Annotated in this window: 396 protein-coding genes, 2 tRNA genes, 2 pseudogenes and 1 riboswitch (2 of these 401 cut by a window edge); of the genes and pseudogenes, 237 read left to right on the top strand and 163 right to left on the bottom strand. The window is 35.2% G+C overall.

Features of this window, described 5'->3' with window-relative positions:
• From R1X58_RS12655 to R1X58_RS12575, 17 genes are all read left to right on the top strand, one after another.
• On the top strand, positions 1 to 1,151 hold the 3' portion of the coding sequence (locus R1X58_RS12655) for an ABC1 kinase family protein (protein ID WP_240574600.1). 163 nt of this gene lie to the left of the window's left edge; 1,151 of the gene's 1,314 nt are visible here — the last part of the coding sequence; its start codon lies beyond the left edge, outside the window; it ends in the stop codon at positions 1,149 to 1,151.
• Positions 1,151 to 1,777, top strand: coding sequence for a flavin reductase family protein (locus tag R1X58_RS12650; protein WP_255802939.1), 627 nt, complete (start codon positions 1,151 to 1,153; stop codon positions 1,775 to 1,777). Before R1X58_RS12655 ends, R1X58_RS12650 begins: the two co-directional genes overlap by 1 nt.
• A gap of 17 nt (positions 1,778 to 1,794) precedes the next feature.
• A complete protein-coding gene (locus tag R1X58_RS12645; RefSeq protein WP_240574601.1) occupies positions 1,795 to 3,219 on the top strand; it encodes an SDR family oxidoreductase in 1,425 nt (474 codons plus the stop codon).
• A gap of 2 nt (positions 3,220 to 3,221) precedes the next feature.
• The gene (locus R1X58_RS12640) at positions 3,222 to 3,374 is read left to right on the top strand and encodes a DUF2256 domain-containing protein (RefSeq protein ID WP_240574602.1); all 153 of its coding nucleotides are present in this window, start codon (positions 3,222 to 3,224) and stop codon (positions 3,372 to 3,374) included.
• Complete coding sequence (locus R1X58_RS12635) at positions 3,344 to 4,657, top strand: DASH family cryptochrome (RefSeq protein ID WP_240574603.1); 1,314 nt, start codon at positions 3,344 to 3,346, stop codon at positions 4,655 to 4,657. The genes R1X58_RS12640 and R1X58_RS12635 overlap by 31 nt, the downstream gene beginning before the upstream one ends.
• 3 nt (positions 4,658 to 4,660) lie before the next feature.
• Complete coding sequence (locus R1X58_RS12630) at positions 4,661 to 6,193, top strand: cryptochrome/photolyase family protein (protein WP_240574604.1); 1,533 nt, start codon at positions 4,661 to 4,663, stop codon at positions 6,191 to 6,193.
• Between the two features lie 7 nt (positions 6,194 to 6,200).
• Positions 6,201 to 7,685, top strand: a complete 1,485-nt coding sequence (locus R1X58_RS12625; protein WP_240574605.1) for a cryptochrome/deoxyribodipyrimidine photo-lyase family protein — start codon at positions 6,201 to 6,203, stop codon at positions 7,683 to 7,685.
• A gap of 90 nt (positions 7,686 to 7,775) precedes the next feature.
• Complete coding sequence (locus tag R1X58_RS12620) at positions 7,776 to 8,201, top strand: hypothetical protein (RefSeq protein WP_240574606.1); 426 nt, start codon at positions 7,776 to 7,778, stop codon at positions 8,199 to 8,201.
• Positions 8,201 to 8,482 carry a TIGR03643 family protein gene (locus R1X58_RS12615; protein WP_240574607.1) on the top strand — a complete coding sequence of 94 codons (282 nt, stop codon included), beginning with the start codon at positions 8,201 to 8,203 and terminating at the stop codon, positions 8,480 to 8,482. Before R1X58_RS12620 ends, R1X58_RS12615 begins: the two co-directional genes overlap by 1 nt.
• A 48-nt stretch (positions 8,483 to 8,530) precedes the next feature.
• Positions 8,531 to 8,761 carry a hypothetical protein gene (locus R1X58_RS12610; RefSeq protein ID WP_240574608.1) on the top strand — a complete coding sequence of 77 codons (231 nt, stop codon included), beginning with the start codon at positions 8,531 to 8,533 and terminating at the stop codon, positions 8,759 to 8,761.
• Position 8,762: 1 nt separating this feature from the next.
• Positions 8,763 to 9,446, top strand: a complete 684-nt coding sequence (locus R1X58_RS12605) for an SDR family NAD(P)-dependent oxidoreductase (RefSeq protein ID WP_240574609.1) — start codon at positions 8,763 to 8,765, stop codon at positions 9,444 to 9,446.
• A 44-nt stretch (positions 9,447 to 9,490) separates the two neighbouring features.
• The gene (locus R1X58_RS12600; protein ID WP_240574643.1) at positions 9,491 to 10,006 is read left to right on the top strand and encodes a glutathione peroxidase; all 516 of its coding nucleotides are present in this window, start codon (positions 9,491 to 9,493) and stop codon (positions 10,004 to 10,006) included.
• The gene (locus tag R1X58_RS12595) at positions 10,003 to 10,464 is read left to right on the top strand and encodes a TspO/MBR family protein (protein ID WP_240574610.1); all 462 of its coding nucleotides are present in this window, start codon (positions 10,003 to 10,005) and stop codon (positions 10,462 to 10,464) included. Before R1X58_RS12600 ends, R1X58_RS12595 begins: the two co-directional genes overlap by 4 nt.
• Positions 10,465 to 10,467: 3 nt before the next feature.
• Entirely contained in the window at positions 10,468 to 10,929 is a 462-nt protein-coding gene (locus tag R1X58_RS12590) for an SRPBCC family protein (RefSeq protein ID WP_240574611.1), read from the top strand.
• Complete coding sequence (locus R1X58_RS12585) at positions 10,930 to 12,237, top strand: cryptochrome/photolyase family protein (RefSeq protein ID WP_240574612.1); 1,308 nt, start codon at positions 10,930 to 10,932, stop codon at positions 12,235 to 12,237.
• An 80-nt stretch (positions 12,238 to 12,317) separates the two neighbouring features.
• Complete coding sequence (locus R1X58_RS12580) at positions 12,318 to 13,985, top strand: formate--tetrahydrofolate ligase (RefSeq protein WP_240574613.1); 1,668 nt, start codon at positions 12,318 to 12,320, stop codon at positions 13,983 to 13,985.
• A 144-nt stretch (positions 13,986 to 14,129) separates the two neighbouring features.
• Complete coding sequence (locus R1X58_RS12575; RefSeq protein WP_240574614.1) at positions 14,130 to 14,531, top strand: hypothetical protein; 402 nt, start codon at positions 14,130 to 14,132, stop codon at positions 14,529 to 14,531.
• 47 nt (positions 14,532 to 14,578) lie between these two features.
• Here R1X58_RS12575 and murA read toward each other — a convergent pair whose 3' ends face one another.
• From murA to R1X58_RS12560, 3 genes are all read right to left on the bottom strand, one after another.
• On the bottom strand, positions 14,579 to 15,889 hold the full coding sequence (gene murA / locus R1X58_RS12570; RefSeq protein ID WP_240574615.1) for a UDP-N-acetylglucosamine 1-carboxyvinyltransferase: 1,311 nt from the start codon (positions 15,887 to 15,889) through the stop codon (positions 14,579 to 14,581).
• 6 nt (positions 15,890 to 15,895) lie between these two features.
• Positions 15,896 to 16,543 (bottom strand): DUF4290 domain-containing protein, encoded by a 648-nt coding sequence (locus tag R1X58_RS12565; protein ID WP_240574616.1) that lies wholly within the window; start codon positions 16,541 to 16,543, stop codon positions 15,896 to 15,898.
• Positions 16,544 to 16,610: 67 nt separating this feature from the next.
• Entirely contained in the window at positions 16,611 to 16,904 is a 294-nt protein-coding gene (locus R1X58_RS12560; RefSeq protein ID WP_240574617.1) for a DUF493 family protein, read from the bottom strand.
• 146 nt (positions 16,905 to 17,050) lie between these two features.
• Here R1X58_RS12560 and R1X58_RS12555 point away from each other — a divergent pair, with 146 nt between their 5' ends.
• The 5 genes from R1X58_RS12555 (at position 17,051) to R1X58_RS12535 (ending at position 21,638) form a co-directional block, all read left to right on the top strand.
• Positions 17,051 to 17,590 carry an AAA family ATPase gene (locus tag R1X58_RS12555; RefSeq protein WP_240574618.1) on the top strand — a complete coding sequence of 180 codons (540 nt, stop codon included), beginning with the start codon at positions 17,051 to 17,053 and terminating at the stop codon, positions 17,588 to 17,590.
• Positions 17,591 to 19,498 carry a RecQ family ATP-dependent DNA helicase gene (locus R1X58_RS12550; protein WP_240574619.1) on the top strand — a complete coding sequence of 636 codons (1,908 nt, stop codon included), beginning with the start codon at positions 17,591 to 17,593 and terminating at the stop codon, positions 19,496 to 19,498.
• A 46-nt stretch (positions 19,499 to 19,544) separates the two neighbouring features.
• Positions 19,545 to 20,492: a methionyl-tRNA formyltransferase gene (gene fmt / locus R1X58_RS12545; protein ID WP_240574620.1), complete on the top strand. Its 948-nt coding sequence runs from the start codon at positions 19,545 to 19,547 to the stop codon at positions 20,490 to 20,492.
• Positions 20,493 to 20,681: 189 nt separating this feature from the next.
• Complete coding sequence (locus R1X58_RS12540) at positions 20,682 to 20,954, top strand: HU family DNA-binding protein (protein ID WP_188215699.1); 273 nt, start codon at positions 20,682 to 20,684, stop codon at positions 20,952 to 20,954.
• A 123-nt stretch (positions 20,955 to 21,077) separates the two neighbouring features.
• Positions 21,078 to 21,638, top strand: coding sequence for a YqgE/AlgH family protein (locus R1X58_RS12535; protein WP_240574621.1), 561 nt, complete (start codon positions 21,078 to 21,080; stop codon positions 21,636 to 21,638).
• Here the strand turns inward: R1X58_RS12535 and R1X58_RS12530 are convergent.
• Positions 21,635 to 22,477 (bottom strand): aminotransferase class IV, encoded by an 843-nt coding sequence (locus R1X58_RS12530; protein WP_240574622.1) that lies wholly within the window; start codon positions 22,475 to 22,477, stop codon positions 21,635 to 21,637. The genes R1X58_RS12535 and R1X58_RS12530 overlap by 4 nt on opposite strands.
• 69 nt (positions 22,478 to 22,546) lie before the next feature.
• Positions 22,547 to 22,936 (bottom strand): START-like domain-containing protein, encoded by a 390-nt coding sequence (locus R1X58_RS12525; RefSeq protein ID WP_240574623.1) that lies wholly within the window; start codon positions 22,934 to 22,936, stop codon positions 22,547 to 22,549.
• Positions 22,937 to 23,069: 133 nt separating this feature from the next.
• Between R1X58_RS12525 and R1X58_RS12520 the strand changes: the two genes are divergently transcribed.
• The 4 genes from R1X58_RS12520 to R1X58_RS12505 all read left to right on the top strand — a co-directional run bounded on the left by R1X58_RS12520 (position 23,070) and on the right by R1X58_RS12505 (position 25,746).
• Positions 23,070 to 23,143 (top strand) — tRNA-Met (locus R1X58_RS12520).
• Between the two features lie 54 nt (positions 23,144 to 23,197).
• Positions 23,198 to 24,526, top strand: a complete 1,329-nt coding sequence (locus R1X58_RS12515) for a tyrosine-type recombinase/integrase (RefSeq protein WP_240574624.1) — start codon at positions 23,198 to 23,200, stop codon at positions 24,524 to 24,526.
• Entirely contained in the window at positions 24,519 to 25,241 is a 723-nt protein-coding gene (locus R1X58_RS12510; RefSeq protein ID WP_240574625.1) for a hypothetical protein, read from the top strand. The genes R1X58_RS12515 and R1X58_RS12510 overlap by 8 nt, the downstream gene beginning before the upstream one ends.
• 52 nt (positions 25,242 to 25,293) lie before the next feature.
• Positions 25,294 to 25,746, top strand: a complete 453-nt coding sequence (locus tag R1X58_RS12505; protein ID WP_240574626.1) for a hypothetical protein — start codon at positions 25,294 to 25,296, stop codon at positions 25,744 to 25,746.
• 546 nt (positions 25,747 to 26,292) lie between these two features.
• Here the strand turns inward: R1X58_RS12505 and R1X58_RS12500 are convergent.
• Entirely contained in the window at positions 26,293 to 26,667 is a 375-nt protein-coding gene (locus R1X58_RS12500; RefSeq protein ID WP_240574627.1) for an RING finger protein, read from the bottom strand.
• A gap of 89 nt (positions 26,668 to 26,756) precedes the next feature.
• On the opposite strand from R1X58_RS12500, the gene xerA reads away from it, so the two are divergent.
• The 10 genes from xerA to R1X58_RS12450 all read left to right on the top strand — a co-directional run bounded on the left by xerA (position 26,757) and on the right by R1X58_RS12450 (position 33,586).
• On the top strand, positions 26,757 to 27,887 hold the full coding sequence (gene xerA, locus R1X58_RS12495; protein WP_240574628.1) for a site-specific tyrosine recombinase/integron integrase: 1,131 nt from the start codon (positions 26,757 to 26,759) through the stop codon (positions 27,885 to 27,887).
• 713 nt (positions 27,888 to 28,600) lie between these two features.
• The gene (locus R1X58_RS12490) at positions 28,601 to 29,050 is read left to right on the top strand and encodes a hypothetical protein (RefSeq protein WP_240574630.1); all 450 of its coding nucleotides are present in this window, start codon (positions 28,601 to 28,603) and stop codon (positions 29,048 to 29,050) included.
• Positions 29,051 to 29,215: 165 nt separating this feature from the next.
• Positions 29,216 to 29,668, top strand: coding sequence for a hypothetical protein (locus R1X58_RS12485; protein ID WP_240574631.1), 453 nt, complete (start codon positions 29,216 to 29,218; stop codon positions 29,666 to 29,668).
• 209 nt (positions 29,669 to 29,877) lie between these two features.
• A complete protein-coding gene (locus tag R1X58_RS12480) occupies positions 29,878 to 30,255 on the top strand; it encodes a lipocalin family protein (RefSeq protein WP_240574632.1) in 378 nt (125 codons plus the stop codon).
• Between the two features lie 162 nt (positions 30,256 to 30,417).
• On the top strand, positions 30,418 to 30,774 hold the full coding sequence (locus R1X58_RS12475; RefSeq protein WP_240574633.1) for a hypothetical protein: 357 nt from the start codon (positions 30,418 to 30,420) through the stop codon (positions 30,772 to 30,774).
• Between the two features lie 159 nt (positions 30,775 to 30,933).
• Positions 30,934 to 31,350 carry a hypothetical protein gene (locus R1X58_RS12470; protein WP_240574634.1) on the top strand — a complete coding sequence of 139 codons (417 nt, stop codon included), beginning with the start codon at positions 30,934 to 30,936 and terminating at the stop codon, positions 31,348 to 31,350.
• A gap of 221 nt (positions 31,351 to 31,571) precedes the next feature.
• Positions 31,572 to 32,051: a lysozyme inhibitor LprI family protein gene (locus R1X58_RS12465; RefSeq protein ID WP_240574635.1), complete on the top strand. Its 480-nt coding sequence runs from the start codon at positions 31,572 to 31,574 to the stop codon at positions 32,049 to 32,051.
• Between the two features lie 166 nt (positions 32,052 to 32,217).
• A complete protein-coding gene (locus tag R1X58_RS12460) occupies positions 32,218 to 32,730 on the top strand; it encodes a hypothetical protein (RefSeq protein WP_240574636.1) in 513 nt (170 codons plus the stop codon).
• A 138-nt stretch (positions 32,731 to 32,868) separates the two neighbouring features.
• Positions 32,869 to 33,252 carry a hypothetical protein gene (locus tag R1X58_RS12455; protein ID WP_240574637.1) on the top strand — a complete coding sequence of 128 codons (384 nt, stop codon included), beginning with the start codon at positions 32,869 to 32,871 and terminating at the stop codon, positions 33,250 to 33,252.
• A 106-nt stretch (positions 33,253 to 33,358) separates the two neighbouring features.
• Entirely contained in the window at positions 33,359 to 33,586 is a 228-nt protein-coding gene (locus R1X58_RS12450; protein ID WP_240574638.1) for a hypothetical protein, read from the top strand.
• Here the strand turns inward: R1X58_RS12450 and R1X58_RS12445 are convergent.
• Positions 33,564 to 33,809 carry a hypothetical protein gene (locus R1X58_RS12445; RefSeq protein ID WP_240574639.1) on the bottom strand — a complete coding sequence of 82 codons (246 nt, stop codon included), beginning with the start codon at positions 33,807 to 33,809 and terminating at the stop codon, positions 33,564 to 33,566. The genes R1X58_RS12450 and R1X58_RS12445 overlap by 23 nt on opposite strands.
• Positions 33,810 to 33,933: 124 nt before the next feature.
• Here R1X58_RS12445 and R1X58_RS12440 point away from each other — a divergent pair, with 124 nt between their 5' ends.
• The 37 genes from R1X58_RS12440 (at position 33,934) to R1X58_RS12260 (ending at position 63,405) form a co-directional block, all read left to right on the top strand.
• Entirely contained in the window at positions 33,934 to 34,476 is a 543-nt protein-coding gene (locus tag R1X58_RS12440; protein WP_317292984.1) for a DUF6368 family protein, read from the top strand.
• A gap of 668 nt (positions 34,477 to 35,144) precedes the next feature.
• Positions 35,145 to 35,708, top strand: coding sequence for a hypothetical protein (locus tag R1X58_RS12435; RefSeq protein WP_240575481.1), 564 nt, complete (start codon positions 35,145 to 35,147; stop codon positions 35,706 to 35,708).
• A 254-nt stretch (positions 35,709 to 35,962) separates the two neighbouring features.
• Complete coding sequence (locus tag R1X58_RS12430; RefSeq protein ID WP_240575480.1) at positions 35,963 to 36,586, top strand: hypothetical protein; 624 nt, start codon at positions 35,963 to 35,965, stop codon at positions 36,584 to 36,586.
• Positions 36,587 to 36,871: 285 nt separating this feature from the next.
• Entirely contained in the window at positions 36,872 to 37,288 is a 417-nt protein-coding gene (locus R1X58_RS12425; RefSeq protein ID WP_240575479.1) for a hypothetical protein, read from the top strand.
• A gap of 159 nt (positions 37,289 to 37,447) precedes the next feature.
• Positions 37,448 to 37,954 (top strand): hypothetical protein, encoded by a 507-nt coding sequence (locus R1X58_RS12420; RefSeq protein ID WP_240575475.1) that lies wholly within the window; start codon positions 37,448 to 37,450, stop codon positions 37,952 to 37,954.
• A 15-nt stretch (positions 37,955 to 37,969) separates the two neighbouring features.
• Complete coding sequence (locus R1X58_RS12415; protein WP_240575474.1) at positions 37,970 to 38,764, top strand: phospholipase D-like domain-containing protein; 795 nt, start codon at positions 37,970 to 37,972, stop codon at positions 38,762 to 38,764.
• Positions 38,765 to 39,015: 251 nt separating this feature from the next.
• On the top strand, positions 39,016 to 39,447 hold the full coding sequence (locus R1X58_RS12410) for a hypothetical protein (RefSeq protein ID WP_240575473.1): 432 nt from the start codon (positions 39,016 to 39,018) through the stop codon (positions 39,445 to 39,447).
• A gap of 130 nt (positions 39,448 to 39,577) precedes the next feature.
• Complete coding sequence (locus tag R1X58_RS12405; RefSeq protein WP_240575471.1) at positions 39,578 to 39,817, top strand: hypothetical protein; 240 nt, start codon at positions 39,578 to 39,580, stop codon at positions 39,815 to 39,817.
• Positions 39,818 to 39,827: 10 nt separating this feature from the next.
• Positions 39,828 to 40,265 (top strand): hypothetical protein, encoded by a 438-nt coding sequence (locus R1X58_RS12400; protein ID WP_240575469.1) that lies wholly within the window; start codon positions 39,828 to 39,830, stop codon positions 40,263 to 40,265.
• A 675-nt stretch (positions 40,266 to 40,940) separates the two neighbouring features.
• Positions 40,941 to 42,272 (top strand): TlpA family protein disulfide reductase, encoded by a 1,332-nt coding sequence (locus tag R1X58_RS12395; protein ID WP_240575467.1) that lies wholly within the window; start codon positions 40,941 to 40,943, stop codon positions 42,270 to 42,272.
• 159 nt (positions 42,273 to 42,431) lie between these two features.
• A complete protein-coding gene (locus R1X58_RS12390) occupies positions 42,432 to 43,784 on the top strand; it encodes a TlpA family protein disulfide reductase (protein WP_240575465.1) in 1,353 nt (450 codons plus the stop codon).
• A 158-nt stretch (positions 43,785 to 43,942) separates the two neighbouring features.
• Positions 43,943 to 44,542, top strand: a complete 600-nt coding sequence (locus R1X58_RS12385) for a hypothetical protein (protein WP_240575460.1) — start codon at positions 43,943 to 43,945, stop codon at positions 44,540 to 44,542.
• Between the two features lie 156 nt (positions 44,543 to 44,698).
• A complete protein-coding gene (locus tag R1X58_RS12380; protein ID WP_240575458.1) occupies positions 44,699 to 45,238 on the top strand; it encodes a hypothetical protein in 540 nt (179 codons plus the stop codon).
• A 135-nt stretch (positions 45,239 to 45,373) separates the two neighbouring features.
• Positions 45,374 to 45,901, top strand: coding sequence for a hypothetical protein (locus R1X58_RS12375; RefSeq protein ID WP_240575457.1), 528 nt, complete (start codon positions 45,374 to 45,376; stop codon positions 45,899 to 45,901).
• A 164-nt stretch (positions 45,902 to 46,065) separates the two neighbouring features.
• On the top strand, positions 46,066 to 46,764 hold the full coding sequence (locus tag R1X58_RS12370) for a hypothetical protein (RefSeq protein WP_232395852.1): 699 nt from the start codon (positions 46,066 to 46,068) through the stop codon (positions 46,762 to 46,764).
• A gap of 137 nt (positions 46,765 to 46,901) precedes the next feature.
• Positions 46,902 to 47,303, top strand: coding sequence for a hypothetical protein (locus R1X58_RS12365; protein WP_240575455.1), 402 nt, complete (start codon positions 46,902 to 46,904; stop codon positions 47,301 to 47,303).
• A 185-nt stretch (positions 47,304 to 47,488) separates the two neighbouring features.
• Complete coding sequence (locus tag R1X58_RS12360) at positions 47,489 to 47,938, top strand: carboxypeptidase-like regulatory domain-containing protein (protein ID WP_317292983.1); 450 nt, start codon at positions 47,489 to 47,491, stop codon at positions 47,936 to 47,938.
• A gap of 167 nt (positions 47,939 to 48,105) precedes the next feature.
• Complete coding sequence (locus R1X58_RS12355) at positions 48,106 to 48,534, top strand: hypothetical protein (protein ID WP_240575487.1); 429 nt, start codon at positions 48,106 to 48,108, stop codon at positions 48,532 to 48,534.
• A gap of 154 nt (positions 48,535 to 48,688) precedes the next feature.
• Positions 48,689 to 49,150 (top strand): hypothetical protein, encoded by a 462-nt coding sequence (locus R1X58_RS12350; RefSeq protein ID WP_240575485.1) that lies wholly within the window; start codon positions 48,689 to 48,691, stop codon positions 49,148 to 49,150.
• A gap of 154 nt (positions 49,151 to 49,304) precedes the next feature.
• Entirely contained in the window at positions 49,305 to 49,625 is a 321-nt protein-coding gene (locus tag R1X58_RS12345) for a hypothetical protein (protein ID WP_240575484.1), read from the top strand.
• 168 nt (positions 49,626 to 49,793) lie between these two features.
• Complete coding sequence (locus R1X58_RS12340; RefSeq protein ID WP_240575483.1) at positions 49,794 to 50,333, top strand: hypothetical protein; 540 nt, start codon at positions 49,794 to 49,796, stop codon at positions 50,331 to 50,333.
• A gap of 281 nt (positions 50,334 to 50,614) precedes the next feature.
• Complete coding sequence (locus tag R1X58_RS12335; RefSeq protein WP_317292982.1) at positions 50,615 to 51,115, top strand: hypothetical protein; 501 nt, start codon at positions 50,615 to 50,617, stop codon at positions 51,113 to 51,115.
• 161 nt (positions 51,116 to 51,276) lie between these two features.
• Complete coding sequence (locus R1X58_RS12330) at positions 51,277 to 51,819, top strand: DUF6368 family protein (RefSeq protein ID WP_317292981.1); 543 nt, start codon at positions 51,277 to 51,279, stop codon at positions 51,817 to 51,819.
• 153 nt (positions 51,820 to 51,972) lie between these two features.
• A complete protein-coding gene (locus R1X58_RS12325) occupies positions 51,973 to 52,593 on the top strand; it encodes an FEKKY domain-containing protein (protein WP_240573067.1) in 621 nt (206 codons plus the stop codon).
• 160 nt (positions 52,594 to 52,753) lie between these two features.
• Positions 52,754 to 53,908, top strand: a complete 1,155-nt coding sequence (locus R1X58_RS12320) for a hypothetical protein (RefSeq protein WP_240573066.1) — start codon at positions 52,754 to 52,756, stop codon at positions 53,906 to 53,908.
• A 158-nt stretch (positions 53,909 to 54,066) separates the two neighbouring features.
• A complete protein-coding gene (locus tag R1X58_RS12315; protein ID WP_240573065.1) occupies positions 54,067 to 54,453 on the top strand; it encodes a hypothetical protein in 387 nt (128 codons plus the stop codon).
• A gap of 174 nt (positions 54,454 to 54,627) precedes the next feature.
• Positions 54,628 to 55,710 (top strand): serine hydrolase domain-containing protein, encoded by a 1,083-nt coding sequence (locus R1X58_RS12310; protein ID WP_240573063.1) that lies wholly within the window; start codon positions 54,628 to 54,630, stop codon positions 55,708 to 55,710.
• 89 nt (positions 55,711 to 55,799) lie between these two features.
• Entirely contained in the window at positions 55,800 to 56,057 is a 258-nt protein-coding gene (locus R1X58_RS12305) for a hypothetical protein (RefSeq protein ID WP_240573062.1), read from the top strand.
• Positions 56,058 to 56,246: 189 nt separating this feature from the next.
• Complete coding sequence (locus tag R1X58_RS12300) at positions 56,247 to 56,930, top strand: hypothetical protein (protein WP_240573060.1); 684 nt, start codon at positions 56,247 to 56,249, stop codon at positions 56,928 to 56,930.
• 144 nt (positions 56,931 to 57,074) lie between these two features.
• On the top strand, positions 57,075 to 57,503 hold the full coding sequence (locus R1X58_RS12295) for a DUF4304 domain-containing protein (RefSeq protein WP_240573058.1): 429 nt from the start codon (positions 57,075 to 57,077) through the stop codon (positions 57,501 to 57,503).
• Between the two features lie 168 nt (positions 57,504 to 57,671).
• On the top strand, positions 57,672 to 58,130 hold the full coding sequence (locus R1X58_RS12290; protein WP_240573056.1) for a hypothetical protein: 459 nt from the start codon (positions 57,672 to 57,674) through the stop codon (positions 58,128 to 58,130).
• 149 nt (positions 58,131 to 58,279) lie between these two features.
• Positions 58,280 to 58,702 (top strand): hypothetical protein, encoded by a 423-nt coding sequence (locus R1X58_RS12285; RefSeq protein ID WP_317292980.1) that lies wholly within the window; start codon positions 58,280 to 58,282, stop codon positions 58,700 to 58,702.
• Positions 58,703 to 58,920: 218 nt separating this feature from the next.
• The gene (locus R1X58_RS12280; RefSeq protein WP_240573054.1) at positions 58,921 to 60,126 is read left to right on the top strand and encodes a leucine-rich repeat domain-containing protein; all 1,206 of its coding nucleotides are present in this window, start codon (positions 58,921 to 58,923) and stop codon (positions 60,124 to 60,126) included.
• Between the two features lie 198 nt (positions 60,127 to 60,324).
• Positions 60,325 to 60,831, top strand: a complete 507-nt coding sequence (locus R1X58_RS12275; protein WP_240573052.1) for a hypothetical protein — start codon at positions 60,325 to 60,327, stop codon at positions 60,829 to 60,831.
• 158 nt (positions 60,832 to 60,989) lie between these two features.
• The gene (locus R1X58_RS12270) at positions 60,990 to 61,688 is read left to right on the top strand and encodes a hypothetical protein (protein WP_240573050.1); all 699 of its coding nucleotides are present in this window, start codon (positions 60,990 to 60,992) and stop codon (positions 61,686 to 61,688) included.
• A gap of 159 nt (positions 61,689 to 61,847) precedes the next feature.
• Complete coding sequence (locus tag R1X58_RS12265; protein ID WP_240573049.1) at positions 61,848 to 62,696, top strand: hypothetical protein; 849 nt, start codon at positions 61,848 to 61,850, stop codon at positions 62,694 to 62,696.
• A gap of 373 nt (positions 62,697 to 63,069) precedes the next feature.
• Positions 63,070 to 63,405, top strand: coding sequence for a hypothetical protein (locus tag R1X58_RS12260; RefSeq protein WP_240573048.1), 336 nt, complete (start codon positions 63,070 to 63,072; stop codon positions 63,403 to 63,405).
• Between the two features lie 194 nt (positions 63,406 to 63,599).
• On the opposite strand, the gene R1X58_RS12255 is transcribed toward R1X58_RS12260, so the two are convergent.
• The 4 genes from R1X58_RS12255 to R1X58_RS12240 all read right to left on the bottom strand — a co-directional run bounded on the left by R1X58_RS12255 (position 63,600) and on the right by R1X58_RS12240 (position 66,858).
• Complete coding sequence (locus tag R1X58_RS12255) at positions 63,600 to 64,589, bottom strand: hypothetical protein (RefSeq protein ID WP_240573046.1); 990 nt, start codon at positions 64,587 to 64,589, stop codon at positions 63,600 to 63,602.
• Between the two features lie 118 nt (positions 64,590 to 64,707).
• Positions 64,708 to 65,268, bottom strand: a complete 561-nt coding sequence (locus R1X58_RS12250) for a DUF4870 domain-containing protein (RefSeq protein ID WP_240573044.1) — start codon at positions 65,266 to 65,268, stop codon at positions 64,708 to 64,710.
• A gap of 336 nt (positions 65,269 to 65,604) precedes the next feature.
• Positions 65,605 to 66,342 carry an SOS response-associated peptidase gene (locus R1X58_RS12245; RefSeq protein ID WP_240573042.1) on the bottom strand — a complete coding sequence of 246 codons (738 nt, stop codon included), beginning with the start codon at positions 66,340 to 66,342 and terminating at the stop codon, positions 65,605 to 65,607.
• Between the two features lie 126 nt (positions 66,343 to 66,468).
• Positions 66,469 to 66,858, bottom strand: coding sequence for a hypothetical protein (locus tag R1X58_RS12240; protein ID WP_240573040.1), 390 nt, complete (start codon positions 66,856 to 66,858; stop codon positions 66,469 to 66,471).
• A gap of 321 nt (positions 66,859 to 67,179) precedes the next feature.
• Here R1X58_RS12240 and R1X58_RS12235 point away from each other — a divergent pair, with 321 nt between their 5' ends.
• From R1X58_RS12235 to R1X58_RS12200, 8 genes are all read left to right on the top strand, one after another.
• Positions 67,180 to 67,788 carry an RNA polymerase sigma-70 factor gene (locus R1X58_RS12235; protein ID WP_240573038.1) on the top strand — a complete coding sequence of 203 codons (609 nt, stop codon included), beginning with the start codon at positions 67,180 to 67,182 and terminating at the stop codon, positions 67,786 to 67,788.
• 91 nt (positions 67,789 to 67,879) lie between these two features.
• Entirely contained in the window at positions 67,880 to 68,317 is a 438-nt protein-coding gene (locus R1X58_RS12230) for a doxx family protein (protein WP_240573037.1), read from the top strand.
• Positions 68,310 to 69,410: a FecR family protein gene (locus tag R1X58_RS12225; protein WP_240573035.1), complete on the top strand. Its 1,101-nt coding sequence runs from the start codon at positions 68,310 to 68,312 to the stop codon at positions 69,408 to 69,410. Before R1X58_RS12230 ends, R1X58_RS12225 begins: the two co-directional genes overlap by 8 nt.
• Before the next feature lie 141 nt (positions 69,411 to 69,551).
• Positions 69,552 to 72,707, top strand: coding sequence for a SusC/RagA family TonB-linked outer membrane protein (locus R1X58_RS12220; RefSeq protein WP_240573034.1), 3,156 nt, complete (start codon positions 69,552 to 69,554; stop codon positions 72,705 to 72,707).
• A gap of 2 nt (positions 72,708 to 72,709) precedes the next feature.
• Positions 72,710 to 74,155, top strand: coding sequence for a RagB/SusD family nutrient uptake outer membrane protein (locus R1X58_RS12215; protein ID WP_240573032.1), 1,446 nt, complete (start codon positions 72,710 to 72,712; stop codon positions 74,153 to 74,155).
• A complete protein-coding gene (locus R1X58_RS12210; protein ID WP_317292979.1) occupies positions 74,142 to 75,617 on the top strand; it encodes a hypothetical protein in 1,476 nt (491 codons plus the stop codon). The genes R1X58_RS12215 and R1X58_RS12210 overlap by 14 nt, the downstream gene beginning before the upstream one ends.
• Before the next feature lie 4 nt (positions 75,618 to 75,621).
• Positions 75,622 to 76,770 (top strand): cytochrome-c peroxidase, encoded by a 1,149-nt coding sequence (locus R1X58_RS12205; RefSeq protein ID WP_240573029.1) that lies wholly within the window; start codon positions 75,622 to 75,624, stop codon positions 76,768 to 76,770.
• Positions 76,771 to 76,806: 36 nt separating this feature from the next.
• Positions 76,807 to 78,228 carry a T9SS type A sorting domain-containing protein gene (locus R1X58_RS12200; protein ID WP_240573027.1) on the top strand — a complete coding sequence of 474 codons (1,422 nt, stop codon included), beginning with the start codon at positions 76,807 to 76,809 and terminating at the stop codon, positions 78,226 to 78,228.
• Between the two features lie 580 nt (positions 78,229 to 78,808).
• On the opposite strand, the gene R1X58_RS12195 is transcribed toward R1X58_RS12200, so the two are convergent.
• The 15 genes from R1X58_RS12195 to R1X58_RS12125 form a co-directional block, all read right to left on the bottom strand.
• On the bottom strand, positions 78,809 to 80,755 hold the full coding sequence (locus tag R1X58_RS12195) for a sialate O-acetylesterase (RefSeq protein WP_240573025.1): 1,947 nt from the start codon (positions 80,753 to 80,755) through the stop codon (positions 78,809 to 78,811).
• Between the two features lie 4 nt (positions 80,756 to 80,759).
• The gene (locus R1X58_RS12190) at positions 80,760 to 82,259 is read right to left on the bottom strand and encodes an alpha-L-fucosidase (protein WP_240573024.1); all 1,500 of its coding nucleotides are present in this window, start codon (positions 82,257 to 82,259) and stop codon (positions 80,760 to 80,762) included.
• Between the two features lies 1 nt (position 82,260).
• Positions 82,261 to 84,345: a beta-galactosidase gene (locus R1X58_RS12185; protein ID WP_317292978.1), complete on the bottom strand. Its 2,085-nt coding sequence runs from the start codon at positions 84,343 to 84,345 to the stop codon at positions 82,261 to 82,263.
• Positions 84,335 to 85,864, bottom strand: coding sequence for a family 43 glycosylhydrolase (locus tag R1X58_RS12180; protein WP_240573021.1), 1,530 nt, complete (start codon positions 85,862 to 85,864; stop codon positions 84,335 to 84,337). Before R1X58_RS12180 ends, R1X58_RS12185 begins: the two co-directional genes overlap by 11 nt.
• Positions 85,865 to 85,875: 11 nt before the next feature.
• Complete coding sequence (locus tag R1X58_RS12175; protein ID WP_240573020.1) at positions 85,876 to 87,444, bottom strand: GH39 family glycosyl hydrolase; 1,569 nt, start codon at positions 87,442 to 87,444, stop codon at positions 85,876 to 85,878.
• Positions 87,445 to 87,454: 10 nt separating this feature from the next.
• Positions 87,455 to 88,969, bottom strand: a complete 1,515-nt coding sequence (locus R1X58_RS12170; protein WP_240573018.1) for a cellulase family glycosylhydrolase — start codon at positions 88,967 to 88,969, stop codon at positions 87,455 to 87,457.
• Between the two features lie 16 nt (positions 88,970 to 88,985).
• The gene (locus tag R1X58_RS12165; protein ID WP_240573016.1) at positions 88,986 to 91,235 is read right to left on the bottom strand and encodes a glycoside hydrolase family 3 C-terminal domain-containing protein; all 2,250 of its coding nucleotides are present in this window, start codon (positions 91,233 to 91,235) and stop codon (positions 88,986 to 88,988) included.
• 50 nt (positions 91,236 to 91,285) lie between these two features.
• On the bottom strand, positions 91,286 to 94,147 hold the full coding sequence (locus R1X58_RS12160) for a TIM-barrel domain-containing protein (protein ID WP_240573081.1): 2,862 nt from the start codon (positions 94,145 to 94,147) through the stop codon (positions 91,286 to 91,288).
• A gap of 185 nt (positions 94,148 to 94,332) precedes the next feature.
• Entirely contained in the window at positions 94,333 to 96,264 is a 1,932-nt protein-coding gene (locus R1X58_RS12155) for a hypothetical protein (protein ID WP_240573015.1), read from the bottom strand.
• A gap of 24 nt (positions 96,265 to 96,288) precedes the next feature.
• Positions 96,289 to 97,875 (bottom strand): RagB/SusD family nutrient uptake outer membrane protein, encoded by a 1,587-nt coding sequence (locus tag R1X58_RS12150; protein WP_240573013.1) that lies wholly within the window; start codon positions 97,873 to 97,875, stop codon positions 96,289 to 96,291.
• Positions 97,876 to 97,888: 13 nt separating this feature from the next.
• Positions 97,889 to 101,320: a SusC/RagA family TonB-linked outer membrane protein gene (locus tag R1X58_RS12145; RefSeq protein ID WP_240573012.1), complete on the bottom strand. Its 3,432-nt coding sequence runs from the start codon at positions 101,318 to 101,320 to the stop codon at positions 97,889 to 97,891.
• A gap of 103 nt (positions 101,321 to 101,423) precedes the next feature.
• Positions 101,424 to 102,584, bottom strand: coding sequence for a FecR family protein (locus R1X58_RS12140; RefSeq protein ID WP_240573011.1), 1,161 nt, complete (start codon positions 102,582 to 102,584; stop codon positions 101,424 to 101,426).
• A gap of 147 nt (positions 102,585 to 102,731) precedes the next feature.
• Positions 102,732 to 103,301: an RNA polymerase sigma factor gene (locus tag R1X58_RS12135; RefSeq protein ID WP_240573010.1), complete on the bottom strand. Its 570-nt coding sequence runs from the start codon at positions 103,299 to 103,301 to the stop codon at positions 102,732 to 102,734.
• Between the two features lie 232 nt (positions 103,302 to 103,533).
• Complete coding sequence (locus R1X58_RS12130; protein ID WP_240573009.1) at positions 103,534 to 104,544, bottom strand: LLM class flavin-dependent oxidoreductase; 1,011 nt, start codon at positions 104,542 to 104,544, stop codon at positions 103,534 to 103,536.
• Positions 104,545 to 104,638: 94 nt separating this feature from the next.
• On the bottom strand, positions 104,639 to 105,019 hold the full coding sequence (locus R1X58_RS12125; RefSeq protein WP_240573007.1) for a winged helix-turn-helix transcriptional regulator: 381 nt from the start codon (positions 105,017 to 105,019) through the stop codon (positions 104,639 to 104,641).
• A 160-nt stretch (positions 105,020 to 105,179) separates the two neighbouring features.
• Here R1X58_RS12125 and R1X58_RS12120 point away from each other — a divergent pair, with 160 nt between their 5' ends.
• The 5 genes from R1X58_RS12120 to R1X58_RS12100 all read left to right on the top strand — a co-directional run bounded on the left by R1X58_RS12120 (position 105,180) and on the right by R1X58_RS12100 (position 109,685).
• Positions 105,180 to 106,022 (top strand): SDR family oxidoreductase, encoded by an 843-nt coding sequence (locus R1X58_RS12120; protein ID WP_240573005.1) that lies wholly within the window; start codon positions 105,180 to 105,182, stop codon positions 106,020 to 106,022.
• Between the two features lie 90 nt (positions 106,023 to 106,112).
• Entirely contained in the window at positions 106,113 to 106,946 is an 834-nt protein-coding gene (locus R1X58_RS12115; RefSeq protein WP_240573003.1) for a helix-turn-helix domain-containing protein, read from the top strand.
• A gap of 93 nt (positions 106,947 to 107,039) precedes the next feature.
• Positions 107,040 to 107,570, top strand: coding sequence for a YceI family protein (locus R1X58_RS12110; RefSeq protein WP_240573002.1), 531 nt, complete (start codon positions 107,040 to 107,042; stop codon positions 107,568 to 107,570).
• Positions 107,571 to 107,643: 73 nt separating this feature from the next.
• A complete protein-coding gene (ygiD, locus tag R1X58_RS12105; protein ID WP_449500950.1) occupies positions 107,644 to 108,474 on the top strand; it encodes a 4,5-DOPA-extradiol-dioxygenase in 831 nt (276 codons plus the stop codon).
• Between the two features lie 41 nt (positions 108,475 to 108,515).
• Positions 108,516 to 109,685: an MFS transporter gene (locus R1X58_RS12100; RefSeq protein ID WP_240572999.1), complete on the top strand. Its 1,170-nt coding sequence runs from the start codon at positions 108,516 to 108,518 to the stop codon at positions 109,683 to 109,685.
• A gap of 107 nt (positions 109,686 to 109,792) precedes the next feature.
• Here the strand turns inward: R1X58_RS12100 and R1X58_RS12095 are convergent, their stop codons facing one another.
• The 7 genes from R1X58_RS12095 to R1X58_RS12065 all read right to left on the bottom strand — a co-directional run bounded on the left by R1X58_RS12095 (position 109,793) and on the right by R1X58_RS12065 (position 120,928).
• Positions 109,793 to 111,904, bottom strand: a complete 2,112-nt coding sequence (locus R1X58_RS12095; RefSeq protein WP_240572998.1) for a glycoside hydrolase family 97 protein — start codon at positions 111,902 to 111,904, stop codon at positions 109,793 to 109,795.
• A 28-nt stretch (positions 111,905 to 111,932) separates the two neighbouring features.
• Entirely contained in the window at positions 111,933 to 113,378 is a 1,446-nt protein-coding gene (locus tag R1X58_RS12090) for an alpha-amylase family glycosyl hydrolase (RefSeq protein ID WP_240572997.1), read from the bottom strand.
• A 22-nt stretch (positions 113,379 to 113,400) separates the two neighbouring features.
• Positions 113,401 to 115,356 (bottom strand): glycoside hydrolase family 13 protein, encoded by a 1,956-nt coding sequence (locus tag R1X58_RS12085; protein ID WP_317292977.1) that lies wholly within the window; start codon positions 115,354 to 115,356, stop codon positions 113,401 to 113,403.
• Positions 115,337 to 117,649 (bottom strand): glycoside hydrolase family 65 protein, encoded by a 2,313-nt coding sequence (locus R1X58_RS12080; RefSeq protein WP_240572995.1) that lies wholly within the window; start codon positions 117,647 to 117,649, stop codon positions 115,337 to 115,339. The genes R1X58_RS12085 and R1X58_RS12080 overlap by 20 nt, the downstream gene beginning before the upstream one ends.
• A 47-nt stretch (positions 117,650 to 117,696) precedes the next feature.
• Positions 117,697 to 118,353 carry a beta-phosphoglucomutase gene (pgmB, locus tag R1X58_RS12075; protein ID WP_240572994.1) on the bottom strand — a complete coding sequence of 219 codons (657 nt, stop codon included), beginning with the start codon at positions 118,351 to 118,353 and terminating at the stop codon, positions 117,697 to 117,699.
• A gap of 14 nt (positions 118,354 to 118,367) precedes the next feature.
• Positions 118,368 to 119,723, bottom strand: a complete 1,356-nt coding sequence (locus tag R1X58_RS12070; protein WP_240572993.1) for an MFS transporter — start codon at positions 119,721 to 119,723, stop codon at positions 118,368 to 118,370.
• Between the two features lie 131 nt (positions 119,724 to 119,854).
• Positions 119,855 to 120,928, bottom strand: coding sequence for a LacI family DNA-binding transcriptional regulator (locus R1X58_RS12065; RefSeq protein ID WP_240572992.1), 1,074 nt, complete (start codon positions 120,926 to 120,928; stop codon positions 119,855 to 119,857).
• Between the two features lie 280 nt (positions 120,929 to 121,208).
• Between R1X58_RS12065 and R1X58_RS12060 the strand changes: the two genes are divergently transcribed.
• The 6 genes from R1X58_RS12060 to R1X58_RS12035 all read left to right on the top strand — a co-directional run bounded on the left by R1X58_RS12060 (position 121,209) and on the right by R1X58_RS12035 (position 132,414).
• Positions 121,209 to 124,313 (top strand): SusC/RagA family TonB-linked outer membrane protein, encoded by a 3,105-nt coding sequence (locus R1X58_RS12060; RefSeq protein ID WP_240572991.1) that lies wholly within the window; start codon positions 121,209 to 121,211, stop codon positions 124,311 to 124,313.
• Positions 124,314 to 124,316: 3 nt separating this feature from the next.
• Positions 124,317 to 125,873: a RagB/SusD family nutrient uptake outer membrane protein gene (locus R1X58_RS12055; protein ID WP_407932711.1), complete on the top strand. Its 1,557-nt coding sequence runs from the start codon at positions 124,317 to 124,319 to the stop codon at positions 125,871 to 125,873.
• A 17-nt stretch (positions 125,874 to 125,890) separates the two neighbouring features.
• Positions 125,891 to 127,297 carry a SusE domain-containing protein gene (locus R1X58_RS12050; RefSeq protein WP_240572989.1) on the top strand — a complete coding sequence of 469 codons (1,407 nt, stop codon included), beginning with the start codon at positions 125,891 to 125,893 and terminating at the stop codon, positions 127,295 to 127,297.
• A 92-nt stretch (positions 127,298 to 127,389) separates the two neighbouring features.
• Positions 127,390 to 130,278 (top strand): alpha-amylase family glycosyl hydrolase, encoded by a 2,889-nt coding sequence (locus tag R1X58_RS12045; RefSeq protein WP_240572988.1) that lies wholly within the window; start codon positions 127,390 to 127,392, stop codon positions 130,276 to 130,278.
• 240 nt (positions 130,279 to 130,518) lie between these two features.
• Positions 130,519 to 131,346, top strand: coding sequence for a universal stress protein (locus R1X58_RS12040; protein WP_240572987.1), 828 nt, complete (start codon positions 130,519 to 130,521; stop codon positions 131,344 to 131,346).
• Between the two features lie 216 nt (positions 131,347 to 131,562).
• The gene (locus R1X58_RS12035) at positions 131,563 to 132,414 is read left to right on the top strand and encodes a hypothetical protein (RefSeq protein WP_240572986.1); all 852 of its coding nucleotides are present in this window, start codon (positions 131,563 to 131,565) and stop codon (positions 132,412 to 132,414) included.
• Between the two features lie 12 nt (positions 132,415 to 132,426).
• Here R1X58_RS12035 and R1X58_RS12030 read toward each other — a convergent pair whose 3' ends face one another.
• From R1X58_RS12030 to R1X58_RS12020, 3 genes are read right to left on the bottom strand one after another with little or no spacing between them, the layout of a single operon-like run.
• Positions 132,427 to 133,503: a DUF481 domain-containing protein gene (locus R1X58_RS12030; protein WP_240572985.1), complete on the bottom strand. Its 1,077-nt coding sequence runs from the start codon at positions 133,501 to 133,503 to the stop codon at positions 132,427 to 132,429.
• 29 nt (positions 133,504 to 133,532) lie between these two features.
• Positions 133,533 to 134,243, bottom strand: a complete 711-nt coding sequence (locus R1X58_RS12025) for an outer membrane beta-barrel protein (protein WP_240572984.1) — start codon at positions 134,241 to 134,243, stop codon at positions 133,533 to 133,535.
• Positions 134,240 to 135,319, bottom strand: a complete 1,080-nt coding sequence (locus R1X58_RS12020; protein ID WP_240572983.1) for a hypothetical protein — start codon at positions 135,317 to 135,319, stop codon at positions 134,240 to 134,242. The genes R1X58_RS12025 and R1X58_RS12020 overlap by 4 nt, the downstream gene beginning before the upstream one ends.
• 320 nt (positions 135,320 to 135,639) lie before the next feature.
• On the opposite strand from R1X58_RS12020, the gene R1X58_RS12015 reads away from it, so the two are divergent.
• Entirely contained in the window at positions 135,640 to 137,328 is a 1,689-nt protein-coding gene (locus R1X58_RS12015) for a histidinol-phosphatase HisJ family protein (protein WP_240572982.1), read from the top strand.
• Positions 137,329 to 137,524: 196 nt separating this feature from the next.
• On the opposite strand, the gene R1X58_RS12010 is transcribed toward R1X58_RS12015, so the two are convergent.
• Both R1X58_RS12010 and R1X58_RS12005 read right to left on the bottom strand, forming a co-directional pair.
• The gene (locus tag R1X58_RS12010; protein ID WP_240572981.1) at positions 137,525 to 138,190 is read right to left on the bottom strand and encodes a response regulator transcription factor; all 666 of its coding nucleotides are present in this window, start codon (positions 138,188 to 138,190) and stop codon (positions 137,525 to 137,527) included.
• 2 nt (positions 138,191 to 138,192) lie between these two features.
• On the bottom strand, positions 138,193 to 139,866 hold the full coding sequence (locus R1X58_RS12005; protein ID WP_240572980.1) for a tetratricopeptide repeat-containing sensor histidine kinase: 1,674 nt from the start codon (positions 139,864 to 139,866) through the stop codon (positions 138,193 to 138,195).
• Between the two features lie 208 nt (positions 139,867 to 140,074).
• On the opposite strand from R1X58_RS12005, the gene R1X58_RS12000 reads away from it, so the two are divergent.
• Positions 140,075 to 141,190 carry a hypothetical protein gene (locus tag R1X58_RS12000; protein WP_240572979.1) on the top strand — a complete coding sequence of 372 codons (1,116 nt, stop codon included), beginning with the start codon at positions 140,075 to 140,077 and terminating at the stop codon, positions 141,188 to 141,190.
• A 75-nt stretch (positions 141,191 to 141,265) separates the two neighbouring features.
• Here the strand turns inward: R1X58_RS12000 and R1X58_RS11995 are convergent, their stop codons facing one another.
• Genes R1X58_RS11995 through R1X58_RS11980 form a run of 4 tightly spaced genes read right to left on the bottom strand, consistent with a single transcriptional unit; the run spans position 141,266 to position 146,747 of the window.
• Complete coding sequence (locus R1X58_RS11995; RefSeq protein WP_240572978.1) at positions 141,266 to 142,723, bottom strand: lipopolysaccharide biosynthesis protein; 1,458 nt, start codon at positions 142,721 to 142,723, stop codon at positions 141,266 to 141,268.
• Positions 142,724 to 144,001: a glycosyltransferase family 4 protein gene (locus R1X58_RS11990; RefSeq protein WP_240572977.1), complete on the bottom strand. Its 1,278-nt coding sequence runs from the start codon at positions 143,999 to 144,001 to the stop codon at positions 142,724 to 142,726. It abuts the gene before it with no gap.
• On the bottom strand, positions 143,994 to 146,432 hold the full coding sequence (locus R1X58_RS11985) for a YfhO family protein (protein ID WP_240572976.1): 2,439 nt from the start codon (positions 146,430 to 146,432) through the stop codon (positions 143,994 to 143,996). The genes R1X58_RS11990 and R1X58_RS11985 overlap by 8 nt, the downstream gene beginning before the upstream one ends.
• 30 nt (positions 146,433 to 146,462) lie before the next feature.
• Positions 146,463 to 146,747, bottom strand: a complete 285-nt coding sequence (locus tag R1X58_RS11980; RefSeq protein WP_240572975.1) for a DUF4834 family protein — start codon at positions 146,745 to 146,747, stop codon at positions 146,463 to 146,465.
• 155 nt (positions 146,748 to 146,902) lie between these two features.
• On the opposite strand from R1X58_RS11980, the gene R1X58_RS11975 reads away from it, so the two are divergent.
• Together R1X58_RS11975 and R1X58_RS11970 are read left to right on the top strand one after the other, a co-directional pair.
• The gene (locus R1X58_RS11975; RefSeq protein ID WP_240572974.1) at positions 146,903 to 147,907 is read left to right on the top strand and encodes a transporter; all 1,005 of its coding nucleotides are present in this window, start codon (positions 146,903 to 146,905) and stop codon (positions 147,905 to 147,907) included.
• Between the two features lie 23 nt (positions 147,908 to 147,930).
• On the top strand, positions 147,931 to 149,049 hold the full coding sequence (locus tag R1X58_RS11970; protein ID WP_240572973.1) for a GNAT family N-acetyltransferase: 1,119 nt from the start codon (positions 147,931 to 147,933) through the stop codon (positions 149,047 to 149,049).
• A 57-nt stretch (positions 149,050 to 149,106) separates the two neighbouring features.
• On the opposite strand, the gene R1X58_RS11965 is transcribed toward R1X58_RS11970, so the two are convergent.
• From R1X58_RS11965 to R1X58_RS11955, 3 genes are all read right to left on the bottom strand, one after another.
• Positions 149,107 to 150,366 carry an aminotransferase class I/II-fold pyridoxal phosphate-dependent enzyme gene (locus R1X58_RS11965; RefSeq protein WP_188215769.1) on the bottom strand — a complete coding sequence of 420 codons (1,260 nt, stop codon included), beginning with the start codon at positions 150,364 to 150,366 and terminating at the stop codon, positions 149,107 to 149,109.
• A 257-nt stretch (positions 150,367 to 150,623) separates the two neighbouring features.
• Positions 150,624 to 151,664 carry a PLP-dependent cysteine synthase family protein gene (locus R1X58_RS11960; RefSeq protein WP_240572972.1) on the bottom strand — a complete coding sequence of 347 codons (1,041 nt, stop codon included), beginning with the start codon at positions 151,662 to 151,664 and terminating at the stop codon, positions 150,624 to 150,626.
• A 78-nt stretch (positions 151,665 to 151,742) separates the two neighbouring features.
• Positions 151,743 to 153,815: a S9 family peptidase gene (locus R1X58_RS11955; RefSeq protein WP_240572971.1), complete on the bottom strand. Its 2,073-nt coding sequence runs from the start codon at positions 153,813 to 153,815 to the stop codon at positions 151,743 to 151,745.
• A 133-nt stretch (positions 153,816 to 153,948) separates the two neighbouring features.
• Here R1X58_RS11955 and R1X58_RS11950 point away from each other — a divergent pair, with 133 nt between their 5' ends.
• The gene (locus R1X58_RS11950; RefSeq protein ID WP_240572970.1) at positions 153,949 to 154,272 is read left to right on the top strand and encodes a YbaB/EbfC family nucleoid-associated protein; all 324 of its coding nucleotides are present in this window, start codon (positions 153,949 to 153,951) and stop codon (positions 154,270 to 154,272) included.
• A gap of 8 nt (positions 154,273 to 154,280) precedes the next feature.
• On the opposite strand, the gene R1X58_RS11945 is transcribed toward R1X58_RS11950, so the two are convergent.
• Positions 154,281 to 155,297, bottom strand: coding sequence for a threonine aldolase family protein (locus tag R1X58_RS11945; RefSeq protein ID WP_240572969.1), 1,017 nt, complete (start codon positions 155,295 to 155,297; stop codon positions 154,281 to 154,283).
• 134 nt (positions 155,298 to 155,431) lie between these two features.
• Here R1X58_RS11945 and prfB point away from each other — a divergent pair.
• The 4 genes from prfB (at position 155,432) to R1X58_RS11925 (ending at position 160,128) form a co-directional block, all read left to right on the top strand.
• A protein-coding gene (gene prfB / locus R1X58_RS11940) for a peptide chain release factor 2 (RefSeq protein ID WP_240572968.1) occupies positions 155,432 to 156,542 on the top strand; the annotation gives its coding sequence in 2 pieces (ribosomal slippage) (positions 155,432 to 155,494 and positions 155,496 to 156,542; 1,110 coding nt in all).
• Entirely contained in the window at positions 156,539 to 157,153 is a 615-nt protein-coding gene (locus tag R1X58_RS11935; protein ID WP_240572967.1) for an HAD family hydrolase, read from the top strand. Before prfB ends, R1X58_RS11935 begins: the two co-directional genes overlap by 4 nt.
• Positions 157,150 to 157,491 (top strand): arsenate reductase (glutaredoxin), encoded by a 342-nt coding sequence (gene arsC / locus R1X58_RS11930; RefSeq protein ID WP_240572966.1) that lies wholly within the window; start codon positions 157,150 to 157,152, stop codon positions 157,489 to 157,491. Before R1X58_RS11935 ends, arsC begins: the two co-directional genes overlap by 4 nt.
• Positions 157,492 to 157,581: 90 nt before the next feature.
• Positions 157,582 to 160,128: an outer membrane beta-barrel protein gene (locus tag R1X58_RS11925; protein ID WP_240572965.1), complete on the top strand. Its 2,547-nt coding sequence runs from the start codon at positions 157,582 to 157,584 to the stop codon at positions 160,126 to 160,128.
• 78 nt (positions 160,129 to 160,206) lie between these two features.
• On the opposite strand, the gene R1X58_RS11920 is transcribed toward R1X58_RS11925, so the two are convergent.
• From R1X58_RS11920 to R1X58_RS11910, 3 genes are all read right to left on the bottom strand, one after another.
• Positions 160,207 to 160,383 (bottom strand): ATP synthase subunit B family protein, encoded by a 177-nt coding sequence (locus R1X58_RS11920; RefSeq protein ID WP_240572964.1) that lies wholly within the window; start codon positions 160,381 to 160,383, stop codon positions 160,207 to 160,209.
• Between the two features lie 122 nt (positions 160,384 to 160,505).
• On the bottom strand, positions 160,506 to 160,949 hold the full coding sequence (locus tag R1X58_RS11915; RefSeq protein WP_240572963.1) for an SRPBCC domain-containing protein: 444 nt from the start codon (positions 160,947 to 160,949) through the stop codon (positions 160,506 to 160,508).
• Positions 160,950 to 161,051: 102 nt separating this feature from the next.
• Positions 161,052 to 161,693, bottom strand: coding sequence for a peroxiredoxin (locus R1X58_RS11910; protein ID WP_240572962.1), 642 nt, complete (start codon positions 161,691 to 161,693; stop codon positions 161,052 to 161,054).
• A gap of 176 nt (positions 161,694 to 161,869) precedes the next feature.
• Here R1X58_RS11910 and fumC point away from each other — a divergent pair, with 176 nt between their 5' ends.
• Positions 161,870 to 163,267 carry a class II fumarate hydratase gene (fumC, locus tag R1X58_RS11905; RefSeq protein WP_240572961.1) on the top strand — a complete coding sequence of 466 codons (1,398 nt, stop codon included), beginning with the start codon at positions 161,870 to 161,872 and terminating at the stop codon, positions 163,265 to 163,267.
• A 167-nt stretch (positions 163,268 to 163,434) separates the two neighbouring features.
• Here fumC and R1X58_RS11900 read toward each other — a convergent pair whose 3' ends face one another.
• Both R1X58_RS11900 and R1X58_RS11895 read right to left on the bottom strand, forming a co-directional pair.
• A complete protein-coding gene (locus R1X58_RS11900; RefSeq protein WP_240572960.1) occupies positions 163,435 to 164,010 on the bottom strand; it encodes a Crp/Fnr family transcriptional regulator in 576 nt (191 codons plus the stop codon).
• Positions 164,011 to 164,284: 274 nt separating this feature from the next.
• Positions 164,285 to 165,169, bottom strand: a complete 885-nt coding sequence (locus R1X58_RS11895; RefSeq protein WP_240572959.1) for a chromosome partitioning protein ParA — start codon at positions 165,167 to 165,169, stop codon at positions 164,285 to 164,287.
• A gap of 107 nt (positions 165,170 to 165,276) precedes the next feature.
• Between R1X58_RS11895 and R1X58_RS11890 the strand changes: the two genes are divergently transcribed.
• Complete coding sequence (locus tag R1X58_RS11890; RefSeq protein ID WP_240572958.1) at positions 165,277 to 166,299, top strand: formimidoylglutamase; 1,023 nt, start codon at positions 165,277 to 165,279, stop codon at positions 166,297 to 166,299.
• On the opposite strand, the gene R1X58_RS11885 is transcribed toward R1X58_RS11890, so the two are convergent.
• Complete coding sequence (locus R1X58_RS11885; protein ID WP_240572957.1) at positions 166,296 to 166,892, bottom strand: NUDIX domain-containing protein; 597 nt, start codon at positions 166,890 to 166,892, stop codon at positions 166,296 to 166,298. The genes R1X58_RS11890 and R1X58_RS11885 overlap by 4 nt on opposite strands.
• Positions 166,893 to 167,118: 226 nt before the next feature.
• Between R1X58_RS11885 and R1X58_RS11880 the strand changes: the two genes are divergently transcribed.
• A complete protein-coding gene (locus R1X58_RS11880) occupies positions 167,119 to 167,349 on the top strand; it encodes a hypothetical protein (protein WP_240572956.1) in 231 nt (76 codons plus the stop codon).
• A gap of 68 nt (positions 167,350 to 167,417) precedes the next feature.
• Here the strand turns inward: R1X58_RS11880 and ettA are convergent, their stop codons facing one another.
• Together ettA and R1X58_RS11870 are read right to left on the bottom strand one after the other, a co-directional pair.
• Positions 167,418 to 169,109 (bottom strand): energy-dependent translational throttle protein EttA, encoded by a 1,692-nt coding sequence (gene ettA, locus R1X58_RS11875; RefSeq protein ID WP_240572955.1) that lies wholly within the window; start codon positions 169,107 to 169,109, stop codon positions 167,418 to 167,420.
• Positions 169,109 to 169,291, bottom strand: coding sequence for a CAL67264 family membrane protein (locus R1X58_RS11870; protein ID WP_188215789.1), 183 nt, complete (start codon positions 169,289 to 169,291; stop codon positions 169,109 to 169,111). Before R1X58_RS11870 ends, ettA begins: the two co-directional genes overlap by 1 nt.
• A 451-nt stretch (positions 169,292 to 169,742) precedes the next feature.
• On the opposite strand from R1X58_RS11870, the gene R1X58_RS11865 reads away from it, so the two are divergent.
• Positions 169,743 to 170,927 (top strand): MFS transporter, encoded by a 1,185-nt coding sequence (locus R1X58_RS11865; protein WP_240572954.1) that lies wholly within the window; start codon positions 169,743 to 169,745, stop codon positions 170,925 to 170,927.
• 70 nt (positions 170,928 to 170,997) lie between these two features.
• Here the strand turns inward: R1X58_RS11865 and R1X58_RS11860 are convergent, their stop codons facing one another.
• From R1X58_RS11860 to R1X58_RS11850, 3 genes are read right to left on the bottom strand one after another with little or no spacing between them, the layout of a single operon-like run.
• The gene (locus R1X58_RS11860; RefSeq protein ID WP_240572953.1) at positions 170,998 to 171,720 is read right to left on the bottom strand and encodes a pirin family protein; all 723 of its coding nucleotides are present in this window, start codon (positions 171,718 to 171,720) and stop codon (positions 170,998 to 171,000) included.
• 19 nt (positions 171,721 to 171,739) lie between these two features.
• Positions 171,740 to 172,177: a MarR family winged helix-turn-helix transcriptional regulator gene (locus tag R1X58_RS11855; protein ID WP_240572952.1), complete on the bottom strand. Its 438-nt coding sequence runs from the start codon at positions 172,175 to 172,177 to the stop codon at positions 171,740 to 171,742.
• Positions 172,178 to 172,200: 23 nt separating this feature from the next.
• Entirely contained in the window at positions 172,201 to 172,746 is a 546-nt protein-coding gene (locus tag R1X58_RS11850; RefSeq protein WP_240572951.1) for an NADPH-dependent FMN reductase, read from the bottom strand.
• Between the two features lie 154 nt (positions 172,747 to 172,900).
• On the opposite strand from R1X58_RS11850, the gene R1X58_RS11845 reads away from it, so the two are divergent.
• Positions 172,901 to 174,529 carry an acyl-CoA carboxylase subunit beta gene (locus R1X58_RS11845; protein WP_240572950.1) on the top strand — a complete coding sequence of 543 codons (1,629 nt, stop codon included), beginning with the start codon at positions 172,901 to 172,903 and terminating at the stop codon, positions 174,527 to 174,529.
• A gap of 58 nt (positions 174,530 to 174,587) precedes the next feature.
• Positions 174,588 to 175,010 carry a DoxX family protein gene (locus tag R1X58_RS11840; RefSeq protein WP_240572949.1) on the top strand — a complete coding sequence of 141 codons (423 nt, stop codon included), beginning with the start codon at positions 174,588 to 174,590 and terminating at the stop codon, positions 175,008 to 175,010.
• Positions 175,011 to 175,057: 47 nt separating this feature from the next.
• Here the strand turns inward: R1X58_RS11840 and sppA are convergent, their stop codons facing one another.
• The 8 genes from sppA to R1X58_RS11800 all read right to left on the bottom strand — a co-directional run bounded on the left by sppA (position 175,058) and on the right by R1X58_RS11800 (position 183,851).
• Complete coding sequence (gene sppA / locus R1X58_RS11835) at positions 175,058 to 176,821, bottom strand: signal peptide peptidase SppA (RefSeq protein WP_240572948.1); 1,764 nt, start codon at positions 176,819 to 176,821, stop codon at positions 175,058 to 175,060.
• 72 nt (positions 176,822 to 176,893) lie between these two features.
• Complete coding sequence (locus R1X58_RS11830) at positions 176,894 to 177,958, bottom strand: AMP-binding protein (RefSeq protein WP_240572947.1); 1,065 nt, start codon at positions 177,956 to 177,958, stop codon at positions 176,894 to 176,896.
• A complete protein-coding gene (locus R1X58_RS11825) occupies positions 177,942 to 178,919 on the bottom strand; it encodes a CPBP family intramembrane glutamic endopeptidase (protein ID WP_240572946.1) in 978 nt (325 codons plus the stop codon). Before R1X58_RS11825 ends, R1X58_RS11830 begins: the two co-directional genes overlap by 17 nt.
• 3 nt (positions 178,920 to 178,922) lie before the next feature.
• Positions 178,923 to 179,960, bottom strand: coding sequence for an o-succinylbenzoate synthase (locus R1X58_RS11820; RefSeq protein WP_240572945.1), 1,038 nt, complete (start codon positions 179,958 to 179,960; stop codon positions 178,923 to 178,925).
• Positions 179,961 to 180,638 carry a metal-dependent hydrolase gene (locus tag R1X58_RS11815; RefSeq protein WP_240572944.1) on the bottom strand — a complete coding sequence of 226 codons (678 nt, stop codon included), beginning with the start codon at positions 180,636 to 180,638 and terminating at the stop codon, positions 179,961 to 179,963. It abuts the gene before it with no gap.
• Between the two features lie 42 nt (positions 180,639 to 180,680).
• Entirely contained in the window at positions 180,681 to 181,583 is a 903-nt protein-coding gene (gene menA, locus R1X58_RS11810; RefSeq protein ID WP_240572943.1) for a 1,4-dihydroxy-2-naphthoate octaprenyltransferase, read from the bottom strand.
• A 1-nt stretch (position 181,584) separates the two neighbouring features.
• Positions 181,585 to 182,424 (bottom strand): 1,4-dihydroxy-2-naphthoyl-CoA synthase, encoded by an 840-nt coding sequence (locus tag R1X58_RS11805; protein WP_240573080.1) that lies wholly within the window; start codon positions 182,422 to 182,424, stop codon positions 181,585 to 181,587.
• A gap of 761 nt (positions 182,425 to 183,185) precedes the next feature.
• Positions 183,186 to 183,851 (bottom strand): uracil-DNA glycosylase, encoded by a 666-nt coding sequence (locus R1X58_RS11800; protein WP_240573078.1) that lies wholly within the window; start codon positions 183,849 to 183,851, stop codon positions 183,186 to 183,188.
• Between the two features lie 89 nt (positions 183,852 to 183,940).
• Between R1X58_RS11800 and R1X58_RS11795 the strand changes: the two genes are divergently transcribed.
• Positions 183,941 to 185,434 (top strand): YfcC family protein, encoded by a 1,494-nt coding sequence (locus R1X58_RS11795; protein WP_240572942.1) that lies wholly within the window; start codon positions 183,941 to 183,943, stop codon positions 185,432 to 185,434.
• Here R1X58_RS11795 and holA read toward each other — a convergent pair.
• Positions 185,431 to 186,435, bottom strand: coding sequence for a DNA polymerase III subunit delta (gene holA, locus R1X58_RS11790; RefSeq protein WP_240572941.1), 1,005 nt, complete (start codon positions 186,433 to 186,435; stop codon positions 185,431 to 185,433). The two genes, R1X58_RS11795 and holA, sit on opposite strands and share 4 nt — an antisense overlap.
• Before the next feature lie 103 nt (positions 186,436 to 186,538).
• Here holA and R1X58_RS11785 point away from each other — a divergent pair, with 103 nt between their 5' ends.
• The 4 genes from R1X58_RS11785 to R1X58_RS11770 all read left to right on the top strand — a co-directional run bounded on the left by R1X58_RS11785 (position 186,539) and on the right by R1X58_RS11770 (position 189,497).
• Positions 186,539 to 186,985 (top strand): type I restriction enzyme HsdR N-terminal domain-containing protein, encoded by a 447-nt coding sequence (locus R1X58_RS11785; RefSeq protein ID WP_240572940.1) that lies wholly within the window; start codon positions 186,539 to 186,541, stop codon positions 186,983 to 186,985.
• On the top strand, positions 186,982 to 187,986 hold the full coding sequence (locus R1X58_RS11780) for a glycosyltransferase family 2 protein (protein WP_240572939.1): 1,005 nt from the start codon (positions 186,982 to 186,984) through the stop codon (positions 187,984 to 187,986). The genes R1X58_RS11785 and R1X58_RS11780 overlap by 4 nt, the downstream gene beginning before the upstream one ends.
• Before the next feature lie 88 nt (positions 187,987 to 188,074).
• Positions 188,075 to 188,914, top strand: coding sequence for an OmpA/MotB family protein (locus R1X58_RS11775; RefSeq protein ID WP_240572938.1), 840 nt, complete (start codon positions 188,075 to 188,077; stop codon positions 188,912 to 188,914).
• A 136-nt stretch (positions 188,915 to 189,050) separates the two neighbouring features.
• Positions 189,051 to 189,497 (top strand): SRPBCC domain-containing protein, encoded by a 447-nt coding sequence (locus R1X58_RS11770; protein WP_240572937.1) that lies wholly within the window; start codon positions 189,051 to 189,053, stop codon positions 189,495 to 189,497.
• A 7-nt stretch (positions 189,498 to 189,504) separates the two neighbouring features.
• Here the strand turns inward: R1X58_RS11770 and R1X58_RS11765 are convergent, their stop codons facing one another.
• Positions 189,505 to 190,125: an L-threonylcarbamoyladenylate synthase gene (locus tag R1X58_RS11765; RefSeq protein ID WP_240572936.1), complete on the bottom strand. Its 621-nt coding sequence runs from the start codon at positions 190,123 to 190,125 to the stop codon at positions 189,505 to 189,507.
• A 172-nt stretch (positions 190,126 to 190,297) separates the two neighbouring features.
• On the opposite strand from R1X58_RS11765, the gene R1X58_RS11760 reads away from it, so the two are divergent.
• Positions 190,298 to 191,140 (top strand): hypothetical protein, encoded by an 843-nt coding sequence (locus R1X58_RS11760; RefSeq protein WP_240572935.1) that lies wholly within the window; start codon positions 190,298 to 190,300, stop codon positions 191,138 to 191,140.
• Between the two features lie 55 nt (positions 191,141 to 191,195).
• Here R1X58_RS11760 and R1X58_RS11755 read toward each other — a convergent pair whose 3' ends face one another.
• Positions 191,196 to 193,562, bottom strand: coding sequence for an ATP-dependent helicase (locus tag R1X58_RS11755; protein WP_240572934.1), 2,367 nt, complete (start codon positions 193,560 to 193,562; stop codon positions 191,196 to 191,198).
• Positions 193,563 to 193,712: 150 nt separating this feature from the next.
• On the opposite strand from R1X58_RS11755, the gene R1X58_RS11750 reads away from it, so the two are divergent.
• Both R1X58_RS11750 and R1X58_RS11745 read left to right on the top strand, forming a co-directional pair.
• A complete protein-coding gene (locus R1X58_RS11750) occupies positions 193,713 to 195,260 on the top strand; it encodes an FMN-binding glutamate synthase family protein (RefSeq protein ID WP_240572933.1) in 1,548 nt (515 codons plus the stop codon).
• Between the two features lie 17 nt (positions 195,261 to 195,277).
• Positions 195,278 to 195,799, top strand: coding sequence for a DUF7935 family protein (locus tag R1X58_RS11745; protein ID WP_240572932.1), 522 nt, complete (start codon positions 195,278 to 195,280; stop codon positions 195,797 to 195,799).
• Between the two features lie 52 nt (positions 195,800 to 195,851).
• Here the strand turns inward: R1X58_RS11745 and R1X58_RS11740 are convergent, their stop codons facing one another.
• Genes R1X58_RS11740 through R1X58_RS11730 form a run of 3 tightly spaced genes read right to left on the bottom strand, consistent with a single transcriptional unit; the run spans position 195,852 to position 199,629 of the window.
• Positions 195,852 to 196,760 carry a patatin-like phospholipase family protein gene (locus R1X58_RS11740; RefSeq protein ID WP_240572931.1) on the bottom strand — a complete coding sequence of 303 codons (909 nt, stop codon included), beginning with the start codon at positions 196,758 to 196,760 and terminating at the stop codon, positions 195,852 to 195,854.
• Between the two features lie 3 nt (positions 196,761 to 196,763).
• Positions 196,764 to 197,666, bottom strand: a complete 903-nt coding sequence (locus tag R1X58_RS11735) for a patatin-like phospholipase family protein (RefSeq protein WP_240572930.1) — start codon at positions 197,664 to 197,666, stop codon at positions 196,764 to 196,766.
• 1 nt (position 197,667) lies between these two features.
• Positions 197,668 to 199,629 carry a M1 family metallopeptidase gene (locus R1X58_RS11730; protein ID WP_240572929.1) on the bottom strand — a complete coding sequence of 654 codons (1,962 nt, stop codon included), beginning with the start codon at positions 199,627 to 199,629 and terminating at the stop codon, positions 197,668 to 197,670.
• A gap of 133 nt (positions 199,630 to 199,762) precedes the next feature.
• Between R1X58_RS11730 and recG the strand changes: the two genes are divergently transcribed.
• The 4 genes from recG (at position 199,763) to R1X58_RS11710 (ending at position 205,401) form a co-directional block, all read left to right on the top strand.
• A complete protein-coding gene (gene recG, locus R1X58_RS11725; protein WP_240572928.1) occupies positions 199,763 to 201,865 on the top strand; it encodes an ATP-dependent DNA helicase RecG in 2,103 nt (700 codons plus the stop codon).
• A gap of 35 nt (positions 201,866 to 201,900) precedes the next feature.
• The gene (gene miaE, locus R1X58_RS11720; protein WP_240572927.1) at positions 201,901 to 202,482 is read left to right on the top strand and encodes a tRNA-(ms[2]io[6]A)-hydroxylase; all 582 of its coding nucleotides are present in this window, start codon (positions 201,901 to 201,903) and stop codon (positions 202,480 to 202,482) included.
• Between the two features lie 298 nt (positions 202,483 to 202,780).
• Complete coding sequence (locus R1X58_RS11715) at positions 202,781 to 204,946, top strand: endonuclease MutS2 (protein WP_240572926.1); 2,166 nt, start codon at positions 202,781 to 202,783, stop codon at positions 204,944 to 204,946.
• A 35-nt stretch (positions 204,947 to 204,981) separates the two neighbouring features.
• Positions 204,982 to 205,401, top strand: a complete 420-nt coding sequence (locus tag R1X58_RS11710; RefSeq protein ID WP_240572925.1) for a thiol-disulfide oxidoreductase DCC family protein — start codon at positions 204,982 to 204,984, stop codon at positions 205,399 to 205,401.
• Positions 205,402 to 205,404: 3 nt separating this feature from the next.
• Here R1X58_RS11710 and R1X58_RS11705 read toward each other — a convergent pair whose 3' ends face one another.
• From R1X58_RS11705 to aroC, 4 genes are all read right to left on the bottom strand, one after another.
• Positions 205,405 to 206,019 (bottom strand): YiiX/YebB-like N1pC/P60 family cysteine hydrolase, encoded by a 615-nt coding sequence (locus tag R1X58_RS11705; protein ID WP_240572924.1) that lies wholly within the window; start codon positions 206,017 to 206,019, stop codon positions 205,405 to 205,407.
• 19 nt (positions 206,020 to 206,038) lie between these two features.
• Positions 206,039 to 206,857: a sulfurtransferase gene (locus tag R1X58_RS11700; protein ID WP_240572923.1), complete on the bottom strand. Its 819-nt coding sequence runs from the start codon at positions 206,855 to 206,857 to the stop codon at positions 206,039 to 206,041.
• A gap of 5 nt (positions 206,858 to 206,862) precedes the next feature.
• Complete coding sequence (locus R1X58_RS11695; RefSeq protein WP_240572922.1) at positions 206,863 to 208,182, bottom strand: dicarboxylate/amino acid:cation symporter; 1,320 nt, start codon at positions 208,180 to 208,182, stop codon at positions 206,863 to 206,865.
• Positions 208,183 to 208,331: 149 nt separating this feature from the next.
• Entirely contained in the window at positions 208,332 to 209,396 is a 1,065-nt protein-coding gene (aroC, locus tag R1X58_RS11690) for a chorismate synthase (RefSeq protein WP_240572921.1), read from the bottom strand.
• 280 nt (positions 209,397 to 209,676) lie between these two features.
• Between aroC and R1X58_RS11685 the strand changes: the two genes are divergently transcribed.
• Positions 209,677 to 210,522, top strand: a complete 846-nt coding sequence (locus R1X58_RS11685) for a UDP-2,3-diacylglucosamine diphosphatase (protein WP_240572920.1) — start codon at positions 209,677 to 209,679, stop codon at positions 210,520 to 210,522.
• Here R1X58_RS11685 and R1X58_RS11680 read toward each other — a convergent pair.
• On the bottom strand, positions 210,519 to 213,440 hold the full coding sequence (locus tag R1X58_RS11680) for an FAD-binding and (Fe-S)-binding domain-containing protein (protein WP_240572919.1): 2,922 nt from the start codon (positions 213,438 to 213,440) through the stop codon (positions 210,519 to 210,521). The two genes, R1X58_RS11685 and R1X58_RS11680, sit on opposite strands and share 4 nt — an antisense overlap.
• A 151-nt stretch (positions 213,441 to 213,591) precedes the next feature.
• Here R1X58_RS11680 and R1X58_RS11675 point away from each other — a divergent pair, with 151 nt between their 5' ends.
• Entirely contained in the window at positions 213,592 to 214,080 is a 489-nt protein-coding gene (locus R1X58_RS11675; RefSeq protein ID WP_240572918.1) for a hypothetical protein, read from the top strand.
• 123 nt (positions 214,081 to 214,203) lie between these two features.
• Entirely contained in the window at positions 214,204 to 214,575 is a 372-nt protein-coding gene (locus R1X58_RS11670; RefSeq protein ID WP_240572917.1) for a VOC family protein, read from the top strand.
• Position 214,576: 1 nt separating this feature from the next.
• On the opposite strand, the gene bshA is transcribed toward R1X58_RS11670, so the two are convergent.
• From bshA to R1X58_RS11610, 12 genes are all read right to left on the bottom strand, one after another.
• Positions 214,577 to 215,713, bottom strand: a complete 1,137-nt coding sequence (gene bshA / locus R1X58_RS11665; RefSeq protein WP_240572916.1) for an N-acetyl-alpha-D-glucosaminyl L-malate synthase BshA — start codon at positions 215,711 to 215,713, stop codon at positions 214,577 to 214,579.
• Between the two features lie 22 nt (positions 215,714 to 215,735).
• Positions 215,736 to 218,654, bottom strand: coding sequence for a glycoside hydrolase family 3 N-terminal domain-containing protein (locus tag R1X58_RS11660; RefSeq protein ID WP_240572915.1), 2,919 nt, complete (start codon positions 218,652 to 218,654; stop codon positions 215,736 to 215,738).
• A gap of 123 nt (positions 218,655 to 218,777) precedes the next feature.
• On the bottom strand, positions 218,778 to 220,226 hold the full coding sequence (locus R1X58_RS11655) for a DUF3570 domain-containing protein (RefSeq protein WP_240572914.1): 1,449 nt from the start codon (positions 220,224 to 220,226) through the stop codon (positions 218,778 to 218,780).
• A 12-nt stretch (positions 220,227 to 220,238) separates the two neighbouring features.
• Positions 220,239 to 220,448, bottom strand: coding sequence for a DUF4266 domain-containing protein (locus R1X58_RS11650; RefSeq protein WP_240572913.1), 210 nt, complete (start codon positions 220,446 to 220,448; stop codon positions 220,239 to 220,241).
• Between the two features lies 1 nt (position 220,449).
• The gene (locus R1X58_RS11645) at positions 220,450 to 221,415 is read right to left on the bottom strand and encodes an FAD:protein FMN transferase (protein WP_240573077.1); all 966 of its coding nucleotides are present in this window, start codon (positions 221,413 to 221,415) and stop codon (positions 220,450 to 220,452) included.
• A 16-nt stretch (positions 221,416 to 221,431) separates the two neighbouring features.
• Positions 221,432 to 221,872: a thioredoxin family protein gene (locus R1X58_RS11640; RefSeq protein WP_240572912.1), complete on the bottom strand. Its 441-nt coding sequence runs from the start codon at positions 221,870 to 221,872 to the stop codon at positions 221,432 to 221,434.
• A gap of 117 nt (positions 221,873 to 221,989) precedes the next feature.
• Positions 221,990 to 222,475 carry an ABC transporter ATPase gene (locus tag R1X58_RS11635; protein ID WP_240572911.1) on the bottom strand — a complete coding sequence of 162 codons (486 nt, stop codon included), beginning with the start codon at positions 222,473 to 222,475 and terminating at the stop codon, positions 221,990 to 221,992.
• Between the two features lie 45 nt (positions 222,476 to 222,520).
• Positions 222,521 to 223,315: a (Fe-S)-binding protein gene (locus R1X58_RS11630; RefSeq protein ID WP_240572910.1), complete on the bottom strand. Its 795-nt coding sequence runs from the start codon at positions 223,313 to 223,315 to the stop codon at positions 222,521 to 222,523.
• Between the two features lie 30 nt (positions 223,316 to 223,345).
• The gene (locus R1X58_RS11625) at positions 223,346 to 223,720 is read right to left on the bottom strand and encodes a hypothetical protein (protein ID WP_240572909.1); all 375 of its coding nucleotides are present in this window, start codon (positions 223,718 to 223,720) and stop codon (positions 223,346 to 223,348) included.
• Between the two features lie 8 nt (positions 223,721 to 223,728).
• Entirely contained in the window at positions 223,729 to 225,036 is a 1,308-nt protein-coding gene (locus R1X58_RS11620; RefSeq protein WP_240572908.1) for a (Fe-S)-binding protein, read from the bottom strand.
• A 6-nt stretch (positions 225,037 to 225,042) separates the two neighbouring features.
• Entirely contained in the window at positions 225,043 to 225,975 is a 933-nt protein-coding gene (locus tag R1X58_RS11615; protein WP_240572907.1) for an MlaD family protein, read from the bottom strand.
• A gap of 50 nt (positions 225,976 to 226,025) precedes the next feature.
• Positions 226,026 to 227,156 (bottom strand): N-acetylmuramoyl-L-alanine amidase family protein, encoded by a 1,131-nt coding sequence (locus R1X58_RS11610; RefSeq protein WP_240572906.1) that lies wholly within the window; start codon positions 227,154 to 227,156, stop codon positions 226,026 to 226,028.
• 196 nt (positions 227,157 to 227,352) lie between these two features.
• On the opposite strand from R1X58_RS11610, the gene R1X58_RS11605 reads away from it, so the two are divergent.
• A complete protein-coding gene (locus R1X58_RS11605; RefSeq protein WP_240572905.1) occupies positions 227,353 to 230,130 on the top strand; it encodes a putative LPS assembly protein LptD in 2,778 nt (925 codons plus the stop codon).
• A gap of 29 nt (positions 230,131 to 230,159) precedes the next feature.
• Entirely contained in the window at positions 230,160 to 230,540 is a 381-nt protein-coding gene (locus R1X58_RS11600; protein ID WP_240572904.1) for a RidA family protein, read from the top strand.
• 7 nt (positions 230,541 to 230,547) lie between these two features.
• On the opposite strand, the gene R1X58_RS11595 is transcribed toward R1X58_RS11600, so the two are convergent.
• Positions 230,548 to 231,963: an ATP-binding protein gene (locus R1X58_RS11595; RefSeq protein ID WP_240572903.1), complete on the bottom strand. Its 1,416-nt coding sequence runs from the start codon at positions 231,961 to 231,963 to the stop codon at positions 230,548 to 230,550.
• A 135-nt stretch (positions 231,964 to 232,098) separates the two neighbouring features.
• On the opposite strand from R1X58_RS11595, the gene R1X58_RS11590 reads away from it, so the two are divergent.
• From R1X58_RS11590 to R1X58_RS11570, 5 genes are all read left to right on the top strand, one after another.
• Positions 232,099 to 233,139, top strand: coding sequence for a GMP reductase (locus R1X58_RS11590; RefSeq protein ID WP_240572902.1), 1,041 nt, complete (start codon positions 232,099 to 232,101; stop codon positions 233,137 to 233,139).
• A 24-nt stretch (positions 233,140 to 233,163) separates the two neighbouring features.
• Positions 233,164 to 234,168, top strand: coding sequence for a sugar kinase (locus R1X58_RS11585; RefSeq protein ID WP_240572901.1), 1,005 nt, complete (start codon positions 233,164 to 233,166; stop codon positions 234,166 to 234,168).
• Positions 234,169 to 234,340: 172 nt separating this feature from the next.
• Positions 234,341 to 237,664 (top strand): transglutaminase family protein, encoded by a 3,324-nt coding sequence (locus R1X58_RS11580; protein ID WP_240572900.1) that lies wholly within the window; start codon positions 234,341 to 234,343, stop codon positions 237,662 to 237,664.
• Between the two features lie 13 nt (positions 237,665 to 237,677).
• Positions 237,678 to 240,233: a circularly permuted type 2 ATP-grasp protein gene (locus R1X58_RS11575; protein WP_240572899.1), complete on the top strand. Its 2,556-nt coding sequence runs from the start codon at positions 237,678 to 237,680 to the stop codon at positions 240,231 to 240,233.
• Positions 240,234 to 240,235: 2 nt separating this feature from the next.
• On the top strand, positions 240,236 to 241,138 hold the full coding sequence (locus tag R1X58_RS11570) for a transglutaminase family protein (RefSeq protein WP_240572898.1): 903 nt from the start codon (positions 240,236 to 240,238) through the stop codon (positions 241,136 to 241,138).
• Here R1X58_RS11570 and R1X58_RS11565 read toward each other — a convergent pair.
• The 5 genes from R1X58_RS11565 to R1X58_RS11545 all read right to left on the bottom strand — a co-directional run bounded on the left by R1X58_RS11565 (position 241,128) and on the right by R1X58_RS11545 (position 249,843).
• On the bottom strand, positions 241,128 to 242,351 hold the full coding sequence (locus R1X58_RS11565; protein ID WP_240572897.1) for an ATP-binding cassette domain-containing protein: 1,224 nt from the start codon (positions 242,349 to 242,351) through the stop codon (positions 241,128 to 241,130). The two genes, R1X58_RS11570 and R1X58_RS11565, sit on opposite strands and share 11 nt — an antisense overlap.
• Positions 242,352 to 242,372: 21 nt before the next feature.
• Complete coding sequence (locus R1X58_RS11560; RefSeq protein ID WP_240572896.1) at positions 242,373 to 243,236, bottom strand: N-acetylglucosamine kinase; 864 nt, start codon at positions 243,234 to 243,236, stop codon at positions 242,373 to 242,375.
• Between the two features lie 90 nt (positions 243,237 to 243,326).
• Complete coding sequence (gene gap, locus R1X58_RS11555) at positions 243,327 to 244,328, bottom strand: type I glyceraldehyde-3-phosphate dehydrogenase (protein WP_240572895.1); 1,002 nt, start codon at positions 244,326 to 244,328, stop codon at positions 243,327 to 243,329.
• A gap of 17 nt (positions 244,329 to 244,345) precedes the next feature.
• Positions 244,346 to 245,332, bottom strand: coding sequence for a 6-phosphofructokinase (pfkA, locus tag R1X58_RS11550; RefSeq protein WP_240572894.1), 987 nt, complete (start codon positions 245,330 to 245,332; stop codon positions 244,346 to 244,348).
• Between the two features lie 164 nt (positions 245,333 to 245,496).
• The gene (locus R1X58_RS11545; protein ID WP_240572893.1) at positions 245,497 to 249,843 is read right to left on the bottom strand and encodes a translocation/assembly module TamB domain-containing protein; all 4,347 of its coding nucleotides are present in this window, start codon (positions 249,841 to 249,843) and stop codon (positions 245,497 to 245,499) included.
• A 296-nt stretch (positions 249,844 to 250,139) separates the two neighbouring features.
• On the opposite strand from R1X58_RS11545, the gene tsaD reads away from it, so the two are divergent.
• The 9 genes from tsaD (at position 250,140) to R1X58_RS11500 (ending at position 259,579) form a co-directional block, all read left to right on the top strand.
• Positions 250,140 to 251,162: a tRNA (adenosine(37)-N6)-threonylcarbamoyltransferase complex transferase subunit TsaD gene (gene tsaD / locus R1X58_RS11540; RefSeq protein WP_240572892.1), complete on the top strand. Its 1,023-nt coding sequence runs from the start codon at positions 250,140 to 250,142 to the stop codon at positions 251,160 to 251,162.
• Positions 251,163 to 251,190: 28 nt separating this feature from the next.
• Positions 251,191 to 251,829, top strand: coding sequence for a peptidylprolyl isomerase (locus R1X58_RS11535; RefSeq protein WP_240572891.1), 639 nt, complete (start codon positions 251,191 to 251,193; stop codon positions 251,827 to 251,829).
• Positions 251,829 to 252,539 (top strand): 16S rRNA (uracil(1498)-N(3))-methyltransferase, encoded by a 711-nt coding sequence (locus R1X58_RS11530; RefSeq protein ID WP_240572890.1) that lies wholly within the window; start codon positions 251,829 to 251,831, stop codon positions 252,537 to 252,539. The genes R1X58_RS11535 and R1X58_RS11530 overlap by 1 nt, the downstream gene beginning before the upstream one ends.
• A 6-nt stretch (positions 252,540 to 252,545) precedes the next feature.
• Complete coding sequence (locus R1X58_RS11525; protein WP_240573076.1) at positions 252,546 to 253,187, top strand: DUF4159 domain-containing protein; 642 nt, start codon at positions 252,546 to 252,548, stop codon at positions 253,185 to 253,187.
• Entirely contained in the window at positions 253,177 to 253,686 is a 510-nt protein-coding gene (locus tag R1X58_RS11520) for a TrmH family RNA methyltransferase (RefSeq protein ID WP_317292976.1), read from the top strand. Before R1X58_RS11525 ends, R1X58_RS11520 begins: the two co-directional genes overlap by 11 nt.
• A gap of 93 nt (positions 253,687 to 253,779) precedes the next feature.
• Positions 253,780 to 256,128, top strand: a complete 2,349-nt coding sequence (locus R1X58_RS11515) for a glycoside hydrolase family 95 protein (protein ID WP_240572888.1) — start codon at positions 253,780 to 253,782, stop codon at positions 256,126 to 256,128.
• A gap of 14 nt (positions 256,129 to 256,142) precedes the next feature.
• Positions 256,143 to 257,231: a glycoside hydrolase family protein gene (locus R1X58_RS11510; RefSeq protein ID WP_240572887.1), complete on the top strand. Its 1,089-nt coding sequence runs from the start codon at positions 256,143 to 256,145 to the stop codon at positions 257,229 to 257,231.
• Positions 257,232 to 257,305: 74 nt separating this feature from the next.
• On the top strand, positions 257,306 to 258,394 hold the full coding sequence (locus tag R1X58_RS11505) for an AI-2E family transporter (protein ID WP_240572886.1): 1,089 nt from the start codon (positions 257,306 to 257,308) through the stop codon (positions 258,392 to 258,394).
• Between the two features lie 6 nt (positions 258,395 to 258,400).
• Positions 258,401 to 259,579, top strand: coding sequence for a THUMP-like domain-containing protein (locus R1X58_RS11500; RefSeq protein WP_240572885.1), 1,179 nt, complete (start codon positions 258,401 to 258,403; stop codon positions 259,577 to 259,579).
• Between the two features lie 5 nt (positions 259,580 to 259,584).
• On the opposite strand, the gene R1X58_RS11495 is transcribed toward R1X58_RS11500, so the two are convergent.
• From R1X58_RS11495 to R1X58_RS11480, 4 genes are all read right to left on the bottom strand, one after another.
• Positions 259,585 to 260,040 (bottom strand): RNA methyltransferase, encoded by a 456-nt coding sequence (locus tag R1X58_RS11495; RefSeq protein WP_240572884.1) that lies wholly within the window; start codon positions 260,038 to 260,040, stop codon positions 259,585 to 259,587.
• A 25-nt stretch (positions 260,041 to 260,065) separates the two neighbouring features.
• Positions 260,066 to 260,689, bottom strand: coding sequence for a gluconate 2-dehydrogenase subunit 3 family protein (locus R1X58_RS11490; protein WP_240572883.1), 624 nt, complete (start codon positions 260,687 to 260,689; stop codon positions 260,066 to 260,068).
• On the bottom strand, positions 260,682 to 262,364 hold the full coding sequence (locus R1X58_RS11485; RefSeq protein ID WP_240572882.1) for a GMC oxidoreductase: 1,683 nt from the start codon (positions 262,362 to 262,364) through the stop codon (positions 260,682 to 260,684). Before R1X58_RS11485 ends, R1X58_RS11490 begins: the two co-directional genes overlap by 8 nt.
• A 160-nt stretch (positions 262,365 to 262,524) precedes the next feature.
• A complete protein-coding gene (locus R1X58_RS11480; protein WP_240572881.1) occupies positions 262,525 to 264,015 on the bottom strand; it encodes a retropepsin-like aspartic protease in 1,491 nt (496 codons plus the stop codon).
• 669 nt (positions 264,016 to 264,684) lie between these two features.
• Between R1X58_RS11480 and R1X58_RS11475 the strand changes: the two genes are divergently transcribed.
• Both R1X58_RS11475 and R1X58_RS11470 read left to right on the top strand, forming a co-directional pair.
• Positions 264,685 to 265,908, top strand: coding sequence for an ApeA N-terminal domain 1-containing protein (locus R1X58_RS11475; RefSeq protein WP_240572880.1), 1,224 nt, complete (start codon positions 264,685 to 264,687; stop codon positions 265,906 to 265,908).
• 31 nt (positions 265,909 to 265,939) lie between these two features.
• Complete coding sequence (locus R1X58_RS11470) at positions 265,940 to 266,662, top strand: hypothetical protein (RefSeq protein WP_240572879.1); 723 nt, start codon at positions 265,940 to 265,942, stop codon at positions 266,660 to 266,662.
• Between the two features lie 200 nt (positions 266,663 to 266,862).
• On the opposite strand, the gene R1X58_RS11465 is transcribed toward R1X58_RS11470, so the two are convergent.
• Positions 266,863 to 266,936, bottom strand: a tRNA-Arg gene (locus R1X58_RS11465).
• Positions 266,937 to 267,144: 208 nt separating this feature from the next.
• Between R1X58_RS11465 and R1X58_RS11460 the strand changes: the two genes are divergently transcribed.
• The 10 genes from R1X58_RS11460 to cydB all read left to right on the top strand — a co-directional run bounded on the left by R1X58_RS11460 (position 267,145) and on the right by cydB (position 274,970).
• Positions 267,145 to 267,777: a Crp/Fnr family transcriptional regulator gene (locus R1X58_RS11460; protein ID WP_240572878.1), complete on the top strand. Its 633-nt coding sequence runs from the start codon at positions 267,145 to 267,147 to the stop codon at positions 267,775 to 267,777.
• A gap of 66 nt (positions 267,778 to 267,843) precedes the next feature.
• On the top strand, positions 267,844 to 268,641 hold the full coding sequence (locus tag R1X58_RS11455) for a sulfite exporter TauE/SafE family protein (protein WP_240572877.1): 798 nt from the start codon (positions 267,844 to 267,846) through the stop codon (positions 268,639 to 268,641).
• 68 nt (positions 268,642 to 268,709) lie between these two features.
• Entirely contained in the window at positions 268,710 to 270,122 is a 1,413-nt protein-coding gene (locus R1X58_RS11450; RefSeq protein ID WP_240572876.1) for an MBL fold metallo-hydrolase, read from the top strand.
• A 132-nt stretch (positions 270,123 to 270,254) separates the two neighbouring features.
• Positions 270,255 to 270,587: a rhodanese-like domain-containing protein gene (locus R1X58_RS11445; RefSeq protein ID WP_240572875.1), complete on the top strand. Its 333-nt coding sequence runs from the start codon at positions 270,255 to 270,257 to the stop codon at positions 270,585 to 270,587.
• 10 nt (positions 270,588 to 270,597) lie between these two features.
• The gene (locus R1X58_RS11440) at positions 270,598 to 270,867 is read left to right on the top strand and encodes a heavy-metal-associated domain-containing protein (RefSeq protein WP_240572874.1); all 270 of its coding nucleotides are present in this window, start codon (positions 270,598 to 270,600) and stop codon (positions 270,865 to 270,867) included.
• Between the two features lie 6 nt (positions 270,868 to 270,873).
• A complete protein-coding gene (locus R1X58_RS11435; RefSeq protein ID WP_240572873.1) occupies positions 270,874 to 271,359 on the top strand; it encodes a hypothetical protein in 486 nt (161 codons plus the stop codon).
• Between the two features lie 110 nt (positions 271,360 to 271,469).
• Positions 271,470 to 271,766 (top strand): thioredoxin, encoded by a 297-nt coding sequence (trxA, locus tag R1X58_RS11430; RefSeq protein ID WP_240572872.1) that lies wholly within the window; start codon positions 271,470 to 271,472, stop codon positions 271,764 to 271,766.
• A gap of 3 nt (positions 271,767 to 271,769) precedes the next feature.
• Positions 271,770 to 272,348 carry a methyltransferase domain-containing protein gene (locus tag R1X58_RS11425; RefSeq protein WP_240572871.1) on the top strand — a complete coding sequence of 193 codons (579 nt, stop codon included), beginning with the start codon at positions 271,770 to 271,772 and terminating at the stop codon, positions 272,346 to 272,348.
• A gap of 211 nt (positions 272,349 to 272,559) precedes the next feature.
• Positions 272,560 to 273,891 carry a cytochrome ubiquinol oxidase subunit I gene (locus R1X58_RS11420; RefSeq protein ID WP_240573074.1) on the top strand — a complete coding sequence of 444 codons (1,332 nt, stop codon included), beginning with the start codon at positions 272,560 to 272,562 and terminating at the stop codon, positions 273,889 to 273,891.
• A 2-nt stretch (positions 273,892 to 273,893) separates the two neighbouring features.
• Positions 273,894 to 274,970: a cytochrome d ubiquinol oxidase subunit II gene (gene cydB / locus R1X58_RS11415; protein WP_240572870.1), complete on the top strand. Its 1,077-nt coding sequence runs from the start codon at positions 273,894 to 273,896 to the stop codon at positions 274,968 to 274,970.
• Between the two features lie 46 nt (positions 274,971 to 275,016).
• On the opposite strand, the gene kbl is transcribed toward cydB, so the two are convergent.
• A complete protein-coding gene (kbl, locus tag R1X58_RS11410; protein ID WP_240572869.1) occupies positions 275,017 to 276,207 on the bottom strand; it encodes a glycine C-acetyltransferase in 1,191 nt (396 codons plus the stop codon).
• Between the two features lie 11 nt (positions 276,208 to 276,218).
• Positions 276,219 to 277,175, bottom strand: coding sequence for an NAD-dependent epimerase/dehydratase family protein (locus R1X58_RS11405; protein WP_240572868.1), 957 nt, complete (start codon positions 277,173 to 277,175; stop codon positions 276,219 to 276,221).
• Positions 277,176 to 277,344: 169 nt separating this feature from the next.
• Here R1X58_RS11405 and R1X58_RS11400 point away from each other — a divergent pair, with 169 nt between their 5' ends.
• Positions 277,345 to 277,809: an Lrp/AsnC family transcriptional regulator gene (locus R1X58_RS11400; protein WP_240572867.1), complete on the top strand. Its 465-nt coding sequence runs from the start codon at positions 277,345 to 277,347 to the stop codon at positions 277,807 to 277,809.
• 165 nt (positions 277,810 to 277,974) lie between these two features.
• Here the strand turns inward: R1X58_RS11400 and R1X58_RS11395 are convergent, their stop codons facing one another.
• The 5 genes from R1X58_RS11395 to R1X58_RS11375 all read right to left on the bottom strand — a co-directional run bounded on the left by R1X58_RS11395 (position 277,975) and on the right by R1X58_RS11375 (position 286,631).
• A complete protein-coding gene (locus R1X58_RS11395) occupies positions 277,975 to 279,774 on the bottom strand; it encodes a DUF3472 domain-containing protein (RefSeq protein WP_240572866.1) in 1,800 nt (599 codons plus the stop codon).
• A 77-nt stretch (positions 279,775 to 279,851) separates the two neighbouring features.
• A complete protein-coding gene (locus R1X58_RS11390; protein WP_240572865.1) occupies positions 279,852 to 280,418 on the bottom strand; it encodes a discoidin domain-containing protein in 567 nt (188 codons plus the stop codon).
• An 80-nt stretch (positions 280,419 to 280,498) separates the two neighbouring features.
• A complete protein-coding gene (locus R1X58_RS11385; RefSeq protein ID WP_240572864.1) occupies positions 280,499 to 282,151 on the bottom strand; it encodes a RagB/SusD family nutrient uptake outer membrane protein in 1,653 nt (550 codons plus the stop codon).
• Between the two features lie 16 nt (positions 282,152 to 282,167).
• Positions 282,168 to 285,113 (bottom strand): SusC/RagA family TonB-linked outer membrane protein, encoded by a 2,946-nt coding sequence (locus R1X58_RS11380; RefSeq protein WP_240572863.1) that lies wholly within the window; start codon positions 285,111 to 285,113, stop codon positions 282,168 to 282,170.
• Between the two features lie 159 nt (positions 285,114 to 285,272).
• The gene (locus tag R1X58_RS11375) at positions 285,273 to 286,631 is read right to left on the bottom strand and encodes a Gfo/Idh/MocA family protein (RefSeq protein ID WP_240572862.1); all 1,359 of its coding nucleotides are present in this window, start codon (positions 286,629 to 286,631) and stop codon (positions 285,273 to 285,275) included.
• Between the two features lie 264 nt (positions 286,632 to 286,895).
• Here R1X58_RS11375 and R1X58_RS11370 point away from each other — a divergent pair, with 264 nt between their 5' ends.
• Positions 286,896 to 290,993, top strand: coding sequence for a hybrid sensor histidine kinase/response regulator transcription factor (locus R1X58_RS11370; protein ID WP_240572861.1), 4,098 nt, complete (start codon positions 286,896 to 286,898; stop codon positions 290,991 to 290,993).
• Between the two features lie 60 nt (positions 290,994 to 291,053).
• Here the strand turns inward: R1X58_RS11370 and R1X58_RS11365 are convergent, their stop codons facing one another.
• Positions 291,054 to 291,482, bottom strand: a complete 429-nt coding sequence (locus R1X58_RS11365) for an FKBP-type peptidyl-prolyl cis-trans isomerase (RefSeq protein WP_240572860.1) — start codon at positions 291,480 to 291,482, stop codon at positions 291,054 to 291,056.
• 554 nt (positions 291,483 to 292,036) lie between these two features.
• Between R1X58_RS11365 and R1X58_RS11360 the strand changes: the two genes are divergently transcribed.
• Together R1X58_RS11360 and R1X58_RS11355 are read left to right on the top strand one after the other, a co-directional pair.
• Positions 292,037 to 307,513: a LamG-like jellyroll fold domain-containing protein gene (locus R1X58_RS11360; protein ID WP_317292975.1), complete on the top strand. Its 15,477-nt coding sequence runs from the start codon at positions 292,037 to 292,039 to the stop codon at positions 307,511 to 307,513.
• Between the two features lie 184 nt (positions 307,514 to 307,697).
• Positions 307,698 to 308,480: a hypothetical protein gene (locus R1X58_RS11355; RefSeq protein ID WP_240572857.1), complete on the top strand. Its 783-nt coding sequence runs from the start codon at positions 307,698 to 307,700 to the stop codon at positions 308,478 to 308,480.
• Between the two features lie 97 nt (positions 308,481 to 308,577).
• On the opposite strand, the gene hisS is transcribed toward R1X58_RS11355, so the two are convergent.
• From hisS to rpsF, 5 genes are all read right to left on the bottom strand, one after another.
• Positions 308,578 to 309,948, bottom strand: coding sequence for a histidine--tRNA ligase (hisS, locus tag R1X58_RS11350; protein WP_240572856.1), 1,371 nt, complete (start codon positions 309,946 to 309,948; stop codon positions 308,578 to 308,580).
• Between the two features lie 72 nt (positions 309,949 to 310,020).
• The gene (locus R1X58_RS11345) at positions 310,021 to 310,488 is read right to left on the bottom strand and encodes a DUF6495 family protein (RefSeq protein ID WP_240572855.1); all 468 of its coding nucleotides are present in this window, start codon (positions 310,486 to 310,488) and stop codon (positions 310,021 to 310,023) included.
• 101 nt (positions 310,489 to 310,589) lie between these two features.
• Complete coding sequence (gene rplI / locus R1X58_RS11340; protein ID WP_240572854.1) at positions 310,590 to 311,036, bottom strand: 50S ribosomal protein L9; 447 nt, start codon at positions 311,034 to 311,036, stop codon at positions 310,590 to 310,592.
• Positions 311,037 to 311,049: 13 nt separating this feature from the next.
• Entirely contained in the window at positions 311,050 to 311,346 is a 297-nt protein-coding gene (gene rpsR / locus R1X58_RS11335) for a 30S ribosomal protein S18 (RefSeq protein WP_188217414.1), read from the bottom strand.
• Positions 311,347 to 311,348: 2 nt separating this feature from the next.
• On the bottom strand, positions 311,349 to 311,687 hold the full coding sequence (gene rpsF / locus R1X58_RS11330; protein WP_188217413.1) for a 30S ribosomal protein S6: 339 nt from the start codon (positions 311,685 to 311,687) through the stop codon (positions 311,349 to 311,351).
• Between the two features lie 214 nt (positions 311,688 to 311,901).
• Between rpsF and R1X58_RS11325 the strand changes: the two genes are divergently transcribed.
• The gene (locus R1X58_RS11325) at positions 311,902 to 312,597 is read left to right on the top strand and encodes a LytR/AlgR family response regulator transcription factor (protein WP_188223269.1); all 696 of its coding nucleotides are present in this window, start codon (positions 311,902 to 311,904) and stop codon (positions 312,595 to 312,597) included.
• 29 nt (positions 312,598 to 312,626) lie between these two features.
• Here the strand turns inward: R1X58_RS11325 and priA are convergent, their stop codons facing one another.
• The 3 genes from priA to nadC all read right to left on the bottom strand — a co-directional run bounded on the left by priA (position 312,627) and on the right by nadC (position 317,001).
• Positions 312,627 to 315,083 carry a replication restart helicase PriA gene (gene priA, locus R1X58_RS11320; RefSeq protein WP_240572853.1) on the bottom strand — a complete coding sequence of 819 codons (2,457 nt, stop codon included), beginning with the start codon at positions 315,081 to 315,083 and terminating at the stop codon, positions 312,627 to 312,629.
• A gap of 6 nt (positions 315,084 to 315,089) precedes the next feature.
• Complete coding sequence (locus tag R1X58_RS11315) at positions 315,090 to 316,028, bottom strand: YihY/virulence factor BrkB family protein (protein WP_240572852.1); 939 nt, start codon at positions 316,026 to 316,028, stop codon at positions 315,090 to 315,092.
• Positions 316,029 to 316,140: 112 nt separating this feature from the next.
• On the bottom strand, positions 316,141 to 317,001 hold the full coding sequence (nadC, locus tag R1X58_RS11310) for a carboxylating nicotinate-nucleotide diphosphorylase (RefSeq protein ID WP_240572851.1): 861 nt from the start codon (positions 316,999 to 317,001) through the stop codon (positions 316,141 to 316,143).
• Positions 317,002 to 317,128: 127 nt separating this feature from the next.
• On the opposite strand from nadC, the gene rlmH reads away from it, so the two are divergent.
• On the top strand, positions 317,129 to 317,602 hold the full coding sequence (gene rlmH / locus R1X58_RS11305; RefSeq protein WP_240572850.1) for a 23S rRNA (pseudouridine(1915)-N(3))-methyltransferase RlmH: 474 nt from the start codon (positions 317,129 to 317,131) through the stop codon (positions 317,600 to 317,602).
• Between the two features lie 2 nt (positions 317,603 to 317,604).
• On the opposite strand, the gene hpf is transcribed toward rlmH, so the two are convergent.
• Complete coding sequence (hpf, locus tag R1X58_RS11300) at positions 317,605 to 317,904, bottom strand: ribosome hibernation-promoting factor, HPF/YfiA family (RefSeq protein WP_240572849.1); 300 nt, start codon at positions 317,902 to 317,904, stop codon at positions 317,605 to 317,607.
• Between the two features lie 121 nt (positions 317,905 to 318,025).
• Here hpf and R1X58_RS11295 point away from each other — a divergent pair, with 121 nt between their 5' ends.
• From R1X58_RS11295 to R1X58_RS11280, 4 genes are all read left to right on the top strand, one after another.
• Positions 318,026 to 318,598 carry a non-canonical purine NTP diphosphatase gene (locus tag R1X58_RS11295; protein ID WP_240572848.1) on the top strand — a complete coding sequence of 191 codons (573 nt, stop codon included), beginning with the start codon at positions 318,026 to 318,028 and terminating at the stop codon, positions 318,596 to 318,598.
• 70 nt (positions 318,599 to 318,668) lie between these two features.
• On the top strand, positions 318,669 to 320,894 hold the full coding sequence (locus R1X58_RS11290) for a RelA/SpoT family protein (RefSeq protein WP_240572847.1): 2,226 nt from the start codon (positions 318,669 to 318,671) through the stop codon (positions 320,892 to 320,894).
• Between the two features lie 26 nt (positions 320,895 to 320,920).
• Complete coding sequence (locus R1X58_RS11285; RefSeq protein ID WP_240572846.1) at positions 320,921 to 321,373, top strand: Fur family transcriptional regulator; 453 nt, start codon at positions 320,921 to 320,923, stop codon at positions 321,371 to 321,373.
• A 12-nt stretch (positions 321,374 to 321,385) separates the two neighbouring features.
• Positions 321,386 to 322,660, top strand: a complete 1,275-nt coding sequence (locus tag R1X58_RS11280; RefSeq protein ID WP_240572845.1) for an adenylosuccinate synthase — start codon at positions 321,386 to 321,388, stop codon at positions 322,658 to 322,660.
• A gap of 145 nt (positions 322,661 to 322,805) precedes the next feature.
• Here the strand turns inward: R1X58_RS11280 and hutI are convergent, their stop codons facing one another.
• Genes hutI through hutH form a run of 3 tightly spaced genes read right to left on the bottom strand, consistent with a single transcriptional unit; the run spans position 322,806 to position 327,539 of the window.
• Entirely contained in the window at positions 322,806 to 324,044 is a 1,239-nt protein-coding gene (gene hutI / locus R1X58_RS11275) for an imidazolonepropionase (protein WP_240572844.1), read from the bottom strand.
• Positions 324,044 to 326,041 (bottom strand): urocanate hydratase, encoded by a 1,998-nt coding sequence (locus R1X58_RS11270; RefSeq protein ID WP_240572843.1) that lies wholly within the window; start codon positions 326,039 to 326,041, stop codon positions 324,044 to 324,046. The genes hutI and R1X58_RS11270 overlap by 1 nt, the downstream gene beginning before the upstream one ends.
• Positions 326,042 to 326,048: 7 nt before the next feature.
• Positions 326,049 to 327,539: a histidine ammonia-lyase gene (gene hutH, locus R1X58_RS11265; RefSeq protein ID WP_240573072.1), complete on the bottom strand. Its 1,491-nt coding sequence runs from the start codon at positions 327,537 to 327,539 to the stop codon at positions 326,049 to 326,051.
• A gap of 94 nt (positions 327,540 to 327,633) precedes the next feature.
• On the opposite strand from hutH, the gene R1X58_RS11260 reads away from it, so the two are divergent.
• The 4 genes from R1X58_RS11260 (at position 327,634) to R1X58_RS11245 (ending at position 332,425) form a co-directional block, all read left to right on the top strand.
• On the top strand, positions 327,634 to 328,539 hold the full coding sequence (locus tag R1X58_RS11260) for a LysR family transcriptional regulator (protein WP_240572842.1): 906 nt from the start codon (positions 327,634 to 327,636) through the stop codon (positions 328,537 to 328,539).
• A 214-nt stretch (positions 328,540 to 328,753) separates the two neighbouring features.
• Positions 328,754 to 330,562 carry a DEAD/DEAH box helicase gene (locus R1X58_RS11255; protein WP_240572841.1) on the top strand — a complete coding sequence of 603 codons (1,809 nt, stop codon included), beginning with the start codon at positions 328,754 to 328,756 and terminating at the stop codon, positions 330,560 to 330,562.
• Positions 330,563 to 330,753: 191 nt separating this feature from the next.
• A complete protein-coding gene (locus R1X58_RS11250; protein ID WP_240572840.1) occupies positions 330,754 to 331,518 on the top strand; it encodes a carboxypeptidase-like regulatory domain-containing protein in 765 nt (254 codons plus the stop codon).
• A 160-nt stretch (positions 331,519 to 331,678) separates the two neighbouring features.
• On the top strand, positions 331,679 to 332,425 hold the full coding sequence (locus tag R1X58_RS11245; protein ID WP_240572839.1) for a peptidase associated/transthyretin-like domain-containing protein: 747 nt from the start codon (positions 331,679 to 331,681) through the stop codon (positions 332,423 to 332,425).
• Here the strand turns inward: R1X58_RS11245 and R1X58_RS11240 are convergent.
• Positions 332,422 to 333,075: a TrmH family RNA methyltransferase gene (locus R1X58_RS11240; RefSeq protein ID WP_240572838.1), complete on the bottom strand. Its 654-nt coding sequence runs from the start codon at positions 333,073 to 333,075 to the stop codon at positions 332,422 to 332,424. The genes R1X58_RS11245 and R1X58_RS11240 overlap by 4 nt on opposite strands.
• A 64-nt stretch (positions 333,076 to 333,139) precedes the next feature.
• On the opposite strand from R1X58_RS11240, the gene R1X58_RS11235 reads away from it, so the two are divergent.
• Both R1X58_RS11235 and R1X58_RS11230 read left to right on the top strand, forming a co-directional pair.
• Positions 333,140 to 333,820 carry an SIR2 family NAD-dependent protein deacylase gene (locus R1X58_RS11235; protein ID WP_240572837.1) on the top strand — a complete coding sequence of 227 codons (681 nt, stop codon included), beginning with the start codon at positions 333,140 to 333,142 and terminating at the stop codon, positions 333,818 to 333,820.
• 211 nt (positions 333,821 to 334,031) lie between these two features.
• Positions 334,032 to 334,436 (top strand): Hsp20/alpha crystallin family protein, encoded by a 405-nt coding sequence (locus R1X58_RS11230; RefSeq protein WP_240572836.1) that lies wholly within the window; start codon positions 334,032 to 334,034, stop codon positions 334,434 to 334,436.
• A gap of 1 nt (position 334,437) precedes the next feature.
• Here R1X58_RS11230 and R1X58_RS11225 read toward each other — a convergent pair whose 3' ends face one another.
• From R1X58_RS11225 to R1X58_RS11210, 4 genes are all read right to left on the bottom strand, one after another.
• Positions 334,438 to 334,821, bottom strand: a complete 384-nt coding sequence (locus tag R1X58_RS11225) for a DUF3037 domain-containing protein (protein WP_240572835.1) — start codon at positions 334,819 to 334,821, stop codon at positions 334,438 to 334,440.
• The gene (locus tag R1X58_RS11220; protein WP_240572834.1) at positions 334,811 to 335,593 is read right to left on the bottom strand and encodes a HipA family kinase; all 783 of its coding nucleotides are present in this window, start codon (positions 335,591 to 335,593) and stop codon (positions 334,811 to 334,813) included. The genes R1X58_RS11225 and R1X58_RS11220 overlap by 11 nt, the downstream gene beginning before the upstream one ends.
• Before the next feature lie 83 nt (positions 335,594 to 335,676).
• Positions 335,677 to 337,125 (bottom strand): sulfatase family protein, encoded by a 1,449-nt coding sequence (locus R1X58_RS11215; protein ID WP_240572833.1) that lies wholly within the window; start codon positions 337,123 to 337,125, stop codon positions 335,677 to 335,679.
• An 88-nt stretch (positions 337,126 to 337,213) separates the two neighbouring features.
• Entirely contained in the window at positions 337,214 to 338,851 is a 1,638-nt protein-coding gene (locus tag R1X58_RS11210) for an ABC-F family ATP-binding cassette domain-containing protein (RefSeq protein WP_240572832.1), read from the bottom strand.
• A gap of 190 nt (positions 338,852 to 339,041) precedes the next feature.
• Here R1X58_RS11210 and R1X58_RS11205 point away from each other — a divergent pair, with 190 nt between their 5' ends.
• The gene (locus tag R1X58_RS11205) at positions 339,042 to 339,629 is read left to right on the top strand and encodes a hypothetical protein (RefSeq protein ID WP_240572831.1); all 588 of its coding nucleotides are present in this window, start codon (positions 339,042 to 339,044) and stop codon (positions 339,627 to 339,629) included.
• Positions 339,630 to 339,726: 97 nt separating this feature from the next.
• Positions 339,727 to 340,329: a hypothetical protein gene (locus R1X58_RS11200; RefSeq protein ID WP_240572830.1), complete on the top strand. Its 603-nt coding sequence runs from the start codon at positions 339,727 to 339,729 to the stop codon at positions 340,327 to 340,329.
• 12 nt (positions 340,330 to 340,341) lie between these two features.
• On the opposite strand, the gene R1X58_RS11195 is transcribed toward R1X58_RS11200, so the two are convergent.
• Positions 340,342 to 341,574: a glycosyltransferase gene (locus R1X58_RS11195; RefSeq protein WP_240572829.1), complete on the bottom strand. Its 1,233-nt coding sequence runs from the start codon at positions 341,572 to 341,574 to the stop codon at positions 340,342 to 340,344.
• A 47-nt stretch (positions 341,575 to 341,621) separates the two neighbouring features.
• The gene (locus R1X58_RS11190) at positions 341,622 to 342,095 is read right to left on the bottom strand and encodes a heme-binding domain-containing protein (protein WP_240572828.1); all 474 of its coding nucleotides are present in this window, start codon (positions 342,093 to 342,095) and stop codon (positions 341,622 to 341,624) included.
• 53 nt (positions 342,096 to 342,148) lie between these two features.
• On the opposite strand from R1X58_RS11190, the gene R1X58_RS11185 reads away from it, so the two are divergent.
• From R1X58_RS11185 to R1X58_RS11175, 3 genes are all read left to right on the top strand, one after another.
• Positions 342,149 to 342,724, top strand: coding sequence for an adenylosuccinate lyase (locus tag R1X58_RS11185; protein WP_240572827.1), 576 nt, complete (start codon positions 342,149 to 342,151; stop codon positions 342,722 to 342,724).
• A gap of 64 nt (positions 342,725 to 342,788) precedes the next feature.
• Positions 342,789 to 344,132 carry an adenylosuccinate lyase gene (purB, locus tag R1X58_RS11180; RefSeq protein WP_240572826.1) on the top strand — a complete coding sequence of 448 codons (1,344 nt, stop codon included), beginning with the start codon at positions 342,789 to 342,791 and terminating at the stop codon, positions 344,130 to 344,132.
• A gap of 5 nt (positions 344,133 to 344,137) precedes the next feature.
• Positions 344,138 to 344,332, top strand: a complete 195-nt coding sequence (locus R1X58_RS11175) for a hypothetical protein (RefSeq protein ID WP_240572825.1) — start codon at positions 344,138 to 344,140, stop codon at positions 344,330 to 344,332.
• A gap of 54 nt (positions 344,333 to 344,386) precedes the next feature.
• Here R1X58_RS11175 and R1X58_RS11170 read toward each other — a convergent pair whose 3' ends face one another.
• Genes R1X58_RS11170 through R1X58_RS11155 form a run of 4 tightly spaced genes read right to left on the bottom strand, consistent with a single transcriptional unit; the run spans position 344,387 to position 346,530 of the window.
• Positions 344,387 to 344,929 carry a DUF4252 domain-containing protein gene (locus R1X58_RS11170; RefSeq protein WP_240572824.1) on the bottom strand — a complete coding sequence of 181 codons (543 nt, stop codon included), beginning with the start codon at positions 344,927 to 344,929 and terminating at the stop codon, positions 344,387 to 344,389.
• Positions 344,930 to 344,948: 19 nt separating this feature from the next.
• Entirely contained in the window at positions 344,949 to 345,539 is a 591-nt protein-coding gene (locus tag R1X58_RS11165; protein ID WP_240572823.1) for a DUF4252 domain-containing protein, read from the bottom strand.
• Between the two features lie 12 nt (positions 345,540 to 345,551).
• A complete protein-coding gene (locus tag R1X58_RS11160; protein ID WP_240572822.1) occupies positions 345,552 to 346,034 on the bottom strand; it encodes a hypothetical protein in 483 nt (160 codons plus the stop codon).
• On the bottom strand, positions 346,021 to 346,530 hold the full coding sequence (locus R1X58_RS11155; RefSeq protein WP_240572821.1) for an RNA polymerase sigma factor: 510 nt from the start codon (positions 346,528 to 346,530) through the stop codon (positions 346,021 to 346,023). Before R1X58_RS11155 ends, R1X58_RS11160 begins: the two co-directional genes overlap by 14 nt.
• Positions 346,531 to 346,675: 145 nt before the next feature.
• Between R1X58_RS11155 and R1X58_RS11150 the strand changes: the two genes are divergently transcribed.
• Genes R1X58_RS11150 through R1X58_RS11140 form a run of 3 tightly spaced genes read left to right on the top strand, consistent with a single transcriptional unit; the run spans position 346,676 to position 350,454 of the window.
• The gene (locus R1X58_RS11150) at positions 346,676 to 348,199 is read left to right on the top strand and encodes a S41 family peptidase (protein WP_240572820.1); all 1,524 of its coding nucleotides are present in this window, start codon (positions 346,676 to 346,678) and stop codon (positions 348,197 to 348,199) included.
• Between the two features lie 55 nt (positions 348,200 to 348,254).
• Positions 348,255 to 349,745 carry a S41 family peptidase gene (locus tag R1X58_RS11145; RefSeq protein WP_240572819.1) on the top strand — a complete coding sequence of 497 codons (1,491 nt, stop codon included), beginning with the start codon at positions 348,255 to 348,257 and terminating at the stop codon, positions 349,743 to 349,745.
• A complete protein-coding gene (locus R1X58_RS11140) occupies positions 349,738 to 350,454 on the top strand; it encodes a Dph6-related ATP pyrophosphatase (RefSeq protein ID WP_240572818.1) in 717 nt (238 codons plus the stop codon). The genes R1X58_RS11145 and R1X58_RS11140 overlap by 8 nt, the downstream gene beginning before the upstream one ends.
• Positions 350,455 to 350,521: 67 nt before the next feature.
• Here the strand turns inward: R1X58_RS11140 and R1X58_RS11135 are convergent, their stop codons facing one another.
• A complete protein-coding gene (locus tag R1X58_RS11135; protein ID WP_240572817.1) occupies positions 350,522 to 352,393 on the bottom strand; it encodes a TonB-dependent receptor plug domain-containing protein in 1,872 nt (623 codons plus the stop codon).
• A gap of 67 nt (positions 352,394 to 352,460) precedes the next feature.
• Positions 352,461 to 352,655: riboswitch (cobalamin riboswitch) on the bottom strand.
• Between the two features lie 69 nt (positions 352,656 to 352,724).
• Between R1X58_RS11135 and R1X58_RS11130 the strand changes: the two genes are divergently transcribed.
• From R1X58_RS11130 to R1X58_RS11065, 14 genes are all read left to right on the top strand, one after another.
• Positions 352,725 to 353,870, top strand: coding sequence for an ABC transporter substrate-binding protein (locus R1X58_RS11130; RefSeq protein WP_255802875.1), 1,146 nt, complete (start codon positions 352,725 to 352,727; stop codon positions 353,868 to 353,870).
• On the top strand, positions 353,871 to 354,902 hold the full coding sequence (locus tag R1X58_RS11125; protein WP_240572816.1) for a FecCD family ABC transporter permease: 1,032 nt from the start codon (positions 353,871 to 353,873) through the stop codon (positions 354,900 to 354,902). It begins immediately after the preceding gene.
• A gap of 14 nt (positions 354,903 to 354,916) precedes the next feature.
• Positions 354,917 to 355,711 carry an ABC transporter ATP-binding protein gene (locus tag R1X58_RS11120; RefSeq protein ID WP_240572815.1) on the top strand — a complete coding sequence of 265 codons (795 nt, stop codon included), beginning with the start codon at positions 354,917 to 354,919 and terminating at the stop codon, positions 355,709 to 355,711.
• Positions 355,712 to 355,827: 116 nt separating this feature from the next.
• Positions 355,828 to 357,552 (top strand): tetratricopeptide repeat protein, encoded by a 1,725-nt coding sequence (locus R1X58_RS11115; protein WP_240572814.1) that lies wholly within the window; start codon positions 355,828 to 355,830, stop codon positions 357,550 to 357,552.
• A 68-nt stretch (positions 357,553 to 357,620) separates the two neighbouring features.
• Positions 357,621 to 359,000, top strand: coding sequence for a DNA recombination protein RmuC (gene rmuC / locus R1X58_RS11110; protein WP_240572813.1), 1,380 nt, complete (start codon positions 357,621 to 357,623; stop codon positions 358,998 to 359,000).
• A 235-nt stretch (positions 359,001 to 359,235) separates the two neighbouring features.
• Positions 359,236 to 359,772, top strand: a complete 537-nt coding sequence (locus R1X58_RS11105) for an acyl-CoA thioesterase (RefSeq protein WP_240572812.1) — start codon at positions 359,236 to 359,238, stop codon at positions 359,770 to 359,772.
• Positions 359,773 to 359,885: 113 nt separating this feature from the next.
• Positions 359,886 to 360,719 carry a DUF4382 domain-containing protein gene (locus tag R1X58_RS11100; RefSeq protein ID WP_240572811.1) on the top strand — a complete coding sequence of 278 codons (834 nt, stop codon included), beginning with the start codon at positions 359,886 to 359,888 and terminating at the stop codon, positions 360,717 to 360,719.
• Between the two features lie 175 nt (positions 360,720 to 360,894).
• A complete protein-coding gene (locus tag R1X58_RS11095) occupies positions 360,895 to 361,284 on the top strand; it encodes an OB-fold putative lipoprotein (protein WP_240572810.1) in 390 nt (129 codons plus the stop codon).
• Positions 361,285 to 361,299: 15 nt separating this feature from the next.
• The gene (locus R1X58_RS11090) at positions 361,300 to 361,872 is read left to right on the top strand and encodes a T9SS type A sorting domain-containing protein (RefSeq protein WP_240572809.1); all 573 of its coding nucleotides are present in this window, start codon (positions 361,300 to 361,302) and stop codon (positions 361,870 to 361,872) included.
• Between the two features lie 34 nt (positions 361,873 to 361,906).
• Positions 361,907 to 362,752 carry a DUF5777 family beta-barrel protein gene (locus R1X58_RS11085; protein ID WP_240572808.1) on the top strand — a complete coding sequence of 282 codons (846 nt, stop codon included), beginning with the start codon at positions 361,907 to 361,909 and terminating at the stop codon, positions 362,750 to 362,752.
• An 11-nt stretch (positions 362,753 to 362,763) separates the two neighbouring features.
• Positions 362,764 to 363,126 carry a hypothetical protein gene (locus R1X58_RS11080; protein ID WP_240572807.1) on the top strand — a complete coding sequence of 121 codons (363 nt, stop codon included), beginning with the start codon at positions 362,764 to 362,766 and terminating at the stop codon, positions 363,124 to 363,126.
• A 20-nt stretch (positions 363,127 to 363,146) separates the two neighbouring features.
• The gene (locus tag R1X58_RS11075; RefSeq protein WP_240572806.1) at positions 363,147 to 363,518 is read left to right on the top strand and encodes a hypothetical protein; all 372 of its coding nucleotides are present in this window, start codon (positions 363,147 to 363,149) and stop codon (positions 363,516 to 363,518) included.
• 46 nt (positions 363,519 to 363,564) lie between these two features.
• Entirely contained in the window at positions 363,565 to 364,107 is a 543-nt protein-coding gene (locus tag R1X58_RS11070; RefSeq protein ID WP_240572805.1) for a YceI family protein, read from the top strand.
• 40 nt (positions 364,108 to 364,147) lie between these two features.
• Positions 364,148 to 364,519, top strand: a complete 372-nt coding sequence (locus R1X58_RS11065) for a 6-phosphogluconate dehydrogenase (protein WP_240572804.1) — start codon at positions 364,148 to 364,150, stop codon at positions 364,517 to 364,519.
• Between the two features lie 45 nt (positions 364,520 to 364,564).
• Here R1X58_RS11065 and carB read toward each other — a convergent pair whose 3' ends face one another.
• Both carB and rpmH read right to left on the bottom strand, forming a co-directional pair.
• Positions 364,565 to 367,417: a carbamoyl-phosphate synthase large subunit gene (gene carB, locus R1X58_RS11060; protein WP_240572803.1), complete on the bottom strand. Its 2,853-nt coding sequence runs from the start codon at positions 367,415 to 367,417 to the stop codon at positions 364,565 to 364,567.
• A 112-nt stretch (positions 367,418 to 367,529) separates the two neighbouring features.
• The gene (gene rpmH, locus R1X58_RS11055) at positions 367,530 to 367,691 is read right to left on the bottom strand and encodes a 50S ribosomal protein L34 (protein ID WP_188215129.1); all 162 of its coding nucleotides are present in this window, start codon (positions 367,689 to 367,691) and stop codon (positions 367,530 to 367,532) included.
• Between the two features lie 296 nt (positions 367,692 to 367,987).
• Between rpmH and R1X58_RS11050 the strand changes: the two genes are divergently transcribed.
• Positions 367,988 to 368,563, top strand: a complete 576-nt coding sequence (locus tag R1X58_RS11050; protein ID WP_240572802.1) for a tetratricopeptide repeat protein — start codon at positions 367,988 to 367,990, stop codon at positions 368,561 to 368,563.
• 73 nt (positions 368,564 to 368,636) lie between these two features.
• Here the strand turns inward: R1X58_RS11050 and R1X58_RS11045 are convergent, their stop codons facing one another.
• Positions 368,637 to 369,557, bottom strand: coding sequence for a lytic transglycosylase domain-containing protein (locus R1X58_RS11045; RefSeq protein WP_240572801.1), 921 nt, complete (start codon positions 369,555 to 369,557; stop codon positions 368,637 to 368,639).
• Between the two features lie 36 nt (positions 369,558 to 369,593).
• On the bottom strand, positions 369,594 to 370,259 hold the full coding sequence (locus tag R1X58_RS11040) for an alpha/beta hydrolase (protein ID WP_240572800.1): 666 nt from the start codon (positions 370,257 to 370,259) through the stop codon (positions 369,594 to 369,596).
• A 177-nt stretch (positions 370,260 to 370,436) separates the two neighbouring features.
• Between R1X58_RS11040 and R1X58_RS11035 the strand changes: the two genes are divergently transcribed.
• Positions 370,437 to 370,733, top strand: coding sequence for an N-acetyltransferase (locus R1X58_RS11035; protein ID WP_240572799.1), 297 nt, complete (start codon positions 370,437 to 370,439; stop codon positions 370,731 to 370,733).
• Between the two features lie 73 nt (positions 370,734 to 370,806).
• Here R1X58_RS11035 and R1X58_RS11030 read toward each other — a convergent pair whose 3' ends face one another.
• Positions 370,807 to 371,313, bottom strand: coding sequence for a hypothetical protein (locus R1X58_RS11030; protein WP_240572798.1), 507 nt, complete (start codon positions 371,311 to 371,313; stop codon positions 370,807 to 370,809).
• A gap of 96 nt (positions 371,314 to 371,409) precedes the next feature.
• Positions 371,410 to 372,741: a tRNA (N(6)-L-threonylcarbamoyladenosine(37)-C(2))-methylthiotransferase MtaB gene (mtaB, locus tag R1X58_RS11025; RefSeq protein ID WP_240572797.1), complete on the bottom strand. Its 1,332-nt coding sequence runs from the start codon at positions 372,739 to 372,741 to the stop codon at positions 371,410 to 371,412.
• Positions 372,742 to 373,001: 260 nt separating this feature from the next.
• On the opposite strand from mtaB, the gene R1X58_RS11020 reads away from it, so the two are divergent.
• Entirely contained in the window at positions 373,002 to 374,627 is a 1,626-nt protein-coding gene (locus R1X58_RS11020) for an ABC transporter substrate-binding protein (RefSeq protein WP_240572796.1), read from the top strand.
• Here R1X58_RS11020 and R1X58_RS11015 read toward each other — a convergent pair.
• The 3 genes from R1X58_RS11015 to R1X58_RS11005 all read right to left on the bottom strand — a co-directional run bounded on the left by R1X58_RS11015 (position 374,624) and on the right by R1X58_RS11005 (position 376,612).
• Positions 374,624 to 374,956 carry a hypothetical protein gene (locus R1X58_RS11015; RefSeq protein WP_240572795.1) on the bottom strand — a complete coding sequence of 111 codons (333 nt, stop codon included), beginning with the start codon at positions 374,954 to 374,956 and terminating at the stop codon, positions 374,624 to 374,626. The two genes, R1X58_RS11020 and R1X58_RS11015, sit on opposite strands and share 4 nt — an antisense overlap.
• A 96-nt stretch (positions 374,957 to 375,052) precedes the next feature.
• Entirely contained in the window at positions 375,053 to 376,228 is a 1,176-nt protein-coding gene (locus R1X58_RS11010; protein ID WP_240572794.1) for a GlmU family protein, read from the bottom strand.
• A gap of 132 nt (positions 376,229 to 376,360) precedes the next feature.
• Positions 376,361 to 376,612, bottom strand: coding sequence for a type B 50S ribosomal protein L31 (locus R1X58_RS11005; RefSeq protein ID WP_240572793.1), 252 nt, complete (start codon positions 376,610 to 376,612; stop codon positions 376,361 to 376,363).
• Positions 376,613 to 376,768: 156 nt separating this feature from the next.
• Here R1X58_RS11005 and R1X58_RS11000 point away from each other — a divergent pair, with 156 nt between their 5' ends.
• From R1X58_RS11000 to R1X58_RS10970, 7 genes are all read left to right on the top strand, one after another.
• Positions 376,769 to 377,302 (top strand): DUF4199 domain-containing protein, encoded by a 534-nt coding sequence (locus R1X58_RS11000; protein WP_240572792.1) that lies wholly within the window; start codon positions 376,769 to 376,771, stop codon positions 377,300 to 377,302.
• Positions 377,303 to 377,344: 42 nt separating this feature from the next.
• Positions 377,345 to 378,295 (top strand): glycosyltransferase family 2 protein, encoded by a 951-nt coding sequence (locus R1X58_RS10995; RefSeq protein ID WP_240572791.1) that lies wholly within the window; start codon positions 377,345 to 377,347, stop codon positions 378,293 to 378,295.
• A 176-nt stretch (positions 378,296 to 378,471) separates the two neighbouring features.
• Entirely contained in the window at positions 378,472 to 380,202 is a 1,731-nt protein-coding gene (locus tag R1X58_RS10990; protein ID WP_240572790.1) for a phospho-sugar mutase, read from the top strand.
• Positions 380,203 to 380,329: 127 nt separating this feature from the next.
• On the top strand, positions 380,330 to 382,156 hold the full coding sequence (locus R1X58_RS10985; RefSeq protein ID WP_240572789.1) for an ABC transporter ATP-binding protein: 1,827 nt from the start codon (positions 380,330 to 380,332) through the stop codon (positions 382,154 to 382,156).
• A gap of 165 nt (positions 382,157 to 382,321) precedes the next feature.
• Positions 382,322 to 382,873 (top strand): RNA polymerase sigma factor, encoded by a 552-nt coding sequence (locus R1X58_RS10980; protein ID WP_240572788.1) that lies wholly within the window; start codon positions 382,322 to 382,324, stop codon positions 382,871 to 382,873.
• A 30-nt stretch (positions 382,874 to 382,903) separates the two neighbouring features.
• Positions 382,904 to 383,404 carry a hypothetical protein gene (locus tag R1X58_RS10975; RefSeq protein ID WP_240572787.1) on the top strand — a complete coding sequence of 167 codons (501 nt, stop codon included), beginning with the start codon at positions 382,904 to 382,906 and terminating at the stop codon, positions 383,402 to 383,404.
• A 9-nt stretch (positions 383,405 to 383,413) separates the two neighbouring features.
• Positions 383,414 to 383,860 (top strand): hypothetical protein, encoded by a 447-nt coding sequence (locus R1X58_RS10970; RefSeq protein WP_240572786.1) that lies wholly within the window; start codon positions 383,414 to 383,416, stop codon positions 383,858 to 383,860.
• 32 nt (positions 383,861 to 383,892) lie between these two features.
• Here R1X58_RS10970 and R1X58_RS10965 read toward each other — a convergent pair whose 3' ends face one another.
• Entirely contained in the window at positions 383,893 to 384,939 is a 1,047-nt protein-coding gene (locus tag R1X58_RS10965) for a WD40/YVTN/BNR-like repeat-containing protein (protein ID WP_240572785.1), read from the bottom strand.
• A 182-nt stretch (positions 384,940 to 385,121) separates the two neighbouring features.
• Between R1X58_RS10965 and R1X58_RS10960 the strand changes: the two genes are divergently transcribed.
• The 4 genes from R1X58_RS10960 to purL all read left to right on the top strand — a co-directional run bounded on the left by R1X58_RS10960 (position 385,122) and on the right by purL (position 392,183).
• Positions 385,122 to 386,336 carry an RsmB/NOP family class I SAM-dependent RNA methyltransferase gene (locus tag R1X58_RS10960; RefSeq protein ID WP_240572784.1) on the top strand — a complete coding sequence of 405 codons (1,215 nt, stop codon included), beginning with the start codon at positions 385,122 to 385,124 and terminating at the stop codon, positions 386,334 to 386,336.
• 53 nt (positions 386,337 to 386,389) lie between these two features.
• Positions 386,390 to 387,490 (top strand): endonuclease, encoded by a 1,101-nt coding sequence (locus R1X58_RS10955; RefSeq protein ID WP_240572783.1) that lies wholly within the window; start codon positions 386,390 to 386,392, stop codon positions 387,488 to 387,490.
• Between the two features lie 30 nt (positions 387,491 to 387,520).
• Positions 387,521 to 388,405: a fructosamine kinase family protein gene (locus R1X58_RS10950; protein WP_240572782.1), complete on the top strand. Its 885-nt coding sequence runs from the start codon at positions 387,521 to 387,523 to the stop codon at positions 388,403 to 388,405.
• 115 nt (positions 388,406 to 388,520) lie between these two features.
• Positions 388,521 to 392,183: a phosphoribosylformylglycinamidine synthase gene (gene purL / locus R1X58_RS10945; RefSeq protein ID WP_240572781.1), complete on the top strand. Its 3,663-nt coding sequence runs from the start codon at positions 388,521 to 388,523 to the stop codon at positions 392,181 to 392,183.
• A gap of 67 nt (positions 392,184 to 392,250) precedes the next feature.
• On the opposite strand, the gene R1X58_RS10940 is transcribed toward purL, so the two are convergent.
• The 4 genes from R1X58_RS10940 to pflB form a co-directional block, all read right to left on the bottom strand.
• Positions 392,251 to 393,507, bottom strand: a complete 1,257-nt coding sequence (locus tag R1X58_RS10940) for an L-lactate MFS transporter (RefSeq protein ID WP_240572780.1) — start codon at positions 393,505 to 393,507, stop codon at positions 392,251 to 392,253.
• A 41-nt stretch (positions 393,508 to 393,548) separates the two neighbouring features.
• The gene (locus R1X58_RS10935) at positions 393,549 to 395,051 is read right to left on the bottom strand and encodes a DUF3360 family protein (protein ID WP_240572779.1); all 1,503 of its coding nucleotides are present in this window, start codon (positions 395,049 to 395,051) and stop codon (positions 393,549 to 393,551) included.
• Between the two features lie 70 nt (positions 395,052 to 395,121).
• Complete coding sequence (pflA, locus tag R1X58_RS10930; protein WP_240572778.1) at positions 395,122 to 395,877, bottom strand: pyruvate formate-lyase-activating protein; 756 nt, start codon at positions 395,875 to 395,877, stop codon at positions 395,122 to 395,124.
• A gap of 84 nt (positions 395,878 to 395,961) precedes the next feature.
• Positions 395,962 to 398,187 (bottom strand): formate C-acetyltransferase, encoded by a 2,226-nt coding sequence (gene pflB / locus R1X58_RS10925; protein WP_240572777.1) that lies wholly within the window; start codon positions 398,185 to 398,187, stop codon positions 395,962 to 395,964.
• 407 nt (positions 398,188 to 398,594) lie between these two features.
• Between pflB and R1X58_RS10920 the strand changes: the two genes are divergently transcribed.
• The 4 genes from R1X58_RS10920 to R1X58_RS10905 all read left to right on the top strand — a co-directional run bounded on the left by R1X58_RS10920 (position 398,595) and on the right by R1X58_RS10905 (position 405,801).
• A complete protein-coding gene (locus tag R1X58_RS10920; protein ID WP_240572776.1) occupies positions 398,595 to 400,442 on the top strand; it encodes a sulfatase-like hydrolase/transferase in 1,848 nt (615 codons plus the stop codon).
• 12 nt (positions 400,443 to 400,454) lie between these two features.
• Positions 400,455 to 402,017 carry a sulfatase family protein gene (locus R1X58_RS10915; protein ID WP_240572775.1) on the top strand — a complete coding sequence of 521 codons (1,563 nt, stop codon included), beginning with the start codon at positions 400,455 to 400,457 and terminating at the stop codon, positions 402,015 to 402,017.
• Positions 402,018 to 402,215: 198 nt separating this feature from the next.
• On the top strand, positions 402,216 to 403,853 hold the full coding sequence (locus R1X58_RS10910) for a LuxR C-terminal-related transcriptional regulator (protein WP_240572774.1): 1,638 nt from the start codon (positions 402,216 to 402,218) through the stop codon (positions 403,851 to 403,853).
• Positions 403,854 to 403,947: 94 nt separating this feature from the next.
• Positions 403,948 to 405,801 (top strand): BspA family leucine-rich repeat surface protein, encoded by a 1,854-nt coding sequence (locus R1X58_RS10905; RefSeq protein WP_240572773.1) that lies wholly within the window; start codon positions 403,948 to 403,950, stop codon positions 405,799 to 405,801.
• 91 nt (positions 405,802 to 405,892) lie between these two features.
• On the opposite strand, the gene ppdK is transcribed toward R1X58_RS10905, so the two are convergent.
• On the bottom strand, positions 405,893 to 408,628 hold the full coding sequence (gene ppdK, locus R1X58_RS10900; protein ID WP_240572772.1) for a pyruvate, phosphate dikinase: 2,736 nt from the start codon (positions 408,626 to 408,628) through the stop codon (positions 405,893 to 405,895).
• A 229-nt stretch (positions 408,629 to 408,857) separates the two neighbouring features.
• Here ppdK and R1X58_RS10895 point away from each other — a divergent pair, with 229 nt between their 5' ends.
• The 8 genes from R1X58_RS10895 (at position 408,858) to R1X58_RS10860 (ending at position 420,463) form a co-directional block, all read left to right on the top strand.
• Positions 408,858 to 410,627 carry an AMP-dependent synthetase/ligase gene (locus R1X58_RS10895; RefSeq protein WP_240572771.1) on the top strand — a complete coding sequence of 590 codons (1,770 nt, stop codon included), beginning with the start codon at positions 408,858 to 408,860 and terminating at the stop codon, positions 410,625 to 410,627.
• Positions 410,628 to 410,838: 211 nt separating this feature from the next.
• Positions 410,839 to 411,297 carry a MarR family winged helix-turn-helix transcriptional regulator gene (locus R1X58_RS10890; RefSeq protein WP_240572770.1) on the top strand — a complete coding sequence of 153 codons (459 nt, stop codon included), beginning with the start codon at positions 410,839 to 410,841 and terminating at the stop codon, positions 411,295 to 411,297.
• A 15-nt stretch (positions 411,298 to 411,312) separates the two neighbouring features.
• Positions 411,313 to 413,721, top strand: coding sequence for a 3-hydroxyacyl-CoA dehydrogenase/enoyl-CoA hydratase family protein (locus R1X58_RS10885; protein WP_240572769.1), 2,409 nt, complete (start codon positions 411,313 to 411,315; stop codon positions 413,719 to 413,721).
• A 6-nt stretch (positions 413,722 to 413,727) separates the two neighbouring features.
• Complete coding sequence (locus R1X58_RS10880) at positions 413,728 to 414,918, top strand: acetyl-CoA C-acyltransferase (RefSeq protein WP_240572768.1); 1,191 nt, start codon at positions 413,728 to 413,730, stop codon at positions 414,916 to 414,918.
• 24 nt (positions 414,919 to 414,942) lie between these two features.
• On the top strand, positions 414,943 to 416,754 hold the full coding sequence (locus R1X58_RS10875; protein ID WP_240572767.1) for an acyl-CoA dehydrogenase family protein: 1,812 nt from the start codon (positions 414,943 to 414,945) through the stop codon (positions 416,752 to 416,754).
• Positions 416,755 to 416,849: 95 nt separating this feature from the next.
• Complete coding sequence (locus R1X58_RS10870; RefSeq protein ID WP_240572766.1) at positions 416,850 to 418,184, top strand: M28 family peptidase; 1,335 nt, start codon at positions 416,850 to 416,852, stop codon at positions 418,182 to 418,184.
• A 60-nt stretch (positions 418,185 to 418,244) separates the two neighbouring features.
• Entirely contained in the window at positions 418,245 to 419,888 is a 1,644-nt protein-coding gene (locus R1X58_RS10865; protein WP_240572765.1) for a M1 family metallopeptidase, read from the top strand.
• A gap of 5 nt (positions 419,889 to 419,893) precedes the next feature.
• On the top strand, positions 419,894 to 420,463 hold the full coding sequence (locus R1X58_RS10860; protein WP_240572764.1) for a YdeI/OmpD-associated family protein: 570 nt from the start codon (positions 419,894 to 419,896) through the stop codon (positions 420,461 to 420,463).
• A 4-nt stretch (positions 420,464 to 420,467) separates the two neighbouring features.
• Here the strand turns inward: R1X58_RS10860 and R1X58_RS10855 are convergent, their stop codons facing one another.
• From R1X58_RS10855 to R1X58_RS10835, 5 genes are all read right to left on the bottom strand, one after another.
• Complete coding sequence (locus R1X58_RS10855) at positions 420,468 to 421,760, bottom strand: glycosyltransferase (RefSeq protein WP_240572763.1); 1,293 nt, start codon at positions 421,758 to 421,760, stop codon at positions 420,468 to 420,470.
• Between the two features lie 10 nt (positions 421,761 to 421,770).
• The gene (locus R1X58_RS10850) at positions 421,771 to 423,852 is read right to left on the bottom strand and encodes an HAD-IIB family hydrolase (RefSeq protein WP_240572762.1); all 2,082 of its coding nucleotides are present in this window, start codon (positions 423,850 to 423,852) and stop codon (positions 421,771 to 421,773) included.
• Positions 423,853 to 424,078: 226 nt separating this feature from the next.
• Positions 424,079 to 425,545 carry a MoxR family ATPase gene (locus R1X58_RS10845; RefSeq protein WP_240572761.1) on the bottom strand — a complete coding sequence of 489 codons (1,467 nt, stop codon included), beginning with the start codon at positions 425,543 to 425,545 and terminating at the stop codon, positions 424,079 to 424,081.
• Between the two features lie 3 nt (positions 425,546 to 425,548).
• A complete protein-coding gene (locus R1X58_RS10840; RefSeq protein ID WP_240572760.1) occupies positions 425,549 to 426,676 on the bottom strand; it encodes a vWA domain-containing protein in 1,128 nt (375 codons plus the stop codon).
• Between the two features lie 88 nt (positions 426,677 to 426,764).
• Positions 426,765 to 427,442: a Crp/Fnr family transcriptional regulator gene (locus tag R1X58_RS10835; RefSeq protein ID WP_240572759.1), complete on the bottom strand. Its 678-nt coding sequence runs from the start codon at positions 427,440 to 427,442 to the stop codon at positions 426,765 to 426,767.
• Positions 427,443 to 427,552: 110 nt separating this feature from the next.
• Between R1X58_RS10835 and R1X58_RS10830 the strand changes: the two genes are divergently transcribed.
• From R1X58_RS10830 to R1X58_RS10790, 9 genes are all read left to right on the top strand, one after another.
• The gene (locus R1X58_RS10830; protein WP_240572758.1) at positions 427,553 to 429,922 is read left to right on the top strand and encodes a heavy metal translocating P-type ATPase; all 2,370 of its coding nucleotides are present in this window, start codon (positions 427,553 to 427,555) and stop codon (positions 429,920 to 429,922) included.
• Positions 429,923 to 430,002: 80 nt separating this feature from the next.
• Entirely contained in the window at positions 430,003 to 430,191 is a 189-nt protein-coding gene (ccoS, locus tag R1X58_RS10825) for a cbb3-type cytochrome oxidase assembly protein CcoS (RefSeq protein WP_188215089.1), read from the top strand.
• Between the two features lie 5 nt (positions 430,192 to 430,196).
• Positions 430,197 to 432,389: a cytochrome-c oxidase, cbb3-type subunit I gene (ccoN, locus tag R1X58_RS10820; protein ID WP_240572757.1), complete on the top strand. Its 2,193-nt coding sequence runs from the start codon at positions 430,197 to 430,199 to the stop codon at positions 432,387 to 432,389.
• A 5-nt stretch (positions 432,390 to 432,394) separates the two neighbouring features.
• A complete protein-coding gene (locus R1X58_RS10815; RefSeq protein WP_240572756.1) occupies positions 432,395 to 432,580 on the top strand; it encodes a CcoQ/FixQ family Cbb3-type cytochrome c oxidase assembly chaperone in 186 nt (61 codons plus the stop codon).
• Positions 432,577 to 433,461 carry a cbb3-type cytochrome c oxidase N-terminal domain-containing protein gene (locus R1X58_RS10810; RefSeq protein ID WP_240572755.1) on the top strand — a complete coding sequence of 295 codons (885 nt, stop codon included), beginning with the start codon at positions 432,577 to 432,579 and terminating at the stop codon, positions 433,459 to 433,461. The genes R1X58_RS10815 and R1X58_RS10810 overlap by 4 nt, the downstream gene beginning before the upstream one ends.
• A 40-nt stretch (positions 433,462 to 433,501) precedes the next feature.
• Positions 433,502 to 434,926 (top strand): cytochrome c oxidase accessory protein CcoG, encoded by a 1,425-nt coding sequence (gene ccoG, locus R1X58_RS10805; protein WP_240572754.1) that lies wholly within the window; start codon positions 433,502 to 433,504, stop codon positions 434,924 to 434,926.
• Positions 434,927 to 434,938: 12 nt separating this feature from the next.
• The gene (locus R1X58_RS10800; protein WP_240572753.1) at positions 434,939 to 435,385 is read left to right on the top strand and encodes a FixH family protein; all 447 of its coding nucleotides are present in this window, start codon (positions 434,939 to 434,941) and stop codon (positions 435,383 to 435,385) included.
• Positions 435,386 to 436,087: a sulfite exporter TauE/SafE family protein gene (locus R1X58_RS10795; protein WP_240572752.1), complete on the top strand. Its 702-nt coding sequence runs from the start codon at positions 435,386 to 435,388 to the stop codon at positions 436,085 to 436,087.
• 175 nt (positions 436,088 to 436,262) lie between these two features.
• Positions 436,263 to 436,706 carry a pyridoxamine 5'-phosphate oxidase family protein gene (locus tag R1X58_RS10790; protein WP_240572751.1) on the top strand — a complete coding sequence of 148 codons (444 nt, stop codon included), beginning with the start codon at positions 436,263 to 436,265 and terminating at the stop codon, positions 436,704 to 436,706.
• Positions 436,707 to 436,729: 23 nt separating this feature from the next.
• Here the strand turns inward: R1X58_RS10790 and hemN are convergent, their stop codons facing one another.
• On the bottom strand, positions 436,730 to 438,094 hold the full coding sequence (hemN, locus tag R1X58_RS10785) for an oxygen-independent coproporphyrinogen III oxidase (RefSeq protein ID WP_240572750.1): 1,365 nt from the start codon (positions 438,092 to 438,094) through the stop codon (positions 436,730 to 436,732).
• Between the two features lie 124 nt (positions 438,095 to 438,218).
• On the opposite strand from hemN, the gene R1X58_RS10780 reads away from it, so the two are divergent.
• The 11 genes and pseudogenes from R1X58_RS10780 to arsB all read left to right on the top strand — a co-directional run bounded on the left by R1X58_RS10780 (position 438,219) and on the right by arsB (position 446,716).
• Positions 438,219 to 438,842 (top strand): YceI family protein, encoded by a 624-nt coding sequence (locus tag R1X58_RS10780; protein ID WP_240572749.1) that lies wholly within the window; start codon positions 438,219 to 438,221, stop codon positions 438,840 to 438,842.
• Between the two features lie 92 nt (positions 438,843 to 438,934).
• Positions 438,935 to 439,465 carry an RNA polymerase sigma factor gene (locus tag R1X58_RS10775; protein WP_240572748.1) on the top strand — a complete coding sequence of 177 codons (531 nt, stop codon included), beginning with the start codon at positions 438,935 to 438,937 and terminating at the stop codon, positions 439,463 to 439,465.
• Between the two features lies 1 nt (position 439,466).
• Entirely contained in the window at positions 439,467 to 440,267 is an 801-nt protein-coding gene (locus R1X58_RS10770) for an anti-sigma factor (protein WP_240572747.1), read from the top strand.
• Between the two features lie 147 nt (positions 440,268 to 440,414).
• Positions 440,415 to 440,828, top strand: coding sequence for a hypothetical protein (locus R1X58_RS10765; protein WP_240572746.1), 414 nt, complete (start codon positions 440,415 to 440,417; stop codon positions 440,826 to 440,828).
• Between the two features lie 91 nt (positions 440,829 to 440,919).
• Positions 440,920 to 441,324, top strand: a complete 405-nt coding sequence (locus tag R1X58_RS10760) for a hypothetical protein (protein ID WP_240572745.1) — start codon at positions 440,920 to 440,922, stop codon at positions 441,322 to 441,324.
• Positions 441,325 to 441,482: 158 nt separating this feature from the next.
• Positions 441,483 to 442,397: a hypothetical protein gene (locus tag R1X58_RS10755; protein ID WP_240572744.1), complete on the top strand. Its 915-nt coding sequence runs from the start codon at positions 441,483 to 441,485 to the stop codon at positions 442,395 to 442,397.
• A gap of 132 nt (positions 442,398 to 442,529) precedes the next feature.
• A complete protein-coding gene (locus tag R1X58_RS10750; protein WP_240572743.1) occupies positions 442,530 to 444,053 on the top strand; it encodes a sulfatase in 1,524 nt (507 codons plus the stop codon).
• Positions 444,054 to 444,189: 136 nt separating this feature from the next.
• Positions 444,190 to 444,519: an ArsR/SmtB family transcription factor gene (locus tag R1X58_RS10745; RefSeq protein WP_240572742.1), complete on the top strand. Its 330-nt coding sequence runs from the start codon at positions 444,190 to 444,192 to the stop codon at positions 444,517 to 444,519.
• Positions 444,520 to 444,551: 32 nt separating this feature from the next.
• Positions 444,552 to 445,018, top strand: a pseudogene (locus R1X58_RS10740) (DUF6428 family protein).
• A 31-nt stretch (positions 445,019 to 445,049) separates the two neighbouring features.
• Entirely contained in the window at positions 445,050 to 445,667 is a 618-nt protein-coding gene (locus R1X58_RS10735; protein WP_240572741.1) for an arsenate-mycothiol transferase ArsC, read from the top strand.
• A 2-nt stretch (positions 445,668 to 445,669) separates the two neighbouring features.
• Positions 445,670 to 446,716, top strand: coding sequence for an ACR3 family arsenite efflux transporter (gene arsB / locus R1X58_RS10730; protein ID WP_240572740.1), 1,047 nt, complete (start codon positions 445,670 to 445,672; stop codon positions 446,714 to 446,716).
• Between the two features lie 257 nt (positions 446,717 to 446,973).
• Here arsB and R1X58_RS10725 read toward each other — a convergent pair whose 3' ends face one another.
• The 3 genes and pseudogenes from R1X58_RS10725 to R1X58_RS10715 all read right to left on the bottom strand — a co-directional run bounded on the left by R1X58_RS10725 (position 446,974) and on the right by R1X58_RS10715 (position 451,867).
• A complete protein-coding gene (locus R1X58_RS10725) occupies positions 446,974 to 449,208 on the bottom strand; it encodes a TonB-dependent receptor (protein WP_394804324.1) in 2,235 nt (744 codons plus the stop codon).
• A gap of 13 nt (positions 449,209 to 449,221) precedes the next feature.
• A complete protein-coding gene (locus R1X58_RS10720) occupies positions 449,222 to 450,511 on the bottom strand; it encodes a tetratricopeptide repeat protein (RefSeq protein ID WP_240572739.1) in 1,290 nt (429 codons plus the stop codon).
• 84 nt (positions 450,512 to 450,595) lie between these two features.
• Positions 450,596 to 451,867, bottom strand: a pseudogene (locus R1X58_RS10715) (DUF4331 family protein).
• A 143-nt stretch (positions 451,868 to 452,010) separates the two neighbouring features.
• On the opposite strand from R1X58_RS10715, the gene R1X58_RS10710 reads away from it, so the two are divergent.
• On the top strand, positions 452,011 to 453,186 hold the full coding sequence (locus R1X58_RS10710) for an LETM1-related biofilm-associated protein (protein WP_240572738.1): 1,176 nt from the start codon (positions 452,011 to 452,013) through the stop codon (positions 453,184 to 453,186).
• Positions 453,187 to 453,188: 2 nt separating this feature from the next.
• Here the strand turns inward: R1X58_RS10710 and R1X58_RS10705 are convergent, their stop codons facing one another.
• The 6 genes from R1X58_RS10705 to R1X58_RS10680 form a co-directional block, all read right to left on the bottom strand.
• A complete protein-coding gene (locus tag R1X58_RS10705; RefSeq protein WP_240572737.1) occupies positions 453,189 to 453,947 on the bottom strand; it encodes a LytR/AlgR family response regulator transcription factor in 759 nt (252 codons plus the stop codon).
• Between the two features lie 32 nt (positions 453,948 to 453,979).
• Positions 453,980 to 454,294, bottom strand: coding sequence for a 2TM domain-containing protein (locus R1X58_RS10700; protein WP_240572736.1), 315 nt, complete (start codon positions 454,292 to 454,294; stop codon positions 453,980 to 453,982).
• A gap of 2 nt (positions 454,295 to 454,296) precedes the next feature.
• On the bottom strand, positions 454,297 to 454,644 hold the full coding sequence (locus R1X58_RS10695) for a 2TM domain-containing protein (protein WP_240572735.1): 348 nt from the start codon (positions 454,642 to 454,644) through the stop codon (positions 454,297 to 454,299).
• A gap of 14 nt (positions 454,645 to 454,658) precedes the next feature.
• Entirely contained in the window at positions 454,659 to 455,999 is a 1,341-nt protein-coding gene (locus tag R1X58_RS10690) for a 2TM domain-containing protein (RefSeq protein WP_240572734.1), read from the bottom strand.
• 261 nt (positions 456,000 to 456,260) lie between these two features.
• Entirely contained in the window at positions 456,261 to 457,007 is a 747-nt protein-coding gene (locus tag R1X58_RS10685) for an energy transducer TonB (RefSeq protein ID WP_240572733.1), read from the bottom strand.
• Between the two features lie 100 nt (positions 457,008 to 457,107).
• On the bottom strand, positions 457,108 to 458,115 hold the full coding sequence (locus R1X58_RS10680; RefSeq protein ID WP_240572732.1) for a DUF6340 family protein: 1,008 nt from the start codon (positions 458,113 to 458,115) through the stop codon (positions 457,108 to 457,110).
• A 205-nt stretch (positions 458,116 to 458,320) separates the two neighbouring features.
• Between R1X58_RS10680 and R1X58_RS10675 the strand changes: the two genes are divergently transcribed.
• Both R1X58_RS10675 and R1X58_RS10670 read left to right on the top strand, forming a co-directional pair.
• Complete coding sequence (locus R1X58_RS10675; RefSeq protein ID WP_240572731.1) at positions 458,321 to 458,815, top strand: RNA polymerase sigma factor; 495 nt, start codon at positions 458,321 to 458,323, stop codon at positions 458,813 to 458,815.
• A 3-nt stretch (positions 458,816 to 458,818) separates the two neighbouring features.
• Positions 458,819 to 459,451 carry a hypothetical protein gene (locus tag R1X58_RS10670; protein ID WP_240572730.1) on the top strand — a complete coding sequence of 211 codons (633 nt, stop codon included), beginning with the start codon at positions 458,819 to 458,821 and terminating at the stop codon, positions 459,449 to 459,451.
• A 193-nt stretch (positions 459,452 to 459,644) separates the two neighbouring features.
• On the opposite strand, the gene R1X58_RS10665 is transcribed toward R1X58_RS10670, so the two are convergent.
• Positions 459,645 to 460,223 (bottom strand): pseudouridine synthase, encoded by a 579-nt coding sequence (locus R1X58_RS10665; protein WP_240572729.1) that lies wholly within the window; start codon positions 460,221 to 460,223, stop codon positions 459,645 to 459,647.
• 1 nt (position 460,224) lies between these two features.
• Positions 460,225 to 461,373 carry the 3' portion of a type IA DNA topoisomerase gene (locus tag R1X58_RS10660; protein ID WP_240572728.1) on the bottom strand. The gene runs 1,176 nt beyond the window's last position, so the window shows 1,149 of its 2,325 coding nt (coding positions 1,177–2,325); the start codon falls outside the window, past its right edge; it ends in the stop codon at positions 460,225 to 460,227.

Genomic DNA, 461,373 nt, shown 5'->3' with positions numbered 1-461,373 from the left:
ATATTTACGACAGCCTAAAACAGCTTAAAGGCAGCGCTTTAAAAGTGGCACAAATGCTTAGCATGGAAAAGAATATTTTACCAACTGCTTATGTTGAGAAATTTTCTTTGTCGCAGTTTTCTGTTCCGCCGCTATCCGCGCCTTTGGTGCTAAAAACATTTAAAACAAATTTAGGGAAATTACCAAGCCAGATTTACGACTCTTTTAACCTTAATTCTGTAAATGCCGCCAGTATTGGTCAGGTACATGAAGCCGAAAAGGATGGGAAAAAACTTGCTGTGAAAATTCAATATCCTGGAGTCGCTAACAGTATTGCCAGCGATTTGGCTTTGGTAAAACCTATTGCTATTAAAATGTTTAATATTAGAGGAAAGGATTCTGACAAGTATTTTAAAGAGGTAGAAAACAAACTTATTGAAGAAACCAACTATATTTTAGAAGTTGAACAAAGTAAATTTATTGCAGAAAGCTGTAAACATATCCCTAACTTAAAGTTCCCGAATTATTACGAGAACTTGTCATCGGAGCGCATTATTACTATGGATTGGATGAACGGTGAACACCTTTCGGAATTCACCGCCCACAATTCCGATGATATAACAGCTCAAAAACTCGGTCAGGCACTATGGGATTTTTATATGTACCAGATGCATGTTCTAAAAAAAGTCCATGCCGACCCGCATCCTGGAAATTTTCTGGTTTCTGAACATGGAGAACTCATTGTTCTCGATTTTGGTTGTATTAAAACTGTTCCCGATAGCTTTTACAAACCTTATTTTGAGTTAGCAAAAAAGGAAAACATCAATAATCCAGAAGTTTTTAAGGCCAAAATGTTTGAATTAGAAATATTACGAGAAGATGACAGTAAAGAAGAATTAGAGTTTTTCTCAGCTATGTTTTTCGACATGCTTAGCTTGTTTACGCAACCATTTCATGCCGAAACTTTCGACTTTTCAAACAAAGCATTTTTTAAAGCTATTTCCGAAATGGGACAGCGTTACAGTAAAAGTACCGAACTTAAACAAATGAATGGCAATCGGGGTTCTAAACATTTCATTTACATCAACCGAACCTTTTTTGGCTTATACAACCTCATGTTTGATTTAAAAGCCAAAGACATAAAAATCAACAATTTTAAAACGCTTCAATAATGTATTTCAGTAGTAAAGATATTAATGACATGCATCATCTGTACCGCATCAATTTAATTAATAGTTGTTCGGGATTTAAAAGCGCCAATCTCATTGGCACCAAATCTAAGGATGGCATTGAAAATGTAGCTGTGTTTAGCTCGGTAACGCATTTAGGTAGTCATCCGCCACTTCTCGGTTTCATCCTGCGACCAACTACCGTTTTAAGAAATACCTACGAAAACATCAAGGAAACCGGTGTTTACACCATTAATCACATACATAAAACCATTATTGAAGATGCGCATCATACGTCGGCAAAATACAGTAAAGACGTTTCTGAATTTGAGGTAACGAATTTAATATCAGAATATAAGAATGACTGTTTTGCTCCATTTGTTCAGAATGCTCCGGTGCAGTTACAAATGAGATATGTTTCTGAATATTTTATTAAAGAAAACGATACCATTCTACTTATTGGAGAAGTTGAAGGCTTGTTTTTAAATGATGATTTACTCGAAGACGACGGATTTATAAATCTTTCAAAAGCTGAAATTGCTTCCATTAACGGACTAGACGCCTATACGATTCCTAAGTTTGAAAAACGTCTGGAATACCAGCGCCCAAAGCAATTATCAGAAAACTAATTTGAAAATATACAACCATGAAAGTTCTCATTACAGGAGCAACAGGCTACATTGGGAAACGCATCATCCCTCTCCTTTTAAACGAAGGGCATAGTGTAGTTTGCGCTGTTCGCGGAAAACTGAGAACCGAACAAAAATTTTTTGAGGAAGAGGACATTGAAGTTGTTGAAGCCGATTTTTTAAAACCCGAAACATTAGGAAATATCCCGAAAGATATTGATGCGGCCTACTACTTGATTCATTCCATGTCTACGTCGGTCGACCAGTTTCATAAAATGGAAGAAGCCTGCGCTGTTAATTTCAAAAACTATATCGAAACCACGAATGCCAGACAGGTTATTTACCTAAGCGGCATTACCAACGACACCAAGCTTTCTAAACATTTGTTATCGAGAAAAAATGTAGAAAATACTCTAAAATCTAAGGTTTATGCCTTGACCGTCTTCAAAGCAGGTATTATTGTAGGTTCTGGTAGCGCCAGCTTCGAAATCATTAGAGATTTAGTTGAAAAACTCCCTGTGATGGTTACTCCAAAATGGCTGAATACTAAAACACAGCCTATTGGTATTAGAGATGTTTTAAGTTTTTTGGTTAAGGCTTTAGGCCGAACAGAACTTTATAATACATCTCACGATATTTTTGGTCCGGAAATTTTAACTTATAAAACCATGTTGCTGGAGTTTGCTGAAATCCGGCAATTAAAACGATACATTGTTACGCTCCCGGTTATGACTCCTAAACTATCCAGTTACTGGCTGTATTTTGTTACATCCACATCATACAAACTCGCCAGAAGTCTAGTAAACAGCATGGGGATAGAAATTATTGGAAAACCCAGTAATATTAATACGTTATTAGAAGTTAAGCCTATGACTTACAAAAATGCTGTTGCATTAGCGTTCGAAAAAATTGAAAGTAATCATATTGCCTCAAGCTGGAAAGATGCCCTTATTAATAGCCGACACAAAAAACGCGCTTCAAGTAAATATTTAAAAGTTCCTAAATACGGTTGTTTTAAAGATATAAAAGAACAGCACGTAATAGACGAACAACGCACTTTAGATAAAATATGGGCTATTGGCGGCGAAAACGGCTGGTATTATGGTAATTTTTTATGGCAAATTCGAGGGTTTTTAGACAAACTTGTTGGAGGGATTGGTTTACGTCGTGGTCGAACTAATAAAACAGAAATACACACCGGAGATGCTTTAGATTTTTGGCGTGTGCTTATAGCCGACAGACAGCAAAAACGGTTAGTTCTTTTTGCTGAAATGAAACTACCCGGAGAAGCCTGGCTGGAGTTTAGAGTCAACAAAGGTAAAGTCTACCAACGCGCCACATTTAGACCACGAGGTCTAGCCGGAAGACTCTATTGGCATAGTGTTTTACCTTTTCATGGTTTTATTTTTAAAGGCATGATTAACCAATTAGCCAAAGCTTAATTGTGCCAAAAACAGTAAAAAAAGAAAATTTACCGGTTAAAATATGCCCGGTTTGTAACCGACCCTTTTCGTGGCGTAAAAAATGGAAAAATCACTGGAACGATGTAAAATATTGTAGCGAACAATGCAAACGCAGGAAAACAAAACAAGCTTAATCTGGTTTCGAAATAATTTAAGGATTCATGATAATTCGTCCATAACAAAAGCCATCACCAAGGGCAAGAAAGTTATTGCTGTTTACTGTTTCGACCCCAGACAATTTAAAATGAACCGTTTCGGATTTAAAAAGACCGAAAAATTTCGTGCCAGATTTCTAATTGAATCTGTTTCCGATTTAAAAAATAATCTTAAAAAACATAACATTCCATTATTCGTTTATCTCGATAAACCTGAAAACTGCATTCCTAATTTAGTTGTCAACCATCAAGTTACCGAAATTTATCTACAGGAAGAATGGACACCAGAAGAAACTTCTGTACTTAGAAAAGTTAAGAATCAACTTTCCAAGAATATTCTTTTTACAACATCTTACGATCAGTTTTTATTTCACCCACTAGATTTACCATTTAAAATTGAACATCTTCCAAATGTATTTACCGACTTCCGGAAAATTATTGAAAAACAGATTAATGTTCGGCCCATTTGTAAAGACTACCTCATTAATTTCAATCAACCAAAAATTAATAATACCACTAAAATTCCTTCGTTAACAGATTTAGGATTTGAAGATTTCAAGACACACCCTAAAAGCGCATTTCCTTTTAAAGGAGGTGAGACCGAAGCCTTAAAACATATTCAACATTATATGTTCAACACTAAAAACCTAGGGGTTTACAAAAACACAAGAAATGGACTTATTGGTACAGACTACAGCTCTAAGCTATCACCCTGGCTAGCCAATGGATGCGTTTCTGCTAAACTTATTTATTATAAAGTAAAGCAGTTTGAAAAAGAATATTTCAGTAATCAATCCACCTACTGGCTCGTCTTCGAACTCATCTGGAGAGACTATTTCAAATACCTATCTCTAAAAAACGGAAATCTCATTTTTAAAATTGAAGGCATCCTTGATAAAACTTACCCATGGTTAAACGATAATGATATCATTCTAAAATGGATAGAAGGCAAAACACCTGAACCTTTCGTTAATGCTAATATGATTGAACTTAACAAAACAGGCTGGATGAGTAATCGTGGCAGACAAAATGTAGCCAGCTACTTTGCTAAACATTTAAAATTAGACTGGCGCATTGGAGCCAGTTATTTTGAAAGTCTGCTTCTTGATTACGATGTGCACAGCAATTATGGTAACTGGATGTATGTAGCAGGTGTAGGCAACGACCCAAGAGACCGAAAATTTAATATAAAATCGCAAGCCGAGAATTACGACAAAAACGCTTCGTACCAACGTTTATGGCTTCAAACTACGCTGTTTTAAAATTTGAAAACCCTTAGACTTATACTAGGCGACCAACTAAACAGCAAACACAGCTGGTATAAAACAAAGCAGGATAATTACGTGTATTGTATGTTTGAAATGCGTCAGGAAACCGATTATGTCACGCATCATATTCAAAAAATTACTGGCTTCTTTGCTGCCATGCGCAATTTTGCAAGGTTATTAAAATCGAAAGGCTTCCAAGTTGAATACATCACATTAGACAATCCTAAAAACACTCAAAATCTGGTTGAGAATTTAAATATACTCATCAATATCTTTAACATTGAAAAATTTGAATACCAGCTTCCTGACGAGTATAGATTGGACGAGCAACTACTTAATTTCACAAAAACACTGGCAATACCATCGCAAGCATTTTCAACCGAACATTTTTATACGAAACGCTTTGATTTAAAAACTTTTTTCAAGGATAAAAATCACCTCCTTATGGAAACGTTTTACCGCCATATGCGTAAAAAACACAACATTTTAATAGTTGCGAATCAACCGGAAGGCGGCAAATGGAATTTCGATAAAAGCAATAGAAACAAATGGAAAGGCTCTCCCTATATTCCGCCATATAAGAACTTCGATAATGAGGTTTCAAATATTCTGGAATTGATAAAAAGTAAAAACATAAAAACCATTGGAATATTTGAGGCTCATACTTTCGAATACCCTATAAACCGAGAGCAAGCTTTAAGTCAACTTAAATACTTTTGTGAAAATCTTCTGGTTCATTTTGGCGATTATCAGGACGCTATGCACACAAAGGAAGTGAATCTATATCACTCTCGATTGTCATTTGCCATGAATTTGAAACTCATTTCACCAAAAAACGTTGTCGATACCGTTTTAAATTACTGGACCCAATACGGTAAACACATCCAGATTTCACAAGTAGAAGGCTTTATAAGGCAAATTATTGGCTGGCGAGAATATATGAGAGGCATGTACTGGGCTTTCATGCCGGATTACAAAACCTTAAATCATTTAAAAAACACCCAACCACTTCCTGATTTTTACTGGACAGGAAACACAAAAATGAATTGTCTGAAACATTGCATTACCAACAGCTTAAATAACGGTTATGCACACCACATTCAACGCCTTATGGTTACAGGTAACTTTACATTATTAGCTCAAATTCATCCAGACGAAGTCGATAAATGGTATTTAGGGATATATATAGATGCTATAGAATGGGTGCAACTCCCCAACACGCGAGGCATGAGTCAGTTTGCCGACGGTGGAAAAATCGCAACAAAACCTTACGTTTCCAGTGGAAGCTACATTAATAAAATGAGCAATTATTGTGACTCCTGTCTCTACAATAAAAATGAAAAATCAGAAGATAATGCCTGTCCCTTTAATAGTTTATACTGGAATTTTTTATTTGAAAATCGTAATGCTCTAAAAGATAACCATCGTATGCAGATGATGTTTAACCTTCTTGATAACATGGATAAAAATCAATTAATAAAAATAAGAGCACGAGCACAGAAAATTATAGAATCGCCAGATGAATTTTAACAAAAACATGAAACAAAATTTAAGCATTGTCTGGTTAAAAAGAGATCTTCGATTACATGATAACGAAGCTATTAGGAATGCCATAGCAACTAATCATCGGGTACTCCTGCTCTATATTTTCGAAGACTTCTTACTTCAAGACCAACATTATACCGAACGGCATTGGAATTTTGTAAAAGAATCTTTAAAAGACCTAAACAACACGCTTGCAAATTATCATTCAAAAGTTTTTATCATCAATGGTTCCATTGAAAGAACGATACAATCGCTTCAAAATAGTTTTAACATTCAACAGGTATTTTCACATCAGGAAACAGGAATAAATTCTACTTACAAAAGAGATATCGCTTTTGCTAAATTTTGCAAATTAAACAACATAACATGGAAAGAAAACATAAATAACGGCATTCAAAGGGGCCTTTCAAATCGAGCCACATGGATTGAGGATTGGGAATATTTTATGTCTATACCTGAATTCATTTTCAACCCTAAACCAGAACAACTACTTTCTATAAACGAAATCAACACCTTAGAAATACCTTTTAAAACGGTTAATTTAATCACACCAGATACCAATACATTTCAGAAAGGAGGAACAACTATGGGGTTAAAATACATGAGATCTTTCTTTAACAATCGCTTTGAAAATTACATGATTCACATTTCAAAGCCCTTAGAGTCGCGAACTGCCTGCAGCCGATTATCCCCTTACCTGGCATGGGGTAATATATCTGTAAAACAGGTGTTAAACGCGGCCCAAAAAACTTATAAAAATTCAAAACATAAACGTCAATTAAACGCCTTTACATCACGTTTGCGCTGGCAGGCACACTTTATTCAAAAGTTTGAAATGGAACATGAGATGGAGTTCAGGAGTGTAAATAAAGGATATTCCATTCTAAAAAAACCAAAAAACAACGACTATCAGGAAGCCTGGAAATCGGGTAACACTGGTTTTCCTTTAGTTGATGCATGCATGCGCTGCCTTAAAGAAACCGGCTATTTAAACTTTAGAATGCGGGCCCTGGTCGTTTCATTCTTCACGCATAATTTATGGCAACCGTGGGAAGATTTAAGCCCCTATCTTGCCAGTTTATTCCTTGACTTCGAACCTGGCATTCACTACCCTCAAATTCAAATGCAGGCCGGAGAAACCGGAATTAATACGTTACGTATTTACAATCCTTTAAAAAACAGTATAGAACTTGATCCCAAAGGTACATTTATTAAAAAATGGGTTCCTGAACTTGAGGGGCTGGAAACACCTTTTATTCACAACCCTAGTAAAATGACCTATTTTGACCAACAACTTTCAGGTTTTGAAATAGGAAAAGATTACCCATTTCCCATTGTAGACGAGCAAACTACCCGTAAACAGGCCAGCAAAATTTTATGGAACATGAAAAATAATACATTAGTTAAACAGGAAAACTTTCGCATCTTAAAACGTCATACCTTAAGCAGTAAAAACAACGAATTAAAAAATAAGTAAAGCCAAAACTGTGCAGATTGTTAATTTTTGTTTAACTTTTACACGTAAAAGATAAACATTATGTATTTTTGAATCATAAAATTACACCAATTGATTTTAGACACTTCATATACAAACAAGGCTAACAACGAATTAATAAATGATTTGGTAGGTAGACCTTACAGTATTTTTGAAAAATTAAAGTTAAGAGGCGTTGGATCTAAACGAATGATTATTGAGCGAGTAAGTCCTAATTTTAAACCTTTTTTGAATAGTAATTCAAATATTAATTACGCTAATTTAGAATTACGTCCAAAAGGCCTTTTAATTCGATTTAACAAAGGATTACAAACCTTCACCTGGATTATACCCTTTTATCATCTGGCTTTATTTAAAATAAACGGATCCAGCATACATGCTCAAGGAAAATTTATTCATTTTAAAAACAACATCACGTTTAAAGAAAATAAGAATTTCTTTAAAAAATTAATCGATAGAAAATTACAGTTTGACAAACAATATAATTTCAATTTGTAATGAGGAGCAGCACATTTTCAGAACGAGAACTTGATCGAATTATTGAAATGGCCTGGGAAGACCGTACACCTTTTGAGGCTATAACATTTCAATTTCAACTTAAAGAACAGGAAGTTATCGAAATTATGCGAAAAGAAATGAAACCCGGAAGCTTTAAACTTTGGCGTAAACGGGTACAAGGAAGAGTCACTAAACATAAAAAATTGAGAGACTTCGAAAATGGACGATTTAAAAGTTACAGCCAAAAACAAATCACAGGAAACAAAATTTCAAAAAGGTAAACATAGTAGAGACTTAAAATAAAAAATAACATCTAAACTAAAAACACCATGAGTACAATTGAACAAGCCTTAGCATTTGAACAAACCAGCCTAAAATCATTATCTACTAACGATCGCATTAAATTATCCAGACAGGCAAAAGCCTTGATTTTAGATTTAAATCAAATCTACAAAGCAAAAAAAGACCAAAGCATTATGGATTTAATGAAACGCTTAACCGCCATTAAACGTAAAGTAGAAAAGCGCTTAAATGGTAAGCATTTACTAAACAATATCTAAAATGAAATCAGTAATTATTATTGGAGGAAGTAAAGGTATTGGCAATGCTATTTTAAATCAGCTTATAGACACACACAAAGTCATAAACCTTAGCAGAACAGCTCCCAGTCAGCAACATACCAACCTACTACATAAAAATTACAACGTTTTAACAGACGAGTTACCGGAAATTGAAGCAGCCGATGCTTTAATTTACTGTCCGGGGAGCATTAATTTAAAACCCTTTTCAAGATTATCAATTGATGAATTTAAAGCAGATTTTGAAATTAATGTCTTAGGTGCCATAAAAGTAATTCAACACTATTTACCTGTTTTGAGGCAAGGAAAAAACCCCTCAATACTCTTGTTTAGTACGGTGGCAACAAAGTTAGGCATGCCATTTCACACCAGTGTAGCCATGGCTAAATCGGGCGTTGAAGGTTTGGTGAAATCTTTAGGAGCTGAACTCGCTCCTAACGTTAGAATAAATGGTATCGCTCCCTCGGTTACCGATACCGAATTAGCGTCGAAATTACTTAGAAACGAAAAAATGATTGAAACGATTACAGAGCGCCATCCATTAAAAAAACTATTAAAACCTGAAGAAGTTGCGGAATTGGCTGTATTTTTAATTTCCGATAAAGCATTAGCCATGTCTGGACAAATTTTCCAGATGGATAACGGCATCGTAACATTTAAAATCTAAATAAATAACATTCAATGAGAAATTCAATTTTAATCCTAATTACCATGTTTTCATTCTTTACAAAATCTAATGCACAAGCCACCCCTGTAGAATTCATTTATGACATACAAATTAACAGTCTTGAAGGTGAACCTATAGATTTATCAACCTTTAAAGGTAAAAATATACTTTTTGTTAATGTGGCTTCAAAATGCGGATTTACCGGGCAATATGAAGATTTGCAAAAGCTTTTTGACACCTATCAAGACAACCTAATGATTATTGGAGTGCCTTGTAACCAGTTCGGTAGTCAGGAGCCTGGTACTGCCGAAGACATTCAAACGTTTTGCCAACGAAACTATGGGGTAACGTTTTTAATGACCGAAAAAGTCAATGTTAAAGGCGACAACCAACATCCGCTTTACCAATGGCTCACCCAAAAAGCAAAAAACGGGAATATGGATACCTCAGTAAAATGGAACTTTCAAAAATATTTGGTAAATGGCAATGGACAATTAGTTGATTACTACCTATCGGCTACAAAACCTTTAAGCGATAAGATTACACAACATTTACAATGAAAAAAGTAAAGTATTTTTTAGTCTTTCTTATCATAAATTTCGGAGCTTTAGCTTTAGGGGTCTGGTTGATGCAAAACGGACCACAGTCGCCATGGTATTTTAATTTAAATAAAGCCCCCTGGACACCTCCGGGCTGGGTCTTTGGTGCGGCATGGAGTTTCATTATGTTCTGTTTTTCAATCTACATGGCGTTTTTATGGAACAGCGATTCTTCAAAAAAAGTAAAATCACTTTTTACTGTTCAATTTTTACTAAATGTAGGTTGGAATTATGTGTTTTTTAATCGACATCTGGTAGGTTTGGGCCTTGTAGTCATACTGCTTCTAACAGCTATTATCTGTATTTTTCAATATGATTACCGAAAAATTCTGGGTTTAAAATCCTTGTTTATCACCCCATACATGCTTTGGCTATTTATTGCAAATTCACTTAACTTATACATTTGGCTTTACAACTAAATTATGAAGATTTATACTTTACATAAAAAGCAAAACTTACCCATTAGCGTTGACGAAGCCTGGGCATTTTTTTCGGATCCTAAAAATCTAAAAACCATCACGCCCGATTATATGAGCTTCGATATCCTTTCGGGTGCCGATCGTCCTATGTTTTCTGGTCAGATTATACAATATATCGTCACGCCTATTTTAGGCATAAAAACCAAATGGGTTACCGAAATTACACATGTGGTCGACAAACAATATTTTGTAGATGAGCAACGCTTCGGCCCCTACCGTTTATGGCACCATAAGCATTTTATAAAACCTATTGATGGGGGTGTTGAAATGGAAGATATTGTAGATTACAAGCTTCCTTTTGGATTTCTTGGTCAACTCGTTCATCCTATCATGGTTAAACCTAAACTTGAAGAAATTTTTAACTACAGAACTAAAAAATTAGAAGCCCTTTTCGGAACACTATAAATGAAAAAAACAATAAACATCTTCTGGTTTCGTCGCGATCTACGACTTCATGATAACCACGGACTTTTTGAAGCCTTGTCATCTGAACATCCTGTTTTACCTGTGTTTATTTTTGACATTGAAATCTTAGATAAACTCCCTAAAGATGATGCCAGAGTTACTTTTATTTTTGACGCACTTGAGCACATCAAATCCACTCTTAAAGGAAAGCATCGTAAATCGTTAGCCATTTATTTTGGTAAACCTTTGGATATTTATAAAACCATTTGCGAAACCTACCACATAAATACGGTGTTTACCAATCACGATTACGAGCCGTATGCTATGAAACGTGATGCAGAAATTGAAGCGTTCTTAAAAACCAAAAGTATAAATTTCAAAACATTTAAAGATCAGGTAATTTTTGAGCGTAACGACATTACAAAAGCCGATGGCACCCCTTATGTTGTGTATACGCCATATATGAAGGTTTGGAAATCACATTTTAAATCTCAAAAAATCACATCTTACCCAAGCGAATCTTTATTAAATGAAATAATTGATGAGCAATCTTTACCAAATGTCGATTTAGAAACTATCGGCTTTACAAGGTCGGCACAACATATTGAAGATTATAAAATAAATCCTGAACTCATTTCAACTTACGAAGACCTAAGAAATTTTCCTGCTAAAGACGCCACTTCAAAATTAGGCCCTCACCTACGTTTTGGTACGGTAAGTGTGCGAGTTATGGCCAATAAAGCCAACCAATCTAAAAATGAAGTCTTTCTTCAGGAATTAATTTGGCGTGAGTTTTTTATGCAGATTTTATGGCATTTTCCACATACGGTTACCAAAAGTTTCAAACCATCCTACGATAGGATTATCTGGAGAAATAATGAAGAAGAATTTAAAGCCTGGTGTGAAGGAAAAACAGGTTATCCTCTGGTTGATGCCGGGATGAGACAACTCAATGCTACCGGATTTATGCATAACCGTGTAAGAATGCTTGTTGGTAGCTTTTTATGTAAACATTTATTAATCGACTGGCGTTGGGGTGAAGCCTACTTTGCTGAAAAACTGCACGACTACGAGATGGCCAGTAATATTGGAAACTGGCAATGGGTGGCTGGATCTGGTGTAGATGCAGCACCTTACTTTAGGATTTTTAATCCGACCACACAAATTGAAAAATTCGATAAAAATTTAGAGTATATCAGACAATGGGTTCCCGAATTTCAGGAACTCACCTACCCGCAGCCCATAGTCGATCATAAATTTGCTCGCGAACGCTGTTTGAAAGTCTACAAGGAAGCTTTAAACAATTAAAGAGTAAGTATAAAATGACAAAAATCACGTCATAAATAGTCTTTATTTTTTAACTTTAGAAGAACTAAAACTAAAATGACATGACTGATTTAGACATAGCAAAAACTGTTACTCTAAAACCTATTACTCAAATTTCTGAAATGTTTGGCATCAACCCCGACGACATTGAAATGTACGGAAAGTATAAAGCCAAGATTCCATTACAATATATTAACAAAGAAAAGGCTCAAAAAAGCAACCTGATATTAGTTTCTGCTATTTCTCCAACGCCTGCCGGCGAAGGCAAAACAACCATGTCTATTGGGCTTTCTGAAGGCTTAAACAGATTAAACAAAAAAACAACCGTTGTTTTAAGAGAACCATCTTTAGGACCTGTTTTTGGTATTAAAGGTGGTGCCACTGGAGGTGGATATTCACAGGTACTTCCAATGGAAGATATTAACCTTCATTTTACAGGCGACTTTTCAGCCATTGAAAAAGCTCATAATCTTTTAGCGGCAATCATTGATAATAATATTCAAAGTAAAACCAATTCTCTGCAATTAGACCCAAGAACAATAAGCTGGAAGCGTGTGGTTGATTTAAACGACCGTGCCTTAAGACGTGTTATTGTAGGATTGGGCGGAACAACATCGGGTATTCCAAGAGAAACGGGGTTCGACATTACGGCGGCCTCTGAAATTATGGCCATTCTTTGTTTGGCTCAAAATATTACCGATTTAAAAACACGATTAGGCAAAATTTTTATTGGCTACACCTTTAATAAACAACCTATTTACGCTAAAGATTTAAAAGCCGAAGGTGCCATGGCTGCTTTATTAAAGGATGCTATAAAACCTAATTTAGTTCAGACTATTAAAGGTAATCCTGCCATTATTCATGGTGGACCATTTGCAAACATCGCTCAAGGAACTAACTCGGTTATTGCAACACTTATGGGGATGTCTCATTCTGAATACACGGTAACCGAAGCTGGTTTTGGATTCGATTTAGGGGCTGAAAAATTCTTTGATATAAAATGCCAAAGTGCGGGATTAAAACCAAAAGCCGTTGTGCTTACCACTACTATTCGCGCTTTAAAATATCATGGTGGTGCCGATTTAAAATCATTAACCGAAGAAAACATTGAAGTTTTAAAAAACGGACTTCCCAATTTAGAAAAACATCTTGAGAATATTGCCAAATTTAATGTGATTCCAATCATAGCTATTAACAAATTCTCAAGTGATACCCAAGCTGAAATAGATGTCATTAAAACCTTTGCAGCTGCAAAACAAATTAAAATAGCAGTAGCCGACATTTGGGCCAAAGGTGGTGAAGGCGCTTTAGATTTAGCTCAACAGGTTATAGATGTTGTAGAATCTCATCATTCAGATTTTAAACCTCTGTACAGCTGGAAATCGCCTGTTAAAACTAAAATAGAAACTATTGCAAAAGAAATTTATGGTGCCGAGCATGTTGATTATACAGCAAAGGCAAAATCTCATCTCCAAAAAATTTCTGATTTAAAACTCGATCACTTACCCGTTTGTATTGCAAAAACACAAAAATCATTATCCGACAATCCTAAACTGTTGGGGCGTCCAAAAGATTTTATCATTACTGTTAGAGAAATAGAAATTGCAGCTGGAGCAGGCTTTTTAATTCCAATTACTGGCGACATTATGCGTATGCCAGGACTTCCCGCCCACCCTGCTTCAGAACACATAGACATTAATGATAATGGAGAAATTAGCGGGTTGTTTTAAATCATTTATTGGTATAATTCTTGTTTAGAATTTCTTAAACAAAAAATATGAAACGCTGGTTTATTTAATAGTTCCATTTTTATTAATCAATTGTAATAATAGAGATCATAAAGACATTGTTTTAGTCGGTTCAGAATATCAAAATTGGAGACAAATAAATTATTGTCAACTTTTGAAAAAGTTAGCGATACTACGTTTTATAATTCTCAGCCAACAGCTAAATATGACATCCTTCATTTAAAAGATAAAAATGAAAACCTTCTACTATTTAATAGCATTCAAATTGATTCGTTGAACAATAAAAAGTATAAAATTTTGGATGTTTTAAAATTACCTATTCAGGAAGATGATTTGTTTATAACCATTGGTTATTGTGATAAGCTAAATCAGAATGAAGGTAACATTATAGCTTTAGTTAAAAAAACGAAGGACATTAAAATACAAAATATAGAAGCACTTTGGCTGGCAAATACAAAGACAAAAGTGATTGAAGAGTTAAATGATGTTACTGGCATTGAATGTTTTAATGAGTTTTACATGAATTAAAAAAGGAGCAATTTTGCTCCTTTTTTAATGCTTTTATATTTTGAAAACTATTCTACACGTTCAATTTTAGCACCAATAGCTCTTAAACGCTCGTCTATATTTTCGTAACCTCTGTCAATTTGTTCAATATTCTGAATTGTTGAAGTTCCTTTAGCTGAAAGTGCAGCAATTAATAAAGAAATCCCCGCGCGAATATCAGGAGAAGTCATGGTCATCGCTTTTAAAGTCGATTTAAAATCATGGCCGATAACGGTAGCACGGTGCGGATCGCAAAGAATGATTTTAGCCCCCATATCGATTAATTTATCGACGAAGAATAAACGGCTTTCAAACATTTTTTGATGAATTAGAACGCTTCCTCTGGCTTGTGTCGCAACAACTAAAACAATACTTAATAAATCTGGTGTGAATCCAGGCCAGGGCGCATCAGAAATGGTTAAAATCGATCCGTCAATAAAACTTTGTATTTCGTAACCATTGGTATGTGCTGGTATATGAATGTCATCACCTTGTTTTTCAACGGTAATTCCTAACTTTCTAAAAACACTCGGAATGATTCCTAAATCGTTCCAAGATACATTTTTAATAGTAAGTTCACTTTTAGTCATGGCAGCTAAACCAATCCAGCTACCAATTTCAATCATATCAGGTAACATGGTGTGATCGGTTCCACCAAGGCTTTCAACACCGTCAATAATTAACATGTTAGAACCAACACCACTAATTTTGGCACCCATGCGGTTAAGCATCTTACATAATTGTTGTAAGTAAGGCTCACAGGCAGCGTTGTAAATAGTGGTTTGGCCTTCCGCTAAAACGGCAGCCATAACAATATTAGCAGTACCCGTTACCGAAGCTTCTTCAAGGAGCATGTACGTTCCTTTAAGTCTGTCGGCCTCAACACCGTAAAACTGTTCCTCTTTGCTGTAACGGAATTTAGCGCCTAAATTAATAAGTCCTTCGAAATGTGTATCTAAACGACGACGACCAATTTTATCACCACCTGGTTTCGGAATGTATCCTTTACCAAAACGTGCTAAAAGCGGTCCGACAATCATAATCGATCCTCGTAAACCACGGCCGTCAACTTTAAACGCATCAGATTCAAGGTATTCTAAATCAACTTCGTCGGCTTGAAAGGTGTACGAGCCTTTCCCTATTTTTTCAATTTTTACACCAAGGTTCCCTAATAGTTTTATAAGCTTGTTGACATCAACGATATCCGGAATGTTATTAATTGTAACAACTTCAGGGGTTAATAAAACAGCACATAAAATCTGTAAGGCTTCGTTTTTGGCTCCTTGAGGCTGGATGCTTCCCTTTAACTGGTGACCTCCTTCAATTTTAAATGTTCCCATAAATATTTAGAAGCGTTTTCTTTGACGGTTTGATGAATTTTTTTTGTGATGTCCACCTTTTTTGTTGGTAAACTTGGTCTTGTTGCGCATTAAGCTTGTGGCATCAGAAAGATCTTCTTCCGAATTTTTTAAATTTATTTTTCCTCCTGAAAGCTCATATAAGTGACCATAAATCACATCATCTTCAACGGTATCTTTATTCCAGTTTAAAAAACATTTTTTCATGTGATTGGCGATGGTGTAAGTCAGTGCTTCTTTTAGGTCACCACTTTCCCAAGTGTTAGCCACATCAATCATGGTTTTTATATTGTTTCCGTAAAAGCGGTATTTCGGGAAATTTTGCGGATATTTTAAAGGCTCCGGGCGACTTTCAAAAAGTTCTTTTGTAGGTTTTTCGTAAGGTGAATCGGCGTCTAATTCAAAATTAGACATCATAAATAACTGATCCCAAAGTTTATGCTGAAAGTCGGGAACATCACGTAAATGTGGTTGCATGTTTCCCATTACCGCAATAATAGCTTTAGCTACTTTGTTGCGTTCTTCCTTTGTTTCTCGAGTCTTGGCATAACTAATCATTTTTTGAATATGGCGACCATATTCCGGAATAATTAAGTACTCACGCTCGGTATTGTATTCTAAATTATCTATTGTCAAAATAAAATATGTGAAGTTAAAAATTTTAGCAGGTAGTAATTCTGCTAGTGCAAAATACAAAAAAAAACTAAAGACTAATAACTCCCTCTATTTTTTCTGCAACTTCTTTATACTTGGCAATTACCGCATCTGGATCGGACATGCATAGGTTAATGGAAACACTGGTATACTTACCATTTTTTGAAGCCGTTGTATTAATTACAGCCCCCATATTATCAAAAATATTTTCTAAATCTGAAATTTTACTGGCTTCTGTTAACACAATAAATTTATACAAATATTCCGACGGCCAGTTAGTGGTTTCTAATAATTGTTCTTTTAATTTTTTATAGAATTCTTCTGAATTTGAAGGTGTGCTCATAATCTTTTTTATATACTGCAAATATAAGCTTATATAAATTTATAGCCTTTTTTTAAGGAACAAAAGTAAAGCTTGGATAAACTCTGGCTTGCGCATTTTTTTTATAACAGTTAAATTCCGAATTTTACAGCTAAAATAGAACAGGTTTGAATTCTAAAAAAATTGTGATTACAGGTGGTCCCGGAACCGGAAAATCTTCATTAATAAATGAATTAGTAAAACGCGGGTATACTTGTCTTGAGGAAATATCCCGTCAGGTTATACTTGATGCTCAAAAAGAGGGAATCGATCAACTGTTTTTATCAAACCCGTTGTTATTTAGTGAGCTTCTTTTAAAAGGAAGGCAACAACAGTTTGAAGATGCAAACATTCATACCGCAGAAACTATTTTTTTCGACAGAGGTGTTCACGACGTAATTGCTTATATGGATTTTATTGGTGACACTTACCCACAACATTTTATTGATGCTTGTGAAAATTTGGTTTACGATTCGGTATTTATTTTAAAACCTTGGGAAGCCATTTACACTTCAGATAATGAGCGCTATGAAAGTTTTGAGCAAGCCCTTCAAATACACGACCATTTACTAAATACTTATAGCCGTTATAATTATAATCTAATTGATATCCCTTTTGATACAATTGAAAACCGTGCAGACTATATTTTAAAGGCACTACAAATGTAAATGGAACATCCCATAAACATACTAGAACGTTACTGGAATTATACATCTTTTAGACCGCAGCAAGAAGGTATTATTAATGCGGTTTTAGAAGGTGAAGATACCTTTGCTTTACTGCCAACCGGAGGCGGTAAATCGTTGTGCTTTCAAATTCCGGCATTAGTAAGAAAAGGTATTTGCATTGTGGTTTCCCCTTTGATTGCTTTAATGAAAGATCAGGTTAAGCAGTTAAACGACAAAGGCATTAAAGCAATGGCTGTAACCAGTGGAATAAGTTACACGCAATTGGATACCATGCTTGATAATTGTATCTACGGAAATTATAAATTTCTATATCTGTCGCCAGAACGCCTACAACAGGAGTTGGTTCAGGAGCGTATTCGCCAAATGCATGTGAATTTAATTGCTGTTGATGAAGCGCACTGTATTTCTCAATGGGGAAGCGATTTCAGACCTGCATACAAAAACATTGCTATTTTGCGTCAGTTGCATCCAACGGTTAATGTTATTGCTTTAACAGCATCAGCTAAACCAGAAGTGATTGACGATATTGTTAAGGAATTAGATTTCATAAGTCCTAAAATCTTTAAACAATCGTTTTTTAGAGATAATTTGGGCTATATGGTTTTTCATGAAGAAGATAAATACTACCGACTTCAAACCATTTTAAAAAAATATAAAGAGCCATCAATTATTTATGTGCGCAATCGAAAAATGACACTGGAAGTCAGTTCGTTTTTGGAGTCGAAGCAAATTTCTGCGACCTATTATCATGGCGGCTTACCAACCGACGATAAAGACAAACACATGAACTTATGGTTAAGCGACCAGAAACAGGTTATGGTGGCCACCAATGCTTTTGGTATGGGAATCGATAAACCCAATGTTAAAACAGTGGTTCATTTAAATTTACCAGAAAGTATTGAAAGTTACTTTCAGGAAGCTGGTCGGGCAGGTAGAAATGGTGAAAAGGCCTTTGCTGTTATTTTAAAAAACAAAAGCGACGAAGAACTGGTTAAAAATCAGTTTTTAAAAATATTACCAACTGTAGATTTTGTAAAACAAGTATACCGAAAGTTGTGCAATTATTTTCAGGTGTCTTATGGAGAAGGAGAATACATGACATTCGACTTCGATTACAATACCTTCTGTAAAACTTATAATTTTAACGCTATTTTAGCCTATAATGCCCTGTTGTTGTTAGATAGAAATAGTATAATTGCACTTTCAAAACAGTTTAAAAATAAGGTTTCTGCTCAGTTCATTATTTCGAGTCCGGCACTTTTTAAATATTTAGAAACACGGAAGAATTACGACATTATTGTAAAGTCTATTTTACGTATGTACGGAGGTATTTTTGATCATGATACAAAGATAAATCTAGGGAAGATAGCTGAAAAAGCTTCCGTTTCAGAAAAACAAATCACGGAAGTATTACTACAGCTTGAAGCCGATGAAGTTATTACGTTAAACTTAGCAAGAACCGATGCGCAGGTAACTTTTATTGAACCCCGTGAAGACGATAAAACTATTAATCGAGTGGCTTCGATTATAAAGCAACAAAACACACTAAAAGAAGATCAGGTTAATGCCATGCTTGATTATATTAATAACGATTCGGTTTGTAAAAGCATGCAGTTACTTTCCTATTTTGGAGAAAATGAGATTGAACCTTGTGGTATCTGTTCGGTTTGTATTACAAATAAAAAGAAGCCTCAAAAATCTGAAAATATCGGTTCGTTAAAAAATAAGGTTATCGAGCTTTTACAGGAAAATGAACAATCGTCACGTGAATTAATGTTACATTTAAACTGTAACGAAACCGATTTAAAAGACGTGCTCCTCTTATTATTAGAGCACCAAATTATAAATATTACAAAAACAAACACATATAGATTGAGTCATCTATAATAGCAACGATTCTATTTTTATGACTTAAAATAATAAATAGTATACAATGAAAGATTTAAGAATTGTATTTATGGGTACACCAGATTTTGCGGTAGATACCTTAAAAACTTTAGTTGAGAACAATTATAATGTAGTAGGCGTTATTACAGCACCAGATAAACCTGCTGGTCGTGGCAGAAAACTTCATGAAAGTGCGGTAAAACAATACGCAGTTTCACAAAACCTGAATGTATTACAACCAACGAACTTAAAAAGTGAAGATTTTTTAAATGAATTAAAAGCTTTAGAAGCCAATTTACAAATTGTGGTTGCTTTTAGAATGTTACCTAAAGTGGTTTGGCAAATGCCGGAATATGGTACTTTCAACTTGCACGCATCTTTACTTCCTAACTATCGTGGAGCTGCACCAATAAACTGGGCTATTATTAATGGTGAAACAACAACAGGAGTTTCTACCTTCTTTATTAATGAAGATATTGATACCGGAGATATGATTCTGCAGGAGTCTATAGCTATAGACCCTGAAGAAAATGTAGGGAGTCTTCATGATAAGTTAATGACTATTGGTAGTGCTTTGGTTTTAAAAACAGTAAAGCAAATTGAAAGTGATAGTGTAACAACTACTCCTCAAAAAGATACAGCTGATATTAAAACAGCTTACAAATTAAATCGAGATAACTGTAAAATTAACTGGGAAGCCCCAATAGACGATATTTATAATTTAATTCGCGGATTGAGTCCTTATCCAGGAGCCTGGTGTACTTTAGTTAATGGAGAAGAACATTTAGATGTGAAAATTTATGCTTCAAGTAAAGAACCAGCCGAACATGATTACACCATTGGATCTGTTATAGCTTCTAAAAAAGAGCTAAAAGTTGCTGTATTAAATGGTTACATTAATATAAAGGAAATTAAACTTCCGGGAAAACGCGCTATGGACATTAAATCGCTTTTAAACGGATACGAGTTTAATGTAAATGCAAAAATGCTGTAAAGCCCTATTATTACTGATATTTTTAAAACATCGACGAAAAGCACTTTCGTTATTAACAAAAGCCAGAAGTTATCAACAAAACTTGGCATTTCCCTTGCTATTACTTGCATTATTGAGATATCCGTATAAATTTGTAGTAGGATTTAACACAAACGTTTAACCAATTTATTAATAATTAAATTTTACATTATGAACAAAACAGATTTAATCGATGCGATGGCAGAACACGCTGGAATTACTAAAGCTGCAGCTAAAAAGGCTTTAGAATGTGCACTAATTGAGATTGAAGGAGCTTTACAAAAAGGTAACAGAGTTTCTTTAGTAGGATTCGGTTCTTGGTCAGTTTCGAAAAGAGCAGCTAGAGAAGGTAGAAACCCACAAACTGGAGATACTATTAAAATCAAAGCTAAAAACATTGTAAAGTTTAAAGCTGGTGCAGATTTATCAAACGCAGTAAACTAATAAGATTACAACATTAATATTGAAAAAGCCTTCAAATTTTGAAGGCTTTTTTTATATATGCTTTTAAAGTGTTGCTTTTTTAATAAATAAATGTTAGATTTAGATTACTAATTCATCGATAGTATGATTACAATCCAACCAAAAAAAGGAAGTCTGTTAATCGCTGAACCTGCTATAATTGGCGATGTTTCCTTCAATCGATCTATTGTGTTATTAGCAGAACACTCTCATGAAGGGTCTGTAGGTTTTATCTTAAATAAACCTTTAGACTACAATATCAACGACCTGGTGCCTGAAGTAGAAGCTAACTTTAGAGTCTACAATGGCGGACCTGTAGAACAGGATAACCTGTATTTTATTCATAGAATACCTGATTTAATACCAGATAGTGTTGAAATTTCACTTGGTATTTATTGGGGAGGTGATTTTTCCAAAGTAGCCGAATTAATTTCAACAAACAGCATTAAAGAAGATGAAATAAGATTCTTTTTAGGCTATTCTGGTTGGGCTGCCCAACAGTTAGACGATGAATTAAAATCGAATTCCTGGGTAGTTACCGAAAATATCTACAAAAATGAAATTATAGGTAAGGATTATGCATCGTTCTGGAAAGAGAAAATGCTGGAGTTCGGTGATGAATACAGCATTTGGTCTAACGCTCCAGAAAACCCCAACTACAATTAACTTAACCTAATTTTTACGTTTAATTTCTGTAGTATTGTTTTAGCTACTTCACTGTTAAATGACTTTTTACGGTATTTAGATACTGGTGTAATTCCAGAAATTACGTTAGTAATAAAAATTTCATCAGATTTCTGAAGTTCGAACGGAGAAATAGACTCTTCAATCAATTGATATCCTTCCAAAGTCTTTAGAACATCAATAATTTGTTTACGCATCACGCCTTTTAAACATCCGTCGGTTAGTGGTGGTGTTTTAATGATATTTCCTTTTACTAAAAACACATTACCATTAAGAGCTTCTACAACTTGTTTATTAGTGTTTAAAATTAAGCAGTTATTTAAATTATTTTCCTTGGCATAAATGCTTCCCACTACATGTAGGGCTTTATTGTTGGTTTTTAATGTAGAAAGTAAACTTGGAGAAACATAATAATCTTTAAACAAATCCACCTCGTAAGTTCCATCATTTAGCACATAAAAGTCATCTTCTAATGGTTTTACAGAAATATTAAATCCAACTGCATTTGTTTGAGGCAGGTATAATCCACCTTCATTTCTATGAACCGTTAATTTTACACGAGCTGAAGCTTCTGTTAAACTATTTGCCTTTAACGTGTTTTGAATTTGCTCTTCAAGAAATTCCATGGTAAAATTCATTGGAATTTCCATACGCATAATACGCATAGATGCCATTAATCTGAAATAATGATCTTCCCAAAACAGTAATTTTCCGTGTGAAGCTTTAATGGTTTCAAAAAGGGCATCGCCGTATGCGTAACCTCTATTTTGAATTGAAAGAATATTGGTTTCTGCTAAAATATTTCCGTTGTAATTTGTCATAAAAAAAAATGTCCTGTTCTCTTTTTGGAGAACAGGGCACAAATATAATTGAAATATATTATTTAGTAATTATGCAGAACCTAATACCTGCTTTAAACTAGAAATTTGATTATCCCAAAGCATCTTAGCTTCATCTACTTCATCTTCTTCAGCAAAATCGGTGATAATTAAAGAAACATCTTTTGTAATTTCATCAACCTGAATTTTAATTTCGAAATATGAAGTATTGTCTTCCTCATCATTTAACCATCTAAACTTTACGCGTTCGCCACTTTTTTTGCTTAGTAGCTTCGCTTTTTCTTCACTATCGTCCCAGATAAAGGTAAATAATTCGCCACGAGAATTAACATTATCGGAGAACCATTCAGACAAACCAGACGGGGTTGAGATGTATTGATATAATAATTGAGGAGAAGCGTGTATTGAGAATTCTATTTCAAATTTAATTTTATCGTCCATAAAGTACTATTAAAAAATTATTTAGCCCAATATATACATTAATTAAGACCTGTGACAATAAATTTTAATAATATTTTTTTTCATTTTGTGTTTGCGTGTATGAATAATGTTTCTATATTTGCACCCACAAAACGGCGAGGTAGCTCAGTTGGTTAGAGCGTCGGATTCATAACCCGGAGGTCGCGGGATCGTGCCCCGCTCTCGCTACAAAATGTAATCAATTCAAAACTAACGGTTTAACCTTTGTTAAACCGTTTTTTTATGTTTACATCTAAACAAATCCTTACATTTGCATACGAAAGTGAATACGAAACTGCATACGATTTGTCCCAAAAAAAGAATTTCACAGCTCCTAAAATTTACACTGCAAAAGGTGATTTAAGTAAACGTTGGTACGTTTATTTTTCATTTCGAAATCCAAAAACAGGAAAATTAAAACGTGTTACACCCTTCTATGGCGATGTCAATAAATACAAAACCAAAGAAGAACGCATGGAAGCCTTAACGATTTACAGAAAGACGTTAATAAAACTTCTAAAACTAGGTTATAACCCTTTTGAAGATAACACGGAATTATACAACAAATTAAATTCTAAACAGGAGACTTCAGAAACCAATACGAAAAGCACAAATAATACAAAGGCTGAAGAAAAGAAAACCGAATTGGTAGAAGCTACTGGTATGCCTATTAAAGAAGCTTTTGAATTTTCTCTAAATATAAAAAGACAATTATTAAGTAAAACAACTACCAGAGGGTACCAAAACCGTGTTGATTCATTTCTAAAATGGTTAGAAGAAAATGCACCTGGGATAAAAAGTGTTAATCAACTTAATAAAAAGGTTGTTTCTGCTTTTTTAAATGACACACTACAGCGAACCAGTGCACGCAACAGAAACAATTATCGAACCGATCTTAGTAGTCTAACGCAGGTTTTAGAGGATAACGATATTATTGAAGTAAACTTTATTAAGAAAATACCTGTTTTAAAATCGACCCCTGAAAGAAATAAAACCTATTCTATAGAAATTCAGGAAGCCATTTTTAAGCACTTACAGGTTAATGACCCGATACTATTATTGTATATTAAGTTTATATCTTATAATTTTTTAAGACCTATTGAAGTTTGTCGATTAAAAGTTAAGGATATTGATGTTGCCAATCGAACCATTCAATTTAAGGCTAAAAATAGTCCATTAAAAACTAAAATTATTCCCGAAATACTGTGGAATGATTTACCTGATTTATCAACTTTAGATAAAGAAGCGATGCTATTTACTCCAGATAAAATTGGATCTGAATGGGATACCGATATCAATAACAAAAGAAATTACTTTTCAAAACGCTTTAAAAGAGTAGTCAAAGACCATTTCAATTTAGGTGCAGATTATGGATTATATAGTTTTAGACATACCTATATTACTAAACTATACAGAGCGCTTGTAAAAGAATCATCGCCTTTCGAAGCTAGAAGTAAATTAATGCTCATAACAGGACATACCACGATGACTGCTCTCGAAAAGTATCTAAGAGATATTGACGCCGAATTACCAGAAGATTATTCAGAAATGCTAAAAACATCACATGAATAGAACCGAATTACATGAGACTTATCTGGAGCTGATAAAACATTTGTGGGTTGAATTTGTATTCTACATTCCAGATTCTCCATTATTTGTAGAAGCCCTTAAAAATATTGACTTGTTTGCGGATAAGCGTCATTTTAATACTGTTTTTGTACTCGATTATTACAAAGGTCCTATCCTTTTAAAAGAGGATCGTGATAATTCAAAAACCATACTAAAAAATGCAACTTTAGAACAGAATATATTTGAATTACTAAAGAAAAAGGGAGAGCTAGAAACTTATGAGTTTAACTATATTTCAGAAAAGTATTTAGAGCAAATAGAAGTCTTATCCTATATTGCAAATTGGTTGGCTGAAAACCTAAAAACTTTCATTAAATACGATAGTAATATTTCAGGGCTTTTTAAATTACAGCAAACCAACTACCAATCGCATCTTAATACGTTTATCCAACATTTTGGTTCAAAAAAGGGCATAAGAAAAGACCTTAATCCTGACCTTGAAAACTTACTTAAAGCCCATTACATCGATTTAAAAAATGCAATGTCTAAGGGACAAAACCTAGAGTTGAATAGTAGTTTACCAGAGGATAAATTAACTGATACAGTAACCACCCAAAATACCATAAATACACGCTCTAAAATCAAAAAACAACCACTTATTAGTCAGGAAGAAGCAGAAATCAGCATATTAAAAAGTGTTTTTAAAGTTGGTGTTTAAAATAGAAAAACTATATTTATCCGTAAATTAAACGTTTAATTTACGGATAAAAATGAAAAAAACTGAAATTTGCCTACATTGTGGTGATGATTACATCCCTAAAAGACGTGGTACTCAAAAATTTTGTAGTAACTCTTGTAGAAGCAGATATTGGTATGAAAAACAGCCGCAAAATAGTGTCGTAGAGAAAAATAATTTACCTAATATCTCTGAAGAAAACTTACCAACTACTGAAGTTAAACCTGAAATCCAACCTAAAAAAGAGACAATGAGTTTGTCAGGGGTTGGTAATGCGGCAGCTGGCACTGCTCTTGCTCATTTGGGCATGAATTTATTAACTCCGAACCAAAGTAAACCTGCAACAAAAAAAGATATTCAAGAGCTAAAAGAACTACTTACTACCAGATATTTCCCTATTCATAATTTACCATATGATAACTTGGGTAGAGCGCCTTATTTTGATATAGAAACAGGTAATGTGGAATATTTTTACATAAAAAATTAATGAGTCTAACTCATATAATCCTGCCACTGAATTAAAATATATTTTTCAAGTTTTTGCACTTTCTTTTCAAAAAATCAAATTCAGCACAAAATTTTTACAAATTTCTCCAAAATGGAATCCTAAATTTTCAAAATCACACCCAATTGTATCACACAATTAAATAACACCCCTTAATGGGTGCAACTACTCAAAACCCCATTAAACCTAAATAAAATGGTGTTTTTTGACTACAATTGTCATTAACACCACACTACTTTTATTTTTGTAATAATTTTTTATCACAAAAATATCACAAAAAAAATCACAAATATTTAAAGTCTAAATTTCCACAATTTAATGGTTGAAAATTTAGATTTATATGTATTAAAAAGACATATCGGTTTAGCGTATCATTACTAAAAAATAACTCCTAAAGAAGATTAAAATTAAATTTTTACTTTGGAGAATATACATCTACAAAAGTATAAGAAGGTGTTGAATATGGGCTTTCATCATTACTAACTTTTGTAATATCCTGAAATTGGACTTGCAACAAAAAACATACAATTAATTCATATAATCTTGCCACTGGATTAAAATATATTTTTCAATATTTTGCTCTTTCTTTTTCAAGAAACCATATTCATATACAAAGAAGTAAACATCTCCTTTTTGGTTCTTCCAATAGTGAGTGAAAAATTTAGAATTGAACCCTTGTTCTTTTAAAACATTAGCTCTTACAGTAGCTTTTCCTGCCTTATTAAAACTCTTCAAAATTTTACGGTTGAGTTTTAGTTGATTATCCACCTGATTATAAAATCTAGGAGCCTCTTCCAAAGATCGGCGGTAGTGATACGAGCTCTTACAGTGCAAATCACAAAACACTTTATCCGATCTTCCTGTTAATTCCTTTCCGCAAGATTTACATCCATTTCTTTTCATTTTTACAATTTAGTCGAATGTTACACGAATACTATTCGTATAAGATACTCTTTTTTAAAAGATTATAAGTAAATTCAACAAAAAAAGTCATGGCTTTAAACCTTCATATCACCTTAAAACACCTTTTAATAGATGATGTACCGCAAATTGGTCTTAAATTTTATGCCAACTCAACCGTAGAAATTCTAATTAAAGAATTAGAAGATGTGAAATGGAGTAAAGAGTTTACTATGTTCTATATTCGAAACACAAAAGCTAACCTTGATGCTATTTTTAAATTATTTAAAGGTGTTGCTTGGATTGACACCAAGTACTTTTTTGAAAAAACAAGAGCTAAAAACCTTGATGAAACCTTTGATTCCAGTTGGGTTTACAAGAGAAATAGACATGAAAATTATAAATTTTGTCCAGAAAGCTATCTGCAAAAATTAGAGCTCAAAAAATATGCAAATAATACCGTAAAAACCTATGTATCCTGCTTTGAAAGCTTTATAAATTACTATAACGATCAAGACATTAACACTCTGGATGAAAATGATATTAGAAATTATTTAGAATATTTAATAAAAACAGAGCGGTCTGATAGCTACATAAACCAAGCCGTTAACAGTATTAAATTTTATTATGAAACTGTATTAGGATTACCTAACAGGTTTTATAGTATTGAGCGCCCTAGAAAATCTAAAAAACTACCCGTTGTACTTTCAAAGCCTGAAGTTTTATCTATTATATCTAATGCCAATAACTTGAAACATAAATGCATTATATCCCTACTCTATTCTGCTGGACTTAGACGATCTGAACTCTTAAATTTAAAACTAACCGACATAGAAAGTAAACGAATGCTTATCAAGGTGCGAGATGCGAAAGGGAATAAAGACAGATACACTATTTTATCCGAAAAAGTACTAGAAGATTTAAGAGAATATTACAAACAATATAGACCAACAAATTATTTGTTCGAAGGACAAAACAAAGAACAATACAGTGCTAACAGTGTAGGTAAAGTGGTATCTAACACGGCTAAACAAGCTGGTATTAAAATACCTGTAACGGCTCACACCCTACGCCATAGTTTTGCTACACATCTTTTAGAAGCCGGAACAGATATTAGATATATTCAACTTTTACTAGGACATAACTCTACGAAAACCACTGAAATATATACTCACGTTGCACAAAACAGTTTTAGTTCTATAAAAAATCCGTTAGACTTGTAAGTATTTATGTATATTTGGGTGTATATATAATAAAAATAAACACACCAGTGTGTTTATACACACGTTACCTAGTATTTTGATTAACTCTATAAATTTTAAAATTTTAATCTTTGCTCCTTGTTTGATATTTGGAATATTTGGCAACCCTCTTTATCAAATTTTAAGTTATTTCATTACTACTAATCTCGGATTTTATCAGAAATTAGGAGCTAATGTTATTCAAATTGATAAAGCTATATACCTATTATTTTTAACAGTTTTCTTTATAATTCGTCTTTTAATTTACTTCTCAATATTTCGTTATTTGACTAAAATAAATTCCTTTGAAAAACCCCTAAAATTCCTATTGATTTTTACAAACTCACATTTGTTTCAGTTTATTGGATTAGCAACTTTGCTTATATGGACAATTGAATTAGAAGGTAATATCGTTGGTATTATAATAGCCCCCATTTGTTTTATTGCTGGATTAACTATTTCAATTATAACAGGTTACAGAATATACAAAATTCCTAAAAAATGGAATAACTATTAAAAAACACTAGGTAACATTGTATAAAAATAATGCGTAAGTTTATTCCTTAATCTAAAGTTAGTGCTTGTTTGCTTGCATCTGATTTTCCTTCGGAAAATCCTCGCACTCAAACTACGCACTATTCTTATACGTAACCGTTGTATGTAAGCTGAGAAAACCAATTTTTAAAATGTAAGTTTTGAGAAAAAACATTAAAAAAATTATTGTTGCTTTAATCTTAATTCCAGTATTGGTAGGTATAATTTTTCTTATCTGGCTAAATTCAATATTTGGCAATAAAGAACCTAGCGACAAAAGATTAAAACAATTATTTGAAACTTATACAAAATCTGAATTTCCAAAATCTGGGAAGATATCTGACAAGGACTATTTAAGCGGACTAAACGATGGATGGGAAGCCGCAATTATTACTGTTAATGACACAACTGAATTTGAACATATGCTTAATAGTATAGAGCAAAAACAAATAATGACGAGAAGAATTAGAGGGAAATATGGATTTGGATTCTCTTCTAAATTTGCGTCTGATAAAACGATTTTATTAGATTCTATCTATTATACTAACGAAGGTTTTATCTTGGGATATATAAAAAATAAAAAAATTTTTCTAATTGAAAAAGATTGGTAAATAAAAGCCTACATACAACAATATATAACCGCAATTACGGCGGATTCGACTACGTCCGAATCCACTCGGAATTGCTAACGCCAGTGCTAAACCGTAAAACAAAGTAAACCAAACCGATAACTGTCGGTTATACGAACCGTTAGCTACAATTTCAAAAAACAATAAATGAAGTTTCCAATTCTAGTATTATTAGGTCTATTTAATGTTTGTGTATATGGACAAAATATTGAAGGAAAATTTTGTGGAAAAAGAAAAAAGAACTTCATGGGTCGGGTTTCTCTATGTCTTGATTTTGACGGAAAAGGAAGGTTTATATCAGAAATTATAACTGACATTGGGATTGTTGAAGAAGGTGATTATCAAATTTCAGGTAACAGACTAATCCTGACTTTTGATTTAATTGACAATAGCGAATTTGTCAGGGAGAGCTATATTCTTTTTAACGTAAAAGAAAATGAGAGCTTAAGTTTTGAGGAATATTATAAGGGTTTAATTGGCGTGAAAATCGGTGAAAGAGAAATAAAGGAATTTGTTATTCTAGAGAATGAAAAAGAAAAACTGAAATTGAAAAATGTTAAGACAAAAAAGAAAATTAAACTAAATAAAAACAGTAGCTAACAATACCTAAACGTATGCGGGCTTAAAGGCGAAACCGAAAGGTCTGTGTATATTTATAAAGTAGCTAAATCTTATGGATTTAGCTTTGAACAAAAAAAGAAAAAGCAAAACAATAAGCTTTAGCTATGTCGGCAGATGGAAACGAAAAGTTTCTTTGCCTCCGCACTACGCTTAGCCAGACCGTTGTGCCTAATTTGAAAAATATAAATATGAAAAAACTACTTATCCTACTACTTTTTGTCTGCATTTCAAATACGGCATTTTCTCAATCAAATGAATTAATTGTTGGTAAATGGACTTTTAAAGACGCATATAATAAAGACAAAATTGATGAAGCTGGGTTAGCAATGCTACAATCGGAAATAATCAATAAAATGACTTTTACTTTTAATCATAATGGTGAATTTGAAGCATACATGATGGGAGAAAATCAAAAGGGCAAGTGGGAATTGACAAAAGATTCTAAAAAGATTATTCTCAAAATCCCCCAAGAAACTACGACTGAGTTAACCATTTTAAAACTAACTGAAAAAGAGTTGGCTTTAAAACTTGGGTTAGGGGAATTCCTAATGACAAAAAATATATAAAAAACTAGGCACAACATTATATAACCGCAATTACGGCGGATTCGACTAGGTCCGAATCCACTCGGAATTGCTAACGACAGTGCTAAACCGAAAAACAATATAAACCAAACCGATAACTGACGGTTATACGAACCGTTGTGCAACATTTGAAAAAACTAAAATATGAACTATCCAACTTTTGATTTATTAAGCGGTTCTGAAAAAACACAAATAGAAATTCGTGATTTAATAGATTCGCAATTAAAAACTGCTGAAATACAATCAAAAACGTCTGATAAACAATATAAGGTTTCTATATTTTTAACTGTTGCTGCTATCATTATAAGTTTAATTCCTATTGCGACTGAATTATTAGTTGATAAGCCTAACTATAACGAATCCATAATCCGACTAACTGAAGCCCAATCAAAACTAACTGAAAAAGTATCAGATATGTCCACTTATTTACTCGACCTTCAGAATCAAGTGCAAAATCTGGAGAAAGAAAATGAACGACTGAATAAAGAGCTGAAGAAGTAAAAACGTTGCACAACACCGTATATAATTTATGCTTAATTTTTCTCATAATTTAAAGTTTAATATTTTTAATAATCTATTTGTTACGACTGAAAATCCTGCGGATTTTAAGCCGCACAAATCATATACAAACCGTTGTAAAACATTCTAAAACAAAGTATAGTGGAGAAAACAGAAAAAACTAAAATAGATTTAAAAATTCAAGATAATGGATTCTTTTACTTTTATATGGATATATCAAATCCTATAACAGACAAATCCGCTTTCGATTGCAAAGTAATTATTGACACAGGAGCAGATTGTTCTTTAATAAAACCACACTTAGCAAGTGCGTTAGAAATTAATTCTTATGGAAAAACAAATATATTAAATCCATTGTCTTTAGAAAAAGAAGAAACAAACGCTTATAAAGTGCATTTGTATTATGAAAATATGGTTATACCTGAAGTAAAGTGTTTAGAAATGAAAGATTTAACATACCCTGCTGATTTTATGATAGGAGTAGATTTATTTAAGAATTTTGACTTTCATTGGGATTCAGAGTGTAGAAAGGCTTACATGGTTTTTCGGCACTACTAAAAGGATACCTGTGACCATAAACTTGCCATGATTGTAAGTTTTCTAAATCAATATCATCTTGATGTATATTAATTACAACTATATCTTTAGAATTAACCGACATAAAAAACGTTTTACAACAGCGTATAAAATTAATACGCTAAATTAAATTAGTGCAATTTTTTATAACAACGTCTCGCGCACTAATCTTATACAAGACGTTGTGTATAATTCCCTAAATCATGAAAACAAAACTATTTTTACCGCTCCTACTCCTATTTATATCTTGTCACAACACTGAAAAAAAAGACAAGATTGATAATATTTCTGACCCTGATAAAGCTTTAGTACAAGAGGTTACTGATTACAAAATGGCATTAGACAACTTGACTAAAATAAATCAGGAAAAACTGGATACAGGAATTGGTATGTTACAAACAGAAAAGGCTTATTACTCCCAATTGGATAGCATGCTGAATATTGTCTATAAAGACCTTATTATTACATACAACAAAACCAACTCCGAAAACCTAATAAAACAACAAAGGCAATGGCTTAAGGAACGAGACGCTTTCTTCCTAAAAATGCAAGATGAATACCAAAAAGAATCAGGTGAAGTTGACTTTTTACCGAATGATTTTAAACTAATGGTATACGGTGAGAAATGTTCATTTGTAAAAGAAAGAGTCCTAACTCTAATAAATTTATTTGCAAAAAAATAACTATACACAACACCATATAAAGTTTATTGCTTCGGATTTTCCTAACGGAAAATTCTTGCAATTTCACTATCTTGGTTTCTTAAACCGAAAATCCTCACGGATTTTCACGCAACAAACCTTATACAACCCGTTGTGTGCAATTTGAGAAATACAGTATAAACAAGCTATGAGTTTTGTCCCAATTTTAAATGCTAATGAAAATATTCAATTAGAAGTTATACCTAAAAAAGGAATAATGCTACACGCTAATGACCTTTTTAAAATCTTTACCGGAATCTTTATTCTTACCATAGCTTTTACAGTTGGATTTACTGAACATATTGGATTTCTGGCATTTGGAATAATAATTCTATTTCTTATGCTAAAGGCGGTTTATAACAGGTATAATAATACTAACGGAATAACATATTTAATCACCAACGAAAGAGTTCTGTTCTTAAAAAATGGAAACATTATAAAACAGAAAGAGTTTAAAAACATTAATGAAATCAACTATGAAAATAGTGGAAATGATAGAGGATATATTATATTAGGAGAAGTTGAAGATTTATTTGAAAATAGAGGAATTAGTTTTGAAGAGGATATATGCGTTCTTGATAATTTAACTAATTACAAAGAAGTCTCTACCTTATTAAAGAAGTTAATGGAAAATAAAAAAACTGCACACAACACTATATAACCGCAATTACGGCGGATTCGACTACGTCCGAATCCACTCGGAATTGCTAACACCAGTTCTTAACGGAAAAACAAAGTAAACTAAACCGATAACTGACGGTTATACGAACCGTTGTAAAACATTCTAAAACAAAGTATAGTGGATAAAGACTATAAGAAGATAGCTGAAGAAATAATATCTATAATGAAGTCTAATAAAGGTATTGCTTATTTTAGAGACAATGAAATAGCTAAAATCAAATTAGGATTTTCAGAAAAGAGAGAAATAATGACTATTCTTCGTGACGAATACAATCTAGTTAAATTCAAAGATATTAGTGGTGGAGACACTAAGTATATATTAACTAAAGGCGCTTATAAATTCAAATCATTTTCAGAATTAGAAAAAGAAGAAAAAAGAGAAAAAGACGTTAAAGAAATTATTGAAAATAAAACAATAGAATCATTTAAGTATGGTAAGTGGGGTTTTTGGCTAGCTATAGCGTCTCTGTTATCTTCAATATTAATGTGGATATTGAAATGATAAAAGCAATTAAAGCTATGTAAAACTGGACTTTTGGATTGTCTATAAATAAACTGACCTTACTCTTGTGTGTATTCGGATTTTTTAAACTCATAACTTAAATATAATGGATAATAAAGTTAATTACATCATAACAGCTAAATCAGAACAACATCCAAACGTTGTATTACAAAACACCACTAAAGTTGATGATAAAATCGAATGGAATGATAATTTTTATCGTGTTAAAGAAATAATAATTGTAAATCCAGACGAAAACATAATTGAGTTAAGATGTATAAATGTTACTAATAAAAATAAAAAGCCTTTAATTAGACGTGTTGCGAATCTTTAAGGTCATTTAGCCATTGTATGTACAATTTAGCGTCTTTAACCAATAATTCAGTAGCCGAAATCAAATCGTCAATAGTTCCTTCTCGATATTCTTTCGTGATAAAAGGGAAATTGAAATTTGATATTTCTCTAACTCTTTTGTCTATTCCGTCACTCCAAGCGCCAAGAGTTCTTTCATCGCTACTTAGTTTATCTAAAGGATTTGTTTTAGCTACCCAACCCATAATAAAAACGTTTTACAACAGCGTATAAAATTAATACGCTAGATTAAATTAGTGCAATATTTTATAACAACGTCTCGCGCACTAATCTTATACAAGACGTTACCACACATTTGAAAAAAACGCAATGGGAGGATTTACAAATCTGATTTATTTCAAAAATTACTTATCTGAACAATCAAAAAGTCTGATTAGAGAAACAATTGAATCCTGTGGAGAATTTGAATTGGAAAATGACTTGGATTATGATATAAGAGTTGAAAATAATGGAGAAGATTGCCCTTTCCGAATTTATTACTCGGATGCGGAACAGGACGAGGACTTTGACTCGGAATCAAAAGCTGAATTTGAAAAAAAGCTTGGTTTTATTCCAAAATGCTACATCGGATTTATGGCTTGGACTAACAAAAAATTCGGACATAAATTTATTGCGGAATTGATGTCCAAAGTAATGGAAATTGAAAACGGATTTGTGGATTTTTCGGCAGCAATTGACCCTGATTTTACAGAAAACAGAGAGAAAATAAGAAAGTTCGTTTCACAGGTTGGCGGAAAAATAATGGAATTGGAATATAAAACAGGAAATGACCAAATTTGGTTCACCCATTTGGCTGACAAAGAATTTTTAAATAATTGGATTGGACATAAAAAGTTCTACATTCCGAAATAAAAAACGTGTGGTAACAACGTATATAAAAAATTGCTATTTTAGTTCTAAACCGATGGAGGTTGCTTGTTTTGCTACTTCTGATTTTCCTGCGGAAAATCCTCGCTTACAAAACCGCAACTTTCCATATACAAACCGTTAGGTGCCATATGGGCAGCTATAAGGTCAAAACTTACCGAATGAAAAGCCTTAAGAGGAACGGATAAGGGCTATGGACATCTTAAAATTAGTGGGATATAAAAGCCTGAATGGCATTTTACTCAAGCACTGGATGCTGAGCATCATGGAGAGTACCACGGTGTTAGACTATCCAAATGTGGTCACATTACTAAGTGCTTGGTCGAAGTTCGTAAAAAAATTTGACAAAGTCAAGGGTTTAGAACGCCATACCCACTGATATTAAGAAACTTACAAAGTTATTTTCACCTTCAACCCTTAGACGGAAGGCAGTCTAAAAGTAAAAGGTCTGGGGATTCGTTTCGTTTTGATCTTAAAATGATTTGCAAGCCGACCATACGGTAGCCCTCTATTTATTTTTTGGTTGATATTAGAAAAATAAAAATACGGCACATAACACTATGCAAAATAAAGTTTGCAGAGGTCTGGCCTTATTTGTAGATTGGTTCCTACAAACCTAACTTTGCACATACCGTTGGCAGTAATTTGTGCAAATGAAAATATTATCCCAATATCTATTATTACTATTTATAATAATTTCATCTTTTCAATGTTCTACGAAAAAAGAGTCATTAACTCCAGAAAAGATAATTGGCCAAATAGAACCAATAGAAGGCTGGTCTGAATCAAAAATAAACCGACCTAATTTTTATGTTTATAAACTTATGCGAGATTCAGGATATGCCTCAATTGCTATAAGTAAACAAAAAGAACTTCTATTTGGAAAATACAAAAGTTCTGATTTTCAAAATATAAATGAGTTACTATCAAATTATACTGATTATGAATTAAAATCCCAGTTTCACCATTGGGAATCTAAAGATGAAAGGGCAATTCCAAAATTAATAAGTATAAGAAAAAGTTCCTTAGGTGAGTATAATTCTCTTCAACTTCAAACGGAATATAATATGAATGGTAAAGTATTAAGTGTAGACTATGAGATTTTGCTAACGAATAAAGGTTGGATATCAATTGGATGTTCTTACGCAAAATTGGAAAAAGGGCTGTATAAAAATGAATTAGATTCAATTGTAAGAAATATTGGAATTAAAATATAAAAACTACTGCCAACACAGTGTATAATTCATTGCTTCCGATTTTCCTCACGGAAAATCCTCGCAATTTTGCTACCTTAGTTTCTTAACACGAAAATCCTAGCGGATTTTCACGCAACGAAACTATACACAAACCGTTGGCATTAATTAAAAAACAGGATAAATAAAAAAATTTAGATTAATACATCAGGATTGGGGATAATTTATTTTCCAAAAAGGTGTGTTGTTAGCTTTGTGAAAGATGAAGATTATTAAATATGAATAATTATAATATTTCAAAATTTTTAAAAGAATTAATAGTTGCTTTACTTCTTGTTTTTACATTAGGTATTACGATTTATAAAATAAAATCTCATCAAGATAATAAGTATTGGGATAGTGTTGATAAAGAACAAACAATAACTACAGTAACAGGTTATACTTCGGGTCCAAAAGCTAGTGGTAGTGCTGTAGCCACTTATATTGTTAATGATAAGGAATATTCTGTTAGTATAGAGGAAAGTTATGTATATGAAGAAAAATTTCAATTAGAGTATAATAGAGATAATCCTTCTGAAAATAAAATATATAGAGAACTCCCTGTCTTCCAAGAAGGTGAGTTAGTAAATTATACTGTAGGAAAACTAGTAAGTTATAATAGTTGGTTTTTCAGAAATATGGTTTATAAATTTTGGATTGAAGATAGATTTTATGTAGAAGGTCAATATCAAGAAGAAGATTCAAATACAAAATATACAAATGTTGAAGAGGGGCAGTTATTTGTTGTAGAGTATTGGTTAGACAATCCTAAACGTTCAATAATCCATTTAGATAAACCTGTAAAGTATATTAGTGAATGGTGGAAATATAAAGTAGATGAAAATGGTGAAACTCATAAATAGAAATTTTAAAGATGGAGGATTATATGAGAAAGGTCTTGGATATAGACATATAACAATATCCTCGATTAAAACTAATGCCAACACCGTATAAAATTAATGTGGCTTTTATGGTTTAGACAAAGTTTAGGTTTATTTATAAAGTCCGCTTAAACTTATTTGAGTATTTTCCGTCGACAAAAATAAAAACACTAAATAAGTATAAGCTTGTGGCTCGGCTGACAATCTTGCGGTAGTCCTCCTCCCACACTAATCTTATACAAACCGTTGTAATTAATTTGTGAAAACATGAAATATCTTTATATACTAATTATCAGTTTTAGCCTCTTAAGTTGTGAAAATAATGATGACAATACTATAACTGACCCAGGAGGATTTTCAAAATTTTATATTAATAATCAAAGTGATTCGAACCTCAAATTAGAATTTACATTATCTGACGATTATTCAAACAAACAGGAAAGTGAAATAATTCAAAGTAAAGGATCAAAAATGATATTTGAAGGGGGAGTTATAGGTCTAAGCCCAAAACCTAACGAGGTTTTTAATGAATTTAAGTTTTATACAACAGACCCTAATACAGAAACCTTAATTCTGACTATTTCACCTATATTAAATTCGGACTGGACAATAATCGATAATTTGAATACACCAAAAAACTTTGATTTATTCGAATTGAGAATTACGAATGAGAATTTAAAATAAAAACTAATTACAACACCGTATATAAAAAATTGCTAGTTTTAGCTAAACCAATGTTAGTTGCTCGTTTGCTAGCTTCTGATTTTCCTTCGGAAAATCCTCGCACACAAACACGCAACTTTCCATATACACACCGTTACCAGCAATTAAAAAATCCAATATATGTACAGAGTAGATAGAAGAAACTTTACTATAGATGATGAGATAGGTCCTCCTGATGAATCATATCATGAAGGAGAAGGGTTTGATCAGACAATAGAGGATGCTCTTGAAGCAAGAAAACCTGAAGGTAATAATGCCAATAGAGGAAATGGTCTTTTTGTATTCCCGGAGCTATCAGATGCTTTAAGATTTTCTTGCGTCATGACTAATTCAAAAATCTACAAAGTTCAAGGTCTTCTAGACACAGTTGTATATCACAGAGGAGATATGAACTGGACAGAGGTAATGAATAGATTTTTAGGCAGTGAAGAAACTTTGAATGCTCTTGCAGACCTATACTGGGCAGGTAATAAAACTTTTAAGCCTTGTTGGGAAGTACTAGTGAATAAAGTCGAAGTAGTTTCCGTGCTAATCCCAAATGAAAACGAGAGAAAATCTGCTTGCTATGAATATTCACAAAATGGTCAAAATGTTGAACGCGTTAACTTTTACAAAAACAATCTTTAGCAAAGCAAATTCAAAATGAATTTAACTGACTTCACACTAAATAGTATAAAAGAATTCATCTCGGGTGATTGTGAACTAACTCCTTATCTAAGCGGTCCTAAAATTATCAAGCTGTTCAATGAAGTCGGTATTCGTGATATTTATGATGGAGGTATGCCTGAAAATGAAAGTAGGAATGCATATGTCTACAAAAAATTAAAGGAAATTAATGGAACAAAAAACATTATTACCTTAATTGAATTGGTTTTTGATCCACGACATTTTGCCCAAGATGAATCGTTGATAATAAGTCAAGCCGTTGAAAAAATTAATCCTTTGCTTACACAAGACGGTTATCGTATTGAAGAGTTTGAGGGAAAATATAAAATTGTAGGTGCTGATTTGCCAGAAGAAATCGAAGTAGAAATTCACTTTGAGGATATTCAAAATCAAATCGTGGAACAAATAAGGAGTGCAAAATTCACAATTTGGGTAGCTGTTGCCTGGTTCACAGACAAAGTTTTGATGCAAGAATTATATAATCGGTCTAAAGATGGTTTAAATATTAGATTGGTTGTTTTTGATGATGATATAAATAATCAGTATGGATTTAAATATGAAAATGTTTTTGAAACAAAGCGAGTCAAGCCAAGCGGAATTTATAAAAACATTATGCATCATAAATTTTGCATTATAGATTTTAAAACTGTCATACATGGATCATATAATTGGACTAACAAAGCAAGATGGAATAAAGAAACTATCTCAATTGACTATGGCAAAGAGATTGCCGAAAAATTTGGGAATGAGTTTATTACATTAATAAAATAAAAGCTGGTAACAAAGTATATAGCAAATAGGGCATTCGGTGGGTTACGAAAGTTCAGTGCAGTTTACCAACACCGCCAAATCGTTGATTTGGCTTTTAAAATGAATAAGATAAAAACAAAATACAACGCTTTGGCTCAGTGCAAATCCGAAAGTTCATCGCTTTCTACTGCCCTACTTGCCATATACTAACCGTTAGCAACAAGCTTTGCGCAGCACACATCAAATATTGACTATTGAGGAAAACAAGATTAATGAAAAATATATCTGAAAGACATAAAATTGTATTCATCAGTCTAATTATCTATTTAGTTTCATTGACACAGAAAACTTATTGTGTAGACAATGACTGCGGAGATTATTGGAATGGATATTACTTATTGATCTATGGATGGGTTGGACTTATCGTTGGGGGGGCTGGTTATTGTTGGATTGCAAATCCTCTTTTGATATTATCTTGGTTATTACCAAAAGATAAAATAAAGACATCTTTGATTTTTAGTGGCATATCAGCATTTTTTGCAATTATTTTCTTGTTTTTTAGCGAAATAATGAAAGATGAAGCCGGACATTATGGACAAATAACAGGATATAAATTAGGATATATATTGTGGCTCATCAGTACCTTGATTACATTTATTGGATTCATATACTTAATAAAAAAGCCAGTTGCTAACAAGTGGTAATAAGGCATGGTGGGGTTCTGTGGTCGGTAGTTACGGCGGATTCTCACCAGATTCCTCTGTCCATGCGGACAGGTAATCGGGCGACAATCCACCACGACCTCATACCACAACCGTTATAGCCAATTTTGAAATGATGGAAATTACTGTTGACAATATCAGATTTAAGACAATAATAGCAAGTGACATTGTGAGGAATGGACTTGGAATTGAACTTTGGGATAAAGATGAAATAGTCGCTGAGATTTTTAGAAATGATAATTTAAAGAAGATTCAATTCTCAACATTCCGAATTGATTTACCATTGGAGATTTTAGAAAAATTAATTATCGAATTCGACAAAGAGATAGGTCGGAATTTTCAAGAAGAATAAACAAAATATTGTGAAAGAAATAACAATCGAAATAGAATCAGAAAATGAATTGTGGTCACTCTTTGACAAAAAGCACGATTACATTTTTATTCATAAGTTTAATCCAAATGAGGTAATTGAATGGTGGAAATCGGACATAAAAATCAAACCTGATTTTGAATTGAAAAACTTATCAGTTCGCAATATGAAGTTTGATTTACAAACAGACTTAAATGGACTAAAAGAAATATTAAAACTTCAAACACGACAACTAATCATTTATCAATTTGACAAGCCTGTTCCAGATACTTTATGTATTGAAACACTACCCGAAAAATCAATTTTAAAAATTCTAAAAACTAATGGATTAAAACACAAATATTTCATTGATTATGAATTTGTAACGATAAATAGTTTTGACGAAAATTTTGTAAAAACGATAATTGAAAATAAAAAAAACTGGCTATAACACAGTACATATTGCAGGTCGGGGTTCGGTGGTACGCCAACTGCGGATTCTCGCATCGCAGTTCCATGTCCTTCGGACAGGAACGCTCCCCGATATCCGCCCCGACAACATGTACCAACCGTTGGCATTCATTACTGAACTAACGCAATAGATGAACCTAAAACATTAATGATTTTATGAATGATTTGAATACTCACCCTAAAGAATTTAAGTGGACTAAATCAGTAAGACTGTTGAATTTATTTTGTGCTATTATTTGGGGCTTAAGTTTAGTTGTTAGTTTTGAATCTTTTAGATTTTTGGGAGCATATTTTTTTGCATATTTCTACCTTTGGTTTTATTTATTGTTTATTATATTCGAGTTTAGATTTATAGTTCTTACAAAATCTAACCTCTTAAAACATTTGACTTCCAATTGGATTGTTCTATTTGGATTTTTTGCTCCAATTCTGATTTTCTTTTTTTATTGGGGATGGTAGAAAATCAAAAAAATAAAATAACGAAATGCCAACACCGTGTATAATTCATTGCTTCTGATTTTCCTCACGGAAAATCCTCGCAATTTTGCTACCTTAGTTTCTTAACCCGAAAATCCTGCGGATTTTCACGCAACGAAACTATACACAAACCGTTACCACCAATTAAAAAAAGATAGTATAATTTGAAAATAAAACTATGAAAAAATTAATCCTGACACTTACAATTAACTTATTAATCGTAAGTACAAATATTGCTCAGATTCCACCAGAAGCATTTCCTTTAACAAATTCATTATCTGGCTTGTGGCGGAATGGGGAAATAGATAAAGCTATTGAGTCATCTTTGGAATTATATAGACTTTATCCACCCATGTTTATAGATAGGATTCATAATACACTTGCCCAACAACTGGAAGACGATTCACAACATTACGGGTTAACATACCTTGAACAATTATTGAATAAAGAAAATCAAGAGATTAATAAAATTATTGCACCAATATATCTTTGGAGTAAAGCAATTGTTGCTAAAGAAGAACAAGAACTTACAAGTATAAAACAAGAGTTAAAAAAATTACAAAGTGATAGTTCTAATTATGTATCAAAATTAGAAAGATATAGCCTTTTGATTTTAAAAGAATTAGATAGTAAAAACGCAACCAACAATGAATATCAAGTTGAAATAATTGAAAAGAATATAAGCAGTTTAAAAACATATCCTAACATTATTCAAATTGTAACAGACAGAAAAGAAAGTGAAAAACGTGCATGGCATCGATATTTAATAGCTTATAGTTATAATTACTTATATTCAAATGTTAGTAATAAAGAAGAATACTTAAAAGAAGCATCTGATTTTAGTCCAGACCTAAACGACAGATTAAATACAAGGGCCTATTTCCATGATGCAGCACTTCTAACTGGCAATCCAAGACAAATTGGTTACAAAACAAAATATCAAAAATATTTAGTTGATAATAATCGTAAAAGCGAGGCGTTAGATTTACTTAGTGAAATAACGTTTGGAGAACCTTCAGATTATAATCTTAATTTACTCAAAGAGCTTTATAAAATCACACAAAACGATAAGGCTTTTAATATCTACTGGGAAAGTTATATACACTATAAGGGAAAAACTGCACCGCAGATTAAAATACAATTTGAAAAGGAGATGTTAGATTTAACCCAAAAGTCTGAAAACTGGATTTATATTGATGTTTGGGGGACTTGGTGCAGCCCTTGTCGTAAAGAATTACCTGAACTACAATCTTTATACTCAGAAAATCAACAAATGGAAAATTCCAAGCTGAAAATCTATACTTTCTCGTTTGGTTCTCAAAACCTTTCTGATTTTATGACTGAGAATAATTATACATTTCCAGTGAGCGAGATTGACAAGCAGACAAATGATTTGTTTGAAGTATCAGGATATCCAACTAAAATATTGATTTCCCCAGAAGGCAACTTTATAAAAATTCCTTTTGGCGTAGATTGGAAAACATATATTAAAAATTACACAATGATGTAGAAATAACTGGTGGTAACAATGTATATAAAATATGCGAAATAGTAGTAAAATCAAGCTTTTTGGCTCATATCAAACTTTGTGCTTAACCGAAAATTAGCACTTCTAAATCGCCTACTTTTCATATACTAACCGTTGTAGCACATTACGAAAATCATAATAATGAAATCAAAATATATTTTATTAATTGCAATTTTATGTTTGTTAAATGGTTGCAAAAAGCAAAATGCAGGATTAAAGATTAAACTAAACTCAAAAGACAAATTAGACACACTTTATATTTCTGAATTAATTACAAAAAAACCGATAACAAAAATTAATAAGGACGATAAAACAAAAACTATTCAATTAGACGCACCGACAATTGCAAGTATACATACAAAGAATGAAGACAAGAGTTATTTAACAATATTAACTCAAAATAGGAATCTAAATATATCTTCTAAACCTGATTCTTCTTTAACGACAAATGACAAAAGTGATTCTTTAATTAATTATCTATGGAGAAGTAATTTAGACTTCATACAAAAAAATAGTTCGTTCATATTTACAACAAAAAACACGGATTCTATTCTAAATATATTTGAGAATTTTAGACAAGACAGGGAAAAAGAAATTAATAAATTCAAAGAGCAATTTAGTCCTGAAGTTACTGAAATTCTTTATTTTCAAAACGATGCTAGGATTTATTCCTTTTTATTCTGGCTTGGCAGAATTTCTAAAAGATTGCCATCAAATAACAATTATTTTAACTTTATTGAGAAGATTCCAAAAGCTACTAAGACGTTAAAATCTCTTCCCGATATTTATCTGTATAAATACGAAGTTGAATATTTAAGAAAAAATCAAACATTAGAAAGTATCCCCGATTTTTTAAAATTTATTGAGGACAAAACTAAGCATAAAGATTTATCGGATTTTTTAAAAGCGAACTATATCAAAGCATTGATTGAAATGCCTTCGTATTGGGAAAAGCACGAGAAACTATTCAATACAGAAGTTTTAACTCAAACTTTAAACTCTGAAAAGACTAATCTTTATTACAATTTAATAGAACAAACATCCTCTTCTTTTTACGCCTCACAAAATGGTGAAATAGCCTATTTGTTTAAAGCAGAGGATAAATTTGGAAATCAATTCAACTTAGAAAGCTTGATTGGAAAAGTAATTTTCATTGACACTTGGGCTACTTGGTGTGGTCCTTGTATAAATCATAGACCTAAAGTATTAGAATTTGCAAAGAAATATAAAAATAATAATGAAGTGAAAATTTTATTAGTTTCTGTAGATTCTTCAAAAGACAAGTGGCTTTCGTTTTTGGATAAAGAAAATGAAGAATATGGACAAAACTTGTTTATACAAAATGGGATGCGAACCGAATTTGGCAATAACTATAATATAAAGTCTATCCCGAGATATATACTTATTGGAAAAGACGGAAAAATAATTAACTCAAATATTAAAGAACCTTCATTGTTAATTGAAAAAGAAATTGAAAACGCATTGAAAGAATAATAACGTGCTACAACAACGTATAAAATTAATTGCTTGGTACGAGCCTACTTACGAAAATCCTCGCGGATTTTCTATTCGGTTTGAATTTGCTAAATTCGTTGCTTAACCACGCAACTAATCTTATACAAACCGTTGTGCGTCATTTAAGAACTACCTAGATGAAAAGAAAATTTCCGATTTTAATGTTAGTTCTTAGTGTTTTAATTAGCTCATGCGGACAAAAAAATAAACACAAACCAAAGAAACAAATAACAGAAGGAATAGAACCACTTGGAATGATTAAACTCTATAAAAATATTGACAATAAATTACATTATTGGGAAACCTGGGATAAAGACACTAAAACTGGAATTGTTCATTGGGGAGAAATCGGAAATAAAGGTCTTAATAAAGAAATTAAATCTGGACTTTTCGAAAATTATGCGACTAAAATCCGAAAAGAAATGGAACAAAAAATAAAAGAAGGCTATTCGGAATTTGACGATGAAAATTATGCCTTTTTAGAAATTGAGTACAAAATAGACGGATTTGGAACTGAGGAAGATTTGGATAAAAGACATCGACTCGAAGACAAAATGGCCGAGATTTTGGGCTGGACTGGACTTGGACATACTGACGGCGGAAGTATTGGAAGCGGAACAATGGAAGTTGGTTGTATGGTAGTGGACTTTGAAATAGCAAAAAAAGTCGTTGAAGAAAGTTTAAAAAACACCGAGTTTGAAAATTACACAAGGATTTTCAATATTGGAACTGAATAAAAAAACGAACGCACAACACTGTGTAAAAATAATTGCTTGGTTCTAGCCTACTCGGAAAATCCTGCGGATTTTCCTCTGGTTCGTTCCTTTTTTAGTAAGTTAGTTGCTCGCAAACGCAACTATCCTTACACACACCGTTAGGCAACATATGAAAAAATGAACGTAAACCAACAAAAATCAGACAAACAATATGCTGCTTATTTAGCAAGAAAGTTTTTCAGGGGACAAATTTCAAAGCGGGAAATTTTAGACCAGTTCCCTGAATTTGACAAGGATTTTAAAATCAGACTTTTGTTTGACCGAATTACTAAAAAACCAAGGCAAAGTTGGTTGTTCGGAATTTCAAAAAAGGCCTATCAAAAATTCTTGACTGAAACCTATGAAATAATTGAGGACTTAGAAACTGGAAAGCTGAGATTTAATACAATGAAAAGGCTATTCCAAGAATTGTGGCTTCATTCCGATAATTGTGCTAAACCAATTGAACATATTTCAATTTTACTTTTAGAAGTTGCCAAATCAACGACTAACTCAAAGGAAGAAATAAGAAAATATTTGAATTTATTGATTGACAAAAAGATTTTAAAAAGAATATCGGAAAAACGATTAATTTATGAATTCACAGAAAGCGGTAAGAAAATCAAAACGGATTCTGAAATTGAAAAAATAATAAAAACGTTGCCTAACACCGTATAAAAATAATGCTTAGTTTAGTTCTTAATCAAAAGTTCGTGCGTCTTTGGTCACTCTGATTTTCCTTCGGAAAATCATCGGACACAAAACCGCACTATCCTTATACACAACCGTTGGCAGTAATTTGAAAATCGAAATATGAAATTAACTTTTTTCCTGATATTATCGTTAAATGTACTTTCAGTAAAATGCCAAAATTCGGAACTGAATGAATTGATAAATCAAATTTATAAAGATATTTTATTGGAAAAGGACAATTATTTTGTTCAGGATAAAAGTATCGAATATTCAATTGGAGATTTTGAATTACAGAACTACCAAAAACGAGATTTAAAAAACGCTGACCCAAACTTTCCGATTGACCTTATTACTCATCCGCCAACTGAATTAAATCAAACCGACTGGAAAAACCTCCAACTTCCGAAAACGGAGTTCAAAACGGAAATGGAATTAAGCAATCCTATTTTTTTGGATAAGCACAAAGTATATTATGCTTTTTCAACCCCAATTTTTTCAAAAAATAAAGAATATTGTATAATTACAGTATCTACAAATTATAATAGTGGTTCTGAATATAGAAATTATGTTTTAAAAAAAACGAGTCGAAAGTGGAAAGAAATATTCAATTTTATTTCAAAACAAACCAAAAAAACAATTTATCATTAAAATAAAAACTACTGCCAACACCGTATAAAAAAAATTGCTAGTTTTAGCTAAACCAAAGTTAGTTTCTCGTTTGCTAGCTTCTGATTTTCCTTCGGAAAATCCTCGCACACAAACACACAACTTTCCTTATACATAAACGTTAGCTGTAATTTTGAATCAACTTTATGGTAGAAAAAAAGGACATCGAAAAATTAATAATTCAGAACAAAAAAAGCACTCTAAAAAATCATTGGAATGATGCATTTTTCTATAATACAACTAAATACAGTGGAGAAATCAAACCAAATGAACTTCTGATTTGGCGTTCATCTCACTTTTTAAGAGGTGCCTATCCGATTTTCCGTTTGACTTTTGACCTAAATGGCAAATTAAATGGTATAAAAACTGAGAAAAATCCGTATTACAAACTTCTGAATAAAGTATCAATTGTGTTTCTTATTTTGCTTAATCTAGTTTTAATATTTACTACTGAATTTAAACCTGCCGTTATTGGAATAATCGGAATTTCTTTATTAGGATTTTTTTTCTATTTATTTTTCTTTAATGTAACAAAGTACGAGACAAAAATTTTGACTGAAGAACTTAAAGAAGCAATTGAAAATATTGAATTAATAAATAATCCTGAATTGACCAATAAGCCAAGATCGGAATCAAAACAGGAAAAGATTAAAGAATGGACTTTTACTAAAATCCTGACAAGACTCTTGCTCTATCCTTTTTGCTTCTTTATTTTATGGCTCTCGATAACTGGATTTTTGGACGAAGGAATGACATTACACAGAATATTTGGAATAATTATAGTTTTAACTTATATAATTGTTGACATAACATTAACAATTAGAAAAAATAAAAACTACAGCTAACACCGTATATAAAAAATTGCTAGTTTAGTTATTAACCGATGGAGGTTGCTTGTTTTGCAAACTCTGATTTTCCTACGGAAAATCCTCGCATACAAAACCGCAACTTTCCATATACAAACCGTTAGCATACATTTGAGATGAACAAAATAAATATTAAACTGATTTACATTTTATTGATTTTTACAAGCTGTGCTTCTACTCAAAATCTGACCAAAAATCAAGCAATTGAGATAGCGGAAAGTTATGTGATTGAACAAGGCTACTCTGATAAAATAATTGACTTGAAAAAGACGAAAATTGATTCTGACATACTTGACCAATATCAAACACCTGAAAAAATAGCTGAATTAAGACACAATCTATTAAATTCAAAAGCTGTTTATTCAAAAAAGACTGAAAACGGTTGGATTATTGGATTTGAATATAAGAATGAAAAATTCAATGAAATTCAAGACGGAATAAGATTTGGAAAAGGTGTATTGATTTTGGAAAATGGAAAAGAAATTAAGATGTTTCACGAAAACATAAGATTTGAATAAAAAACGTATGCTAACAATGTATAACCGCAATTACCGCGGATTCGACTACCCCTCGACTGCGCTCGGGGCAGGCTAGAATCCACTCGGAATTGCTAAAGTCCGTGCCAAACCGAAAATTAACGCATATAAACCCGTAACTGACGGTTATACGAGACCGTTGGCAACAATATGAAAAACCGAAAACTTTGAGAATTAAAACAGTATTTTTTATATCATTATTTTTTAGCTTCTTCTCTGTATTTGGACAACGGACTCTAAGAGGAAAAACTATTGACCAATTTTCAGAAAGTGCCATTGGAATAACAATATTCGACAAAGACACAATCAAAATCGGACAAACTGACTTGAATGGGTATTTCCAAATTAAAGTACCTAATGAAACGAGTAAATTGATTTTTGCTGGAGTGGGCTATGAATGGGCAGTTGTTACAGTTCCATCGGAATGTGAAAACCTAGAACTAATTTTATTTTTGGCTTCTACTTACGATTTTATGTCTCCTAGAAAAGTTGACAGACTTCGAAAAAAAGAATTTGAAAAATTAACCGAATTGCACTATCAAGCTTATAAAAAAGGAATTTTTGAAACCGAAAAACCTTGTGTTATTCGAAAGTTCGAACCGAATTGGCCAAAATAATTGAATGAAAATACTGTTGCCAACAATGTATAACCGCAATTACGGCGGATTCGACTACGTCCGAATCCACTCGGAATTGCTAACGTTAGTGCTTAACCGAAAATTAACGCATAATAACCCGTAACTGACGGTTATACGAGACCGTTGTGTGTAATGTCCAAAACTGAATGAGAATAAAGGAATTTCTAATATTGACACTATTAACTTTGAGCTGTTCTGGAACAAAAAATCTGACTGAACTTTCGGAATTGACCATTCAAAACCGTTCTGCAAATGAATTAATTATAGATAGGAAACCAGAATATGGTGACGGACAACGTGACGGATGCGTATTTATGGAAGAAATTTCAATGAATATTACGGAACTTAATAATGGCAAATCAATACGCGGAAAAGTTTTTGACTCCAAAACAAAAGAACCACTGATAAATGCTAAATTAAAATTATTCATAGAGCAAAACGGTTCAAGTAAAACATTAGAAATAAAGACGAATGAAAACGGATTCTATAACTCTGATTTTAAAGGCAAATTGAAAAAAATTGAGGTAGAATATATCGCTCATCGGACTTTAAAAGTTGACCTTGAAAAAACATAAAAAAACACTACACACAACAACGTATAAATTTTATTGCTTCGGATTTTCCTACGGAAAATACTCGCAATTTTGCTATCTTGGTTTCTTAAACTGAAAATCCTAGCGGACTTTCACGCAACAAACCTTATACAAACCGTTGGCACCAATTTGAGAAATGGCAGTAGAAGTAATAAATACTTATCCAAACCCTTGGAATTTCTATAACGGAAATAAGGAATTAATTTCACCTAATGGACTGAATAAAATTGAATACTCCGATTTAGGCGAAATAGCAATGGGAGCACCCTTGGGAGGTTATTGCAAATGGACAAATCAGAATGGTGAAAAAATAAAGTTGAGCGGTTGGTTTGGCGGACCTGCAATTTGGAATACAAAAGGAACAAAAATCGCAATACCGACTTGGACGAGAAAGTTTCTAAAAGGAACGGTTCAACAAATCTCAATTTTGGATATTGAAAAACGAGAAATAATCCGTTTCAAAAAAATCTTTAATGTACTTGACTTACGGACTTTTGACCAAAATGAAATTTGCGGATATGACAGCCCGATTTACAGAACAAAAACTGTGAGGTTTGACTTGACAAAAGAACGAATAATTGAACGAAAAAAAATATAAAAAAACTGGTACCAACAATGTATAACCGCAATTACGGCGGATTCGACTACGTCCGAATCCACTCGGAATTGCTAACGCCAGTGTTAAACCGAAAAATAAAGCAAACTAAACCGATAACTGACGGTTATACGAACCGTTGTGCATAATGCCTAAAATGACACAAGAATTAACCGAAATAGAATTTAAAAAGACATTTGGTAATGGAATGACTGACATTACTGAATCGGAAACTGATGAGCCGATTGACATTTGGACTTATGTAAAAAAATTGACAGAAAATCAAATTGTGAACCGCTTTGTTTACGAAAAAGAACTCGTGGAAAAAGTTTATCGGAATGATTTAAAAACCTTTGACCACGTTTTACTTCCGACTGAAAAACAAAATGTATTTCTGACAATTGTGGTGGATTTGAAAAAGAAAATAATATTCGGACACAAAATTTTGGACTTAAATACGGAATACGGAATTGAATAAAAAAACACTATGCACAACATTATATAACCGCAATTACGGCGGATTCGACTACGTCCGAATCCACTCGGAATTGCTAACGCCAGTTCTAAACCGAAAAACAAAGTAAACCAAACCGATAACTGACGGTTATACACACCGTTACAAACAATTTAAACCAAACTTTACCAAATGAAAAAGCTGAATTTATTAATTGGATTTTTAATTGGCATTTCAATTTTAGCCTGTTCATCTGATGGTTCTTCTGAAAAAAGGAATGGGTTTACCTATAATGGAATTTTCTATGAGACAAATTTCGCAAAGTCTGACAGTCAAAGTTCACCTTATCATCTTATATTTTCAGACCCAGTTAACCATAATCTACCTGAAGCACACTTTGGGAGTTTTTATTTAGACTCGGGAACAGAAATAGAAGACGGACCTTTAATCGCTGGAAAATACTCTACTGCGAATGGACGCAATAATAGATTCGGAATACACGGATATCAATTTATTCATTTCCAAGATAATTCTAATCAAGATGAAATCCATATAGCTTCAGGTTATTGGTTTCAAGATGATAGGTTTATTTCAGGAGACGTAACAATAAATTCTATATCCTCAACTGAAGACGATTTTATTACGGAAATTGATATTGATTATAAATTTAGATGGAATTCCGTAACAATAATAGGGCATTATAATGGACCTGTTATTAGAGATGATTTTTAGGTATTATTTAAAAACAAAAACTGTTTGTAACAAAGTGTAAAAATAATTGCTTGGTTCTTGCCTACTCGGAAAATCCTACGGATTTTCCTCTGGTTCGTTCCATTTTTAGTAAATTAATTGCTCGCACACGCAACTATCCTTACACAAACCGTTGTAAAACATTTTGAAAAACGCAAATGATAAGAAAATTTAAACTTCTGATTTTAATAGGATTTATTATTTCAAGCTGTTCGAGTTCAAAAAAATTAGACATATGGACAAAACAATCCAAAATAAAGGAAGTGAAAAATTTTGAATCTCAATTAAATCCAAATTCAGAGTTTTTAAACCAAAATGTAAGTCTTTCAGAGAGTATTTATCCGAAAGTAAAGGAATTTGAAATGGCAAACCCTTTAATAATAAGAAGAGAAAAGACAAGTTTATTACCAGTCTATGCAGAATATTTTTACTCAAAACCTGACTCGATTTTAAGATATGTAAGTTACGATTGGGAAAATAATCGTTATGGAAATTACTTTGACAAGAAAAAAGATTGGGAAACGCAAAGCAAAAAACTGACCGAATACAATGCGGAATATGAGCGTATTAAAAAACAATTGATTTCGGAGTTCGGACAACCAATTGAACAAGACAACCAACCGCAAGAAACAAAATCAAATTATGGCGGACCAGATTACTTGTCGAGAAACACTATTTGGGAATCAGACAAAAAATTTATGAAACTAAATATGATTTTCGGAGCTTCAACTTATCGAATCCGATTATACTACTATTGGAAATGAAAAAACGTTTTACAACAATATATAACCGCAATTACGGCGGATTCGACTACGTCTGAATCCACTCGGAATTGCTAACGCCTGTGCTTAGCCGAAAAACAAAGTAAACCAAACCGATAACTGACGGTTATACGAACCGTTACCACACATTTGAAAAAAACGCAATGGGAGGATTTACAAATCTGATTTATTTCAAAAATTACTTATCTGAACAATCAAAAAGTCTGATCAGAGAAACAATTGAATCCTGTGGAGAATTTGAATTGGAAAATGACTTGGATTATGATATAAGAGTTAAAAATAATGGAGAAGATTGCCCTTTCCGAATTTATTACTCGGATGCGGAACAGGACGAGGACTTTGACTCGGAATCAAAAGCTGAATTTGAAAAAAAGCTTGGTTTTATTCCAAAATGCTACATCGGATTTATGGCTTGGACTAACAAAAAATTCGGACATAAATTTATTGCGGAATTGATGTCCAAAGTAATGCAAATTGAAAACGGATTTGTGGATTTTTCGGCAGCAATTGACCCTGATTTTACAGAAAACAGAGAGAAAATAAGAAAGTTCGTTTCACAGGTTGGCGGAAAAATAATGGAATTGGAATATAAAACAGGAAATGACCAAATTTGGTTCACCCATTTGGCTGATAAAGAATTTTTAAATAATTGGATTGGACATAAAAAGTTCTACATTCCGAAATAAAAAACGTGTGGTAACAACGTATATAAAAAATTGCTATTTTAGTTCTAAACCGATGGAGGTTGCTTGTTTTGCTACTTCTGATTTTCCTGCGGAAAATCCTCGCTTACAAAACCGCAACTTTCCATATACAAACCGTTGTACGCAATTTGAGAAATGAGTCGTAAAAGAATAACAATTATTGGAATTCTATTATTCGCAATTGGATTTTTATTGTGGAATTTCGGCTTTTTCACTTCATATAATTATCTAACTGCTAAAGCTGATATTTCCAATGGCAAACTACAAAAAATCGCTATTGGAGAGCAATTGCTTATGCCAAAACAAATGGATGAAATCAGCCAAAAATATGGATTTACGAATATCGCATTTGGCTGTATTGTTAGTCAATCTGAAATAAATGGAATTGACATTTATAACAGACAAATGGACAAACATTTGACTGAATTAAACGATACCAATTGGAAAGAAAAATACCGAAAAGAAATTGACTCTCTAATAGATTTAAAGGTTTATGGAGAGGTTCCTGATTCAGCATTTTGGATTGAAAAAGACGGAAATGGAAACTGGTTTAATGTGGATTGGATACATAACCATAAAAACAATGCAATTATTTCAATTTATGACAAATCGGGAAAATTAATAATCAAAAGTAAATTTATGAAAATCTGTCCAATTGACGAATTGAAATTCATTGAGGATTTAAAAGCGGAAATTGACTTTTATGATGGAGAAAATATTCAACTGAAAGACAATTGTTATTTATTAAAAAATTAAAAACTGCGTACAACACCGGCTATAGTTCATTGCTTCTGACTTTCCTTGCGGAAAGTCCTCGCAAATTTGCTATCTTCGGTTTTCGGCGGAAAATCCTAGCGGATTTTCACGCAACGAAACCATAGCCGAGACCGTTGGCAACAAGCTGAAAAAAATACGAATGAAAAACATAATACTGATTTTACTACTGACTATTCTACCAATAATTGGATTCAGTCAAAACCAAAATGAGAACGTTTTATACGTTGTAGATTCAATTCCAATAATCGAAGAACCGAAAGAAGGATTTGGAACTTTGACTGAAAATGAAATTGACAGAGTTGAAGTCGTAAAGAACAAAGAAGCAATTGAGAAAACAGGATATAAAGACTTGGACGGAATTATTTATGTTTTCACAAAGGAATATGCAAAAAGACCTGACAGCATAAGAGCAATTCCAACAACCAAATTGATGGCCAAAAAAAATGGAACTTGGTATTTAAAAGGTAGCTCAACACCATATTCAGGTAGGTTTATTGATTATTACCTAATTGGAAAAAAGCAAGGAGAAGGAACTCTATTCAACGGAAAACTAAAGGGCAAACGTCTAATGTATCATATAAGCGGAAACATGTCAGACGAAATTGAATATGAAAACGGACTTTCCAACGGAACGGAAAAACGATTTTACGAAGACGGAACATTAATGCAAAGAGGTGAATTTAAAGACGGACAAGAAATCGGAATTTGGGAAATGTATCATCCAAATGGACAATTAAAACAACGAACAAACTTTGAAAACGGAAAAATGGATGGAGAATCCATTTCCTACTATTCCACTGGCGAAATAAAAGGAAAAAACGTTTACAAAAATGGTGTTTATCAAAAGGATAAAATAAACGACAAACTTTTCAAACTATATAACGAATCCCAAGAGTTATATAAACAGGTAAACTATAAAGGAGCAATTAAGAAATTAGATAAGGCATTAGAATTAGAACCGAATTGGGCTGACGGATATTTTGCAAGAGCCACAATGAAATTAAATGACTTCCAATTTGATGAAGCAATTATAGATTTTAATAAAACTCTTGAAATTGAGCCATATTTCATCAATGCTTATTCAAATCGAGCTTTTGCAATTTTGAGAAAGTACGAACTTGGAAATGGAAAAACCTTATCAAAGTCAAATGACATTCAAGTAATCGCCTCAAAAGAAACTGAAATTCCAGAATCTGAACGTACTAAAATCTGTGCGGATTTGAAAAAAGCAGTTTCGCTTGGAGATGATAATTGGATGGTTTTAGAAGCATTAGAAAAACATTGTAATAAATAAAAAAAGCCAGTTGCCAACAACGGCTATAATCCATTGCTCGCTAATGCTAAACCAAAAACCTGTATATTTAACTTGGCTCGATTCCTACTCCGAAAATCCTACGGATTTTCATCGCAACGGAATCATAGCCAAACCGTTGTACGCAAGCTGACAAAAAAATGACTGACGAGTTTATTCCACCAATAAAAGAACGAACAACCGACGATTTACTAAAAATAGTTGGAGCGCCTGAAAAGTGGAATCCAAGAGCGGTTCACCTTGCGAATAATGAGTTGATAAATAGAAAAGTTGAGTCGAAAAAAATTAAGACCGCTAAATATTTATCAAAAAAAAGAGAAAGGATTGACGAAAGAATTAAAGCTAACGAGAGTTATCACTTTTGCGACTTTATTTTTGACCCTTTTTGGACTTTATTTGAAATAATATTTTCGTGGGAGCTAAAAAAAGATGGATTTACTCGAAAAGCTGAACAACAAAAGTATTTCCGAATTGGAATCGGAGTTCTGATTTTAATATGTGTCGGACTTGCTTATCTGACTAAATAAAAAATTGAAAATAAAAGCCAGCGTACAACACCGGCTATAGTTCATTGCTTCTGACTTTCCTTTCGGAAAGTCCTCGCAAATTTGCTATCTTCGGTTTACGGCGGAAAATCCTCTCGGATTTTCACGCAACGAAACCATAGCCAAACCGTTAGGCTCAATTTAAATTAAATGTTTATGATGAAATTTTTACAGCTATTTCTCTTATGCATCGTTTTTCAAAGTGGATCGGCTCAGCTGAACAAATCTCAATTTTCAGAGATTGATAAAATTGTGAAAAAACTATACTCTGAGGGAAAACTACACGGAGGTATTCTCATTGCTGAAGGTGAAAATATTATCTATGAGAATGCCTTTGGCATGGCAGATAGAAACCTAGAAATTCCCAATAGTACAAAAACAAGGTTCATTATTAACAGCATGGGTAAAATGTTTACGGCTATCTTGACCCTGCAACTTGTGGAAGATGATTCAATTAAACTTGATGACCCTATTTCCAAACATTTGCCTTGGTTCAAACACCCTAAAGCAAACGAGATAACTGTTCATCAGCTTCTATCTCACCGTTCAGGTTTAAAGGGCTATTTTGATGAACAGATTGAAGGGAGATTGCCCTTTTTTATTTCTCAACGAGAGGTTTTGGATAAAATGGCTCAATTAGACCTTAATTTCGAACCTGGCAAAGGCTATGATTACAGTAATACGGGCTATTTGTTGTTAGGAGAAATTATAATGAAATATAGAAACGCTGATTACTACGATGTTCAGCGAACAAGAATTTTTGAACCACTGGGAATGACCAATACTTATAACTCCACCTCTATTTATGGGCCGGGCGCACCTGTTTATTATCTCTCAGACGGTAACCCAGCCACTCCATTTCCTCATAGTAATTATCGTGGCGATGGCGGTTCTAAATCTACATTAAAAGATTTACATAAATTTATGCTGGCTATTGGGTCTGATAAACTTTTAAAGACTGAAAGCTGGGACTTGATGTTTACTGAATATTCTTTCCCCGATGAAGCTACAAGACCTTTTGGAGCTCATTTTTTTCCTTATGGTTATGGTTGTGGTTTTTTTGAATTACCATACAACAATGAAGAAAAAGCAATAGCCATTGGGCACGCCGGTGCCGGATATGGCTCCTCTGACCTTATGATTAAATTTAAAGACAAAGACAGGATCATAATACTTTGGAACAATGAATATCTTAATCCAATGCCGATGGAATTATTTGAAGAATTATCAAAACTATAATGAATCCAAAAAAGAGCCTAACACTGTATATAAGCCATTAAAACGGCTCATATACTAACCGTTGTAGCACATTAAAAATAATTATTGATTTGAATAAAGAAGAGTTAGAAAAACAGAAACATTTAGAGAGAATTCCTGATAGACTTTTTGAACAAAATGAGCCGAATTCATCTGAATGGTTTGGGGCAATTATCAGGTATTTTTGGTTTTTGGAAAAAAAAGATTTCAACTCATTATACTCTCCTAAAGAAATTAAAACGAATAGAAAAGTTGGTCGTTGGATTGTCTTTTTTCTAATTATTTTATTTATCGCTATCTCCTATTTATGGATTACAAATACTAAATAAAAAAATAATAAACTCAAATATTGATATAAGAAAATAACGGGCTACAACACTATATAAAGTTTATTGCTTCGGATTTTCCTACGGAAAATACTCGCAATTTTGCTATCTTGGTTTTGTAATCTGAAAATCCTAGCAGATTTTCACGCAACAAACCTTATACAAACCGTTGTGGTTAATTTACCCAAACCAATGAATAGAACGATAATTTTAATATTTCTACTTACAATTGCTCAAATTTCTTGGGCTCAAAATTGTGATTTTGAAATACGAAATTTATCGAATATTCTAAACGGAAAATCTGAACTTATTGAAAAATCAGAATACGAAAAAGTCGTCGGTATTTCGGAAAAACTCATTGAATTTGAGCCAAAATCTGAACTTGAGCTGACCAAAAAATATCCTGAAATTTTCAAACTTAAAGATTCTTGTTATACATTTTCTGCAAACCAAAATATTGGAATTGGAATAAAAACGCCTGAATTAAAAGCGTGCAGAAATAAAGTTCAAACAAAAGAATATTCAGATTATAAATTCAAAGGGACTTATTGTGGAAACGCACTGATTGAAATAACAGGCTACGAAAGTTGGGGATTTTTATCCGTTGACTTGAAAAACGGATTGACTTGCTTTACAATGGGAAAACCTTTGACTTCCGACGGAGAAACAGCTATTTCTTATTCAAACTATTATGGAGAAGAGGAAATCGCATTAACGGATTTGAAAACTAAAGAACAATACGTTATTGGAATTGAAGGTTGGAGAACTATTGAGTCAAAAGTCTTGGAAGATGTCTATTATTTAAAACTCGAATCTGAATTTCAAACTGACTGTGAAAAAGAAATAAAATATTTAAAACTGAAAATAAAAAACTAACCACAACAATGTATAACCGCAATTACGGCGGATTCGACTGCGTCCGAATCCACTCGGAATTGCTAAAGTCAGTGCTTAACCGAAAAACATTAACTTAAAACCCGTTACTGACGGTTATACGAGACCGTTGTAGTGCATTTTAACATGACACATAAAGAAAAACGAGAAAAAATGGATAAAGCAATAAAGGAGATAATTATTCCCTTCTTGCGAAATAAAGGTTTTAAAGGTTCCTTTCCTCATTTTAGACGTGAGAATAATGACAAATTGAACTTACTAAATTTCCAATTCAGCCTTTATTCATCATCATTTGTTGTAAATATTGCAAATTGTTCTGTAAACGGAATGACCACATCGGACGGTGAATTAATCAAGCCTGCCAAATGTCAAGTTCCATATTTAAAAAACCGCTTAAGAGTTGGGAGCATTAAAAATCGGAGAGATTATTGGTATGATTTTGATAAACAGTTAATTTTTGGAGATATCTTTAAAAAAAGAGCAAAAGAATTTATAAATAATTGGGAGGAAGCTGAGCAATGGTGGAGGAATAACGATATTGAACTATTAAATTAAAAAAAACGCACTACAACACTATATAACCGCAATTACGGCGGATTCGACTACGTCCGAATCCACTCGGAATTGCTAACAACAGTGCTAAACCGAAAAACAAAGTAAACCAAACCGATAACTGACGGTTATACGAACCGTTACCACAAATTATAACAAACAACACTAAATATGAAAACCAAACTGACTTTTTTAAAGACCTTACAAATTATTCTAATTGGAATTTCATTTAACTCATGTAACATTTCAGAAAGTGGAAAAGAACCGCTGACAATAGAAGAAAGAACTGTTGCCAATTATCTGATTCCAAACTATCCGACTAATGATATTAATGTTAGATTTCATTCATTTAGCATTGCGGATATACCAATGTCATATATTGCAGTTCTGAGCGACGAGAACAATTTTGACTCTTATATTAACCAAAACTCCAAAAGAGAACAAATTACAATCAAAAATATCCCTGAAAATTTGAAAAACAGAGACCAAAAAGAAATTATTGCAAAAATGATAAGTTGTAAATTCACTTTGAGCAATAACCCTAATGACTTAATTGAACAAACTTTCATTTTGGACAAAACTGGACAAAATTGTATTTATTCGGATGACTTTATGAAAGTGACCAGATAAAAAATAACTTGTGGTAACAACGTGTAAAAATAATTGCTTGGTTCTAGCCTACTCGGAAAATCCTGCGGATTTTCCTCTGGTTCGTTCCATTTTTAGTAAGTTAGTTGCTCGCACACGCAACTATCCTTACACAAACCGTTGTGCAACATTTGAAAAACTCACGAATGACCAATAAATCTGAAATTGAATATCCTATTCCGGAAGAATTAAATACTTCCAAAAAGTATAATGGAATTCCTGAATTGGTAGATTTGAATTTTGACTTATGGACGCTAAAAGTTAAACTTGAATTTCCTGATTTACAAAATCCAATTTATTTGACGTTTAAAAATGTTGAGGGATTTAGAGTTTTAGATGAGGGAAGTTTAATGGAGTTTTGGAATAATGAAAAGCGAAGTAACGGTTGGTTATGGAAAGTGAAAAAAGGTGGATGGCACGACCAAGAAAAAAAACGAGAAGGATTTGCTTTTTCAAAAGAAATATTAGCGGATTACGATGAATATATGGTTGTCGGAATTGGTATTTGTCTAAATTTAATTGGAGGATCTGAACCAATAATAACCGAACCATAAAACGGAATGAATAAAAAACGTTGCACAACATTATATAACCGCAATTACGGCGGATTCGACTACGTCCGAATCCACTCGGAATTGCTAACGCCAATTCTTACCCGAAAATTAAAGTATATTTAAACCGATAACTGACGGTTATACGAACCGTTGGCATTAATATTGAATGGACGCTCATAACATTTTTAAAGTAAAGTAAGACATATTAAAAATTTTAAATGAAAAAACTAATTTCCTTAATACTAATTTCCACAATCCTTTATGCAATAAAAGGTTGTTCAAGTGACAATGGAACTGATAATGAAAATTCAAATTGTAAAAGTGAAATTTTTGAAGGGAATTTAATATTGGAGAATCAAGATGAAATTAATTCACTAGACAGCAATTGTTTGACTGTAATCAATGGTTCTTTAGTAATAACTGGAGGAATAAATGATATTAGCAAATTAAAAAACATTAGAGCCATTAATGGTAGACTTTTTATTAACTCCTCCAATTTGGTCAACTTAGATGATTTACAAAGTTTAAATTTTGTTGAAGATTTACAACTACATGATAATATAAATTTAAAAAACATAGATGGTCTACATAATCTTTCTTCAATAAAAAATATTGAATTATATAATAACAACTCACTTTCTAATTTAAGAGGCTTGAGAAATTTAACTAAAATAGAAGGAGATTTGCATGTTAGTGGAAATAGGTTGTTGGCTAGTCTAGATGGTTTGGATAAATTGGTGGAAATTGGTGGGAATTTTGCTGTAACAGGAAGTTACCTTAAAAATCTCGTCGGTTTACAAAGTCTAACCTCAATTAAAGGCTATTTTCAAATATCAGAGAACACTTTATTAACAAATTTGGATGGGCTAGAAAGTTTAACTTCAGTAGAAAGTTTATTTTTTTTTAGTAATGATGGAGAAAAAAGTGCGCTAATTGAAATCGACGGCTTAGAAAATCTCGAATACACCTCTAGAGTAGACATTACACAAAATTTTTATTTAAAAAGCATATTTGGATTGAGAAATTTAAAATCAAATTTAACCTCACTGTTAATACGTAATAATTTTGCTTTGACCAACCTTGATGGTCTGGAGAAAATCACATTCGTTGAAGATGAATTACAAATTCATCAAAATTATGAAATTACCGACATAAACGGTTTACAAAATGTAAATTATGTTGGTAATACTTTGAATATTAATGGAAATAGTCTTATCACTAATTTAGATGCTTTAAATAAAATACCTTACGTTAATGGAACTGTTTTTATTGGTGCGAATAATGCATTAACGGACTTATGTGGTATTCATCAATTGATTGTCAATATTTATAATGACTATAAAGGGCAGTATATCGCATTAGGCAGTAATGGATTCAATCCATTAAATAATACTGATTTTGTTAATGGTAATTGTCGTTTATAATCTTAAATTTTATTCTAAATACGAAAATTAAACTTTTAAAGAAATTTTGACAAAAAAACTAATGCCAACAATGGCTAAAGTTCATTGCTTCTGATTTTCCTTCGGAAAATCCTCGCCTCTAAACTTTGCCCAGTTTTATTTACTAAATTAGTACCAAACCCACGCAACGAAACCTTAGCCGAACCGTTGTACACAATTATGAAAAGCGAACTAACACATGTATTTTTAGCAGTATTAATGCTAATTGGAGTTTCCACATATTCACAAAATTTTGATCTTCCTGAGCCAAATAAAAAGCTTTTAAGAACTGCCTACCAAGATGATAAAGAAAGTAAGGATATAATTTATCATTATCTAATACAAAATTACCGACCTACATCTGAAAGAACCAATGTACAAAAAGTTGATTATGGTGAATTTCCTATTTGTGCTTTTGAACAAACTTTTGAATACGGAATAAAATTTACAACGGAAAATTGTAGAGAAGCTGGCGGAATTTCTATGAGCTTGGAATTACCTAAAATTTCGGAAAAAGAAGTCAAGGTTTGGATAGAAAAAATATATGACGCTGATTTAACGGAAATAGAGAATGAATGGTATGAGAATAAAAACACCTATGGACCAATCGGAGGAGGCGCTGGATGCCATTACGAATTAAAATACAATATCAACAAATGGATTATTGACATTTATTGCGGATGTTAAATAACTGTGTACAACAATGTTTATAATTCATTGCTTCCGATTTTCCTCTCGGAAAATCCTCGCAACTTTGCTATCTTAGTTTCTTAACACGAAAATCCTAGCGGATTTTCACGCAACGAAACTATACACAAACCGTTGTGTGTCATTTGAAAAAACCTATGAGAAAAATATTTATACTAATCATAGTTCTTGGAATTTTGTCTTGTAATAATTCCGAAAACAAAAATAAAACACTTCAAAAAGAACAGGAATCCACTGAAATTGAAAACAGAGTTAACGAAGAAAAAAAAATAATAGTAAATAAAGAAGAAAACATTGATTCAATTATAGAACCAATAAAACCTAAATTAATTTTTACTGATTTAGAAAAAGAAATAGCAGAAGTTGGAATTTCATTCCATAGATGGTACATTAAAAATACAAATGAACATAATCCTGAAATACCTACAGATTTTGAGGTTACAGAAGGAAAAAATGATAGTTGCATTGTAAATTATGAACCATATTTTAAGGAACTAAGAAAATTAGGTACAATTTCAAATTCATTTTTGGATAAAGAAAAAGAAAGAACCAAACTATGTGCTGAAACTATTTCCAACATGAAGTGGAGTGAATACATTGGTGTAATTCCAGAAAACTGTGACGATTATCTATATTGGACCAATAGTCAAGATATAACTGATGGAGTTGATATCGTTGAATTAAATAAAGAAAATGACTATTGGACTGTGTTTTTATCGCTATTTATGAGTGATAAAAATGGACAAAAATATTTTGGTAATGATAAACTAAAAGTTACTGTGATAAAAGAAAATGGAAAATATTTGATAAGCGAAATTAATTGGATAATAAAATAAAAAACGCCACACAACACCATATAACCACAATTACGGCGGATTCGACTACGTCCGAATCCACTCGGAATTACTAACGCCAGTGCAAAACCGAATATTAATGCATATTAAACCCTAACCTACTGTTAAACAAACTATTAAAAAACATTTGAAACAAAATTTATGAAAAAAATAAACTTAATTCTGCCCCTAATTTCACTTAACTTAATACTATTTTCTTGTTCATCTAACGATAATTCTAACAACCCAGAACCCGAACCTACAACAAGCAAACTAGTTAAAACCGAAAAAATCTCTGAAACTAGAAAAGTAAACTACATATACAACAGCAACGACCTGATTTCGACTTTCAATGGAACCTACAACAATTTTGGATATAATTCTGATTTCACTTACGACTCGGAAAACAGATTAACCGAATGGAGTTACCAAGAAACAGGTTCGTCATCATATAGTGACACCTATACTTACAAATATAATTCAAACGGACTTCTATCAAGTTACTCTGCAAATAGTGAAGATGTAACCATAACATACAATGGTAATTCTATTAATTTGACTGGGCTAATTGAGGGAAATACAAATTCCCAAGCGGAATTAGAACTCGACAATAATGGATTGATAATCAAATTGAGCGAAAGCAATCAATATACAAACTTTGGGTATGATTCTAATGGAAATTTGGTTTCCGCACAATCATATGACAATTCAGACAATCTGCTAATAGAATTCACAATACAATACGATGACAAAATAAACCCGTTTTATGGACAATTGGAATCCATTTATATTGAGCGATTTATTGAGTTCTTTTGGGAATTTGATGGAATTTACATAGGCGGATTTGAAGGTTACAGTTTTCCTTTTCTAAAAAACAATATGACATCAATAACCGAAGTAAGTGGTGGAACAACCACATTCTCTTACACATATGACAGTGAAAATTATCCGACAAATGTTAATGCAGATTTTTCTGGAGATACTGTAATATATGATATTGAATACTATTAAAAAAAAACGTTTGCCAACACTGGCTATAGTTCATTGCTTCGGATTTTACATCGGTAAAAAGGTTGTTTAAGAGAATTTTTGGCATACTAAGTTAGCCACCGATTCCTACTTCGAAATTTTTGAAAATTTCTACGAAACGGAATCATTTTTTCTTAAATTGTCTTAAAATTATTTATTAACCCCAGAGGTTAAATCTGAATACGGTTTTGCATACGATTTAATAAGAATATAGCTTGGGAACCCCAGTAAATACGTTTTTAAAAACGCTTGTACTGAGTTCATAACCCGGAGGTCGCGGGATCGTGCCCCGCTCTCGCTACAAAATGTAATCAATTCACAATTAACGGTTTAGGTTTTATAAACCGTTTTTTTTATGTCTTATCTAAATGAATTTCTTACATTTGATTTCAAAAGTGAACACGTTTTTGAACACGATTTGGAACACGATTTGAGTAAAAGACCCCAGTTTTCAACCCCAAAAATCTACACAGTTAACGGAAATTTAGGCAAGCGTTGGTACGTTTATTTTTCGTTTAGAAATCCAAAAACAGGAAAATTAAAACGTGTTACACCCTTCTATGGCGATGTCAATAAATACAAAACCAAAGAAGCACGCATGGAGGCCTTAACGATTTACAGAAAGACGTTAATAAAACTTCTAAAACTAGGTTATAACCCTTTCAAAGACAAAATATCCCAATTTACATAGGTAATTTAGGAATCTAGCTTGTCTTACTTGGAGTCAAAACAGATGCTTTCTTATTAGAAGTTAAATACTCTAAACAAAATAATTACATAAAATTAGAATGAAGGTATTTCCTTAACCGGTAACCAGAAACCTCAGGTTCATGGCAAGCCATGAAGGGCTAAGGCATCTGGATCGGTTACAATCAAATCAATCACCTAAATTGTGATCAAAAATTCTTTAGTTTTTGTGTCAAGAATAAGGTGACTCTCATTTATAGCTTGGTTACCCATCCAACCACCAATTCGGGTAAATGGAGTTACTAAAGGCTGTAGAAAAGCATACATATCTACGCACGAAACTCTATTCATACGTAGTTGAGCACCTCCAATGGTAAGCGGATAATCACTTGCTTTACTGTTAATGTAGATTTTATCGTTCCAACTCTTAGCTCCAAAACTTTCTACAGGAGTTGCTATATCAGTATATTTTTCAAAACGGTTTTTGGTCGTGATTAAACCAAAGGCTGAACATCCGGAATCGTACAAAAACTCATACTCCTTTCCATCAACGATAGCTGGTAGCATTATACGACGCCCTGGGAAATCAAAAGTTTTGAACCCCTTGAGATCCTGCATCCATTCAGGACGATTTTCAAAAAACTGTATGGTCTTGTTTTTAAAATCAATTGATGTAACTCTATCTACCAGAATATCACTTCCAATAGTCCCAATAATAATATTGGTTTCTGGGTTATTTTCAGCCGAAAAGGTATTCCCATAATTCGGATAGATTTTCACCATTGATAAGGTAACAGGCTTACCGCCTAATTTTAATTTTAGGTCCTTCACAAATCGGAATCCATCTTTCTGAACTTCCTCAATATTATAGCCCAAATTTCTCAATGAAATAAGATCTTTTTCATAGAAAAAAGAATCTGGTGCGCCGGTATCAAATTGCATATTAAGATTGTGTTGAAGGCTGTCAATCTGCACAGGTATTAAAAGACCTGACTGATATTCAATATGTCCTTCATCCACCTTCGAATGTGTCCATTTAAAATCCATGGTTTGAGATTCATGACTAAGTTCTAAATAGGCCGGACGTTCTTTAAAATATTTGTTATTGAATTTTCTAATACCGAAAATACTAAAAATTAATGCAAGACCTATAAAGCCTAAAATACTGTAACCGATAATTTTTTTCATGATACATTGAAATTTTGAATAAACATTTAGAATAATTTCATGATGCAAAGAAATAAGGAATCCCAGTAAAATAAGGGGGTTTCATGCCGCCATTTTTATGACATTTTTAGTTTTAGGTCTAAATAAGACGAAAAGGACCGTTTAAAAAATCGAAGTCCTGATGTTGAATCTTTATGGCAGTACGGATGATTACAGCAATATTAAAAAGGTAAGCAATTAGCAATACAATCAACATGATTGGAATATTTGGTAATAGTTTTGCAACGGTAAATGGCAATAAGATGAGTAATAAACACAGGAACAATGTGAACAAAATTTGAAAATTAACAACTCGACGGCCTATTTCATCTACGAATTTTGAATCACGGTTATTCCTCCATATAATGATAGGTAAAATTAGATTTCCGAATGGAATTCCAATAAAGGATAAAACCGATAAGTTTATCATCTTGATTGTTGTAATTTCAGAATCCCTTGAAAGTTTGCTTTTTACATATTTAGCCTGTAAAGCTGATGGTTCCATATTGAATTCTTCTGCCAGAACGTTTAAGGTGTAACCTTTAGGTACTTTATTTGTACTTTCTAAACGCTGAATAGTTCGCAAAGACAGTCCAGTTTGGTTGGCTAAATCAGTCTGGGTATAACCTTCCTTTTCTCGAATGGATTTAAGAATGCTCACACAAAAAAGTTTCTTTTATCAAATATAGTTTAGATTTTTTGAAAGTTTTATGTTTTGAAAATGAAAAAAGTAAAAGAGAAAAAATACAAACAGAACGGCAAACAGAAAATGATGCCTTTAAGGGATGGTCACTTCCACATGATAACCAATAAATTTTGGACAATTGAAAAACGAATCGGAATTAATAACAATTGAGTAAAAAACGTTTTATAAAAACGTGTATTATTAATTTGCTGGTGCATTGTGCATCGCTAAATTCTGACGAATTTCACTTTAATTCACGTTTTTTAGCTATTTTAAAGGCATATCGACTCAAGCTAACCATACACAACTTCATTAAAACATTCGTTCTAATCCATCAAATTCAACTTTTTCTAAAATAGTTTGAGTATTACTATCAATCTTAGGGCTAAACAAATCTTTGCTAACCGTATAGGCATCCAACTGTTCTTCAGGAAAATTAAGATTAACCAATTCTTTTACATCCTCTTCATTAAGACTTTCAGAAAGCCAGTGGTCTACATTGTCAGAACTTAAAATTACAGGTTGTCTCTTTTTAAGATTATGTATCTTTTCAAATAGCGGGGAGGCCTTTTTAGTTAAGATACTAAAGGTGATATACGTCCCAATAACGGTATATATACCTGCCAAAGCCAAACCTTTATCTTCTTTTTCTTTAATGTAGAAAGGGTATTTTTTCTTGTTGTGTTCATGTGGTTCAAAAAAGCCATCTACTGGAATTATGCATCGCTGTGTCATTACAGATTCACGATACATAAAATGACTGAAAAGCTTTTCGGATTGTGCATTTAGTCCTGAACCATATTTTACAGCTTCCTTATAATAAGGTTTAATTTCCTCTGGGCTTTTATAATTGGGAACTATACCCCAAACGCCTGGTGCAAGAACATCAGATCTTTGCTGCGGAATAACTAACATATTAGGATGCGAAAAACCATTTAAATGGTATCTAGGTTCGTCAAAGTATTTCTCCCAGTTTTCATCGCTAATTTTAACGTTATACTTGCGTTCTAAATCCTTAACTTTTTTGAGTTGAGCCGTATGGAAACACATGAGTAATTAATTATTACATGAATTTACGAAAAATATACTATTCAAAAATGGTATTATACAAATTAAGGGGGAGGGAAAATAAAAAGGTAAGTAATGAAATTGTAACAAAAAAACAGACAAATATTACTACATCTGAAAAAAGAAGTCATATGAGTTATTCTCTCCGACCAGCACAAAAATAGTACCTAAAACAACCACCGGAATTCCTATACCAAGAATAGTTGATAATGATTTATTTTTCTCTTTCACTACCAAAATTTCGTTTTGGTCCAAGGGATGTTTAATTGTTTCGCCGTTGATTATCGTTACACCATAATAGTTACCTTCTTCAATAATAATTTTCTTAAATTTTTCAGTTTTATTATTTTTAAATACCATCTTTACTTCAGATTCATTCCTAATGACATGCTCTATTGTTGTTGGATTTGATCTATAAACAGAGCACCCCTGAAGTAGCATGATAAAGGCGAAAAAAAGCAATTTAATCGATTTGCTTTGCTCTTTATATGTTTTCATTATCCTTATCATAATTCTAACTATATCTATTAATTCAAGATACAAAAAATAAAAAACACTAGGAACTAACAAAGTTGGTTATTCAGCTATTTGTCCTGTTTTTTATTGCAAGCTCAGATAGAGAAAATCAGGCGAAATATTATTTAGGGTCAATCCAAATTAATTTAAGTTTTTAATCTTCTTTTTGTTTTGCGTGGTTATAAATTATCTAATAAAAATTTTGTATTAACATAAAAAATGTAATTTTAGTCGCATTTTAGCTTGTTTTCTACTCAAAATTAGATGTTAAGTTAAGTTTCCCACAAAGACAATTTTAAACAAATGAACACACAACCAAACGAGCAATTACAGTTTGAAGCCTTCAAAAGAGGTAACGAAGTTGCTTTTGAGTATTTCTTTCATAAATACTACAATAGTATCGTTGGCTTTGGTGTACAGTTTATTTATGATGAAGAAGAGGCTAAAAATATCGCTCAGGAAGCCTTCATAAATTTATGGTCTAATAAAAACAAAATAGACCTTCCAACAGGTATTAAATCCTTTCTTTACACCTACACAAAATCTAAATGTTTGAATTTGATAAGAAGTAAAAAGGTTAAAGAAAAATATAAAAACGAGACGTTAAACAAAAGGGAAGAGCTTTTAAATCAGGAGGTATTAGACTCGTTAAATTTTGATTCTATGGACTTCTCTGAATTAGAACAAATTATATATAAATCTATTGAAAACCTTCCGGAAAAAACCAAAGCAATTTTTTTAAAGAAGCGATTCGATAACAAAAAAAATCAGGAAATTGCCGATGAATTGGAGATTAGTTTAAAAACCGTCGAATCTCACATAACCAAGGCTTTAAAGGCTTTAAGGGATCAATTGGCACCTTATTTCCCAACTATTTTAATATCAATTATTCTCTCGACTAAAAAAAATTAAAAAAAGCATAGGGTTTTTTAAGACATAGGGGTACAAACTTATAGAGCAGAGAATTTTTTCTGTTTAACAAGCAACTACTAACCTCTATAATATGAAAAAAACTCAGATTTTAATATCTAGAGAGTCTACAAGTCAGCGTTTAATTACACTGTCTATTGGATTGATTTTTTTCTTCTTTGGAATATTAAAATTTTTTCCAGATTACAGTCCTGCCGAAGATATTGCTAAAAAAACGATTAATGTTTTAATAAGCGACCTATTACCTTCAAACATTTCCTATTTGCTTTTAGCGATTTGGGAAACAGCCATTGGGTTGATGTTTATTCTTAATTATCAACGAAAATCGGCAACTATTTTAGCGCTCATTCATCTAACGTTAACATTTTCAACGTTTTTTATTTTTCCGGAACTATCGTTTAATAAAAGCCCATTTTCATTCACCTTATTAGGGCAATATATTATTAAAAACATCATCATTTTAAGTGTATTAATAAGCTTATTAACCCAAAACACCACAAGTAATGACTAAACTGATTTATAAATATTTGGACAATAAAGCTTCTGAAGAAGAAATAGCAGAGCTATTCGACTGGATAGATTCTTCTAATGAAAACAAAAAGCAGTTTATAGCATTGAAAACAGCCTGGGCCCTTACAGAATCTCCGAAAGCTTCAAATTTAGAAACGGTTGGAATATTAAAAGAACAAACTTTAAAGAAAAAGCGCAAAGTTTTCACTTACTGGAAGTATGCAGCTATTTTGGTGATTGCTTTGGGGATTGGACGTGCAATCTATAATAACACCACAACCGATAATAATAACGATGTTATTTTAGAATTAAGTAATGGCGTTGTTAAACATATTAATGACAACAAAGAGAATGTATTAATAAATAAAGACGGTATTGTTATAGGAAAACAAACAGATCATGAAATTATTTTTAATGCTAATGTAAAGAGTGAAGAGTTAAAGTATAATACCATTAAGATTCCTTACGGAAAACGATTTAAGGTGGTTCTTTCAGATAGTACCGTTGTGCATTTAAATGCAGGAACAACCTTTAGGTTTCCAGAAAACTTTATAGCCTCGGCAAACCGAGATGTGTTTTTAACAGGTGAAGCTTTTTTTGAAGTAACAAAAAATGAACAAAGTCCGTTTATTGTACATTCCGATAAGGTTAACATTCAGGTTCTAGGAACAAAATTCAATGTGAGTTCTTATCCAAACGATACCAATTCACATAGTGAACTTTTAGAAGGATCTGTTAAAATTTCAGCTGTAAGCGATGCTTCAAAATATTCTATTCTAGAGCCCAATCAACAAGCTGTTTGGTTAGAAAAACAAAACACATTCCATATTAAAGATGTCAATACTACCGATCATATAGCCTGGGTAAATGGAGAAATCCTTTTTAAGGATATGCCGTTTAGCGCCTTATGTAAAAAATTAGAGCGAGCATATAATGTGGCGATAATTAACGATAATAAAACACTTGCAAATCAAGAGTTTTCTGGATCTATTAGAATTGATGAATCTGATATTGATACTTTATTTAAACTATTACAAATAGATACACCTTTCGAATATTCAATTAAAAATAATATCATAATAATTAACGACTAAAACTCTAACCTCTCAACAATGATTAACTACAAAAAAAATGCTAAACTTAAAAGGACACTCTGTGTTTTGTTTTTTTTGCTTGTCACTACAGTTGGTTTTGCACAAAATAAAACCGTAAATATAAAGGCTACAAATACCCCTTTGAGTACCATTATAAAATCTATAGAACAACAAACAGGGTATCGTATTATCTATAATTCTAATAAAGTAGATGTTACAAAACGCTTCACTTTAAATGTTACAGATTCAAAATTGGAAGATGCTTTAAACTCACTGTTAAAAGATTCTGATATTGCTTATGCTTTAATTAGTAGCCAGATATTATTAACCGATAAAAAGGAAAAAGAAACCACTAATAGCCGTTTAATTAAGGGAAAGGTCCTGAGCGCTGCTGATCAATTTCCCCTTAGTGGCGCTATGGTTGTAATTAAAGGAAAAAGCATTGGTGCCATGACAGATATCGACGGCAACTTTATTTACACCATTAAAGGGGAAAATATCAATAATGTAGAACTGGAAGCTTCATATCTGGGAATGAAATCTCAGACTAAAACCATTGGGAGTGCTTCTGAATTTACATTTTATTTGGAAGAAGATATTAGTGAATTAACAGAAGTTGTTATTACGTCTTCTTACGGAACCAAAAAACTTAAAGAAGAAGTTGTCGGAAGCATTTCTACCGTCGATCCGGACAATATTTCTAAAGAACAGCCTGCTGTAACTTTTGATGAATTATTAGAAGGTCAGGTTGCCGGAGTATTAGTTGAAGTAAACCCGCAATTAGGTGAAGCCGCAAAAATTGATATTCGTGGCCAAGGCTCTTTAACACCACTTAATAGTAATGCGGTAGGAACCTCTACACAACCGTTAATAATAGTAGATGGTATTATCCTGTCGGAAGAAACTGGGATTGATGGAAATAGTTTTTTTGATTTAGGTGACGGCATTCTTTCAGAGAACATATTAAATCCTTTAGCTCGCGTAGGTATTGAAGACATTGAAAGTTTTAATATTTTAAAAGATGCTGCTGCTGTTGGTTTATACGGTGCTGATGCAGCTAATGGAGTTATTATTATCACCACAAAATCAGGTGAAAAAGGAAAGCTAAGATATACAGCTTCGGCTCAAACAGGTATTAATACTGCATTTAATGGCCTTAAATATTTAAGTGGAGAAGAATATCAAACGGTGTTAAATTCCTATTATACCAATAGTGGAAATTCTGGAAGTGTACAACCGTGGAATGGTGTAAATACTGATTGGTTCGATTTATTAAATACTACAGGCATTTTTAGCCGATTAAATTTCGGTGTTTCCGGCGGTAAAGGTAATTGGAATTACAGAGCTAATGTAGGTTACCAACATACAAATGAAACGCAGAAGGAAAACAGTTATAAAAAATTAAATACGTCGTTTTCGGCAGATTATAAAAAAGATAAATTTGGTTTAAGTTTACGTTTATCACCTTCGTTAACCAATAAAGAAAACCCGAATACACTTTATGCGTACGCATTACCTCCTACATTATCGCCTTATGATGTAAACGGAGAATATACCTATTTCGAAACCTACGGAAATCCTGTAGCCGTATCTAAACAAAATATTTCGGATTCTAAAACATTTGCACTTTTAGGAAGTTTAAAACTAGATTACGATGTTCTTCATAATTTAAAGTTATCTACGCTCTTTGGTATTGATGCTTCAAATAAAGATGAAGATAAATTCTTTTCGGGTTTAAACGGTTCTGGTAATTTTAATGATGGTTCTAAGGGACGACGAATGATTAGAGCTCGTGATACAAGAAAATGGAACTGGAATGCATCCCTAGCTTATAATACACAATTTGCAGAAAAACATAATTTTGATGCTTTATTAGGTATAGAAGCAAGAAGTGAAAAAGTTGATTTTTCATATGAAATAGGCCGTGGATTTACCATCTACGATTCTCCTCAACCTATTATTACTGCCGAACAACAAGATTATGAGATCGATTATACAGAATATGCTGGACGATCGGGATTTGCTCAGGTAAACTATAATTATGCGAAAAAGTATTTCTTTTTAGCCAATTTCAGAGTAGATCAAAGTTCAGCTTTTGGTGATGATAACGATACCGCATTAAACGGAGGTTTAGGAGCCAGTTGGAATATAAGTAACGAAGGTTTTCTTAAGAAAAGTAAGTTTGTAGATTTTCTTCGCCTTAGAACAAGTTATGGTAGAACAGGAAATTCTCGTATTGGTTCTTATAGAGCTTTAGGGCTATACACCAGACAAAATAATGGATATAATGGCCTAGATTATGCTAATCTATCGTCAGCACCAAATCCTAATTTAGGCTGGGAAGTCAATAAAAAATTCAATGTTGGATTAGATTTTAACTTCCTTCAGAAATTTAAAATAACAACAGATTTCTTTAGAGATAATATAGAACAACAAATCACATCTCGTGATATTATTATCGAATCCGGATTTTCAAGTGCTCAAATTAATGGAGCAAGCATGTATAACCAAGGTATTGAGTTTAGTTTAAACGCCGATTGGTTTAAGAATAAAAATTTCTCTTGGGATACCAATTTCAATTTTACAAAAATTAAAAACAGAATTACTGATTTAGTTGGTTTAGGTTCTGCATTTTCAACAGCTGAAGTTGCAAGATCGCAAACCATTGGTTATCCAACGTCTGCCATTTGGGGATATAATTTTATAGGCATTGATCCGGCAACCGGAAGAGAACTGTATGATATTGATGGAAATATTTACGATTCATCTACCGTTGCAAGTCAATTTGATAATACTGACTGGGTACCTATTGGGGATTCACAACCTGATTTTTATGGAGGGCTGAATAACAGTTTTAAACTAAACAATTTTACACTTAGAATTATAATGTCATACACCTATGGGGCAGATATGTTGGTAGATAGAAATATTTACGACAACTACAGAATATTAGTAAACAGAAATATAAATGCTAATGTTTATGAAGATGCCTGGCAGAACCAAGGAGATCAGGCAGTTTACCCAATAATATCAAGCAATAACAGGATAATCTCAAATTCTACAAAGTACCTGTTCGACACTTCTCATATTAAATTAAAATCGGTAAACCTGACATACAATTTTCCTGTAAACAATTACAAATTACCGCTAAAAACTTTAAGCTTCTTTGTTAATGGATCTAACCTGCATTATTGGTTTAAAGATAAAAGTCCTAAAAATAAAAATGGAGTTGCGGAATTTAGAAATACCTATCCGGAAATGCGAACATTTACCTTAGGAATTAATACAACATTTTAATTATGAAAAAGAAAATCATATATATCCTGTTTATAAGTACAACACTTTTTACTTGTAGTGATTTCCTGGATCAGGTACCAGGAGAACAAATATCAATAGAGGAGCAACTATCCAATAAAAATGGTGTATTAGCAGCTTTAAATGGAATTTATAAAGACATTGAAGATATAATGTCTTCACGTCATGTGATTTATGCAGATGTGCAAGGAGGTAACATAACTTTTACACCAAGTACTGTTACAAATCTTGTTGAAATTCCATCGGTAATAGAAAACAGTTATAATTTTTCAGATTTAGAAGATGAATCAAATTACTCAGAATATTATGCCACATTTTATGATATTATTAATCAGACAAATATACTGTTGTTTTATTTGTCAGATTTTACATTTTTAACCAACGATGAGCGCCATGAGTTGGAAGCAGAATTGCTAACCACCAGAGCCTTTGCTCATTATCAAATTTGCATTCATTATGCTCAAAATTATAATTTCACAAGCGATGCGTCCCACTTAGGAATTGTTTATAACACGGCTCCTCTGACCATTGGAGAAGACTTTCCGTCAAGATTAACCATGTCTGAAACTTATAATTACATAAAATCAGATTTAAATGAAGCACTTGATTTGTATACAGAAAACCAGTCGTTAACTGGTCCGGTATATTCTTATTTTAATTCAAATGCTACCAAAGCTTTGTATGCACGTATCGCTTTGCAAATGAACGATTTTGAAACGGCTTTCTCTATGTCTGATGCTGTTATAGAAACCTCTGGAGTTTCGTTAACAACTAAGGAAAATTACATTACAGAATGGGAAGCAGACGAGACCCCTGTTAATGAAGTAATACTCGAATTCTCTGCGCCAAGAACAACCGAAGGTCAGGTTTCTTCTAGTATTTCAGCTCATTTTATCTATAACTCTAATACCAACTATGGAAGATATGTGGCTTCAGGAGATTTAGTAAACCTTTATGATACCGAAGATATCAGAAAAAATATGTTTTTAGAGGTAAGTTTACCAACTAGTGTAAATAACATTACAACAGATGAATCTTATTATTTCACTAAAAAATTTCAGGATAATGCTGGTACAACCTTTATAAGACTTTCAGAAATGTACCTTATTAGATCAGAAGCTAATGCCAGACAAAACCTGTTGGATGATGCATTAACAGATTTAAATATTATTAGAGAACGCGCTAATATTCCAACTTTAACAGATACGACAACTTTACTTGACGATATTTTTACAGAACGTCGTAAAGAACTGGCCTTCGAAGGGCATTTGCTATTCGATTTGGCTCGTTTTAAAAAGGATGTTAACCGAAATTTTGGTTGTATTAGTACAGTATGCGGATTAAGCTATCCATCTAACAAATACATTTTACCTATTCCATCTTCAAGTACAGATTTAAATGAAAATATTACACAAAATGAAGGCTATTAAAATATTATACAGCATACTAGGTGTTTCATTGTTATTCGCTTGTAGTAGCGATGAATCCAGTAAACTGCTAAATGGTGATGATGAGCAGTTTATACGTTTTTTTCTATTGGTAGATTCCAATAATAATGCCTTAGAATACCCTAGTAGTAATGGGTCACTTTCGGCAGTATCAGAATTTAATAAGGAAGATATAAAAACCTTAAAAATCCCGGTGGCTCTAACAGCTACTGAGATTACCGAAAACACAACGGCAACTTTTACCACTTCTATTGATGGTGATATAGATTTAACAATTCAACCTGAACAGACACTTAGGTTTTCACCAACAAAATTGGTAGACACCATTTATGTAACCATTAATAAACGTTGGGATTTTTCGCAAATCCCACAATTAAAACTTGGTTTGTCGGAGGTAAGTAATTCGGATATTCAAATAGGTATTCCTAATAGTTTACAACCGAATGATGAGCTAGTTGTAAATTTCAACAAACCCTCATTTCAATACGCCTTTAATACCAATAGAATTGAAATTTCGGGAGACCCTTCTGATGAGATTGAGGTAAAAGTGAATTTCCCTTTAGGGTATTTTAATGATGATATCGATGAATCGGAAATTTTTAGTTTCTTAAATGGTTTTGATTATACAATTAATAGAACCTCTAAAGATGCAAATAGCATAACATTTACAATAACTTTAAATGAAGCTATCAATAACGATGATGTATATTATCAAACGGTTATTAGCTTACAGGAATATAATGGCTATGTGCCCACAGGAAATTCTGTTTTACAAATCGTTAAACCTATAAAGTCTGAAAGGGATATTAATACCAATCCGGCGGCTAGTTTCTATAATCTTGCAGACCAGTATTACAGAACTTACGGTGAAACCTGGAATGATTTTAATGATGATGGCATTTGTCAGTGGTCAAGTTTTAACGCGTTTACCTATCCGGTAATTGTGGATGTGAATGATGCAAATGCGATTCTTTATGACGATTTAGGTACTATTGACACATCAGACGATATTTACCATGATGCATTTAAAATTGGTTTTAACAGCACCATAGCTACCTCTACAACTAACTCATTTAATATAAAAAGATGGTTTTCAAATGAATCCACATCTGCTGCAAATTCGCCAGGATTTAATATTAGCCCAGCTTTAGAATTTTTTCCTGAGAATGGAACAAATAAAACCCAAGGGACTGTACTTGTAATTCCTCAGTATATAACAATTGGAGGAAATAATGATACCAGTCATGTATTTGCAATTTCAGGTGAAGGTACTTATGAAGAAATCGCTACAGGTCTTTTCGAAATAAAGTTTCAATTACATCTAACAAACGAAGAAGTTTTAGGAGGAACCGTGACAGCCGAATATCGATTATATAATAACCGAAGCTATCCAGATCCTGAAGATTTGACAACAACCAATTGTTTAAAAGAATATTCATTATAACCCAATGAAAACAAACATCACATTACTAATAATAGTCTTTGTTCTAGTTACATCTTGTAATAATATATCGAAAGATGAAAATTATATTGATATCACCCAGCTTAAAACTGCTTATTCGAGTGGAGATATATCAAAATGGCCTAAACCTAATTTAGATAGCACAATTAACAAAGCTGAATTTGAAGATATTGGCGCTTTAGGAAAAGTGAAATTCCCTAAAGACAACCCGTATTCAAAAGAAAAGGAAAAACTAGGTAAAATTTTGTTTTTCGACCCGAGATTATCGGTTAGTGGACAGATTGCATGTGCTTCATGCCACAATCCGGAGTTGGCTTGGACAGATAATTCTACTCGTTCATTTGGTCATAATCGTCAAACAGGAGCAAGAAACTCCATGACTATTTTAAACGCCGGTTTTGCACATAGTCTTTTTTGGGATGGTCGTGCAATCAGTCTTGAAGATCAAGCAAGATTTCCTATAAAGGATCCGGTAGAAATGAATGAAGAACTTAATATAGCCGTTGATAAAATTGCAGAAATTAAAGGTTACAAACCGTTATTTGAAGCAGCTTTTGGCAACGATTCTATTTCTCTTAAACGGATCCAAAAGGCGATTGCAACTTTCGAAAGAACAATAACAAGTTACAAAACCCGATTCGATAAATTTGTTGAAGGCGACTCTACAAAATTAAATAACCAAGAGGTTTTAGGACTTCATGTATTTAGAACCAAAGCGCGTTGTATTAACTGCCATAACACACCATATTTTAGCGATAACAAATTTCATAACGACGGGCAAACTTTGTTCGGAACCAAGTTTGAAGATTTTGGTCGATACAATGTTACGAATAATGTTGACGACATTGGTAAATTCAGAACACCAACACTTCGTGAAGTGTCAAGAACGGGGCCTTGGATGCATCACGGTCATTTTCCTAGCTTACTAGATGTTGTCGAATTATACAATTTAGGTAATCCGGCACCAATACAAAAAAAGTTTTTGGGAACAGCTAGAGACACTTTAATTCCCGAAATATCACCAATACTTAAAAAATTAGATTTGAATAAAACAGAAATAGATGCCTTAGTCGCTTTTCTGGAAACTTTAAGTTCTTCAAGAGGAAGAATTTTAATTCCAGAACTTCCTGAATAAATAAATAATTAATTAACAAATATAAACTCTCAACTTATGAAAAAACAATTACTTTGTTTAGTACTACTATTGCCTATAATTACCGTAGGTCAAATTTCTGAAGTAAAAAATATTAATGACAGTGGCTCTTCAGGATCATTCCCATCAAGTTTAACAGTGTTTAATAATAAAATATATTTTGCAGCAGACGATTCTAGTGGCTCCAATTCGCCAGGTGGAGCCGATTTAGGCAAAGAACTTTGGATAAGTGATGGGACCGGAGGCGGAACCTCTTTTGTTAAAGATTTAAGGTCAGGTTCCGATAGTTCCACTCCAAATTTCTTTTTCGAATTAAATAACACTCTTTATTTTTCAGCGAATACAGGATCAGGAAATGTACTTTTTACAACAGATGGGACTGATACAGGTACTACTCAAACATCATTTCCATTTATTTTTAATCAAACCGAATTAAACGGCAAAGTCTATTTTGTTCGAACCACCGATTCAAATAAATTATATGAATTTGATGGTTCAAACGCTAATATTGTGCCAAATTCAGGCACTGGAACAGCTTCAATTTTAGGAGCAACAATAACCACATTTAAAGATAAAATTATTTGCTATATGGACTATTCTGAAGATGAAGCTACTATTGGAAGAGAACTTTATGAGTACAATCCTGTTTCAGAGACCTTTAGTCTTATTAAGAATGTAACGGGAGATGCCTCTGATGCAAGCATTAGTAATTTTACTGTCTTGGGCGATGAATTATACTTTGAAGCGTTGGATTCCTTGTGGAAAACCGATGGTACTGAATCCGGGACTATGGCTGTTACAGAAGCATCTGCATTAGCAGGAATTACAAGTTTGTATGCTTGGAAGGGACTTTTGTTTTTTGAAGGCGACAACGGAACGTCAGAAGACCAATTATGGAGTTATAATCCAAGTAATGGTGTTTTAACCAACGTAAGTAACTTAAGCAGTAGTACTGTTACTGGTGGAGACAACCACGATCCATCAGACTATGCTGCAAATGGCGATTATTTGTATTATGCTGGTAAAGTTTCTGATAATTCAGTAAAATATTTATTCAGAACAGATGGTACCACGACTACAAGATTAGATTCAACTATTGGAAGTATAGATGATTTAGCGGTTCTAAATAATGTTATTTATTTTGAGGGAAGTGACGGAACAACAGGTAACGAATTGTACAGTTTAGACACAACAACCCTGTCCTCTAAAAAAACACAGAGAGAAATTGTTCAAGTGTATCCAAATCCAGCAACAGACTTTATAAAAGTCCCTGAAAATCTTAAAAATTCGGAATATGCCATTTACAGTACAAACGGTCAAATTGTAAAGAAAGGGTTGATATCCTCAAATGAAATAAAGTTAGATTTAAGTTCTGGATTATATCTGTTAAAAATTAAAACTGACATTAGTATTCTTACTAAAAAACTTATAGTAGAATAACAAAATCATCGTAGATAATTAAAAACCTACTAAAACATTATGTTTTAGTAGGTTTTTAATTTATAACTAGTTTTAAAATATTTTAATTAAATTGCTTTAATTAAAATATTAAAAATTTAACACAAACCTGAACACGTTTGTGAACACGATTATAAGTAATTAGGCTCTGTGAACACCAATAAATGTGTTTTAGTGAACACGATAGTTGAGTTCATAACCCGGAGGTTTAGGGATTGTGTCCTGCTCTTGATATAAATCATATTTAACTTACAATCAATTATTTAGTTTATTTTTAGCTATTTTTTCATGCTTGATTTAAATGAATTTCTTGCATTTGATTTGAAAAGTGAACACAATTTGAGTTAGAAACCCCTATTTCAAACCTAGAAATCTACAAGGCCAACAGAAGTTTGAATAAGTTTCGGTATATCTATTTTTCATATCGCAATCCTGAAACAAGTAAATTAGAGAGTATGAAAACGCATGATTAATCATTTTGGAACTCTGAAATTACAAAAAATTATTAACCAATTACAAAGTTTGGGCGATAATTACTACTATTAATAAATTAACTTTAATACTAAAATCCATAAATTTCATTAAAAGTCAAAGTCTTCCAATTATCAGTTCTAAATGGTATAGCAGGAAAACCTTCTTTATTATACAAATTACAATCTCCGGCATCATCTGCCCATCCGTAGCGAACAGCCTGTGGATTTGTAACGTCTTTTGAATGTACAATTACTTTATCTCCTTCAATATATGCTTGTGCATAATGAAAAACCTGATCTGCACCTGCTATTTCAAAACCTTTTAAACACCCATATTTGTCTGAGGTTTTTAATCCTGTTCCTATATTATTAAATGTCAGGATTGCCTTGTTGTTATCAATTTCCATAGACTTAAATGCAGGACCACGGCTTACTATTTTTTCTTGATAAATATCGTTTAATGCCATCGCAGCCAGTCGCTTCCCTACCTCTTGTTTATTTGTAGGATGTATATCTTTAGGATTTCCTATATCTATAGTTACAGCCATATCGGTATTTGTAACATGATCTTTTGTATAATTTTGAGCCTCTCTTAACTCCGCCCATTTACTTCCCGCATTGCTATTACCTCCAAATTCATCAAAAGTCGATAATTGGACAAAATAAAATGGCAAATCACCCATATTCCAATGTTTACGCCAATCTGCAATCATTAAAGGAAATGCCTTTTTGTATTGTGCTGCGCGATTAACATTAGCTTCTCCCTGATACCAAAGTACGCCTTGACAAGCAAAAGGTATTAATGGATTAACCATGGCATTAAATAACAAGGATGGATATGAATTAGGCGACACAGAACTTTTTACATCGGTTACCAGATATTTCCAACTCCCTGAGAGTGGAATTTCTGTTTGACCTAAATTCAATTTTAAATCTGAAGCTTCTCCCCATATTCCACCACCACCTGCATAATCGAATATTTTAATAGAAATAACATTTAGACCTTCTTTTAATATATGCTCTTTAATTTTATACACACGATTCTCATCATAGCGCTTGGTAGTTCCTACTTGTTCCCCATTAATATATGTAGTATCCTGATCGTCTATTTTGGCTAATTCCAATACGGCGGGTTTACCAGCATCCTCCTTAGAAATATTGAAAGATTTACGCATCCAGACAACACCATCTACATCACCTAATTCCTGTAGTTCCCATAATTTTGGGGCATACATTTCCGGCCAATTAGAATCATTAAAACTTATATTTTTGTATTCCCTTTGATTAGATGCATTAATTATATTTCCTTGAACCTGTTCTATACGGCTGTAAACCTCACTTTTTTGTTGCTCCTGAAGTTCGTCAATATCGACGTCAGGCATTTGTGAAATCATATTTTTAAACTCTGGACTTCCCTGAAAAGCCTCTTTACTTGTCCAGGTTTCAACACAGGTACCGCCCCATGACGTATTAATAATCCCGATTGGAATTTTTAATTTTTTATTTAATTGTTTTGCGAAAAAGTAACCTACTGCGGTAAAGTCGCCTACCGTATTTTTATTACATGTTTGCCAATTACCGCCTGTTAAAGTTTTTTTTGGTTGCCCACTCATAGCCTTTTCTACCAAAAACTGCCTGATTTCCGGGAAATTACTATCGTTTTGTTCTGCATAAAAATTATCGGCCTGACTTACCGGCCACTCCATATTAGATTGCCCGCTACAAATCCAGACTTCTCCAATTAAAATATCTGTTAACTCGATCTGGTTTTTACCTTTTATAATCATTTTAAAAGGACCTCCCGCTTCCTGGTCTTTTAAAACTACGCTCCAATTCCCGTCCCTATCTGCTTTTGTTTTTAAGACCTGATTTTTAAAAACTACCTTTATAGGCTCATGAGGTTTAGCCCACCCCCATACCGGTATAGGTTTATTACGTTGCATCACCATGCCATCTGAGAACAATTTTGGTAATTTAACCTGCGCACTCACAGTGATGCTTAAACATAGAATTAAAAATGATAAAATAGTTTTCATGGTTTTATTTCGTTTCAATTTTCACAACAAATGAGCGATTATCAATTATTTCACGGGGTGTTTTAAAATGCAGTCCGGTGTCATCCTGATTAAACACGACATCTTTCTGGTAACCCAAAATAGAAAGCTTATCTACATTTGGCACTTGTTTACCTAATACGTCGCTTGTAAAAGAATTTAAAGTTACAGGCACATCCTCCCCTGGCCAACCTAAAACAATCGCATAAATAGTATTTCCTTTTTTAGTATAACGCACATCTTGCGCCGTATAAGTAATTTTATCTAAAAACATGCCTGATTTCTCCTGCTTGGTTGGACCTTCGCCAAAAACCTGCCAGGGACGCGTTTTATAAATAGCCTCACCATTAACATTTAACCACTCGCCTATTTCTAATAGAATGTTTTGCTGATTTTCAGGAATAATTCCATTGGCTTTTGGGGAAACGTTAAGCATTAAAGCGCCATTTTTACTAACCACATCAACTAATACATGAATAATCTCGGCTGTTGTTTTTAAAGCTAAATTCTCTGTATAGCTCCAACTTCCCAACGATACTGTTTCGTCTGTTAGCCAAAATTCTTCGGTGATTCGGTTCATTCTTCCTTTTTCAAAATCCTCTAAACTCACAGATTTCGGGAACTCTCCCTCTTTATGTGTAAATACTACTTCTTTATTTTTCTTGTCGGCATCATTAAAATAATAAGCGGCAAATTCTTTTTTATAAGACTCTGGAATTTTTTGTGTCTGGCTATCAAAATAAATTAAATCCGGACTATACTTATCAATAACTTCTTTTAACTGACCCAGCCAATCTTCACTGAATTTATCTTTTGAAATATTGCCGTACATTTTAGCGAATAAAGGATCTTCTGAAGATGTTGGCATTTTAGGATTATACGGAAAATAAGAGGTATCATTTAACCATTTTTGTGGTTGCTCTTTAAATATCTGAAGATTTCTGGCCATATGAAAAGAAGCCACCAGTTTCATGTCGCGCTCATGAATAGCCTTAGCCAATTCGCCATACACGTCGCGTTTTGGCCCCATATCAACTGCATTCCATGGATTTATTTTACTCCCCCAGTTAGACCAACCATCGTGATGTTCTGCAACCAGACCCGCAAACTTTGCTCCCGACTTTTTAAACAAGTCTGCCCAGGCCTCGGCATCAAAATTCTCGGCTTTAAACATGGGCACAAAATCGTGATATCCAAACTCAGAAGGTTTGCCATAAGTTTCTACATGGTGCTTATACTCATTACTCCCTTCAATATGCATATTTCGGGCATACCAGTCGTTGGCGTAAGCCGGCACCGACATAACACCCCAATGGGCATAAATACCAAATTTAGCATCTTTAAACCACTCGGAAGCTTCCTTGTAATTAGATAAAGACCCCCAGTCTGCTTCGTATTTATTATTAGTGATTTCGACTTTGGTTGCCTTTTCCTTACAGCCCCATATAAATATTATGAGACCTAATGTGACTATTATTTTTTTCATTTTATTTTTCTTTCCAAACCGTTACACCTCCAGGTTTTAAAATTGTTGTTCCCATAATTATTTCTGAATTTGCAGGTATTGTTAACTTATAATCTTCAGAAGAATAATTTACCGCTACCCAAAAACCATCTCGCCATTGTACATAAATACCTTCCGGATAATTTTCAATAGAAGCGCCAGCCTTTTGATAAACCGATTGTAGAATGTCCTTTTCCAGCTTAGCATCATCTGTATCTACACCAATATAGGTTACTGTGCCTTTACCAATACTATTCGAAACAACTGCTGCTTTACCTGCATAAAACTGATTGGTATAAGTTGCCAGCACATTTCCTGAATGGTTTGCAGCAATTAAGTCCGCCCAATTATTCCAGAAATATGTTTCACCATTAGCATTAATTGTACCCTTCATATTTGGTAATAAATGATCGAAATATTCTATTTCAGCATCTATTAACGGATACATTTTTGCCCCGTAACCCGATTGAAATAAATGTCCGTTTTTATCTTTAACCCCTGTTCTGGTAGTTAGTACTAAATTACCTCCTTGCTTTACGTAGTTAGTCCATTTCTCAATAATTTCATCATCTACCAATTCAAAAGCAGGAGCTATAACAAGGGTATAATCACTTAAATCGTCATTTTCATAAAGTATATCAGCAGGTGCACCGAAGGATTTAACTATTTCTAAATACTTCTGAAAAAAGCCTAAAGTATGCCATTGACTGGTTTGTGCTTGTCTATCTAAACTCCAGCGGTTATCGAAACTCCAGAGCATAGCCGTTTTTCTTTTCTTTAATGCTTCAGGCATTTTAGCCGATGGATTATAAGCTTTTTTCAATAATTTCATTTCCTGAATAACCTGCTTATATTCCTTTCCGCCCTGCGACAAACTCACCCCATCTAAGGTGGTAATTCCACTATGATACTGCTCTGCTCCATAATTTATTTGACGATAACGATAGGAACAAGCAAAAGATAGGTCACCGCCAAAACAATGATACAACCACATACGTAACGCTCCAGGTTGTAACAACGGATTAATTTGCCCCCAATTCACAAAGCCTGGTTGTAACTCCATAACCCCGGAAATAGTATTTTGTTGTTTAAAAAAGCTCAAGGCAAAAGACAGTTCCTTGGGGTCTCCTAATCTAAAACCTAAATCTCCAATATTAGCCTGGCCTTTATTCGGGTAGCTGGTAAACGCATTAAAATCCAGCTTTTTAGTTCGGCGCGGGTCTGCGCCATAAGTTGTAGCTGTATAATTGGTAGTGATATACTGATTTGTTGAAATTAATGGTCTTAAAATATCAGCTTGAAAATCTAAAAAATCAGCCTGAGTATCTGCTGAAAAACGTTTAAAATCCAACAAAGCGTGAGGATTTGTTCCCCACCACCCTACATGACTGGCATTATGAATTTGTACTTGATTAAAATCACTATAGGTCTGACTCCAGAATTGCGTGCCCCAGGCTTTATTTAAAGCTTCAATGGATTGGTATTTCTTTTCAAGCCATTTACGAAAAGCATCCTGAGAAGACGGACTATAATCTTCCTTTGCTTCAGGTTCATTATCTAATTGCCAACCGATTACCGTTAAATTATGTCCATATCGTTCGCCTAATTTTGTGATTATCTTTTCTGAAAACGCTCTCCAAATTGGATTACTTAACGATTGCTGAGCTCGTGTTCCATGTTCGGCGCGTAAATAATTTGCCCCCATAGCATAAATCTCGGGATATTTTATCCCCATCCATACCGGAGCTATCGCAGTTGGTGTTCCTAAAATAACTTTTAAATGATATTTTTCGGCTAAGGCAATGACCTCATCTAACCAACCAAAAGTATACACACCTTCCTGTGGTTCTAAATTAATCCAGGCAAATTCTGCTAAATGTATAAACTCGAAACCTAACTCCGATATATTCTTAATATCACGTTCCCATTCGCTCTTATTCCAATGTTCAGGATAATAATAAATGCCTATCGACATTAAATCTTCCTTTTGAAAAAACACATGTTTTGTTTGAGCATTAAGCCCAATTGAACAAATGAATACAAAAACTAAAAAAATACTATTCCTCATGAGTTATAGACTGGTATTTAAAGTTTTTAAATTTTACTTCACCATCGCCCATTGACACCAAACCAATACGTAAACTTAAAAACCCGCTGAGCACATTATGGTTATAGGATCCCGCTTCAAATGAATTTTCTATTTTATTCCAGATTTCCCCATCTAAACTATAAAACATATCAACGGTATTCGACGTATTTTTCAATCGTAAAAACACGTGATTATTGATAACATTCGATTCGGTTACAAATTGCCATCCTCTTAGATTGGCCAAAATATTAATAGAATCTGCCAAAATACCAGAAAATGCACGTTCGTTATAAAACAGAATCAAACCACCAACAGCCTCATTACTTAGTTCCATTTCAACATCAACTATATAACTATGATCTAACGGAATAGTTAATAAAGGTGAAGTATTTGCCACGTTGTTCCCCATAGCTTTCACTATTAAACTTTCATCGATTAAATGAAATCTGTCAGAATTGAAACCTTTATAAAACGTCCATTGCGATTTTAATGTTTCCCCTGAAAAATCATCGTTTAAATCGAACAATTTTTCAATATTATTTTTTAATGGGGGCATTTTAATAGGGCTTTCCAAATCTATTTCATCCGGTATTTTGTACCAACCATCTTCTGGCCAAGTAATTGGTACAAGCATGGTTTGTCTTCCTTTATTATAAAATTCATTTTCATAACCATGAAACACCATATACCAGTTATCCTGGCTATCATTAAATACTGTTCCATGCCCGACAGACCACCATTTTTCATTTTTAGATGTGGTTCTTAAAATTGGATTTTGCGGTGAGTTTTCCCAAGGTCCCAAAGGAGACTTGGAACGTGCTGAAATCACCATGTGTCCTGTTGCCGGACCCGCAGTTCCTCCTTCGGCGACGGTTAAGTAATAATAATCGCCACGTTTGAATAATTTTGGGCCTTCCATACAAAAGCATTCAATAGACCACTCCCGTGGTATTTCCCATCCATCATACACATGCTTTACATCTCCGACTACTGAGAGCCCATCTTTTGATAACGGCACATAACTTCCACTACTAAAATACAAATATCGGTTACCCTTATCATCGGTAATATGCCCCGGATCTATCATTGAAACTTTTAATTCTATTGGTGCACTCCAAGGACCAGCAATATTATCGGCTGTTATAACATAATTGGTATTACTTGCAGGAAAATAAATAAAATATTTATTCTCATATTTCACCAAATCTGGAGCCCATACCGACCCTACATATTCGGTTAAAGCATGCGTTACCGGTTCCCAGTTAATTAAATCTGTTGAATGCCAGATTAAAAGTCCCGGATAATATTCAAATGAAGAATGCACCATATAAAAATCGTCGCCATCACGAAGTATACTCGGGTCTGGATAATCTCCTGAAAAAATGGGATTTGTATAAGTATTTGATGCAACTGACGGGGAGGAAACTTCTACCTTTATCTCCTCTTTGCAGGAAAAAATAAATAATAAAACCAAACAAGTTACTATCTTGAATTTCATATCATTATAATTTAAAGCCGCTTAAAATTTAATAGACATACTTCGTTTTCATTAAGAGGCATACTCTGTTTAAAAATTTGATTTGCAGATATTTTGACTCTCTTCACTATTTCAGGTTTCCCTGAACTTTTATCCTTTAGCATTTCTACCTGCGCCTTAGTGAGTTGAGAAGGTTTATTTAATTCAAGATAATGTGTAGAAGGATCATTGTGTTTATAGCCTATTTTAGAAATTTCCAGTTGATAATTGCCTTTTGGAATATTTAAAATTTCAATTTCAATCTGTCCTTTTTCTTTTGAAGGCAAATTTCGATTGTAATAATCCTGATTATTCGTGTTCTCAGGTAAGGTATAGGTGTAATCCCATAATAACATCTGAACATCTCCAGATTCAGATTTTGTTACCCATGACTCCTGATCTGAATTCTCTAATTCCAGATTTCCCAATGTATTCAAAAAGGCATAGGCATGATATGCGGGCTTTTTAATCCCCTGGATATTCATTAAACCAAAACCACCATGAAAAGGTGTAAACCTGGGGCCTGGTTCCTCAAAAATATCGGTAAAAACCCAATAAGACATGGAATTTGCGGCGTTACCTATCTGTTTTATCTTTTGAAGAATATAGGCCGCCTCATGATAGCTATCATGCAATGGGTCGGCAGGTGTATAAGAGGAACTCCACTCGGTGTAATGCAATTCTAAATCTGGTCTCGAAGATTCTAAAATTTCATGTTTAGACTCCTTAACTTCTTCGCTTACGCTCCATTCATTCTTACTTAAAACAGTACCTGTCCCCCCGTATTCATCTAAAAAACCAACATCCACGCCGTAGGCATGTGTACTTATAAAATCCAGCGGCACTTTGTTTTGTTCGCAATACTGAATCATTTCAGGTTCCCAGGCGGCTCCTGCTGTTGCCGGGCCTCCTATTCTATAATCTAAATTCACCTGTTTTACTGCCTTTGCAGCGTATTCATATAATTTAAAATATTCCGCCTGCGTTCCTGTCCAGAACCCAGGAGATAAATTAGGCTCGTTCCAGACTTCAAAATACCAGGTTTTTACCTCATCACTACCATATCTGTCGGTCCAGTGCTGAACCAAATTTTCAACAAGTTTTCCCCATTCATTATAATCCTTTGGAGGTGTTACGTTTCCCTTCCACCAAAATATAGTCTGGTTTCCGCTAGCCATTGCCGAAGGCATAAACCCAAGTTCTACAAACGGTTTCATTCCTATACTTAAAATATAATCGTAGAGTACATCAATGTATTGATAATTATAAATGGCCTTGCCCTGACGGTCTGTTTTATAAACCGCCATATCATCGCATAAAAGCCCATGCATTCTTATATATTTAAAATCGCAATCTTGTTTTGCAATTTTTAACTGCTGCTGCCAATCGGCTCTAAGTCCTTCATTTGCTCTGCCCGCACCAATACATTCTTTAAACATGGTATTGGTTTTTCCCTTTTCTTTTAAAAAATCTACAGTTATATGCCTGTTCTGAGCAAAACCAGAAAACCCGGTTGTTGCTAGATAGAATACAAATACATAAAACATGTGTTTTTTTGACATAAGAAAGCTATTAATTTAACCCATTGATTAAAGCATCTAAGGCCTGTTGATCATAAACCGTATTATTAGATCTGTTGAATAAAGCCGAAGAATGATTCCCCATATTTCCGGCATCCCAATAAAAAGGCAGCAAACCATTGGCTTTGGCCTGTTGCACCACCGATTTTAAGTAATACGCTCTGGAATTAAGATGCAACTGTAAATTTTCGCCTGATAAATTCTCTCGTTTAATAGCTGCAAACTCTCCTAAAACAACAGGAATGCCTTTATCTACAAATTGAGATTTCATGAGTTTAAAATAATTTTGCAAAGCAGCTTCTTCCCCCCAATTGGCATTTCTGGAATTGTCGGTGGCAGAATGGTAGTTTGTTCCCCAGTAATAAAACATTTTTCCCCAGGTAGCATCTTCAGTCATTAAGGCAAATTGATAAGGTGTGTAGTAATGTACTTCGACCATTAAGCGGTTCTCGACAGCATCAACAGGTAAACTAGTCATTAACGTATTTGTTTTTTCTACATCGGTTGAAGGCCCTTGAACCACCAAGGTTCGATAAGCATTTTTACCTCCTGTAGAACGCACTGCATCAATAAAAGTCTGGTGATAACTGTTTAAAACAGCCATTTGCCCTTCATCTTCTGCGTTAGGTTCGTTAGCACTTGCAAACAATAAACGTTCGTCAAAATCTCTTAATTGAATAGCTATCTGCTCCCAAAACGCCTTTTGTTTGGCATTTACGTTTCTCTTACTGGTTTCATTAACATTGTTTTCCAGCCAACCGCCATCCCAATGAATATTTAAAATGACATGCATATCGTTATCTATACAATACTGCACCACCTCTTTTACGCGATTTAACCAGCTCTCCTTTAGTTTTGCATTATCCGCATCTTCTAAATACTGGTTCCATGAACAGGGAATTCTAATGGCATTAAACCCATTTGCTTTAACCGTGGAAATTAATTCTTTAGTGACCATAGGGTTACCCCAGGCTGTTTCTCCTCCTATAGCCTCCAAAGTGTTTCCAATATTCCAACCTAATGAAATTTTTGCTGCTATTTCCTGAGCTGTACTGGACATACCAGTGGCATCAGCAGGAATAGGATTTAAATTATAATCCGGATAAATACCATTACTTGAAAATGCTCCTTTTTGATTCACTGCAATTTTTACAGCTGAAATACCATTGGCATTAACCGTTATTATTGCAGAGCGTGCAGCTATACTTGAATTATTTTCAGTAGAAATAGTTACCGTTGATACGCCTGAACTTCCGGTTGTTTTATCTAATGACAACCAACTGGTTCCTGAGGTACTAATAACCCAGGAATCTATATTCGTATCGATAGATAACTCAAAATAACCTTCTGTATTTTCAAAATCAATTTCACTAACATTAACTACTAATGTTTTTTCTACAGGTTTTTCTTCGACTACCTCAACAGGGTCGTTATCGCTACTACATGACCAAATTCCTATAAGAAATAAAGCCATAAAACTTTGTAAAATATAATTTTTAGATTTCATAACTTAAACTATTAACCTAATCTTTTACCTCTATAATTACTTCGGCCTCAATATTTCTGGAAGAATTTCCTAACTTAATTACATACTCTCCTGGTTCAATCAACCAACTCTTTTTAACCTCATTATAATAGGCTAATTCTTTAACTGGAAGCTTAATGGATACTTGCTGAACTTCTCCCGATTTTACAAAGACCTTTTTAAAACCTTTTAGTTCTTTGGCGGCTTTATCAACATAAGATTCAGGGTCGCTAACATATAACTGAGCGACCTCTTTACCTTCAAAATCACCGGTATTTTTAACGTTGAAAGAAACTTGAATCACCTCATCTGATTTATATGCTGACTTATTGGTTTTTAAATCTGAAAACTCAAATTTAGTGTATGATAACCCATAACCAAAAGGATATAATGGCTCTACATTTTTGGTATCGAACCAACGATAACCAACCAGAATACCTTCGGTATAATTAACCGATTCGTCACCAGGAAAACTGTGTGTGGCATGTGCTGGTGAGTCTTCAAGATTTTTAGGCATGGTCCAAGGTAATTTACCCGATGGATTTACGGTTCCTAAAATCACATCGGCGAGAGCATTTCCACCTTCCGATCCGTTGAACCAGCTCCAGATTAGCGCTGATGATTTTTGACTGACATTTTGAATATCGAAAGGTGCTCCGGCAATCATAACCACTATGGTATTAGGGTTTACTTCAAGAACTTTTTCTATAAGTTCTTCCTGTCCGAATGGTAATTGTAAACTTGCTCTGTCTGATGCTTCTGTTTCATAATCTCTGTTTGATCCGGCGAAAATAATGGCCACATCAGAGCTTTTAGCGGCCTTTATAGCCTCTTCTAACATATCAGGTTCCAGCTTATCAATAGTTACAGGCCCATTAAGTGTAATATCGCCTAGTTTTGCCTTCTCATCGTTAGAATAACGCTCTAAATACCCCTCGGCATAATTAATGGTTACCGATTCTGGTAATCGGTTTTGTAATCCTTCAAGAGGTGTGACTTCACGTTTGGTTTTCACACCAGCTCCAAATCCGCCCAAAGCATTTTTCTTTTTAGCATTGTTACCAATAACCGCAATACTTTTAACACCGTCTAGTTTTATTGGCAATTGATTGTTCTCATTTTTAAGCAACACTACCGATTCGGCTGCTATTTTGTATGCATCTTGAAAATGATCTTCTGTATTGATACTTCCTTTTGCACGACCTACATCGTCTATACTTTTTAAACTAAACATGAGTTGTAAAATACGTTTTACATGTACATCGACATCGGCTTCGGCTATAATACCCGATTTCACTTTCTCAATTAATGCATCGGCGTAAAAGAATTCGTTAAAGGGCTTAGGTGTGCCCATTTCAACATCTAATCCGTTTTCTATAGATTTTTTAGTATCATGAACTGCTGCCCAATCGGAAATAACAATGCCTTTAAAACCCCATTCATCACGCAACACATCATTAAGCATATAGCCATTTTCACATAAATATTCACCTCTAAATTTATTATAAGCTCCCATAAAACTGTAGGCCTGTGCTTCCTGAACAGCCGCTTTAAAGGCTGGCAAATAAATTTCACGAAGTGCTCTTTCATCAATTTGAACATCGACATAATCTCTATGTGTTTCCTGGTTGTTAGCGGCATAATGTTTAACACAAACCGCTACATCGTTCTCCTGAACACCAACAATAAAAGGCACGGTTAATTTCTTGTTTAAGAACGGATCTTCGGTAAAATACTCGTAAGTTCTTCCTCCTAAAGGCGTCCTGATAATATTGATGGCAGGAGATAGTAAGACATCTTTATCCCTAGCTATAGCCTCCTCTCCTACACTGGTCCCAAACACATATGATAACTCGGTATTCCAGGTAGCAGCCAGCCCGCCACCGGCAGGGTAATAGGTTGCAAAATCGTTATCCCATCCTGCAGCCGCCCAAGAATCTCTGGAAATTTCTTCTCTTACCCCTAAAGGCCCATCTGCCATGGTTAATTCGGGAATTCCTAAACGTTCAATAGCTTTGGTTGCAAACATACTGTTACCATGTAGCATGCCCGTTTTTTCTTCAATCGTCATTAAAGCAATGAGACTATCAATTTTAGCATCGTAGGCATTGGTTATCGGCACTCCTTGGTAGGTAACCTCAACCGTTTCTTTGGGTTTTATCGGTTCCGTTTCTTTTTCATTTTGCTTACACGAAGATGCAAACAAAAACGCAGATAAAACCGTCATGTAAATTACATGCTTTTTCATTTGTTATAAGTTTAAGTTAAAGCCTGAAAAGACTTTCTAAATAATTTGGTTTAGTTGTTTTTTAATGAAATAATCTGAGATTCTCCATTATATTTAACCGTTATTCCCTGAGGATCGAACTGAAAAGGTTTGGGTTCTTCTTGACTCACCGGAACAACAATAAATATTCTGTTTTTCAGGACACCTTCAAAAGTTCCCTGTCTTTCACCTATGGTTAAAGTTTCTTCTGTATCATTATAGCTAAATGAAATGGTTGCATACGCGTCCTTTTCATAATTATAATTCACACCTTCATCTTCGTATAATTCAAATTGTCCGTCTTTACCTTTGTAAACAAACAACGTCATGGTTTCTGCAGGTTTTTCATCGGTATACTGAATCTCCGGCCCCACAGGAATTATCGCGCCTTCAGGAATAAATAAAGGAATTTGCTCGTAAGGAGCTTCAATATTTAGATGTTGACCTCCCTGTATATAGGCTCCCGAATAAAAATCGTACCAATTGCTTGTTTTAGGAAAATATACCTGTCTGTTTCTGGCTTCGTATTGGTATATAGGGCAAACCATTATGGAAGGCCCAAACATGAACTGATCGCTAATATTTTGAACCTTACTATCATTTTGATAATCCATTACCAAAGGGCGCATAATGGTATAATCGTCGAAATAGGTCTTTCCCGCCAAACTATAGATATACGGCATGAGTCGATACCTTAAATTGGTATAATACACAATAGATTGATATGCCGGGTGACCTTTAGGAGCAATATTCCAGACTTCACGAAACGGAAATTGCCCATGCGCTCTAAATAGTGGCGTAAAAGCTCCAAATTGATACCAACGGGTATTTAACTCGCGCCACTCTTTGTAATCGGCATTTTCTTGTCCGTTTTTGTAATAATCCACCTGAGCCGCAACATATCTATCTTCAACACAAAACCCACCAATATCCATGGTCCAGTAAGGAATTCCGCTAACCGAAAAATTTAATCCTGCAGCCAGTTGCGCTTTCATATCTTCCCAACGGGTAGCAATATCGCCACTCCAGGTAGCTGTAGAGTACCGTTGTAATCCTGCAAATCCCGAACGCGTTAAAAGGAACACCCTTTTATTCGGGTTAACATCACGCTGCCCATTATAAATAGCTTCGGCATTCATTAAAGCATAAGTATTAAAATACTCGGTTGAAGGGCCTAAAGCTGTAGGACCCTGAAGTGATTTTCGATAATCCATATCTGTACAATCAAGTACATTTGGCTCGCTGGCATCCATCCACCAGGCATCAATATTTAATGGATAATAATGTTCATAAATTTGATTCCAGAACAGTTTTCTGGCTCCTGCCGAATAAGCATCGTAAAACGACCCGATATATCCCGGACCTACCCAATCGCGAATACTGTCCTTTATGGCTTGTTGGTACATCCAGCCTTTTCCATCAAATTCTTTAAAGTGTTCTGTGTTTTTATAAAATTTAGGCCAGACCGAAATCATCATCTTTCCATGCATCTTATGAATAGAATCGACCATAGCCTTTGGATCTGGAAAACGTGCTTTATCAAATTCATGACTTCCCCACTGGTCTTCTTCCCAATGGTTCCAGTCTAAAACAATATTATCGATAGGTATTTCGCGTTCTCTGAATTCTTTAAGCACTCCTAAAATTTCATCTTCAGTTTTATAACGTTCACGACTTTGCCAGTAGCCCATGGCCCATTTTGGCATGATAGGAGATTTTCCGGTAAGGGTTCGGTACCCTTTTATAACTTCATCCATGTTATCGCCATGAACAAAGTAATAATTTAAAGACTTGTTCATCTCACTCCACCATACCTGTTTCCCTAATTCTAATTCCGGCTGGGGTGTTCTAACACGTAATCCGCAATACGAAGTTCCTCCGTTCGGTTTCCATTCTATGCGCAATGGCACACGTTGTCCTTTATTTAATTTAAAATTGAATTTATATGCATTCGGGTTCCACGCGGTTCGCCAGCGTTCTGGCACAACCAATTCGTTATTTACAAAAACCTTTATATATCCGGCATAATAGAGAATGAATTTAAATTCGCCTGTTTCTTGAGCTTCTATATCACCTTCATAAACCACATTGGCATTTTTTAAAGGAATATCCTGTGGCAAATTCTTGATGCTTTTCTGGTCTTCAAAAAAGATTGAAGGCTCTGTTCTTACGATCTCATTCTGAATTTCTGATGCCGCATATGTTCCTGTTAATCCACCTGATTCTCCGTTTTTATCATAGAGTTTAAACACGTCGTTTAATTGTTGATAAGGACGACTATCACCAAATCGGCTTAACGAATAGCTATCCCAAAGCAGACCGTAATTTTTATTTGATACGATAAAAGGAACAGACACTTTAGTGTTGTACTGAAATAACTCTTCACTTTTATTTTTATAATTAAACTCATCAGACTGGTGCTGACCAAGCCCATAAAAAGCTTCGTCGTCTGGCGACTCAAAAATCTGACGCACGGTTTGGCCTTTTGTTCCTTCAACCTCTATAGATGTAAAGGTTTTTCCTCCTCCAGCGACTTCTGTTAAAACCACCTGATCATTTTTGTCTTTAAAACAAATACCTCCATCTATTTTTGAAACCCAAACGCTAAGTTTAGAAGTTTTCAATATAATAGAATCCTGATGTTCTTTAACAGAAAAAGGTACTGTTTCTTGATCAGGTACAATAATTAAACTGGAATCCTTTGGAAATTCATTTTCAGGTGTTGCCGAGACATGTATAAGTCTCTCTCCCAACACCTTTAATTTCATTTTTTTTACTTGTGTATCTGGATTGTTTAAACTTATAACAATACCATCTTGAACCTGATTATAATTTTTATTTTCACAAGAGTATATTATGAATAAAAGAAAAATTAATGGATATAATATTTTCATTTTTGAATATTTCATTTGGTAGCATTTACTTCAATACACTCTCTATTTTTAGCACAAAAAAAACGCAACAAAACCCTGTAAACAAACCTCATAAGATTTATTCAATTCGTTTCATGCTGTTATTAGATAAATGTATTTTTAGATTATCCGGGGATATACCAGCAGCACATCCCCGGACTTTAATTTTATGATTTAGGAACAAATACCCAGGTAATCCAGAAAGCATCTTCTCCTGATCCGGCAGGGTCTCTGTTTGCTTGTAGTAACAAAGCTCCTGGTTCAATTTTAAAAGTTCTGATTGCGGTCCAGTCTGCCACGTAATTATCACCAACAAGGCTTCCGTTTACCTCATGAGTTGCAGACCAAGGATGTAACATTTCGGCAGTTATCGTTAATTCACCTTCAGTTACACTCCAGTTTCCTGTTAACTGCACCATAGATCCCGTATCTGCCCACTGGTTAACAACCATAGTACCATCGGCATTAAACGTCATATCTCCATAATCGACGCCTACATCTCCTGCTGCATATTGATCACCAGGCATTGGATTCCAAGCCCAGGTGGCAAAATCGGAATAAATTGTAGGCCCTTGTAAAGCACCATAACTGGTTGCTACATCGTAAGTTCTATTAGAATCTAATACCCATGTGTTACTGGTTAAAATTGACTTAACCTCAGCATCTGGGTCGGTATCTCCATTATCTAAAACAAAGTGGAATACCATATATTCACTTTTACCAGATTCATCTCGTTTACCAAACCAAATATCTGTAACGACAGAACCTGTAGTGGCAGTTTTAACAATTTTCCATTGGTTTTCTGATGTGGTCCCCACAGTTGCCCATGAACTTCCAATAGGGAAATAAGGTGTTATACCTTCAAAGGAAATTATGTTGGTTGATTGATCTGTTGTATAAGTTCCAGACATTTCTGTTCCATTACTGTCTATTGTTGTTACAGTACCATCGTTAGAAAACGTAATTTTATTATTTATAACCGTTGCCTGATCCGCAGAAGTGTACCCTGGCCAACCGGCAGCTTCATAGTCAGCAGCTGTTTGCCAACCATTTAATAACGTTCCGTTTAAGTCAGTCCAGTCGAAAGGACTATCCGGGCTTAAATGCCAGGTTTTTGTGGTCGTTGTTGTAGTAGATAATAAATCGCCAACTGTACCCCCATTTAAATCAATATCCGGTGTTGGATCTGGTACATCTTCAGGTACCCAATTGTCGTTATAATTTTTAGAAATGAAATTAAATACTAATAATACGCGGCCACCACAACCATCTTTTCTAAACACCCCTAATTGCATAGTATCTTCGGTAAGCGAAAAAAGTTTAGCATCAGACCAGCTTTCAACACAATCCTGATTTCCAAAATCATGTAACATGGTCGCATCTGTAAAAGTTAAGGTGTGATTATCTTTATCTAAAAAGTAGGTTCCTTCTTCATTTGTCCCCGTTGATAAATTGTTTGTAGTTACAAAAGGACCTCCATCCAAACTAAAGGTCATGGTTCCAAAATCTTCTGCACCGTTAGGGAATAACCATTCATTACCATTCCAATCGGGATTCCAGTTCCAGCAATCTCCGCCATAACATCCTCCATCTCCACCTTCAAGCCATCCCATATCTGTACCATAAAAATACATAGGGCCTGCAAAGTACTTAGAAACCCCTTCAGCATTTAAATCTAAATACCAGGTTTTAGAATTGCCAACCCCTCCGGATAGATACGTCCATAAAGGATCGTTTACATAGTTTAAATTATCGTCGGTTACCGTTATGGTTACGGGATCTAATTCAACCAATCCTCCAGCGGTTACAGCCGTTATTTTAATGGTATAATCGCCTTTGAAAGCGTATTGAACTGTTTCCTGTTTTTTGTTAGACCGTCCTGTTCCATAATCCCAGGTAAGGGTAACCCCATCGGTAAGATTGGTCATATTTACGGTATTCCCTCCCGGATCTACTGCAAAATCCTGAGAAATTTCAAACTTAATTTCAGATTTATCGGGCAACTTACCTAAAGAGTAGGTTTCCGGATCACATGATGAAGCCAGGTAAGCAATACCTAACATCAACATTAAAGCTATAAATATTTTAATTTTTTTCATCTTTAATAATTAGTTTAGTTATTATTACCAACCTTGATTTTGTTTTAAAACACCACTAGATAGAGTTATCTGAGTATTTGGTATTTGCTGTAAACCTTTAGTCGTTTCAATATTACTTGCAGAAATGGTTTTAGTCTCTTCTACTCCACCACTTAAAAGTATTGTGGACTCTGCAATGGTTGCTGCGGCTGTACTCACACCTTGTCTTAATAAATCCCAATATCTAACGCCTTCTAAAGCAAACTCTAGATAACGTTCTTCTAAAATATTAGCCTGAGACACTGTTTTTGATACAAAATTTCCCTGATAAGCACGTTGTCTCACCTTGTCATAATAGGCCTGTGCATTACCACTTCCTAATTCGGCAGCCATTAAAAGGACATCTGCATAACGCATTACTACATAATCCTGATATTGATTAATTTGAAAATCGCTCACTCCATATTGGTTAACAGAAGACACGGTATTTCCTTCTTCGTCTACCATAGACATTGGGGTATACTTTTTATTATAGTAGCCGGTGTATTCACGCTGATTATCAATTTTATCGAAGGGAATTTCTTCATCGTCTATACTAATTATACTAGCGGATCTTCTGGTGTCGTTTTCATTGTAAGCATTCCATAATTTTGGATTTACCGTAATTCCCCAACCACTACCATAAGGCAATGAGGTAAACTCACGCATTCCGAACATAACTAACCAGTGGTTGCCATCTGTATTTCCATTATAATCACTGGTATAGGTATAACGAATTGAAAAAACAACTTCTTTGTTATCTTCACCGGCAAAGTTTTCTACAGAAGCTGCTGGCCATAGCGTTGAAAAATCGCTAACCAAATCATGACCACTTGAAGAAATAACATCTTCAAGATGAGCCAAGGCCTGAGATTTTGTAACCACGCCAACCAAATCGGTTGCGCTATAATACCCCGTGTAATATAAAAACACTCGCGCTAATAACGATTTTGCAGCCCATTTAGTGACTCTTCCCGTTTCAACCGAAGTATAGGCATCGGATGGCAAATTCTCCGCAGCAAACGATAAATCTTCGGCAATTACTGTGTATACTTCATCTGGAGTTGCCTGAGGTACGTTTTCGGTTGTTGGTTCAATGACTAAAGGAATATTTCCCCATAATCTAACCATTTCAAAATACAGGTAAGCACGAATAAATCGAACTTCAGATTCATAACCGGCACGTAGTGCATCATCGCCTTCCCAGTCGATTTGATCCATTTTTAAAAGGAATACATTGCAACGGTACAAGGCTTTATAGTAATTTATCCAGTTACTATTGTATAAATCAACGTAAGACGGCGCCCGAGTAATATCGAACTCGTCGATAGCTGCATAATTATAACCATCGGCATTTCCTGTTCCTCCAAAACAATTATCAGACATGACTTCACTTACTACAGGGATTCCTATTCCTGATGCTCCTGAAACTACCTGTAACCCGTCGTAACAGCCTACTAAAGCCGATTTGGCATCGTTTACATTTAAATAAAACGTAGTATCGGTCTGTTCTGTATAAGGCTCGGTATCTAAACTACAAGATCCTAAAGTTAAAACTCCCAAACCTAATATGTATAAAAATATATTTTTCATGTTTTCCAGTTTTTTAAAGTTTAACATTTAATCCCATCATAAAGGTTCTTGGCCTTGGGTAATACCCCACATCGACACCCGAAGAAAAGCTTTGAGTACTATCGGAAGAACCAAAACCAATTTCAGGATCCATACCGTCATACTTTGTAAAGGTGTATAAGTTTAACGCTGAAAAATAGATTCTGAATTCCTTAGCGAAGAACTTATTGCTTTGCTTAATTTTCGCTAAATCAAGACCGAAGGTTAAGTTTGTTAACCTTAAGAAATCACCATCCTGAACATATAAATCTGAAAACTGGCTAAAGTTTCTACCATCTTCTGTTACCCTAGGCATGGTGTTTGACGATCCTTCACCTGTCCATCGTTGTAAAATAGCAGAAGTATAATTTCCTAAAGCACCTGGATTCCTGTAAGATTGGACGATTTGATTTCCTGCTACGCCATTAGCGGTTAGTGAAAAATCGAAAGCCCCGTAATTTCCTGAAAAGGTAAATCCATACGTAAAATCTGGATTTGGGTCTCCAATCTCGGTTTTGTCTTCACTGTTTATAATATTATCTCCATTAACATCTGCATAAATAATATCACCTGGTGCTGCATTAGGTTGTAAACTATTATCTATCTCATCTTGATTTTGGAAAACACCTGCTGTTTTATACCCCCAGAAATATCCTAGCGGAAAACCATCCTGAGCACGGTAAAATTCCTGAGAATTGTCATAAAGTTCATTGCTTAAACCATGGATAATACCGTCGGCCGTTGGTATTTTTCCAACTTCATTTTTATTGTAGGCACCATTAGCTGCGATAGTATAATTAAAACCACCAATATGGTTTTGATAACTTAATGCCAGTTCCACCCCTGTATTTACAACATTTCCTCCGTTAATATAAGGAGCATCGGCTCCGGCAGTCGCAAGGATTGGTGCTAAAATCAACCAGTCTTTATTTGTTTTCTCATACCAGTCGAAGTTTACACTTAGATTGTTTTTGAAAAAGCGTGCATCCAAACCTATATTAAGCTGTTCAGATGTTTCCCATTTTAAATCAGGGTTTGGCAATCTATTTGGGTAAGCTCCAGGTGTTAAAACGCCTTCTTCTCCTCCAAAAATATAATTGGTATTATCTGTTTTTATAGGTGCTAAATACTGAAAAGCCCCAACATTCTGGTTACCTACCTGTCCCCAGCTTGCTCTTATCTTAAGGAAGTTTATTGCTGTTGATGTACTTAAAAAATCTTCATTTGTTACAACCCAGCCTCCTGAAATTGATGGAAAATAGCCCCATCTGTTATCAGGGTGAAAATTTGAAGATCCATCGGCTCTAAAGGTGGCGTTAAGTAGATATTTGTCTTTAAAGTTATAATTTAACCTTCCGAAATAAGACATTCGTTTATTTTCAGATTTTCCACCGCCAAGACTCATTAAAGGTGCGCCCAATTTATTAGTCGTATTATCTAACCAGGCATTGTTTAATCCGCTAAATACATTATCTACATTAGAACCACTTATATAGGTTCCGTCGTAGTTTATAGAGGAAGAACCTACCATGGTTTCAAAATGATGATTTTCTGCTACATCAAATTTGTAAGTCAACAGGTTGTCCCAAGTAAGTGATTTTCCTTTATTCATACTTTGAGAAGTTCCATTTTGTCTTCTAAAGGAATAAATCGATAATTCATATATAGGACTATAAGAATGGCCTTCACCCGCATAATAATCTAAACCTAATGTTGTTTTGAACGTTAAATTCTTTATTGGTTCAATTTGCAAATAAACATTTCCTAAAAGCTTTTGGTTATTGCTTTCATTCTGGTTGTTGTAAATCATTTCGGCATATGGATTCGACGAACCGTTTAACCAGGGATCTGTATCGTTAAAGGTATTGTAATAATTACCATCTGCGTCGTACATAGGTAACAACGGACTTACTCTAAAAGCACTTCTTAAAGCATTATTATACTGATTTCCTACACTAATACCATTTTGATTGATGTAGGCGAAACTTAAATTTTCACCAACCGTTAATATATCATTATAAAGTTTATGCTCTGAATTAAATCTGAAGTTATAACGTTCGTAATTCGATAAATCTTTACCACCAACAACACCTTCTTGCCCCAGATATGATAATGATCCCGAATACACTGAAGCTTCGGTACCTCCGGAAACTCCTAACGAATAATTTTGAGTCACGGCATTATCTACAAACATTTCATCCATCCAATTGGTTCCTTCCCCCAGAGTTGCTATTTCATCATTTGTAAAATAAGGATTTTTACCCGAATTAACTGCGGCCTCATTAAGCATTACAGCATATTCTGTGGCATTTAATAAATCTATTTTTCTTGCCACAGACTGCAAACCGTAATACTGATCGAAGGTTAGTTGAGCCGCCGAACCACGTTTTCCTTTTTTAGTAGAAACTAAGATAACCCCGTTTGATGCCTGAGACCCGTAAATGGCCGCCGAGGCCGCATCTTTTAGTACCGATATCGACTCTATATCAGAGTTATTTAAATACGATATATCTCCAGTTAAAATACCATCAACAACATAAAGCGGTGTGCTTCCTGCAGTAGAACCAACCCCTCTAATTACAACATTTAAGCTTTCTCCTGGCTGCCCTGATGTTGAGGTAATCTGTACTCCTGGAGTTTGCCCCTGCATGGCCTGAAGTGCATTAACCGTGTTCATTTTTTCTAAATTCTCTCCACTAACCTGAACACTGGCACCAGTTACTAAAGCTTTCTTTTGAACACCATAACCTATTAACACGACTTCTTCTAAAGCTGCAGTTTCTTCTTCTAAAGTAATTTTTAACATGGTTTGCCCTGAAACATTAACCTCTTTGGGCTTGAAACCAACATACGAAATTGTTAAAATGGCATTTCGGTTAGATACATCTAGTGTAAAATTACCATCAAAATCAGACTGCGTTCCATTTGTGGTTCCTTTTTCGATGATATTGGCTCCCGGCAATGGTTGTCCGTTAGTATCAATAACACTTCCTTTAAGGGTAAGATCCTGAGGTTGATTAACATCTGTCGCCACCATAGTTATTATGGGTGGTTCACTTTCTACTCTTTTTAAGAGAAAAATTTGTCGGTCTACAATATTATATGCAGTTTCTGTTTCAGCAAAAACCTGATCCAAAATAAATGCAATCGATTGTTTTTTTGCATGAATAGAAATATTCCTGGTCAGATTTACGGCATTAATTTTATAAACAAATCTAAATTCACTTGTACTTTCAATCTCATCGATTAACCGACTTACAGTTACATTATTTAACTCCAGAGATAGTTTAGTTTTTTGTGAATATGAATTATTTGCCTGAAGAGAAAAGAATACTAAAAACATCAATAATGTGCTTAGTTTCACCTTCAAATCAAATGATCTCAAAGAAGAATGATGGCTTCTTTCTTTGTTAAGAAGTTTTTTCATACTTAAATAGTTTAATGTGGTTATTAGTTTAGTTTTTCATTTCTCTCCCAAGAAATGATGGGTTTAGTTGTTGTTATGTTTTATAGCATAGGCATGGTGCGATTTATTGAATTAAAATTTTATTGTCTTTTATTTCATAGTTAATTCCGTAAGTAATTTTAAAATATTCGAGTATTTTTTCTATAGGTTCTTTTCTAAAACTGGCGTTAAACTTCTCTTCTTTTAACTCTGAATTATTATTTACTATTTCAATATTATAGTGGCGCTCCATACGTTTAAGCATGTCTTTAAAAGTTATGTTTCTAAACACCAATTCGCCATCTATCCATGCGGTATAAATACTTGTAATTACAGGCTTTTTTTCAATTTTATCCTGAGAAAATTTATTAATAGACCCCTTAAATCCAGGTTCTAAAATGGCACTATTACCTTTATCTTTTACAGCAGTTAAATAAACGGAGCCCTCTAATAACACCACATCGCTATTTACATCTTCAGGGTAACTGGACATGTTAAATTGTGTTCCTAAAACCTGAACATCTAAACCATCGGAGTTTACAATAAACGGATGCGTTTTATCTTTTGCCACATTAAAAAAAGCCTCACCTTTTAAGAATACGGTTCTCTGTTTTCCTTTTATAAATTTCACAGGGTATTTTAGTGATGTTCCTGCATTTAAATTAACAACCGTTCCGTCTGAAAGTTGAATTTCAAAACGTTTACCGTACGGTACTGTAAGCGTATTATAAACCAGTTTATCCTGATTGTTTTCATCAGTATAAACCAGCTGTGTTCCCGTTTGCGAACCAACAATTTCTCCTTTGGAATTGGTTACCGTAGAAGATCCATCTTCGTTTATAACTTTTACATCGCCATTCTCTAACTGAAGGGTTATTTTCTCGTTAGGAAAAACCAATTGCGGTTGAGAATTAAAATATCCTGTGTTATAAATAACTCCTATTCCAAGTAAAATAATAACAAGCGCAGCATACCTTAGTATCTTTTTAATTTTCAAGCGACGCTCCTTTTTGTCGCTTTCAACTAATCGCTTTTCCAGGCTATGGTATATTTTATTGGCATCAATTTTCTGATAAATAGCCAGTTTACTTTGAATATAATCGCTATTGGTAATCCTTTGGTATAATTCAAAATGTTCCTTATCGGTTAACCATTCATTTAAAATAATCTCTTCCGAATCAGATAATGTATGGGTAATCGATTTATAAATTATTTCTGCTATGTAATGTTTTTCTCTATTCTGCATTTTCAATGATTAAATAATCAAAATAACTATATCGTAAAATTTAATACTTTTTATTATGGATATACCACAATTAAGCATCGCCTTTTATTAATATGACTGTTTAAAAAGATTTTCGGGTGGAAAAAAAATGAGAAATTTTAAAAGAATTTAAAATGAAGCCAAAAACACCGCATAAAACGGGTGGTCTTTTAAATATAATTTTAATAAAGATATTGCTCTTGCCCGTTGTGATTTTACAGTATTCAGGCTAATTTTAAGATCTTCTGCTATGTCTTTATATTTTATTCCATCCAGACAGGATAACTCAAAGACCTTGCGACATTTTTCAGGAAGTGTTTCTAAAGCAGCATATAAAGCGGCGTGGGTTTCTTCTTCAACCACAAACGGGTCGTTTAATGAGACATTATCATGCTTTTTAATATCGAGACGTATCAACTTTTTCTCTTTCTTATTATAATCAACGCAGGCATTTCTAACCATGGTGTATAAATAAGATTTTAAGTTTTCTACATTATCTAATTTGGATCGCTTTTGCCAAAGTTTAAGCAAGGTGTTTTCGACAACTTCTTCAGCTGTAAACTGGTCTTGAACATAATTTAAAGCAAAAACACATAAACGTTTAAAATATATATCGAAAATAGACTTAAAAGCGCTTTTGTCTCCCTTTTTTAGAGATTTTAATAATTGGGCTTGATTAGTCACTTCTCTATTGCTCAAAATAAACTATGGATTACAATTTGGTAAAGAATAGAGTAAATATAATTGATTTTCTCTTATAAAATACTTACAAAAAAAGAAAGATAGGGAATCTTAAATTTGAATTCAGAATTGAACATGTTTTTAATCACAATTTGAGTAAAAGACCCCAATTTTCAACCCCAAAAATCTGCACAACTATTGTGAATTATAATATGTAACTAATAATTTTAGTTTACTTGTATAGATTTATCTATTTATTATTTATCTCCCGCATCACCTCAGCAAACTTTTCAACCGAATATAATCGATCGTTAATATCGTAAACATTCGTAGAAATGATTAATTCATCAGCTTGAGTTTTATTCAAAAATGAAATAACCTTTTCTTTAACCGTTTCCTTGCTTCCAACGAAACTGTATTTTATCATATTCTGAATTTGTGGATGCTGAATAATCTCCTTTAAATCTGAAGTCATCTCTGTTGGCGGATTTAAATAATCACGCTTTCCGGTAAACATGCCAATAATCATTCGTAAAGACGACGTAAATAAACGTTCGGCTTCGGCATCGGTGTCAGCAATAATGACATTAACCCCAGCAATTACATAAGGAGACTCCAAATCTACTGACGTCTTAAATTGGCTTCTGTAAATCGACAGAGCTTCCTCTAAATACGAGGTCGCAAAATGACTCGCAAAAGCATAAGGCAAACCCTTTTTTGAAGCCAGATGCGCACTATCGGTACTTGAACCTAAAATATAAATAGGCACTTCTACGCCTTCGGCGACAACGGCACGCACTTTAGCCGTATCGTTTTGCTTAGAAAACAACAGTTGAATTTGCTCGACATCATTTGGAAACGAATGTGAAGCCTGTAAAAAATCAGATTTTATAGCTAATGCGGTATCTCTGTCGGTCCCCGGAGCTCTTCCTAAACCTAAGTCTATTCGGTTAGGGAACAAATTTCCTAGAGTTCCAAATTGTTCAGCCACCACTAAAGGCGAATGATTTGGCAACATAACACCGCCAGACCCCACACGTATAGTTTTTGTTTTCTCGGCAATATGACCTATTAACACCGTAGGTGCATTGCTTCCAACGGCCAACATATTATGATGTTCTGCAAACCAAATGCGTGTATAACCTTCAAATTCGGCTTTCTGAGCTAAAGAAACAGCATTTGCATAAGTTTGTTGAACGGATTGGCCTTTAGAAATGAGAGCCAATTCTAATATTGAATAAGCTGTTTGTTTAGATTTCATATAATGTATTGTGTTCTATTTATTCGGATGATTATCCGAGGCAAAGTTCCTAAAAAATTAAACCAATTAAGCCATAAAGTTCAGGTTTAACGAGTTACCTTCGTGTAACCAACTCGTATTCTTTGCGAGATACTTTAATATCATTAATATGATTTTCAGACCAGCTTACTAGACTATGAATATGTGGTAATAACGATTTTGCACGAGCTGTTAATTCGTATTCAACTTTTGGCGGCACCTGTGGGTAAATAGTACGTTTCACTAACCCATCTGCCTCTAAACTCTTTAACGTAACACTCAACATTTTTTGTGATATAGTAGCTATATAATGGTGTAATTCGTTAAAACGCAATACCTTCTCTTCCTCTAAAACCAATAAAACCAATAAGGTCCATTTATTCCCAATGCGATCTAATACATTTCTCACCGGACAAGCTTCAACATTACTATATTTTTTTAAAATTTCTTGATTCATAAATCCTTGATTATTATTAAAACTAACCTAAAAGCAAGTATCACACACAAACGTAACCTATTGCATATTAATATTTTACTTTTTAACTTTGACTTACTAAAAGTAAGCTAATAACTTTTATTAATCAAATATACAACAGAATTTTAAATACACAAAAATTATGAAAATAGGAATAACAGGAGCTACTGGTCAACTTGGAACCCTAGTAGTTGAACAATTAAAAAAACTAGGGTATAACGATAATCTTGTAGCCTTAGTACGCTCGACAGATAAAGCTAAATCTTTAGGCATTGAAGCCCGAGAATTCGATTACGATAACCCTGAAATTTTAGAAAAAGCACTTAACGGAATTGATCGATTGGTTTTTATTTCGGCTAACGAAATAGGTCAACGCGCCAGACAACATAAAAATGTTATTGATGCAGCAAAAAAACTAAATGTGAAGTGGATAGTTTACACCAGCCTTTTAAGAGCTGATACTTCAACATTAAACTTAGCTGGCGAACATTTAAATACTGAACAGGAACTGAAAAATTCCGGATTAAATTTCACCATTTTACGCAATGGTTGGTATACCGAAAATTATACAGCTTCAGTACCAAGTGCTATTCAAAACGGTGGATTCATAGGTAGTGCTGGCGATGGAAAAATTTCATCTGCAGCCCGATTAGATTATGCCGAAGCTTTAGCAATAGTAATTACAAACGAAGAACATAAAGGAAAAGTTTTTGAACTTGCAGGTGATGAAAGTTATTCGTTAACCGATTTGGCAGCCGAGCTATCAAAACAAACAGGAAAAACCATCCCTTATAATAATCTTCCTGAAGAGGCTTACGCTGGTATTTTATTGCAAGTTGGGTTACCAGAAGGATTAGCAAAAGGACTGGCGAGCTGGGATGTTTCTGCCTCAAAAGGTGATTTATTTGACGATAATCATCAGCTTTCTAAATTGTTAGGAAGACCTACAACCCCTTTAGCTAAATCTATAAGTGAGGTTTTATAAACGATAACCAAACGTTAAAACAAAAATGGGATTCCTAAAAAGAATCCTTTTTTTGTATATTTCTGTATCAGAAAACAAACAAATACTTTTATGAATCAACTGTTTCAAATCTTTAAGGTAGATGCTTTAGAAGCCGCTAAAATTGCTGCACAACCTGACGAACCTCACAACCATGATTTTGAAGAATTACTTATTGGTGTCGAGGGCGAATTAGAGCATTTCATAGATTTCGATTCGGTGACCATTAAAGCTCCATTTATTACGTTTATTACCAAAGGAAAAATGCATCGCGTCATCCCTAAACCTGTAAATGGCATTTGCGACATTTGGGCCATTCGATTTAAAAGCGAATTTATTCCCGAGACCACGTTTCAGCTATATTCATTATATCATAATCAGGCTAACCTAAAACTTGAAGACAATTACTGCTTTAAACGCTTGATTACCTTGAGCAATATGATTTTTGATGAAACACAACAGAAAAATCCTAATTACGGTATTATCAGGCAATTGTTAAGCGTTATTTTTACGATGATTGAAGTAGAACGCAAAAAAGAAACATCGGAAAACAACACGCTTAATAAAACTGAAAACACCACGTTTAAAAATTTCCTGAGCATACTTGAAGAAAACTATCATCGCCCGTTGGGTGTTGAATTTTATGCCGAAAAGCTTTTTATGTCCTCGAGAAACCTGAATATTATTTGCCAGAATATTATGGAGCAAAGTGTTTCGGAAATTATTGAAACCCGAAAACTTATTGAGGCGAAGAATTTACTATTATCAACAAACAAAACCGTTTCTGAAATAGCTTTCGAATTAGGCTATAACGAGGGATCATATTTTTCAAAAGTATTCAAGAAAAAATCTGGCCAATCACCTGGAGACTTCCGTGAAGAGATTCAAAACGCACTCATTTCCTAAAATTACCTAAGCACTTCCGAATAGTATAAAAAATAAAGCTTTAATAGATTTTAAATTTGTAGGACAATCATTAACCATTTAAAAACAAATATTATGTCTACAACAAAATGGGTTATCGACCCATCACACAGCGAAATAGGTTTTAAAGTAAAACATTTAATGATCTCTAATGTAAAAGGTGCTTTTACAAACTATGAAGCAACCATAGAGGGCGAAGATATTTTTTCTTCTCCTGTTACTGTAAAAATTGAAACTGCTTCCATTTCAACAAATAATGCAGACAGAGATACACACTTAAAAAGTGCCGATTTTTTCGATGTTGAAAACCATGAATTTATGACTTTTGAAAGCAAATCGTTAACTAAGGTTGACGACGACGAATATAAATTAACCGGTGTTTTAACCATAAAAGGCATTAGCAAAGATGTTGTTCTAGATGTTGAATATGGAGGAACAAATACAGATCCATGGGGCAACGAAAAGTTAGCGCTTGAAATTACAGGGAAAATTAATCGTAAAGACTGGGGGTTAAACTGGAATGCCGCTTTAGAAACGGGAGGTGTATTAGTAGCCGACGAAGTAAAAATCGCTGCTGAAGTACAGTTTACAAAACAAGTTTCATAAAGTTTATTCTTATGAAATGGATAGAAAAAAGTTTTTAAAATCATTGGCATTACTGCCATTAATAGGTTCGAGTATGACTTTGAAAGATTTAGATAAAATGACCTCTACCATGAATAATACAGGCAAAATGCCTGTATTATTCCTTGGTCATGGTAGCCCTATGAATGCTATTGAAGAAAATGAGTTTGTTAGGAATTTTAGAAAACTTGGGCAAGAACTTACAAGACCAAATGCCATTTTATGTATTTCTGCGCATTGGGAAACGCGAGGAACTTATGTAACTGCCATGCAAAATCCACCAACTATACACGATTTTGGTGGTTTTCCTCAAGCTTTATTCGATGTAGAATACCCTGCACCAGGCAGCCCTGAATTAGCACAGGAAACCAAAAACATCATTACAAAAACGGAAGTTGGTTTGGACGAAAAATGGGGACTTGATCACGGGGCTTGGAGTGTAATTAAGCACCTCTACCCTAATGCCGATATTCCTGTAATACAAATGAGTATTGATTACACACAATCTCCTAAATACCATTACGAACTTGCCAAACAAATCAATAAATTACGACATAAAGGCGTATTAATTGTTGGAAGCGGAAATATGGTGCACAATTTGCGTATGGTGGCATGGAATAAACTCAACGAAGAATATGCCTACGATTGGGCAACAGAAGCCAACGAAAAAATGAAAAGCTTCATTTTAAATAACAACCATAACAGTTTAATTAATTTTAGGTCGCAAGGTAAAGCCTTTGATTTGGCCATTCCTACGCCCGAACATTACCTTCCTCTACTCTATGCATTGGCTCTAAAAGAAGAGGATGAAAAAGTGACCTTGTTTAACGATAAACCTGTAGCCGGGTCATTAACCATGACCTCATTAAAGATTGATGCACTATAAACAATAGAACTTCTTAATTTTAAGTTTCATAAATTGGTGTTATGAAACCGACTAAAAGTATACTCCCTGTAATTGTTTTTTGCCAGTTCTTCTGCACATCCCTTTGGTTTGCCGGTAATGCCGTATTAAATGATTTGATTGAAAGTTATGATTTAAAAACTTCAGTTATCGGAGATTTAACTTCGGCTGTTCAATTCGGGTTTATAATTGGAACGCTTGCATTTGCCATCCTTACTATTTCCGATAGGTTTTCTCCTTCTAAAGTTTTTTTGGTCTGTGCCATTTTAGGAGCCAGTTTTAATTTAGGAATAACAATAGAACATAATCAGTTATGGAGCATTTTAACATTTAGATTTTTAACAGGGTTTTGTCTGGCTGGCATTTACCCCGTTGGTATGAAAATAGCAGCCGATTATTACGAAAAAGGACTTGGCAAATCCCTGGGATATTTAGTAGGAGCTTTAGTCTTAGGAACAGCACTGCCTCACTTACTAAAAGACCTAAGTTCTGTTTACCCCTGGAAGTCGGTTATAATTTCAACATCGGTATTAGCATCTATTGGAGGTATATTAATGTTTTCTCTAGTTCCTGACGGTCCTTTTAGAAAAGCAAGTCACCACTTAAATTTATCAGCCTTTTTTAGTGTGTTTAAAAATCAATCCTTCCGCTCAGCGGCTTTTGGTTATTTTGGACATATGTGGGAACTTTATGCATTTTGGACCTTTGTTCCCTTTATTTTAAAAACCTACAATGATATTCACACACATTTCAATACTAACATTCCGCTGGTTTCATTTTTCATAATTGCTGCCGGAGGCCTGTCCTGTATTTTAGGAGGTTATATATCAAAAAAAATAGGATCTAAAAAAGTAGCTTTCCTTTCGCTTTTGTTATCCTGTATATGCTGTCTTTTATCTCCCTTTTTGTTTAGTTTAAATCATCATCTATTTCTTCTTGTTATTTTATTCTGGGGTATGGTTGTTGTCTCTGATTCACCCCAATTTTCAACGTTGGTAGCTACGAATGTAGCAACAGAAATAAAAGGAACAGCCTTAACAATTGTGAACTGTATTGGTTTTGCTATTACCATCTTCAGCATTCAATTAATTACTAATCTACAAAACGAAATAAACCCCAAACATCTGTATATAGTCCTTTCTATTGGTCCTATTTTAGGCTTAATAGCTTTAACAAGGAATAAAGAAAAATAACCTAATTGAATTTATTTCATAAACCGCATGTAATCGTGAAACAAAAAAGCGGTTTAGATAACCAAACCGCTTTTAAACAACTCTTAAAATTAACTCTTATATTTTAGTTACTCTTCCACTATACTAATAGCATATCCTCCACCTTCCACACTCTTTAATGATAATTTAGATGTATTAGTTACCTTCATCTTTTTAATAGTGTATTCCTGAGGATTCGTTTTATAATCGGCATCCTTGGCATCTGCATAAATCGTTGCGATATATTTTTTCCCTTTATCTAAGAAGTCTAAAGAGATATTCGACTCGCGACTCACTTTTCCATTGACATTACCTACAAACCAGTTGTTTGTGCCCTTAGCCTTTCTTGCAATCGTAATATAGTTGCCAGGCTCGGCTTCCAAGTACATACTTTTATCCCAATCTACTGCAACGTCTTTTATAAACTGAAAAGCATCTAAAAACTTATTATAGTTTTCCGGTAAATCGGCAGCCATTTGCAATGGGCTATACATAGTAACGTAAAGCGCCAACTGATTCGCAATGGTACTATTAACATGTGAATTATTATTCGGATTTAATTTACTAATGTCCATTTCAAATATACCAGGTGTATAATCCATAGGACCACCAATTAAACGTGTAAATGGCAATACCGTTACATGATTAGGTTTCGAACCACCAAATGCCTGATATTCGGTACCACGCGCCGATTCGTTTCCTATTAAATTCGGATAGGTTCTGGCAATTCCGGTTGGTCTAACAGCTTCATGAGCATTTACCATAATTTCGTATTCGGCTGCCTTTTCAATTGCATACTGATAATGATTAATCATCCACTGGCTGTAATGATTTTCACCTCTTGGCAAAATATCACCCACATAACCACTCTTCACGGCATTATAACCATGATCTTTCATAAACTGATAAGCTTCATCTAGATGTCTTTCATAATTTCTAACTGATGAAGACGTTTCGTGATGCATAATCATTTCAACTCCTTTAGATTTGGCATAAGCCTGAATCTCATCGACATCAAAATCGGGATATGGGGTAACAAAATCGAAGACATAATCTTTAGAATGCCCATACCAATCTTCCCAGCCAACATTCCAGCCTTCAACTAAAACACCATCAAAACCATGCAATGCAGCAAAATCTATTAATTCTTTTACACGTTTATTGTTAGCAGCATGCGTACCATTCGGTGTTGCTTTACTATAATCGGTGGCATCTAATTTCACGGCTTTAAAATCATTGGTATAAGACCAGGAACTTTTTCCTGTAATCATTTCCCACCAAACGCCAACATACTTCACGGGTTTAATCCACGACGTATCTTCAAGAGCACAAGGTTCATTTAAATTGTAGGTCATTCGTGATGCTAAAATATCTCGGGCATCATCACTAATCATAACGGTACGCCAAGGCGTATTTGAAGGCGCAATCAAATATGGTTTGGTTCCTTGAACATCTGGAGTTAACCAAGCATTAAACACCATAGTTTCGTCATCTAATTCGAGGTGTAATACTGAAAAGTCAATTAATGCTGCTTCGTGAATATTGATATACAGACCTTCATCGGTTTTCATCATTAATGACGTTTGAACGCCAGTTGAAGAAAATGATTTTTGAGACAAGTTTTCGGTAATCGATTTATCCATCAATCCACGAATTTCAGACAAGCGAGATTCTGTATAATCGTATTCCTGGGTATCATAATCACCCGGAATCCAGAATGCCGTATGGTCGCCTGTCATAGCAAACTGTGTTTTTTCGTCTTCAATAATAAAGTGCCCTAAATTAGGTTGTTCAGGAAACTCATAACGGAATCCAACGCCTTCGTTAAATGCGCGGAAACGAATATTCATTAAACGCTCTGTTGATTCCTGTTTTAAACGAACAAGAAGTTCATTATAATGGTTTTTAATCTCACTTTCCTCTCCCCAAACCGGTTTCCAGGTTTCATCAAATGTTGATGTTTGTGTATCTAAAACTGAAAATCCACTATCCATATTTTCAGTTTCCTTAAGTGTAAATCCAAGTTTACTTGATTTTACAGCTGCTTTATTTTTGAAAGCTATTTGATAAACCGGTGCTCCATCTGAGTTTAAGGAAAACTCCATGACAACATCTCCATCTGGCGATGAAAGTTGTTGTGCTGTTACTCCGAAACAGGTTAATAGAGTAAACAGCAGTATATATATATTCTGCCTCTTCATGCTTATTTTATTTAGTTAGTTTATTCTGCTATTTGCTAATTAGAATTTTGTATTCCCAAGGTTCTAATCTTAACTTTTTGTCTTGACTAAATTCTACAGGCGTATTGGTTTTAAAGTTGATAAAATGCCCTGAGATAGGTAAATCCACCTCTAGTTCAACTTTTGAAAAATTACCAATAAAAACAAGTTTGTTTTTTTCTTTATATCGCTGCAAAATCAAAACATCTGGATTTTCAACATCTAAAACCTTTAATTCTGCGGAAGTTTTCCCGCCATTTAAAGCTGGATTGGTACTTTTCAGTTGACCTAATTCCTTTAATAGATTCCATGTTGCACCTTTTATTTTTGGGATAGAATCTTTTTCAAAAAACTTTAATCGGTAATCTAAACCGTATTCCTGTCCTGAATAAATTAATGGCATGCCGGGCATCACATAAGTCAGAGCTGTCATTAAATTAGAAGCTTCACCTAAGCGCTCTTTTACGGTACCATTCCATGAATTTTCATCGTGATTGGTAACAAAGTTCATCAAAATATCATCCGATTCGTATTCCGTTTTGCTTTTCTCAATATAAGTTTTTATATCGTTTACATTCATTTTACTTTGTGCGACTTCATTCATAATGTGATGAAATTCCCAGCCATAGCCCATATCAAATAAATTAGCTTTCATCAACTCCGGCTGTCCGGCTTCGGCCAACATAAAAATGTCCTTCTTTGCTCGAAGTTCAGGAATGGCCTGCGCCCAAAAATCGGTTGGCACATTGCTTGCCACATCACATCGGAACCCATCTACACCTTCTTCGGTAATCCAATAACTCATATCGGCAATCATTTCTTTACGCATTTCAGGATTGTCATAGTTTAAATCGGCCACGTCTCCCCAACCCCACGATTCTCCGGTATCGGGATTAATTGGATCTATAATCTCACCTTTATCGTTTTGGGTGTAATAATCTGGGTGATTTTTTATCCATTCATGATCCCAACCTGTGTGATTTGGCACCCAATCTAAGATGACATAAATGCCATTATCGTGAGCTGTTTTAACCAGATTTCTGAAATCTTCAATAGTTCCGAATTCAGGATTTATCTTGGTATAATCGGAAACCGCATAATAGCTTCCTAACATTTTATCGCGTTCGGCCTCATCTTCAATTTTATAAGCAAAATCACCTCCGGTGGCTTTTCTATTAGTTTCTGAAATTGGAAATACGGGCATCAACCAGATAATTTTCACCCCTAATTCTTTTAACTGCGGAATATCTTGAGTAAAGGCCTTAAACGAACCTTCGTTAGAATACTGACGAATATTGGCTTCGTAAATAACTGCAGATTCTAAAACAGCATTATTAATAGGCTCAATTACCTTTATTTCCTGAGATATTTCAGATTCCTGCACAACCTGTTTCTTTTCGTTTTTACACGAAATGAAGATGATTAAAGCTGGGATTAATAACATTAGTTTTTTCATTATTATATCTTATTTTTTAGTTTTAATTTTTAGTTGAAAATAAAGTGACCCCATTAGGTTTGATTGTAATAGAATCTTCCCAAACACTTATATCACCACTAATTATATTTTTAATGTTCTTTCCTTTTAAACCAAGCTCTTCAAACCTTGAAGTTGACAAACTTATTTCAGATGTTTTATTCAAAATAACAACAACAACCTCATCATTTAAAACACGAAACAAGACATACATACCATTTTCCGGAGCAAAATGAATGGTCTTCCCCTCATGAATGGCCTTACTTCCCTTTCTGTATTTCACTATTTTTTTAACGAACTGCTGCATGTCTAATTGTTTTTTTGACAATCCTTTTCCGGTAAACGCGTTGACTGAATCACCTTCCCAACCACCAGGAAAATCAGTTCGAATTAATCCGTGGTCGCCAGGTTTAGCCGTGTCGTTCATTAATATTTCGGTACCATAGTAAAACTGAGGAATTCTTGGCATAATAAAAATATATCCTAAAACCATTTTTATCTTATCGACATCATCATAAACCTGAGTACTAATACGGCTCATATCATGGTTATCGGCAAAAATGAGTATGTCTTTTGGTGAGGCATAATAAAAGTCGTTAGCCAGTCCTTCATACATTTTAATGAATCCGGTATCCCAACCTTCCTCTTCATTCATAGCATTTACAATCTGGCGTTGCATGGCAAAATCCATTGGAGATTTTAAATTGGAATCGTAACCATCCCGATTATTCGCACCTTCCTGCCAGTAGCCAATAATTAACGGATTAATACTCCACTCCTCTCCAACAATGGAAAAATTAGGATATTCATTCATAATAGCTCCCGCCCAACGACTCATAAACTCTTTATCGGAATACGGATAAGTATCCTGACGAATACCACCTAATCCTGCAGTTTCTATCCACCAAATACTATTCTGAATGATGTACTTGGCCATAAACGGATTTTTCTGATTCAAGTCAGGCATAGAAGGTACAAACCAGCCATCACTCATGTCCTGCTTATCTTTCGCAGATGCATAAGGATCCTGATTACTTGTACGTCTGTGATTAGAATTTGTTAGATGCTCTTTATTTTCAAAGGTTTTCTGCTGATTTACCCAATTTGAAAACGGCAAATCTTTCATCCACCAATGCTCCGATCCACAGTGATTCGCCACCTGATCCATGATAAGTTTGATTCCTTTTTCTCGTGCTTTTTCGGATAATTCCAGATAATCCTCTAAAGTTCCAAAACGTGGGTCGATTTCATAAAAATCGGTCATAGCATAGCCATGATATGAACTTTCAGGCATATCGTTAGTAAGTAACGGACATGGCCAGATGGCTGTAAACCCTAGATCTTCAATATAATCCAAGTGATTGGTAATTCCTTTTATATCACCACCATGACGCGCATAATCATTAGTTCTGTCAATCACTCTTTCTAACAGATTTACATTAATATCGTTAGAAGGGTTTCCGTTTGAAAAGCGATCGGGTGTTATCAAATAAATCGCATCCGAACTATTAAAACCAACATAATTGTCCGCCGACTTGATTCTTGGTTTTAATTCATAAGTTTGTGTTTTTACCTCGCCATTTTCAAACCTAAATTCAATATTAAATTTCCCCGGTTTCGTTTGATGATCAATAAGCAAATCGATAAACAAATAATTTGGACTTTCGCCTTTATTTACAGATGTAATGGTTACTCCCGAGTAATTAATTTCCGGTTGCGCCTTGGAAATACCAGGACTTTTAACCAACAATTGTAACTCTTGATTTTTAAATCCTACCCACCAATTTAAAGGTTCTATGCGTTCCAAATCCTTGTATTCTGAAATTTTAACATCGGTATAAGATACTACTTCTTTTGCCTTTGTATCATTTTTACAGGCACTATTTAAGGCTATTGTAAAAAGAACAAAACCTAATTTTAAAATGCCATGTATTTTTAGATTAGCCAGAGACATTTTCATAATTATTAGGAGTAATTACCTGTAATTCATTATTTAACAAAATCTTCAATTCCTTTTCACTTTCCAGTTCAAATATCGTTTCCTGCTGAGTAACATGAACCTTCAATATTTGATTTCTGAAATTGATTTTAAAGGAATACCCGCTCCATTGTTTTGGTATTTTAGGTGTAAACGACAACATATTATCTTTTACTCGCATCCCGCCGAAACCTTCAACAATACTCATCCACGTTCCAGCCATTGAAGTGATATGTAAACCTTCGTGAACTTCTTTATTATAATCGTCTAAATCTAAACGAGACGTTCGTAAATAGAAGGTATACGCCTGCTCCATACGGTCTAATTTAGCTGCCTGAATGCTATGTACACAAGGAGATAAAGAACTTTCGTGAACTGTAAACGGTTCGTAAAAATCGAAATGACGTTCTAATTCGTTCTGAGAAAACTGGTCTTCAAAAAAGTAGAACCCCTGCAACACATCGGCTTGTTTAATATATGGCGAACGTAAAATACGATCCCAGCTCCACTTCTGATTTATTGGACGTTGCGACTTATCCAGATCGGCTACTGTAACCAAATCCTTATCCAGAAATCCGTCTTGCTGTAAATACACCTGATGCTTTTCTGAATATGGAAAATACATATGTTCTGCAACTTGCTGCCACTCGTCTATTTCAGATGTAGACAGCTTGGTTTTATTCATAATCCGGATATAATCTGAGCTATATTCCGCTTCAACTTTCTCTATATTTTCAATCGCATAATTGATACACCATTGCGCTAAATAATTGGTATACCAGTTGTTATTCACGTTGTTTTCGTACTCGTTTGGTCCGGTAACTCCAAGAATAACATACTTGTTTTTGTCGGTTGAAAAAGTGGCGCGTTGCTGCCAAAAACGAGCTATTCCTATTAAAACTTCTAATCCCTTATTTGGAATATAGCTGTAATCGTTCGTGTAACGGTAGTAATTATAAATTGCAAAGGCTATGGCGCCATTTCGATGAATTTCCTCGAAGGTAATTTCCCATTCATTATGGCATTCCTCTCCGTTCATAGTCACCATTGGGTATAATGCAGCACCATTTGTAAACCCAAGTTTTCCTGCGTTTTCAATAGCACGCTCTAAATGATTGTAACGGTATTCCAACAGACTTCGCGCAACACTTTGGTTTTTGGTCGCCATGTAAAACGGAATGCAATAGGCTTCGGTATCCCAATACGTGCTTCCGCCATATTTCTCACCAGTAAATCCTTTCGGACCAATATTTAGTCTTGAATCTTTCCCAAGATAAGTTTGATTTAACTGGAAGATATTGAAACGAATACCTTGCTGTGCTTTAACATCGCCTTCAATGGTAATATCGGCCATATCCCAGATGTTCGCCCAGGCCTGCATTTGCCTTTCCAACAAACCTAAAAAGCCTAAATCTTTTGCTTTAGCCAATACATTTTGAGAAGCAGATATTAATGCAGATTTTTCATGATTACTATCAACCGTATAACCTCCGAATTTTTCAATTTTAAAGGTTTCACCTGCTCTAATGTCTTTTGAAAAGCTGAATGAAATACTATTTGAAGTAGTCTCCATTTGTGGATTTAAGTCAACGAAAACATCATTTACAAACACCTGCGATTCCATAAACGTACAGGTATGGAATTCGGTTTTCATGGTTTTCGCTTCAATAAATGCCTGAGTATGTTCATGAGATACTCTAGACACATCCCAGAATTTATCATCCCAATTGGTGTCTTCGTTGGTAATTCCGGCGTCTACATACGGAGAGAATGTAATTGAAGCATCGGTATTTAACGGGGTAATTTCGTACCGAATAGCTCCAAGTTCGTCAAAATCCAGACTTAAAAAGCGTTTGGTTTTAACAGCAACCTGAACATCATTTTGAAGTGTTGCCTTAAAACTTCTGGATAACCAGCCTTCCTTCATATTCAATTCTCGAGAAAAACCTTCAACACTTTTGCTTTTGTAAAGATCTAAAGATTCACCATTCACCTTAACGTTAATACCAATCCAATTTGGCGCATTTAACACTTTCGCAAAATATTCAGGGTAACCATTTTTCCACCAGCCTACACGGGTTTTGTCTGGATAATATACGCCGGCAATATAGCTCCCTTGAAATGTAGCTCCTGAATACTGTTCTTCAAAATTAGCACGTTGCCCCATAGCACCATTACCGATACTGAACAGACTTTCCGAGGATTTTACACGACTCGCATCAAAGCCTTCTTCTATGATAGACCATTGATCTGGTTTTATATAATCTTGATTCATTTGTATTTTGTACTGTATTTAATTGATTTTTTTCAGCTAAAGACAGTTTATTTTTTAGGGTTAATTAGTTTGTCTAAGAAGTCTAAAGACATCTCTGTAAAATCTTTGAACACATAATCTGCCTCATGTAAAACATCGACATCTCCAATACCAATACTTACCATGTTTGCAGCATTTGCTGCCTGTATTCCGGCCACAGCATCTTCAAAAACAATACAATCTTCGGGTTGCACATGCATTTGTATTGCTGCATTTAAAAACACCTCCGGATCTGGCTTGGCATGAGTAACTTGATTACCGTCTACAATAGCATCAAAAAACTGAGTTAAATTGACTTTTTCTAGAATGCCAACTGCATTTTTACTGGCTGAGCCTAATGCTATTTTTTGATTTTTTGAAGATAAATAGTTCAAAACCTTTGAAACATCTGGCAAGATTTCATCTTCCTGCATCGTTTCAATAAAGCTCAAATAGTGATCATTTTTTTCAGTCATTAAAGCTGTAAATTCATCATCAGAAATAGTTTTTTGTCCCCAATGAAGGATCTTTTTTAAAGACTCTACTCTACTCACTCCTTTAAGTTGTTCGTTTTTATCCAACGAAAACTCTATTCCAATTTTGTTAGCTAATTGCTTCCAAGCCTGGTAATGATACTTTGCAGTATCTACAATGACCCCATCGAGGTCAAAAATAAAACCGTTCATTACGATGATTTTTTTTAAGATTGGATAACGTCGTCGACGTCTTTAACTTTAAATACTAGCGTAGCAGCAATTAAGAAACTAACCCCACTTATCATGAGTGCCATAATTGCCTGGTCTCCGTAAGCATACTTAACTAACGGACCTCCAATTAAGGCATTGATAATTTGCGGAATAACGATGAAAAAGTTGAAGATCCCCATATAGACACCCATTTTTTTAGGTGAAATAGACCCCGCCAAAATAGCATAAGGCATGGCCAGAATACTAGCCCAGGCAATACCAACACCAATCATAGAAAGAATAAGCCAGTCTTTATCAGGCATGACGTAAACCGAAAGCAGTCCTATACCTCCAATAATTAAGGATAAGGCATGCGTACGTTTTCTTCCTATTTTTTTAGCGATAAACGGTAAAGCAAAAGCATATAAGGCTGAAATGAGATTGTAAACGCCGAAAAGGATACCTACCCAGTCGCCAGCATCTTGATAAGTTGCACTGCTACTATCGTTTACTGGTAAACCGTAGAGGTGCTGAGCAATAGCTGGAACTGCAAATACCCACATACCAAATAACCCAAACCATGAGAAAAACTGTACCCAGCTTAACTGACGCATGGTAACTGGCATGTTTTTAAAATCTTCGAAAATGGTTTTTAAGCCTGCTTTTTCTGAAGTGTCTTCATCTTCTGAATTTGAAGCTTGATCATCCTGAAATTGTGCTAATTCCTCTGGTGAATACTCTTTAGTTGTGAATACGGTAACCAGAATAGAAAGCACCAAAATAATGGCTCCAATAATAAAAGATAAAATTAAGTTTAACGGAACTTCACCTGCAACCGTAGCGTTCGATACGCCAAACCAATTGGTTAACGTGTACGGTAACCAGGAGCCAATAACTGCGCCAAAACCAATTAAAGCGGTTTGCACACTGAATCCTAAGGTACGCTGATCTGTTCTTAAATTATCACCTACTAAAGCTCTAAACGGCTCCATAGCAATATTAAAAGAGGCATCCATAACCATCAGGAATCCTGCACCTACCCAAATAGCAGGTAAAAAGGCTGTAAAAATATCGGCTTGTGGCATTAACACCAATCCTATCGAAGCTAAAATAGCTCCAACTAAGAAGAACGGTTTTCTTCTACCAAATTTACCCCAAGTCTTATCGCTGTAGTACCCAACAATTGGTTGAACAATTAAGCCCATTAAAGGTGCTATAATCCAAAACCAGGACAGCTGATGTACATCGGCTCCAAAAATTTGAAGTATTCTGCTTGCATTGGCATTTTGCAGGGCGAAACCCATTTGAATTCCCATAAATCCGAAACTCATGTTCCAGATTTGAAGAAAACTTAACTTACGCTTTTCCATCGAAATAGTATTTTAATTGATACTATTGATAAGCATAAAACTTATCAAAACTTACATGTGAGAAGTGAATATATAAGTCTTGATTCTGCGTCAAAGATATAGAAAAGAATTTTAAAATTCCTAAAAAAGTTTTATTTAGTCGATTCTCTTTCAATAATTTCGGTCTCTATCACATAGGTTTCAAATGCCTGTTCTCTAGTGTTTTCGTTAACATTTGTGTCATTATCCTCGTCCTCCATTTCTAAACGATCGATTAATAAATCGGCTGCTTTCTCTCCTATTTTTTGTCCGTGTTGACTTACAATAGTTAGGCTTGGCGAAGCGTGTTTAGATAAAACACCATCAGTAAATCCGATGACTTGTAAATCATCAGGAATAGCCAATCCTAATTTCTTAGCCACTTTCATGGCCGTTACAGCATATAACTCATTCACAGCAAAAACACCATCAATTTTCGGATTCTTTTTAAATAACTGTTCTATTTCATTTTCAAGAATATCGAGATTTTCTTCTAACGACACCATATCGTCCAATTTTAGAATTAAATCAGGTTCAGCATACACCTGACTTTCTTCTAAAGCACGTAAATACCCTTGTGTACGTAGTCTACCAACGCTTACGTAATCCATCGTAGTAATTAAACCAATATGTTTACAACCATTAGCTACCAGTTTTTTTACAGCCTTAACAGATCCTTTAAAATCGTCAACAATTACTTTATCACATTCCACCTCATTAACGACACGGTCGAACATAACAATGGGTATCCCCTGACTTATGGTTTCATTAAAGTGATGATAATCCTGTTTTAGCAAAGTCTCTTTTGAAATGGATAATACAAAACCATCAATACTTCCGTTAGCCAGCATTTCCATATTTAAAACCTCTTTACTAAATGATTCGTTGGAGAGACCAACAATAACATTGTAGCCACGTTCATTAGCTACTATTTCGATACCTCGAATAACCGTAGAAAAAAAGTGATGTACAATTTCAGGAATTAATACCCCTATTGTTTTTGTCTTCTTATTTTTTAAACTTAGGGCTATATTGTTAGGCTTATAATTCAGAAATTTAGCAAAAGCCTGTATACGTCGTCTGGTATTTTCCCCTATTTCCTTGCTATCTGCCAAAGCTCTGGATACCGTTGATACTGAAACATCGAGTTCTCTTGCTATTTGCTTTAATGTGACTTTTTTCTTCATTATTTATTTTAAATATAGCTAAATTTAAAACGCCTTACTAAAAAAATAAGACTAACCTAGTAATGCTAATTTAGTTCGTTTCATCTAAAAAACCTAAGCATCAAAAAAATATCACTACGGAAACGTTTGCGTTAAAAATTTCGTAAAAGTTATTAACACGGAAACGTTTGCGTTACGAATTTGACAATTCACCAATAGGCTTAATTATTACATTAGCAATAATTCATGGTGAGAAGTGAAGATATAATAAACTAAACAAAGACATTAACAAAAGAACTGTATGAAGACAATTATTAATGGCGTACTGTTTTTTCTCTTGTTTGTTCCCGCAACCATTTTGGCACAAACAAGTATAAAAGGAACAGTAACTGAACAATCTACATCTTTACCACTTCCCGGAGTAAATATTCTCGTTAAGGGTACTACCAATGGTACTGCTTCCGATTTTGACGGCGAATACCAACTTCAGGTAAATCAAGGAGATGTAATAACGTTTACATTTATCGGATATCAGACTCAGGAAATCACCTATACCGGGCAAACGGTTTTAAATGTGATTTTAGTTGAGGACACAGCAAGTTTAGACGAAGTTGTTGTTATTGGATACGGTAGTGTAAAAAAAGAAGACTTAACCGGATCTGTTGAAGTGATTTCTTCAGATGACTTTAACCAAGGCGCTGTGGTATCTCCCGACCAATTACTTCAAGGTAAAGCTGCTGGTGTTAGAATTACCAGTGCCGGCGGACAGCCCGATGCAGCCCCGAACATTAGAATCCGTGGTGGTTCATCCCTTTCTGGAAATAATGCTCCCTTAATAGTAATTGATGGCGTACCATTAGATAACGGTGGCGTTGCTGGTGTAGGCAACCCTTTAAGTTTAATAAACCCCAATGACATTGAAAGCTTTAGTGTGCTTAAAGATGCTTCTGCAACAGCAATCTATGGGTCGAGAGCTTCTAACGGGGTTATCATTATTACTACAAAAAAGGGAACTTCGGGTGATGCTAAATTCAATTTTTCAGCAAGAACATCCATTAGCAACATTTCCAAAAATCAGCAAATTAATATCATGGACGGAAATACTTTTGTAAAGTTTGTGCAAATGTACTACCCGGATGATATTGGAATTTTAGGTGTACCTGTAGGATCGATTTCTACAACACAGCCAGTAACTCAAGTTATTAGCACCCCGGAAGGTGATCGCGCCATTTACAATTCCGATTGGCAAGATGCTATTTATAGAACTGCTGTTACTAAAGATTATAATTTTGGAGTTCGTGCCAACTTATTTCAAGCCGTACCATTTAGAGCATCTATTGGATACAACAATACAGAAGGTGTTGTTAAAACAAACGACTACGAAAGAATTACCGCTTCAATTCGATTAACTCCAAAGTTTTTTGATGAGCATTTAAAAGTAGATATTAATGCCAAAGGAACTTCTGTAGATAAAAACTCAGTAGACGACGGCGGTGCCATTGGTGGCGCCATTTCTATGGATCCTACAAAACCTATTTACGACAGCAACTCTATTTTCAATGGTTATTACCAACAATTACGAGCTTCAGACGATGCTAATAATCCAAATGCAAAAGCCGGAGCAAGCAACCCTTTAGCTGTTTTAGAACAAAGAAGTCGACCTGAGAAAGTACAACGTATTTTAGGTAATGTTGAACTTGATTACAAGTTCCATTTCTTACCAGAATTAAGAGCAGTAGTTAATTTAGGACTTGAAGCCGCAAAAGCAGACATCGAAGAACGCTTTGCCGAAAATGCCGTAAACTCATATACTTTAGTTCCAGACCCAAGTGTTCCAAAAGGCACCTATATTTTTAATCCAGGAATAAGTTTTGCAGAAAGACAAACTATTACAAATACAACAATGGAATCGTATCTGGCTTATAAAAAAGAGTTTGAAGATACATTCATCAATAATTTCGATGTACAGGGAGGATACTCCTACCAGAACTTTAAAAACGATGGAAATAAAGATGAATATAGAAACGACGAAATAACAGGAGAACGCATTCCTAATATAGACTCATTAAATCTAAATAACAGATATTTCAACGAATTAAACCTTCAATCGTTTTTTGGAAGAGCCAACGTTAATCTAGCTAATAAATATTTACTGACAGCTTCATTTAGAGCGGATGCCTCTTCATTCTTTACCAAAGAAAACCGCTGGGGATATTTTCCATCAGCAGCATTAGCCTGGAAAGTTAAAGAAGAAAACTTCTTAAAGAATGTCAACTTTATTAACGATTTTAAATTCCGTATTGGTTGGGGTGAAACCGGACAACAGGATATTTCAGGACAGGTAGGGTTCTATCCTTCCATTCCACTTTTCGAAATAGGTTCTCCTCAAAGTCAGTATTTATCGGGTGTAAACTTATATAACGCTAAGGAATATAACCCAGATTTAACCTGGGAAAAAACAACCACTTATAATGCCGGTGTAGATTTCGATTTCTTTAGAAACAGTTTTTTATCAGGATCTTTTGATATCTACAAAAAAGAAACAACCGATTTATTAGTATTAACCAACGTACCTCCGGGACAAGCTTTAAGCGATCAGGTAATTCAAAATGTTGGTACCACTGAAAGTAAAGGTTTTGAATTGAATTTAAATATGAATCCTGTTCAAACAGAAACCTTCAATCTGTCCTTAAACGGAAACTTATCTTATAACTACACCGAAGTAACCGACTTAAAAGGAGCGCAGCAAATTAATGCTAAAGATGGTGGTTTATCGTTTGGTACCGGTAACATTCTGTTACGCCATGCTGTTGGACAACAAGCGGGTTCTGCCTGGGTACTTAAACAGGTTTACGATACCGATGGTAACCCAATACTTGGTTCGTTTGTCGATTTAAACGATGATGGAAGAATTACTGAAGACGACAGATACTACAGAGCTATTCAACCTAACTGGACCTTTGGTTTCGGAATTAACATGGACTATAAAAACTGGAATTTAACTGCTAGTTTCAGGGGACAATTAGATGGAGAAATTTACAATTCCAGACGATTAACTCATGGTGAAATCCAAAACGTAAAATCGTTAGATGGTACCTTCTTTAATAATGCCTTAAACTTCTTTGATGGAACTGCAAATCCGGTATTCACAGATATTTTAGATCCCGTTCAATATTCAGATTATTTTATTGAAGGTGCATCATTCCTAAGATGTGAAAACATTGTATTGGCACATACTTTAAATAATGTTATAAAAAATGCGACCCTTAAAATCTACGGTGCTGTAAATAATCCATTCCTAATCACAAATTACTCAGGTCAAGATCCGGAGAACTTTTTAGGAATAGATAATAACTTTTACCCTAGAGCAACAGTTTACAACTTAGGTGTGAATATTGACTTTTAAACTATGAAAAAAATGAAAAATAATATATTTAAAATACTACTTGGTTTGGTCTTTATTAGTACTCTAAATATTGGTTGTACCAGCGATTTAGATACCGAACCACTAATTGAGTTGTCTTTGGAAGAACTCTTATCTCAAGATCCAAAAGCTGTTGAAGGTATTTTATCTCGCCTTTATGGTTCGTTTGCCCTTTCGGGTGCAGATGGTCCTGAGAGTTCAGATATTAGTGATAATGCTGGAGAATCTCCCTTTTTAAGGGGAATTGTTAACCTTCAGGATTTCGCTGCCGATGGCATGAAAAACCGTTGGGGTGATAATGGTTTAGACCAATTAACTACAACTAGTGACTGGACTCCGGAAAATAAATTCTTCAGATATTTATACAACAGAATTTTCTTTACCGTTCCACAATGTAACAACCTGTTAGCTATTCTACCAAATGTTGATGTAGAAAACAAGGAAGTAATAACTTCAGAAGTTCGATTTATCAGAGCTTTAGCATACTACTATTTAATAGATGTATTTGGTAAAGGAGTTTTAGCTACTGAAGAAAATTACGGACAAACCGATCCGTTACCGGAAGCTTCAAGACAAGAATTATTTGATTATGTTGAAGCGGAATTATTAGCTATCGAACCACTTCTATCATCTGAAAACACTTATGGTCGTGCGACTAAAGGTGCAGCTCAAATGTTATTAGCTAAATTGTATTTAAATGCAGAAGTTTATACTGGAACTGCAAAATATGCTGAGGCTGCAACTTATGCTAATAAAGTGATTACAGAAGGTAATTACACACTTGTAAATAATTATGTGAGCTTGTTTTCTGCAGACAACAATACCTCATCAGAAATCATTTTCCCTTTAATTGCAGACTCTCAGGTGAGTCAGAGTTATGGTAATACCACTTACATTGTGAATGGTAACTTAAGCTCAGACACTATGCCACTTGCAGAATTTGGCGCAACCGATGGTTGGGCAGGTCACAGAGCAACAAAAGCCTGGTACGGTCTTTACGGAGATTTAGCAACCTCAACCGACGACAGAGCCAAATTATTCTGGACAGAAGGTCATAACTACGAAATGGACGATTATAAAGAATGGACAGACGGTTATCCTTCTGTTAAATTCAGAAATACTAATGTCTCAGGAAGTTCGTTAGCTTCAAGCTTTTCAAGTACAGACTTTCCGTTATTCAGACTGGCTGATGCTTATTTAATGTATGCAGAATGTGCTATAAGAGATGCTTCCGGAACCGATAAGGGCACCGCGCTTGGATATGTAAACGATGTAAGAACACGTTCTCATGCCAGCACTGTTTCTTCTGGTGATTTAACGCTGGACTTTATAATTGATGAAAGAGGAAGAGAACTAAATTTAGAAGGACACAGACGTACCGACTTAATCCGCTTTGGAATGTTTACAGGCAGTTCTTATATATGGCCTTGGAAAGGTGGTGTAAAAAATGGTGCTTCTATTCCATCAACTTATAATGTATACCCTATTCCATCTTCTGCATTACAAGCCAATCCTAACTTAAGCCAAAATCCAGGTTATTAAAAACTAAACTAATTATTATGAAATATATAAAATTTTTATCGCTTTTAATTTTAGCCGCTATTGGCTTTACTTCTTGTGATCAGGAAGACGATTTAGTGTTTGTTGCTAAAGTACCTGAAGAAGGTATAAGCTTTTCAAATATGTTTTTAGAAGAATATACGCTAACTACAGCTACTTCTAAAAATATTGGTGAACGTTTTACTTGGGAGGACGCCTATTTCGGAGTTCCTACCAACATTGAATATGAATTACAAAACTCCCTTTCAGGAGATTTTACAGATGCCACGGTTGTTGCTACTACAGATGGTAATGAGCTTTCTATCACTATTGGAAATATGTTAACCTATGCCACTGCTGCAGGTCTTGACAACGATCCGAATACAGATAACCCAAATTCAGGGGAACTTTACTTTAGACTAATGGCTTCACCTGGTACCGATGGCGGATTACCTGTTTACACCGAAACTCAAACCTTAAATGTTGTATTACCTGAGGCTGTTACTGGTGGAAGCGCTTACGAAGTTTCTACATGGGGTGTTGTTGGTTCGGGCTACAATAACTGGGGAGCCTTTGCCGATGGGAAATTCTATACCACAGCAACACCGGGTGTTATTGTTTCTTATGTGAACCTAGTTGATGGAGAAATTAAATTCCGTGAAAACAATACTTGGTCGGGTGACTTAGGTGATGCTAATATGGATGGTATTTTAGATGCTGATTCCGATAATAATATTGCGGTTACTGCAGGTGATTATAAAATTACCATTAACACAAACGACAACTCATATACTATAGAAGAATTCTCTTGGGGAATTGTAGGTAGTGGTTTTAATAACTGGGGAAATACTCCTGGGGTTTCAGATGCTAAATTATATTATGATTACACTACAGATACTTTTAAAGCTAGTGTAAAATTATTTGATGGAGAAATTAAGTTTAGAATGAATAATGCCTGGTCTGTAAACTTTGGCGATGCTAACTTAGATGGTATTTTGGATTCGGATAGCGACAACAACATTGCCGTAACTGAAGGGCATTACTTAATAACCTTAGATTTAAAAGACAACTCGTATACTATTCAGGAGTCAAATACTTGGGGTGTTGTAGGATCAGGATACAACAACTGGGGTGGCGACAAATGGGACCATGACGGAGATACAGCAACAGCTGAAGAATTTATATCTGATGCAGCCCTAACGGAAATTCAACCAGGAGTTTGGTTTGCAGAAAACATAACTCTAATTGATGGGTTAATTAAATTCAGACCTGATAATGCATGGAATGGAGATTATGGCGATGCCAATGTGGATAACATTCTAGATCAGGATCCGGACAATAATATTGTCGTGACCGCAGGAAACTATGTTATTAGTATTGATTTCAATGATGCTGAAGGTCCTAAATATTATTTAGGAAAACGATAAAATATGGTGACTAATTCATATTTATAAGTAATGATAAAAGGGTTGTGTTATTGTATAATTATGCAACCCTTTTTGTTTAAACTTTAAACAAAATGAAAAAACTAATACTATTAACACTACTCTTATCTTTTTTTGTTGGTCAGGCTCAAAAACAAAATGTAGATTATAACCTATCGCCAAATCCCTTTGATGAAGACGACAGCATTACCATTACTTTTGATGGTGCTACAATCGACGAATCTGCCTGGGGGGTTACCGATAATGCTTTGTATTTATGGGCATGGTCTTTTGATACAAACTTGTCAAACCAACAAGATTGTCCAACTAACGGAAGTTGGAATAATTCCAATGAATCCAACCGCTTAACATATAACTCCACTGCCGATGAATATACAATTACCTTTACCCCTACTACATTTTACAGCCGCACAGGTATAGGGCAAATAGGCTTTCTTATTAAAGCTAAAGATGGAACAGAACAAAAACAATCTCAGGATGAAACCATTAATGTCGGAACATTTCTTGTCTCATTAACAGCTCCATCATCCAGCACATCAATACTAAATAGTGGAGATAATTTATCTATTGCAGCCAGTAATACAGGAGGAAACGCCGACTATGTTCTAAAAGCCAACAATGTTACTATCGATACTCAAAATGGTATTTCTTCTTATACTTTTACCCATACAAATTTTACTGAAAACACAAATTATTCGTTGGAAGTTACCTTTTCCGGAGAAACTAAAACCAAATCATTTACAGCCATTTTAGACCCTGTTACCGTTTCAGAAATTATGCCTGAAACCTACCAAGACGGCATTACCTACGACGAAAGCGATAATACCAAAGTAACCCTAGTACTTTATGCTCCAGGAAAAGATTTTGTATATGTTGCCGGCAGCTTTAATAACTGGCAACCCGATGCTACATATGCTATGAAACGCGATCCTTCGCGCAACAGTAAATTCTGGATTACATTATCAGGTTTAACACCCCAACAGATTGAAACCTACCAATACTGGGCGGTTGATAAGACACCCTTAGCAAATTCACCTGTATTGGTAAAAACTGCAGACCCATATTCTACATTGGTTCTATCTCCTTTTGATGATCCTTATATCCCGGCAAGTTCCTACCCGAATTTACCGGAGTATCCACAAGGACAGGAACGTGAAGTTACGGTTTTACAGACCGGACAAACCGATTACAACTGGCAGGTCAGCAATTTTTCGAAACCTAAAAAAGAAGATTTAATTATTTATGAAGTTCTGGTTCGTGATTTTGATGCAAACAAATCTTTTCAGGATATTATTGATCGCATCGATTATTTCAAAAACCTAAATATTAATGCCATTGAACTTATGCCTGTCATGGAATTTGAAGGCAACGAAAGTTGGGGTTATAACACCGCGTTTCATATGGCTTTAGATAAATTTTACGGTACAGAAGAAAAGTTTAAAGAACTTATAGACACCTGTCATCAAAACGGTATTGCTGTTATTTTAGATCTTGCCTTAAATCATGCTTTTGGAAGAAACCCTATGGTTCGATTATGGATGCAGGATAACGATGGTGATGGCTGGGGAGATCCGAGTTCTGAAAACCCATATTTTAATCAAACGGCCAAACACTCCTATAATGTAGGTTCCGATTTTAATCATGCTAACGGTTTTACAAAAACATATGCCAAACGCGTGGTAAAACATTGGATTGAAGATTTTAAAATAGATGGTATCCGCTGGGATTTAACCAAAGGATTTACCCAAAATTGTGAAAATAATGAAGGATGTACTAACGATTATAACGCAGACAGAGTCGCAGTTTTAAAAGAATATGCTGACTATAGCTGGAGTTTAGACTCTGATCATTATGTTATTTTTGAACATTTGGGTGCCGACTGGGATGCCAACAGCGATGGAAAAACATCAAGAGATGAAGAAACCGAATGGGCCAACTACAGAATTGATGAAGGTAAAGGTATCATGCTATGGGGTAATTTAAATCACCAGTATAACGAATTGACCATGGGATATACCGGAGACATTACAGAAATGGGACACACTTCAAGAGGATATACAAGCCCAAGATTAGTAGGTTATGTCGAAAGCCACGATGAAGAACGTTTAATGTATAAAAACCTTCAATATGGCAATATTAATGCTGAATACGATGTGACAAATTTGGAAACCGCATTATCAAGAATGTCGGCATTAGGAGCCATCTCGTTAACCATTCCAGGACCAAAAATGATCTGGCACTTTGGCGAATTAGGCATGGAAAACTCCATTTATACCTGTAACAACGGGTCGGTTAATACTGCCGATGATGCTACTGATGGAGATTGTAAACTGGACACCAAACCTCAACCACAATGGACGAATAACTGGCTAGGTAATGCTACTCGAAACCAAATTTATAATGATTGGGCACGAATTAACCATTTGAAAACTAACGAACCTGTTTTTGAAGGAAGCTATACTATTAGTTCAGGAAATCTAACCCCTAGAATTAGCATTTACACAGGTGATGAAAATACCAGTGGTGTTGAACTAAAAAACGTAATTGTTATTGCGAATTTTGATGTTACAACGCAAGCTATTAATCCAAATTTCCCATATGCAGGTACATGGTACGATTTAATGGATAACAGTGTAATAAATGCTGCAACCACGAGTATTCAGTTAAATCCGGGTGAATTTAAAATTTACGGAAACCAAAGCAGTACATTATCTGTTTCAAATATTGAAAATGCTACGAATTTCAGATTATTTCCAAACCCTGCTACAAACGCATTTAAGGTAAACCAAAACGTTCAACAACTGGAAATATACGATATTACAGGTAAGCTTATTAAACAATATAATGGTAATATAGATTTAGGAACTGAGATTGACATTTCCTATTTATCTAAAAACATTTACCTGATTAAAATAAAAAATGATTCCGGCGATACAGGCTTCGCTAAATTAGTTAAGTTGTAAAACCTGCAATTCAGGTCAAAAAAAAGGATTCTAATTTAAGAATCCTTTTTTTTTATGATATCATTCACACTTCATTTCAGGACATCCCGTTTAACAAACAGACTGTATTTCAATCAATTTAACAATTTTCATGTTGAAAATTTGAGAAATTAGAATTATCTTAATAAGATGAATGACATTTGTCATAATTTAAAAAAATATCATTCTCTAACTTTACTACATATTTAAAACTAATTACTCATGAAAAATATACTATTACCCACAGACTTTTCAGACAATGCTTGGAACGCAGTTGTTTACGCTCTTAAGTTGTATGCCGATGAGCCTAGTACATTTTATATTTTAAATACGGTTACCATTCAAACAGCTTCTTATGGTAGTCTTTCCAGTAAATTAAAAGATACTATGAAAAGTAATAGTAAAAAAGAAATGGAAGACCTAAAAAGACTTGTTGAAACTTGCGACCATAATGCCAATCATGAATTTCACTTTCTTCAGGGAACAGAAGATATAGTTACCTGTATGCGTAAAATTGTTCAGCAAAAAGACATAGATCTTATTATTATGGGAACGAGAGGGGCATCTGGTGCTAAAGAGTTTTTCTTTGGTAGCAATACCATTCAAGTAGTAAATCACATTCATGATTGCCCAGTTTTAATTATACCTGAAGATTACGATTTTAATGTGCCAAAACAAGTTGCTTTCCCTACCGATTTTAATCGAGCTTATAGTGAAACGGAATTGGCGCCAATAAAACATTTAGCCGATTTATTTAACTCTAAAATTAGAGTGGTGCACATTAACGTAGAAGAGAAATTAACAGCAAATCAGGAAAAAAATTTAGAACACTTAAAAACACTTTTAGCCGATTACGAGCATAGCTTCCACTGGATGCCTGACTATGCCAATAAAGCTTCAGAAATTAATGATTTTATTGAAGAACTTAGTATAGATGCTTTAACAATGGTAAATTATAAACACAGTTTTATTGAAGACATTATTAAAGAACCAGTAATCAAACGTATTGGGTTTCATCCTACCGTTCCTTTTCTGGTTATTCCTAAATAAATTCAATTAATAGCAATAGTACATATTTTTCGAGGTCACTCTTGAACAGCATAAAGCAAACTGTTAACCCCTATTTATGTTTGCTTTATGCTTTTTTTTATTTGAATATCTTTCAATTTTATCAATAGCCATCTTCATTTTAAACTAAACTATTTCGTACATTTATAATAGTAAGTTTTTGGAAACTATCTCACTAACTATAATTCAGGTTTTATAATGAAAAAGCATTACACATCGATTGTGGTTTGTCTCTTAGGTTTTTTCTTTTTAAATGCTCAAGATACCATTCCTTCTATTTCAACAAACCACAAAAGCGAGTTACCTAATTGGTATACTCATAAATTTGAAATGCATCTTGGTGCTTTTTTCCCTTTAAACAACACTCAGGTTCGTGTTGGAAGTACATCCAGCGGAAAAGGTACCTTATTAGACCTTGAGGATAATTTAGGTTTCTCGAAATATACCACCTCCTTTTTTGGAACATTTTCATGGCAGGCTTCGAAACGTTCGCGTTTTGACTTAAACTATTTTTACTTGAGTCGCTCAACACGTTATACTATAGATAAAGACATTGTTTTTGGTGAAAACACTTATCATGCCGATGCCGAATTAGAGGCGTTTTTTGATACTCAGATTTTACGGTTTTCATATGGTTATGCCATAATAAATAAACCTAAATACCAAATTGGAGCTTTAATCGGGACACATCTTTTATTTGGAAATATTGGACTGAAAGCTGAAACAAATGTTGGTTCAGCTGAAATAAAAGACAACTTAGATTTTACCGCTCCTTTACCTGATTTAGGTATTTGGAATAAATTCCTAATCAGCAGAAAACTGGCCATTTATAGTAACTTTAATTATTTATCTCTTAAAATAAACAATATTAAAGGTCGTATTTTAAGCTACAATGCTTCCCTTTCTTATAATGTAATCCCTAATCTGAATTTAAATTTAGGTTATACCGGACTTAACTTTCGAGTAGATATTGAAAAAGAAAAGCTAAACGGATTTTTAAAATGGGGGTATAATGGTCCAACCATTACCGCTATGTATGCCTTTAAATAAGAATTTTTAATTTTACAGCTCCCAACCAAAAGTGGCCTGAAATACATAATCATCTTTCGACGCATCTTGAACCGGCTGATTATCGAAGTTATAGGTTACACCGAATTTTATAAAGAAATCTAACGGTAAATCATATTTTAAATCCAAAGTATAATCTACCCTTAAACGATTTTTCTCTGTAATACTTGGATAGGCAATAATATTGGTTAACAAATTGAAATCTTTAACATCAAACAAATTGAGTTCTAAAGAGCCAAATGCCTCCAAACTGTTTCGATTTGTACCAACATCATCGGAGAATCGCTCATTATTTAAAGCCAAACCAGCTGCGGCCCCGAAATACAAATAATTGGTATGAATAAAATAATTACCGAAACCTACACGATTAGTAAAACGATAATCTATTTTTTGTTCGTCGTTTGCTAAATATTCAGAATTAAAAATAGCCAACATATCATTTTTCAAAAAGTAAGTAAACTTAATATTGGCATCAGTTCTATGAATTTCGCTACTCCCATCCTGCTTACTTCTAACAGAATTATAATTCCCTAATAGCTGCCAGTAATCAGCCGTATACCCCACTGAACTCCTTACATTTAACTGTCTTAAATTATTGCTTTTCGTTAAATTAAAACCAACTGAAATAGAGGCATCCAATCGCGATAAAAAACTGGATTTTACCGACTTTATAAAGACTATATCCTGAATACTAACCACTCTTCCATCTCCTACATTGGTTAACTTAACCTTTCCTGTGCCTGAAGCCAAACCAAGTGCTGTATTGTAACGTTCTCCATTTTTTAAGGTTACTAAAAACAACTGTTTCCCGCTAACTTGAGCAACTTCTACCCATGTAATTTTAAAATCGGAATCACTATAATCGGTTTCAACTGCCAAAACTCCATTTTGCATACTCTTTATTTCTCCTACTATGCGATTATTATTTTTAAGGACTAAAGTATCATTCTGAGCCAGAACACTATATCCGAATAATAGAATAACAACTATTATAATTTTACTCAAACCATTAAATACAATTGAACCTTTAGTACGTTTTAAATTAAACTTATACAGACTATTGTCTCCCATAATCTTACTTTTATTAATTTATATTTTTATTATTCCTTTAAATCTTTTCCCTTTCGTCCTAACGGAATATTGGCATAAACCGCCCATTGTTGATGATGCTGCTTTCCTGGTCCATCCATAACATCGCTTAATCCACCATAATAACGAACACCCACCGATGTAGTTTTTAATGGCGCTATATAATAACCAACACCTACAATCCATCCAAAATCCCAAAGGTTTACTACATCCTTAATGTTCCGTTTTAACTCCAAACTACCCTCCGGTGTATCAGCTTCAAAAACATCATTAGCTTTAATTCGCATGGAAACATGCGGACCAGCTTCGGCATACACTCCAATAGCTGTTAAATACTGAATGGCCATTGGGATACTTAAATACTTTATTTCTCTGGATACTTTTCCATCGGCATATAACGCATCCAAATGTTCATCTCCCAAGGAATACACAGGAATATCTCCAGCGCCACGAGTGTATTTTGCCAACATTTCGGTTTGTGCCCTAAACTTATCACTTATCTTATAATTAAAATTTAAGCCAAGGTTAAATGCATTCAAACTTCCCGATTCCGGGAGATTTGAAATATCATTCCATGAATAATTTAAATGGATTCCGAAAATTAATTTTTCAGAGTTTAAATCGTCTCCAAAAATTAGGCCCAGTAAAATTTGAGCAGGCGCCTTATAGCTTACCAAAAGCGCAAACAGAATTAAAACCGAAGTGAAATATTTTTTCATCATTTTTTATTAAATAAACTTTCAAATCTGTAATTCACCATAATTAAAAACGAGGTACGCTTTCCAAAAGTTCCTAACTCAGTTCGAAGTTGCCAGTGTTTGTTATGTTGATACTGTGCTCCAAAAATCAAATTCCAGGGCTTCGCTAATTCCTTATCTAATGCATATGTTATTTGAGCATCTCCAACATCTACCCCACTTAAATGATCATCAATTTTATTAATTATTTGATTGGCAACTAATTTTTGTCCGGGAGGCAACCCATCCGCCCACTCATGCAAACGATCTATAAAACCCTCCTGAAGTCCATCAGTTCCGTTAGGAAATAAGTCTTTAATTGTTATGCTTCCGTTAGTATCCCCATTAATATTTTGGCGAAAAGCACCAAACCAAACAGCTAAGCCTCGATCGGCTCGACGTGGATTTACAAAATTATGCCCTAAACGAATGTCTAAATTATGAGCTGGTACCGGCTCGACCAATGCCTCTACATTTCCAAAATTAAAATTATTATCAACCACAAAAAACAAAGGGCCAAATCCTCCTGCTACCGTAAAACCAAAACCCGCACTGGTTACACTAAAATGTTGGGTTGTAGAGAAATCAACCGGTCGTACTAAAGGAACAGCTGTACTGGTCGACCCAACTCCAAAAATACCATAGATATTCAAAAATGGTAATACCCACATATCTGGCCTAACTGTATATGCCTCTGTTCTTGCTTCTACCGTTCCGAACTTTATAAAATCACTTAAATCTACAGGCTCTAGATCGTTTAAACCTATCAAGGTTCTTTTAATATTTACATCCTGAACTTGTGTATAATAGGCTGTACTCAATCCATACGTAAATGGCACATCGAATCCTTTTTTATAAGCTTGTTTGGCTAAAATTGGAAATGTATAGGGGTACTCTCGGCTTTGTAAACTATCGTGATAAGCCTTATGGTATGGGTTTAATTCCTTCGATGTATACTGAGCGAAACTATTGCTGGAAATTATTAAAAAGAGACCTGTTAAAGCAATCTTCTTAAAAACATTAAAAATTGAATTATAACTGAAGCGTAATTTACAAGGCATAAGCAATCCATTTTTTCATCTTAAATCTAAGAAAAAAAAGACAATACTTAACACTAAAAACAAGATAACTTGAGATTAATCAAGAATTTACATTTTTAATTCACTAATATGAATTCAACAAAAAAACGTCACCTAATCATTACTCAGATTCAAAAGAAAAGATTATTAAATTCTTAATAAGCCTTTTGTTTAAGACTATTTTTTAAAGTGAAAAAGAATTCTTTTTAAAAAAAATTGAAAAGCACTTTATAATAGTCTATTATTTCATTTCAATAACTAAATTTGCTCCTTTAAACGCAATTTTAAAGCATTTTAGTTTTATGAGAAAACTTAACGAGTTTATTTGGGAAACACACGGTATTCATGCTGGTACAGAACAAGACCACGTAAAGCATGGTATTGATAAATTAGAGGATATTATTGATAAAGCTATTGAAGCCGGTCACCCGAGTATTACCTTTATTATTCACTCCCCTCGCTTAACAAGTTTTCGATATACAGCCGAGCGCGAAACCAATGTAAAATTCATTCGTGGTAACCGTTCGTATTTAAACTACCCAAAACGTATTGCCAACCTTCGTGAAAAATACGAAGGACAAATTAATATTAAATACGGAGTAGAATTAGAATGGATGGGACCTGAATTAGGATTACAATGGAGCCGTTCTAAAATTTTCCAGGCCGAAGATGCCGATTATGTTATTGGTTCAGTACACTTTGCTCCGGAAGGCTTACCTTACGATGGCTCGAAGGAAGAAGCCTTGGAATTATTAAAACTTCGTGGAAGTCTGGAAGCTTACTGGGATGGTTATTTTAATGAAATGATCCAGATGATTGAATCTTTCGGAGACATGATTCAAATTATTGGTCACATCGATTTACCAAAGCTTAATGTCGATATGCCTGAAGCTTTAATTAATTTTGAAACCAGTGCGCATCCATTAGCAAACAAATTCAGAACCCTTTTAGAGTTAATTGCCGACCGTAACTTAGCGCTGGACGTTAATATGGCTGGTAAGTTTAAAGGTGTTGGTGTATACCCGGTTCAAAACATTTTAAGACGCGCTAAAGAATTACAAATTCCGGTTTGTGTAGGTACCGATACGCACCATGTACGTTACTACGGACTTAACTTTAAAGAAAGTTTAGAATACATTCAGGAGGCTGGTTACGAGAGCTACGTGAGTTACTCGAAGTTAATTCCTGAAAACCGTACCATTTACGACGATCACGAGCTAAAAGTTAAATACACCGTTTTAAATAAAGGTATCGAACTTTTAAATCAACGATTAGATACCGAGCAAAGACGTATTATCCCTGATTTTTCATTCGGAGGGTCTTTTTCTGAATTCGTTGATCTTTATAAAGGTTCAACCAGTATGGGCGAATACAATGCCATTAGAATTCGTAAAACCGGGAAATCTATCACGGTAACAAACGAAATTCCTGAAAAACCAACCAAAAAAGTTAACGGATTATTCTCTAAACACTTAGATAAACCAGGGGTTATTTCATCATTATTCAACACGTTAGCTTCTGAAGGTATTAACGTAGAAACCGCGCGTTTAAAATCGAACGACGACGGAACTGCCGAAGCTTTTTTATCTATTAATGGTGATAATGAAAATATAAAAAGCGCTATCGATTTCATTAACGGAACCGATGCCGGAACCTTTACAAATTTAACCTATAAAGAAAACGCCGAACTACCAAACTACCACCGTGATGGCGTGTATTTATTGGAAATGGATGGAGTAAATCTAAACTTGGCTTTAAGCGAAAAAGTTATAGTTACTAAACACCATAATGCACCTGGAGTGTTATTAATCTTATTATCAGCTTTAGCTTCTAAAAATATCAATATTATTGATTTACGATTAGGAAAACTAAACAACGTTGGTTATTCGGCTTTAGCTGTTGACGGTGATAGTAACACCATCAATAACTTATTAAGTAAATTAGGAGATCAATACTACGAAGCGAATCTTATTGAGTTTCACAGTATGTAATTCTGAATCAACTGATATAAAAAACACCTTAGCAATTTATGTTAAGGTGTTTTTTTATGTGGTTAGTTAACTAAAAACAAAAAGCACGCTTAAAAAGACGTGCCTAATGCTCCCTATGGTAAAAGGATTAATAGCATGACAAACATAAGTCTTTAATATGGTTCTATTTTATGGAAAACCGTAACATGATCTCTTTTTATATAAGGCCTAAATCTTTAAGAATCGCAACTAAATGAATGGTGTTATTTGCCTTGAAAACATCTTTTAACTTATTGATACGTTTTTCAATAGAACTTAAACTACTTGGAACCATTTTCTTTGATTTGAATAACTGACTTATTTCTCCCTGAGAAAACCCCATAGACAATTGTTTAATCAGTTCTATATCGTAATCGTCAATTTCGAGTTCGTTATTTTGGTTTAGGGCATTTTCAACCTGCGGGGAAAGAAATATGTTTTGATTAGCAACTTGTTTAATGGCCTGCGACAACTCTAAAGCTCCTTTTCGGCTTTTACAAACATAGCCATTAACCCCATGAGTGTTAATTAAAGTACGAACCTTTTGCAAACGATCTTCCATAGAATACACGATAATCGGTAACTCCGGAAATTCATCTTTTAAGACCGCTGCCAAATCTTCACCAGACTCTAAAGTAGTATTCTGATAATCTTGTTTAAAAGATAAATCGGTAATTAATAAATCGAAAGGCTCTGCATCTAAAACAGCACGTTTTACTTTTAAATGTGCCTCGTCGCAATATTGTGCCTGAACCACATTGGTTATATCATTTTGATTAAGTATTGAAAGTACGCCCTCGCTTACTACATCGTGATCATCAACTATTAAAACCTTTTTAAACATAATTATACTGAGATTTTTGACTTGAATCCTCTACCCGATTCAGATTCAAAAATAATCGTTCCGTTTATAGATTTTATACGGTTTTCCATATTCTGCATTCCGGTTCCTTTTAAAAGGTTGCATCCGCGACCGTTATCGGTATAAGCAATTTGAATTTTATTGTTCTCATATTTAAAACTCATAACCACATTAGAAGCCTGGCTGTGCTTCTTCATATTTACCATCAATTCCTGAAGCACACGATACAGTGTTATTTTTTTTATGTTATCAATCTGCTCCCATGGCACCTGACTGATTCCTTTTGTGATGATATTTACCGAATTATTACGGTAGCCTTGCAACAGGTCTTTTAAAATACTCAGGTAATTTTCATTAAGATCAATTGTACTGTTTTCTTTTGAAATATCTCGGGTTTTAGAATATATGGCTTCCAAATCATCTAGAATATTATCATTGACTTGTGGAGTTGTTTGAAGCTTTGACATGACCTGATACACATCGTTCGCTACCTCGTCGTGTACTTTTTTAGAAATTCGCGCTTCTGTTAAATATACCTGTTGTACTTTATCTTTACGGTATTTTACCCTTAGAATCATCATCACAAATCCTGAAATAATCAAAACTAACACCCCTATAGATAAATAAAGCAATTTAAAATTCCTTTCTTTCTGCTTTTCTAATTCGGCAGTGATTAATTCCTGTTCTTTCTCTAATAACTGTTTCTCCTTTTCTGCAACATTGTATCGTATGGCTGCAAACTTATTTTCTCTCAAAAAATGTTCGTTTTCAACCTGTTCTTTCAAATTTACATAGGCACTAAAATCATGATTATGTTCTAAACTCAACTTTAATTTTAAAGCTTCTAACTGATAACTCGGAGTTCCGATTTTATTTCCAATGGTTTGTAACGAATCTATGTATGATTTAGCTTTTACTTTATTTCCTGCATCTAAACAAAACAAAGACAAATGTCTATAACTGGAAAAAAGACCTGATAAAAGCTCACTTTTCTTCCTCATAGCCAAAGCGGCTTTCATAAGCTCTACACCTGAGTTATCTCCTGCTTTTGTTTTATAATAGCCAAGATTGTCAATAAAAACAACTTTTATGCTAATATCTTGTATGGTTAGTGCTTGATTGTAAAGTGGATTTAAAATCTCAACAGCCTTTAAATAATCACCCTGATCGGCAAAATTATTAGCGATGTTGGTAGTAATGGCGATAATATTTTCAGGGTCTTGATTAAGTTCTAATGCCTTATCGAAATATCGATTGGAATTTTCATAATCTTTAAGATTTCTGTAAATAGTCCCTAATTGATTAAATAAACGCTCTCGTGCAGCTTGAGTTTTTGATTGCTCTTCAACCTTATCCAGTAGTTTTAAAGATTCAATGATAAGTTGCTCACTTTGGTCGTAAAATCCCATTGTATATTGCCCATAAGCGATTAACTCCAGGTTATAAGCTGCTTTTTCAGGTTTATTATCATTTAATGCTTTAGTTACTTTCTTCTTAAAATAATCGAACGCTTTTGTAGATAGATTAACGTCCTTAAACTCGGTTATAGCTTTATAATAAATTTTGGTACTATCCTGTATTTGTTGTGCCGAAATTTTAAGACAAAAAATGCCTTGTAACCCAATGAAAAACAGAAGTAAAAACACTTTTTTATTCATAACTCAAAAATAATGAGTATTCTCTGACTTTACTAACTTTTATTCTCAAAATTCAGTCTTAAAAAGTATTTCTTCACTACAATAAATATTTTTTATTTTCACAAATAAGACACTAATAAACAATAACTTAAACACAACTCTCCTACTGTATTTTATTTTTGGCACGCTGTTTGTAATTCAATAAGCGTAACATAAAAAACGAGCAATTATGAAAAAGTTTATATTCTTATTAGCAGGTTTAGTCCTTACAGGCTTCACTACTCATGCAGCCACAACCACCAATACAGAACATGCAGAAACAACCATTTATAACAGAGGTTATGGTAATTCTTTCATATTTGTTGAAAACGGTATTGAGTTTTCAGTATTTAGAGATGGACAGTTCGACTTTAACATACTTGGAAACAATTCGCAACTAAACGTATCGGTTGGATCACCAAATTTCAACATCAGTTTTAATTCTGGTTACGATTATAACGCTTATGTGCAATACGATGAATTTGGTGCTATTATTCAAATTGAAAACACACCAATTTATTACGATTACTTTGGTCGCGTATCACAAGTAGGCCATGTAAATATAAATTACAATAACTACGGATTTGTAACCCGTGTTGGCGGACTATATGTTCATTACAACAGATACAACGTGTTTTCGCACTGTACCGGATACATTAATGTATATAACAGACATTATGTATACAGACCTTGGCACAGATACTACAGTATTCCTGCCCGTGATTATTGTGTAGTGTATAACAGACCTTACAGACAGTACTATAAACCTGTACGTTACAAATACCACAGACCGTATTATAACAATTATAGACCAAGAACTTCGGTTGCCAACAGACATGGTAATACCATTAAAAGAAATAGTAGTTATGCTACTGTTAACAGAAGTCCTAAAAACATAAATTCAAACCGTTATACAGCAGATAACAATAGAAATTACAACAATAAAACGGTTAACAGAAGTTCTAATAGAACCTATCAACCAGACGTTAATCGCAATAATTCTAGAAACAATAACGTTTATAGAGATAACAAAGCGATTAGAAATAACAATTCAAGAAATTACGAACAAAATCGAGTAACACAAAAACCAAACAGTAATAATACTCGTATATACAATAACAATAACAGAGACACCAGAAAGTCCTCTCAAATAGCTCAAAGATCAAATGATAAATCAAGAGCAACACAACAAAGAAGTTCAAATGTTTACCAAGGTTCAAAAAGTAAACCAATGGCATCTAACACGAGAGGTAATAATAGTAAAGACAATAACAGATCGGCAAATTCACATAACAGACGATCTTAAAATTTTGGTTGGTTAGTTTAGAAATCCCTTCGATATGTTCGCCCTAAAGCAACTTCGAGGGGGTTTCTTTTTATATTATTTAAGTTTGATAAATCTATCGAGAAGTGAAGAAATATTATCCGATAATTTAAACTTATGAATAACATAAACATAAATCAGCCCAACTAAAGCTGACTTTAAACTAATATTCAAAATCGGGTGAAACGGAAAATCCCAGAAATAGAATAGAATAACTGCCAAAACTATAACGCCACCAGTTTTTAAAGTATTAGCTGTAAATGGTAAAATTTTAAATTTCCTGTAAACAAAAATCAGCTTAATCGTATTGTATAAAAACATAGCTAAAAACGTTGCTAATGCCGCGCCATTGATTCCTAATAACGGGATAAAAATAACATTTAATAACACCATTAACACCACCAGAATAACCCCAAGTAACAATACCATCCTGTAATAATCGCTGTTGAATAAAATAGCATTATTACTTCCTAAAAGCGCATCGTATAATTTAGCCACACTAATAATAATGACTACAAACAGTGCATCACTAAACTCTTCCGGTATGATGTGATACAACTGCTTTATGTTTAAAACGATTAATAAAAAAATTAATCCGCTAACCACAAATAAGGTAAGTGAACTACGCTTTGATAAATCCTCCAATGATTTAATATCTTTTTCATTGATATATTTTGCCGATAGTGGCAGCAAAATTTGATGCATTGACCGTTGTGGCACCGCTATAACCGCTGCAATAAAAATTGCCACATTATAATAGGCTATTTCTTCAATAGGAATATAATGACCTAACATTACCTTATCGACATCCAACAATACCGTGGCAATAGAACCTGCAATAATGATTAAAAATGAATACTTTAAAATACTGCTCAGGTTATTCACCTTTTTAAAGGTCAACACCGGCCATTTAATACTGAATGCGTAAAGTTTCATAATTAACATTCGAATAATATAAACCAAAACCAGTCCTTGCATAAACTGTTCAATACCTATAACTTCAAAATGCAACATAAACAAAAGTATCATAGCACCTACTCTATGAAAAACCTCTTTCATAAAATTTCCAAACACGGTTTGCATCTGTACTTTTGCCCAGGCAAAAAACACTTCAAAATACGCTAAGGCTATCGCTATAATAAAGGTATGCCATAAGTAATTTTTAATGATTACATTCTCCTTTGACAGAAATCCGGCAATGGTATCATAACTAAAAACTCCTAAAACAGTTAATGGAATAGTAACTATGATGGGTAGAAAAAGCATCAATGTTAAAAAGCTGTTGAGCGATACTCTTGTTTTAAAAGATGAATAAAACTTGACAATAGTATTATGCACCCCAAAAGCCATTACTGGCATTATAACATAAGCTAACGACAACATATAACCCACCATTCCATAATACTCATCACTCATAAATTTGGTATAGAGGAACAAGGTATTAATAGCTCCAATAAAAAAACCTAAGTAAGTAGAAATGATATTTTTTACAGATTGTGAAGCAACAATACCCATTTAAATCAAATTTGATAGCGATTTGGTTAAAGCCTTACGACTGTATTTTTGCAGACCAATGGCGTGCACTTGTAATTCGTTATTTTTAAATGCCTTATAATGCTCTAAAATAACAGATTTTAATGAACTGTAACTGTTATAGTAAAAGTAGTTACCTGTGTTGGTTTCTTTAATAATGGCCTCGACATCTGAATCTTTAGGACCTAAGGCTATAATTGGTCGATTAGACACCATATACTCAAAAAGTTTTCCTGGAATAATGCATTTGGTTTCGTCTGAATCAATTTCAATAAGCAGCAACAATTGCGACTGCTTTTGATGCTTTATCGCCTTTTGATGTGATACATAGCCTATATTTTTAATACAATTATCTAAACCATATCTATTCATAGATCTTAGCACATCTTCGCTTACGGCCCCTATTAAATTCAATTGAAAGTCTTTGGCAAAACCATCACTTTCATTCCTTAAATCGCGTAACACACGCCACAAAACTTCCGGATTACGCTTTGATAATAAGGAACCTATATGCGCCAAAGAAAACTTAGAATCCATTGTAAATTCCTCCAAAGGCTCATAATCATAACCATTGGTAATAACATGAACAGGTTTGTTTGTAATTGCTTCAAATTCAGATTTTGTAGTAAAACTGGTTACAATAATTTCATCAGCTGAATTTAAAACTTCCTTTTCTAAAGCCTTATGTTTTTTAGCTGAAGAGGACGTCAATTTTAACTGCTTATGGTATCCAATCGTTGTCCACGGATCTCTAAAATCGGCCAGCCATTTCACGCCTAATTTAGTTTTTAAATGTAAACCAATTAAGTGCATACTATGTGGTGGCCCGGTGGTTATAATAGTTTCAATATGTTCTTTTGAAATATATTCTGAAAGAAAATTAACCGAAGGTTTTACCCATCCTTTACGCGCATCAGGAATAAAAAAGTTTCCACGTACAAACAGCAAAAGTTTTTCAGTTAAACTCTGCTTTTTTTGTTCCGGAATAATCCCCTTACTAATAGCTTTCGACGACTTCTTAGAAAATAACCCTGCCAGTTTATAAGGCTCATTAATCGGCTGTTTGATGATTGTTACATCTTTAGAAACTTCTTCTAATAAACTTTCATCAAGAAGTGGATAATTAGGATTTTCAGGAATATAAACTATCGGCTCAACATTAAAATCTGGTAAGTATTTTACAAACTTTAACCAACGTTGAACTCCGGGACCTCCAGCAGGAGGCCAGTAATAGCTTATTATGAGGACTTTTTTAGGCAATAGTTTCCTTTTTCTTTTTAAACTCGTAAAATAATCCACCAACCAATAGCAAAGCAAAAAGTAATGAGCCCGCTAAAGTTATTGTACTTCCGGTTTTCACCACATCCGGGTCGAACTTAAACTCAATTGTATGTTTACCCTCTGGAATTTCCATACCGCGTAAGGTATAATCTACACGAATATGCGAAGCCTCTTTACCGTCGATAATCGTTTTCCAACCATTTCCATAATACACTTCTGAAAATACAGCAAAACCATCATTTTTGTTAACCGACTGATATTTTAAATAGTTAGGTTGTTGTTCAACCAAAGTTATGGTTGCGGTTGAATCTACTGTGTAGTTTGGAATTTCAGATTTGAAGGTATTTCCAAAATCAACGATATTCAAAACCGCCTGTTTTTTATTGTCCAACTTATCTAAAGCTAAGATTTCATCGTTAGGATTATCAACGGTTTTAAAACTTTCAATAAACCAGGCATTACCATTAGCCTCATCATTTACATAAGGGAACATCTGCCCTTCTTTATCTTGAGCAATAATGTATTTTGTATTCAGCAAATTCAATACATTCATATTGTTTTTAGCCACATAAAACTCAAAAACATCATTATAACGGCGTAATTCCGCTGCGTTATAACCCGTTAAAGAATTATGGAAATACGAAGGTTTTGATGGCCCTGAAACTAAATCGTAAACTCTAAAATGACTCTCGTCTTTTAAAATTTCCTTATCAATCGCATTTGCTGTAAATGGCTTATCGACTTCTCTCGCTGAGACAAAATCGTCATTGTTTACGTAACGTCTGTCTACACCCACCAAATCAAATAAAATCAAGGCTGCAAAAACAAAAATAACGGTTTGTTGTTTAAACTTCTCTTTTAAGAACATGTAAACCGCTCCGGCTGATAACAGCACCAAAACCAAAGTTCTTATCGTATCATTAGTAAATAATGTTTTTCTATCGGCCTTTAAAGCTTCAACAAAATCTGGCCCATAATTCTGACGGTAGAATCCATCGTTTACACCAACAAAATCGAATAAGGAAGTCTTAAATAACAGGAATAAAACAGCTATTCCTCCAGTTATACCAGCAGTATATTTTAAAGCTTTTAACTTTTCTTCTTTAGTATTTTCATCTTTAAATAACTTTACCAGTCCGAAAACAGCTAACACCGGAACACACAATTCCAGTAACACCTGAATAGATGTTACTGCTCTAAACTTATTGTAAAGTGGTACATAATCAATAAAGAAATCGGTTAGTAAACTAAAATTCTTTCCGTAAGATAATAGTAATGAAAATACAGTTCCGCCAACCAACCACCATTTTAATCGGCCTTTTACTAAAAACAAAGCCAGTACAAATAAAAATAGTACAACTGCTCCAATATATGCAGGAGCCTCAACTATTGGTTGCTCTCCCCAATACATCGGTGCACGTTTAGCTTCCTGAGCTGCTTGTGTAGTGGTTGCTCCTAACTTTCTAAAAGCATCGTAAGTTGCAGAATCTTTACCAACATCTTCACCATTACCTCCTCCCATAAATCTTGGGATATACAGATTAAATGTTTCGGCTATTCCATAACTAAATTGTGTAATATAGTCTTTATCTAAACCTGTAGTTGCAACCTTAGGTGAACCATCAGGATTAATAGTTAATTCGCTTTTTCCTCGTTTGCTTTCCTTTACGTATTCTTGAGTGGCTAAAATATTCGTAGCATTTAAAGCTATCGACAAAACAACCGCCCCAACTAATACTGCAATAGCTTTAAAATAGTCTGGTAAGGTTTTCCTTTTGTATGCATCAACCAAATAAGCGATTCCTAAAATAATGACCAAAAACATTAAATAGTAAGTCATTTGGAAATGGTTTGCAACCAACTCCAGTCCCATCGCAACAGTTGTAAGTAAAAATCCTCCTAAATATTTTCGCTGAAAAGTTAAAATAATACCACTTAGCACCAATGGCATATAGGCTATAGCATGTGCCTTGCTATTATGCCCAACTCCAAGAATAATGATTAAATAGGTTGAAAAACCAAAGGCCAAAGCCCCTAAAGCAGCGAGTTTAAAATCGACTTTTAGCACCAAAAGTAAGATGTAAAAGCCTAAAAAATAAAGAAATAAATAATCAGCCGGACGCGGAATAAAACGTAAAGCTAAATCTAATTGTTTAATATAATTATGCGGATATTTTGCCCCTAACTGATAAGTAGGCATCCCGGCAAAAGCACTGTCCGTCCAATAGGTTTCGGTACCTGTTGCTTCTCTAAAATCATTTTGTTGCTTACTCATGCCTATATATTGCATGATATCGCTCTGAAAAATTTTCTTTCCTTTTAAAACCGGGTTAAAATATGCTAGCGCAACAATAACAAACCCTAAAATAACTAATAAATGTGGAAGTGCTTTTTTAAATGAAAATTGCATGAAAATGGTTTAAATCAATGAGTGCGAAAATTAGTCAATTTCTTCGTAATCCACGTATTCACCAACCTCTTTATTTGAAGATTTTCTATTTGGCATTTTATCGATAGTTACCTCTCCTTCCTTTTTTGGAGGCTCCTGCTGGCGTTGTTGCTGAAAATTACCAAATTGCCCACCAAATCTTTGTTCTGCTTTTTTAGAAACATATTTTATAAGGAACGGCGTTAATAGCCTTGAAATGATTTTTATTCCGTAATACACAAGAATAATTATCAAAATCATTCGTATCAATCCGTTCACCGATGCTTGCTGTATCATAAAATTCTTTTTAACAAAAATACAATTCTATATGCTTAAAAAACGTTCAAAAATGATAAAAAAACTATAAAATCTCTATATTTGAAATGCCTAAAGCGGTATAAATACTGTATTCGTTTTATCTTTTTGATACAGCGAAAATTAAACTCAACATTATGAAGCTAATCAAATCTACTCTGTTTATTTCACTTAGTTTAATAGCCGCCAAAGGCTTTGCCCAATACACCGACGTTATAAATTCTAACCGACCAGGTGCTTCCAGAAGTGCTTTTTCTGTAGGAACAAATGTCTTGCAATTTGAAGCTGGGCCTTATTTTATAAACGAAAAAAGAACACCTGCACCTAGCTATGAAGTGGAAGGTTTTGGTGTCGATTTTGCTGCACGTTATGGTTTATTATGGGAGCAACTGGAGTTAAATGTAGAAGGCACTTTTCAAAGTGACACCAAAACATATACTTCAACTATAGACGCTGAAGACAAACGAGCGAACTTCAAATTTTTAACCGTGGGCGCCAAATATTTAGTTTTCGATCCTTATAAAAATGCAGAAGAGGACAAACCTAATTTATATAGCTGGAAAGCGAACCACAAATTTAAATGGAAACATTTAATTCCTGCGGTTTCAGTTTATGCCGGCGTGAATTACGACACCGATAAAAACCCATATACAGCGGTGGGTATTGAAGGTTTTAGCCCTAAAGTCATGATTGCAACTCAAAACAATTTTGCAGGCGGTTTTGTGTTCATTACAAACTTTATTAAAGACCGTATTGGTACAGATCAATCCGACTTTCAATATATTTTAACCTTAACCCACTCCTTTAGTCCAAAATGGGTTATTTTTGCAGAAACACAAGGGATAAAAAGCGATTTCTATGCCGACAATCTGTTTAGATTTGGTGGAGCCTATTTGTTAAGTGAAAACTTTCAGCTAGACACAGCCATGACTTTAAACACAAAAGATACCCCATCTGTATTTGGTGTTAATTTTGGAATGTCGTACCGTTTAGATTTTCACCAGGACCCATATAAGGAAATTGATAACGGCACATCGGCTAAAGATGAAGGCCAACGCAGATCTCGCCGAAATAAAAACAAGAAAGGAGATTCCGACTTGATTAATTCAAAACAAAAACGCGAAACCGTAGACTTTAATTAAACCTGCGGTTTTAAAAGCACTTTATGATTACAATAAAAGAAGTTAAAACTAAAAAAGATTTAAAAGACTTTGTTAAGTTTCCATTTAAGCTTTACAAAGGCTCAAAATATTGGGTACCACCCATCATTTCAGAAGAAGCCAAAACGTTCGATGTTAACGAAAATCCTGTTTTTAACGATGCAGAAGCCACATTGTTTTTAGCTTATAAGAATAATGAAATTGTAGGGCGAGTTTCTGCCATGATAAACTGGCTTGAGGTTAATGGCCAAGACGTAAAAAAAATGCGCTTTGGCTGGTTCGATTTCATCGACGATTTAGAGGTCTCTAAAGCCTTGTTAAATAAAGTTGAAGAAATAGGCCGCTCTCATGGTTTAGAATATGCTGAAGGTCCAGTTGGTTTTTCAAATTTAGACAAAGTTGGTGTAATGTATGACGGATTTGAAAACAGAGCCACCATGGTTACCTGGTACAACCATCCTTATTATATAAAGCACTATGAAGCCTTAGGTTACAACATTGAAAAGTCCTATTCTGAAAGTAGCTTTTCTTTTGATGTTGTAGATCCTAAAGTATTTTTAAAACTCAACGATATTGTTACCAGGAGGTATCAGCTAAAAGCGTTAAACTTCACTAAAACTTCTGAAGTGATGCCTTATGTAGATCGTATGTTCGATTTGTTTAACGACACCTATGCTAAACTATCGTCTTTCGTTGCTGTTACCGATATTCAAAAAGAATATTTTAAAAAGAAATTCATCGGATTTGTTAATCCAGAGTACATCAAATTTGTAGTAGATAAAGACGATAACTTAATAGCCTTCGCTGTTGTACTTCCGTCATTCGCTGAAGCTTTACAAAAAGCGAAGGGTAAATTATTTCCTTTTGGATTCGCCCATATTTTACGTGCTAAGAAAAATAGCAAAAATGCGATTTTCTATTTAATCGGTGTGCATCCCGATTATCAACACAAAGGTGTTCATGCCCTTATCTTTAATGAATTTTACGAAACGTTCAAGGAAAAAGGCGTTGAAACTTGTGTAAGAACTCCTGAATTAGACGACAATATAGCCATAAGGCAGATTTGGAAACATTTCGATTCTAAAGTTTATGCGCGCAGACGAACGTATAAAAAGAACTTATAACAACAAAAAAACGCCGCTAAAATTAAGCGGCGTTTTTTTTATCTATTAAACGAATAATTACTCACCCATTGCTGCCATTACAGCTGCAGATAAACGCTTGTAAGTTCCGTTTTCTAATCTTTCTCTAATGCCATCGAAAGCATCTAAAGTAATTCTCACATCTTCTAAAGTATGCGTAGCGGTAGGAATTAATCTTAATAAAATTAATCCTTTAGGAATTACAGGATACACCACGATAGAACAGAAAATTCCGTAGTTTTCACGTAAATCCTTAACTAAAGCCATCGCTTCAGGGATACTTCCTTTTAAATAAACTGGTGTAACACAACTTTGAGTTGTTCCGATATCGAAACCTCTTTCTTTTAAACCAGATTGTAATGCATTAACGTTTTCCCAAAGTTTATCTTTTAACTCTGGCATAGTTTTAAGCATTTCTAAACGTTTTCTAGCTCCTACAACTAATTGCATTTGTAGAGACTTAGCAAACATTTGAGAACGTAAGTTGTATTTTAAGTAATCTATGATTTCCTGATCTGCTGCAATAAATGCACCTGTCCCAGCCATAGATTTAGCGAAAGTTGCGAAGTACACATCGATGTCGTCTTGTACACCTTGCTCCTCACCTGCTCCAGCACCAGTTTTACCTAAAGTACCAAAACCGTGAGCATCATCAACTAAGAATCTGAAGTTATATTTCTTTTTAAGCGCTGCAATTTCTTTTAATTTACCTTGCTCACCACGCATACCAAATACACCTTCTGAAATTACTAAAATTCCACCTCCGGTTTGCTCAGCCATTTTAGTAGCACGCTCTAAGTTTTTCTCTAAACTTTCAACGTCATTGTGCTTGTAAGTAAAACGTTTACCCATGTGTAAACGAACACCATCAATAATACAAGCGTGTGCATCAACATCGTAAACAATGATATCATCTTTAGAAACCAATGCATCGATAGTCGACACCATACCTTGGTAACCAAAGTTTAATAAATATGCAGCTTCCTTGTTTACAAATTCTGCTAACTCTTTTTGAAGTAATTCATGAAGATCTGTATGACCAGACATCATTCTTGCTCCCATTGGATAAGCCGACCCATAAGCTGCACCAGCTTCTGCATCTACTTTACGAATTTCAGGGTGGTTAGCTAAACCTAAGTAATCATTAATACTCCAGGTAATAACATCCTTCCCTTGAAACTTCATTCTGTTTGAAATCTGACCTTCTAATTTTGGAAAAACAAAATAGCCTTCAGCTTGAGATGCCCATTTTCCTAATGGACCTTTGTCTTTATAAATTTTTTCAAATAAATCCTTCATTTATTATAAATCTTATTGCTATTAAAATTAAGCTTAAACTATTAACTTGAAGTGGCTTTTACTAGGTAACACGGGGCTTCTCCCTTGTTTTAGCCTGTTAAAAGAAAGCTTTATAGTTCTTAGTTAGCTGCTGCAAAATTAAATATTTAAATTCTTTGTACATAATTTTTAGGGTTCAATTATTTACAAAAAAAATAAAGAGATGATTTATTGTTTTTTAAACAATTATCATCTCTTTATATATATTGTTTTTGCACTTATTTTATGTACTGAATATTTTCTGCAGTAACCTCATTTTGAGAATCAAAAAAGCCTTGATCCTGCATCCATTTATCGCTATAAACTTTACTCATGTAACGCGATCCGTGGTCTGGAAAAATAACAACTATTTGGTCGCCATCTTTAAATTCCCCACTTTCATCAAGTTGTTTTATGGCTTGCATAGCGGCTCCTGAAGTGTATCCTGAAAACAATCCTTCTGTTCTCGCCAATTCTCTTGCTGCATGCGCACTTTCTTCGTCTGTTACTTTAACAAAAGTGTCTATAACATCGAAATCTGTAGCTCCCGGAATCAGGTTTTTACCTAAACCTTCAATTCTATACGGGTAGATTTCCTTTTCATCAAACTCTCTTGTTTCGTGGTATTTTTTAATTACAGAACCAAACGCATCAACTCCTATAACTTTAATATTAGGGTTTTGCTCCTTTAAGTATCTCGCTGTTCCTGAAATTGTTCCTCCGGTACCACTACAAGCTACTAAATGCGTGATTTTACCTTCGGTTTGACTCCATATTTCCGGCCCTGTAGAATCGTAATGCGCATCAATATTTAATTCATTAAAATACTGATTGATGTAAATTGATCCAGGTGTTTCTTCATGGATACGTTTTGCAACTTCGTAATACGATCTCGGGTCATCGGCAGGAACATGAGCAGGGCAAACATATACTTTTGCTCCCATGGTTTTTAGCATGTCTATTTTATCTGGTGAAGATTTAGAACTTACTGCTAAAATACACTCATAGCCTTTAATGATACTTACCATGGCTATACTGAAACCAGTATTTCCCGATGTTGTTTCAATAATGGTATCGCCTGGTTTTAAAATACCTTTCTTTTCTGCTTGCTCAATAATGTAAAGTGCTGTTCTGTCTTTAGAAGAGTGCCCAGGATTAAAAGCTTCTACTTTTGCGTAGAAATTTCCTTTAAAATTTGAGACCATTCTATTAAGCTTGATTAGCGGTGTGTTACCCACTAAATCTAATACATTATCGAAAACCTGTTTTTTGTTTTTCATAAATGCTTTTTATAAGCTACGGTAATATTACTGAAAATATTTGCAACCTAAAACCTGACAAAAATAAGTTTTTTTTTTTTACTGACCATAACTTGCTTCTAAATCTAATAAAAAGGCATATTCTAACGCAACTTCTTTTAGACTTTCAAAGCGCCCTGAAGCTCCACCGTGCCCCGAATCCATATCGGTTTGCAATAACAATTTATTAGAATCGGTTTTTAACTCGCGTAACTTCGCTACCCATTTAGCCGGTTCCCAATATTGCACCTGAGAATCATGTAGACCTGTTGTTACTAAAGTATTTGGGTACGCTTTAGCTTCTACATTATCGTATGGTGAATAAGATTTCATATAGTGATAGTACTCTTCCTCATTAGGATTCCCCCACTCGTCATATTCTCCTGTTGTTAATGGAATTGTATCATCCAACATTGTAGTAACAACATCTACAAAAGGTACGGCAGCTATGATTCCGTGATATAACTCCGGATTCATATTCATAACAGCTCCCATTAATAAGCCTCCGGCTGAACCTCCATAAGCATATAAATGGTCTACAGATGTATAATTTTGTTCAATTAAATATTTCGAACAATCTATAAAATCGTAGAACGTATTTAACTTGGTTAACAGTTTTCCGTTTTCGTACCAGTCGCGTCCCAAATATTCGCCACCGCGAATATGTGCAATGGCATAAATAAATCCGCGATCTAATAAACTTAATCGTACCGATGAAAACGACGGATCGATAGTATGCCCATAAGAACCGTAGGCGTATTGTAACAAGGGACTTGTGCCATCTAACTTGGTTCCTTTTTTATAAACTAAAGAGATAGGTACTTTTACTCCGTCGCGTGCCGTAGCCCAGATACGCTTAGATTCGTAGTTTTCTTTATTGAACTTTCCGCCTAGAACTTCCTGTTCTTTTTTAATGTCTTTGGTTTTTGTTATAAAGTTATAATCAACCACCGAACTTGGCGAAGTCAAAGAATTATAACCATAACGTAACACATCACTATCAAAATCAGGATTATTACCTATATATGTTGTATACGTTTCGCTTTCGAATGGCAGATTGTAATCTTCACTTCCATCCCAACTTATAATTCTAAGATTATTTAATCCGTTTTCGCGTTCGTTAACGACTAAATAATCTTTAAAAATTTCAATATCTTCTAATAAAACATCTTTACGATGCGGAATAACCTCTTCCCAGTTTTCAATGCTTGTGGCATCTTCATGTGCTTTTAAAAGTTTGAAATTGGTCGCTCCATCATTATTTGCGATGATATAAAAATGATCATTGTAGTGTGCAATGCTGTATTCTAAATCACGCTGACGTTCCTGAAACATTCTAAATTCGCCATCGGGTGTATCGGCATTTAAAATACGATATTCTGTTGTTAAAGTACTTGAAGACCCTATAACAATAAATTTTTTAGACTTGGTTTTATATACAAACGTATTAAAAGTATCATCGGCTTCATAAAACACCTCTACATCATCTTTAGCCTCTGCTCCTAATTTATGCTTCATAATTTTACTAGAACGCAACGTAACTTTATCTTTCACACAGTAAAACAAAGTTTTATTATCACTTGCCCAGGTACTGCTACTGGTTGTGTTTTCGATTTTATCTGGGTAAATTTCACCGGTAACCAAATTTTTAATTTGAATTGTGTATTGACGTCTTCCAACAGTATCTAATGAAAAACTCGCCATGGTGTTATCCGGACTAATAGAAATGCTCCCTAAATTGAAAAACGAGTATCCTTCCGCCATAGCATTACAATCAAACAAAATCTCTTCAGGTGCTTCTAGTGTTTCTTTCTTTCTGGCATAAACAGGGTAATCTTTTCCCTTTTCGTAACGTGTAATATACCAGTAACCGTTTAGCTTGTAAGGAACCGTTGTATCATCTTCTTTAATTCGGCCTTTCATTTCTTCAAACAACTCCTTTTGGAATCCTTCGGTATGCGCCATAACCGATTTGGTATACGCATTCTCAGCATTTAAATAATCAATTACTTCAGGATTTTCTCTTTCATTTAACCAATAGTATTTATCAATCCTTACATCGCCATGCATAGTAAGTTCTTTTGGTTTTTCGGTTGCCACAGGAGGCGTTGCTAAAACTTTGTTTTCTGTCATTTCGCTTCTTTTTTACACGAGTTTGCAAAATTAATGCTAATGATTAATATAATGTTGATGTTTTTCATTTTTCAGGAAATTTAATTTCAAATTGCTCTTGAATACCTAAATTTGTAACAAAAAATTACATACTATGTTTGGAGATATGATGAATATGATGGGTAAACTTAAAGAAACCCAACAAAAAGTTGAAGATACAAAAAAACGCTTAGACACCGTTTTAATTGACGAATCAAGCAGTGATAAAAAACTGAAAATCACGCTTACAGCTAATAGAACGATTAAAACCATTGACATAGACGACGAGCTTTTAGAAGACAAAGAACAACTTGAAGACTATTTAATTCTAACGCTTAACAAAGCCATTGAAAAAGCGACTAAGGTAAACGAAGCCGAGTTAGCCGCTGTAGCTAAAGAAGGTATGCCAAGCATTCCTGGCATGGATTTCTTTAAATAAAAAAACATCTAAAAGGTTTCAAGACATACCAAAACCTTTTCATGCATAATATTGGTATAATCGAGGTGAGTTACCATGCGTAGCTTACCTCCTCCCATACCGATAATATGGATATTATTTTCCTCTAATTTATTTAGAAAAGCCTTTTCATTTACGTCTTTATTCAATTCGAAAATCACAATGTTTGTTTCGATAGGCTCTACCAACTTAACCATTGATAATTTAGAAAGTGCTTCACCCAATTCCTTGGCCTTTTTATGATCTTCTGCTAAGCGGTTAATATTGTTTTCTAAAGCGTACAATCCGGCTGCTGCCAGATACCCCACCTGACGCATATTTCCGCCAAAAACTTTACGAACTCTTAAAGCTTCCTTCATAATATCGGAATCGCCAACCAAAACAGAACCAACAGGACACCCCAATCCTTTACTTAAACACACAGAAATCGTATCGAACAAATCACCGTACTGTTTAGGTGTTTCATTTTTCACTACCAGTGCGTGCCATAAACGTGCTCCATCCAGATGAAACCCTAAATTATGTGTTTTGCAAACCTGCTTTATCTTTTTTAACGCAGCGTAATCCCAGCACGCACCGCCTCCTTTATTCGTTGTATTTTCTACTTCTACCAAAGAGGTTTTAGCATAATAATAAGCATCCGGATTTATAGCTTCAAGAACTTGTTCGGCCGTAAACATCCCCCGATGTCCATCTAATAACCTGCACGACACACCACTATTAAAAGACGCTCCTCCCGATTCATAATTATAAATATGAGCATACTTATCGCAAATAACCTGCTCACCAGGATTGGTATGTAATTTTATTGCGGTTTGATTCGCCATGGTGCCACTAGGAAAAAACAATGCCGATTCCTTTCCGAACATATCTGCTATCCTTTTTTCCAGGACATTCATGGTCTCGTCTTCTCGAAATACATCATCGCCCACCTGCGCCTGCATCATGACTTCAAGCATGTCTTTACTTGGTTTTGTAACCGTGTCGCTTCGTAAATCTATTTTCATTTAATGGCTGTTTAAATCTCGAATATCGAGTAAATCTATAAAATTATCACTACAATACTTTTCTGCTCTTTCTTTAAATTTTATTTTTGTTGAAAATAAAAGCCAATAATTGGTAAACAATATAAAATTGACATATGATAACTCTTGATCAAATTAAAGATCTTAATACCCGCCTTGACAAACTAAGGCACTATCTTTGACGTAGATAAAAAACTTATTGAAATACAAAACGAAGAAGAAAAAACCTTCGACCCAAATTTCTGGAACGACCCAAAAACTGCCGAAACGATTATGAAATCGCTTCGTGTGAAGAAAAAATGGGTTGAAGATTACAACACCATCAAAACCCTTATTGAAGATTTAGATGTTCTTTATGAATTTTATAAAGAAGGGGAATCTACCGAAGAAGATGTACAAAATCAGTACAACAAAGCTGCTACTTTATTGGAAGATACTGAATTTAAAAACATGCTTTCTGATGAAGGTGATAGCTTAAGTGCCGTGCTTCAAATTACTGCTGGTGCAGGTGGAACCGAAAGTTGCGATTGGGCAAGTATGCTGATGCGTATGTACTTAATGTATGCCGAAAAAAGCGGCTTTAAGGTTAAAGAATTAAACTTTCAGGAAGGTGATGTTGCCGGAATTAAAACGGTGACTCTGGAAATTGAAGGCGACTTTGCCTTTGGATGGCTTAAAGGTGAAAACGGGGTACACCGTTTGGTCCGTATTTCTCCGTTTGATAGTAATGCGAAACGACACACCAGTTTTGCTTCAGTTTATGTGTATCCTTTAGTTGACGATACCATTGAAATTGAAATCAATCCGGCCGATATTGAAATTACAACCGCAAGATCAAGTGGTGCTGGTGGGCAAAATGTAAATAAGGTAGAAACCAAAGTACAATTAACCCACAAACCTACGGGTATTCAAATTTCATGTTCCGAAACGCGTTCACAACACGATAACCGTGCAAGAGCTTTACAAATGCTTAAATCTCAACTTTATGAAATTGAGCTGCAAAAACAAATGGCACAACGTGAAGATATTGAAGCCGGCAAAATGAAAATTGAATGGGGAAGTCAGATTCGTAACTATGTGATGCAACCTTACAAATTAGTTAAAGATGTTCGCACCGGACACGAAACCAGCAATGTTGATGGCGTTATGGATGGAAATATTGGTCCGTTTTTAAAAGCCTATCTCATGATGATGGGACAAAAAGTTGAAGACGATAATACACTATGATAAATACCATAATTTTCGATTTAGGCGGTGTGTTGATTGACTGGAATCCGGAGTACGTTTTTCTTGATGCTTTTAATGGCGATAAAGAAAAAACGAAATGGTTTTTAGAAAACATTTGCACCAGCGACTGGAACGAAAATCAGGATGCTGGCTACCCCTTAGCACAAGCTACCGAAGATTTAGTGTATAAATTTCCTGAATATGAATCCTACATTCGTATGTTTTATGGTGATTGGGAAAAGATGCTGGGCGGGGCCATTGAAGGAACTGTAACTATTTTAGAAGAATTGATAAAATCTAAAATCCATAAAGTGGTGGCTTTAACCAATTGGAGTAACGAAACCTTCCCTATTGCACAAAAGCGATTTGATTTTTTACAGTGGTTTGAAGGCATTGTCGTTTCTGGTGATGAAAAAACAAGAAAACCATTTAAAGATATTTATGACATCACTTTAAAACGCTTTAACATCACTCCTGAAAATGCTCTTTTTATTGACGATAACCTTCGAAATATTGAAGCCGCAAAAGCTTTAAATATTAACGGCATTCACTTTAAAAATCCAGAACAACTCATTGAAGATTTAAAAACATATAATATTCACATCTCATGATTAAAATATATCACAACAACCGATGCAGTAAATCGCGTTTAGGCGTTCAGTTTTTAGAAGACGCCGGTAAAGACTTCGAAGTTGTAAAATACCTTGAAGACGTTCCAACCGAAGCAGAATTAACCGAAATCATTAAGCTTTTAGGAATTTCTCCAATAGAATTGGTTAGAACAAATGAAGCCATCTGGAAATCGGATTACAAAGGAAAAGACCTTACCGATGTACAAATTATTAAAGCCATGGTTGAAAACCCGAAGTTAATTGAGCGCCCTATCGTTATTAACGATGAAAAAGCTGTGATAGCAAGACCTACAGAAAAGATAGCCGAGATTTTATAACACTCGGCTAACACCCTAATTAACTTTATTTTAACAAAACCCTACTAAACTTATATGTTTTTTTGAAGTCTAACACTTTAAAAAACAACTATGACCAAATATCTACTAACTGCCTTTGCTCTTTTTGGCGCCGTATTATCGGCTTTAGCACAACCAAAAAGTACTGATCCAGTTGCCGAAAAAAACATCATTATAACCGGAAAGGTAATCGACCAAGACATGAATATGCCTTTAGAATACGCTACCGTTGCCTTTTTTAGTAAAGCTGAAAACAAAATAGTCGACGGCTGTATAACAGATACTAATGGTAATTTTAGCATTCCGGTTGCAAAAGGCATTTACGATATTTCAATTGAATATATTTCCTATAAAAAAGTTACACTCACCAATAAGAATCTCACAAAAAACGAAGATTTAGGAACCATAGCTTTAACCGAAGACCTTGCTACACTGGATGAAGTTGAAGTTATTGCTGAAAAAACAACAGTTGAAATAAAACTTGACAAAAAGATTTACAACATCGGAAAGGATTTAACTACCGCCGGAGGAACAGTAAGTGATGCTTTAAATAATGTGCCATCGGTTTCTGTAGATGTTGAAGGTGCTATTAGCTTAAGAGGAAATGAAAATGTAAAGATTCTAATTAACGGAAAGCCTTCAGCTATGGCAGGTTTCTCGGACTCAAATATCTTCAGTCAATTACCTGCTTCAGCTATAGAACGTGTTGAAGTTATTACATCGCCCTCAGCGCGATATGATGCAGAAGGTACTGCCGGAATTTTAAACATCATTTTACGACAAAAAGAAACTTTAGGTTTTAATGGCTCATTCAATTTAACATTGGGAAATCCGGATAACGTAGGTGTTTCCGCTAACTTAAATTATCGTACAGAAAAATTCAACTTATTTTCTAATTTAGGATTTAGATACGCTGCTCCGCCAAGAAACAGTTTTAACGATAGTAAATATTCGGCAACTACAGTTGATGGCGTTACAACATTACCTGAGTACGAAAGAATTATTGAAGACCAGAATGTAGACCGTATAAACAGAAACTACAACGCTAATACTGGTATCGAATACTTTTTATCAGATAAAACTTCTATTACCGGTAGTGTATTTTACAACTTTGGTAATGACGACGATTTATCCCTTAACACCAGTGACCGCTATAACAGCGGAAGTATAGTCGAGCGAACGCTTAGAAGCGAACAAGAAAGTGAAGACGATAACAAATATCAGTTTGCATTAAATTATATTACAAAATTGAATGATGAGGGTCATGAATTAACAGCTGATTTCCAATATGAAAATGGGTCTGAAGATAAATCAACCCGCATTAATGAAGACTATATTTTTACTGATAAAACTAATCCCGATGCCTTTCAGAATGAAAATATATTTTCAGTTGAAGATGAAAAAGAATACTTGTTACAAGCCGATTACGTTTTACCAATAAACGACAAATCTCGTTTTGAAGCAGGATATCGTGGAAACTTCAAAAACAAATCAACAGATTATGTTTTAGAGCAAGAAAACATTAATGATGGTAGTTTCTTTGTAAACGACACGCTTACAAATATTTTTGATTATACAGAAAACATAAATGCTGTGTACTCTCAATACGGGAATAAATTTGGTGAATTCTCATTCCTTTTAGGATTACGTTTAGAAAACACACAACTTAAGGGGAATATAGATTCCAGATTAACCGAAGAAGAATTACAAACAGCTTTTGGATATCCAATAGACACCGATTTTAACAACAACTATTTAGGTCTGTTTCCCACTGTAAATTTAATTTACAATTTAGCAGGTAATAGTGACGATTCTGAAGAGAACATCTCTTTTGGGTACAATAGGCGTATAAACAGACCAAGAGGATTTTTCATTAACCCGTTCCCTTCTCGTTCAAGTAGAACAACTGTTTTTCAAGGAAATCCAAACTTAAGTCCTGCTTTTGCAAGTGCTTTTGATATTGGTTACTTAAAACGTTGGGATAAATTAACCTTAACTTCTTCTATCTATTATCAGTACGAAACTGATTCTTTCGAATTTATTCAGGAAAATACAGGTTACTATACTTCAGACGGAATTCAAATTACCAGAAGAATGCCTATAAACTTATCGAATAACACCAGAACAGGTGGAGAAGTTGGCATCATGTATAATCCTGAAAAATGGTTGAGAATTAATTCCAGCTTTAACTTTTTCCAGTTTGAAAAAGAAGGTGAATTTAACGGAATAGATTACGGAACGAAAAATACCAGTTGGTTTGCACGTTTTAGTAGTAAAGTAAGCTTACCATCAAATATAGATTGGCAAACTAATATGCATTATATGGGACCAAGCGCAAATGCTCAAGGCGAAACCGAAGGTATGTTCTCTATAGACTTAGCTTTTAGTAAAGACATCTTTAAAAACAATGCAACGATTTCATTAAATGCACAAGATTTATTAAACTCTAGAAAACGCCGTTCAACAAGATCCACAGAAGGCATTGAAACCTACAGCGAACACCAATGGAGACAACGTCAGGTAAACTTATCATTGATCTACAGATTCAACCAACAAAAGAAACGTGAACGTCCTAACACCGGATTTGGTGGTGGCGATGACGATATGGGAGGTTTCTAATTATGAAACCTCCTCAAACAAAAAAAGGGAAGCTAAATTTAGCTTCCCTTTTTTTGTTAATATATTATCAAAAAAATGTTAGGCGTTTTGACGCTTAGCTTTTTTCTCTTCTCTAATTTCTTTTATTCTTTCAATTAAAGCACCTCCAATCCAGTAAGGAATAACAAAGGTCATTAAGAAAATCATTAACCAAAACCCTATGGTTAAGATGGTTAAAAAAGCTAAAAATCCTAAATATTGGTCAAAATCGAACATAATTGTTAAGTGTCTTTAAAAAATATGAAGCAAAGATAATATAAAGCTTTTTGTAATACAATATGAAACTAAAATTTATTAACAGAGTTTTTAAGATTTTAAAAGATTACTGAACAGACTAACTATAGATTCTCAGACAATTCTTTTACTATTTGAAGTGCCTTAGGAAATGTTTTTTCAAAATACGATTGATATTCTTCGGCCGAATCCATGCCAACCTCAAGAGTTGTTATGCCATTTTCCTCTGTTAATGTATAATCTTCTTTAGCTCCAAACCAGTCTTTTGTTTTTTCATTTGGAGGTAGCTCAACACCTTTTTCAAGCATACCTAAATGTTCAATTCCCATAAACTCATTGGTAATACGTTTATAAATTCGGCTAACCATACCGCTTCCCTCCCCATTTATAAACAGCGCTTTACTTCCTTCTTCCCAATCGGTTTCCACCTGAGAATCTTCACTAAAAATCTTCGTCCATTTCGGATAAGTTTCTTTTCCCCAAAGCACGTCCCAAACCTTGGAATTTGCGGCATCAATATCAATCTTAAAATACACTCTATATAACATGGCTAAATTTTATAAAATGATGTTCTTAAAATTACCAATTAATTTAATTCTTAAAAACAAAAAAGCATCAACTTTTAATGTCGATGCTTTACAATTTAAGTGTTAATCTAAATTGGGTTGTGGCGTCATCCTTAGATAAGGCTTAATTTCTTTATGTCCTTTAGGGAATAAACTCGGAATTTCCTCATTGGTAATCACCGGAGAAATCACCACATCTTCACCACTCTTCCAGTTTGCTGGTGTGGCTACTTTATGGTAAGCCGTTAACTGTAAACTATCAATTACCCGTAATAATTCTTCAAAATTTCTTCCTGTTGAAGCCGGATAGGTTATAATCAGTTTTACTTTTTTATCGTCACCAATTACAAAAACCGAACGTACAGTAAATTTTTCACTGGCATTCGGGTGAATCATATCATAAAGTTCAGACACCTTTCGGTCTTCATCCGCAATAATTGGAAAATTTACAGTTGTATTTTGGGTTTCGTTAATATCGTTTACCCAGCCCTGATGAGACTCCAATCCATCAACACTTAAGGCTACGACTTTAACGTTACGCTTTGCAAATTCATCTTTATACTTTGCTACAGTACCTAGTTCGGTTGTACAAACAGGTGTGTAATCGGCTGGATGCGAAAACAAAATCCCCCAACTACCGCCTAACCATTCATGAAAATTAATATCGCCTTCGGTAGACTTTGCAGTAAAATTAGGGGCTGTATCTCCTAATCTAATTGTTGCCATAATCGTTATTTTTTTTATGTTTAATTCCTACTAAATTAATCAATTTAATAGGTTTTACAAAAGAATTTATAACTTTAAATATTTTAGATGAAAAAAATTAATAAAACTAACTTTTATCATACCTTAAAACTTAGTAAAAAACTTAACTTTGTTACTTTAATTAAATCATTATTACGATGAGTTTTAGAATAGAAAAAGATACCATGGGCGAGGTAAAAGTGCCTGCCGATAAACTTTGGGGCGCACAAACCGAGCGTTCAAGAAACAATTTTAAAATAGGACCTTCTGCTTCTATGCCTTTAGAAATTGTTTACGGATTTGCTTACCTAAAAAAAGCTGCCGCTTTTACAAACTGTGAATTAGGGGTTTTACCTATTGAAAAGCGCGATTTAATTGCTGCTGTTTGTGATGAAATTTTAGAAGGAAAACACGACGATCAGTTTCCTTTAGTTATCTGGCAAACAGGTTCAGGAACCCAAAGTAATATGAATGTTAACGAAGTTATCGCTAATCGTGCTCAGCAATTAGCAGGTAAAGTAATTGGTGAAGGCGATAAAGCGATTCAGCCAAACGACGACGTTAATAAATCACAATCGTCTAACGATACCTTCCCTACAGGTATGCACATTGCTGCTTACAAGAAAATTGTAGAAGTAACATTACCAGGTGTAAAACAGTTACGCGATACACTTCAAAAAAAATCTGATGCGTTCAAAAATGTTGTAAAAATTGGACGTACTCACCTTATGGATGCAACGCCTCTAACTTTAGGGCAAGAGCTTTCAGGTTATGTTGCCCAATTAAACTACGGTATTAAAGCTTTAGAAAACACCTTACCTCACTTAAGTGAATTAGCTTTAGGAGGAACAGCTGTTGGTACCGGATTAAATACACCTAAAGGTTACAGTAAGCGTGTTGCCGAATATATTGCTCAGTTTACAAAATTACCTTTTGTTACGGCTCCTAATAAATTTGAAGCTCTAGCTGCACACGACGCTTTAGTTGAAACACACGGTGCTTTAAAACAATTAGCGGTTTCTTTAAACAAAATAGCTAACGATATTAGAATGATGGCTTCTGGACCAAGAAGTGGTATTGGAGAAATTATTATCCCTGCTAATGAGCCAGGAAGTTCTATTATGCCAGGAAAAGTAAACCCAACTCAATGTGAGGCTTTAACTATGGTTTGTGCTCAGGTTATGGGTAACGACGTAGCGGTTTCTGTGGGTGGTTTACAAGGACACTACGAGCTTAACGTATTTAAACCAGTTATGGCTGCTAATGTTTTACAATCTGCTCAGTTAATTGGTGATGCTTGTGTAAGTTTCGATGAAAACTGTGCGATTGGTATCGAACCAAACCACGAAGTGATTACAAAATTACTTAACAACTCTTTAATGCTTGTAACGGCTTTAAATACCAAAATCGGATATTATAAAGCTGCTGAAATTGCCAACACAGCACACAAAAACGGAACAACCTTAAAAGAAGAGGCTGTTAATTTAGGCTATGTTACAGCCGAAGATTACGACGCTTGGGTTAAACCAGAAGATATGGTTGGAAGCTTAAAATAAGCCATAAATCAAAATCTATAAAAACAAAAATCAGGTCATTAAAATGACCTGATTTTTTTTGTTGGTTGGTTAGCTATTAATCTTTCCTTGTTAGTTAATTAGGTATACTTAAGAAAGGAATTCCTGCCAAATATATTACTTAACAGCTTTCAATCAATTAACAAATGTTAATTGATTTCACTTTTTTTTCTAATGCGACTTAACTGAACTGGTGTAATTCCTAAATAGGAAGCTATGTGATATTGTGGAATAATCTTGTCGACATCAGGAATTTGTTTCTGCAATTCTACATATCTATCTTTAGCTTCAAGCGATATTAAATCCACCAAACGCTTTTCATATAACACGTAAAACGATTGAAGTACTTTATTATATAATTTACTCACCGATAAATTTGTTTCAGCAAGTTCCATGACTTTCTTAAAATCGACTTCGTGAATTTCACAATCGGTAAGTGTTTCAAAAACAAATTGTGAAGGCTCGTTTTTCATTAAAGCCGTTAGGGAACCAAAAAAGCTATTCGACAGGTAAAAGCTTTTATTAAACTCCTTACCTGATTCTGTACATATATAACACCTAACAACACCTGATAACAACAGGTAAACCTTGTTAGGAATTTCGTTTATTTTAACCAGTTGTGTCCCTGGTCTCAATGTTTTTAACTCCGATACTTTTAAAAGTTCTTCAAATGTTTCATTAGAAATATTTGAAAAAGAATTTAGAATTTCTTCTTCTAATTGCATTCTATTAGTAAATTTTCAAGCATTAGTAAATGCCTATTTGGTATTAGTTAGTATTAACAGATGCATTATTAAACAAAAAGGGATGAGTTGCTATTAATCTCCTAAGTCATACAAATGCAGTGTATCATACCAAATGTAAAAGTTATGCTCATATATCACAACATTTCAATTAAAATTCGAGTAAGAGCAAATTAATTTCCTTCAAACGAAACAATATTGTATGAAAAAACCTCAAGCTTTCACTTGAGGTTTTTATAATCTGGGGTATATACGTTTACTTAAGTGTAAATTCTGATGTAGATACTAAATCTTTTTCATTAAAAACATTCACAATGTAGCGTCCTTCATCGAAATCCTCATCACCGCGAGGCGCAATAAATTCACATACATTTAAGTTTGCATTTTCGTAATTAAACTTACTAATTAAACTGTAATTTAAAGTTACTTCATCAAACTGTACTTGCTCGTTTAAACCAATAATATTGTTTTTTGGGTCGATAACCTGAATATATAATTCCTGATCTCCAGCTTGTACTAATTTATTTTTAGCTACAATAAAACATACTCTAATTTTATCACTACGTCCGGCACGCTCGGTTGGAATTACCTTTCCTGAGGTTCTTACAATTACTCCTGAAGCTTTTAAATCTACTGCAGAAAGCACTGCTGCATTAGAAACCACTTCGGCCAAAGCTGTATTTTGAAGTAATAACGAATCGTTGAACATCGTACGCTCTTCTAGACGAACGCGAGTACTATCTAAAGACGTTGCTAAATAAGCATTGCTCACTTTTAACGAATCGTTTTGTGCTAACAACACATCCATTTCTTTTTGTAAAGACGCATATTTTTGTTTGTATCTCCATAAGCTTTTCACGTTGGTTTCTGAGATTTTTAGTGAATCCATTAACCCTTGAATACGTGCTCGAGCTTCAATTAAATTTTGGTTAGCCACTTCATTTTCACCTATGGCTTCGTCATACTGACTTGCCATTAGGCTTAACTCATCCATTACTTTTTGTTTTTCCTCAGTTAAGTCCTGCTGAACTTTGTTACTTTCCTGATACAAGTTCATTGAATAGAATGCCATGCCTAAAAATAGGACCACTGCAATCCCCAACGCAACCTTCAGACCGATACTGCTTTTGTTGTTTTCCATAATTGTTTGTTTTTAATGATTAAAATCTACGTTGTTTAATATTTTTTATTTTTATAATGCCACAAATAAATAATGATGTAATTTCGTTTCAAAATTTATTTACTCACATGGATAAACTTTCTTTATTCGATAAAAATAGTTTAAATAAACTATTAAACAAACGTTCCGGTGAATCCAAGTTCGGTCAGGAGATTAAGCTCTTAACCAGCATTTCAAATATATACGACCAACTTAAAAGTTTGGATGTCAAGTACGTAATTATTGGTTTACCAGAGGATGTAGGAGTGTTCGCAAACCACGGTAAAATTGGCACTTCTAAGACGTGGGAAATTACCTTAAAAACCCTGTTAAACATACAGAGTAACGAGTTTACAACTCCTCAAAACGTTTTAATTTTAGGGCGTTTAAATTTTTCTGAAGAATTACAAAAATTATCACTTTTAAATCCTGATAAGAAGAAAAGTTTTATAAAAGCACGAGACATTGTAAAAGAAATTGATACCCATGTCGCTTACATAATTAATCAAATTGTTTTAGCTGGAAAAAAACCTATAATTATTGGCGGAGGACATAATAATGCCTATGGAAATATAAAAGGAACAAGTTTGGCTTTGGGCAAACCTATTAATGTGGTGAACATGGATGCGCATTCCGATTTTAGAGCAGAAGAAGGTCGACACAGCGGTAACGGTTTTAGTTATGCCTATTCTGAAGGATTCCTGAAAAACTACAGCATTTTTGGATTACAAAGAAATTACACATCAAGAGCTTTATTTAAAACCCTGAAAAAGTTAGATAACATCCAGTACACAACCTTTGAAGATATTGAAGTGACGCATAAGGTAAAATTTTCAACAGCCATGAAAACCGCTTTAGATTTTGTTGGAGCAAGCCCTTATGGTATTGAGGTGGATTGTGATACTATTGAAAATATACCAAGTAGTGCCATGACCCCTAGTGGTTTTTCTGTAAACAATGCCAGACGATTTGTTAGCTATTTTGCCGAAAACCCGAATGCAAGTTATTTGCATATTTGTGAGGCTGCACCAACCGAAGAAACGGCATCGCAAGTTGGAAAACTTATCACTTATTTAATAACAGACTTTATTAGTGCACAAAACAACCTTTAGTTGTTTTGTGCTTCCATAAGTTTATGTATTAAAGCATATTGTAGTAAGACTATGGTTCTGGTATCATGAATTTTTCCTGAGTTCAGCATATCGATAGCCTCAGAAAATAGGATTTCCAACACTTCGATATCTTCATGTTCACTATCCAAGCCTCCGCCTTCATTCACTTTCATATCATCGGTATATTCTCCAATAAAAAAATGCATTTTCTCTGTCATAACACCTGGAGACGAATAGGCTTCATAGACTTTTTTTACTTCTTTTAATCGGTAACCTACCTCCTCCTCTGTTTCTCTAATAACACAGGCTTCGGGATTATCCTTATCTAACATACCCGCGCAAATTTCTACCAGATAACCATCGGTGTTATCATTTAAAAAGGTTGGCATTCTAAACTGTTTGGTTAAAATAACGGTTTGTTTTTCGGCATTATACAACAAAATGCCGGCACCATCTCCTCTATCGTAAACCTCTCGCATTTGAGTAACCCACTCACCGTTACTCATTAAATATTTAAAAGTTAATTTATTAAGTGTATAATAATTATCAGATAACAATTGGGTATTTATGTCCTTTACACGAATGTCTTTCATTACTAAAATAGGTTCTAAATGTTTTGAAAAGATAATACTTTTAAAAAAAATTCACGCCTTTAAAATCTGCCTAAATAATTGAAACCTCTTTAAAAATAAGGGATTCACAAGAAACACAAATAATACACTTCCTACAAAAAACAATCTAACAACATCATTTTTAATTATTTAATCATCAAAATATATTATATTTGATTAGCTATTAAATCATTCTAAAGCATCTGCTATGTTACCTATTAAACTATCGGCGTCTTGGCTTTTACTAAGCCAAATAGACATTGTAACTGTACTTGTTATAGTTGTTGTATTCTTTTCAATACTTCTTGTTTTAGGTATTAGAAAATCGTACAAATTAAAAAAGGAAAATGAACGCCTCGACAAAATAAGCGAGGAAATGGCCCGAAAGGAAGAAAAATATACAGATTTTACTGAAGGCCATATGTATAACAACAATTAAACAATAAAAAAGAAAAATAAAAAAGCCAGCTTTTAGCTGGCTTTTTTATTTCAGATGACTCTACTAAATTAGCGAACCAATTTTTTGTACTTAATACGTTTCGGTGTTAAATCACCTCCTAAACGTTTCTTTTTATTTTCTTCGTATTCACTAAAACTTCCTTCAAAGAAATACACTTGTGAATCGCCTTCAAAAGCCAAAATATGTGTACAAATACGATCTAAGAACCAACGGTCGTGAGAAATCACTACAGCACATCCAGCAAAGTTTTCTAAACCTTCTTCGAGTGCTCTTAAGGTATTAACATCAAGGTCGTTGGTAGGCTCATCCAGTAATAATACGTTACCTTCTTCCTTAAGAGTCATCGCTAAATGTAAACGGTTTCGCTCTCCACCTGAAAGCAACTTCACTTTCTTATTCTGTTCACCGCCTGAAAAGTTAAAACGACTTAAATACGCTCTTGAGTTCACCTCTTTTCCTCCCATTAAAACCAATTCCTGCTCATCACTAAAGTTTTGCCAGATGGTTTTCTCAGGATCTATATTCGAGTGACTTTGGTCTACGTAAGCAATCTTAGCCGTGTCTCCAACTTTAAACTCTCCTTTATCTGGTGTTTCTTCTCCCATAATCATTCTGAAGATGGTTGTTTTACCAGCACCATTCGGACCAATAACCCCTACAATCCCAGCTTGAGGTAAGTTAAAGTTTAAGTCTTCGTAAAGTAACTTGTCATCATAACCTTTACTTACACCAACCGCTTCAATAACATTGGTTCCTAAACGTGGTCCGTTAGGGATATAAATCTCTAACTTCTCGTCCAGTTGTTTTTGATCCTGACTTAATAATTTATCGTAGTTCTTTAAACGCGCCTTTTGTTTGGTTTGACGTCCCTTTGCTCCTTGACGTACCCACTCCAACTCACGCTCTAATGTTTTCTGGCGCTTAGAAGCCGATTTACTTTCTTGTGCTAAACGCTTCGCTTTCTGGTCTAACCAAGACGAGTAGTTTCCTTTCCACGGAATTCCCTCTCCTCTGTCTAACTCTAAAATCCAGCCAGCTACGTTATCTAAAAAGTATCTATCGTGCGTTACGGCGATTACGGTTCCTTTATATTGCGCTAAATGCTGCTCTAACCAGTGTACCGACTCAGCATCTAAGTGGTTGGTAGGCTCATCCAGTAATAACACATCCGGTTCCTGTAATAATAAACGACATAAAGCTACGCGACGACGCTCCCCTCCAGAAAGTACACTAATCTTTTTATCCCCATCTGGCGTGCGCAACGCGTCCATAGCGATTTCTAATTTGGTGTCCAGTTCCCAGGCGTTAGAAGCATCAATCTGGTCTTGAAGTGCCGCTTGGCGGTTCATTAGCTTTTCCATTTTGTCCGGATCGCTATACACTTCCTCTAAACCAAACATATCGTTAATCTTATTGTATTCATCAAGAATGGCTACAGTTTCAGCGGCACCTTCTTTTACAATTTCCATAACGGTTTTATCCTCATCTAACTTCGGTTCCTGCTCTAAATAACCTACTGAATAGTCTTGTAAAAAGGTCACATCGCCTTGATAATTCTTATCTAATCCAGCAATAATTTTAAGCAAAGTCGACTTACCAGAACCATTTAAACCAAGGATTCCGATTTTAGCTCCGTAAAAAAAGCTTAAATAAATGTTTTTTAAAACAGGTGTATTCGCACCTTGAAATGTCTTGGTTACCCCAGACATTGAGAAGATAACTTTCTTGTCGTCACTCATTATACTCTACCTTTTAAAGCATTAAAAACCCAAGCAACTGCAAAAAATCCAATACCAACGGCTGCAAAGCCCCAACCTGCTACGTCATCGTATCTAAAAGCACCTAGTGCGATTAAACTTAAACCTACAAAAATCATAATCCAAGTTGCCCATGATAACACGGTATTTTTATTCATTGCCATAATTAATTTTATTTTTTTAGTCTTAGGGCGCATCCTTGCCAAGCAAGGTCAGGTTTTACGTTATATCTTTTAATGAAACCATTAAAAGGATGTCGCTTCAACCCTTTGCGCAAAATTTTAAAGGACAAATATCGCACTTTTAACAGGAATTGGAAAACATATAAATTAATATTATTTCTATGTTAATTCTAATTCCTCTTCTACTTCTGTTTCTATTTTCATTTTCAATTGAATAACTTCTTTAATTTTCATTTTGTTACCTAGGAAACTATTTTTTAAGAATACATTAATTTTCCTAGGAAAATAATTCGTTTATTAAAACATAATCTGCTTTGAATTCAAGACTTCTCAATTAACATTTTTTTTACCATTTACAATGCGTTAACACCGGCAATTACCACTACTTTTGCGCTTTAGTTTTCACTAGAAATAAATAATAAACTTTTCATTTATGAATAAATCCTTACTGTCTTTAGCTATTGGTGGATTTGGAATCGGACTTACAGAATTCGTTATCATGGGTATTTTACCAGATGTTGCTAATGCCTTTTCTATTAGTATTCCGCAGGCAGGTCATTTTATATCGGCTTATGCTTTAGGCGTGGTTGTTGGAGCTCCCCTTTTAACTGGGTTAGGCAGTAAATGGCCAGCGCACAAAGTGCTTTTAGGTTTAATGCTTTGGTTTACGGTATTTAATACGCTTTCAGCATTTGCTACGGGTTATACGTCCTTCTTGGTTTTAAGATTTTTATCGGGGTTGCCTCATGGTGCATTCTTCGGTATTGGAGCCGTCGTTGCAGGAAAATTATCAAAACCAGGAAAAGAAGCTCAGGGAATTGCTATCATGTTTAGCGGTTTAACTATTGCCAACCTTTTAGGCGTACCACTTGGGACCTATTTAGGAAAACACTTTAGTTGGAATATCTCATTCCTTATGGTTGGTGTTGTTGGTATATTGGCAGTTACAGGTGTGAAACTTTGGATGCCGGCATTAAAACAATCTTCAGAAAATAGCTTTATCAGTGAATTTAAAATATTTAAACGCGTCGAACTTTGGCTAATTATCCTTTTAACCACCATTGGTACCGGAGGATTCTTTGCCTGGTATAGCTATATTGCCCCATTAATTACAGAAGTAGCAGGACATCCTGACGAAATGGTCTCTTTAGCAATGATTCTTGCCGGATTAGGTATGGTTATTGGTAATTTTTTAGGCGCTAAAATGTCGGAGAAATTTGGACCAATGCAAGCCATTATCATCACATTACTGCTTATGGTGGTAGCATTAATTGCAAATACTTTTTTAGCAACAGATAAAATTCTTGTTTTAGTGATGACCTTCTTAATAGGAACCATAACCTTTTGTATTTCAACACCAATTCAAGTCGCAATAATTAAAGCTTCTAAGGGTTCTGAAACTTTAGGATCGTCACTTAACCAAAGTGCTTTCAATATTGGTAATGCATCAGGAGCCTATTTTGCAGGATTACCTATTGCTATGGGCTTTGGATATACCGCAGCCGATTGGGTAGGTGCAACCATGGCTGGAACAGGCATCATTATTGCTTTGGTTATTATGACCATACGTCAAAAACAAACCAAACGTAAGAAAGCTTTGGAGGCTTGCTATTCATAATCTTAATAGTCATAAATAAAAAAAAATCCCAACCAAAATGGTTGGGATTTTTTGCTATTAATCAACACCTTTAGAATTCCATAGGCACTTCAATAAATAAAATACTGGATTCTTCTTTGGCTTCAATATTAAAATCTAAAGTTTCCGAAACACCTATGGCATCTCTGGTTTCTAATGTTTTACCATCAACAAGAAATTCTCCGTAGATATTCATCACGTAAACACCGTGCTTATCACTTTTTAATTTATAGTTAAAGGTTTGGCCTTTATCTAAATCTATTCGAGATAATACCGCATCCTGATGAATTTTCAAACTACCTTCATGATTCTCATCAATGGAAGTCACTAAAGTTTGCAATTTGTTCTTTCTTTCTGTTGCATCAAATGATTTTTGATCGTATCGTGGCGCTACATTTTGTTTATCTGGAAAGACCCAGATTTGAAATAAGCCTAAATGTTCTTCAGCTGAACCGTTTATTTCAGAATGCTGAACGCCTGTTCCTGCTGACATTACCTGAACTTCTCCCGGTAAAACCGCCTGCCACTCATTATGCATAGAATCTCTGTGTTTCAACACGCCTTTTAATGGAATGGTAATGATTTCCATATTATCGTGAGGATGTGTTCCAAAACCCATACTTGGTGCAATCATATCATCATTTAACACACGTAAGGCTCCAAAATGTACTTTTTCCGGGTTATAAAAACCCGCAAAACTAAAGGAGTGGTTTGCCTGCAACCATCCGTGGTTGGCATACCCCCTGCTATCTGATCTATGAACTATTGTTTTCATATTTTGTTTTCCTTTCTTTTTATCTCATTTTATCAAGCAGAAAACTTAATTGTTCTGCTTCTTCTTCAGTAAGATTTTTAATTAAATCTTTATTGAAATCATCCGGAACCGAAGCCAAAAGTTTCAATCCCTTTTCGGTTATTGCTATTTTCACTACACGTCTGTCGTGAGCGCAAGGCAATCGTTCTATAAATTCCTTAGCGCATAATTTATCCATTAATCGGGTGGCATTTGGTGCGCGTTCAATCATGCGGTCTTTTATCACCTGAACATTTAACGGTTCGCCAGCACCTCTTAAAATTCTTAAAATATTATACTGTTGAGGTGAAATACCATATGATTTGAAGAACTCGTTCTGACAACTTGAAATCCAATTACCCGTGTACATGATATTTACCAATGCTTTTTGCTTGTTATTGATAAATTTCGAGTTAATTTCTTTTGCTAAATCTCCCATAATTATTACAGATTTATTCGTTGTTATACAGTCGCCTCTACCAATTTATTTTGAAACTGCTCTACTGCATTTTTTAACTGTGCACTATAATCTTCATTAGTGATTTTTCCTTCAGCAAAATTATTTCCGAAAAACGGCAAAGAAAATACCTCAACAATATCAGCATCATGATATGGAAATCTACTTTTAGCTACGTCTAAAACAGATGCACCTCCTCGACCTCCTGGGGAGGTTGCCATTAACAACATGGGTTTATCAAAAAATGTTTTGCTCTCAATTCTTGACATCCAGTCAAATAAATTTTTAAATACCGTTGTATATGCCCCGTTATGTTCGGCTAACGATAACAAAATACCATCTGAATTTTTAATGTATTCAATAAATTTATATGCGTTATCAGGAATACCGTGTTCTTGTTCGTAATCTACACCATAAAGTGGTAATTCAAAATCATTCAAGTCTAAAATGGTAACATCAGCACCTTCAACTAAACTTGCAGCATAGGTTACTAATTCTTTATTAATGGATTGTTTACTATTAGTACCTGCAAATGCTATTATTTTTTTCATAACTATATTTTATATCTTAAATCTTAGTCAAAGATACAACAAATAAATTTAGTTTCCAAGGAATATAATTCTAAGGAATATATTTTAATACAATCTTAACATTAAGATTTATATAATTTGAAACTTTTGTATTTTAGCCACAAAATACACATCAATGGATTTAAACTTCAATAAGAACGAAGATCACAATAAACTTTTAGTATCAGAACTTAACAAACGTTTGGCCAAAGTACATGTAGGCGGCGGAAAGAAAAGCATTGAAAAACTTCATGAAAAAGGTAAAATGACGGCACGTGAGCGTATTGATTATTTACTGGATGCTAAAGCTAAATCCATTGAAATCGGAGCCTTTGCCGGAGAAGATATGTATGAAGAGCACGGTGGTTGTCCGTCTGCAGGAGTGGTTGTTAAAATTGGCTATATAAAAGGTAAACAATGTATTGTTGTTGCTAATGATGCCACGGTGAAAGCCGGAGCCTGGTTTCCTATAACTGCTAAAAAGAATTTAAGGGCTCAGGAAATCGCTATTGAAAACCGATTACCTATTATTTATTTGGTAGATAGTGCTGGCGTGTATTTACCATTGCAAGATGAAATTTTTCCAGATAAAGAACACTTCGGACGTATATTTAGAAATAACGCCATTATGAGTAGCATGGGCATTACACAAATTGCTGCCGTTATGGGTAGCTGTGTAGCTGGTGGTGCTTATTTACCGATTATGAGTGATGAAGCTCTTATTGTTGATAAAACCGGAAGTATCTTTTTAGCTGGAAGCTATTTAGTAAAAGCAGCCATTGGCGAAAGCATTGACAATGAAACTTTAGGGGGGGCCACAACACATTGTGAAATTTCTGGAGTAACAGACTATAAAGCGAAAGATGACAAAGACGCTTTAGATACCATAAAAAATATTATCGATAAAATTGGTGATTACGATAAGGCTGGTTTTAACAGAGCAGAACCGAAGAAACCACAAGAAAACCAGGATGATATTTTTGGCCTGCTACCAAAATCAAGAGCAGATCAATACGATACTTATGAAATTATAAAACGTTTGGTTGATAACTCAGAGTTTGACGAATATAAAGCCGGTTACGGAAAATCAATCATTACCTGTTACGCTCGTATTGATGGCTGGGCTGTTGGTATTGTAGCCAACCAGCGTAAACTGGTAAAAACCAAACAAGGTGAAATGCAGTTTGGCGGTGTTATTTATAATGACAGCGCCGATAAAGCCACCCGATTTATTGCGAATTGCAACCAAAAGAAAATTCCTTTAGTGTTTTTACAAGACGTTACCGGATTTATGGTAGGTAGCAAAAGTGAACACGGCGGTATTATAAAAGATGGTGCTAAAATGGTAAATGCCGTTAGCAATTCAGTGGTTCCAAAGTTCACGGTAATTATGGGAAATAGTTACGGAGCTGGAAATTATGCCATGTGTGGCAAGGCTTACGACCCAAGACTAATCGTAGCCTGGCCGAGTGCTGAACTTGCGGTGATGAGTGGTAATTCGGCAGCCAAAGTATTACTTCAAATAGAAACCGCTTCGCTTAAAAAGAGAGGTGAAACCATTACCCCTGAAAAAGAGGAAGCCCTTTACAACGAAATTAAATCGCGATACGATGCTCAGGTATCACCGTATTATGCTGCAGCTCGTATTTGGACTGATGCCATTATTAATCCGTTAGATACCAGAACATGGATTAGTATGGGTATTGAAGCTGCAAACCACGCCCCTATCGAGAAACCATTTAACCTGGGAGTGATACAAGTTTAATTGGCTTTTATGCTTTATTTTTCGTATCTTATTAGTTGAAAATCAATAAATTTCAATTATGGATACAATAAAAACACTTAATAAGTGGGCCAATGCGCATACTTATTTGCCTCTGGATTTATTACGTGTTGCTCTGGGTGTCTTTCTGTTTATTAAAGGCATTAGTTTTATGTCTGATAGCATGATGCTTACCGAATTATTTAAACCTATGCAGAACATGGCCGGCGGTATGATTGCTGTGCATTACGTAGCTCCTGCTCACTTTATTGGCGGTATGCTTATAGCTTTTGGGTTATTAACGCGATGGGCAATTATTGGACAGTTACCAATTTTAATAGGCGCCATACTCATTAATTTTGTCGGTGAAATGAATTCCGGAAATTTAATGTTGGCTCTTGTTACGTTTGTAGTGTGTATGTTTTTCCTTTTCTACGGTTCTGGAAAACATTCTTTAGATTATTATTTTAAAATGCAACAATAAAAAAAGAGCGACCGTTAAGTCGCTCTTTTTTATAAATATTTAAGGAATTATTTAATATCCAAACTATAAGGTAATAACAACTGAATACCTTTACGTTGTGTCATGGTTTTAACTTGTTTTAATAAGTCATAAGCTTCTTCACCAAGCTCATCTTTCATAATATCTTCTTTAGCTTCTGCTAACCCAAATTGTCTTAAGATTTTATCTAAATCTTTCTTATAAATAGGAAACTCTTTAATATTATACTCTGAAATGCCTGCCGCTTCAGCTGCATATTTAAGTGCTAAATCTAATCCTCCTAATTCATCTACCAAACCGATTTTTAAAGCATCTGTTCCTGTCCAGACACGTCCCTGAGCTATTTCCTTTACAGCATCTTTATCCATGCCTCGACCTTCTGCCACACGACCTGTAAACAGCTCATAAATACTTATAATCTCTTCCTTGATAAAATCGTGTTGCGCATCATTTAGCGGTTCAAAGAAACTATAAGTCACCGAATTTTTATTGGTAGACACTTGCTCGGCGTTAATCCCTATTTTACTTGCTAAAGCGTTTCCGTTTGGCAACATACCGAATACCCCAATACTACCAGTAATCGTTGTTGGTTCAGCAATGATTTTATCGGCATTACAGGCAATATAATACCCTCCTGAAGCCGCAACGTTACCCATTGATACAATAACAGGTTTTAGTTTCTTTGTCAATTCTATTTCACGCCAGATTAACTCACTTGCCAAGGCACTTCCTCCTGGTGAATTAATACGTAAAACCATGGCTTTAATTTTATCATTATTTCTGGCTTCAACCAATGATTTTGTCATGACGCCTTGCCCAACCGAGCCTTCGTCACCTTCACCGTAAATAATTTCACCTTCGGCATAGATAACAGCAATCTTATCTTTACTGTAATTGGTTAACATATTAGAAGCTGTATGTTCTGCATAATCAAAAATGGAAACCATCTCCAGTTTTTTTGAATCTTGGGTACCTGCAGCCGTTTTTAAACCTGCAAGATATTCATCATGATAGGCAATTTTATCGATAAGCTTCGCCTTTTGCGCTAAAGACGCATTACGAGCCAACAAACTATCTGCAATAATATTTAATTGTTCTGTAGAAACCCCTCTGCTCTCTGAAATCTCCGACTTAATTTCAGTCCAGATAGAGTTTAAAAATACTTCAACTTGTTCCCTGTTGGCTTCACTCATTTCATTTTCAAGAAAAGGTTCTACGGCACTTTTATATTTTCCAAAGCGCACGACTTCCATTTTCAATCCCGTTTTTTCCTGAAAATCTTTAAAATACAACTGCTCTGAAGACAAGCCTTTAAATTCCATCATTCCGGCAGGATTCATAAAAATCGTATCGGCAACAGAACTCAGGTAATAATCTTTTTGTGAATAAATATCGGCGTAAGCTGTAATGAACTTGCCAGATTCTTTAAACTTTATTAAAGCATCACGAATGGCTTTGGTTTGAGAAATTCCCGCATTAATAAAATTATTGTCGATGGAAATCCCTTTAATATTATCGTCGATAGCTGCATAATGAATAGCGTCGATAATATTGAATAACCCGTTTTTATCATCCTTGTTTAAAAATTCGTAATGCTCAAATTCTGTTTTACCAGCATAATCTTTAATAGGAAAATCGAGTTTTAAATCGAGTACTGAATTCGGCTTTACTTTTACAATTTCCTCTGATGAAGACCCAAAAATTAGTCCGAAAACAATAAGTAATCCAAGACAAATACCTAAAAACACAAAGATTCCTGTAACGGTCGATAACACGCGTTTAATAAAGTTCATATAATTATTTTTTCAATTATTTATAAAAGGTTGCTTATTGGTCTTAAAAAGCGACTTTCCGTTACAGGAAACTTATTTTTTTATTGACTGCAATGTCTTTTTTCGCTGAATTTTTCCTGAAGAAGTTTCTACAAATTCCTTTAAAGCATATACAGCTTTGGGTGTCTCGAATTTATCCAATTCTGAAAACACTTCAGAATTCAAATCATTTGTTTCACTTTCTACGACCAAAATAAGTTGTTCGCCTAAAACTTCGTTAGGCTCGGAGGCTATAAAAAATCTATCCTTTATTTTATTCTGAAGTTTAGCTTCTATTTGCTCCGGAAAAAGTTTAACGCCACCTGAATTAATCACATTATCGAAACGCCCTAACCATTCAAATTCTGATTTCGAATGAATTTTAACGATATCGTTAGTAATAATTTTTTCCTGACATAACTTCGGAGCTTCAATCACCAGACAATCACGATGATCCTGAGAAATAGCAACTCCAGGCAACACTTTAAAATTAGGCTTTGCAACTGAAGTATGATTAATTGGTTTTAAAGCGATATGCGTCACCGTTTCTGTCATACCATAAGTTTCAAAAACATGCGTTTTTAATTCCTGAATACTGGCTTTTAAGTTATTGGAAGTCGGTGCTCCACCCACGATTAGGGTTTTAATATTATCAACTTTATCAAGTACCTTTTCCAACTGCATAGGAACCATAGCACAAAAATCGTAGACCTTATTCCTGTCAAATTTTAAAGCAGAAGAAGGCTCCACAACATCCAGTTCCAAACCTAGAATTATAGATCTAACCAGCATCATTTTACCTGCAATATAAGTTGCCGGCAGGCACATTAAAGCGGCATCACCTGGATTTAACTTAAAAAAATCACCCGTAGCTAAAGCAGAATTCACCATAGCCTGTTTCGATAATTCAACAACCTTTGGTGTTCCCGTTGAACCCGATGTTTTAACCCTTATCGTTTCGCTATCATCTAACCATTGAAACAAAAAATCACCAATTTCTCTTTCATAAGATTTGCCTTCCTTAACAAAATCGTAAGCGAGTTCCAACAGATATTCACGTGTATAGTGAAACCCATTAAACTTAAATTTCAGATGTACATTTTTATAAGTTGGTGTCATTTCCGATGTTATCTATTTCTGATGTTAATAATACTGGTTCTTCAACTTTTCCGAATAGTTTTTCTTTCCAATCCGTCCATTTATAAATTTTAGATAGGATAAATAAAATGATTGGAAAGACTACAAATACTGGAACAAATATTTCGCTCAATGCCGTTTCTGAAGGATCGGACATATCTTTTAATATGGAATGCGTTTGGAATGCAGTCCAGTCGGCCGTTACCAATAAAGCTGTAAATAAATTATTAGCTGCATGAAAGCCAAGCGACAATTCCATACCTTCATCCATAAGCGTCATAATTCCTAGAAACAATCCCGTACCAATGTAATAGATCATTATCATAGGCCCTAATTTTTCAACCTCCGGATTAGCTATGTGCAGCAATCCGAAAACACAGGATGTTATTATTAAAGGCATCCATTTATTCTTCACTATAACACCAATACCCTGCATTAAGTACCCTCGAAACAAATACTCCTCAAAACTGGTTTGCAAAGGCACAAAAATGATCGCTATTACACAAAGAATAATAAACGGTTTAAGCTGAAAATTGAGTTCATAATGCTCTGGCGTCATGTAATAATCTGCTACAACCAATCCGCTTGAAATGATTCCCCAGAATAAAAAGATGAACCAAAAACGTTTCCAATCAATTTGCTTTCTTGATGTTGTTAATTCCGTAAAAGACTGTTTATGTAAATATTTTGTAACTAATAATAATGCTGCTAAACCAACTGCAAATGATAGTAACATCAGGAATAAATTCAGATTTGGTTCCAGATAACTCATCATTGCGGACTGATCTAATCCAGATGGATTTTCACCATCTTTAAAAGCCTTCAACAATACGGCTGCTGTAAACGGTATCTGCCCGATGAAAACTCCAAATACAATGATAAATACACCTATAATGTAACGCCACCAATCGTGTAAGGCTTTAAATGCTTGTTCTATATACATCCTTTATATGTTAAAACTCCAATTTAGTGAATTATTATATTTTAACGCACCATTAATCACTTGTAAAGGCGAATCGAAATTATTAATAAAAAGTCCGCCTGTTCCTAGACCCTGAGGTAACGGACTTTGCTTCTGGTAAGTGTATTGCGCAATGGCGTTAAGCCCAATATTGCTTTCCAATGCACTCGTTATCCACCAGCCTATATTTTGGTTTTCAGCTATTGAAATCCACTCATCGCTGCCTTTAAAACCACCAACTAAACTTGGTTTTAAAATAATGTACTGCGGCTTTATAGTTTGTAGTAATTTCTCTTTATCCGTTACATGAAAAACACCTATTAATTCTTCATCTAAAGCGATGGGTAATGGCGTTTGCTCACAAAGTCTTGTCATGTCTTCAATCTGACCCTGTTTAATAGGTTGCTCGATAGAATGCAGTTCTAAGTCCGATAAGATTTTTAGTTTTTCTAAAGCTTCTGAAGGTGAAAAAGCGCCATTAGCATCTACTCGTAATTCAATATCTTTTGCTGAAAAGTCCTTTCGAATAGACTTTAACAAATCGACTTCCGACTGAAAATCGATAGCGCCAATTTTCATTTTAATACAAGAAAAACCAGCTTTAAGTTTATCCTCTATCTGCTGCTTCATAAAAACTTCAGATCCCATCCAGATTAATCCGTTAATGGCAATTGAGTCCTGATCTTGAGTGAATTTTGAAGAAAATAATTCAAAACCATCTTGGCTTTCCAAAGATTTTAAAGCCATTTCTAAACCAAATTGAATGCTTGGGTATTCTATTAATTCATGAAGTAAATCATCTAAACCTAAATGAATATTTTGGCAAGTCCATTTTAGTTTGTCTTCGTAATCGGGTTTATCGTCTGCCGACAACCCTCTGAACACACCACATTCCCCTATTCCGGTTTTTCCGTTTTGGTCTAAAATAAGAAACCAAGTCTCCTTGGTTTTCAATATGCCTCTGGATGTCCCAGAGGCTTGTTTAAAATTTAAAATATATTTTTTGTACGAAGCGTTTATCATCTATAACTCTATACTTTCACCAATTTCTAATAACATTAAATCTTTGTCGTTATCAAAAAACTTACGTTTTGCCTCTTCGTGATCGATTTCAATATAACCAAAAGTGTCGAAATGATAGCCTAAAACCTTATCGCACTCTACAAAATCACTTGCTGTAATAGCATCATCTACTCCCATGGTAAAATTATCTCCAATTGGAAGAATAGCTAAATCTAACTTGGTACGTAGCGGTATTAACTGCATATCGTAAGTCAATGCCGTATCGCCTGCGATGTAAATATTTTTATGTTCACCTTCGATAACGAAACCTCCCGGTTGGCCGCCATAAGTCCCATCAGGAAATGACGATGAATGTAAAGCAACAACATATTTCACAGTACCAAATTCAAAATCCCAGTGCCCACCATGATTCATTGGGTGTGCCTCAAATCCTTTATTTTGGTAATAGGTTGCAATTTCAGCATTGGAAATAATAACAGCATTTGTACGTTTTGCAATGGCTTCAACATCTAAAATGTGATCCTGATGTGCATGGGTTACCAAAATATAATCGGCCTTTAACTCTTCGATATTGATATGAGAAGCTTTCTCGTTAGCCGAAATAAATGGATCGACAAGAATGTTCACATCGTTAACTTCTATTCCTAAACTGGCGTGACCGTAAAATGTAATTTTCATCTTTTATAATCTTAAAATTGAATAAAGAAAAATACGAAAAATCTATAACAAATGTCCTATCCCCATTAGAACAGCTAATAACACTGTTGTTAAAGCCACCTTCTTTAATTCCGGGTCTAATAATTTGGAATCTTTATTGGTTACCACTGTTTTTATATGGAGGATTAATGGGATGTAAGCAATAAAAAATATCAAATTAAATATAGACGTATAATATAAAATCCCGAATAAAGCTGATAACACAATAGCTCCTCCAACAAGGAATAACTGATACTTTTTTGCATTTGCAATTCCTATTTTAACAGCTAATGTAATTTTATTCGATTTCACATCAGATTCTATATCTCGCATGTTGTTCAGATTCAATACCGCAGCACTCAGCATACCAACAGTAATTGCCGGTAAAAATACCACATGATCAATAGTTTTAGCGTATAGTACGTAACAACCAATAACACTAATTAATCCGAAAAAGATAAACACATAAACATCACCTAAACCCTTATATCCATAGGCATTATTTCCTACGGTATATTTAATAGCCGCAATAACACTCGCTATTCCTAACACAAAGAATAATAAGGTTAATAAAAAATGATTTACCCCAAATGACACAAAAATCAGGAAGAATGCCAAGCCAATTGAAATAAGCACATTCAGCTTTATAGCATTAAACATTTCCTCTGGAGAAATATCACCAGATTGTATCGCACGATCTGGCCCTACTCGATCTTCATTATCGGTTCCTTTTACTCCATCGCCATAATCGTTAGCTAAGTTTGAAAGAATTTGAAAACTAAGCGTTGTTAAGATGGCCAAGGTAAAAATGAGCCAGTTAAAATATCCATTGTAGGCTGCTAAACAAGAGGCTAAAATAATTCCAGAAATTGATAAAGGCAGCGTTCGTAAACGCATGGCTGAAATCCAAACAGAAAAATTCTTCATATTATGGAATCCATTTTTTAGCAAAATTAGGCTTACGTTTTTCCAAGAAAGCATTTCGTCCTTCAATAGCTTCATCGGTCATATATGCTAAACGCGTCGCTTCTCCGGCAAACACCTGCTGACCAACCATACCATCATCGGTTAAGTTCATTGCGAACTTCAACATTTTAATAGATGTTGGTGATTTGGCCAATATTTCCTGAGCCCATTCGTATGCGGTTGCTTCCAATTCATCATGAGGAATTACGGCATTAACCATTCCCATTTCAAAACCTTCCTGAGCTGAATAATTACGTCCTAAAAAGAAAATTTCACGCGCTTTTTTCTGCCCGACCATTTTTGCCAAATAAGCAGAACCATAGCCACCGTCAAAACTAGTTACATCAGCATCAGTTTGCTTAAAAATAGCATGTTCTTTACTGGCTAAAGTTAAGTCGCAAACCACATGTAAACTGTGACCTCCACCTACGGCCCAACCTGGAACTACTGCAATTACAGCTTTAGGCATAAAACGGATTAATCGTTGAACTTCTAAAATATTCAAACGGTGATACCCGTCTTCACCTACATAACCTTGATGTCCTCTTGCCTTTTGGTCTCCTCCTGAACAAAAGCTCCAAATTCCATCTTTAGTAGATGGCCCTTCGGCCGATAATAATACAACTCCGATATTTACATCTTCATTAGCGTCATAAAAGGCATCATATAATTCGCTTGTTGTTTTAGGTCTGAAGGCATTACGAACATTAGGTCTGTTAAACGCTATTCTCGCAACTCCATTACATTTTTTATAGGTTATATCCTCGTATTCTTTAGCAACTTTCCAATCTATTTGCTCCATCATTTTATATTTTAGTCAAAAATAAATTATATTTCATAAATACACTTATTTCACTTTTAAAAATAACCTTTGGTTTTATAAATTGCTTTTATTCGATTCTCCATAAAATTTTTAAACTGTTGTTTTTCAAACAAAAAAGACCATAAACTTTACAAATAGCAATATAATTCGTCAAAATAACAATATTATTACTTACATTTTTATGTAAGAATAAAAAACATTTAAAAACATTTTTTTTTACAAGTTAACAATATGAGTAAGAAAAAATTAAAAATCCCTTAATAAAAACAAAAAATAACAAAAATATTAACAGTAAATTCTGAAAATCAAAATAAGTACAACTGCGTATTGGTTTGTAGTCCTTTTATGAGTAAATTTGCTATAGTTTAACACTTAACGATTAAGTAATACCCTTTGAATATATTTTACTTATCTTGTCGTTAATCCAAACCACGTGCCTATGTTAGTGACTATTACTCTTTGTATTACTACCCTTGTACTTGTAAATTTTTTACTTTTAAAATTTAGTTGCAACAAAACCCCAAAACCTACTAAAGCGAACAAAATGCCTGTTATTATTCGATCTGAAATTTCTTTAGCTCAAGATCAGGTATTAGCTCCGACAGGTAGCTAAACTCAGACGAGTTTTGTAAGTAACTTTATTATGGTTAAAAAAACAAAAAGTGTAACTTTTATGAACTATCATGAAAGTCACACTTTTTTATTTCCTAAATAGCTTCTTAAAATTTTATTCAAAAATATTACCAGGTGATAACTTCTTTACCTAACTCTCGTAAAATTTCATTGGTCTTACTGAAATGTTTATTACCAAACCAATACCCTCTGTTTGCACTTAAAGGCGAAGGGTGTCCACTTATTAAAACATGATGTTTTTTTGAATCGATTAACTTCACCTTCTTTTTAGCATAACCTCCCCAAAGTAAAAACACTACATTATCTTTATAATCACTTATGGTTTTTATAACAACATCTGTAAAGGTTTCCCAGCCTTTCTTTTGATGACTTCCCGCCTGATGCGCTCTAACCGTTAAAGTTGCATTTAACAACAAAACACCCTGATCTGCCCAACGCTCCAGATTTCCACTTTCTGGATAAGCGACTTCCAAATCGGTTTCTATTTCCTTAAAAATATTGACTAAAGAAGGCGGATGTTTAATGCCGTCATTAACAGAAAAACACAAACCATTGGCTTGTCCCTGGTCATGATAAGGATCCTGACCAATTATAACCACTTTTACATTTTCAAAAGCACAATGGTTAAACGCATTAAAAATTTGATCTTTCGGAGGAAAGCATTCTGCCTCATAATACTCTTTTTCAACAAACTCATTCAAGGCTTGAAAATAAGTTTTTTCAAATTCATCTTGTAAATAGGGCATCCAACTATTAAGCAATTGTGGTTTCATCATTTGATTTTATAATGCAAATAAAATAATACTATCTTTAATCCCAATAAATTCATACTATTTAACTGCTATAATTTACCTACCAGTCAATGAAAAAACTCAAATTCCCAACCGCACAAACCATTTTATTAATAATAGCGGCTTTAGTTGCCGGATTAACTTGGTTAGTTCCTTCTGGGAAATTTGACACATTAACCTACAATAAAGCCGAAAACACCTTTACTAAAACCAGTTTAGGAGAAACTTCTAGTTTACCAGCTAATCAAAAAACGCTTGATGAATTGCAGGTAAAAATCCCTTTAGAAAAATTTACTCATGGCGATATTTGGAAACCTATTGGTATTCCTGATACTTATAAAGAGGTTGAAGCATCACCTCAAGGTATTACAGCCTTCATCCAATCACCAATTAAAGGTATCATTGAAGCTTCAGATATTATCTTTTTAGTTCTTTTTATTGGTGGATTAATAGGTATTATGAATTTCACCGGAGCTTTTGATGCCGGAATCAACTGGTTGGCTCATGCTCTAAAAGGCAGAGAGTACCTATTAATTATTTTAGTCACAACACTCATTGCCATTGGAGGAACCACTTTTGGACTAGCCGAAGAAACCATTGCCTTCTACCCCATCCTGATTCCTATTTTTCTAGCTGCTAAGTACGATGCCATGGTTGCTTTGGCAAGCATTTATATAGGATCGTCCATCGGAACAATGTGTTCAACTGTTAATCCGTTTAGCGTAATTATTGCATCAGATGCTGCTGGAATAAACTGGACTACCGGACTAACTGCTCGTTTTGTTATTCTCTTAATAGGAACTCTTATTTGCATTCTATACATTATTCGATATGCCCAACGTGTAAAAAAAGACCCTTCAAAATCCATTATTTTCAATCAAAAAGAATCCATTGAAAAAATGTTTGGGAACACCACTAATGCAACAGTGGTTTTAACTACGCGTCTTCGTATTATTTTATTTGTTTTCGTAATGTGTTTTGTAGTTATGATTTATGGCGTTTCTAATCTAAACTGGTGGTTTTTAGAAATGACAGTCGTCTTTCTTGTAGGTACGATAGTTATAGGTATTCTTGGAAAAATAAAAGAGTCCACCTTAGTTGATACATTTGTAAAAGGTGCCAGTGATTTATTAGGTGTTGCTTTAATTATAGGTATTGCGAGAGGAATCACCGTTCTTATGGATGACGGTCAAATTAGTGACACGATGCTATACTATGCAAGTACAGCTACAAATGGCATGAACAAAGGACTATTTGTTAATGCGCTTCTTTATATTTTCGGTGGACTATCATTCTTTATTCCTTCGTCTTCTGGAATGGCAGTACTAACTATGCCAATTATTTCACCGCTAGCTGATGGTGTAGGTATTGGTCGGGATTTGGTAGTGAATGCCTACCAATATGGTATGGGGCTTTTTGCTTTTATAAATCCAACAGGGTTAATTTTAGCTTCTTTAGCCATTGTAAAAGTTGGTTACGATAAATGGCTGAAGTTTGTAACTCCGTTAGTAATCATTCTAACCGTATTTATTATGATTGCCCTAACCATACTTGTTTACCTTTAAGAAAATATTTTCACCAACAATTCTTTAAGTAAATCGCCTTGTGAAACAGAATTAGCTCCTACACCTTTACTTTTTACATCAAATTCGCGTAAGGTTGCTACCACCATACTAACCTGACGCATGGGGAAGTTTCTGGCAGCGGTAACATAATCGTTCACAAAATAAGGATTGACTTTTAATGCTGATGCTACATTTCGTGGAGATTTATCACTTAACCCATGATAATGCAAAAGCTGAGAAAAGAAACTAAACAATAAGGATACCGTCATCACCATTGGATTATCTTTCGGGTTATCTCCAAAATATTTCACGATTCGATGGGCTTTAACCACATCACGTTCGCCAATAGCTTTTCGCAACTCAAAATTATTAAAATCTTTACTAATACCAATGTTCTCTTCAATATGTTCTGGACTTATCTGACTTCCTTGAGGTAAAATAATTTTTAATTTTTCCAGCTCGTTATTAATCTTACTCAAATCGGTTCCTAAAAACTCAACAAGCATTTGTGCTGCCTTAGGTTCAATGCTATATTTTTGAGAAGCCAACACACGTCTAATCCAATCGGCAACCTGATTTTCATAAAGCTTTTTACTTTCGTAAATTACTCCCGAAGCTTTTAGCGTTTTATAAAGTGTTTTGCGCTTATCAATGGTTTTATATTTATAATTAATCACCAAAACCGTGGAAGGTTGCGGATTTTTAGCATAATCTGCCAGTTTTTCGATAGTTCGCGATAAATCCTGAGCTTCCTTAACAATCACCACCTGATACTCCGCCATCATAGGATAGCGCTTGGCGTTACTCACAATGTCTTCAATAGTAATGTCACGACCATAAAGCACCATTTGATTGAAGCCCCGCTCCTCTTCGGCTAACACATTATCTTCAATAAAATCTGAAATTCTATCAATATAATAAGGCTCTTCTCCCATTAAAAAATAAATAGGTTTCAGGTTACCATTCTTAATATCGCTTACTAATTGCTTTACTTCGTCCAAACTTGAAAAAATCGAAAATTATAAATACAAAACTCCAAAAACAGGCTTGGTAATTTGGTATTTGATTATAGTACATTAACTTTGAAATTATAAAAGAACAGCATTGCAAGACCTTAATTTTCCAAAGTTTTCGTTTCGATTCAAAAGTAGCGAAAATAAAATTTCTATATTCGATTGTATTCGTAAAAAGTTTGTGGTTTTACAGCCTGAAGAATGGGTAAGACAACATTGTCTTATGTATTTAATGGAAGTTAAAGGTTACCCTAAATCGTTAATAAATATAGAAAAAGAACTCATTGTTAACGACTTAAAAAAACGGTATGATATTGTTGTTTTTAACCCCGACGGCAGCATACATCTTATAGTAGAATGCAAAGCTCCGGCAATAACCATAAACCAACAAACCTTCGACCAGATTGCTCAATATAACCAGACGCTTAATGCTACATATTTAATGGTGACAAACGGTTTAAATCATTATTATTGCCAAATGGACTTTAAAAACGAACGTTACGATTTTTTAAGAGATATACCTGATTACAATTTATGAAACTAGCCATTGTTATATTAAACTGGAATGGAACAAAGCTATTAGAACAGTTTTTGCCCTCCGTTGTAGCTTTGTCAAAAGAGGCCGATATTTATGTTGCCGATAACGCTTCTACTGATGATTCTATTGCTTTTGTAAACAAGAATTATCCTGAAATTAAAATTGTAAGAAACGCCGAAAATGGAGGCTATGCAAAAGGTTATAACGATGCTTTAAAACATATCGATGCCGATATCTACTGTTTACTTAACAGCGATATTGAAGTTACCGAGAACTGGCTTACTCCTATTATAGATACCTTTAAAACAGAACCTGAAACAGGCATTATTCAACCAAAAATTCTGGATTACAAAAACAAAAATCTGTTTGAATATGCCGGTGCAGCTGGTGGTTTTATAGATAAATATGGTTATCCCTATTGTCGTGGACGCATATTTAACACCATTGAAGCCGATGAAGGACAATATAATGACACCATTGAAATATTCTGGGCATCTGGCGCCTGCCTATTTATTAGACAAGATATTTTTAACGCTTTAGAAGGCTTTGATGATTCTTTTTTTGCGCATATGGAAGAAATAGATTTGTGCTGGCGAGCCAAAAATCGTAGCTACTCTATAAAGTACGTTGGAACATCTACAGTTTATCATGTTGGTGGTGCTACACTGGAGACTATAAGTCCCAAAAAGACCTATCTAAACTTCAGAAACAGCCTCTTTACATTAACAAAAAATGCCACTAGACCAATTTTTACAAAAATTTTCATCAGATTGATATTAGATGGCATTGCTGGCATAAAATTTGTTTGTGAGATTAAACCAAACCATACTTTGGCAGTCATAAAAGCTCATTTCAGTTTTTATTACCACCTAATCAAGGTATTGAAACAACGAAAAAAATTAGAACAATTAAAAATTAAAACAAAATATTATGAGCGAACATCCATTGTTATGGATTATTTCGTAAATAGAAAAAGATACTTCAAGAATCTGGGAAAATAGTTGATAAAAGTTTGGTTAAAGTTGTTAAATCGGCCGTTTTTTACATATTTTTGTGGTAATAACTTAAAATATTAATCCTTAAATAATTATGAGAAAAGTCCTATTATTTGGCGCTTCTGCGATGCTTGTGCTAAGTTCATGTGTATCAAAAAAACAATTTACTGATCTTGAAGCAAAATACAAAGAGTCTCAAGATTTACTAAATTCTGCAACCGTAAAATTAAACTCTTGTTTAGAAGAAAGAGCTTCTGCATCTGCTAGAGCAAAAGCATTAGAAGAGCAAGTATCAGATTTAAGAAATTACAACGAAAACTTACAGGTATTATCTGCTAAAGGAGCTTCTAACATAGAGAAGACTCTTGAGAGTATGAAAGAGAAAGATTTAAAAATCACTCGTTTACAAGATGCTCTTACTAAAAAAGACAGCGTAACTTTAGCTTTAGTTACTAGCTTAAAACGTGAAGTTGGAATTAACGATCCAGACATTGAAGTAAATGTTGAAAAAGGTGTAGTTTACATTTCTATTGCTGACAAATTATTATTCAAAAGCGGTAGCTACAACGTAACTTCTCAAGCTAAAGATGTATTAGCTAAAGTTGCTAAAGTTGTAAACAGCAAACCAGATTTCGAATGTATGGTTGAAGGGCACACTGATAATGTACCTTACAAGAGTAATGGTGTAATCCTTGATAACTGGGATTTAAGTGTTAAACGTGCAACTTCTGTAGTTAGAGTTTTAGAAGACTTAGGTGTTAACCCAAGCCAACTTGTTGCTGCTGGACGTGCTGATTACGTGCCATTAGTAGAAAACAATACTTCTGAAAACAGAGCTAGAAACCGTCGTACTCGTATTTTAGTATTACCTAAAATTGATCAGTTCTACGACATGATCGAGAAAGAAATGAAAAACATGGAAGCTGGAAACTAATTAGCTTTCTAAAATAACATTGAAAAGCCCAACCAAATGGTTGGGCTTTTTTTGTTTCTAACACGCCGTATAATCAATTAAAAAACATCATATTTTTTTATTATATTGAAAACCTAATCACAACATTTTCAATAATATGCCAACTAAAACCAACCGAGAAATTTATAACGAACGCATTCTTCAAGCCACATTAGACCGAGCTTACCACGCCTTTTCAAATCCGTCGCTCCTAAAAGAATGGTGGGGTCCTGAAGGTTTCACTAACACCATACATGAATTCGATTTACGTCCAGGAGGCAAATGGTTACTTACTATGCATGGACCCAATAATGTAAATTACGAAAACACTTCGGTATTTAAAACTATCAAACCGCAACAATTAGTTTCTTGGAGCAGAACTTCAAAACCATTATTTGACATGGAAGTTGAATTTATAGAACTAAATGATTCTGAAACTCAAATATCGTTTAGAATGATTTTCGAAACAGCGTCTGATTGTGAAAAACTTAGAACCTTTGTTGGTCCAAAAAACGAAGAAAATTTTGATCGCTTGGAAAAAGTACTTTTAAATGTAAGCGTATAATTTTAGTTTACAATACTTCTAAACTTCCTTTACCCTCTCTAACTATAATCGCAGGGTCTTCGGACATATCTATAACGGTCGACGGATTATTATCTCCATAACCTCCATCGATTACAATATCTACCAGATTATCCCATTTTTCCAGAATAAGTTCCGGGTCGGTAGTGTATTCTATTACCTCATCTTCATCACGAATAGAGGTAGAAATAATAGGATGGCCTAACTTCTTAACAATCTCTAAAGCAATCTTATTATCGGGTACACGAATACCTACTGTTTTCTTTTTCTTAAACGGATGTGGCAAATTCTTAGAACCCGGTAAAATAAAAGTATAAGGGCCAGGAAGCGCTCTTTTTAAGACCTTAAAAACGGAAGTATCTATCTGCTTCACATAATCGCTTAAATGACTTAAATCGTGACAAATAAATGAGAAATTAGACTTCTCAAGTTTCACTTGTTTAATACGAGCCACCTTCTCTAAAGCCTTAATATTACTTATATCACAGCCCAAACCATAAACGGTGTCGGTTGGGTAAATTATTAATCCGCCACGTTTTAAAACTTCAACAACTTTTTCAATTGCCTTTGGGTTAGGGTTTTCCTCGTATATTTTTATAAACTCTGCCATAGGTAGTGTATATTCACTTTAAGTAACAATTTAGCGACATTTTTTGAATTGTAAAACATTATTTTTAATTCAGTAAACCAATGATTTCAAATAGAATAAAAATCCTACAAATCATTTGTTTTTTCACTTCTTAATCACTAAATTTAATCTACTCATGTTCAGGCTCATAATTATGATTTCAAATATAATTAATACATTATTGATTCTTACCTTTAGTTTAATTGGTTCAACAGGCGTTGCACAAGATACAATTAATAGTAATTTTCCTTCAAAACCTTATAATGGACCTCCATTAAGTCAGGAATTAAAAGATTTTGCCAAAGATTTTTTTTCTGAAAACTATAAGTTCAAAAGACTCAACATGATTGAAGGCACTGTGGACGACGCTTTATTTGAAGCTAAACAACAAGGAAAATATTTATTCGTAATAACATCTTTTGGTAATCAAAAAAGATCTATAACCGATAACGCCTTTAGAGCATTAGATCTTAATAAAAGTCTAAATGAGTTTGACTTTGATAATTTTCTATTTTACGAATGTAATTTTTCAGACTATAGAAACAAATATCTATTTTGGGCTTTTAACAACATTGCATATCCAACAGGGTTCATTTTCTCAAAAGACGGTCGATTAATAAATATTATTGTTGGAGTCGACGATATTTCCAATGGCTATACTCTTTTAGGGGGATTTACTTATGTTCAGAATAAATCATTTAACAATCGTCTAAACCTGCAAGGTAAAAATGCTATAAATTTCATTGACACCCAATTAAGCGCCTTTCAAACACTATTAGATCCAGAAAGCAAGACTGAGGATTATAACAAAGCTTACAATGCTGTCATAGATTCTTTTAATAAAGAACAATATTATTTTAACATCTTTCTCGCTGAACAGCTCAGTAAAAAATTAGGACTGAAAGAACAAGAATTGATCTATGCTTTAAAATTAAAGTCTTTAGAAAGCGATCCTTACAACAGACAATTATTTGATTTACTTATAGAGAATGACTAAAAAAATAGCCTGCGCAATTACACAGGCTATTTCATTTACATCATTTATTGTGGATTTAACCAATCACATCCAGTTTTGCAAAACGAAGTAATAGCTTTTTAACACCAACCTGCTGAAATTTAATTTCAGCTTTAACATCGGCACCTACGCCTTCAATTTTTAATACCTCACCTTTACCAAAACGCATGTGATTTACAATATTTCCAGGCATCAATTTACCATCAAATAAATTAGCCTCTTGCCCTGCTGAACTTGAAGCATCTACTTTGGTTAACTTCTTAGGCCCATTTGCCTGAAATTTAGGTTGTTCTTTTTGAGGCGTACCCTTTGTTAAGTTTACTTGTTTTGCCGGTTTAAAACGAATATTGTTATTCGACGTCACATGTTGTCTGGTATTCGGACTTACATCTCCAAAAATATCAGCATCCAGCATTGGGTTGATACGACGCTCCTCTATTGGTGTGGTAATATCTAAATATTGCTCATCAATTTCTGAAATAAATCGACTTGGGTCTGAATCCACCAATTTTCCCCAACGGTATCGAGACAGCGCATAGGTTAGATACGCCTGTTTTTCTGCTCGTGTTAAAGCCACATAGAACAAACGACGCTCCTCTTCCAGTTCGCTACGTGTATTCATACTCATAGCACTCGGGAATAAATCTTCCTCTAAACCTACGATAAATACATGAGGAAACTCTAATCCTTTCGCCAAGTGAATCGTCATTAACGCTACGTGATCGACATCTTCTTTATCAGAATCTAGATCACTTGATAACGCCACATCTTCAAGAAATTCCGCTAAAGACGCTGTAGCATCAGCCACTTCCTTTTGTCCTTCAACGAAATCTTTCATACCATTAAGTAACTCCTCGATATTTTCCATACGAGTGACTCCTTCAGGCGTAGCATCTTTCTTAAATTCCTTAATTAATCCACTGGTACGCGTCACATGCTCTGCCAATTCAAATACGTCGGCATTTTGATTCATAACCTGATAGCTTTCAATCATCGTTACAAAATCCAGAAGCTTTCCTTTAGTTCCTGAGTTTACTTTTATATCGGTTTTATCGATATTCTTCATCACCTCAAAAATAGAACGGTTATAACCATTGGCGGCAACTACCAATCGGTCTACAGTAGTTGCGCCAATACCTCTTGGCGGGAAATTAATCACACGTTTTAAAGCTTCTTCATCAGCCGGATTGATAATCAAACGTAAATACGAAATCACATCTTTAATCTCTTTACGCTGATAAAACGATAAACCGCCATAAATTTTATATGGAATATCACGTTTACGCAAAGCATCCTCTATCGCTCTTGACTGCGCATTGGTTCTATATAAAACCGCAAAATCTTTATTATCCAGCTGCTCGTTCATCTTAGTTTCCCAAATGGTACTGGCTACATAACGCCCCTCATCTCCATCTGTTAATGAACGATTGACTACAATCTTTCCACCTTCATCGTTAGCCGTCCAAACCACCTTATCAAGCTTGGTCTGGTTTTTATCAATAATAGAATTGGCCGCGTTTACGATATTCTTTGTTGATCGATAATTCTGTTCTAATCGGAACAATTTTACATTATCGTAATCTTTCTGGAAATTTAAAATGTTATTGATGTTTGCACCACGGAAGGCATAAATACTCTGCGCATCATCCCCTACCACACAAATATTCTGAAACTTATCTGACAATGCACGTACAATTAAATACTGCGAGTGGTTGGTATCCTGATACTCGTCCACCAATATATATCTGAAACGATTCTGGTATTTCATCAACACCTCTGGGAATCGCGTTAACAGCTCGTTGGTTTTCAATAATAAATCATCAAAATCCATGGCGCCTGCCTTAAAGCATCTATCTACATAAGCTTTATAAATATCTCCCATACGTGGGCGTCTCGCCATAGCATCGGCTTCCTGCAATTCAGAATTCTGAAAATAGGCACGTACCGTTATCAAACTGTTTTTGTATGAAGATATTCTGGAACGAATGGATTTAGCTTTGTAAATATCTTTATCAAGCCCCATTTCACGAATAATAGAACCAATTAACTTATCGGAATCCTGAGAATCATAAATCGTAAAATTGGTTGGGTAGCCTAATTTATCAGCTTCAATACGTAAAATCTTTGCAAAAATAGAGTGAAACGTTCCCATCCATAAATTTCTGGCTTCACTTTGTCCCACAATAGCAGCGATACGCTCCTTCATTTCACGAGCGGCCTTATTGGTAAAGGTTAACGATAGAATATTAAATGGGTCTATACCCTGACTCATTAAGTAGGCAATTCTATAGGTTAACACACGCGTTTTTCCCGAACCCGCACCTGCAATCACAATCATCGGTCCATCTTTCTGTATGGTTGGTGCCAACTGCGCCTCGTTTAACTGACTTAAATACTTCTCCAAAACTAATTTCTATTTTAAAGGGTTAAAATTAAACATTGCCAACCGTTTAATTAAAAGGTTTTATTAATAATTATAAACAATTATAAATGCCCAAAGCATTTATTAAAATTTAAATATCTTTATCTTAAATTCTGAAAATTTATAAAATTTATGTTCTCTTTTTTATCTGATATTTCCTGGTGGGGCTGGATATTAATTATACTGTTATGCGTTGCCATTCGAGATATTTTTCTTCAAAAAGCACACACTATTAGCCATAACTACCCTATTATTGGTCATCTTAGGTATATGCTTGAAAAAATTGGACCCGAACTGCGCCAGTATTTAGTCGCTAACAACCGTGAGGAATTACCATTTAACCGTATTGAACGCGGCTGGATTTACGCCTCGGCTAAAAAAGAAAACAATTATGAAGGTTTCGGAACCGATACTGACATTTATGCACATCAGCATATTTTTATTAATAACGCAATGATGCCTTATAAGCCAAAAGAAAACCATCCTAACGAAATAGACAAAACCTTTTTACCATGTGCTAAAGTCATGGGATTACCCAATAATCGAAAAAAACCATTTCGTCCGGCATCAGTAATTAATGTTTCTGCTATGAGTTTCGGTTCGCTTTCGGCAAAAGCTGTTGAGTCTTTAAATAAAGGTGTAAAATTGGCTGGAGCTTATCATAATACAGGTGAAGGCGGCCTGTCTCCTTACCACAGTCACGGCGGTGATGTTATTTTTCACTTCGGAACCGGTTATTTTGGTGTTCGAAATGAAGATGGTTCGTTTTCCTTAGACAAACTGATAAAATTAGTAGAAGATAATCCATTTATTCGTGCTATTGAAGTAAAGCTATCTCAAGGTGCTAAACCGGGTAAAGGCGGTGTGCTACCAGCGTCAAAAATCACCAAAGAAATTGCAGCCATTCGTCATGTAGAATTAGGCAAAGATGTGTTGTCACCACCAAACCATTCTGCATTCTCAAATGTCGCTGAAATGGTAGATTTTATTGAAGAAATAGCTGAAGCTACCGGTTTACCTGTTGGAATTAAAGCAGCTATTGGTAAACTGGAACAATGGGAAGAGCTTGCCGATATCATGTTAAAAACAGGAAAAGGTCCAGATTTCATTACCGTTGATGGTGGCGAAGGCGGCACAGGTGCTGCGCCTCCAAGCTTTGCAGACCACGTTTCTCTGCCTTGGGTTTACGGGTTCAGCGACTTATACAAACTTTTTCAGCGTAAAGAACTCACCGAACGCATTGTCTTTATTGGCAGCGGTAAATTAGGATTCCCTGCCAAAGGCGCCATGGCTTTTGCCATGGGTGCCGACTGTATAAATGTAGCTCGCGAAGCTATGATGAGTATTGGCTGTATTCAGGCGCAAGTTTGTCACACCAACCGTTGCCCGAGTGGTGTTGCCACGCAAAGTAAATGGTTACAAAGTGGCATTGACCCGACATTAAAATCGGCGAGACTGGCTCAGTATTTTAAAACCTTTAGAAAAGAATTTATTGAAATTACCCATGCGGCAGGTTACGAACACCCTTGCCAGTTTAAAATGAGTGATATCGAAATTAACGTAGATGATCACAATTTATCTAAAGAACTAAGCAAAACCTATATGTACAACAAAACATATGTACCATTTACAGGTATGCAGGATTTAAAAGATTGTATATATTTGGGAGGGAATAAATAAACTTAACACTACTTTTTATGGATTCGTCAAGAATTATCGATTTATTATTATTTGCTATTCCGTCATTAATTACCGGACTTATAGCATATTATTTTTTTAAAGAACACACTAAAAATGAAGATGGTCGCAGACGCTTTTTACTACAAAAAGATCTGGAAGTAAGCGCCTTACCAACACGCCTGCAAGCCTACGAACGTATGACCTTGTTTTTAGAGCGCATTGCACCATCTAAACTTTTACTTCGAGTAGCACCAACCTCATCGGATAAAAACACCTATGAAGCCATGTTAATCCAAGCCATTGAGTCGGAGTTTGAACATAATTTAGCACAGCAGATTTACGTAAGCGAACAGTGTTGGAGCATTATTAATACAGCTAAAAACGCCACCATACAACTGATAAGGAAAGCTAGTTTACTTGAAAAAACTGATACCGCCGACAAACTACGCGAAGTGGTATTAACCGAAATGTTAGAACGCCGTGCCCCAAGCGATTTGGCCCTTTCGTTTATTAAAGATGAAGTGAAGAATATTTTGTAAAACATGTACTCTTGAATAGTAAAAAAGACAACCTAGTAGGCTGTCTTTTTTACTATTCAACATCACTTAATTCATTATCCCCCATATGCTTCTGTTTCGCATATTCAAAGCCATCTTCCCACCATTTGGTCATTAAGCGCTTACTAAATATTAATGAATTCTCGGTAAGTTGAGTTGGGGTGTAGTATAAATTCAGTTTTACATTACGGTGCTTTGCTGCGAGTTTACCAATAGCAATATCGGCCTTTTCGACCTGATCTAACAGATGCCCAAACAGGTTAATCATCAAAGAGAATGGGTTTTTACCTAAAACTTTATTGTATTCCAGATTTTCACTTTCCAAAACTATCGCATCAACTTCAGTTGCTCCCCGAAGAATAGCCTCCCGAATAGGAATTACACATCCCAGTCCACCATCGGCATACTCAAAGCCATCACGTTTTACCAAGGACATAAACGGAATGTAATTGCAGGAAATCCAAATCCAGTCGCAAAACTCTTCATAACTAAAATCGTTAATAGACTTATACTCGACCCGGTTTTTAGACAGGTTAGATACCGTAACCACTACATCTTCCTTCGTATCTCGAATTAAATTAAATTCTTCTTCACTAAAATGCTTTTTTATGTGACGTCTTAAATTTTTACTCTCACCAAATGTACGTTTACGTTTTATAAATTGGAGAATGGAATTAAAGTAATTAATAGATACATACTCCCTGCCATCCTTTTTATGTTGCACAAACGGATTGATACTAAAAATGGTATTTTGCTTCACGTTGGTAAAAATCTCATGTAATTTACTCAGACTATTGGTCGCTAAATGAGGTACCAGCAAACTGCCTGTTGATGTACCGAGAAACATATCGTACTCTTTACCTTGTTCTTCCATTAAATATTGCGCTACACCACCAGCAAACGCACCTTTACTGCCACCTCCGGAAATTACTAATGCTTTCATATACTAATCTTCTAACGCGCTTACTTGTTTATTTTTAAACTTGGCAAAATTATAGCCACTTTGCCACCATTCGGTCATTTTTTCTTTGTTAAAGATTAATGAATTTGTGGTTAACACCGTTGGCGCGTAATAAAAATTAATAATGGCATTAGTATGGTTAGCCACATGTTTACCTATTTTTATATTTTGAGATTCGATTCTATCGAGCATAAATGTGAACATATTGGTCATTAAAGAAAAGGGGTTTTTTGACGGTAATCGGTTATATTGAGTCACTTCGGTTTGTAAAATTATAGCATCAACTTCGGTAGCGCCTCTATTTATAGCTTCCTCAATGGGCACCATATTTCCTAAACCGCCATCGGCATATTCGCAACCATCCTTTTTAACTAAAGTCATGAAAGGCGTGTAATTACTGGAAATCCAGATCCATTCACAAAATTCATCATAATCAAAGTCTTTAATGCTTTTGTACTCTACCTGATTCAGTGAAATATTAGATACGGTAACTACAATGTCTTTGGTTGATTGCTTTAAAATTTCAAAATCTTCTGGTGTTAGTGTTCTTTTTATAAGGTCTTTCAAGTGATAGCTTTCACCAAAAGTCTTACTCCCACGCAACATATTTAAAAGCACATTAAAATGATTAATAGCAATATTTTGATTCCCGTGTTTTTGCTTTACCACAAAAGGACACACGCTAAAAATATCGCTGTTTGTTACACTGGTATACACGTGTTTTATGCGTTCAATTTCCTTTAAAGCCAGATGCGACACCAGTAAACTACCGGTTGATGTTCCTATATAAATCTGGTAGTCCCGATTCATCTCTTCAATAAGATATTGGGCCACGCCACCGGCAAATGCACCTTTACTACCGCCTCCTGAAATTACTAAAGCTTTCATTTTAATTTTGGTTTAGGGCTTGTAACATCGATTTTGAAAATTTCGAAAATTGCCAGTTGTGATGCGTTGTAGCTTCCTTTAAATTTTCTCTGCATACTTCATTACAGGCTTGTATTTGCTGCAAAAACATAAACGCATTCTGTCTAATATCGAAACTGTATTTTGGAGATGTATAACCAGTTAATTCCTTGAAATATTCAGGCTTATTTTCTGGCTCAAAACCATCCGTAATCAATGCTAAAGTCAGCCACAACATCCTAATGTTTTTATCGTGAAACCCAAAAATGCCTTTTGTTTGATTCAAATATTTATAGCGCTCTTGCGGAAAGTTTCTCCATAAATTCATTAAAGCAGCTTCAATAGTTACATACGATTCATCTTGAAGCAATGACTCATAATCCTGTTTTAATCGTTCAGGAATAATGGAGATTGATGTTGCTATGGCTTGACGCACTTTTATAGGGCTTTTAAAATTATCTGATGTAATTTGGTTTGGTATTTGCTCGATCACCTTAGCTTTAGCCTCATCTGAAATCCCTGAATTTAAATACTCGCCACATTTGGAGGTATACAATTCACAATCTACCATAAGATACTCTTGAATAAACACCGATTGTTTTAAACTTTCTAACATCAAGTTATAATTTAAATCTTTGTTTTCCAACCAAAGTGCCACAAACTTGCTTAAATCTTGTTTACTTGTCCGTTCAACCTCTGCTATAAAGTCTTTGGTTTTTACATTTTTAAAAGCATACTTATTTAAATAACTCTTTACTGCACTTTTAAAAGCATCATCTCCCACCTTTTCTCGTAGCAAATGCAACACCCAGGCTCCCTTTTTATAAAATGTGGTACTACTAGACTTTTGGTTTAAAAGTGCCGTGCTTCCACCCGATTTATCCTGTACATCCAGCTCCTGTAAATATTCATATAAACGCCAGTAATAATAATTATCACCAAACATATTTCGCTCGGCTAATAATGCATAATATGTAGCAAAACCTTCCTGCAACCAGTGGTGAGTTCCTGACGTTTCGGTTACCAAATCGCCAAACCACTGGTGAGCCAGCTCGTGCGCATTTACATTAACATAATTCTTATCTACAAAAGCCGTATCGTTAACCACAAAAGCATCAGAAAAAATAGTCGAACTGGTATTTTCCATGCCGGCATACAGAAAGTCTTTAACTGGTATTTGCTTATAATTCTGCCACGGATACGCTACCCCAATTTCCTCTTCTAAAAAATCGAACATCTGTTTTGTGTATCTATAAGTTGGTTCAAACTTTAAAGAATCTTCAGGATAGTAATACATCTCTAGAGGTTTACCGCTTTCTGAATACTCGATTTGCTTATCATACTTTCCAATAGCTAAAGCCACTAAATAACTCGCCATAGGTTTTCGCATATCGTAATGCCAGGTCATTGTGGAATCGTTGATTTGCTTATCTATTAATTTTCCGTTGGCGATAACCTCGTAATTTTTATTAAAAGTAATGCTTAAATCGAACTCAATTTTATCATTCATATCGTCGATACTTGGCAACCAGTTACTCGTATATTTTCCCTGTCCCTGCGTCCAGATTTGCTTGTTTCCATTCGGATACTCCCAATCAATAAAATACAAGGCTTTCTTTGGTTGGGCTTTATATTCAAATTTTAATTCATAGGATTTCCCCTTTTTTAACTTATGCTTAATCCACAGTTTTTTTGAATCGCTTCGGAAGTCTACCGACTTTCCATTTAAAGTCACCAGAGAGAATTCCATATTTACGGCATCTAAAAAAATAGAGTCTCTAGATTTTAAAATATCTAATTTATAAGTCACCTCACCCAAAACCGTTTTCGCCTCGGGTTGAAATGTCACCCATACAGCTGCACTTTTAAAATCCACATAATCGGCTTGCTGGGCACACAAAAAACCAGTAATAAAAAAAATAAAGGCAAGTAGGTAGAATTTCATATTTATAGGGTTATAAATCCATGTCGGACAAGATTTTAAATAAGTAAGCCATTTGACTCTAACAAGGATTAAGCCAAAATACGGAAATTTTCCATTTTTTGAATTGGTTGAAAAGGTTTAAATTCGTCCTGTTATGGCAATAAATCTACAAACTCCTATCGATTATTTAAAAGGCGTTGGCTCGAGCAGAGCCGAATTGCTTCGCAAAGAATTGGGTATTCATACCTATCAGGATTTGATGAATTTATTCCCAAACCGCTACATCGATCGTACGCAATATTACAAGATTAATGGATTGCCACACAACAATGCCGATGTCCAGGTGATTGGTAAAATTATTTCATTTTCTGAAGTCGGACAAAACCGAGGCAAACGTTTGGTGGCAAAATTTCAGGACGACACCGGAACCATGGAACTGGTTTGGTTTCGAGGCCATAAATGGATAAAAGAAAGCTTAAAATTGAACACCCCTTACGTGGCGTTTGGGAAAACCAATTGGTTCAACAGCACCTTCTCCATGCCACATCCTGAACTGGAACCATTAGCTGAGCACGAAAAAAATTTAAGATCAGCTATGCAGGCTGTTTATCCGTCAACTGAAAAGCTATCGAATCGAGGTATTTCTAATCGGGTAGTAAGTAAAATTATTCAGCAATTATTTATCGATGCCAACGGAAAATTTGACGAAACGCTTCCCGAATATTTGCGAAAAGAACTGCATTTAATTAATAAAAATGAAGCCCTTTTTAACATCCATTTTCCGAAGAGTCCGGAGCTGTTAACCAAGGCACAATTCCGATTAAAATTTGAAGAGCTTTTTTATATTCAGCTGCAGCTCATCATTAAAAATTTAGTTCACAAATCGAAAATTAAAGGCTTTCCTTTTGAACATATCGGCGAACATTTTAAAACCTTTTTTGAAGAACATTTACCTTTCGATTTAACCAACGCACAAAAGCGGGTACTAAAAGAAATTCGTGCCGATTTAGGCAGTAATGCTCAAATGAATCGTTTGTTACAAGGTGATGTAGGTTCCGGAAAGACCATTGTAGCACTAATGTCAATGTTAATGGCACTTGACAACGGTTTCCAGGCTTGTTTAATGGCTCCGACTGAAATTTTGTCAGTTCAACACTATAATGGATTACTTGAACTATGTAAAGAACTGAAAATCAGAATAAAACTTTTAACAGGTTCAACTAAAACTTCAGAACGAAGAGAAATTTTAGAATCTTTAAAAAATGGCGATTTAAACATCATTATCGGCACCCATGCGCTACTTGAAGACAAGGTAGAATTCCATAATTTAGGGCTCGCTATCATAGACGAGCAACATCGTTTTGGTGTCGCTCAAAGAAGTAAATTATGGCATAAAAATTCGACCCCGCCACACATTTTAGTGATGACTGCAACTCCAATTCCACGTACGTTGGCGATGTCGGTTTATGGCGATCTTGACATCTCGATTATAGACGAATTACCAGCGGGAAGAAAGCCTATAAAAACGGTTCATCGCTATGATAAAAACAGACTGAATGTTTTTCGTTTTGTGAAGGAAGAAATTGCCAAAGGCAGACAGGTGTATATTGTGTATCCGTTAATTCAGGAAAGTGAAAAAATGGACTATAAAGATTTGATGGATGGCTATGAAAGTATCGCTCGGGATTTCCCGATGCCCGATTATCAAATTTCCATTGTTCACGGTAAAATGAAACCTGCCGATAAAGATTATGAGATGCAGCGTTTTATAAAAGGCGAAACACAAATTATGGTAGCCACAACCGTTATCGAAGTTGGTGTAAATGTTCCTAACGCTTCGGTTATGATTATTGAAAGTGCCGAACGCTTTGGATTATCGCAATTGCATCAGTTACGTGGTCGTGTGGGGCGAGGTGCAGAACAGAGTTACTGTATTTTAATGACCGGACATAAACTGAGTAACGACAGTAAAACACGTCTGGAAACCATGGTTAAAACCAGCGATGGTTTTGAAATTGCCGAAGTAGATTTAAAATTGCGAGGTCCCGGCGATTTAATGGGTACACAGCAAAGTGGTGTGCTTAACCTTAAAATTGCCGACATTGTAAAGGACAAAGATTTATTACAACACGCCCGTTATCACGCAAAAAAGATCCTTAATGACGATCCGAAACTGGCTTCCACAGATAACGCAGTAGTTTTAGACACTTACAGAAAGCTGAGTAAATTTAAAAACATCTGGAATTATATTTCTTAGATTACCGAAAGCTTTATTTTTGTAAAAATTTAATTATGCTTCATTTACAACTGGAAACCGACCCGCGTTGGGCCAACCTGGCGGAATCAAATATAGAAGAAATACTTACCGACCATGCCTGGTGTGAGCAAAAGGCAGCAACCAGTGCCATAACCTTAATCACTCAAAATCCGGAATACCCCGATATGGTAACCGAACTTCTTGAAATTGCGCAGGAAGAACTGGAACATTTTCAAATGGTTCACGACATCATTAAAGCCCGTGGATACAAATTGGGCCCCGAACGTAAAGACAGTTACGTTCATGAGCTTTTTAAATTTATGAATAAAGGCGGAAATCGCATTCAGCGTATGGTAGACAAATTGTTGCTTTCTGCTATGATTGAAGCCAGAAGCTGCGAACGATTCAAATTGTTATCAAACACCATTAAGGACGAAGAACTGGCTAAATTCTATTACGATTTAATGGTTAGTGAGGCGAGCCATTATACCACGTTCATAACCTTTGCCAGAAAATATGGTAAAGGGGTTGATGTTGAAAAACGTTGGAAGCAATTAGTAGAGTTTGAAAGCACTATTATAAAAAGCTACGGAACGGGCGATTCATTGCATGGTTAAAAAATAATTGGGGCAAAACAAAGCTCAACCTAAACGAGTTGAGCTTTGCAAACTGTTCTATAGTTTGATTGATTGATGACGATTTTTTAAAACTTACACTTGTATTTTCAAACAGCATCTTCATACTCAACTTTGCAGCTGTAAGGTATTCACTATTTAAACACACCCTTGTTATTCTTTTGTTAAAGAATGAGTTACAAATGTTAATTAACATTTTTTAAGACAAGGAAATACCGCTTCAAATTTACTTGCAGATTGTTTAACTTTGCCTCTTTCGTATTCATATTTAAAACAAAGAATGATTAACATTCACGACAAGACATTACAAGACTTAGAATTTCCAACCGTTTTACAACAAGTTAGCGAACATTGTATCACCCCACTTGGAAACGAAAGAGCTTTAGAAATAGCACCATACAGAAACAAAACGGAACTTCTTAACAGTTTACAGTTAACTAACGAATATGTATCATCCTTTGCTAACGACAACCGTATTCCTAACCACAGTTTCGAGACCATATCTAAAGAAATTAAACTTTTAAATATTGAAAATGCTTTTTTAGAGGTCTTTAGTCTGAAGAAGATTGCGTCGATTTCAACCACATCAAACGAGATTGTGTTATTTCTTAATAAATTTGAAGAATACTATCCGAAACTTCATGAATACGCATCTCATATTGAAGTGACCAAAATAGTTATCGATAAAATTAACTCTATTATTGACCGTTTTGGGGATATTAAAGACAATGCTTCCGATAAACTTTACGAGTTGCGACAGTCTATCAATAAAGTAAAAGGGCAAATAAACAGCAGTTTCGTTACCGCATTAAACGCCTATCACAGTTCTGAGTATTTAGATGATATTCGCGAGTCTGTTCTGGAAAACCGACGTGTATTAGCTGTAAAAGCCATGTATCGCCGAAAGGTTAAAGGCACAATTTTAGGAAGTAGTAAAACGGGAAGTATTGTATACATGGAACCTGAGGCTACACAAAAATACACACGAGAACTTAATAACCTGGAATACGAAGAGAAAGAAGAAATTACACGTATTTTAAAAGAGGTTACTGAGTATATTCGTCCGTTTGTTGAGTTGTTTGCAAAGTATCAGGAGTTTTTAATAAACATCGATGTAATTTCGGCGAAAGCCAAATACGCACAATCATTAAACGCTATTCTTCCGGAAATTACAGAAGATCGCAGTATGTTTTTACGTGAAGCCTATCACCCGCTTCTGTATCTTAACAATCTTAAAAAGAAAGCTAAAACCTTTCCGCAAACAGTAGAATTAAAACAAGACAGTCGCATTATCGTTATATCAGGACCAAATGCCGGCGGTAAAAGTATCACCTTAAAAACTGTTGGATTGTTGCAAGTTATGCTGCAAAGCGGTATGCTTATTCCAGTTCATGAGCGCAGTAAAGCCTGCTTGTTCGACCGGGTTATGAGTGATATTGGTGACAACCAGTCCATAGAAAACCATTTAAGTACGTACAGCTACCGATTAAAACAAATGAATTATTTCTTAAGGAAATGCAACAAAAACACCCTGTTTTTAATTGATGAGTTTGGTACAGGTAGTGACCCTGAATTAGGAGGTGCACTGGCGGAAACGTTTTTAGAGGAATTCTACCATCGGGAAGCCTTCGGAATTATCACCACACACTATTCCAACTTAAAAATACTAGCCAACGAGCTACCTTTCATGCTCAATGCCAATATGCTTTTTGATGAACGCACATTGGAACCGCTTTTTAAACTCGTAATTGGTCAGGCAGGAAGTAGTTTTACATTTGAAGTGGCTCAGAAAAATGGTATCCCTTTCGGATTAATTAACCGTGCTAAGAAGAAAATTGAGCGTAGTAAAGTGCGTTTCGATGCCACGATAGCCAAACTTCAAAAAGAACGCTCTAAACTTGAAAAAACAGGCGAATCTTTAAAACTGAATGAGAAGAAAAAAATTGAAGAAGCCGACAAACTCGAAGAAATCAATAATCGCATTCAAAAGAAACTGGAAAGCTATCAGGAACTTTACGACAGTAATCAGCGTTTAATTTATATCGGACAAAAAGTTGATGATTTAGCCGACAAATATTTCAACAACAAACAAAAACGCGCCTTAATGGATGAGTTATTCAAACTGGTTCAGGTTGAAAATTCAAAACGTCAAAAAGTTAGCAAGAAAGAAAAACAACAAATAAAAGCTAAAGAAAACAAGGTTAAAAAAGAAGTTGAGAAAAAGGTTGAAGTAATTCGTGAAAAGAAAAAAGAAGCGAAACAAAAAGCTATTGAAGCACCTAAACCAAAACCGATTCTAACCATTGGCGACCGCGTTCGACTGGAAGATGGTCGAGCGATTGGAACCATCGATAAAATAGAGAAAAACAAAGCTGTGGTTAACTATGGTATCTTTACAACCAATGTAAGCCTGGATCAGTTAGAACTTGTTGAACGCGTAAAGTAGTTCAACAAGTTTTATCTTTTTTATACCTTTAAAACATGAAGGTCGATTTACCAAAAAACAAACAACTTATTCTATTTGATGGGGTTTGCAACCTATGTAACTCGAGTGTTAACTTTGTTATAAAACACGACAAGAAAAATAAATTCTTATTTACACCGCTACAAAGTGAATTAGCCAGTCAAATTCTAGAAGAATTTCAAATAGACACAAAAAAAACTGATTCTATCCTACTCTACACCCCTGAAAAAGTCATCACCTATAAATCGACTGCTGCTTTAAAAATTGCATCATATTTAGGCTTTCCAATTAATATCCTTTCTGTTTTTCTGATTATTCCTGCAATTATTAGAAACTGGATTTACGATTTTATTGCTAAAAACCGTTACAAATGGTTTGGAAAAAAAGAGGTTTGTATGATTCCTACTCCGGAATTAAAAAGTAAGTTTTTAGAGTAAATCTTAAAGTGTTCCCAGGATTTTAATCTTTTTAGATAAAGACATCCCGCCCGGATTACAACCTGGTTTACCTTCGGGAACTTCCATATTCAACTTCTTAAAATAGTCTTCCCATACTTTAAAATACGACTCCGAACCTGGTGCTTTGTATGTCATTGGAAACAACGTAAAAAATGGTTGTCCGTTTGCACTAAGAAAGCAATCGTAAATTAACTCGGAACAATAGTACTTGTCGTTATCATATAAATAATTTACATCATAAGGTGTACCAATTTGTTTTTTGCCAAAGTCAATAGCGTTTGTAATCAAGTTTCTATAACGTTTTTTTAAACGCCCAACATACATTGGATTTTTCGTCTTTAAAACAAAAGCATCATAAGGTATTAAGGTCACTTCTGTTCCTGAAGCTTCCAAAATAAGTGTTTTATCATTTTGAATTACCACCATTCCCATGTGATTAAAATCATGCCCGTTATAACCTTCTGTCACCTGATTAATCGCATCACATAACGGACCACAATCAATAGACTGAAAAATTAAATCACCATTTTGTAATTCAATATTTTGAGCATACCCAAAGAATACAAACAGAAAAACAGGTAAAAACAAAGACTTCATAAATTGTTTTTAATTGATTTTAGCTTTCGGTAAGACTTCCCCACTCCGACCAAGAACCATCGTAAACCGAAATGTTTTTATAACCAGTCAGGTCTGCTCCCAAAGCCAGTACACAAGCTGTAATTCCTGAGCCGCAAGAAAAAATAATCTGATCCTCTTTTTTCACCAATGAGGAAAACATCAATTCTATTTCTGCTTTCGATTTTAATTCGCCGTCTTTCAATAAATCTGTGAATGGTAAATTCACCGAATTCGGTATCGTCCCCATACGTAATCCTTCACGAGGTTCCGGTTCTTCACAATTAAAACGCCCTCTGGAACGGGCATCAATAATAGTATGCGATTTATTTGCTGAAGCTTCCTGTATATCCTTAAAAAACTTCATTGTTTCCGGATTTAATTCAGCTTTAAAATCTCCTGTTTGTCCGGAATATGGTGTCATCGCTTCAGTTGGGTAACCTGCTTTTTTCCAGGACGGTAATCCGCCACTTAGCACTGCAATATTATGATGTCCGAAAGCTTTAAACAACCACCAAACACGTGCCGACGAATAAATGCCTTTATCGTCGTAAACTACAATAGCACTATCTTTATCAATCCCTAAGGCTTGCGCTTCGGTTTCAAATTGTACTGCTGCAGGAAACGTACTTGGAAATGGAGCTCCCACTTCACTAAACTTGTTCTTTATATCAAAAAATCTTGTATTCGGAATTTGCTCCTTTGAAGCATCAAATACTTTATTAATGGTTCCGTCTAAAATCACCAGATTTTCAGCATCTAAATGATTGTAAAGCCAGTCGACTGTTACTGAAGACTCTTTTAATACAAGCTTAGCCATAAGTCTTATTTCTTTAAATTATCATCCCAGTTTTTAACATGAGGTTCGTGTAGCTTATCTAAAGATTTAGCCACTAATACCGATACTGTTGCATCGCCGGTTACGTTTACTACAGTTCTACACATATCTAAAGGTCGATCTACCGCAAAAATTAAAGCTAAGCCAATAGGTAATAATTCAGCCGGGAAACCTATAGATTCCAATACAATAACCAACATAACCATTCCCGCACTTGGTACCGCAGCACTTCCAATAGAGGCCAATAACGCCGTTAGCACAATCACTAACTGATTAGAAAACGTTAAACCTTCAGGCCAGATGACCTGCATAATAAAAACGGCAGCAATACCCTGATACAAACTGGTACCATCCATATTTACGGTGGCTCCAACAGGTAAAACAAAACCAGATACTTCTTTATCCACACCAATATGTTCTTCAACACGCTCCATAGTTACCGGTAATGTTGCTGCACTGGAACTTGTTGAAAATGCTAAAAGTTGTGCCGGACTAATTTGCTGTAAAAACCACAATGGAGATTTCTTAGCATAAATGCTAACCAGTAGCATATAGAATCCAATCATAATCACTAGACCACCAACGACACAGCCTGCGTAGTATAATAATTTAATTAAAATCTCAACATCATCGAAGGCTATAATCACGTTTGCCAGTAAGGCGAATACGGCGTAAGGCGCAAAAAGCATGATTAAATCGACCATTTTCATAACCACCTCGTTTAAGGAATCGAAGAAGTTAATTAATGGCTTCGCTTTTTCCTCCGGAATTAATAACAAACAAATACCAACAAACATAGCAAAGAAAATAACCTGTAACATCGATGCCTCAGCAAAGGACTGGAAAATGTTACTTGGAAAAATATCGACTAAGGCTTGTAACGGTCCTGCATCTTTTTGAGCGCTGGCCTTGGCAAGTTTATCGACTACGCCAGCGTCATTTTCATATTTCGCTTTAATTTTTTCGATGGTATCCTGCGGCATACCAACACCTGGTCTCACCGTGTTTACAATACCTAAGCCAATAACAATAGCAACCAGCGTTGTGAAAATATAAATACTAATGGTACGTAAACCCATCGATTTAATTTTAGAAATATCTTTTAAATCTGAAATACCTTTGATTAAAGATGCCAGAATTAATGGAACTGCGATTAACTTTAGAAGATTGATAAAAATCGTTCCGAAAGGCGCAATCCAATCGGCTACAAAACCTTTACCACCATCGATACCGTTCATGATGAATCCGAAAATGATTCCCAGAACCATACCTATTATAATCTTCCAGTGTAATGCTAGTTTTTTCATATTGCTAAATAATTTCTTCTGTTTGGGATGAAGTTACTAAATATTATTAAAATGAATCGGAGCCTTAGCCCCGATTGAAGTGATATCCTTTTAATGCTTTAAGCAGAAAGGTTAAAGCATTAAAAGATTTAACGGAAAGCGGGAAACAGCTACAAATGCAAAGCTCTGTTCTGTAACCAAAAATCGGCAATTACCAATGCCGCCATGGCCTCAACAATAGGCACTGCACGTGGCACAACACATGGGTCGTGACGCCCTTTACCCTGCATTTCTACAGTATTTCCGTCTTTATCTATAGTCTCGTATTTTTGAATTAAAGTGGCTACGGGTTTAAAGGCTACGTTAAAGTAAATATCCATTCCATTGCTTATACCACCTTGAATACCGCCTGAATAATTTGTTTTCGTTGATCCGTCGTTATTAAAGGCATCGTTATGGTCGCTTCCATACATGGTGCTCCCTTCGAAACCACTACCGTACTCGAAACCTTTTACAGCGTTGATTGATAGCATGGCTTTACCTAATTCGGCGTGTAATTTATCGAAAACCGGTTCTCCTAAACCAATTGGCACGTTTTTAATCACACAGGTAACTACCCCCCCAACCGTATCGCCTTTAGAGCGTACTTCTTTTATGTAGGCCTCCATTTTAGCAGCCATTTCCGCATCCGGACAACGAACAATGTTAGATTCTATTTGAGTTAAATCCAGTTCGGTGTATGGTTTATCTAATTTCATGGTGCCTACGGCCGAAACGTAAGCAGTAAACTCAATGTTTTTCAACATTTGTTTAGCTACAGCACCTGCAACAACTCGACTGGCCGTTTCGCGCGCTGAACTGCGTCCACCTCCGCGATAGTCTCTAAACCCATATTTTTTATCGTAAACATAATCGGCGTGACTTGGACGATAACTGTCTTTAATATGCGAGTAATCGTGAGATTTTTGATTGGTATTTTCAATCACAAAACCAATGGATGTTCCTGTGGTTTTTCCTTCAAAAATTCCGGAATGAAACTTCACCGTATCCGGTTCTTTACGCTGTGTTACAATAGCCGATTGTCCTGGTTTTCTACGATCTAATTCATTTTGAATAGCTTCTAAATCTAACTCAATACCAGAAGGACAACCATCAATAACCCCGCCTAACGCAGGACCATGAGATTCGCCATAAGTTGATAATGTAAACAGTTTTCCGAAGGAATTTCCCGCCATGTCTAAAAATTTTGTTTGCTAAAGTAAATTTATTCTAAGAGATACGAAAATGAAATTGCATGAAACACACACAAAAAGCACCAAAAACTGATAACACAGACTTAACAATAAACTGATATTTAAATAAATACTAGATAATGATTAGATAATATGTGTTCCCGTATTTTACATCAAACTTCCTCGTTAGTAACATTAAAGGCTTTAAAAGACGCCAAAGTTCAATTTCGAGGCAAGCTTCGGAACATTTTAATCTCGATTATCGAGTAAACATTTTAAACACTTGAAGATTAAACGAAAAATAGAAATTGCCGTAATATCAGATGTACATTTGGGCACCTACGGATGCCACGCCAAACAGCTGTTAACCTATTTAAATAGCATTACTCCTAAAACGCTAATTTTAAACGGAGATATTATTGATGTATGGCAATTTAGCAAACGTTACTTTCCGAAATCACATTTAAAAGTTATAAAAAAGATTATGGATATGGCGGCCGATGGTGTCGAGATTATTTACATTACCGGTAATCACGATGAAATGCTTCGTAAATTTAGTGGCACCTCTATTGGTAACATTTCTATTGTTGATAAACTGGTTTTAGACCTAAACGGAAAAAAAGCCTGGTTTTTTCATGGTGATGTGTTTGATGTTTCTATACAAAATGCGAAATGGTTGGCCAAATTAGGCGGCTATGGTTACGACTTATTAACCTTACTTAATCGTGGTGTAAACTGGTATTTAGAAAAACGCGGTAAGGAACGTTACTCGCTATCTAAAAAGGTTAAGAATGGTGTAAAAGGTGCCATAAAATATATTGATGACTACGAAAAAACCATTTCAGATTTAGCTATTGAAAATGGTTATGATTATGTAGTTTGCGGACATATACACCAACCAAAAATGGAATATATTGAAAACAAACACGGCAAAACCATGTACCTAAATTCCGGCGATTGGGTTGAAAATTTTACGGCTTTAGAATACCAGTTTAAACGATGGAAAATCTACAATTACAGCAGCGACAAATTAGCTCCGTTTTATCCTGACGAAGAGTTTGAAGACAAGGAAATTAAAGACTTAATTGCGGCTATTACCATTGTGGAACAGCAAAAAAAGAAATCTTAGATTAACGCTTCACGCAAAATGGTTATTGGATGCTTTGCCTCACGATTTGTTCCATCTTTAATTTGATGTCTGCAACTGGTTCCGTTTGCAGAAATAATTGTCTCCATCGATGCTTTTCTAACCGCTGGAAATAAGGTTTGTTCACCTACGTTCATACTTACTTCGTAATGCTCCTTTTCATAACCAAAACTTCCAGCCATCCCACAACAACCACTCGGAATAATAGTTACTTTGTAGTTTTCAGGCAAGTTAAGTACATCAAAACTTGACAACTGATTTCCAATAGATTTTTGATGACAATGCCCATGAAATTTAATGGTTTTAGATTCTGATGTAAACTGTTCCGACTTAATATTACCAGATTTTATTTCCATCTGAATAAATTCCTCAATTAAAAACACATGTTTGGCAATGGCTTCGGCCGAAGTTTTATCGTCTGCTAACTTTAAATATTCATCTTTAAAACTTAAAATCGCTGAAGGTTCAATACCTATTAATGGTGTTTCAGAAGAAATTAAACCTTTAAAAACAGTTACATTTTCATTCGCCACTTTTTTAGCCTGTTCTAACAATCCTTTTGATAAAAAAGTTCGTCCGGATTCGGCGTGATTAATCACTTTAACCTCATAATTTAAAGCGGTCAACAACTCGAAGGCATCTATTCCGATTGGTGTATCTAAATAATTTAAAAACTCGTCGTTAAACAGATAAACTGTTTTTATAGGCTTATTTATATAAGTTTTATCGTCAAGTTTTTTAAACACTTTTTTAAAACTTTTCTTCGAAATTAAAGGCAATTGACGCTCTTTAGCTATACCAAAAGTATTTTTTAACACAGAAGACGTCCATCCGTTTGAAAACATAAAATTTGTGAACGCAGGTAACACACTTCCAAAACGATTCAACTTATTATTGTAGGCAAACATTTTGGTTCGCCACGATACACCATTAGCTTTTTGATACTGATACAGAAACTCTGCCTTTAAGGTTGCCACATCTACACTGCTTGGGCATTCGCTGGCACAGGCCTTACAGCTTAAACACAAATCGAATACAGTTTTTAACTCGTCGTAATCAAATTTATTTTCCTTCTCTGAATTGGTTAAAAATTCACGTAACGCATTGGCTCTGGCTCTCGTAGTATCTTTTTCATGTCGTGTAGCTCTGTAACTCGGACACATAACGCCACCAAACTCCGGAAGTTTTCTACAATCTCCGGAACCATTACATTTCTCGGTTTCTCTCAGAATACCTTGTGATCCCGAGAAATCCATTAAGGTTTTTATTTCCGGCTCTTTACGGTCGGGTTGATAACGCAAACTTTCATCCATAGGTAAAGCGTCGACAATCTTTCCGGGATTAAATATATTATCAGGATCGAAAGCGTCTTTTATCCGTTTTAATATCTGATAATTGATATCGCCTATCATTAACGGAATAAACTCGGCACGCACGATACCATCACCATGTTCACCACTCATTGAGCCACCATATTTTTTAACTAAATGCGCCACATCGGTTGTGATTTTTCGAAACAACCCAACATCTTCCGATGTCTTTAAATTCAATATGGGACGTAAATGCAACTCCCCCGCTCCGGCATGTGCGTAATAAATAGCTTCCTGATTATAGCCCTTCATTAAAGCCGTAAATTCTGAAATATAATTTGCTAAATCCGGCAAAGCAACCGCGGTATCTTCAATACAAGCCGCCGATTTTTTATCACCCACAATATTTCCTAACAGCCCTAATCCAGCGCTGCGCAAGGTATTGGCCCGATTAATATCTTCGCCAACCAATTTCGGGAAGGCATAACTTAATCCTGATGCTTTAATACTCGCTTCTAATTTTTCAGCTAAAATATCAACCTCAGCCTTTGTGTTAGCACGCACTTCACACATTAAAACCGCTTTTGGATCGCCTTCAATAAACCTGCGATTCTCCTGCTGTGTTCTGTTATTTTTTGTACAATCCAAAATGGTTTTATCCATCATTTCACAGGTGTACAAATTATGCGCCATGGTTAACTCCACGGCATTTAAACAGTTTTCTATACTATCAAAATGCGCCGCCACCATCACACTTTCCATTGGCGGCAATTCGTCTAATTTAAGCGTAATCTGCGTTGAAAAAGCTAATGTTCCTTCACTTCCAGCGAGTAACTGACACATGTTAAAGTTTTCATCAGACTCGCAAAAAATATTCGATTTAATCAATTCATCAATCGCATAACCTGTATTACGTCTGTGAATCTCCGGTTTTGGAAACTTCTCTTTAATTTCCTGCTGTACACCTTTGGAATTTAGAGCACCGTATATACTTCGATAAATATGTCCCTCTAAACTATTCGATTTAGCCTTTTTATGAAAAACTTCAGGAGTTACTTCATGAAACACAGCTTCACTTCCATCACTTAATACACCTTGAATTTCCACAACTTTATCGCGTGTAACTCCATACTGAATAGATGTTGTTCCGGAGGAATTATTTCCAACCATACCGCCTATCATAGCGCGATTAGAAGTTGATGTTACCGGACTAAAAAACAAACCGAATGGCTTTAAATACTTATTAAGTTCATCGCGAATAACACCAGGTTGTACTGTTACGTTTTTAGCCTGTTCATCAAAACTTAAAATTTTGGTAAAATGACGCGACACATCAACGATAATCCCCTTTCCTACACATTGTCCCGCCAACGATGTTCCAGCTGTCCTGGGTATTAAAGATGTATCATGCGTTTTTGCAAATGCAATTAACAACTTTATATCCTCTTTATTTTTTGGATAAGCAACCGCTTCAGGTAACATACGATATACCGATGCATCGGTAGCATAAATCGCTTTTATTAAATCGTCAAAATATAATTCGCCTGATAACTTTTCGCTTAGTGTCTGTAAATGTGTCGTTAAGATCATTTGGAAGGTTTCATTTTCAATAATTCCTAAAAAAGATAAATATAATTACAATTTTCATCATATTTTTACAATTAGTTGTGGAGTACGAAAATTATAATCTTTTTATTAGAAATCTTCGTATATTCATTTAATAAACAAAACTTAAAACTTTATGAAAAAATTATTTTTAGTAACATTTGCAGTATTAGGATTTGTATTTGTCTCGAATGCACAAGACATTTCAAAACACGCTTTAGGTTTAAGACTTGGTGACAGCGATGGTTTCGGAGCTGAAATTTCTTATCAACATGCGTTAGGTACAGCTAACCGTTTAGAAGCTGACTTAGGCTGGAGAAGTGGAAACAACTGGGATGGTTTTAAACTTACAGGTTTATACCAATGGGTATTCCCTTTACAAAACCGTTTTAACTGGTATGTTGGTGCCGGTGGTGGTTTAGGGTCTTATAGCTGGGACGATGATGTACCTGGACACGATGGAGATAACGACACTTTTGTTTTTATCGCTGGTGACTTAGGTATTGAGTACAGTTTTGACATTCCGTTAATGTTATCTTTAGATTTCAGACCTGAATTAGGTTTTGGAGATTACCACGATGATTTAGATTTTGATATCGCTTTAGGTATTAGATACCAATTCTAATCGAAAATATATTATTTTAAAAGCGCCAATTCTGGCGCTTTTTTTTTTGCCCTTATACCTCTTAAATTACATAGTTTAAAACCTTATTCCTATCTTTATAAGGTTAACTATAAATACTTTGCTATGAATTTAGGAGCCTTCTCTGTAAGTTTAAATGTAAAAGATATAAAAGCTTCAAAACACTTTTATGAAACTTTAGGATTTTCTGTTTTTGCAGGAGATATGGATAAAAAGTATCTTATTATGAAAAACGGAAATGCCTTAATCGGTTTATTTGAGGGTATGTTTGAAAACAACATACTAACCTTTAATCCGGGGTGGGATGAAAATGCTAATACCCTTGATACTTTTGATGATGCTAGAACCATACAAAAACACCTTAAATCTTCAGGTATTTTAATAAAAAGTGAAGCCGATGAGACCACAACCGGACCTGCAAACTTTCTGGTCTTAGATCCGGATGGTAATGCTATTTTAATCGACCAACATGTTTAGTTTATAACACTAAACACTTCGCTAAAGTATCTTCGTAAATTTTCTCGTATTGAGGAACAATAGTATGTACATCGAATTGCGCAGCGGTTTTGCGAGCGTTTTCCTTGAAAGTTTTTAATCGTTCTGCATCGCTTAAAATATAAAGTGCATTTTTAGTCATATCAGCTACATCGCCTACATCACTTAAAAACCCTGAAACTCCTTGAATATTTACTTCAGGTATTCCTCCAGTATTACTTGAAATTACAGGAACACCAGAGGCCATAGCTTCTAAAGCCGCCAAACCGAAACTTTCGGTTTGAGATGGTAGTAAGAACAAGTCACTAAACCAAAGAATCTTATCTATCTCGTTACTTTTTCCTAAGAATACCACCTTATTATAAATATCTAATTCAACACAACGTGCTTCTATTTTTTCACGCTCAGGTCCTTCTCCCACTAACATTAATTTAGCTGGCATTTCCTTTTGAATGTTATAAAAGACATCAATAACATCTTCAACACGTTTCACCGGGCGAAGATTACTTATGTGAGTTATAATTTTCTCATCGTCTTTCGCCATGATACTTCTTTGGCAATCCGAGAATAAGACATTGTGCTTATCTAAATCAATAAAGTTTGTTACGACATTAATTTCATTCTTAATATCGAACAAGCGTAAGGTATCATCTTTTAAACTTTGAGAAACTGCCGTTACGGCATCAGACTTATTGATACTAAAGGTTACTGCTGGTTTATAAAACGGATGACTTCCCACCAAAGTAATATCGGTACCATGTAACGTAGTTACGATAGGTACATAGATATTCTCTTCTATAAGCATTTTCTTTGCCATATAAGCCGCATAAGCATGTGGAATAGCATAATGCACATGTAAAATTTCTATACCATGAAGTTTCACCATATCTACCAACTTGCTTGATAAAGCTAACTCGTATGGCTGATAATGAAACAACGGATATTCAGGCACATTCACTTCGTGATAATGCACATTATTGCTCAACAACTCCAACCTAACCGGTTGATTATAGGTTATAAAATGAATTTCATGACCACGTTTAGAAAGCTCTAAACCTAACTCTGTAGCAACAACACCACTACCTCCAAACGTTGGGTAACAAACAATACCTATTTTCATTTTTCTTGTATAACTACTTTAATTAATCTATAATCGCTTTATATATTAAGCTCTGAATATCGGTTCTAATATTTTCTTTTAACAACAGATTGTGATCTGCATTAGGGTAAGTTCTATTTGCCAAAAATACGTAAACTATTTCTTTTTCCGGGTCTGCCCATGCGTAAGTTCCTGTAAACCCCGAATGACCAAAACTAGACAAAGACACACATCCGCAAGTTGGACCATCTCCGCTTAACTGTGGTTTATCGAAACCTACACCTCGTCTGTTATCTTTAGAACTATAATAACTCGTATTAAAACGATCTACTGTTTCTGACATTAAAAATTGTTTCCCTCCATAGTATCCCTTCTGCAAATACATTTGCATAATCTTAGCGACATCGTTAGCATTACTAAAAATTCCAGCATGACCCCCAATACCATTTTGCATGGCTGCCCCCATATCGTGAACATATCCGTGCACCTCTCTGTAGCGGTAATAATTGTCGACCTCGGTAGGCACAATCTTCTTATTACTTATTTTATGATACGGATTGTACAACGTATAATTCGCTCCTAACGGTTCATAAAAATGACTTTGTACTAATTGTTCTAAGGTTCTGTCGTAATAAGTCTCAATAAATTTCTTTAAAATGTAATAAGGAAAGTCGCTATAGCGATATTTTAACTTTGGAAGTAACTCTGATTCTCTGATAATCTTCTGAATAGAATCTGGATAATCGGAACGTAAATACATATTTTTAGCAACCTCAACATCAAATTCCTTGCTGCGTTCCGTTCTGTAATATGTGTCACTTGGGCGTCCGGTTTCAGCATCTAAAGTTTTGTAATAAAACGGTTCCCAAGGTCTTAATCGCGCATAATGAGACAACATTTGCTTTATAGTAACATGTTCCTTATTTGAACCTTTGTATTCCGGAAGTAATTCACCTAATTCTGAATCTAATGAAATAATACCTTCTTCCTCCATTTCCATAACCAAAGGCAATGTTGCTAATATTTTTGTGAGCGAAGCCACGTCGTAAATATCATCCCAGGCCACTTTTTCCTTTCCTTCGTAAGTGTGTTTTCCAAAGTTTTTACTGTAAATTACTTTTCCTTTTCTGGCAACCAACAACTGAATTCCAGGGGTCATTTTTCCATTTATCGCTTTAAAAGCTATAGAATCTATTTTATTTAATTTCTCAGAATCTACACCAACACGCTCAGGAACAGTATAACCTAAACGCTTAATCGCATGTCTGTGAATACCATGCCCCAGAGGAAAAGTTTGTCCTATAGAAACAGGTAGCACTCCCACTGCATCAATTGCTCCAAAAATTAATTGTGCTGATTTTTGCTGAGCAATTTCACTATTCTGATAGCTTACAATTATGCTTTCAATATTGGTAACAGACTTTAAACTTGATAAGGCATAAGGCTTAACAAAAGCATCTAATACCACCGTATGCGATTTAGCAATGCTATCAATCCAGTTTAATTCGTCTTCGGTAAACTCGTAGCTTTTCCAAGGATTCGCATTCGAACGATGAAAGCCAATGATAACGGTATTGTAATCCTGAAGCTTAGCCGTTAATCCATTCAAAGTTGGTGCTTCAATATGATGTACTTTAGTATATTTCTTTAATTCATTAAAAAATGGTGTTCCGTCGTCATCTCCTAAACCAACATAAGCAATGGTCTTGGTTTCCAATTGTTGAAATGGCAACAAATCTCTTTCGTTTTGCACTATGGTAATGGCATTTTCTAAAAGTTCTTCATAAAGGATATCATCTTTAAGTCGGTTTAAATCTTGAACCAAATGCTTAACTTCAATCGGCTTGTATTTGTTCAAACCAACTTTATATTTTGCCTTTAAAATTTTCTTTACTGAATAAGCTAAACGTTCCTCTGAAATTTCACCGGCATAATACGCCTCAGTAATTTTAGCCACGCCAATGCCCACATCTTCCGACATTAACATCACATCGTTTCCTGCTTTGAATGCTGCTAAATCAATATCACCGGTTTCACTAAAATTAGCAGCACCTTTCATTGTTAAAGCATCGGTGAATGTCAGACCTTGAAACTGTAATTTCTCTTTTAAAATATCGGTAACAATATGTTTTGATAACGATGACGGATAGCCTTCTCGAGGTTCTAAACTGGGAACATTTAAATGAGCTACCATCACACTGGACAATCCTTCTTTTATGAGTTTTTTATACGGATACAACTCGATTGAATCGATACGTTTTTCATCAAAACTAACCGTAGGAAGGGTTTTATGAGAATCCTGATCGGTATCGCCATGTCCGGGAAAATGCTTGGCATTGGCCAAAACTCCTGCACTTTGCATCCCTTTCATGAAAGCTAGGGCTTTTTCGGTTACATTATCACGGTCTTCACCAAACGAACGATTTCCTATAATTGGATTTTTAGGATTGGTATTAATATCTACCACCGGTGCAAAGTTAAAATGTACGCCTAATCGTTTGCAGTGCTCTCCTATTTGTCTTCCGGTTTGTTCAACCAATTTATTGTCCTTAATTGCCCCAAGCGTCATATTCCATGGAAAGGCATAGGTCGAATCTAAGCGCATGCTTAATCCCCATTCAGCATCCATACCCACTAACATCGGGACTTTCGATAAGGCTTGCAATTCGTTATCTAATTTAGCTTGGCGCACAGGACCACCCAAAGAATAAATAACACCACCAATCTGATATTCCTTAATCAAATCGACGATTTTATTTTTGGTTGCCTGATCCTGATTAGACATAACCTGAACCATATACAACTGCCCTATTTTTTCTTTTAAGGACATACTATCGTATATACTATCTACCCATCTTTGCTGGGCATGACCATCTGGTGTTAGTAATGGGTTAATCGCATTTTGAGCAAAAATAGTGGCTGTTATGAATAGGGTATTAATTATAAAAAAGATTTGACGCATAAAAGTGGATTAATTTAGATGTTATTACTTGCATTAATATGCCGTAATAATCATGCCAAAATAACACTTTTAGTAGTAAAATCGAAGCTTTTTAATATAGATTTATAAAAGCTTATATACAGACTAATCCATAATAAATTTAAACCCTGCCGAGACAATATTAGCTTTCAATCCCGTATTTCGTTTATAATTATTGTATTTTAAATCGATACTCTTTAAACCAAACTTCCAAATATGTGCTTTTGCAAAAATATCGGTATAGTTTACCCCAAAACCATATTGGTTGGCATTAAACTCCGATAAATCATAATCGGAAGTATAAAACTCGCTCGTTGACAAATTCATTTCATAAGGCGCAAAATAATCGGCAGCTGTTTGTGTATAATATCGATATGATGGATACAAAGTGAATTTACTTGAAATCTTAATCGGCACTTCTACTTCGGCTGTATGCGAGGTAATGCCCCAATCATCTGAATAATATCGGTAATAGGTACGCAACACAAACATCTCATTTAAATAATAATTAAGACGCATGCCTACCGGAATTTTAAATCGGCTATCCGGAAGACGTTCAATATCATCAGCTAACTGAAAGACATCTTTATTCGTTGGAGAAGTATAGTTTGGAATACTTGACGGATTTCCCATATAGAAATTATCGACATCACCGAAATAGACCCGTTGCATCGGGTTTGATAACCAGCCTTTTTGCTGTACCAAATCAAAAAACAATGAGAATTGCATATTTCTACTCAATATTTGAGAAAAACTTACCGAAACCGAATATGAATTTCTTGATTTATCTTCAATAAACGGTGACATAACTGGTTTCCAAGCACCAACTCCATTTTTGTTTATTTCGTTTCCTAGCTGATCATATATAGGTACATTTTGAAAAAAACCATTGTTTAAATTTCCATTAACCTCATAGTAAGAATCTAACTCTGTTGGATATCGTGGTCTCCAGGAATCTAAATACACCTTCCCACTAACGTTTAGGGTTGTATTTTTATCATTAAATAATTTAGTAATGCCACCTCCAAAACCAATAGAAGAATAATCGAACTCTGATGCAAAGGAAGCGTCTACGTTTAAAATAGTATTTCTATCATCCGAACTATGGCTATAATCTACCGTTACACTCCCCCACACATCACTTTGTGAAGCTCCTGACGAGGCCACCCAAGGAGAACCAATAGGCCCATTTGTATTGAAAACATCATCATCTTCAAGATCATCTCCTCCTCCTGCTGAAGCCCCCGAACTACTGTCAAAAGGATTCAAATTACTCGATGACGCTGAAGAATACGCCGAAATACCGGCATCAACAGTTAAAACATCGTCTGCGTTTAAAGGCACACTTACCACAATAGTTGGTGTAAAATCGGTTAATTTCTCCGTTCCAATACCACCGGTAACCGAGGCATTGTTTCCATCCTGAGTATAATAACTCGTTAAAAAATCAACTTCGGTCGATTCTAAAACACGCTTTTTATAAACCGCTGTGGAGTCTTGAGCAAAAGCATTTACTGCAAAACAAAATACGGCTATAACTAATATCTTTTTCATCTTCTTATTCCTTTAGTTACAACCACATCCTCCTCCAGACTTTCCCCCGTTAGCACCCGAAGCTGCCTCACGATAGACCTGAAAATTTGTTATAAAACGATCTGACAGCTTTTTTGACAAAACCATATCGGGATCGTTTAAATTCACCTTTTCGTATTCCTTCACCACCGTACACGAGGTAAACGTCACGCCCATAACAACGAGTATTAATAGGAATTTCATATTATTGGGTTTGCTTTAAATTAATATTTTTTGAGGTTATGAGTTTATTATCCTTATCGACAATAATACACTCCACTCCTTTTAGTTGATTCACAAAATCAAGTCCTACATCAACACCCATAACAAAAACCGAAGTCGCCAAGGCATCTGCTAATTCGGCGTTCGCGGTAAAGATACTTACACTCAAAATCCCCGTACTCGGATATCCTGTTCTGGGATCTATAATATGGGTATACAACGTGTTATTGAAGCTTACATACTTTTCATAATTTCCTGAAGTCACCACGGCACTATTATGTACTGGTAACCAGGAAAACACTTTACCTTTATTCAAAGGATTAACAATCGCGACCATCCAGTCTTTACCATCCGGTTGTGTTCCCCAGGCATTCAAATCGCCGGAAGCATTAATAATTCCTGCCGTAACGCCTTTATTCATTAGAAGCGCTTTGGCTTTATCTGCTGCATAACCTTTACCAATGGCTCCAAAGCCAATTTTCATTCCTTTATTTTTTAAAAACACAGAATGATCAGCCTCGTTCAAAATAATATTTTTATACCCTACTTTAGCTACCGATTGTTTTATCGCTTCCGCGGAAGGCATCTCTGTCATGCTCCCATCGAACTTCCAGATTTTATCCATGGATGCATAACTAATATCGAAAGCCCCATTAGTTAAATCTGAAATTTTAAGAGCACGTTTTATAAGTTGAAACAATTCATCATCAACTTCAACCGGTTGAATTCCGGCGTTTTTAATAATTTCTGAAGTTTGAGAATTGGCATCCCATGAAGAAATAAGCTTTTCAATTCTGGAAATCTCATTAACAGCTAAATCTATATAAGTGTCGCCCTCTTGCTGGCTATTCGCTACCACCGAGATATCGAAACGACTTCCCATTAACTTTAGTGTTCTTTGATACACATGCTGCGCATAACAGAATGTATTCATGAAAAACATAAGCATAAAACCGATGCCGATTTTACTTTTCAAAAGACGCTAATTTTTTGTAATACTCAGTTGGAGACATTTTTTCGTAACCTGCATTACCCAAAACTTTTCCTTCTGGGTTTAACACGACTACAAAAGGGAAATACCCTTGCTTATTGTATTTTTCAGCAAGCATGCCATTTTGTTCCGCTATATCTTCGGGTAATTTATTGGCTTTTTTCCTTGGAAAATCGGCCTGCATCATCACAAAATGGTCTTTGGCTAATTCCTGAAATTCTGCGGTACTCCAGATTTCCTTATCCAGTTTAATACAAGGTGTACACCAATCGGAGCCCTGAAAAACCAATATAATATTGTGATGTGATTGAGATGCTTCTTGTTTGGCCTTATCAAAATTAGTAAACCAATCTTGAGCAAAACCACTAAAACCAAATGCTATAAAAAAAACACTTGCTATAAATACTTTTTTCATTAGTATGTTATTTGAGAGAAGATGAAATTACAGTTTACATCTCTAATAAACTGTAACCTAAGTTACATTTATAAACGCTACTAAAAGCAATATATTACAGCAAGTGTTAATTTAGAATTATTTTAAAAAACGGCTATGCCAGCTTTCGCTTGCAGGCACTTCCCAGTTTTCATTAAAATCGGCAATATTTGCTACCAGATTATTGAAAACTATGGTATTTTTAGACACCGCTTTATCTTTAGCCATCTGTTTAAAATCGGTAAGCGATTTATAAGCAATATATTCACCTTGCTTATAGGACACGTTCATCTTATCCATCAAATCGACTTTATAATCTTGTTCTAACTCCTGAATAAAACGAACCGATGCATCAATTGAGCAGCCAGTCGCTTTATTTAAATTCTGATTTAAACCTATAATGATAAAGCGTTTGTATTTTATAAGATAGCCGGCATTTAAATCACTGCCATGAGCAGTCCAGTTCTCTAAGAATACATTTAATTTTTCTTCTATTTCTGAAACCTCCTCGTCGGTAAACGAACGATTAGCCTGATATATCCAAACTCGGGATTCTTCTGGTAATGTATTAAAATCTACTAGCATTTTTTTCTTTTTAAGACGCTTAGCCTGCGCTCAGCTTACATATTTTTATTCTCCTTGTGCATTGGCAATTAATTCTGCCACATCTAATACCGATATCTCGGCTTCTTTTTCCTTTACTTTAACACCGTCGGTCATCATAGTATTACAATACGGACAACCGGTAGCAATAATATTAGGGTTGGTTTCAAGAGCATCTTCAGTTCTTAAAACGTTAATATCTTTATCGCCTTTTTCAGGTTCTTTAAACATTTGTGCTCCTCCTGCTCCACAACATAATGCCGTTTTACGGTGGCGTTTCATTTCTACCAATTCTACACCTAAAGTTTGTAGCAGGGCTCTTGGCGCTTCATACACATCATTAGCACGACCTAAGTAGCAAGGATCGTGAAATGTGATGCGCTTACCTTTAAAGGTGTTTTCGCGTTCAACCTTTAAGCGCCCTAAAGTTATAAGTTCATTTATAAATTGGGTATGATGCAACACTTCATAAGTTCCACCTAACTGAGGATATTCATTTTTTAAAGTATTATATGAATGCGGACACGCTGTTACAATGCGCTTAACTTCGTAGGCATTTAAAATTTCGATGTTGGTCACTGCCTGCATTTGGAATAAAAACTCATTTCCGGCCCGCTTAGCCACATCTCCTGTACAACTTTCCTCGGTTCCTAATACTGCAAAATCAACATTGGCTTTATTAAGAATTTTAACGAATGCTCTGGTTATTTTTTTAGCCCTATCGTCATAACTCCCAGCTGAACCTACCCAAAATAAAATTTCAGGTTGTCTACCTTCCGCCATACATTCTGCCATGGTTGGCACCTTAAGTACTTCGCTCATTAGTTATTCTTTTTAATAAAGATTATGTCTTTAGTTTTGTTGTTCGTTTATCGTTAAAACAGAATCCTGCATCATATTATCTTCTCGTAATCTTGCAAAATCTCTTTTTGCAATTCTTATGTAAAGCGCGTGACGAAAAACACCCGTTGGCATTCTGAATTTCTTATCGTTTCTAACGAAGTAAGTTCGCCTAAGCGCCTCGTTGCCTATTTGTTCCTTTTGAAATTCTGTGCAATAATCACAAAATACCTTTTTCACTCTTATATCCTGAGCCCAATAATTCTGATATTCGACCTCTGTATATACCTTAATTTGTAAAGAATCCTTCTGATATCCAACCTGTGCAGAAACGTTTTTCAATGAAAACATAAAAACAAACGTTAATATGGCGGTTGAATATTTCATGTGTTCATCTATTCGTCTTTCCAATTTAAACGGTCCATTTGGCTATATGGCCATGGTGCACCATTATTTTCTATATTGGTCATCATGTTGTTTAACTCGGTTGGTGCAGCACTTTGCTCCATTACTAAATAACGACGCATTTCTAAAATTATTGACAACGGATCGATGCTTACCGGACAGGCTTCAACACAGGCATTACATGTTGTACACGCCCACAATTCTTCGGTTGAAATATAATCACCTAATAATTGCTTGCCGTCATCTTTAAATTCACCATTATTGGTATCAATATTTTTTCCTACTTCCTCTAAACGGTCGCGGGTATCCATCATGATTTTGCGTGGCGATAATTTCTTTCCTGTTAGGTTTGCGGGACACTCGCTTGTACATCGACCACACTCGGTACAGGTATAGGCATTTAATAACTGTACCCAACTTAAATCCTGAACATCACTGGCTCCGAATTTCTCCGGCATCGCCGCTTCAGCTCCTTCTGCAGGTGCTGCAAACGGATCGACATTCGGATCCATCATCATTTTCACTTCATTGGTAACAGATTCCAAATTATTCAATTGCCCTTTTGGCGCTAACTTACCGTAATACGTATTTGGGAACGCCAGAAGAATATGTAAATGCTTTGAAAAGTATAAGTAGTTTAGGAAAACTAAAATCCCAACAATGTGAAGCCACCAAGCACCACGTTCTATAACATGAAGCGCGCCTTCGGATAATCCGCCAAACCAAGGAGCTATAAACTGACTGATGACATTTCCTGAGTTCATAGCCTGAAAATGCACATCGGTAGCATTCATAACCAAAAACAAGGTCATTAATACCATTTCGAAATACAAAATGAAATTACCATCGTTTTTAGGCCAACTGGTCATTTCGGCTTTCCAGAAACGTTTCAGTTTAATAATATTTCTACGAATCCAGAATACCGTTACCGATATGAATACTAATAATGCTAAAACCTCAAAAGCACCGATTAAAAATCCGTAAGTGGCTCCGATTCCTGAAAATATACGATGCGTTCCAAATAACCCATCAATGATAATCTCTAAAACTTCAATATTGATGATAATGAAGCCCAAATACACAATAATATGCAAAATACCCGCTACCGGCCTGCGTACCATTTTACTTTGCCCCAAGGCAATCATGGCCATGTTTTTAAAACGTTCAGACTTACTATCGCTTACGTCGACATCGCGTCCTAATTTTATATTACGTATTAGCTTCTTTACATTTTTAGCAAAATAGCCAATACCCGCAGCTAATATGATAGCAAAAAGTACATTTGGCAAGTATTCCATTGGTAATTAGTTAGTTTCTTCGTTGGTATACGGAATTTCCTTTTTCGATAAAATTCTGAAATAACGTTTTGGGTGTAGTTTAATATCTCTAAGCAACTCTTCCATTTCTTTGGTTGCTCCTTCTATGTTATTGTATAAACCTTCGTCTTTCAGCAATTTTCCAAGCGTTCCTTCCCCCTGATCTACAGAAGCCAATACACTTTGAAGACTCTCTAAAGTTTTATTTAACGACGCTATGGTTGCCCCCATATCAGCCTCTTTCAAATCGGCCATCATCACAGATAAATCTTCACTAGACGATTTAAAATTACTTAAAGTAGCTTCGATGGTTTGTTTATTATCTACTAAATACCCATTAATATGTAACGAGGTTGCTTCGAAAGCTTTTAAAGTTTCATTCAGCTGTGCAACGGTATGTCTTAAACCTTGTTCAGACTGGTCGTTAACCACCTTATTCAAACTAACAATTAAAGAATCGGCAGATTCCAATGCTGAATTCAAATCCATACTCAAACCAGAAAAGTTTTTCGACAAACTGGTTACCAGTCCCATTTCAACTTCAGACTTTAATTTATCACCTGGTTTTGCCTGCTCGCCTTCTTCGCTAACTAAAATAGCTAATCCGTTGCCGCCCATTAAGCCAGTTTCATACATTCGAATTGTTGAATTCTTTGAAAATCTTAAATTCGGGTTAACAGTAAAAGCTATATGGGTTTTTCCGGTTTCGTAATCGTAAGAGATATCCTGAACTTTCCCAACAGTATTTCCTTTCACCGTTACTATTGAAGATTTGGTTAATGCGTTATAATCGAAATCTGTATAATAAAGATCTTCTGCTTCCAGTAAATTTCGTCCTTTTAGGTAGTTGTAACCAAAAACAAAAAGAACAATTCCTAATACTACTAATAAGCCTGTTTTAACTTCTCTTGATATTTTCAAAGTATATGATTTAGTTGCACAAATTTAAAATAAATTTAAAAAGAACGCTTTTAATTAGCAGTTGTTTTTAACGCCTCGGCAAGGCTTATTTTTTTACCATCTTTAAAAGCAACAATAAAACTGGACTTATACCCCTTTTGCTTTGCTACTTCTTCTTTTTGCTTTATTTGATTATAATCAGACGTGCTGGCGTAAAAATATTTATACAGACTCCCTTCCTTAACTCTTGAAATTTCATCGAGACCTTTAAAGTTATAAGGTTTTGGTTCTAATGCTTTAGAACTTGCTGCGATTTGTATTTTAAATGTGATATCGTCATGAATATCCTCTGCCACAACCTGAGTTGGGGTTTCCTCTTCTTCATTAGTTGCTGATTCTTCAATAAAGGCATATTCACCTATATTACCGTCAAGAATATGCTTGTATTCTAAAATAGCATCGGCAACTGCTGTAGACATTTCTCGCTGACCTTTGGAAGAATTTAAATAACCTCCTTCTTCCTTATAGGTTAAAAACCCTGTTTCAATAAGCACACTTGGCATTACCGTTTGATGCAAAACAATAAATCCTGCTTGCTTTACACCTCGGTTATTTCTTTTTAATCTATTTGTGAATTTCTTCTGAATTAAACTGGCCAACTGAATACTCTGATCTAAATATTCCTCCTGACTAAACAAAATACTCATAACAGATTCCGGTGAATTAGGATCGAAACCAGCATATTTCTTCTCGTAATCACTCTCTAAGAAGATTACCGAGTTCTCCTTTTTAGCCACTTCAAAATTGGTTTGATTTCTATGGGTTCCTAAAACAAATGTTTCCGTTCCGTGCGCCGACGAATGATGCGCATTACAATGCACCGACACAAACAAATCTGCATTGGCTTTATTGGCTATTTGCCCTCGAACAAACAAGTCTACAAACACATCAGACTTACGTGTATACACCACTTTAATGTCCGGATTTTTTTCAATCATCCTCCCGACTTCCAGAACAATTTTTAATGCAATATCCTTTTCCTTGTATCCATTCCCCATATTACCAGGATCGTGACCACCATGTCCTGCATCTAATACCACAACAAACTTCCCCCGTTCACCATCCTTATCAGATGTTGTAAAAGCGGAAAATGTTAATACTAATATAAAAGATACGAAAAGTAATAGGCTGTTCGTTTTCATTTGGTAAATCATATTATTTTAAAATTATAAGATATGGCACAATTATGGCTGCAACTATAGCTTTAGACATAAAAATAAGACTATTTTAAAATTTAACGATAAAAAAACACCCTTTATTACTCTAATAAATTACGTGTTCGCTTAATTTTAAAATTTAATTAATTTATAAATCAATCACAGAAAAATATATGTAATTTTGGCTTTTCAAAAACCGAGCCATACTTTTACAAAAATACATTTAAAAGCGTTGCATACAAACAACTTTAAAATACTTTTTGCATTAAGTTTTACAGTGTTTATAAACACGTTAAGCTTCGCACAAGACATCCCGAAAAAGGGCAAAACCATTGAACGAAGTGAGGAAACATTAACTATTAATGCAGATAGTATTATTGCCCCAGAACTATCAGAGAAATCACAAGATACCACTTTAACCGACTCTGTTAAACCTAAAAAAGAATTACTGGAACACACGGTAAAATACCATGCTACCGACTATACAAGATTCAATAAAACAGAGCATAGACTCTATTTACATAACGAAGCGAGTATTGATTATGGTGACATGAACATTAAGGCGGGAACCATTATTATCGACTACACCAATAACACCGTTCATGCTAAAGGAATTACCGATACTATAAACGGCTACACCCAAAAACCTGTATTCACACAAGGTAGCAATGTTGTAGAACCTGATTCTATTATTTTTAATACGAAATCTAAGAAAGCCTTAATTTATAACTCACAGACTGAACAAGGTGAAGGTACCGTTATTGCCAAAGTCACTAAAAAGCAAAACGACTCTGTTTACTTTTTAAAAGAGGCTAAGTATACCACTGCCGAAGACCTTGACGATCCTGAATATTACTTTAGACTTCGCAAGGCTAAAATTGTACCAGGCAAGAAAATTGTAACCGGATTTACTAACCTTTATATTTACGATGTGCCAACACCGGTGGCTTTACCATTCGGATTCTTTCCGCAATCGGAAAAACAGACATCGGGAATTATTATACCAAGTTTTGGGGAGCAAAACAACCGTGGTTACTTTTTACAAAACGGAGGATATTATTTTGCTATTAGCGATTATGTAGACTTAGCCGTTTTAGGAGATTATTACACCAATGGTAGTTACGGTATGCGATTAGAAAGCACCTATGCCAAGCGTTATAAATTTAGAGGAAATGTTGGCTTTAGATATGAAAACCTAATTAACAGCGAACGCGGATTTCCAGATTATTCTAGAAACACCATATACAACCTTCGCTGGTCGCACAGTCAGGATTCTAAAGCAAGTCCGAATTCAAGATTCTCGGCATCGGTTAACCTAGGTAGTAGTAAATACTACAGAAACTCGATTAACCAAATCAACTCCGGTTCGTTCTTAAACAACACCTTATCGTCATCGGTATCCTATTCTAAAACCTTTTTAGGAGAACCTTCTGTAAATTTTAGTTTAACGGCCACGCACTCACAAAACACAAATACAGAAACCATCAACATGACCTTACCTACCTTTCAGGGTAGTGTTGGTAGAATTTATCCTTTTATACCAAAAACCGGAACTAAAAAAGGATTGTTTCAGAACATTAACTTACAGTACAGTGTTCGTGGAGAAAACCGAATTACAACAACTGACGAGTTTTTCTTTAAAAGCGAAATGTTTGACGATGCGCGCGCCGGATTTCAGCACAGCATTCCTTTAAGCACCAACTTTAAATTATTTAAATACTTTAGTGTTAGTGCAAGTACAAACTATAACGAAGTTTGGACTTTTAAAACCGAAAAAGAAACGTATAATGCGGCTGAAGGAAAAGCAGAAACCGAAACATTAAATGGTTTCGATGCCTTTAGAACTTATAATTTTAGCACCAGTTTAGGAACAACCGTATACGGTATGTTTAACTTTGAAAAAGAAGGGAAAGACCGAAAAATAAAAGCCATTCGTCACGTGATGCGTCCTTCTGTTAGTTATAATATCAATCCAGCTTTCGATAAATATTACGAATCTGCCGAAGTGGTTAATGCCGATGGTTTAACTCAAGGCGAACTTGATGCGATTTATGAAGGTGTAGATTTAGAATATACACGTTTCCAAAATGGTATTTTCGGTTCACCTAATAAAACCTTTTCAAGCTCCATGGGTATTTCGGTATCGAATAACTTAGAGGCTAAAGTTCGCGATAAAGATTCTACTGCAAAAGAAGCTAAGAAAATTGTGCTTTTAAACAACTTAAACTTTTCAACTTCTTACAACTTTGCTGGCGATTCATTACAATGGAGCCCAGTAAGAATGAGCGGTGGAACACAGTTCTTTAACAACAAAATGAGTGTTAACTTTGGTGCCACTTTAGATCCTTACGCCTTAGATAACAACAATCAAAAAATTGACAAATTTAATATTGATAACGGCGGAAGTCTTTTCAGATTAACCAGTGCGAACCTGACAACCAGCTGGTCTATTTCCAGTAAAAATGGAAAATCCAGAGATAAAAGTAACGACCGCGGTATTCAGGAAAACATTCGTAGTGGTGGTCGTGATGATGATATGTTTGGGGTTTCTGAAGATTTCGCTAACCAGCAATTCAGTGAAGAAGGAGAAGAAAGTGATGGCGCTGAAAACGGATTATACAGCTATAGTATTCCTTGGAGTTTACGTATTGCCTATGCTGTAAACTATTCGAATTCGCGTCGTGAAAACCAGATTTCGTCACACTCTTTGATGTTCTCTGGAGACGTTAAACTATCCGACAAATGGTCGATTGGTTATTCTTCGGGTTACGATTTAAAAAATGCCGGGTTTACCTATACTCAGTTACGTTTTGAGCGTGATTTAAAAAGCTGGCGCATGAACTTTAGCTGGATTCCTTTTAGTGACAGAACTTCCTGGAATTTCTTCATAGGAATTAAATCAAGTATGCTAAAAGACTTAAAATACGAGAAACGCAGACAACCGGATATTACTTTATAATAAGCACATAATTTCCTTATAAATTAGAAATGAAACAAATAATTACAACTCCCAAAGCCCCTGCTCCTATTGGTCCTTACAACCAAGCTGTTTTAACCGGAAATACGCTTTACACCTCTGGACAAATTGCTTTTAATCCGGAAACCGGAGCATTGGTTCTTGACGATATTAAAACCGAGACTAAACAAGTTATGGAAAACCTGAAAGCGGTTTTAGAGGCTGCCGGTATGACTTTTGAAAATGTGGTTAAAGCCTCGATTTTTATTAGCGATATGGGCGAGTTTGTAAACATTAACGACGTTTACGGAAGCTACTTTAATGAAGAAACAGCACCTGCGCGAGAAACTGTTCAAGTGGCTTGTTTACCTAAAAATGTAAATGTAGAAATTAGTGTTATTGCAGTAAAATAGACTGTAATTAACTTACCTTTTTTTGAGCTAAAAGGTATTTTATCAAAATATCTTTTAGCTTATATATGTCAATTGGTTTAGATAAGAAAGCATTCAAACCAAGCTCCTTCACTTTTACCTTATCTTCTTTAAAATCACTTGCCGAAACAGCTATTATAGGTGTTTTACTTATCCGATATTTATCAGTCTGTTTAATGGCTTTTGCAGCTTCAAATCCATTCAAATCCGGCATATACAAATCCATAAAAACCAAATCGAAATCCAGTAACTTATACAATTCAACAGCCTCTACCCCATTTTTTGCAAACGTACAATCAACACCTTGTTGCTCCAGCAAATACTTAAGTACACGACGATTCATTCTGCTATCTTCTGCCACTAAAACATTTCGCTTTTTAACCAATAATGGCTCAGACACTTTAGTTTCAACCTTCACATTTAAGGTCTTTTTCAATTGCAAACTAAAGTAAAATGTTGTTCCTTCATTTTCCTGGGTTTCTATTTTCAGTTCACCTCCCATCAACTTCACCAGTTTATGACAGGTAGACAAGCCTAAACCGCCACCACGATATTCCTTGGTTAAAACGGTTGCTTCAGTTTTAGAACTATTAAAAATCTGTTTTACCATTTCAGTAGGCATCCCAACACCTGTATCCTTCACATAAAAGGTTACAATTTGTTCATCGTTTATGGCTATGGTTTGATCTACAATAATGGAAATTTTTCCCTTATTTGTGAATTTAATAGCATTGTTTACCAGATTAATTAATACCTGCTGAATTCGCAATTCATCACCTATTAAGGAAAATTTTGGTTCATCAGATTTCAAAAATTTATAATCGAAAGTCAATCCTTTTTCCCATGCCTGATAGTCGAACACTTTGAACAGGTTTATTAATTCAGTATTTAAATCGAAAGGAACTTCATTTAAAACAATGTCACCGTTATTAACTTCATAATTACTCGAAAACATATTTACCAACTGATGCATATACTTCGATGAAATGTTAGCGATTTCCAGCTGCATATGTTGTGCTTCATCTAAATCGGTTTTCTTAAGCATTTCTATCATACCCAAAACCGTACTTAAAGACGTTCTAAACTCATAACTTATGTTCGCTAAATATTCAGCACTAAAGTCAGCTTCCTTATTAGCCTGAGCTAACTTCTGCTTTAATTCGTCTATTAATACTTTAGAATGCTTACGCTTCGTCCTGTTCTTTAATTCGTTTTTATAAAAATACTGAAGTAACAAAACCTGAATCACGACCATTCCGAATAGAATTATAGCAATGGTTTTTACAGGTAGTTTTTGTTCTACAAAACAATATCCCAAAAAAATGACACCAGCAACAGAGGCTAATAATATTGAAGAAATTGCGGTTTTTAATTTTACACGTTTTTTACCTGGGACAAATCGCATTTAAAAAGTCTTTTAACAAACATATCCATAATTATACGAATTAACAAGTGTATTACAGGCATTTAAACCTATATAATTATTTTGTTTTTTTTAAATTTATAACAAGATACATGTCACAACCCTAATCAATTATTTATGCGTATAGAATATGATATAAAACTTGGATTTAAAGATGTTATGATTCGTCCGAAACGATCTACTTTAAAAAGCCGGTCTGAAGTGAGCTTAGAACGCGAATTCAAATTTTTACACAGCCCATTAGAATGGTCAGGCATTCCAATTATGGCTGCTAATATGGATACCGTTGGCACTTTTGAAATGGCTAAAGCCTTATCTGAAAAACAAATCTTTACCGCCATACACAAACATTATTCTATTACCGATTGGAATGTTTTTTCATCTAACCTACCTGAAAACATCGAAAACTATATAGCTGTTAGCACAGGAATAAGTGAGCAGGATTCAGAAAAACTAGCCTCTATTTTTAAATTCAATCCTTACTTAAAATTCATTTGTATTGATGTTGCTAATGGCTATTCTGAACACTTTGCTGAATTCGTAAAGAAAACCCGTGAACAATACCCTGATAAAGTTATAATTGCCGGAAATGTAGTTACCGGTGAAATGGTCGAAGAACTATTACTTTCCGGAGCCGATATTGTTAAAGTTGGTATAGGACCTGGATCGGTTTGTACAACCCGCGTTAAAACCGGAGTAGGATATCCACAACTATCTGCTATAATAGAATGTGCCGATGCAGCGCACGGATTGGGCGGACAAATTATAAGTGATGGAGGTTGTACCATTCCCGGAGATATTGCCAAAGCCTTTGGTGCCGGTGCCGATTTTGTCATGCTTGGCGGTATGCTGGCAGGACATACCGAAAGTGGCGGAGAAATCATCGAAAAGAATGGCAAACCGTTTAGAAAATTCTATGGTATGAGTTCATCAACCGCTATGGAAAAACACGTAGGTGGCGTAGCAGAATACCGTGCCAGTGAAGGTAAAACAGTAGAAGTTCCATATCGTGGTGATGTTGAAAATACGGTTCAGGATATTTTAGGCGGATTGCGTAGCACCTGTACTTATGTGGGGGCTCAACGCTTAAAAGAATTGACCAAACGCACCACATTTATTCGCGTAAACGAGCAGGAAAACAGAGTTTATACTGAATAAACTAAACAACAAACCACTAAACTAATGAAACAAATCATCACATTTGGAGAAGTACTCATGCGTCTTTCTCCAGAAGGCAACAAGAAATTCATGCAGGCTAACTTACTGGAATTCTACTTTGGAGGAACAGAAATTAACGTAGGTATTTCAATAGCCAATTTTGGAGAAAAGGTAAAACATATCAGCTGTGTTTCTAACGATTTTGTTGGAGACACAGCCATTTCATACATTCAGAAGTTTGGGGTTAGCACTTCAGCTATTGTAAGATCCGATCGGCCTCTTGGCGTTTATTTTCTTGAGGTTGGTGCCGTAATGCGTCCAAGTTCCATTTCATATAATCGTGCACATTCTTCGTTTGCCGATATTCGCCCTGAAATGGTAGACTGGGAAACGATTTTAAGAAAAGCCAAATGGATTCACTGGACCGGGATTACACCTGCGCTTGGGAAAGGAGGCTACGACACCTTAAAAGCCGGATTACTTTTGGCAAAAGAAAAAGGCATTCAGGTTTCAACCGATCCTACCTATAGAAAAGGCTTATGGAAATACGGTGAAAATGCAAAAGATGTACTTACCGACCTAATTTCGCTATCAACCATTTTTATAGGCGGCGTTAATGAAATTAATGAAGTTTTGGGCACGAATTACTCCTACTCTAACGACGATTTCATAGAAGCCTCAAAACAACTTATGAAACGTTTTCCCAATATTGAAAAAGTATTCGATAAAATAAGAACATCTATAAATGCATCATGGCATAAAATAAGAGCCCGCATGTGGAATGGTAAAGAATTTCGAGAAACTACCGATTTTGATATCACCCATATTATTGACCGTATAGGTACAGGTGACGCCTTTGCTGCCGGGCTTATTTATGGGTTACAGTCTTTCGACGATTGTAAGGCCATGGAATTTGCCAGTGCTGCCTGCGCTTTAAAACATACTTACGAAGGCGATGTAAATTACGCCACAGTCGATGAAGTTATGGCAATATTAAATGGTGATGTTTCCGGACGTGTAAACCGATAACATCAGCCTATTTTATTTCTTTTAACCGCAAAAAATCAAGGTCTAAATTATTCACATAATAAATTAAACAACAGAAATTTAAGCATTTTACATTCTTAATCGTTTTTTAACACTCACCTTCTCGTTTAGTCAAAAAAACACTTAAATTGTATTACAATTTAATCGTAACTCTATGGCTTTAAAGATTGTAATCTCTCATAAAACAAAATACAAATACGACCGTCCGGTTTCCCTTTCACCACATATTTTCAGACTACGCCCTGCCCCACACAGCAGAACACCGATTGAATCTTACAGTATAAAAATTGAACCCAAAGAACAGTTTTTTAACTGGCAACAGGATCCGTTTGGAAACTATGTGGCACGTTTGGTATTTCCTGAGAAAACCAAAGAACTTTCTGTAGACGTTGAGATTATAGCCGATTTACAAACCATCAATCCGTTTGACTTTTTTGTTGAAGAGTATGCTGAAGAATATCCGTTTAAATACGACAAAACAGTAAAAAAAGAACTGCTCCCCTATTTAGAAATCACCGACGACGGTCCGCTATTAAAGAAGTTTCTTAAAACTGTAGATTATACGCCTAGAAAAACCATTTTCTTTTTAATTGATATCAATCGAAAAATTTACGAGTACCTGAATTACAATATTCGTATGGAACCAGGAGTTCAATCCTGTGAAGAAACCCTTAAACTTAAAAACGGATCTTGCCGGGATTATGCATGGTTACTGGTACAGGCTCTGCGCCATTTAGGTTTTGGTGCGCGCTTTGTTTCCGGATATATCGTTCAGCTTAAATCCGACGAAAAATCATTAGATGGTCCTTCTGGTCCTGAAGAAGATTTTACCGATTTACATGCCTGGGCAGAAGTGTACATTCCCGGAGCCGGCTGGATTGGTTTCGATGCCACTTCCGGATTGTTAGCGGGTGAAGGTCATATTCCTCTGGCCTGTACACCTTCATTTGAAAGCGCTGCTCCGGTAGTGGGTATGACCGATAAATGTGAAACTGAATTTGAATTCGAGAACACTGTAACCCGTATTTTCGAATCTCCTCGTGTTACAAAACCCTATACCGAAGAGCAATGGAATGCCATTTACAAACTGGGACACAAAGTTGAAAAACAGCTTCAAAAAGGCGATGTTAGATTGACCATGGGTGGCGAGCCTACTTTCGTTTCTATTGACGATATGGAAGCTCCGGAATGGAACACCGAAGCCGACGGGCCTCATAAACGTGAACTGGCAAAAAACCTTTCTGCAAGACTCTATGAATCTTTTGCGAAAGGGGCTATAATTCACCAGGCTCAGGGTAAATGGTACCCCGGAGAACCTTTACCGAGATGGCAAATTGAAATCTGCTGGCGAAAAGACGGCAAGAAAATATGGAACAATAAAAAGCTGTTTTCTATATTTTCAGAAAAAGCTAAAATCCCGAAGAATGCAGATAAATTATTTTTACAAACCCTTACAAAACATCTGGGAGTAACCGATAAAACCATTATTCCAACTTACGAGGATGCTTTCTATTTTCTGTGGCAGGAAGGACAAATGCCTATAGACATTGACCCGACCAAAGAAGATGGAAACATGCTGGTTAAAGAGAAACTTCAGCAAATATTAAAAGACGGAAAATCGAAACCTACCGGACATGTCATTCCGCTCAACAATACCGGAGGTGAATGGTATACCTGCAACTGGGCATTTAGAAGGGAACATTTATTTTTAATTCCTGGAAACTCGCCTATCGGACTTCGGTTACCTTTAAATTCATTACTAATTAAATCAAATGATGAGGAATTTCCGGTGTACCAACCCGATATTTTCTCAAAAAAGAAAACATTACCAAGCTATCAGCGTATTGTTTCAAAACGTATAAAGGACCTAGAAAAACATGGCATACCAAAAAAGAAAACAAACTATTTTATAAGAACGGCTTTATGTGCTGAAATCAGAGACGAAAAACTGCATCTCTTTTTACCTCCTTTAGATAGCATTGAAATCTTTTTAGACTTAATGGCTTCCATCGAGGCCACAGCAAAAGCCTTATCTATTCCAGTGGTTTTAGAAGGTTACGATGCCCCAAAAGACAACCGATTAGATTCCTTGAAGGTAACTCCAGATCCTGGAGTTATTGAAGTAAATGTGCAGCCTGCCAACAATTGGGAAGAATTGTGTCATAATACTTTCACCTTATATAGTGAAGCTAAAAAATCAAGATTAGGAACCGAAAAATTCATGCTCGATGGTAAACATACCGGTACGGGAGGCGGAAACCATGTTACTTTGGGAGGAACTTCTCCTGCCGATAGCCCTTTACTAAGAAAACCAAGCTTATTACGAAGCCTGCTTACCTTTTGGCAACATCATCCAGGATTATCCTATTTATTCTCGGGTGCCTTTATTGGAGCCACAAGTCAGGCACCTCGTATTGATGAAGCCCGAATGGAAAACCTCTATGAACTGGAAATTGCATTTAGTCAAATTCCTAAAGGAGGAGATGTTCCGTTCTGGTTAACCGATAGATTATTTCGCCATCTTTTAACCGATTTAACGGGCAATACACACCGTGCCGAATTTTGCATTGATAAATTATACTCCCCGGATTCATCTTCGGGTCGTTTAGGTATTTTGGAGCTCCGTGCTTTCGATATGCCGCCGCACCCTCAAATGAGTTTAATGCAAAATTTACTGGTTAGAACCTTAGTTGCCTGGTTTTGGAAAAAACCTTATGAACACAATTTAGTACGTTGGGGCACAGAATTGCACGATAAATTTTTAATTGAACACTTTGTTCGCGAAGATATTAAAGACATCGTTAATCAGTTAAACAGAGCCGGATACGCCTTTAAAGAAGATTGGTTTAATCCGTTTTTCGAATTCCGTTTCCCGCTTCATGGTATGGTTGAAATCAATAATATGCATCTGGAATTACGCGCCGGAATAGAACCCTGGAATGTTTTAGGTGAAGAAGCTACCGGACAAGGCACTGCTCGTTATGTGGATTCTTCAGTTGAACGCCTTCAGGTCAAGGTTAATAATTTTAATAACGACCGTTACGTATTAACTTGTAACGGCATAAAAGTCGATTTAAAAAGCACCTCTAAAAAAGAAGAATATGTTGCTGGTGTAAGGTATAAAGCATGGAATCCGTATTCGGCATTACACCCAACGATTGGAGTTGATACGCCTTTAGTCTTCGATATAGTAGACACCTGGAACCGACGGTCTATAGGTGGTTGTACCTATTTTGTGTCGCATCCTGGTGGTCGTTCGTACGACGCTTACCCTGTAAATAGTTTTGAAGCCGAATCGCGACGCATCAGTCGTTTTTGGGAATTTGGACACACTCAGGGCGTTGTTGAAAATATATCTCAGGAAATCGAACCTTCAACAAAACGTGTTCAGGAAAAAGAAAGTGCGAAAAAATTCAGTTTTAAGGTGTTACCTGCTAATTTAGAATTTCCAAATACCTTAGATTTGCGAAAGAAATAAACTAAACTAATACATGACCACAGATTTAAACATATTATTTCAGAATTATTTTTCGAAAGCGAAAAATTATGATGAAGCTTTAAAATCTGATATGTCCTTAAATCCGAATTGGAAAAAATTACTAAGTAATATTTCTGAAATGGATTTAAAAACATTAACTGCCAAGCAAAATGAAATTGACTGGTTAATGGATGAAAACGGTGTAACTTATAATGTTTACAACGATCCTCAAGGTATGCAACGCACCTGGGATTTAAACATTATCCCCTTTTTAATAAATAAAGAGGAATGGCGCACCATTGAAAAAGGTCTAAAACAACGTGCCGAACTTTTAAACTTAGTTTTAAAAGACATTTACGGTAAACGAGAACTTATAAAAAAAGGAATCATTCCTCCTGAGGTGATTTTCGCCCATCGCGGCTTTTTAAGACAATGCGACCAGATTCAATATAAAACGGCTAAAAACATATTAATCTATTCATCAGATTTAGCGCGCGGACCAGACGGACGTATGTGGGTGGTTAACGACAGAACACAAGCGCCTTCCGGTATGGGTTATGCCCTGGAAAACAGGTATTCTATGAACAGAGTACTGCCGGGCTTATTTAAAGATATTAACGTAAAACAACCATCTGGTTTCTTTTACGACTTTAACCAAATGCTTATTGAGGCCGCACCTCAAAATAAGGAGAATCCGAGTATAGTAATTTTAACCCCGGGTCCTTTAAACGAAACCTATTTTGAGCACGCCTATATGTCTTCATTCTTAGGCTATCCATTGGTTAATGGTAACGATTTAGTGGTTAGAAACGGAAAAGTTTATTTAAAAACACTTAAAGAACTAAAACAGGTTGATGTGATTTACCGTCGTGTAGACGACGTTTTTATGGACCCTTTAGAGCTTCGAGAGGATAGTTATCTAGGGGTTACGGGCTTACTCGATGTGGTAAGAAACCAAAATGTGGCTATAGTAAACCCTATAGGTAGTGGTGTTTTAGAAAATTCAGGATTAATTCCGTTTATGAATGCTATTTGTAATTATTTCTTCAATGAAGATTTAATCCTTCCTCAGATCGCTTCCTGGTGGTGCGGACAGGAAAAGGAGCGCGATTATGTTTTTAAAAACATTAAAAACCTTGTAGTTAAACGCATTGATCGTTCTAACCGCGAAAGCTTATTTTTCTGTGAATTCTTGAGTCCAGAAGCTTTAGATAAACTTAAAAAAGATATTTCGGCAAATCCATATCGTTATGTCGCTCAGGAAAAAATTACTTTTTCAACTTCGCCGGATTTTGTAAATGATCATTTAGAAGCCAGAAAAGTGATGTGCAGAACGTTTGCCATTTCAAAAAAGGAAGGCTATAAAGTCATGCCCGGTGGATTAGTAAGGGTAGCTCCCGAACGTGAAAATCTGTTTGTTTCGAATCAGCGTGGTGGAATGAGTAAAGATTTATGGGTCTTATCTGATGAAATTCAAAATAACATCAAACATTACGCCTGGGATAGTTCCTGCAAAATTTCTATTTCCGATATTAACGATTTACCTAGTAATACTGCTGAAAACCTGTTCTGGTCTGGACGCTATTTAGGTCGCGCTCTGGTAACAGCACGTTACATTAGAATGGTGCTTAATAAAATGACGGATGAGCAGTACAGTGCCAAAGAAAACAATTCTGAAAGCCTAAAATACTTGCTACAATCCTTAACAAATATCACCTCTACTTTCCCAGGATTTGTTGGTGAGCATTGCGACATCTTATTGGAGAACCCATTACCTGAAATTATCTCATTAATATTCGATAAAGAACGTATGGGTAGTTTGGCGCAAACCTTGACCAGCTTTAACAATTCATACTACTCGCTGCGCAACCTATGGTCTAAAGACATGTGGCGCGTATTCGACAGTATAAAAAAACTATGGCGTAAATTTGATGAAGCCGATCTATATACCGTTCCGGCGCTTACTAAATTACTCGATCGTACCATTACACGACTCATTGCCTTTATGGGATTAATTGAGGAAAGTATTCTGGTGCAACAAGGTCTGTTGCTTTATTTTATAGGTCTTCAAACCGAACAAGCCATGATGCAGATCTCAAAATTCAGATCATTAATGGTTTTCAATTATGAAGAACGTCTTCAATACGACATTCTGGAATCCTTATTAAGCAGTGACGAAAGTTTAAATATTTATCGCTACAGTTACCGATCGTATTTAAGTCTTGAAAATGTGATTAATTTAACTTTACTTGACAAGGAATACCCAAAATCGTTAACCTACAGACTAAAACGTATTCAAAAGGATATTGATCGTTTGCCGCATTCTGAATTGATTGGTTTTTATACCGAATGCCAGAAACTAATCGCAACGGCTAATAACAAAATTACAAGTCTAAACATTACAGGTTTAATGACTTTAAACGAAGACCGAACACTTCGCGAAAAATTAGATGAAGAATTAACTGATTTAAGCGATATGTTACACGAAACGTCATTAGCGATTTCAAATACGTATTTTAATCACTCGTACCGCCAAACCCAATTGGTTAATCAAAATTTCCCGTTATAATTATGGTATTTCAAGTTTCACATACTACAAGTTACGATTACGAAAACGATGTTACCTTTTGCCATAACATAGCCACATTAAAACCTAAAACCTTAGCCGGACAAGTGCTACTAGATTACCAACTGGAGATTACCCCAACCCCTTCAGAATTAACAGAGCGTGTTGATTTCTTCGGAAACTACATCACTCGGTTTTCGCTTCAAAAAGAGCATAAAAAACTAAAAGTTACTGCTATAAGTAAGGTTTCCAGAAACTACGAAGAACAACCTGATATAAACACTTCAGAAAAAGGAAAGCACATCACGCTTAAGGAAGCTTTAGGTGCTCTTAAAAGTAATGAAGAACATATTATAGATGCTCGCCAATATATTCTGGAATCTATTTTAATCGCTAAAATAACTCCTGAAATTAAAGCTTACGCCGAAGTATCTTTTAAGCCCAATCGGCCGGTATTTGAAGCAGCTTTCGAATTGATGCAGCGTATTTATACCGAATTTGATTTCGACCCTACATTTTCTAACGTGGCTACACCCATACACGAAGTGATAAAAGCTAAAAAAGGGGTTTGTCAGGATTTTGCTCAAATTGCCATTGCCTGTGTGCGTTCCGTTGGGTTACCAGCAAGGTATATTAGTGGCTATATTGAAACACTACCGCCTCCTGGAAAAGAAAAACTAATAGGTGCCGATGCCTCGCATGCCTGGTTTTCGGTTTATATTCCTGGTTTTGGTTGGGTAGACTTCGACCCTACAAATAATCAAATACCTAAAAACCAACACATCATTGTAGCTTGGGGACGCGATTACTACGACGTACCTCCATTAAAAGGTGTTATTTACAGTACAGGAAAAAATAAAATGAATGTGTCTGTTGACATCAGACCTTTTGAAGATATTAAATCTTAACCACTTGCCCTGTAGAACCAGTTTCATGAGGTGTTAACTGATATATAAAATCAGGATTTAATCCCGCTTCCTTTCTATGTGATACATATAAAATAGCTGTTTCGGTCTCTGATGCAATCTTATTTATTAATTGCGTAAACAACTTTACGTCGGCATCATCCAAACCATTAGTCGGTTCGTCTAAAATAAGTAATGGTGGATGCTTCACCATAGCACGAGCTATTAAAACCAGACTTTGATATCCTTTTGATAACGATAAAAAATCCTGTTTTCTAATATCGAACATATCCAAAACACGTAACCAGTGTTGTGCAATTTTTATCTGCTCGTTGGTTGGTGTTTTATAGAGTCCGATGGTGTCAAAAAAACCGGAAACAATCATATTACCAATAGAATCCAAACGTGTAAATCCGCGTAACATATCCGAAGAAAAGTAACCTATTTTCTGTTTAATCTCCCAAACACTCTCACCGCTTCCCTTCTTCACTCCAAATAAGACGATATTCTGACCAAAAGCCTTGGGATTATCACCAAAAATCATACTTAAAATGGTACTTTTCCCAGAACCATTTGGCCCCATTAGTTGCCAGAACTCACCTTTTTTAATTTCCCAGTTGATGTTATTCAAAATTGATCGCTCTCTGTAGTGAACCGATACATCTGTAAATTTTACTATAGGATTGATTTTCTCTGAAACTGGTCGGTAAGCCTTCGGTAAGTCTTCTAAAAAAGATTCGGCAATAGCGTCATCTGATTCTTCAAGTTTTAACTCTACAAGTTCTTTCCCTTCTAAATAATAAACCTTACCAATAAAGGATAGAATATCTTCCTTACGTTTAGTAATTTGCAAAATACGAACCTGCGAACTTAACTTGTTTAGAGTTTGCTCTATTTCAGCCTGTGCCTGAATATCTAAATTCCCAAAAACATTATCGACAATAATGGCTTCGGGATTTTGAGATATTATATGGTTTAAAAGTGCTTTTTTTCGTTCTCCTTGGGATGAATTAATCAATAGATTTCCTGTTGGTGTAACGACATCACAAAAACCATGGATACGTTCTTCCTGAATTAATTTATTGATAGTAATTTCAGAAAAAAGTACTGCCTTAGGTTTTGAAAAATCACTTAAAATATTTCCGTCCTGAATACGCTCAATAAAATCTTGCTTATGGTCTTTATTAGAAATATAAATCGCTATATGCCTATTCAAAAGGGAAATAATTTAGTCTTATTACTTTAAATTTTTAACATGGAAATCTACCAGACCTTCAATTGGTCTGCGTTCAAAGTTACCAACTGTAAAGCCCATTTCTTCAGCAACCTGCTTAATTTCGTCTTTAGCAAAGTAAGCAATAGAACCTGCAAAATGTACCGGAACAGTTTTTAATTCTTCAGCATATTGAAAAATCATACTTTCAGCAAACAGACGAATACCTTTTTTAATAAGTTCTACACAATATTCAGAATCCTTGTTTAAGAACATAAATTCAGCAAAGTGTGCTAAATACGCATTAGGATTTGGTTTTTTATAAAGGTTGTATTTAATATAATCGGTATCCATATTGTACTTACTTTCGAAAGCCACACGAATATTTTCAGGCATGTTATTAAAGTAGTAATCTCTAATTAACTGACGACCGTAGTAATTTCCAGAAGCATCATCCATAATAATATACCCTAAAGAATTGACACGTTGATGCAATACTTTACCATCGTAATAACTACAGTTAGATCCGGTTCCTAAAATACAAACCACTGCAGCTTCGGTTTGTGTATTAATTGTTGAAAATACAGCTGCCATGGTGTCTTCATGAACATGAACCTCTGCGTTAACAAAAACCTCTTGCAAAACGCCTTTAACTACATTCTGTGGTTTTTCGGTACCACAACCTGCTCCATAGAAAAATACGTGCGACACAATTTTTCTATTGGCCTTTAAATCCTCATGACCTTTAATTATCTTTTTTATTTTTTTATCGGATATAATTTCTGGATTAAGCCCCTTTGTGCGCATTTTTTCCAGCATTTTATTACCTTTTCTATCTACTGCTATCCAGTCTGACTTCGTAGAGCCACTATCAACAATTAAAATCATGAGTTTTTAAATAAAAAACCCCACAGACCGTTGTGCTTTAAATACAATAACCTGTGGAGTTGTTAATACTATTATAATATACTTGTTAAATTAGATTTTGCTAATGTATTGAGCAAGATCGATTAATTTAGTTGAATAACCAAATTCATTATCGTACCAAGATACTAATTTAAAGAAATTATCATTTAAAGCAATACTTGCATCTGCATCGAAGATACTTGTCATTGGCTCAGATACGAAATCCTGAGAAACCACAGCTTCTTCAGTATATCCTAACACACCTTTTAATGGTCCGTCTGCTGCTGCTTTTAAAGCGGCTTTAACTTCATCCCATGATGCTGCTTTTTCTGTTCTTACTGTTAAATCTACTACAGAAACGTCTGGAGTTGGAACACGGAAAGCCATACCAGTTAATTTTCCATTTAATTCAGGAATTACTTTACCTACAGCTTTAGCAGCTCCTGTTGAAGAAGGAATGATGTTAGCTAATGCACTACGTCCACCTCTCCAGTCTTTTCTTGAAGGACCGTCAACTGTCATTTGTGTTGCAGTAGTTGCGTGAACAGTAGTCATTAAACCTTCAACAATACCAAAGTTATCGTTAATTACTTTAGCGATAGGCGCTAGACAGTTTGTAGTACAAGATGCGTTAGAAACGATGGTGTGCTCTGCAGTAATTTTATCGTTGTTAACACCCATTACGAACATTGGTGCATCGGCAGATGGTGCAGAAATTGCAACTTTCTTAGCTCCGGCTGTGATGTGTTTTTGAGCACCTTCTAAAGTTGTAAAGATACCAGTACAATCTAAAACAACCTCAGCTCCTACAGCATCCCATTTTAAATCTTCTGGGTTACGCTCAGCAGTAATTCTGATTTCGTTTCCGTTAACTACTAAGTTTCCGTTTACGATATCAATAGTTCCATCGAATCTACCGTGAACAGAATCATACTTTAATAAGTAAGCCAAATGCTCTACATCTAATAAATCGTTGATTCCTACTATTTGTATATCTGGTCTTGAAGCCGCTACTCTAAACGCAATTCTACCTATTCTTCCAAATCCGTTGATTCCTAATTTTAATTTTGACATAATCTTTGTTATAAATGTTAAGTGCTCATAATGTCTGAGACACGCAATAATTCTAAATTTATTTTTGTTTTACCTTTAATAGCTTTTTCAATTGGAGTTAATTCCATTTTTCCGTTTAGTAAACCCACCATATAGTTGGTTTCTCCTTTTAATAAGGATTCTACAGCTTTTACGCCCATTCTACTGGCAAGAACACGATCGAAACACGATGGTGCTCCACCACGTTGCATATGACCTAAAACAGATACTCTTACATCGTAACCTTCCATATTTTGATCTACGTAATCCTTAAGCTCGAAAATATTCTTTCCTATTTTATCACCTTCAGCTACGATTACAATACTTGAGGTCTTACCTGTACTTTTACTACGGTTTAAAGAGTCTACCAAACGATCTAACCCTAAGTCTTCCTCAGGAATTAAAATCTCTTCGGCTCCACCAGCAATACCAGCGTTTAATGCAATATGCCCAACATCACGCCCCATAACTTCGATAAAAAATAATCGGTTATGAGAACTCGCGGTGTCACGTATTTTATCAATCGCATCAACAACTGTATTTAATGCTGTATCAAAACCTAAAGTATGGGTTGTTCCGAAAATATCGTTATCAATAGTTCCTGGAATTCCCATTACAGGAAAGCCAAACTCCTGATTAAAAATCATAGCTCCTGTAAACGATCCATCTCCACCAATAACCACTAAGCCTTCGGCTCCAACTTCTACTAATTTATCGTAAGCTTGTTTTCTTCCTTCTTCTGTTCTGAAACGATTGGAACGAGCAGACTTTAAAAATGTTCCTCCTTTGTTAATAATGCCTTTAACACTACGTGCGTTAAGTTCTTCGAAATCACCATCGATTAAGCCTTCATAGCCACGATAAACACCAAGACATTCTATATTATGGTAAGAGCAGGTTCTAACGACAGAACGAATGGCTGCATTCATTCCCGGAGAATCGCCTCCCGATGTTAAAACTGCAATTTTCTTTATTTTATTCGACATAAATTGATTAGTATATGAAGTAAAATTAGTAAAGAAAAACCATATATCTATGGCATTTATTGCATTTTAATGACGCTTTTAAAACTATAACGTTTTAGTTAATAAAAAAAACAAATTATAGCTGAAAAATTATGATTTCCGAAATGTAAACAGGTGATTTATTTCTATTTAGAACTTTTTAAGCGAATAAACTCAGGAATTGCACTCTCTTCATTTTCTTCCGGTTTTTCGATAAGCACGGGGTCTGGTTTTTCAGATTTTTTAAACAAACTCTGAATCAATTCTTTAAAGGTATCAAAATCCACACTATATGAAACTCCCACCCCTTGTGTATAGCCTATAGCTTCACCAAAATTACGAATACTATTTTCTCTATTAAATACGGTTGCTGTTAAAGTACCATCTTCATTTAATAAAAAGTCGATTTCAACGTCTCCGGCAATGACAGTTTCGGTAGCACCGGCACCACCTACAGGCACCCCTACTTTACCGTTAATTAATACACGATCGGTAATTTTCGTTTGAAGTGTTACCCCAAAACGGTCTCCTGTTTGATAATCTGGCCTATTGGCTCCAGCTTCATAATTTAGTCCAACATTTACTTTACTATCTCCAGAAGTAAATATGCCGTTAATAATACCGTTAAGTCTATCTGCAATGGTTCCTGAAAAATTAAGTCCGCTCAAACCTCTTGAAAACGATCCTGTAGAAATTAAAAATAAGGCCTGATTTTGTCTATCATCTGAAGACTCTAAACTATATTGAAGTTCTGACTTAATAGTTGAATTAACGTTAGGAAATTTAAAGCTAAATTCTGGTTGAGGCTGCTCAAGGTCTCCCGTTAAATCGATGTATAACTCTACAGGAATACTTCTGTTAATCGGGTTTTCAAGTAACGGTGACGGATTGGTTTGTTCTTTAAGAACTGCCTGCATATTAATTTGTGCCTTTAACGGGTCGCCTTCCCATGCAATAGTTCCTCCGGGCATCACATTGAATTCCTTTTGAATCAATCCGCCGTAAGCAAAATTATAAACCCCTTCAAACACGGAGAAATCTCCCCACATATTAAATTTACCATTGGTGTTGATTTCTACAAGTAAACCGCCACTACCACGACCTCTAAGCGAATGCCCTGAGTTTTTATCAATAATAATTTCCAATTCAGCATCTTGTGTAACATCTAAATCGAAGTCTAACTCTAAGCCTTCTATTTCATTAAAAACAATTTCTTTACCACTACGTCTAGCTTCTTTTTCTTCTTTCGTAATAAAATGGATATAAGTATTATCTCCGAATGATTCGGTGTCGCTAAGCGGAATTTTAAATACGGTTCCTGGCTTTGTTTCTCCTAAAACACTAATAACCAACTGCTCCGTAGGCCCTTTTAAAGAAGCATAACCACTCATAAATGCCGTTCCGTAATACAAGGCATCTTCGGTTTCTTTGGTGTCTAAAACCAATAAATTAGGTGTTCGTATATCTAAATCTAAATTCCAGTTTGAAAAATTCACGTGGCTAATCGATCCGTTTAACTGACCTTTAGAATTGTATTTGCTATCGGATATTGGTATTTTATTAAACTTAAACGTCTGATCGGTTAAAGACACCGATGCATTTTGTGCAAAGTCATAATCGACATTTAAATACGGAATGCCCAAGCCTGCGTTATTTAGTTTTACATCCCCGTTAATATCTGGCTTATTTAAATTACCAACAACATGCACCACTCCTGTTGCCAAACCACGAATATTTGACAAAACATCCTGAAGCAACGGATTTAATGGTTGTAAATTGAATTCGTTAAATTCCAAATTTACATCAATACTCGACTGCTCACCTAAAGCATTAATATCACCCACAGCTCTAAAAGACTTTTTCTCGTCATCTTTTATCGAAATATCCACATTATAATTAGTAAGGTTTTCATTTCCAGTGATAGAAGCATCAAACGAACCTAAATCAAAGCGATTAACTTTAAAGTCCTCAATAACAATTGTTGAATTAGGCAAATAACTTCCATTTTGCTGTAAAATATCAAGCTTCCCATTTACACGACCTTCGAGTGACAAACTATCAATATCAGGAACTATTTTAGTCAGACTTACATTTTTAAAATCGAGTTTAATATCCTTTTGAGTAGAATCCTTAATCATACCGGAAAGCCTGACTTCTTCATTCCCGTGAGTAACCACAAATTTGTCGATATCAAACGTAGAAACATCTCTATCAAAAGACACCTTATTATTAAGGTCATTCTCCTCGTTAATATACCAGGTGTAATCTTTTATCGTAAAATCTGATTTTTTAAAACCAATTACCGATTTATTCTCCTCGTTAATAGTGTGATAAAAACTCAGATTAAAAATATCTTTATTACGCTTTCCGCCCTGAAACTCTGTACGCATAAATAAGGTATCATTTACGGTTACATTAATCAGACTAAATTTAGAAACATCGTAATACTTGGTATTTAAACTATCAGCCTCTACATAGGTATTAAACAGCGGATTACTATTATCTACCTGCAATTCAATATTATTCACAAAATGGTCGAGTAATTTAATTTCCGGAGACTTGAATGTTAGTCTAAACTGACTTTCATCACTCTCTACACGACCACGAATAAACGTATTCTTTCCTAATTCGACTTCAGGATAAAATACCTCAACGATTTTATTGTAAATTTTAAAATTGAAATCGATACTCTGGTCAGTTGACACCTTGTACGGTTCGTAATTGGTGTAAATATATCCTAACGAGTTTTGAAACAATTTCTTTAGATCTCTGAATCTAAATCGTCCTTTTAATTCGCCTTCTACAATATCTGGAGAATTAATCCCGATGTAACGCATATTGTTTTCGAAACGGGAAAATACTTCAAACTTGTCGAAAGTATAAGTGTCATTTTGATTTCTATAAGACGTATTTTCAAATATAACTCTACCATAGGCATCATCGTAACCACTGGCATTCATATTCATTTTCACATCACTTCTGAAAATGGAAATGCTATCCTTTTTTACAAAATTCAACACATTTAAATTGGCATAACCCACATTAGCCACAAAGTCGTACTTACTAACAGCATCTGAGAAATCAACCAACCCTAAAAAGTTTAGTTTTAAATTTTTATCGTTTGAAATTAAATTACCATCGAAAATCTTATTTCTTACATTTCCAGCAACCTTTATTCCGTGATAAATGTACCCATTGTACATCACTTCAAAAACATCACCCTTTACCTGTGTGTTTATAGTTTCGGTAACAAAACCTTTACCTTTTACATCGAAATTTAATGAAGCCTCGCCTATCTCTTCCGACTCTAAGAAGGTTCCGAAATCGAACTTTTCAAAAATGATATTTCCTTTGTAAGAGGCGTTATCGATATCGTTAATGGTGGTAATTTCCAGATCGGAATCTACCAAACCAAGATCGGTTCCTATCTTAACATCAGCTACCACTGTTGACGCTGTTACCTGCGTATTCCCTGTAATTGTAAATTGTCCCAAACGGTCCAATGAAGACGGCAATGAAGCTCCTAAAACATTTGGTAGTAATGCTTTTAAATCACTGTACGTTGAGCTTAAATTAGAAAGGTAAGCATTCATTGAGAAATCGTCTTCCTCTTTGCTAAACAGGTTTTTGAAATTAATATTCCCGTAGATTCTGGTATTTCTGCTCGTATTTAATCGTAAGTTCTTAGTTCGTAAATCGTTTAATGTTCCTGATAAGTCCACGCTAAAATGAGCTTCCTGTCCTTTACCAAACTCATCGTAAAACGTATTAAGTTCGTCCAGTAAAACCGAAGAATCTTCAAAACTTGCAGTTACCAAAACCTTATCGGTAAAATACTGAAGGTCTTCTCTAAGATATTCAAACTTCAAGTCACCTTTTAAGCGAGAATTTGGCGTTTTTATATCCAGATTCGCAAAGGTCATATCGGTTAAAGTATAAGCGAAATTCGTGGTTAAATTTTTCACTTTAACCCCGCGGCTATCAATAAAATTTAGCGTATTAACACGCATACTCACATCACTTCCGTTTATTAAGAAGTTAGTTGCATTGATATTTAGATTATAAAATTCGAGAAGTTTTGTGCTTTCCTTATTTTCATCCAATAGTCTGAAAACACCATCATAAATGGACACATCGCTAGACGACATTAAAAAACTACTTTTTTCAGATCTAGGGTTATCATCTTCAAACTTGTTCACGAAAACATCTAAATTCGTTTCGATCGCATCCTTATACGTCACAATATTAAACACTAAGCCTTCTAAATCAATATCTCCGAAAACCAGTTTTCCTTCCGATAGATTTTTAAAACTTATAATGGATGTATTTAATTCTGACACACTAATTAAGGTGTCCTGCTTGTAATCCTGAATATAAATATCTTTCAACTCAATATCTCCATTAAGTTGCATACTTACCCGGTCTATATTTATGTTGGTTTTAAACTCGTCGTTAAGCTTTTTAGTGGCATAATTTCCCAGCTGAGTTTGCACAAAAGGAATTGTTAACACCAAAACCAGAATGATGAACATAAGCACAAATAGTGCTAAAAGTTTTAGTATTATTTTGAGGACTTTTTTAATATGCTGCTAAGTTAAAATTTAAAAAACAAGGTTCTATTTATCATTTAAGCGTTTATCATCAATTCAGACCTTAGATAAAACACATTCACCATTTTTACATTTCCATTAATAAAATAATTAAGTAGTTTTGTAATTACGATGAGTCCAATAAAATAGATGACTTATTGGTTTTCAAAATTAACAATTATTATGCCTAAATCTTATTAATGGCGACACAAAATATTTACATTCTTGGAATTGAGTCTTCCTGTGATGATACAGCAGCAGCTGTAATGCATAACGGACGCATTTTAAGTAACATCATTGCGAACCAGAAAATACACGAAGAATACGGTGGTGTGGTGCCCGAATTGGCATCGAGAGCACACCAGCAAAACATAGTTCCAGTAGTGCATCAGGCCTTAAAAAAAGCTGGAATTACCAAAGAACAACTAAACGCTATTGCCTTTACAAAAGGGCCTGGTTTAATGGGATCGTTATTGGTGGGAACTTCTTTTGCGAAATCTTTAGCTTACGGACTGGACATTCCCTTAATAGATGTAAACCACATGCAAGGTCACATTCTAGCCCATTATATTGACGAAGAAGGCTTTGAAAAACCTCCATTTCCGTTTTTAGCCATGACTATTTCTGGCGGACATACCCAAATTGTGCGTTGTGATAGTTATTTTGACATGACTGTTATTGGTGAAACTATTGATGATGCGGTTGGTGAAGCCTTTGATAAAAGCGGGAAAATTCTGGGCTTAGGCTACCCTGCTGGACCAGAAATAGACAAACGAGCTAAATTAGGAAATCCGAAAGCCTTTAAGTTTACTAAACCTAAAGTTGATGGATTAAACTTCAGCTTTTCAGGATTGAAAACTGCAATTTTGTATTTCATTCAAAATGAAACCAAGAATAACCCGAATTTTGTTGAAGAAAACCTCAACGACATTTGTGCTTCAATTCAACACACCATTATTGGTATTTTAATCGATAAACTAAAACTGGCATCGAAAGAAACCGGTATTAAACATATTGCCATTGGTGGCGGTGTATCGGCCAACTCCGGAATTCGTCAGGCTTTAAAAGATGGCGAGAAAAAATTTGGCTGGACCACCTACGTTCCTAAATTTGAATTCACAACCGATAATGCTGCTATGATTGCCATTGTTGGCCATTTAAAATATTTAGAAAATGAATTTGCTGATCAAAGTGTCGCAGCTTCAGCACGATTAAAAATTTAAGTTTAATTAAAACCCCAAAACTACTTCTATGATTAAAAAACTACTTACCTACAGTTTGTTTTGTTTTACCGTTTCTGCTTTGGCTCAAACTTCTACAGAAGAAGATTTAATTACCATTGAAAGCACGAAACAGATAGACTCATTTTTACAGGCTAAAAAACATAAGGGCAACAAAGTTGTAACCTTTAATGAAGAAAAGCACAAAACCATTTTGGCTAAAGAGCTTTTTAGTATGTCTCGAGGCGCTGTAAAAATTAAAGAAAATGAATTTGAAAAGACCTTTTATAAGGTTCTTGAAAAAAACAAAACACCATATTACAGGGTAAGTTATATTTACTTAGATGGTGCGCAACAAACTGAAGACGACATTACAAATTTACGTTCAGAAATTGTTACAAAATACAAGAACGGTATTCCGTTTTCTTATTTAGCAAAACAGTATTCGATGGATGCATACGCTAACAAAGGTGGTGATTTAGGTTGGTTTACTGAAGGCAAAATGCCTATAGAATTTGAAGCCGAAGTCATTAACGGAAACCACAGTTTAGAAGATATTTTTAGTGTAGACATACCGGAAACTAATGCCCATTATTTGGTATTACAAACACACGAACCAAAACATATTGCCGAAATAAAAGTTTTAAAAATTGTTGAAGCTATAAACTAATGCAGTTATTTTATAATCCAGATATTACCGAAAATACAGCTCAATTTTCTTTCGATAAAGAAGAAAGTAAACACATTGTAAAAGTCCTACGAAAAAGCATTGGAGACACTTTACACATTACCAACGGAAATGGCTGGTTATTTACTGCAGAAATTACTGTAGCTGACATAAAAAACTGTTTGGTCAAAATAACATCAAAAACGTTACAGCCAAAGCGCAATTGTCATTTGCATTTGGCTGTAGCGCCTACAAAAATGAACGACCGCTACGAGTGGTTTTTGGAAAAAGCTACAGAAATTGGTATTGAAAGCGTAACTCCCGTATTTTGCGACCACAGCGAACGTAAAGTTATTAAAGCCGATAGGTTTGAAAAGATTTTACAATCGGCTACCAAACAATCTTTAAACTGTTACATGCCTAAACTTAATGAGGCCATTTCATTTAAAGAATTTATATCTCAAAACTTTGAAGGCGATTTATTCATCGCTCATTGCGAGGAAACCGATAAAAAATCATTAAAACAGGAACTAAAACCCAATACCAACGTTACCATTCTAATTGGTCCGGAAGGCGATTTTAGTACCAAAGAAATTGAATTGGCTATAGCTAATAAATTTATTCCTGTAACTTTGGGAGAAACCCGTTTACGAACCGAAACAGCGGCTATTGTTGCTTGCCACAGTGTTGCTTTTGTAAACGAAACAATTTAAACGATGATGAAACGAGTTTTACCCCTATTGTCTTTACTCCTATCCTTCGGTGGATTTGCTCAGGAACTCGCTTTCGTAAAATATAAAGGTGGCGGCGACTGGTATGCCAACCCAACATCGTTACCAAATTTGATTACCTATTGTAATCAAAACATCGACACTCAGATTAATCCAAAACCACAGACGGTTGATGTTGATAGTCCAGATTTATTTCAGTTTCCATTAGTTCACATGACCGGGCATGGCAATGTGTTTTTTAGTGATAATGATGCTGAAAATCTTCGGGATTATTTAATCTCAGGTGGCTTTTTACATATCGACGATAATTACGGTATGCAACCCTATATTACCAAAGAGCTAAAAAAAGTATTTCCTGATAAGGATTTAGTAGAATTACCCGCTAACCATGAGATTTTCAATATAGCTTTCCCTTTTCCTGATGGCTTACCAAAGATTCACGAGCACGATGGTAAGCGCCCTCAAGCGTTTGGATTATTTCATGAAGGCCGATTGATGCTTCTGTTTACTTTTGAAAGTGATTTAGGAGATGGCTGGGAAGACCCGGAAGTACATAACGACCCTGAAAATGTTAGAGAAAAAGCATTAAAAATGGGTGCTAATATTGTTAAATACGCATTTGAACACTAACATGCAACTCACCCATTACACTTCAAATTTTAACAAAAGAACATTCCCAATAACCGTGGTTGGAGATAATGTTACCAATGCACCAAATATTGGGAGCTTGTTTAGAATGTGTGACGCCTTTGGAGTTGAAAAATTAATACTTTGTGGAGAAGGTATTACACTTGGCAGAAAAACAGCTAAAACTTCACGTGCCACCGAAAAGGTGGTGCCTTACGAAATTTACGAATCTGCTTTAGACCAAATAGAAAATCTAAAAAAAGATCATTTCATCATAGCTCTTGAAATTACAAGTACAAGTCAACCAATTCATACCTTTCAACTCCCAACAGAAAAACCCATTGTCTTAGTTGTTGGCGATGAAAACTTTGGTGTTTCCGAAGCTATTTTAAATTTCGCTGATGCGATTATTCATATCGATATGTTTGGTCAAAATAGCAGTATGAATGTGGTACAAGCTACAAATATTGCTTTATACGAAATGACAAAACAACTTTTATAAAAAAGTACACCTCTAAGAAGAGAATATTCCCCTCTTTTTTATTTTTTTTTAGCTTCTTTGTAAACAAACACAAACCATACAATATTTATAATAATGAATTACCCCATTAAACTTAACTTAAAACCAATCTATTTCGTAACCCTTTTATTTTGTTCATTAGGTTTCGGACAAGAACACATCCTGTGGTACGACCAACCTGCAAGTAATTGGAACGAAGCACTTCCTTTAGGTAATGGTAAAATTGGTGTTATGGTTTTCGGAAATACCACAAACGAGCACATTCAGTTGAACGATGACTCGATGTGGCCAGGTAATGATCCGGACTGGATTGAACCAGAAGGAAACAAAGAGGACCTTGACCACATCAGAGATTTATTATTTGAAGGCAACAACAAAGCTGCCGACAGTTTGTTTGTAGCTAAATTTTCAAATAAAACTATCGTAAGATCTCACCAAACATTAGGCGATTTATTTATCGATTATAAACACGACAACATCACAGATTATCGTCGTGAACTGAATATAGAAAATGCCACCTCTCAGGTTTCTTTCAAATCTAATGGCTATTTGTTTACTGAAAACATTCTGGTCTCTCATCCACATAAAGTCATTGTTATTGAATTGGCTACCAATGCTCCTGAAGGCATCAATGCTAAACTAAAACTTAGCAGACCTCAGGATGCCGATTTCGAAACTGCAAAGCCTTTTACAACAGAAAACGGACTTCTTCTTATGCAAGGAGAAGTAACACAGCGTGAAGGTAAATTTAATTCGCAACCTAAACCCATTACGCACGGCGTTAAATTTGAAACAGCCTTAAAAGTAATTAATGAAAAGGGAACTGTTTTAACCACTCAAGACTATATAGAGCTAAAAAACGTTAAGAAAGCCACTTTATATATTGTAAATAACTCATCATACTATTTTGATGATTATAAAAAACAAAATCAAAAGGATTTAAAGGCCATTGACTCTAAATCGTTCGACGACATTAAAAAAGTTCATATTAAAGATTATCAAGAATTTTATTCACGAGTAAAACTTCAAATAAACCAAGAAGATTTCAGTAGCATTCCTACAGACCAAAGAATTGAAGCTGTAAAAAATGGTAATATCGACACTGGTTTAGAAACCTTGTTATTTAATTACGGCCGTTATTTATTAATTTCTTCTTCCAGAGAAGGCACTAACCCTGCAAATCTACAAGGGTTATGGAATCAGCATTTAAAAGCCCCATGGAACGCCGATTACCATGCGAACATTAACCTTCAAATGAATTACTGGTTAGCCGATGTTACCGGACTTGGAGAACTTAACAATCCGCTTTTCAACTATGTTGACATGCTGGTTGAAAACGGAAAAACGACGGCTAGTAAAAACTTTGGTTGCAGTGGGTCTTTTATTCCTCATGCCACCGATTTATGGGGACCAACATGGTTACGTGCCCCTACGGCATACTGGGGTTGTTCTATGGGTGCTGGAGGATGGCTTATGCAGCATTACTGGCAACATTACAGATTTACAAAAGATAAAAATTTCCTGAATAAACGCGTATATCCTGCGCTTCATGAAGTCACTAAATTTTATAGCGATTGGATTATTGAAGATCCTCGAGACGGCACTTTAATTTCAGCCCCCTCCACTTCGCCAGAAAACAGATTCATAAATGAAAACGGTGATCAAGTAGCAACTTGTCTAGGAAGCGCCATGGACCAACAAGTCATTCATGAAGTTTTCGAAAACTACCTAAAAACCTGCGAAATTTTAAATATTGACAACGACTTTGTTAGAAAAATAAAGCAACAGAAAAGTCAGTTGCGTCCGGGGTTTGTTTTAGGTGATGATGGCAGAATTTTAGAATGGGACAGACCCTATGAAGAACCGGAACCTGGCCACAGGCACATGTCTCACCTTTATGGGTTTCATCCAGGAAACATCGTAACAAAAGAGAATGCGCCAGAATTATTTAATGCCGTTAGAAAAACGTTAGACTACCGTTTAGAAAACGGAGGAGCTGGTCCGGGTTGGAGCCGGGCCTGGTTAATTAATTGTAGCGCCAGACTTCAAGATGCCGAAATGGCTCACGAGCACATTCAATTCTTGTTTAAAAAATCTATAGGTAAAAACCTTTTCGATTTACACCCGCCTTTTCAGATTGATGGTAATTTTGGCTATACCGCAGGAGTTGCTGAAATGCTTTTACAATCTCAAGAAGAAAACGTGATTCGTATTTTACCTGCTTTACCAAAAGCATGGAAAGACGGCTCTGTGTCAGGTTTAAAAGGACGTGGTGGATTAACCTTCGATATTGTTTGGAGTAATAGCCAATTAGACAAAGTAACAATTACCTCAAAATTCAATCATCAGTTCAAATTAATTTATAAGGATACTGTAAAAAATCTTCATTTAAAAAAAGGAGAAACTTTTATTGTTGAATTATAAAAATTTTAAATTAAATGAAAATATCAACCTCAAATTTAAATCGAACCAATTTCTTAAAAACTCTTTTCCTTCTGTTTTTAATCAATATATCTTATGCTCAGCAGGGATTAAAGTCATTTGCCGATCAATGGGAATTTGTTGGCATTGCAGTAGAAGAGCCAGGATATACTATTTGGGGCACTTCTCCTATAATTGATGACAATGGTAAAACTCATTTATTTGTTGCCAGATGGCCGGGAAATACTGTTGAACCTGGATGGAGAACACATAGTGAAATTGCACATTATATTGGGGATTCTTCAGAAGGTCCTTTTAAATTTGTTGACATTGCTGTTAAAGGCCAAATTGAAAACAAACTAAATTCAACAGATTCGCTATCAAATAAAAACATTTTTGCTCCTCACAATCCTACCATAAAGAAAATAGGTGATGTCTATGCTTTATTCTACATTGTTAACAACGGAATAAAAGAACATCCATCAAACCAATATATCTGTCTGTCTACATCAAAAAGCTTAAACGGACCCTGGGAACCTGTAAATACTGACGGTGCTATTTTACGACCTTCACAAAACAAAGATTACTGGAACTACAATGCCAGTAATGGGGTTAACAACCCTACCCTATTACAGCACCCTAAAGGCGGTTTTTTCCTTTATTACAAATCGGAAAAAGCACGGATGGGTTTAGCTATAGCCGAGCACTTGGAAGGGCCATATGTTCAAATGCCGTTTCCTGTAACTGTAAACGACAGAAATATTGAAGATGGTTACGCATTTATGTTTAATAATAAATTTGCCCTACTAACAACAGACAATCATGGTATCGTAGAAGAAGGCGGAGGTATTTTATGGACATCTAATGATGGTATACACTTTGACTCTAGCGAAAAAGGATTCCATCGCATAAATGATTATACACCTATAAATATGAAAGACGCTAAAGTGCACTATGGTCCTAAAAACAAATCTTACGCAAAATTTGAACGTCCGCAGATTTTATTAATTAACAATAAACCTAAATATTTATACGTTGCATCAGGTACTAATATCTATGGAGGTGACGCACCGGTAAGCTACGTTTTAAAAGCTAAGGATAAATAATGCATAACCTAAAAAATACGAAAGCAGTAATTCGGGTGTATTTGTTGTGTTTAGTTTTTAATTATATTTACTAAATGAACTCAAAAATCATCGCCAACGGTATTCTCAGAGCGATAGCTATTCTTTTAGGTGTGGCTCTATTGCTTTTCTTCCTTTATAAAATTCAATCGGTTATTAGCTATTTGGTTATCGCCTCTGTAATTTCCTTAATCGGGCGACCTATCGTTTTATTTCTAACCAACCGATTAAAATTTAAAAGTACGTTGGCCGTTGTGGTAACCATCGTCTTTTTACTGGGTTCGGTTATTGGTTTAGTAACTATGTTTGTGCCTTTAATTATTGAGCAAGGACACAAATTATCGTTGTTAAACATCAACGAATTACAAACCAATATTGATGATTTATATACTGAAATTATTCACTATTTCGATTTGCGAAAAATCGATGTACGCCAGTCTCTTGAAGAAACGAAACTGTTATCTAAGTTAGATTTATCAATGATTCCTTCTTTCTTAAACTCAGTTGTTAGTGGTTTAGGGAGTTTTAGTGTGGGCTTATTTTCAGTCTTATTTATTTCGTTTTTCTTTCTGAAAGACAGTAAATTATTCGAGCATGGCATTTTAATCTTTATTCCAGACAACAAAGAAACGCAGTGGAAAAACTCTTCAACAAAAATTAAAGACCTATTATCCAGATACTTTGTAGGACTGATTCTTCAAATATCTATTCTATTTGTCATTTATACCACAGGCTTACTTATAATTGGGATTGAAAACCCCATTGTAATTGCGTTTTTATGCGCTTTATTAAACCTGATTCCTTATGTTGGACCATTAATCAGTGTCGTTTTGATGCTTACTTTAACCATGACCAGTCATTTAGGTGAAGGTTTCAGTGATGTTATTTTACCAAAAACATTTTGGGTATTTATTGTGTTTTTAATTGGTCAGTTAGTCGATAATTTTTTCAGTCAGCCCTTTATATTTTCAAAAAGTGTCAAATCACATCCACTGGAAATTTTCCTGGTAATTTTAATAACAGGCATATTATTCGGGGTTATTGGCTTAATTTTGGCAGTTCCGGCGTATACCGCTATTAAAGTGGTTTTAAAAGAATTTTTATCGGAAAACAGCATCGTAAAAAAATTGACTAAAGATTTATAATCCCTTTTGAATACCGACATTTTAAATACCGAAGTTCAGGAATTTATTAATCAACATTTAAATTCAGACATCACCTCGTTAATTCTGAAAGGCTCCCCGTTTCCTTCAATAGACACTAAAGAACTTATTGAACAAATTGAAGCCAAAACCCGTTGCGAAAAGAAATTACCTTCGTGGTTTAATGCGGAACAGATTTATTATCCAAACAAATTAAACATAGAACAAACGTCCTCAGAGGTCACAGCAGCATATAAATCGAGTTTACTTTCAGGGGAATCTATCATCGATTTAACAGGTGGTTTTGGAGTAGATTGTTTTTATTTCTCGAAAGTTTTTAAAAGTGTTGAACATTGCGAGATTAACACATCTCTTTCTGATATAGTTAAGCATAACTACAAACAGCTGGGGGTAAGTAATATTGAAACTCATGCCATAGACGGTATGGAATTTCTAAAAAACACCAACAAAACCTACGATTGGATTTACATCGATCCTTCACGACGTCATGATAGCAAGGGCAAAGTTTTCTTTTTAAAAGATTGTCTTCCCAATGTACCTGAACATTTAAATCTTCTGTTTAAACGTTCAAAAAATATATTAATAAAAACATCACCTTTGCTTGATTTTTCGATTGGTATCGATGAATTAAAACATGTTAAAACCATTCATGTAGTAGCTTTAAACAACGAGGTTAAAGAACTTCTTTGGGTTTTAGAACAAGATTTTTCGGAAGAAATTTCTATTGAAACCGTGAATCTGAAAAATGACAGAAATGAAGTCTTTAATTTTTCATTTGGTGCCGAAAAAACTCTGGAATCTAATTACTATGAACCTCTCACTTATTTATACGAACCAAACAGTGCAGTTTTAAAAGCCGGCGGATTTCACTCAATAAGCAATCAATTAAAGGTTGATAAACTACATAAGCATTCTCATTTATACACCAGTAATAAGCATATAGAATTTCCCGGCAGATGTTTTAAAATCGAATCCATAGTTAATTACAATAAAAAAGAACTTAAAAAACTCGGAGTTACCAAAGCTAATATTACCACGCGAAACTTTCCAGAAACGGTTGAACAACTTCGAAAAAAGCATAAAATTAAAGACGGAGGAAACACATATCTGTTCTTTACCACCGACTTAAACAATAACAAAATTATTTTAGTAACGAGTAAATTGTAATCTCTTTAAGATCTGGGTTTATCTATACCACGATCGTACATTACTATACTTCCGGCAACAGAAACATTAAGGCTTAATTCGGATTTAAATTTCACTAAAAAATGCGATTTTTCAATGGCTTGTTTAGACAATCCGTGATCTTCGGCACCTAACAAATAAACGCAACGCCTTGGATGATGAAAGGTTTCTAAAGGCACGGCTTCATCGGTAAGTTCAACTCCTACTAATCTTGCGCCTTTTGGCAAATTATTAAAAAAATCGTCGAAGGTTTCGTAATGAAAATAAGGTATCGCTTTAACGGCGTTATGGGTATCGCAAGCCTGTTTAGCATAGCGGTTACCTATTGTAAAAATAAAACTGGCTCCTAAGTTTTGAGCAGAACGCCATAACACCCCTAAATTTTCAGGTGTTTTCCCATTTTGAATTCCTATTCCGAAGTATTCATTTGTAAAATTGTCCATGGCGCAAAAATAGACATTTAAAGCTTTAAATGGAAGATGAATTCCCAACCTCACTCAAAGCTACACAGGGCTCATAAGCACCCGGAAACGGATTATAATTTAAAATTTCTTTACCTACTACTTTCGAAGTATAATAACCATATAGCGTATAATACCTTATAAACGTTAAATATTTGTAAGTATAGTATAATTCTTTGTTTTCAACGTCGTCTTCAGACTTAGCCAGAATTTTAAAAATTTCCTGTTGCTGGTCTTCCGAAACCTCAAAATAAGCCGTTAATAATTCTAAGAATTCAGCTTGATCGCCTTGGAAAACTTCCTTTTGAAAAACACTTTTAAACTTATTCTCAAAATATGTTTGTCCTTTAATAAATTGTTCTTTCTCTGTTTTATTCAATACTTGTTCCAATACACGATCAATAAACAGGGGTACATTAACATCTAATGCCCCAACCGTATCTGAAGCCGGCAAGATAATATCAACCAAATGATGTATTATAATACTTTGTTCCTTATTTAAAAATGATAAAGTGTTATGTTCTGACTTAGAATCTTCTTTACAAGATACCAAAACATTAAACAAAGCAGATGATGCCACAACGCCACCCAAAATAACGGGCATGGTTTTTAATACGTCTCTCCTAAGCATCCTGATTTCCTTTTATTTGATTAACGGCATGCTGTGCTGCCCTGGCGGTCAATGCCATATATGTTAACGACGGATTTTGATACGCTGAAGACGTCATACAAGCGCCATCGGTAACATAAACATTAGGTACGGCATGAATTTGATTATGTTTATTCAAGACTGATGTTTTAGGGTCGTGCCCCATTCTAGCCGTTCCCATTTCATGAATGGCGTGGCCCGGATGACACTCAATATCGTAACCTTCCACATTTTTAAATCCTGCCTTTTCAAACATCGCTACAGCCTGTGCCTGCATGTCTTTACGCATTTCCTTTTCGTTTTCTTTAAACTCACAGTCAAACTTTACAGTAGGTTGCCCCCATTGGTCTAATTTGTCGTAATTCAACATCATCTTATTTTCATGATACGGTAAACATTCACCAAAACCAGACATACCAATTTCCCAAGGTCCCGGTTTAAACAAGTCTTCTTTAAGTTTTGTACCAAAGCTTAACTCCGGAATGGCACGTTGCCAGTTTTGTCGGCTCGCACTACCTTGAAAGCCGTAACCTCGTAAAAAGCTTTTCTCTTTATTTTCGGAATTTAAATTTCTAAATCTCGGAATATGAAAACTCGCCGGACGACGGCCTTTATAAAATTTATCGTCAAAACCTTCAACCGTAGCTGTGGCTCCCACTCTAAAATGATGATCCATTAAATTATGCCCCAGTTCGCCACTATCATTTCCCAAACCATTTGGAAAACGATCGGATTTTGAATTAAGCAAAATCGCGGTTGATGCCACAGTTGAAGCACAACAAAAAATAACTTTCGCTTCGAAAACCAGTTTTTCATTGGTGTTCGCATCAACAACCTCAACACCAGTAGCTTTGCCTTCTTTTTCGTTATAAATAATCTTAGAAACAATAGAAAACGGACGTAAAGTCATATTTCCTGTTTTTTCGGCCGCCGGAAGCGTGGATGCATTACTACTAAAATACGCTCCATACGGACAACCGCGCATACAACGGTTTCTGTATTGGCATTTTGCGCGACCTTCAAAATTTTTATCTCCTGTTAGGTTGGCAAAACGCCCAATAGTTAAGTGCCTGTCGGGGTATTGTTCTTGTATTTTATTTCGAAATTCAGTTTCTACACAATTTAAATCCATAGGCGGTAAAAACTCTCCATCTGGTAAGTGCTCCAGTCCTAAAGACTCTCCAAAAACACCTATAAACCTCTCCACCTTATCGTACCAAGGCGCAATATCTTTATACCTGATAGGCCAGTCTACGGCAATGTTTTCCTTTTTGTTCGCTTCAAAATCTAAATCGCTTAACCGTAAACATTGACGTCCCCAGGTTAATGAGCGTCCGCCTACATGATAACCACGAATCCAGTCGAAACGCTTTTCTTCTTCATAAGGATTTTCTAAATCATCAACAAACCAATGTTTAATAGATGGATGCGTCACAAAGCCTGTTCGGGCTTGTTTATGTTGCTTTTTAAGTTCTTCGGTGGTATTAAGACCTCTGTTTTCAAATTCCCACGGATCAGTATTCCAAGTCGGATAATCTTCAACGTGTTTTACATCTCTTCCGCGTTCTAAAACCAAAGTTTTCATGCCTTGCTCGCATAATTCTTTGGCTGCCCATCCGCCGGAAATTCCTGTTCCTATAACTATCGCATCGTACATTGGCACCTATAATTCTTCATTTTCACACTTCGTACAAAATAAAATAATTTTAAGAGATATTTATGGAGACTATTCATTTAAAAAAGGTAGACATATTCGGAAAACAAAAAACGGCTTGATGAAACACCAAGCCGTTATATACTGTAAATTAGAATCTTAATTATAAAGTCACCTCTACCGGCTGTCCTTTTCTAATTACCTTAAAAGTTAAGTTTTCCTTTTGTTGTAATTTTGAAATTTCGCTCGCCGTTAACTCATTAGACAATTTTCCTTCAATACTAATAATACGATCCCATAATTTAAGTGGATCCTTATCACTAGCATCAGTTCCTTCCTCTGTTGTTAAATTGCGCTTTACAACCAACACATTATTTACAAAGCCTATTAAATAATCGTTAACCACAAAGTCTAATGGCAACATTTCTGCATTCATTTTTGTGTACAGATTATAGGTGTTTAAATCGATAACCCAGTTGAATCGGCGTAAAAACTGAATACCAATAGACCCCAATACATTATGCCCGTTGTGTCTTGCTTCTTCATACGACTCTACTGCTAAACTCGAATTTTCAAAGGTTAAGCCGGCAAAACTTATACTATCAACTAAACCTATTTGAACCGGAGTTTTATGCCCTACGCTTACGTTATATGTATTAAATAAAGGTGTCATGCTATTAACCAGTAAATCTTCATTTTGTAATTTTGTTCCTGATCCAAACATAATGGCTTGATATCCTGCTCCGGCATCTAAAATAAATTCCGATTCGAATGTATTGCCTTCAGAAGAAATGGTTAGCGGAATGGTTGGTACGCCTTCAGAATATCTAAATGTTGTTGTGTTGTAATCTTTAAAAAAGTCATTTTCACCAAAGGAATACAGAATAATTTCATGACGCTCGAAATTAACTTCTGTGATGTAACTTCTGAAAAAATTAGAACCTCCAATAATTCCATCTAAACCCGGTTTTATTTTAGGAAACATCACCATGTTTTGATTTTTAAGTACAAAATCGTCTAAAATCAATGTGTTTCCTGAAGAATAGTTAACTGTCATTTCTCCACCAGGCACAAACACTTTACGAGCCTCAGTAATTTTAACACCTATTTCTTGCTGTAAATCTGCTTTTAACGCCAACCCATCGGCTCCTGTATCAAACAACATGTTCAACACTTTATCGGAATCATTTAATTTAGCCTTTAAAATAATAGAGCCTCGATCGTAAATAAAAGGGAATGTTGCTATTTTTTTTGATATTCCGTAACGATTAAAATTAAAACCTTTTTGGTCTAAATAATCAGAATACAGCAGTTTACCTTCTTTTGAAAATACTACATTTGAAATCTCTTCTTTTTCACCAAAAACATAGTGAACCTTACAAGTTCGCTGTCCATTTATTTCTGAAACGGCATCCCAATACATCGTATTTGGCTTTCTAGCCTTTTCTATAAAATCTTTAAATGAATTGGTTGCCACAGGATGTTGATAGACTGCAAATCTAAAATCTTTCGAAATAATCTCATCAATTAAAGTTTTATCTCCTTTTAGTAGACAGGATTTATAAGCATTAAGTGTGTTAAACTCTTGTTCTGTTCCTTGAGAAAACACCTTTAGTGAAATAAAAATGGATAGTGTTAAAGTAAAAATCTTCATAAATTTAGTTTGTTCGTTATTTAAAAAAAAGGGTTACTACCAGGGTAACCCTTTTTACTTCTTCACTTAGTTTTGAGTGACTAATTCAAATTGTATATTATGAAAAAAATATAGTTCAGTGAGAAGTCTAAAAATCATCAGCTTTCATTTTCCTCTCTCATAAAAAACTTCGGCAGGAGATTTTTAAGAAAACGCTTAAAAAGATAAATACCCTTATAGCAATTTTTAATTTTATGATATTTTTAAGATATCGAGGATTAATAAAAACTGAACCTACTTAGATAATCATATGGATGTGACTATTATCACTAATTTTGTTACGAAGTTATTAAAAACAAAAAAGCTCCACTATTTCTAGTGAAGCCTTTGTGATCGCGACAGGAAACGAATCTTATATCTCATATAAACTTAAAGACCTACAAATAGAAGAAAAATAGAAAAAATCTTTCTATTTATATTACACTAGGTATCAATCAATATCAAAAATGTTGTGCAAATGTTGTGCAAATTCGAATCTTACTTTTATGTATCAAATCCAAATAACCTAACAGTAGACAATACAACATTAAAATAAATAAGTTAATAACTAATTGTATAAGAGTTGATAGTTCAAAAAAAAGATACTTAAATTGAAGGAAAATTTTGAACTAACAAAACATTTTACGCCAATTGGATTATTACAACAAATACTTCGAAGGAATTTTCTGGATACCTGATAATGAAGATAAAAAAATCATTTCGACTTTATATATAGATGATAAAGGCATAGCAACCATAACCTCTCTGCAATCTTTCGAACCTGAAACTAGTGTATTACATGGAAATAAAAATTTAGCATTGGTTTTAGGATATTTAAATTGTCATGATGAATCAAAAACATACTCAATAAAACTATATGACGTATACAAAAACTACCAATTAACCGGCTCCTTAAATAAATTCAAGTATACATCTAATCTAGCTATAATTACCCCAAGCTTCGATCGCAACATTAATGATAGGACATATAATACAATTATGTTAAACTCAGATTTAATTAACAATTGGGTTCCTTTTACTGGATTTAATTTTAAAACAGATATAGAAGATTCATTTGAAATAAATCATCTGTACAAACAGCCAGACATAATTAATTTATTTAAAAATAAAGATTTCGATATATATATTTTCTTTAGAGCATCATCAAATTTTAAAGGTCGAAGAAGCTCCTCCATAAACGAATCAGTATTTATTAATATCAAAACAGCAGAATCATTTGAAATAAAAAGTTCCAAAAATATTATAGCATCTATAGAGCACCTCTTTAATTTAATCCTATTTACTCCCTTTTACTCTAATTCCATTGAACTAAGAACAACTGATAGTATCAACTATAAATTATTAAAAAGACGAAATAAACTTGAAACAAATATTACACAAAAAATTAATTTTAAGTTTTTTAAAGATAATTCTCAAAAAATTTTTTCTAAATGGTTTGAAAAGCAAGTTAAACTAGAACTAGCTATATTAAATTTCTTTAGTGTGTATGGGAATAATGAAGTTTTTGTAGAAAATAAGTTTCTCACTTACATCTCAATTTTAGAAAACTATCATAAAAACAACATAAAAAAAGATGACTGTTTAAAAACTAGGCTAAATTATTTATTAAAGAATTCTTGCATCAGCCATAATATTAATGATATAGATAAATTTTCCGAAACATTAAAAATAACAAGAAATTATCATACTCATCTTGAAGAAAAACACAAAGAAAAAAGTTTAAATAGTTTAGAAATACACCAGGCTAATTACCTTTTAGAATTTATTATTCGAGAAATATTTTTAGGCGAAGTAGGAATAAAAGAACCACTTAAAATCCCTAGTAATGTGGAAAAGTACTTAGTTAAAATTTAATCAATGAAATAATCTATTAAATTCAAAACCTATGGATCATAGAGACACTTACAGAGAGCTCAATAAAATTAAGAGAGATTTTATAATTAATGTTTCTCATAATATCATAAAAATCCTAACTCATCAAGACCAAATTGGTATTAAAAATGAAGAAACATATTCTGATTTCGTTGAAAGATCCGAAGATTACAACAAGGAAAGTTTAGAAAAATTTTTCAAAAGCCTTAGTAATAAGACTAAAAGATTAATACCCATCTACATCGGAGAAATGTCAATCATATATTTATGTTCAATTGCTGAAGACAGGTTAAATAAAATGATTTATCTGATTTTAGGCCTAGAAAACACCATTGAAATATCTGCTGAAGAAATATCAAAAAATAAAATCATTAAAAACCAGATAAAATGGATTAACGAAAGTGTTTTCGGAAGATTAAAATATTTAAATAAAGAATTAGGTTATGATTTCATAAATACTTTTAGTGGAAAAAATGATTTATTATCAAATATCAAAGAATTAATATTAGTAAGAAATTTAATTGTACACAATGGAGCAATCATCACTGAGGACTTTTTAAAAAAAACAAATAATAAATTTAACGATCAAAATGTAGGGGAAAAATTAAATCTGACTTTTGGTGACATACAATGGTATTCCATTTTTTTAGATTTAAGCCTCAAGCAAATTTGTCATCAATACGCAGCTAAAAAAGAGGTTATAAAAATTAACAATTACCCAAGAAATAGTGTATAATATTGTTTAACAACACTAGGAATTAAATAATTTATAAATAAATCGGATCGCAAAATGATTCCCAAAGCACTATTAAAGCCTGATTTTCAATGTATTAAAAAACAAATCTGGTTGTGCAGAGGTTGTGCAAATCGTTAATATAATCGCATAAAAAAACCCGCAACTTATTGAAAATCAATTAGTTGCGGGCAAAATATCAGTGATCGCGACAGGATTCGAACCTGTGACCGTCTGCTTAGAAGGCAGATGCTCTATCCAACTGAGCTACGCGACCTAAACCAATAAGGAAAACATTTTTCGTTTTCGGTGTGCAAATATAGAACTAACTACATTTCTAACAAAGATAATTTCATATTTTTTTCAATTATTTTTATCCACCTATACTCACCTTATCACAACCCTTTAAAAACAAGCTTATTACAACTTTAATGTAGGCTATTTAATATTTAGTCAATATCTTTATACTGAAAATTGGAGCTTTAATGATTACCGAACTAAAAGAAAACTATGGCTATCTCTTTGAAGATGCGCTATTAAACGAAATAAATAACGTTGGAACTTACAAAGAAGTACCCGAAGGATTTCAGCTTATCGATATAGGTGAATACATAAAATCGATGCCTTTATTGGTTAGTGGCGCTGTAAAAATATTAAGGGAAGACGATAAAGGAGACGAACTCCTTCTCTATTTTATAGAACGAGGCGACACCTGTGCCATGACCTTATCTTGTTGTATGGGACAAAAAAAGAGCGAAATTCGTGCCGTTGCAGAAACCCCTACCAAACTTATTATGATTCCGGTTGAAAAAATGAGCGAATGGATGGGAAAATACAAAAGCTGGCTAAACTTCATTCTTCAAAGTTACCACGACAGAATGACCGAGCTTTTAGAAGCCATCGACTCTATTGCCTTTTTAAAGATGGATGAAAGGCTGTTAAAATATCTAAAAGATAAAGCCATGGTAAATCATAATGACGAAATTATTGTAACCCATCAAAACATCGCTTTCGATTTACATACCTCAAGAGTTGTTATTTCAAGATTATTAAAATCCCTTGAAAACGAAGGAAAAATAAAGTTAAACCGAAATAACATTAAAATTTTAGATCTTTAGAGTATGTAACCAATGTTACAATGTGCCCCCGACAAGTAGTATAGTTTTGTGGCTTAAAATAAAATTATGACTGTTGTAGAAATTATAGGCTTTGTTGGCGCATTATTAATAGGACTTGTCCTGGGATTAATTGGTGGTGGTGGTTCCATTTTAACCGTTCCACTATTGGTTTACCTTTTAGGGTTCAATCCTATTGTTGCTACTGCCTATTCTTTATTTGTTGTGGGGTCTTCTTCCTTGGTTGGGGTTATCCAAAAAGCGAAGAAAAATTTAGTCGATTTTAAAACCGGATTATCTTTTTCATTCCCATCGTTCTTAGCAGTATACATTTCCAGACGATTTTTAGTACCTGCCATTCCTCAAGACATTTTCACACTTAATGGCTACACTTTAACTAAGGAAATGGCAATCATGGTATTTTTTGCCATCATTATGTTTATGGCGGCAACATCTATGATTAAAACCAAAAAAGAAGTTGTTGAAAACCATACCAAACAACCATATTATAAAACCTTTATCCAAGGAACTACTATTGGGGTTATTACAGGTTTAATTGGTGCCGGAGGCGGATTCTTATATGTTCCTGCATTGGTACTTTGGGCAGGGTTACCTATGAAACGCGCCGTTGGCACATCATTAGTCATAGTATCCCTTAACTCCATTATAGGATTTACTGGTGATTTACACACCTTAGATATAGACTGGACATTCCTTTTATCATTCTCATTTATTACCATACTAGGGATTTTAATTGGAGGGTATCTGTCGAAGTACGTTTCAAACAAAAAACTAAAAACAAGCTTTGGTTGGTTTGTACTAATTATGGCTGTTTACATCATCATTAAGGAGTTTTCACAACACTAATATTGTAACTTATGTTACGCCTTAATTTTTTAAAATAAACTAATTTTACACCAAATATCGATTTGATTATGAAGATAGAACAAATATATACCGGATGTTTAGCACAAGGTGCCTACTACATTGAAAGTAATGGTGAAGTCGCTATTATAGACCCTTTAAGAGAGGTATCACCTTACATTAAAAGAGCTGAAGACAATAACGCTACCATTAAGTACATTTTTGAAACACACTTCCACGCCGATTTCGTAAGTGGACACGTAACGCTTTCAAAACAAACAGGTGCTCCTATTGTTTATGGTCCAAACGCAAACCCTAACTTCGATGCGATTATCGCTACCGATGGTCAGGAGTTTAAATTAGGTAACATTACCATTGTGGCTTTACACACTCCAGGACATACCATGGAAAGTACCACATACCTTTTAAAAGATGAAAACGGAAACAACCACGCTATTTTTAGTGGTGACACCTTATTCTTAGGAGATGTTGGACGTCCAGATTTAGCTCAAAAAGCTGCCGATATGACTCAGGAGCAATTAGCCGGGTTACTATTCGATAGTTTACGTTCTAAAATTATGCCGTTGGCAGACGATGTTATTGTATACCCTGCACACGGTGCCGGTTCTGCCTGTGGTAAAAACCTTAGTAAACAAACCGTAGGTACTATTGGTGAGCAAAAAGCAACCAACTACGCCCTACGTGCTAATATGACTAAAGAAGAATTTATTCAGGAAGTTACCGATGGTTTATTACCTCCACCGCAATACTTCCCGTTAAACGTAAAAATGAATAAAGAAGGTTACGACGATATTGATGATGTTTTAGAACGTGGAACCCGACCTTTAGAACCAAAAGAATTTGAAGCCATTGCAAACGAAACCGCAGCCATCATTTTAGATGTACGTCACCAAAACGATTTCGTTAAAGGTCATATTCCAAGATCAATCTCTATAGGTATTGATGGTGGTTTTGCCCCTTGGGTAGGAGCACTTATCGCAGATGTTAAACAACCTATTCTTTTAGTAGCTCCTGAAGGACGCGAAGAAGAAACCATCATCCGTTTATCGCGTGTTGGATTCGACAATACTTTAGGATACTTAAAAGGTGGATTTGAAGCATGGAAACACAACGGTTTCGAGTACGATACCATTTCATCGATTTCTGCTGAAGAATTCAAAGCTATTTTAGACAAAGAAGACGTTCCTGTGTTTGATGTTAGAAAAGATGGTGAATTTAAATCAGAACACATGGTAAATGCACACCACGCCTCTCTTGATTATTTAAATGATCATTTAGCTGAATTCCCTGAAGACAAACCTTTCTACATTCACTGTGCTGGTGGATACCGCTCAGTAATCGCTGCTTCAATTTTAAAAAGCAGAGGTATTCATAATTTAGTTGATGTTGCAGGTGGTTATGCTGCTATTAAAAATGCAGGAATCCCAACAACAAACTACGTTTGTCCTTCTACTTTAAAATAATTTTCAAGATTATTATAGATAAAAAAAAGAGCGGTTAGTACCGCTCTTTTTTTTTGTAACAAAGGTTACGCCCTGCATAGGTTTTGTGTCGTAAATTTATAGCATAATATTTAACACAAAACTCAATATAATATGTCTATATTATCATTCCTTTTCGGAACAAAAGACGAAAAAATCACCGTACTATCTGCTTCCGATTTTAAAGAACACATTCAAAAGAAAAACGTTCAATTAATAGATGTTAGAACACCTAACGAATTTAAATCCGGATCTATTAAAAACGCGAAAAACATCGATATTTTCAATAGTGCCTTTACATCAAAATGCGAAGCTTTAAAGAAAGATCAGGCGGTTTATGTGTATTGCCAAAGTGGTGGCAGAAGTCGCAGTGCTTCAAAAAAGTTATCAAGTATGGGATTCACCGAAATTTACGATTTACAGGGTGGTATTTCTAACTATCGTTAAAAACAAAAACATGCAAACAAAAATAATTATTCAAAATCTTAAATGCGGAGGTTGCGCTAAAACCATCTCCAATAATTTAAGTGCTATTGAGACTATTTCTAATATTCATGTCGATATAGAAAAAAGCAGTGTAAATTTCGATTGTGACAGTGAAATTGATGTTATAAAAGTAAAAACAAAACTAAAAGCTTTAGGGTATCCTTCAATTGAAGACGATAACAGCTTTTCGTCTAAAGCCAAGTCGTTTGTAAGTTGTGCCACAGGAAAACTTTCAAAATAACATATTATGAAAACAAAATTCTTTGCTTTACTTGTATTAGCGGCCATGATTTCTAGTTGTAAGAACAACAGTAAGCCGGAAACAAAAACCATTGATATTAAAACGTCTAACGATGTTGCAGATCATCCTGGTAAAAAATTAATGGAAACCTATTGCTATGCTTGTCATGATGCTACAACAAGTCACGACAATAGAATAGCTCCTCCTATGATTGCAATAAAAACACATTATATATCAGATAATACAACTAAAGAAGAATTTACCAACGATATGTTGTTATGGATGAAAAAGCCTTCAGAAGAAATTTCTAAAATGCCGGGTGCTGTAGAACGCTTTGGAGTTATGCCTGTCATGGTTTTTCCTGACCGTGTTATTAAACAAATCTCTGAATATATGTACGATAACGATATTGCGCAACCCGAATGGTTTGAGGAGCATTTAAGACAACAACAAGGACGACGCAAAGGTATGGGTATGAATAAAAATCTATAGATTCTAAAAACAGCGTCTACTGTTAGGTTCTTTATATCCCAACGACAAAAGCTTGGTTACAATATAAATCAGATAAGAAGATTCAGGAGATTAACTTTAGTAAAAATAATATGAGTAATTTTTCAGAAATAATAAATCAGGATAAACCTGTTTTGGTCGATTTCTTCGCCGAATGGTGTGGCCCATGTAAAATGATGAGCCCCATACTTAAAGACGTAAAGGAAACGATGCAGGATCAGGTATCCATTATAAAAATAGATGTCGATAAAAATCAGTCGATAGCAGCTAAATTTCAGGTACGTGGCGTACCAACTTTAATGATTTTTAAAAACGGAAAGCAATTATGGCGTCAGTCTGGCGTGCTTCAAAAGAATGATTTAATTTCGCTTTTACAATCATACAAATAGCCTATGGATTTATCGGAATCGTATTGGGATGACCGCTATAAAACAGATAATACGGGTTGGGATATTGGTCATATTTCAACCCCTATAAAAACCTATATCGATCAACTTACCAAAAAAGATTTAAAGATTTTAATTCCCGGTGCCGGAAATGCTTACGAAGCGGAATACTTATTCCATTCGGGGTTTAAAAATGTTTATGTTATTGACCTTTCAAAAACAGCTTTAGATAATATTAAGGCTCGTGTTCCTGAGTTTCCTGAAAGCCAGATGCTACATGGTAATTTTTTCGATTTAAATGACCATTTCGATTTAGTTATAGAACAAACCTTTTTCTGCGCCATCAATCCGGAATTACGTTTTAAGTATGCCGAAAAAATTCATCAGCTTTTAAAACCTAACGGAAAACTGGTAGGGCTTTTATTCGATATGCCTTTAAACCAAACCGAACCGCCGTTTGGTGGTTGCGAGTCAGATTACATCAATTATTTCAGTCCATATTTCAACATTGAATTATCGCCTTGTTATAATTCCATCACCCCAAGACACGGCAAAGAATTTTTTATTAAAATGACTCACAAATAATCTGTAAAGCGAGAACTGTGTAACATTTATCACAAAGCTTTTCACTTAAAAACAATAACTTGCAGAAGATTAATAATGTATAAAACTATACTCCCATATTAATTGATTAATAGGCCAAAAAGCTTTCTTGAAAAAGGAAGCTTTTTTTTATGTGTTTCAAGGAGATTTAAATTTCTGTGCCGTATTTTTGTTAGGAATCAAACCCACCCCTATGGAAGACATGCTTTTCTATGATAGAATGCAATTCGCATTCACCATTACCTTTCACTACTTATTTCCGCAATTAACCATGGGATTGTCTTTAATGATTGTCTGGTTTAAGTGGAAATTTTTAAGAACACAAATCGAAAACTATAATGAAGCCGCAAAGTTCTGGATGAAAATTTTCGCCATCAACTTCGCTATGGGTGTGGTTACCGGTATTCCCATGGAATTTCAATTCGGCACCAACTGGGCTAAATTCTCCGAACTTACCGGAGGCATCATTGGTCAGACACTGGCTATGGAAGGGATGTTCTCATTCTTTTTAGAATCTTCGTTTTTGGGACTCTTTCTGTTTGGTGAAAAACTTCTCGGGCATAAATTGCATTTCATAACCGGATTTTTAGTCTTTTTAGGGTCCTGGGCTAGTGGATACTTAATTATCGCCACACATTCGTGGATGCAACACCCTGTAGGTTATGAGATTTTAGAAAACGGAAAGTTTGTTTTAAATAATTTTAGCGCCTTGTTTTCAAATCCGTGGTTATTGCCATCTTATTTACATAATCAGTTAGCATCTATCATCACTGCGGCATTTGTTGTTTCGGCTGTTGGTGCGTTTTATCTGTTAAATAATAAACATAGCGACTTCGGTAAACTATTTCTTAAAACCGGCGTTATTTTCGGTTTGGTTTCAAGTGTTCTTGTTGCTTTTCCTACGGGTGATTTAGTAGCTAAAAATGTTGTGAAACATCAGCCGGTAACTTTCGCAGCCATGGAAGGGATTTTTGAAACTGAAGAAGGCGGAAGCGAAATTGTTTTAATAGGTCAACCAAACATCCTAGAAAAGAAATTAGATAATAAAATTGCGGTTCCTAATATTCTAAGCTTTTTAACCTATCAGGAGTGGGATGCCGAAATAAAAGGCTTGAATGAATTTGACCCCAACACCTACCCCACCAATATTCCAGGCTTGTATTATGCATATCACATTATGGTGGGACTGGGTACCATTTTTATCGGACTCATGTTTTTAGCCGCTATTCAGCTATTCAGAAAAAAACTGTTTACAACGAAGTGGATTTTATGGGCGTTACTGTTTATGGTGCCGTTTCCATATATCGCAAATACAACGGGTTGGTACACTGCCGAACTGGGTCGTCAACCTTGGTTGGTTTATAATTTACTACGAACCACCGAAGGTATCTCGCCTACGGTATCCTCTGGAAATACCTTATTCACCTTACTCGGTTTTATTGGATTATACCTATTATTAGGTTTACTCTTTTTAATCCTTGTCGGAAAAATTATTTATAAAGGCCCACAAACTATAAAACACTAACTATGGAATTATTCTGGTATATCGTTTTAATGTGCATGCTAACCGTTTATGTTATTTTAGATGGTTACGATTTTGGCGCAGGCATTGTGCATTTATTCTTTGCTAAAACTGAAAAAGATAAAAAAGCCATCACCAATGCTATTGGTCCGTTTTGGGATGCCAACGAAGTCTGGCTGATTGCTGCCGGAGGTGTTTTGTTTTTTGCCTTCCCTACCCTTTACGCAGCGTCCTTTAGTGGATTTTACCTGCCGTTAATTATGATTTTATGGTTGCTTATTTTCAGAGCTATTGGTTTAGAGTTACGCGGACAAATACACAACAAAATTTGGGAAACCATCTGGGATAAAGCCTTCGGAATAGCAAGTTTACTTCTAGCGTTATTCTTCGGTATTGCTTTAGGAAACGTGGTGCGTGGCGTTAATTTAGGCATGGTTACCGATGGTGTTTCGGCACACGAACCGCATTATTTCTTTTTACCGCTTTGGAACCCGACCTTCAGTCCTAAAGCCGAGCATTTAGGGATTATTGACTGGTTTACAATTTTATTGGGCGTTATAGGCGTTATTGCTTTAACCATTCACGGGGCGAACTGGATTATCTACAAAACAAATTCCGAATTAAATACAAAACTAAAAAGCATCATATTTAAACTGAATTTTGCTTTACTGGCTTTGGTTGTTCTATCCCTTTTTATCTGGCACATTATCGAACCACAACCGTTCCATAACTTTATAAAAACACCTTGGTTATGGATTTTCCCTATCATTACTTTTACAGGATTATTCGGTTTGTTTAAAGTGAGAACCTTCAAAAAAGACGGTATGGGATTTTTATTTTCGTCGCTATTTTTATTCGGAGGAATCACCTCAACAGTGGCATCTATTTTTCCGAAGCTATTGCCCTCTACTAATACCACAAATCCAGACTTAACCATTTACAACATGGCTGCCGATGCATACGGACTTTCAGTTGGTGTAAACTGGTTTATTATAGCGGTAATTTTAGTGGCTGTTTACTTTACCATTCAGTATAAAGTATTTAAAGGAAAAATGGATAATGTAGGCTACGGAGAGCACTAACATTACCCATTTTAAAGTAGTTTTAGTTTAATTATATGCTGTTTTGTTATTTAATAACGTTTAAAGCTTTACCCACTTTAGTGAAGGCTTCAACAGCTTTATCGACATGATGTGTTTCATGCCCTGCTGAAAGCTGCACACGAATTCTTGCTTTTTCTTTTGGTACTACCGGATAGAAAAAGGCAATCACGTAAATACCTTCGTCCAATAATCTGGCTGCAAATTCCTGAGCTAACTTAGCATCGTATAACATGACAGGAACTATTGGGTGCTCACCAGGAATAATATCGAAACCTGCCTCTGTCATTTTTGTTCTGAAACGTTTCGCATTATTCTGAACTTTTTCAATTAAATCGGTTGATGTTTTTAACTTGTCTAAAACCGCTATCGAAGCTCCGGCAATCGCAGGTGCTAAGGTATTCGAGAATAAATACGGACGCGATTTTTGTCTTAACATCTCTACGATTTCTTTTTTAGCAGCCGTAAATCCACCTGAAGCACCACCTAAAGCTTTTCCGTATGTTCCGGTAATGATATCAATTCGTCCCATCACGTTTCTGTACTCGTGTGTTCCACGGCCAGTTTTACCCACGAATCCGGTAGCATGGCATTCATCAACCATAACCATAGCCTCATATTTATCGGCTAAATCACAGATTTTATCTAATTGCGCGATAGTTCCATCCATAGAGAATACACCATCTGTCACGATTAATTTTCTTCTTGCTCCAGAAGCGGCTTTTAACTGCTCTTCCAAAGACTCCATGTTATTGTGAGAATAACGGTAACGTCCAGCTTTACATAAGCGAATACCATCAATGATTGATGCATGATTTAATTCATCTGAAATAATCGCATCTTCAGGGCCTAAAATCGGTTCGAAAACACCCCCATTAGCATCGAAAGCTGCTGCATAAAGAATACAGTCTTCCATACCCAGGAATTCGGCTGTTTTCTGTTCCAATTCTTTGTGAATATCCTGCGTACCGCAAATAAAACGCACAGAAGACAATCCAAATCCGTGCGTTCTCATAGCTTCAATCCCAGCCTCTACAACATCGGGATGCGAAGACAATCCTAAATAATTGTTTGCACAAAAATTTAAAACTTCATTACCTGCGGTCGTATTTATTTCTGCACCTTGAGGCGTTGTAATAATACGCTCCTTTTTGTAAAGTCCAGATTCTTTTATTTCGTTTAACTCGTTTTCAAGCTGTTGCTTAACTGCTCCGTACATAGTTTTTATTTTTATTGAGTTACTAGAATGTATTGTTCTTTTAAGTGTTTAAGCATGTCTTGAGTCATGGCATCCAGATCGTATTTAGGTTCCCATCCCCAATCTTGTCTTGCTTGTTCATCATTAATCGATGACGGCCAGTTTTCAGCAATGTTTTGTCTGAAATCCGGATTATACGTCACCTTAAAATTAGGATAATATTTTTGAATAGACGCGGTAATTTGTTCTGGAGTAAAGCTCATACCGTGTAAATTATACGATGTTCTTACCGAAATGGACTCTTTCGGAGCATCCATCAGTTCTAATGTAGCTCGAATGGTATCATCCATATAAATCATTGGCAACATGGCATCAGCTTTTAAATAGCATTCAAAATCTTCTTCCTTAATGGCTTTATGATAGATCTCCACCGCATAATCGGTAGTTCCTCCGCCTGGTAGCGATTGATAACCAATAACCCCCGGATAACGTAACGAACGGACATCTAAACCGTATCTTAAGAAATAATATTGTGCCCAGTTCTCACCAGCCGCTTTACTGATTCCGTATACGGTTGACGGATTTAAAAAATCACTCTGTGCCGTATACATTTTAGGAGCCATATCTCCATACACCGCAATCGAACTTGGATAAAATACTTTACTAATCTTTTCTGCAACAGAAACCTCCAGAACGTTAAATAAGGTTTTCATATTAATATCCCAGGTTTGCAGTGGATTTTGTTCTCCCTTTGCCGATAAAATAGCCGCTAAATGGTAAATCTGAGTAACCTTATATTTTTTAACAATATATTCCAGACAGTTTTTATTGGTTACATCCAACTGCTCGTAAATACCTTTATAATTTTTTATTGGGTTTAAATCAGATGCTATAACAGCCTCTTCTCCAAACTTATTTTTAAGAGCCTCAACCAACACCGAACCTAATTGGCCACCGGCACCCGTAACTAATATTTTTTCGTTTTGCATACCTAATTTTGTAAAGTATAAAATTACGAATAAAGCCGTTTCAAAAAATAAATTCACTTTTACAAACCATATATTAAGTAAAAAAACTTTTTTAATATTAATTATAAAGAAAATTTTACTTTTACAATATTTATTTATCTTTATTTGAAGAAAAATTAACTTGAATCTTATGGTAGAAAAACTGGATAATGTCGATTTAACGATTCTAAAAATCTTACAAAACGACTCTAAAAAAACCACTAAAGAGATTGCCGCGGCTTTAAACATGACCATTTCGCCAGTTTACGAGCGTATTAAACGGCTGGAAAATGATGGTTATATTAAAAAATATGTGGCTATACTAGATAAGAAGTTACTAAACTACCCTGTTACCGTTATTTGTATGGTATCGCTGCGATACCATAACGAAGGTTTTATTGATAAATTTGAAGAGCAAATTCAGGAACTACCCGAAGTTCAGGAATGCTTTCATATGGCAGGAAAAGTAGATTTCTTTTTAAAAATAAACATGACCAGCTTAGATGACTATCATGATTTTGTGCGCGTAAAACTGTCTAACATATCCAATATTGGGGTTTTGGAAAGCTATTTTGTTTTGAAAGAAATTAAACAATCTACAGAATTTGTGATATAGAAGAAGCCTTTGGCATAACACCAAAGGCTCTCAACTAACTTCTACAAAAAAGTTAAACCAAACAATATACAATGCACTTGGCAATGTTTCTTTTATATTAAATTACAGGCGCCTCCCATAACTTAAATGAAAAGAGCCCTCTCTTAAAAAGAAAGGCTCTTTTTTTTAATCTCTTGTAAATGGTATAATCTCTGCCATTGCAGCATAAATACTACCATCGTGACTTGAATTTGCAATAAACTTAAGATATCTAAACGTTTGTGGTGTTTCAAAATCCACATCTTGAGCATCTGCAGATTTTGCCAATACAAAATCCCCCATAGATGTCCATGTTACGTTATCTGTACTAATTTGAATTTCTAAATTTTCAATTGAACGTGAAGTCGTTTGTCTTTGATAAAATCTAACTCCATTTACTAATTTATCAGATCCCATATCAATAGTAATATGATGAGGATGTTGACCAGCAGGATCACAGCTCCAACAAGAATGCCAATACGAATCTAAATTCCCATCAAGCACATCGGCTGCACGCCCTGTATCACCTTCCCCTCCACTAGCTTCTTCTGAACTAAAGTCAACAACTGTCCATCCTGTCCTGTCTAATTCGGTAGCAGGACCAAGAACCACAATTTGAGGTAAAGCATTTAAATCTACATCAGGTTGAGTTCCTGCACTTCTTGATAATGCAGAACCTGCATCTGTATAATCGTTAAAGAAACCACAGTTTTTCATAATAAAAGAACTTCCTTCTGATCCTCCATAGAAATCCATACGATCACCATTTGCCGCAGTAGCGTCAACTCCAAAAGTCGCCTCTGTGACTTCATTCCAAACGCCATCTGTAGTATATACCCATTGGTTACCGTAACTACCTTTTCTAGTTTGGTTACCGGTTGCAGGATTAAAGTTTTCTAAAAACGAGTGAGCCCCAGTTAAGTATGTAGATGTTTGAGGTCTTCTAAGGCTTGCAATCATCACCCACTCCCCAACTTCAGGATCGTAGAAATATCCTGTATAGTCTGTAGAACCTTCCACTTCTGCTGGTTCTCCTTTTAATAAAAACTTATAGGTTACACCTGTTTTCCAACCTATATTCTTAAAACTCTGAAGACCAGAACCCTCATTACCAAAATCCTGAACAGTTACTCCATCTCCTGCTCCTAGTTTTGTTACTTTATAATCATCTGGAATCTGGTTTGGATCATCGGTATTGTACGCACTCCAGATAGAGAAGAGAATACGTCTTTCTGAACTTGAATTTACCTGAAGACCAAAATAACCTTGTGAATGCCCGTTAGCCATAAAGAATGATCCTAATACATCTTCTCCTTCAGCAACGGTTAGTTCATTATAAAAATATTGAACATCTTTACCTGCTGGCGTTTTATAACCAATATTAACAGATGGTCCTCTTCTTCCAAAATAAAAATTATCTACCGGATTGTAAATTACTCCATCTGCAGCTGCAGAACCTCCAAGAAGCAAACTATTTATATCTCCAACAAAAGTTCCATTCTTTGAAAGTGCCTGAATTTCTATAGTATTATAACCAGCTTCAACCGGAAATACTCCGATACCATAATCAACATACTCTTCTGTAGTAATGATAAGTTCTTTACTCAAACCGTTAACGGTTACTTTAAACTTAGATCCTCCTTCAGATGTTTTGATGTTCAATCCCACATTTAAATCGCCTGCTCCCGTTCTAACATAAGTACGGATAACATGATCTGTCGATGTCCAGTTATGAATACCTTCCGCTGAAATTAATGTACCATCCTGCGAAGTATTATTCTTTATCCAGCTATTAGGCCCTATAGGTACCGTTTGGGTAAACTCCAGATTGGCAGCATCGGCACCAATTAAATCTTCAAAATATACAATTTTCTCTGCATCACAGGATAGAAAACTCAATGCTATCGTAAAAAACAGTATTAACACTTTATTTATTTTATTATTCATGATTTTAAATTTTTAATTCAATATTTCCTTTCTAAACAGCCATACATGGCTTCATTAAAAAATTATATTGATAACCATTATTCGTAAACGTAACCTCCTACCTGAGCTAATGCCGCAAAAATACTTCCATCGTGAGATGAAGTAATAATTATCTTCACATACATCGCGGTTTTATTTTCTCCGAAATCAACCGGCTGAAGCTCTGCTACTCGAGATAAAGTAAAACTCCCCATTGACGTCCAAGAAGACCCATCGGTACTTATTTCTACTTCTATATCTTTAATAGCTCTAGATAAGGATTGTCTTTGCGCTATTTGAAGCCCTCCAATGCTTATTTCTGAACCAAAATTTATAACCAGTTCATGTGGATGTTGAGCTCCAGGATCGCAAGTCCAACATGAATGCCAAAATGTTTCTAAATCGGCATCAAGAATATCGGCTGCACGACCAGTATCTCCTTCTCCCGAGGTTTCTTCTGAACTAAAGCTCTCCATAGTCCAAGCCGATGGCTTAAGGTTTACCTTAATTCTTGTATCGTTGAAAATCTGATTGGTTTTATATAAAACCTGGTCTGGCTCACAAGCCAAAACCACTACAGCAACAAGAAAAAATAAAATATGCTTTATAGTTTTTGTGTTTTTCATAATTGTTAATTTTTAATAGCGTTTAAATAAACCAAGTGAATGTTTTACACTCACCTGGTTTTTTTACTAACTCATTACTCTTAAGGGTTTTGTTCTAAAGACGGCTGGATTAATATTTGCTGCTCTGGAATTAGCTCAACAATAACCTTATCTGTAGCCGGAATTTGAGGATACGGGTTTGAATTATTTAAGTGGGTTCCAGGGTAACGTCTATCCATGGTTAAGCCGTTTCTGTAAACATCGAACTTTCTGTGTCCTTCGAATGCCAACTCTAACTGACGCTCATCCATAACAACATCAAACACCGATTTTCCTTCAGGAAGATTTGTTAAAGTATACTCATCTGCTTTAGCTCTTGCTCTTAAAATATTAATATTATCTATGGCTAACTGGTCTGCTCCCTGCTTAGCTAAAGCTTCAGCCTTGTTCAAGTACATTTCTGCTAAACGCGATACGGTTGGCGACCATAAATGTAAATCGTTTTCTTGCTGAGATGCTTTTAGAATAAAGAATTTAGGATACCCATTACGTTTGTCCATATCGTAATCAAATACGACATCCTGACGACCACCTGATCTATTAAAATAATACTGCGTTCTGCCATTAACCTCTTCAGACATTAAAGTATATGTAGTTCCTTCATCCTCAAAAGTAATTGTAGAACCGTTATCTATAGTGTGTCTAAACTTATAAACATTATCTTCAACCCAGTATACTGCCGGTATTTTATCTCCGTTTTCATCTACCAAATATTGAGGATCTATAAAACTACCTCTTAAATCGTTTTCACTTTGATTTAAAAGCTCTAAATATGGCTGAGATGGATACATTTCCCCCCAACCAACACCATCAATAGTCGCATAAAACGATCCGATAGTCCACCAGTCTTCGTTACCAGGAATATCAATATCTTTAGTTAAGGTTACAGAGAAAATGGCCTCTTTATTCTCTGCCGGAGTCAAAGTATTCATAACTTTATATTCCTCTGAAGACAACAAAGAGTATGGCCCTTCATTTATGACTTTATCGGCGTACTCAATCGCCTTTGCATTGTCTTCCATATAAAGATATACTCGTGACAATAAAGCCTGAGCAGCCCCTTTAGATGCAAATGAAGCTCCTTTATTCTCATTCATTAAAGCTTCCGCTTTTAATAAATCAGACACTACCTGATCATAAACTTCTCCAACCGTATTTCTGTCTGGAATATCGTTACGATCTGCCGTTAACTTTAAAGGCACCGATAGGTTAGACGTTCCTTGATTATAAGGTCTTCCAAATATGTTTCCCATTTGAAAGTATACCAAAGCTCTAATGTAATAGTTCTCTCCAATAACCTGATCTTCTGCATCAGAATTACCTTCGACCAACCCTTCTATTACTGTATTAGCACCAACCACAGCCCTGTAAGAGTTACTCCAGAATCTCTCTGCTCTGTAGTTATTTGGATTTCTTTGATAGTTATAAAAGAAGTACAAATCATCGGTAGTACCTCCACTAATCATTACATTATCACTAGAATACTCAGACATTCTGTGTAAATCGTCAATCCAACCGTCATAACCTTTATCTCCTTTTAAAAATAAATAGTTACCAAGTGTAGCTGACTGCGCAGCTCCCGGATCCTTAAATAAATCTTCAGCTGAAATTCTATCGAATGGACTTCTATCTAAATCACAAGATGTAAACACCATTGGCATAGAGAATAGAATTGTATAAATTATTTTTTTCATCTTTTATTTTTTTTTATTAAAACCCAAGATTCAACCCTAATGAAAAACGTCTTGGTACTGGATAGCCAATACTTGTATACCCCAAATCATTTCTACCTATACCATTACTCAATGTTGGGTCTACTCCTGTAAACTTTGTAAATGTTACTAAGTTATCTCCAGACAAAGTAATATTAGCACTACTTAATCCCACTTTGTCCATAATAGATTTTGGTAAATCGTAAGATAAGGTAACGTTAGTCAACCTTAAGTAACTGCCATCTTCTAAGTAACGTGTAGACGTCTGGTTACTACCTGCATATCCTCCCGGTTGTGGTTTAGGATGTGTTGCCACATCTCCTGGTCTTTCCCAACGGCTCCAACCATCAGGCAATACCATTTGGTTGTATTGTAAATAATACCCATCTGAATCGAATAAATTACGAGACGCATTATATAATTCAGCTCCGTAAGAAAAAGCCCAATTAGTAGTTAACGCAAAATTCTTATACCAAATAAGTGTACCAAAACCTCCTGTATAATCAGGATTTGCTGATCCTGCAGTTTGTAATGTTGCACTATTATAATTTGAAGTTGTTGAGCTCTCTCCTGTATCTGGATTAATAACTTCGTAAACTGGTGCTCCATCAGCAGGATTTACACCTAACCACTTTCTCATATAAAAAGTTCCAAACTCTTCTCCTTCTCTAATGATAAAAGATCCTCCGATAATATCGGTTCCATCAGGTAATTCCTTTACATTATTTTTATTAAAACTAATGTTTGCAGCAGCAGCAATTCCAAAATCTTGTGTTTTTACAATATCAGCAGCAATAGCAACTTCAACTCCTTTATTGGTTACTGAACCAATATTTTGGTAACGACCGTTGTAACCTGTAATATCTGTTAAACGTCTGAAGAATAATAAACCTGAATTCTCTTTATTGTAATAATCCACAGTTAAATCGATAGCATCGAAAAAAGTAATATCTAAACCAAAGTTACTTTCCACTCCTTTTTCCCAAGATAAATCAGGTGTTCCTAATTGATTTGGTTTAGCAGCGATAAGACCCGCATATTGAAACTTAACATCATAGTCGGTTAAATAACCAAAACCTCCCGGTTGATTACCTACAGCCCCGTAGCTCGCTCTTAGTTTTAAAACATTGATATCTTCTATGTTAAAGAAATTTTCTTTATGAATATTCCATCCTGCAGCCACAGAATAAAACTCTCCATATCTGTAATCTGGAGCAAAAGCTGAGGCTCCATCCACTCTTAAAGATGCTTTTGCAAAATATTTTGATTTGTAATCATAATCTGCTGCTACTAAAACCGATTGCTGTGCTGTTTCACTGCCCCCACCCTGGGCTGCTGCTGGCTTTAACCCAACATCTTGAACTTGACCGTTAACTACGATATTTTCTGAACGTGCTGTTACGCTTCTTGTATTAGTATCATTATATTCATAAGCAGCTAACGCATTTACAGTATGATCTTCATTAAAGGTCTTGGAGTACTTTAACATCTGGTTGGTAAATCTATATAAACCACGAAATGTATTATTCTGCATGGACCCATTTACAGACTTCCCACTATTGGATCTTGGATCTGTATAATTAAAAGACTCCCCATTTCCCCAACGGAAGTTATTCGTAGAAATGAACGTTAAATTCTTAAACAATTTATATTCTGCATCAAAACTTGCGAATAAATCGAATGAACGCGAATCTGAATAATTCCATTGTCTGTCATAGAAATAATTACTTTTATCACGCCCTAACCAATCATCTCCTAGTGATTCGCGAGCATTAACCACCGAACCATCTTCATTAAACGGGTTATCCCAAGGCATATTTGTATAAGCTGAATATAAATCTCCTCCTCTTGAGTTTTCTCTTCTATCGAACACAAAATACAACTTTGGCTTAATGGTTAATTTTTCAGAAATATTGTAATCTAAATTAGTACGATAGGTATAGCGATCTAATCTACTACCTATTACTGTTCCTTGTTCACTGTAATATCCTCCAGAAATTAACATATTATGTGTTTCTGTGGCAGAGGTAAATGATACTGTTGCATCTTTAACAAAGCCATCCTGAGTTGTCGCATCAAGCCAATCAAAATCGCGCTCTAATAAGCTTTCATTAAACCACTCATTTGTATTTCCTAAACTTTCATGATAATCATATAACTGCTTCGAGTTCATAATTTCAAAGTTACCTGGATTAAACTGATTTACTGCGCTTTTTAAGTAAACAGTCATTTGTGGTTTTTTACCAATTTCACCACGTCTTGTTGTAATAAGAATTACACCATTAGCACCACGATTTCCATACAATGCCGTAGCTGAGGCATCTTTAAGAATAGACATCCCTTCTATATCTCGAGGATTAATTTTAGGATCTGAATTACCAATAATAACTCCATCTACAACCCATAATGGCGAGTTTGTTGAATTAATTGACGATCGTCCTCTAATAATTATATTTGGAGATGATCCTGGAGACCCACCGCTTGGCAATACCTGAACCCCAGAAACCTTACCCTGTAACATGGTTACAACATCTGGAACGGTAACATCGGTTAGTTTATCAGATTTCACCTCTACAACAGAAGACGTTACTGTTTCTTTTTTTTGCGTTCCGTACGCCACTACTACCACTTCTTCTAAAGCACTTTGATCTAACTTTAGTTGAATATTAATAGTTTCCTTTCCTGCAACAGGAAATTCCTCACTAACATACCCGACATAACTAACGACAAGTATATCGTTTTCACCTACCGACAAAGTAAAGTTTCCATCAAAATCTGAAGACACACCTTTCGATGTCCCTTTTACGCTGACGCTAGCTCCTGGCAACGGAACACCATCGTTAGCGTCCGTTATTGTACCTGAAACCTGCTTTTCCTGAGCATACATCGTATATGTAAACCCTATCAGCAAAACAAATAGCATTGTTTTAATCCTATTTTTCATAAGTTTTAGTTTGAGTTAATAATTAAAATTTGTTGAGTTAATTGTTGCGTTTGTTATTTCTAGAATGATTTAAAATTCCCTAAGTTGATGTTAAAAGAGAGCGCTTAACAGATGGCGCCCTCTCTTAAACCATCTCAAGTGACTAATAAACCAAACATTTTAATATGTATCTTTTATCCAATTATAAGGCTTACGCTTTATCCAGGTTCCACGAGTAAAATCCGGAAAATCCTGTGGTTCACCATTATTCTCGATTGATAATTCTGAAAGTGGTGTAATAGCACTCCAAGCTGCGGCATCGTAAGCATCCATTGGTGGTGCTATATTTTCTTTAGCCGATTCTACAAAGGCATTCATGACAAAAAAGTCCATACCGCCATGTCCTGCACCTGTAGCTAATTCGCCATACTTTTGCCATAATGGATGATCATATTTCTTTAACCACTCATCGGCTGCATCCCATTGGTGAGGTTTCGATTTACCTTCCACGTAAATCCTGTTGCCATCGACTTCCCATAATCCTTCAACACCTTGTACTCTAAATCCTAATGAATAAGGTCTTGGCGAACTACAATCATGAGTTACTATAATTGTTTCTCCGTTTGAGGTTTCAATAGTACTGGTAATTACATCACCAATCTTAAAATTTAACTTAGCATTTGGGTGATTCTCTCCTCCGTTATCGACAATATATTTGTGAAGTCCTCTACTTTTTGTAGCGTGAGATGTTAAGGATAAGAATCGATTTCCACGATTGATATCACACATAGCTGCAATGGGGCCAATACCATGTGTTGGGTATACATCTGCATTTCTTAACAAATTATGATTTGTTCTCCATTTAGATTCTGAAATTCCATTGTCTCCAAATTCAACACCTTTACCATAAGCTGTCTTCCCATCATTAAAAAAGACTCCTCTTAAATCGTGCTGGTAACCACATCTAAAATGAATAGTCTCTCCAAACACATTTTGCTTTACCATATTAAGAACAGCCAAAATATCACGACGGTAGTTAACATTTTCAAGAATCATTAAATGACTTCCTGTTTCTTCATGGGTGTTTACCAAATCCCAACACTCTTCTAAAGTATTTGCGGCAGATACTTCTACACCGGTATACTTTCCGGCTTTCATTGAATCTACCGCCATTCTAGTATGCCATAACCAAGGGGTTGCTATAATTACAGCATCAACTTCTTTTAATTCTAAAAGATTTCTATAGTCATAATCCGAATTTCCAAATACTTTAGGTTTTGCATACCCGGCATCATCAATCATTTTTAAAGCGATTTTAATTCTTTCCGGATCAATATCGCAAATTGCTGTTACTTCTATATCTTTTCTATGCAGTGCATTATTCAAATGGTTACATCCTCTTAAACCTACACCCAGAAACGCTAATTTCAGTTTATCTTTAGAGTCTCCTAAAACTGAGCCAAAAGACATATTGGGCAAAAAAGATAATCCCGCCCCCGCTATTACAGTTTTCTTTACAAAATTCCTACGTGAGTTCATATTTTTCAAATAAATAGTTTGTTCATTAAATTATTCATTAACAAATATTGATTTTACTATTTATATATAAGTTGATTTTTTATGCATTAAAGAGTAAAAATCTGTTAATTCAATAAGCGTGACAAATCTATATACCATTTTGACGAATTTGTACCCATTTCGTGCAACATTAGTAATAATGGGCGCTTAGAGAAAATAAATTTTATTAATACCTTTACCATAGGTCGAATTCAGGAAAATTTTCAGAGTACTAAAAACAATTATATGCTTTCTATAAAAAAATATATACTTCTTGGTATTATTGTTTGGATATCAACTTTTTCATTTGGTCAAAACCACATTAATTTTAAACCATTAACGCCAACTGTAAATAATAAATCTGTTTCTGTTACTAGAACTATTCAAGATGATTTAGGAAATATTTGGATGCTGTGTTCAAATGGCATCCTTATATACGATGGCTACAATTACAAAACAATCACGAATAACACCATATTTAAAGGTTCATCAGACCGTGTGGTAAACGTTATTAAAGACCACAAAAATAATCTTTGGTTAACTTCAACCGAAGGAACCTTAGTTAAATTCGAGGCCGATAATGGCCAATTTAAAAAGGTCAATAATCTCATTAATAATAAAAAAGTTAAAGCCTTATACTCAAAAGGACAAAGCTTATGGTTTGCCACAAAAGAAGGAATCTTGTATCGACACAAAGATTCTAAAACTGACAGCATCACACAAATAACACATAATAATCTACCCGTTAACAATATAATAGGTATTGCAACCATAAACTCTTCTCACATTTACCTTAGTACAGACAATGGAAAAATTTTCAACTTCGATATTAACAAAAAAATATTAAGCGAGTTAATTGGAGAATTTACCGATTATCCAGGAATTATCGTATTGACTACAGATACAAATGATAGGCTTTGGATTGGCACCGAAACCTATGGCATCTTTGTTTACGATACCATAAAAAAGCAGTTTATTCAGAATGAATTGTTTGAAGGTGAAAAATACAACGTAAATAAAGAAATGTTCTTAACCCTTTATAACGATAGTGATGGTTATATCTGGGGCGGAACTGATGGTGGCGGTTTGTATAAAATCAACCCCTACACAGGTGATATCAATTTATTTTTTAAACAGGATGCTAACGAATTCTCTCTAGGCAGCAATACCATTTTAGATATTAACGAAGATAACCATAAAAACTTATGGATTTGTACCAACTACGGAAAACTCTCTGTGTTACCAAATGTTGACAACAATATTAATTATCATGAAGGATCGGCCAATCATACTCCTCAACGAATTTTAAGCATATACAAAAGCAGTAAAAATGATTTATGGATTGGTACTGATGGTTCCGGATTGACCAAGGTTACTTTTGATGCTTCAGGAAGAAGTAGAGAAAAACAATACTTTAACAACCTAGCGCTTAGTCGTGGATTTTATATTCAATCTATCACCGAGGACCAAAATCAAAACATCTGGTTTGGTACTTATCGTAACGGATTGTGGTTTCATGACACAAAACAAGACACATTCAAGAAAATAGACATCCTAAACAATAAAAATCAAGAAGCTACAGATGTAAGAACGGTTTATACAGACTTAAAAGGCCGCATTTGGGCAGGTTCTAACATTTCTGTCAACATTTATAGCTCAAACAAAGAACTACTAGCTTCATTTGAAAACAATACCAATGGTTTACAAGGAAGCATTACCGAAAGCATTATTGAAGACAACAGCGGAACCATATGGTTAGGGCTTTACGATGGTGGTTTGTTTAAATTCAATGAAAACCTTAAGAACCTGAAAGCTTCATCGTTCACCAACATTTCAAACATAAAAAAAACGAATTCAGGGGCCATCTCTTCTATAAAATCGATGACGATTGGAGCACCAGGAACACTTTGGCTTGTGAATCACCAAAGTAAGCTTGTTAAATTTAACATTAAAACCAATACATTTTCAACCATAGAAGATATTAATATCCCAAAAGATGTTAATCTGGCTGCCATTGTTAAAGAGGATAACGATAATTTATGGCTAAGTTCCAGTAATGGTATTTTTCATCTAAATACTATAACTTCAAATGTAAAATCGTATTATAGTTCTGATGGACTACAAGATAATATATTTCTATCTCGAAGCGCATTTAGAGACTCAAAAGGCATGCTTTATTTTGGTGGTAATAATGGACTAAATTATTTCTATCCGAATAAAATAAGTAAAAAAGAAAGTACTCCTCAACTCTACATCAACACGATAGAAATTCTGAATCAACCCATTGAACAACTACTACCTGAATTCGGAAATCTGGAAGCCTACAACACACAACCTTTGAAATTAAAATCTGATCAATCTTCATTTTCATTTAAATTCTCGGCAATTGACAATGTTCTGGATCCCAAATACCACTATGCTTACCGTTTAAAAAGTTTTAACGATAACTGGATTATCAGTGGTCAGGAACGTTTAGCAACCTATACCAATATTCCCTATGGCAATTATGTCTTTGAAGTCAAGGCTGGTACAAAAAAGGACAATTGGAATATTCCTCCAAAACAAATAGCCGTTAGTATTGCTCCTCCTCTCTGGCAAAGTTCGGCAGCATATATTATTTACTTCATTATTCTGTGTTTAGTTATTTACGCCTCAAGAAAATGGTATTTATTAAAGAACAAATTGCTGTTTGAAAAACTTAACCACAAGAAAGAGAATGAGCTTTACGACTTAAAAATGAACTTTTTCGCCAAGATGTCGCATGAAATTCAAACACCAATTACTCTAATTTTAGGGCCTTTAGACGACATGCTGAAACGCTCGCAAGAGAATGGCAACATGCTTCTTAATCAGCGATTAAAAATCATTGAAAATAATAGTAAACGTCTCTCTAAAATAGCCAGAGAACTGACCTTAATTCGTAACAAGGAATTAAATGAACTTAAGCTTTTAGCAACCAAAAACAACCTTTATAATCATATCGATGAAATTGCGGTTTCATTTAAAGAACTTGCCAGAAAGAAACGCATCGATTTCGCCATTAACTGTCCTAAAAATTTGCATTCGGCATGGTATGATAAAGAAAAAATAGAACATGTTATCTACAACTTACTATCAAATGCATTTAAATTCACCCCTAAAGAAGGTAACGTGCTACTAAATGTAATCCCCTTTGATTCAAAAAAACAAATTAAAGTATCAGTATCCGACACCGGATCGGGAATTCCTAAAGATGAACTTGAACTTACTTTCAATTTATTTTACCAATCCAACACCAGCAAGAAAAATAAAGGTTCTGGTATTGGTCTGGCCTTAACAAAGGAATTGATCGATTTACACAAAGGTCACATAGAAGTTGAATCTTCAGAAGTTGAAGGCACTATTTTTACCTTCACTATTCCTATTGTTAAAGACGCTTACAGAGAATCTGAACTTATTGTTACCGACGATTCAAATGATGTTATTTACGAAGAATCTGAAGAAGAAACTTCAACTCCAACTGAAAAGACAGAAAAAGACCTTTCTAAAAAGACCATCTTAATTGTTGAAGATAATTACGATCTTCAATCCTTTTTAAAAGAACTATTGGTTAACGATTACAATATTCTTCTGGCTGAAAACGGAGCTGAAGGTTACCACTACGCTAAAAGTAATTTTCCTGACTTAATTTTATCAGATATCATGATGCCCAAAATGGATGGTATCGAAATGTGTCTGCTGCTACAGGAAGACTCGCTTACAAAACACATTCCTGTAATTATGCTTACCGCAAAAAACTCGACAAATTCTAAAATATCAGGACTTAAATCCGGTGCTATCGAATACATCAACAAACCATTCAATACCAATGAATTACTCCTAAAGGTTAAAAATATCATTTCTTCCAAAGAACATATTATCTCAAAATACAGAAAAGAAATTATTAGTAGTCCTGAAATTGAAGTTGAAAAAACTCAGGATGAAATTTTCCTTGAAAATATGACATCCATAATTAATGCTAAACTGAATGACGACGGTTTCAAAATTGAAGATTTAGCAGAATCGTTAAACATGAGTTACTCTAGTTTATACCGAAAATGTCAGGCATTAACCGGAAAAAACCTTGTCGATTACATTAGGCTTATTCGACTAAAACGTGCTGCGGTGCTCATCACGAAATTTGGATATACAATTTCTGAGGCCGCCTTTGCAGTTGGCTTTAACGACCCCAAATACTTTTCAAAGTGTTTTAAAAAACAATATGACAGAAGTCCGAAAGAATTTGGAAAAGAAGCTTCTAAAATTGGTATAGATAATTACCTTAAAGCACATAACCTGGAACAATTTAGCAACAGTGTTAATTAAATGGCAAAAAAAAAGGCTTGAGATCATCTCAAGCCTTTTTTAAATATATAGTATTCAAATCTATTTAATTTCAATCAATTCCAGCTCAAAAGTTAAATCCTGACCTGCTAAGGGGTGGTTACCATCAACAATAATATGATCATCATTTACCTGCGCTACTCTAAATTGGTGCTCTCTTCCATCTTCACCTCTAGACACTAAGCCCATACCTACTTCTGGTTTAACCTCTTCCGGTAACTGAGCGTTATCTACTTTATGAAATAATTCTTCTTGAATATCGCCATAAGCCTCTTCTTTAGGAATTGTTACGGTCTTTTTCTCGTTTACTTTCATGTCAATGATAGCCTTTTCGAATCCAGGAATTAGAAGCCCTTGCCCTAAAGTTGCCTCTAAAGGCTCTCTTTCTGCAGAGGTATCAAAAATTTGACCATCGCTTAATTTTCCTGTGTAATGTACTCTTACGGTATCATTTTCTTTTACTTGACTCATAAATTTTGTTTTCTTGTTTAAAAATCATCACAAAACTACCATTTATAAATTGAACACCAATAAGATATCATCAAAACCTCTGGCTTTTAAGATAATCTTAACCCTATTATACGGCATCAAATATTAAACGTAACATCATTTTAAATTATTTAAAATATCAGAAAAATATATCACGTAATAAGTCATAAAATTTTACACAGAGTTACGTTTTATCGGTTTTTTTTGCATTTTATGGATGATTTTACATTTTTTTGTTATATATTCGTCGAGGTAAATTGCTTATACACACAATTATAACCAAAATCATTTGCGTGCTGCCTTTTACTAAAGCTAAATCAATACCAAAAAGAAGTGACATTATTAACTTACACACAAAAGAAGAAACAGGCATTTCAACGAGTATTTTTGATATGCCCTCGTGGTAGCACTAATTTTACGCATTCCCTAATTGGATTGGTTAATAGCATATTAAGACTAAGAACAACTTGTTTTTTGAAACACCATCAAAAGACAGGCTTTTTTTGTTAATGCAACGCCCTAAACGTTAACTGATTATGAAGCATAATTACTTTAAACACATTCTTACTCTCATAGGCTTGTTTTATATAAGTTTAAACTTGCACGCCATAACGTACTATGTCAATAGAGTAACAGAAAAAAATACTACTCAAACAACTTCGCTTTACTACGGAGCACTTTCTGATTACGCGCGTTTTGTGGAAACTGAGTTGGTCAGTACCGTAAATTATCGACAAAGTGTTTCTAATAGAACAGAAAACAACCTAGTTGCTCCAGTTATTACAATTGACAATGTAGAAAACCTTTCTTGTTTTGGAGAAAATGATGGTGCTATTGATATAACTATTTCCGGTACAACAGGAGCTGTAAATATCATATGGAATGGACCTAATAGTTTTTCCTCCAATAGCGAGGATATTTCAAATTTAGAACCTGGCCTCTATTCTGTGCAGGTTACCGACGATAATGGGACAACACCAGAAAATAATATTGAAATTACACAGCCTGCTGCGCTGACTGCTTCAACCTCTTCAACCACCAATGTGGATTGTTTTGGAAACTCAACCGGCGCTATAGATATTAGCGTCTCGGGAGGTACTGCTCCTTATACTTATATGTGGAGTAACAGTGCTGATACTGAAGATATTAGTGATATTGCTGCCGGAACATACAACGTAACCATTACTGATGCCAACAGCTGTACCTTCGATATCAACGACATTGAAATTACACAGCCTGCTGCGCTGACTGCTTCAACCTCTTCAACCACCAATGTGGATTGTTTTGGAAACTCAACCGGCGCTATAGATATTAGCGTCTCGGGAGGTACTGCTCCTTATACTTATATGTGGAGTAACAGTGCTGATACTGAAGATATTAGTGGTATTACTGCCGGAACATACAACGTAACCATTACTGATGCCAACAGCTGTACCTTCGATATCAACGACATTGAAATTACACAGCCTGCTGCGCTGACTGCTTCAACCTCTTCAACCACCAATGTGGATTGTTTTGGAAACTCAACCGGCGCTATAGATATTAGCGTCTCGGGAGGTACTGCTCCTTATACTTATATGTGGAGTAACAGTGCTGATACTGAAGATATTAGTGGTATTACTGCCGGAACATACAACGTAACCATTACTGATGCCAACAGCTGTACCTTCGATATCAACGACATTGAAATTACACAGCCTGCTGCGCTGACTGCTTCAACCTCTTCAACCACCAATGTGGATTGTTTTGGAAACTCAACCGGCGCTATAGATATTAGCGTCTCGGGAGGTACTGCTCCTTATACTTATATGTGGAGTAACAGTGCTGATACTGAAGATATTAGTGGTATTACTGCCGGAACATACAACGTAACCATTACTGATGCCAACAGCTGTACCTTCGATATCAACGACATTGAAATTACACAGCCTGCTGCGCTGACTGCTTCAACCTCTTCAACCACCAATGTGGATTGTTTTGGAAACTCAACCGGCGCTATAGATATTAGCGTCTCGGGAGGTACTGCTCCTTATACTTATATGTGGAGTAACAGTGCTGATACTGAAGATATTAGTGGTATTACTGCCGGAACATACAACGTAACCATTACTGATGCCAACAGCTGTACCTTCGATATCAACGACATTGAAATTACACAGCCTGCTGCGCTGACTGCTTCAACCTCTTCAACCACCAATGTGGATTGTTTTGGAAACTCAACCGGCGCTATAGATATTAGCGTCTCGGGAGGTACTGCTCCTTATACTTATATGTGGAGTAACAGTGCTGATACTGAAGATATTAGTGATATTGCTGCCGGAACATACAACGTAACCATTACTGATGCCAACAGCTGTACCTTCGATATCAACGACATTGAAATTACACAGCCTGCTGCGCTGACTGCTTCAACCTCTTCAACCACCAATGTGGATTGTTTTGGAAACTCAACCGGCGCTATAGATATTAGCGTCTCGGGAGGTACTGCTCCTTATACTTATATGTGGAGTAACAGTGCTGATACTGAAGATATTAGTGGTATTGCTGCCGGAACATACAACGTAACCATTACTGATGCCAACAGCTGTACCTTCGATATCAACGACATTGAAATTACACAGCCTGCTGCGCTGACTGCTTCAACCTCTTCAACCACCAATGTGGATTGTTTTGGAAACTCAACCGGCGCTATAGATATTAGCGTCTCGGGAGGTACTGCTCCTTATACTTATATGTGGAGTAACAGTGCTGATACTGAAGATATTAGTGGTATTGCTGCCGGAACATACAACGTAACCATTACTGATGCCAACAGCTGTACCTTCGATATCAACGACATTGAAATTACACAGCCTGCTGCGCTGACTGCTTCAACCTCTTCAACCACCAATGTGGATTGTTTTGGAAACTCAACCGGCGCTATAGATATTAGCGTCTCGGGAGGTACTGCTCCTTATACTTATATGTGGAGTAACAGTGCTGATACTGAAGATATTAGTGGTATTGCTGCCGGAACATACAACGTAACCATTACTGATGCCAACAGCTGTACCTTCGATATCAACGACATTGAAATTACACAGCCTGCTGCGCTGACTGCTTCAACCTCTTCAACCACCAATGTGGATTGTTTTGGAAACTCAACCGGCGCTATAGATATTAGCGTCTCGGGAGGTACTGCTCCTTATACTTATATGTGGAGTAACAGTGCTGATACTGAAGATATTAGTGGTATTACTGCCGGAACATACAACGTAACCATTACTGATGCCAACAGCTGTACCTTCGATATCAACGACATTGAAATTACACAGCCTGCTGCGCTGACTGCTTCAACCTCTTCAACCACCAATGTGGATTGTTTTGGAAACTCAACCGGCGCTATAGATATTAGCGTCTCGGGAGGTACTGCTCCTTATACTTATATGTGGAGTAACAGTGCTGATACTGAAGATATTAGTGATATTGCTGCCGGAACATACAACGTAACCATTACTGATGCCAACAGCTGTACCTTCGATATCAACGACATTGAAATTACACAGCCTGCTGCGCTGACTGCTTCAACCTCTTCAACCACCAATGTGGATTGTTTTGGAAACTCAACCGGCGCTATAGATATTAGCGTCTCGGGAGGTACTGCTCCTTATACTTATATGTGGAGTAACAGTGCTGATACTGAAGATATTAGTGGTATTACTGCCGGAACATACAACGTAACCATTACTGATGCCAACAGCTGTACCTTCGATATCAACGACATTGAAATTACACAGCCTGCTGCGCTGACTGCTTCAACCTCTTCAACCACCAATGTGGATTGTTTTGGAAACTCAACCGGCGCTATAGATATTAGCGTCTCGGGAGGTACTGCTCCTTATACTTATATGTGGAGTAACAGTGCTGATACTGAAGATATTAGTGGTATTGCTGCCGGAACATACAACGTAACCATTACTGATGCCAACAGCTGTACCTTCGATATCAACGACATTGAAATTACACAGCCTGCTGCGCTGACTGCTTCAACCTCTTCAACCACCAATGTGGATTGTTTTGGAAACTCAACCGGCGCTATAGATATTAGCGTCTCGGGAGGTACTGCTCCTTATACTTATATGTGGAGTAACAGTGCTGATACTGAAGATATTAGTGGTATTGCTGCCGGAACATACAACGTAACCATTACTGATGCCAACAGCTGTACCTTCGATATCAACGACATTGAAATTACACAGCCTGCTGCGCTGACTGCTTCAACCTCTTCAACCACCAATGTGGATTGTTTTGGAAACTCAACCGGCGCTATAGATATTAGCGTCTCGGGAGGTACTGCTCCTTATACTTATATGTGGAGTAACAGTGCTGATACTGAAGATATTAGTGATATTGCTGCCGGAACATACAACGTAACCATTACTGATGCCAACAGCTGTACCTTCGATATCAACGACATTGAAATTACACAGCCTGCTGCGCTGACTGCTTCAACCTCTTCAACCACCAATGTGGATTGTTTTGGAAACTCAACCGGCGCTATAGATATTAGCGTCTCGGGAGGTACTGCTCCTTATACTTATATGTGGAGTAACAGTGCTGATACTGAAGATATTAGTGGTATTACTGCCGGAACATACAACGTAACCATTACTGATGCCAACAGCTGTACCTTCGATATCAACGACATTGAAATTACACAGCCTGCTGCGCTGACTGCTTCAACCTCTTCAACCACCAATGTGGATTGTTTTGGAAACTCAACCGGCGCTATAGATATTAGCGTCTCGGGAGGTACTGCTCCTTATACTTATATGTGGAGTAACAGTGCTGATACTGAAGATATTAGTGATATTGCTGCCGGAACATACAACGTAACCATTACTGATGCCAACAGCTGTACCTTCGATATCAACGACATTGAAATTACACAGCCTGCTGCGCTGACTGCTTCAACCTCTTCAACCACCAATGTGGATTGTTTTGGAAACTCAACCGGCGCTATAGATATTAGCGTCTCGGGAGGTACTGCTCCTTATACTTATATGTGGAGTAACAGTGCTGATACTGAAGATATTAGTGATATTGCTGCCGGAACATACAACGTAACCATTACTGATGCCAACAGCTGTACCTTCGATATCAACGACATTGAAATTACACAGCCTGCTGCGCTGACTGCTTCAACCTCTTCAACCACCAATGTGGATTGTTTTGGAAACTCAACCGGCGCTATAGATATTAGCGTCTCGGGAGGTACTGCTCCTTATACTTATATGTGGAGTAACAGTGCTGATACTGAAGATATTAGTGGTATTGCTGCCGGAACATACAACGTAACCATTACTGATGCCAACAGCTGTACCTTCGATATCAACGACATTGAAATTACACAGCCTGCTGCGCTGACTGCTTCAACCTCTTCAACCACCAATGTGGATTGTTTTGGAAACTCAACCGGCGCTATAGATATTAGCGTCTCGGGAGGTACTGCTCCTTATACTTATATGTGGAGTAACAGTGCTGATACTGAAGATATTAGTGGTATTGCTGCCGGAACATACAACGTAACCATTACTGATGCCAACAGCTGTACCTTCGATATCAACGACATTGAAATTACACAGCCTGCTGCGCTGACTGCTTCAACCTCTTCAACCACCAATGTGGATTGTTTTGGAAACTCAACCGGCGCTATAGATATTAGCGTCTCGGGAGGTACTGCTCCTTATACTTATATGTGGAGTAACAGTGCTGATACTGAAGATATTAGTGGTATTGCTGCCGGAACATACAACGTAACCATTACTGATGCCAACAGCTGTACCTTCGATATCAACGACATTGAAATTACACAGCCTGCTGCGCTGACTGCTTCAACCTCTTCAACCACCAATGTGGATTGTTTTGGAAACTCAACCGGCGCTATAGATATTAGCGTCTCGGGAGGTACTGCTCCTTATACTTATATGTGGAGTAACAGTGCTGATACTGAAGATATTAGTGGTATTGCTGCCGGAACATACAACGTAACCATTACTGATGCCAACAGCTGTACCTTCGATATCAACGACATTGAAATTACACAGCCTGCTGCGCTGACTGCTTCAACCTCTTCAACCACCAATGTGGATTGTTTTGGAAACTCAACCGGCGCTATAGATATTAGCGTCTCGGGAGGTACTGCTCCTTATACTTATATGTGGAGTAACAGTGCTGATACTGAAGATATTAGTGATATTGCTGCCGGAACATACAACGTAACCATTACTGATGCCAACAGCTGTACCTTCGATATCAACGACATTGAAATTACACAGCCTGCTGCGCTGACTGCTTCAACCTCTTCAACCACCAATGTGGATTGTTTTGGAAACTCAACCGGCGCTATAGATATTAGCGTCTCGGGAGGTACTGCTCCTTATACTTATATGTGGAGTAACAGTGCTGATACTGAAGATATTAGTGGTATTGCTGCCGGAACATACAACGTAACCATTACTGATGCCAACAGCTGTACCTTCGATATCAACGACATTGAAATTACACAGCCTGCTGCGCTGACTGCTTCAACCTCTTCAACCACCAATGTGGATTGTTTTGGAAACTCAACCGGCGCTATAGATATTAGCGTCTCGGGAGGTACTGCTCCTTATACTTATATGTGGAGTAACAGTGCTGATACTGAAGATATTAGTGATATTGCTGCCGGAACATACAACGTAACCATTACTGATGCCAACAGCTGTACCTTCGATATCAACGACATTGAAATTACACAGCCTGCTGCGCTGACTGCTTCAACCTCTTCAACCACCAATGTGGATTGTTTTGGAAACTCAACCGGCGCTATAGATATTAGCGTCTCGGGAGGTACTGCTCCTTATACTTATATGTGGAGTAACAGTGCTGATACTGAAGATATTAGTGGTATTACTGCCGGAACATACAACGTAACCATTACTGATGCCAACAGCTGTACCTTCGATATCAACGACATTGAAATTACACAGCCTGCTGCGCTGACTGCTTCAACCTCTTCAACCACCAATGTGGATTGTTTTGGAAACTCAACCGGCGCTATAGATATTAGCGTCTCGGGAGGTACTGCTCCTTATACTTATATGTGGAGTAACAGTGCTGATACTGAAGATATTAGTGATATTGCTGCCGGAACATACAACGTAACCATTACTGATGCCAACAGCTGTACCTTCGATATCAACGACATTGAAATTACACAGCCTGCTGCGCTGACTGCTTCAACCTCTTCAACCACCAATGTGGATTGTTTTGGAAACTCAACCGGCGCTATAGATATTAGCGTCTCGGGAGGTACTGCTCCTTATACTTATATGTGGAGTAACAGTGCTGATACTGAAGATATTAGTGGTATTACTGCCGGTACATACAATGTAACCATTACGGATGCCAACAGCTGTACCTTCGATATCAACGACATTGAAATTACACAGCCTGCTGCGCTTACAGCTACCGCTGTTCAAAATACACCTGTATCCTGTAATGGAGGTTCTGACGGTACTGCAAGTGTTACTGCTTCTGGTGGTGTAACACCATATAGTTACGATTGGGGTGCATCAAACCCGAATGCTTTAAGTGCAGGAACTCATACTGTTACTGTAACCGATTTTAATGGCTGTACAACAACAACAACTGTTGAAATTACAGAACCAAGTGTAATAACTGCAAATGCAGTACAAACATCCCCTGTTAGCTGTAATGGTGATTCTGATGGTTCTGCTACGGTAAATACTTCTGGTGGTAATGGCGGATACACTTATTCTTGGGATAACGGAGAAACCGTAGCCACTGCTATGGCTTTAAACGCAGGGAATCATACCGTTACCATCACCGACAGTAAAGGTTGTCAAACAACCGCCAGTGTAACTATTACTCAACCAGAAATATTATCAGCAACCGCAACTCAAGTGAACCCCGTTAATTGTTTTGGACAATCTAACGGTTCAGCAAGCGTCACTGTTAATGGTGGTAATCCGGGATATTCTTATTCCTGGGATAATGGCAGTACAACATCTACTGCAACTGGATTAAATGCTGGACTTCATACTGTAAATATCACAGATAGTAAAGGATGTAGCACAAGTGCGACCGTAACCATATCACAACCAAGTCAAATAGCCATCTCTATTGATAATAAAGTAGATGTAATTTGTAATGGAGACAATACGGGTTCTATTAACATTTCAGCTACAGGAGGAACAGGTACTTTCAATTATTCTTGGACAGGACCTGCTGGTTTTACTAGCACATCAAAAGATATTTCTGGTTTAATAAACGGCATGTACATTGTAACAGTAACAGATAGTAATAATTGTTCTGCTACTAAAACAGTTATAATTGATCAATCTCCAGAATTGACCATGGATATCTTAACATTTACACAGCCTTCATGTAATGGTGGTAATGATGGTACACTTACCGCTGGCTTCGTTCAAGGAGGTAATCCGGGTTATGAATATTCTATTAACAATACTGACTGGTTTACCTCTTCTACATTTAGTAATATTTCAGCTGGCAGCCACACTATTTACGTTAAAGATTCTGAAGGCTGTACTGTGCAAGGAAGCATAATGGTTACTGAGCCCAGTATTTTAACGGCTACAGCTGCTCAAATTAGTGACGTAAAATGTTATGGAGAATCTAATGGTAGTGCTACTGTTACACCAGATGGGGGTAATGGAGGCTTTGTATATTTATGGGATAACAATGAAACCGGAGCTACCGCTACAAAATTAAAATCTGGTTTACATACAGTTACCGTTACGGATAGTAAAGGGTGCAGCACAACGGCAACTGTTGAAATTACCCAACCTAATCCTGTTAGTGTTACATTAGATTCTAAAACCAATGTTCTATGTCATGGTAATAATACTGGATCAATTAACATTAGTGCCACAGGAGGTACAGGTACAATTACTTACTCATGGACAGGTCCAAGTGGCTTTACAAGCACATCGCAAGATTTAACTAATCTGGTAGCCGGAACATATGTTGTTAGAGCAACAGACACAAGAGGATGTTACACCACTTTTCCTGTAACAATCACCCAGCCTTTGGCATTTAGTGCAACCATTGCTAAAACAGACATTTCATGTAAAGACGCGAATGATGGGTCTGCAACTATCACCACTCAAGGTGGTGTATCTCCGTTTACTTACGCATGGTCTAATGGAGGCAATAGCATAACAGTAAACAACCTGGCTGCTGGCAATTATTCTGTAACAATTACAGATGCTAATGGATGTACAACTACAGCCAGTACTACAATTAACAACCCTACCGAGTTCATCATTGGCGGAACGTTTACACAACCTAGTTGTCATGGCGATTCTGATGGAACAGCTACAGCAACAGCCGTAGGGGGTACTCCTCCTTATAATTATCTTTGGAATTCTGCAGCAGGTAATGCCACGACACAAACAGTATCAGGCTTATCAGCTGGCACCTATAGTGTTTTAATTACAGATGCACGTGGTTGTGGTGGCTCTGTAATCGTAACTGTAACCGAGCCAGGTGTTTTAATGGCAAATGCTAGAGGTTATGAAGGTTGTTTTAGACAAGGTGGTGGCTGGGCAGAAGCTACACCTACTGGAGGTACTGGTCCATACACTTACGAATGGAACACCGGTGCAACTTCGCAAACTATAAGTGGTCTGGTTGCTGGTGACTATTCTGTTACTGTAACAGACTCTCGTGGTTGTATATCTGCTACTGAAACTGTAACTATTGAAATGGCTTCTCCTTTTTCAGTAGAGGCAACTGGTATTAATACCACAGGTTCCGGGTTATCCAACGGTTCTGCTACAGCACATCCTACTGGCGGTGATGAACCGTTTACTTATTTGTGGAGTGATGGGCAAACCACCCAAACAGCAACCGGGCTGGCTGATGGCACCTATAGCGTTATTGTTACTGATGAAAGTGGCTGTCAAGCCACCACGGCAATAAACATTGGTGACCCAATGGTTGTTTCTTTAACTACTACAGCTGAGTGTTTAGATGACAGAGACATACAAACCATGATTATTACACCTAATATCTCTGGAGGTCAAGGACCATATACGCTAACCTGGGATTTTGGAGCTGATTCAGATTATGCTCCAGGTGAATATTCAGGTGTTCAAAATATTACTTATGCAACAGCTGGATCAAAACTTGTTACTTTAAATGTACAAGATCAAACTGGACAATCTGTAACCACAACAAAAATTCAATACATAGACATCTGTTACGACTACGGTATTGATTGTGAACGATGTGTATCTAATGATTATGTGTTTTCTAATTTCTATATAGGTGATGAAGATGGAAACAAAGTAGATCAATGTAACGGAGGGTCTGAATTTGCTGTTTACGTATACTTCGATATTCCTAGTGATGCCAAACCTAAATACAACCTTTATGTAATAGCAGGTTATGCCGTTACAGATCCATTTACAGGTTTAACTGTTACCGACTCCAGAGATGAATGTTTGTATGAAGGAGAAGAAGCTATTCCTGTTGAAGGTGGGCAAGGACGATTATTATTAGATGAAGATTTTATTTGTGGTAGTGAAATTGCTATTACAGGACTTTTATTTGCATGGAAACAAAGAGCTGGTTTAGAATGTGGACCATCAACACCGAAGTGTTATTGTGCTATTGATAACTTAAATGTTACTTCTCCTCTAACCGCTTTTGTCTCAAATACCAATGTAGCTTGTTTTGGTGATGCCACAGCAACTGCCACTGTAGAAGCCTTTGGAGGTGTTGAGCCTTACTCCTATTCCTGGAATACGACACCTGTTCAGACTACAGCCACAGCTACAGGATTAACAGCAGGAACATATTCGGTTACTGTTACAGATGCCAACGGAACAACACTAGATCCAATATCTGTAACCATTACCGAACCTGCAAGTGTACCAACTGTAACAGCTAGTGTTGTAGATTTAAACGGTGTAAATGTTTCTTGTTATGGAGAGACTGATGGTGAGGCGAATGCTTCCGCTTCTGGCGGAACAAGTCCGTACACCTTTGAATGGTCTGATGGACAAATAGGAACTTCAGCTGTCGATTTAGGTATCGGTACTTATACTGTAACGGTTACTGATGCTAATGGCTGTACAGATACAGCTACAGTAACCCTTGTAGGTCCAGACCCTATTGTTACATCTATAACTTCAATTAATCCATTGTGTTACGGCTCTAATAATGGAGAAGCTACCGTTTCTGTAGAATCAGGAGGAACAGCACCATTTACTTATTCTTGGTCTAACGGAGACACTAGTGCTACTGCAACTGGATTATCTGCAAACATTTCATACTCGGTAATTGTTACCGATGCCAATGGATGTACAACAACCGAAACAGTTACACTTTCTCAACCCCCATTACTAACTTTGTCTAATAGTAGAACACTAACATCCTGCTATGGAAGCAATGATGGAACAGCCACTGCTATTCCTTCAGGAGGAACCCAACCTTATTCTTATTTATGGGATAGTAATGCTGGAAATCAAACCACCTCAACAGCAACCGGGCTAAGTGCTGGAGGGCCTTATTTTGTTACCGTAACCGACGCTAATGGTTGTCAGGAAATAACATCTGTGACTATTATAGAACCAAACGAATTAACAGCGACAGCTTCTTCTACAGATTTATTGTGCTTTGGAGACAATAATGGAACGGTAACTGTAATAGCTAATGAAGGAACTGCTCCGTACACTTATTTATGGGATGCTAACACAGGAAATCAAACTGGGGCGACAGCCACTAATTTACCAGTTGGAACATACAGTGTTGTTGTTACAGATGCTAATGGCTGTACAACAACTGCTTCTGCTACCATTAATGAACCTAATGTTCTAGAAGCGTCTATAACACCAAACACTATAGATTGTAATGGAGGGACAACTGAAGCTACCGCTTCAGTTTCAGGGGGTACAGCTCCTTACTCTTATTTATGGAGTTCCAATGCGAATTCTCAAACGACAGCTACAGCTACAGATCTAACTTCAGGAACTTATACAGTTACCATAACTGACGCTAATGGATGTATGGATTCTGAACAAGTTACCATTACAGAACCTGCAAGTTTAACCATAAATAGTAATATTACTGCACCACTCTGCTTTGGTAGCTCAACAGGAACAGCAACAGTAAATGTTTCTAATGGCACACCTCCTTATTCTTACCTTTGGGATACTAATGCGGGGAACCAAACTACACCAACAGCAACAGGATTATCTGCTGGAAGCTATTCGGTTTTAGTTACTGACAATAACGGTTGTCAGATTTCAACAACAGTAAATTTAGTAGATCCTTCTGATTTAACTGCGACTTATAGTGTTACCAATCCATCATGTTATGGTGGTTCAAATGGTAGAGCAACAGTTATACCTAACGGAGGTAAACCTGGATATACATATTTATGGGATAGTAATGCAGGTAACCAGACTACAGCTACAGCAATAGGCCTTTCTGCAGGATCCTATGATGTGACTATTACAGATGCCAATAATTGTACAGAAACTATATCCGTAGTTCTTTCAAACCCAGATGAGCTTACTTCTACTGTTGTTGGTACAAACCCAGTTTGTTATGGTGATAATTCTGGATCTGCTACCGTGACAGCTAATGGTGGCACACCGGGCTACACTTATTTATGGGATGCCAATGCAAGTAACCAAACAACGCCTACCGCTACGGGGTTATATGCTGGTAGTTATTCTATTACAGTAACAGACAGTAAAGGGTGTACCTCTACATCTACAGTAACCATCGCAAACCCTCAAATACTTACTGCAAGTATGTCGAGCACAAATCCAACATGTTTTGGCGGAAATGATGGTACTGCAACCGTAACTCCTTCTGGAGGTACTCCTAATTACACGTATTTATGGTCTAACGGACAAACCAACCAAACAGCAACAGGTCTATCTGCTGGTACAAATTACACCGTTACCATTACAGATGCTAATGGATGTACTACATCTGCAAATATAACTTTAACTAACCCTCAAGACTTATCTACTGCTAATGCAGGAAATGATCAAACACCTAGTTGTGGAATTGAAAGTATTATACTTTCAGCCAACGCCCCGACTGTTGGTAACGGATCTTGGTCAATTGTTTCTCCTGTTGGAGGTAATGGGGCTAGTTTTGATAATATTTCTGATCCTAAAACGACATTTAGGATTGTTAACTCCGGTACGTATGTCTTAAGATGGACTATTTCCAATGGTGGCATTTGTCAGGAAAAAACGGATGACGTACAAATCGTTTTTGATAGTTGTAGCACACTCGATTTTGATGGAGTTGATGATAATGTTACTTTCAACAACAATTTTAATCTTAGTTCTGCTTTTACCTTAGAAACCTGGATTAAACCATCCAGTTCTAACAATAACATACAAACAATACTATCCAAAAGAGCTGCTAATAACCTTACAACTGGATACGATATACGATTAGTTAATAACATTATATCATTTAACTGGAATAGTGGTAATACTCTGGCTTCTCCTTATGCTATTGATACAACCAGATGGTATCATGTTGCCGTAAGCTACAACGGAACGACTTATATTTTATATATAGATGGTATTGAAGTAGCCAGAACAAATGGCACTGCTCCTGTTAGCAACAATCGTGAATTTATTTTAGGTGCCATGGATCAAACATCGACACCTCCTTTTAGACCTGTTAATTATTTTCATGGTTGGATGGATGAACTAAAAATCTGGAACAAAACTTTAACTCCTGATCAATTACACCAAGTTATGAATCAGGAAATCAAAAATAATGGAGGAAACGTTGGCGGTGTTATTATTCCTTTAAATGTCGCTAATTTATCCTGGACTGATTTAGATGGCTATTACCAAATGAATCAAGGTTCTGATATTGTTGGAGGATACATTATTCCAAATGCCGGAACTGTTCAGGGAAAAATGAGAAACATAACAACCTGGCAGGATGAAACAGCTCCACTACCTTATACCACTGATGAAGACGGTTATTGGAATGATGTAAATACTGCCAATAATGATGCTGCTTCGCCTTGGACATATGGAGATAGTGTATGGGATCACCCAAATGCTATTGGAGTTGATGGGACTACAAGGATAGATTGGAACATTGTTAAAACATCTCATAAAATCACTTCTCAAACTCAAGACTTAACATTATTAGGGTTATTGGTTGAAACCAACGAATTAACAATTACAAGTACAATAGGAAATCAGGATGAAACAAACAGAGGTCACGGATTATGGATCACCCATTACCTAGATTTAGATGGTTCTATAGATTTAATAGGAGAATCTCAACTGGTACAAAAACGTTATGATGATTCTCAAATAAGTGAGAGTATTTTAGAACCAAATAGTGAAGGGTTTATAGAGAGAGACCAACAAGGACAAACTAATATTTTTAATTATAACTATTGGTCATCTCCTGTTGGAAGAATTAGATCTGGCGTAAACAACACGTGGTCAAGAGCTTCCGAAAACATGTTTGACGGCACAGATACAAACAATCCAAAACCAATTACTTTTATAGGTGGTTATGATGGTGCTGCAACAGACCCTATTAGTATTGCTGAATATTGGTTATGGTCATACCAAGATGCCGTCTCAAATACTTATGCAAGTTGGGTGAAATTATATAAGAACACGGGGTTAGCAGCTGGTTTAGGTTATACTATGAAAGGTAGTGGAGCTTCCACAAACCAACAAAACTATACATTTATAGGAAAACCTAGAAATGGGGATATTATACAAAATATAAATTCAGGAAACAGTACTTTAGTAGGGAACCCTTACCCTTGTGCTCTTTATGCCCCTGAATTTATAAAAGATAATATTCCAGCTACAGATCCTAATGGAAATCCTTCTGTTGCTAACTCTGGAACAACAGGTAGTATTGACGGCACCCTGTTATTTTGGATACATTATAAAACAAACGATACCCATGTTTTAAAATCTTATCAAGGAGGATATGCTACTTATACCTTAATCGGAGGATTAAAACCTCCTACTGGAGAAACCTATCTTACGTCTGATGGCTTTTATATTAGTGGCAACGGAAGCTCAGATAGAGTTCCTTTGGATCATATACCAGTAGCCCAAGGTTTCTATGTTAGTGCTGCAACCATTTATAAAACTAGTAATGATATTATCTTTAAAAATAGTCAAAGAGCATTTGAAAGAGAGCCTAATTTAAGTGGAATTACAACACAAGTATTTAAATCATCTAAGACTAAACAAAATACTAATAAAAGTAACGATACTAACATACAACGATTACGATTATCATTTACAACCAACAAGGGACAAAGACCATTATTATTAGCTTTCACTGCTGACAATAGTGCTAATGATGAGTATAACTATGGCTACGATGCTAAAGCTGCTCCACTAGAAAATGATATGTTGTTTACGGTAGATAATTATAAATTGTCTATTCAAGCAGTTGGTGAATTTGATGAAAATAAACAATATCCTTTTGCTATTTTCACAAATAATGGAGGTGCTTTCCAGATTGCTGTGAGTGAATTTGAAAATTTACCTAATAATATAAAAGTATATGTCTATGATAGTTTATTAGGAACCTATACAAAAATAGATGATAACAATTCGACTTTTAACATTAGCCTAGACCCGGGTAATTATACAGATAGATTTTATATCACTTTTATAAATAAAGACCAGAGATCACTTTCTGTAATTGGCGAAGAACTCAATAAAATTCAAGTTAATTACCTGCAGAATAATAGAGAAATTTATATCAACTCACCTAATAATGTTGACATTAAACAAATACAACTAATCAATATTTTGGGTCAAACTGTTAATGTTTGGAATAAGTTAAACGCTCCTATAAATTCAAATGAAATTAGATTAGCTGTTAACAACAATATCTCTCAAGGAAATTATATTGTAAATATAGTTACATCTAACAGTAACATATCTAAAAAAATTATAATTAAATAGACATTTTATAATTCTAAAACGACAAAAACCATCCTTTCAGGATGGTTTTTTTATTAACTAACACTAAAGAAAGAAGAAATAAGCTACAAAAAAAACACATTTTATCGATTTTTTGTGCTTTTCATAGATTTTTTTATTAAAATGATTTATATTAGCATTCCAATCAACCATAACCTAAGCTCACATGAAAAAAAAGTTACACAGATACTTTCTTCTACTTTTATTGGGAAGTTGTTTGACAACAAAACTAATTGCCCAAAATATTCAAAGAGTTAGAATAGATTTTAGTGTTCCTGGCAAATTCACAAGACACTTACTAATTGGATTTACCAAAGATAATTCCGCTAGTGACAGTTATGATTACGGCTATGATGCTCTAAATAGAGATTCATATCCCTACGATTTAAGTTGGAAAGTAGATGATCGCAAATGCATTATTCAAGGTGTAGGTGCGTTTGATGACAATAAAAAATATCCTTTATGGTTATTTATGTCTAAGGAAGAGGATTTTGAAATCTCTCTTGATACTACAGAAAATTTTGAAAATCCTATCGCTGTTTTTGTTTTTGATGCTACGGAAAATACATATACCAAAATAAATGAATCAAATTTTAAATCTCATGTAGGTAAAGGCGAATATACTAATAGATTCTATTTAGCGTTTCAGAGTGAAAATACTACTTCATCCTCTTCGGTAGCGAAAACATTATCTACAGAAGATGAAATATTAAAAAATACTAAAATTCAATATTTAAAGAATTCTAAAGAATTATACATTAACACTAATGGATTGGCTACTATAAAAGAAATTGCGTTAACCAATGTAAGTGGACAAAGATTATTTACATCGAAAAGTATAAATAATCGTTCTTTAAAAATGCCAATAAATCAAATGACAAATCAATTGGTTTTTGTTAACGTTATTACAGATATCGGGCAAACTACAAAACAACTAATCATTCACTAATCAAAAAAATAAAGACTCTGCTAAGAAGTTTAATTATTTGAGTTAGTCACTTTTCATAATTAACTAAAAAAGCTCTAAATTTCTTTAGAGCTTTTTTTTATTTTAATTTCGATATTAATTCATCAACAGTCAATTTTTGCTGATCTCCTGTACTCATAGTTTTCAGCATAAAAGTATTAGACATCATTTCCTCTTCTCCTACTATAACAACATATGGAATCAATCGTTTATTGGCGTGATTCATTTGTTTTTTCATTTTGGCAGAATCAGGATACAGCTCTGCATTAATACCATTTATTCTTAACGCTTTTATTGCTTTTAAACTGAATAAAGCTTCTTTATCACCAAAGTTTATGAAGAGTACTTCTACATTTTTAGTTACCGTTTCCGGGAATAAATTCAGTTCCTCTAATACCAAATAAATGCGATCTAAACCAAAACTGATTCCAACTCCACTTACATTTTTAAGTCCGAAGATACCCGTCAAGTCATCGTAGCGGCCACCACCTCCAATCGATCCCATTTGAACGGACTTTGGTGCAGCGACTTCAAAAATAGCTCCAGTATAATAGTTAAGTCCTCTAGCTAAAGTCACATCTAACTGTAAAGCGGCGGTATTTAATCCTAATTCTGAAATGGCTTGGTTAATAAAAGCTAATTCTTCAATTCCTTTTGTTCCTTCTTCTGAAGATGATAAAATAGATTTTAAAGATTCTATCTGAGTTTCGAAAGAACCTGTTAAAGTAAATAATGGCTGTAGTTTAGAAATACCTTCTTCAGATATACCTTTAGAGCGCATTTCTTCTTTTACCTTCTCCTCTCCTATCTTATCAAGTTTATCTAAGGCTACCGTAAAATCAATTAACTTATCGTGAGCTCCAATAACTTCGGCGATCCCCGATAATATTTTACGGTTGTTAATTTTTATGGTAACGCCTTCAAGTTTTAAAGCTGTAAAAACAGCATCGTATAGCTGAATAAACTCCACTTCTTGCCATAAAGAATCACTACCTACCACATCGGCATCGCATTGGTAAAACTCTCTAAAACGACCTTTTTGAGGTCTATCGGCCCGCCAAACCGGCTGAATCTGGTAGCGCTTAAAAGGAAATTCTATTTCGTTTTGGTGTTGCACAACGTAACGTGCAAAAGGTACAGTTAGATCGTAACGTAAAGCCTTTTCAGAAATACTTGAAGTTAATTTTTGTGAGTCTTTTGCGTCGTAAGCTTCACTATCAGTTTTCGATAAATAATCTCCTGAATTTAAAATCTTAAAAATCAAACGATCACCTTCATCGCCATACTTCCCCATTAAAGTTTCAGAGTTTTCAAAACTTGGTGTTTCAATTGGTTGAAATCCGAAAGTTTCGAATGCACCACGAATGGTATTAAAAATATAATTACGTTTTGCGACCTGTTCCGGATTAAAATCTCTGGTTCCTTTTGGAATGCTTGGTTTTTGAGCCATTTAAAATTCTGTTGAAATTATTTAATAACGTTGGGTTGCCTTTAAAAACAACGCTCACAAAAATAATGGATTTTAGTTGATAAGCTTATCAAAATATTTAAACAAATCACCTTTTGTTATTACGGCTCCCTGTTCTATCATTTTAAACTTATCTAAATTTTTATCGTCGGTATAATCCTTATCAGCTTGTAAAAACTCAACATTCTCATCCATTAAATTTTCACGAAGCCAGGCGTAACCTTCCTCTGTGGTTATATCGACATCGTTTTTAATGTTTAACACAATAGCATGCATTTGATCTTCATCTAAATGAAATAAATACATGTGCTGCGACGATATGTGCTCTAAATATTCAGCTTTGTTTAATACACCTTCCCAAATTAAATCACTAAAAACGTCTAATTCTGCTTCAGCTAATTCAGGTTTATTAGCTTTAAGGTTTGTCCATTCATCCGATGTGATGGATTGCGTGGCTAAAAAGTTAATAAACTCCTGGTGTAATTCTTCAAATTGCTCTTTTGTAAGTCTTGAATATTTCATTTGTTCTTTATTAATTGCTAATATATAGTTTTATAATCACCTAAATACTGCATAAAAAAAGCCTCAACAATGTTGAGGCTTTCATAATTTTATATTTGATCTTAGTTTGCTTGCGCAACAACCTCAAATTCTAAATCTACATTAACTGTTCTGTGTAAACGAACGGCAGCGTTATACTTACCAGTACGTTTTACTGTTGCAACAGTAATGAATTTTTTCTCGATAGCGTGACCTGCTTGTTCTAAAGCTTCAGCTACGTCGATGTTGTTTACAGAACCAAATAATTTATCTCCTGCTCCTACTTTTGCTGCTATTTTAATTTCTAAAGCTCTTAATGCTTCAGCTAATTTGTTAGCATCATCAACTAATTTTTGTTCTTTAAAAGCTCTTTGCTTTAAGTTCTCTGCTAAAACTTTCTTTGCAGATACTGTAGCTAAAATAGCTTTTCCTTGAGGAATTAAAAAGTTTCTACCATAACCGTTCTTAACTGTTACAACATCGTCTTTAAATCCTAAATTTTCAACGTCTTGTTTTAATATAAGTTCCATTGTTATCGGTATTTTATTTTAATAAATCTGCTACGTATGGCATTAAAGCTAAGTGACGAGCTCTTTTTACAGCTACAGATACTTTTCTTTGATACTTTAATGAAGTTCCAGTTAAACGACGAGGTAAGATTTTACCTTGCTCATTTACAAACTTTAATAAGAAATCTGGATCTTTGTAGTCTACGTATTTAATACCAGACTTTTTAAAACGACAGTATTTTTTCGTTTTATTAGTGTCAATATTAAGCGGAGTTAAATATCTGATTTCTCCGTCTTTTTTCCCTTTAGATTGTTGCTCTATAGATGACATAATTACGCTTTTTGTTTTAGTTTTTCTCTTCTTCTCTCAGCCCAAGCCACAGCGTGCTTGTCTAAACTTACAGTTAAGTAACGCATAAAACGCTCATCACGTCTAAACTCTAATTCTAAAGCGTTGATTACTTCTCCTTCTACAGTGTACTCAAATAAGTGATAGAATCCACTTTTTTTGTGTTGAATTGGGTAAGCTAATTTTTTTAGTCCCCAATCTTCTTTTGATACCATCTTTGCACCGTTAGAAACAAGAAAATCTTCGTATTTCTTTACTGTTTCCTTTATCTGGTCTTCAGACAAAACGGGATTCAAGATGAAAACAGTTTCATAATGATTCATAAAAATCGTTTTTAATTGTTTAAAAAATTGGGTGCAAAAATAACTATTAATTCCATATAAAACAACTATATTTAAAATGATTTTTTACTTTATATTTGTCGCAGAAAACAGCTGTTAAAAATTTGTTAAAAAATACATTTTAACGATGTTTTTTGGTTTTTAGCGGATTTTTTCGTACTATTGTCGATATCTTAACCGAAATAATTGAAATGTTATGACTTTAAACTGTGTAGTAGTAGACGATTCAGCAATACAACGTCTTTCTATTGTTAAGTTAGTAGAGAACCACCCAAATCTTAACTTAATAGCAGAGTACAGTAGTGCTTTAGAAACCAAAAATGGTTTAAACACACATCAGGTAGATTTAATTTTCTTAGATATTGAAATGCCTGTACTTAATGGTTTTGAGCTTTTAGATGTATTAAACAACAAGCCTCAAATTATTTTTGTAACCGGTAAAACCGAGTATGCTTTTAAAGCATTCAATTACGATGCTACCGATTACTTACATAAACCAATTACCCGAGAGCGTTTTAATGTATCTGTCGAAAAAGCTTTAGAACAACATAAGTTGATTCAGGATTTTAACGAAGAAGAAGGTGAACACATCTTTGTTAAAAGTAATCTTAAAAAACGTAAAGTTTATATTAAAGACATTAAGTGGATAGAAGCTTTAGGTGACTACGTAAAATTAGTTACCGAAGAAACCAGTTTAGTGGTACTATCTACAATGAAATCTTTTGAAAAAGAATTACCTGAGAATAAATTCTTAAGAATTCACAAATCTTATATTGTTAATCTGGATAAAATAGACAGATATAACAGTAAAAATGTTGAAGTTGGTGCCTACGAAATTCCTTTAAGTAGAAATAAGAAGACACTTTTGGTAGACGCCTTAAACAATATTTAAGTCCCAAACTTAGTTAAGTCGTCTCTCAATTAAAAGTTATCAACATTTAACACCACCTTAACTGATCGAAAATCTTTTATACTCAAGAAGCTGTTATTAATTTTAATAATAGCTTCTTTTGTTTTAGCCAACGACTGCTTCTTCGGAATTTTCACTAGTATATTTTTATGAAATTGATTTCGAATCCTGGCCACAGGTGGCGATTCTGGTCCCAATACATAATCTCCAAATGCGTTACGTAGAGATTTCGCATACCAGATAGAAGCATTCTCAACGTTTAAATAATCTTTATGTTTTAAAGTAATTTTAATCTGTTTATAAACTGGCGGATATTTAAAATTATAACGCTCATCCATTTGTTCGTTATACATAGATATGTAATCGTTGGTCGATACCTGTTGCAAAATATTATGATGCGGATTATACGTTTGAATCAATACTTTTCCACGTACATCGGTTCGTCCTGCTCTTCCCGCCACCTGAAGCATTAATTGAAAACTACGCTCGTGCGCTCTAAAATCAGGAAAGTTGAGCATATTATCGGCATTCATAACACCCACAAGTTTTACGTTTCTAAAATCCAACCCTTTGGTTAGCATTTGAGTCCCAACCAGAATATCGATTTCCTGCTGCTCTAAAGCGGTAATTATTTTTTCGTAACCATACTTACCACGTGTGGTATCTAAATCCATTCGAGCCACTTTATAGTCTGGAAACAATGCTTTCACTTCGGTTTCAATCTGTTCCGTTCCAAATCCCTTACTATCAATTTCAGGACTTCCGCAGGCCATACAATTATCCTGCATCGCCATCACATAACCACAATAATGACAACGCAATTGGTTTTTATAACGATGATACGTTAAACTCACATCACAATTCGGGCATTGCGGTGAGTGACCGCAGGTATTACACTCTACTATTGGCGAAAACCCACGACGGTTTTGAAACAAAATAACCTGAAAACCTTCACTAAGCGCTTCGGTCATTTCTTCAATCAACCGATCGCTAAAATGCCCTTTCATTTTTTTGCGCTTATGCTTATCTTTTATATCCACCAACTCCATATCTGGCATTAGCACATTATTATAACGCGTGGTAATTTCAACAAAACCGTATTTATTTTGTTTCGCATTAAAATAGCTTTCCAAACTTGGTGTCGCCGAACCCAATAAGGTTTTAGCCTGATAAAAATGTGCCAAAACTACAGCCGTATCTCTGGCATGATATCGTGGTGCCGGATCGAATTGCTTAAAAGATTGCTCGTGTTCTTCATCAACAATAATTAATCCAAGATTATTAAATGGTAAAAATATAGAGGAACGCGCCCCTAAAACTACCTGCGCTTTGTGACTATTATTTAAAACATTATTCCAAACCTCAACACGCTCGTGAGTTGAATACTTAGAATGAAACACAGATACCTGTTCTCCAAAATAGTTTTGTAATCGGGTAATTAACTGGGTTGTTAACGCTATTTCAGGCAACAAATACAATACTTGCTCTTCTCTATTTAAAGCTTCTTCAATCAATTTTACGTAAACCTCTGTTTTTCCCGATGATGTTACACCGTGTAATAAAACAACAGACTGTGTATTAAATGATTCTTTTATCTGGCTTAATGCCGTTTCCTGATATTCGTTTAACCGCTTTGTCGCTGCGTTATCACCTTCACCTTCAAACTCAACCCTATCGGTTTGTATAAAATATTCTTCAAGAATACCTTTATCTATTAAAGCCTTAACAATTGATGAAGATGCACCACTAGCCTTACTTAAATCGGCCACCTTTACAGGCTTCTTTGTGGAAGCGGAAAGCGAAAACAGCGTCATAATTACCTTGTGCTGTTTTGGTGCACGACTTAAATCGTCTAATAAGTGATGCAAATCGACTTCAGAAGTATAACTATTATGAAGTCTCACATAGCGAACCAATTTAGGCTTATACTTCTCGTATACCTCTTCTTCAACAATAATAACTTCCTTTTCAATGAGGCGTTTTATTATAGGTAGAGCATTCTTAATTCCCAGAATATTAGAAATATCATGAATCTTTAATGACGACTGAAACTGCAATGCATCGAAAACCAAAAACTCATCATCTTTTAAAATAGATTCATCAATTTCCTTTTCACTGTTTTTTGTAATAATGGTTTCGCTCTCTAATATAAAAGCACTTGGCAACGCCGCTCGCATGACATCCCCTAAAGTGCACATATAATAACTGGACAGCCATTGCCAAAGCTGTAATTGCTTTTCGTTTACAATTGGCGTTTCATCTAAAATCTGATGAATATCTTTTGCTTCATAAACTTCCGGGGCTTCATGATGTATCTTATAAACAATACCTGTGTAGATTTTCGATTTTCCAAAAGGCACCGATACCCGCATACCAACGTTTAAAAAATCGGCTTCGGCTGCCGTTATACTATAGGTGAATAGTTTTTGTAACGGTACAGGAATAATAACATCTATAAAATGCTGCATAAATATTTAGCGTTTTCGAAGTTTATTTAAGGAGGCATTTAATTCGTAGCCCAAAAGTAAAATATTTGCGTTAAGCCACAGATAAAACAATAAAATTAATAGTGCCCCAATAGATCCGTAGAGTTTATTATACTGACTGAAATTTTCTATATAAACACCAAAAAGATAAGAAGACACTAAAACTAATATGGTTGTAAATAAGGCGCCTACTGAAAAGAAACTTGAATGTCGTCCCTCTTTTGTTCCAAAATAATATAAGGTAGCTGTAGCTATATATACCATAAATATAAAGAACACATACTTTACCGCATTAAACCAAAATACGCTTTGCGCCGCTACCTGATAACCTTTATTCTCTAAAGTATCAAACAATCGCTGAACTACGTAAATCTGAAAATACCCTAAAAATGCTATGGTCAATATTAATAAGAACGTTAATATTAAAGCCACACTCAAAGCATACAGATACTGACGAAATACACTTCTGGTGAGTTGTTCGTGATAGGAATTCTCAAAACCTGAAAAGACTGCACTAACCCCATTGGCCATTAATAATAATGATAATACGAATACTGAGGATAGTAATCCTCCGCGTTGTGACTGATCTATGTTTTCAAAAATATTCTGAAAGAAAAAATCGGACGTTGTTGGAGGTAAAAACGATTCGAGAAACTTTAAAAATTCAATTTTAAAATCGTCTATAGGTACATATGGTATAATAAATAATACAAACAATAAAAAAGGAAAAAGCGCTGTAAAGAAACTGAAAGCAATAGCACTTGCCCTTGTAGTCAACGCTCCTTTTACAATACCTGTAATGTAAAGCTCTAATAAATCGTAAAATGACAACCCTTCTAAACCAGGTAATTTAATTTTCTTAAAAAACCGAACAAAGACATTTACAACTGGAATAGCATCGAGTTTGTCTTCAATAGGTTTGGTCATTAATAACTTGTTTTATCGTTTATAACAAAGTTATTAAAATAAAAACATCAATACTTAAAAAAGTATTGATGTTTAAAAAAGTCTTTAAATATCTATTGTTTAAACGTTTAAACTACTTGATAGCTTTTAAACTTAAATCCATGTTATGGACAGAATGCGTTAAAGCACCACATGAAATAAAATTCACCCCGCACTCGGCATAAAAACGAATCGTAGACTCGTTAATATTACCTGAAGATTCCGTTAAACATTTATCACCAATCATTTTTACAGCCTTTCTGGTATCTTCATAATCGAAGTTATCTAAAAGAATTCGGTAAACGCCATCCAGTTGTAAGATTTCCTTAACCTCAACTAAATCTCTGGCTTCAACCATAATTTTTAAATCTCTACCAGTATCTTTTAAATACTGTTTTGTCATTTCAACAGCATTGGTAATTCCACCTGCAAAATCAATATGGTTATCTTTTAGCATAATCATATCGTATAAGGCAAAACGGTGATTTTCTCCTCCTCCAAGTTTTACTGCCCATTTCTCTAAAACGCGGATACCTGGCGTTGTTTTTCTCGTATCTAAAATGGTAGTGTTAGTACCTTTAACTAAATCGACATACATACGTGTTTTTGTAGCAATAGCACTCATACGTTGCATGGCGTTTAAAACGGTACGCTCTGCCTTTAGGATTGATCGCGACGGTCCTTCAACGTACATAACAACATCTCCGTAAGTTACTTCCGATCCGTCTTCAATTAGAACATCAAGCTTTAAGCTTTTATCTACATATGCAAAAACCTTTTTCGCGAAGTTAACACCTCCAATAATACCTTTATCTTTAACTAATAATTTGGCTTTACCTCTGGCGTTTTCCGGAATGCACGCTAATGAACTATGATCTCCGTCTCCTACATCTTCTCTAATGGCATTAGCGATTATCGATTTGACTTCTTGATCAAACTGCTCTTGTGTTATCATAATTTATTGTTGGTTTGCAACAAAAATAAGAAATTGATTTACTTTTCTAAATTTTACATTTACGAATTTTTATTTTTTTACCATTTAAATCCATTATTCATAAATAGGAAATATTAATTTTGCGTTTATGACCATAAAATTGATTGCCATAGGAAAAACAGATAGCAAAAATCTGCAGGCACTTATAGACGATTACCAGAAACGATTAGGCTTTTACATTAAATTTTCGATGGATATTATTCCAGATATAAAAAATGTAAAAAACTTAAGCGAGGCTCAGCAAAAAGTAAAAGAAGGTGAACTTATTCTTAGTAAAGTTAATAATACCGATGCCTTAATTCTTCTTGACGAAAATGGAAAACAATTTGATTCGGTTGCATTTTCAGACTATTTACAGAAACATATGAACTCGGGCGTCAAACAATTGGTGTTTGTTATTGGTGGCCCTTACGGATTCTCCGACGAGGTGTATCAAAAAGCAAATGGGAAAATATCACTTTCAAAAATGACATTTTCCCATCAAATGATTCGCTTATTTTTTATTGAGCAATTGTACCGTGGTTTTACGATTTTAAAAAACGAACCGTATCACCACCGATAAAACTAATGTGCTTTCATAACCTCTTTACGCTTTTCCAACTGTCGTTCTAAATCGCTAATTGTTGCACGAACAGCAACCTCGAAGTTTTTTTCCATAGACGTCGCATACAGTCGTGGTCCAGGAGCACTTAGCTCTATATTACATATTTTACCCGTTTCGTGCTCATTATCGTCCATTTTAAAATAAACCGTAGCACTGATTAAGAACTCGTAACGATTAAAAATTTTACTTAACTTTTCTTCTGTAAAAGCCGAAAGGGTTTCACTTACATCTACACCTACATATTGAAAATTTACAGTCATAATATCTTGTTTTTATTAATACTCAAATTTAAGAGTATGGTTATTGAATTATAATGATTTTTGTCATGTAATATAACTAATTAATTGTAATACTCTTATTTTTGAACCTAAAATTTAAACTATGAAACTGGTTTTCGCCACCAACAACCTTAACAAAGTAAAGGAAGTACAAGCCTTGATTCCTGAACACATTACTCTTTTAAGCTTAAAAGAAATTGATTGTCAAGAAGATATCCCTGAAACCCAAAATACCATTGAAGGCAATGCCATTCAAAAAGCAGAATATATAAAACAAAATTATGGTTATGATTGTTTTGCCGATGATACAGGTTTGGAAGTTGATGCCCTAAATGGCGAACCAGGTGTTTATTCGGCACGTTATGCAGGAGAACAAAAAAATGCTGACGATAATATGGATAAACTGCTTTCCAATTTAGAAAACAAATCAAATAGAGATGCACAATTTAAAACAGTTATCGCACTTCATATAAATGGAAACCTTCACACGTTTACCGGAATTTGCAAAGGCGAAATTACTAAGGAAAAGCATGGTGAAAAAGGTTTTGGCTACGACCCTATTTTTAAACCTGAAGGTTACACCGAAACGTTTGCTGAACTTGATTTGAGTGTTAAAAACAGCATTAGTCACCGCGGAAATGCTGTGTCGCAGCTTGTTAAATTTTTAAATTCGTAATCCCAGCTATCAACCTAAAAAAAGCATTTCTGCTATTGGTTGTTAATATTCTTTATGTTACTTTTAAGATATGACAGAGGAAGATATAGAAAAAGAAAATGCAGCCATAACCAAGGCTTACAAAGAGTTACTTAAAGTTAGTTACACAACACTTACAGACGACGATAAAAAATTAATTCGTAAAGCTTTTGAAGTTGCCTTAGACGGACACAAAAATCAGCGACGCAAATCTGGCGAAGCCTACATTTTTCATCCCATTGCCGTAGCTAAAATTGTTGCTCAGGAAATAGGTTTAGACGCTACGTCTATTGCCTCGGCCTTGTTGCATGATGTGGTTGAAGATAGTCCCGATTACGAAATCGAGGACATCGAGCGTTTATTTGGTAAAACCGTAGCAACCATTGTTGCAGGTTTAACTAAAATATCGTCTTTAAGTAAAGAACAAGATATGGATGTTTCGCTACAAGCAGAAAACTTCCGTAAAATGTTACTAACGCTTAACGACGACGTTCGAGTTATCATTATTAAAATTGCCGATCGTTTGCACAACATGCAAACCATGGATTCGATGCGAACCGATAAACAGGAAAAAATCGCATCAGAAACCCTATACATCTACGCACCTCTGGCACACCGTATTGGTCTCTACAACATCAAAACGCAATTAGAGGATTTAGGTCTGAAATACACCGAACCTGATGTATACTACGATATTCTTCATAAAATAAAAGAAAGTAAAGAAGAACAGGATTTGTATATCGCACAGTTTAGTGATGTGATTAAAAGAACACTGGATCGCGAAGAATTAAACTATACCATTAAAGGACGTCCAAAATCGATTTTTTCTATAAGAAGAAAAATGATTAAGCAAGGTGTTACCTTTGATGAAGTTTACGACAAATTCGCCATTCGTATTATATATAAGAGTGATGCTGCTAACGAAAAATTCTTAGCTTGGAAGATCTATTCCATCGTTACCGATCACTTTCGCCCTAACCCAATTCGTCTTCGTGACTGGATTTCGTCGCCTAAAACCACAGGTTACGAAGCCCTGCACATTACGGTAATGGGGCCAAAAGGTCGTTGGGTAGAAGTACAGATTCGTAGTGAACGAATGGATGAAATTGCCGAAAAAGGATATGCGGCACATTACAAATACAAACAAGTAGGCGAAAAAGAAGACAGTCTTGAAGATTGGATTAATAAACTTCAGGAAGCTCTGGAAAATCCGGAAACAAATGCTGTAGATTTTGTTGAGCAATTCAAGCTTAACTTATATTCAAAAGAGATTTTTGTCTTTACTCCAGCCGGAGAATTAAAATCTTTACCAAAAGGAGCTACCCCTATCGATTTTGCCTTCAGTATTCACACCGAAGTTGGTATGAAAACCCGTGGCGCCAAAGTAAATGGGAAATTAGTTCCTCTTAGCTACGAATTAAAAAGTGGCGATCAGGTAAGCATTTTAACTTCCGAAACCGCTAAACCAACTGCTAACTGGTTAGATTATGCAACCACAGCACGCTCCAGAAGCAAGATTAAATCAGCTTTACGCGAAGACAAAAAACGCATCGGTGAAGACGGTAAAGAACTGCTTAAACGCAAATTAAAGCAACTTAAAATCACACTTAATGAAGCTTCAGTAAACGAACTCGTAAATTACTTTAAGCTTAAAACGAGTTTAGATTTATTTTACCGCGTGGGCATTGGTACTATAGACAATGCCATGTTAAAGGATTTTGCAGCATCAAGAAGCAACACCTTAATGAATTTCATTAAGAGTAAAATCTCAAGAAAACCAACCCATCATGTCACAAAAGAGGAATTAGAGAAAGAAGAAGTTACCTCTAATTACGATTTACTGGTTTTTGGTAAGGAAGAAGAAAAACTTGACTATAAACTGTCCAGTTGCTGTAACCCGATTCCTGGTGACGATGTTTTCGGTTTCCTAACCGTTTCCGAAGGTATTAAAGTACATAAAAAGAATTGCCCGAATGCATTGAGTTTACAATCCAACTATGCTTATCGAATTATGCCTGCCAAGTGGATTGATTCTTCGCAACAGGAATTTTTAGCAACGATAGTTATAACCGGTATCGACCATATTGGATTAGTAAACGATGTAACCAAAATTATTTCTGAAAACATGCATGTTAACATGAAAAGTATCAGTTTTGAAAGCCACGACGGTATTTTCTCAGGAAAAATTAACGTAATTGTTAAGAATAATACCCTTCTGAAAAAGTTATTAGAAAAACTTCGAAAAATTAATGGTATAGATAAGGTTACTAGAGTGTAAAAAAAGTGTAAATTTGCAACGAAATTATGAACGCAAGTACAGATACAAAAAATCAAGAAATAGTAAAAAGTGTTTTTACTAACTTTTTAGAAACCAACGGACACCGTAAAACGCCCGAAAGGTACGCTATATTACAGGAGATTTATAATAACAAAGAACATTTTGATATTGAGTCTCTATATCTAAATATGAAAAACAAAAAGTATCGTGTATCTCGTGCTACGCTTTATAATACCATAGAATTACTTCTGGAATGTGGTTTGGTTAGAAAACACCAGTTTGGTCAAAATCAGGCACATTACGAAAAATCGTATTTCGATAGACAACACGACCATGTCATTTTAACCGATACTGGTGAAGTTATCGAATTTTGTGACCCAAGAATTCAGTCTATCAAAAAAACTATCGAAGAAGTTTTCGATATCGAAATTAATAATCATTCTCTTTATTTCTACGGAAATAGAAAAGCAACTAAATAATATATATTTAAAATGGCAGTAGATTTACTACTAGGATTACAGTGGGGTGACGAAGGCAAAGGGAAAATTGTTGACGTACTTACCTCTAACTACGACATTATTGCGCGTTTTCAAGGTGGGCCAAACGCAGGACACACTTTAGTATTTAACGGAAAAAAACACGTTTTACATACCATTCCTTCTGGAATTTTTCACGAAGACACTATTAATTTAGTTGGTAACGGTGTGGTTATAGACCCTGTAATTTTTAAAGGCGAGCTTGATAAATTAGCTGAGCAAAATGTTGATTACAAAAAATCTTTAGTAATATCTCGTAAAGCACATATTATCTTACCAACGCACCGCTTATTAGATGCGGCTAGTGAAGCTTCAAAAGGTAAAGCTAAAATTGGTTCTACCTTAAAAGGTATTGGACCAACTTACATGGATAAAACTGGTCGTAACGGAATTCGTGTTGGTGATTTAGAATTAAGCGATTGGCAAGAACGATACAGATCGTTAGCCGATAAGCACGAATCTATGATTGAGTTCTACGATGCAAAAATTGAATATAACTTAGAAGAATTAGAAGCTGAATTCTTTAAAGCTGTTGAAGTTTTAAAATCATTAACCTTTATCGATTCTGAAGAATATGTTTACCAAGCTCAAAAATCTGGTAAAACGATTTTAGCTGAAGGTGCTCAGGGGTCGTTGTTAGATATCGATTTTGGAACCTATCCTTTCGTAACTTCAAGTAACACGACTGCTGCTGGTTCTTGTACTGGTTTAGGTGTTGCACCTAATCAAATTGGTGAAGTATTTGGTATTTTCAAAGCCTACACTACGCGTGTTGGTTCTGGTCCATTCCCTACCGAGTTATTTGACGAAGATGGTGAAACTATGAGCCGTGTTGGTAACGAATTTGGAGCAACTACAGGGCGTGCAAGACGTTGTGGTTGGTTAGATCTTGTTGCTTTAAAATATGCTTGTCAGGTTAATGGTGTTACTCAATTAATGATGATGAAAGGTGACGTACTTTCTGGATTTAAAACACTTAAAGTATGTACTGCTTATAAATATAAAGGAGACGTTATTAAGCATTTCCCTTACAACATCGATCCTGAAAACGTAGAGCCTATCTATACTGAAGTTGATGGTTGGGCTGAAGACTTAACAGGTTTATCTGAAGTTTCTCAACTACCTAAAGCGCTTAACGATTATATCGAATTCTTAGAAAAAGAATTAGAAATCCCGATTACCATCGTTTCTGTAGGTCCAGATAGAAAACAAACCATTTTCAGAAATTAATAATTCATTTTATTTATATTCAAAATACAAAAGACCACTTTTTTTATGTGGTCTTTTTTTATCTCATTAACTGAGTTAAATTATATTATACAATAAAGGCGTGCCACAGACACGCCTTATTTAGTTTAGTTTGGTAGTTTAAAGTTTATACAATAGAGTGACCTTTTATATAAACCGATTCTATTTGATTTTCACCAAATGAATATGGGATAAAGTTATAAGAATTTATTGGTTTCGTCAAAATTAAATTCGCTTCTTTACCTACAGTAATACTTCCAACGGTATCCTGAAGTCCCATAGCATAAGCCCCATTAATAGTTGCGGCGTTTATAGCTTCTTCTGGAGTTAGCTTCATTTTTATACAAGCTGCCGACACGGCAAAATTCATATTTCCTGACGGTGACGACCCCGGGTTATAATCGGTTGCTAAAGCCAAAGGTAGCCCTGCATCAATCATTTTTCGTCCAGGCGTATACGGAATACTTAAAAAGAACGAACAGCCTGGCAACGCTACCGGCATGGTTTTCGAACCTTTCAACGCTTCAATATCTTCATCTTTCATTTCTTCTAAATGATCAACCGAAAGGGCTTCATGCTTCACCCCTGCTTGCACACCACCAATCGACGTAAACTGATTCACGTGAATTTTTGAAATTAAACCATGTTTCTTTCCCGCTTCCATAATGAACTCGGTATCTTCAACTGAAAAATACCCTTCTTCACAAAAAATATCGACAAATTCTGCCAAACCTTCTTCTGCAATTTTAGGCATCAGTTTTTCAACTAACATATTTAAATAGCCAGCTTTATCATCTTTATATTCCGTTGGAACGGCATGTGCTCCTAAAAATGTTGCCTTTATAGGAAGCTTGTAATTTTCCTTTAAACGCTTAATCACACGAAGCATTTTTAATTCTGAAGCTTCGGTTAAACCGTAGCCTGATTTAATTTCAACAGCACCTGTACCTAAAGCGATAATTTCATCTAAACGGATCTTGGTTTGTTCGTACAAATCGTCTTCCGAAGTCTCTTGTAATTTTTTTGCCGAATTTAATATACCACCACCTTTAGCGGCAATTTCATGATACGATAAACCTTTAATTTTATCGACAAATTCACTTTCTCGGTTTCCTGCATACACCAAATGCGTATGCGAATCGCACCAGGTTGGTAATATCATTTTTCCTGTAGCATCAACAACGGCATCTGATTCAACATTCGGACATTCAGTCATTGAACCAAAATCTTTAATAAGCCCGTCTTCAACTAAAAGATAAGCATGTTTAATGGTTGGTAAGTCGTTCATAGCTTCACCAGCCACAAAATCTAAACCTGCTTCTCTTACCTGAAGTAATTCTTTTATATTTTTAAATAATGTACGCATTAAAATAAGTTTTTCAGTAAATCGTCTTCTACTAAATTAGGGATGGTCACCGTTAAATTTGGTGTACGCTCCATTTCACGTTTAATGGCAAATAAAGCCTCGTCGTTTCTTGCCCAGCTTCTTCTTGCAATACCATTATTCACATCGAAAAACAGCATATTTTTTAATTTAGTATCGGCTTCTGCTGAACCATCTAATACCATTCCGAAACCACCGTTCATCACTTCTCCCCAGCCTACGCCTCCACCATTGTGGATAGACACCCAGGTAGCACCTCTAAAGCTATCGCCAATCACATTATGAATGGCCATATCGGCAGTGAATTTACTACCGTCGTAAATATTTGATGTTTCACGGTACGGTGAATCGGTTCCACTCACATCATGATGATCGCGACCTAAAACTACCGGTCCAATTTGTCCTGCTGCTACAGCATTGTTAAAGGCTTCTGCAATTTTAGCGCGACCTTCGGCATCGGCATATAAAATACGAGCTTGCGAGCCAACTACCATTTTATTCTTCTTCGCATCTTTAATCCAGGTGATGTTATCCTGCATTTGCAACTGAATTTCCTCAGGTGAATTTTTCATGATGTCCTTAAGCACATTCATGGCGATTTCATCGGTTTTATCTAAATCTTCCGGTTTACCTGAAGTACACACCCAACGGAATGGTCCGAAACCATAATCGAAACACATCGGTCCTAAAATATCCTGAACATAAGACGGATATTTAAAATCGATATTATTTTCTGCCATCACATCGGCACCTGCACGAGAGGCTTCTAATAAAAAGGCATTTCCGTAATCGAAGAAATACGTTCCTCTTTCTGAATGCTTATTAATGGCATCGGCATGACGACGTAGTGACGCCTGTACTTTTTCTTTGAATACGTCTGGTTCCTCACGAATTAATCGGTTGGATTCTTCATACGATATTCCAACCGGATAATAACCACCTGTCCATGGAATATGTAAAGACGTTTGATCGGAGCCTACATGAATGAAAATCTCTTCTTCATAAAAACGCTCCCAAACATCCACTACATTTCCAATAAAGGCAATAGAAACCACTTCTTTGGTTTCTTGCGCTATTCTTACGCGAGCTACTAAATCTTCTAAATTATCAACCAATACATCAACCCAACCTTGCGCATGACGCTTAGTCGCGGCTTTTTCATTCACTTCAGCAGCAATGGTGATACATCCTGCTATATTTCCAGCTTTTGGTTGTGCCCCACTCATACCGCCTAATCCTGCTGTCAAAAATATTTTACCTGCCGGCGTATCGCCTTTTGGTAATTTTTTTCTAAAGGCATTCATCACGGTAATGGTTGTTCCGTGAACGATTCCCTGAGGACCGATATACATGAATGAACCAGCTGTCATTTGTCCGTATTGCGTCACCCCCAACGCATTGAATTTCTCCCAGTCGTCCGGCTTTGAATAATTAGGAATCATCATACCGTTGGTAACAATCACTCGAGGCGCATTTTTTGAAGACGGAAATAATCCCATCGGGTGACCAGAATACATATGAAGTGTCTGCTCATCAGTCATCGTTGCCAAATACTGCATGGTTAATAAATACTGTGCCCAGTTTTGGAACACCGCACCGTTACCTCCATACGTAATCAACTCTTCAGGGTGTTGTGCTACTGCCGGATCCAGATTATTCTGAATCATCAACATAATCGCCGCCGCTTGAACAGTTTTTGCAGGATATTGTTCAATACCACGCGCATACATTTTATAAGCAGGCTTAAAACGGTACATATAAATTCTTCCGAAGTCATTCAACTCCTGAGCAAATTCTGGTGCTAATTCTTCATGCCATGCTTTTGGAAAATAACGCAAAGCATTTCTAATCGCCAATTGCTTTTCATCCTTGCTTAAAATATCTTTTCGCTTTGGTGCTCTATTGGCATCTGCCGGATAGTTATATATTGCTGGTAGTTCTAATGGAATACCTTGTAATATGTGTTCTTGGAATGTCATAGTTGATTTATTTTACGATGAATGCCTGCGTCTTTACTAAATGAATTAATGCATTAATGTCATCTTTTAAAATGCGATCTTCTTCAAGCTTAGCCACTTTACTTCTAATAATAGCAAAGTTTTTCTCCAAAATTACAGAGAAGGTATTCGGACGTCTGAACTCCATGGCCTGTGCCGCATACATTAACTCGATAGCTAAAATCTTTTCAACGTTCCCTAAAATCTGATTGAATTTACGTCCAGAAATACTTCCCATCGATACGTGATCTTCCTGACCTAAAGAGGTTGGAACACTATCAGCTGAAGGCGGGAAACATAAGGATTTATTTTCTGTTACCAAAGCCGCTGTGGTGTATTGCGGAATCATGAATCCACTATTTAATCCGCCACTTGCAGTTAACAATCGTGGTAAACCAAATTTTCCTTCTAATAATAAGTAACATCTTCTATCGGCTATATTTCCTAATTCTGAAGCAGCTATCGATGCATAATCTAAAGCCATCGCTAACGGTTGCCCGTGGAAGTTTCCTCCAGAAATAGCTTCGGTTTCACTTAGTACAATTGGGTTATCGGTTACCGAATTCATCTCGATTTCGGCTAATTCACTTAAATGATAATACGCATTTCTTGACGCCCCGTGAACCTGTGGAATACAGCGCATAGAATACGGATCCTGAACGCGCTCACAGTTCTCATGCGATTTGATATTATTAGAATCTTCAAACAGCATACGCATACGTTTTGCCACTTCTAAATTCCCTTGAAACGGACGAATACTATGAAGCAATTCTTTAAAAGGCGATGCACTTCCCTGGTAGCCTTCTAAACTCATGGCTCCGGCAACATCGGCTAAATCCAACAGATACTCCATTTTCTTCAAGCCTTTAATAGCATGCGCTAATATAAATTGTGTTCCGTTAATTAAGGCTAAACCTTCCTTAGCAGCCAGTTCGATAGGTTCTAAATTATGTGATTCTAATACGGATTTAGCAGGAACGATATCATCACCAATCCAAAATTCACCTTCACCAAATAACGGTAAAAACAAATGTGATAAAGGCGCCAAATCACCAGAAGCACCCACCGAGCCTTGCTCTGGAACTACTGGTAATAAATCGTTTTCAATAAAATAGATAATACGTTCAATCACTTCTAAACGAATCCCAGAAAATCCGCGACTTAAAGCATGTACTTTACAAATCAGCATGATTTTAGACAATTCCTTATCAATCGGGTTACCCACACCTACGGCGTGTGTAATTAATAAATTCTTTTGAAGTAAACTGGTTTCTTCCGGTGATATTTTCACATCGCATAACGGACCAAAACCGGTATTTATACCATATACAGCCTTACTGGAATTGGCCATAACTTCCACTTTCGCTCTACATTCGTTAACCTTTGCAATTGCATAATCGGTTAACAACCCTTTCATTTTCCCTGATGCTATGTCAAGTACCTTATCTACAGTAAGTTTATCAACACCGTATACAAACATATTTATATTATTAAGTTGAATATTCATTTATTTCTACAAAATTATCAATAAATTTGATACCTAATAATACTATTGTTGCTAACAAATAATAACTATGAGTTATCAAATAGAATTCAGACACCTAAAATATTTCCTCGCTGTTGCTGAAACTTTACACTTTAGAAAGGCTGCTGAAAAGCTATTCATTTCGCAACCCGGATTAAGCCGACAAATCAAAGAAATGGAAGATGGTTTGGAAGTAAAACTGTTTGACCGACACAACCGACAGGTGAAACTTACCCCAGCTGGCATTTATTTAAAAGAAGAACTTTCAAAAAACCTGAAGAGTTTAGATGGTATTTTGCATCACGCTAAATTACTGGAAGAAGGTAAAGATGGCCAGCTTAATTTTGGTTACGTTGGTTCGGCCATGCAACATATTATCCCTGATTTATTGCTGAAGTTCACCAAATCACATCCCAATATTCTGTTTAGTTTAAAGGAAATGGACAATAACAAACAAATTGAAGGCTTAATAGCGCAAGATATTGATATTGGTTTTGTGCGTCTGGAACGCATCCCTAAAGGATTGATGTCAACTCCCGTTTTAAAAGAACCGTTTTGTTTAGTATTACCAAAAGACCATCATATAAATAACAAGAACTTCGAAAACCTGTCACAATTAAAAGATGAACCTTTTATTCTTTTCGATCCGGAATACAGTTCTTCTTACTATGAAAACGTGATGAACATATTTCATAACAGTGGGTTTTCTCCTTTAGTGTCGCATAACACCATTCATGCCGATTCCATTTACAAACTGGTTGAAAACAACTTCGGTATTTCAATCGTTCCGAAATCGCTTCAAAACCATTCAATTTCATCTATCAAATTTATTGAATTAGACAAAATTCCGCAGCGCACCATACTTTCTGCTGTTTGGAATACCGATAACAGAAACCCCATCCTTAACAAAATACTCGCCTTAATTCAAAGCGAAATCTCTTTAAACATCCTATAAACAAAGAAAACACTTAACATTTAACGAATAATTAATACCGCACGACATGGCGCGTCGATTGCTATTTAAATAAAAAGCCTATCTTTGCCGCTTGAAATCCCGAAAGGGTGAGATTCCTCAGAGTGGGGATGTGTTACTGGAAGTTTAGGTTTAAGTATGTCGATTCTCTTCTTATGTAACACCACATAACATAATCGAATACTTATAAAAAAGAATGAGCACATTCCATGATTTAGGTCTTAATAACGACCTATTACAAGCAATTACAGATTTAGGTTTTGAAAAACCAAGTGAAGTTCAAGAAAAAGCAATTCCGCTTTTATTACAATCGGAAGGCGATTTAGTAGCTTTAGCACAAACTGGTACCGGTAAAACGGCAGCCTTTGGTTTTCCAATGCTTCAAAAAATAGATGTAAACAGCCGTACAACACAAGGTTTAATTTTATCACCTACACGTGAGCTTTGTTTACAAATTACAAACGAATTAAAAGCATACGGTAAATACTGCAACGGACTTAATGTTGTAGCGGTTTACGGTGGTGCAAGTATTACCGACCAAGCCAGAGACATTAAGCGTGGTGCACAAATTATTGTAGCAACGCCTGGTCGTATGAAAGATATGATTAGCCGTAACCTGGTTGATATCACTAAAATTGAATATTCAGTATTAGATGAAGCTGATGAAATGTTAAACATGGGTTTCAAAGAAGACATCAACGATATTTTATCGCACACACCGGCTGATAAAAGTACCTGGTTATTCTCAGCAACCATGCCAAGAGAGGTTGCTGCCATTGCAAAAGACTTTATGCACAACCCGCACGAAATTACTGTGGGTAACAAAAATGAAAGTTCCAACAACGTTTCTCACGAATACTATTTAGTAAACGCCAGAGACCGTTACCAGGCTTTAAAACGATTAGCCGATGCGAACCCTGATATTTTCTCAGTGGTGTTCTGTCGTACTAAAAGAGATACTCAAAAAGTAGCAGAACAACTTATTGAAGACGGATACAACGCTGGTGCTTTACACGGTGATTTAAGTCAGAACCAACGTGATTTGGTTATGAACGCCTTCCGTAAAAACCAGATTCAAATGCTTGTTGCTACCGATGTAGCTGCTCGTGGTATTGATGTTGACGATGTAACTCACGTAATCAACTACCAATTACCTGACGAAGTAGAAACCTATACCCACCGTTCTGGTCGTACCGGACGTGCTGGTAAAACCGGGGTATCTATGGTTATCGTTTCAAAAAGTGAGGTTCGTAAAATAAAAAGTATCGAACGTATCATTAAAAAAGACTTCCTTAAAAAAGATATTCCAAACGGAATGGAAATTTGTGAAGTGCAGTTAATGTCGCTTGCTAACAAAATTCATAATACTGAAATCAACCACGAGATTGATAAATACTTAACTAGTATTAATGAATTATTTGAAGATACCACTAAAGAAGAATTGATTAAGAAAGTTTTCTCTGTAGAATTTACACGTTTCTTCAATTACTATCAAAAATCAAAGGATCTTAATGTTTCTGAAGGCAGTAACAGAGATGAAAGCGAACGTGAATATAGAGGCGGTAAAAACGATTCTACACGCTACTTTATCAACGTTGGTTCTAAAGATGGTTTCGACTGGATGAAGTTAAAAGACTTCTTAAAAGAGCAATTAAGTCTTGGTAGAGATGATATCTTTAAAGTGGAAACTAAAGACAGTTTCTCTTTCTTTAATACCGAAAATGAACTTAGAGAACAGGTATTAGCACATTTTACCGACTTTAAACACGAAGGACGCTTTGTTAATGTTGAAGTTTCTGAAAACCGCGGTGGCGGCGGAAGACGCGATGGAAAAAAACGTTCTGGTTCTAAAGGCGGCGAAAGACGTGGCGGAAATAAAGAGGGTCGCCCAAGACGTTCTGGAGATTTCAAAGCTTCAAATGGTGAAAGATCTGGAAAACCAAGAAGACGTTCTGAAGGTGATTCAAAATCAAACATCTCAAGACCTAGACGCTCAAGACGTTAATTTTATAAAAAAGCTAAAAAGACCAAAAACGAAAACTAAGTTATTTCATTTTTGGTCTTTTTTTTATCATCTTTTAAACTTTAGCCTGGAAAGAAGTCTTTTGTTAATTTTAAGTCAAAAAAAATTACTGACGCCTTATTTTATTCATTAGTTTAGTACTTTTATAAACGAATAAGCGTTATTTAATTTACATGAAAAATTACCTACTACTTTTCTTTTTACTAGTTTTTTCAACTGTTAGTATAGCACAGGAAGCCGAAAAGGCTTTAGGAGTAGTAGTTAATTCTTCTGATGGTAAACCTCTTGAAAATGTAAACATCGTAAACCTGAATCAGGTTATAGGTACAGCAACAAACAAACAAGGGGAATTTGAAATTAACGCTAAACCTAATGACACCTTACATTTGTCGTATTTAGGTTTTAAATCTATTAAAGTTCGTGTTACCAATGACTGGCTTAGGTTTGGTTCGGCAACCATAGAGTTAACCGAATTAGCACTAGCACTTGAAGAGGTTGTGGTTAACCAGTTAAAATTAACAGGGTATTTAGAGGTCGATGTGAAGCAGGTTCCTGTAATTAACGACAACTACAGATATCAGATTTCCGGACTACCGAGTACCGGCTACGAAGCAAACTCCGCAGGAACCTTATCTAAAATTGTAGGTTCTATTTTTAATCCAGCCGACTTTTTACATCGTGTGTTTGGTAAAAAACCAAACGAAATGCGAAAACTTAAAAAGATGAAGCAGGACGACGAAATACGCAATCTTCTGGCATCGCGTTTCGACAGAGAAATGCTTACCGCTTTGCTGAATATAGATCGTGTTGATTTAGATGAAATTGTGAGCCAGTGTAACTACTCGAAAGAGTTTATACAAACCGCTAACGACCTTCAAATTCTGGATGCCATTAGCGAATGTTATGAAGAATACAAGTTGTTAAATCGTGAACGTTAAACAACAAAAACATAAACCAAGAAAGGAAGCTTAGTGCTTCCTTTTTTATTTCAAAAAAAACTAAATAATTGTTAACTAGAACGTTAAACTTTCCCAAAAGACATTAAGGAAAACTTACAAAACCATAATTTAAACACGAATTAACTTACAAACCGTGTTTATGAATAACTTTACCTGGATACTCCTTTTTATCTTTTCCTTTTCCATATCAGCTCAAAACATAAAGGGAAAGATCTATAACGAAAAATCTACCGCCAAAAATATTGGTGTTTTCAATCTAACAACTAAAAACTACACTTACACAAACGAAGAAGGAGATTTTACTATTGAAGCTTCTACAAAAGACACCCTCCTATTTTCATCAGCGTTTTATAAACCTCACCAACTTATTGTAGAAGACAAGCATTTTAAAATAACTAATGTTATAGAACTTAAAACACAGGTAAACACTCTTGGTACAGTAAACCTGAGTAATACTCCTAAATTCAATCCTAATAAATATCAGGCCAATCTTGCAATGCAAATTGCTAACGACATAAAAAACAGACCATATTTATACAGCCCACCTCCTAACCCGCAAGGTGATTTAACTTTGCTAATAGATTTCTTTAAAGATTTGTTTAAATCAAAAAAAATGAAAGATACTCCTCCCGTTCCTATAACCTATAAAAACTTTTACGCTTTATTTAATACAAATGCCATTTTCACTGAAAATCTACTGGTAAATGATTTAAATATTGAAAGGAAAAACATTCCGTTATTCTTCGATTATTGCGATACCAAAAAACTGAATGATAACCTTCTGAAACCTGAAAACAAGATGATACTATTAGATAGTTTAATAAAATTTAGCAGAGAATTTAAAACACATATTGCCGAGACAGATTGTATCCTAATAAAAGATTAATCCTGGTAATAACGTGCTACAATATCATCGTAACTTTTAATAGTTTTTTTAACCCAATCTAAACGTTTTTCAAGTTTTTCCTGTTCGGTTAATTGCCAGTCAATATCACTATGCTTTAATTTCGTGGTAACATGCTGAAGAATGATTGCCGCACTAACCGAAATATTTAAACTTTCTGTAAAGCCATACATAGGTATTTTTAAATAACTATTGGCAGCATTTAAAACCTCATCTGATAAACCTTCGGTTTCTCTACCAAAGAAAAAGCAAGACTTTTTAGTGGCATCGAATTCATGTAACTCACAATCGTTGGTGTGAGGTGTTGTAGCTACAATTTGATAGCCTTTCTGTTTTAAATCGGTTATGCAATCCTTAACGGTATGATATCGGTTTAAATCCACCCATTTTTGAGCCCCCATAGCTATTTCCCGGTCTATACGCTTAGAGTTTCGTTCCTCAACAATATTCACTTCCTGTATTCCAAATACATCACAACTGCGAATAACAGCACTGGTATTGTGCAATTGATACACGTCCTCTGTAGCTACTGTAAAATGCTTGGTACGTTGTTCTAATACTTTATGGAATTTTTCACGGCGAGAATCGGTTAAATACGTTTCTAAATACTCTAAAAGTTTTTCATCTATCATGCGCCAAAATTAATAAATTTATACCACGAATATTCATAACCTTCATTCAGTAATTATTCTTTAAATGAAAAAACACATCGTTGTACTTACAGGAGCCGGAATGAGTGCCGAAAGCGGCATAAAAACCTTTAGAGATGAAAACGGACTTTGGGAAGGACACGATGTTATGGAAGTTGCAACACCTGAAGGCTTTGAGGCTAATCCGGAATTGGTTTTAGATTTTTACAACCAAAGGCGAAAGCAACTTTTCGAAGTAAAACCAAATACGGCTCACAAAACCTTAGCTGAATTAGAAAGCCATTATAAGGTGTCTATCATTACTCAAAATGTTGATGATTTACACGAACGCGCCGGTAGTAGTAATGTTATCCATTTACATGGTGAATTATTAAAAGTGCGCAGCACCTATTACGAAGATGATATTATTGACTGGACAACCGACTTAAAATTAGGTGACACATGTAAAAAAGGGTATCAATTACGACCACATATTGTTTGGTTTGGAGAAGATGTCCCTATGATACCAAAAGCTGTAAGCATTTGTGAAACAGCCGACATCTTATTAATTATTGGTACCTCAATGCAGGTTTATCCAGCTGCTGGTTTAAGACATTATATTCCCCAAGACACACATACTTATTTCATAGACCCTAAACCTAGTATTAGTAATAACTCTAAATTAACCGTTATACCTCAAAATGCTACAGAGGGCATAAAAATCTTTCTGGATTTACTAGCTATTTAATCGATTACAACGCTATACACCGCTAAATAACAGACTTTTACAATAAACATTAACGTTTGTTAACTTGTTTTTTTCATATTAATTATTATCTTTAGAATCCTCTCGTGGTATAAAACGTATACCTTAACCCTGACCTTCAATGCGAGCAACTTAGCTACGCAATAGATTTTATTCTATTTACCAACTACAAACTAAAACAAACAACAACACCATGACACCAAACACTAATGTAGACAAAAAACCTTCTTATGCCTCGTTTTACAACAGACAGGATATCTTAAAAAATGAGCATGAAAAAAAAGATTCAAATCTACCTGAAAGTTCATCCTTAGCAAATGTTAAAGAAACTGAAACTTCTTATCATTATGAATTAAAAATTCCCGGGTATATTAAAGATGATTTTAATTTTTATATCGCCGGAGATAAATTAGTTGTTACTACCGAACGTAGACGACACAACAAACAAGTTGAAGAAAACACACCTTCGAGACATTCTTACTGCTACCCTTCTGCTCTTGTTAAACACAGATTTGCATTACCTGACGATATTGTAAGAAATAAAATAACTGTAGAATATTGTGATGAAGTTTTAAGCTTTAAGTTATTCAAGCAATAACTTACAAGACGAATTTCTGAAATATATCATTTAAAGTCTTTTCCGGGTTTTCACATAGCCCGGAGTGGACTTCAGAACTCTGAATTATAGTACTTCGGGACGCGGTTAACCAATGAAATCGATCAGGTAAATCTAGCGCACCTATTCTTCCTCCTTCTTTTTTTCCTTCACAAACAAGTTCCCAGGCTTCAAGATATTTATTAATTAAATTAATATCTATGTCTTTACAAAAAGCTTCCAGTTTTGAGTTATCGATATGATATTTCACGCCAAGAAATTTCTTCTGCTTTGCATATACAATGGCCCCGATATTAAAGAACTCTCCTCGCTCTACTTTAGGAACCAGTCGAATTATGGCGTATTCAAACTTAATTTTATCTTGCATCTTCAGCCTCTTTAACCAGTTTATCAATCATCGCCAGTTTAGCCTGTAAGTATTCCATATAAGCTATTCTCATCTCTTGCGGACTCATCTTTTCCGATTCGTCTAACAACCAATCTTCGGGAATTAAACCAATAATCTCTTCCAGTTTCTCTTTAGTAAAAATCTGCTTAATTTCGGTAGCCACTATATCTAATTTTGTGGCCCAAGGCAACAACACATGATCTTTTATTAATGGAAACGTTCTGGTAAGATGATTTTTATATAAATCCCAATTATGATGAAAATAAAAACTGGCGCCATTATCTATAACCCACAATTCGTTGTTCCAGGTTAGCAGATTGGTATTCTTTACGGTTCGGTCTATATTACTAATTAAACTATCTAAAAGTACAATTTTCGACGCGGTAATAGGATCAACGATATTCACCAACGGATCGAAGGTTATAGCTCCCGATAAAAAATGTAACCCGAGATTTAAACCAACACTAAATTTGAGTAAATCCTGAATTTCTTCATCCGGCTCCGTTTTACTGAACGAATCGTCTAAATTCATAAATACCAACTCAGGAACTTTTAAACCAAGGATTCTGGCTAACTCACCTCCCATCAACTCCGAAATCAAGGCCTTTTTTCCTTGTCCGGCACCGCGAAACTTTAGTACATAAAGAAAATCGTCGTCAGCATTTACAATGCCGGGCATCGAGCCACCTTCTCGTAAAGGTTTTATGTACTGAACCACATCAACAGTTCGTATTTCTATTGTTTTACTCATACGGCAAAGATAGAAAAGAATGCCGATTTAAGTCCGGTTGATATTTAAGAAAGCAAGCTGATTTTAAGTGTTCGATTTTAAATTTATTGGTTATCCCAGAAACTACCCTCTTCCTTTAATTGCTTCTCAAACAACTCAAATTCAGTCAATAATTCTGAAACTAATTCCGGATTTTCATTGGCTACGTCTACACGTTCTCCCAAATCTTTTTCTACCTGAAATAATAATGGACTTTCTTTTGAAGCTACATAACCATAATCATCACCGGTCTGGGAGCCTATACGTGTGTGTAATTTCCAGGCATCTTTTCTAATTGCTGACGGATAATTATCATCATAAGAATAGAAAAACTCAAAGTTTTCAAATTGAGATGTAGTTGATTCATTCAATAATAAATCACTAATATCACGACCGTCAATCGTTCTGTCTTTTGGTAATTCAGCTCCTGTAATGGATAGAATAGTAGGTAAAATATCCAGAGTACTTATTGGAATTTGCTCATTTCTATCACCTTTTATTTTCGCTGGCCAACTAATAATACCAGGCACACGATGTCCGCCTTCCCAAGTCGACCCTTTCCCATCTCGAAATGGTGTTGCATATCCCACTTTTAAACGAGTGTCCCCATATTTTTCACTATCAGAGCGCGTACTCCATTTTATCCATGGTCCGTTATCAGATGAAAAAATAATAATCGTGTTATCGCGAATGCCGGCTTCTTCAAGCGCGTTACAAACATCTCCAATTGCAGCATCAAGTTCTTCCATAACATCACCTAATTCACCATTTCGAGATGTGCCTTTAAACTTGTCGCTTACAAATAATCCCAAATGTGGCATATTGTATGGAATATATGCGAAAAACGGATTCGATTTATTCTTTTTAATGAAGTTCACTGCTGCCTTAGTGCATACTCCGGTTAAAGATTCTGAAGTCAACGTATCTGATGGTAAATCTTTTGCTAAAACCTTATACCCCTTAGCCGGATTAGTTCCTTCTGAATCACTTTGCAACAACATAGCATTATTATAATCGTGAGACACATTAGTACCAATCCACTCATCAAAACCATGAGCTAAAGGCAAGGCATCTGGTGTAAAATTATTCTTTTCATTAGGCGTTCCTAAATGCCACTTTCCGAACATGCCTGTCTTATATCCCACTGACTTTAACCCTTCGGCTAAAGTCAACTCATTGGTATGAATATACTGTTTTGTTCCTGGTGCAATTACCCACCAACCTAAACCAGATCTACCAGGATATCGCCCTGTAAGCAAAGAGTATCTCGATGCCGAACAAGCCGCTGCCGTAACATAAAACTGAGTAAAACTAACACCACTTTCTTTAAGTTTGGTGATGTTCGGTGTTTTTATTGTTGGGTTTCCATTATGTGCTACATCTCCATAACCACTGTCATCCAGATAAAACAAAACCACATTGGGTTTTGATGCCTCTGATTTCTCTATTTTTGAGGTTGACGTATTACAGGAAAAAAAAGAAAATACTACTAAACAATAAAAAAGGCGTTTCATAAATGTATTCTAAAAAGGGTATGTTTTAATGCACCCTAAAGTAAAATAAATTTATGGTTTACCTAATTTATTTAGACATACGCCAGTTTTAAGCCTTTAAATCGATTTGTTTTAAACTCTCAATGCGATTACGTTTTAAGAAATCGTCAATCGTTTCGAAATGCTCAATAACACGCTGATCTTTAAATTCGAATACTTTTTGAGATAATCCTTGAAGAAAATCACGGTCGTGAGACACCAAAATCAAAGTACCATCGAAATTCTTTAAGGCTTCTTTAAGTACATCTTTCGATTTTAAATCTAAGTGGTTGGTAGGCTCATCCAGAATTAACAGGTTTACTGGTTCTAACAGTAATTTCACCATGGCCAGACGTGTTTTTTCACCTCCTGAAAGCACACCAACTTTTTTATCGATATCGTCGCCTTTAAACATAAAGCCACCTAAAATATTCTTTATCTGCGTACGGATATCGCCTTCGGCAACTTCATCAACGGTTTGAAAAATAGTTAAATTATCGTCTAATAATGATGCTTGATTCTGCGCAAAGTACCCCACTTTTACGTTATGTCCCAATCCACATTGTCCATCAACATCAATCTCTCCCATAATCGCTTTGATCATAGTCGATTTTCCTTCTCCGTTTCGCCCAACAAAAGCGACTTTCTCTCCTCTTGAAATAGACATGTTAGCATCTTTAAACACCACATGCTCATCGTAAGATTTTGATAGATCCTTAACCGTTACAGGATAATCTCCAGAACGCGGTGCCGGAGGAAAACGTAATTTTAAAGCTGAAGTATCAACCTCATCAACTTCAATAATCTCAAGTTTTTCCAACATACGCTCACGAGAATTCACCTGATTGGTTTTCGAATATGTTCCTTTAAAACGCTCAATAAACGCTTTCGTTTCAGCGATAAATTTTTGTTGTTCTTCGTAAGCTTTTAACTGGTGTATTCTTCGATCTTCACGAAGCTGCAAGTAGTGTGAATAATTCGCTTTATAATCGTAAATACGCCCCATAGTAACTTCTATAGTACGATTGGTTATATTATCGATAAATGCTTTATCATGTGAAATAACCATTACGGCTTTCGCTTTATTGATTAAGAAATCTTCCAACCAGATTACCGATTCGATATCGATGTGGTTGGTAGGCTCATCAAGAAGAATTAAGTCTGGTTTTTGCAATAAGATTTTAGCCAGCTCGATACGCATACGGTAACCACCACTAAATTCGCTGGTTAATCGCGTGAAATCTTCACGTTTAAATCCTAAACCACGTAAAGCCTTTTCAACTTCGGCATCGTAATTTACTTCTTCAAGCGCATAGAATTTCTCCCCTAAATCTGATACTTTTTCAATGATTTTCATATAATCATCAGACTCGTAATCGGTGCGGGTTTCTAATTCTTTGTTAAGGCGCGCCATTTCGTCGCGCATTTCAAAAATATGATTAAACGCTTTTGATGCTTCTTCAAAAACAGTACAATCATCTTCAGTTAATAAATGCTGTGGCAAGTAAGCAATCACAACATCTTTTGGAAAACGCACATTTCCACGGGTTGCTTTTTGTTCGCCTGCAATAATTTTCATCATAGTACTTTTTCCGGCACCATTTTTTCCCATTAAAGCAATTTTATCGTTCTCGTTAATAGTAAACGAGACATCACTAAACAAAGCGCTTCCGCCAAACTCGACTGCTAAAGCATCAACTGAAATCATATTCTGAATTTTAAAGGTGCAAAGCTAAAAAAAAGCCATTTAATAATCTACGATAAACTACACGTACAAAAGTTAATTTCCATCAACAGGTGATTACCTTAAAATCTATTCTTAACATTTTAATAAACCTTAGGTTACTTTAAAAAAAAGCTAGCGTAATACTTTGCGTCATTAAAAAACCCTCCAACCAATGATTAAGAAAACCGCTTACCTTTTCTTTACTATATTTATTTTAAGTTGCTCAAACGAAGTGACTAACACCTCTATCGAAAATTCTATTAATACTTTTAAAATGAGTCTAGATTACTGGAATAATTTAAAGCAACTTAACCATGCGTCGTACGCTTATTCAGTGAATTCAAAAACCGAATTAGGCTACAACTGCACCACCACTATTACCGTTGAAAACGGAATAATCATATCCAGAGCTTTTGAAATCTACTCTCAATATGATGACGAAGCTAATTTTCTGGACTATGAAAACCGAATTATTTTAGGGTCGTTTGTTGAAGATAAGAACTCCATAGGCACACACAATTGTGAATCTAACGACGATGACAATAACAGTGTTTCTTTTTGTAATGCGGCCCCAGCCTTAACAATTGATGAACTTTATAATACCTGTTTAAAAAAGTATTTATCTGTTAATCCGTCATCAAACGAGATTAATTTTAGTGTCGATGATAAAAATATTCTTAAAGATTGTTATTACACTTCCAACTTTTGTGAAGACGATTGTTATTTCGGAATTAAATTAACACATTTTGAATGGCTTTAAAATTTACTTCATTTAAATAAAACCAATGGATTAATTACTTGAATAAGCGCATCCTTTTTCTTAATTTTATAGCAACTAAACAAATAAGATTGGATTTATGAAAAAGAAATTTGTTGCCCTTGTTCTTCTAATTTTAACAAGTTCACTCTACTATAATTGCGATGGCAACCATGCCTCACAAGCTAAAAGCCTTTATAACTTTAAAATTAGCTTAGACTCCTGGAAAAACTTAAAGGAATCTAACAATGATTCTTATAGCTACACAGTGAGTTCGCGTTCGGTATTCGGGTCTGGAACTAACACAACCATTACCGTTTTAGATGGCAAAGTAACATCAAGAGTTTATGAATCTTATACTCTTTACAATGAAAACACAGGGCATTATTTAGGTTTTGATAACCGAATTATTCTTGAGGCATTTTCAGAAGAAAAAACGACTTTAGGAACCCATACTTCAGGAGCTCCGGCATTAACAATTGACGAACTTTACAACACATGTTTAAACGACTATTTATCTGTAGATGCCCAAGACAACCATATTACGTTTAATTACGACTCGAATAACATTATTGAAAACTGTTACTATGTTCCCGACGGTTGTATGGACGATTGCGCTGTAGGTGTTTCGCTTTCTAATTTTGAATGGCTAAACGACGACCCAATAATTATAGCGAACCAAGAAGGAGAAACATTTAATTAAATCATTGAAGACTTATTTATTCTTTTCTTCAATCCATTTACTCATAAACTTAGTGCTTTGCATTGAATGGTGCTGAAGCATTTGTCCCATGAAGTTGTTTAAACGGTGTTGCTCTAAATTTTCAACCGCTTCATTTAAAACTTTTGAAAATGTCTCTTGATGGAATTCAGCATTAAAACGGGTGTTAATAATTTCAAAACCATTTTGCTGCTTGGTTTTCCAAAGCTCTTTATTTTGATACAATTCAACAGCTTTTTCTGTAAATTGTTCCGGGTTATCTTCTATAAATCCGTTAGGCTCCAAATCGCCAAACATACCTTCTGCTGCAATACTTGACATGATGCAAGGGGTACCGTTTTGCATAGCATCAACCAATTTACCTTTTAAACCTGCTCCAAACCTAAGCGGTGCAAAACACACTTTAGCTTTTTGCATAACCAGATTAACATCTTCGGTAAAGCCATTAATTAAAAATCCGTCTTTTGTATTGTTCAACTGATTCACTTTTTGCGAAGCATATGCACCGTAAACGTGCATTTCTGCCTGTGGCAACTGCTTTTTAATTAATGGCCAAATGGTTTCTTTTAAAAACTGAACTGCATTATAATTGGGCTCGTGCAAAAAATTACCGATCGTTATAAAATCCTGGCGCTCTTCAAATTTTGAAAGTTTCTGAATTTGTTCTACTGAAATATTATCAAGTAGAAAAGGTAAATAAACCAATATGTGTTCAGGTACTTTGAATTCGGAGGTTAAAATCTCTATTTCAGCTTCCGATATCATCAAACTTAAATCGCAACGATAAATACTTGCTATTTCGCGTTTCGCAATATCATTGAACAGATAAGCTTTTGAAAATGGCTGTTTATCTTTAAATGCCTGATGTCTACCCTTTCGTAGGCTATGTAAATCTTCGGTATCTAAAATCCGTAAAGCATCGGGACATTCCTGAGCCACGCGCCACCCAAATTGTTCTTCAGTCATAAACCGATCGAACATGACAACCTCAGGGTTTAAGTCCTTTACAAAACCATTAAAACTGGAATCATTCAACTCAATAAACTCCTGTTTAATTCCCAAATCTTCGAGATTTACAGCATTATTGGTTTTGGCACAAGAACTCGCAAAGGTAATCTCATAATTTTCAGATTGAAAAAAATGAATCAATTGCATCATTCTGCTTCCGGCAGCAGAACTCTTGGGTTCCGGCCAGACAAAACCAATAATTAAAAGGTGCTTACGCATGAAAAGCAATTTAAATTTTCAGCAAAAATAAGTGATTAAGCTGAAAACTATTCCGGCTGTGGCATCATACTGTACTTAACACGTACTAATTTCGCCCAGTCTACAACAGCTTTAATCTGATCTTCAGATAGGTTAGCTTCACCATGAGTAATGGTGTAAGATTTTAAAGGCATACTTTTATCTTCTACCATTTCAATAAGTTCTTCAAACTTGTGGTCTTTACGCTTTACTGAATTCCCTACCCAATTTGACACATTAAAGTGTTTTTTTCCGTCCTCAATATGCTCCGCTAGCCAATAATTTACAGGCGTAATATTATTGTACCAAGGGTATCGGGTAACATCACTATGGCAGTCGTAACAGGTTTCTTCTAAAATAGCTTTTACATCTGCTGGCGGATTAGTTTCAGCTAAAAACGGTTCTACAGAAGCCATATCCCCTTCATTTTTTTCAGGTCCGAAAAATTGAGCGATAACAATTAAAACAAGAAGTGCCAGTAATATTTTTTTTAGTAATTTCATCTATATATTATTTTACCATAAGTTTTAAAAGGTCTAAAATAGGAAATAATAGAATGACTTCAGATGAATTTTATAAAGAATTATCTTATATAACAGCTGCTCGTGATGACCGCTTTCAATTTGCTCAGTTCGTTTTAAATGATATGTCTTTATTTCCCGAATTAATAAAAATTTCATTCATGGTTGACGACGAAACATCTTTTAAAGCTGCCTGGGTTTTAGAATTCGTTTGTCTGGAATATATTTATGCCATGATACCTCATTTAGATTTTTTTACCAACAACCTAAGTAAAGTCCATTTTGATTCTTCCGTACGCCCCATGGCTAAAATCTGTTCGCTTATTGCCGAGCGTTACACCTCGAAGCAACCCAACCCCATTAAAAATTCATTAGAGTCTAAGCATAAAGAAAAAATGATTGAGGCTTGTTTTGATTGGATGATTAGCGAAAATAAAGTAGCGGCCAAAGTGCATGCCATGGAAACTCTGTTTTTATTGGGGAAAGAAACACATTGGGTTCACCCGCAACTGTTAGACATTTTACACCAAGATTTCCATCATCAAAGTGCTGCATATAAGTCACGGGCAAAGCATATTTTAAATAAAATGAAGAAGCTTAAAAACTTATAAGATTGGTTTTCGCTCTTACGCGTAAAAAAGCTATCTTTGCAACTTGAAAAAAATCAAACATCACATGTCATTATCACCACTTAACGCCATCTCTCCTATTGACGGGAGATACAGAAGTAAAGCAGAAGATTTAGCCCCTTATTTCTCTGAAGAAGCTTTAATAAAATACCGTGTTTTAGTAGAAATAGAATACTTTATCGCACTTTGTGAAATTCCTTTACCACAACTTCAAGATGTAGACGCTTCCATTTTTGGAGATTTAAGAGCCATCTACAAAGATTTTTCAAGTGCTGATGCTTTAGCGATAAAAGACATTGAAAAAGTAACAAATCATGATGTTAAGGCTGTTGAATATTTCATTAAAGAAAAATTCGATGCTTTAAACTTATCTCAATACAAAGAGTTTATCCACTTCGGATTAACTTCTCAAGATATTAATAACACCGCTATTCCATTAAGTATTAAAGAAGCCGTAGCCAACGTTTACACTCCGGAATATACTTTGGTTTTAGACAAATTGAAAGCTTTAGCAAGTGACTGGTCAGGCATTTCAATGTTAGCAAGAACGCACGGTCAGCCAGCTTCTCCAACACGTCTTGGAAAAGAAATCGAAGTTTTTGTTGTACGACTAGAAGAACAGTTTAAATTATTAAACGCAGTTCCTAACGCTGCTAAATTTGGTGGAGCAACAGGAAATTACAATGCACATAACGTAGCCTACCCAAACATCGACTGGAAAGCTTTCGGAACTAAATTTGTCGAAGACACCTTAGGATTAAACCACTCGTTCCCAACAACTCAAATTGAGCATTACGACCATATGGCGGCTTTATTTGATACCTTAAAACGCATCAACAATATTATTATCGATTTAGACAGAGACATCTGGACGTATGTTTCTATGGATTACTTTAAACAAAAAATTAAAGCTGGTGAAGTTGGAAGTAGCGCCATGCCACACAAAGTAAACCCTATCGATTTTGAAAACTCTGAAGGAAACTTAGGAATTGCAAACGCAGTTTTTGAACACTTAGCGGCTAAATTACCTATCTCAAGATTACAACGTGATTTAACAGATAGTACCGTATTAAGAAATGTGGGTGTACCTTTCGGACATACCTTAATCGGATTCAAATCAACTTTAAAAGGTTTAGGTAAATTATTACTTAACGAAGCTAAATTTGCTGAAGATTTAGAGAATAACTGGGCTGTAGTTGCTGAAGCTATTCAAACGATTTTACGTCGTGAAGCTTACCCTAACCCATATGAAGCTTTAAAAGGTTTAACACGTACTAACGAGAAAATAAACCAAAACTCTATTTCAAATTTTATTGATACTTTAGAGGTTTCTGATGCAATAAAAGAAGAATTAAAACGTATTACTCCTGCTAACTATACAGGAATTTAATTTATATGCTAAACGACAAACAATCACTGCTACTCTGTGGTGTTTTAATAGGAATTTATTTTGTATCCGGCGTGCTGGATATTTTAGATAACTATGCCATTAAAACCTTATTAGCCATTATTTTTTTAGTGATTGTTGCCAATTTAGTTTATGTCAATTCGAAAATACACCGTAATAACGAATCTGACGATAATGAATAAAAAAGGGTTGCCGTTTGGCAACCCTTTTTCTTTTAACATTTAACTCAATATAATTTATTTAAAAAAGTTCATCACACTTTTCACTTGCTCTTCATCTATATCGGCTCCCTTCATCAATCCTGCAAGTGTCATCATTTTTTGAGGATTCATATCGTTTCCTAAAACACGGGCAATTCCGAAGCCAAATTCTTTAGAACTTCCAAAAATCACAACCTCATCGGCTTCATCGTCATCACCAATATATTTCATTACAAATTTATTTCCGCGATCGCTAAACTCTATTAAATCCAGGTATTTGTCGTCGCTTAAAATTGCTTTTACTTTTTCAACTTCATCTTTATAAGCATCCACATTAGTACTATCAGACTTGTAGCCTAAAAAATTTAATCGGCTTACCGAATTATAGGCTTCCTTTTGGTCTTCGGAAAAATTAGAAGTATCTATATTCAGCATAGAAATTGGAATATCCTGAGATATAAAACTTGCCGATTCCTGATGATCTACAAAGTAACTTTGTAAACTTGGCGTATTGCCGCAACTAACCAAAGTTAATGCGACAATACAACCTATGATGATATAATGAACTGTTCGTTTCATGATTGATTGATTTTAGTTTTTATTTCTTTTTCTCTAAATGCTCACCTCCGGAAATATTCATTTTTTCGGTCAGTTTTGAGATTTCATTAAGGTCGATATCTCCAGTTAAAGAAACCACTACAGTTTCAAAACGTCGTTTTTTACCGTTTATTTCTATATCACTGTCAATAACCTTATCCATACCGTTTACAAAGATTAACAGCTCTTTAACGTGATCGGCATCTTTTCCTTCTTTTACATAGAATTTCACTTCAGATCCATCATCTTTTACTTCCATTAATTCTTCAAGAGCGCTGGAGCGCGACTTTACCCATTTTGTAATATCAGACGAAATCGTAGCATTATCGGTAGTAATCGTTTTAAAACTGGTAATACTTTTTACCATATCCATATATGCTTTAGCTTCCGGATCATCTACGTTGATACCCATTTTGGCTATCATTTGAAACATTTTAGGTTGAATAGATACGTAAGTTACATCGGAACTCTCATTGTATTTCTCAAAAATATCCTTCTGTGCCATTGCTGCCATTGGCAATAACATTAAAGCTAATACAAATACTAATAATTTGCTTTTCATAGACTGTTTATTAAATTTTATTGTTTTCATTTTGTTCGTTTTTTAATGATTGGTTTTAAAAATAATTCGGGTTGAGTTTTCCAACTCGTTTAAATAATTCAGCGTTTCATAACCTTTTTCGTATTCATTTAAATAGCCCATGGTTGAAACCCCTTTGTTAAAATGCCCAGAAATCATAGCTAAAGATTTAGCCACTTCGTTATAGGCTTCTTGCGGGTCTTGATATGTTCCTAAATCGTCATTTGATTTTGATGTCGATTTAAAATAAAACCCTACCATTAGAACAGCTACGGCAGCTACAGAAATCCATTTATAGTTATATACTTTCTTAGTTTTTAATGGAACGTGTTTCGTAAATTGTTCTTGCTGGCTTACTTTAAAGTAATTAAACATAGACTTATACATCTCTAAATGTGGCGGTACTGTTTCTTGCGCAAAATAATTTTTCAACAGTTGCTCTTCTTTTAGCGATGTTTCGCCGTTCTCGTACTTTTCAAGTAACTTTTCTATACTATTTAATACCATAATTATGTGTATTAGTCAATTTCTCTCTTATTGTTTTTCTTGCTCTGGACAAGGCTACCCGTACCGCTGTATTATTCATTTCCAGCATTTCGGCAATCTCGTCTAAATCGTATTCCTCTATATCTCGCAGCTGAACAATTAGTTTTTGTTGTTCGGGTAATTCTTCAATTATTTTAGACACCCAGTTAACACTATCGCTTACTTCAACCTGCTTTTGCAAAGATGTATTTCCGTCTTCGTAATTACTATGAACAATTTTTAGATTTTGTGCCTGTTTCGACTTTAATTTATCGAAGCAAAAATTCTTGGTCATCGTCATTGAAAAGGCTTCTACATTCTTATACCCTTCTATTTGTTTCTTATTATTCCATAACTTCAACAAAACCTCTTGTGTGGCATCTTCAGCTTCCTCTGTAGATATCAGTAATCGTTTAGCTAAACGAAATACCTTATCTTTAAATGGCATCACAATATTTAAAAACTCTGTTTGAGTCATTTTAATTTTTGGTTTTGGTTGGTTAAAATAGCTTTATTTAGGCTATTTGATATTACGACGAACGACTTTATATTTTGTTACAAAAAATTTTAATTTACCTGATAATGTCGTTACATTTACAACATTTCACCTTTATTATATTGTTATGAAGATAGTAAAATTGCCCGTTAACCTACTTTTCGCCCTTATTTTTGGACTTTCATTTTTATTTAGCTGTACAGAAAATGAAGAAACCATCATTCAGGAAACTGAAGAAACCGACGACACACCTGTTTCCTTAAATAATGAAGTAAACGAATTTGTTTGGGCAGGACTAAACGAAGTGTATTTATGGCAGCAGGATGTACCTGATTTAGCTGATGACAAATTCACAACTTACGATGAATATTATACATTTTTAAATGGATATAACACACCTGAAAGTTTATTTGATGATATGCTATATCAAATTGACGTGGTGGACAGATTCAGTTATATTGTTGATGATTATGTTGCTTTAGAAAATTCTTTTCAGGGAACATCCAACTCAAACGGATTAGATTTTCAACTGGTGCGATTATCAGGATCTGATGATGTTTTTGGATATATTCGTTATGTGGCCAACAACTCTGATGCTGCTTCAAAAGACATAAACCGTGGCGAATTCTTTTTAACTGTAGATGGTGTTCAAATTACAGTGAACAATTATATAGACTTACTGTTTGGTTCTAATAACACCTACACTTTAGGTATGGCCGATATTACTAATAATACCATCGCCTCTAATGGTAAAACAGTTGAATTAACCAAAACCGAATTTACCGAAAATCCAATCTTAATCAACAAGGTAATTGAAAGCAGCGGTATTAAAATAGGGTATTTAATGTACAATGGTTTTGTTGCCAATTTTGATAATGATTTAAACAATGCTATAGCCGATTTAAAATCTCAAAATATTAACGAATTAGTTTTAGATCTAAGGTACAACCCGGGAGGTTCTGTTAGATCTGCCATTAATTTATCAAGTATGATTACAGGTCAATTTAACGGCGGTATTTTTTCTACCGAAAAATGGAACGATAAATATCAGGCCTATTTTGAATCGAATAATCCGGAATACCTTATCAATCGTTTTACCGATAAATTAGCCGATGATACCGCGATTAATGCCTTAAACCTGAATAAAGTATATATTTTAACCACCGATGGATCAGCTTCTGCCAGCGAATTGGTAATTAATTGCCTTCGTCCTTATATAGATGTTGTACAAATAGGTACCGCTACAACAGGAAAATATACTGCATCGGTAACCTTGTATGATTCTCCAAATTATGGTCGTGATAATGCGAACCCAAATCACACCTACGCTATGCAACCTTTGGTACTAAAATCGGCAAACAAAAATGGTGTCTCAGATTATTATCAGGGGCTAACACCAGATTACTTAATTACTTATCAAACAAGTTCAGGGGCTACTGCAGAGGGAGAAGATTTATTAAATATGGGAACATTAGGTGATGAAAACGAAGTGTTTTTAGCTAAAGCCATTTCTTTAATAACAGGATCTTCCAGTAAATTAATGGATCAAAAATCTACACCTAGTATAGATATCAAACGCATTGCAGATGCAAAAGACTTTACGCCTCTTGGAAAAGGCATGTATAAGAATTTAGAGTTCCCTGTCAAATAAATAACGTATATTTTCAGTTATTAGGAACAATAACAAAAATTAGTAACCCAAAAATATGATCCGAAATATAAAAACCCTGACGCTTTTGTGTTTGGTTTCCTTTTTAAATTTTAGCTGTTTTGAAGACAACGACGACAATCAAATTGCTGCAAGTGCAATAAGTGATTTTGTTTGGCGTGGAATGAATGTTTTTTATTTATACAAAGACAACATACCTGATTTAGCAAACGACCGTTTTTCATCAAATGCTGAATACGCTGCTTATTTAAATAGTTTTTCAAGTCCCGAAAGTTTATTTGAAAACTTAATTTACGAACGTGAAACTGTCGACAAATACAGTTGGATTGTAGACGATTATATTGCATTAGAGCAACTTTTTAGTGGCGTTTCAACCAGTAATGGTATGGAATTCATATTATTTTTACAGCCAAACAGTTCCACTAACCTAGTTGGTATTGTCCGTTTGGTTTTAAACGATAGCGACGCTGAAACAAAAGGAGTAAAACGTGGTGATATGTTTAATGCCATAAATGGCATTCCGCTTACAACAGCAAATTATTCAAGTTTATTATCTGCTTCTAATTATACCATAAATTTGGCAACCTACAACGACAATGGCACTTCTGAAAACACAGATGACACTATTGATTCAAATGGAGAATCCATCAGTTTAAGTAAATTAGAATACACCGAAAACCCAATTTACTATACCAATATTTATGAAGTAAACGGACAAAATGTTGGTTACCTGATGTACAACGGTTTCACAGCAAATTACGACACTCAGTTAAACAATGTATTTGCCAATTTTAAAGCAAACAATATTCAGCATCTTATTTTAGATTTAAGATATAACCCTGGCGGCTCTGTAAACTCAGCTATTTTGTTAAGCAGTATGATTACAGGACAATTTAATGGCGAAATTTTTAGCACAGAAGAATGGAATAGTGATTTTCAAACTGCTTTAGAAAATGAAGATCCTGAATTACTAATTAACCGATTTAAAAATAATGATGATGGTACAGCCTTAAATAGCCTAAATCTGGATAAGGTATACATTATTGCTACCGATGCTTCTGCTTCAGCCAGCGAACTGGTTATAAACAGTTTAGACCCTTACATTAATGTTATCCATATTGGTGATTATACGACAGGAAAATATCAGGCGTCTACCACACTTTATGACTCAGAAAACTTTACACGCGAAGGGGCTAATCCAAATCATACTTATGCCATGCAACCTTTAATTTTTAAATCGTTAAATGTTGTTGGGAACACCGATTATGATAACGGACTTACTCCTGATATTCCAATGGAAGAAAGCTTTCTGAATTTAGGCATGATAGGTGATGTAAATGAAACCTTATTAGCCACCGCCTTAGCTGATATTTCAGGAGCTACCAGCAAAATTTCACAACTAAAAAGCTCCCCTAAACCTGCTTTTAAACTTTTTAAAGACAGTAATAGCTTTGAACGCTTTGGAAACGAAATGTATGTAGAGAAACCATTACCTGATAATATTTTAAATAATACCATTTTTGAATAAACACAAAACCTACTTTAACTGGAGTTCGGGTAAAGATTCTGCCCTGGCACTTTACCATTTATTACAAGACGAACAATATACGGTCGATGAATTAATCACAACCATTAATACGCATTACAACAGAGTGTCGATGCATGGTCTACGAAAAGAACTTTTAGAAGCTCAAACCCAATCTATAGGCATTAAATCGAGTTTTATTGAACTTCCCGAAATGCCCGATATGGTAACTTATGAGATGAAAATGCTCGAAACCGTTGTCCGCCTAAAAACTGAAGGCTTTACGCATACAGCCTTTGGAGATATATTTCTGGAAGATTTAAAAGCCTATCGTGAAGCGCAACTGGCAAAACAAAATATATCGGCGGTTTTTCCCATCTGGAAACGTGACACCAAAGAATTAATGCATGAATTTTTAGATTTAGGTTTCAAAACAATAATTGTTTGTGCCAATTCTAAATTCTTTAATGAAGATTTCGTTGGCACCGTTATCGATAAAAATTTTATTGACAACCTTCCTGAAGGTGTTGACCCTTGCGGTGAAAACGGCGAATTCCACACCTTTTGTTTCGACGGACCTATTTTTAAAAACCCTATTGAATTTAAAATTGGAGAAAAAGTATACCGAGAATACGATAACCCGAACACCGATAATTCAGTTTGCGAAAGCGACAAATACGGCGTTTGGTACTGCGATTTAATTCCGAATTAATATGTACACAAAATAAAAAAGGGCGTTCCATTTAGGACGCCCTTTTTATTTCAAAATTTAATTATATCTATAAACTGATATTCAAACCTACATTAACATTTCTACCCTTTGTGGTATAACCTATAACTTCAACATAATCTTCATTTAATACGTTAGTTATTCCTGCAAAAAGTTTCAATCTGTTTTCTAATAATTTATGGCTGAAATATAAATCAACTAAAGAAAACGAATCTAAGTCTACATTCTGATAAATGGAAAAATCGGTATCCATTCTACTTCCTACAAACTGATAATTTAGAGACGCATAAGTATTCACACTAAAATTATACCCCAAACCAGCATTAGCTTTATGTTTAGGTAAACGTAAACGTGTTCCATCAATTAATTCGGTAAAGGTATAATTTGCTGTAAACACAACAGCATTACAAGGTTTCACCTCTGCTTCTACCTCAACCCCCTGTACTTTAGCATCGGTCGTTGCATTTTCATAACCTGTAGTGTAAATAATTGTGTTCTCTTCATCTCTATGGAAATATAAAGCATTCAATCGAATCCCTTTTTCAGTATTGAACTCTAACCCTCCTTCAATAGTTAAATTCTCCTCTGGTTCTAAATCAGGATTTGCACCATAATAACCAAATAACTGCGATAAATTAGGAGCTATAAATGAGGTCGCATACGATCCGAAAGCTTTTACATATCCTTCAGTTAAAGGCAAACTATACGAAGGATTTACATTATAAACCAAATGCGAACCATATTCACTATGGTTGTTTAAACGAGCTCCAGCATTAATATTCAATCCGAATGGGGATACATAAACAGCATTTAAATAGGGATCGGTGTTGGTATAGCTTTCTTCGTCTGCAAATAAACTTTTATATTCTGTAAAATTTAAACCAGTAATTGTATAAAACGTCTCGTTAAAAACATACTTATTGAAAGCATCAACTACAAAACTCTCTGCTTCATTGGTGGTAGAATAATCTGAAATACTTTCTCTGTCTATTTTAGAGTAAGCGGCATTCACTTGTACACTTCCGTTGACATACGTAAATTTAGGTGAAATCCCTACTCGTGTTTGTTCGCTGTGGTATTCATCGTCGGTATCTGCTAAAGTGTAAGAAGGCGCAGGAAAACCATCAATATCTGTCATTAATTTATCATAACTTGCAAATGCCGAAATATTAAAAGCATCATTAAACTCATACCCTAATTTAAGGTTAGTATTAAACCTGTTAAAAGTGTCTTCCTCTGGATTGTCTGATTTTGCCGCCGATAAACCATCTACAAAACGATTTCCAAAACTTGCCAAATAATTAAAGTTGTTAGCCGTTCCATTCACCGACACATTATTGGTAAAACTCGACGGGTTATAATCTGAATCATCCTGAGATTGATTCGTTCCTATTACCGACATAAAATTTCCAGAAACCGTATTGCTTGAAGCCTTTTTTGTGGTGATGTTAATCACAGCTGTTGCAGCAGCATTACCGTACAAGGTACTGGCTGCTCCCTTTATAATCTCTATAGATTCAACGGTGTTTAAATCGAAAAGACGTAAATCGAACTCATTAGACACCAACGACGGGTCGTTTACCGCAATACCATCTACCAAAATTAAAACCTGTCTGGTACTACCTCCGCGCACATAGTACCCTAAATTTTGTCCTTCAACACTTCGGCTTCCGTTAATTTCAATACCACTTTTCGTATTGATTAATTCTGCAATGTTTTTTCCTTGATTGTTTTCTATTTCCTGTCTTGAAATTTTAATTACCGTTTTACCTGAATGCTCACGCTTTAATTCGAAACGCGAATCAGAAATCACAACTTCATCTAATTGCTCAATTGTTGCTACTTCCTGATGTTGTTGGGCAAAACCAACCATAGATATACCAAAACACAGTACACCAAAAACACTTGTTTTTTTGTTCATTTTAATGAATAATTACTCGAGAACCGCATGGATTTACATACGTAAACTTTTATCCCGAAAGTTTAACTTATTTGTTTTGAAAATGGCAGGTCTCCTGACTTGCGTCTTCATGCTGGTCTTCCCAAAGATTACTCTTCAGTGACATTGAAGTTTTGCATGAAGCTTTGTAGCTTACAGTTGCGGGAACAGTTCTGGAATTACACCAGATTCCCTTTTAATTCGTTGGCGTGAAGCCAACAAAACCAAATTTCGCAGCAAAAGTAAACCTTTTAGTCTAATGTTTTATTCAAAAGATTAATTAATCTTACTTTTGACACAAATTTTATTCATCTTGAAAAAAACGATTTTAATAGTCCTATTTTTTATTACGCTTATAGCCTGTAAAAAGAATACAAAACCAGTAGAAATTTCAAACCAAACCGTTACTGAAATTCCATTAAACTATGCCAAAGGTTTTTCTATAAGCGCAACAAATCAATATAAAATTCTAACCATATCTAACCCATGGCCAAATGCTGATAAAGTTTATAAATATGCTTTGGTTGAAGATAGCATACTTCCTAAAATAGCTTTAAACCGTAATGAATTTGATGGCATCGTCACACTTCCAATAAATAAAATAGTGGTGACCAGTACCACACATTTACCGGGATTAGAACTTTTAAATGCAGAAAATACTTTGGTAGGATTTCCCGGAACCGATTTCATTTCATCCGAAAAAATAAGGGCTCTGGTAGATTCCGGAAACATCAGAGAACTTGGAAAAAATGAAGGTATAAATACCGAAGTTTTATTAGCAACCCAACCCGAGGTTGTTGTTGGTTTTGGTATTGACGGAAAAAACAAATCTTTGGAAACCATAAAAAAATCTGGAATTCCGGTAATCTTTAATGGCGATTGGGTAGAAAGTTCTCCTTTAGCAAAGGCCGAATGGATAAAATTTTTCGGAGTATTATTTAATAAAGAACAACAGGCAGATTCCATCTTTAATCGTATAAAAACCGACTATTTGGAGGCAATAAAACTGGCTAAAAATACACAAACAAGACCTACCATTTTAAGTGGTGCTATGCACAAAGACATTTGGTATTTACCTAATGGAACAAGTACCGAAGCCCAGCTTTTAGAAGATGCACATATTAATTACCTTTGGAGTGATTCTAAAGGTATAGGAAGTTTATCTCTTAATTTCGAAACTGTATTTGCAAAAGCCAAAGATGCCGATATCTGGTTAAGTCCATCAAATTACACCAGTCTGGAAAGTCTTAAAAATGGAAACCCACATCATGCGACCTTTAAAGCTTTTGAAACTAAAAATATTTACTCATTCACAAATACCACTGGAGCCACCGGCGGCGTTTTGTATTTTGAGTTAGGCATGACCAGACCAGATCTTGTTTTAAAAGACCTGATTAAAATTTGTCATCCGGAACTCTTAAAAAATTATGATCTTTACTTTTTTAAACGCTTAGAATAATTGACATCCTTAAAAACATATAAGATTTCATTTTTGGTACTTACCGTTTTGTTGGTAATGTGCTTTTTTACCAATATAAGTTTAGGTTCGGTTTACATTCCGTTAAAAGATGTTTTTAATAGTCTAACAGGTAGTAATACCTCGCAGGAATCATGGAATTACATTATTATTAACTACCGCTTACCTAAAGCTGTGACTGCTATTTTAGTTGGTTCAGGGTTAGGCATTTCCGGATTACTCATGCAAACCTTATTCAGAAATCCCTTAGCAGGCCCGTTTGTTTTAGGAATCAGCTCGGGAGCCAGTTTGGGGGTTGCAACCATTATTTTAGGATCGGGTTTATTTGGAAGTGTATTCGCTGCCTTTTTAATGTCGAAATGGAGTGTTGTTATTGCTGCCAGTTTAGGAAGTTTTCTTGTTCTTTTTGCAGTCTTAATCACCTCTTTAAAAGTTCGGGATACCATGGCCATTTTAATTATCGGACTTATGTTTGCCAGCATTACAGCTTCAGTAGTGAGTGTCCTCTCATATTTTGGTTCTGCCGAACAGTTACAGCAATATATTTTCTGGGGATTTGGAAGTTTAGGTAATTTATCGTGGCATGAGCTCTTAATATTTTCAATAATTTACAGCTTCGGATTGATAATTAGTATCGGCTCTATAAAATCGTTAAACACTTTGTTATTAGGTGAAAATTACGCCAAAAGTTTAGGTTTAAATATTAAAAGAAGTCGATTAGCCATCATCATTGCTACAAGTTTACTTGCCGGAACTATCACTGCTTTTGCCGGCCCTATAGCGTTTATAGGTTTAGCTATTCCGCATTTAACACGACAGATTTTCAACACCTCAAATCATAAAATTTTATTACCTGCCGTGTTTTTGTTTGGTTCGATAATTATGCTTGTTTGCGATAGTATTTCTCAGGTTCCAAATAGTGACTTAACCCTTCCAATCAATGCCATTACGGCTTTAATTGGTGCTCCGGTAATTATCTGGTTATTGGTAAGAAAACGTAAAATGATATTTTAAATAGATAAATTTCAGTGGAAAACAACAAACAACATATCATTTTAAAAACCGAAAATTTAAGCATTGGTTATATCTCCAAAAAAGAACAAACTGTTATTGCTTCTAACATTAATATTGAATTGCATCAAGGCGAATTGGTTGGACTTGTTGGTGCCAATGGTATTGGGAAATCTACACTGCTTCGCACGCTTACCAAGGTACAAACTCCAATTAACGGACGAGTTTTTATAAACAACAAACCCATAGAAAAACAAAGCGCCATTGATTTAGCTAAAATTTTAAGTTTGGTGTTAACCGAAAAAATGATTTCTAAAAACTTATCGGTTTTCGAATTAGTGGCTTTAGGAAGACAACCTTACACTAATTGGGTTGGAAACCTAACAAACGAAGATATTAGCGTTGTTAATCAAGCCTTGGAACAAACCCACATTGAAGATATCAAGTACAAAAAATGTTTTGAATTAAGTGATGGTCAGCTACAAAAAGTCATGATTGCAAGAGCGTTGGCTCAGGATACTAATCTGATTATTCTGGACGAACCAACAACGCATTTAGATATGTATCACAAAGCATATATTTTAAAATTGCTTAAAAAACTAGCCAAGGAAACGGGGAAAACCATTTTGTTCTCATCACACGAAATCGATTTGGCAATTCAGTTATGTGATAGTATGATTGTTATGACTAAAGGTGAAGTGGAAATCGATCAGCCCTGCAACCTGATTAAAAGTGGAGCTTTTGAAAAATTATTCCCTAAAGACCTTATTGCTTTTGATGAAAAAACCGGAAGTTTCCGCATTAAAAAGTAACAGGACTTTCTTATTATCAACAATTTAACTAAATTTATATCAAAGCTTCCTCATAATCAATCAGTTTCTACACCTACCCCTTAGGTAAATTAAAACAACCCTAAACGATTGATATTATGAAAACTAAACTAACCATTTTGTTTACAGCTGTTATACTGTATGCAACGATTTCATATAAAATAAACCGGGAAGACACTTTTGATTACACCAGTAAAATTGGTGCAAATTCTATTAGCTGCACCTCTACTGCGTTTCTTTTAGAAAATATAGACTCAACCAAACAAATCGCCCCACTTTTTGAAAATCTGGGTAATCACAATTATAAAGTAAGCACTAAAAATGAATTAGCTCAGCGATTTTTCAATCAAGGTATTCGCTTAACCTATGCCTTTAATCATGCTGAGGCACATCGCTCTTTTATGGAAGCATCACGGTTAGACCCGAATTGTGCCATGGCATTTTGGGGTCAAGCCTATACACTAGGACCGAATATAAACGACCCGCAACCTGATGATGAGCGAAAACTTAAATACAACGAAGCTATTGCCAATGCTGTGAAGCAAATCAAAAATGCATCGCCCAAAGAACAGGCGCTTATTGAAGCGCTAACACACCGCTACTCTACCGATTTAACCAAAGATGTTGAGGAACTGAATATGGCTTACATGAAAGCCATGGAGAACGTTGTAGTTCAATATCCTAACGATAGCGACATACAAACGCTGTATGCTGCATCAGTAATGAATACGGTTCCTTGGAATTACTGGGACAAAAAAGGGAATCCTTCGCCTAATATAGACAAAGCTAAATCAGCTTTAGAAAAAGCCATGGAGCTAGATCCTGATAACCCGGGAGCTCACCACTATTACATTCATATGGTAGAACTACCTAAACCAGATAAGGCTGTGCCAAGTGCAGAAAAACTGGCTTCTCTCATACCAGCTGCCGGACATATTGTACATATGCCATCCCATATTTACATAAGAGTTGGTCGTTATAAAGATGCCGTTGAAGCCAACCAAAAAGCCATTTTAGCTGATGAAGACTATATCTCTCAATGCTATTCACAAGGGATGTATCCATTGGGGTACTATCCGCATAACATTCATTTTTTATGGTCGGCATCTAGTTTATTAGGCAATAGTCAACTCGCCATTGAAGCGGCGAAAAAAACCGCTGAAAAAGTACCCGTTGGCGAAATGAAAGAGCTTCACTTTTTACAAAACTTTGCATCAACACCTCTACTGGCCTACACCCGATTTGGTAAATGGAATGATATTTTAACCTACCCAAAACCAAAAGATGACATTAAACATTTAAAACTCATCTGGCATTATACAAGAGGGATTGCATTCACTCGAAAAAATAACTTAAAAGAAGCCAAAGAAGAACTCGAAGCAATTAATATTCTGATAAATGATCCGGATATGGAAACCAATTTAGCTACAGGCTTCGATAGTGGTACCACACTTGCCAAATTAGCCTACGAAATTGTTTCAGGCGAAATTGCTGCAAACACTAAAGATTACAACACCGCTATTACCCATTTCGAAAAGGCTGTCGAAATTGAAGACGATTTAATTTATAACGAACCCTCGGCCTGGCATATTCCGCCAAGACAAAATTTAGGAGACGTATTAATGAAAGCCAAACGATATGAAGACGCCGAAAAAGTCTATAAAGAAGATTTAGTCAATCTAAGACAAAACGGCTGGTCGTTAATGGGATTATATAACAGCTTGATTGCCCAAGGAAAAACTAAAGAAGCGAAAAAGATTAAAAACGAATTTAATAAAGCCTGGCAAGACAGCGATATAGCCATTACAACATCGGTGCTGTAAATAACTTTTAAAAATTCAACATAATATACGTTCGTAAAAAATTTATCTTTGAATAAATACATTTTTACATGAACGACAACCTCATTCTTATTCTTGCCATTGTCATTTCGGCGGGTATCGGTGCCTATATTGGTATGCTTATCAACAAATTAAAAGGCAAAAGCGAACTCAGCGCCTTAACCGAACGCAATGCTATTTTACAGCAACAATTTAGTGACATGAAGCAAGCTTCAGCATCGGAACTGAATAAACAAACCGAAATGTTCAACAAACAGATTATTGAATTCAAAGAAACGATTTCTAAAGTTGAACATGAGCGTGAAGACATTCGTCGTGAAAAAGAGTTTTTAAATTCTGAATTAGCTATAAAAAACACAGAATTTGAAAATCTGAAACTTAAAAACGAGGAACAAAAAAGTGAAGTAGAAAAGCTTCAGGAAAAATTCACCAAAGAGTTTGAAAATTTAGCTAACAAGATTTTAGACGAAAAATCGGAGAAATTCACCCTTCAAAATAAAGAAAACCTAAAACATATTTTAAATCCGTTGCAGGAAAAAATACAAGGCTTCGAGAAGAAAGTTGAAGATTCTCAAAAGGAAAGCATTAGTATGCATTCGGCCTTAAAGGAGCAATTATTGGGGCTTAAAGACCTTAATCAGCAAATGACCAAAGAAGCCACAAACCTGACACGTGCCTTAAAAGGTGACAGTAAGATGCAAGGAAACTGGGGCGAATTGGTATTGGAGCGTGTATTAGAAAAATCGGGATTAGAAAAAGATCGTGAATATTTTGTTCAGCAAAATTTCACTTTAGATACCGGTGCTCGCGTATTACCCGATGTGGTTTTACATCTGCCGGATAATAAGAAAATGATTATTGATAGTAAAGTTTCATTAGTTGATTACGAACGTTATGTAAATGCTGAAGATGAAGACAAATCTAATTTTTTAAAAGCGCATGTCAACTCCATTAAGAAGCATGTCGACCAACTTTCAGAAAAAAACTATCAGGATTTATACGATATCGAGTCGCCAGATTTCGTACTGATGTTCATCCCGATAGAGCCTGCTTTTGCCGTGGTAGTTAACGAAGATAACAGCATATACAATAGAGCTTTTGAAAAGAATATTGTTATTGTAACCCCTTCTACCCTTTTGGCTACCCTTAGAACCATCGATACGATGTGGAACAACGAAAAGCAGCAGCAAAATGCCATTGAAATTGCTACACAAGCCGGTCGTCTTTACGATTCGTTTGTCAACCTTACCGACGAATTAATTAAAGTCGGAAACCAGATAGGAACTGTTCAAAAGTCATACGAAAGTGCTATGGTAAAACTTACCGGAAAAGGTAATTTGGTTAAACGTGTAGAGAACCTTAAAAAACTTGGAGCTAAAGCAACCAAACAACAAAACGAAAAGCTTTTAAAACGTGCTGAAGAGGAATAATTAAATCTTTTAGCTTCAATAAATTATAAGGAACACCTGTATTACACAGGTGTTTTTTATTTACGGTATTTTCAAGACCTAAGTATTTTTACTGAGAAAATAATTTTAAAAAACTTAATTATTTTAAAACTCACGAAAAATAAATTTAAGCTTAGAATAACTCAAAGAGATATAATTATATTAGATAAATATTAGAATTTCAATCTCCTAAAAATTAATTATTAAGTCATTACTCATGTTTAAAACCATAGAAGAATCTCAAATTACCTTAACCCAATTAATGCTGCCATCGCATTCTAATTTTAGTGGAAAAATACACGGTGGTTTTATTTTGAGTTTAATGGACCAAATTGCGTTTGCCTGCGCTTCAAAACACTCCAGAAATTACTGTGTAACTGCATCTGTTAATAAAGTCGATTTTTTAAACCCTATTGAAGTTGGTGAACTGGTAACCCTAAAAGCATCTGTAAACTTTACCGGTAGAACCTCTATGGTTATAGGTGTTCGCGTAGAAAGTGAAAATATTCAAACCGGAGAGAAAAAGCATTGTAACTCATCATACTTTACTATGGTTGCCAAAGACGAAAATGGTAAAAACGTACCTGTTCCTGGTATCATTCTAAAAACGAAAGACAGTGTACGCCGTTTTGCAAGAAGTATCGAACGCCAGGAACAATCGAAACACCGAAGTTCTAAATTTAAACCTTCTGGATTTGTTATTGAAGATTACATCGATATTGTTAAGCAACAAAACGCACAGGTCGAGTTGTAAAATTTTAAAATCATCAATATTTTTTATTTTTTTTAAAAGGCGGGATAGGAATTTAAACAAGTATCTTATTGTATATTCATACAACAATTAACATAATTCCTAAATCAAAAAAAATGAATTTAAAGACATTAAAAACCTACTTATTTATTGGCATTTCTATTATCTCATTAGGCTTTTTTCAAAGTTGTAATGATGATAAAAATGACAGCCCTTCAAGAGTTCAATTAAAATTAGTTGATGAAATTGGCGATTACGAAGAAGTCAACGTTGTAATTACAGATATTCAATATAATGCCACCGATAGCGAAGCAGGTTGGCAAAGTTTTGCCCCTGCAGAAGCATATCCTATTGAAGTTGATTTAACAGAACTTATCGCGGGCAATAGCCTTTTATTGACTGATCAATTAATTCCGGCAGGAATGATGAAACAAATCAGACTTGTTTTAGGTGATGGTAACACCCTTAAATTAGAAGGTGACGACACATTAATCCCTTTAGATACACCAAGCGCAATGCAATCTGGTTTAAAATTAAATTTAAACACTGTATTAGAAGGAGGTTTCACTTACACTTTTATTCTTGATTGGGTGGTAAGTGAATCTATTGTTGAATCAGGAATTACTGGCAAGTACAATTTAAAACCTGTAATTAAAGTCAATGCCGAAGTTAATTCTGGGTCTGTAAGTGGTACTGTAGTTGAAACCATTGAAGAGACTGAAACGGTTATGGAAGGCGTTACCGTAGAAATTTACAATGCTGAAGCTGTTAAAATTACCGACACCATGACCGATATGGATGGGAACTTCTTATTCCAGGGCCTTGAGGCAGGAACATACACATTAAAAATAACCAGAGAAGGTTACAACGAGTATAGTGCAGAAACCACTGTTTTGGTTGGTGAAGTAACTGAAGCAGGAACCATTGTACTAACCGCAGTTACCCCTTAAATTTCCTCATAAACTTCGTAAATAATTTTATTTAGGCTTTTAAGGAATACACATAAAAAGTGTTTTCTTGAAAGCCTAAATCAATATAATTAGCAATCTTAAAAACGAATACGAAACGTTGCAGGTATTTTTTCTGCTTTTAAATGTCGTTTTTTTTTGCTAAATTTAAAAGAAAATGCAAAAAAGGTATTACATATATATACTTGCCGTTTTCCTTATTGCACTTTATTTTGGTTATAGTTATATATACCAAGATCACAGAAATATTGAAACAGAATCAGCCGATTTTGTAATTGAAGCTTCTGCGCTTAATGAGGCCTTTATACTTTCCCCTGCTCAATCAGAACTTAAATATATAAACAAAACCATTGAGGTTTCGGGTATTATAACCGACTTAAACCAAACAGACATGACATTAAACAACAGTGTATTTTGTCAGTTTAGTAATAGTATTCAACCTCCCCCAAAAAAAAATACAATTGTCAAAGTTAAAGGACGTTGTATTGGATTCGACGATTTATTAGAACAGGTAAAACTGGATCAGTGTAGTGTTATTAATAATTAATTAAACAACTACCACATGAAAACAATTCTACTCCTTTTTGTATTAACTGCTTGTGGAATACATGCACAAAGCATTCACGACCTTAACTGGGACACTTCTGTTGGTACCAGCTTGAATTTAACTATAAAAGTTGGAGAAACCGTAAGATGGACTTGGACAGATAACTTACGTCATTCCGTTGTAAGTCAACCAGGAAGCTCAGAATCTTTTGATAGCGAAGAATTTACAGAAATAAATCACGTTTTCGAGTATACCTTTACCGTCGTAGGTACTAATCCTTATATATGTGGAGTTCATACACAAACAATGGGAGGAACTATTACTGTTGAAGAAGCCTTAAGTGACAAAGAGTTTTCCATAAAAAGCATCACCTTATCGCCAAACCCTGCTAAGGATTTATTGACTTTGAACATACCAAATGGATTAGATTTAAAAACGGTTTCTATTTACAATATTCTAGGTAAAGAAATCAATAGCACACCCTATTTGGGTAATAAAATCAATATTTCTAATTTAACCTCAGGCATGTATCTATTAAAACTTAGTACATCCAATTCAAGCATAACCAAGCGCTTTTTTAAGCATTAAACTTTTAAACATAATTAACTAAACTACTTTATACATGAAACACCTGCTTATTTTTCTTTTTTGTATTCCTATACTAGTTTACGCTCAGGATGATTTATTAGACGAAATAGATACTGATGAATCGTCTCAATACGCCACGGCCGCTTTTAAAGGACTTAAAATTGTAAATTTTGAATCCACTAAACTGGTTGCGAAAGGCGAATTTACATTTGTAGTAGCACACCGGTTTGGAAGCTTAGAAAATGGCATCGATACCTTTTTCGGACTGGATGATGCCGTAACCCGATTAAATTTCATTTTCGGTATTACCGACGATTTAAATGTGAGCGTCTCCAGAAGTTCGTTTCAAAAAATTTATGAAGCTGCTGCAAAATACACTTTAATTAAACAGGAAAACAATGGTTTTCCACTTACAATAGTAGGATACAATTCCATATTAATAAATACAGGACTGGAGAAAGACAACCTTCCGCTTTTAGAATTTAAACATCGACTGGGATACACTGCACAAGTATTGGTATCCAGAAAAGTGAACACCAATTTATCTTTAGAACTAGCTCCTACCTTCTTTCATGATAATTACGTAACTATTGACGAACAGGATAATTCTCAATTTGCATTGGGATTTGGTGGTCGTTATAAACTAGGTAAACGCTGGTCTTTAAACGCTGATTATGGGTGGCATTTAAACCGTGCCGACAATTCTCCGTTTAAAAATCCTCTATCCATAGGTATCGATTTAGAAACCGGAGGGCATGTTTTTCAAATGCACTTCACCAATGCTCAAGGTATGAACACCAACACCTTTTTAGGACAAGGTACCGGAGATTGGAGCGATGGCAACATTTATTTCGGATTTAACCTAAGTCGTGTATTTTAACTCGTTATACTATGAAACAATCTACCTTAATATTATCTCTTTTTTTCATTTGCTTATTTAACTGCGCCAATGATAGCGAAGACGATTTAATTGAAACAACACCTCTACCTAATCTTGTAACTTACAATGATGATATAAAAACTGTTATTGATAATAATTGCATCTCTTGTCATGCAAGTACTCCTAATAGTGGCGCTAGCATATCATTAGTTACTTATACCAATGTAAAATCTGCAGTACAGAACAATAATTTAATTAGCAAGATTAATGGTAATGGTCCAGGAGCACAAATGCCATTTGGTGCTCCTAAATTACCACAGAACCTTATCGATCTCATTGAAAAATGGGAAACTGATGGATTACTGGAAAACTAAATAACTTTAAACTCTCTACTATGAATTTCAAATCTATTTTTTACGGCTTAGCGATAACGCTTTTTGTTTTTAACTGCTCGAGTAGTAGTGACGACGATATGACGGCACAACCAGATCCTGACCCGGATCCAACACCTACTGAAAAAGTGACCTACAATGCCGATATTAAAAGCATAATATCAAGTAATTGTACATCCTGTCATGGCTCAACTCTTTCAAATAACGCTCCAATGTCCTTAACTACCTATGCACAGGTATCTAGTTATATTGATGCAATTCTAGATCGCATTAATAGAACCGGAGCCGGGAAAATGCCAGTTAATGGCACCTTATCTACAACCCAAAAAAACCTGATTCAAAAATGGAAAGATGATGGTTTACTGGAAAATTAATCTGGGATTTGACAGAATGTTTTAATTAAAACCTTAAAATTACACAATGAAATATCTACTCTATTGCATCTCATTTATCAGCTTAAATGTCTTTGCTCAGGATAAATATTTAACCAAAACAGGCACGGTTGCCTTCGAAGCTTCAGTGCCTTCCTTTGAAGAGGTTAAAGCCACAAACCATTCCGTAACTGCTATTCTAAATGCAGAAAATGGTGAATTTGCAGCGCTAGTTCTTGTAAAAGGTTTCCGGTTTAAAAATGCCTTAATGGAAGAACACTTTAATGAAAACTATGCTGAATCAGACACCTACCCAAAGGCAACCTTTAAGGGTCGTATTGATGCCTTTAATTTTCCAGATATAAAACAAAATACAGCGCCAACCATTAGTGGAGAAATCAGCTTTCATGGCAAAAGCAAAACCTTAAAAAAGGTTCCTATTGTTATTTCAAAAGTAAATGACATTCTTGAAATTTCTGGCGCTTTTAAGGCTTATGCTTCCGATTTTGATATTGAAATTCCGAAAATAGTTAGTAACAAAATAGCTGAAACGATAGATGTAGTTTTCAATTTTAAACTTACAAAAAAGTAATTAGGATTTTATTATCTTTAGCCTATATCAAATCTTTACTATGAAAAAATTTCTTTATAAATTGATTGCTGCCATTGTTATTATAACGATTGGATATTTTTGCTTTGTTTATTATGTTCCCTACAGCGAGGGTGTTCGCTCAGGAGATTTAATTAAATTTAGTAACAAAGGTATGTTTACAAAAACCTGGGAAGGCGAATTAAGTCAGGGGGTTTCAGAAGAGCAACGCTTTGCTTTTTCGGTGGAGAAAGGCAACAAAAAAATTATCGAAGACCTACAAAAATATCAAGGTCGTTTTGTTAGACTCACCTATTTTGAACGTTACCGAACTTTCTTTTGGTTGGGGGACACCAAATATTTTATAACAAAAGTTGAAGAAGATAAGGAACGACAAACCTTATATAAGAAATAAAAAAAGCCGCTTTAAAAGCGGCTTTTTCATGTGTTTAATTCAAGATTATTTACTCAAATACATTTTACGTCTTGAGTATAAATCGTAAAACTCATCGTCTTTTAAGCTCTCAATAAATAAGATACTTTCTCCTGTACTCTTCATCTCTGGCCCTAATTGTTTATTTACTTTCGGGAATTTGTTGAAAGAGAATACCGGTTGCTTAATCGCGTATCCTTCTAATTGAGGATTAAAGTTGAAATCTTTAACTTTCTTATCTCCTAACATGACTTTAGTAGCGTAGTTTACGTAAGGCTCACCGTAAGCTTTAGCGATAAATGGTACCGTTCTAGATGCTCTTGGGTTTGCTTCAATAATGTAAACCACATCGTCTTTTATTGCAAACTGAATGTTAATTAAACCAACAGTATTTAAAGCTAATGCAATTTTCTTCGTGTGATCTTTAATTTGCTGCATTACCAAATCTCCTAAGTTGAACGGAGGTAATGTTGCATTACTATCACCTGAGTGAATTCCACAAGGCTCGATGTGCTCCATGATACCGATGATGTAAACATCTTCTCCATCACAAATTGCGTCAGCTTCAGCTTCAATCGCACCATCTAAATAGTGGTCAAGTAACAATTTGTTGTTAGGGATTGTTCTTAATAAATCAACCACGTGCTTTTCAAGCTCTTCTTTGTTGATTACAATTTTCATTCCTTGTCCTCCTAATACATAAGATGGTCTTACAAGGATTGGGAAATCTAATTTATCAGCAACTTTTAAAGCTTCTTCAGCAGACTCGGCAGTATCGAATTCTGGGTAAGGAATGTTGTTCTCTTTTAATAAGGTTGAGAAACTTCCTCTGTCTTCAGCTAAATCTAAAGCTTCGTAGCTTGTTCCGATGATTTTAATACCGTAACGGTCTAATTTTTCAGCAAGTTTTAAAGCGGTCTGACCACCTAACTGAACAATAACACCTTCTGGCTTTTCATGTTTGATGATGTCGTAAATGTGCTCCCAGAATACCGGCTCGAAGTATAATTTATCTGCTGTATCAAAATCGGTTGAAACCGTTTCTGGATTACAGTTAATCATGATGGTTTCATAACCCGCTTCAGCTGCAGCTAACACCCCGTGCACACAACAGTAATCGAACTCGATACCTTGCCCGATACGGTTTGGTCCTGAACCCAATACAATGATTTTCTTTTTATCAGACACCACACTTTCGTTATCTGCATAACGCTTTCCGTCTGCAGTTTCCATATCACTCTCAAATGTTGAGTAATAGTAAGGTGTTTGTGCTTTAAACTCGGCAGCACATGTATCTACTAATTTGTAAACACGGTTAATACCTAATTCTTCACGTTTATTATAAACTTCACTTTCTAAACAACCTAACATGTGAGCAATCTGTCTGTCACCGTAACCTTTTTGTTTAGCTTCAAGTAAAAGTTCTTTATTTAATGTATCAATTGTATACGTAGAAATTTCTTTTTGTAATAAGAATAACTCTTCGTATTGTTTTAAGAACCACATATCAATCTTAGTGATTTCGTGGATTCTGCTTAACGGAATACCCATAGCGATGGCATCGTAAATAGTGAATACACGATCCCAAGACGCATAGGTTAATTTCTCGATAATTTGATCGTAGTTTTTGTTCTCTTTACCATCGGCACCTAAACCATTACGCTTAATCTCTAAAGATTGTGTTGCTTTATGAAGTGCTTCTTGGAAAGAACGACCAATACCCATAACCTCACCTACAGACTTCATTTGAAGACCTAAAGTTCTGTCTGATCCTTCAAACTTATCGAAGTTCCAACGTGGTATTTTAACGATTACGTAATCTAAAGTAGGCTCGAATAAAGCTGAAGTAGATTTTGTAATTTGGTTTTGTAATTCATCTAAGTGGTAACCGATAGCTAATTTCGCAGCAATTTTAGCAATTGGATATCCAGTTGCTTTACTTGCTAAAGCCGAAGAACGAGATACACGAGGGTTAATCTCGATAGCGATAATATCTTCCTGATCGTCTGGCGATACTGCGAACTGTACGTTACATCCACCAGCGAAGTCACCAATACTACGCATCATTAAGATAGCCATATCACGCATTTTCTGGAATGTACTATCACTTAAAGTCATTGCCGGAGCAACGGTGATAGAATCTCCAGTGTGGATTCCCATTGGGTCCATATTTTCGATAGAACAGATAATAACTACGTTATCGTTAGCATCTCTTAAAAGCTCTAACTCGTACTCTTTCCATCCCATCATTGCTTTATCAATCATTACCTCATGGATAGGAGATATTTCTAATCCGCGAGTTAATAATTCATCATAATCAGCCTCATCATATACGATAGCTGCTCCTGCTCCACCTAAAGTGAACGACGAACGGATACATAATGGGAAACCAAATTCCTGTGCAATTTTCTTTCCTTCTAAAAATGAGGTTGCAGTTGCCTGAGGAGCCATTTTTACTCCAATCTTCTCCATTAATTCACGGAACTGCTCTCTGTCTTCGGTAATATTAATAGCATCGATATCAACACCAATAATGTCTACTCCAAAATCTTTCCAGATTCCTTTTTCATCTGCTTCAATACATAAGTTTAACGCTGTTTGTCCTCCCATTGTTGGTAAAACAGCATCAATTTGCGGATGTTCTTTTAAGATTTTAATAATAGACTTGGTTGTTAGCGGTAGCAAGTAAACATGATCTGCCATAGAAGGATCTGTCATGATTGTTGCTGGGTTAGAATTGATTAATATTGTTTCAATTCCATCTTCTCTAAGAGATCTTAGAGCTTGAGTTCCAGAATAATCAAATTCACATGCCTGTCCTATAACGATAGGACCCGAGCCAATTATTAATATCGATTTAAGTTTTGAATTTTTAGGCATTTTTCCTGTTTATGTATTCTAATTATGTATGTTACTGTAGTAAGTGATAAGTATGCATAAAAAAAGGCGTTACACTAAAGCAACACCTTTATATTATAACAATATAATATCATTATTTTTTATGTCTAGATTCAGTCGATACAGACAATTTTTTTCTTCCCTTAGCTCTTCTGCGAGCAAGTACTTTTCTTCCATTAGCAGAAGCCATTCTTTCTCTAAAGCCATGTTTGTTTCTTCTCTTTCTTTTCGATGGCTGAAATGTTCTTTTACTCATTATCTTGTATCTTTAAAAATCTGAATTGTACTTAATTATTATTTCTTTGGGTTCCTCCAAAACTGAGCGCAAATATACAAAGACTTTTCACATTGACAAACGTTATTTAAAAAAATATTTTGAAATAATTTTTTGATACGTTTTCGAGCCCTTCATAAGCCTATTTATTTAGGATAATCGCCCGCTTTTTGTTAATTATCTTTTATTCTATTTTGATAAAATTTTAGTTTATTTGCAAATCGAATAAAGGTAACCAGGTTTTAAAAAGCCTATTAAACACTACAAACCTAATAAAAATGTACAATAAAATTATAAAACTTATCATAGCGATCGCAATTTTCGGGTATGCTATTTATCAATTTGTTGAGAATAATATTGGTAATGGTATTATGCTTATACTACTATCTTTAATATTTGTATTCTTATATTTTAAAAACGAATTTATTTTACTGGCATTTTTAAGATTACGTAAACAGGATTTTGATGGTGCTAAAAAATGGTTAGATAAAATTAAAAACCCTGAAAGTGCTTTAGTAAAAAAACAACAGGGTTACTACAACTACCTACACGGTTTAATGGTATCGCAGTCTAATGTTAATGAAGCTGAAAAATTCTTTAAGAAAGCGGTAACTTTAGGATTATCTATGGATCATGACTTAGCTATGGCTAAATTAAATTTAGCTGGAATTGCTTTTTCTAAACGCAGAAAGCAGGAAGCTCAGAAATTATTGAGCGAAGCTTCTAAATTAGATAAACAAGGCATGCTTGCCGATCAAATTAAAATGATGAAAGATAATATGAAGCGCGCACAAGGACCAAGTCAACATTATGGTGCTGGCGGATCGCTTAGAGCACAAAAAAGAAGAGGATAATTTCCTTCTAAATAGGATATAAAAAAAGCACATCTAAATGATGTGCTTTTTTTATATCTATACATTATTAATCTTAATTGTAATACCCTTCTTTTGGAATATCAATCTCATACATTTTTCGAGACTTGTTATTCAGGTGTGGTTCTCTCAACCAAGGGTTGTGTAATTTCAATATCTTGTAATTAATACCAAAACCTTCAGCAAACTTAGTAAAGTCGGTTACTGCTGAATCAACTTTCACTTTATAGGTAGGCACTTCCTGATATAAATCTTTTTCTCTAAAGTTGAATCCGTATTTCGCAGGGTGAGATAAAATTTCTTTCAACGCAACGATTCTAAACAAATAACGCCCTGTTTCTTCCCCTAAAAGTAAATCGTAATAATCTGTTACATTTTGCTCTTTTAAACGTCTTGCCACACCAGCATTACCTGCATTGTAAGCCGCTGCTGCCAATGTCCAGCTTCCTAAATTTTTTTTTGCATCCAATAAATACTTACAAGCAACTTCAGTAGATTTTTCAAGATTATAACGCTCATCAACATTATCATTAACTTCTAATCCATTCTCCTTTGCTGTTGCTGGCATAATTTGCCAAACACCTCTTGCTCCTGCAGGAGACACGACATTGGTTAAGCCACTTTCTATCACAGCCAAATATTTAAAATCATCGGGGATACCATTCTTCTTTAAAATAGGCTCGATTACCGGAAAATATTTATTGGCACGCTTAAACATTAACAACCCGTTAGATTGCCAATACGTGTTAACCAACAACTCTCTATCCATACGCTCTAAAATATCAGGATTTTTTAATGGCAAAGGTTCTCCTGAAAACTCTAAATCGTCTGGCACCTGAATGGCATAAACGTTATAATCGTTTATCAATTTCTTCTCAAAATTTTCATCTGTTGGCGCGTCTTGCAGAGCATAAATAAATAACGCACATAAACTTAATAATCCCACAAACGCCAAGGCTTTCTCTATAATCTTCATCGCTAAAAAGTTTTTCTCTAAAGGTAATAAAATTGATTATGCTTCTAAAATAATCTGTGGCAAATTTTCATTGAACCATTTATATTTATTGATAATCATAATATGGGTTCCTCCCTTTATAATTATACAATTTTTAATATTTTTAATTGGAAATACAGAATCGTTATCACCATGGATATGAACCAAACCCTCAGGAACAATTGTTTGACTCCAACATACCATCTGTTCTATAGCCCAGCTTAAATATTTGCTATCGTTTACCGACAGGTATTTCTTATATAAATCCAAACGCTTGGTCACATTATTGCCAAAAGCATATTTAGCAACAACGTCAATTTTACTTGCTAATTGTGTAGGCACTAATTTATAAGCCATAGTAGCCTTTGCTATAAGCATTTGCCTTGGTATTTCATTCTGTTGTTTAACACTCGATACAATAATTAGTTTTCTAACCGAAATATGCTTACTCATCTCCTGCACCAATACACCACCAAAAGACACGCCAACCAAAACAACATTGTCAAATTCTATATGTTCACATATACGTAAGGCATAATCGTTAATCGATTCCTCTCTTTCTGGCATTATCCACTCTAAAAAGTGAAGTTTAAATTGCGGCTCTGGAAATTTGATATACTCAAAAATTTTAGGGCTTGCCGCCATACCCGGCATAAAATATACATGTATAGTTTCTGTTGCCATAGTTAAATATACTTTATCTATTTTAAAATCCTCAAACGTACAAACACTAAACATTTATACAGCAAGGCATTAAGACGCCATTTACTTTCCTTTAAGGATTATTTTTCGTAACTTGCAAAACAAAGTTATACAAATAGCACCCACTTTTTTAACGATTCCTAAGAAATAAAAACAATCATGATTGATGCCGCAGAATTAGTAGACAATGATTTTTTACGTCAGTTTGAACTGAAAATTGATAGCCACTTAGCTAAGATTGAGTACTCACTTCAAGAACGAAAAATTTTTTTAACCAAGCTTATCATTCCTGAACAGATTAAAGATGATGAATTCAGGAAAGAATTTTTAGAAGCTGTGTTTAAATCAATTGAAGAACGCAATTTAAGCGTTGTTCCTACAAGTCCTGAAATAGCTAAGTTTGTGAGAAGCAACCGAAAATACAAGCGCATGCTGCCGGTTGGTGTTAGAATTTAATTTTTAAAATTTAAAACATAAAAAAATCCAAAACTTTAAGGTTTTGGATTTTTCTTTATATCTAATTTGATTCTTAAAGTCTTGTATAAACCAACGTAATATCTTTTGTTTCTAAAATATCGGTTTTAGCAATATTGTGAATCTTCTGAGCATTTTTATAAATCATTGTTAATGTATTACCACTAACAACCGCTTCTCGTTCATTAATAAAAACACTTGAGCCCTTATGCTCATATGACGCAGCGAAACCTATAGAACCTTCATTATCACACTGCACCTGATATACATATACACCTAAAGTTTCGTTCAGGCTAATCATAACACTCGGGTTAAAAGTTAAATTTGACACCACAGTTCCGTCAACAGAAAACGTTAATGTTTCCAAACTCTCACAAGAAACCTCTTCTATAAGATTAGCACTGAAAACAGAATCTTCATTTAAATCGACAGGAATACCAACGGTCCAGGAGGTTAACTTCCAAGTTCCTTCAACAGCATTGTCGTTAACATCTACAGACTCTGTGTTACAGCTTGTAAATAATGCAAGAAATATAAATAGTATCGGAATCAATGATTTCATATAATTTGGGACATTACATGCGCTAAAATATATGGTAAACGCCCAAACTACAGAAAAAAACAGTTGAGTTGTCTGTTTTTTCAGATTAACTAAACATTAAACTGCCAATTCGTTGGTAAATTCAAACCTTACCAAGCCATCTGTATCAATTTTGGTTAACTTCACTTCGTGTAGAGTATTGACCAATTCCGGATTCCAAGGCGCTTTTACTTTTACGTAATTTTCTGTAAATCCGTGAATATAGCCCTCTTTATTTTCACCTTCAAAAAGCACAGTTCTCGTGGTTCCTATCTGACTTTCATAAAATGCACGACGCTTTTTAACCGATAAACCTCGTAACATTTTACTACGCTTAGAACGTACATTATTAGCTACCACGCCATCCATTTCGGCTGCCTCCGTATTATCACGCTCTGAATACGTAAACACATGCAGGTATGAAATATCCAGTTCATTTAAAAAGTTATAGGTTTCTAAGAAATGTTCATCTGTTTCCCCTGGAAAACCAACAATAACATCAACCCCAATACAGGCGTGCGGCATCACTTCTTTGATTTTTGAAACACGATCTACATATAACTCACGCATGTAACGGCGCTTCATTTTCCTTAGTATATCGTTACTTCCGCTTTGTAATGGCACGTGAAAATGCGGCACAAAAGCTCTGGATTTTGAAACCAAATCAATTGTTTCGTTTTTCAATAAGTTAGGTTCGATAGATGAAATTCGTAAACGCTCAATACCATCTACTTTATCCAGTTCGGTAACCAGATCTAAAAAGGTATGCTCGTGTTTTTTATTACCAAATTCTCCTTTTCCGTAATCACCAATATTTACACCTGTTAAAACGATTTCTTTAATATTTTGAGCTGAAATTTCTCTGGCGTTTTTAAGCACATTTTCCATAGTGTCACTTCTGGAAATACCACGTGCTAAAGGAATTGTACAATAAGTACACTTGTAATCACAACCATCCTGAACTTTTAAAAAGGCACGTGTTCTGTCTCCAATAGAATAACTACCTACATAAAAATCGGCTTCTTCAATCTCACAGGAATGCACTTCCCCTAAATCGTTCTTAGTTAAATCGTTAAGATAATCGGTGATTTTAAATTTTTCTGTAGCTCCTAAAACCAAATCTACCCCATCTACATCGGCTAATTCCTGAGGTTTCAATTGGGCATAACATCCTACGGCAGCAACAAAAGCATCTGGGTTTATCTTCTGTGCCTGCTTCACGATACTTTTAAAACGCTTATCGGCATTTTCAGTTACCGAACACGTATTTATCACATATATATCTGCATTTTCAGAAAAATCCACACGATCGAACCCTTCTTCAGAAAAACTTCTTGCAATTGTTGAAGTTTCCGAAAAATTAAGTTTACAGCCTAACGTATAAAATGCTACCTTCTTTCTTGAATCCATAACCTTTTTAAAAACGTGCAAAGATAAGAAAAAAAGAGCGTTTCTAATCGAAACGCTCCGAATTTCAGGACATAACATAAATTATAAGTCCACAGTGAGAGACTTGAAAATAGGATTTGCCAATAATAGCAAATTTGCTTAACCATTAATTAGGACACACATTTTCTTAAAAAGTCACTAAAATCATCAATGAAACCTTAAAAATAATTTAGATATAGAACACAAAACTGCTATTTTTGAAACACCTTAATACTACCAATGTGAAAAAAAAACAAACTCGTATTTTCGTTTTATTAAATTGTTTTACAGCAATTCTTTTATGCTTTTCATGTGATTCTAAACAAAAAAACAATCGAGATCATTTAGTTTTTAAATATAACGAACACAAAAACATTGGTTCTTTAGACCCTGCCTTTTCAAAAGACATTGCCGATATCTGGGCTACTAATCAACTTTTTAACGGGTTAGTTCAAATGGATGACGACATGCAGGTATTACCTTGTATTGCAAAAAGCTGGACCATTTCTGAAGATGCCTTAACTTACAACTTCTCACTTCGTAACGATGTTAGGTTTCATAAACACGAACGCTTCGGAAAAGATTCCATAAGAACTGTTACTGCAGCAGATTTTGAATATAGCCTGAACAGATTACTTGACAAACAAGTTGCTTCTCCGGGAAGCTGGGTTTTAAATAAAGTCAACAACTTTAAAGCTGTTAATGACACCCTTTTTCAAATAACCTTAAAACAACCATTTCCTGCCTTTCTTGGTCTACTAACCATGAAATACTGTAGCGTGGTGCCTAAAGAAATTGTAGAATTTTATGGTAGCGATTTCAGATCTAACCCCATAGGCACCGGACCTTTTAAATTCAAACGCTGGGAGGAAAATATAAAACTGGTATTCAGAAAGAACGAAAACTATTTTGAAAAAGATACAAACGGAAATAAACTACCGTATCTTGAAGCTATAGCCATTACGTTTTTACCGGACAAGCAAAGTGAATTTTTACAATTTGCTCAAGGAAACATTGATTTCGTTTCGGGATTGGATGCGTCGTACAAAGATGAAATACTGACTGCCGACGGGAAGTTACGAGATTTGTATAAATCTGAGGTTAATATGATTCGTGGCCCCTATTTAAACACTGAATATTTAGCGTTCTATATGGATGCTGAAGTTACTGAAATACAGTCTGAATACATCAGAAAAGCGGTAAATTATGGTTTTGACAGAAATAAAATGATGATTTACCTGCGTAATGGCATTGGTATTCCGGCAAACGGTGGATTTATCCCAAAAGGCTTACCTGGCTACAATGATAATATCGGATTTACTTACCAACCCGAAAAAGCCAAAGATCTGGTTACTAAATTTAAAGCTGAAACCGGTATAGAAAACCCTGAAATTACCATCACAACAACCAGCAACTATTTAAGTTTTTGTGAATATATTCAGCGGGAAATTCAAAAAACAGGATTACAGGTTCATGTTGATGTTATTCCTGCGGCTACTCTAAAAGACGCTAAAGCAAATGGGAAATTAGATATGTTTAGAGCCAGTTGGGTGGCCGATTATCCTGATGCAGAAAATTACTTATCGCTATTTTACAGTAAAAACTTTGCTCCCAACGGACCAAATTATACGCACTTTAAAAGTGAATCATTCGATACTTTATACGAACAGGCTTTTAAAGAAACAAATACCGAAAACCGAAAACAGCTGTACACTAAAATGGATAGCTTGGTCATGCAACAAGCCCCGGTAGTTGTTATGTTTTATGACGAAGTTGTTAGATTTACCAGAAAAAATGTAATGGATTTAGGCATTAACCCAATCAATTTATTAAACTTAAAACAGGCAAAAAAAGTAAAGCACGATTAATTATCAATGCTTTTGCCTATATCCTGAATTTCATCCTTTATAATTACAACATTATTTTTCCAACGAGATTCTAAGAATTTATAAAATCCATAAAGCGTTAGCAAACCAACAGGTATCCCTAAATAGCTTATAGACGAATTATTATCCCAATCAATATACCAGTTGAATACAAATTCATCAAGAATAACTAATCCGATTACAAAAAGTACCATTGAGGCGTAATACACAACAATACTCAAAATAGCAAACAACCATTGATTCTGATTGTACCGACCGGCTAATTCATAAAACTTTTTGCCGATAAAATAAATAAAAAAGATACCTAACATAAGTAACAGATAGAATTAAATAAAAAAGAGAAACACCTTTAAAAATAAGGTATTTCTCTCAAATATAGAAAATGATTTTTAATTCTCCTGAAAAATCTATTGACGTCTGTACTTCGCTGTTTCTTCAAAAATGTGTTCAAAAATAGCCTTATCCTGCTCTGTTAAAGACAAATTACGTCTAGACATGACCACTTCCATCACTTCAAAAGCCTTTTTGGTTGTGTAGGTTGTAAATCCGGCGCTTCCACCCCAACTATAACTTGGCACAAAATTTCTTGGGAATCCACTTCCAAAAATATTAGCACTTACCCCAACTACTGTACCTGTATTAAACATGGTATTGATACCACATTTACTGTGATCTCCCATCATTAAACCACAAAACTGCAATCCTGTTCTTGCAAAACCTTCGGTTTCATAATTCCATAGTCTAACTTCAGCGTAATTATTTTTAAGGTTAGAATTATTGGTATCGGCCCCTAAATTACACCACTCCCCCAATACAGAATTCCCTAAATACCCTTCATGACCTTTATTGGAATACCCAAAAATAACAGAGTTCTTAACCTCTCCTCCAACTGTACTGCTAGGCCCTACCGTGGTTGGCCCATAAATTTTAGCTCCCATTTTAACTGTAGAAGATTGCCCTAACGAGAAAGGTCCGCGAATTAAAGACCCTTCCATTATTTCGGCGTCTTTACTAATATAAATTGGTCCGCTACTCGCGTTTAGGGTTACAAACTCAAGCTTAGCCCCTTCTTCAATAAATATATTTTCAGCTGCAATAATGTTGCAACTTGATGGAATTGGTTGCGAGCGTCTTCCTTTAGTTAACAGGTTAAAATCTTCCTGTATAGCTTCTCCGTTTTTAGAAAATATATCCCAGGTGTTTTCAACTTTAATCAATTCATCATGAAACTCTAAAGCTTCATAATTCTCAAAATTAATATCATCCTGAGTATCCTTGGTATAAAATGCAATAACATCTTCATCTTTAAAAATCGCCTGATTTTCCTGTAAATCTTTCACCATTTCTACCAATTCAAAATTTGGTAAAAACGACGCATTAATCATAATGTTTTCGTCCATCTCTACCATGGGGTATTTATCAGACAAATAGTCTTCCGTTACCGTAGTAGTGGTAGAATCTAAAAAGGTTTCCCATTTTTCGCGAATGGTTAAAATACCAATTCTTATATCTGCTACCGGACGTGTAAAAGTAAAAGGGAGTAAATTATTTCTGGACGGACCATCAAAAAGGATGTAGTTCATAACGTTAGGACGTATTAATTAATACCTAAACAACCTGTGTTTTGGCATCCCAAAAATAGCTTAATTAACGAAAACAAAAAAGCCTTCAACATAAAATATTGAAGGCTTTTAATATTATATAAAGTACTAAGATTATTTGCTAAACTTAGCGTATTTGTTTTTGAATTTATCAATACGACCAGCAGTATCTACTAATTTAGATTTACCAGTGTAGAATGGGTGCGATGTTCTTGAAATCTCCATTTTTACAAGTGGATACTCAACACCATCAACCTCAATAGTTTCGTTAGTGTTTGCTGTAGACTTAGTTAAAAATACATCTTCGTTAGACATATCTTTGAATGCTACTATTCTATAATTTTCTGGATGTATACTTTTTTTCATCGCTAAAGCTTTTATTCTGTTCAATTTTGGAAGTGCAAAAATAAGCATTTTTTACAAACTACCAATACTTTTTAATATTTTTTATTTAGATTTAAATTGTAACGATTTTCTATCTTTGACAACTAATCATTCAACTTACCTTATAAACGCAAAAATATGGAAAAATCTTTAAAATCTATAGCTACTAATTTAGGATTGATTTTAGGAGCTCTTTTAACGTTATATACAGCAGTTGCTTACTTATTTAAGCGCGACTTATTAGTTAACCTTTGGGTTATCACTTTAATTATTCCGTTGTTTATAATTGGTTATGGGATATTCTCCACAGCAAAAATAAAAAGCTTACAAAATGGGTTTTTAAGCTTCAAAGAAGCATTTTCTGGTTTTTTTATTCCTGTTGCTATAGGTATAATGGTTAGTACACTTATAACTATAATCTTATTTAACTTTATAGATACTGATGCTGCCATTGAAGTAAAAAACTTATTGATAGAAAACACCGTTGGCATGTTAAAAAATGCTGGGGCACCAGCAGAAATTATTTCTGAAAAAATTGAAGAAATAGAGAGTCAAGACACCTTTTCATTGGGAATACAATTAAAATCTTTAGCTCAAAGTTTAATTTTTTTCGCGGTCATAGGCCTTATAGTTGCAGCGGCAATGAAAAAAAGTAAGCCAGCCATTGAATAATTTAAGTATTTTTGATTTTTACAAATATCTGAAAGTCTTTAAATGAATATATCAGTAGTCATACCACTACTTAACGAACAAGAATCTTTAACAGAATTACATGATTGGATTGCAAAGGTTATGCAATCCAATCGTTTTTCGTACGAAATCCTATTTATTGATGATGGTAGTACCGACGATTCCTGGAAAATTATACAACAATTATCGAAACAAAACGAAAGTGTAAAAGGCATTCGTTTTGCTAAAAACTTTGGCAAATCTCAGGCCCTGCATGCCGGTTTCGAAAAAGCACAAGGCGATGTCGTAATTACCATGGATGCCGATTTACAGGATAACCCGGACGAAATTCCAGAACTATATGACATGATAACCAAAGATCGTTTCGATTTGGTTTCTGGATGGAAAAAGAAACGCTACGACTCGGTTATTGCTAAAAATTTACCTTCCAAATTATTTAACTGGGCGGCCCGTAAGACCTCAGGAGTAAAGCTTAATGATTTTAACTGCGGACTTAAAGCCTATAACAACGATGTTGTAAAAAACATTGATGTTAATGGTGAAATGCACCGTTATATCCCTGTACTGGCTAAAAATGCTGGTTTCACCAAAATTGGTGAAAAAGTGGTACAACATCAGGCCAGAAAATACGGTGAAACTAAATTTGGTATGAACCGCTTCATAAACGGCTTCCTAGATTTAATTACCATTTGGTTTATTTCGCACTTTGGTAAACGCCCTATGCATTTATTTGGGGCTTTAGGAGTGCTTATGTTTATTATCGGATTTGCATTTTCGTTCTATTTAGGCATTGATAAACTCTTTTTAAATCCGTCAGGAAGATTGATTACAGAACGTCCACAATTCTTTTTAGCCCTGTCGACCATGATTATTGGCACACAATTTTTTGTTGCAGGCTTTCTTGGTGAGATGATTTTACGATCGAAACAAGATAAAAAACGCTATTTAATCAAGGACGAGACTTCAAATTTTTAACGAAATAAAAAAAAACTGAGAATCCTTCAAATGTCTTAAAAATTAAGGCTTACAAAGGGTTCTTTTATTTTTTTTTAATAACTTTAAAACAGTTTCATACCCTTCAAAAATTGAAACCAACAAACTAAACTAAGTACAATAATTTCTTTTTTTGAAAATATATTTTAAAACACATTATGATACACATCGAACCAAAAATTTTAGACCGAATTAACACCTGGTTAACCCCAACTTTTGACGAAGAAACACAAGATTTTATAAAAAACAGTATTGCTCACAACCCAAAAGATATTCAGGAGAGCTTTTACAAAGATTTAGAATTTGGTACCGGAGGTATGCGTGGTGTTATGGGTATTGGTACGAACCGTATTAATAAATATACACTTGGAAAAAGCACACAAGGCTTAAGCGACTATTTGCACAAATCGTTTCCTGGAGAAACACCAAAAGCCGTTATTGCTTACGATTGCCGCCACAACAGTAAAACTTTAGCTAAAGTAGTTGCAGATGTATTTTCGGCCAATGGCATTGAAGTGTATTTATTTGAAGACTTACGCCCTACACCAGAATTATCGTTTGCTGTAAAACATTTAAACTGCCATTGCGGAATTGTTTTAACAGCATCTCACAACCCACCAGAATACAACGGATATAAAGTATATTGGCAAGATGGTGGACAGTTAGTACCACCACAAGATGGTGAAGTTATCACTATGATTAACGATATTGATTATTCTGATATTAAGTTTGAAGCTAACGATGCTTTAATCCATTATATAAGCACAGATGTTGATAATGCATTTATCGAAGCATCAGTAAAAAACGGATGCGTTGGTGCAACCCAAGCCGCAAAAGACGATTTAACTATCGTATTTACCTCTTTACACGGAACATCGATTACTGCTGTTCCTGAAACCTTAAAACGTGCCGGATATAAAAATGTTTATATTGTAAAAGAACAGGAAGTACCTAATGGCGATTTCCCTACAGTAGCTTCACCTAACCCTGAAGAACCTGCAGCTTTAAAAATGGCTTTAGAGTTAGCCGAAAAAGTAAATGCCGATATTGTTATAGGAACCGACCCAGATTGCGACCGTTTAGGTGTAGCTGTTAGAAACAGTGAAGGTGAATTACAATTACTTAACGGAAATCAAACCATGTTAATGATGACCGATTTCTTATTAAAACAATGGAAAGCTGAAGGCAAAATTAACGGAACCCAATTTATTGCTTCAACCATCGTATCAACGCCGATGCTAAATAAACTGGCTGAAGCTTATAATGTAGAAAGTAAAATTGTTTTAACAGGATTTAAGTGGATTGCCAAATTAATTAAAGACTATCCACAATTAGACTTTATTGGTGGTGGTGAAGAAAGTTTCGGCTACATGGTAGGTGACTTTGTACGCGACAAAGATGCGGTAACTTCTACCCTATTAGCTTGCGAAATTGCTGCCATTACAAAATCTAACGGAAGCTCTTTTTACAACGAATTAATAAAACTTTACGTTGAGCACGGCTGTTTTAAAGAAAAATTGGTGTCTCTGACTAAAAAAGGCATTGAAGGTGCACAGGAAATCACGCAAATGATGATTGATGCCCGCGAAAATCCGCTTAAAGAAATCAACGGGTCGAAAGTTGTTAAACTGGAAGATTACGACACATCGATTGCAAAACATTTATTAACGGGAGAAGAAACTACTATTGATGTACCAAAATCGAACGTATTAATCTATTATACAGAAGACGGTAGTCAGATTGCTTTAAGACCTAGTGGTACTGAACCAAAAATTAAATTTTACGTGAGTGTTAATACAAAATTAAACTCTGCAGAAGATTTCAAAACCGTTGAAGCAGAATTAGACATTAAAGCGGAAACCATTTTAAAAGACATGAAGCTTATCTAATTATTAACAGTAAAGAAGTCAAAAAATTGTTAAACAGATATATTTAATTTAAATAGCTATATCTTTGTAAAATATGCATGCTTTTATGTTTTTCATAAAAGCATGTTTTTTTAACAGACCTTTTTAAATGAAGCAATTTTTCAACATTTTACAATACGCAAAGCCATATAAAAGCTATGCTATTGGTCACATTATTTCAAACATATTTTACGCACTTTTCGGTGCACTATCTTTCGTTGCTCTTATCCCTATGTTGGATATTCTATTCGAAAAGAATTCTAAAAAAATCACAGAAGCACCCGTATACGAAGGCTTAAGTCATTTAAAGGATTACTACAAAGATTATCTTGCTTATCAGGTAAATCAGTATACAGAAAGTGAACCTCAAAAAGCACTATTACTGGTTGTTGGCTTAATCATAATTTTATTCCTTCTTAAAAACATCTTTGGCTATTTAGCGAATTACTTCATGGTATTTTTAAGAAATGGTGTGGTTCGTGATTTAAGAAATAACGTTTATCAAAAGACTATAGAACTTCCGCTTTCTTACTTTTCTGAACAACGCAAAGGTGATATTATGGCTCGTGTTACTCAGGATGTTGCTACGTTACAATATTCTATGCTTCCTGCTTTAGAATTAATCTTCCGTGAACCATTAACGATTATTTTTACAATCATCATGATGGTTATCATAAGTTTTAAATTAACCCTATTCGTATTCATTTTCATTCCTTTAGCAGGATTAATTATTTCTAGAATTGGTAGGAGTTTAAAACGAAAATCAGATCGTGTTCAAAAAGAACAAGGAATTCTTTTATCGACTTTAGAAGAAACACTAACGGGATTACGTATTATAAAAGGATTTAATGCTGAAGAAAAATTTAATGACAGATTCCAAAATTCAACGAATCGTTTTTTTAATTTTTCTAACAAGCTTTTAAATAGACAAAATTTAGCCTCTCCAACAAGTGAATTTCTTGGAATTCTAGTAATTTCAGTGCTTTTATGGTATGGAGGTCAATTGGTACTTGTTGACGGCTCATTAGACGGGAGTTCTTTTATTGCATACATAGGTTTAGCTTATAATATTATGGTGCCTGCAAAAGCTATTTCTCGCGGATTATACAACATCAAACAAGGAGATGCAGCTGCCGAGCGTATTCAGGAAATTATCGATGCGCCAAACCCATTAAAAGACAAAGAAAATGCTATCGCTAAAACAGGGTTCGATGCTGAAATCGTATTCGAAAACGTTTCTTTTAAATACGATAAAGACTATGTGCTTAAAAACTTTTCATTAACCATTCCTAAAGGAGAAACCGTTGCTTTAGTAGGTCAATCTGGAAGTGGAAAATCGACCATTGCGAATTTAGTAACCCGTTTTTATGACGTTAATGAAGGCCGCATTTTAATTGATGGCATCGACATTCGTGAGCTGACTACCTACTCTCTTCGTAACCAATTAGGTATTGTTACTCAAGATGCTATTCTGTTTAACGACAGCATTAAAAACAACCTAAAATTAGGTAAAGACAATGCTTCCGATGAAGATATTATAGATGCCTTAAAAGTGGCCAATGCCTGGGAATTTGTAAAAGAATTACCTAAAGGTATCGACACCAATATTGGTGATGCCGGTAACAAATTATCCGGAGGACAAAAACAACGTTTAAGTATTGCTCGTGCCGTACTAAAAAGTCCTCCTATTATGGTATTAGACGAAGCAACTTCCGCTTTAGATACCGAAAGCGAACGTTTAGTACAGGTAGCTCTGGAAAATATGATGAAAAACAGAACATCTATAGTTATTGCACACAGATTGTCAACCATTCAAAATGCCGATAACATTATTGTAATGAGTAAAGGTGAAATTGTTGAAAATGGAAAACATGCCGATCTTATTGCTAAACAAGGTGTTTACCAAAAGCTTGTAGAAATGCAAAGCTTCGAATAGACAAAAAATTATTGATATTAATAAAAAAGGATAGAGACTTGTATTTCTATCCTTTTTTTATTCTAAGTAAACAAACAAAATAAGACACAACCTCCGCATTCTATTTTAACTTATTTTTATAATCAACACATTAAACTTTCTGTAATTTTATAGGTCTAACCTTTAATGCATTTAGTGATTGACGAAGATTTATTAATTGAGCAACTAAAATCTGATTCAGAAAAAGAAGAAGCTTTTAGACACCTTATAACGCTTTACAAAGAGCGCTTATATTGGCATATCCGAAATATTGTGAAATATCACGACGATGCAGACGATGTTTTACAAAACACTTTTATTAAGATTTATAAAAATATTCATAATTTTAAAGGAGAAAGTAAACTATTCTCTTGGATGTACCGTATAGCTACTAACGAGTCGATAACATTTATTAATAAAAATGCTAAGCGACTGCAAACCAACAATGAGGAAGCACAGCAATTAGCTATAAATAATTTAACATCCGATGTGTATTTTGAAGGTGATGCCATACAGCTAAAATTACAAAAAGCCATAGCCACATTACCAGAAAAACAACAACTGGTTTTTAACATGAAATATTTTCAGGATTTAAAATTCAAGGATATGGCAGAAATTTTAGAAACCAGTGAAGGTGCTTTAAAAGCATCTTATCATATAGCAACAAAAAAAATAGAAGCTTATTTAACTAAAGATTAAACCTTTAGTTAAAAATAAAGTCTTACTTATATGAGTCAGGAAAAACTACATACTATCAAAAATTCAGGATTTAAAGTCCCTGAGGATTACTTCGATACTTTAGAAGACAGGTTGTTTACCCAAGCAAAACTTAAAGCATCGACAGATTCTTCCGGATTTACTGTTCCTGAAAATTATTTAGACACGCTCGAAGACAAGATTCTTAGCCAGGTTTCTAAGCAGCAGGAAGAACCTAAAGTTATTTCTCTGTTTAACAGAAAAAATCTGCTTTATGCTTCAAGTATTGCTGCTGCAGTTACCTTATTGTTTACACTTTCCATCCAAAAAACGAAACCTATTTTAGACGGTGTAGACAATGAAACGGTAGAAAGTTATTTATTAAATGAAGATATCGATTTATACGAAATAGCCTCAAGATTAACAGTTGAAGACTTAGCCGAAGAAAATTTTAAAGAAGTAAAAATTGATGAAGCAACCTTTGAAGACTACATTCTTAACGATCTAGACCTTGAAGGTATAATGACTAATTAAAAGTTTGTTATGATGAAAAAATTAATACTCCCTATATTATTTCTTTTAATTTCAGTCAGTGGATTTGCCCAAGGTCACGACGAAAAATTTAAAGAACTAAAAATACCTTTCATTTCAGAACGCCTAAATTTAAGTCCTGATGAAGCTGAAAAGTTCTGGCCGATATATAATGATTACGAAGAAGTATCATCTAAAATAAGAAATGACATTCATGGTATTCAGTATAAAATAAAAAAGAACATTAACGATTTATCAAATGAAAAAGCAAAAGAATTGCTAGATAAATTAAGTGCTTCCGAAAGAAAACGAATCGATGTCGATGACAAATTAAACCGGGACCTTCTTAAATTCTTACCTCCAAAAAAAGTATTAATTTTAAAAGGAGCTGAAAAAGAATTCAAAAAACGACTGTTTGACAGTTATTTAGAAAAAAAAATGAAATCTGAAAAACGCTAATAAAAAAAGGAGCTTTTAAAAGCTCCTTTTTTTTATTCCCTAAATGTTAGTTTGGCTATTCGTTTTGAACCTCCTGCATACGCTGTAGAATCGTTTATAAATCGTATAGTATAAAACCCCTCATCACTTAAATGCGTCCAGGTTTCACCACCATCTTTACTATAATCAATACCTTTAAAACCAACTGTAACCAGTTCCTTTCCTTCACGTTTTGGAAAAAACTGCACACAGCTTCTGTAACCAGGCATTTGTCCATCAGCGACCAGATTCCAGGTTTTACCGCCATCAACGGTTTTCATCTTATTGGCTTTATTTGCATCTGGCTTTGTAAAATCTCCTCCAATGGCATAACCTAAATTATCATCATAAAAAGCTACAGAATATATACCTTCGGTTTCAGCATCCTGAATCATAGGTGACTTTGTTACGGTCCAGGTTTTACCTTTATCTTCTGTTAAATATACATTACCTTTCGTAGAGGCAACCCAGGCTTTATCTCCTATTACTGCAATATTGGTATTACTAGCGGCAAAAGCCCCTTCTCCAACTTCTCCTTCTGGTAAATTTTCACAAGACATCTTATTCCAGCTCTGTCCACCATCGCGAGTAATAATAATGGATAAACAACCATCTACACTATCACCAACGGCTATGCCTTCAGTATCATTCCAAAACGTCATGGCATCATAAAATACGCCTTCGGTGGTTTCTTTGTAAACTAATTGCATTCTGCCATCATCACCGGTTTTATATAACAAGGCCGGATTTTCAATACTCAGCATAAAAAAATCGGATGAAGTATGCGCTACAGCTCTAAAATGAAGATTTAAAGAATCGTATTGCTGAACAGACGTTTGCCATATTTTGGTGTTTGGGTTATACAATCCGAAAACACCATTATTCGCTGCAAATACCAGACTTTTGTCATTTAGAATTTCAATCGCACGCACACTTAATAATGAATCTTCAAAAATATCTTCAACGGCTACCGATTTAAAATCCCTAGGAATAAATTCTGCTTTCTTCTGGCAGGAAAATAATATTGTAATCAATAAAAGGGTAACGAATAACTGTTTCATATATAGTATGTATTTGTTTTAAAATTAAATAATATACATCTTGTTACGTACAAACGCGCTGTTATAGCTCATTTTAAAGTCGAAATTTTCGCTAAATGTATAAAAGCTATGTAAATAAAAACTTAAAGCTATAAACAAATTAACTTTTAAATGTACCTTTGCAGCCTCATATTTTATTTACAATGCGATTACACAGAAATTTATGCTTCTCAGTTATAGATGGTTTAACTCTAATCTTTAACGAAGGACAATATGCCGACAAAGTTATTCAACAACTTTTAAAACGCGACAAGCGTTGGGGAAGTCGTGACCGTGCTTTCGTTGCCGAAACAACTTACGATATTGTACGTTGGAAACGTCTTTATGCTGAAATTGCTGAAGTTAAAGAACCATTTGACAGAGATAATCTGTGGCGCATGTTTGCTGTGTGGGCAACCCTGAAAGGTATTAAATTACCGGATTGGAAATATTTTGAAAACACACCAACTCGTAAAATTAAAGGACGTTTTGATGAGTTATCAAAAATCAGAAAGTTTAAAGAATCTATACCTGACTGGATTGATGCCATTGGCGAGAAAGAATTAGGATCCACCGTTTGGTCGAAAGAAATCGAGGCTTTAAACGAACAGGCCGATGTTATTTTACGTGTAAATACACTAAAAACTACTAAAGAAAAACTTCAGGCTGAACTATTCGATTTAGATATTGAAACCGAATTTTTAGCCGATTATCCATATGCTTTAAAATTAAAAGAACGTGCTAATGTATTTTCTACAGAAGCATTTAAAAACGGATTGTTTGAAGTTCAGGATGCCTCTTCTCAATTAGTGGCTGATTTACTAGATGTAAAACCAGGTATGCGCGTAGTAGACACCTGTGCTGGTGCGGGGGGTAAAACCTTGCATATTGCTTCTTTAATGGAAAACAAAGGGCAAATTATTGCTATGGACATCTATGCTAACAAGCTTCATGAGCTAAAACGTCGTGCAAAACGTAATAGTGCTCATAATATCGAAACTCGTGCTATTGACTCTACCAAAGTAATTAAAAAGCTTTATGATAAAGCAGACCGTGTTTTAATTGATGCACCATGTTCTGGTTTAGGCGTTTTACGTCGTAACCCAGATGCGAAATGGAAACTTGAAGAAAGCTTCTTAGACCGTATCAGACAAACACAACAAGATATTTTACAACAATATTCTAGAATGGTTAAACCAGGAGGCAAATTAGTTTACGCAACTTGCTCGGTGTTACCTTCTGAAAATCAACAACAAGTTGAAAAATTCTTAACATCAGAATCAGGAAAAGACTTTATATTTGTAAAAGACGATAAAGTATTATCGCACAAATCTGGTTACGATGGATTTTATATGGCGCTTTTAGAAAAGAAAGCCTAAACCAAAACATATACTGTTTCATCTGACCATCAAAAACCCATAAATTGATTCAGATGAAACAGCTTTACTTGTTATCTTTCTTCCTTCTTTCTACTTTCGTTTTTGCCCAAATACCTACAGGATACTACGATTCTGCTACAAGTACAGGAGCTACCTTAAAAACACAGTTATTTAATATTATAAACAACAACACCAATAGTTCAACAGTAGCTAATTATGGTGATTTATGGACTTTATATGATCAAGCTGCCTTCAAAGATAGTTACTACGATAATGATAATAGTTTGGTTGATTTATACACTGAAATTCCTTTATCACCTGACACTTTTAACTTTACAACCATAACAAATCAATGTGGAAATTATAATAGTGAAGGTGACTGTTATAATAGGGAGCACGTTATTCCTAAGTCTTATTTCGGAGGTGATAGTTCATACCCAATGTACTCTGATGCTCATTTTGTTTTTCCTTCAGACGGTTATGTTAATGGCAAACATGCTAATTACCCGTATGGCACAGTAAACTTTGCTTCATATACTTCTTCAAACGGCTCTAAACTAGGGAGTAGTTCTGTTTCCGGATATTCGGGATCTGTTTTTGAACCTATCGATGAATTTAAAGGTGATGTTGCAAGAGCCTACTTTTATTTTATAACACGCTACGAAGACCAACTTTCTACTTTTTACACCAATTATGCGTCAAGTGAAGTAAGCGCTATGTTTGATGGAAATACCTTCCCTGGAATAGAATCTAACTTTTTAAATATTCTATTAACTTGGAACAATTTAGACCCTGTTAGTCAATATGAAATTAATAAAAATAACGAGATCTATAACTTTCAAGGCAATAGAAACCCTTTTATAGACGACTCAAGCTATATCACAAAAATATGGGGAACTGCTTTATCTACTAATGATTTCACAACCCTTAACTTAAAAATCTACCCAAACCCGGTTAAAGACCATTTTATTTATATTTCTACCACACAAGATTTAGATGCCATCATCTACAATGTTTTAGGAAAAGAAATTCTAAAACAACATCTAAACACAAACAATAAAAAAATGGATGTTAGCACACTTAATAAGGGTGTGTATTTGTTAAAAATTAGTTCCGATTCTGGAACCATCACAAAAAAACTAATAAAGCAATAATATAATACTGTTTAACCAAAGACCATCGAAATGATGGTCTTTTATTTTTATGATATGACCGAAGATTTTATCGCACATATATCAAAACAAATTAAAGCTCCCATTAAATCTATACATTCAGTTTCGGGCGGTGATATTTCGTCTGCTTATAAAATCATAACTTCAGGTCAAAGTTATTTTCTTAAAACCAATACCATTTCCAATGCTTTGCAAATGTTTCAAACTGAAGCGGAAGCTCTAAAAACCATAGCCAACACTAATTCGATTTCAACTCCAAAGGTTTTGGAATACTCTCAGTTTGAAAACACCTCCTTTTTACTTCTTGAATTTATTGACAGTAAATCACCCGATTCAAAAGATCTCAAAACTCTGGGAAGGCAACTAGCCGAACTTCACCAAAATACAAATGCTTATTTCGGCTTGCAGCAGGACAATTTTATAGGAGACCTTTTTCAGTCGAACATACCTAATGATTCCTGGAACTCCTTTTACGTTAACGAACGGCTGTATCCTCAGCTACAATTAGCAATTCAAAAACAATTACTACTGGAATCTGAATGTCCTTCAAAAGAGCAGATCCTAAACAAACTAAACCCCTTATTTAAAAACATAAAACCTTCGCTTTTACATGGCGACTTATGGAGCGGGAATTATTTAATTGCTACAAATGGAAAGCCATATCTTATCGATCCGGCCATGTATTTCGGGCATTCAGAAGTAGATATTGCCATGACAAAACTCTTTGGTGGATTCTCTGAAGACTTCTACAAAGCCTATCATAATATTATACCAGAAGATGAATTCACATCAAATCGCATCGAAGTTTATCAATTGTATTACCTGTTAATTCACCTTAATTTATTTGGAAAAAGCTATTATTCATCAGTGATTAATCTCCTTAAAAAATACTTTTAAACTCCTTGAAAAACATCCTATTAATTAATCAAAAATGCTTTCGTAAAAAAAGCCATTTAAATGACTAAAAAAGTGTATTTTTGCATTTTCAAATTACAACCATAATACATCTAAAATGATTCATTTCTTTGGAAACGTAACCGGTAAAGTTTTTGCCGTTCAAACAACAAAAGAATTATCAACCGAAACCATTGCTAAATTAACATGGTTATTTGGCAATCAGCCAAAAATAGAGCAAGCATCGCTGGATGCTTTTTTTGTTGGACCACGTGCGGCTATGATTACGCCTTGGAGTACCAACGCTGTTGAAATCACTCAAAACATGGGGATTTCAGACATCATTAGAATTGAAGAATTCGAAGCTGTTTCTGAAGATTTCAAAGGTTACGACCCAATGATTTCTGAAAAATTCAACGGATTAAACCAAGAATCATTCACCATTGATATTCAACCAGAGCCTATTCTGGATATTGAAGATATTGCGGCTTATAATGCTCAAGAAGGGCTTTCTTTAAGCGACGAAGAAGTGGCTTACTTAGAAGGTGTTTCTGAAAAAATTGGTCGCCCGTTAACCGATTCTGAAGTTTTCGGTTTCTCACAAGTAAACAGTGAACACTGTCGTCACAAAATTTTCAACGGAACATTTGTCATTGATGGCGAAGAAAAATCGACGTCATTATTTAAAATGATTCGTAAAACGTCTGAAACAAATCCTAACGATATCGTTTCAGCTTATAAAGACAACGTAGCGTTCATTAAAGGACCTGTTGTTGAGCAATTCGCTCCTAAAAGTGCTGATAAACCAGATTTTTACGAAACTAAAGATTTCGAATCTGTGATTTCATTAAAAGCGGAGACGCATAACTTCCCGACTACTGTAGAGCCTTTTAACGGAGCTGCAACAGGTTCAGGAGGTGAAATTCGTGACCGTTTAGCTGGAGGAAAAGGATCTTTACCTTTAGCTGGTACTGCGGTTTATATGACCTCTTACTCGCGTTTAGAAGAAAATCGTCCTTGGGAACAAGCTATGAATGAGCGTAAGTGGTTATACCAAACACCAATGGATATCTTAATTAAAGCGTCTAATGGTGCTTCAGATTTTGGTAACAAATTTGGTCAACCATTAATTTGTGGTTCGGTATTAACATTCGAGCACGAAGAAGATGCCAGAAAATTAGGTTTCGACAAAGTAATTATGCAAGCTGGAGGTATTGGTTACGGCAAAGCCGACCAGGCCCTAAAAGCAACACCTACAGTTGGTGACAAAGTAGTTATTCTTGGTGGTGAAAACTACCGTATTGGTATGGGTGGTGCTGCGGTATCATCGGCTGATACCGGAGAATTCGCTTCAGGTATCGAATTAAACGCAGTACAACGTTCGAATCCTGAAATGCAAAAACGTGCAGCTAATGCAGTTCGTGGTATGGTTGAAAGTGATGAAAACTACATTGTTTCTATTCATGATCATGGTGCTGGTGGACACTTAAACTGTTTATCGGAATTAGTTGAAGAAACTGGTGGACACATCGATTTAGATAAATTACCTGTAGGAGACCCTACATTATCAGATAAAGAAATTATCGGTAACGAATCTCAGGAACGTATGGGATTAGTGATTGCCGAAAAACATATTGAAACATTACAAAAGATTGCCGATCGTGAGCGTTCACCAATGTACACTGTTGGAGATGTTACTGGTAATCACCGTTTCACATTTGAGTCTAAGACCAATGGTCACAAACCAATGGATTTAGCTATGGATGATATGTTTGGAAGTTCTCCAAAAACATACATGCACGATAAAAAAGTGGTTCGCAATTATGCCGATGTTGCTTACAACAAAGAAAACTTCTATGATTATTTAGACCAGTTATTACAATTAGAGGCTGTCGCTTCCAAAGACTGGTTAACCAATAAAGTAGACCGTTGTGTTGGTGGAAAAGTAGCCAAACAACAATGTGCCGGACCATTACAATTACCGTTAAACAACGTTGGTGTAATGGCCTTGGATTACAAAGGTAAAGAAGGTATCGCAACCTCTATCGGACACTCGCCTGTTTCAGGATTAATTAATCCGGTAGCTGGAAGTAGAAACTCGATTACTGAAGCTTTAACCAACATTATCTGGGCGCCTTTAAAAGACGGATTACAAAATGTGTCTTTATCGGCAAACTGGATGTGGCCTTGTAAAAATGAAGGTGAAGATGCACGTTTATATGAAGCTGTTGAAGCGGTTTCAGAATTCGCAATTGATTTAGGTATCAACGTACCAACCGGAAAAGATTCCTTATCTATGAAGCAAAAATACCCTAACGAAGAGGTTATTGCTCCAGGTACTGTAATCATTTCGGCTGCTGCAAACTGTATCGACATCAATAAAGTTGTTGAGCCTGTATTCCAAAAAGGTGCTGGTGATGTGTATTACATCAACTTATCACAAGACAACTTTAAATTAGGAGGAAGTTCATTTGCTCAGGTGGTTAACAAAATTGGTAACGATACACCAAATGTTCAATCTGCCGCATACGTTAAAACAGTATTCAATACCATTCAACAATTAATTATTGACGGACAAATTGTTGCTGGTCACGATGTAGCTTCTGGTGGATTAATCACTACCTTATTAGAATTATGTTTTGCTGACAACAATTTAGGTGCTGAATTAGATATCACGGCTTTAGCTGAAAACGATTCATTTAAAGTGTTATTTGCTGAAAATGCAGGTTTAGTAATTCAGTCGAAAGATGCTTCAATCGAAACGGTATTATCTGCTGCTAATATTGAATTCTTCAACATTGGAAAAGTAACAGAAAGTGATGTATTAAGCATCATCAACGGAACGGATGTATTCACCATGACGGTATCTCGTTTACGTGATATGTGGTACAAAACATCGTTCTTATTAGATCAAAAACAAACCGCTAACGGTTTAGCACAAGACCGTTACGACAACTATAAAAACCAACCATTACAGTACACCTTCCCAAGTCACTTTTCAGGGAAACTTCCTGTAATCGATGCAAGTAAGCCAAGACCAAAAGCAGCAATTTTACGTGAAAAAGGAAGTAACTCTGAGCGTGAAATGGCAAACGCGATGTACCTAGCCGGATTTGATGTGAAAGATGTACACATGACCGATTTAATTTCTGGTCGTGAAACGTTGGAAGACATTCAGTTCTTAGGTGCTGTAGGTGGATTCTCTAACTCTGACGTTTTAGGTTCTGCTAAAGGATGGGCCGGAGCTATCAAATACAACGAAAAAGCAAACGAAGTGATTAAAAACTTCTTCAAACGTGAAGATACACTTTCGGTTGGTATTTGTAACGGTTGTCAGTTATGGATGGAATTAGAATTAATTAACCCAGAGCACGAGGTTCATGGTAAAATGGTTCATAATGATTCTCATAAACACGAAAGTTCATTTACTTCAGTAACTATTCAGGAAAACAACTCGGTAATGCTTTCAAGCTTAGCAGGAAGTACTTTAGGAGTTTGGATTTCTCACGGTGAAGGTAAATTTAACTTGCCAGAATCTGAAGACCAGTACAACATTGTTGGTAAATACGCTTACGCGGAATATCCACACAATCCTAATGGTTCTGATTATAACACAGCCATGATGTGTGATAAAACAGGGCGTCACTTAGTAACGATGCCACACATCGAGCGTTCTACATTCCAATGGAACTGGGCACATTACCCAAGCAACAGGCAAGACGAAGTATCGCCTTGGGTTGAAGCTTTTGTGAATGCCAGAAAGTGGATTGAAAACAAATAATTCAAAATTCATTATATAAAAAAACCTCTTCCATTTAGAAGAGGTTTTTTTTCCCAATAAATATAAATTAAGCCAAAGCTAATTCTTTCTCTTTCTTATGTTGTGCTTTAACCACCAATTGCTTCATTAATAGGGATACAATAAAAGCTATTACGAATAATCCGGAAAAGACGGCTAACGTAGTATCCAAAGAGCCTGTAGCCGATTTAACAACATCGTAAATGGTTGGGCCTATAATTCCTGCCAGTGCCCAGGCCGTTAATACCATACCGTGAATTGCACCTAACTGTTTCGTTCCAAACAAATCACCTAAAAAGGCGGGCAAGGTTGAAAAACCACCACCGTACATGGTTATCACGGTAAATAAAATCACTAAGAATGTTAACTCTACCGATATTTTGGGTAGGAAATAGAAAGCTAATATTTGAAAAACGAAAAAGATGATATACGTATTAGCTCTTCCTAAATAATCTGAAAGACTGGACCATAACAACCTACCCAGACCATTAAAGACTCCTATTAATCCAACAATAGCAGCAGCTTCCATGGGTGTATAATTTAATTTTTCCTGCATCATAGGGCTGGCTGCCGAAATTATAGCAATACCACATGAAATGTTGATAAACATCATTATCCATATATAGTAGAAACGTCTGGTTTTCAACGCTTCATTGGCATCAATATTTGCCATATCAGCCTTAATGACTTTTCCTTCTCCAGCTTTAAATCCTTCCGGCATATATCCCACAGGAGGGCGTTCAATATATCGTGCAGATGATAAAATAATGACCATATAAATGGCTCCTAAAATATAAAATGCATTTGCTACTCCAATAGCATCAAATAAAGACTGCATAATTGGCCCAAAAATTAAGGCTGAAAATCCAAATCCCATAATAGCCATTCCTGTTGCAAGACCTCGTCTGTCCGGGAACCATTTTACCAAAGTACTTACCGGGGTAATATACCCTAAACCGAGTCCTATACCACCAATAACTCCGTAACAAAGATAAAATAGTGTTAACGACTCTAGTTGTACTGCCAATCCTGATCCCAAAATACCAATACCATAAAAAATTCCAGCCGTTGTTCCACTAACTTTTGGTCCTACTTTTTCAACCCAGCGTCCTAAAAATGCCGCAGACAACCCTAGTAAAAGAATTGCTATTTTAAATGCCCATTTTATAACGCTTCCATCAACTTCAAAAATATCTTTAACCGGGTTAGTCATTACAGAATAAGCATAAACAGAGCCTATTGAAATATGTATCCCAACTGCAGATGCTGCAATTAACCATCTGTTTTTTAGTTTTTGTCCGTTCATAATTAGTTGGTTTTAAATTTGATTAGTTCACTTCTTACTTCCTATAAAAAGGATTGTATACCGTAAATGCCTTTAAACATCCCCACCGTAAACACAGCTGAAACGCAAACAACAAGTATAGCCAGCGGTATTATAAACTTATCTGCTATGGATAAATTTTTAGGTCTGTCTTTATCGCCGATTAAGCCATTATTATCTAAAAACATAGCTAACGCCCATGCTAATACCGGATTGGTTACCATGGCTGTAAAAATACAAACCCCGGCAGCCTGAGCACAGGCACTTTTTTTAACCATTTGTATACCAGCTTCAATCATTGGTAAAAACACACCTACAAGTAGTGCTATACATCTTACCGGAGGCCAGACAGCAACATCCATCGGACTACCTAAAAAAGCAACCGCCATAACCATAAGTCCTAGTAAAATAGCTCCTGCCGGAATTGGTCTTTTTGCAATGGCTGCAGGAATCATGTAAGTTCCCCAAGACGAGGTTATATTTCCTCCACCAACAGCAGTTCCAACCATTTGACGGAAAGAACACATGGTCATAGTATCGTCTACATCCATTAATACTTTTTCTGTTTTCTTAGGATAATTCATCTCCTGAAAAATACGATGTCCTAAAAAGTCTGGCGACCACATGGCCACAGCAAGAATAGCAAAAGGTAAAGACGCTATAAAATGCTGAGCAGTAGGTAAACCAAGCATCCAGCCTTCTTCGGTACTACCCCACCAATACGCAGGATTTAAATTAGGTAATCCCATTTGTGTAGTAAACTGAAGATCAAAACCTGCGCCACTAATCAATGCTATAGCTAAGGCAGCAGCTGCTGCTGCAGGAATGGCTAACCAACGTTTATCAATTCTAGCAAGGTAACTGTATAAAACAACGGTTACTGCGAGGATAATTAATCCTAAAAAACCCATAGAACCCGCAGTAACGCTTTCTGACTCCAGCCCCATTCCCCAGGATTGAATTGAATTTATCTGACTAATGGCACCCGTAAATCCTAAAAATATAAGTAATCCGCCAGCGACACCTTTACTGGTTAAATCCACCAGTCGAGACCCCAATTTAAAGACACTGAGTAAGAGTCCTAAAACACCAATTAAAATGGCTAATGCCAAAGGGTGGGCACCTGCCAAAGCAATACTGGCAATCAAAGGAATCATTGGTCCGTGATTCCCTGCTAAATTAGCCCTTGGATTAAAAAAACCAGAAGCCAGAATAACAAATAAAAACGCAGGTATAATCATTTCTACCCGCGATACTTCAATAGCAAAATCTTTACCTAATGTAACATGCTCCCATGCTTCAGAAAGTCCGTTAGCCCAGGCCATCATTACAGAGGAATACATAGCAATAATACCGAGGGTTCCTGCCAATGCCGGAACAATATCTTCCCATTCAAATCTGTAATCTCTTCCCGGTAAATTAAGCCTGAATCGTTTAGGTTTCATGATTTGTAATTCATGATCCAGATATTCTGATCGGCTTTCGAAGTCTGATGCCGGTCTATGCGCTTCTTTATATGTTTTCATTTTGAAATATTATTAGGGGTCAGTTGGTTTAATTTGATTCTAAGTTTAGTAATATCTAATCCATTGCTTGTTAATTCACTTTCACTTCTTTAAAATAATTTTGTAATACTTGAACGGCATCGTTAATTTCTTCTTCAGTATTTTCTCTTGCATCCATTAACGGATACTCCCATCCTAAGGCTTCCCATTTATGAATTCCTAACTTATGATAAGGTTGTAATTCAATTTTTTCAATCGTTTCATAATTCTGGAAGTATTCTCCAAGTGCTTGTAGTAATTCTGGTTTGTTGGTTATACCAGGAATAAGCACATATCTCAACCACATAGGTTTTCCTGAAGCTTCACGATGTTTAGCGAAATTGAATGTCGTTTCTTTATTTTTTGCGCCTGTTAATGTCTCAAATCCTTCTTCAGTCATGTGTTTTATATCTAACATCACTAAATCGGCATAGCTATCAAGTAATTCTTCTGTAAAATGATTTAAGATGCGTCCGTTGGTATCAATATTGGTATGAATACCTTCTTCCTTTAATCGTTTAAAAAAAGGAATTAAAGCCTTAGACTGCAATAAGGGTTCTCCGCCAGAAACCGTAACGCCTCCTTTTTTTCCAAAATAAGGTTTTACTTTTAGCGCCATTTGAACCAAATCTTCAATGTGATATTCCTCTCCGCCATGGGTATCTATGGTATCCGGATTGTGGCAATACTGGCATTTTAATTTACAGCCCTGTAAAAACACAACCATACGAATACCAGGCCCATCATGGGTTCCAAAGGATTCAACAGAGTGCACATTTAATATATTATCTTGATAGTGTAGAGACATAACCTTTTAAGAATACCTGAAAGAAAGTGTTTTTGTCGACTCTTTCTTCCAGGTATTTCTGACTTAAATTGATATTAAAAAAGTTTACATGGATTCATGAAAAGAACGTGTAATAACTTCAAGCTGCTGTTCTTTTGTTAATCTTACAAAGTTTACAGCATATCCTGAAACACGAATGGTTAACTGTGGATACTCTTCAGGATGCTCCATTGCATCGATAAGTGTTTCCTTATTCAACACATTAATATTAACATGATGTGCGCCTTTAGAGAAATAACCATCTAAAATTGTTGTTAGATTCTCTATTCTAGTTTCTTCATTGTGTCCTAATGATTTTGGAACAATAGAGAAGGTATTTGAAATACCATCCTGAGAATCTTGATAATTAATTTTAGCTACAGAATTTAATGATGCAATGGCGCCTTTAGAATCTCTACCATGCATTGGGTTTGCTCCTGGTGCAAAAGCTACTCCTTTGGCTCTACCATCTGGTGTTGCTCCTGTTTTCTTACCGTAAACCACGTTAGATGTAATGGTTAAAACCGATAAGGTAGGCTCTGCATCTTTATATACAGCTAATTGTTTTAATTCGTTATTAAAATCGGCTACGGCATTAGCTGCTAAAACATCTACACGATCATCGTCGTTACCGTAGCAAGGGAATTCACCTTCAATTTTAAAATCGACAGTTAATCCTTCCTCGTTTCTAATTGGTTTTACTTTAGCATATTTAATAGCTGATAATGAATCGGCAACAATTGATAAACCTGCAATACCGTAAGCGATATTAATACTTGGATTCGTATCGATTAAAGCCATTTGTGCTTTTTCGTAATAGTATTTATCGTGCATGTAGTGAATAATATTCATAGAATCGTTATACACTCGTGCTACTTGTTTCATTGCTACTTTAAAGTTAGCCATAACCTTATCGTAATCTAAATACTCTCCTTCAAGTGGTGCAATACCATCAACCATTGGAGTACCGGTCATTTCACAACGTCCTTCGTTAATGGCCAATAACAGCGTTTTTGCTAAATTGGTTCTTGCTCCAAAGAATTGAATTGACTTACCAATAGCCTGGTGAGATACACAACATGCGATTCCGTAGTCATCACTTCCTCTGCTTTTTCGCATTAAGGCATCATTTTCAAACTGAATAGACGACGTATCAATCGCAACTTTAGAACAGAAATCTTTAAAATTTTGTGGTAAATCCTCAGACCAAAGAATCGTCATATTTGGCTCTGGTGATGGCCCTAGATTATATAATGTGTTTAAGAATCGGAAAGAGGTTTTAGTTACTTTAGTTCTTCCGTCTTCAAACATACCTCCAATAGCTTCAGTTACCCAAGTTGGATCTCCTGCGAAAATCTCGTCGTAAGCTCCCATTCTTAAGTGACGCACCATACGTAATTTCATTACGAACTGGTCGATATACTCTTGTGCTTCTTGCTCGGTGATAAGTCCTTCTTCTAAATCATTTTGGATGTATATATCTAAGAATGTAGACACATTACCTAAAGACATCGCTGCTCCATCTTGTTCTTTAACCGCTGCCAAGTAAGCCATATACGTCCATTGTACAGCCTCTTTAGCTGTTTCAGCCGGACGACTTAAATCTAAATCGTATTTAGCGCCTAAAACAATCATGTCTTGAAGTGCTCTGATTTGTTCTGCTACTTCTTCACGTAAGCGAATAACAGCATCTGTCATTGGCCCCTCAATATTGGCTAAATCGGCTACTTTAGATTCAATTAAAAAATCAATTCCATATAAAGCAACTCTTCTGTAATCTCCAATAATTCTACCTCTGGCGTAATTATCCGGTAAACCGGTTAAGAAACCTAGTGAACGGAATTTTTTAATTTCGTCGTTATAAGCATCAAAAACACCATCGTTGTGTGTTTTAACATACTTAGAGAATAATTCGGTTAATGCCTCATTTGGCTTTAAATCATGTTCTGAAAGTGCTTTTTGTACCACTTTAAATCCTCCGAAAGGTTTCATGGTACGTTTTAGCAATTCATCGGTTTGTAAACCTACAATTACTTCATTTTCACGATCTATATATCCCGCATTAAATGCGCTGATTGTAGATATGGTATCGGTATCCACAGAACGAACACCATTATGCTGACGTTCTTCCTGAATAGCCTTTTTACATACATCCCATAACTTAAGGGTTTTTTCGCTAGGTCCAACTAAAAATTGATCTGTTCCATGATAAGGAGTAATGTTTTCTAATACAAAATCTCTAACATCGATTTGTTTTGTCCAAATTCCACCTTTTAAACTTTTTGTTTCCATTTTATGCCTGGTTAAATGTTATAATAATCATTTCTATTTAAGCTACTTCAAAAGTAGAAACATGACACTTCTAAAAAGATGACTTTTATCATGAAACCCATAATAATGAAGCTTTTAACTTCTTATATTTTTACGAAAACGTTTGAATTAAACCCGATAAAAAACAAATAATTTACACTTTTATTGAATTTACCTCAGAAAGAATAACATCCTATTATTTTAGTAGAATTTTTGATGACTTTTAATGAAAAACCATGTGATTTTCATAAAAACAAATGAATCTCTCAAATAATTTAACCAGGTTGTTTACTGCTCTCAGGGAAACATTGGTCTAAAAAAATATGATATCTAAGTTTAAATTTTAATTTTAGTGGCTTCTTAAACTATAAAACTTAATTGATTTGAAAATGCATTCTATTTCAAATATTCTTAAAACCTATTTTACTGTTATTACCGTTTTAACCGGTATTCACCTTTTTGCCCAATCTCAAAAAAAACCTAATGTAATTGTTATTTACACCGACGACCAGGGTGCTATCGATTTAGGCAGCTATGGTGCAAAAGATATTTATTCACCAAACATAGACCAGCTTGCTAAAGAGGGTACTCGTTTTACCCAAGCTTATGTAGCGGCACCCGTTTGTGCGCCATCCAGAGCTGCACTTTTAACAGGTCGCTATCCTCAAAATGCGGAACTTACAGGAAATACCTCGGCTGAACCAGGAAGTTCCGGACTTCCAGCCGAACAGTATACTTTAGCTGAATTATTTAAAGATAATGGTTACAGCACAGGTCATATAGGAAAATGGCATCTTGGAATGGATGAGGCTTCAAGCCCTAACGGACAAGGCTTCGATTATTCCTTCGGACACTTAAGAGGTTGTATCGATAATTATTCACACTTCTTTTATTGGGAAGGTCCAAACACGCATGATTTATATGAAAACGGAAAAGAAGTATTTTACGACGGACAATACTTCCCTGATTTAGCTTCAGATAAGGCTATAAATTTTGTTGAAGAACATAAAGATGAACCGTTTTTTATGTATTACGCCATAAATATGCCGCATTACCCGTATCAACCAACTCAAAAATGGCGTGATTATTATAAGAATGTTGAAAAACCACGTGGCGATTATGCAGCATTTATCTCTACTATTGATGAGCGCATTGGCTTTTTAATGGATAAACTAGACGATTTAGGCATTCGTGAAAATACGATTGTCATCTATCAATCAGATAACGGATATTCCACCGAAACACGTGCTTTTGGTGGCGGTGGAGATGCCGGCCCTTACCGCGGTGCTAAAAGTAGTTTGTTTGAAGGCGGTATAAGGCTCCCAACCATTATCAGCTGGAAAAACAATTTACCAGAAAGTATCGTAAACGATGAGTTTTTAATGAATATCGACTGGATGCCTACACTGGCTAAGCTTTGTAAGCTTGATAAGATCAAAACTGAAATAGACGGGATAGACATGTCTGATATGATTAAGCGTCCAAATACAGCTTCCAAAAGAACCTCAGCTTTCTGGAAATATGGCAAACAATGGGTGGTTAGAAAAGGAAACTGGAAACTTATAGGCTTCCCTAAAGATACCTCTAACAAAGGAGAATTAAATTTAGAAGAAGACGTACTGTTTTTATCAGATTTAAGTCAGGATGTTTCCGAAATGGTAAACCTTGCTTCAAAATACCCTGAAAAAGTAAAAGAACTAACTCAGGAATTCTTATCATGGAAACATGGTCATGAAGAAGATATTCCGAAGAAAATAGAAAAAGTATCCAATTTAGCCGTTGGTGCAACCATTAAAGCAACATCGGCGCTTAACAAATCATACAACAATGCCGATTTATTAATTGACGGCAAATTAGGCTATACCGATTATGCTTCCGGCCAATGGGTTGGTCAGGAAGGAAAGAACTTAGAATTTATTATTAACTTAAATTCAGTGAAAGCCATTAAAAGCATCAGTGTTAATTCGCTTATCAATTCTGGTAACTGGATTTTTCCGGTACATGCTATGGAAGTTAGTTTTTCTGATGACGGAAAAACCTTTGGTTCTTCAAAAGATATTAAGAGAGATGACAATAAAGCAAAAACTGAAAACACAACGGAGCGCTTAACAATTAACGTCGATAAGAAAAGCCAGTTCATTAAAATTAAAGTTGAAGGCATAGGGAATTGCCCGAAAGGTCATCCCGGAGCTGGGTTCCCTGCCTGGTTCTTTATAGATGAAATTATTGTTGAATAATTCTTTAAAATCATGAAACCTTTTAAATCATTATTATACATAACATGTACGTGTCTTCTATTTAGTTGCAATTCTTCTAAAAAAGAACAGAAAACAGAAAGACCGAACATATTATTTATCATGTCCGACGACCATACCTCACAAGCCTGGGGTATTTATGGCGGAGTTTTAAAAGATTATGTTCAGAACAAAAACATAGAAAGACTGGCAGATCAGGGTATGGTTTTAAACAATGCCTTTTGCACGAACTCTATTTGTGTTCCGAGTCGCGCAACCATTCTTACCGGACAATACAGTAATAAAAATGGTGTATATACATTAAGTGACGCCTTGCATTCCGATAGTTTAAACATTGCTAAAGTGTTACAAAAAAGTGGCTACCAAACCGCCATTATTGGGAAATGGCATTTAAAAGAAGAACCGTCCGGATTCGATTATTACAATATTTTACATGACCAAGGACGTTATTGGGATCCTATTTTAAGAACTGCCGAGAATTTCAACAAGCCCGCTGAAGCGTGGGATGTGCACAAAGGCTTTTCAACCGATGTGATTACCCAACTATCTTTAGATTGGTTGAATCAAAGAGATAAAAACAAGCCTTTTATGCTCATGACGCATTTTAAGGCCACACACGAGCCCTTTGATTACCCGGAACGTTACAAGCATTTATATAAAGATATTGAAGTCCCCGAACCTGCGTCGCTTTACGATTTTTCACCTGAGACTACAGGGCGTTCTGTTGTAGGTCAAAAACTTGAAAACTTAAGCTGGCGTTACGAACAAGCCTCTAACGACCCCGATGCCTGGTGGTGCCAATACCCGGGCTTGCCATTTTACACCAAAGGCATGGATAGCATTACTGCCCGAAAAGCCGTTTATCAAAAATTCATAAAAGATTTTATGCGATCTGGTGCAGCTATAGATGATAATGTTGGTAAGATTCTGGACTATCTAGAATCTTCTGGTTTAGCCGAAAACACCATTGTTATCTACACTACCGATCAGGGTTACTTTTTAGGCGAACATGGTTTTTTTGATAAGCGATTAATTTATGAAGAATCGCTACGTATGCCATTTGTTATTCGTTACCCAAAGGAAATTGAAGCCGGCGGTCGTTTAGATGACATTATTTTAAACATTGACTTCGCTGCCTTATTTGCTGATTATGCGGGTGTACAGCAACCCAAATCGTTTCAGGGAAGAAGCTTTAGAGAAAACCTTAAAGGACATACATCCGAAAATTGGAGAACCTCAGCCTATTACAGATACTGGACCAATCATCCGGAAAGACCAGGACATTTTGGTATAAGAAACAAACGTTATAAACTGGCACTATTCTACGGACAATCGTTAGACATGACAGGCTCTTCAAAAGAAAGTACCGAACCGGCGTGGGAGTTTTATGATTTAGAAAAAGACCCGAAAGAAAACCATAATGCCTACAACGATTCAGAATATCAAGACATCATTAAAGACATGAAAGTTGAATTGATAAAACAACGTGAAGGGGTTGGCGATACCGACAAACAATACCTTGAAATGCAGGCCATTTTCGAAACACATTGGAATTAAATACTTAGAAAAGCAGTTTTAAAATTTTCTCTGTGGTATGCTTAAACTATTCTATGTCAATAGTTTTTGTATGAATAAACCTAATTAATAAGAAATCTATTTCATATATTTATAACTAAAAATCATTTATTAACCACTTGATTTTTAGTTATAATGACTATTTATTCACTAAAAATTTGTGCCCTAACAGCCTTTTTTATGGTTTCATTTACATCCATTGTAAGTGGACAACGTTCTGTAGATAGAAGAATTAAATATTTTGACTCACTTTCGTATGCAAACAATAGAGCCAAAAATTTCGATTTATATTTTCAACATTTCATAAAAAGTGAAAGTTTAATTCATGAGGCATCTGACACATTTTTAAAAACTGTTCATTATTATCAACACAGTACGAGATTTTACAATCTGGGCCTATATAAAGAATCTATCCAACTGGCAAAAAAGGGAATCGCATTAGATAATGATTTTAATAACTTAAAAACCCCAAATTTCACATTACTTACATACACCAATATCGCAAAATCTCAAAGTGCCCTAAAACAATATCACGAAGCTAAAAACACGTACATAACCATTTATAACTTATCTAAAAAGGTAAATTTGCGTCGTGTGGCTGCCGCTGCTAATAATTTGGGACTATTTTATCTTAACTATGATAAAAATCAAGATTCCGCTTTATTTTATTTTAAACAGGCGAAGCAGATTATGATTTCAGGAACGTATCCTGACCAGGATTTAACAGGTTTTATTAATGATAATATTGCAGACATTTTAATTAAACAACATGCCATTAAGGAAACACTGCCTTTATATAAAGAAAATTTTCACAGGCACTTCAGCCCACATCGTATAGAAGACCGAATTAAAAGTGCCTATTTTATGGCTGGTATAAAGCTCGCCAATTCCTATACGGCTTTAAATAACACCAGACAGGCTATGGCTTTACTTGACAGTGTAAAAACCATACTGGATACCACTAAAACCTTTCAAGGCAAAAACGTGATACACCTGGATTTATTAAAATCGTATCAAGGCATTGCTCTTAAACAAAACAACTATAAAAAAGTTCACACCCTAACGCTAAACATCGATAGCTTAAACACCGCTATTGTCAATGAAGAAGAAAATGCTTTAAGAACGGGTTACCATATTATGGGTAGTGAAGCTTCAAAAAAATATGCGCGCCTTCTGAATAGCGAAAAGCGTCGTGCAGAAAGCATCAAACAGAAAAGTAAAACGCGATTCTGGATTGTAACCACCATCTTTCTATTGGGTCTTGGAGGTATTTTTATATTGTATTATCGCGAAAAACTGCGTTTAGCAACAAGCCGAAAACACAAAAAACTGGCAGAACAAAAGGCCGCTTCTATAAATCTTAAAAACAAATTACTATCGAAAGATGTAGAGCAACAAAAAAAAGACATCACCAATTTAGTATTGAGTAATGAGCAACATAACCAATGGCTTGATGATTTACAGGATATGCTTCAAAATTACCAGAATAACACCAATTTTAACAGAGAACAATTTTTGGAAGAACTCACAAAAATGATTGATAACAAGAAACGTACTTATGGATTAAATGACCAGCTTCAACAAAAAATTACGGAAATAAACACCGAGTTTTATTCCAATCTAGAAAGCAAACACCCCGATTTAACGTCCTACGAACTGAACCTTTGCACGTTAATGCGTATTAACCTGAGTAGTAAAGATATCGCTACCGTGTTGAATATTACACCATCGTCGGTGAATACCAGCCGATACCGTCTTCGCAAAAAACTAAACCTTGAAAAAGATAACGAACTTAAAAGTTATTTAAAAGCCTTCTAAAGGAAAAAATACAGCTGTCTATTCATTGTCTATTGAAAAAATGGTTTTTCTGTAGGAACTTTATGGCTATTACTAACCATAATTAATTGCTGTTATGACACATTCTAAAACCTTTAAACGCCCTAAAATTTTGTTCTTCTTTTTAAGTTTACTACTTAGTAGCTTACTGTTTTCTCAGGTACCCAACAATCCTGATGCGTTTATGGCAACCTGGAGAATTACGGAAAATGAAAAATCCATAACCATTCCCACTTATCCAGGCGAAATCTATGATTACAATATAGATTGGGGCGATGGTACCATAAACATGCATGTAGCAGGAGATATAACACATAGCTATACAGAAACCGGCGACTTTACCGTAAGTATTACAGGTGTTTTTCCAAGAATTTACTTCAATTCCTACAATAGTTCTCTTGAAGAAATCCCTCCTTACACAATTGGTGTACAACAACTTATAAGCATTGACCAATGGGGCACTAATGCCTGGAGTTCAATGAATTCAGCATTTAACGGTTGTTTAAATTTACAAATATTAGCTTCGGATGCCCCAAATTTAAATCAGGTAAATGATGCTTCTTTTATGTTTGCCTTTTGTATTAACCTAAATAATAATTTAAACCATTGGGATGTTAGTAACATAACTCATATGGAATTTATGTTTTTTTATTGTTTTAATTTTAATCAGCTTTTAAATAACTGGGATGTAAGCCATGTAAGTAATATGAGTTATTTATTTTCTGCATGTGAAAATTTTAACCAACCCTTAAATAACTGGGATGTAAGCCAAGTGACTGATATGAGCTATTTATTTTCTGGCTGTGAAAATTTTGACCAACCTTTAAATAACTGGGATGTCAGTAATGTAACAGATATGGCTTCTTTATTTGAAAGATGTACTAATTTTAACCAGACACTAAATCTTTGGAATGTTAAAAATGTACAAGACATGTCTTACATGTTTTATAAAACTACATTGTTTAATCAAGACATCAGTAACTGGAATGTTAAAAATGTGCAAGAAATGAATGCTATGTTTTTTTCTAGCACATCGTTTAACCAGGATATAAGCAATTGGAACGTTAAAAACGTACTAAACATGTCTTATATGTTTTCTGAGGCAACTTCATTCAACCAGAATATCAGTAAATGGAATGTTGAAAACGTTCAATTTATGGACTACATGTTTCTTGAAGCCTCTAATTTTAACCAAGCCCTGGGGCAATGGAACATAAAAAATGTGTTAAATATGACGGACATGCTTTATGATTCAGGACTGTCTACAGCCAATTACGATAGCACACTTATTGGCTGGAGCTCAAAAGTCTTGCAGAATAAAGTGAATTTTCAAACCAACACCACCTATTGCTTAAGTCAGGAAGCCAGACAGTATATAATTGACACGTATGATTGGAATATATCTGATGGCGGCCCAGCCATAGGTTTTGGCGAAGACCAGGACAACGATGGCCTTACCGATTGTGCAGACGATTGCCCGGGCGATGCTACCAACACCTGCAATGCCATAATGTGCGATGACGACAAATACCAGATTTGCCATCGTAAACAAAACGGCACATACCAAACCCTTTGCGTAAGTCTGGAAGATTACCAAATGCACAAAGCCCACGGCGATAGTGACGGCGCTTGCGAAAGTGCATCGGCTTCTAAAATAGCTTCTAAAACCAAAACAACGGTTGTGTCATTTCATGAAGGCCTGACACTTTACCCAAACCCGGCCAATAACAACATTACCATATCGGGTTTAACCAATACTCCCCACACTATAGAAATTAGAGATATAACCGGAAAGCTCTTAATTTCAAACCACTTAAATGATAGCAATGCTTCATACACCATAAACCTAACCAGTTTACCTCAAGGTTTGTATTTATTTACTTTAAAGAATACCAAAGAAACGGTAGTCAAAAAAATTATAAAAGAATAAAAGCAATTGAAAGGCTACAAGCAAAAAGGTCAGGAACGCATTCCTGACCTTTTCTAATTTAAAACATAATCAACTCTAGTATATAAATATACTAAACTCTTCTTTCTGCTTTTATGGTGGCTTGCGCCGAAACTAATCTGGCAATTGGCACTCTGTATGGCGAACAACTTACGTAATTCATTCCTGTGTTATAACAGAATTCTACCGAGCTTGGTTCTCCCCCATGCTCGCCACAAATACCAACTTTTAAATTAGGTTTTATACTTCTACCACGTTCAGTTCCTAACTGAACTAATTGCCCAACGCCTTCCTGATCCAGAACTTCAAAAGGATCTACTTTTAAAATCCCTTTTTGAATGTAAATTGGCAGGAACTTACCGGCATCATCTCTCGAATATCCGAACGTCATTTGGGTTAAATCGTTGGTTCCGAAAGAGAAGAAATCGGCGTGTTCAGCAATTTTATCGGCTAATAAAGCAGCTCTTGGCACTTCTATCATAGTCCCGACCGAATACTCGACTTTATCATTGCGTTCTTCAAAAATAGCATTCGCTGTTTCTCTAATAATGCATTCCTGAGCAATAAACTCATCTACCGTACCAACCAGTGGCACCATAATTTCTGGTTTACAGATAATGCCTCGCTCTTTTAAATTAAGAGCAGCCTCTATTATAGCTCGGGTTTGCATTTCGGTAATTTCAGGATAGGTATTTCCCAAACGGCAACCTCGATGTCCCAACATAGGGTTAAACTCTTCCAGTTCGGCGACTTTGTTTTTAACCGCCTGAAGTGAAATATGCATTTCCTCTGCCAGTTCTTTTTGAGTCGCTAACTGGTGAGGTACGAATTCATGTAATGGTGGGTCTAGTAATCTGATGGTAACCGGAAGGCCTTCCATAGCTTCAAAAATTCCTTCAAAATCGGAGCGTTGCATAGGCAATAAATCTTGTAAGGCTTGTTTACGTCCTTTAACGGTATCGGCCAGAATCATTTCGCGCATGGCTTTAATTCGATCGACTTCAAAGAACATATGCTCAGTTCTGGTAAGTCCGATTCCTTCTGCTCCAAAGGTTCTGGCTATTTTAGCATCTTTAGGTGTGTCGGCATTGGTACGCACTTTCATTTTTGCGTACTTATCAGACAACTTCATAATTTCGGCAAATTCACCGCTTAATTCGGGTTCTACGGTTTCCACTTTTCCTTCAATAATATTTCCGGTAGATCCGTTTAAAGAAATCCAGTCGCCTTCATGATACTCATGACCATCAACAGTTAAGGTTCGTGCTTTATAATTAATTTTTAAAGCACCAGCTCCCGAGATACAGCATTTGCCCATGCCACGAGCCACAACGGCTGCGTGGGAGGTCATTCCACCGCGAGCGGTTAGAATACCTTTGGCAATATGCATCCCTTCTAAATCTTCAGGAGAGGTTTCAATACGTACCAGAATACTGTTTTTAAACTTAGCAGCTTCATCGGCAAAGAATACTATTTTTCCGGTTGCAGCACCTGGTGATGCTGGTAAACCTTGAGCTATTACATGAGCGCGTTTTAATGCTTTAGGATCAAATACCGGATGAAGTAATTCATCTAACTTGTTCGGCTCAATTCTAAGCAGAGCTTCTTTTTCATCAATTAAACCTTCATTTAATAAATCCATGGCAATTTTAACCATTCCCGCTCCGGTACGTTTACCATTTCTGGTTTGTAAAATCCATAATTTACCTTCCTGAATAGTGAACTCCATATCCTGCATATCGCGGTAATGCTTTTCAAGTTTTTGTTGATAGCCATCGAGTTCTTTAAATAAACCTGGCATCACTTCTTCCAGAGATGGATAATTTTCCTTTCTATCTTCTTCTGAAATCTGAGCCAGTTCTGCCCAGCGTTTAGATCCTAAAACAGTTATTTGCTGTGGCGTTCTAACTCCGGCAACTACATCTTCTCCCTGTGCATTGATTAAATATTCACCATTAAATACGTTTTCACCGGTTCCGGCATCACGGGTAAAACAAACACCAGTGGCCGAACTATTTCCCATATTACCATACACCATGGCCTGCACGTTTACAGCAGTTCCCCAGTCGGCAGGATAACCATTCATATTTCTATAATACACCGCACGATCGCCATTCCAACTGTTAAACACAGCTATTATGGCGCCCCATAACTGTTCCCATGGATTGGTTGGAAAACTATGTCCGGTTTGTTTTTTAACGGCTTCTTTAAAATCGTATACTAAATCTTTTAAATCCTGAACAGTAAATTCGGTATCTAACTGAATGCCGCGTTTACCTTTTAGGTTTTCCATAATTTCTTCAAAAGGATCGATATCGTCTTTTGAAGCGGGTTTCATTCCTAAAACCACACCGCCATACATTTGAATAAAACGGCGGTAAGAATCCCAGGCAAATTGTTCGTTATTTGTTTTTTTAGCTAAACCCAGCACGACTTCATCATTCAACCCTAAATTTAAAACGGTATCCATCATACCTGGCATAGAAACACGAGCACCGGAGCGTACAGATACCAATAACGGATTGTCCTTATCGCCAAACCGAGTTCCCATTAAAGTTTCAATATTTGTTATTGAAGCTTCAACTTCATCTCTAATCATATCTATTACCGCGACTTCACCCAGCAAATTATACTCGGTACAAACCTCGGTTGTTATAGTAAATCCCGGCGGAACCGGTATTCCAATGGCACTCATCTCAGCCAGATTGGCTCCCTTACCTCCTAAAAGATTTTTCATTTTACTGTTTCCGTCCGCAACCTTGTTACCAAATCGGTAAACTCGGGTTTTTTCTGCTTCAAGTAATTCCATAGTAATATCCCGTTTAGTTAGACACTTTAGTGTGTCATAAAATTACTTCATAGAGACCGCCATTTAAATGATATAAATCATATTATAATCTTTTAAATTTTCCTATCAATACTTTTATTAACCTACCTTTGTAACAGGCATGGATTTTGCTATTGAAAACTAAAATGGTTCAAATTTGAAAATCATTTTTAATTCTTTATTTTGCGGTACCAGAAACTAAGACTAAATAATGGCAAACATTACGAGAATTTTTGACTTTCCTTATTATCAGTTAAAGACTTATAATTTAGACAAAGCACTAACAACAAAATATAATAACGAGTGGGTATCTATATCGACTCAGGAATTTATTGACCAGGCGAATGCTATTAGTCGAGGATTGCTTCGATTGGGTGTTAAGCCAAACGATAAAATTGCCGTTATTTCGTCGTCTAACCGAACCGAATGGAATGTCTTAGATATAGGCGTACTGCAAATCGGCGCACAAAATGTACCTATTTACCCTACAATTGCTTCAGAAGATTATGAATACATTTTAAATCATTCTGAATCGACTTATTGTTTTGTATCCGATATTGAAGTTTTAGAAAAACTAAACAGTATTAAGGCAAACACAAAACTACAGGGCGTTTATACTTTCGATAACATTGAAGGCGCGAATCATTGGTCTGATATTTTAAAATTAGGAGAAGACACCGAAAATCAAGACCAAATTGAAACCCTTAAAAACTGTATTAAAGCAGAAGATTTGGCAACTATAATTTATACTTCAGGAACAACAGGAACACCTAAGGGCGTGATGTTGTCTCACAACAATTTAGTTTCAAATGTTTTAGACAGCGACCGACATGTACCTTTTAAACACGGTAAATCTAAAGGCTTAAGCTTTCTTCCGGTTTGCCATGTTTTCGAACGTATGATTTTGTACCTATATATGTATTGCGGTGCCGAAATCTATTTTGCCGAATCGATTGATAAAATGAGTGATAACTTAAAAGAAGTTAGACCCCATGTTATGACTGCCGTACCGCGTCTTTACGAAAAAGTATACGATAAAATTATAGCTAAAGGTGCCGAATTAACGGGTTTAAAAAAGAATATTTTCTTTTGGGCTGTAAATTTAGGTTTACGTTATGAGCCCTACGGCCAAAATGGCTGGTGGTACGAATTTCAATTAAAATTAGCCCGAAAACTCATTTTCAAGAAATGGCAGGAAGCTTTGGGTGGCAACATAGAAATTATGGTCTCTGGAAGTGCCGCATTGCAACCTCGACTAACGCGTATTTTTGCTGCTGCGGGACTAACAATTCTTGAAGGCTACGGTCTTACTGAAACATCACCTGTTATTGCTGTTAACGACATGATAAACCATGGTTTTAAAGTAGGAACTGTTGGAAAAGTCATAGATAATGTTGATGTAAAAATTGCTGAAGACGGCGAAATTCTTGTTAAAGGACCTAACGTGATGATGGGATATTATAAAGATCCTGAGCGTACCGCCGAAGTGATGACAGACGGTTATTTCCACACCGGAGATATAGGTGAATTTGATAATGAAGGTTTCTTAAAAATTACCGATCGTAAAAAAGAAATGTTTAAAACCTCGGGTGGTAAATATGTAGCTCCTGCTCTTTTAGAAAACAAGTTTAAACAATCGCGTTTTATCGAACAGATTATGGTTATTGGTGAAGGCGAAAAAATGCCTGCTGCCCTAATTCAATTAAATTTCGATTTTGTTAAAGAATGGGGTAAACGTCACCATATCATCTTCAAAAACAATGAAGAGATGATTACCAATCCGCAATTATTAGAGCGTATTCAGGCTGAAATTGATGTTGCCAATGCCGACTTTGGTAATTGGGAACAAATAAAGAAGTTTGAAATCACTCCAGATGTGTGGTCTATTGATGCCGGACACCTAACACCTACCATGAAGTTAAAACGTAAGGTGATTAAGGAGATCTATAAAGACCTGATTGAGAAAATCTACCGTCCTTAAAACGGTTACACGCTCCGCTTCTATTTCTTAGGGGTAACTCTGTTAAAATTCACTAATTTATTATGCATGCATAATAAATTTTCATATATTTGAAATAACCATCAAATTTAAAAAATGAAAATGAATTACACCCTAACACATTTCAATACACCTAATTTGGTTAAGATATCTAACAACATCTGCCCCTATGTAAATCCATAAGTACTCTCAGATGAAAGAAAAGACAACTAAAGAACCAACCATCGATTATGTATTAAGAACAACCTGGCTCACCGTACAAAAGATGTATAACGAAGAAGCTGCTAAATTTGGAAGCACCATGGCAACCGGTTTTACATTATTAAGTATAGATCCCGAAAAAGGCACTGCTTCAACAGCCCTAGGTCCTAAAATGGGTATGGAAGCTACAAGTCTCTCACGAATTTTAAAAACCATGGAAACCAAAGGACTTATAGAACGACGTCCTAATCCAGAAGATGGTCGAGGCGTTATTATACACCTTACCGAATTTGGTCGCGAGAAAAGAGAATATGCTAAAAACCAGGTTTTAATTTTTAATAACACTATTAAAAACCACATTTCAGAAGACAAATTAAAACACTTTTACGAGGTAACCGATTTAATTAATGAAATGATTTCGAACAAGAAAATATACAATCAAAACGATTAGAAGTATATAAAAACCATGACTAAACGAAGAATAAAAAAAGTAGCCATTATTGGTTCTGGAATTATGGGTAGCGGTATCGCCTGCCATTTTGCAAACATTGGTGTCGATGTCTTGCTACTGGATATTGTTCCCAGAGAACTTAATGATGCCGAAAAGGCCAAAGGCCTGACATTAAACGACAACATTGTTAGAAACCGCATAGTAAATGATGCTTTAGGTAAGGCATTAAAATCGAACCCCTCACCTATTTATCATCAAAAATTTGCTTCACGTATTACCACTGGAAATCTTGAAGACGACATTAGTAAAGTAGCCCATGTCGATTGGATTATGGAAGTCGTTGTTGAACGCCTTGATATTAAAAAGCAAGTCTTCGAAACCTTAGATAAACACCGTACTCCGGGAACCTTAATTACCTCGAACACCTCGGGTATCCCTATTCATTTTATGAGCGAAGGTCGAAGTGAAGATTTTCAAAACCATTTCTGTGGGACACACTTTTTCAATCCGGCACGCTATTTAAAACTATTTGAAATCATTCCTGGACCTAAAACGTCGTCTGATGTTTTAGATTTCCTAAACGGATATGGTGAACAATTTTTGGGTAAAACTTCGGTTGTTGCCAAAGACACACCTGCATTCATCGGTAACCGTATTGGTATTTTTGGCATTCAAAGTTTATTCCATCAGGTAAAAGAATTGGGCTTAACAATCGAAGAAGTCGATAAATTAACGGGGCCGGTAATTGGCAGACCTAAATCGGCTACCTTTCGCACAGTCGATGTGGTAGGTTTAGACACTTTAGTGCATGTGGCAAATGGTATATATGATAATTGCCCGGATGATGAAGCTCATGAGCTTTTCAAACTTCCGGATTTCATCAATACCATGATGGAAAACAAATGGTTGGGCAGTAAAACAGGTCAAGGGTTTTACAAAAAAGTTAAACATGCCGATGGCTCAAGTGAAATACTATCATTAGACCTCGACACACTGGAATACCGTAAAAGTAAAAAAGCCAACTTCGCCACTTTAGAGCTTACTAAAACTATAGATAAAGTCATCGACCGTTTTCCAATTTTAGTTAGCGGAAAAGATAAAGCAGGCGCTTTTTACCGTAAAAACTTTGCGGCGATGTTCGCTTATGTTTCAAACCGAATTCCAGAAATATCAGACGAGCTTTATAAAATTGATGATGCGATGAAAGCCGGCTTTGGCTGGGAACATGGTCCGTTTCAAATCTGGGACGCTATTGGTATTGAAAAAGGTATCGACATCATGAAATCTGAAGGTTTAGAACCTGCATCTTGGGTAAATGACATGCTTACTTCGGGAAGTAAATCATTTTACACCATTAAAGAAGGGGCTACCTATTTCTATAATATTTCAAGCAAATCTCAGGAAAAAGTTCCGGGACAAGATGCCTTTATCATATTAGATAACATCAGAAAATCTAATGAAGTTTTTAAAAATTCAGGAGTTGTTATTGAAGATTTAGGTGATGGTATTCTTAATTGTGAATTCCAAAGTAAAATGAATACCATTGGAGGCGATGTTCTTGCCGGATTAAACAAAGCAATTGATATCGCAGAAAAAGATTTCGATGGTCTTGTTATCGGAAACCAAGGCGCAAACTTCTCCGTAGGTGCTAATATTGGTATGATTTTCATGATGGCTGTCGAGCAGGAATACGACGAGTTAAATGCTGCCATTAAATATTTTCAGGATACCATGATGCGCATGCGCTACTCAGCTATCCCAACCATTTCAGCGCCACACGGCATGACACTTGGTGGTGGTTGTGAACTATCGATGCATGTTGATAAAGTTGTGGCTGCGGCAGAGACTTATATCGGATTGGTTGAATTTGGCGTTGGTGTGATTCCTGGTGGTGGCGGTTCTAAAGAAATGGCATTGCGGGCTTCAGACGCTTTCAGGAAAGGTGATGTGGAATTGAATACATTACAGGAATATTTCTTAACCATTGGTATGGCCAAAGTATCAACCTCAGCATACGAAGCTTTCGATTTAGGCGTGCTTCAAAAAGGAAAAGATATTGTTGTAGTTAATAAAGACCGACAAATAGCAACAGCAAAAGCGCATGCCAGATCAATGGCAGATGCCGGCTATACGCAACCCCTAAAACGTAACGATGTTAAAGTACTTGGTAAGCAAGCATTGGGAATGTTTTTAGTTGGAACAGATGCCATGGAAGCTTCCAAATACATTAGCGAACACGACCATAAAATAGCCAATAAATTGGCTTACGTTATGGCTGGTGGCGATTTAAGTGAACCTACTCTGGTAAGCGAACAGTACTTATTAGATTTAGAGCGTGAAGCCTTCCTGAGTTTATGTACCGAACGTAAAACTCTGGAACGTATTCAGTACATGCTAAAAACTGGTAAACCATTAAGAAACTAAACTAAAATGAAACAAGCATATATAGTAAAAGCATATAGAACGGCAGTTGGAAAAGCTCCTAAAGGCTTATTCCGCTTCAAGCGAACTGATGAGTTGGCTGCCGAAACCATTCAGTATATGATGAAGGAATTACCACAACTCGACAAATCGCGCATAGACGATGTTATTGTTGGTAATGCCATGCCTGAGGGTTCTCAAGGACTTAACATGGCTCGATTTATTTCTTTAATAGGTTTGAATAGTGTGGATGTTCCTGGAGTTACTGTTAATAGATTTTGTGCTTCAGGTATTGAAACCATAGGAATTGCAACAGCTAAAATTCAAGCCGGAATGGCCGACTGTATTATTGCCGGTGGTGCCGAAAGTATGAGTGCTGTGCCTATGACAGGATTTAAACCTGAACTAAATTACGATACCGTTAAAGCCGGACACCCAGATTATTATTGGGGTATGGGAAATACAGCCGAAGCTGTCGCTAATCAATTTAAAGTGTCTCGTGAAGATCAGGATGAATTTGCTTATAATTCACACATGAAGGCCTTAAAGGCACAAGCAGAAAATCGTTTTAAGGATCAGATTGTTCCCATTGATGTCGAACAAACCTATATTGATGAAAACGGTAAGAAAGCAACAAAAAGCTACACAGTTACAAAAGACGAAGGACCACGTGCAGGAACTAATTTAGAAGCTTTGGCAAAATTGCGTCCGGTATTTGCTGCCGGCGGAAGTGTTACCGCTGGTAACTCTTCGCAAATGAGTGACGGCGCTGCTTTCGTCATGATTATGAGTGAAGAAATGGTTAAAGAACTTAATTTAGAACCCATTGCACGCCTTGTAAATTATGCAGCAGCTGGTGTAGAACCACGCATTATGGGTATTGGTCCTGTAAAAGCCATTCCTAAAGCCTTAAAACAAGCTGGTTTAAAACAAGCCGATTTAGAACTTATTGAACTAAATGAAGCTTTTGCATCACAATCTATTGCCGTTATCCGAGAGCTAAATCTTAATCCCAATATCGTTAATGTGAACGGAGGCGCTATTGCGCTTGGACATCCACTGGGTTGTACCGGAACCAAGCTTTCGGTTCAGCTTTTTGATGAAATGCGTAAACGTAATATGACAGGTAAATACGGTGCCGTAACTATGTGTGTCGGTACTGGGCAAGGTGCTTGTGGAATTTTTGAATTTTTAAACTAAAAAGAACTTAATACTATTATTAATATGGAAGCAACAGAACAAGATATTTTACGTGGCGGACAATTTTTGGTAAAAGAAACCAACTGTGAAGATGTGTTTACTCCCGAAGATTTTAACGAGGAACAACGCATGATGAAGGATGCCGTTACCGAGTTTGTAGATCGCGAATTATGGCCTAACAAACCTCGTTTTGAAGCCAAAGATTATGCCTTAACCGAATCCTGCATGCAAAAAGCGGCTGAAATGGGATTCTTAGGCGTTTCCGTTCCTGAAGCATACGGTGGTATGGGTATGGGATTTGTTGACACCATGTTAGTCTGCGATTATATTTCAGGTGCAACAGGGTCCTTCAGTACGGCATTTGGTGCGCATACTGGTATTGGAACCATGCCTATCTTGTTATATGGTACCGAAGATCAAAAACAAAAATATGTACCAAAATTGGCTTCAGGCGAATGGTTTGGTTCTTATTGTTTAACAGAACCCGGCGCAGGTAGTGATGCCAACTCAGGAAAAACCACTGCTACCCTATCTGAAGACGGTAAAAGCTATAAAATTAATGGTCAGAAAATGTGGATTTCCAATGCGGGATTCTGTAGCTTAATGATAGTTTTTGCTCGCATTGAAGATGACAAATACATTACCGGATTTATCGTGGAATACGATTCAGCAAATCCTAACGGAATCACTTTAGGGGAAGAAGAACATAAATTGGGAATTCGTGCCTCTTCAACACGTCAGGTGTTTTTCAATGACACTGTAGTTCCTATTGAGAATATGCTATCAACAAGAGGTAATGGTTTTAAAATTGCCATGAATGCCCTTAATATTGGGCGCATAAAATTAGCAGCTGCCTGTTTAGATGCACAACGTCGCACCATCACCGAATCGGTGAAATATGCAAACGAGCGCATTCAATTTAAAACGCCTATTTCAAGTTTTGGAGCCATGCGTCAAAAAATTGCTGAAATGGCAACCAATTGTTGGGTAGGTGAAGCAGCTAGTTATCGTGCCGCAAAAAATATTGAAGACCGCATTGAAATAAGAAAAGCAGAAGGAAAAGACACGCATCAGGAAGCTGAACTTAAAGGCGTAGAAGAATATGCCATTGAATGTTCCATTTTAAAAGTGGCGGTTTCAGAGTTTATTCAGCATTGTACCGACGAAGGTATTCAGATTTTTGGAGGTATGGGATTCTCTGAAGACACACCAATTGAATCGGCTTGGAGAGATGCCAGAATTTCAAGAATCTACGAAGGAACGAACGAAATCAATCGTATGCTTTGCATTGGAATGCTTATCAAAAAAGCTATGAAAGGTCATGTTGATGTCCTGACTCCTGCCATGGCAGTTAAAGACGAACTTATGAGTATTCCTTCATTTGAATCGCCAGACTATTCTGCTTTATTTTCAGAAGAGAAAAACATCATTAAAAATCTTAAAAAACTGTTCTTAATGGTGGCAGGTGCAACGCTTCAAAAATATGGAGAAGAGATTGAGAAGCACCAGCAACTTATGCTAGCCGCTTCCGATATTTTAATTCAAATCTATTTAGCAGAATCGGCAATTTTACGTGCTGAAAAAATGGCTAAAAAAGAAGGTGAAGACAAAGCAAAAGAACAAATAGCCATGGCCAAACTGAATTTATTCCATGCTATTGATGTGATTGAAACAGCAGGTAAACACTCCATCATTTCATTTTCTACGGGAGATGAGCAACGTATGATGCTTATGGGCTTAAAACGTTACATTAAATACGTGAATATGCCCAATATTATAGAACTAAGAAACATTATTGCCAATAAGGTTATTACTGAAAACAAGTACTGTTTCTAAAACATAAAGTGACTAATTTAAATTATAAAAGCGTTTCAATGTAATTATTGAAACGCTTTTATTTTTTTAAGTATTTTAGTAGAAATTAAAAGTTTATGAAACAAACTACAATTTATATTTTACTATTCTTTACTTCAATAATTACAGCGCAAACCAATCAAAAAATATATGATATTATTGAGGCCGTTTCTGCCGAACGTATTGAAAAAGACATTGAAACTTTAGTGAATTTCGGAACCAGAAATACCTTTAGCGACACCTTATCAGACACAAGAGGTATTGGTGCTGCTAGACGGTGGATAAAACAGGAGTTTGAAAATATTTCTAAAGATTGTAATAACTGCCTTGACGTTTTTTACCAGAAAGATTATGTAACCAAAAAAGGAAATAATCGAGTACCTCATGATGCCTGGGTGGTTAATGTTATTGCTATTCAAAAAGGCACAAAATACCCAAACAGTTATATTATTATGAGTGGCGATATAGATTCTCGAGCCAGCGACACTATGGATTTCACTACCGATGCACCAGGAGCCAACGATAACGCCTCCGGAATGGCTGGAACTATTGAAGCTGCCCGAGTTTTATCGAACTATAAATTTGAACACAGTATTGTATATGTAGGCCTATCTGGTGAAGAGCAAGGTTTATTTGGTGGCAAAGGCTTAGCTAATTATGCCAAAAACCATAACTGGGATATTGTTGGCGTTTTTAACAACGATATGATTGGAAATATAAAAGGTGTTGATGGTGTTATTGACAACCGTGCTTTTAGAATTTTCTCGGAGCCTGTGCCAGCTAACGAACCCGAACAAACCAGAAACCTACGTCGTTTTTATGGTGGTGAAGTCGATGGAATCTCCCGTCAATTGGCAAGATATATTCATAAAACAACCAAAACCTATATGCCCGAAATGAACCCCATGATGATTTACAGGTTAGATCGCTTTGGTCGCGGCGGTCACCATCGTCCGTTTAACGACTTAGGCTTTCCTGCTATTCGTATTATGGAGGCCCATGAAAATTATACACAACAGCATCAGGATATCCGTGAAGAAAACGGTATAAAATATGGTGATGTTCTGGAACATGTTAATTTTAACTACGCAAAAAAACTCACGGCTGTAAATGCTATTAATCTGGCTAGCTTGGCTTCTGCCCCTCCCGCGCCTAAAGAAGTCGCTATTGGTGGCATTGTTGAAGCTTCAGCTAAATTAAAATGGAATAAAGTGGATGGCGCTAAAGGCTACAAAATATACTGGCGCGATACCACTTCACCTACCTGGGATTATAGCCGATACGTTGGTGATGTTTCTGAATTTACGCTAGAAGGGTTTGTTATTGATAATTATTTCTTCGGCATTGCAGCAATTGGTGAAAATGGCTTTGAAAGTATAGTTACATTTCCTAATGCCATCATTAGAAATTAACATAGATTTAGCAGCCTTTTATATGGGTTTTTAATTAATTTACGGTTTAAACACAAACTAATGAACACCCGTTTTTTACTATTTTCGATATCGTTTTTAGCTTTATCTCTTTCGGCGAATGCCCAGTTAATGACCGATAAAAATGAATTTACACAACAAGACACCTTACGAGGTAGTATAACTCCCGAACGTTCTTGGTGGGATTTAACCTATTATCATTTAGATGTGGAAATAGCCCCTGATAAAAAATTCATTTCAGGAAAAAACACCATTCAATATAAAGTTTTAGAGCGCCAATCGGTGATGCAAATTGATTTGCAGGAGCCACTTAAAATTACCAAAGTAACTCAAAATGGAAAATCCTTAAAAGTGTTTCATAATGGTAACGCTCATTTTGTCTATTTAAAAAAGAAACAGGAAATTGGTAAAACTAATAGCATAGAAGTCTATTACGAAGGAAACCCTAAAACAGCTGTAAAAGCCCCATGGGATGGTGGTTTTTCTTGGAAAACAGATAAGCATGGTAATCCGTTTGTGGCAACCTCTTGCCAAGGTCTTGGAGCCAGTGTTTGGTGGCCTTGTAAAGACCATATGTACGATGAAGTAGACAGCATGGATATTAGTGTAACGGTTCCGAAAGGATTAATGGATGTCTCAAACGGGCAATTTGCTGGAAAAACTGAAAATGAAACCACGACCACTTACAACTGGACAGTAAAAAATCCTATAAACAACTACGGAGTTAACGCCAATGTCGGTGATTATGTGCATTTCACTGAAATATACGAAGGAGAAAAAGGGCCATTAAAAATGGACTATTATGTACTTCGTGATAATTTAGAAAAAGCTAAAGAACAATTTAAACAAGCTCCTAAAATGATGAAGGCGTTTGAATACTGGTTTGGACCATACCCTTTTTACGAAGATGGATTTAAAATTGTTGAAACCCCATATTTAGGCATGGAACACCAGAGCTCTGTAACCTACGGAAACGGTTTTAAAAATGGCTATTTAGGACGTGATCTTTCAGGAACGGGATGGGGTTTAAAGTTCGATTTCATTATTGTTCACGAATCGGGACACGAGTGGTTTGCCAACAATATCACTTACAAGGATGCCGCAGATATGTGGATTCATGAAAGCTTCACAAATTATTCTGAATCGCTTTATTTAGAATATTACTTCGGAAAAGAAGCCGCTTCAGAATATGTTATAGGCATTAGAAAAAACATTTTAAACGACAAGCCAATTATCGGGCCATACAATGTTAACAAAGAAGGTTCTGGCGATATGTACTACAAAGGGGCTAATATGATTCATACCCTTCGTCAATTGATTGAAGATGATGAAAAATTCCGAAACATATTACGCGGTATGAATGAAACTTTTTATCATCAAACAGTTACGACGCAACAAATCGAAAATTACATTAGCAAACAAACAGGTTACGATTTACAACAATTTTTCGACCAATATTTAAGAACAACAAAAATTCCAACACTGGAATATTCAATTAATAATAAAGAGCTTAAATTCCGTTGGACAAACATTGTTGAAAAATTCGACATGCCGGTACTTGCATCAGTTAACGGAAAAGCGCAATGGATTTACCCAAAAGCAGATTGGAAAACTATTCCGCTTGACGGTTCGGAAAATACTTTTAAAGTTGATCCTAACTTTTACATCGAAACAAAAAAATTATAACATAAATGCTGCCTGAACTTTACTTTAAAACCGATACAGAATGGCGAAACTGGTTGCATGACCATCACAGTAAAGTAACGGGCGTTTATTTAATTTTTTATAAGGTAGACCACGAAAACGACAGTATGCGTTGGGAAGAAGCTGTTAAAGTAGCGCTTTGTTATGGTTGGATTGATTCAACCGTTAAGAGTTTAGGTGATGGCAAACGCCGACAATACTTTACACCCAGAAATCCTAAAAGTGTTTGGAGTGCGCTTAACAAAAGATATATTGAAGAATTAGTTTCTGAAAACCTAATGCACACCAGTGGATTAGAAACTATTGATATTGCTAAAAAAAATGGAAGTTGGTCGGCTTTAGACGATGTTGAAAATGGTATCATCCCTGAAGATTTACAACAAGAATTCGATAAACATACCGAGGCTTACAACAACTACCTCAGCTTTGCGCCTTCCTACAGAAAAAGTTACTTATACTGGCTGAATCAAGCCAAACGTGAAGCCACAAGGAAAAAGCGCATAACTGAAATCATTCAATTATGCGCTGATAATATAAAATCGAGGGATTCTTATTAATGTTCTAATTATTAAAATGAGAATAAATACTCGACTCCATTGAGCGCTGGTTTATAGAACTATTAAATATCGACAGAATTCGTTTGGCAATTCCTGTCCAACCAAAATTACGACGTGCAAAACGTGCTCCTTCTACCGATAATTCATTCCGCAATTTCGGATAAAGCAAAGGCATCGATAACATGGCTCCAAACTCTAATGGACGGTGCGGATCGGCGAATAACGCCTGATTACCAAAATCGATTAAATCATATAAGCCGCCATGAACGGTAACCACACTTGGGGTACCACAAGCCATAGCCTCAATAGCTACCATACCAAAAGGTTCATAACGCGAAGGCATGGCAAAAATATTCGCAGACCGATATACATTTGCCAAATCGGCATCGGCGATATAACTTTTCCAGGTAATCTTGTCTAACACTCCTAATTCTCCTGCTAACTTTTTTAAGCCTTCAACCCCTTTATCATCTTGCTTTGAATTATCGCCTCCAATAGCAGCCACCAATCGCGCTTCCGGACAAAGTTCAAAAACGGTTGGTAACGCCTGAATTAACAAATCGTAGCCTTTATTATGAGCCATTCTTCCTAATGCTAAAATATCGGTAGGATGAATATCGTATTTTGCTCTTATCCTGTCGTTTTCTTTTGAAGGAACAGGGTAAAAGCGGTTTTCGTCAATGCCAGGAGGAATCATACCACAATTTCGAGGCAATACATCATATTGTTGCGTTAATAAATCAACCTGAGGTAAGGTAGTTGCAATCACATAATTACACATTTGATAAACGAAATATTCTTTTCTAATACGCTCTTTAAAACGGTATTTTTTTTCCATATCCTCTTCACTCATATCGCTTCCCATAGTATGCTGCTTCCACCAACCCAAAGAATGAGGTGTGTGTACATGGCAAATGCCTAATTCTTCGGCTATTTTTTGTCCTGCCCAACCGGCATCCCAGTAATGCGTATAAACTACATCATACTTTTTACGTTCCTTTTGAATAGCCGCCAGACAGTTGGTTACAAACTTTTTCAGGTGGTCGTGCATGTCTTCTTTTCTAATGAATTTTTTTCCTCCAAAAGGAATACGCCAAACACTGTAATTTTCATCAACGTGATCGTATTCCGGCTGATCTTCAAATTGTCGGGTTACCAAATCCACTCGTTTTCCTAATCTGCTAAAACGTTCTGCGAGCTCTAAAACATAAACTACTTGTCCTCCCGTATCGGGTTTTCCTAATTCGGCATTAGCACCTACATATCCGTGCAAAGAGATCATTAAAATTGACTTCATAATATATATTTTAGTTATTAATTACTTTTAAATCGTTACAAGCAGAAATGTACTGAGCCGCAGACCACGCCTGATAGGCTTTCCCCATAGCTTTACCTGAAGTTCCATGAGCCCATTCGGTAAATTCCCATTCTTCGGTTAACCCCTGTTTATTAATTAAGGCCAGTTTGTACAACTCTGAAACAGCTACTTCACGTAATCCCAGCTTATTCACAAACTTCACCCAGAAGCCTCCAACAAAAGGCCAGATACCTCCATTGTGATAATGATGCGGAAGATTTAACAAATTAACTGTGTAATAGGGTCTCCAATCCGGATCACCAGGCGTTACTACTGGATACACATTTCGTATTGGGAATGGATCGTTAACGCCTACTCCTAAAATAAATTTGAAGGTTTGATGCGCTTTTTCGGCATCGACCGTGCCGTGTAAAAAGGCTAAAACATTTCCAAATACATCACAGCGCCAGCTAAAATCGAACGGGGTGGTTTGTGCTATTAAATAAGAGGTATCACCAAGTGTAAACTGACGTTCGGCAAACGATACCGACTGAAATAATTTCTGTTGTGTAGAAGGCCAGAAGTTTTGAAGAATTTCCTTTTTAATGACCTGAGACCATCTGATATATTCTCCGGCTTCCTCATAATCACCAAGCATTTCAAGCATTCGTCCATAACATACATTGGCACGATACCACAATATTTCGTCGTATAAAATGTTATAACTTCCACCGAATAAATCCGTCCAGTCACCTGCCTCAGGAATTTCCAGTAAAGCATCATTATTACTATCGTGAGCCCCAAGCCAACGCATAGTTTCTTTAATATCTGAAATATACTTACGAAGAAAATCGATATCTTTTGTGACATTAACATATTCGTAAAATGCTATCACCACCCAAATACCACTATCGATAGAACAGATACCACCTACCCCAGAATAGTCAGCGACATTGTCTTTTATACGCACGTTTGATGGGATTTGGCCGTTACGTGAAATATGCTCGAAAAGCGTTACTAAAGTTTGTCTTTGACATTTATGAATTTCTTCATCATGAATTAGTGATAAAGACCCAATAACGGTAATCGCTCCATCACGAGCCCATACACTGTGGTAATTTTCATCAGTACCACTAGGTACATTATCTTTTATAGAACAGGCTGAAAATCCGAGCGGCGTTATATTTTTCTTCAAGGCTATAATCGCCTTTTCATAGCCTTCTCGTATCAGTTCTAATTTTTCCTTGTCGTCATCTTCAGCAATATGATTTAATTCCTGCTGAATAAAATAATCATCGGTATGATCTTCTTCTAAACAGGTTTCTGCTTCTTGTGGTAATATGTTATAGTAAACCAATCCTTCAATAACACCATTACCATGATCTCCTTCAGAATGATAAACCTGCCTGTATTTTGTAAACTTATAAAGTTCTTCATGAGCATTTGCAACCACAATACCCCGAATGCCTTTCATGTTAAACATTGCAGAATCGTTTCCACTATCTCCGGCAACCAAAACATTGTCGGCTGTTAAATTGAGTTTAGTTAGTAGCCACTGCAAGGCATTGCCTTTGTTTGCCCATTTAGGGAGTACATCTAGAAACTTATTACCCGAGTACACAATATTCACCAACATATTAGCTTTCGCAAAATCAGCCTCAATACTTTCTATGAGTTCGTCGTTAGCATCGTGAAAAAAGTAACTTCTTTTATACGAATGTTGAAATTTTGCAGGTTGTTCACTGATTGGATGTTCTATACTTTGCACCAATTTTTCAACCGATTCTAAATCCCAACCTTCATCTAACACATCATTGAATTCTTTTACAATACAATCTTTATTACAATCGTAAATTAGGGTACCAACGCCCCCAATGATATAATCGGGTTTAGGCAGTACTCCTTTTTTTATAAGACGGAGCACATCGTCTATTAATCGTCCTGTATTATAAGTTAGGATGATACCTTCAGGTTTATACTTTTTCCAAATTGTTTTAAAATTGCTTTTAAGCGTGTGAAATTCTATTAATGTGTTATCAATATCGAAAGAAAGGAGCTTGATAGGACTCTTATCAGTAAAGTTTGTTTCCATATTAAGAAATTCTGAAGCGTTTTATCTGTTTTTCACTAAAAAACCACAAAAAACACATGGTTTTTGCTTAATATACGCAAAAAAACACGAAAACCAGCTCAAAATTTATTTTAAGAAAACCTGCTAAAGACCTTTTTAAGGGAATAAAAAAAATTAGTGGTTTAAAATACAGATTTGTAAATTAAACCACCGTATACCATGAATATGAAAAAGAAAGAAATTTAAGTTAAATACCACTTATAAAACTACCATAAGGATCTTTAAACTGCATACCTTCGGAAAAACGATGCTTACTTAACTGGTTAAATTCAGCCAATCCCCAAAGCACAAATTCTTTCATAAAATAACTGTCTATCGGATTCAGTTTAGGTTGATATTTTCCTAACAAATCGTTTAACGGACTTACACCATCTAATAGACTTTTGTATTCCTTGTCACGCAAACTATCACCCAATTCAAAACCATCTTTCTGATTGAAGAACCAAGAAATGATATCATCATAAGGCGTTTCTTCTTCCTGTTTCTTTAGTTTTTCAATTTTAGGAAAGTATTGTACAAATAAACTTTTTACTGCTTCTCCAATTAAATTATAAGCCACAACAGCCGCTCCTTCCTGTTCACCCTCGTAAACCAATTCTACTTTTCCGGTAATAGAAGGAATAACCCCCATAAAATCTGATAAACGTACCGTTGTAGTTTCATCGCCTGCAAGTAAAGCACGACGCTCGGCAGTACTTAATAAATTTTCTAAAGCTGTGATACTTAAACGAGCGCTTACACCACTTTTAGCATCGATATAATCGCTTTTACGGGCTTCAAAAACAATCTGTTCTAATAAATCGCGGGCTAAATCCGGAACCACAACGGTCTCTTTCTGACTTTCCACCAATTTTGCTTCTTGTTCTGTAATCTGTTTAGCTGTTTCAATATTAACCGGATAATGCGTTAATATCTGTGAGCCAATTCTATCCTTTAACGGTGTAACAATACTACCTCTGTTAGTATAATCTTCAGGATTGGCGGTAAACACGAATTGAATATCTAAAGGTAATCGCAATTTAAATCCACGGATTTGTATATCTCCCTCCTGCAATATATTAAATAAAGCCACCTGAATTCTGGCTTGTAAATCAGGCAACTCGTTAATCACAAAAATAGAACGGTTGGCTCGAGGAATCATACCGTAATGAATCACACGATCATCGGCATAACTAAGTTTCAGGTTTGCTGCTTTTATTGGGTCAACATCACCTATAATATCAGCCACGGTAACATCGGGCGTCGCTAATTTTTCAGCAAAACGTTCACTGCGATGTAACCAACCAATTGGCGTATTATCACCTTTTTCTTTAATTAGTTCTGTTGCATATCGAGAAATAGGTTGAAACGGATCGTCGTTAATCTCAGAACCTTCAACAAAAGGAATATACTCATCTAATAAATTCAGCATTAAACGGGCTAAACGCGTTTTCGCTTGTCCGCGTAATCCAAGTAGATTAATATTATGTCTTGATAAAATAGCACGCTCTAATTCGGGAATCACGGTATTTTCATACCCGTGAACACCTTCAAAAGTCGTTTCCTTATTTTTTATTTTTTGAATCAGATTATCTCTTAATTCATCTTTAATAGATTTACTTTGATAACCTGATTTCTTTAAGTCTCCAAGTGTTTTTATGTTTTCAATATTCATAAGCTATCCTCTAATTCTCTTTTTTCTATTGGTTTCGTAATCTTCAAAAATCATTTCTCCTAAACCTTTAATGCCAGTATAAAAGGCTTTGCCCTGATTGGCATAGGTAAACTCCCTGACAAATTGCATTAAGTAATTGTCTTTTGCAATCATAAAGGTTGTAATAGGAATATGCAAACGTCTGGCTTGCTGGGCCATGGCATAACATTTATTAACAATATTAGGATTTAGTCCAAAACTATCTTTAAAATATTCGCCATTAGATAACCGCAAACAACTAGGTTTTCCATCGGTAATCATAAAGATTTGCTTATTGGTGTTGCGTTTTCTTCGAAGTAAATCCATTGCCAGTTGCAATCCGGCTACCGTATTGGTATGGTAAGGTCCTACTTTCAAATAGGGTAAGTCTTTAATTTCTATTTGCCAGGCATCGTTTCCAAATACTAAAATATCTAAGGTATCTTTTGGATATCGAGTAGTAATTAATTCGGCTAAAGCCATGGCTACTTTTTTTGCCGGTGTTATACGATCTTCACCATATAATATCATACTATGGCTAATATCTATCATAAGCACCGTGCTCATTTGCGATTTATGAAGGGTTTCCTCAACTACTAAATCACTTTCCGATAGGTTAAAATCTGAAATTCCGTGGTTAATTTGAGCATTACGCAAGCTTTCGGTCATGGACACCTTATCAAGTGCATCACCAAACTGATACCCTCGAAAATCTCCCGTATGTTCATCACCTACTCCAGGACTTTTACTTCGATGGTTACCCTGTCCGCTTCGTTTTATTTTTCCGAAAATCTGATCCAAAGCCTGCTGACGAATGGCGCGCTCGGTTTTGGCAGTTATTGCCGTACCACCATTACCATCTGGATCAAGTTCTTCACGAATAAAGCCTTTCTTGATAAGGTCTTCGATAAAATCGTCTATAGAATAGTCTGGAGTGGTTAATTTGTATTCTTTATCGAGTTCACGCAACCAATCGATAGCCTCATCGAAATCACCAGAAGTATGCGTTATTAATTCTTTAAAAATTTCGAATAAAGTATCGAAAGGTGATTTATTCGGTGCTTCGTACGACTTGAAAACAAATCCTTTTCTTGTAGTATTATCGTGTCTCATAGCTGTATAAAAATACTATATTTTTACACACCAAACACAGTTATACAATTAGAAATATCTATGGCAATCAGAAGAATGCTAATAGTTTCTATTCAACACGCTTCAATCCTTCAAGGTCTTCAATTTTAATTTTTTTACCTGAAGTTGAAATTAAACCTTGTTTTTTAAACTGAGAAAGTACCCGAATAGCAGACTCGACAGCTGTACCTACAATGTTGGCATAATCTTCACGAGATAAAACAACACTTAAAGTCTTATCTGAATTTGTTCCGAAGCTTTCGTAAAGGTAGACTAATGTCTCGGCTAAACGCTGACGTACCGATTTTTGAGCCATATTAACAATAATATCATCGGCTTGTCTCAAATCGTTAGCCATATCTTTTAAAACATCCAGGGTAAAATTGGAATTTTTCTGTAGATCACTAATAATTTCAGATTTAGGAATAAAGCAAACTTCCATATCGTTTAAGGCTACGGCACTTAAATTTGCTGTCTCATCTGTTACCAACGAGCGCTGCCCAAGTAAGTCTCCTTTCACTACCAACTTCACAATTTGATCTTTACCGTTGGCACTTAATTTAGATAACTTACAAACCCCATCGCGAATACAAAAAACCCCATTTATAACATCTCCTTCTTCAAAAATAGTTTCTCCTTTTTTGATGATTTTAGAAGTTTTGCACCCGGAAATACGCACCAATTCATCTTTGGTAAGCGATTTTAACGAATTAAATTGCTTAACAATACATTGTTCACATTTACTCATACCTGAAATTTATATGTTCGGTAAAAATACTTAAAATTCATGATAAAAGTCATATATTGTAAGGAGTTCTTTTGGGAATTTTGTTACAGGTATAATAATGAGCAAATTGTATGGATCAAGAAAATTGTTTCCACTGTGGCGACGTATGCGATTCGCAGGCTATTACATTTAACGATAAGACATTCTGTTGTAATGGTTGTAAGACCGTATATGAAATTTTTTCTGAAAACGACTTAACCTGTTACTACGACTTACAGGCAGCACCTGGTGCAACCCCAAAGGACATTGAAGGTAAATACGATTTTTTATCTCAGGAAAACATTATTGAAAAATTAACCGAATTTAATGACGGTAAAACCCAAATTACCACACTTTATATTCCGCATATACATTGTAGCTCCTGTATCTGGATTTTAGAAAACCTCAACAAATTAAATCCAGGCATTTCTGCTTCCCAGGTAAATTTCGGCAAAAAAAATGTTCGGGTAACCTACAATACTCAAGACACATCGCTTAAAGATGTTGTGATTCTTTTAAGTAGTATTGGCTATGAACCATATATATCTCTTGACGATTTTAAGACAGGAAAAGCACAAGTTAACCGCTCACTTATTTACAAATTAGGGATTGCGGGTTTTGCCTTTGGAAATGTCATGTTCTTATCCTTTCCTGAATATTTTGAAGTGGGCGAATATTGGTTAGAGCAATACAAACACCTGTTTCGCTGGTTGATGTTTACCTTTTCGTTACCTGTAGTGTTTTATGCTGGTCAGGATTATTTTATTTCAGCCTATAAAGGTTTACGTAAGGGGCTTTTAAACATAGATGTACCTATTGCTTTGGGCATCGCTGTACTTTTCATTCGCAGCACCATAGATATTATTTTCGATTTAGGCTCTGGGTTTTTCGATAGCCTGACCGGATTGGTTTTCTTTTTATTACTCGGAAAGTTTTTTCAACAGAAAACCTATTCATTTTTATCCTTCGAACGCGATTACAAATCCTATTTCCCTATTGCCATAACTAAAATTGAAAATGGCATAGAAACCCCTATTCAGGTTTATGATATTAAACAAGGTGACCGACTATTAATTAGAAACGAAGAATTAATTCCTGCCGATGGCATTTTAATTAACGGTAATGCCCAAATAGATTATAGTTTTGTTACCGGTGAATCTAAAACAGTCAGTAAAGATTCCGGTGATAAACTTTTTGCCGGCGGCAAGCAAACAGCCGGACTTATAGAAATGGAAGCTTTAAAATCGGTAGAACAAAGCTACCTAACACAGTTATGGAGTCATGATGTGTTCAATAAAAACAAAGAAGACCATTTTACCACACTTACCAATGCCATTAGTAAACGTTTTACTATTGCCATATTAAGTATTGCTGTATTAGCAACAACGTATTGGTATGTTGTTGATGCTTCCAAAGCTATTAATGTTTTTACCGCAGTTCTCATAATTGCCTGTCCCTGCGCTTTGGCTTTAGCAGCTCCATTTACTTTCGGAAATCTGCTTCGTATTTTTGGCAAACTAAAATTCTACGTAAAAAACGCTTCGGTTATTGAACAGTTAGCTGAAATTAATACGGTTATTTTTGACAAAACAGGAACAATAACCTCAAATGAAAAAAGTATTGCGACTTATGATGGTGATATGCTATCTACTTCAGAAGAAATTTTATTAAAAAATACACTTCGCGGTTCTAACCATCCGTTAAGCAGAACCCTTTACGACATTCTGGATGAACACAATATTATTTCTTTAAATCATTTTGAAGAACATTTAGGAAAAGGTATTGAAGCATCTTACCTAAACGACAATATTAAAATTGGCTCGGCGAGTTTTGTGGGAGGCAGTGATCCATCAATTTTAAACACAACCGTACATATTAGCACCAACAATAAGTACAAAGGAAAATATACCTTCTATAACAGCTACCGTACAGGTTTATCTAAACTATTTAATAAACTTAAACAGGAATTCGATTTAGTTATCCTTTCGGGTGATAATGCCGGAGAACAGGAAAATCTAAAAAAACTTCTACCTGCCAAGACCAAATTGATTTTCAACCAGAAACCAGATGACAAGCTGGAATACATAAAATATCACCAGACCGAAGGTGCCAAAGTACTTATGGTTGGCGATGGTTTAAACGATGCCGGAGCACTGGCACAAAGTAATGTAGGGATTGCGCTATCAGAAAACGTGAATGTCTTCAGCCCTGCCTGCGATGCTATTTTAGACGCTTCAAAATTTAATCAGCTATATCAATTTATTAAAGCCTCTAAACAGGCCATAACTATAATTAAGTGGAGTTTTGTGCTTTCTTTTATTTACAACAGCATTGGACTTTACTTTGCGGTAACCGGGCAATTAGCACCTGTTATTGCAGCGATATTAATGCCATTAAGTTCTATTAGTGTTGTGGTATTTACCACCATTGCTACAAACTTTATAGGTAAGAAGATAAAATAAAGGTTATTTTTTTAAACATGATAAAAGTCATGTTTTAAGAAACCTTTCACATTTAATTTTGACCCGTAACTTCAATAGGTATGAGTGTTATATATATGTTATTAGGTATTAGCATCGTGGTGGCTATTGTCTTCTTCGTTGCTTTTATTGTTGCTGTTAAGAAAGGACAGTACGATGATGATTACACCCCTTCGGTAAGAATGCTTTTTGAAGACGAATTAGTAAAAGACCAATCAAAAACAACCATTAAAAACAAAAAGACCAATTAATCATTATGGAAGTACAACAATTTTACTACGACAACAAGATTGTTAAAAAATTCTTATTTGCTACCATGCTTTGGGGAGTTGTAGGAATGCTTGTAGGCTTGCTCTTAGCCTTTTTATTTTTGTTTCCAAACCTAACCGACGGAATTCCGTGGTTAAGCTTTGGGCGACTAAGACCACTACACACTAACGCCGTTATTTTTGCCTTTGTAGGTAATGCCATTTTTGCCGGTGTGTATTATTCCTCTCAACGCCTTTTAAAAACCAGAATGTTCAGTGATGTACTGAGTAACATTAACTTCTGGGGGTGGCAATTAATTATTGTGGCCGCAGCCATTTCCTTGCCTTTAGGATACACTACATCAAAAGAATACGCCGAGTTGGAATGGCCTATAGATATTGCCATTGCTTTAGTTTGGGTAGCCTTTGGCGCCAACTTAATAGGAACGATTTTAAGACGTCGTCAACGTCACTTATATGTTGCCATCTGGTTCTATTTAGCAACATTTGTAACAGTTGCTGTACTACATATTTTTAATAATATAGAACTTCCTGTAAGCGGTATGAAAAGCTACTCGGTTTACGCCGGTGTACAGGATGCCTTAGTACAATGGTGGTACGGACATAATGCCGTTGCATTCTTCCTAACTACACCTTTCTTAGGATTAATGTATTACTTTGTACCTAAAGCAGCAAACAGACCTATCTATTCGTACCGTTTATCTATCATCCACTTCTGGTCTTTAATCTTTATTTATATCTGGGCTGGTCCTCACCACTTATTATATACCGCATTACCTGAATGGGCGCAAAACTTAGGTGTTGCTTTCTCTGTCATGTTATTAATGCCTTCTTGGGGTGGTATGATTAACGGACTACTAACCTTACGCGGTGCCTGGGACAAAGTTCGTGTAGACCCTGTTTTAAAATTCATGGTGGTTGCACTAACCGGATATGGTATGGCAACATTTGAAGGTCCGATGCTATCTCTTAAAAACGTAAATGCTATTGGTCACTTTACCGACTGGATTATTGCTCACGTACACGTTGGAGCACTTGCATGGAACGGATTTCTTGCCTTTGGTATGATTTACTGGTTAGTTCCTAAACTATTTAAAACACAATTATACTCTTTAAAACTTGCTAATGCGCACTTCTGGGTAGGAACTTTAGGTATTATTATTTATGCCTTACCTATGTACGTTGCCGGATTTACTCAAGCTAGTATGTGGAAACAGTTTAACCCAGACGGCACTTTAATGTATGGTAACTTCCTGGAAACTGTAACCGAAATTATTCCAATGTACTGGATGCGTGCTATTGGTGGTTCGTTATATATCTTCGGAATGTTTATTCTGGCTTATAACATTATAACCACTATTAGAAAGTCGCAAAATGCCGTAACCGACGAATTAGCTGAGGCTCCTGCACTGGAGCGTGTGTCTAAACACCGCGTAGCTGGTGAAGGATGGCATACCTGGTTAGAACGTAAACCAATTAAACTTACCATTTATGCAACCATCGCTATTTTAATTGGTGGTATTGTACAAATCGTTCCGACTTTAATGGTAGAATCTAATATTCCGACATTAACAAGTGTTAAACCTTATACACCTTTAGAGTTAGAAGGACGTGATATTTACATCCGTGAAGGTTGTGTGGGCTGCCACTCACAAATGATTCGTCCGTTTAGAAGTGAAGTAGAACGCTACGGAGAATATTCGAAAGCTGGAGAATATGTTTACGATCACCCGTTCTTATGGGGTAGTAAACGTACCGGACCGGATTTACACCGTGTTGGTGGTAAATATTCAGATAACTGGCACTTAAACCACTTATACGATCCACAAAGCACCTCTTCAGGTTCTATTATGCCGGCTTATCAATGGTTGGTTAAAAACAAACTGGATAAATCGAAAACCGAAGATAAAATGCGTGCTATGGTTAGCCTAGGTGTTCCGTATACGGAAGATGACATTGACAATGCACAACAGCACATGCTAGACCAAGGAACTAAAATCGAGAAAAACCTGTATACCGACCCAGATTTTGCTGCAAATTATGAAGCAGACAAGAAAGCTGCCGGTGCCGATTTTACCGAAATGCGCAATCGTGAAATTGTAGCTGTTATAGCTTATTTACAACGATTAGGAACCGACATTAAGGTTAAAGATTCTGAAATTTCTTCAACTAAAAACTAAACGTCATGATGAAATTTATAAAAAACCATATGGAGACCATTGCCGGGGTAGAGATCTACCCTATCATCTCCCTGCTAATCTTTTTTATCTTTTTTGTTGTACTATTTTGGTGGGTTGTTACTGCTAAAAAAGATTATATAAAAACTGTTAGTAACCTACCACTAGAAAACCAAAACGACCAAACATTATGAGACAATCATTCCCTTCATGGTTAAGAGTTCCAATAATATTCTTTGCGATATTTTTCTTAGCCGAATTCCTTATAGATTCCGGAGACAAACCAGCCTTTGTAGAATACCCGTTACTGGCACTATTCCTTTTACTGGTCATCTTTATTTTAATTGCAATAGAAGGTATAGTAAGCTCTATGAAGTCTATACTTTATCAAAGTTTAGACGAAGCTGCAAAGGCTCGCTTTGATGCTGAACAAGAAACACCTTCTAAATTCATTCAATGGGTTAAGAATATATATAAAGTACTTGCAGGTACAAAACCCATTGAAAAAGAACACGAAATTATTCTGGATCACAACTACGATGGTATTCAGGAATTAGATAACGATTTACCACCGTGGTGGTTATATGGGTTCTATGCTTCAATCGTTTTTGCTGCAATCTATTTACTACGTTTCCACGTTTTTAATGGCGAAGGCCAATACGACGAATTAAATACTGAATATGCTGAAGCTCAAAAAGCCATTGAAGAATACAAGAAAACGGCTAAAGACTTAGTAGATTTCAATACTGTTGAACTATTAACCGATGCTTCCGATTTAAGCAACGGTAAAAAAATATTCGATGCCAACTGTGTAGCTTGTCATAAAGCTGACGGTGGTGGTGGTATCGGACCTAACTTAACCGATGAATACTGGATTCTTGGTGGTGGTATTAAAAATGTATTTAAAACAGTTTCTGAAGGTGGCCGTGATGGTAAAGGTATGATTGCCTGGTCTAAAAACGGATTAAAACCATCAGAAATTGCACAAGTATCAAGCTATGTTTTAAGCTTCCAGGGCACAACCCCTGCCGAGCCTAAAGCTGCTGAAGGAGAAATTTGGAACGACGCAAACTAAAACGTTAAACACCTAACAAAAAACCTAAAACCAAAACAACTTGGAAACACCTAGCAACGAATCGTTCAGAGATAGTATTGGTACTATGACCAAAGAAGGAAAGCGTGCCTGGGTGTACCCTAAAAAACCCAGCGGCAAGCTATACGAGTACCGCAAGATAACAAGCTACGTATTGCTGGCCTTTTTGTTTGCCGCTCCGTTTATTAAGGTCCAAGGAAATCAATTTTTGATGTTTAATGTTTTAGAGCGTCGTTTCAATATTTTCGGTTTTCCATTCTGGCCACAGGATTTCTATTTGTTCGTTTTGTCTATGATTATAGGTGTCGTGTTCATCACCTTATTCACAGTGGCATTCGGGCGCGTGTTTTGCGGTTGGGTTTGTCCGCAAACCATTTTTATGGAAATGGTCTTCAGACGTATTGAATACTGGATTGAAGGCGATCGTAATAAACAACGCAGGTTGGATAACCAAGAATGGAACGCCGAAAAAATAAGAAAGCGTGGCCTGAAATGGTTTATATTTTTAGTCATCTCGTTTCTTATTGCTAATATATTTTTAGCCTATTTAATTGGTAGCGATAAGCTTTTACAATACATTGGTGAAAGCCCGCTTAACCATTTAGGCACACTTGTTCCACTTATTATTTTCACTGGGGTATTCTACTTTGTTTTTGCCTGGTTTAGAGAGCAGGTATGTATTATTGCTTGCCCTTACGGAAGATTACAAAGTGTACTGCTTGACAATAAATCTATTGTAGTAGCGTACGACCACAAACGTGGTGAAGGCGAAAGTGGAAGAAAAAAATTCAGAAAAAATGAAGACCGTCAGGCCTTAGGTCATGGCGATTGTATAGACTGTCTACAATGTGTTCACGTTTGCCCTACCGGTATCGATATTCGAAACGGCACGCAACTGGAATGTGTAAACTGTACCGCTTGTATTGACGAATGCGACCATATTATGGAAAGCATCAACCTGCCTAAAGGGTTAATTCGTTATGCCAGTGAAGACGAAATAGAAAAGAAACAAAAATTCAAACTTACAGCCCGAATGAAGGGCTACATAGCTGTTTTAACTATTTTAATAGGCGTATTTACAGGGCTTCTGCTTCTTCGAAACGATGTTGAAGCCACTGTGTTACGTTTACCAGGACAGCTCTATGAACGTAAAGGCGATAATATTATCAGTAATATTTTCACCTACAAACTGGTTAACAAAACCGTAAAAGAAATAGACAACGTAAGTTTTAAACTTAGAAAGTATAACGGAGAAATTAAACTGGTTTCGGCCAGCGATAATTTTAAAGTACCAAAACAAGGCATTGCCGAAGGTACCCTGTTTATAGAAATAAATCAAAGTGAATTATCGGGAGACAAAAATAAACTGATTATAGAAGTTTATAGCGATGATGAACTTATTGAAACAACCAGTGTAAATTTTCTAGGACCTAGAAGCTATAATTAAAAAATAAGACAGATGAAATTCAATTGGGGAACAGGTATTGCCTTAGCGTTTGTAGCTTTTATAAGCTTCATTATGTATTTTATTATAACCATGAGTGTCGATAAAAAATACAATCATGATTTGGTTACCGAAGATTATTACGGTCAGGAACTGGAGTTTCAAAACGACTTAAATAAAGAAAATAACGCTAAAAATTTAGCTCAAAATATTACATACAATATATCAGCAGAGGGGTTGATAATTAATTTTCCCAGTGATCTAGATTACACAAAAGTTACAGGTAAAGTGTTCCTATACAGACCATCTAATAAACAATTCGACTTTGAAACGCCTATTTCATTGTCAAACCACAATTTGCTCATACCTGACAAACGTTTATTGGATGGTCGCTGGAACATTAAAGTAGACTGGAAATATAACGAAAATTCTTATCTCTATAAAAAAGAAATTATATACTAAATGCTTTGGTCTGCACTCATATTTGGTATTTTAGGAAGTTTCCACTGTGTTGGTATGTGTGGCCCTATTGCCTTTATGCTACCTGTAGACCGCAGCAATTCGGTTAAAAAAATCGCTCAAATCTTCTCATATCATATTGGGCGTTTATTAGCTTACAGTATTATAGGGTTGCTTTTCGGCTTTATTGGTAAAAGCTTTTACCTGTTTGGTATGCAACAGCAATTATCTATTGCTATTGGTATTTTAATGATTGTAATTATTTTAATTCCGACACAACTATTTAATAAATACAATGCTTCAAAACCTATTTATAACCTTATTGCTAAAGTAAAGTCTGCATTAGGAAAAGCCCTTAAAAAGAAAACTGCCGATACGTTTTTAACTATAGGCTTTCTTAACGGATTTTTACCTTGTGGATTGGTTTATATGGCCGTGTTTGCTGCCATCACCATGTCATCTGCATTTCAAAGCAGCTTATACATGACGTTATTTGGGTTAGGCACTATTCCGTTGATGACCTCAGCCATTTACCTTGGTAAATTTTTAAACAGTAGTATTAAGCAACGTATTCAGAAAGCTGTTCCTGTTTTCGTGGTAATCATTGGTCTTCTATTTATTCTTCGTGGTTTAGGTTTAGGCATACCTTACCTGTCTCCTGCTCCTGTTGTAGAACTTGCCACGAGTTCTATAGACTGCCATTAAACATTTCTTATTCAACATGATAACCAACTGATTTTAATCATTTTTCAGTTCTACGATATTCTGTAATTTTAAACATGGTAAATTCTTGTGTTGAAAGATGAATGTTCCCTGAATCGATTTTACTAAAACGCATTAATGAACCCGCCATATTTAAAAACCAATAAAACTAATGCTCATGGAAACTTTAGATTTACAAAAATGCGAGTACATTTTGCACAACAACTACGTTGGCCATTTGGCCTATATATACAATAACCGCCCATTTGTAGTTCCCATCACCTATTTGTACAATAAAGACCATATTATTATTGGTTATTCAGGTGAAGGGCACAAAATTAATGCTCTTCGATTAAACCCTAATGTGGCTCTTGAAGTTTCAGAAATTGATGCCATAGACAAATGGAAATCGGTTGTGGTTCACGGCACTTATCAGGAACTATCTGGTAGTGGAGCTAAAGCCATGTTACACGAATTTTCTTTAGGAGTTAAAGAAGTAATTCTAAATAACGAAGGACGCGATTTAGATTATATTCAAGAGTTTTCGGCTAAGGTAGAAGAAGATTCGCCTGTTATTTACGCCATAAAAGTAGACGAAATAACAGGCAAACTCAGAATATAGTCACCACTGATAAATAACAAATTCTATACAGTCATTGAAAACAACTGGGTATCCGGTTGTTTTCTTTGTAATAACACATCAAAAGCCATGCATACATTTCTAACAAAAGGTTTGCCTTTTGATGTTACAACAATACTGCTCTTCTTAATTTCTATTAAACCATCACGTTCCATTTCTGCCAGACGACTTAAAACCTGTGGTAATTCATCAAAATATAAATTATCATTACTCCAACTGGTTTTAAACTGACACATTAAGTTTAAAACATGTTTTCGAATAATAAGGTCTTCATCATTTAAAATATGTCCGCGGTATACAGGAATAATATTTTCTTTCAATAAATGATAATAAGCCTCTAAGCTCTTTTCATTTTGTGCAAACCCATACCAGCTATCACTAATAGACGAAACGCCCAAGCCTATCATAGCCCGGGTTTTTGATGAGGTGTATCCCATGAAATTACGGTGTAATTTCCCGTTAATCATGGATGTGTAAAGGGTGTCTGTTGGTAAAGCAAAATGGTCCATCCCTATTTCGTGATAGCCGATATTAGTTAGCAATTGTTTTCCTAATTGATATTGTTCGCGTTTCAATTCTGCCGATGGTAAATCTTCATCATTAAATCCGCGTTGTCCGTTACCTTTTATCCATGGCACGTGTGCATAGCTGTAAAAAGCCAAACGGTCAGGTAATAAAGCCTGTGTTTTTAAAATGGTTTCTTTAACGTGTTCTAAGGTTTGAAATGGCAAACCAAAAATAATATCATGACCTACCGAAGTGTAACCTACTTCTCTGGCTAACTCGGTAGCGCGTTTTACATGTTCAAATGGTTGTATTCTATGAATCGCTTTCTGTACGGTTTCATTATAGTCCTGAACACCAAAGCTTACACGACGAAAACCTACATTGTATAAAGCCTGTAAATGTTCTCGCGTGGTATTATTCGGGTGGCCTTCAAAACTAAATTCATAATCTTCAGCAACTTTGGCATGTTTTAGAATGCCTTCAATCAACAATGTTAAATGCTCCGGAGAAAAGAAAGTCGGTGTACCACCTCCTAAATGAATTTCTTTAATAACTGGTTTTTCATCAAACAACTCCAAGTATAAACTCCATTCTTTTAAAACAGCCTTAATATAAACCGGTTCTACACTATGCTGCTTAGTAATACGTTTATTACAACCACAAAATGTACATAAACTTTCACAGAATGGTAAATGAATATATAAACTCAAGCCTTCGGAGGCATTACTTGCCTTAAACGATTTTATTAGCGAAGCTCTCCAGTTTTTCAGAGAAAAAGTATCTTGATTCCAATAAGGTACCGTCGGATAACTGGTATATCTTGGCCCAGCAACATTGTACTTATTGGTTAGTTGTTTTATCATGGTGGTTTTTTAAAGTTCAAAAGTATCCTTATTCTTTTGTTAAAAACATGACTTATGTCATGTATAAACATATGCAATTAGTATATTAGTACTCTATTTCACATCTTAAAAAAATTCTTAATTCATGAAAAAAATAAGTTACCTGATTATTGTTTTGGCATTAAGTTTCGTAGCCTGTAAAGACAATAAAAAAGAGACCTCTACTGAAGAAAACACAGAAATTACGACTGCAGAAAAGTTTGTGGTAAAACCAGAAGCTACTTCGGTAAAATGGACCGCCTACAAAACCACAGATAAACTACCAGTTGGAGGAGAATTTACCATATTAAAATTCGATGAAAAAACGGGAGCTTCAGCTGAAGAAGCTCTAAATAATTTAAACTTCACTATTCCTGTAAGCAGTTTATTTACTAAAGATCCATCAAGAGATACAAAATTAAAGGAATCCTTTTTTGGGGCTATGTTAGATACAGACCTTATTGATGGAACCATTAAAGTAACAAATGGTAATTATGTAGCCACTTTAACTATGAATGGTGTTACAAAAGATTTACCTCTTACTTTTGAGGTTACCGATGAACGCCGTGTAACCATGACGGGAACTATGAATTTAGCCGATTGGGATGCCCTTGGAGCCCTTGAAAGTTTAAATAAAGTATGTTTCGACTTACATACCGGACCAGATGGTGTAAGCAAGACCTGGGAAGACGTTGCCATTGTTGTCAGCACTTATTTACGTAAGAATTAACTTCGTTACTGAAAATATATTTATACAAAAGCTACTTATTTAAGTAGCTTTTTCTTTTTAATTCCTTATTTTTCGGAAACTTAATCTACCAAATGGAATTAGAGACCCTAATTGAAAACTTCAAACAGAAGGACGAAAAAGCTTTCGAAACCCTATACCACATGTATAGCGAAAGCATGCAAGGCGTCATCTACAATATTGTTCGTGATAAAGATATAGCCGAGGAAGTTATGCAGGACGTATTTATTAAAGCCTGGCATAATGCAAGCAGTTATTCTTCCGAAAAAGGCCGATTTTTTACCTGGATTTTAAATATTGCCAGAAATGCAGCCATCGATAAAACACGATCTAAAGCTTTTAAAAAAACAAAGCAAAACCTTGATGCCGAGTTTTTCGTAGATATTCTAGAAAGCAGCGATAGTTTAGACAATTCTACAGACGCTATTGGAATTAAAAAGTTCGTAAAAAAGTTGAAAGAAAAATGTAAAGCGGTTATAGAACTTCTCTATTTTAAAGGTTATACACAAATTGAAGCTTCAGAAGCTCTCGACATGCCCGTGGGAACTATAAAAACCAGAAATCGCAACTGTATTAAAGAATTAAGAAACATGGTATTAGAATAAGATGGATATACAAGCTTACATAGAATCTGGAATTTTAGAGCTATATGTAGCAGGTGCCCTTTCTGAAACACAAAATAAGGAAGTCTACAACCTCATGCTGCAATATCCTGAAATATTACAAGAAGTATTAGACATTGAAGTAGCCGTAATTAAACTTACAGCATCAGTTTCTCCAGTAAAAATTAATGATAACATTTTAAAGGCTATAAAAGCCCATTTAGGATTAAACGAAACAGACAATAAAGTTGTATCATTACCAAGATACAACTGGATAAGCTACACCGGTTGGGCAGCTTCGATTATCCTAGCCTTTGGTTTATTTTGGACCATAACACAAAACAAGCAGTTACAATCCGATATTCAGATAAGTAAAACACAACAGGAATTATTAGAAACCCAAATTTCCAATGCGAATAACAGTTTGGAAGAAGCCAATACTTTAATTTCTGTATTACGTGATAACAATATTACGAAGATACCATTAGCTGGTCAGGGAAATTTTGCCAGCACCTTTGCTAATGTGTATTGGGATAAAGCTAACGAGCGTATTTATTTAGACGCCCAAGGATTACCGGAACCTCCTGAAGGAAAAGTATATCAGGTTTGGTCTTTAACTTTAAGTCCGTTAACACCTACCAGCTTAGGCACTATAGACGATTTTATAACCGACGACAATAAAATATTCGAGATTGAAAACGCGAATGCAAGTGAGGCCTTTGGTATTACTTTAGAGCCAGCAGGCGGTAGCGAAACACCAACCATGGAATTCCTTTATACACTTGGTGTTGTTAATGCGAGTTAATTAAAAAACTAATAATTAAATTCTTAAAAAATATCCTCTAACGCTTTTAGGGGATATTTTTTTACATTTTTCATATTGTAAGAATATTAAGTATATTTATAAATAAGTATACTTACACATCTACTTTATCACATTTAATACTTAGCTATGAAAAAACTTATAATCATAATTCTAAGCATTAGCCTTTACTGTTGCGAAAAGGATAATAATATTATAATTGACCCTTTAGAATTATCCAATTTTAATATTAAAAATGAAAGTGATAGCGATTTAAATTTAGAATTCATTTTATCTAATGATTATTTGAATGAGAAAAAAAAAGAATCAATTGGAACTAAAGAATCGAAAATAATTTATGAAGCTAAACAAATTGGAGGTTTTGCTTTTCCTGACCAAACTTTTAAAGAGATAAAATTTTATACAACTGAACAGGGTACAAAAACATTGATTCACACTATCTCTCCAATAATAAATGAAGACTGGATAATGCTTCTGAATGGAAATCATTCTGAAAATCCAGTACATTTTGAATTAACAATAACAAATGAGATTATTAATTAAATCCAAACAACTGAAAAAAAATCCTAATTAATTTTAAATCAAGATACGCAACCATCTTTTAATATTCGCATCTAAACCATAAAGCCTCGACATGACATTACGAATTTTACTATTTCCGGTATTACTACTTTTAGTTGGTTGCGATACAAAATCTGATGATCCTATTACAGCCGACGAATCATTACTTCTAGGAACATGGAAACATACCCAATCTTACATTAGTTCAGGTGGGTCTCAATATTGGGTAGATCAGGAAAACGGAAAAGTTTTTGAGTTTTTTGAAAACGGTATATTTTCTTCAGATATGTTTGCTGAATGTTCGATTGGAGATTTTTCAATAGAAGAGCATCAATTACTATTAAAATATAACTGCCCGGACTTTACTAGCGAAACCGAAAATGATGATGGTTTTATTACCTACACCTTAGAATTCTATTCATTATTTTATCCTTATTCCAACCAGCGGACCAGTTTGTGTAGAAGGTTGCAATTTTAAATATGAAAAGCAAAACTAAATCCACGCTTTTTAAACCTAAATAAAACTCGTATTCCTTTAACTCTTACTTTCAATTATTTTACTTTTGCTCTAAGTAAAACATTATAAAAACACGAGGTGTATGATTAGTTACACATCAATAAATAAAGAAAATGAGTATGAAAAATTCTAATTTTTCAAGACAAGAAGAAAATAATAATGTGTGGTTAACCAAACAAGACAGTAGCAATTTTAATATAACAGATTATGGTGTAACACCAACTGTCTTTAACACCGAAGCTGAGGTTGGTCAGGCCATGTTAAATGAATTATACAAAACAGCTGAAGCTAAAGAAGGGGATATTAACATCGCGTTACTTGGTGGTCGAGGCGCACAACAATTGCATCGTTTACTTGGAGAATTAGCAAAATCTGGCGAGCAAGATACTTTATTAGCACGATTGAATGTATTCACTCAGGATGCTTTAGCGCCTATGGGCATGGTAAACGGCCTTAGTTTTGTTCGTGATTTTGAGCGTATTTTAGGTGATGCTTTTTTTAAAAAAATTAAAAGCTTTACCCCTATGAAAACCGATACTCCTGATTTAGAATCTGCCCTTATAGAGTATCTTACAAAACTTGAAAATTTAGGAGGGCTGGATATCTTTTTTATAGGTCATGGTCCTGAAGAAAATAAGGCGTCTCATCTGGCTTATATTAAACCATTTTCGGGAGCACAATACCACCATGTAGCAGGAATTATACCTATTTCAAATAGCATTTTAGAGCATCATATCAGTAAGTTTAAAGCAGGTGGAAGTGTTGTAAGTGAATATGATGAACAGGAATGTCGTTCTGCCGAATACATTCTTACCTTAGGTCCTGCTGCGATTTTACAAGCTAAAAAGGTCGTACAGTCTGTGGTGGATGCCGACTCTGCTCCTACCAAAGTACAAACCTATGCTAATGTTTTAAACACAACATTAAGTTCTAATCCTGAAGAAGCAATGCATCAATTAAACGCCAACCCCGGCTTATGGATTAGATTACACGCCAATGCAAAATCATTTGTGTTATCTAATTTAGGTGTTTAAATTAACAAGAATTCTCAATAAATTTCAAGCCTGTTCTAGATAGAAACAGGCTTTTTTAATAGAAAATAGTATATTCACACCCAAAATTATTGTGTTCGTACACAGAATTAAAACAAAACCTAAAATTTTATAATGAAAATACATTTTAAAAAATCGTATTTAATTTTAACCTTTTTATCTACATTTTGCCTATCTGTCTTTTCCTTTGCACAGAAAAAGCAACCAAATATTATCGTCTTTCTGGTAGACGATATGGGGTTAATGGATACCTCTGTCCCATTTTTAGTAGATGCAAATGGTCAACCCAAAAAATATAAGCTGAACGACTACTATATTACACCCAATATGGAAAAGTTAGCAAAGCAGGGCGTCCGCTTTACTAATTTCTATGCGCATTCGGTGTGTTCTCCAACACGTGCATCCATACTAACAGGTCAAAATTCTGCTCGCCATGGCACAACAAACTGGATTCATTTAGAACATAATAACAAAAATACATACGGTCCTTCTGATTGGAACTGGGAAGGCTTAAATAAATCTTCTATTACATTACCTCGTTTATTACAATCGGCTGGATATAAAACCATTCATGTCGGTAAAGCTCATTTCGGTCCTATTGGATACGAAGGCGAAAATCCTATTAATTTAGGATTCGATGTTAATGTAGGTGGCTCAGGAGCCGGACATCCTGGAAGTTATTATGGACGTGATGGTTATGGTAAACTAAACGGACAAAAATCTCGAGCTGTACCTGGATTAGATGAATACTGGAAAGACGATATTTTTTTAACAGAAGCCCTAACCAGAGAGGCAAACAAAAAAATTACAGATGCTAAAAATGAAGGCAAACCCTTCTTTTTATATATGTCACACTATGCGGTTCATCAACCATTTCAACCAGACCCTAGATTTGCGGAACATTATAAAAACTCAGGTAAAGATGAAAAAGCTCAGGCTTATGCCACTTTAATTGAAGGTATGGATAAATCTCTTGGAGATATTGTTAAACATGTTAAAGACTTAGGACTGGGAGAAAACACACTTATTCTATTTTTAGGTGACAACGGCTCGGATGCTCCTCTTCCCATAACTAATGACTATAGCAGTTCTGAACCTTTACGAGGAAAAAAAGCCATGCACTGGGAAGGTGGCATGCGGGTACCATTTATTGCTTCATGGGTAACTCCAGATAACCAAATTAAACTTCAAAAGAAATTAAAAATTTCTGAGAATCAAACCGAGAATCAAATGGGAACTATTTTAGACCTGTTCCCTACCATTTGTAATTTAGCAGATGTAAATATTCCCGAATCATATATTTTAGATGGTTTCAATTTACAAAAGCAACTTAAAGGTAAAACCAATAAAAAACGAGACAATAGTTTCCTTAACCATTTTCCTCATGATCATCGCACACCATATTTTACAAGTTTGGTGAATGATAACTGGAAAGTTGTTTACCATTTTCAAATCGAAGGTTCGCCAAAATATGAGTTGTATAATTTAAGTAACGATCCGTTTGAAGCAACCAATTTAGCCGATTCTAATCCACAACAGTTAAAAGTTATGATGACGCTTTTACAGGAGGATATGTACAACAAACATGCCTTATACCCTGAAAAAGACGGACAAATCTTAAAAATTATTCAACCTTAACAAAAAATCAATCTTCATAAAAAAAGCCTTGAAACCTTATAAGTTTTGAGGCTTTTTTTTGCGTGAAACGAAAAAACATTGAAAATATCTTTTCTCTATTTTATATTAATCGTAATATTGCAATAAAACAATAAATATGGGATTAGCTAAAACTGAAATATTTACCGATTCACAAAATGAAATTGCTCTGTTCGCAAAAGCTTTCGGGCATCCGGCTCGTGTGGCTATTCTACAACATTTATTTAAAATCAACGCTTGCGTATGTGGCGATTTGGTAGACGAAATTGGTTTAGCGCAACCCACAATTTCACAACATTTAAAAGAATTAAAACATTTAGGATTAATTAAAGGTTCGGTTGAAGGTACCAGCGTATGCTATTGCATCAATCCAGAAGTATGGACTAAAATGAAAGTTGTAATGACCGAGTTTTTAGATCAGGATTTACCAAAAACATCTTGTTGTTAATCTTAAAACACCAATTTTAAAAACATTGTATTATGAAACTATCTGAAGTTAAATCAGCCTTACAAAATTTGGAAACCATCGCGTTTCAATTACCAAACGGAGATTTAGTGCCATCTCATTTTCATGTCACCGAAATAGGTAGAATAAATAAAACCTTTATCGACTGTGGCGGAACAGTTAGACATGAAAATATAGTGAATTTTCAACTATGGAATGCCAATGATTACGACCACCGTTTACATCCTGAAAAACTATTACACATCATTGAGCTTTCAGAAAACACACTAAACATAGAAGATTCTGAAATTGAAGTAGAATATCAAGGTGATACCATTGGTAAGTTCGGATTGGATTTTGACGGTACTACTTTCTTATTAACCAATAAACAAACCGATTGTTTAGCGAAAGATAAATGTGGCGTTCCAGCCGAAAACAAAAAATAAAATTATCAGACTTACAACCTGTAAACACTTGTGTTCCGGGAAGCGGTTGTTGTTAATTTATACATATTAAGAGATTATTTTTAAAACATGGCATTATACCAAAACATTGCACAAACTTTACAAAATTTAACTGTAAATACTATAAGTGAAACACGTAAAGAAACCTTAAAACCTTTAATCGATTTCATTCAGGAGAAAGTATCAAATGAAAAAGAAGTACGTTTAAACTTTATTTGCACACACAACTCCAGACGCAGTCACCTATCTCAGGTTTGGGCACAAACTATAGCGTATCATTTCAACATAAAAAATGTTTTTTGTTATTCGGGAGGTACTGAAGCTACTGCTCTATTCCCAATGGCTGCAGAAACATTGAAAAACACAGGTTTCAATATTCAAACAATTGCTGAAGGTAACAACCCTATTTATAGTATTAAATATGCTGAAGATGAACATCCGGTTATTGGCTTTTCTAAAACTTATGATGATGCGTTTAATCCGCAATCTGAATTTGCTGCGATTATGACCTGCTCTTCTGCCGATAAAGGTTGTCCGATAATTTTAGGCGCTGAAAAACGTATTCGAATTACTTTTGAAGACCCAAAAGCGTTCGATAACACACCGCAACAAGCTGAGAAATACAAAGAGCGTAGCCTTCAAATAGCCACGGAATTATTCTATGTGTTTTCACAAATTAAAGCGTAATCATGGCGACAAAAAAATTAAGTTTTTTAGATAGAAACCTAACCTTATGGATTTTCGTTGCCATGGCGTTAGGTGTTGGCTTAGGCTATTTTTTTCCTAAATTTCCAGATGTTATCAACGCTATGAGTAGCGGCACTACCAATATCCCTATTGCCATCGGACTCATTTTAATGATGTACCCGCCATTGGCAAAAGTAAATTACAGCCTGTTACCTGCGGTGTTTAAAAACACCAAAATCTTATCGGTATCGCTAATTCTAAACTGGGTTATTGGTCCGGTTTTAATGTTCATTCTAGCCATTACATTTTTAAGAGACTATCCGGAGTATATGGTCGGTTTAATTTTAATAGGTCTGGCACGATGTATTGCCATGGTATTAGTTTGGAATGATTTAGCAGAAGGCAGTAGCGAATACGGCGCTGGTTTAGTAGCTCTTAACAGTATTTTTCAAGTGTTTGCCTATAGTTTTTATGCCTGGATATTTATTACTGTTTTACCCCCTTACTTCGGATTTAAAGGGGCCATTGTTGATATTTCTATAGGAACCATTGCTGAAAGCGTTGCTATTTACTTAGGTATTCCGTTTGCATTGGGTATTCTAAGCAGACAAATTTTAGTAAAATTGAAAGGTGAAGAATGGTATACCAAAACCTTTATTCCAACCATTTCTCCCCTTACCCTAATCGCTTTATTGTTTACTATTATCGTGATGTTCTCTTTAAAAGGTGAACTTATAGTTGAAATCCCAATGGATGTGTTAATCATTGCTGTCCCATTATTGATATACTTTGCCTTAATGTTTATTATTGGCTTTTTCTTTACAAAAGCCATGGGGGGCACTTACGATAAAACCGCTTCTGTGGCTTTTACTGCTGCTGGAAACAATTTTGAATTAGCCATTGCTGTTGCTATTGCCGTTTTCGGATTAAATTCCGGGCAGGCTTTTGCTGGAGTTATAGGACCTTTAGTAGAAGTTCCAGCATTAATTCTATTGGTACGTGTATCATTCTGGTTACGTAAAAAATACTTTGTAAACGCTACAAATTAGCATGTATATAAAATAAAAGCGGCTCAACCACGAGCCGCTTTCCCTAACAAAAAACCCAAAAAACCAAATAGGACAATCAATCCTACCGGTCCCTTGAAAATCAATTTTCCTTTTTCATATTATTAATTCTTTCTTCCTTTGTTAGCTACTATTAATCAACTCTTGAAGGATTCCATATTCTACTCACAATCTTTGCGCTTCCTTCGGTTGTATTTGTTAGTAAGACACCCTTATTTCATTTTACCCTAAATTATTTTTTAAAATTTATAAGAAATTGTTCCTTTTATAAAAAATGGCGTTCCCGGTGTAAAGTGAATTTCTTCAACCGGAGACGTTTCATTAAATAATCTCGATTCGGTAGCAAACTGTGTTTCATTCCATTCGGTATCGAATAGGTTTTCTACAATCACTCCTACAGTTACTTTATTAAACGTATAATTCGTGTTAAAATCGGTTACAAAATAACCTTTGGCTACAATACTGTTATCCTCATTTGCTGGTCGGTCATCAACATACCTATAGCGTAATCCTCCCGAAAACCCATTCAAATTATCTACCGCCAGTCCACCTGCAAAAGTAAAATCTGGTGCTAAAGGAATATAGTTTTCTCCTTCAGAATCTTCAGTACTTCTGGCATGTGTTACAGTAGCGTCAGAATCAAAATACAACCAATCGGTTAACTGGTAACGCAATCCAAAATCGACACCATAACGCTCTGTTTTTCCACTTGGTTCTACAATTCCCGCATCGCCCACATAAACAAACTCTTGTTCTAAAAACAAATACCATAATGCCGAATTAACAATTAACTTTGGAAACGGTTTCCAAACACTTCCAAAATCGGCGCCATACGAACGTGGTAAAATATCTTTCCCCATTTGACTTACCACTACTCGCGTGTCGTTGGAGTGAAATCCTAACCCCGATTTTAAATACACTTGTAAATTGGTTAAAGCATCGTAATAGAAATTTAGTTTAGGACTTACGATGGTTTTCGTTTCAGCCTGTGTACTGTAACCATCCTCTAACTTATCATTATACATGAACTTAAAATAATCTAATCGCAACGCCGGTGCTATTTTCAACTTCCCAAAATCGAACTGAGCATTAGTAAACGCACTTATATTCGTTTGATTTAAATCCCCCAATTGTATTTGCTCTAAAGTTGTTTTTCTATTTAGCGTATGCGACAATTCTATATCATTAATAATGTCGTGACGCAAACTGGCTCCCGAAGTCAATGTTAATCCGACATCGCCTAAAAGTAATTCCTGATTTAAGGCTGTGTTGAAGCCAAAAATATGACGGTCTTCCTGTTGTTTAATTTGGTCGCCATTTACAGGATCCTCTAAAAAGAAGGTAAAATTGGAATACAATTCAAATCCGTAATGCGAGTAAAAGGCATTACTTTTCAACATGGAATGGTCGGACACGTGCTTATTAAATTCTACATTAAAATTGGTGCGTTCGGTCGTTCCGCCTTCAGTATCATCAATGGCTCCGAATCGAGTAATACTTCCATCATCAACAGCACGTTGCGGAATTTGCCCTGAAGCATCCCAACGGCTCGTAAAGTGCGATAAGGTAACCGATACCTTATCATTATTTGGTGAATAGCTGGTAAATTTCCCGAACAGATTTAATCTGTTAAAGTTTTGTGGTGATTCATATGGCCCATCGGTAGCGATATATTCGGTAGCGATATAGGCATTTTTATCGGTATCATGTTCTAATAAATTGAACATTCCAAGTGTTCGTAGGGTATTAAAATCACCAACCGTTAAGCCTATTGAACTTTCTTTTAAGTAATCTCTGGTTGAAAAATCAACGTAGCCTGCAGTTGCAAAATCACCGCGATTGGCATAGTATGATCCTTTACCAAAGTCTATTTTATTTACCGTTTCCGGAATAATAAAATGCAAATCACTATACCCCTGACCGTGAGCGTGGGATACCATATTTACCGGCATTCCATCAACTGACAGTGAGATATCGGTACCATGATCGATATCGAAACCGCGTAAAAAGATTTGCTCTGCTTTTCCTCCACCGGCATGTTGACCAATAATTAAACCCGGTACTTTTCTCAAAATTTCCTGAGACGAGTTTACCGGATTTGTTTTTAAATCTAATCGGGAAATAGTACTTACCGGATTAACAGTTTCGTTGATGACTAACTCACTTAATTGAAATGATTTCTCTTCTAAAATAATGGTCTGTTTCGAGTTAAAACTTGAGTCACTAACTACAAAATACCTGTTTTTATATCCTAACAACCCTATCTTCAAAGAATCTCCATTGGAACAATTATCGATAACAAATACACCATTTTCGGAAGAGTGCGCGTGACTTTTAGAATTTAAATTGTAAACATACGCCGCCTCTAATGGTTGTTTAACACTGTTTGCCACAACACCTTTTATTTGTTGTGAAAAACTAAATTTTGTACACATTATGGCTGAAAATAGCGTTATCAGTTTTAATACGTTCATGGTTGATTTTGGGTTAAATATTTCTGACATCTTTTTCGGTTAATGGACCTAATTCAAAAATACTTTCCAGCAAATCCTTTTTCAAAATTTTTGCCTCTTTTAACTTATTATTAGCTTTATAAACTTCTGCAAGATGTAATAAGGTCTGTGGCTCGTAGGTTTGGTTTGCGACATGCTCCCTCATAATTTTTAATGCCTTTCTTTTAAACCCTTGTTTAAAATAAGTCCAGGCTAATAACCCGTAGGATTGTGGTGTTGGTCTATTATTCACTTCGGTTTCTGCCAGTACTAGAGCTTCATTTAATTTTTCGAAGGTTTCTGTGTAAACCATAACATTGTAAGTGTTGTACATATCACCATATAACGGATTGTTCACAGCTAGTTTGTAAGACTCTAATTCTTTTTGATATAAATCTAAATCTCCTTTAAACTTGGCTATTTCCGCTTTTAACAAGTAATAATCAGGGGCATGATAGGTTTGCGAAACCGTATTTAAAATACGGAGGGCTTCGTCTGGATTTTTTTCATGAGAGTACACAATCCAGGCAATACCGCGTTTCGCATACGCATCATCCGGACTCAATTCCAAGGCTTTTAAAAAGTGATTATAAGACGCTTGAATATTTCCGCTGTGACCATAAAAATCAGCTAGATTGGTGTAAATCCACTGTTTGGAACTTGCGATATTCGATTGTTCTGCTTTCACCTTAGCCTGTTCCAGATATTTAATGGCCGCATTCAAATCACCTCGATGGTCAGACCACTTGGCTACTCGAATTAAATAATCGAAATCGGCATCATTGCTAAATTTGTCTAGGTAACTTTTTGCTTGTTTATAGTTACCTAATTCTAAATGCACATCGAACAACATTTTTTGGGTACCTTCAAGCTTATCTCCTATTTCTTCAGCTTTTTCGAGCAACATTAAAGCTTCCTTAAATTTATGTTGTGAAATGTAGTTTGCTGCAAGTCCTCTTAAATATGAAGAATTTGAATAGTTTGTTTTCTTATTTAGATTTTGGTAGACATCTTGGGCTTTTTTAAGATACTCAATTTCGCCGGTTGTACTAAATAATTGGCTGTATGCTGAGGCTATTTTTGATAGATACGGGAATTGATTCGGGGTTTGGGTAAATTTCTCCTGCCAAAAGGTTAAATCTTCTAAAACCTGTTCCTTTACTGTGGCATTCGTAGTTTCCAGGTAAACATTATACTCTTTGGTATCTGTTACTTTTTTTGAAGAGATAGTACAGCTTGACAGTAATGCAAGCATACAAAAGATGGTTAGATATTGGTATTTCATGGTCTTTGTTTTTTAGGTTATTGTTTGTTAGAGAAACTCAGAAACAAAGAGCGAACCCTTTGCTTCTGAATTAAGTTTAAGCTTCTACCATGGTGAAGCCAGATAAGGAAATGAGGCTAAAAAAGGTTTATCGTTAGCATCGACATTATCGTCTGATAGTCCTGGATTTTCAGAAAAGTCTTCTCCTCCAAAAATTAACAAGAGTTCTACCGTAATCACATCGTCGGCTAAATTTCTTCCGGTTAACACATTAGTGCCATCGTAAAATGTTGTAGTTCCGTCTAAAGAAACATTTAAAACATCGGTTGCCAATACTCCTGTAAAGGTTGCCGCATCTAAACCTAGGGCATTGGTATCTTCTGCATTTGCAAAAGCAGGACTTAATCCTTCTAAATTAGCCTGAAACATACTTTGGAACGAGGCATTTTGCATCGATGGTATGGTAACATTAAACATATCTTTACTTGATAGAGACACGAATACGGTATTTACCGCTGGTCTTCCCATTTGGTCTTCCTGCATGTAGGTTCCTGCTAAATTTGGAAGTCCGTTTTCATTTTTCATATCGTCGTCGTCACTACAGTTAAATGCTACAAATGGCATCACTAAAAGTGCTAGGATTAATTTTATATTTTTCATAATGTTCTGTATTTCGTTTTTTAAGTCTTTTTATTGCTTTCTTTTTGATTCTACCCAGGCATTAATAGTTCCACTACCACCTATTGTAGATTTAGGTACTTCAACCACTACCGACATCACATTGGTTCCTGCGAATGTATCGGAAGCCATACCATCAGGTAAAAAAGCACCTTCTTCCATACCATCGCCATCATCATCACCTGGAGTTACAATTTGAACAAATCTTGCAAAATCCATAAAGAACGGGTCATCTCTTGGTCCGGCAAATACTTTAATACCATTTTTCATTCCCACCATAGCATCCATGCCGTAGCTCGTAATATTCGCAACTGTTGCATTATACACATCGTTTGTACCAACCATACTGTTTAATCCTGTTTGTGTCGGCATTTTTGGCCCGATAACATACATTTTACCATCCTTAGGAATGGCTTGAATTACATAATCTTCGACATAATCATTATCGTAATCGATATTAAACTCAATCATGACACTTTCGTCGAAACTTGCCGACGCTGTGTTTGCCGGACTCAATAAGCCCTGAACATTAGCCACAAATACCAGATTATTGGCATCTTCACCTTGAAAGGCATAAAAATCGGTAATGTCGCTAGAGCCACCCTGCACGGCCGGTGCATCAATATGGTCTGCAGCAACTACGAAGTAACCAGCAACCGCTACTACTCCAATTCCAAAAACTGTTTTTAACTTTTTCATACGTTTATTAATTAGTTATTTACTCGGTTTCAAGCATACCTACGCAAAAAAGAAAAACTCGGTTTTGTTAAAATTTTGTTAAAGGAAATAATTACGAAATATTCCATGAAAACATTACATTTACATCAACAAAATCGCATGCTATGAATCCATCTGCAAATGGTTGGATAAAAAAATTACTAAAGGAAGCTAAGACTAACCACCGGTTTCTTGACTTAGACGACGAAGGCTTTTATCAGGCGCTAAGATCTTGTGGCTTTATTTATGGCAGTAACTTAGATGTGGTTTTAAACATCTTCGCAAAAGAAGATTTAATCGAGGAAGAACTTTGTAAAATCAATCTGTGTTTGGCATTACTTCAAACGTATAACCATTCGAAAACCGACATTCCTTTTGTTGATAGTGTTATCGATTTTTATACAGAAATAAGCGAAAAGAAAGCCTCTTTTTTTGGTGAGTTACTAGGCGGTAAAAAATCGAATGAACAGCTTGAAAAGTTAATACACAAGCGTATTCAGATAGATGCAAACATCATTACCAAAAACTTTAATTACTTCATAATTAATGCGCTTTTATATATTGATGTGTTGGCATATGATAATTATTTAAGAAAAAAGCATATTTCTAAAACTTATATTAAAAACATAGAAGCTTCTATTGAATGCGTTTCTTTAGATGTATTAAATGCGAAAGAAGACAAAAACCAATACGATGAAAGTTTAATACGACTCATTGAATCGTCTCTGCGTTTTCAGGATCACACACATATTACTTATGAAGACGCCATCTCAAATATTAAAACACCTTTAGAAAAGCAATATATTTTAGACCTGGCATGTATGGCAGCATGGACCGATAAAACGATTGATAGTACTGAAAAACGTTTTTTAATTCAATTAGGTCAGGATTTTAATATTGACACCCAACTGATAAAACAATCGCTGGAAACAGTTAACAGTTTTTATACCACAAACAAAGAGAATATTGCCGTTTTAGGTTCTAAAAATATTGTTCAGAGTTTTTACAATAACTCGAGCAAAATGGTGAAAAAATTAATTATCCGAAACAGCAAACGTTTATATAAAGAGTTAAAAGACAGTAAAGAACTGATGGTACTTTTAACACAATCGACCGTAAGAGACTTAACAGCTGAAGAACAAAAGAAAGTTCAGGACCAATTACTAGATATTTTTAAATCGATACCAAGTCTGGCTATTTTTTTACTTCCGGGTGGTGCTATTTTATTGCCTTTAGTGGTTAAGTTTATCCCTAAACTCCTGCCTTCTGCTTTTGATGAGAATAGAATTGAAGAGGATTAATCTCAAGATTCTAACCACTCTTTAAAATCTTTAACCCGCTCTCTGGCTACAATAACCTCATCGTCAGCATAACTATTTAGCTTAATTTGTAACCTGGAATTTGTGTAGCTAATCATATCTTTTATCGCATTAATATTGACGAAAAATTTACGATTTACTCTAAAAAACAGTTGTGGTTCCAGCTCACTTTCCAGACTTTCCAAAGTAATGTCAAGCAAATAATTTCTGCCGTCTTTGGTATGAATGTAAGACCCTTTATTTTCACTGTAAAAACATTCAATATCATCTACCGCAATTAACTTTAAATGCTGCCCTACTTTTACTGAAAATCGTTTTTTATATTCCCGATCTATCGGATTAACCAGCAACTTTTTAATATCGTTAAAATCTAAAGATACTGACTGCCTTTGTGGTAAACGTTCCTTGTATTTTTCAACGGCAGTCTGTAAATCATCTTCATCAATAGGTTTTAATAAATAATCGATGCTGTTTAGTTTAAAGGCTTGTAGCGCATATTCGTCGTAAGCTGTGGTGAAGATAACCGCACTTTTAATTGGAATCGTTTCAAAAATTTCGAACGATAAGCCATCACTCAGCTGAATATCTAAAAATATTAAATCGGGATGTGTATTGGCTTCAAACCAACTTAACGATTCTTCAACAGAATGCAACATGGTTTCCACTTCAATATTCAACTTTTCAAGCATGCGCTTTAATCGGCGTGCTGATGGTTTTTCGTCCTCTATAATAATTACGTGCATAGATATGTTTATTTAACAGACTTTGATTTTAACTATTCCCAGCGATTAATTCTATCCTTTTCGAGAAACTCTTTTATTTTACGATCCTCCCAGTTTTTCTTAAAAATAATTTTCCCTCTAAATACGTGCCAGCCATGAATGCCAATAAAAACTGTCCAGGCTACCAAAACGATGATATCAAACCAAAAGAAAAAATCTTTGTAAGGTCCATGCATGATATATAAATTATATACCAATAGCGCTACTAAAATAAAATATCCTACTAAATGAATATAAAATACTTTTAGGTTGTAAACCTTTTTTTCGGCTTTCAAAAAGGCTTCTTGATTTTTGTTATCTGTACTCATAGCTATTCAAATTTATGATGACTTTGTTCCTTTTCCATAAATTCCTGGATCTTGCGTTCTTCCCATTTTTTTCCAAAAATAAAATCCGGCCCATAAACACTTAAAAAATGAAATGCTAAACCAATACCCCAAAATAAGGCTGTAGCAAAAGTGCCAAAACTAAACAACTCTCCTCCATTAGAGACGATAACGATAATGATGAATATATTCACAATAATGTAACTAGCCAGGTGCCAGTAAAACCCTAATATTTTTTTTACTTTCTGTTTTGCACGTAAATAAGCTTCTTCTCTATAGAAACGTTCTTTTGAAGTTTCGTTATCGTATGATTCTAGTTCGTAATTTTTCATGATTTTTCATTTTATTATTTCCAGCCCTTGTTTTCTTCCTCTCGCATAAACTCCTCTATCTTTCGCTCTTCCCAATTTCGTCCCAAAAACTGATTGGAAACAAAAACTCTAAACGCCTGAATTGTTAAACCTAACCCCCAACCAAACATGGGGAACCAAAACCACTGAAATTCCCATGACGTTTTATAGTTTACAAAAATTAAAAAGGGAATAACTAAACAATAAGATACCAGACTATAATAAAAGCCTTTAAGTTCGTCTACATGATTTCGTGCTCTAACATAAGCATCGTCAATGGATTGGTTTGATTGTGTTCTCATAACTGATATTTGTTTTGTAAGCATTGGTATTGCAACGGCAAAACGGTTTGCTTGCTGATTGATGTTTACTTTTCTAGTGGTTAACAACTTATAACGCTGCATGATATTATTAAGCCCGACACCACTACTTTTCTTAACTATTTGCTTGGGTTGTAAATTATTTTCGACCACCAGATTATTACCGTCTTCATAAATTTTAATATGTAAAGGCTTGGCTGGTGTTACCATATTGTGTTTTATTGCATTTTCAAGTAATAATTGTAATGATAATGGTACTACTTTACTTTCCGGGTTGCTTGCCTGCTCTGGAATTGTAAAAATAATACTGTCTTCGAATCTCATTTTTAACAGCGACATATAAGTCTTTGCGAAATTAAGTTCTTCATCAACCGAAACCAGTTCTTTATTTTTCTGTTCCAGAACATAGCGATATACCTTCGACAAAGCCGCTGTAAATTTCTGGGCGTTCTCGGGGTTTTCATCTATTAAACTAGTAAGTACATTTAAACTGTTGAATAAAAAATGTGGATCTAACTGATTTTTTAAAGCATCGAATTTCGCTCTCGCCGTACCAGCAATAACCTTTTGCTCTTTAATTCTGTTTTGCTGATAGCGATTATAGAAATATATAAGATGAAAGATGACAACAATGATTAAGGTAATTATTAACCCAAAACCGTAATACTGAATTTTCTCGTGGTCTAAAAATTCTTTGAATGAATTACCATTGTATAACACCGATGTTCCGGCACGCAATAAAAACAAACCTGACAGCGTAACTACCACAGAGCCCAAAATTCCTAAAACAATACGTTTAACAGATTCGGTAGATTTCCACTTTAAAGTCTCCAGATACCCAAAGAATAACAAATTAGAATATCCTAAAACAAATGAGTATAACTGATAAAAAGCAAAGTTTACTAACGCTACTTTTATACTACCAAACTGCAATCCATTTTCAAGTAAATTACCTACTAAAAAAACGGCACACCCGATAAAAAACGTAATGATTATATTTTTAAATCCTTTTGCCATGTTCTTTGCTATACTTTGTTTTTATTAATCCTTAAATTTACTAAAAGCAGTAAAAACTAACAGATTATAATTACAAGACAAAAGTGCCAACTTACTTTGGCTTTCCGAAAAGAGTTTTACCGAACTGTCATTTTTAATATCTGAAGTGTAATCATTCGGTTTTAAATCAAAAAAAAGTCAATGAATACTGATGCTGCAATATTCATTGACTTTCTTAATTACCACTAAAATTAGCGGTAATCGTACTACATTACCTAATCGTTATTGTGTAGCACTGTATTTAAATACAATTGGCACGGCATAGTTTACTTTTACAGGTCTGCCACGTTGAGTACCTGGTTTCATTTTAGGTAATAGGCTTACTATTCGTTCGGCTTCTTTTTCTAAAATTTTATCTGGTCCTCTTGAACGTATTCCTGTTATATATCCTTTTTGATCTATGATAAAGACTACAGTAACACGACCTCCAATAGCCAAATCAAGTGCTGCTTCAGGGTAATGGAAATTATTTTTAACGTGCTCCAGCATTTTATCATTAAAACACTTAACGGTAGCAGCTTTAGATTTGCCTTCACAACCTGGAAATACAGGAACATTCTCAATAACTGAAAATGGCACCTCTACATCTTCGGCAACTTCAGCAACCTGTACATCAGAAACGCCTAAATCTGTATCGCCATACTCAACAATAGCATCTGTTTGAGTCACTTCGGTACTTTCAAAAATAGTTTCTTCTATAATTTCTTCGTCCTCAACTATTTCAACACTCTCAGTTACAATAGCTGGTGGCGGTGGTGGTGGCGGTAATGTTTGTGTATATTGCACAATAGGAATTTCTTCCTCGGTTTGAGCCTGCATATTAACATATCCTATATCTACATCTTCTGTTTCAAAGGTTTTATATTCTAAGGCTTGCCAAGACAAAAATAGCATGATATTAAGCCCGATAGCAAAATATAAACCGCTATTTCTGCCAATTTCTACATCGGGATTTTTTTTAGGTAACATAGTTGTTTATTTATAGTAGTAAAATTAGTCTATATGCCCGATTCCTACTATGACATTTATCATATGCCACCTATAAAATTTACTACATAAAAAGTAGACTTTATCCTTCTACACGTTGTCTTCTAAGGAGTATTTTAGCATAATCACGACTCTCTTTGTCACCGTAATCGCGGTAAGCTCGTTGTGCCCATTGCAAAGCCAAATCTGTATCACCTAAAACCTCATAAGAAACGGCTATATTATGAGCTGCTCGCCCAGCCGATTTGCTTCTAGGATTTTCATCAACAATACGTTTCCAGACAGCTATCGCATCATTCCATTTAGCGACTTCGGCAGAGCGCCATCCGGCTCCAAACAAATCCTTATCGCGACCTTTTCCCTTTTTATACATATCGCGTTTTACACGATAGTAGCTTGGTAAAAACCGGTTGATATAATCAAAGCCTGCAGCATAGGCGGTTTCCCCTAAAGCATTTATTGGGGCCACACCATTTACTAAATCGAAATTCATATAATGTGTTTGCTGAAACTGATCGATAATCGTTTTGGTATACGGATCGTACAATCGCCAGTAACTTCGAACATTTACACGAGCACCGGTTGGAATTCTGGCACTTGGTTTTCCTGTGGTAATTACAGCATTAACCTGATCGACCACCGCAGAACGTATTAAATCGGAATTAGAATCGAAGTTTTCCAAAACCAGTAACACATCGGCATTCGATTTTTCGCATATTTCAGTCACTTTTTCCCAAGGCAATAATTCGGGTGTTAATCTTGTTCCTGTTCCGTACAAACGTAAAGTATCCGGCATGATAATCTGGATATGGCTTTTATTCTGAATACCATCATAAACACCTTTCATGGCTTCATCTGAAGCTATTCGGTCTGAGCCCATAACTTCTCCGGTAGTAATGGCCTCCATGGTTTCAGCATTTTTATCTTCATCTTTGGTTAACGACCGATTCACCAAAACCACATTGGATACATTGTCTGGAAGTATAACTAACGGTTCCTGTGGATAATTTAAATTTACATAGCCCGAAGTTCCGCAAGACGTTAAGCTAAGAGCAATTATTCCTGATAATAAAAAGTAGATATTTTTCATGTCTTTTGGGTTTAAGTTTCTCAGGTTAAAACAAGAAATATGCCATTTCTGTTTTAAAGCTCTGTTTTACCGAATGCTATATTACTAATATTTTTGATTTTATACCCCTATTATCATTCCTAACCATATTATCAAAAATATTATTTTTATAAAGTTGTAACGTTTTAAAACTTTAAGCTACTTACAGTATAACTAAACCACTAATTTGAAAAAAGAACTAGAACATAGTTTTGTTGAATTACTAGAAAAGCATCAGAATATTGTGCATAAGGTATGCCGGTTGTACACTAATAATTACGATGCTCATAACGATTTATTTCAGGAAATAACCATACAACTCTGGAAAGCCTACCCTAAGTTTAGAGGTGATGCAAAATTCAGTACCTGGATGTATCGTGTAAGTCTGAACACAGCCATTACATTATACCGAAAATCGAAGCGCAGCATCAACACACAAGACTTTGAAGGCGTTGAGTTTAAAATAAAATCTGAAGCTTATGATGATACCGAAGAAGAACAATTAAAAATTCTATACAAAGCCATACATCAACTTAATGATATAGAAAAAGCCCTGATATTTCTGTATTTAGAAGATAAAGACTATCGAGAAATAAGTGAAACTTTAGGAATTAGCGAGGTGAATGCACGAGTGAAAATGAACCGAATTAAAACCAAACTAAAAACCATATTAAATCCGTAAGCTATGGATGAATTAGATTTACTAAAAAAAGACTGGAACAAACAGTCCGACCACAATAAACTATCTGCAAAAGATATTTACCCGATGCTACTTAAAAAATCGTCTTCCATCGTTAAGACCTTATTTTATATTAGCATTGCCGAGCTGGCCTTTTGGATTATAATAAACTTCATCCCCTATTTTGCTTCCGATGGCTATAAAGCCAAACTCGATTCAATTTACACTAACGAATATGTCTTTGGTGCCATTACCACCATTAGCTATGGCATTATTTTCCTATTCATTTATCTGCTCTATAAAGCCTACAAAGCTATTTCGGTGACCGATAGTGTTAAAAACCTAATGAAAAGCATAATTAAGACTCGTAAAATTATCAAATACTACGTGATTTATAATTTGGTTGTTGCCGGAGTCTCACTACTAATTGGCTTTTATTATGCCTTTACCCACGACCCGGAACTTATAGACAAGTTTGCAGATTTAACCACCAAGCAAGTAGTTTTTATCTCTATGCTTGTAGTCGTTTTTACAGTGGTATTTGTACTTATTTTATGGCTATTTTATCGCCTTATCTACGGTTTACTACTTAAGCGTTTAAATAGTAATTATCAGGAATTAAAGAAACTGGAAGTTTAATCTTTTAGGCGTTACCCTTCGCTAAACTCAGGGTAGTGCTTTACGCGCTACACGGTAGCATGCTTCAAATACTTTCGTATTCACGATTTCCTTTTTATAACAATAAGAGTTTATGAGTAATCCCTAATGTGAATAGTGAAGTTATAAAATAGAACAGGTCAAAGAAGTGTCTAGAAATATAACCTGTCTAAACCTAAAATTCTTCTAACAGGTCAATAGGCATAACCTCACCAACCTGCATATTACTTAGGTGTATGTGTCCCACACGCACACGTACTAGTCGAAGTGTTGGAAAACCAACTGCCGAAGTCATTTTTCGAACCTGCCTGAACTTACCTTCGTTAAGGGTTACAGAAATCCAAGTGGTTGGTCCGTGACGGTCATCACGTATTTTTTTAGATCGCGTTGGTAAATCAGGTTCCGTTTCCAGTTTAAAAACTTTACAGGGTTTGGTTTGGTATTTCTTGCCGTCAAAGCCAATTTCAACTCCAGAGGCCATTTGCTGAATAGCGTCATCGGTTATAGCACCATTGACTAAGGCATAATATTCCTTATCGACTTTCTTACTGTTAATAAAGTCACTGGTTTTTCCATCGGTGGTTAAAAGCAGTAAACCTTCCGATTTTTCATCCAATCGACCAATCGACATAATGCCTTCAGGAAAATCGTGTAAGCTGCCTAAAAAATTCTTTTTTTGCTGTTTGCTGTCATTACTGTAAAACTGACTTAAAAACCCATAAGGCTTATAAATCATAAAGTGCTTGTGATCCATTCTAAACACTTTCTGTTAAAATACGATACACCAATTCTTTTGTTGGTGTTTGTCCGTTAATTTTGGCTTTTACATCTTCAAAAGTCACAACAAAGGTACATCCAGACTTGTAATCACTGCAACCGTAAGCCGATTTCCCTTTTATAATGGTACCCTGATGACATTTAGGACATTGTAATTCATCAGCATTTGAGTCGTTTGACGTAGCAACACTAGCTTCACTTGTTTTGGCTTTTCCTTTTTTAGGTTCTAACTTTAATTTAAAATCATCATCTAAACGCACAAGGCCTTCTACCGTTCCTGCATCGGTTTTAAAACCTTTCAAATTTACCGTCGATCCTTTTTGAAGTAATCTTACAAATTGTTTTTCAGAGATTTTCTTTCCGCTAAACTCAAATGGCATCACAAAATTACAACCTGATTTATAAGCGCTACAACCATAAGCTGTTTTCCCTTTTATTATCGTGCCCTCTTTACATTTCGGGCATGTTTCAGCTAAAATACCAGCCTGTTTTTTCTGCTCGGCTTTAACTTCGCGTTTCTTCACGGTTACGGCATGCGAAATGTTAGCACGAGTTGCTTCACTGCGCACCTCGTAAACCAAAGCATCTACCATGCGCTTCATATTTTTTATAAACGCTGCGGCACTGTACTCGCCTTTTTCAATATCTTTTAATTGCTTTTCCCAGCTACCGGTTAATTCCGCCGATTTTAATAAATCATTCTGAATCGTATCTATCAACTGAATTCCTGTAACGGTTGGCAATACCTGCTTTTTATTACGTTTAATGTATTTACGCTTAAATAAAGTCTCTATTATATTCGCCCGTGTTGAGGGACGACCAATACCGTTTTCTTTCATTAGCTCACGTAAATCGTCATCGTCTACCTGCTTTCCTGCAGTTTCCATAGCACGTAATAACGACGCCTCTGTGAATTGATTTGGCGGTTTGGTTTCCTTCTCTAAAAACGAAGGTTCATGCGGGCCTTTTTCACCTTTTTCAAAGCTTGGCAAAATACCGCTTTCCTTTTCTTTTTTATCCGGACTTTCAAAAACCACACGCCAGCCTTTCTTTAGTATTTCTTTACCTGTGGTTTTAAATGATACTTTATCGGCTTCTCCAATAACTGATGTATTCGCTACCAGACA

The organism is Aestuariibaculum lutulentum (assembly GCF_032926325.1).
GTDB lineage: Bacteria > Bacteroidota > Bacteroidia > Flavobacteriales > Flavobacteriaceae > Aestuariibaculum > Aestuariibaculum lutulentum.
This window is presented reverse-complemented; position numbering and strand designations above follow the sequence as displayed.

Bases quoted from the DNA above. Each gene is read 5' to 3' on its own strand.
- pflB (WP_240572777.1), bottom strand. From the start codon at position 398,187: ATGGAAACAAAAAGTTTAAAAGGTGGAATTTGGACAAAACAAATCGAT.
- rplI (WP_240572854.1), bottom strand. From the start codon at position 311,036: ATGGAACTTATATTAAAACAAGACGTTGAAAATTTAGGATTTAAAGAC.
- R1X58_RS12230 (WP_240573037.1), top strand. From the start codon at position 67,880: ATGAAAAAAACTCAGATTTTAATATCTAGAGAGTCTACAAGTCAGCGT.
- R1X58_RS11215 (WP_240572833.1), bottom strand. From the start codon at position 337,125: ATGAAACGCCTTTTTTATTGTTTAGTAGTATTTTCTTTTTTTTCCTGT.
- R1X58_RS11900 (WP_240572960.1), bottom strand. From the start codon at position 164,010: ATGCAATTAGAAGAAGAAATTCTAAATTCTTTTTCAAATATTTCTAAT.
- cydB (WP_240572870.1), top strand. From the start codon at position 273,894: ATGGAATTATTCTGGTATATCGTTTTAATGTGCATGCTAACCGTTTAT.
- R1X58_RS11420 (WP_240573074.1), top strand. From the start codon at position 272,560: ATGGAAGACATGCTTTTCTATGATAGAATGCAATTCGCATTCACCATT.
- R1X58_RS12060 (WP_240572991.1), top strand. From the start codon at position 121,209: ATGAAGACAATTATTAATGGCGTACTGTTTTTTCTCTTGTTTGTTCCC.
- R1X58_RS11910 (WP_240572962.1), bottom strand. From the start codon at position 161,693: ATGGCAACAATTAGATTAGGAGATACAGCCCCTAATTTTACTGCAAAG.
- R1X58_RS11190 (WP_240572828.1), bottom strand. From the start codon at position 342,095: ATGAAATTACTAAAAAAAATATTACTGGCACTTCTTGTTTTAATTGTT.
- R1X58_RS10800 (WP_240572753.1), top strand. From the start codon at position 434,939: ATGAAATTCAATTGGGGAACAGGTATTGCCTTAGCGTTTGTAGCTTTT.
- R1X58_RS12510 (WP_240574625.1), top strand. From the start codon at position 24,519: ATGAATAGAACCGAATTACATGAGACTTATCTGGAGCTGATAAAACAT.
- R1X58_RS12450 (WP_240574638.1), top strand. From the start codon at position 33,359: ATGGATAATAAAGTTAATTACATCATAACAGCTAAATCAGAACAACAT.
- R1X58_RS12385 (WP_240575460.1), top strand. From the start codon at position 43,943: ATGAAAAGAAAATTTCCGATTTTAATGTTAGTTCTTAGTGTTTTAATT.
- R1X58_RS11705 (WP_240572924.1), bottom strand. From the start codon at position 206,019: ATGAAGTCTTTGTTTTTACCTGTTTTTCTGTTTGTATTCTTTGGGTAT.
- R1X58_RS12550 (WP_240574619.1), top strand. From the start codon at position 17,591: ATGGAACATCCCATAAACATACTAGAACGTTACTGGAATTATACATCT.
- fumC (WP_240572961.1), top strand. From the start codon at position 161,870: ATGAGTTTTAGAATAGAAAAAGATACCATGGGCGAGGTAAAAGTGCCT.
- R1X58_RS11815 (WP_240572944.1), bottom strand. From the start codon at position 180,638: ATGAAAATTACATTTTACGGTCACGCCAGTTTAGGAATAGAAGTTAAC.
- R1X58_RS11000 (WP_240572792.1), top strand. From the start codon at position 376,769: ATGGAAAAATCTTTAAAATCTATAGCTACTAATTTAGGATTGATTTTA.
- R1X58_RS11090 (WP_240572809.1), top strand. From the start codon at position 361,300: ATGAAAACAATTCTACTCCTTTTTGTATTAACTGCTTGTGGAATACAT.
- ccoN (WP_240572757.1), top strand. From the start codon at position 430,197: ATGGAAGTACAACAATTTTACTACGACAACAAGATTGTTAAAAAATTC.
- R1X58_RS10915 (WP_240572775.1), top strand. From the start codon at position 400,455: ATGAAACCTTTTAAATCATTATTATACATAACATGTACGTGTCTTCTA.
- R1X58_RS12585 (WP_240574612.1), top strand. From the start codon at position 10,930: ATGAAAAAAACAATAAACATCTTCTGGTTTCGTCGCGATCTACGACTT.
- R1X58_RS10755 (WP_240572744.1), top strand. From the start codon at position 441,483: ATGAAAAATTCTAATTTTTCAAGACAAGAAGAAAATAATAATGTGTGG.
- rlmH (WP_240572850.1), top strand. From the start codon at position 317,129: ATGACCATAAAATTGATTGCCATAGGAAAAACAGATAGCAAAAATCTG.
- R1X58_RS11610 (WP_240572906.1), bottom strand. From the start codon at position 227,156: ATGAAAACGAACAGCCTATTACTTTTCGTATCTTTTATATTAGTATTA.
- R1X58_RS10880 (WP_240572768.1), top strand. From the start codon at position 413,728: ATGAAACAAGCATATATAGTAAAAGCATATAGAACGGCAGTTGGAAAA.
- R1X58_RS11085 (WP_240572808.1), top strand. From the start codon at position 361,907: ATGAAACACCTGCTTATTTTTCTTTTTTGTATTCCTATACTAGTTTAC.
- R1X58_RS11045 (WP_240572801.1), bottom strand. From the start codon at position 369,557: ATGAAGATTATAGAGAAAGCCTTGGCGTTTGTGGGATTATTAAGTTTA.
- R1X58_RS11255 (WP_240572841.1), top strand. From the start codon at position 328,754: ATGAGCACATTCCATGATTTAGGTCTTAATAACGACCTATTACAAGCA.
- R1X58_RS11480 (WP_240572881.1), bottom strand. From the start codon at position 264,015: ATGAAGATTTTTACTTTAACACTATCCATTTTTATTTCACTAAAGGTG.
- R1X58_RS11160 (WP_240572822.1), bottom strand. From the start codon at position 346,034: ATGGTATTAAATAGTATAGAAAAGTTACTTGAAAAGTACGAGAACGGC.
- R1X58_RS12365 (WP_240575455.1), top strand. From the start codon at position 46,902: ATGAACAAAATAAATATTAAACTGATTTACATTTTATTGATTTTTACA.
- mtaB (WP_240572797.1), bottom strand. From the start codon at position 372,741: ATGGATTCAAGAAAGAAGGTAGCATTTTATACGTTAGGCTGTAAACTT.
- R1X58_RS12505 (WP_240574626.1), top strand. From the start codon at position 25,294: ATGAAAAAAACTGAAATTTGCCTACATTGTGGTGATGATTACATCCCT.
- R1X58_RS10960 (WP_240572784.1), top strand. From the start codon at position 385,122: ATGCGATTACACAGAAATTTATGCTTCTCAGTTATAGATGGTTTAACT.
- R1X58_RS12150 (WP_240573013.1), bottom strand. From the start codon at position 97,875: ATGAAAAATATATTTTTATACATATTAGGTTTGGGAGTTTTAACTTTA.
- R1X58_RS12020 (WP_240572983.1), bottom strand. From the start codon at position 135,319: ATGCCTTGTAAATTACGCTTCAGTTATAATTCAATTTTTAATGTTTTT.
- R1X58_RS12260 (WP_240573048.1), top strand. From the start codon at position 63,070: ATGTCTTATCTAAATGAATTTCTTACATTTGATTTCAAAAGTGAACAC.
- R1X58_RS11765 (WP_240572936.1), bottom strand. From the start codon at position 190,125: ATGGCAGAGTTTATAAAAATATACGAGGAAAACCCTAACCCAAAGGCA.
- R1X58_RS11295 (WP_240572848.1), top strand. From the start codon at position 318,026: ATGAAACTGGTTTTCGCCACCAACAACCTTAACAAAGTAAAGGAAGTA.
- R1X58_RS12345 (WP_240575484.1), top strand. From the start codon at position 49,305: ATGACACAAGAATTAACCGAAATAGAATTTAAAAAGACATTTGGTAAT.
- R1X58_RS11145 (WP_240572819.1), top strand. From the start codon at position 348,255: ATGATCCGAAATATAAAAACCCTGACGCTTTTGTGTTTGGTTTCCTTT.
- R1X58_RS10665 (WP_240572729.1), bottom strand. From the start codon at position 460,223: ATGGATCACAAGCACTTTATGATTTATAAGCCTTATGGGTTTTTAAGT.
- R1X58_RS11970 (WP_240572973.1), top strand. From the start codon at position 147,931: ATGATTACAATAAAAGAAGTTAAAACTAAAAAAGATTTAAAAGACTTT.
- R1X58_RS12390 (WP_240575465.1), top strand. From the start codon at position 42,432: ATGAAATCAAAATATATTTTATTAATTGCAATTTTATGTTTGTTAAAT.
- R1X58_RS10680 (WP_240572732.1), bottom strand. From the start codon at position 458,115: ATGAAAAATATCTACTTTTTATTATCAGGAATAATTGCTCTTAGCTTA.
- R1X58_RS11965 (WP_188215769.1), bottom strand. From the start codon at position 150,366: ATGAAGGATTTATTTGAAAAAATTTATAAAGACAAAGGTCCATTAGGA.
- R1X58_RS12475 (WP_240574633.1), top strand. From the start codon at position 30,418: ATGAACTATCCAACTTTTGATTTATTAAGCGGTTCTGAAAAAACACAA.
- R1X58_RS11405 (WP_240572868.1), bottom strand. From the start codon at position 277,175: ATGCAAAACGAAAAAATATTAGTTACGGGTGCCGGTGGCCAATTAGGT.
- purL (WP_240572781.1), top strand. From the start codon at position 388,521: ATGATTCATTTCTTTGGAAACGTAACCGGTAAAGTTTTTGCCGTTCAA.
- R1X58_RS12350 (WP_240575485.1), top strand. From the start codon at position 48,689: ATGGCAGTAGAAGTAATAAATACTTATCCAAACCCTTGGAATTTCTAT.
- R1X58_RS11165 (WP_240572823.1), bottom strand. From the start codon at position 345,539: ATGAAAACAATAAAATTTAATAAACAGTCTATGAAAAGCAAATTATTA.
- R1X58_RS11640 (WP_240572912.1), bottom strand. From the start codon at position 221,872: ATGAAAAAAGTATTTATAGCAAGTGTTTTTTTTATAGCATTTGGTTTT.
- R1X58_RS12300 (WP_240573060.1), top strand. From the start codon at position 56,247: ATGAATAGAACGATAATTTTAATATTTCTACTTACAATTGCTCAAATT.
- R1X58_RS11495 (WP_240572884.1), bottom strand. From the start codon at position 260,040: ATGGACAATTTTACAAATGAATACTTCGGAATAGGAATTCAAAATGGG.
- R1X58_RS12235 (WP_240573038.1), top strand. From the start codon at position 67,180: ATGAACACACAACCAAACGAGCAATTACAGTTTGAAGCCTTCAAAAGA.
- R1X58_RS11030 (WP_240572798.1), bottom strand. From the start codon at position 371,313: ATGAAATCATTGATTCCGATACTATTTATATTTCTTGCATTATTTACA.
- miaE (WP_240572927.1), top strand. From the start codon at position 201,901: ATGCTTCATTTACAACTGGAAACCGACCCGCGTTGGGCCAACCTGGCG.
- trxA (WP_240572872.1), top strand. From the start codon at position 271,470: ATGAGTAATTTTTCAGAAATAATAAATCAGGATAAACCTGTTTTGGTC.
- R1X58_RS11745 (WP_240572932.1), top strand. From the start codon at position 195,278: ATGGATTCGTCAAGAATTATCGATTTATTATTATTTGCTATTCCGTCA.
- R1X58_RS10775 (WP_240572748.1), top strand. From the start codon at position 438,935: ATGGAATTAGAGACCCTAATTGAAAACTTCAAACAGAAGGACGAAAAA.
- R1X58_RS10910 (WP_240572774.1), top strand. From the start codon at position 402,216: ATGGTTTCATTTACATCCATTGTAAGTGGACAACGTTCTGTAGATAGA.
- R1X58_RS10950 (WP_240572782.1), top strand. From the start codon at position 387,521: ATGATGGTCTTTTATTTTTATGATATGACCGAAGATTTTATCGCACAT.
- sppA (WP_240572948.1), bottom strand. From the start codon at position 176,821: ATGAACTTTATTAAACGCGTGTTATCGACCGTTACAGGAATCTTTGTG.
- R1X58_RS11885 (WP_240572957.1), bottom strand. From the start codon at position 166,892: ATGAAAGACATTCGTGTAAAGGACATAAATACCCAATTGTTATCTGAT.
- R1X58_RS10975 (WP_240572787.1), top strand. From the start codon at position 382,904: ATGAGTCAGGAAAAACTACATACTATCAAAAATTCAGGATTTAAAGTC.
- R1X58_RS12130 (WP_240573009.1), bottom strand. From the start codon at position 104,544: ATGAAATCTAAACAAACAGCTTATTCAATATTAGAATTGGCTCTCATT.
- R1X58_RS12270 (WP_240573050.1), top strand. From the start codon at position 60,990: ATGAGAAAAATATTTATACTAATCATAGTTCTTGGAATTTTGTCTTGT.
- R1X58_RS12205 (WP_240573029.1), top strand. From the start codon at position 75,622: ATGAAAACAAACATCACATTACTAATAATAGTCTTTGTTCTAGTTACA.
- R1X58_RS10705 (WP_240572737.1), bottom strand. From the start codon at position 453,947: ATGCACGTAATTATTATAGAGGACGAAAAACCATCAGCACGCCGATTA.
- R1X58_RS12175 (WP_240573020.1), bottom strand. From the start codon at position 87,444: ATGTCAAAAAAACACATGTTTTATGTATTTGTATTCTATCTAGCAACA.
- R1X58_RS12645 (WP_240574601.1), top strand. From the start codon at position 1,795: ATGAAAGTTCTCATTACAGGAGCAACAGGCTACATTGGGAAACGCATC.
- fmt (WP_240574620.1), top strand. From the start codon at position 19,545: ATGAAAGATTTAAGAATTGTATTTATGGGTACACCAGATTTTGCGGTA.
- R1X58_RS11200 (WP_240572830.1), top strand. From the start codon at position 339,727: ATGAAAAAGAAATTTGTTGCCCTTGTTCTTCTAATTTTAACAAGTTCA.
- R1X58_RS11345 (WP_240572855.1), bottom strand. From the start codon at position 310,488: ATGAAATATTCAAGACTTACAAAAGAGCAATTTGAAGAATTACACCAG.
- R1X58_RS11325 (WP_188223269.1), top strand. From the start codon at position 311,902: ATGACTTTAAACTGTGTAGTAGTAGACGATTCAGCAATACAACGTCTT.
- R1X58_RS11975 (WP_240572974.1), top strand. From the start codon at position 146,903: ATGAAGCTAATCAAATCTACTCTGTTTATTTCACTTAGTTTAATAGCC.
- R1X58_RS10845 (WP_240572761.1), bottom strand. From the start codon at position 425,545: ATGAATATTGAAAACATAAAAACACTTGGAGACTTAAAGAAATCAGGT.
- R1X58_RS10720 (WP_240572739.1), bottom strand. From the start codon at position 450,511: ATGAAATACCAATATCTAACCATCTTTTGTATGCTTGCATTACTGTCA.
- R1X58_RS11995 (WP_240572978.1), bottom strand. From the start codon at position 142,723: ATGGGTATTGTTGCTTCACAATCTGTAAAAAATATCATTTCTACTTAC.
- hutI (WP_240572844.1), bottom strand. From the start codon at position 324,044: ATGCGTACATTATTTAAAAATATAAAAGAATTACTTCAGGTAAGAGAA.
- R1X58_RS11470 (WP_240572879.1), top strand. From the start codon at position 265,940: ATGGATCATAGAGACACTTACAGAGAGCTCAATAAAATTAAGAGAGAT.
- R1X58_RS11385 (WP_240572864.1), bottom strand. From the start codon at position 282,151: ATGAAAAAAATAATTTATACAATTCTATTCTCTATGCCAATGGTGTTT.
- R1X58_RS11115 (WP_240572814.1), top strand. From the start codon at position 355,828: ATGAAAACTAAACTAACCATTTTGTTTACAGCTGTTATACTGTATGCA.
- R1X58_RS12110 (WP_240573002.1), top strand. From the start codon at position 107,040: ATGTCTACAACAAAATGGGTTATCGACCCATCACACAGCGAAATAGGT.
- R1X58_RS12040 (WP_240572987.1), top strand. From the start codon at position 130,519: ATGAAAAATATACTATTACCCACAGACTTTTCAGACAATGCTTGGAAC.
- R1X58_RS11915 (WP_240572963.1), bottom strand. From the start codon at position 160,949: ATGTTATATAGAGTGTATTTTAAGATTGATATTGATGCCGCAAATTCC.
- R1X58_RS12615 (WP_240574607.1), top strand. From the start codon at position 8,201: ATGAGGAGCAGCACATTTTCAGAACGAGAACTTGATCGAATTATTGAA.
- R1X58_RS12125 (WP_240573007.1), bottom strand. From the start codon at position 105,019: ATGAATCAAGAAATTTTAAAAAAATATAGTAATGTTGAAGCTTGTCCG.
- R1X58_RS10735 (WP_240572741.1), top strand. From the start codon at position 445,050: ATGGCATTATACCAAAACATTGCACAAACTTTACAAAATTTAACTGTA.
- R1X58_RS12380 (WP_240575458.1), top strand. From the start codon at position 44,699: ATGAACGTAAACCAACAAAAATCAGACAAACAATATGCTGCTTATTTA.
- R1X58_RS12355 (WP_240575487.1), top strand. From the start codon at position 48,106: ATGAGAATAAAGGAATTTCTAATATTGACACTATTAACTTTGAGCTGT.
- R1X58_RS11805 (WP_240573080.1), bottom strand. From the start codon at position 182,424: ATGGAGCAAATAGATTGGAAAGTTGCTAAAGAATACGAGGATATAACC.
- R1X58_RS11925 (WP_240572965.1), top strand. From the start codon at position 157,582: ATGACCAAATATCTACTAACTGCCTTTGCTCTTTTTGGCGCCGTATTA.
- purB (WP_240572826.1), top strand. From the start codon at position 342,789: ATGTCATTATCACCACTTAACGCCATCTCTCCTATTGACGGGAGATAC.
- tsaD (WP_240572892.1), top strand. From the start codon at position 250,140: ATGGCGACACAAAATATTTACATTCTTGGAATTGAGTCTTCCTGTGAT.
- R1X58_RS11710 (WP_240572925.1), top strand. From the start codon at position 204,982: ATGAAGGTCGATTTACCAAAAAACAAACAACTTATTCTATTTGATGGG.
- R1X58_RS11795 (WP_240572942.1), top strand. From the start codon at position 183,941: ATGAAAAAACTCAAATTCCCAACCGCACAAACCATTTTATTAATAATA.
- R1X58_RS12025 (WP_240572984.1), bottom strand. From the start codon at position 134,243: ATGATGAAAAAATATTTCACTTCGGTTTTAATTCTGTTTGCGCTTTTG.
- R1X58_RS12215 (WP_240573032.1), top strand. From the start codon at position 72,710: ATGAAAAAGAAAATCATATATATCCTGTTTATAAGTACAACACTTTTT.
- R1X58_RS12045 (WP_240572988.1), top strand. From the start codon at position 127,390: ATGAAAAAACTAATACTATTAACACTACTCTTATCTTTTTTTGTTGGT.
- R1X58_RS11395 (WP_240572866.1), bottom strand. From the start codon at position 279,774: ATGAATAATAAAATAAATAAAGTGTTAATACTGTTTTTTACGATAGCA.
- R1X58_RS12190 (WP_240573024.1), bottom strand. From the start codon at position 82,259: ATGAAAAAAATAATAGTCACATTAGGTCTCATAATATTTATATGGGGC.
- R1X58_RS11435 (WP_240572873.1), top strand. From the start codon at position 270,874: ATGAAAACAAAATTCTTTGCTTTACTTGTATTAGCGGCCATGATTTCT.
- R1X58_RS12165 (WP_240573016.1), bottom strand. From the start codon at position 91,235: ATGAAAAAGCATGTAATTTACATGACGGTTTTATCTGCGTTTTTGTTT.
- R1X58_RS12000 (WP_240572979.1), top strand. From the start codon at position 140,075: ATGAAAAAGTTTATATTCTTATTAGCAGGTTTAGTCCTTACAGGCTTC.
- R1X58_RS12035 (WP_240572986.1), top strand. From the start codon at position 131,563: ATGAAAAAGCATTACACATCGATTGTGGTTTGTCTCTTAGGTTTTTTC.
- R1X58_RS12500 (WP_240574627.1), bottom strand. From the start codon at position 26,667: ATGAAAAGAAATGGATGTAAATCTTGCGGAAAGGAATTAACAGGAAGA.
- R1X58_RS10980 (WP_240572788.1), top strand. From the start codon at position 382,322: ATGCATTTAGTGATTGACGAAGATTTATTAATTGAGCAACTAAAATCT.
- R1X58_RS11800 (WP_240573078.1), bottom strand. From the start codon at position 183,851: ATGAAACCACAATTGCTTAATAGTTGGATGCCCTATTTACAAGATGAA.
- R1X58_RS12290 (WP_240573056.1), top strand. From the start codon at position 57,672: ATGAAAACCAAACTGACTTTTTTAAAGACCTTACAAATTATTCTAATT.
- R1X58_RS12170 (WP_240573018.1), bottom strand. From the start codon at position 88,969: ATGAAATCTAAAAATTATATTTTACAAAGTTTTATGGCTTTATTTCTT.
- R1X58_RS11070 (WP_240572805.1), top strand. From the start codon at position 363,565: ATGAAATATCTACTCTATTGCATCTCATTTATCAGCTTAAATGTCTTT.
- R1X58_RS11510 (WP_240572887.1), top strand. From the start codon at position 256,143: ATGAAAATATCAACCTCAAATTTAAATCGAACCAATTTCTTAAAAACT.
- R1X58_RS12580 (WP_240574613.1), top strand. From the start codon at position 12,318: ATGACTGATTTAGACATAGCAAAAACTGTTACTCTAAAACCTATTACT.
- ppdK (WP_240572772.1), bottom strand. From the start codon at position 408,628: ATGGAATTACTTGAAGCAGAAAAAACCCGAGTTTACCGATTTGGTAAC.
- R1X58_RS11770 (WP_240572937.1), top strand. From the start codon at position 189,051: ATGCCAACTAAAACCAACCGAGAAATTTATAACGAACGCATTCTTCAA.
- R1X58_RS11625 (WP_240572909.1), bottom strand. From the start codon at position 223,720: ATGAAATATTCAACCGCCATATTAACGTTTGTTTTTATGTTTTCATTG.
- R1X58_RS11235 (WP_240572837.1), top strand. From the start codon at position 333,140: ATGAAAAAACACATCGTTGTACTTACAGGAGCCGGAATGAGTGCCGAA.
- R1X58_RS11645 (WP_240573077.1), bottom strand. From the start codon at position 221,415: ATGCTTATGTTTTTCATGAATACATTCTGTTATGCGCAGCATGTGTAT.
- hisS (WP_240572856.1), bottom strand. From the start codon at position 309,948: ATGGCTCAAAAACCAAGCATTCCAAAAGGAACCAGAGATTTTAATCCG.
- R1X58_RS11850 (WP_240572951.1), bottom strand. From the start codon at position 172,746: ATGAAAAAAATAATAGCATTTGCAGGTACTAATAGTAAACAATCCATT.
- rpmH (WP_188215129.1), bottom strand. From the start codon at position 367,691: ATGAGTAAAAGAACATTTCAGCCATCGAAAAGAAAGAGAAGAAACAAA.
- R1X58_RS10885 (WP_240572769.1), top strand. From the start codon at position 411,313: ATGACTAAACGAAGAATAAAAAAAGTAGCCATTATTGGTTCTGGAATT.
- murA (WP_240574615.1), bottom strand. From the start codon at position 15,889: ATGGGAACATTTAAAATTGAAGGAGGTCACCAGTTAAAGGGAAGCATC.
- R1X58_RS11595 (WP_240572903.1), bottom strand. From the start codon at position 231,963: ATGCGATTTGTCCCAGGTAAAAAACGTGTAAAATTAAAAACCGCAATT.
- R1X58_RS12005 (WP_240572980.1), bottom strand. From the start codon at position 139,866: ATGAATAAAAAAGTGTTTTTACTTCTGTTTTTCATTGGGTTACAAGGC.
- R1X58_RS10970 (WP_240572786.1), top strand. From the start codon at position 383,414: ATGATGAAAAAATTAATACTCCCTATATTATTTCTTTTAATTTCAGTC.
- R1X58_RS11945 (WP_240572969.1), bottom strand. From the start codon at position 155,297: ATGAAAATAGATTTACGAAGCGACACGGTTACAAAACCAAGTAAAGAC.
- R1X58_RS11490 (WP_240572883.1), bottom strand. From the start codon at position 260,689: ATGCTTAGGAGAGACGTATTAAAAACCATGCCCGTTATTTTGGGTGGC.
- R1X58_RS10670 (WP_240572730.1), top strand. From the start codon at position 458,819: ATGGATGAATTAGATTTACTAAAAAAAGACTGGAACAAACAGTCCGAC.
- R1X58_RS11830 (WP_240572947.1), bottom strand. From the start codon at position 177,958: ATGACACCAACTTATAAAAATGTACATCTGAAATTTAAGTTTAATGGG.
- R1X58_RS10905 (WP_240572773.1), top strand. From the start codon at position 403,948: ATGACACATTCTAAAACCTTTAAACGCCCTAAAATTTTGTTCTTCTTT.
- R1X58_RS10760 (WP_240572745.1), top strand. From the start codon at position 440,920: ATGACATTACGAATTTTACTATTTCCGGTATTACTACTTTTAGTTGGT.
- R1X58_RS12295 (WP_240573058.1), top strand. From the start codon at position 57,075: ATGACACATAAAGAAAAACGAGAAAAAATGGATAAAGCAATAAAGGAG.
- R1X58_RS11460 (WP_240572878.1), top strand. From the start codon at position 267,145: ATGATTACCGAACTAAAAGAAAACTATGGCTATCTCTTTGAAGATGCG.
- R1X58_RS10995 (WP_240572791.1), top strand. From the start codon at position 377,345: ATGAATATATCAGTAGTCATACCACTACTTAACGAACAAGAATCTTTA.
- ygiD (WP_449500950.1), top strand. From the start codon at position 107,644: ATGACTTTGAAAGATTTAGATAAAATGACCTCTACCATGAATAATACA.
- R1X58_RS11290 (WP_240572847.1), top strand. From the start codon at position 318,669: ATGACAGAGGAAGATATAGAAAAAGAAAATGCAGCCATAACCAAGGCT.
- R1X58_RS10935 (WP_240572779.1), bottom strand. From the start codon at position 395,051: ATGAAAACATATAAAGAAGCGCATAGACCGGCATCAGACTTCGAAAGC.
- R1X58_RS11570 (WP_240572898.1), top strand. From the start codon at position 240,236: ATGGTATTTCAAGTTTCACATACTACAAGTTACGATTACGAAAACGAT.
- R1X58_RS11655 (WP_240572914.1), bottom strand. From the start codon at position 220,226: ATGAAAAAGATATTAGTTATAGCCGTATTTTGTTTTGCAGTAAATGCT.
- R1X58_RS11100 (WP_240572811.1), top strand. From the start codon at position 359,886: ATGAATTTAAAGACATTAAAAACCTACTTATTTATTGGCATTTCTATT.
- R1X58_RS12635 (WP_240574603.1), top strand. From the start codon at position 3,344: ATGCAAACGCAGGAAAACAAAACAAGCTTAATCTGGTTTCGAAATAAT.
- R1X58_RS11485 (WP_240572882.1), bottom strand. From the start codon at position 262,364: ATGTACGATGCGATAGTTATAGGAACAGGAATTTCCGGCGGATGGGCA.
- R1X58_RS12200 (WP_240573027.1), top strand. From the start codon at position 76,807: ATGAAAAAACAATTACTTTGTTTAGTACTACTATTGCCTATAATTACC.
- R1X58_RS10855 (WP_240572763.1), bottom strand. From the start codon at position 421,760: ATGAAGTCAATTTTAATGATCTCTTTGCACGGATATGTAGGTGCTAAT.
- R1X58_RS11600 (WP_240572904.1), top strand. From the start codon at position 230,160: ATGAAACAAATAATTACAACTCCCAAAGCCCCTGCTCCTATTGGTCCT.
- menA (WP_240572943.1), bottom strand. From the start codon at position 181,583: ATGAAGAATTTTTCTGTTTGGATTTCAGCCATGCGTTTACGAACGCTG.
- R1X58_RS11935 (WP_240572967.1), top strand. From the start codon at position 156,539: ATGATAAATACCATAATTTTCGATTTAGGCGGTGTGTTGATTGACTGG.
- R1X58_RS11950 (WP_240572970.1), top strand. From the start codon at position 153,949: ATGTTTGGAGATATGATGAATATGATGGGTAAACTTAAAGAAACCCAA.
- R1X58_RS12140 (WP_240573011.1), bottom strand. From the start codon at position 102,584: ATGCAGAATAGAGAAAAACATTACATAGCAGAAATAATTTATAAATCG.
- R1X58_RS12010 (WP_240572981.1), bottom strand. From the start codon at position 138,190: ATGTTTAAAAAGGTTTTAATAGTTGATGATCACGATGTAGTAAGCGAG.
- R1X58_RS11980 (WP_240572975.1), bottom strand. From the start codon at position 146,747: ATGATACAGCAAGCATCGGTGAACGGATTGATACGAATGATTTTGATA.
- R1X58_RS10965 (WP_240572785.1), bottom strand. From the start codon at position 384,939: ATGAAACAGTTATTCGTTACCCTTTTATTGATTACAATATTATTTTCC.
- R1X58_RS12315 (WP_240573065.1), top strand. From the start codon at position 54,067: ATGACTGACGAGTTTATTCCACCAATAAAAGAACGAACAACCGACGAT.
- R1X58_RS10860 (WP_240572764.1), top strand. From the start codon at position 419,894: ATGCTGCCTGAACTTTACTTTAAAACCGATACAGAATGGCGAAACTGG.
- R1X58_RS12440 (WP_317292984.1), top strand. From the start codon at position 33,934: ATGGGAGGATTTACAAATCTGATTTATTTCAAAAATTACTTATCTGAA.
- R1X58_RS11240 (WP_240572838.1), bottom strand. From the start codon at position 333,075: ATGATAGATGAAAAACTTTTAGAGTATTTAGAAACGTATTTAACCGAT.
- R1X58_RS12525 (WP_240574623.1), bottom strand. From the start codon at position 22,936: ATGGACGATAAAATTAAATTTGAAATAGAATTCTCAATACACGCTTCT.
- R1X58_RS11505 (WP_240572886.1), top strand. From the start codon at position 257,306: ATGAACTCAAAAATCATCGCCAACGGTATTCTCAGAGCGATAGCTATT.
- R1X58_RS10815 (WP_240572756.1), top strand. From the start codon at position 432,395: ATGATGAAATTTATAAAAAACCATATGGAGACCATTGCCGGGGTAGAG.
- R1X58_RS12430 (WP_240575480.1), top strand. From the start codon at position 35,963: ATGAATAATTATAATATTTCAAAATTTTTAAAAGAATTAATAGTTGCT.
- R1X58_RS11650 (WP_240572913.1), bottom strand. From the start codon at position 220,448: ATGAAATTCCTATTAATACTCGTTGTTATGGGCGTGACGTTTACCTCG.
- R1X58_RS12330 (WP_317292981.1), top strand. From the start codon at position 51,277: ATGGGAGGATTTACAAATCTGATTTATTTCAAAAATTACTTATCTGAA.
- R1X58_RS11775 (WP_240572938.1), top strand. From the start codon at position 188,075: ATGAGAAAAGTCCTATTATTTGGCGCTTCTGCGATGCTTGTGCTAAGT.
- R1X58_RS12185 (WP_317292978.1), bottom strand. From the start codon at position 84,345: ATGAGGAATAGTATTTTTTTAGTTTTTGTATTCATTTGTTCAATTGGG.
- R1X58_RS11845 (WP_240572950.1), top strand. From the start codon at position 172,901: ATGGATTTAAACTTCAATAAGAACGAAGATCACAATAAACTTTTAGTA.
- R1X58_RS11205 (WP_240572831.1), top strand. From the start codon at position 339,042: ATGATTAAGAAAACCGCTTACCTTTTCTTTACTATATTTATTTTAAGT.
- R1X58_RS11820 (WP_240572945.1), bottom strand. From the start codon at position 179,960: ATGATAAACGCTTCGTACAAAAAATATATTTTAAATTTTAAACAAGCC.
- R1X58_RS11175 (WP_240572825.1), top strand. From the start codon at position 344,138: ATGCTAAACGACAAACAATCACTGCTACTCTGTGGTGTTTTAATAGGA.
- R1X58_RS11890 (WP_240572958.1), top strand. From the start codon at position 165,277: ATGGATAAACTTTCTTTATTCGATAAAAATAGTTTAAATAAACTATTA.
- aroC (WP_240572921.1), bottom strand. From the start codon at position 209,396: ATGGCGGGAAATTCCTTCGGAAAACTGTTTACATTATCAACTTATGGC.
- R1X58_RS11440 (WP_240572874.1), top strand. From the start codon at position 270,598: ATGCAAACAAAAATAATTATTCAAAATCTTAAATGCGGAGGTTGCGCT.
- R1X58_RS11960 (WP_240572972.1), bottom strand. From the start codon at position 151,664: ATGAAAAACAAAAAACAGGTTTTCGATAATGTATTAGATTTAGTGGGT.
- R1X58_RS11735 (WP_240572930.1), bottom strand. From the start codon at position 197,666: ATGAAAGCTTTAGTAATTTCAGGAGGCGGTAGTAAAGGTGCATTTGCC.
- R1X58_RS11220 (WP_240572834.1), bottom strand. From the start codon at position 335,593: ATGAGTAAAACAATAGAAATACGAACTGTTGATGTGGTTCAGTACATA.
- R1X58_RS11170 (WP_240572824.1), bottom strand. From the start codon at position 344,929: ATGAAACGAACAGTTCATTATATCATCATAGGTTGTATTGTCGCATTA.
- R1X58_RS12265 (WP_240573049.1), top strand. From the start codon at position 61,848: ATGAAAAAAATAAACTTAATTCTGCCCCTAATTTCACTTAACTTAATA.
- R1X58_RS11375 (WP_240572862.1), bottom strand. From the start codon at position 286,631: ATGAACTCACGTAGGAATTTTGTAAAGAAAACTGTAATAGCGGGGGCG.
- carB (WP_240572803.1), bottom strand. From the start codon at position 367,417: ATGCCTAAAAATTCAAAACTTAAATCGATATTAATAATTGGCTCGGGT.
- R1X58_RS10890 (WP_240572770.1), top strand. From the start codon at position 410,839: ATGAAAGAAAAGACAACTAAAGAACCAACCATCGATTATGTATTAAGA.
- R1X58_RS11985 (WP_240572976.1), bottom strand. From the start codon at position 146,432: ATGCAATTTTCATTTAAAAAAGCACTTCCACATTTATTAGTTATTTTA.
- R1X58_RS10780 (WP_240572749.1), top strand. From the start codon at position 438,219: ATGAAAAAAATAAGTTACCTGATTATTGTTTTGGCATTAAGTTTCGTA.
- priA (WP_240572853.1), bottom strand. From the start codon at position 315,083: ATGCAGCATTTTATAGATGTTATTATTCCTGTACCGTTACAAAAACTA.
- hutH (WP_240573072.1), bottom strand. From the start codon at position 327,539: ATGTTTGTATACGGTGTTGATAAACTTACTGTAGATAAGGTACTTGAC.
- R1X58_RS10765 (WP_240572746.1), top strand. From the start codon at position 440,415: ATGAAAAAACTTATAATCATAATTCTAAGCATTAGCCTTTACTGTTGC.
- R1X58_RS11280 (WP_240572845.1), top strand. From the start codon at position 321,386: ATGGCAGTAGATTTACTACTAGGATTACAGTGGGGTGACGAAGGCAAA.
- R1X58_RS11260 (WP_240572842.1), top strand. From the start codon at position 327,634: ATGAGTTATCAAATAGAATTCAGACACCTAAAATATTTCCTCGCTGTT.
- R1X58_RS11250 (WP_240572840.1), top strand. From the start codon at position 330,754: ATGAAAAATTACCTACTACTTTTCTTTTTACTAGTTTTTTCAACTGTT.
- R1X58_RS11575 (WP_240572899.1), top strand. From the start codon at position 237,678: ATGACCACAGATTTAAACATATTATTTCAGAATTATTTTTCGAAAGCG.
- R1X58_RS11010 (WP_240572794.1), bottom strand. From the start codon at position 376,228: ATGAACTACATCCTTTTTGATGGTCCGTCCAGAAATAATTTACTCCCT.
- R1X58_RS12065 (WP_240572992.1), bottom strand. From the start codon at position 120,928: ATGAAGAAAAAAGTCACATTAAAGCAAATAGCAAGAGAACTCGATGTT.
- R1X58_RS10985 (WP_240572789.1), top strand. From the start codon at position 380,330: ATGAAGCAATTTTTCAACATTTTACAATACGCAAAGCCATATAAAAGC.
- R1X58_RS11525 (WP_240573076.1), top strand. From the start codon at position 252,546: ATGAAACGAGTTTTACCCCTATTGTCTTTACTCCTATCCTTCGGTGGA.
- R1X58_RS12435 (WP_240575481.1), top strand. From the start codon at position 35,145: ATGAAAATATTATCCCAATATCTATTATTACTATTTATAATAATTTCA.
- R1X58_RS11400 (WP_240572867.1), top strand. From the start codon at position 277,345: ATGGTAGAAAAACTGGATAATGTCGATTTAACGATTCTAAAAATCTTA.
- rpsR (WP_188217414.1), bottom strand. From the start codon at position 311,346: ATGTCATCTATAGAGCAACAATCTAAAGGGAAAAAAGACGGAGAAATC.
- R1X58_RS12395 (WP_240575467.1), top strand. From the start codon at position 40,941: ATGAAAAAATTAATCCTGACACTTACAATTAACTTATTAATCGTAAGT.
- R1X58_RS12340 (WP_240575483.1), top strand. From the start codon at position 49,794: ATGAAAAAGCTGAATTTATTAATTGGATTTTTAATTGGCATTTCAATT.
- R1X58_RS12120 (WP_240573005.1), top strand. From the start codon at position 105,180: ATGAAAATAGGAATAACAGGAGCTACTGGTCAACTTGGAACCCTAGTA.
- R1X58_RS12095 (WP_240572998.1), bottom strand. From the start codon at position 111,904: ATGAAGAGGCAGAATATATATATACTGCTGTTTACTCTATTAACCTGT.
- R1X58_RS11285 (WP_240572846.1), top strand. From the start codon at position 320,921: ATGAACGCAAGTACAGATACAAAAAATCAAGAAATAGTAAAAAGTGTT.
- R1X58_RS10685 (WP_240572733.1), bottom strand. From the start codon at position 457,007: ATGTTACCTAAAAAAAATCCCGATGTAGAAATTGGCAGAAATAGCGGT.
- R1X58_RS11380 (WP_240572863.1), bottom strand. From the start codon at position 285,113: ATGAAAAATAGGATTAAAACAATGCTATTTGTTTTGCTGATAGGGTTT.
- R1X58_RS12320 (WP_240573066.1), top strand. From the start codon at position 52,754: ATGAAAAACATAATACTGATTTTACTACTGACTATTCTACCAATAATT.
- R1X58_RS12210 (WP_317292979.1), top strand. From the start codon at position 74,142: ATGAAGGCTATTAAAATATTATACAGCATACTAGGTGTTTCATTGTTA.
- R1X58_RS12445 (WP_240574639.1), bottom strand. From the start codon at position 33,809: ATGGGTTGGGTAGCTAAAACAAATCCTTTAGATAAACTAAGTAGCGAT.
- R1X58_RS11680 (WP_240572919.1), bottom strand. From the start codon at position 213,440: ATGATCTTAACGACACATTTACAGACACTAAGCGAAAAGTTATCAGGC.
- R1X58_RS10895 (WP_240572771.1), top strand. From the start codon at position 408,858: ATGGCAAACATTACGAGAATTTTTGACTTTCCTTATTATCAGTTAAAG.
- R1X58_RS11005 (WP_240572793.1), bottom strand. From the start codon at position 376,612: ATGAAAAAAAGTATACATCCAGAAAATTATAGAATAGTAGCATTCAAA.
- R1X58_RS11050 (WP_240572802.1), top strand. From the start codon at position 367,988: ATGTACAATAAAATTATAAAACTTATCATAGCGATCGCAATTTTCGGG.
- xerA (WP_240574628.1), top strand. From the start codon at position 26,757: ATGGCTTTAAACCTTCATATCACCTTAAAACACCTTTTAATAGATGAT.
- arsC (WP_240572966.1), top strand. From the start codon at position 157,150: ATGATTAAAATATATCACAACAACCGATGCAGTAAATCGCGTTTAGGC.
- R1X58_RS10940 (WP_240572780.1), bottom strand. From the start codon at position 393,507: ATGAACGGACAAAAACTAAAAAACAGATGGTTAATTGCAGCATCTGCA.
- R1X58_RS12625 (WP_240574605.1), top strand. From the start codon at position 6,201: ATGAAACAAAATTTAAGCATTGTCTGGTTAAAAAGAGATCTTCGATTA.
- R1X58_RS11635 (WP_240572911.1), bottom strand. From the start codon at position 222,475: ATGCTAGTAGATTTTAATACATTACCAGAAGAATCCCGAGTTTGGATA.
- R1X58_RS12460 (WP_240574636.1), top strand. From the start codon at position 32,218: ATGAGTTTTGTCCCAATTTTAAATGCTAATGAAAATATTCAATTAGAA.
- R1X58_RS12055 (WP_407932711.1), top strand. From the start codon at position 124,317: ATGAAAAAAATGAAAAATAATATATTTAAAATACTACTTGGTTTGGTC.
- R1X58_RS11450 (WP_240572876.1), top strand. From the start codon at position 268,710: ATGAAGATAGAACAAATATATACCGGATGTTTAGCACAAGGTGCCTAC.
- R1X58_RS12050 (WP_240572989.1), top strand. From the start codon at position 125,891: ATGAAATATATAAAATTTTTATCGCTTTTAATTTTAGCCGCTATTGGC.
- R1X58_RS12485 (WP_240574631.1), top strand. From the start codon at position 29,216: ATGAAGTTTCCAATTCTAGTATTATTAGGTCTATTTAATGTTTGTGTA.
- R1X58_RS12070 (WP_240572993.1), bottom strand. From the start codon at position 119,723: ATGGAAAAGCGTAAGTTAAGTTTTCTTCAAATCTGGAACATGAGTTTC.
- R1X58_RS11270 (WP_240572843.1), bottom strand. From the start codon at position 326,041: ATGACATTCCAAGAACACATATTACAAGGTATTCCATTAGAACTACCA.
- R1X58_RS10790 (WP_240572751.1), top strand. From the start codon at position 436,263: ATGGAAACTTTAGATTTACAAAAATGCGAGTACATTTTGCACAACAAC.
- R1X58_RS12155 (WP_240573015.1), bottom strand. From the start codon at position 96,264: ATGAAAAAAATTAAAATATTTATAGCTTTAATGTTGATGTTAGGTATT.
- hemN (WP_240572750.1), bottom strand. From the start codon at position 438,094: ATGATAAAACAACTAACCAATAAGTACAATGTTGCTGGGCCAAGATAT.
- R1X58_RS11105 (WP_240572812.1), top strand. From the start codon at position 359,236: ATGTTTAAAACCATAGAAGAATCTCAAATTACCTTAACCCAATTAATG.
- R1X58_RS12255 (WP_240573046.1), bottom strand. From the start codon at position 64,589: ATGAAAAAAATTATCGGTTACAGTATTTTAGGCTTTATAGGTCTTGCA.
- R1X58_RS12015 (WP_240572982.1), top strand. From the start codon at position 135,640: ATGAGAAAACTTAACGAGTTTATTTGGGAAACACACGGTATTCATGCT.
- R1X58_RS12310 (WP_240573063.1), top strand. From the start codon at position 54,628: ATGATGAAATTTTTACAGCTATTTCTCTTATGCATCGTTTTTCAAAGT.
- R1X58_RS11370 (WP_240572861.1), top strand. From the start codon at position 286,896: ATGCTTTCTATAAAAAAATATATACTTCTTGGTATTATTGTTTGGATA.
- R1X58_RS12030 (WP_240572985.1), bottom strand. From the start codon at position 133,503: ATGGGAGACAATAGTCTGTATAAGTTTAATTTAAAACGTACTAAAGGT.
- ettA (WP_240572955.1), bottom strand. From the start codon at position 169,109: ATGAGTGACGACAAGAAAGTTATCTTCTCAATGTCTGGGGTAACCAAG.
- R1X58_RS11825 (WP_240572946.1), bottom strand. From the start codon at position 178,919: ATGTATATAGAACAAGCATTTAAAGCCTTACACGATTGGTGGCGTTAC.
- R1X58_RS12595 (WP_240574610.1), top strand. From the start codon at position 10,003: ATGAAAAAAGTAAAGTATTTTTTAGTCTTTCTTATCATAAATTTCGGA.
- R1X58_RS11210 (WP_240572832.1), bottom strand. From the start codon at position 338,851: ATGATTTCAGTTGATGCTTTAGCAGTCGAGTTTGGCGGAAGCGCTTTG.
- R1X58_RS10835 (WP_240572759.1), bottom strand. From the start codon at position 427,442: ATGAGTAAATGTGAACAATGTATTGTTAAGCAATTTAATTCGTTAAAA.
- R1X58_RS12145 (WP_240573012.1), bottom strand. From the start codon at position 101,320: ATGAAAAAACTTCTTAACAAAGAAAGAAGCCATCATTCTTCTTTGAGA.
- pfkA (WP_240572894.1), bottom strand. From the start codon at position 245,332: ATGTCGAATAAAATAAAGAAAATTGCAGTTTTAACATCGGGAGGCGAT.
- R1X58_RS12650 (WP_255802939.1), top strand. From the start codon at position 1,151: ATGTATTTCAGTAGTAAAGATATTAATGACATGCATCATCTGTACCGC.
- R1X58_RS12535 (WP_240574621.1), top strand. From the start codon at position 21,078: ATGATTACAATCCAACCAAAAAAAGGAAGTCTGTTAATCGCTGAACCT.
- R1X58_RS10870 (WP_240572766.1), top strand. From the start codon at position 416,850: ATGAAACAAACTACAATTTATATTTTACTATTCTTTACTTCAATAATT.
- R1X58_RS10920 (WP_240572776.1), top strand. From the start codon at position 398,595: ATGCATTCTATTTCAAATATTCTTAAAACCTATTTTACTGTTATTACC.
- R1X58_RS11095 (WP_240572810.1), top strand. From the start codon at position 360,895: ATGCAAAAAAGGTATTACATATATATACTTGCCGTTTTCCTTATTGCA.
- R1X58_RS11135 (WP_240572817.1), bottom strand. From the start codon at position 352,393: ATGAACAAAAAAACAAGTGTTTTTGGTGTACTGTGTTTTGGTATATCT.
- R1X58_RS12480 (WP_240574632.1), top strand. From the start codon at position 29,878: ATGAAAAAACTACTTATCCTACTACTTTTTGTCTGCATTTCAAATACG.
- R1X58_RS11015 (WP_240572795.1), bottom strand. From the start codon at position 374,956: ATGTTAGGTATCTTTTTTATTTATTTTATCGGCAAAAAGTTTTATGAA.
- R1X58_RS12405 (WP_240575471.1), top strand. From the start codon at position 39,578: ATGATGGAAATTACTGTTGACAATATCAGATTTAAGACAATAATAGCA.
- nadC (WP_240572851.1), bottom strand. From the start codon at position 317,001: ATGATAACACAAGAGCAGTTTGATCAAGAAGTCAAATCGATAATCGCT.
- R1X58_RS11075 (WP_240572806.1), top strand. From the start codon at position 363,147: ATGAATTTCAAATCTATTTTTTACGGCTTAGCGATAACGCTTTTTGTT.
- R1X58_RS11230 (WP_240572836.1), top strand. From the start codon at position 334,032: ATGACACCAAACACTAATGTAGACAAAAAACCTTCTTATGCCTCGTTT.
- R1X58_RS12465 (WP_240574635.1), top strand. From the start codon at position 31,572: ATGAAAACAAAACTATTTTTACCGCTCCTACTCCTATTTATATCTTGT.
- R1X58_RS11840 (WP_240572949.1), top strand. From the start codon at position 174,588: ATGGATACAATAAAAACACTTAATAAGTGGGCCAATGCGCATACTTAT.
- R1X58_RS11730 (WP_240572929.1), bottom strand. From the start codon at position 199,629: ATGAAATTCTACCTACTTGCCTTTATTTTTTTTATTACTGGTTTTTTG.
- R1X58_RS10700 (WP_240572736.1), bottom strand. From the start codon at position 454,294: ATGAGTACAGATAACAAAAATCAAGAAGCCTTTTTGAAAGCCGAAAAA.
- R1X58_RS11590 (WP_240572902.1), top strand. From the start codon at position 232,099: ATGCGTATAGAATATGATATAAAACTTGGATTTAAAGATGTTATGATT.
- R1X58_RS11425 (WP_240572871.1), top strand. From the start codon at position 271,770: ATGGATTTATCGGAATCGTATTGGGATGACCGCTATAAAACAGATAAT.
- R1X58_RS11390 (WP_240572865.1), bottom strand. From the start codon at position 280,418: ATGAAAAACACAAAAACTATAAAGCATATTTTATTTTTTCTTGTTGCT.
- R1X58_RS11700 (WP_240572923.1), bottom strand. From the start codon at position 206,857: ATGGCTAAGCTTGTATTAAAAGAGTCTTCAGTAACAGTCGACTGGCTT.
- R1X58_RS11065 (WP_240572804.1), top strand. From the start codon at position 364,148: ATGAAAAAATTTCTTTATAAATTGATTGCTGCCATTGTTATTATAACG.
- R1X58_RS12610 (WP_240574608.1), top strand. From the start codon at position 8,531: ATGAGTACAATTGAACAAGCCTTAGCATTTGAACAAACCAGCCTAAAA.
- R1X58_RS12420 (WP_240575475.1), top strand. From the start codon at position 37,448: ATGTACAGAGTAGATAGAAGAAACTTTACTATAGATGATGAGATAGGT.
- pflA (WP_240572778.1), bottom strand. From the start codon at position 395,877: ATGTCTCTACACTATCAAGATAATATATTAAATGTGCACTCTGTTGAA.
- R1X58_RS10850 (WP_240572762.1), bottom strand. From the start codon at position 423,852: ATGGAAACAAACTTTACTGATAAGAGTCCTATCAAGCTCCTTTCTTTC.
- R1X58_RS11195 (WP_240572829.1), bottom strand. From the start codon at position 341,574: ATGCGTAAGCACCTTTTAATTATTGGTTTTGTCTGGCCGGAACCCAAG.
- R1X58_RS11225 (WP_240572835.1), bottom strand. From the start codon at position 334,821: ATGCAAGATAAAATTAAGTTTGAATACGCCATAATTCGACTGGTTCCT.
- R1X58_RS10840 (WP_240572760.1), bottom strand. From the start codon at position 426,676: ATGAGACACGATAATACTACAAGAAAAGGATTTGTTTTCAAGTCGTAC.
- R1X58_RS12180 (WP_240573021.1), bottom strand. From the start codon at position 85,864: ATGAAATTCAAGATAGTAACTTGTTTGGTTTTATTATTTATTTTTTCC.
- R1X58_RS12240 (WP_240573040.1), bottom strand. From the start codon at position 66,858: ATGAAAACATATAAAGAGCAAAGCAAATCGATTAAATTGCTTTTTTTC.
- R1X58_RS12245 (WP_240573042.1), bottom strand. From the start codon at position 66,342: ATGTGTTTCCATACGGCTCAACTCAAAAAAGTTAAGGATTTAGAACGC.
- R1X58_RS11445 (WP_240572875.1), top strand. From the start codon at position 270,255: ATGTCTATATTATCATTCCTTTTCGGAACAAAAGACGAAAAAATCACC.
- R1X58_RS10750 (WP_240572743.1), top strand. From the start codon at position 442,530: ATGAAAATACATTTTAAAAAATCGTATTTAATTTTAACCTTTTTATCT.
- R1X58_RS11760 (WP_240572935.1), top strand. From the start codon at position 190,298: ATGATTTCAAATATAATTAATACATTATTGATTCTTACCTTTAGTTTA.
- R1X58_RS11620 (WP_240572908.1), bottom strand. From the start codon at position 225,036: ATGGAATACTTGCCAAATGTACTTTTTGCTATCATATTAGCTGCGGGT.
- R1X58_RS11715 (WP_240572926.1), top strand. From the start codon at position 202,781: ATGATTAACATTCACGACAAGACATTACAAGACTTAGAATTTCCAACC.
- R1X58_RS10695 (WP_240572735.1), bottom strand. From the start codon at position 454,644: ATGAAAAATTACGAACTAGAATCATACGATAACGAAACTTCAAAAGAA.
- R1X58_RS12275 (WP_240573052.1), top strand. From the start codon at position 60,325: ATGAAAAGCGAACTAACACATGTATTTTTAGCAGTATTAATGCTAATT.
- R1X58_RS10770 (WP_240572747.1), top strand. From the start codon at position 439,467: ATGGATATACAAGCTTACATAGAATCTGGAATTTTAGAGCTATATGTA.
- R1X58_RS11955 (WP_240572971.1), bottom strand. From the start codon at position 153,815: ATGACAGAAAACAAAGTTTTAGCAACGCCTCCTGTGGCAACCGAAAAA.
- R1X58_RS12225 (WP_240573035.1), top strand. From the start codon at position 68,310: ATGACTAAACTGATTTATAAATATTTGGACAATAAAGCTTCTGAAGAA.
- R1X58_RS12425 (WP_240575479.1), top strand. From the start codon at position 36,872: ATGAAATATCTTTATATACTAATTATCAGTTTTAGCCTCTTAAGTTGT.
- arsB (WP_240572740.1), top strand. From the start codon at position 445,670: ATGGCGACAAAAAAATTAAGTTTTTTAGATAGAAACCTAACCTTATGG.
- R1X58_RS11315 (WP_240572852.1), bottom strand. From the start codon at position 316,028: ATGACCAAACCTATTGAAGACAAACTCGATGCTATTCCAGTTGTAAAT.
- R1X58_RS11455 (WP_240572877.1), top strand. From the start codon at position 267,844: ATGACTGTTGTAGAAATTATAGGCTTTGTTGGCGCATTATTAATAGGA.
- R1X58_RS10795 (WP_240572752.1), top strand. From the start codon at position 435,386: ATGCTTTGGTCTGCACTCATATTTGGTATTTTAGGAAGTTTCCACTGT.
- R1X58_RS11695 (WP_240572922.1), bottom strand. From the start codon at position 208,182: ATGAAAAAACTAGCATTACACTGGAAGATTATAATAGGTATGGTTCTG.
- kbl (WP_240572869.1), bottom strand. From the start codon at position 276,207: ATGTACGGAGCAGTTAAGCAACAGCTTGAAAACGAGTTAAACGAAATA.
- R1X58_RS11740 (WP_240572931.1), bottom strand. From the start codon at position 196,760: ATGAAAGCATTAGTAATTTCCGGAGGTGGCAGTAAAGGTGCGTTTGCT.
- R1X58_RS11150 (WP_240572820.1), top strand. From the start codon at position 346,676: ATGAAGATAGTAAAATTGCCCGTTAACCTACTTTTCGCCCTTATTTTT.
- R1X58_RS10865 (WP_240572765.1), top strand. From the start codon at position 418,245: ATGAACACCCGTTTTTTACTATTTTCGATATCGTTTTTAGCTTTATCT.
- R1X58_RS10830 (WP_240572758.1), top strand. From the start codon at position 427,553: ATGGATCAAGAAAATTGTTTCCACTGTGGCGACGTATGCGATTCGCAG.
- R1X58_RS11365 (WP_240572860.1), bottom strand. From the start codon at position 291,482: ATGAGTCAAGTAAAAGAAAATGATACCGTAAGAGTACATTACACAGGA.
- R1X58_RS10710 (WP_240572738.1), top strand. From the start codon at position 452,011: ATGAATCCATCTGCAAATGGTTGGATAAAAAAATTACTAAAGGAAGCT.
- R1X58_RS12530 (WP_240574622.1), bottom strand. From the start codon at position 22,477: ATGACAAATTACAACGGAAATATTTTAGCAGAAACCAATATTCTTTCA.
- R1X58_RS12600 (WP_240574643.1), top strand. From the start codon at position 9,491: ATGTTTTCATTCTTTACAAAATCTAATGCACAAGCCACCCCTGTAGAA.
- R1X58_RS12085 (WP_317292977.1), bottom strand. From the start codon at position 115,356: ATGAAAATGTCTCTGGCTAATCTAAAAATACATGGCATTTTAAAATTA.
- R1X58_RS12590 (WP_240574611.1), top strand. From the start codon at position 10,468: ATGAAGATTTATACTTTACATAAAAAGCAAAACTTACCCATTAGCGTT.
- R1X58_RS11780 (WP_240572939.1), top strand. From the start codon at position 186,982: ATGAAACTAGCCATTGTTATATTAAACTGGAATGGAACAAAGCTATTA.
- R1X58_RS10725 (WP_394804324.1), bottom strand. From the start codon at position 449,208: ATGAACGTATTAAAACTGATAACGCTATTTTCAGCCATAATGTGTACA.
- R1X58_RS11360 (WP_317292975.1), top strand. From the start codon at position 292,037: ATGAAGCATAATTACTTTAAACACATTCTTACTCTCATAGGCTTGTTT.
- rmuC (WP_240572813.1), top strand. From the start codon at position 357,621: ATGAACGACAACCTCATTCTTATTCTTGCCATTGTCATTTCGGCGGGT.
- R1X58_RS11515 (WP_240572888.1), top strand. From the start codon at position 253,780: ATGAATTACCCCATTAAACTTAACTTAAAACCAATCTATTTCGTAACC.
- R1X58_RS11185 (WP_240572827.1), top strand. From the start codon at position 342,149: ATGACTTCAGATGAATTTTATAAAGAATTATCTTATATAACAGCTGCT.
- R1X58_RS10875 (WP_240572767.1), top strand. From the start codon at position 414,943: ATGGAAGCAACAGAACAAGATATTTTACGTGGCGGACAATTTTTGGTA.
- R1X58_RS12100 (WP_240572999.1), top strand. From the start codon at position 108,516: ATGAAACCGACTAAAAGTATACTCCCTGTAATTGTTTTTTGCCAGTTC.
- recG (WP_240572928.1), top strand. From the start codon at position 199,763: ATGGCAATAAATCTACAAACTCCTATCGATTATTTAAAAGGCGTTGGC.
- R1X58_RS11040 (WP_240572800.1), bottom strand. From the start codon at position 370,259: ATGGCAACAGAAACTATACATGTATATTTTATGCCGGGTATGGCGGCA.
- R1X58_RS12160 (WP_240573081.1), bottom strand. From the start codon at position 94,147: ATGAAAATATTATATCCATTAATTTTTCTTTTATTCATAATATACTCT.
- R1X58_RS11155 (WP_240572821.1), bottom strand. From the start codon at position 346,530: ATGACTCAAACAGAGTTTTTAAATATTGTGATGCCATTTAAAGATAAG.
- R1X58_RS11860 (WP_240572953.1), bottom strand. From the start codon at position 171,720: ATGAAAACAATAGTTCATAGATCAGATAGCAGGGGGTATGCCAACCAC.
- ccoS (WP_188215089.1), top strand. From the start codon at position 430,003: ATGAGTGTTATATATATGTTATTAGGTATTAGCATCGTGGTGGCTATT.
- R1X58_RS11530 (WP_240572890.1), top strand. From the start codon at position 251,829: ATGCAGTTATTTTATAATCCAGATATTACCGAAAATACAGCTCAATTT.
- R1X58_RS12605 (WP_240574609.1), top strand. From the start codon at position 8,763: ATGAAATCAGTAATTATTATTGGAGGAAGTAAAGGTATTGGCAATGCT.
- bshA (WP_240572916.1), bottom strand. From the start codon at position 215,713: ATGAAAATAGGTATTGTTTGTTACCCAACGTTTGGAGGTAGTGGTGTT.
- R1X58_RS12410 (WP_240575473.1), top strand. From the start codon at position 39,016: ATGAAAAATATATCTGAAAGACATAAAATTGTATTCATCAGTCTAATT.
- R1X58_RS11675 (WP_240572918.1), top strand. From the start codon at position 213,592: ATGAAAAAATTATTTTTAGTAACATTTGCAGTATTAGGATTTGTATTT.
- R1X58_RS11585 (WP_240572901.1), top strand. From the start codon at position 233,164: ATGAAACAAATCATCACATTTGGAGAAGTACTCATGCGTCTTTCTCCA.
- R1X58_RS12195 (WP_240573025.1), bottom strand. From the start codon at position 80,755: ATGAAAACTATTTTATCATTTTTAATTCTATGTTTAAGCATCACTGTG.
- R1X58_RS12080 (WP_240572995.1), bottom strand. From the start codon at position 117,649: ATGAATCAAGATTATATAAAACCAGATCAATGGTCTATCATAGAAGAA.
- R1X58_RS10690 (WP_240572734.1), bottom strand. From the start codon at position 455,999: ATGGCAAAAGGATTTAAAAATATAATCATTACGTTTTTTATCGGGTGT.
- R1X58_RS11355 (WP_240572857.1), top strand. From the start codon at position 307,698: ATGAAAAAAAAGTTACACAGATACTTTCTTCTACTTTTATTGGGAAGT.
- R1X58_RS10810 (WP_240572755.1), top strand. From the start codon at position 432,577: ATGAGACAATCATTCCCTTCATGGTTAAGAGTTCCAATAATATTCTTT.
- R1X58_RS11660 (WP_240572915.1), bottom strand. From the start codon at position 218,654: ATGCGTCAAATCTTTTTTATAATTAATACCCTATTCATAACAGCCACT.
- R1X58_RS11895 (WP_240572959.1), bottom strand. From the start codon at position 165,169: ATGGAAAACAACAAAAGCAGTATCGGTCTGAAGGTTGCGTTGGGGATT.
- R1X58_RS12515 (WP_240574624.1), top strand. From the start codon at position 23,198: ATGTTTACATCTAAACAAATCCTTACATTTGCATACGAAAGTGAATAC.
- R1X58_RS12375 (WP_240575457.1), top strand. From the start codon at position 45,374: ATGAAATTAACTTTTTTCCTGATATTATCGTTAAATGTACTTTCAGTA.
- R1X58_RS11880 (WP_240572956.1), top strand. From the start codon at position 167,119: ATGTTACCTATTAAACTATCGGCGTCTTGGCTTTTACTAAGCCAAATA.
- R1X58_RS12325 (WP_240573067.1), top strand. From the start codon at position 51,973: ATGAGTCGTAAAAGAATAACAATTATTGGAATTCTATTATTCGCAATT.
- rpsF (WP_188217413.1), bottom strand. From the start codon at position 311,687: ATGAATCATTATGAAACTGTTTTCATCTTGAATCCCGTTTTGTCTGAA.
- R1X58_RS12415 (WP_240575474.1), top strand. From the start codon at position 37,970: ATGAATTTAACTGACTTCACACTAAATAGTATAAAAGAATTCATCTCG.
- R1X58_RS11630 (WP_240572910.1), bottom strand. From the start codon at position 223,315: ATGAGCGAAGTACTTAAGGTGCCAACCATGGCAGAATGTATGGCGGAA.
- R1X58_RS11535 (WP_240572891.1), top strand. From the start codon at position 251,191: ATGATTAAAAAACTACTTACCTACAGTTTGTTTTGTTTTACCGTTTCT.
- R1X58_RS11865 (WP_240572954.1), top strand. From the start codon at position 169,743: ATGAATAAATCCTTACTGTCTTTAGCTATTGGTGGATTTGGAATCGGA.
- hpf (WP_240572849.1), bottom strand. From the start codon at position 317,904: ATGACTGTAAATTTTCAATATGTAGGTGTAGATGTAAGTGAAACCCTT.
- R1X58_RS11870 (WP_188215789.1), bottom strand. From the start codon at position 169,291: ATGGCAATGAATAAAAATACCGTGTTATCATGGGCAACTTGGATTATG.
- R1X58_RS12540 (WP_188215699.1), top strand. From the start codon at position 20,682: ATGAACAAAACAGATTTAATCGATGCGATGGCAGAACACGCTGGAATT.
- R1X58_RS12560 (WP_240574617.1), bottom strand. From the start codon at position 16,904: ATGAGCACACCTTCAAATTCAGAAGAATTCTATAAAAAATTAAAAGAA.
- R1X58_RS10990 (WP_240572790.1), top strand. From the start codon at position 378,472: ATGATACACATCGAACCAAAAATTTTAGACCGAATTAACACCTGGTTA.
- R1X58_RS12115 (WP_240573003.1), top strand. From the start codon at position 106,113: ATGAATCAACTGTTTCAAATCTTTAAGGTAGATGCTTTAGAAGCCGCT.
- pgmB (WP_240572994.1), bottom strand. From the start codon at position 118,353: ATGAACGGTTTTATTTTTGACCTCGATGGGGTCATTGTAGATACTGCA.
- R1X58_RS11670 (WP_240572917.1), top strand. From the start codon at position 214,204: ATGAATTTAGGAGCCTTCTCTGTAAGTTTAAATGTAAAAGATATAAAA.
- R1X58_RS11035 (WP_240572799.1), top strand. From the start codon at position 370,437: ATGATTGATGCCGCAGAATTAGTAGACAATGATTTTTTACGTCAGTTT.
- R1X58_RS11580 (WP_240572900.1), top strand. From the start codon at position 234,341: ATGGCTTTAAAGATTGTAATCTCTCATAAAACAAAATACAAATACGAC.
- R1X58_RS10745 (WP_240572742.1), top strand. From the start codon at position 444,190: ATGGGATTAGCTAAAACTGAAATATTTACCGATTCACAAAATGAAATT.
- R1X58_RS11080 (WP_240572807.1), top strand. From the start codon at position 362,764: ATGAAACAATCTACCTTAATATTATCTCTTTTTTTCATTTGCTTATTT.
- R1X58_RS10955 (WP_240572783.1), top strand. From the start codon at position 386,390: ATGAAACAGCTTTACTTGTTATCTTTCTTCCTTCTTTCTACTTTCGTT.
- R1X58_RS11855 (WP_240572952.1), bottom strand. From the start codon at position 172,177: ATGGGAGATTTAGCAAAAGAAATTAACTCGAAATTTATCAATAACAAG.
- R1X58_RS12370 (WP_232395852.1), top strand. From the start codon at position 46,066: ATGGTAGAAAAAAAGGACATCGAAAAATTAATAATTCAGAACAAAAAA.
- R1X58_RS12280 (WP_240573054.1), top strand. From the start codon at position 58,921: ATGAAAAAACTAATTTCCTTAATACTAATTTCCACAATCCTTTATGCA.
- R1X58_RS11245 (WP_240572839.1), top strand. From the start codon at position 331,679: ATGAATAACTTTACCTGGATACTCCTTTTTATCTTTTCCTTTTCCATA.
- R1X58_RS11920 (WP_240572964.1), bottom strand. From the start codon at position 160,383: ATGTTCGATTTTGACCAATATTTAGGATTTTTAGCTTTTTTAACCATC.
- gap (WP_240572895.1), bottom strand. From the start codon at position 244,328: ATGTCAAAATTAAAATTAGGAATCAACGGATTTGGAAGAATAGGTAGA.
- R1X58_RS11750 (WP_240572933.1), top strand. From the start codon at position 193,713: ATGTTCTCTTTTTTATCTGATATTTCCTGGTGGGGCTGGATATTAATT.
- R1X58_RS12090 (WP_240572997.1), bottom strand. From the start codon at position 113,378: ATGAAAAAACTAATGTTATTAATCCCAGCTTTAATCATCTTCATTTCG.
- R1X58_RS11560 (WP_240572896.1), bottom strand. From the start codon at position 243,236: ATGATTTTAATTGTTGATAGTGGCTCTACGAAGTCAGACTGGATAGCA.